The organism is Legionella quinlivanii, assembly GCF_003265995.1.
Classification (GTDB): Bacteria; Pseudomonadota; Gammaproteobacteria; order Legionellales; family Legionellaceae; genus Legionella_C; species Legionella_C quinlivanii_A.
On record NZ_MVJN01000001.1, the window covers coordinates 173,015 to 497,485 of the forward strand.

A 324,471-nucleotide genomic window follows, 5' to 3' on the forward strand; every position below is an offset into this window, starting at 1 on the left:
AAGTATTTGGCAATTAACTCCTGCTTAATTAATAATTCGTTTCCATGAAAGCACTCGCCTAAAGTTTTCCAAGATAAATCAAGCGCTTTTTCCAAAGGAAGAGACACTTTAATATCCATAAAGCGCTCGCGAAACAGGCGGCCAAACTTCAATAGACGCTCATCGTATTCGGTGATTTCAAACGCCATTGCCTGCTTTTGCTCCGCTTCGCAGGCTGCAGAGAAAAATCGGATCATGGCATTCATGATTTGTCCGTGATCATCACGGGTTTGTTTGCCGATAACATGCTGTTTTAATCGCGATAAGGAGCCAAAGGGATCAATTGATCCCGCATGTAAATAGAGCTGTCCTTCGGTGATATAACCTGTGTTATCAGGAACAGGATGTGTGAGATCATTTCCAGGCATGGTAGTGACAGAAAGAATGGTGACCGAGCCAGCCCCCTGAAAGTCACAGGCTTTTTCATAGCGTCTCGCTAACTGAGAGTATAAGTCGCCCATATAGCCGCGGTTTGAAGGAATACGCTCCATTGCAATACCGACTTCTTTCAGGGCATCCGCGAAGGCAGTCATGTCGGTAAGCAGCACCAGAACCCGCTTCCCTTCCTCCACTGCCATTTTCTCAGCCACTGCCAGCGCCATATCAGGAACCAGCAAACGCTCAAGGATTGGATCGGATGCTTGATTAACAAACATAACGGTGCGCGCTATTGAGCCATGATCCTCAAATGTTTTACGAAAAGCATAATAATCATCAAACAATAATCCCATTCCACCAAAGATGATTATATCGGCATCGGCCTGAGTCGCAATTTTAGCCAGCAATTCATTGTAAGGTTCCCCGGCAATGGAAAATATCGGAATTTTTTGACTTTCTACCAGACAATTGAACAGATCAATCATGGGAATATTGGTGCGGATCATTTTGGATGCCAGAACCCGACGGGTAGGATTTACAGTAGAGGTACGTATTGGAGTAGTATCTTCTTGCTCCAGCGTGGGGCCACCATCAATGGGCTTGCCAACCCCGTTAAATACTCGCCCCAGAATATTGGGAGAATAACTGACTCTCATCGGATGGCCCAGCAAACTGACCGAAGAATCTGTAGATAAGCCCTTGGTGCTTCCGAATACCTGTAAACTTGCAATTTCTTTCTGAAGATTAATGATCTGTGCTAAAAGCGTTGCGCCCTCAGACGTATGAATGAGCGCCAAATCATCCAGTCTCGGTCTTGAAACCACATGATTTTCAACCTGTGGAATAGAAATCTTGAGGATATCGCCAGTGATTTCCCTTATATTCTTATAATGTATGATACCCATGCTCATCTCTCTTGATATGTTCCGTTACTTTCCTTTTTTTGTATCCGAAACAGTGCAACAATGGGAACTTAAAAAATTCTGTATTCTGGGAATAATCGTATTGCGAAATTTACTGCCATTGAAGAGGCCGTAATGGCCAACCTTGGGTGCCAGATAATACTGTTTCATCGAATCAGGAAGATTTTTGCATAAGCTGATTACCGATTTGGTCTGGCCAAGGCCGGTGATATCATCATTCTCCCCTTCGATGACCAATATGGATGTCTTTGTTATATCCTGTAATCGAATGTCTTTCCCTCTTGATTTGTATCGACCTCTGGCAAGCAGATGCTCCTGAAAAACGGTATGAATCGTTTGCATGTAAAATTCTGCAGTCAAATCCATAGTCGAGAAATACTCAAGATAAAACTGGATTGTTTTAAGCGCTTTATCTTTCTGATTTGTTCCATAATCATGAACAGCCGATAAAAGCGATTCGATATGGCGTTGCATATTCATGCTCATAAAACCGGAAAGCTGCATGAATCCAGGGTAAACGAGCCGCATTGCGCCCGGAAAATGCCCGGGGACCATGGAAATCACATTTTGCTGAAACCAGTCATCCCCTCTTGAAACTGCCAGACGGTTCACTGCCGTGGGCGATTGGTTCGTGTCGATGGGTCCACCCAATAAAATCGCACAATGAGGCAGATGCGGATCATTATCGGTGGACATTAAAGCCAATGCGGCCAAAACAGGTACTGTCGGTTGGCAGACCGCCATCACAGAAAGATCAGGGCCTAATTGTCTGAAATAGGAAATGACGTAGTCAATGAAATCATTCAAGTCAAAAGCACCCTCTTTCAGCGGCACATCGCGTGCATTTTTCCAATCGGTGATATAGACGTCATAGAATGGCAGCAAGGCTTTGACCGTGTCTCTGAGTAACGTGGCATAATGACCCGACATGGGTGCCACCAGCAGCATCTTTGGCTGCGTTTCCCCTATGTTTCGTTTTTTAAAGTGAAGCAGATTGCAAAAGCTTTTATCATCCACAATCTCTTCAAACACATCAAAATAATTATCGCCTATCTGAACTTCTTTGATGTCAAATTTAGGCTTTTCATAGATATTGGTGACCATGTGGTATACATAAAAATAACCGGCTAATTCCCGGTAGTTTTTAACAGCCCCCTGAGTGAACTGGCTGATTGCATCAGTCTGCATTTCTGATAAATAGGGAAGTGTCACCGGCAAATCCAGTGAGTTTGCAATTCTTTGACAGCGTTTGGACAGGGTCAGACTGTAATCGGACAGTGGTTGAATAAAACGCATCAGCCAATCATAGCTATTATACAAAGAACGGTTATCGAGTGGATTGAACAACATGGGAAGAATTCCTTTTAACGTGTAACTGCTTCCTTATGTATGCTTAGTATAGTTGATAAAAAGCAACTAGACCTTTTTATTTTTTTCTTTATAAAATGCTATAAAATCATCGACGTTAAGTGCTTTGGAGTAGAACCATCCCTGCCCGTATTCGACCTCTTTTGAATCCAGATATTCAGCCTGCTCAACCAGCTCTATCCCTTCCGCCAGAATTTTGAGATTTAAAGTTTTTGCCATATCAATAATATGAGGGGTAACACCACTTGTCACAGACTCTGTGCGTACACTGCCTATGAAGGATTTATCAATTTTCAAAATATCCAACTCCAGATTTTGCAGGTAGGAGAGACTTGAATACCCCGTTCCGAAATCATCAATAGCCACCACATAGCCCAGACCTCTGGCGTTTTGAATCATTTCTTTTGCAAAAGCCAATTCAACAAAAGCACGCTCGGTAATCTCTAACCAGATCTGACGGTTTAAAATAAAGGTATTAGCAAGTTTAGCCTCGAGGATTTTAAGAATCTGCCCTTTTTTTATGTCGGCCGCACTTAGATTAATTGAGATATGCAAGTCTCGATCAACTGATAGTACCTTGCCCAAATCCGCGATCATCAGGTCAATCACCTGCTCTGTGATCTGCGTGATTAAGCCCTCATTTTCCGCAATCGGTATGAACAACTCAGGAGATATCTCCTTGCCGCTAGGGCGAGGCCAGCGGATTAAAGCTTCAGCGCCAACGCATTGGCCTGTTTTCAAGGCTACAATAGGCTGGTAAAGCAGGTAGAGTTTTTTATTTTTTATTGCTGAGGCAAGTTCGCCGGCAATTGAAAGGCGATGCTGTGAAAAATAAATAACCAAACCAATAATAAATGCGGAGATTGCAATAGCTAATGGCAATAACAAGCCCAGTTCATTTCTCAACTCATTGTATAATACTTCTCGTGACTCTATTGCTGTGGCAACAAAACCTTCATCACTCGAGGTATAGGCGATAATTTTATCATCGACTTGCTGATGATCCTGCGAAAACTGTTTTACCAGATTCATATCTGGCTGATTACGCTCTGCAATTAACACGCCTTTTTGGGTGGTCAGGGCGATTTGTATTGAATGGTCAACGAGAATATCAAGAAAACGAAGAGGGTCTACCAGAATATAGTAATTTCCATATTGAAACGCAATTAATAACTTGTTATTTCTCACCGTCGATTTTATGTTGAAAGAAGCACCAAATCCTCTTGCTGTAATCAGATCCGGTGCATACTGGGAAACAGGAGTGTTAAGAGCACCCCAAATTGAACATTTTAACAAGCCATTCTCAAAAAAACCGATTTCCTCTACTACCGGATTATCGACCGTCATTTTTCGCATGACGTTTACATGCTCAGGAGAGCAAACGGGCTGAATTTTCAGCCTGTTCAGCTCATATAAAGTTTCCCTGGCCAGGCCTGCTGTATGGCTGGCACGCTTAACGATTTCATCGGTAATGTTTGACAGATGTTTTTGTTCAGCTTGAATGGCGCGCTCAACTGATAAATATAAAACAATGAGGATAGGGATTACTGCCCCGACGATTGCTAATAAGCTTGCAACAATAATCAGTTTTGCACGTTCCAAGGAGTATCCTTATCTTCATTGCTGTTGTATGGGCTTGCCCAGGCCCCGCTCACTACGCCCGCCGTCTTGAATCCTGTACAAAATGCAGTAAAAGGCAGGAACCAGGAACATGGTAATGATAGTGCCCACCGTCAGCCCAAACATAATCGTTACTGCCAATGAAACCCAAAAAACGTCCTGCAATAAAGGAATCACGCCCAAAATGGTAGTTACCGCGGCATTGACTACTGGGGACAGCCGACTGACACCGGCCGATACCACTGCCTCATAGGGCTTCATTCCTTCCGCAAGATTAATATTGATCTGATCAAGAAGAACAATCGAGTTCTTAATCATCATCCCCGATAAACTCATTGCACCCAGCAACGCGATAAACCCAAAAGGAACCCCGGTCATCAGTAAACCTGCTGTTACACCAATCATCGCAAACGGAATGACTGCAATGATAATCAGCGGAGGCCGGTACGAATTAAACAGCATCACAATAATCATTAACATGATCACAACTGCCGGAAATAATCCAGGCTTTAAGGCACTTGCAGACTCATTACTGCTTTTGTATTCACCATCCCAGGTGAGTGTATAACCTGGAGGCAGTTTAATTTTTTCAAACTGTGGCAAAATGCTGTTTCTCAATGTACTCGCAGTTACCTGATAAGGAGAACACTGAACGGTGATGGCCCTTTTGCGATCCCAGCGCCAGATAATGGGATCCGTCCAGGATAATTCAATACCATCAATTACCTGCGCCACAGGAATTGTTTTACCTGAAAGCGCGGTACTCACCTGCTGAGCAGGCAGATCGACTGCTGCACGCTCTCGTTCTACCAAAGGCTGACGCAGGATAATAGGAATTAAGTTATCCTCTTCCCGATAAAGCCCAATGGGTATCCCGTCACTCGCTCTTTTCAAAGCCTGCGCCAGATCGGGACGGGAAATACCTGCCCAACGGGCTCGCTCCTGCTGATAATCAGGAACCACTTGTAAAACGCGCTCACGCCAGTCAGTCCTCACGTCAATCGCATAAGGGCTTGCTTTTAGTATTGCCATCGCCTGATCAGCGAGATTGCGCAGTATGGCAGGATCGGCATTGGCAGGGCCGCTAAAACGGGCAGCAATCTTCCAGTTATTAAATGCGCCTACCGCGTACTTCCTCACTCTTACCAGCGATTGAGGGAAAGTTTTCTCATTCCATGCTGGTAAACTGGCCACTAATTTATCGACTTCCTGCAAGTCCTTAACATTAACTATGATCTGCGCGTAAGAAGAGTAAGGAAATTCGGATTCAACAGGTAAGTAAAATCGGGGCGGTCCCTGACCAATAAAACTGCTGACGCTGACTACACCCGGATCGTCCAGTAGTTTTTTTTCCAGGGTTTTAACATCAGCTGAAACATCCTGAATTCTTGTGCCTTCCGGCGCCCAATAATCAATCATGACCTGAAAGCGAGAGGAATCAGGAAAATACATAATGGGTACAAAGCGAAATCCAACGATAGACAATACGAGTAAAGCAATCATGGTCAGGGAAAAAATTAAACGATAACGAATACCTGCTTCAAGCAGAGAACGATAAGCTCTGTAAAAGCGGCTGTTGTATTGTTGATTATCATCACCGGTTTCCTGAGGCTGTGGCATAAAAGAAATACATAAAAGCGGTGTAACTGTTTGTGACAGCACCCAGCTTAAAAGTAATGAAACTGCAATCACAGTAAAGAGACTGCCCGCGTATTCTCCTGTGTCATAGCTTGAGGCAAATATAGGATAAAACGCCATCGAGGCAACAAGAGTCGCTCCAAGCAACGGCCAGGATGAAATGTCGGCTGCTTCAATGGCTGCGGTTTCGCGATCCATTCCCTTTTTCACACGAATCATAAATCCATCTGCAACGACAATGGCATTATCCACCATCATTCCCATCGCAATGATTAGCGCCCCTAATGAAACACGCTGGAGATCGATGTGTAATAGTTGCATCACGATAAATGTGCCCAGGATCGCCAGAATAAGCCCGGAGACCCCTATGATCATTCCCGCAGTAAAACCCATAGTAAAGGTGAGAACGATCAGCACAATAACGACCGCTTCCAGTAAATTAATTAAAAAAGCATTAATTGACTCAGCAACGATATCGGATTGCCATGAAATTTTGTGTATTTCGATTCCTTTCGGCAAAGCGCTCTGAATTTCATTGATACGCGCGTCAATTGCTTTGCCGACCTCTACCGCATTCACTCCAGATAAGGGGGCTAAAGCAATTCCAATTGAGGGGAGTCCCGAATAGCGCATTAATTGTTTGGGCGGATCAATGTATTCTTCTTTCACCTCGGCGAAATCACGAATACGGATGATCTCATCGCTTGGTTTACCCGCTTTAACTTTTAACTCCGGCGTGATGGCTAAATCGCCAATTGCCTCGGCTTTACTAAACTCACCGGTTGGTGCAACTCGAAGACGCTGTTCCTGAAAATCCACAAAGCCGGCATCTACAACCTGATTTTGTAATTTTAGGGTTCTCTCGAGATCAGCCGTTGTAATTCCTAGCTGTGACAACTGGGTATTGGAAATGTCCAGATAGATCCGTTTTTCCTGAACGCCCCATAAATCGACACGAGCCACGCCCGGAACAATGCTTAATTCTTTTTGCAAAATTTTGGTGTAATGTTCCAGTTCCGCGTAACTGTAGCCGTCTGAACTCACTGCCAGTAAAAACCCAAACACATAGCCGTAATCGTCTCCGACTACAGGCAGACTAGCCCCCGGCGGCAGCTTATCCTGAATATCTTTTAATTTTTTTCTTAACGTATCCCAGACCTGCGGCAGGCGATCAGACCAGTATTCATTTTTAATATTAACTTTGATAATGGATAGTCCGGGTCTTGAAATGGAAGAAATATCCTTCACCTCAGACATTTCCTGAATTTTTTTCTCAAGTAAATCAGTTACTTCAAGCTCCACCTGCTCAGCACTGGCACCTGGATAATGGGTAGTGATAATCGCAGTTTTTACTGTGAACTCAGGATCTTCCAAACGACCAAGATTGAAAAAGCAGACAGTGCCGGTAATGGTTAATAACAACACAAGAAACCAGGCTACTTTTTTACTTTTAACGGCACTATTAGCCAATGAGCTCATTTTTTCTTATCTTCTTGATTTAAAATACTAACCACATCGCCTTCCTTAAGACTATGGATTCCAGCAATCACCAGCCAATCCCCGGATTTTATGCCTTTCAGGACGGATAGTCCGGTTGGGGTTAACTCGCCTATCTGAATTTCCTGCTGATGAACGCGGCCGCTTTCTGGATCAACCAGCCAAACAAATGTTTTATTACTGTCTCCCACAGTCAATACCGCTGATACCGGCACTGTTAATTCAGACTGTGTATTTTGTTTCTTGATTACCCCCTTCGCCTTGCCTGCCATACCTGGCAAAATTTCAATATCTTTTGGCTGTTGCAAGAGCAGGGTCACAGGGTAGGTGCGAGTATCCGGAGAGGCTTCGTTGCTGATTTCCTTAATCTGAGCGGGAATGGAGTGCGTGGGAAATGCATCAAACTGCACTACGATATTGCTTACTGAGGACATGAGACTAATGGCACTTTCAGGAATTTGAATCACCATTTCAATTTCTGAAATATTAAGCAACCTTGCTACCTGCTGGTGACTGGAAATCGTCTGGAAATTTTCAACATATAAGTTAGCAATCTGACCATCAAATGGCGCCTTGATAACACTGTCTACTAATGCTTTTTCGGCTAACTCCAGATTGGATTGCGCCATAATCCATTTTGACTCGACCAAATCATAATCTGATTTGGAAATGTGACCTTTTCCTACCAGTTCCTTAGCGCGCTGATAATTTTGCTTATCGCGCATGAATTCCGCCTTGGCAGCCTTTACCTTCGCCTGAAAATCCCTGGGATCCAGCTTGGCGACCAGATCCCCTTTTTTAATTTTGTCACCGATTTTAACGGGTAGTTCAATGAGTGATCCGGCTACATTAAAAGAAAGCTCAACTTCCTGAGACGCTTTGGCCTTCCCTGGGAAAAATCGGCCATCGAGTGCTGTGGCGTTTCCTATTTGAATGGCTTTGACCGGTCGTGCCTTGGCAGAAGTTTCATTGTTGTTTTCATTTTCGCTGCAAGATAAAAGTAATAAAGTTGCAATCGCGTATCCCACATAACACAAGCCTCTTGGAAACAGCTTCATGATTATCCTTAATTTCAGTGGTCCTTTTTCCCGTACAGACGGAATTCGTCCTTACTCCAAACGCCTGATTCAAACTATCACGGCCCGCTCATGCCAGCGGTTTCTGATGCCTCAAGTTCAGCATTCGCTTCAGGCTTTACCTCATCCTTTATCTGAGCCAGTGACGCTTTCATTTGGTTTGTAATTGCAACCGACTTTGTTTGCAGGTTTATTCCTGTAACAGCATGGAACAAACGGGCCAAACAATCAAGAATTCCTCCATGTTTGCCTAGCTCGGTTTTTTGCGCAGCTTCAATTTCTTTTGTGGTTTGCTGTTTAAATTCATCAGGGGTTATTTGAGCCTTGGCATAACGTTCCCGCAAATCAGATAAAGTATTTGAAAGTTTTACAGCTTGTTCACCGGCAACACTGTTCCTGCTCGACAGGCGCATACTTTCCTTTTTCAATTGTTCGAGATTTTGGTCGATAATACCCAGGTAATTATCTTTTTCTGCTTTAGCATTCTCAAAATGCTCGGCAAAATCCATCACTTTATCTAAAGAGCGGTTAAGTGCGGACTTTAAATTTTCAGACTGAGAGCTTTTTTCTGCCTGTCCTTGCAAAGCTCCAATCAGAAGGGGGTAGCGCATCAGATGCTGCATTGGAACAATTGCCACATTTTCTACTGAATTTAAAGAGATTTGCTGACTCGCATCAGAATGCGCTTCGTTATATGTCTTGACTGCATTTTCGACTTCCTGACTATATTCCGGCTGGATCAATGCAGCTTTTTCCAAGTGGCTGATAAATTCAGCAAAACGAGGGCTTTGAATAAGCTCCGCTAATCTGTCAACGACTGTTTCCAGATTGTCCTCTTCACTGGTAATAAGCTTGTCAATTTCCATTTTTTCATAAGAAGATATTAAGGCATCAACCTCTTTAATATACGAATCCATTTCATGATTTTCATTAACCCGATTAAGGAAATCAGAAAGCTTATTAAAACTGGCGTAAGCCGTTTCAGCCTTGGCGATGATTTCTTCAAAGGCATAGGCTGCTTTGGAATCAGATTTAGCTACCCAATTGGCGCGCAGTTCTCTCTTATCTTTCATCTTTTACAAATCAGTAAGGGAATCTTACTTAAAATATAGATCTAATTCTCACAAAACTCATTTTATTAACAATTTGTTAATATTTATACAATATAATTCCTTTAAACATGCCTTTTATGTGGCGTTAATTTTATGAAAAGAGAAGAAGTCGACACCCTGATTGTAGGTGCTGGCCCATCGGGTCTATTACATGCCATTGGACTGCTTCAAAAAAATCCCCAGAAAAAAATTCTGATATTGGAAAAACGCGAAGAATACACGCGAAATCACGTAGTTCGCTTTAAATACTCCAAACTGGAAGAATATATAAAAACAATAGGCGGGGAAAACATACCGGAACTAACTGATCTGGTAAAACGTCTTAAGAAAAATCCAGCAATCCGAATTAATGAACTGGAAGGAATATTAAAAGTAGCGGCAAAGGGATTGGGCGCCGAAATTGAATATGACGAGGTTAAAGATGTTCAGTCGCAAGTTTTTGATAAATATCCTAATCTGGATTTGCTGATTGGATCGGATGGTACTCACAGCACTGTTTCAAAGCAGGTGTTTGGCGAAGATAACCAGATTAAGCACTCTTTTGATTATGTGCTCCAGGTACGATTTGAGGTAACAGGTCCAAAGCCAAATGCCATTGATTTACCCAGCTGGCCTTCTTATTTACAAGCCTATGGTGTGGCTGGTGAAGAAGTAATGGGTAAAACAGTGGATGGTAAAACACCGATTACCATGCAGATCATGATTTCCAAGGAAGATTTTGATGCCTTGACTCCGCATGCCACATCAAAAACCCCTATTCGTCCTTTTAATGACGCCGAAACCAAACTGGACAAAGTTCCTGATGAAATCATGCAGAAAGTGAAAGGCTATCTTGGTTTACGGCTTGCGCATTATACAAATAACAATGCGGGCGAACACATCGATATGAGCGATGTTCGCCTGAGCGTTAATGAGGCCCCTGCAACAAGGGCAAAATCAGTTCTTACGTTTAAAGAGGTCGGCGACCGGAAAGTCACGGTAATGCTGGCTGGGGATGCGGCACTAGGTCTTTCTTATTTTAAAGGGGTAGATGCCTGTCTGGAAAATGCGTCTCATGCACTGAATGCCCTTAATACAGATTCACCAGAGCAACGCACTGAACAACTCGAGGAATATTCAGAATGGTTTGATAAAGATCTAGCACCTCGAAAAGTAAATGAAGTCGCCCAGTACAGCAAATACGGCGCGCGTCTTCCTGTTGCGATTTTTGCTTTCTTAAACCGATTGCTTGGACGTGATTTTGCAATGAATACTGCGCAGGCTGAGCGTTTTGCTGATTTATATCATGGCAATCAGCGGGAAGTTCAAAAAAATGGCGCCTCACAGGATATTCTGAATACCCCCTATCCGCATCGCAGCAACTACTTTATGTCGGTACTCAATACCACCCCCACACCCGTGTCTGAGCACATGAAAACTATTGGCAAACATTTCCAAAAGTTTTTTACGACGTATAAATCCAATAATTACCTTTACAAGGATTTATTACAACCACTCAATGCAGTCAAAAATATAATTGAGGGGGCTTTAAAAATTGGCTTATCGCCTCTGATGTTTTTGATAGCAACACCGATCAATTTATTCAGCACCAGAAAACTTAAAACTGGCTGGGAACAGGTAAAGTCCAGTTTTTCGGCAACCGTAGGCAGGATGGGAGACGGATTTGGGCAATTGGGTGTAGGAATCACTTTGGCTCTCACCGCTGTCTTGATGCCGATAAAAGTAGTGGTCAATAGTATTACGACTGCTCGTGCAGAACCGCGTAAAATTGAAAATAATCCGGGCATGGCTAAATTGATAAAAGAGGCAAAGAAAGTTGATCATGAAGAAATGTCTGTCAATAAAATGAATGCCCTGCGTATTGACATGCATCGCAAACTTGAAAAATCCCTCGATAGACATCAGAAAACAGATATTTCAGTTGAGGAAGAGCGCAAAGCATATAAGGCCTGTCAGCCCAGCAATCCGGAATCCTATAAACAGTATTTCAAACTGTTTAAACCAGCGCCTCAAAGTCCGGTTGAGGGCAGTAAAGCAGCTAACGATGCTGCAATAGACCCGACAGAAACCACCTTAGGCAAATAATGCTACACAGGCTCAAATAACTGAAGCAGACGTTCCTGTAAAGGCCGGGCGATTGCAAGCCCTGCCTTTTCTGGCGAGCCTGCATTGAAAGGCGGCTCAGGATCGTATTCGATGCCAAGTTGCAAGGTTTCAGCCACTTGTTGACCCGCCACTTTAGCAGCCAGCAGTAAAGCCATATCGATTCCTGCTGATACGCCGGCAGCGCTGATAATTTTGCCATCCTCGACAATCCGCTCCGAAACAGGTTCAGCCCCCCAAATCCTTAATCTGTCTATAACAGCCCAATGACTAGTGGCACGCTTGCCCTGCAAAAGCCCAGCCGCTCCCAGGATTAAACTGCCTGTACAGACAGAAGTTGTCCACTGAGTCGTATTATGAATTGATTTTATCCAGTCGAGTATTTCTGGCTCATGGGAAAGACTGGTTGCCTTACAGCCTCCGGGAATCACCAGAATATCGGTTTCCATGACATCCGATAAGGCATAATCCGCTATCAACTGCAGACCCAAACCGGTCTGTACTCTTCCTGCCTGTTTGGCCACACGTTGCACAGTAACTCCTGGTAAACGCGCTAAAACTTCATGCGGCCCAATACTATCGAGAGTTGTCATCTCGTTATAAAATAAAAAGCAGATTCGCATTAACGCTCCTAGTTTTCCTGTGTCAGCTGGTAGATTAATAAAGCAGCACGTTCGGTTTGAATTCCCAAAGAAGCAATATCCAGGGTTTCTTTTTCTGAATGAATACCTGAACCTGCTGGTCCGAGGCCAGCCAGTGACGCCTCGACTTCTGATGCAATGAATGAAATATCCCCAGCTCCTCTCAAGACAGGATCCAGTGGTTTAATCGCTCCATAACCAAGCTGGCTGCTTGCCTGACTGTACTTTTCCAGTAATTTTAAATTGCTTTCAGTAGGAGACATGGCAGGAATCCCATCCTGAAATCTGATGATGGCATTGGTACCGGTCAGATGGGAGTTAATAATTGCCGCTATTTTTTGCTGAGCGGCTTCTTTTTGCTGTTCACTGATAAAGCGCAGGTCCCCATTTGCCACTGCCGCTTTGGCAATGACGTTTCCTTTACCAAAACCCTCCCCTCGGGAATCCTTATTGTCATAGTCAACACTGGTACCGCCTAAAATAAAGCCAGGATTGAATGATAAATACTTTTCACCAGCTAGCTGCTCACGCATGGTATCCAGAATTCGTACCAATTCATAGATGGCACCGTAGCTGACACCCTGCTGAAAAATTTGTGAAGAATGCGATTCAGTACCCTGACTGGTCATTACCCAATTGGTTATTCCCCGCCGGGCAATTGTTGCAGTATCCATAGTGACTGCTCCTTCAAAATCCAGAGCTATATCGCAATGTTTGGCAACTTCTTTAAGCGGCTTTCTTGAAATGGAAGTCGGTTTGCCGGAGTCTTCCTCATCACCGGTTAACACCACGGTAATATTGGCATCATTAAGAAGGTTGTTCGCTTGTAAGGCTTTTAAGGCATAAAGGATAACGATATCCCCTCCTTTATCATCGACAACGCCCGGCCCCATTGCAAAATTTGCTTCGCGCTTAAATTGCTGAAAAGGACTGTTAAGAGGGAAAACCGTATCCAGATGACCTATTAAAAGCAGACGCTTCCCTTTTTTACCTGGATGCTCGGCAATCAATGTTCCAGCCCGCTGCATGGAGGGCGGCTCTTCTTCCCAGCGCAGTTTAAAACCCAGGGCCTCAAATTCGCTCTTAAGAATTGAACCCACTTTGCGAACACCAGAAATATTGCTGGTACCGCTGTTGATATTCACCAGCTGCTCTAATAATGAAAGCTGCTCTTGCTGATGAGCCGATACAAACTGCTTGATTTGCTGTTCAGGCGGCTGATTGGCTGTTGCTTCACTTGAAGCAAAACCCATCATGAGAAGTACACAAACCATTCGTTGAAGCGAGTATAGCCTATTTCCTAACCGCATTTTCCCCTCCATAAAAGTCCGCACCAATTAATCTTGGCTGGTTTGTCATTCCCGCGAAGGCGGGAATCCATTCCGGCAGTCGGCATCAAAGCTAGCTTAGAGGTGGATCCCCGCCTTCGCGGGGATGACAGTTTATTATACAATTGAGCCTAATTTAATGGCAGTATCAGCAGGTTCCATGTATGTTCGCGGCATCCATAAACAAGTCCACCTGCTGAAAGCTGCATCCATCCACACTCGTAATATAACAACTCTACATTAACACGCAAGGGCATGGGGAATAATCCGGACCATATACAATGTAATTCTTGATTTCTTCGTTTTTTGCATAATGGATAGGCTTTTTCCCTGAGAAGTCCAGCGCTTCAGAATCCGCTTTAAAACGCAGTAATAACTGCGTAAGCGCTGCATGTGATAATTTGACGCTTCGATGAAGCAAGCTGTCTCCATTCTCATTCCTCTCATTGACATTGATTCCAGCTTCAAGAAACAAGGCGACCATTTGCAGATTTCCTTTCTCGACTCCTGCAAAGACAGGACTGCCTTCATGCGTTATAAAATTAAGCTCGGCGCCCTTCTCTACCAGTAAATTAAATACTGGTTTATGTCCCATCTCAGCGGCAATCATTAATGGCCGGGAAATAACCGGATAACGAAGTATCAACTCCCCGTCCTGTAATTCATTATTCGAAACTATAACTGGATTACCATCAGGGAAGGAGAACAACGATTGCAGTACTGGCGAATTGATATCAGCGCCATGTTCAAGCAAGAGACACGTCATTTCTACATAGCCTTTTTGTACTGCTACAGTCAGTGCAGTACAAAGTATTTCGCCTTTTTGCTGATATCGGTTGATATCAGAAATATGAGGAAGCACCTGCTCCACCACATGAAGATTGTTCTTCTCTACCGCGGCAAATAATAATTGATACTCATCTATTTTTCTAAAAAAATTGATAGTCATGATCCCAATCTTCCCTGAATATTCATGATCCTGGATATTCATTCAATCAGAATTACTGACGACTTACAATTGCCCGCAATCATACCAGGATAAATAAGTATAAACCGGGCTATTTTTTTAATTTTTTTTCTTTAAAATACGCCAATAAAAACTTATTATTAAAGAGCAAACATGCCTTTTTATGTCCCTTCCTATGCGACCCTGCTGAAACAACTGGATGCCTTAAAAGACAATTATTTAAAAGCACGTCAAGTGCAAAGCATAAGTCTTCCCACATTGATTGCGAAGGGAAACCTGGCGCTGGCAATAGAAATAGCAAAACGCGAGCAAACAGAAGATGAGAATCATGATTTAATGTTTCAATTAGCCAGTTTATTGAGAGAGTTAACCTGTCCTTCTGTTGAGCAAACCTATAGATCAGAGCAACACTTTCGCTTACTTGAAAAAATAAGCTATTTAGTTAATTATGGTCCTGTGAAATTGGAACAATTAAAAGAGCTGTATCAAACAATTCCGGCTACATCGGAATACTACGAAAAGTCTCAAAAGCAGATCGCCGTCATTCAGGAAAGAATTAATTTCAGCAGCAAATCTAATGACTTGGCAGAAGAACTTACCGAAAAAGATCAAGAACGTACAGCATGCCCTTTGGGCTTGTAAATGGAGAATCCAGGCTGGGAAGACAGCTGATTTTGAACCCTCTCTCTAACTCTCTCCCAAAGGGAGAGAGGACTTTGAGGAAAATTAAGAGAAAATCCCTCTCCTCTGAGAGGACTTTTAGCATGATTTAGCACTTAAAAAATATCGATTCTTTAAGAATACGTTAAGTTTAACCAAGTATAATTCAACTATTAATCTGACTAAATGGACTTATGTTTCTGTAAATAAACGGATTCGCAGTTTTGTTGTAGGTGATAGCATGAAAGAGAAAAAAGAGCAGGTATTTGTACAGGTTAATCTTGGTACAGATACTTATTATACCCCGACCCCAGAAGAAGATCCCGTTAATTATCCTGACGGTGAAGCCTTAAGTGTCGCCGGTCAATTAGTCGATTCAAACGGCGTTCGTCGTGATGATGAAAGCCCCTATGTCTCTGATAAAGTAGAAGTTATCATCGGTCCCGATACATTGGGTAAGGCCGTTTATAGCCGTATCGCCCGGCAGATGGAATCCCTTCTCAAAGCTATTCTTCGCGGTGACGACCGTGCAGCTATTATTGCTCATAGCCGCGGAGGGGTAGAAACCATTCTGCTCACCCACTACATGAATGCAATTAAAAACCTGTTCAATCAGAATAAAGGTTCTAATTACGAACAATTCATAACCTTGCTAAAAGCCGATCCGGTTGTCGGTCCTTTTTTAGCAAATGCAACGATCACTCACAAACTGCAGCAGGAAGTGTTTCCTCAATTGAAAGCCGTTTATGAGCAAAAGCAAACAATCGATCTTAAATTAAGTATTTTTGTTCTGGATCCAGTTCCTGGCGACGTTCCCATTTACGGATGGGATGACAAGTTATTTTATCAGCCCCTTCCTGAAATCGTTGATCAGGCAGAAATCGTTTATTACGAAAACGAAATGAGCTGGGGATTTACACCCATCATGCCTAAAGCACCGGTTCACGAAGGTGCAAAGTTTTCAGCCATTACTATTCCGGGGCATCACGGCACCGGCTCTTCCGGAAATAACTGTGACCAGACGGGAAAGCCTGTTCCGGCTGTACCGCGTAAATCAGGTGAAGGCAATGCCAATGCAAAACAAGCTCACAAATTAGTATTTTTAAAACTGCTTCGGTTTTTAAATGATAATCAAGTGCAATTCGACATGAACAGTTTTGCAAATGCGCCGGAAAAAGGCTTGCTTAACCGAGTGATTCGATCCCTTAATAAACATAAGCTGACCGATAAAGACCATCCTCTGGTTTCCACAAAACAGACTGAAGGTGAGCCAATTGAAACAGTAATTAATTCTGAATGTCTGGTTCCTGCCACTTATCATTCTTACTATAAAATGCAGGATAATGAACTAGCCTATAAAGTGTTTAACAATACCAATTATGCCTGGCTTGGCCAGCGCAATAAAAGGTTTCGTGAAGCCTTACAAGATGGCAAATATGTTCCCTTATCCAGTGTCATACCACCCGTATCAGGCTTTGTTAATGAAGAACATGCCAAGATTGCCCGAGAAAAATTGTTTAAGGATTTTGGTATTGATGCGACCTCGTCCATTGATCATCTGCTGACTCAGGCGACACAGACTCTGGTGTCAGGATTTTTAGCAGCAGTTGCCAAACCAGAAAAACAATTAAATGCAATCGCTGTTGACCTCTCTGTTTCATCATCGATAACCGAGAGCTGGACTAATTTAATCCCTGCTGAGAAACCAGCTGGCATGCCTTCGACAGTGGCTAATCTGCTGGCAACTGAATCAGGCCAGAAAATGATTAAGGAAGGATTCTCCGCGGTGGTTGAAAAAATCAGCCAAAGCTATTTATCCGCTGGACTGGATCCCGCCACTCGATGGACCCTTTATCAGGCGATTGTGGGCGCATTTAATCAGTTTGAAGAAACACTGATTAACTTAAAAAGCAGCGCAGAAAGTCAATCTTCACAACCTGTTCCAGTGGGCGCAGTGGCTGCCGTCGCCGCAATCGCGGCAACCAGCTCCGCGCAGAATAAACACAGTGAGCTGTCCAAACTGCTGGAAGAAGTAAAAGAGGATGCGAAGTCTTCTCTCGTTAAAACATTTGCTCAGTATCAGCAAAATCTCGAACACGAACTTCAGAACATTATTGCTACCATTAAAACACCCAAACATGACAAATTGGTAAATGGCTTTACGAAAATAGCTTTTTCAATTGTTAAAAAGAATGCGGATACCAAAGAAATTAATAGTGAAGAGGACAAACGCTTTTTTGCCGCATTGGAAGAACGCGTAAGTGGAGTCAAGGATTCAGATTATCCAGAGACTATTGCATTGCTTTGGCCATTAATCAAAGGCGATATCATCGAGATTTACGGCTTAGCTGGAGAAAACGCCGAAGCAATTGACTCTATTGATTCCGAGTTATTAAGCAAATATTTCGATACCGAACCGAGCTGGTCTGACTTTGAATTACTCTTTGAAAAACTGATTAATTTCCAGAGGGATCTCAAAGCGGTTGAGATATTACCTACCGATGAATATCTGCATGAACTTCAACTGAATCTGAATGCATTGTGTGATTGCGCTGCACGCTATTTGCCTGCTCCAGGCGGTGACTCAGAATTCGCTAAACAAGTGAGATGCTTCAGAATTCTTGCAGGAAAAGATGAGTTTCCTTCGATTGAAAAAATCAAGGGTGAATATCACCAGTTAGAAGAAACTCTTGCTGAGCTTCTCATCAAGAATAAAGACCTGTCAGAAATAAGCGAGCGTTTATCTCAGGCCAGGATTCACGCAGAAGAAAAAGTGAAAGCTCTGGAATCTGAAAATGCAGCTTCACTGCTGTTGATGCAGGCTTTGACAGCTCAGATAGAAGATTTTCAACTGAAAACAGCGTCTTTAAAAAATCAGCTTGAAGCTCGGAATCGAGAAAAAGAGGAATTAACTGTTGAAAAAGCTGATTTGCAAAATACTGTTGAAAGTCTTCGACAAGAAATAGCAAGTTATGCTCAAAGAATCAATGTTTTATCCTCTGAAAAAGACAGGCTGGATGCGCAGAATAAAGAGCTTTTATCGACATTATCTAAATTTAAAGGAATGAAAGAACACATTCAGGCATTGCTTGAAGACAATCAGAGACTTCAGTCAGGCAATGACAGGCTCAAGGATGAAGTTGCTGTTTTAAAGCGGGAGAAGAGCGAGGCCGTTGCACAGCAATTCGAAATGGTAATGGAAGCCCAGGCAAAAGACAGGCAACTGTCTGCTGCCGCCAACGAAAATCTGGAACTAAAGTCTCAACTGGAAGTCATTACAAAGACTCGCAAGGAGTTAGATAAGCAAAACCAAAGCCTGGCAGAAGAAAATGCCAGATTGCGTGCCGAAATTGAAGCGAAAAGCCGTAGAATGGAGGAGGCGCGAAGATTCCAGCAGGAAGCAGCTCGTGAAAACGAGGCCTTAAAGTCTGAAAATAGCGATCTACGCAATCAATCAGCTCAAGCGAAAGAATCGGCAGAGCGACAAATGGCTCAATTTAATGCAGAGAATTCACGCCTGGCAGCAGAGTTGGATCAAGCGACGGAAAGAAACGAAGCTCAGGAGAGCGATGTCAGACGATTAGAAACTGAGAAGGCCCAGCTTGAGCAAGAACTTGCTCATGCGAGAGCAAGTCAGTCTTTGCAAGATGAAGCTAAACGTGTTGAACTTCTCAGGGCTTTAAACAGTGACACCCAAAGAAAATGTCTGAATACCATTAGCGATGAACTCATACCCCTCATTGATGGGTATCTGGAGCATCTCAACAATAAAAAAGATCCTATTGCCGAACAGAAAAAGCAAATAGTGTCAAACCTGAGAGCCATCTTAACTGACGAGGTAAAAATCCCTCTGGCAGTAGATAGAATGAAGGAATATCAAACAAAGCTAACTCAAGCAGACAAAGAGATGCTTTCATCGCATCGTGACGGTCCCTGGACACGTTTTGCCTCAAATTCGCTGAAAATCCTGGCGATAGCGATTACCGGCGTGCTTCCTGGCCTGGCCATTCTAGGTGCTTACTCTCTGATGACAGGCAAGTCGCCGATGTTCTGGCAGGCACAGGGTAATCGAACCATGCGCAAAGTGGAAGATACAATCAACCACTCCCTGAAGGAATTTGAAACTCCCGGAAGAACTCTGTAATTATCTGGCCAGCGCCTTTCATGAAAGTGAAAGGCGCTACTTCTAATTATTTACGGGCAGTTTACGAAAGCCCACTGCAAGTCGATTCCAGCCATTGATGGTGATGATAGCAACCGTCAAATCAACTGCTTCTTTTTCGCTGAAATGTTTCAGCAATTCCTCATAGACTTCATCAGGCGCATGAGTTTCAGATAATAAAGTAATTGCCTCAGCCCAGGCTAGAGCCGCCCGTTCGAGCTCTGTGAAGAATGGCGCTTCATGCCATACGGCAACAGCATTCAGACGTCTTTGCGTTTCCCCAGCTTTTAAAGCATCAACACAATGCATATCAACACAGAATACACAGCCATTGATTTGAGAAACTCGCAGTTTCAGCAACTCAAGCAAGCGCTTGTCCAATCCGGATTCATTCACAAATCGCTCAAGATTCAACATCGCTTTAAGTGCTTCAGGAGATGCTTTATAGAAATCGGCTCGCGAAATAGTCATCCTAACCCCCATAAGTATAATGGATTATCAGCCGTGAAATGTGAGTTAATTATAGCTCATGGGAAAAAAGCAGTGTCGGGGTTGCCTCTAGCGTCTGCGTCCCTCGGCTTGTCCCTGAGGGATCCAGGAAACTCGTAGATTAACTGGATTCCCCGCATAAAGCGGGGAACGTAGTGGTGTGAGGAAATGCCACGAGCGTTGCTACGTGAATAAAGCAAGGACTCAAGTAGGAATTTGCGTGCTTAACTGCTGTAATTCATATTGAAGACAGGAGATTTTTTCTCGGTGGCTAATCAGTGATTTAAAATGCTCAAGAGATTCTATATAGTCCGCAGCACGTTCTTTCCGATAATCACCCTGCTCGGCAAACTGGTTCTCCACCCCATCAAATAGCTCAGCCGCATCCTCCAGGGCATTCTCTATTCCGCATCCCAATAGAAAATTGGCAGGCATAAACGCATCCCCTATCAGGCAATAAAATCCACCCTGGGGAAGACCCATCGCATGATGGCTTGCTATTTCGAGATTCATTTTGAACACTGAAGACAGGTTTAAGGCTCTGGTTTTGAATTTTTCATTCTTCATTAACAATTGAATGATACGGTCAAACCATTTTTTTAGCTCCCCGGTGTCTTTACTTTGTAAGATTTCCTCAGGCACTTCACCAGTAGCATAGACGATTTCAGACTGCTTTGAGTACTTTATAAAGAACACGGGGGAACGTTCAAGCTTCCAGCCTAAAGATTTAAGCTCAGATATCTGCTCCGGAGACAAAATGATACTGGAATCGAAGGGGGTCATTACCGGGATACGCATCATCTCAAAAGGAGCATTCTCAATGGCCAGACTGATAATACCAAAGGCATTATATTCAGGATTCTCAATCGGCTCATAGGAAATCGCAAACTCCGGATTTTGACTATTCCAAATTTGTGTATAGGATTTAGCAGTTTTTCCGGACGCATCAACCAGCAGGTCAAAATGAACGCTCTGCTGCTTACCATCCATTTCAAGTATTAACTCCTGCTCCTTTCCCCTGGCCTCGATAACCTGAGTATCTCCTTTGTGAAAAACCAATTGCTGATCGTCTGAAAACTGAATTGTATTTCTTTTAAAAGAATACGCTCTCTTCGCATAAATAAATTGTAATTTTTCATACTGATAGCGTTGCAAATCACTAATAGCAATCACAGTACGCTCTTTCTCAATAAGCTCAAAAAAAGCCAGATCAAGACGCTCTTCTTCGTTAAGTTCGGGAAGCTCTTGCGGCGCAATTAGCTGACATCGAAAATCCCTCTGATTTAAAAAGTATGCTTTATTTTTAAGCGAGCTTAAATTAAAGAAATCAGTAATGGTTTGCTCTTGCAATACCACTCCCTGACTACGGCTAAACAATTGATCTTCTCGCCTTGAATCTATCAAATGAACCGAATAGCCTTTACTTAACAAGCTAAGAGCAGCAGCCAATCCGGCTGGCCCCATCCCCATAATATAGGCATTTTTTGTCATAAAGAGTTATGAATTAGTGAGTGTGTGAAGATGGTATCACTGGATTATTAAGAAATTATTAGGATCTGTATTAAGAAAGCTTGATTTTGACTGCAAAAACGACCGAGGTTTCGTTCATCAGCTCATTTTGCTTAACATCAATTTATACCATACCGAATAAGGCTGGGCTAACCACCACTTCCAGGGCACCCGACCATAATATTTGCTCACTGTCTGTATGGCCTCCTGATAATGCAGGCGCCGCAGGCGCCGTGTTTTAGTCGCTGGATGAATACGATTGACAGCGATAAACTCATCGATGAATAACAGTGGGCCGCCTGATTTAAACAAACGCCACCACAGATCATAATCCATCGCCATATGAAGGCTTGCATCCACCCCGCCGACAGCTTCCCATGCGCTTCGCCGGATTAAGCTGGCCGGTTGAGAAATAATACAGCGGGAAGCCAAACGATCCTCGCAAAAAGCTTCCACCCATACGGGCTTTCTTTGTCCCGACTTTTCATACACATTCCATGAACGCCCATAAGCAGCAGGTTTTTCAGGAGCCGATTCAAGTGCATTTAACAACAAACGCAGGCTGTTTGCCAAAAACCAGTCATCGCTGTTCAGCCAGCACACATACGGAGCCTTACCTCGCGAAATCCCTTCATTGATGGCCTGAGCCTGTCCTTCATCACGGGCGATACGCCATCCACTTAGACGGTTTTTCCATTGATCGATAATTTCAGCCGTACAATCGGTTGAGCCCCCATCCATGACAAATACTTCCACAGGAAGATTCTGCTGAAAAATAGAAGCCAGGGCATCGTTCAGAAAACAGCCCTGATTATAGGAAGGGACCACAATGGTTACTAAAGGTTCCAAACTCATGCTCTGGTATTCATCATTAGAAAATCATTATAAGCTTTCCTGATCCCGTCGGTGAGAAGGGTTCGGGCAGACCAACCCAATGCATGTAATTTCCCGGTATCCAGTAGCTTGCAGGGTGTTCCATCAGGCCTGGAGCTATCAAATACTATTGTTCCTTCAAAACCTACTGCCTCCATTACAATCTCGGCCAGTTCGCGGATGCAACAGACACTGCCAGTTCCCACGTTAAAAATCCCCTCGCTAATTGGTGATTCCATCAGAAATACACAAGCATCCGCCAAATCATCTACATACAAAAATTCACGCAGTGGTTTACCTGACCCCCAGACAAGTAACTCCTTATCTCCACGCTGTTTCGCTTCATGGGTTCTGCGAATCAATGCGGGGAGCACATGGCTGTTATCAGGATGATAATTATCATTGGGTCCGTAAAGATTTGCCGGCATTACCGAGATGAACTGCGTACCATATTGCCTGTTATAATTCTCACAGAGTTTAAGACCTGCAATTTTGGCCAGCGCATAGGGTTCATTGGTTGGTTCAAGCACTCCACTTAGCAAATAGTCTTCTTTCATGGGCTGCGGGCAATCACGCGGGTAAATACAGCTTGAACCAAAAAAAAGCATGCGCTCAACACCCGCCATCTTGGCTGCATGGATAAGGTTGGTAGCAATCATCAGATTTTCATAGATAAATTCAGCTCTGTAAGTATTGTTCGCGTGGATTCCACCCACACGCGCTGCTGCCAGGAAGATGTAAGCCGGCTTTGTATATTTGAGAAACTCTGTCACCGCCATTTGCTCAGTCAGATCCAGTTCTGAATGGGTACGGGTTATCAGATTGGTATATCCCGCTGCGGTTAAGCGGCGTATCAGTGCCGCCCCCACCATGCCTCGATGGCCGGCGATATATATACTGTCAGTCTTGCTAATTGTGTTACTGTCATAGCTTGGCACGGTCACATCCATTTCTTTATAAATACAGAGCTTCTGCTCTTTATCCGATACATCATATCTACCGCAATGTGCTGCAGTATAAATGCTGATATCGCCCTTCTTATCTGCCTCTGAGTCGGGGTATAACCCAGTAAACGACAGCGGATCCTGTTCATTTCTTTAAACCCCGTCTCATTGATTAATGATGACGTTTTCTGCTGCTCATGAACTCGAAAAGCCCCCATAAAAAACGGCAAGTGCGCAAAACGGGCACCAGCCTTTTTAAACCGAATCAATAAATCCCAATCCATTGCAAAACGGAAGGACTCATCAAGCTGCCCTCCCGCTTTTTCCCAGACTTCTCGCCGCCAGAATAAGGTTTCCTGAGGCACAAAATCAGCCCAGGACAAAACGCGTTCATTATGGCCCGGCAATATCCAACGCCCAATTTCCAGTCCCCTTTCATCAATCAGCAGCCGATTTCCATAAACCACATCAATTTCCGGATGAGTTTGAAAATAATGGTTAACATAGGCAAGGGTGCCTGGTAAAAGCAGATCATCCGAGTTGAGATAAGCCATGATATCGCCGTCAGTACTTGCAAATCCAAGATTAATGGCCTGTGTCTGGCCTTTATCCGGTTTGGACACCCAGGCGCTGAGCTTGGCATCGTATCGTTTGAGTATGCTCAGTGTTTCATCTTTTGAGCCGCCGTCCTGGATAAAATACTCGAGATTGGGATATTTTTGCTCAAGAACACTTAGGATGGTTTGCTCTATAAATTGTCCCTGCTCATAGGAAGGCGTAACCAGTGAGATACGCAAGGGTTGATTAATGGGTTTAACTGGAGGTCGATTGATTTTACTAAGCGGGCGCGGTGCATATTGATTCAGATTGCCCAATCGGGGTCTCAATATTTCCAGTATCCGGCTTTTCATACGCTTAATCCAGAATGGACAGTAAATTCTGTAGGAGGAATTGATGAAAGCCCATTGCTCGTGAATCAGCTTATCCTGCTCTTCAACCAGCTTTTTTAACGCCTGGTTTTCATCCAGAGTTTGCTCAAGACTAAGCCAGTCAATTCCATGTTTTTTTGCAAATTCCTGCAAGGATTTGTTATCAGGCACAAATCTCTTCCTTTAATAAATTCCGGCTGCTAACTGTCTGGTATTCTAATTGAATTTCTTTAATAGGAAATCCCAAAACACGCTTTTCTCCTGATTTTTTTATTTCCTCTGTTTTCCAGGGAACTGCCAGTATAAGCAACCAGTAACCCTCTTCCCTGTCAAAATATTTTTTATCAAGCCTAAGCCGAATTTCATTGCCTTGATCATTGACTTCAAAGCGCTCAATTCTTTCATTATCGATAAAAAAAACAGGTGCGGACGCTGTATCAATAAGCCGAACCCTGGTGAGTAATTTGATGCGAATACTACGCGATTCATGGTTTAAAAAGAGCTTGATCGCACTCATTTTCTGGCTCCAGCGAAAAGCCTCTCCCTGAAAACTCTCAGGATGATGGAATCCATACAGCAATACATCATCAATCGTTGCCAAAGAATGAGTCTGACTGGCGATTCTGTTTTTTATGGGCAGTTTTTTCTGCTCCATTGCAAATTTAACACGATACCAGACAAAACTTTGCTCGCAGTAGTTATAAAAGTTTTTCCAGGCAAAGGGCGTTTTTTTTCTGGAAAAAATAAAGCAATATTTGGATAGTAATCTTGGCATATTGTAACGCCAGAAAAAATAAGGCCGTGCTAAAAGAGAATAAAACAATAGCGTCCAAACTTCTTTCTTTAAAAATAACTGGTCTGCCTTCATCTTTGCAGAAAGAAGAATAAATATCTTATTGAGAACCACTCTAGCCAGAGAAGGATTATATTTTTGAATATCTTCCCATTCTTTGGGTATGCCAAAATAGCTTTGGTGATGGGCTTTTTGCTCCCCGGCAAGCCTGAACAGGACTTCGCCCGAAGTACACTCACTCAGAAATTGATCCAGTAATGCGAAACTATCAACAAATACATGCGATACGCCAACTCCAGGAGCATAACCTAGTGAATATCCCTGCTGATGAAAATCAGCGCCAATTATCCAGTAAGCGAAGCGATTGTACTGATGCGCAAATCCCCCCACAGCAAAATACACTTCACGTTTTATGCCGAACGCGTGCAAAGTCACTTTAGCCCAGCAATCCGGGTTTTCAAATTCAGAAACGCCCAGGTTATATAACTTAAGTTCAAATTGCGATAAAGAGTTTCTGCAGATGGCTTCCGTGCGTGGATAAAAACCGTCATGGGTTTCAACTTTAAAAAAGTGCAGCGCCTGTTGAACAGCATCCGGTTCAGCGATGCAGTGTGATTCCGTGAATAATAAATAATCGCCTCTGGCAAGCGTCGCACCATAGTGACAAAGCTCTATTTCATTTGCTGCGTCAATACAAACAACATTGGGGAGTGCTCCTGTCCTCGCGGTAATCTGTTCCACTAATCCTTGCTGGTGCTTGTGGAAAACAATAATCACCTCATAAAGACTTTGGTCACAACGCTGTCTTCTAGTCCAGCTCAGGATAGCCTCTTCAGCAATGCCCCGATGCGTTTCCATTGGTAAAATGACTGAAATAAGGGGTGCTTTTCCGCTTGCCTTTCTTTTTTGGTGATAGAGTCTTTTGTCCAGTTTAATTAATTCATCGGCATCAAGCGGAACGCTGATAACCCTATGCTCTTTGGCACTAATCAATGAGGCTTGCAATGCCCCGAGAGTGAATAAGTAATTCTCAAGCACCTGTTTCTGTGCTTCATTCGTCGTTAAAACCTGATCATAGAATAATTGCAGAGAATCCAGGTATTTATCTGGCGAGATGAGAATTGTTTTCTTCTCAGGAGAAAGAAATGTCGCCTCCTCATAATGCGAACATAAATGAGCATGAGCCACCCCATTTTCACCGACAACGCTAATGCGGCGCTGACGCCATTGATCCAAATGCTGTTGAGGTTGTGCATCAAGCAAACCACAGGACAAGTAAGCATCAATTCCTGACTCAAGGCGCAGGGTGATACTCGACCACAAGTCGCCCGGATGGGGATCGGGTTGATGAGAAAATGGCTTCTTAAGCAAACTGCCAAGCTGCTTCAAATCATTGGTTCCGGTAGCATCTACCCATTGTATTTTTTGCTCATTTGTAAACCAGCGAATCAAATCAATCATATGAGAACCCTGATGGTACAGATTCCCGTAACAGGCTGCCTGTATAAAGCGCAGGTTTCCAAGCCTGCCTGCTGTGATCGCTTCTTTCATGGCGATAAATTCTTCACAATAGCGGGATTGATGCACAATGAATAATTTCCAGCTTTTTGTGAAACAGGTTTGGCTAATCGCAAGCCCTTCCTTAATGGATAGAGCCAGTGGTTTTTCCACGATTAAAGTTTTTATTGAATCAATGCTCGAGAGTACAGGAAGTAATTCCTTTCTGATCTGCGGCGGTGTTGCAATCAATACAATATCAGGCTCTGAGGCCTGTAATCCTTGCTCAAGATTTTCAAACAGAGGAAACTGAAAGCGTTCCCGACAATTCTGCCTGGTCAATGGAGAAGGCGCATAGCCTCCTACAATAACTACATCCTGCCGCAGACTTAATAAGCCGGCATGAACTAATCCTCTTTTACCCAACCCTATTATAAATACTTTATACATAACTGCCTTGTTCACATTTAAAGCTAAATCCTAACTCCCAGTTTACGTCATCTCGAGCGTAGCGAAGGATCCCCTGATTCTGGCTCAGTTCTAAGTAGTTTGAGATCCTTCGCTACGCTCAGGATGACGTACCTGGGAGTTGCGTTAAATCAGATATTTCGCGGAAACAGGCAAACCCACCTGTCCAAGGAAAGGTGCTGTTTCATTTTCATAATCCCAACAAATTGTAATAGGCCCAAGCAAATCGGTTTCATCCAGCCTCTGACCGCGATTTTTCGCCCTTTCATATCCCTGAGTTATCCTTAGACTATACTGACCTGCTTCTACCATAAGTTTCATTTGTAGTTCAAAAACTCTGATATGGGATGGCTGATTCTCGGCAATCACATTAAGGTACAAGCTGCCTGTTGTGGTTTTAACCGCGCCGAATTTATCATAGAGTATGACTGTAATATGATTCATAACACGCGAATCCGGCATGAATTTAATGCGGATTGTCATCGTTTCACCAAGCCGAAACGACGTTGCCGGAAGTCCTTTTTCACCGTACAAAGCGACTGCAAGCAATCTCCCCTGATGACCCTTTTTTGTATTCCAGATAGCTTCTTTATCGGCAATATCAAACTGCGAGGGGATAGTCTTTTCATCTGTTTCGTTTTTCTTCAAATCAGGACTTTCCAATGATTCAGGAGGGCTGTTGCTGTCAAGCGCTTCATTAAAGAATAATAAAACTCCCTTATTTACAGGACCGTCATACAGCAATTCACCCTGCTTCAGATAAAGTGTTCGCGAGCATAAATCCCGCACTATGCCCATGTCATGCGAGACGAATAATAAAGTAGTTCCCCTTTGGTGCAGCTCCCGTATGAAGCGAAAACACTTCTGCTGAAAGAAAAAATCCCCAACCGCCAGCGCCTCATCAATAATCAGGATATCGGGCTCAGCTAAAACCTGAACGGCAAAGGCCAAACGCATCCTCATTCCTGTAGAATAGGTTTTTACAGGATGATTAATTGCGGTGCCAATCTCGGCAAAAGCCTCAATTTCAGCAAAACGCTCAAGAATTGCTTCCCTGGACAAGCCCAGAATCAGACCGTTTAGAATCACATTATCACGGCCGGAATATTCGGGATTAAAACCGCTCCCTAATTCGAGCAAGGCGGATACTCGTCCTTTCACAGATACATTTCCACTGCTTGGTCTTAATGTGCCGGCAATAATTTCCAATAACGTGCTTTTTCCGCCGCCGTTACGGCCAATAATGGCCACCGCCTCACCACGCTCAACCTCAAAACTGATATTTTGAAGCGCCCAAAGGGCCTCCATGCCCTGCGTATGTCCTGGCCAAATGGCGTTCAATAATCGGGCCCGTGGATTGGTAAACAATTTATAACATTTACTGATGTTCTGAACCTGAATCAATTTATCGTTCATGGCTAAACCAGATCAGCAAAGTCAGGTCGAAGACGCTGAAACAATCCATAGGCTCCCCAGGCGAATACTAATGAGCATGCAAAATAAACCAGTAAATTTTTAAACATTGGCATTTGCCCACTAAAAAGCACCAGCCGCAGCTGTTCAACGATAAACGTTAATGGATTAAAAATCAGCACATACTGTAACCCCGGGGGTGCGGCTTCTCTGGCATAAAAAATGGGAGTCATAAACAAGAGACTGTGGCTTAGCATTGCGGTTAACTGACTGATATCACGCACTATCAAACCAAAAGCAGACAGAAGCCAGCTTACCCCCAAAACCAGAGGGAAAAAACAAAACAGAATCAATGGAAAGAAAAGGATATTTAGGGTTGGAAAACCCAATAACAGCATATAACCGAGACACCATACCCCCACCCCGATACAGGCATGAAAAAAAGCACCGGCTACAGTCACAAACGATAACAGTTCCAAAGGAAAAACTACTTTTTTTACAAAATTGCTATTGCCTGAAATCAGGGAGGGAGATTTGTTTAGACAATCTGCGAATACATTAAAGACAATGAGTCCTGAAAACAGCATTAGCACATATTCAGCAGTTCCACCGGAAAAACTCCATCGAGCTTTTAGAATTACAGCAAAAGCCAGCGTGTAAACCGTCAGGAGGTATAAAGGCTGCAGGAAAACCCAAAGCACTTCCCCTGCCGTTCCCCTGTAACGACTTGAAAATTCGCGTTTGCTCAGTTCAAAAACAAGCTGACGATACCGCCAAAGTGAAGAAAGCAATTTGAAACATCCTGTTATTTGGAACTAGGCCGGAAATAATGGTTTTCCCGAATTGAAAGATTAAATCTTAGCAATTTTCCAATCATTCCTCCAGAGAAATAAAGTAACCACCCAGGTTGTGGACAAGTTTGATTTTAATTCAATCAAATCGTCTCAACGTCATCCTGAACGCAGTGAAGGATCTCCCGAATCTGGCTCAGTTCTAAGCAGGTTGAGATCCTTCGCTACGCTCAGGATGACGTACCTGAGGAGTTACGAAATAAATTATGATTTTTCGATGAACTGGCATCTGATTTTTGCAAACCACTGCCTGTATGACTATATTTAAAATTGTTCATTAATTCATCTATTCGGGAAGAGGTGTATGATTCCTGACCATCCGTTTAAAAACGCAAAGCTGTCTCTTGGGGAAATTGATCATTACACCCTGATTGTGGAAAATGCAGAGAAAGTGGCCGATTTTCATATTAATCTGCTTGGATTTAATTTCCAGTACATTAAACATGTTAATTCAGGAACTGTTGCTGATCCCGAACATGACATGACTAATTATATTCTGACTTTGCCCGCCAATCCGGCTATTTTTTGTGTGATTACCCAGGGAATGAATGAAGAAACAGTGTTCAAAAAATATCACCGAAAATTTGGAGAGGGAATTCATCATATCGCCTACAAAGTGGATGATCTATCAAAGAATTGGAATATTTGTGAAGAAAATAAAATTACGAGAACCTCAACAGAGATCATTACGGATCCCGTCAGCGGATTGAAACAGTTTTTTATTGTGAAAGATTTGGGCGGTTATTTTATTGAATTAATTGAACGATCAGATAAAACAGTAGAGAGAGAAGATTTTACCAGCCAGAATATGAAAAAATTGTCTGATAGTATTAAGAAATATGTCTAGAGCTTACAACCCCCTTTATCTATCCCTCTGTAGATAACTTATGATACAAAATAAGTAACTTCCAGGTACGTTGAGACAATTTGACTGAATTAATGTCAAACTTACCTACAATCTGGGGAGTTACCAAAATAAGAAATCAATCGCAGGCAAAGGATAGTCGCTGATGAAAGAATCTGAATTAATGGCTCTTGTACGAGATTTAAGGGTGAATATTGAAGGATTTATTCCCGGATTGTACCTGTTTTACTGCAACACTTCAGAGGACGACTGGAGAAAAGCTGGTGAAGCGCGTCTGGAACAAATTGAGAAGGCCCATCGATTAATTCAATATCTGGATAAAGTTAGCAGGGATTTTATCGAGATTGATAATACCCTGTTTCAAAACCAGAAAAGCTACATCAAGGCCAACTTTCAGCGCATCCATGAGTGGCTTATAGACAAGTCCGATGTGGTTATCTACCACGTTACAAAATTTCATATTTTTAATGAAAATCCCTTGGGTATCATTGTCCTCGATCGCCCCGAAGATACCCGAAAATGGCATTATTTATATGCCGGTTTTCAAGCGCTTGTTGCAGATGTATATTATCGGGTTGGATATCTCAATCAGCTGGTTGAGGAAAAGCTGGAAGAAATACCCACCGCTCAATCGTCTCCTTTGAAAAAAATTACAGAGAGAGCAAGCGATTCCAAAGAGCTTAATTACTATTATTATCAGTACGGCCGGGAATCTTCACTTAGGATACCAGCAGCCTCATTTTTTGATAAAGAGAATGCTATTCAGTTATCATCAGAACAATTCGGAAGTTTTGTTCTGGGTGTTTATCATTTTTTAAATCAGTATCAACCTGATTATGCAGAAATATCCAGGCTTTGCGCATCGCAAAGTAGTCATCAGTTATTATTGATTTTTAAGGCGGTTCACAAACTTGCCCCGCATCATCTTGATCTCACCGAAAGCCTTTATCCCTATCCACAAGACCCATCAATCCAGGCACTTAACAGAACACTGGAAAATACAAAAGACTACCCTGCCCTCTCACTTCTTCTCCCCAGCTATCGTAGTGAAGCCATGATTTCAATTTTGGAAAAACAAATTAAAATCGAACAGGAGTTCAGTGGTTTTTTTAATGAAGATACCAGGAAATCACTGAGTGATATGCCAAAAAAAATATATAACTCGCCCATTGAAACGATTAAAACATCCATATTGACAATAAAAGAAATTAATCAGCAACTCCTTAAAATGAGAAATTTACTGGATATTAATCTGCTGCCGACTAATGAATTACATTCTATTTATATTAACTTCCTCTCTTATGAAGAAATGCTTTATGAAACTTTAACTATCTCCGCAGGTTTAAACTTCCAGGAGCTGGAGTTTTCAACTGTCATTTCGCCTCTTGAACAAAACGATGGATTATTACAGGGAAGCTATCAGCCCCTGCTGTTTGAAAGCTACTATCTCCTGAGAAGTCTATGCATTGCTTTATCCTCAATGTTAAAAAAACCTGCCTTTACACGCCATCAAGATAGTGAGAATCTGAAACAGTCTTCGCGAGAAAAAGATTGCATTTACTATTGTTTGGGCCGGGATTTAGATCTAAACGGATTAGCTCCAAGTAAAATAGAGTCCTCTTATTCTGCTTATCTGTCAGGTTTATATTTTGCATTGTATCTTTATGACGAAACGCTGCCTGTTCCTCCTCAATATCCAGAAACAGGCAAAGCGGAACTCATGCAGGCGGTAAATGATGTCAGAAAGACCATTCTTTATCGATTCGCAGCACAATCCCTTAATCAAGCTGAGCTTAAACCCTATATCCCTGTGAACCCTTTTGAGCAAACTTTAAAACTTAGAAAATCGATTAACACCCTATTAAGCCTTGCGGCAGTCAGGGAGGTGGGAATGTATGCCTTGCCGAGAAGACAGTCTGAAAGAACCTCCTCTCCCCCTGTAGAGACGGCGGCCAATTTATCTCTGTGAGTTTTGAAACTAAAGTCTTGCTTTTCTAAAGCCTGAGGGCTTGCACTTTCTACTATTTTTATAGTAGCATCTACTAAAAATATAGTAGGGATATGTTTAACTAAATTTCCAGGTTCGGCGCTTGCGATATTTTTGCATAATGAAAAACATGTCGTCTTTGCGAACGAAGTGAAGCAATCCACATCGAGTCTTGAACTAAATCAGGAATTGGATTGCTTCGCTAACGCTCGCAAAGACAGTTTTGGTACAGGTATCTTTATTCATGCAACAACATCGCTTTATACGAAATCCATTTATAACTATCGGAGTAATCAATGCCCGCACATTCGACTATGGCTCATGAACGCCTTCTCACTGAAGTAGAGCTTGAACTGATGAATATCATCTGGACTTTAGGCAATACCACGATTAAAGAAGTGGTTTCACTGCTTTCCAAAAAAAGATCCCTGGCCTACACCACCGTCGCTACTGTGTTCAAGGTGCTGGAAAAGAAAGGCTTTCTCAAATGTCAGAAAAGCACTCATGCCCATATTTTCATACCCGTTGTTTCAAAATCGGATTATGAAAGCACTTGCCTTGATCATGTAGTCACCAATGTGTTTGATGGGGAGCCCCTGGCACTTGTCCAACGTCTGCTAGTCGCCAATAAACTGCAACAGCAGGATATTCAGGCGATTGAAAAAGCGCTAAAAAAGTTAAGCACCAATGAAAACCTGACAGGAATTGAATAATGTTATTTCTGGAAATTGTATTAAGCATTCATTGCCTGTTATTGTTAAGCTCCTGGTTTATCCGGCTCCCCTGGTTTGCGAAGCAACCCTCCCTCAAGCTTAAGCTCACCCGTCTTTTATTAATCAGTTGCCTCATTTCGCCGCTGATAATTCAAAGCATTCCTTCAGCGCCGAACATAAAACTGCCAAAACTCGTCTCACTGGACAGTCTTCAACACTATATAAAGCAGCCTGTTGTAAGCAATGACTTAACTAAATCAGGTCTTGACTCCCCAATACCCAAAGTTAGCGAGCTAAGTTATCTAAAGCTTTTTCTTCTCCTATTTGGTTTATTTATTTCCATTCGCATTTATCGGGTATGGGCGGATTGGACTACATTACGAAGGCTTTTAAGCGAGGCCATTTCTTATCGAAGCGCTGGTAGACTGCGGGTGAAAGTCTCTCACCAATGCCATATCCCCTTTTCAGTCAATCTGTTTGGAAAAGCCTATATAGTGTTGCCGGTTTCATTATTGTCTACTCCGAAATACGCAAAAATTGCGATTGCTCATGAGGGTCAGCATCATCGTAACGGAGATTGCATATGGGCTTATGTCGTTGAAGTTTTAAGGATTGTTTTCTTTGCCAATCCGGGCATCGCTCAATGGCAGCGTGTGTTAAGCGATTTACAGGAATGTGCCTGTGACGAAAAAGTAGTCGGTCGCCGCAACATTTTAGCACTCGATTATGGCCGCTGCCTTTTTCATGTTGTACAAAACTTGTCTTCTAATTCTCTGCAATCAATTCCTGCGTTTGCCTGCACGGTAGGTATGGCTTTAAGCAAAGAAAATAAAGACTCCACTTTTATTATCAGGAGGATTTCAATGTTAAACCAATACTCAGGCAATACATCCCGAAAAATGATATCGGGAACGGCAATTGCCGCATTTTCCATTTTGCTGCCACTCTGCGTGGCCTATTCCGCTAGCGGCACATTAAGCGCGACGCAAAAAAAAGAAATGGACTTATCCGCGCTCGATCAAAAAATTCAGACGATTGCAGAAAAGGAAGTCAGCAAAGCGATTAATCACTACCATGCAAAATCGGCTGTTGTTGCTATTGCAGATGCCAGTACAGGAAACATAATTGCTTTTGCTGAACTAAGTCAGGATAAGCAATATCCCAGTTGGAAATCGCGTATTTTCTCTCCCGGTTCTACCATTAAACCTTTTATTGCGGCCGCAGCAATTGATTCTGGCAAAAGCTCGGAAAATCAGGTCTATGATTGCCCTTCACCCTATTCTGTAAATGGGAAATTGTTTAGCAACAGCGATCGAAGCGTAACTACGGTCTCCCTGTCTCAAGCTATTGCGAAATCCATTAATGTGTGCCTGATTAAAGTGAGCGAACAAACGGGAGCTTCGATTATCAAAGAGAAACTAAGCCAGTTTGGATTTGACCTGAAGACCGGTTGGCAATCTGGCCAAAATGAAAGGCTTCAGCTTGCAGAGACTGCTGTGGGGGAAAATATTCCGGTGACAATTGAATCGCTAACTAAATCTTACGCCATCCTGGCAAACAAAGGTCATCTGTTTTCTACCGCCAGGCCAGCAGTGATTTCAGAACAAACAGCCAGTTCTGTCACTCATATGCTTGAAAATGTGGTGAAAAAAGGAACAGGAACACTTGCTGATATTCCAGGTATTCCAGTCGCTGGTAAAACGGGAACACTTCTGGAAAATCCTCAGGATTCCCAGGGACTTCAGCTTGCCCTGTTTGCCGGATATATTCCTGCAAATGCACCCCGCTATGTAATTACCGTCATCATTGAAGAAGGTCATCTGACTAAAAATGGCGAGGTATTGAGGAATGGCGGAGAACTCGCGGCTCCCGTATTCCGTCAGATTGCAATTGAAAGTCTGGCCTTAAGCGCTACAAGATAATCCTTCCCCTCTGCATTGGCAGAGGGATGATGTATCCAAATATCAGAGAAATAATGAATGAAAAAATACGCCTTGCTGTTTCTTTTACCTGTATTAGCTTTTGGCTCTTCACTACCGCCTCAGAGAAGCTGTTTTCTGATCAAGGAAAATCAAAGGATCCTTAAACAGGAAGGAGAGGACTGTAATCAACGCTATGCACCCGCATCGACCTTTAAAATTGCATTAAGTCTTATGGGATTTGATTCAGGTATTTTAAAAGATTCGCTTCACCCGCTTTGGCCTTATAAAAAAGAATATGAACTGTATCTTAATGTCTGGAAGTACCCTCACAATCCCAGGACCTGGATCAGAGATTCCTGCGTCTGGTATTCTCAGGTATTAACGAGACAACTGGGAATGAAACGTTTTAAAGCCTATGTGCAGGCATTCGATTACGGTAATCAGGATGTTTCTGGTGATAAGGGGCAAAATAACGGTTTAACCCATGCCTGGCTATCAAGCTCTCTCGCCATTTCACCAGAAGAACAAGTCGATTTTCTTCAAAAGCTGATCAATCATCAATTACCCCTGCAAGACAAAGCCTATGCCATGACCAAAGAAATCCTCTTCATTCAGGAGCTGGTCGGTGGCTGGAAATTATATGGAAAAACGGGTAGTGGACAACAATTGTCGGCGGACAAAAGCCAGAAATTAAACTTGCAGCATGGATGGTTTGTGGGCTGGATAGAAAAGGATGGACGCGTTATTCGCTTTGCAAGTCATCTGGCTGACAGCAAGGAAGAATCGAGTTTCGCAAGCTTCAGAGTAAAAAATGAAATGATGATAAAATTATGGTATCTCATTAATGAACTGGAGAAATGATCAAATAGCGAGGATAAAGGTATCCAGTCAGAATCAGTAACATGTTTTGATTTAAACTTCGCCATTTCTGGATGCCCCGAACAAGTCGTGGCATCCAAAGATCTAACCACCTGCCTGCGGTGCTCTTTTCTCTTCAGCAATCATTTCCTCATACTCTTTTACACTATGAGGTTTATAAAAGTTCCAGAAATGACGTTTCATTTCGCAGAGGTTTTTGATTCTGTTTTTAATAGCAGCCTCATCAAAATGCTTGCTTTCATCAATAACATCATCTAAAACCCCTTTTAATAATCGCACTTTTTCGGAGTTTTCGCCGCGCGTTTTTCGATTAATCCCTTCACTGATATTAAAAATCAGTTTTTCGAGAATTTCACGATATTCTGTTCTTTTGGCATGATTTACAATTGGCTCATTCAAAAAAGTTTTTAATTGCTCAATCCCCTCATCAGATCTTGAGGAGATTATCAGATGTCTGAGCCTGGCTTTATCGGCCCATTGAGTAAAACTGATAAGCGCGTCATGATTCTGAATATCACATTTTGTACCCAGCAGTATAATTTTGGATTTTGGATACTCTCTGATAATTTCGTCAATTTTGTGTTGATAATCGGCTATATCCAGAGGCTCGTCTAATGAAATGTCAACACAGTATAGTATGGTTTGTACACCATTAAGATAGGCACTTCCCAGGCTTTCATTAAAGGGGTCATTTACTGTGTCACAAAGCTGGGCTCTTTTTTTGCCATGAGAATACTCAAAAAAATCATGACCAATGGTTCTTCGGTATTGGGTTTGAAAGGAGCTTCCAATCAATCGGCGAACAAGCTGCGTTTTGCCGGTATTCGGTTTGCCCAGTATCGCAATTTTATATAATGACATTATATAAACTCCATCAAGCGAGGACTTCATTCACGTGGAAATTTGTCCATCCTTGTTAAATGCCTGTAATTAGCCTGCTGACTTTTGGCTGATTCTGCCTCAAGATTCATGATTATATCGTAACTCCCAGAACGTCATCCTGAACGCAGTGAAGGATCTCTTGAATCTGGCTCAGCTCCAGGTAGTTTGAGATCCTTCGCTACGCTCAGGATGACGTGCCTGGGGAGTTACATTATCTCTACAAGAGCGGTGCACAATTGTACTGATTTGTCGCTGGTCTGTCCATTTCCAAAGTGGTCAAAAGAGTAATAGCATTATGGTACTTTTTAAAAGGGGAAGTGTTGATTTTATTCCCCTCTCTCTAACTCTCTCCCCTAAGGGGCGAGAGGATTTAAATGAAAATATCTACTGGTCATTTATTTTTGGTCAAAGAATAGACTTGTTCAGCCCCCTGCCTTAACCCACGGTTTTGAAGATGAGAAGGCACATCAAAAGGTTTATTATATAATTGATTTATATCAAAACAGGCACTGTACAGTTCGGTCACCTCCTGTTCATCCACTGAAAATGGCGGTCCTCTCATTTCATCCTGTTTGTAGCTTGTTGTGATTAAGAGCATCTTTGTTTCTGGACGCATCAGTTCCGTTAAATGCCTGGCATAGGCTTGACGAAGCTCTGCCGTTAAAGCAATCAGCGCTGCCCGATCGTAAACTGCATCGATGCTGCCAATAACAGAGGGTTTGATTTCAAAAAAATCACCTGATAACAAAGTGATGGTGCCGCTGCTATAGACTGTGAAATTGTCGACTTCGACTATCCTGCAAGGAATCTTGTTCTCTTCAAAAAAAGCATCGCAAGCCATTTGACTGTATTCAACCCCAATGACCAGATAATCCTGCTCTGAAAGCCATAGCATATCTACACTCTGCCCGCACAAGGGTACAAAAATACGAGAACCCGGAGCTAAATTCAAAGAGGGAAAATAGCGCTGCATAAGTTTATTGGGTTGCTGCTGATTAAATCCAATATCCCTGGCCTGCCATTTCTCTTCCCAATAATTTTTATCCATTCAGAAGCCTCGCCTTACTATCAGTCATAAATCCTTGATTATGCCATGAAGTATGATCCAGCTAAAGATTGGGCTTTTTTCAGGTTTGTAAAAAAATTACGGTGGGAATGGGCGGGAATTAGTTTGAAACCTTCCGCTTTCGCGGAAGGAAACATGTTCGTCACTTATGATTTAGATAGTTTGATAAAGTTGGCTAGACTCATCTTCTTCAGAGCATGAAGGCAGTGAATTCCAGGCAGCACCAGCGAAATCAGCTATATTTAAAAGCGAACCCACTAAAGTGATAGCAAGAAAAGCCAGACTATAAACTGCTAGCTCTTTAGCATCACTCATTGCCTTATTTCCGTCTGCCTTATTGAAGGCTAAGTAATTACAAAGTCCCCAGAAAACACTGGCTGCAGCAGCCAGAGCCAATCCAGCACTTATCACAGTGCCAATAACTGGAGCTGTTACTATACTTAAAAGTCTGGATGAAAAATCCCAAACAGATTCAAAGGCCTCAAACAAGTGGATTTTTTTCTCGGCCGGGGTGTTACTACTATTTTGACTAATCGTGGAAAGAAGCGTGGTTCCAAATAAATTTAATCCAAAATGTCGCTTTTTCATTTTTATCCTCTTCAATTCTTAAAAAGAAGCCAATTCTAACATACTGTAGAAAAATAATGCAATAAATTTCTCACAGAACCTTTGCTTTATTAATATTTAATCTATTGGGTGAAATTATAAACAAAAGACGTTTTGCTTGTTTACATGAAGTATGAGCAAACCATGAATCTGAGTTTTCTATTTTTTAATAATTGAGATGGGAAAATGAGAGGCTAAGTTTAAATCCCCTCCGCTTTCGCGGAAGGGAAAGTATGATCTTTAATACACGGTTTAATTTAAGCCTGGGGCTTCACTTAAGTCCTCTTCTTCGGAACAGGAGGGCAGTGTATTCCATAAGGCGCCGCCAAAATCAACTATATTGCAGGGCACACTCGCTACAGCTACAAGGAAAATTCCCAGGGTAAAACCTGCATTTTCGCGCGCTTCCTTCATTTGGTGATTCCCACCCCTTATATTGCCAGCCAGGTAGTTGCAAAGGCCCCATAAAAACTGAGCAGTGGCTAATATAGCAAATCCCGCAGATATTGTCGTAATAATGATGGGAGCGACGACCAGACTGATAAGTCGCGATGCAAAGTCTGAGGCTGATTCAAACTTATCATAAAAGAGTACTCGATCCTCTCTCCTTTTCTCGTCATCCGTTATAATACGAAGCGCAGTAGTTCCAAGTAAATTGGCTGAGAAAAAACGTGCCATTTTTATCCCCTTAAATAAAAGAACTCGATGTTAACACACTGTAGAAAAATAATTCAATATTTTTTAAATGACCTTTAAAACTATTTACTATTGATCTGTTGGCACAAAAAGTGACCAATAAATTCTTTCATCTTTTTTTAATAATTTTCATAAAAACTGTAACTCCTTAGGTTGTCAAATCGTCTCAACGTCATCCTGAACGCAGTGAGGGATCCCCTGAAGCTGGCTCAGTTCTAACAGTTTGAGATCCTTCGCTACGCTCAGGATGACGTACATGACACTCAGGGTGACGTACCTGGGGAGTTACGAAAAACTTTAGCCAGTTTATTTTTTATTCTTAATTTTTCCTTAATAATTCCTGCTTAAAATGATGAGCATTTTTGCTTGTTTCAGGTTGAATTTTGAAAACACTTTATAATGTTTGTAATGAAATACAAGAAAAAGAACTTAAAATACTTGAGGTCTTTTCTTCCTTCTATAAAGAAAATCTTGAAGTGCTTAGAGAGGTTAATAACGAAAAGCTCAGTGAAACAGATATCAGGCAGTTAGAAATTTATTTATATCCCTTCAAGAAAATTTATTCGCTGATTAATCCAAACACAGCCTTGGACAGCAAAACTATATTGAAATTTTTCACTCAGAATCATCTTAAGGTGACTCCAGAAGATTCAGAAGACGAGTTGATTAAAAAACTGCTTATGCTGATTGCTTCGCCTGCCTTTCTTTCCATTCGTAAAGCAGCAGCTCTTGCCCTAAGCCAATATAAAGAAGCAAACCAGTTCTATCAGCGATTAGCGGAAATACTGGCCTGGCCCTCTTTAAAATCCCGACATCTTCAGGACAAGCATATTATTTGCGCTCAGATATTTTCACAATTTGCCATTTTAGGTAAGGAGCTTTTTGAGCTCAATCAAAGTACCGGCTCTCGACTTATCAGCGAAACATTCGCCAACATTGCCGAGTCCGCGAACCAGTTTATTGCTCCTGAACCCGACACAATCAAAGAACTGGAAAGACTCGAAGCCATTAAGCAAGAACTTCAAAATCAATTGAATCGTCTTGAACAGGAAGCCAGGAAAGTGCAACAAGCTTCTGTGGCGCTGCAGCTGAGATTTCAAATAGCTGAACAAATGATGCAATCCACTGATAAACAAAAACAAAATCAATTGTACAGCAAATGGAAAGACAGCTCGTCTCTTCTTGATTTTCCATCTGATTCACTCAGTCTGGTAAAATTGTCACAGGAAATTGCCGAACTGGAAACCCAGTTACAACAACGAAATGCAGACCTTGAGCCGCTCCAAAAACAGATTGGCCAGGTAAAAAGATTGCTAGACAAGAGCCAAATGGAAATTACACTGCAAGACTCCACTTCCACAATAAATGTGCATCCTGATGTGCTTACATGGCTTAATAAGCAATATAAGTCAGAGCCCGTTCAAACTACTTTCCGGGTCGTTTTAGAAGAGAACCTGGCAAGTAAAGAGAATCCGGAACCCACTGAATCCACACCCAGTGTCGGCACTTCAAAACACGGCTTTTTAACGAGAGCACGCAGCCTGACTAACCTCGGCAGAATAAGATCTTCAAGCTCTCCCCTGCAAAAACATGCAAGCTCTGAAAAAGAAAAAACCTTGCCGCAGAGTTCCTCTAATACGGAAGCGAAAGGAAAAGCTCGAATCCAGTTTTTTACTGATAAGGCCCATGCCGTCGAGCCATTACCACAATTGCAGCAAGTAATAAAAGAGCTTAAGTCAACCAAGAGTTTTACATTGGAACCTAAAGGACTTACAGGGTAAAATGACATAGTTTGGAACCAATCAACTAGCCTGTCGTCTTTGCGAACAAAGTGAAGCAATCCAGATCGAATTTTGAACAAGGTTAAGATCTGGATTGCTTCGCTGAGGCTCGCAAAGACGGTTTTTTGTGCACCTTTCTTCATTTATGTAACAACGTCCGGGAATGACAGGCGCATCAGATAATACTCGACATGCTACTTTACTTTCTGTCATATTACGGCTGGAAGTTACCTTTAAAGGACTAATTATGACGAAAACTCAATTACTGTTATTTCATTTTTTATTAGTATTCTTAAACAGCGCTTTTGCTGCCAATACCTGCGACGGCTTACCTCGTTCATGGCAGGGAGAAGGTCGATATGTCAGCCCGTATCTCGCTTACCTATTTGACGCACAGGCCTCATTCACCAGAGAAAATGGATTGAACAGTTTTCGATTCAATTACACTGCTCACGGTGACGTTGAAAATGGCAACACCTATTCCTATCAACTGGAATGCGAAAATGGATTTTTATCGATTAATGATGGACCAGTTCAGGGTGAAGGCGCGGTTACCGGTACCAGATTGGTATTAAAACTATTTGATGGAACAGGCTACACCTTCTTGCGACTGAAGTAGTACATTGGGGAGGCGCTTATAAAGTCTGATGGATGACATGCGTAACCACTCCCCAGATAATCAAATCCTGATTTTCAGTGATATCAATCGGTGAAAAAGCAGAATTCTCCGGTATTAGCTGAACCTGGCCGTTGATGCGTGACAAGCGCTTGACGGTTAGCTCCCCATCGACTGCCGCAATGACGATTCGCCCATGTGCAGGCTCAAGGCTGCGATCGACTACGAGTAAATCGCCATTGACGATCCCCGCATCTTTCATTGAATCCCCTGAGGCTGTTAACAGAAAAGTAGACGAGGGATGTTTAATCAGAAATTCATTTAAGCTGACATAGGCTTCAATGTAATCATCCGCCGGTGAAGGAAATCCAGCTTTCACTTTACAGCTGTATAAAGGAATGGACGCTGGATTCGCCCCTGTAATCAAACATTTTACTTCCTCAATGCGAGACATCGGAATACGCATCGCCTTGGTGGATTCACCATACTGGTTGCTGCCCCTGGGTCGCCCGGAACCTTCACGCTTCCCGCCTCTCATCAACTATCTCCGCCCATTTGATAACTGTACTTTAATCAGATTATATTGAATGCATACGGACGTGTAAAGCAGAAAGCATTCAGGGAGTATGGATGCAGTATGCGCTGAACATTTCATCTGTGGCCGCCATATCGTTATCGGGCAGAACCTGATGTAAACCTTGTAATAGTGATAAATGATTTAAAACATCCAGCAGCTGATCGGCATATAGAACAGACATACTCGGATCGGTACAATAGTCAAACCGGCTTGAATTTCCATCATCAAGGCGCCAGCCCCGCGTGGTCAAATAGCATCGGAGCGATAAGGATTGCCCGTCTTTTTTATAATCGATAGTTAATACCCCTTTTAATGAACTGGTACGAATCAGCCATTCATTCTCTTTTAATAAATGAAATCCCCGTACCCGGCCATCTTTTCCGTGGCACACTTCGTGACGAAGGCTGCTGGAGATTAAAGCTGAGGAAAAGACTAAATACTTGGTATCAGGCTCTCCATGCTCTTCTGGCTCAATGAAAAAAAATTCGTATTGGTGCCTTCTCATAATGTTTCCCTCGTCTATTAAAATATTCATTATTACAAGCAACTGATTACAAGTCGCTCTTAATGGTTCTATTTTAATCAAAAAGTAACTTTTATAGAATTAGCTGATTTGGAAACCATTTCTTTCCAAATATGAAAACAATTATTCACTAGTGTTTGTGGCTCTGACAGAGATAGCAGATTGAGAAATGTCTGGGCAGTCTCTTATTCCCTTTAATTATCAGTATTTCTGAAAACTATGCACATGCTTATCCACAGTTTTTGTGGATAAGTGAAATTGCAGGAATTAAATAGGAAAATGTAAAATAAACGAATAAATACAGGGGGTTATGAGGTTGATTTATAAAAGGAGCACTGGAAAATGCAGAAGAAGAGAGCAAAATTATCCACAAGGAGAAAATAATGCTTTTCGGGCGTGCATCTTATCCAATTTTCTTATAAAGAACCAGTCTTGACATTTCATGATTATTATTATGGGTGGATACCGCGAACAAGTCGCGGTACGTAGCAGCGCAGGCTAAAGCGATACAGCATTGGTGAATAAATCACCAAACCACCTATAATTTAATGAACAGATTAAATCAGAGTCAACATGCCAGAATCCTTAAAAATCATGATAGATGGACCCAGCGCCGGATTAGTGGAAATACTTATCGATACTGATTCATCAGCGATTAGCGCCGCCTTCATTTACACCCCAGACACTGCAACTCCTGCCCCATATGAAATGTTATTGGGCTATCATGATGCCGCCGGAGAAGCGCATCAGCTCCCCATGACTCTCCAAAAAAATGGTCAATGGACGGCAAAAAGAACGATGGCTCCTAATGAGAGCAGCGATTTTTATATGCACCCGAATGTAAAACCGGGAAAATTAACTCAGAAACCCGATATTATCAGCAAAATAGCATTGTCGGATGGAAAAATTATAGCTTCGGTTTATGAGAATCCTGAGTTACCCACAGAAAGCAAAGGCAGTATCCAAAGGCGAGTCCTTAACGCCGAGGGAATTTTAAGTGAACCAGTGGATGAGCATCATCAGATAAAACCAGGAGAGCAGTTAATAGAAGTTTACATTCCAGCGGGATATGAGTCTTCAGACTCCAAAGTCTACCCAGTTCAGGTGATGCTGGATGGCGGCATGCATTTGCGTCAGGATGCTTTTGGAAACAGCATGGGTACTAAAACTATTCTGGATAATCTGATTGCAAACGGCCGCATGCTCCCTATTGTTGCCGTCTTTGTCTCCCCTTCCCCACCCACTCAGAAAGAAGGGCAATGGGTTTCTATGCCAAGACTTGGAGAATATGCCTGCGATTTAAAAACCGATGCAATGCTAAAAAGCATTCCAGGCGCACTGAAACAAGCAGGGATGAAAACGACTGAGGATCCTAAAAAGACAGGACTATGCGGTCAAAGCATGGGTGGTCTTCAGGCGCTTTATACCGCGAAAATGCATCCTGAAATCTTTGGACAAGTGATTGCTCAATCACCAGCTGTCTGGTGGGGCCCTCCTGCCCCGCGCCTGAATAATGAAGAAAATAAATCGCCTGCGCGTTATGAAGACGATGAGACCTGGCGTGCTCCCTTGAGCAATCAGGAAGAGCAGCAATACTTATTAAAAATGCTGAATACAGGATATGACCAGTTGTCGAGACAGACTGTTCCCCAAGGGGAGGTAAGTATTTATCTGCAGGCTGGAACCCATGAAACAGGCGATAGAAACCAGGGTGACGAACCGCTTACTCAGTCGGTTATGACTTTAGCCAGAAAATTAAATATTGGATGCAAGCTTCATAATGGCGGCCATACAGCTGAGTCCTGGGCCACAGGACTGGCAATACTCCTGCCTCAGGCACACCCTGCACAGCCGGCATTAGAGACAACTGAGGAAGTCAATGCTATTAATGAAATCACTCGCAGCTCCACCGAAGAATTAATGCGTTCGGCAAACATTCAAGGAGCGGCTATTGCTTCTTATAGCGATGCACATATTTCAACTCTGTCGATAGGAACAACGGCTAAAACCCCTTTTGGGGTAGCCTCACTTAGCAAACCCGTTTTTGCTTATCTGGTCCTCAAACTTTTGGAAGCTAATAATGCCGATGAAGCGATCCCCGGTTTTGGCAAGTTTAATTCATCGGATAGCCAATTTGATTTGGATACTCCGTTGTATCAAGTGTTTCGAGATGCGAGCGGTGAAACCTTAGCAGATAATGACAACCCCTTTCTTAAGAATTTCAAACCGGAAGATTGGGATCTGGCTAAACAATTGAATGCAAGAATAATTCTTTCCCATCGGACTGGCCTGCATATTGTGGAGCAAAAGCCCTACTCCTTTCAGTTTGCGCCAGGAGCCTATTATGCTTATTCTGGTCCTGGAATTGATTGTTTACAAATGGCGATTGAAGAGCTGACTCACAGTGATCTGGAAACGCTGGCCTGGGCAAATGTGTTTGCGGCCCATGCTTTAAATATGTCTCACAGCAGTTATGGCGATGAGCCCGTTGCTGCGAATAGCTTAAAAACAACGGCTGAGGACTATGCTGCCTTGGTCAGCTCATGGATTAATGATGAGCGCCTGAATTATGCCTTCAAACCTCAGGAGCCGATTTATACGATGGAAAATGATTATTTTCCCCAATCAAAAGATATGCTGGTGGAAGAAATTACTATAGATGCAAGTGACAGAAAACAAGTGAGCTGGGGTCTGGGCGTAGGGCTGGTAATAAAAGATAAAGAGGTAGTAGGCGCTTATCACACGGGGGATATGAACCAGTGGCGCTCAGGATTTGGAGCTGAAATTGCTCCTGAAACCGGGCGTTGTCAAACTACCCGGGTTTATTGTGCCAATGGCGCGAATGGGCATATTCTTGCTGAAAAGATTTTACCCAAAGCGCTAAGCCCTGCATTAAATTATTTTTTTCCAACTTATGGTTTTGCTCGAAATGTAAAGGAACTGGACGAAACCAGTTTCCATGGGATGAATCCTCAGCGTTTAAAACCCGATTTAAAGGAACAGGCTTATCAAACAAAGAATATTAGCAATCGATACAAGGAACTCTTGCAAGGCAGTAAATCTGAGAAAACTGATGTAGCAGTGGCTGAGGTATTGGATTCAGCTCAACAGGCAAAGCCTGCAACACCCAATCCATTCTCGATGGAGCCTAAGCCCCACTGAAGGCTGGAATAGCCTGTATCGGGCTCGCTTCATCGCTTTCCATACCCTGCTTAAACATTTTTAAGCGTTCTTTACAATAGCTGACATTATTAGTCTGGGTAATACCATCCAGCCAATCACTAAATTTAGACAGTTGAATTCCAATGCTGAGCAGTATTCCGGGAGCCTGCCCTCTCTTTTCTTTCATTATTCCACGGACTCCAAAAGAAAAATCAGCGCCAGCATCTTCAAGGGCTTTTAAAACTGAATAATCAGTTTCCCTTGCAGTCTCAACACTTAAATAAATTGATTTAAACAATCTCTCACGCGATTCTTTGGCAAGGTTATTCGAAATGGTATCGCATAGCAATTTTACCAGATGCGGCTGATTGGTCTTCACGGCAAGCAATGTATAATGGAGCAGCACTTCATCATCAGGGAACCTGTCGGCCTTCTTCAATCGGTCAAGCAGCAAAGATACCGATTTGGTGTTGCTCATCCCACAGTTTCCTTTTTCTCCAATTGCCGCTTCAATAGCATCCTTACCCTTATATTTATTTAGAATGTGATCAGCTATTTGCTCATTAGACAACATTGGGTGCGATTTCTGCTGATAGTCATTGAGTAAATCACTGAGGATTTCCGGACTACCTCCAGAGGCAGCCTGATTCAGATATTGCGTGGCATTTTGACCGGATAAAATTAAATCAAAATAATTATTCTGAGTGGCGTCATTTTCAATTAAACACTTAAAACTGCCGTATTTACCACGCATTAAGGCAAAATCAAAAAGCAGTCGGCTAATTTCAGGGCGTTTAACCAGGCTTATTAACTCCTGATTGCCACTCTCCAGCATATAATCAATCACTTTTTCATTATTACTCATTACGGCATAGGTTAATCCCTTGAGCAAATCGGTACCGACAGGATTCGACTTTTCACAAATTAATTTCACAGTCCTGGCATTGTTTTTTCGGCAGGCAAAAATGAGTTGGGACAGTTTTTCCTCTTTTTTAAGCTCATTATCCCATCGGCTACAGACGGCATCTGCATCGAGATAGCGGGAAAAAAGTTCAGCAGAAGAAGGCAACGCAGGAATTCGTATCTCAGCTATGGGGTGCCTGACTACTTCCAAATCAAGACCTAAATCCCCTTTCCAGCCGCATTTTCTGGCAATTTCACGAATACCTGCTATTAAAGACTTCTCATCGGCACAGTGGATAAACCCCTCGGGATCATTAGGATCCGCCAGACGATACTGGCCATTCTCCAATCTTGAAACACTTACAGCATGATTGGTGAGTGTTAATAACATTCCCTCCCTGGGCTTAAGATCAATATCCTGAAGTACTGAAACCCACTTCTCATCTTTCGCGATCAGGCTCATTTTCAAAGAAGGTTTCAGAGGATGGCCATTAATCGACAGATTGGATAGTGAATGCCTTTGTTCTTTGGTCGAATCAAAAAGATGGGGAGAAAAGGCAACGAGAGTCTCAACTACAAAATGATTTACTTCATTTATAGAGTCTTTATCGAGCTTTTCCAGATTAGCTATTTTATCTATTATTGAAAAATATTCGCTTTCACGGTTTTCAAGAATATATTTGCAACGCAGAACTGCTAATCCCCGGCATATGCCATCAATAGGCATGCGAACAGGCAAATTCTGACTTTCCAGATATTTATTCAAATTCTTAATGACATTCGCCTGATTTCTTTTGGGAATGTTGAGCTTTTTTCTGGCAACCATTTCAGTTCGCGATAAATAACGATTAGGGTTATTTTAGCGAATTTAGATTATTGAAATATTAACAAGTGAATGTTAGGGCATCAGGAGATTTCAAAGCGCCAGAAAAACAAAAACCATCTAAAAAGATGGTTTCTGTTGCAGGTCCAAGAGACGCCCTTTGGCGTTTCTTTTCCTTACACTTTAAGTATAGTACAGACTAAAGACCTGTCAAATTTTGGCTATTTACTCACAGGCACGCCGTCATCTTGAACGCCACGCCGTCATCTCGAACGCAGTGAGAGATCTCCCAAATCTGGACATGGCATGACACAGTTGATGAACTCTCTACTCTAGTCCAATTAATTTAGGCGGACACAAATAAGCATTTCCAAGATTGGTAACATTAGTTTGTTCTGAACCCCCGCTCATATATCCACTGCGTCGATCAAAAGAGCCGCTCATTGAACCTGTCACTCCGGCACGATTGGTAACTAATTGAATATAGTTTGCACCTAATTTTGCAGCTCTGTTCTTAAGGTCATTCATTGCACCCTCTTCCAGGTTTCGATTGGAAGTAAAGCCTCCAGTGAAAAAGTTACCTTGATTGCCAACCACTTGTCCCAAGTACTTGCAACCCTTGGGTACAGGATTTGGCGAAGCAATGACACGGGCTGTTTGCGGGTCGGCCGGAATGGATGCACAGCTGCAAATCAAAGTGCCAAGAGCAAACAGTGACAAAATCTTTTTCATTTTTACAACCTTTGTTTTTGTTTATGAGCAATTAATGCGCATCAATCATAATTTATCTACAATGTAAATTCAATAAGCGAGTCTCGTTGTCAGTTTAATCAGTTTGTGAAAATCATAAACGAGGCTTAAGTACTATAATTATTCTTAGCTAACCATTAAGAATAACAATGAAAAATGATATTCTCGATTGTATTATCATTGGCGGAGGTCCCGCAGGTCTTACCGCAGGCCTTTATCTGAGCCGCTATCGCCGTAATATACTCATTTATGACGGCGGAATCAGCCGGGCTGAAAAAATCCCGCTCTCTCATAATTATCCCGGATTTCCGCAAGGTATCTCGGGCCCGGAATTACTCACCCGATTAAGACAGCAACTATCTCATTATGAGGCAACCATTATTCATGAATTCGTTGAATCCATTGAAGTGCTCGGTGATTACAATTTTCAGGTAAGCACTCAATCGGGATTTCAATACGCAAAAAATATTATTCTGGCAACCGGGGTAAAAGATATAGAACCTCGCCTCGGCAACATAAACGATGGTATTCAAAAAGGATTAATCAGGCATTGTCCCGTTTGCGATGCCTTTGAAATAATTGATAAAAAAGTAGCTGTTATTGGTTATAACAAATCAGGACTAGGGGAAGCACTATTCTTACGCGAGTACACCCCAAAATTGTCTTTACTGACCCTTGGAGAAACAGAAGCATGGAGTAAAGCAGATTTTAAAAAAATCAAAGAAGCTGATATCACTTTAGTTAACGATCATTTGCTGGAAATTGAATTAACTTCTGACTCGGCCAAAATGACTTTCGATAATAAGAAAATACTTAAATTCGATTGCCTCTATTCAGCGCTGGGTTCAGTATATAATAACCGACTGGCGAAAGATGTGGGTGCAAAGTTAAAAGAAGGTGCGGTTATTGTTAACAAACACCAGCAAAGCTCAATCAAAGGATTCTATGCGGCAGGCGATGTAGTTCATGGACTGAATCAGATCTGTGTCGCTACCAGCCAGGCAGCCATCGCCGCAACTGATATTCATAATAGATGCAGGGAGCTAACCTAACTGGCTCAGGCCACAAACTCATAACCCTAGGGCAAAGCAGGCAAGGCTGAAGCAGCAGGGAGAGCCAGAGCGCAAGAGGCATTAGCCGTTGTATTTGAAATCATTGCGCAGGACTGGTTTGAAATCGCTGACCAATAATTTGGATATTGTTTAGGAAAATAACTGTCACAGTCAGCAGTCAGATCTGCGGCGACGTCTAATGATTTTTCCAGTAGTTTCTCACCTAACTGGCAAACTTTTTCTTTTGCCAAAGAAAAAAAGCTATGTCTTGAACATACTATTGAGGAGTCGTTTCGACTAAGTGTACGACTAAAAAACTGAGGGTATTCTTTTATAAGATCTTGAACAGACTTAAGATTTAAAAAGTCTTCTGCAAGAAAATGATTATAAAAGCCTGGTTGATATTCAATTCCTGCTATTTTCGCAACCGACATGATTTCATGAGCAGTGTGAAATCCGCCTCCGCCAATGAACCCAAAGATTGCTGTAATATACTGCTTTAGTTCTTCCTTATTGAAATTTCCAATCAATAGCGCCTGTAAGAGCGAATCGGCTGTACTTCCTGAAGGTCCGGCAAGAAATGGCTGGTTTAGCCGTGAAATTTCTTCAGCCCATGCAGAATCTGGCGGTGGAATAAAAACACCTAAAACATTGGTATGCTCCTGGATCTCAAAGTTTGTGGGACACTCTTTTGGATCCGCAATCCCTGTGGTACGGACTTTCTGACCCTGATCCTTTACTTTAATACGCATTCGCGGTATTAAAAAATTTTCCTGAAATATTTGTTTATGAATAGCCTTTTTGCAGGCATCAATATCCTGTGGCCTTGCGCTTAATTTTTTCGCTACCCGCTGTGATACACTAAGGTTTCTAGTCTCGGTTTTCTCAACAATATGCTTCACATGTCGATCAGGTAAAAAATCATAAATTTTTTCGCTGAAAAATTGATGCAGATGCATAATTCGCGGAAGGTTTGTTATCGGGAAAGTAGTCAGGTCATCAATGATTAATGCCATAATATCGCTTTGCAATGGGCAATAATCAAGAGCAGGGCCAAAAGTGCCAAAATAGTTATCGCTATAAAGATCGTTAATCCCCTGATCCGTTAAGATATCATTGTCTATGAGAAATTGTCGGTTTTGCTGACGAGTCAATAAATCTGCAATGGTTTTGGACATTTTTTCTACAGCAGGCAAAGTCTGTGGATTTTTAAGAATTAAGGCAGTTAACCTGGCTTCGAGGCAGAAAATTTCTTTGTCTGATCTTGATTTAGGCATGATAGCGGCTTGGTATCTCATTTTCACCGAACAGGAATGCACATATTTTATACTGACAACATTAATTGAATATTAACTGCGAAGCTGATGGCCTGATTGCTCTATTACCAGTATCTGACATTCTATTCACACAGTTATCAACAGATTTTGTGGATAAGCAGACACATGATTTAAAGTAAATTCGGGATGACAAGCCTTTGCTGGTAAGGGTTTTATAAACAGATGAGGAAATTACAGAATTTGAAACTATTAGCCAGGAATTATTTTATTCACAGGACAATAAATCCTAACAGATTTTTCGGAAATGCATTCTAACTCTTTTTTTTTGGAAGAACCAGTCTTGACATTACAATACTTTTTTTAAGAAAAGAGTTGTATAAGAACGTAACTCCCTGGGTACGTCATCCTGAGCGTAGCGAAGGATCTCCTGAGTCTGGCTCAGCTCTAAGCAGCTTGAGATCCTTCGCATGCATGTCATCTCGAACGCAGTGAGAGATCTCCCAAATCTTGGTTTGTGCCAGCATTCGGAGATCTCTCACTGCGTTCGAGATGACGGCGGGCCTGTGAGTAATGACACAGTTAATGAACACTCCCTCCACCCCTAATATCAGAGAGCTCCCAAATAATCCTGACCAAATTGTTCGAGATATCCCTGATAATTTCCTAAATAATTCTGCGCGCCGTAACGCTCGGTTAACACAAGTACTCTGGTAGAAATTTTATCGATAAAGTACCGATTATGGCTAACAAATAATACAGTTCCCGGATACAGGCTTAAGGCATCGATTAAAGCATCAATGGACTCCAGATCCAGGTGATTGGTGGGTTCATCCAGAATGAGTACATTAGGTTTTTCCAGGATGATCTTTGCCATAACCAGGCGTGCAGACTCCCCTCCGCTGAGCATGGCAATTTTTTTATCTACATCCGTACCACGAAATAAAACCTGGCCGAGGATATTGCGTATTTCCTGGGAGGTAGCCACCGCATTCGCTTCCATCCATTCTAATATAGTCATCTCAGGATCTAATAAAGTACGGTAGTCCTGAGAAAAATACCCCACGGTTACCGTTTCGCTCCATTCAAAGCGCCCATTATCCGCAGAAAGCTCGTTCAAAAGAATTTTCAAGAGAGTGGATTTTCCAATACCATTAGGCCCGATGATGGCACATTTATCATTACGATAAAGTGAAAAATCAACTTGATTTAGTACCTTTTTCTCACCAAATGTTTTATGAATATTTTCAACATTAATGATCGATTTACCTGAAGGCCTTCGCTGCTGGAAATTAAAATATGGCTTCTGAATATTGGAATCTTTTATTTCAACCAATTGAATGCGATCAATCATTTTTTGGCGAGAAGCGGCCTGAGCGGCTTTGCTTGCCTTAGCGCCAAAACGATCGACAAAAGTTTGCATCGCATTGATTTTCTTTTCCTGATTCTTTAGCTCACTTTGTTTTAATATCAGTTGCTCTTCTTTAGCCGTCACAAATTGATCATAGGTTCCAGGGTAATTGGATATGGTATCGTAATCAATATCCAGAATATTGGTGGATACTGCATTCAGGAAACTGCGATCATGCGAAATGAAAATAAGAAGTCCTGGAAATGATTTTAAAAATTCCTGCAGCCAGGCGATGGAAACGATATCCAGGTGGTTGGTGGGCTCATCCAGTAACATAATATCCGGTTGCTGATAAAGAACCTGTGCCAGTAATACTCTTAATTTATAACCTCCGGATAAGGCACTTAGGGGCTTATTATGGTATTTTTCAGCAATCCCAAGACCAAGGAGCAAACTTTTTGCTGATTGTTCCGCATCGTAGCCGTTATGATGCATCACAATTTCTTCCAGCTCACCAAGGCGATATCCGTCTTCCTCGGTGAAATCTTCTTTAGTGTACAGTTTATCTTTTTCAGTGAGCGCATCCCATAAGATGGCATTGCCTTGAATCACCACGTCAGTAAGCTTATCCTCTTCATAGCGAAAATGATCCTGCTTTAAAATACCGACATTTAAATTTTTCGCCTTTTCCACAGAACCCTGGACAGGCGTTTCTTCACCAGCAAGAATTTTTAAGAAGGTTGATTTTCCTGTACCATTGGCACCTACCACACCATAGCGCTGTGAAGGCAATAAAATTAAATCCACATCCTGGAATAAGGATTTTTTACCAAAAACCATACTTAAACTGCGTACATCTAACATAGAAAACGGCCCATCTGTATTTAATCGATTACTTGTACCTGAGTAGCAAACCCGCCTCGCTCCCCTTCATTTAAGGTAAACGAAACCCGCTGACCAATGGTTAATTCTTTATATCCTGTGCCCTGCACTTCAGAGAAATGTACAAATACTTCCTGCTTATCCTTATCGGAGGTAAGAAAACCATAACCTTTAATTTTATTAAAACGTTGTACTGTACCTGTTTGAGTCATCATTTACCTTATTATTTATGGCAGACGTTGTACGCCCACTTTTTTTCCTTTTATTTTTCCTTTCTGAAACTGTTCAAAGGCTTTCCCCGCATGACTTCGCTCAATAGCCACATAGGAATGAGAGCTCAAAATATCAATTTTGCCAATTGCCTCCGCCTTTAATCCAGCATCTTTGGTTAAAGCACCCAATATATCACCCGGTCGAATTTTATCTTTCCTGCCAGCCATCAGACGTAAAGTGACCATTCCAGGAGACTGACCTGAGCCAGTTTTGCCAGTTAATTCATCCTCTCTTCCCCAGACCATTTCGGTTGCCATAAGCTCTTCAATAGCACATAAGCGCCCGGCATCTTTAGGGGTTGTTATACTTAAAGCCAGACCTTTACAGCCTGCACGTCCTGTACGACCAATACGATGAATATGAACTTCCGCTTCGAAAGCCAGCTCATAATTAATGACGGCAGGCAGCTCTTTGATATCCAGACCTCGTGCGGCAACATCTGTCGCAACCAGAATAGAACGGCTGCCATTGCCAAACTGAATAATCGCCTGATCACGCTCTGCCTGTTCCAAATCGCCATTTATAAGAGCAGCGCTAAACCCCTCATGATTAAGCTCTGCGGCTAACTCCTGCGTTTTTTCCCTGGTGTTACAGAAAATCAAAATGGAAGCAGGCTGATAATGAGCCAATAGTTTTTTCAATAGTGAATATTTGTCATTTGGGCTGGGTACTTCAAAAAATCGCTGCTCAATATCTTGTACGCTCTCCTGCTCCTCTGCTTTTACTTCCTGAGGATGATGCATAAATTCTTGTGCCAGTTGTTTAATAAGTGGTGTAAAGGTTGCAGAAAATAACAGCGTCTGTCTTTCTGATGGACAGTAAGATAGTATTTGCCTCAGGGAATCGGCAAATCCCATATCCAGCATTCGATCCGCTTCATCTAAAACCAGAGTATTCAGACGAGACAGGCTCAGGCTTTTCTGATCTAAATGCTTCTGAACCCGCCCTGGTGTGCCCACGATAATATGCGCTCCATGTCGTAAGGAGTCATATTGCGGTTTAATCGGGGTTCCTCCGGAAAGATTCAGAATTTTAATATTCGGTAACAGTCTGGCAAGACGGCGCAGGACCTGACTGACTTGTTCAGCCAGTTCACGCGTTGGACAAAGAATTAATGCCTGTGTAATAACTCGCTCAGTTTTTAAATGATTGAGTACTCCTAAACCAAAGGCTACTGTTTTACCACTTCCGGTTTGCGCCTGTGCAATCACATCAGTCCTATTTAGCATCAAAGGCAGGCTTTGCGCTTGAATGGGAGTCATCTGAGTAAAATCTAATGAAAGAAGATTGTCAGACAATTCTTTTCGTAAAACTAAAGAAGAAAAAGATAACTCCTCTTTCCAATCAGGGAGTACTTTTTCGGAGCTAATATCCATTTTGAGAGAACTGCGGATCGTAAACGAAGCATATAATACCATAAATCAGCAGATTATTGAATCAATCGATCCAATTAGTAGACATGTATTTGCCTTCACCATTAACTCTAAAATGACAGCAAACACTCTATTTCCTTTAATCGTTTTAATTTATAAAATGAAATATTAATATTTAAAGACATTGAAATCTCAATGAAAGAAAATACCGCCAATCGTTCATGAAATAGAGGTAGTATGAATTAAGATGGACATCTCCTCGATAATACCCAATGAAAATATAGCCGCAAGCGTTGTCGCCTCCATGATGGATGAAAAAGTATTAACTTCAATCAGACTAGCAACAGGCGATCAGCATTTTGTTTATGCTGTTAAGACTTCAAACACAGAGTATGTGCTGAGAATGACGAAGGAGACTAATAGAAAGCACTTCATCTCGGCAGTGTATTGGCAGGAAAAATTGATTCCTCTAGGTGTGCCTCTGGCTCAATTTATCTGCTGCGATTTAGATGGAAAATATTCCCCGTTTCCTGCTTTACTGATGATGCGCTTACCTGGTGATGATTTATGCAATGTCTATTCGGGATTAAGCAATTCAGACAAGAGAAACCTGGCTCAGGAAATGGTGACAATTCAGAACTGCACAAAAGCGCTGCCGGAAGGCTCAAGCTTTGGGATAAGCCAGAGCTATGAAGACAGGACTGAGTTTGAAACATGGTATGACTTTTTGATGCAGCGTTTGCATTTATTCAAGGATATTATCAGCAAGCAGAATATTTTTGATGCAGGCTTTGTATCAAAAGCTATTTTTATTGCCACCAGTATGAAAGAAGATTTTCTTACAATTAAAGCCACTCCCTTCTTGTGGGATGCCAGCGAGAGAAATGTGCTGGTTCATCAGGGAAAAATTTCAGGGATTGTCGATGTCGATGAGGTATGCTTTGGCGACCCCTTGTTTGTTCTTGGCCTCACCTATTCTGCCTTGGAAAATGATGGGCATGATACCCTATACACTGATTATTGGGCGAAGGCCCTGGAATTAGAAAAAAAAGCAAAACTTCGACTTGAATTCTATCGTCTGTTTTATACGATTGTCTTTATGCGGAAACATTCCATGACCACGGCAAATAATCAAAAAATTGTTTTCCATGTTGATCGTTTGAAAAATATGTTTGAGCAATCGCTGAAACGAATATTAGAAATGGGAAATTAGTTGTAACAACGTGAGTACATTAATAATAAAAAGAGAATCACATTTATTTGCCTGTCATAAATTTCTTGAAGAGCGAGGGGCTAAACTTTTGATTATGTTAGCCAAAGTTGACTTTCGTGATACCCAGGAAGTCAAAATTATTTATCAACAACTTGAAAATTATGTGAGCACACTGGTGAATCATGCCCGATGGGAAGAAGAATTCATATTTAATAAGTTCTTTCGCCAAAATGAAGTGGCCTTGCTTCTGGCGAATCACACTGATCTTGAAAGCTTTGGCATGCAAATAGTTAGAGATATTAAAGAGCTTTTAAATCTGCCATCACCAGAAAGAATGCACAAAGGGAAACAGGTCTATTTAGATTTTAGAAGATTTTATGCTTCAAACCTTATTCATTTTTATGAAGAAGAAACAAGCTTTTTAAGTTTGTTGCAGGAAAGAGCAAGCGATGATGAAATCAGAGCTATTGATAAGCCCATTTATCAGGATATGGGCAGCAATGATATTTTAGAAATGCTGGAACAGCTCCTGCCACCAATAAATATTTCCGAGAAAGAAGCGATTCTCAATGATATAAAACGCTTTAATAATGCTAACTTTGTATTTGCTCTTCCAGAGATTAAAAAGATTCTTAGTCCAGAGGAAGTCACAGAGATTTTGTAACTTCCATGTACGTCATCCTGAGGCGTAGCGAGGGATCTCAAACTGCTTAGAACTGAGCCAGATTCAGGAGATCCTTCACTGCGTTCAGGATGACGGAGACGATCCATAACCCGGGAAGTTATGAAATTTTTGATAGCTAGTATTTAACAGATCGCTGTATTTCTTCATGGCTTTCCAAATCAAAAGTTTCCGAAGAGACATGGCGTTTTTTTAATAAAAAATCCCTTGCTTCGGTTAGTTTAAAAAACACATCTTTTGCTTCTGGTCTGGAATTTTTATCTGGATGAACTCTTCTGGCTAATCTGCGATAGGCCTGCTCGATTTGCGTTGGTTTTGCATCAGCAGAGAGATTCAATCGTTGGAAAAAAAGGATTTTCGTACTGGCTGCTGAAAATGCGCTTACTTCTTTTTTAGCAACCACCAGGGATTTCTCACATTCAATTTCTGTCGCGCTGGTTTGGAGTCTATGGATTAGGTGCTCGGCCAAACGATGTATTACAGGCCCATTTTTATCAGCAAATACCCTGTCAACGGACTCTGTAAATTGATTGATACAGGCCAAAGCCTCTGCCAAAGTGAGATGCTTCAGATATTCTTTTTTTAATAAAACCCAATGAGTAAAAACCTTGATTTTTCCTTGCATTACAAAGTCGCTTTTTAGCTCATCTGGAAATAAGTCCTCTCGAGTTATCGGGTGACTCTTATGCTTATCAAGCCAGTTTAATAAAGCATTTCGGTTGAATCGTTCAGGGTTATTCTTAGCATAAACAGGCGTTCCATCAATAATCATCAGGGTAATGGGACAAGTGTACTGCCTGGGAATCCATTCGCTTAAAATCCCCTGTGCTTCCAGAAGACTATGCAATTGAAAAGTGATGGGGCGTGAACAGGTCGATAGAACATTTCTCGATTGAAGAAAAGAATCTGTGACGAGAACCAAACTATGCTCTCCAAGTGCCCGCAAGGACCTAATGATAATCAGAGTGCGTAAAATACGCCCTGAAGCTAAATGTACATTTTCTGAAAAAGCTGCCGAATCGAAAAGGAGATCACTAGCCAGTACTTGCCCTAGTATATTTGGCACCTGATTGTTGGCAGTGCGCTCTTCCCGCTGGTGAAACTGTCGGTTTGTTGGCGTTCGCGGCAATGCTATAGGCACGAAATAGTCGAAAGTCAGTTTCCAAATAGCAATCTTAAATACCAGGGAGAAGATGCTTGATAAACCACTTTGATCCACCATCATACTGACTAAAAAGAACAGTAGCAAATAACTTAAAAATCGAAATAGCAGCCTTCTTAGTGAGTCATTATACAGAGCGAATGATGAGGACAACTCACGCCAGATCAGTAACAAATCTCTCAGGAACCCCATCACCGCACCACGCAAAACTCATTCACAATGTTATTAATTTTGCCATATTCCTTTTAAATAACCAATCTTTTGGGTTAAATCCTCCTCACTTCATCCTCCCTATGTCATCCCGAGCGCAGCGAGGGATCTCTCTGCAGGCTGCAAGAGTTGTTTCTGACATATACGATCTGTTCAGTCTATTTTTCTGGTACTATCCCTGTGTTATGGAAAATCCGAGATATCAGAACAGTCCAACAGAATAAGGAGTAGTACATACAGATGGAATCATATGTCTACCTGCTGACAAATAAACACAATAATGTCTTGTATACTGGTGTTACCAATAATTTGATACGCCGTATAAATGAACACAAGAATAAACTAGTTAAGGGATTTACACAAAAATATAATGTAGACCGCCTGGTTTATTATGAAGTTTGTTCGGGTATCATTGTGGCCATCGAGCGAGAAAGCAAATCAAAGGATGGTCGCGAAAAAAGCGCTCGGGATGACGTGGGGACGTCTCAACGTCATCCTGAACACAGTAAAGGAGCTCCTGAATCTGGCTCAGTTCCAGGCAGTTTGAGATCCTTCGCTACGTTCAGGATGACGTACCTGCGGAGTACAAATTGTTCTATTACAAGGCAGTGGAATTGCCGCGTGCCTCGCATCACAAAAATAATTTAATCAGGCAAAATTTTATGAATCATAATGATGAATTGCTAATAAATGAGGCTCTTGTATACCATTTGGTGGCAACTCAGTTTCCTCAATGGAAGAACCTTCCTGTCCAACCCGTTGCGCGCAGTGGCTGGGATAATCGAACGTTCCACCTGGGTAAGGAAATGCTAGTGCGTATGCCAAGTAGAGTTGAATATGCCTTACAAGTTGAAAAAGAACAGAAATGGCTTCCAAAATTAGCAGCGCAATTACCTTTAGCTGTTCCAACACCAATCGCTTTGGGGCAACCCGCAACAGAATACCCCTGGCACTGGTCAGTTTATCGCTGGATTGAAGGTGAATCCGCTGCCACTGCACCAATAAAGAATTTGAACGGTTTTGCAATTAGTCTGGCAGAATTCCTGTCGGCCTTAGAGCAAATTGATTCACGGGATGGACCATTGGCAGGCCCTCACAGTTTCTATCGTGGAGGCCCCCTGTTAACTTATGATGCTGAAACAAGGCAAGCCCTTGAAATTCTTGAAGACACTATTGATGTGAAAACAGCAACTGACGTTTGGGAAAAAGCGCTTGAAACCACATGGCAAGGCACACCCGTATGGGTTCATGGCGATATTAGCCTGGGTAATTTGCTGATAAAAAATGGGCAATTGAATGCTGTCATTGATTTTGGGCAGTTGGCAGTAGGTGATCCCGCCTGTGATTTGGCAATTTCATGGACATTATTTAAAGACGAGAGCCGCGAGGCATTTCGCTCAGCAATTAATCTTGACACAGCCACCTGGGCGCGTGGCCGAGGCTGGACTTTATGGAAAGCATTGATTTGTGCCGCAAACCTGACTAACTCAAATGCTGTGGAAGCCAGGCAAGCCTTGAACATCATTGCCGAGGTTCTTTCGGATCACCAACGTTAGTAATTCAGATAACCTGCCTCCAACCAAAAGTACTATAATTAATCAATAAGGATAATTTGTTAACCACTAGCATCTCAGGAAATTGTTCCTGGCATGCGGTCGTTACAGGAAGCTGAAATGAAATACCGGTTATGTTGTGCGATCGGTCTATTCCTGGCATTAGCCAGCACTTCGCTTAGCTATGGCTATGGATATCATCATCGCTATTGGGGAGGACAAAAGGTTATCATCATTAATCCCAATAACCCGGGATACTACAATGGGTATTATAATGGTTATAATCCCTATTACGCTCCCAATCCCCAATATTATTACTACCCACGCTATCGTTGTATCGTAGTTCCACGCTGTTATTCTTCTGGTTCCTGCAATTATCAGAATCAGGAATGTGGTTATTTCTAAACGCTCTGGAACTTGATTCATATCGAGTGGTCAGGGGGATAGTTTTTCTGAATAGTATTTTTTCTGTGTTACTTGGTTTTTCTGCTTATAGAAGATTCATTATCAGTACTATTCTCTAGCTGCTCATAGCCATCTTTTTTATCATGGTTAAAAAACTGTTTAACTTTATTATATTTAGATAATTTTTGTTGTTGTATCGGTATTTCACTCTCTGCCGGCCTGTTTCCTCGGCTAATGGTGGTAGGAATATCCTCAACTTTTGGCTTCCATTGTTCTACAGACTCAGCCGCTGGCTCATCTTCAAATACTACATCTGCTGGATCAAATCCCCCAACCACTGGCGCATCTGAATAAACAACAGAACTATAGATAACTGATCCACGATTCGCTTCGCTATCCTCGGAATCAGGATTTTCAGGGAGGGGATTGTCAGGAACTACTGGGGTATCTGAATTATCAGCAGCTTCACTATCCTTGATATTGGATTTTTCAGAGGGCTGATTATCGAGACTCGGTTTTTCCTCTACCGGCGGATCCTTATAAATAACTGAACTGTAAATGACTGAGTCATGCCCCTCTTCATTGTCGGCATCAGGCACTGGGTCAAGCCCTGCCTCCTGCCCCTGGGCAATATCGGGTATACCAACCGATTTCTGAACTTTAGGTTTATTCAGGGTATCAACAGCAACCAGCATTTCGTTTAATAATAAACGCTGATGATTATTAAGTTTGGAGTCCTGCTTTATCCCTACGATCAAAGCTATCTGTAGATTAGATTTCGTGTCCTGATTCATTTCTGGCAATTTGTTCTGAAGCACCAAATCTTGAACAGAGCTTACCGCAGGTACTCTGTATAACCCTCCTGTAACTGTATGCAGCAGCCGCCTGAAGAAGCCTGCCTTGTTTAAATCTTCTTTTAAAATCGCCTTTTCCACTTTGCTTAAATGCTGTTTGGCTGAGGCTATCTGTGTATCAAACCTGTCTGACTGCATTTTAGATAAAGAAGGAACTCTTGGATCGTTAATTTGGTGCAATGCCCGCACAAACATTGCATCCATTTCAGGGGTAATTTCTTCCCCATTTAAGACCTTGCTTAATAACTCAATTTCTTTCCCAGTATTTAATGCTGACTGGGGGACTAACTCTTCAAGCTTGGCGAGGAAATCTTGTGGAGGTAGATTAATAAAATTCAAAAGCGACTGGAAATGCTGAATGGCTAAGCGATCGGAAGGTTCTGAGCGAGTTAACTCCTGAATGAGTACCGATAAGTTCTGTATTTCATGGACTGAGTTGCCTGCCCCTGTATTAAGGGGTCTCCAGTTTTCATACTCTTCTTCATCCTGCTGGGACTGGGTTTTACCCAAGCCGTAAAACATAAATTCTTTTAAGGCCTTCCCTAATTGAAACGACATGTATGCCGGCATATCTGCTTTAGTCTTCCTTGCCTGAATTGGGGAAAGATCGTCACCTTCTTCGTTTAAACAGGCTTTATATTCTGGAGGGGCATAATTGGGCGAGCTTAGAATATCCATAATTGAAGGATTTTTTTTATCAGTTAATGTTTTTCTATCACTAACAATAATCCGCTCTCCGTCGGTTAAAAAATTGGATAGTTTTATATCAGGATGATAATGCCCTGCCGCTTCCAGTTTCAGGCAAAAGTCAGTCAATTGAATAAAAAAACGCTGGGCATCTGCTGCTATAGCTGTAGGCTGTTCCCCTTTAAGCGCTTGGGCGTAATTTAAGAGAGATCCTTCTTTAGCAAAATTACTGATAACTACTGGTTTATACTCAGTTTCCTCATCTTCATTTTCAAAAGGCACCATCAAGGTAACATAATCTTCCGAAAAATATTCACTTACTTCATTGAGTTGAAGAAAAGGTTCTTTTCCCAAAGATTCTCTGTCCTCAACACGGATGACCACTTCTTCTTGGACACCGTCAATATTAAATGTAAAGTTCTTATTGTTCCCTGCAGGATTGCCCAAAACTTTAGTCGAATATTCGGGAAAAGCCTGTTCAACAAACCCCTGAATAGCTTCTACTTTAGCGTAACTTAAGGCTAAAAAATGTTTATGCCTTTCAATTTTTTCCTGAAATTTAGGGTTTGTCTGATAATTTTTCATTATCGCCAGATTGGCATTCAGATAATCATTTAATGCAGTCTGTGAATAATCTTGTCTCAGGACAGCATTCGCTTGAGTCATCGCTTCATATAAAGACAAGTTTGTCTCGAATACATCAGCACCTGCATAGCGGCTCACGGCTGTCGCAAATTCAATATTTTGCAATAATACCGAGGCATCGCGATGTATCCCATATTGTTGTAAATGGGCTTCCAGTCCGTCTTGAGATGATGAGTTTCGCCAGCTGGTGAGTTGAGGAGACAGAAACTGCTTGTTTCTAAGGTAAGTGGTTATTTGTTGCAAGTAATATAACTTGTCCAAAGAATTCTCATTCGCCTTGTTATAACTTTCAACAAATAGTTTGAGTTGTGTATCGGTAGCAGGTAAAGCTAAAGGCTGAATCATGGCTAGAACCTCTAAACTAAGAACATAGATAGGTGCCAGGTATCTAATAGTGTGTATTATTATAGACCACGTTTGATGAAGTTTTCTTAAGATTACAAAGAATAAGAGATATGCACCAAATTATATCAAACACTTAGGGTTTCATATATCGCCAAAAGCGTCAGAATACCTATACAATCTAAACCACCTCAATGATATAAGGATATGTCATGCCTAAACCGGGTGCCCAACAGTTTTTTGGTCAAAAAAACAACTTATTTAAATCCATTACAGCTGAAAATCAGCTATTAATGGTGAACCGTTTTCAGCAATGCCAAAAACGCTTCTCAGAGGCCAACTGGTTACCCGCCTGGATACGCTATAAATGGCAGGATCCCTATTATTTTGAGATGTTACATTTACTTTTTCTGGATGATTATTCAGCAGTTTTAAGAACCGGTAAACTGGACGCCTCGTGGATACAAATAGCGCTTTATTTGCCCGCAAATCAACTTTGTACACAATGGTTTAATGAGCATCCATATTTTGCCAAATATTTTTTGAATAGCGCTCTATCGGCAGGTAATTTGCCAATGGTCAACTATTTATTAGAGCGTTTTCCAGCGCGATTAACTAAAGAACATTTTACTCTTGCTTTAAATTCAGGCAATGTGGATTTGGTTGATTTTTTACTACAGCAATCCATTCAGGATATTGCTTATTTTTTGCCCTGTTATGAAGCCAGTAGTTTGAAGCTGGTTAAGTTGTTATACCAACATCAGAAGACGCATGGAGGTGATTTATCCAAATTGGATGAGTTTGCGCTAGACTCTCTGGAATCGGGTGACATCGAATTATTCGACTATCTGCACCATGAGCGTGGTTTCCCGGTTAAAAAATTATTCGACAGATTTTATTACTCTGGAAATGTTGAAGCAATAAGCAGAATTGTAAAAGAACCTAATGATTGTTCACTGGAAATGATTGATTTAGGCATTTTAGCAGAAGCAGGCAAAGTAGAACTTTATGCGCATTGCCTGAATCATGGTAAATCGATTGAAGCCTATCATTTTGATCTGGCATGCCAGAATGGCCATGTCCGCCTGGTTCGATTTTTACTGGATAAAAATTGCCAGGTTACAGCTAAATCCCTCCATCTGGCAGAAAAATCTGGTCATCGAATAATTATTGATTTATTACTTGAACGTTCAAACTTACCCGAATATGAAACAAGTATTGCTCGCGCCTATCAAACAGGAGCTATGAATGTTCGTATCGCTTTTTTATCTACCTATCGACCCTTACTTAATTCGCGCCCCCAAATTTATGCAGAAATTTTGAAAAAACTGATTCCACTCCCTTTGACAGGAAGCGAAAAAAGATTGCACCAGGAAACACTTAAATATGCTGTCGAGATGGGCCATTTGGGCTTGCAATTTGAATATTTGGAACTTCATTCCTGTCAGGAAATTTTTTTACCTTTTGACCTAAGTTATAATAGCAGACTTCGCTGGGGGGATATTGCCAAAGCAGCGGAATTTTCGCGGCATTTGAATACGAGCAAAGACGGCTTTTGGAAAACTGATACGATTCCCAGGCTGCTTCAGGCAATTGATATAGGCTTGGCTGCCGATGCCTATCATTGCCTGATATTCGCCAAACGCTTATTGCAAAATCAGTCCATTGCCTTTTTAAAAGCGGTACACCACCAGGCAAAACCTCCTGAATTCAGAAAAATTCTGCAATTTTTGATTCAGAAAAAAACCTGGATGAATGATTTGCAAATTCCTGTTATTCTTCGTTGCGCCTGGCAGAATCCCCAGGAAGAACAATGCTTATCTCGTTTAAGTAATGATGAGTTCAGCAGCGAAGAAATCAAGACAGCCTCATTTTTAACATTTCTCGCCGCCTTGCACATGCAAAAAAACAATTTTTGCCAGCAGTGGATTAAGGAGCATAACGCTGACCTCGAAACAGTCACTGAAGCAGCCGCCGAAGCGGGAAATATTTTTATTTTGAAACTCATAAGCCAATCACAAAAGTTTACTCCCTCTGACAAGCTATTGGCTAAAGCAATTCATTCAGGCGAGGTGAATCTGGTGCAATGGCTCTTGCAGTCATTTCCCCAGTGTCGCATTGACACACGCATTTTAAACTTGAAAAGCTATACCAAAAGCAGTATTCAGCTCATCGATTTGCTTGCCTCTTATCGTAATACACCGCAATGGCAACTATCCGAAGAAGAGTTTTTCACATTTAAACGACTATCTCTGCAATGCGGCGATCAGAATATTGTATCAAGACTCGAGGGGATCGACTGGTCCCTGGATGATGTAAATAACACTTGTGCAGCGGGTAAAACACCTCTCTTAGACCTGGTGATTAGTAAACAGGAGCCTTCCTGGAAAGGAAGAATAAAAGCCTTTGAAGCCAGTGCCTGTTACGGTCATATCGAACTGTTTGATCACTATCGGCATAGTTGCGATTTAACCCCTTTATTTACGGAGGCAGCTAAACATGGACATCGCTTTTATATCCATCATCTGCTTGGCAATATTTATGAAAGAGGCTTCAGTTTTAATAAAACAGAACAAGCTTTAAAAGCTGCCAAAGAATCGGTTCATCCCCTATTATGGGACGATGTATCAATATTCTTCGAAGAGGAAAAAACAGACACTGAAACTGAGTGTCACTTTGCAATCTCCCCAAGCTAGCGGTTCACTATTATAATAATGCCAATGCCTGTGACAGAAAAACAAAAACCACCCTAAGGTGGTTTCTGATGCAGGCTCAGAAATCGCTCTCGCGTTTCTTCTGCCTACACTTTTAGTATAGTCTGCTCATACAGACTGTCAAATCTGACACATGCTTTTCGGTAATTACTTCATTTGATTTAAAACTGAGATTATTTCACTCCGATATTGTATAAACCAAAACATTGTGTCACATATTGACTATTTAGGTCACTTTATGTACAATAAGGTCTTGTATTGATAAACATGGTGAGTATATGATTAAGTTTGACCGTCGTTCCTATTTCTCAATTTCTTCTGACAAAACAGTAAGATGGACCAATAATAATCTTTGCCATCCAACTAGCCAGGGATTGCAATTAGCCATTGATTATTACGCAAATAAATATCAGTGCAATGTTGAAATACCCGCTATTAAGCATAATGATTATGTGGAAAACCTTGACGAAGATACTTTTTTCCAACATTTGAATAGCTGCATAAAAATCCTGAGGAAAGAATCGGAAGAGATGTCTTGTTTTAGAAAGGCATTTATTTTAAATGCAGACAATACACACGCGGTACCTTTTCTGTATATAAAGGAACAGGGAGAAGAAGGCTTATTATATGCCAATTCCAAAGGCGTTGTGAGAGCTGGCTGGCAAATAGATGCTATCAATGAAAATCTGGATGAGGAAAACCGGATGCCAGTCTATGGTGTCTATGAAACTCGCCAGGCAGATGATCATTCCTGCTTCATGGATGCTTTAATCTTTTGTAAAGATGCGACCTCTAAAAATAATCAAGGCCAGTATCAACTGCCTCATTTATTGAGCGATCTTAAACGAAGAGCAACTCCTCAGTCAGATTATGTTGCGGTAAGACTACCTGATGAACTATTAAAAACCGCGCAAATAACTTCTTTTGTTAAGAGACACACAGAGAATAATCCTAACAAGATAATCCATCAACATGGAAATAAACCCGAAAATCTGACTGAATTTAGAAATAGACACTCCGATTGGCTTACCAAAATTAACGGAAAAATAAAATTAAATTCAGCTAATTATTTACGCAAAAAAGGCTTGAGTATTGCTGAAAAAATAGAAATTCAATTTTACATTAATCAATTTCAAATTGATTATGGAAAATCATTTACTTCTAATGACAGAAATAATTTAATTCAGTGTTGTAAAGCAGAGTTTATTCGTCAATCAAGATCTAAAAATAAAGATGTTTATAATACGGTTATTTTATTCCAGCGAAATTTTGAACGCAGTTTGAATCGCGAGAGCCTGGAAATGAGGGTTGATCAATCCAATTCCGATTCATTACCCAATAAACCCGGTAAATCACACTATTTTTCTTTCTGGAAGAAAGCGCGATCAAATAGCAATAATGAGCAAATTGATAAATCGGTCTCTAATCACATTCGATAATTTTTAAAGCGCCTCCTGGTTTTGATACCAGGAGACCATTTCAGGAACCCTTAAAATTCAGGTATTACAGTTATACACTCATTTTAGGGCTGGTTATCACCTGCGGTGTGCTTTCTGTCGGGGCTCTGTCTTTCATTTGTACTAACTGTTCCTTGAAATTATTTTTTGAGGCATCTTTAGTCAAAGAGTCCCCTTTTCTCATTTCCAACAATTGCTGTTTAAAATCCTGGCTTTTGGCGGGTGAAAATGTGGATTTCACTTCCAATTGCTTATCCCATGTAACGGTAATATCAGTTGCCGGTTGTTCTTTTGCTCCGAATATTTTTTTCAGGAAAGAAAGAAAAATCCTGCTGAAGATGCTCTCTGTTTTTGAAGGAAGAGAAGGAACTGAAACCCCATGCTCTTTTAGCTCAATCAATATGTCATTGTTAACACGCTTTAAGGCATTCTGACTCAATGTGGTCGTTTCTAGTAATTCCCTTGGGATTTCGTTTACAAGTTTAGATACAACCAGAGTATTATTATTTTGAATGGCCGCAACTAAATAATTCATATTATCCTGAGGCTGAAACTTATATCCTGCAGATTTTAATTCATTCCAGATCAAGGTAAATGCTTCACTGTCGCCACTTTTTATTGCATTTGAAAGCACATTTACTTCGCGCCCTTGCTCAATATTGGATAAACAACGACATAGTTGTTCGTTTATAAGTTTTTCTTTTATATCCGGAGGGGCCTTTTCGTAGTATCGCTGGATCTCATTTTTCGTTATCTCCAGACACTTTTTTAGTAAAAGACCATTTCCCCCTTCTGCAGCAAAAAACAACATCGAGCCATAACCTCGCTTGAAAAGATTCACATTGGCTTCATTTTCCATCAAAAGGTCAAATGCGGCTTCTTTTCCTGAAGTTAAAGCGAAGATGAGCAGATCAGATTGATCTCCAGGCAATGTAGTTAACAAGACTGATAATGCTTCGGTGTTATTTGCATTGATTGCCATATTTGCTGCATTACGGGAATCGTCAGCCCCCTGCCGAAGTAAATATTCAGTAACCTTCGGGTCAAAATTTATAGAGGCTGCAGCCCGAAGTGTTGAGAAAGAATTCCCTCGAACGGTTGCTGTGGCGTTTACATTAGGCAGATAGCGATCATAGAGGTCGGTAACAGCAGGATATTCTCTGGGGCTTGCATCTGGTTTTCTGAAAAGGTGAAGCTGAAGCCCCACATTAGCTGTTTCATACCTAAAAACTCGTTTATGAAGCTCATTGATAACTTCTGATTCAGTAGAAAAGCTCTTTAGGCCTGTGGGATATTCGGGATCGTAAACATGGTACTGACCATTCTTTTTGCTTATTGTTATGGCATGATCAATACTGGAAACCTGGGCTATTTCATTATCATCCAGCGCAATTTCTCTAAGACAGTTCGCCCAATTTCTGTCATCCGCAACCAGGGCAAAGCTAAATGCGGGCAAAAATGCCTTACTTTCTCCACCAGACTCAAGTTTGTACATGTTAAAACTATTATCCTGGCTGATATTTTGGTTATATTGATCTGCATCAAATGCTAACAATACCTGAGTTATAAATATATGGGAATTTTCAAGCGCACTATCAGATGAAGAGTGAGAAATATTTTTCAAAATCTCCCAAAAATCTGCTTCTCTACCTTCCATGCAATACTTGGCATGCATCATTGCCAAGCCTTGGCACACCCCTCTCTCATCAAATCTGATTGAAAAACCATTACGCTCCAGGTATTTATTAACATTATGTATAATTCGACCCTGATCAATGCTTTCGCTCACACTCAATCCCCAAACCCAATGATTTTAACGTCGCCATTATGGTTAATGATAGGATATGATGAGCGATAATTATTCTTTTCGTTCTTTTTATTGATGTTAAATACAATATTTACAGAAGGATCTCAGGTTTTCATACATAAAAACCATTCGCAATCAGGATACTTAGTTAAAATCTGAAAATCAAAATCTGGCAATGTCAGATAAAACTTAATCTTGTTTACTCAATGAACGCGTTTACGTCTCTTATTTGATCACATATTAAACAATTGATATAATCACCCAAAATTTACCAAAAAGTTGACGATATGTACAAAAAGTTTGAATCCAATCTTGGCCAAATCCTGTCAGAAAAACCTCAAAAAATTAACATTAGCAATAAATTGCCAAGTCAACCAGATTGTGAAATCAAGCAAGTAGAAAGTGATGTACTTGCTAAAGAAATCGGGATGAAAGCCTGGACAGACAGCCTGGTTTTTACTAAAGATACCCAGGTGTTAGCTTATCCTGAAATTGAAAATGCTGTACCGCGTTATGATGACGCCGCAATGAGCCAGCTACTCAGCACCATTAATTCAAACAGCAAAAAACTGTGTTTAAGCCCAATGGGAGCAACCGGGCTTGGGGTATTCGCTCTTGAAGTTATCGAGCCCGGCGAACCAGTCATCATTTATGCCGGTAGTATGAAACCCATAGCGCCTGGTAACAATGTCTCTGCATCAAAAAATGATTACGGCTTGGATTTTGATAATTTTGAAGGTCAAACCTATGCAATGATACAAGCCAGAAACTATGGCAATCTGGCGCGTTGTATGCAACATGCTCCTCGTAAAACCACGCCTCCATATGCAGATCATGGGTGCATCAGTCTTGATGACTACCATTTTCTCGATATTGATCGAAACACCGTGGCTGTTGCTAATCTTGAATTGAAGATGCTTAATCATCGTGGACAACTAATATACTATTTCATTGCCAAAGAAAGAATTCTACCCGGCCATATAGTGGTCTGGGATTATAATATTCATTATTGGCGAACCAAAGAAGCCCCGCCTGAATTATTTACAAAGCATGGGGAAATAATTGATCGAAAAAGTTATAGGCCAAAAGCTTTCAGTGTTCGTATTAGCTTTGATAATGGTGATAAACCAATCGACCTATTTACAAAGGCTTCTTCAATGTATTTTGATTCAGAGAATTTACAGGCCTTGAATATTCAAACACCCTATGGTCACAGGGGATATGTTTCGGCAGCAGAAATTAAAGCAAAATTTGATAATTCGCCTTTACTGTTCATCTGGAGAAAAAGTTATAACTCGTGGATAGAGGAATCACGCCCATTTACTCAGGATTTTTGTTTAATTCCACAAGACTCAACTCAGCAATTTTTTAAGCCCAGCCGATCTTCGAGAAAAGAGATTCTTGATGCTTTGAAACAACTTGCTAAAGAATATGGTATCCCTAAAGCAGCTCGCTACGATCTTAGACAAAATAATTCAGTTGCAATAATTATGATGGATAATGATAGCCACAAAACAGAAGTGACTGCATTTAAAGCTAAATTGACAGATGCTGGTATCAAGAAAACAGCCACTGGGTTCGCCACTTTCGGCAAAGAAAGAAAATATTGCCTCTATATTTATGAGCCGAACACCCTGCTGTTTAATGAGCTAACTCACAAGCTACAAGATGAGCAGGCAAACGCTGTTCAGCAAAAATTTCATGACCTTAGCATTAAATAAGCCCACCTCCCCAGAGTGAATGTATCCTGGCGACATGCGGCACTAACATTCTATACACATCGTTATCCACAGATTTTGTGGATAACTAGCCTTCTTATTTCCGAAGAATCAAACGTTAAAAGCCTTGGTATTCATGGGTTTGACATGAAGAAAGGAACATAAAATGACTAATAAAGAAGAGAGGCTAAAAAAACTTATCCACAGAGCGAATGAAGTGAATATAAGTTTCGGGAAGTGCATTGTATCCTCTTTTTTTTAAAAGAACCAGTCTTGACATTTTGCCACTGTTTTCTTTGAAGGCATTTTTTTGAAACTAACTGCAGGATCTGAATACCAGCCCCCCAGGTCTAACTGTGAGTGAAATTACAGCTGCCAATCTTTCCATCGGGTAGAATCGCATTGCAAAAAGAACTCAGGGACTTAAGCTGCTCCGGTGTGATCTTCGCATTGTATAAATTAGATCCAGCCAAACTGGCGCCTGATAAATTAGCACCAGAAAAATCTGACGATGTAAAATTACTGTTACTCATTCTCGCTTTTTTTAAATTTGCGAAACTAAAATCACTATAAGAAAAGTCAGCAGCCCCAAGGGAAAATTCGGTGGCCATTATGCGATTAAATTTTGAGAATTGATGATTACCCCAAATACTCAAACTGGAACGAATTAAATTGCTATCACTGAGAGTGATAGCCCCACTCTTATCGGTAAAAAGATAGAAATCATTGCTCAAATCACAAGCCTCACAAACTCCTGTCTTTTCAAATTTTTCAACCTCTAATGGATTAGAAAATTGCTGGGAATAAATTACTGTAGAAATGGAAACTAAAGATAAAAATAAACAACTTCTCATGACTCCCTCATTCAAATAACCAACTGCGTTCCTGCATTCAGAAAAGTATTTTACTTCATTATTCAACCAATTACACTGTGTAATTGGTATATTGTTTATATCACATTGACCCGGAAATTCCTTTGTAAATGGAGATGAGCCAAACTCTGATAATTGAATTAATGCCATTTATCTCAGAGCAATTTCATGGATGCATTATCTTGTTTAAACTATGGTGTTGGCTTTATGATGATAAGTCACACACCATGGATGTCTTGAGGTAAATAGCAGCACATCTAAAGCTATTTTAAAGGCAAAGTGGTTGCACAGTGTGACAAGGATCAGTAAATATAAGGTACATGCGATGTTTAAGATGCGACTTGCTACGATATTGAATGCCATTATCATTGTGGGATTGACTGTTCTGGATTCAAGGGTTTATGCATCCGGGTTTCAGAGAATAATCGATTATGCTTATGATAATCCTGCCATTATGAATCATACAATTAAAAAAGCTGAAGCCACTATAGGTAATAACCTCCTGTATGGGCTTTTTACGTATAAAGGCCAGGCTGGCTCTCTATATGGCAGATCGGATAGTAAGGAATTTTATAATTACCCCTACGGACGATTGGCTTATCGTTTTCATCCCAAGTGGATGGGAGGTATTGATGTTACTCACCTGAGTTATACCAATATTGTGTTTCCGGTGAATAGTGTGGCCAGGCAAATAGCCACGTCTATCGTGCTTCAGACTATCGCCATTTCCCCCAGATTGAGCTATTTAGTTAATAAATCTCTTGCAGTGGGAATCGCACTGAATATTGATGCCACTTATAAAACAAAATTGGATAATGTGGTCAACCCAAATGGGGAATTGAAAAATCACTCGTCGTCCAGGGAGCCAGCCCTTGGCTGGGGAGTCGGAGTTTCTTACGCAGCGCCAACCAAGACCACTATAGACCTAAGTTATTTTTCAAAAATTGTACATCCCACTTCGGGCTCCAGTACCTGGGGAGCCGCTAAGACCAATAATTATGCTATCACCTATCCGCTCCCCGCCATTGCAAATCTGGGTGTTGCTCAAAAGATACAGGAGAAATGGCTCGTAAAAGGAAATTTAAGATATCAGTGGTGGAATACATTCGATTATTTGAATTTAAAAAATACCGCATTGGGAAGAAATATTCTTGTTCCTGAATTCTATAATAATACATGGATATATACCCTCGTAGCCCACTATCAGACAAATGATAAATTGGGATTCTCTGGCGGGGTTGAATATAATCAAAGCCCTCAATCTATCACTTACAGGAATGCAGGCCTGGCTGTCTACAGATCGCTGGTGGTGGGAGGCGGCTTTGATTATGCGTTTACCAAAGCTTTGACTGGTAAATTTATCTACGGACATGCCTTTTCAAATCCGCCAATTGACAGAATGGTTAGCACAGGTTTAGTGCGAGGCAAGGAAACGATTAACAGCAATAACTTTGACTTTAGTCTAACCTGGCATATTTGAGCACTGGCCTGCCCCTTTATTACAAAGGTCCCCTTTACCAAATTAGATAGAGAGCACTATCGCTTGTGGCTCAATAGCAAACCACCATAAAGCCAGGCAATTGCATAATCGTTCGGAGTTCAAAACTACATTTCAAGCAAAGCATATTTTTGACAATTGTACCCAATCTAAAAACTCTCCCTAACTCTTATAATAATTGTTATCACTGACACAAAACAAATCTATAATCAGCATATTACCTATTTGCAAGAGCCTCTATGAGAATCCAATTTTCAGGTGCTGTACAAACAGCGACAGGATCGAAATATCTTATTCAAATAATTCCAATACGCGCTGAAATAGTGCAAATAGAAAATATATCAGCACATGATTCACACTTATCCACTACAAGAAGTCAATGAAGCTCTTGATGATTTACGATATGGGCGATTTACTGGATCGGCAGTTATCACTATTAACTAAAATTAAGAAAGTCCATGAAAAGAGAAAATTCAATAAGTATTCTATCGCAGTTTTTACAATCTAAATGGCAATCGTTTATCGTACTACTTTCCCTCTTGGCTATCTGTATCAATCTCATCCTAAGCGCAACAAATTCTCGGTTCGTCAATGTCTCTTTATTAGCTTTGATTATCGTTGGAGGAATCCCGTTATTTCTGCAAATTTTTTTAAAGCTGCTAAAGGGTAATTTTGGTGCGGATTCCCTGGCTGCAATTGCTTTAGTCACAGGGGTTATCTTGCAGCAATATTTAGCCGCTTCGTTAATAATCCTGATGTTAGCCAGTGGACAGACATTAGAACGTTACGCACGGCATAAAGCATCTTCTGTCTTATTGGCATTGGTGAAACGAATGCCCACTTTTGCTCATCGTAAGATTGATGGTGATATTTCTGATATCCCCGTAGCTGATATTCATATTAATGATGAAATTGTTATTTATCCGCATGAAACCTGCCCTGTTGATGGTATAGTTATTGATGGAAATGGTTCAATGGATGAATCTTATCTTACCGGAGAGCCTTACCAGATTTCCAAGGCACCCGGCGTGTCCGTTTTATCAGGGGCTATCAACGGTGAGTCGGTACTTGTCATTCAAGCGTCCAGACTGCCAGTCGATTCACGGTTTGCGATTATTGTGAAAGTTTTAGAAGAAGCAGAACAAAAACGCCCTTCGATCCGCAGATTAGGAGATCAAATTGGGGCAATTTTTGCACCTCTGGCCTTATTATTCGCAGCGCTCACCTGGTATTTTACCAATGATGCCATCCGTTTTCTTGCGGTACTGGTTATTGCCACACCCTGCCCTTTATTAATTTCTATTCCCATTACGATTATTAGCGCGATTTCACGCGCTGCAAAACAGGCTATTATCATAAAAGATCCAGTCGTTTTGGAGCGCTTACCTACCTGTAAAACTGCTATTTTTGACAAAACAGGAACACTGACCTACGGCAAACCCACTTTAAGCCAAATTCATACCACTCCAAATTATACAAAAGATCAAATTCTGCAATATGTCGGCAGTCTTGAGCGTTATTCAAAGCATCCCCTTGCCAATGCTGTAATTAAAGCAACAAAAGAACGACATATTGATTTATTAGAATCGATGGATGTATCGGAGAAGCCTGGACAGGGTTTAAACGGTATCATCAATCATCGAAAAGTAAACGTTACGAGCCGAAAAAAACTATTAGAAATATTGCCTGATTCTCAATCATTACTCCCTCCTGTTTCCCCGGGTTTAGAATGTATTATTTTAATTGACAGCGAATACGCGGCCACTTTACATTTTCACGATGCACCAAGGGCAGAAAGCAAATCATTTATCAGTCATTTGAAGCCTGCACATCAATTTAAAAAAATTATGCTGGTTTCCGGAGACCGTGAGTCCGAGGTGAAATATCTGGCGGAATTAATTCCGTTTACAGAAATATATGCGTCTCAAAGCCCTGAACAAAAACTGGCTATCGTGCGCCGAGAAAGAAAAAACGCCCCTACAGTATTTATGGGAGACGGCATCAATGACGCCCCCGCTTTAACCGCAGCCACCGTAGGGATTGCTTTTGGGCAACACAGCAATGTGACTGCTGAGGCTGCAGGCGCTGTTATTATGGAAAATACCTTAAATAAAGTAGATGAATTGCTACATCTAAGTATCCATACGAGAAATATTGCAGCACAAAGTGCTGTAGGAGGAATGCTTTTAAGTCTTATTGGAATGGGATTTGCCGCAATGGGTTACATAAATCCGGTTTTAGGTGCGATTCTGCAAGAATGCATTGATATCCTTGCGATTGCTAATGCCTTACGCCTTGCATTTGGGTCCGAAATTAAAATTGATCTGCCAAATAGTTAAAAATAGGAGTACATGATTCTCCCCCATAAATTTGAACCTCCTGGCTTACAAGCGATTTTCACCTTTGAGCAAATTATCGAACTCATAACCGGGCAAGATCAGGATTGATTATTTGCCAGAACGTTGTTATTCAAAGTACTTTTAAGGGTTACAATAATCGCAATATTGTGGCTCAGCTACTTTCACACCGTCTCTTCTTGGCCGCTTCTCTTGATAATCACACTGGATACAACCCCAAATCTCGTATTGGCATAATGAAGTCGGGGATGAGCATTCACCGCAAGGAAGGTAGCCTGAGACTTGTTTTAATCCAAAACCAGGAGCTAAGCAGTCAGGGCAACAGCATTGAATTCGATGAGCTAACTTTTCGGCGAGCATAGAAATCGCATTCATTCTGGTTGGATTCATCATGGCTCTCATATCCGTGGCAAGAAAGAGCTCCTTTTCGTTTTGAAACCCAAGAGAGAGGGCATTTTGCAGCGCTGTTCTGTCTCTGATTCCTTTAGCAAGCACCTTTTTATCACTATTGGTCTGCAAAGTGAGGCCATGCCCGGGGAAACCTGCTTTATCTAAAAAATCGCTTAGCTCTGTTTGTGCGGTTATTGTCATCATACGATAATTTGTTTTGGGTGTCGTATATTGCTCAGCAATCACCCAATTGTTTTTGCGATCAAGAAATACCATAATCTCATGATCAACAGGGGTAAATGGGAATGCTGGATGTGGCCCAAAACTTCCCTCACTGGCAATGACTAAATCATAACCGTAATCCTCTGCAGCACGTTTTGCCTTTAAAACACAGGTATCATAAGGGCTTAGTGTCCTTGGTATTTCACCAGTAAAGCTTCCAAATTGGTCGGTATCAAATTCGTGCACATCCAATGTGCACGAAAGTGTATCAAAAAATACCTTAGCAATTGCTTTTTCTTTCTCATGTTTTGAAGCAAGTAAAACCGACTGATTTCGATAATGCATGATTAAACTCCAGTAATTGAGTGGAAATAATCCATTCGCGCCGCAAACATCACATCCGAGTTTGGTTGAAATCAGATACTATGATTTCTATTTTATTCATTGCATGTAATTCTACTAAACGCCATTCCCCAGATGGGTAGAGTTGATAAGCACATTGACTCTTCGGATCAATAACTACCAAATGCACCCACTCATTAAAAAATAAGGTTTTTAAAATGGAGTGTTTTTCAATCACTTGAGAAACCATCTTTCTGGGAGCGTAAACAACTGTCAATAAGCGCTGTGGTTCATGATATGTTTTATCATCCGAGCTCATTACCGATTGCAGGGGAAGACCATGCATCAAATCGCTTCCATTGCCCTGCATGATCCCAATGGTTCCAACTACATTGTGAGTGACTTTGCTTCCACTTCCAAAAGCAACGTTATCTAAAGTAGAAAATAAGTATTGAGTATTTATCCATTCAGCCACCACCATGGGCGCAGTCAAAATCGTCTCGAGCAGGGCCCCGTCATGGTCGTGCTCAAAGCGGTATGAATGAAGAAAGCAACGGCCATCAAGGTTGATATTTTTTGTTAGATGCCGAGGTGCCACAATAAAGGCTGCATTTCTTGCCAACCCCCATTCAGGTCGTGTTTCAGACCAGTCCAGACTCCGTCGTATTATGTCTTTATGGGGCCTGCTACTCTGCAATTTGGTTCCCCGCTCCTGGTTGGTTATGCGCTTTGCTTCTTTCAAATCGGCTTGTAATTGGGTGAGAAGTTCAGGATATACAGGTGTCTTCACTGCCTCTTCAGAATAAAGCTCAACGCAATCCGTCGTTGTATTATGCAGTGCCCCGTAGAATATCGTATCCAGGGGGATGTGCATGCCGCGGTCTTCCAGACCCTTACGAACTTCGGGCTTATTGAGAATCGATGCCAATAAACGGGCATTGATACCGCCATGATTACCACCGCAGGCGCCGCAATCCAGAGCTGATGCATAGGGATTATTTTCAGTTGTACTTCCATGGCCGCAAAGAATAATGAGCTTCGCAAAACCTGAAGTAAGCCCCATCAGACGCAATACCGTTTCAGCATAACTAATCTGCTCTTCTAAGGACAAACCTTGCTCTGCATCAGCTTGGCTTGACTCATAAGCGACTTTGGTCGGCATACGGGGTTTTAACCAGGTTTTGATGGCCGAAACTGCATGGTTACTTAATTCTGGCGATAAAGATTTAACGGTCATATTTATACCGCACCAAAGACCTAAGGATTCGACTAAGGCAAAGGGGGTGGACACATTGTGTTTTAGTTGCGTATACAGACTTTTGCAGCGGTCAATGAAGGCCTTTCCTCGCTGATAATGCTCAAAAACATCTTTATTGGCAGCCGGTATTTCTTTAACGGCATATTTTGGTTTTAACAAGACCGGACAGCACTCTTTATTTCTATTGCTATCAAACTCATCCACACGCACAGGAAGACCAAAAAAACCGGCAAAACCAAATGTTTCATAATGGCCCAGGGATTCAATGGCGCGGCGAAAAGGCTCGGAACGTACATCAATACAAAAAACCAACTGCGCATTTCTTCGCGCAAGATGGGACTTTTCTTTTTCTACCTCCGGCAAAAGCTGGCTTAATAGCTTTTGCCGATAGGAATTCTCGTTGCTTTTTAGTTTCGCCAACACTTTTTTAACCAAAGAACCATCGCCGAGACTTTTTTTTTCTTTAGCAGCGTCAGGCCAGAAAATACAGGTTAGCACTAGGCGCACTGCCAGAAAATCGGTGAGAGTTACATTAGTTTCCCCCGGTTTTTTTGAGTTCTGCCAGTCTGTTTTCCATTTCACAAATCCTGCCCAACCTGGTAAATAGGAAAGCGACTTTGAAAGAAATGCCTCTTCCTGCCCTTCTGGAACATGAAGCCTTTGCAGACAGATCCTGATTGCTTCTTCCGCAGACTCAGGCAATTGCTGGAGAAATTCCTTTGCTTCTTTCTTATTGTGGTGAACTTGCTTATCAAAATAAGCCAATTTTAAGAATCCAAAATAAAAACCTTTCTCCCTAAAAGGCATATCAATACTGCCTTGTCCCGCATCAAAAAAGCCGCCACACCATTTGATCATTTGAATATTAACGTCCTCCAGTTGCAGATTTCGTTCAGCCCTTTGGCGTTTAAAGTTACCTTTAACCTGAGCCAGGGCGTCTTCAAACGTTTGTCCCTCAAACCCTTGTAATGGATTACAGGCGATAAACGTTTCAAGCGGCCAAACAGGCGCGATGCATTTTGCAGCATTGTGTACCCAGTCTTGTATTTCAAGCGCCTTGTTTTTTCCATGATGTAAGCTAATTTCTGCATTTTTAATTTCTTTCGTTGCATTATTTTGTTTCAATGCTATTTTTGCAGCGGTCATAAATACTCCTTAATATCTTTAGTAGTTGTAATCGTTTCTTAAAGCGGTGACAGTTTTTACAGAGGGCTGGCTTGAATTAAATAAGCTCATATAAAGCCAACAGCCTAATCTTGATTGGCCAATTGTTTGATGCAGACCCAGATTAAAGAAGGCCCAGAACGCCGCAAAGGAGGCCATAATAGTCCAATGAATTATCGATAACTGAGGGGCTTTCAATAATGATATGCCTGGTATTAGCCACTGAATCAATTGGATACTCGCGCCGTACATGAGGCCGGAAATCATGGCAAGAAAAAGCGCCAACACGAAACTTGACACCGTTTGGTGGGCCCTGATCCAGGTGAACATGAGTTGTGAGCCAGCTATAAAGGTAAAAAACAAAACAAAGCTGCTTGCCTCATACACGGAGAGCGGCTTATTTGTTACAAACGCAAAGGAAACCATTGCCACTATCCCGCCAGAAAGAGAAATCATAAGCATAATGAGAGACCCTTTAGAGGAATTAGTCTCTGATTTTCTTTGTTTCACCGCAGAGCCTGAACTTAAAAAAAGATAGGCCTTGAACAATCCATGCCAACACAGATGCGCTATAGCTGCAGCAAATAGGCCAACGCCGCATTGCATCATCATGAACCCCATTTGTGCCATAGTGGAGCAAGCCAACATTTTTTTTACATCATGCTGCATCAACTTCCAGGTAGTACCCAGTAATGCGGATATAAAACCGACTATGAACAATAGCGTTAGCAAGCCAGGGCAAAGTATTATCAGTGACGCCAACTTGACGATTAGAATTCCTCCGCCATTAACAAGGCCTGCATGCATCAAAGCAGAAACCGGGGTTGGTGAATTTAAAGAGCTGATCAACCATCGATGAAAAGGAAACAACCCGGACTGGACGACTGCACCAACCAGGATTAGACCCATTGAAATGGAAAATAAGGAGGGATTGCCGAATTGAGTTATCTGCACCAGGGATGAAATAGAACTTGAGCTATAAGTTACAGTTAAAATAATAAAAGCGATTAATAGACTTAAACATCCCGAGGACAGTGTATAAAAGGCCAGGCGCGCAGAGTTTTTTGCAGCCGCCCATTCAGATTTATGTACCATCAGCAGTACCAGAAATACATTGGAAGCAGATAAGGCACACCAGAATAAAAACAAATCATCGGCAAGCACCATGATAAGCGCTGTAAATGTTAGCGTTGATAAAAGAAGAAAAAAACGTCTGTAGAGCCTATCCCCATGCATATACCTTAATGAAAAGCGATGCACGATAAAACTCACTAATAAAATTAAACTGCATAACAACAGGCCCAAGGTATTGAAGCTAATTAAGAAGTAGACTGCAGAATTCTGAGATAAGGATAAATAGGAGAGCAGCCCTACCCCAGTTAAAAAGCCACCACCAATACTGTAACCTGCCAGGCGGGCTGCAACAATTGGCCGGGAAATTAAACTGCAGTTGAAAGCAAGTGCGATAATTGGACTGGACAACATGAGACATAAAAAAAATAAAACTATAGTATTCACATCATTCCCCATTAGAGATTGTTTTGTTACAATGAGAATATATTAGATATACTGATATAAGTGAAATTAAAAATATTTATCTTTTCTATTAGGAATTCTAATGTCACTAGATACAGTAACCCTGCAATGCTTTCTGGCTGTGGCAGACACGCAAAGCTTCACTAAAGCAGCTGCCCGTGTAGGCCGAACCCAATCAGCGATAAGCCAGCAAATTGCCAAACTTGAAAATTTAATTGAAAAACAGTTAGTTACCCGTGGGCGCGAACTATCCCTTACCCCAGAGGGTGAACTTTTTTTAAGTTACGCCAAAAGGATATACGAGCTGCATCGCGAATCACTAGACCGATTTAAGACACCGGAGCTACAGGGCGAGCTTCGATTTGGCCTTCCGGAAGACTTTGCCTCCATGATGCTTTCTGAAGTTCTGGTGGAGTTTTCCAGGCTTCATCCCAGAATAATGCTCAATGTGGAATGCGATTTGACATTGAATCTTATCAAGCGATTTCATCAGGATGAATTTGACTTAATCCTGATAAAGACTAATGAAAAAAATCTGATTTCTGAGGGCGTCAATGTATGGAATGAGCCCGTAGAATGGGTGGGCAAAAAAGAGTTGCTGCCAGCGCTCAATGATAAAGCAGTAATCCCGTTGATTCTTTCACCCACCCCATGCGTCTATCGCGGTAATGTGATTGAATCCCTCAATCAGCATGATCTAAAATGGCGCCTGGCATTTAGTAGTCCAAGTTATGCGGGCAAAATGGCGGCTGTCAAAGCGGGCTTAGGAATCACAGCCATACAGCGTAGTATGATTCCCAATTATCTGGACAGACTCGATGATTATTTTCTTCCCTCTTTAAAAGACATTCACGTATCGTTAATTAAAAAAGAGGCTGCAAGTAAAGCGATTGATTCTCTTGAATTTTTTATCATGGATAAATTAAGACTTAAATAAAGGATTTGGAACACTGATGAAACAGGGAATGAGTTCGATTGCTGAGGTATTGGATAAAGCGACGATTGCGTCAATCGTGATGATAAGCGTGGTCGTAAGCCTGCTGAGCTTAAGCATACCTATTGCAGCCCAAACTTTAGTCAATCTGATTGCCTTCGGCAAATTACTGCAGCCGGTAGTCACACTAAGCATCATCGTACTTGTCTTAATGATAGCGCTGGGGGCTTTAAATATATGGCAAACGGTTATCATTGAAGTCATTCAACAGAAACTAATGGTTAACATAAGTCTTAGCCTGGCCCGTCAATTTACTCATTTATCACTCGATAATTTCTCGTCACATCATGGGCCTGAGCTCGTTAATCGCTTTTTCGAAGTGGCAACCATTAACAAAGCGTTATCAAGCCTTTTACTTTATGGAGTAAATTTGGGTCTGCAGCTTTTTTTTAGTTTAATCCTGCTCCTTTTTTATCATCCGCTTTTTCTCATATTCGATGGATTTATTATATTAAGCATTGTGTTAATTGTTTTTTTGCCCTACCGTAAAGGTTTGGCAAGTGCTGAAAAGGAATGTACTGAAAAACACCAAATAGGCGCCTGGCTGGAAGAGCTGCTGACCAATCGCTTTTTATTTCGGTTTAATCGCTATCATCGCTACGCTATTCTGCAAACGGATAGACGCCTGGTTCATTTTTTAAAGGCTCGCAATATCCATTTCAGGCAACTTATTAAACATCAGATTGGATTTTATCTTCTCTCAGCAATCGCCAGCAGTTTATTACTCGGTCTGGGTGGCTATCTTGTGATTAACAACCAGTTAAGCCTGGGCCAGCTCGTTGCAGCAGAAATTGTACTTGGCGCGTTAATTTATGCTTTCAAACGATTTGGTGTCCTTTTAGAAAATTATTACGACCTGCTGGCTTCCGAACATAAAATTGATCTGGTATTAAATCTTCCAACGGAACCTGTCAACACCGAGTTAAGCGAACTTATCAATCCCATAAAACACATCATGCTAGTCACCGAAGAACAGGAAAAAGGATCGAGCTCGCCTGGGAACCCTCTGGTTATCTGCTTCAATGAGACACTCAAGCAAGAGTCACTTGTCGATTTTATCTTGGGTTTTAAAAATAATATCGATCTCAGTGTATATATCAATCAGACTCTCTGCCATCAGGAATACAGGCGCTCCCTTCGTGAACACACCCTGTTACTTCGAGATAAAGACTGGTTTGCGGGCAGCATTTATGACAATCTGCGCCTTAACCAGGCGCCTTTTCCGATACAGCAATTAAAAGAGCTTTTAAAATCTTTTGGGCTGATGGATAAAATTATGAGTCAGTCTCATGGCTTAAAGACCATGATTTATGATTGGGAGCAGGTGTTTACTGAACTCGAGCTCATTCAACTCATGGTGATTCGCGCATTAATTGCAAAACCCAAGCTTATTATCATCGATAGTCTCTTTGATAGACTGGCCATAAATGACATTGAATTACTGCTCTTCCATTTAGCAAACCTCAATGAGACGCTTTTGATAATAATCACTCAATATCCGAATCATATTCCCTTGTCTAACTGTCTGGTGCTTTCATGAAGCTACATGCCTATCAAATGATTGGCAAATTACCCAATCCGCGCAAAATCGCCAAGATTATCTTTTTAGTACTTTTTATCTTAATTTTACTATTGAGTTTCACCCCTTGGCAGCAATTTGCCCTGGGGAGCGGGAAAGTGATTGCATTCTCCCCTTCGGAGCGATTACATACTGTCAACTCACCTATCTATGGCAGAATTAAAAAATGGTACGTCGATGAAGGGATCCGTGTTAAAGCGGGAGACCCAATTGTAGAGATTAGCGACAACGACCCGGAGTTACTCAAACGATTGGAGATGGAAAAAGAAGCGATTTTGCTTCGCATCAAAGCGGCACAGCAATCGTTAACCGCAGGAAAAGCCAATGTTGAACGCCAAAAGAATTTGTTTCTGCAAGGTATAAATTCAAAACGTCAATATGAACTGGCTCAAATAGAATATGCCAAATATCAAAGTGAACTGGCACAAGCCAATATTGATAAGGTCAGCATCGATGTTCGCATTGCCAGACAACAAACTCAGCTCATCAAAGCGCATGTCCCGGGAGTAATAGTCAAACGCCTGGCCGGACAACAAAGCGTTGTAGTCAGAGAAGGAGAGATATTAGCTGAGATTATACCCGTCACCGAATCCAGAGCGGTAGCCCTTTGGATTGATGGGAATGATATTCCATTCGTTTACCTCAATCAAAAGGCACGTCTTCAATTTGAAGGATGGCCGGCGATTCAATTTAGAGGCTGGCCACAGATCGCCGTCGGCACTTTTGGGGGAAAAGTGGCCTTTATAGATCCGACAGATAATGGCATGGGATTATTTCGCGTCGTAATTGTACCTGATGAACCCTGGCCTGATCCAAACTTTTTAAGACAGGGAGTTCGTGTTCATGGTTGGGTTCAATTGGGTGAAGTACCTTTATGGTACGAGCTATGGCGTCAATTTAACGGCTTCCCGCCTGAAAGCATAGCACAAAAGGCGAATTCATGAGGGTATTAGCATTACACGGGCTTCTCACTATACTAACTGGCATAGGCCTCTTATTGGGGTATTCATGGTCCTATGCCTCCCCCAAAACGCAGGAATTGAGTTTAATGCAAGTGTTGCAAAGTATTGACACTCACTACCCCCAAGTAAAAATAGCACGTCTCGAAGTCATAAAGGCCAGTGGAGCATTTGTTAATGCCAATGGAAAGTTTGACCCTACCCTGGAAGTCAGTACCCGCTCACAACCCGCTGGTGGTTATATTAATAATTTTGGTGATACTCAACTCACCATTCCAACACTCTACAACGGTTTGAAACTTTTTGCAGGCTATCGGAACGGGCAAGGCGACTGGCCCATTTATTATCAAAACTATTTGACGAACTCAGGTGGAGAATATCGGGCTGGGTTATCACTTCCCTTGCTTCGCAACCGGCTAATCGATAAAGAGCGCACCGGATTATTTTCTTCTGCTCAAATGATGCTTATGAAGGCACAGGACGCCGAAGCAATCAAAATAAAAATTTATCAGGAGGGAATTAAAGCCTATTGGCAATGGGTAGAAGCAGGCCTTCAAATAAAAACATTCAAACAACTGCTGCGATTGGCAAAAAAAAGACAACGGGCAATTGAAAAACAGGCTAGTCTTGGGGATTTACCAGAATTGGCCATCAGTGAAAATTTACAGCAAATAATTCAAAGGGAACAATTACTCAATCAAGGCCAAATGATATTTGAACAAGCAGGCATTAATTTATCTCTATATTTTCGGGACCCACAGGGAAACCCGCAGGTGCCCGGGGAACAATCCTTACCTGCATTGAGCAGCACTTCAAACAATAAAACAGAAATCCAAACATCGCTCAGGGAACACCCTGGTATTAAAAAGCTTAACCATTATGCCAATATGATAAGGCTCAAACGCGATCAGGCACGTAACGAGCTCCTGCCTCAATTAGATGCAACTGCGTACACCTTCAAACAAAATGGAACAGGAGGATACCCTTTATTAATTCCACAAGCCGCAATGGTCGGATTATCGTTTAAATTTCCCTTATTACAAAGGGAAGCCAGGGGAAATCTGATTCAGGCTGAAAGTGAATTGCGACAAATTCATGCAGAAAAGCGATTTTTTTATGAACAACTTAACAATGAATTTGCAAATATACTGATTGGTATAAATAGAAGCAGGCAGCAAGTCAGCCTGTTAAAACAAGAATTGCGCTTGGCTAAAAAGGTACAGGAAGGAGAAACAAAAAAATTTTATGGCGGCGACAGTACTTTATTTTTAGTCAATCAACGCGAGCAAATGACGACACAAATACAACTCAATACCTTACATGCTCAAGTACAATTGGAAGAATTAAAAGCCAGAGCTCGCTTTTTTAATTCAAGCTGCAGAGAAAACCGGAAATAAAGTCAGCAGCATGATTATTATATATACTATAGAAATAAGACCTGTTAACTAAATCGATTTATGTGAAAATATTAATAACTACCGCTCCTTTCGAGGCCGAAAATACAGGCGACATCAGCTACGCGCGTCAGATGGAGAGATGTTTAAGAGATTCAGGACATGAAGTAACTTATCTGCGTGCTCAAGAGCTTGGCTTAGCCGTCGAAGTGAGTAAAGCGCTTGATACCTCTATTAGGTTAAGTGAAACCTACGCTGCACTAAAAAAAATTGGCGACTCATTACTGCATCATATCTTGACCACAATCCCCAAAGACACGGTTCTTTTCATGCATTTCAGAATTCCTCATACTGGATTTAGCTTCTCAGCAAAGCATCTTTCTCAGCTAAAAGCAGCAGGATATAAAATATGTGCTTTGATTAATGAACATAGCTGCAATAGAGAGGAACCTACCGAGATAGATAGAAATTATCAGACAGCCCAATTAATTCCTTTTTTTGATCAAGTTATTACATTTAATCCTATAGATAAAGCAGGCTTACTTAAGACAGCAGAAACCAAAAATTTTTATCACTGTACCGATACCAAGATGTCTTTAGCTAAAAGCAATGCATGGACTCTTTTTCAGGTCGGTGATGAATACCCTGCACAACTCTCATTGGAAGAAAGAATATCTCTTATTCCAGCCCCTATACTAAGCGCTAAAAAATATGATCCTGGTCCTGCAGAAAGACCAGATAATATATTGATGTTTGGAACTATCCGACGAAACAAGGGAAACACCGCCACGCTAAATTTAGCCCGATTGCTGGCTGAGAAAGGAATATCAACTATTCAGATTAAAATTGTAGGTAAAGTACTTGCTGATATGAATGGTTTTAGTTCCTTCAGACAATATGTATTGTCCACTTTTCCTGACCGCCTGGGATTTTGTGCTGATTTTAAGCCTCTCGAACGCATGCTCGCTGAAAAAGAGCACAGAATAGCAAAATTATCATCCTTAGATGACTATGAAAACGAGTTCAATAATTTATGTAGAGAAATAGTCAGGGATTTGGAGTCGCAGGTCACGAAAAAAAAACCTAAAGCCCTACCCATTGAATTTCATATCGATGTGAGTGAGGAGGCTTTCCGAACATTGTGCCATCAATCTCGCTACGGTATTAAATTCGACAAAAAAGGGTTTTGCGATAATGCCTCAACTATCATTAACATGATGGGTTTCGGATTGATTGTGATTTCAAACAAGACCCGTATGCTCAATCCTGTTTTCGATGATTGTCCCGCAGAGGAATTGCCTTTAGTTTTATTGGACACGACTGAACCCGAAGCAGAACTTCTTTTTCAAACCATCTTTTATTTAAAAAGAGATGTACCTGCAAGACAGCGGATTCTGAAAAATCTGGAACGGGTAATGACCACAATATATGATCCAATGCGCGTGACGGCTCAGGTTGTGAGAGTGCTTGAAAAGGCATTGAATATTGAGCGACATGCCAAACAGGAAGATGAGGAGACAGATAAAACTGAAAACAAGCTCTCATCAAACTGTGTCACGTCATCTCGAACGCAGTGAGAGATCTCCGAATGCGGGCACAAACCAGGATTTGGGAGATCTCTCACTGCGTTCGAGATGACGGCGTGCCTGTGAGTAATGACACAGTTTAATGAACCCTCTCTAAAAATTCCTAGCTATCAATTATCATAAATCTTCCAACCAGAGAATCATCACTCGTATTGTGTTTCTTGTTCATAGAGTTGGAAGCATAGAAGCGAGACAAACCAGGAGCTAGTTTAATAGCCCCGTTTAAATCCGTCTGGGTTCTTCTGTGATATTCAGAAGAAACACGCTCTCGTAGGGCTTCTGGAACTAAAGTAGCCGAAACGCCGATATGGTAATAGGGCATCTTTTCTTCACTTAATCCTGTATTTTCACCAGGGGCTAGAGCCTCAAGATGCCGAACAGCTTCGTAGTCAATTAGACGATTATATATTTCTCCAACTTCAATTACGGAATGGTGGCCGTTATAAACAATGACTCCACATAAAACTATCGCTAGATAACCTGCAGATCGGGATTGAAAAATTCCCAATGAATCATGAAAAAAGCCGAGATCAAGCAGCGCAACAAATACTCTAGCCGCAGTTGATGACGCACTGGCAATCAAGGGTAAAGAAGACCCATTTCCTGCACCCCAGCTTGCGAGATGTTGGATATAGGGCACCGGCACTCGTTTTATAAAATCTTTTGGACGGTCCGCAGGGTTTAAAGGGATTTTGTAAAAGGCCATTTTTTCTTCAAGAGCTTTCAGCGCCTGGTTCGCTTCTGGAAGGGTTCTATGAGAGGCAGATATATCGTTTTCAAATCTTCCAGCAGCGACTGCGGCATCATATTTTTCAACGACCACCCTTGCCTTCTGATAAACATCCGCAGCGGCAAAAGCAGCCTTTCCAGATCTATAAGCCCGAGTATGAAGAGCCGCACGTGGAGCGATGTCAGTGCCAATCTCCATGCCTAGGCCGCGGGTTATGGCAAGATGCTCCGGGGTGCGGCGTACTCGCATATCGAGCTCTGCCTGGGTTGGCATTATCCACCTGTAAATGCTTTCAAACTCCAGTTTGCTTTCACCAGTCTTAGTCCGTGCCAGTTGTTCTACATAGCAGAAAGAGCAATCAGTGATCATCTTCACCACCTTGCTTAAGCAATTTACATCGGTAGTTCTCCTTATTCTTTCGGGCTCCATAATTGCCGAGAATCTTATTAAAAGCTCTTTCAGCAACTCCTTACTGCTCTTGATTTCAGCAGTAGAATAGTCCTGCATCACCCCTTCCCACTGCGGATCATCCGATGAATGTTCAGAGATAAGAAAATCCAGTGATTTCTCCTCAGACGCATTCAATTTAACACTTGTCTCTAGTTTATTTAGAATGGGAGTAATAACTACGGCTCTCAATTTCTGAGCTGCGTTCGCAATCTCTATTTTACAGTCAGCATCATCTTTAATAACGTGCAAAACAGACTCTGCAAAATTACTATCTTGTTTCGCGGTAGGCAAAAGCGTCTCCCTGGTAAAAACAATTTCTTTGGTTATCACGTCTTGGACCTGATTTTAGAGTTGTTGTACATATCCTGAAAAATGGCTATCCCGTTTAACGATAGACAAACGCGCCTCGCTAGTCATTGTCGAGCTATCTTTTTGGAAAAATGCACAATTATTCTCCCCTACTTTAGAACTTGTTGGCGATTGTAACTCGTTGACCCAGCTATTTTTGTTCGTTAATAACATGATAATCGCATCTAAACTGTTTTTTATTTTGCTGGCATCTTCGAAGGAGAAGGCTTCAAGTTCGACATTTAGTTCATCTTTAGCATGTTTAAAAACTGTTTCATCCTGAACAAGGCAACAGGATACTATAAGTTTTTTTAATATCGAATGAATGTGATCATGAGGCCCAGATAAGGAATTCAAAATTTTATATAACGATAAAATAGCCGCAGCAGCTTCATTTAAATTATGAATAATCTTCAGTCGAGCACCAGCAGACAATCCCGTAAATCGTCCCTGATATTCTTCTAGTCCAACACGACATAAACTAAGAATTTCAGCAACATCAAGTGCTGTAGGAGTACTCCTGACTTGATAAAAATCGCTGGGCTTTTTTAACAGATCAAATAAAACATTATTCCTATCTTTTACACGGGTGGTATAGCCACTTTTATCCGTTAATTCCCTGACTTTTATTTCAACCATTTTTTTTAGTTCATCATCAATCGATTCAAAACGACATTCCTCTTTAAAATCATGAGGCGCCAAAGGATGAAGTCCTAAAGCATCCAGTTGAGTTATTTTGCTTTGAAATGTTCCGCATGAATCATAAACGGCATAACAGACAGAGGAATAGTAGCCACTCTTGCTTACATCTTTGGGGTTTAAATAAACGTATATGGTTTGTTTTGAGGGGGCTTCTGGTGGAGGATAAAATTCAAACTGATACTCGCCCAACCAGTCCCCGAAAATCCAGTCTGTATACCAGCGAATACGATCTGAAAAAGGGGTAAAAAACACATGCAGCATTTTAACAATATCATCTCGCCATGCGTCAGCATCGGCAACATCATAACGCCTGGCTCTTCCGTAATCGATTAAATGAGGAGTACCTTCTTCATCAACGACAATGTTTTTTCCATGGATATCACCATGTATATAAGCTGTCTGTGAAAGAGAGTTTTTTCCAGTATGTATTTCTTGCAGAGCAAGCGCAATTTTAATTGCTAGCTCATATCGCTGATCGAGCGAAGCCTTATGCCTGTCAAGGTATTCAAATAAACGGATGCCGAGAAATTGATAGGCTATATAATGCTTCAGAGGGTATTTCTTTGAGCAGCTTGTCCGTGTCGCTCTTTGGCCAGCTATTCTTAAATCCTGAGCCACTTTCGACTCCTCAGCAGAATTAGCAGCTTCCTTTTCACTCGTAACTACTTTTAAGGCAATTAAATGGCCGCTCTCCCCTTCAGCAAGCTTGGCATGCCCATTTATTCCTGCCCCTAAATAGCTCCCTTTCCCTGACATAGCCACAATCTGACGATCTATAACTATAAATGAGTGATTTAAAATATCGGGATAATCTTTCCTGCGCAGTTTATTACCGTCCGGCAACAGCCTCCCTTCTGGCATTAATATTTTTTTGGCAAAATCCCATTCAAATGCCTTTTCTTCTACTGACCATTCGATTTCAGGCATAAAACAATCTTCCTTTAAGATGTTTTTTTGTCAAAAAAGAGCGGTTAATATACCATAAGCGGCTTTATTGATCAATTTATGATCACCCAAGCTTACGCAGTCATCGCGTAAGTAATTAGCCTGAATTTTAGTGATCTGATTATAGCTCCGGGAGCTGCTTAATCCGGAAGCAAAAGAGTGAATATGGATAGAGGGGCTTATTTGTGTTTCTTTTTGTTTTTTTTCTTGTCTTTCTGTTTGCCGCCACCAGTCTTCAGCCACATGTCGCTACTCCCCATGTCGCCAACTCCCAGGTCGCCGCCGCCAACCCCCCCTGAGAGTTTTTCCAGTTCAGTATCTGAAACTTTATCCAGTTTTTTATCTTTTGGTGTAGATTTTTCTGACATAAGTATCTCCTGTGGCAAGATATCTTGCTTAACTAGTATAGAAAATGTTTAAATATTTATCAACTAAACGGTGGCAATTTACTAAATAATCACAAATTCACTACTTATTGATTGGGGCAGTTTTCCGATGCTCATTCACTCTGATTTTAAGCTGCCCAAAGGTTAATGGTGGCAGAAAGAGATTAAGCAGCATTGTAATCTTAGGCAACGAAGCTTTTACTTCCTTTCAAATTAAAAGGCGCTATCATTAGCTTTTTAAAAGGGTGCTTGGTACTAGCGCTGACAAGATAGTGGAATTTACTGCCCCCTGTGTTTCCGTTTTGAAGATCTGAGCAATCTTATTGTCAATCCTGACTTATTAAATACTCAGTATCGAATGTTCTGTTTGGATGGAGGATTTATTCCTGTAAATCAATTAAATTTTCAAAAACGCCTAAGTATGGGAAAAATTATTATTCAAAAAAAGAACATGGGTAAAGTAGCCTTTTTGAGTAAGGATCTGACGTACAAGCACATTGATTAAAATAAAGGAATTATCATGGATAAAAAAGAGCAACAAGCCATAAAGAGATCCAAAATTCAGGTTAATTGCTTTGCGCAATCCGCTCTAGCAATTGATAGCCTTCATGGCCGAGGAAAATTATTAGATGTACCCACAGTAATGCAAGGTCTTATTGATGGCGCACAAAAAATAACCGAAAATAACACAAAGGAAATCGAACAAATGCTATTTACTCATGCGAAAACCCTTGATTGTGTTTTCTATGATGCATTAAGTCAGTTAGCTGACTGCCAAATGATAAATCAGATTGAGGTTTATGCGAATATAGCTTTTCGCGCGCAAAATCAATCTCGAAAGGCTTTATTAGCCCTAGCAGAATTAAAAAACCCTAGGAGAGCAACCTTTATAAAACAGCAGAATAATGCGATTAACCAACAGGTTAATAATACATCACAGGAAAAGGTTAAAAATTTTGAAAATTCTGATAAATTTGCAAACGAACTATTAAAGGAACCCAATTATGAGACATTGGACTCCAGAGGAGCGCCAGAGGCAGGCAGTATTAATCCAAAAATGGAAACCTTGGAGCCAATCTACAGGAGCAACGACACCGAAAGGTAAATCGATTAGCAAAATGAACGCTTATAAGCATGGTGCACGTAATGCAGATGTAAGAGAGGCGGCACAACAACTTGCTGAATGGAAAAGGACTTTGAGGCAATTAATAGGAAGTATCTAGGCTCTAAAAAGAAAAACCCCGGATTCATCACCTACCTATAAGATAAGGAGAGGAGTTGCCCAGGGACAGTATGTATATTATAGGACAAAACTCATGCAGGATTCAAATCATATTTTCTTTGATGAATTATCAATCATCTTTTCGGAAGAACGATTAGACGGTTACCTTAGTCATGCTAAATGTAACAATAGCAAAACTGATGCATTGATTGCGTATTCTTGGAATATTGAATTGAGTCAAGCATTATATCCTGCTTTGCAAATACTAGAAATAACATTCCGGAATTCCCTACATCAAGCACTTAGTGCAAATTTCAATACGGTTTATTGGTTTGACTTACCTTTTTTGCATGAAAGAGAGAAAAATCAAATTGAACAAGCTAAAGACGACTTAAGAAAAGAGCATAAAAAAATTGAAGCTGGTCGCATAATTGCTAAATTATCATTTGGATTTTGGACATCATTGTTTGATGTTCGGTACGAGCATGGACAAATTTTATGGCCAAAACTTCTTAAACCTACTTTTCCCTATTTAACTAAAAGACAAAGAACTCGCACTTATGTATCACGAGAATTAAATCGTATTCGGTTCTTACGCAACCGTATTTTTCATCACGAACCCATTTGGCACTGGAAAGATTTAGCGGATCAACATGGTAGTATTATAAATATGACCAATGGATTATCGCCTTTTGCGTCCGAGTACCTAAATGTATTCGATCAATTTGAAACAGTATACACCGATGGAAGAGCAAAAATAGAAGCCAAATTAAGGCAGAAAATGTAGGTTTAATTGCTATTGGCTAATAATTTAAATTTATTAATTCTGCTATATTTAAAGAATATTTAATAACCTAACATTGCTCATGGAAGAAAGAGAACACTATACGGATCTAATCGTAAATTCTAATGATGCTAAGAAATTAGTTGTAGCAGGTGCTGGCACTGGTAAATCATTTACTTTCAAACGTGTTTTATCAAAAGTTCAGAGTAACAATAATTTAATTTTAACTTTCATCAATAATCTAATTCGAGATCTGAAAAATGATTTAGGAGCTTACGCTGAAGTAAGAACATTCCACTCGTTTTGTAGAAAAATTCTGCACGAACACTGTGGAGATGGCATCAATTCAAAATTTGAATATTATCCAGATCTAATTGACTTAATTGCCGAAGATGTTACGTTATTAAACGGAACCATAAGATCAGATATTGTACAATTGATTAAAAAATCATTCCAACTGTTAGAAGAAGATAATAATCTTACTTTTTTTCTTGAAAGAGCTAATTATTACAATGCAGTAAGTTTTGATGATAGTGTGTATAGAGCAATACAAGTTTTAAATAAAAATAAAGAATATATCCCCTCATATGACACCATCATAATTGATGAATATCAAGATTTTAATGCCTTAGAAGCGGAACTATTGGAATTACTCTCAACAAAATGCAAAAATATACTCATTGCAGGTGATGATGATCAATCAGTTTACTCCTTTAAACATGCTACTCCTGAATATATTCGTGAAAAATATAAGGACCCCAAATTCACCAATTTTGAATTACCTTATTGCAGTCGCTGCTGTAAAGTTATAGTTGATGCTGTTCATAATGTAATAAATTATGCCTCCGACAAAAACTTACTCCCTGATAGAATTAGCAAAATATATACCTATCATACGCAATCAAAAGATAATGACAGCCAAAAATATCCTCTTATCCAGAAAGCCAACGTTTCAGTAAATAGAAAAACATCACCCTTTTTTGCAAGATATATTGTATCAATCCTAGAAAAATTAGATGAGGAGGAAATTAATGAAGCAAAAGAAAATAACTATCCATTAGCCTTGATAATTGGTCCAAGTCACTATTTGAGACAAATTGAAGAGTCATTAAAATCATTGACAAAAAATTATTGTATTCAAAATACAACAAATAAAGAATCAAAGTTTCCTCTTATTAGTGCAGTGGCGCATCTATATAAAAATATCCAATCAAACCTAGGCTGGCGAATTATTCTACAAGAAAATTGTGATAAGAATTTACTCAATAATATACTTCATAAAACAAAAGATAAAAAATATCCAATAATTGATTGCCTTCCAACTGATTTTAAAAACTTGTGGTTGGAAATTTTAGAAAAGCTTAAAAAAGAATTTGAAGATAAAAATTTTTCATCTGAAACTCCATCTTTAATCGAAAAACTTGGCGAAAACTATATGAGCAAATTTACAAGCTCATTACAGCGTGATGAATTATCAGGGTTGGGTGACTCAATGGAAACAGAGATACTAAACAAGCCAAATTTAAGTGAAATAAAATTAACCACTTATTCTGGGAGTAAAGGACTTTCTGGAGGACAAGTTTTTATTGTAGGTCTAGAAGAGGAGGAGTTTCCACGTCAAAACCCTACCTTTGATGAAATTTGCCAGTTTATTGTTTCTTTAACAAGAACCAGAAAACAATGTCATCTAATGACAGTAAATAATTTTAGTGGCAAATGGAAAAAAGAGTCACAGTTTATAAAATGGATTGATAGCAAAAATTTAAATAACATTAACGTGAATAAAGACTATTTTAAACAATTCAAATAGTTAGTTATTATTGTACTCATCTTCATAATCATCATCACTGGAAATTAAGTCACTTAAATCATTTAATTTATCGTCAGAGATTTGATCATTATATTGATGAATTAGCATAGAAATAAATTCCGAAACATCAGGATCAGTGGCAATCCAGTTTAGTTGATTATTTTGTAAAAATGCATCTGTGATTAAGTCTATCTGTGGAGGAGTATAAGCTTCAATTGCTCTAAGGTTATATATTGCCTGATGTGTCTCACTAAAAGAACTACTATTAACAAGCCTATTAATTAATAACTCCTGGTTTAATTCACTAGCCAATTTTATATTGGGGTGCTTATCAGTAAAAAAATCAGAAAGAGTCCTATAGCCAAAAATTTTTGTGGCTTTACTTCTTTCCCATTCTTCCTTTAGAAAACTTTTAATTATATTGGTGTTTTTATAAAAAAAGTCACCATCTGCTGATATCAAATAAAGATCATTTAATTTATTATCATTTAATAACAAGATTTCCCAATTAATTTGATCACCTAGAGAGTTTTTCTTACCGGGGGGATTACCTAGTTCCTTCCTTCTTTTTGCTTTACTTAAAATATCATCAGTAACCTCAAGGCATTTGCTCTTTTCAACTATATGTTGAACAATCTCATCTGCTTTAAATGAATTGTCACGATTTTCCTTTTCAATTTTTTTCAAAATCTTTTGATGATGCTTGTTATAACTATCTTTTAAATCCAGCAATGTCTGATATTCAGAATCAGCCTTAAATATAGCTGGAACACTTAGCTTTAAGCTTTGCTCCTTAAATTTAGTAATCGCATCATAAATAATATCATCTCGGATTCTAAAAAATTCATTTCTTACTTGCTCAGTAAGCAAAATGTTTATTTCTTTTTTTTCCAAAAGAACATATATTTTTTTAAAGCTTTCTAAATCTTCCTTTGAAAGCCTATATAAGCTTGTCAGTATATTGGTATCAATAAAAACATCCATTTTCTATCCTCCTCAAATACATTCTTAAGTGTAGATGAAATTTCGCATTAAAATCGTTTGAGGTGTGGAACCTATTACATATAAAAATGTGACAATAGTGATAATGGTGATGACTGTAAAAACTTATTTTTTATTGGAAGGATTTTTTAGAATAAATTAAACCCTTTTTGTATCTTTTTTGTACTTTTAATTTTATCCCCTAAAAGTTTGGATTCAGAATTGCTTTAATTTTATTCTCTTGAACTAAGTAAAGAAGACTGTTTAATAATTAAACGTTATTATGTCGGTTAAAAGTCTAGCAAAGAGACAATAGGAACGTTTATAGGAACGTTTTAAAATTTAAGCTAGCTTATTTAAACAAATAATTATTCTAAGCCATTGATTTCATTGATGCCGCTGAGAAGAATCGAACTTCCGACCTTTTGATTACGAAGCTGTATCGACTCAATATCATGCGATATCATTTAGTATCAAATTTAATAATAAATTTATTATATTACAACAAGTTAAAAAATATATAGTATCAAACAATTGCAAAAAATTTCAAGTCAGCACACAATAAAGTGTACCCAAAAGTGTACCCATTTAAGGATGTAGCATGAGCAATTTTACTGATACTTATATCAAGAATCTTAAACCTAAAGAAAAACGTTATGAAGAATATGAAGGTGGTGGGTTTGGTATTCGCGTTTCACCTAATCAACTTAAAACCTGGATCTACCGTTATAAAATAAATGGCAAAACAGATAAAATTGCTCTTGGCCATTATCCTTCAATGAGTTTAGCCTCGGCAAGAAAAAAATGTATTGATCTTCAAGATATAAAGCGTTCTGGCTCTGTTCCCAAACAAATTATTCAACAGCAACATGAAAAGAAAAATAATACGGTTACCAAACTTGTTGAGGCGTGGTATCAAAATTACATTGTTAAAAATCGGAAGGATCCGTCGCAAATTAAACAACAAATTGATGCTGATATTATTCCCCTTTTGGGAAATTTAGAAATAGATGATGTCAAACCTATTGATATTACCAAAGCCTTAGACGTCATTGTGAATCGAGGCGCTCCCATTCATGCTAATCGGGTATTAAGTTCATTAAAACAATTGTTCAACTATGCCGTAAGCCGCGGAAGCATTGAGCAAAACCCAGCCAGTAGTATCAAAGCAAGAAATATTGGCGGCTTGGAAAAACCACGTGAACGGTATTTAAATTTAGAAGAGGTAAAAACGATATGGAAATTCCTTGACTCAGACCTGTGTAAAATGACACTGCCTACTAAAAATGCTATCAAAATAATAATATTAACTGGAATAAGAACAGCTGAGTTAAGATTGGCAACCTGGGATAATTTTGATTTTGATAATTCGCTTTGGACAATTCCAGCAGAACTTACTAAGGGAGCTATTACGGTTAAAATTCATCTAACAGAGCTAACCAAATCATTGCTTTTTGAATTAAAATCTGCAAGTGATTCGCCTTTTGTTTTAACAGGAATAATTCCTAATCAGCCGCTTGATAAAAATGCATTGCCAAGAGCTATTAGACGTATTCAAAAAAGAGTTGGAATTCCTGAGTGGACTGCTCATGATTTGCGTCGAACCTTCGCAACTCAACTAGGTGAAACGCTGCATATTGATCCGGTTGTTATTGAGAAATGTTTAGGCCATAAAATGCCAAGAATAATGGCAACTTATAATAAAAATGAAATGCTGCCTCAGCGCAAAGAAGCATTAGAGCAGTGGACTAAGAAAATAGCTGAGTTAATACAATAATCGTCGTAAGGAATAAAATGAACACCGTTCAGTATATACAACAGTTAATTAAATTGTTAATAATTGTTTGATATCTATCTATTAAATTAAAATCAGTAATTATTTTTTGTAAATCTTGTCTTTGCGACGAAAATGATTTTATTTTATCTCTTTTAAGATAGTAATCTGAAGCATGGTAACGCGAAAAATCAAGTTTAATTCTTTGCATTATTTTGTCATAATTTTCAGAGTTAGGATCGAGAATAAACTGCATTGCAAAGATTATTTTTTCTTGCATATCATGGATCATTAATTCGTATGGCTCATCGGTTGGGGTAGCAAAGTTTAATAGTGAAATATTTTCGAGCAAAACAAACTCAGCATATTGAGAAAGCACAGAGGCTTTACTATCACTATTGGCAGGCAACGCATTAGCATAAAAAGGGAAAAGTTTAAAAAAAGCTATCCATATACCAGCCAGCCCTGAGTCTTTTGAAACATTGTGAGCAGATAAATAATCATTTGCTTCATTAAAAATAGTAGTTAAATTATTACAATTAGCATCTTCATAATTGATTTTTGCAGCAAGTTGGGCGGCAAACTGTGATTGTTCTTTATCATAATTTGGAAAAAATGAACCTAAGTAATCCAAACCCCAACTAATAATTGATTTTGGCTCATTATTAGGGGTCGACTCTTTATAACGCAAGCCATAACCCTGTAACATCTTCTTTAATATGTAGGCTGGCTTTTTAAAATGAGGTGCATTTGGTGAAGATTGCATTATGCTTTCAAAATGCGCATAATTCTTTTTTAAATACTGCTTAGTAAAGTTACTAAAAGGCATTTATCTTCCTTGATAGTTAACATACGTACCACATTAATGAAATTTACTGTAGAAAGCAATTTTTAAAAATTTCATTTTTGAGTTTGTCAAATTTTGCAATGGATTTATAAAAAGGATATAGAGGATGCAAGAAAAGTTAGAGGTACCCTACGAACCCTTTCTTCATGCAACGAACAGCTCCATACTTGCCATTCTGCCAAAAACCCAGTTTCAGCTAATGTCGCCTCTAGAAATGATGGATACCTTTTTGGCAGGACCTGTGACAGGAGAATTAACCGAAGGCGGTTATGATAACTTAGGAGTAGATGATGGTTTTACGGGTAAAACCAGCTTTATAAAAATTTCATCTAAAAACTTGTCCCTAGAAGATATAATTCGTCTGTATTTAAATCGGGAAGTGCTTTCTCCTCTTGAGAGCTTACGGTTATTTCAGCACCATCTTAAACTAGGCATGAAGAGTGGGCATGAGAATCTCGATTTATTATTAATTTATTTTGTTCAATGCCGACAATATTATGATTCTTTAGATAAGATAATATCTCGAGCCGAGCTTGAAGCGCTCTTTCAGTCCTTAAATGCTGTAATCCCTTTGCTAGCACTCATGAAACTGTTTAAAAGATACATTCATGTTAATGTAAAATATATCAATGCTTCTTCTGAGAAGTATGCTCTTTTAATATCTTTAGATAATTTATTGCTGTTTGAATATTTATCAGAAAAATTAATAAAATCAAAAATTGATTTAGAAGAAATTTCCAAAAATCCTACTGAGGAAAATCTGATTAAAATTATTGAGTTTTTGCAAAAAAATCAAGCAGAAGATTTGTTTAGTCTGTACCCTTCTTATGATGCGAGAAACAAACCTTTTTATTCCGAAAAAAAGATAAACAAGGCCCGTAACAACAGTTTTGCAGAGTATGAAAGGTGTATTCTTATTAATGCATTAACAAGTCAGCCTAGTTTGGAAGAACTCGAAGATGGAGATAAAGAAATTGAGAAAATGATGCTGATATACCAAAAGCGCATCACTCTTTTTAAAAAACTGGTAGAGGCGCACCCATCTTGTTTTATCTTACAACCGTCGCAACTAAGTTTTTTAAAAAAACCATCATTTCCTTTAATATTTCTTTCATCCTCATCTGAAATTAAAAAGTATTGTAAGGGAGAATACAGAAGTTTAAGTCCTTTAAAACTGGGAAACGATATTCATGCAATAGCTACAAATAATCACAACTCCCGACTGTTACTTTTAAAATATATGGACTTGTATAACATTAGAAATATATTAATTATTTTATTAGATGATTTATATATCATTCGCTCACAAAAACTGAAATTAGCAACCTCCTATCAACATGCTGATGGAATACCCAAACTACAATGGTTGGCTGCAAAAAAAGTTAAACGAGATGCGTTATCTGAATTAAAAAGAAATCTTTATCTACAAAACTGCCTGGAATTAAGCAAAGGTATTTTAAATAATATTGTAGATTACCTAACGTATTTAATGGGCAAAGAAGTCAAGACTAACGTGCAGAATGGGTCTTATGGATTCTTTCAGGAATCTCTTTATTCCAAAAGAAATATCGAAAAAGCGATTAGCCAGATAGAAGATGCTTTGCAATACCATACTATCGAGCTGGGATTTTAAATTTATAAACTATTCTATATTGACGCGCCCAACGCTTTATTCCTTTTTTCACAATATTCGATTCAAAAGCGTATGTTAAAAAGTCTCATCATTAAGCTTTAATGATACGATTTAAATAAATGATGGTCCCAATTATTTTTGCTGAAACTTCATCGGTTATTTGTACATTCGCCCAATTATTATTTAAAGCAATTAGCTCAAATTCTGGAGCAGTTTTAGAAGTTGATAATTGTTTGTATTTACGAATAATTACTGCATTGTCCTCATCTAGTTTAGCGGCAACAAAATCACCTGGTTTTGGAAAGTTTTCAGGATCAATAATTACTTTATCGTTAACACGAAATTCTGGAGCCATGCTGTCATCGTTTATTTCTAACGCAAAAGCATTACCACTTAAATGTTCGCTGGAATTAGCAGCAACTGGAATAAATTTTTGCGTTTCGGAATTATGGTTTTGTCTGATGTTTTCTATAGCGACTTCAGCGTTACAAGCTTGTTGGAAATCAAGAATAGGAATCAGTGCGCCGAAATGCGAGTTCTTTTTTGCTCTTCCCTGTTTATCATCAGATAAGCACATCAAAAAAGCGGCTGATACCTCTAGGGCCTGCGCTAATTGCTTGATCTCTTCAGGTCCTGGCGTGCGTTCACCACGTTCGTAATTATTAATACGAGAAATTTTTAAATTCTCTGTTAGCTCAGAAAGGGCTTTGCGAGTGAGTCCTTTGCTTATGCGTTCCTGTTTTATCCGTTGGCCTATTTTTTCTTTGATGTTCATAAAAAACTCAAATTTATTCCATGTAAAAAAGATGATAACAGATATTGACTGATTCTCAATATGTGTTAAATTTAATTTTTAACTACTCATTTCGTGCATTAAAGCTCGATTTGATATTTGTCATTTATTAATCCATGCCATGATACACGAATTGGCAAACAACTTAAACAGGAACCTGAGTAAAAATGGATTTTGTTATTAATGATGCGGAATTGGATGCTTTGTATGGGTTGTCCCATTGCCAGCAGTTGCTTTACTTACGAGGCATTAGGCCTTACATGAACAGGAAAACAGGCATGGTTGGTGTAGAGCGTGGGATTAGTTATCAGTCTTTGGCGGAACAATTGTATATTGAGCCAAGACCAGGTGTTAAAGGCTGTAGTTTCTCGCGTGCACAATTACGACGTGCTGTTGCAGGTCTTGAACAAGCTGGATTAATTTCTATTCAATCGACCGATCTTCGCTTAATTTTAAACTGTCTTTTAGCTTTAAGGGATTATTCTGTCCAAAATAAAGCCGTCATAAACCCGTCACAGCAGGCCGTCTTATTTCAAAACGCCAAAAGCCTTGAAAATAAAGGGCTAAGAGAGGATGAGCTAGCAAAAGCCGTCATAGCGAACCAGGCAAAAGCCGGCACACCTCTTAAAGATAATAATTATATATATTTATTAGCGGCATTTGAAAAATTTTGGTCGCTTTATCCACTGAAAAATTCAAAGCAAAAAGCCTGGGAAGCGTTTCAAGAACTTAATCCTAACGAGAGCCAACTCAACACCATCATCGCGGCCCTGCAAGCACAGCTTAAAAACCGCGATGCGCAAGAATTAACAGGCGCCTGGCTTCCACCTTGGAAATATCCCGCCAATTGGCTAACCCAACGCTGCTGGACTGATGAGCTTATCCCGGTTACGACAAAGGAGTGTAACGATGCAAAACCTAAAACAAACGTTAGAAAAAAATCTGCAATTGATATCTTCTGGGAATCCTGTGGAAACGCCAGCTTCGACTTCGATGAAGAAGACATCCAACATGCCTCCTTGCAATGATCCGCGCATTGATACTCTGTTTCGACGCTTTGCCGCCATTTATGGCCATGCTTGGTGGAGTGTCTACAAAAGTGAGGGTCTGCTAGAACTGACCAAGCAAGAGTGGTCCGAAAGTTTAAGTCCTTATATAGTTATTAGCATGCGTGTAGATTTTAAACGCGTCAATTACTATCGATTTAAAAATAGTATACTGGCACCAACCATTAAAGTTATTAATCTCATTATCAGTTTTGTTTTTACTAAATCTACCAATATTAATCCAAGTTAAAATTTGACGTTTGCAATTCGTAATCTCAAATAGGATAACGCCTACTCCATCCAAGTAAGACTCTTTATTAAAGCGTTCCATGGGCAATCTATGATCCATTATAGAGAAATATCCTCTGAACTAGCTCGTATAGCTAAAACCTTTTTACAAAACTTAGTAAGTGTACCCCAAAGTGTACCCAAGATATTTAAAATTTTAATTTTTATTCGTAACTCATTGATTCTACAATGCCGTTGTGCGGAATCGAACCGCAGGCCTATTGATTACGAATCAATTGCTCTACCGACTGAGCTACAACGGCATTCAGATAATTATTACTTAATTTAAAGCGGTTTGCGAGCCCTGTTGGGGTTGTTGCAGGACTACTCCGATGGTCCAATCGCTGGATTTGTCGGCGCTTAGATAGTGAAGGGGTTGTTGGGAGTTCAGGCCGTATCCGTCTACCATCAGGGCGTAGTAATACGCTGGAAATAAGCAGTAGCCGTATAGGTATTCATTGCCTGGGAACTGGCTGTTTAAGGAGCCCCATTGTTGTTGGCATATTTGAGAATTGGCTTCATCGAGCAGGGATTGATTGTTGAATTCTTGTTCAGTGTAGTTGAATGGCTGGCTTTTTGCCAAATCAACCAGGCCGCCCATTACATACCAGTTTTTTACTGGGTTGGCTTGAAGAGCAGGTTGAACTACGCGGTTTACGTGATGCACTGCATTCATCAGGCTTGATATTTCTCCTTCGCACACATAGGCGTCGCCCTGCCCTTTTTCACCTGCGGGCATTTGATAGTCATTCGCAAAACATACTGAATCATCGAGAAACTGGTGGGTGACTTCAGTTTGTCCTAAGCCCAGAAAACTGTGAATGAACAATTTGAAGTGGCGTCCGTATATATCAAGCTCGCGAATATCCTTGCTGTCTGTCTCTGAGGATGCACTCACCGGAAAAACGATTTGTACCGAGGCGCCCCCCATATCCATTGTACCTACAGTTTCGCTGTCGTTCTTTAACGTATCGAGCTGATAATTGATTGCCAGCCAGCCATACATTCCTTCGTCCGTACCAGTGATGGTTTTTGCTTCGACAAGTTGCCATTGACTTTGATTGGTAAACCATTGCTGCACTAAATTATTCATCTGCTGTTGTTTAGGCTGTGGCAGCAAGCGCATGCCCGCTGTGGAGTAGAAATAAACAGGAATCTGATAAGCCGGGGCGCCGGAAAAAAGAGTAGTCAGGTAGGCATCTACGGTCGGTTCGTTGGCTTCGATGGTTGCTAAACCGGGTTTGATTTTTTTGGAATATCGCTCGGTGATATTCACCGGAGTTTTACCTTCCAAATCATAGGAGTAGACATGCAAGCGCGATCCAGTGCTTCCCGCATCAACAATGGCTATACACTGTTGTTGCTCGCAGTTTTCCTGTGCTGCATATGTGGAATTGAAAAAAAGACAACAACCCAGCAGAAAAAAAACCACTCGCATTCTATTTTACCAGTCAGCATAAAGTTGGCGCATGATACAATATGTCCATTAAATTGTCAATTATTAACACGCTGCGTCCTGTTTTTTGACTCATCCACCGATAAAACTTGACTATAAAGCACTATTTCCATAATGTGGTAACTGTGAAGGAAAACTATACACAGTCCGTCTGGTATTTTTTAACAGTGAGGTTATTATGCCATTTAATATTCCAAAGTTAGCCACTCTTATCTCTCGAACAAAAAGCATTTCCGAAGTATATGCAGAAGAGCGCTCTCAAAGAGATGACAATCGTAGCTTCATCACCAGATGGGCTTTCGGCAAAACAGATAATAAAAAACGTAAACAAGATACTTACTTTATTGAGGCCCTGGCAAATGGCATTGAGGCCAATAAAGGCGGTTATGGTAATTTGGATGAAGAATTCAAAATTACTCCGGACATGTCACAGGATGACAAGCTTGACCGCCATGATAAAAAAGAAGCTTTTCTGGCTCGCGTCATCACTGGTGCCTGTATTTATGCGTTGATCAAAATTGATGCCGAATATAAGGGTAATGAGGAAAAGATAGCCAATTCAGCGCTTGCCTCAGTCATCTTTAAAACTTACGAATTTAACAAATTAAGCGAAATTCCTATTGCTGATGTCAAAAGTTATTTAAATGATTTGGATCGATATATTGATAAAATGACCAAACCCAGACTTCCTTTGGTTTGGCACGAACAATTTCAGAACACGACATTACTGCGAAATGATATTACTTCCTGGGAAACTGAATTCGTTAGAAGCCATGCTTTAACGGTATAGTGTGTTATGAAGAGGAATTTTTGCTAAATAAAAGTTCCTCTTTCCGATAGCAAACTGGCATTTCTGCATCATTCCACTCAAGCATTCCGCAATTAATGGTATTATAAATAATGGCTCCGGCCTTCTTTAAAGTAAGCAAGGTTTGCGGATGTGGAAAATGATAGCGGTTATCAAAACCGGCAGAAATTACTGCGAACCGGGGCTGAACCTGCTCAATAAACTCTTCCGTGGAGGACGTCTTACTGCCGTGATGAGCAACGACCAATAAATCCGCTGCCAATTGTTTTCCATAGGTTCCTGTTAAATAATTTTCCGCTCTTTTTTCAATATCTCCGGTCAGTAACATAGTTCGATTGCGATTGCTTATTTGCAATACGCAGGATGAATTGTTCTTATCTCTGAACGTTTGTTGTATGGGAAAGAAATGAAAGTGAATGCCATCCCATTCCCAATCAGGATAGAGATGGCAGTTCTTGCCGCGTTTGTAAAATTTTACATTATCGACAATTAACTCGCCGACAGGAAAGCGTTTTTCCAGGCTGGGAAGGCCGCCGCGGTGATCCAGGTCAGGATGAGAAATGACAACTTTATCAATTTTCTTAATGCCAATTGTACGAAGATAAGGGTTTATAGCGAGCTCTGCCATATCGCTTCCATGATAAAACTTCATGCCGGTATCGTATACAAGGATATGATTGGCTGTTCTTAGCACAACCGATAAGCCCTGCCCCACATCCAGTACATCCAAAATAAAATCACCCTCTTTTACTTTGGGATAGTAAGGAAATATTGTGCAGACTACAAAGAGGCTCAAGGCCAGAATCAGCTTTTTATCTGGTAGAAACACCGCGAGGCTGACGGCGAGACTCAAGGCAAACAGTTGCAGTATATTATTAAGACCAAACTCAAAATTCATCCATGCCAAAGAATTAATAGTGTGCAAATACCACATCAGCAGATGAATTACACTGATAACCGGCCATAAAACCACGGCCGTTTTAAAACAAAGCAGTAGCAAGACGCCGAGCAATCCTAAAGGGACGATTGCATAACCAACCAGGGGAATAGCAATCAGATTAGCTAGTAATCCATTGATTGCGCCATAAGAAAACCAGAATAGTGTCAATGGCATCAAGCCAAGCAAACAGGCAATTTGTAAGGCCATTATTTTTTTCAAGCCTCTCAAATGGCTGATTCGCTGACTGGTAGAAATCAAAGTAGCCACCGCGATAAAGGATAGATAAAAGCCGGGTAATAACACGGCATGCGGTTCAATAAGCAAAACAATCAGCAGCGCATAACGCCAGGTCTGCCAGCCGGTAAATCGTTGCCTGCCAAAATTTTTGCTTAACATCAGGGTGCAGGCGATGAGCGATCGTTGCGCGGGTACTGCAAAGCCTGCCAATAAGGAATAAACCAAAGCCGCCAGAATACCGCCAATACTTCCAGCCTGCTGGGCAGGCCGATAAAGACATAAACCAGGAAACCGTGTCCAAATCCATCGGCATAAGCTATAGATAAGCCCTGCAACCAAGCCGATATGTGCCCCGGATATGACCATCAAATGCGTAGTTCCAGTGCGACGAAATAGCTCCCATTCCGCTTTGTCAATATGATTTGTCACTCCCAGTGTCAAGGCTTGTACGATCCCGGCACTGACAGGATCATTCAGATATTTCTGGATTAATGCGGACAGGTAGAAGCGCAGATTTAAAACGCTTGAGGATTTTGATTCATCCCGAAGCAACTTATGATTTTTATTTTTTAAATAACCTGTCCAGTGAATATGACGAGCCTGCAAAGTCTGACGATAATTAATTGCTCCAGGATTACCCGGCGGCTGTGGCTTTTTTAATTTGACATCGAATTGCCAATACTGGCCGGTGGTTATTTCAGGGCAATGCTGATAACAGGATAACATGGCATAAGCGCTGGCTTTTTTTCCATTCAGCTCACTTATTAGAAACTGAAACTGAGCTTTTTCCTCAGATACGGAAGGAATTGATACGACTTTTCCACGCACTGTCGCTTTGGCTATCAGGTCAGTGTTAGGAATACCCTGCTCGGCAACCCACCATTGATGTATTAATGACCATAAAATAGCCACAATAAACCAAAGCAGCACCCATCGGCTTGCCTTGAATAATAAGCCAATGAGCATAAATAATACCGCATAGGGAGAATGCGTATAGAAAAACGCAATCCCTGCATAAAAACAAAGAATTTCCATAAGGTTGAGTTTGGACTTCCATTGGCGCCTACTTTATCGAAACTCAAATAAAACTGCAAACTCAAATTTTGCCATGATTCTGTCAACCCATAGCAAAATCGAGTATCATCAAAGAGGAATAGTTTCTGACTGCTCAATTGCCTGGGATATGCTCCAAAATTGAGAGACTTCAATACTGCTGGTAAAAAGGATCTTTACTATGATAATTACCGCTTTAAATGAAAACAGCCATGATACGCGAGTAGCGATTACTCCCAGTGTCGTCAAACATTACAACAAGCTTGAATTAGAAGTTTGCTGCGAAAGCAACGCCGGCGCTGCTGCCGGGTTTACCGATGATGATTACATTCAGGCTGGAGCCAGGATTATCGCTAACCGCCAGGAGCTGCTGCAACAGACTAAAATTCTGGTTTGTGTCAGTGAATTGCCTCCTGCGGAAATGGTGGGCCTGCCAACCAATTCTCTCATTGTCGGACCCTATGATAATCAGGCCAATAGCGAAGTGATCAGCTGGGCTTCTCAGCAACAAATGAGCCTGTTCTCCATGAATCTGATTCCACGAATCAGCCGTGCTCAAAGCATGGATAGTCTCTCGTCACAGGCTAATCTGGCAGGCTACCGCGCTATTCTTGAAGCGGTACAATATTATCATCGAGCCATTCCGATGATGATGACTGCTGCCGGAATGATTCACCCTGCAAAAGTATTGATTCTTGGTGCAGGGGTTGCCGGCTTGCAGGCGATTGCCACAGCCAAGCGGCTTGGTGCCGTCGTTTATGCCTTTGACGTTCGTCGAGCAGCTAAAGAACAGGTAGAAAGCCTTGGTGCTGAATTTATTGAAGTCAGCGATGATTCTGATGCGGAGACCAGCGGCGGCTATGCTCGTGAGATGAGTGAAGAATACAAAATACGCCAGGCAGAATTGATAGATAAGTATGCCAAAATGGCTGATATTGTCGTCTGCACCGCGTTAATCCCCGGAAAACAAGCGCCTGTTCTTATTAAAACAGCTACTGTCGCCCATATGAAAAAAGGCTCCGTTATAGTGGATCTGGCTACCTCCCGAGGCGGCAATTGTGAGGGCAGTCAAAAAGATCAGGTTGTCAAAGTGAATGACGTCAGCATCGTCGGAATCAGCAATATGGCCGGCCTCGTACCGGCGACAGCCAGTGAACTGTATGCAAACAATGTCCTTAATCTGATTCGCCTGATGGCTGATAAACCAGGCTCCTTGTCATTTAATGATCAGGATGAAATTATGAAACAGGCCTTGCTATGTCATCAGGGTGCCTATATGCCATTTCAATCCACGAAGGAGGCTCAAAATGCCTAGTGCCGTTTTTATTAACAACCCCTACGTCGCTACACTCACTATTTTTGTTCTGGCCTGCTTTGTCGGCTATTACGTCGTATGGAAAGTTACTCCCGCGCTGCACACACCGCTTATGTCGGTTACAAATGCCATTTCGAGTATTATTATTCTCGGAGCGCTTATAGCCACTGGAACACATCTTGGCGGAAGTGTCGGCTGGCTGGGAGGTCTGGGTATTTTCATCACCGCAATCAATATTTTTGGCGGTTTCGTAGTTACGCAACGCATGCTGCGTATGTATAAAAAATAATTTAATGGATGGTCCCGTCATGACGACAATGATTTCATTTTTCTATTTGATTGCCGCTGTCTGTTTTATTCTGGCCCTAAAGGGTCTGGCTAGTCCGTCAACTTCCCGCCGAGGTAACTTGCTGGGTATATTCGGGATGGCGCTGGCAATTGGCGCGACTCTGATGATGCCTGTTATAAATCATCACCTCTTGCTTATCGGCCTGATTATTGCAGGCGGAATAGTCGGAACGTTTATCGCGCTCAAGATTAATATGACTGCGATACCTCAGCTAGTGGCCGGTTTTCACTCTCTGGTGGGTTTGGCCGCGGTTCTGGTCGCATTCTGTGCCTTTTTGTCTCCAGCTGCTTTTAATATCGGAGAGCCGGGAGAAATTCATACCTCCAGCTTAATCGAAATGAGCCTTGGGCTAATCATTGGAGCGATTACTTTTTCCGGTTCGATTATCGCATTTCTCAAGCTTCAGGGCTTAATGTCCGGCCAACCCTTGAAATATCCCGGCCAGAAATTAGTGAATCTCTTACTTGGAATTGCCATTCTTGCCTTATTAATCCATTTCGTGATGACTCAGGCATTCTGGGTATTTAGCCTGCTCGCCTTATTATCTTTTGCACTTGGATTTTTATTGATAATGCCCATTGGCGGCGCCGATATGCCTGTAGTTATCTCCATGTTAAATTCTTATTCCGGATGGGCTGCGGCAGGAATTGGATTTACCCTGAGTAACCATCTGCTGGTTATCACCGGCGCACTGGTAGGTGCCAGCGGGGCCATTCTGAGTTATATCATGTGTGTAGGCATGAATCGTTCGATCATCAACGTCATCTTTGGCGGGATTCAGGGAAGCAGTGCGGTAGCGCATGCCAGTGGATTAAATGGCAATCAGCAAGTTCATCAGGCCAATGGTGAAGATGCCGCCTTCCTGCTTAGCAATGCCAAGGACGTTATTATCGTTCCCGGATATGGTATGGCCGTAGCGCATGCGCAACATGCAGTGAAGGAGCTGGTTGATGCGCTCGAAAAGAAAGACATTCGCGTTCGGTTTGCGATTCACCCTGTCGCAGGTCGTATGCCTGGTCATATGAATGTGTTATTGGCAGAAGCTAATATTCCCTATGATCGCGTGTTTGAGCAAAGCGAAATCAATCGTGATTTTGGAACCGCGGATGTCGCATTTGTGATTGGTGCCAATGATATTACCAACCCGGCGGCTAAAACTGATCCCAGTTCACCGATTTATGGCATGCCGGTATTGGAAGTTGAAAAAGCCAAAACGGTGTTGTTCGTGAAAAGAAGCTTAAATGCTGGCTATGCGGGCGTGGAAAATGATCTCTTCTTCCGTGACAATACCTATATGCTCTTCGGAGATGCTAAAGTGATGACGGAATCGATTGCCAAATCGCTGGCAGAGATTTAATCGTCTACTTTGCAAATGCCTGCTTACTGCGGCCAAGCCGCGGTAAGCAGGCAGGTGTTTTACTTCACCGTTCTACATTTGGCATGAACTATTTCATTCCCTTTATTTTCCAGTTCCACTACAGCAGCTGAGACAGCGGTCAAGCGTAAAGTTTTTCCATTTTCAACGAGCAGCGCTGTTTCATCGCCTTCACTAATTGGCATGTCATTAATAGTACCAGAGCGCTTTTTCATAAAGACACGAAGGATAGCGGCTGGTTCAGCGGTTTGTAATTCACATTCTGCTTTGATAGTGAATAAAGTAAAATTAGTAAGAACTTCAGGTTTGTTCGGTACTAAATCGTATTCGATAGTGGTGAAGGGAGCCAGAGGATAATTAGCAGCGAAAGCCTGAGCACCAAGTAAGGCACCAACACAGAACATACCAATTTTTTGAAACATTAAAGATCTCCACAGTGATAAAATTGGAAACTAAGATACAGTTATTTTGCTTGTATGGCAAATCGGAAGGCATTTAAGTGCGGGTTAAAACCTGATGCGCTGTGTTTGTGCAGCGCATCAGAACTATTAATGTTCTCGGGTTGCCGTGAATTGAATTTTGGGGTAGCGCTCCTGCGCCATAGTCAGGTTGACTCGAGTAGGAGCCAGATACATCAATGAATCGCTGCCATCTAGCGCTAGATAATCATAGGCTTTTGTTTTAAATTCAGCCATAGCCTTATCGTCATCTGAATAAACCCAGCGGGCACAGCTCACATTGACGGATTCGTATACGCAGTCGACTTTATATTCATTTTTCAGCCGATGAGCGACCACATCAAACTGAAGTATACCAACTGCTCCAAGAATCAATTGATTGCTGTTTAACGGTCGGAATACCTGGGTCGCGCCCTCTTCGGACAACTCAATCAATCCTTTCAGCAAGGCCTTGCTTTTTAAAGGATCTTTTAAACGCACCAGACGAAACAGCTCGGGAGCGAAATTGGGAATACCGGTAAATTTCAATTGTTCTCCCTGCGTAAAGGTATCGCCAATCCTTATTGTGCCATGATTATGCAAGCCGATAATATCGCCAGCCATTGCAAGTTCAGCATGAGATCGATCACCCGCCATAAACGTTAGGGCATTGGAAATCTGAATTTCCTTGCCAATGCGCAAATGACTTAATTTCATTCCTTTATTGAATTGGCCTGAGCAAATTCGTAAAAAGGCAATGCGATCCCGATGTTTAGGATCCATATTCGCCTGAATTTTAAATACAAATCCGCTGAAGGCTTCCTCGTCAGGTGACACTTCCCGTTCCAGAGCCTCTCGTGGGCGAGGACCCGGCGCATTGGCTGCAAAATCGTCCAGTAATTCTTTAATACCAAAATTGTTAATGGCTGAACCAAAATAAACAGGCGTCAGGCGGCCAGCAAGGTATTTTTGCAAATCAAACTCATGAGAAGCGCCTTTAACCAATTCAATTTCATCTCGCAGCTCCTGAGCAACACTTCCTAATACTTCATCCAGTTCAGGATTGTCGAGTCCCTGAATGCGTGTCGCCTCTTGTTTCTGGGCATTTTTTCCTGACTGATAGAGATAAACTGCATCTTCATATAAATGGTAAATGCCTTTAAAGCGCTTACCCATGCCGACAGGCCAGGTGACAGGAGCACACTGAATCCCAAGAACAGATTCCACCTCATCCAGTAAAGAAATGGGTTCTCGTCCCTCACGGTCCAGTTTATTGATAAAGGTCATAATCGGCGTATCACGAAGGCGGCAAACTTCCATTAATTTTACCGTGCGATCCTCAACCCCCTTGGCCACATCGATTACCATTAAAGCCGAGTCAACAGCAGTCAGGGTTCGATACGTATCCTCAGAGAAATCCTCGTGTCCTGGCGTATCCAGCAGGTTAATTACATGTTCATTATGAACAAATTGCATGACCGAGGTAGTAATCGAAATCCCCCTCTCCTTTTCCATTTCCATCCAGTCAGACGTCGCATGGCGATCAGCCTTGCGTCCCTTTACTGTACCTGCAAGCTGAATGGCACCTCCGAATAGCAACAGTTTTTCAGTAACCGTTGTTTTTCCAGCGTCAGGATGCGAAATGATTGCAAAAGTTCGGCGTTTATTGAAGTCTTCGTAAAAATCGGACATGAGTTGCTCAAAAATATAAAGCGGTATTTTAAAAGAAATTAAGCAAACAGACAATTTAATCTGTTTCAATAAAAGCTTGTCAACGCCCCTATTCTATTACTATAGTAGCGCATTTATTAATAATCTGAGCTGAAATCGCTCAGATTTAGTCTGTAACAGGAGAATTCCATGAAAAAACTCTGTATCCCCTTATTGTCTCTCAGTCTGCTGGCAGGTTGTCAGTCCATGTCTGGTTTTAACAGTTACGGCCAGTCGTTTGCTGTCAATGGTGATGAACAAATCAGCAATGCTGTAAGAACCTCCTTTAGCGAAAATGAAATTCTGGCTGATGCACCTATACAGGTAAGCAGTGATCACGGCGTGGTAACTTTAAGTGGATATGTTAAAAAAATACGCCAGGCCGATGTAGCTGAGCAAATTGCCTCAAGAGTCAATGGCGTTAAAACCGTAGAAAATCGCATCATTATCAGAAAGTAATAGAATACGCGAGGGACTGCGTACACTATAATTAAAATGATCTTCCAATCAATGAATCGCCATGTCCTTAACTCTGAAAACCTTTACGCTCAATTGCGGAAACGATACGCCAGGCAGACTTGCAGTTGAACAATTGACTAGAGAAATGTCCGATGTTGACCTGATTGTCTTGCACTGCCAGGAGCTTAATTTTGACAAAACCTACCAGCAGCTTCGTCAGGCCTTTCCCACTCCTCTTGAGATTGATTTCGCTGAAAAGATGGTTACTCACACCAAGCTGGACACGCAGTTTCACAGTCAAACGGGTATGGCGACCATAATTGTTCGAAAGCCCCAGGTAGAGATAGTGCATAGTGAGACGCAGATAGCTCGCCGCGGTGAAGGCAGAATGGATAAGGGATATAATAAAGGCGGAACCCACACCGCACTTCAGCTTCGTAAAGATGGTCAGGAATTTTATTTAAGCCTCAGCAATGCGCATCTCGATGCATTTAACGAAGCAGCCAGAGCCAAGGACTGGATAAATCTTCATAAGACTCGCAAGTTTCATGCGGATACCTGGGATGACTTATGCAGGAAAACCCCTGATATGGTGGCGAATGGCTATGATGCCAATACGCGCAATTACTTATCTGAGAGTGCTGGAGTATCAGGTTCCACCAATCCCTGGCAATATAATGCCGAACCGGGGATGCAGGAACTTGTCATGGCGCCTCTTGGAAATCAGCAGCAATCCAGGACTTCCACCTATAAAAATAACTTAAAGGGTATGCCATTAACTGCTGATAAAAAACGTCCCGGTTTTGCGAAAGGCGGAATGCTTGATATTGTCAGTGTAAACGATGCTGAGCTGGCTAAACAGCAGATACACCAGCGCAGTATTCCACAGGGCATCCAGCCAGTGTTAAAAGCTGCCGTTAAGATTGCCCCGGAAAAGAATTCAGCCCGCGATCATTCGGTCATTGGCAGTCATCCCGTTGTAGTGCAAAAACAGCCGCCCCTTCTCAAAGTAAGAGATTATCTGGCTTGTTCGCTTATTTATGCTGCTCCTGAGATTGCGGCACATATTCTGGATGATGATTTTAGCGATACAGAGGAAAACCGCCGCTACCTTTTAAAACTGCATGAATATTATCTGAGCCCGCAAGGGATGATGCAGACCCAGTTGCAATTGCATCATGAAAAGCTGGAATTATGGAACAAATTGAAGTCCTCTCCCAACGCGGAAAAACTGAAGCAAAGTCTATTCAAGAATAATCCAATCTGGTTTGAATATAATTCCACATTTCCTGATGGCCGGGCAGGACTGGATAAGATTGCAATTGTTCATGCCCATCAACAGGCGCTTGAATCCTTACAAATAAACTATTTAAAAAAGGCCGGCAGTGAAGAAGAGCGTCTTGATATCATTTCAATAGTCGGCAATGCCGCTTTGGAATTAAAACAAACCGAAAAACCAGCAGCGCTTTTAAAAACGGCTGAAACCCTGCTTAAATTTAGTCACTTGACTCATCAGTATAAAAGCCATTTATTAAAAGACTGTGTTAATGAAAATGAGCATTCCGAGAAAAATCCACCATTATTAAAGAAAAAGCTGGATGCAGTAAACAGGCTTCGCGGAATTACTCTTCAAAAGCCTGAACCAGCCACCTTAGGCAATTTGGGACGCGAGCTGAATAAAAGTACGACTCTGCTTAAGGAGCATCGTCATCAGGGTATTTTCAATAGTTTATTTCGCAAATTAAAAGAACTTATTTCTCATTATATTCCTAAAACTGCAGGGCAACTGTTTGCAGAAAAAGCCAAGGACGTTTTAAGTCGTGAAAAAGTGGAACCGAGCACGGTGGACACTGAAAAACGCAATACTTCAATGCCTTAAATACCTCAGAATGCTATAATAATCAGATGAGATTTCAATTTAGCAAGGACTGCGATGAATTATGTCATTGAGCGAATGAGTCGGCAGGAAGCGAATATAGCCTTTGAATGGGCAGCCAGAGAAGGCTGGAATCCTGGTTTGCATGATATCAATTGTTATTATCAGACAGACCCTGATGGTTTTTTTGCTGGAAGGCTTGACGGCAAGACGATTGCGATCGGTTCTGCTGTTCGTTATGACGAGCATTTTGCGTTCTGCGGTTTTTATATTGTCGATAAGGCCTATCGTGGCGGAGGTTATGGCCTGGCGTTAACGCGAAAACGCCTGGAGTATGTAGGCAGCCGCAATGCGGGCATTGATGGTGTTCCACAAATGCTCGAGAAATACAGCCGTCTCGGTTATCGACAAGCTCATGCCAATGCCCGTTATCGCTGGGAAACCCATTCAATCGCTATTGCCGCAGACCCTTCTTTTATTGATTTAAAACAAGTCGATTTAAAGCGCCTGAGTGATTATGACCGTCAGCATTTTCCGGCGCGGCGCGAATCATTTCTGAACTGCTGGATTAATCAACCAGACAGTATAAGCCTTGCATGTCTTCACCAGGGGGAATTATGTGGGTATGGGGTCATTCGTCCCGCACATGAAGGCTATCGAATCGGGCCATTATTCGCTGACAACCCTGCTATCGCCAATGATTTATTTCTTCAATTGTGTAAACAGGCTAAAAGTCATTTGGTTTTTTTAGATATTCCTGAAAATAACCCTCATGCGATAAATCTGGTAAAGCAATATGAAATGGAAAAAGTGTTCACTACCTCCCGTATGTATTTAAAAGGGGAACCTGAAGTGAAAATTCAATCAATCTATGGTATCACCTCCTTCGAGTTGGGGTAGAAAATGATGCGCGACATGGTCGGCTATGGCCCCAATCCTCCACTCAACTGCTGGCCGGGAAATGCCAAACTTGCCATTAACTTCGTCATCAATTTTGAAGAAGGTGCTGAACTATCGCCTGTCAATGGTGACTTAATAGCCGAAACCTATGGTGGAGAGTTTCCCTTGGCAGCCAAGCCATCAGGCATGCGCAATTTAAGCATGGAATCATTATTTGAATATGGCAGCCGCTGCGGCATCTGGCGTCTTATCCGCCTGTTTGAGCGGGAAAAAATTCCACTGACTTTCTTTATCACCGGTCTGGCCATTCGTTTAAACCCCGAATTGGGGTCTTATTTACGGAACACAAGCCATGAAGCGGCTGGTCATGGATGGCGATGGATTGATTATGCACAAATGTCCAGGGAAGAGGAAAAACTGCATATTACTCAATGCATTAATGCGATTAACGAGGCAACTGGCCGAAGGCCTCAAGGTTGGTATACGGGTCGGCGCAGCAGCAATACACGTGAATTGCTTTTGGAGATTGGCGGATTTAAGTATGATTCCGAGAGTTATGCCGATGATTTGCCCTATTTACTAGACGAGCATCTGATAATCCCCTACACGCTCGACTGCAATGATTTTCGTTATACGACCAGTCCAGGCTTTGCCCTGTGGCAGGACTTTTATTCCCACCTGAAAGCCAGCTTCGATTATCTTTATCAGGAGCAACGTATGGCTTTAATGACGATTGGCTTGCATCCCCGGATTAGCGGACGTCCGGGAAGATGCCTGGCTATTCAACAGTTTATTGCTTACATCAGGCAGTTTAAGGATGTATGGATAGCAAGGCGAATTGATATTGCCAATTTTTGGTTGAATAATTGTATTCATAATAAACCTTGATGCGAGCGCATCAAGGCCTTAATCCAAAAGCTCCAGTTCCTGCTCGCATTCAAAATAATCCGCCACTTTAGCTTCAGAAACCCCTTCCAGCTGTTTCGGATCCCAATGAGGAGATTTATCTTTATCTACCAGCAAAGCGCGCACGCCCTCGTAAAAATCGGAATCGTTCATGAAATGCCGCACCAGACAGTAATCCATTTTGATGCAATCAGCCATTGATAAAAATCGGGCTTTGTGGATCTGTGTCAGGGTTATTTTTAAACTTAAGGGCGCTTTCTGCTGTAAATTAGCCAGGCAGGCTTTCGACCATTCATCCTGAGCGGCATTTAATGAAACCAGAATCTCCTCAATTGTATTGAACTTGAAGTGCTTTTCAATCTGGCCTGCATTTGCTATGGAGTGGTGAGTATCGGCTAACGGCAGCTGTGTAAGGCAATCATCGACTTTCTGAGCGGCGTTGACAGCAAGATCAGTCTTGTTGAGTAGCTCAATAAGCCCGGTCGAATGCTCGGCTGGAATAATTTTTCTAATTAAACCTGCTGCCAAAGCGTCCTGGCTCGTTAAGCGATTACCCGTCAAGCCAAGATAAACCCCAAGATAATGAGGTAATCTTGCCAGAAGATAGCTGGCACCAATGTCAGGAAAAAAACCAATTCCAGTTTCAGGCATGGCAAATACAAAATTCTCGGTAGCAACAGGATGTGAACCATGAAGAGAAATACCGACGCCGCCACCCATGGTAATGCCGTTCATTAATGCAATATAAGGTTTTGAATAGTGATGAATATAATGATTTAATCGATATTCATGCCAGAAAAACTCCATCTGCTCTTTTTCTTTATGCAAACCACTTTCATAGAGCCAGCGCACATCCCCCCCGGCACAAAATGCTTTTCCGGGAGTTGCCTGAATGAGCACCGCATGAATATGGCGGTCATGTTCCCACTCGATTAATTGCTCCTGTAAGGATTTAATCATCTCTAAAGTCAAAGCATTCAGCGCATTGGGTCGATTGAGTGTAATGATTCCCAGTTGTTCCTTCTTTTCAAAAAGAATATTGCTGCTCATTTTTATTATTCCCCTTGGAATACTGCCTGCCGTTTGGCAAGAAATGCCTGCACGCCTTCCTGTTTATCCTGCGATGCACAAACTTTTGCGAAATGAACCGCTTCAAGATGCAAGGCATCGGTTAATGAGAGGTCAAAACCATGATCAATGACTTCCATAACGCCCTGAATGGCTAAAGGGGCCATCGACAAGATAGTTTTTAAGGTCTTATTAGCCTGCTCAAGCAATTGCTCCGGCTCAACCACATCAGTAACCAATCCCCAGGTGTACGCCGTTTCGGCACTGATAAAACGCCCGGTAAGGCAAAGGTCTAATGCTCTGCCCTTTCCAACCAATCGGGCCAGACGCTGTGTTCCTCCATAACCTGGAATGACACCTAGCTTCACTTCCGGTTGCCCAAATTGTGCCTTGGTCGAGGCTATGCGCAAGGTAGCGGCCATTGCCAGTTCGCAGCCCCCGCCAAAAGCGAAACCATTGATAGCAGCCAGAGAAGGCTTGCCCAGTGTCTCTAGCTGGCGAAAAACATCCTGCCCTTCGCAGGCGAACTGATAACCTGTCTGCGCATTGCACTCAGCCAATCGAGAAATATCTGCGCCGGCACAAAACGCCTTACCCGCACCAGTAATCAGCACAGCTTTAATTCTGTCATTGGTTCTGGCCTCGTGAAATAATTCCGACAGTGCCTGCAAAACCTCTGTACTTAGGGAATTTAACTTATCAGGTCGATTTAAAGTGATAGTGAAAATCCCGTCCTGATTTAATTCCTGTTCAATAACATCCATTACTAACTCCTGTTAATAGCGCGCTGCGCCGTTAGATAAAACCTTAATCAATAAAATATTCTTCATCAAGAACTGATTTGGCAACAATTTCGCGCATGATTTCATTCGTTCCTTCAAGGATTTGGTGCACACGCAGATCTCTGAATATTCTTTCAACCTGATAATCCTGCAAATACCCATAGCCTCCGTGCATCTGCATCGCTCGATCACTGATACGAAATGCAACATCTGTTGCCAGGCGTTTGGCCATTGCACAATACATTGGGGCTTTAGGATTATTTTTATCCAAAGCATCTGCCGCGCGGTAAACCATCAGCCGGGCGGCTTCAAAATCAGTTAACATGTCTGCAAAATAAAAACGCAAGGCCTGCATTTGGGATAATGATTTGCCAAATTGCTTGCGTTCGTGCAAATAAGACTGGGCCAGTCTTAGACAGGCAAGCGCACCGCCCAATGAACAGGAAGCGATATTGACGCGCCCTCCATTTAACGCATTTAGAGCAATCTTGAACCCCATCCCTTCATCACCGACTCGATTGCTGACTGGCACTTTACAATTTTCAAAAAATAACATGGATGTGGGCTGGCTATGCCATCCCATTTTTCTTTCCAGTTTTCCAAAACTTAATCCCGGCGTATCTTTCTCGATTAGAAGACAGGAAATACCATGATGTGACTCATCCCCGGTACGAACCATACATAAATACACATCACTGACACTGCCTCCGGAAATAAATGATTTAGCGCCGTTGAGCGTATAATAATCACCTTCTCTCACTGCTCGGGTCTTTAAGGAAGCGGCATCGGAGCCAGAATCGGGTTCAGTCAGGCAATAGCTGCCTATCACCTGCATTTCAGTAAGACGAGGCCCCCACTGCTGGCGCAAAGGTTCTGAACCGTAGCGGTCAATTAAAGAAACCACCATATTATGAATAGACAGAAAAGCGCTGGTGCTTACACAACCGGATGCCAATTGCTCGAAAATCAGAGAAGCATCCAGGCGGGTCATTCCGGTCCCGCCAATTTCTTCAGACACTACCAAACCGGCCATTCCAAGCGCTGCCGCTTCCTTCAGCACTTCAATTGGAAAATAATGTTCCTGATCCCATTTTTCAGCATAAGGCATTAGCTTTTCGCGTGCGAAATCAGCAGCCATCTCCCGAAAAGCCTGATGCTCTTCACTATAAGTGAAATCCATTGTTTGTCCTTAAGTTGTAGTGACTAATTTATTAGACACGCTAATCTGTCATTTTTATTGAATCAATAAAATGATATTATTGCCAATTTTTGCTGTCTATGAAATAAAAAAAAGAAAAATCATGGAACAAGTCCTGGAACGCACATCCCATCAAGCAACCAAAATTTTGAAAGATTATTTTGGTTATGACTCTTTTCGCGGTTTGCAGCAACAGGTCATTAGCGACTTGCTAGCTGGCAAGGACTTACTCGTACTGATGCCTACCGGTGGTGGGAAATCCCTTTGCTATCAGGTTCCTGCACTGATTCGACCGGGTGTAGCTATCGTCGTTTCGCCCTTAATCGCTTTAATGGAAGATCAGGTGGCTGCCCTGAAGTTACAGGGTATCCGGGCCGCTTATTATAATTCTTCACTTAATAGCGAAGAATCGCGGCAAGTGCTGGCTCAACTGCATCAGCAGGAACTGGATTTACTGTATATTGCTCCGGAGCGGCTGGTAAGTCTTTCTTTTCTGCAGCGCCTTGAGGATTGCGAACTGGCTTTATTTGCCATTGATGAGGCTCATTGTATTTCGCAATGGGGGCATGATTTTCGCCCTGAGTATGCAGAACTGGGTAAATTGAAAACGTATTTCCCTGATGTACCCGTTATCGCACTCACCGCGACCGCAGACCAGCAGACACGTCAGGACATCATCGACAAATTAAATTATCAGCCTCTATCCTATGTCGATTCATTCAATCGCCCTAATATCCACTACCGGGTTGAGTACAAAGATAATCCAGGAAAACAGCTGGCGCATTTTTTAAAAGAACAGGAGTCTCAAGCCGGTATTATTTACTGCGGAACGCGCAATGCCGTTACCCAGCTGGCTGAAAGACTTCAAAGTCAGGGTCATAAAGCGCGCGCTTACCATGCAGGGCTATCGCATGCCGAACGGCGGGAAGTTCAATCGCTCTTTCGCCACGATCACATCGATATTGTGGTAGCGACACTGGCTTTCGGGATGGGTATTGATAAGCCTAATGTGCGCTATGTGGTCCATTATGATTTGCCTAAAACCATTGAAAGTTACTATCAGGAAACCGGTCGGGCCGGACGCGACGGATTACCCTCCCAGGCATTTCTACTCTATGATCCAGCTGACAGCGCTCGTCTAAGAGGCTGGATTGCCGAAATTGAGGATGAACAGAAACACCGGGTTGAACTTAATAAGTTAAATCATATGATGGCCTTTGCCGAAGCCAGCCACTGTCGCCGTCATATTCTCTTACATTATTTTGATGAAAGCAGCGAGCCCCAATGTCAGTATTGCGATATTTGCGACTCCCCTCCTGTAACCCAGGATGCAACCCTGGAAGCGCAAAAGATTCTCTCCTGTATTTATCGATTAAAGCAAAGTTACGGTATATCCTATGTAATTGATGTGCTTCGCGGCAGTAATGCTGAGAAGATATTACAGAATGGCCATGAAAAACTGTCCACTTATGGAATAGGGAAAGACAAATCCGGCAAATTCTGGAAACTTTTGACCTGGCAGTTGATTCATAGAGATTATTGCTATCAGGATACCCATCATTTCAATGTGCTGCGCTTATCGGAAAAGGCCAAAGCAGTCTTAAAAGGAGAAGAAAAAGTCATGCTGGTGCTTCCCAGCGAAAAGCCCAAAGGGATTATTGCAAGAATAAAAGAGCAATATTTCTCTAAGGACAACGATCCCTTATTTGTCGCTTTGCGTGCATTGCGAAGGAAGCTTGCAGAGCAGGAAAACAAACCGCCCTTTATGATCTTTAGCGACAGTACCTTACATGACATGGTCAGGAAAAATCCCCAGACTGCGGAAGAGCTCTTGAACGTTACCGGTGTAGGACAGCATAAGTTAAATCACTATGGCCTGCACTTTTTGAAGGCTATTCGGGAGTTTGTGGAGTAGATATCCATTGGCAAATTTCTCTTTGACATTATTATGTCATTCCCTCGCGGCATTTTGCGTAAATAGAACAAAGCAGCAAATCTGTTGTCTTTGCGAACAAAGTGAAGCAATCCAGATCGAAGCTGGAACAGAGTAAGGAGCTGGATTGCTTCGCTAACGCTCGCAAAGACGGTTTTTTGTGCACCTATCTTCATTTCCCTCGCGGACAGTTAAAGAGGGGATTTTCTTTAAGTTGACCTTATGTGCCTGCGCGAAAACAACAGCGCGTTCAGATTATCCACTAATAATCATCACTGCCGTTATCAGGCACTACTCTTGTATTGCGGCCATAAATGACCAGAATATGTTGCTTGGTTTTTAACTTGATATTTTCAGCCTGAACCACAGAAATGATACTGCCGCTGTTTAGCCTGATAACGTATTCATAACCGTGAGAACGGTTAGTGCCTGTATCAACATTATCTGAATTCTCATTGGCGGGGCTTACAATGCCTGCTTCCGCATTTTTATTATGCAAACGAACAGGACGCATTGAAATAATGGTACCAGGAACCACTTTTTTGATTTTACCCACTTCAGCGGAGTCATAATCTCCCGGCTCAAGTTCTTTTGTACATGCAGTTAAGGCAAGTGCTGCAGAAACTACTGCAATTGAAATCAATTTTTTTATCAGCATTGATAATCTCCGGACAAAGAGCAGAAATTAATAATTGGCGATAATAAACGATTGCAGCCCGTTTTCAAAGAACCCAGGCTGCAATCCGCTGTCTGGAACAAACTTATTGCTCTTCTTTCAAAGATTTCACAACAGCCGGTAATAAACTTGCGGCATTATGAGTGTCAGCAAGATACTGAAGGATTACTACATTTTCCGTCAATCTCTTCTCCGGAGTAATCTCAAGTACCGGCACTGCACCCTTGGGATTTATATCAAGAAAATTATCTCCCTTTTCAGTCGTTTTGCTTCTCAGATTCACTGACTCATATTCAACATCCAGACCCAACTCATTGATTAGAATACGAACCCCTAATGAACAGGCGCCTTTACTGAAATACAGTTTCATAAATATCCTTTTTTTAGTTTTTTAAAGCGTTAGCCTAATAGACGGACTATGATTATTCAAGAAAAATTATTAAATATTTAGCCAATATTTGTACACCATGATTTTATGGTATATAGTTATACTAAACCATCCTGCAAGGACGCTATCATGAAAAAAATAGTATCTGCTGTAATCATCGCTACTGCTGCTGTACTCGTTTCAGGTTGTGGATTTAATAATTGTGGCGGTGGATGCGCCAATTATTCAGCCGTTCAATATACGACAACCTCAGGCTGCTGCGGATATACCACAAGCTGTTGTACTTCAGCCAGCTGGTAATCTCGACAACTACAGCTCCCGCCGAGTGCGGGAGTTGTAATTTTTACAGTTTATGATTTTTTTCTGAGCTCAATTACCAGAATATGCAGTGCTGTTTTGCCTATGTTGATATCCTGATGTAATTCCTGTCCCTGGGCGGTATCGAGAAACAGAGGTATCGATTTTTTCAATTGAATAATCCGCTTTTCTCCCGAACGATAAACCACCTGAAGACTGCCGTCTTCCTGGGGCACAATAACCCTTGGAAACTGATGGCTATGGTAAGCCAGAATATCCTCAGGGCAAAGCGTCGTTATCCAGGCTTTTGCATCCTCATTTTCGAAATAATTTTCCCGGCTAGTTTTGCATTCGCCAGCCATTAGCGAGAAACTGCAAAGCGATAATACCCAACCAAACCATAGTTTTTTCTTCATAATTAATCCAATAGAGCGGCAATTTCTGCCCTTACTTCCTTATATTGATTCTGTTCATCAACAAATACAACTGTTGGTTGATAATTTCGACAGGATTGCTCATCCATCTGCACAAAGGAAGCAATGATGATAATATCACCCGGTGTGACCAAATGAGCTGCCGCTCCATTGACGCAAATCGCCCGTGAATTCGCTTCACCTGTAATCGCATAGGTTTCAAAGCGTGTGCCGGCAGTCACATTCCAGACATGCACTGCTTCAAAAGGCAAAATATCGGCGGCTTTAAGCAGCTCGGGAGAGATGGTGATGCTTCCCTCATAATCCAGATCCGCATGGGTTACAGTGGCTCTGTGAATTTTAGATTTTAACATTCTGCGCTGGTTCATTTTTTCCTCTTTAAATACAACTGTCTTTTGATTAATAATAGCGCTTCATTTTAGGGCTGTTTGCAAGCAGAGACAACAAGATCCTGCGCTGAATCGGAAACTCATTGATTTAATCAATGATTGTCAATAAATTATTTCATTTTCCTAAAAACTTGAGCTTGAATAATACAATCAAACCCGTGTAAACTGGACCAAAATTTTTGTGTTACAGGAAGGGTATCGTTTTGGCTAAAATAATTGTCGTCACTTCAGGCAAAGGGGGCGTGGGTAAAACTACTACATCCGCTGCAATTTCTTCTGGTCTCGCATTAAAGGGTCACAAAACAGTTGTTGTTGATTTCGATATCGGACTTCGTAATCTTGATATTATTATGGGTTGTGAACGTCGTGTGGTGTATGATTTTGTGAATGTCATCAACGGTGAAGCCAGCCTGAATCAGGCATTGATTAAAGACAAACGTATTTCAGACCTTTATATCCTGCCTGCCTCACAAACACGGGATAAAGACGCATTAACTCTTGAAGGAGTTGAGCGGGTTTTAAAAGATTTATCCGCTGAATTTGAATATATTGTATGCGATTCCCCGGCTGGAATTGAAACTGGCGCCTTAATGGCCATGCATTTTGCTGATCATGCCATCGTAGTAACGAATCCGGAGGTGTCATCAGTAAGAGATTCTGACCGAATTCTTGGAATTTTAGCCAGCAAAACCAAGCGTGCAATTGATAATAACAGTCCTGTGCAGGAACATTTATTATTGACTCGCTATGATCCTGAGCGAGTGGAAAAAGGAGAAATGCTCTCCGTTGAAGATGTAAAAGAAATTCTGGCTATTCCATTGATAGGAGTCATTCCTGAATCCAAAGCTGTTTTAAAGGCATCCAATACAGGAACACCTGTTATTCTGGATGAGCACAGTGATGCAGGATTGGCTTATCAGGATGCGATTGCCCGCTTTCTTGGCGAAAGCAGACCCATGCGTTTTATCCAAAGTGAACGGAAAGGAATTCTGCGCAGATTATTTGGTAAGAACAGAGAGGATGCCACAGCATGAGTATATTCAATTATTTGAGAAGACGAAACAGTACTGCCTCAGTTGCCAAAGAACGATTGCAAATCATCATTTCGCATGAACGTACTCAGCGAAACACCCCTGATTATCTGCCAAAGCTTCAGGAAGAAATTTTGGCGGTGATTGCGAAATACATCCCGATTACCCGCGATAAAGTCAGTGTCAACTTAGAGCGAATGGGAGATAGTGCTGTATTGGAACTCAATGTAACCATGCCTGAAGAAGCCCTCGAAGAAATCTAGGCCCAGAGGGTTTTGCTGTTTATTGCACAAGCGATATTCGCTGGTGCTACTGATGCTTCAATAAAAATTTCTTTTTTCTTTGTCAGACCAATATTTGACCACTATACTCACTATACTAACAAATAGTAAAGTTGTGGGGCAGGTATGCATTTGGTGATTTATTTTTGTGGAGCCCGAAACTCCGGAAATGATTTCTTAAATGGTTATGATATAAACGACCCCAGCATTAAAACTATTTTCGTTGAAGGCTGTCATCATTCTGAAGTTTGTAATTCAATCCTGTTTCCCAATTTAAAATCCTTTGCCGAACGATTTGTTCATGCTCTTTTTGAAAGCCGAGGCGAGTATCCTGGATTAAAACATGTCGATTTGGCTCGTCTTAAACTGGGTATCAATACGCATGAGGAATATTCCTATACTCATAACGGGGAACTTGTCACACGGAAGAAAACGACGGTAACAGCAGAAGATGCCAGAGAAGATATCACCTCAATTAGCCTGGCCGGTTTTAATCGCGGCGCCTTGACCGCCTTTGAGGTTGCCCCGCTCCTTGAAAACCTTGCTCCTAAAGTGGAAATAGACATCATTGCCAATCAACCTGTGTCAGGAAATGCTTATCAACTCCCGGGCAGCCAGGCGGCGAACATTAGGGACTGCAGTCATTGCAACAATATACGTCATGTGAGCGTCATTGTTGAAGCCTATGCGGAGTCACTTGCCATTCCGGACGCGGATGAGCCATATCACCGCGTTTTCTTTACACAGATTACCCCCCTGCTTCCAGATAGTGCTATCAAAAATCTGATTGTGATTCCCAGAGAGAGTCATCAGGTACGTGAAAACTCCGCCGATGGTGAAGAGCATTTAAATATGGAGTTGGCAAAATCTTTAAGAAAAAGAGGGTTTCTTACTCAGGAAATCGTGGTTAAAAAAACGCTGACTTGCCGCAGAGCTGCATCATTTCTCTATCAGCAATTAAATCCAAGTATTCCTCCACTGATTGATGCCGATCTATCGAACTATTTCGGCATTAAAAAGGAACCAGTACAACACAAATCCCATGGAAATATGGGACTTAGAAAAGGCTATGAACTTCGTCACGAAGAAAGTCTGGTTGACTGGTGGGAACGCCAAGACAAAAAAGTGTCGCATTACTCCACCCTTTTAACCCAATTACTGGTGAAAAATTTAAAATCAGTGGATTTATCTGACAAAGATTCCCTCAAGGAGTTATATAAAGAAACCGACACCTGGCTTATCCTGAAAACTAACTTTGCCTCGTCACGATACGCCATGGTCGAAGCACTTCGTTATCACATAGGTGCTAAATTAATCGCCTTGGGAGTTGAGCCGAAGGAACTGGCAGCCATTGTCTGGGAAAATATGCACGAAACCAATTATTTTCTTTCTGAATGGAATAAAACTGTTAAAAACGCCAATTATTTTCGCACCAAGCAAACAAGGGATTTAGAAGAAGCTATTCATGATTATGCAGGTGAACTACCTACCAGAGAAAATGCTGAAAAATTACTGGGCATTCTTGATCAATGGTTAAATCAGGAAAATGCGCAGTCCAATAAACGTTTCGATTTAGTCATCATTATTCGTGAGCAGCTGGAAGAGGCTGTCAGAGCGGCGCATGGCGTTCTCGAATAACCTGCATTTCTTAACATTACATTAAGCTTTCATGGCTATAATTAGCACACAAATATAATTGAGGAACAAATATGCATTTAGTTATTTATTTTTGTGGTACAGGAAATCCTGGCACCAATTTTTTAAATGGCTATGATTATGTCAATGATCCCAATGTTAAAACCATCTTCGTTAAAGGCTGTCATGACCGCGAAGTGTGTAATGCGGGTATTTTCCCGGATTTAAAAGGCTTTACTGAACGATTCACCAATCAAGTGTTTGAAATGAGAGATGGTAAATTATATTTATCGACCTCTGATTTAGCATCAAAAAAGGTAGGAATCAGTAAACCCTACTCCACTGTTGCAGCTGGAGATGAGCAAAAAGAAATAACTTCAGTCACTTTCGCAGGCTTTAGCCGCGGCGGTGTAACCGCTTTTCTCGAGGCGCAACAATTTAAAACATTCGCACCGAATGTTGAGGTCGATGTAGTCGCCGACCAGCCTGTACCGGGTAACTCTTATCAAATCCCTGGAAGTAATGCGGCCAATATGGCTGATTGCAGTGATTGCTCAAATATAAAAAATGCGACCATTATTCTTGGAGCTTACACAGGCGTTCGACAATGGGTTGACCTGAATGTACTGAGCAAAGTACCCGAGAATTACCAAGCTTACAAAAATCAATATGTAGTTATAGGTCGTGTTATTTATTATGTGGATGAAAATGCTGAGATTACCAATGCGATGCCTGAGGGTTGCCAGTTACATGTCGCACTAGCAGGCACACATACTCTACGCTCAGACGAATTAGCTAGTTTAATCAAGCCTGAGCATCTGCATACAGAAGTGTTTTATGAGAATAACTCCAATATTCATCGAGCCTTTTTCTCACAAATAGTCCCCAGTCTCCCTCATACAGCCAAGCGCGAATTAATTATTATTCCTCGTGAAAGCCATCATCAGGTCAGACTAAATGCAGCCGATGGTGAAGAGCATTTAAATATGGCAATAGCCAAATCACTGGAAAAGCGTGGTTACGTCCGCAAAGAGGAAGTGGCACGAAAAATACAGGAAGCCCAAAAAACTTATGCCGTTAATGAAACACTACCACCAGCACAATTTCCACCGGCTCAGCAATTGCAAGGTTTCTTTGGCCTGCGAGCCAGGGATGCCTACCGTTATGTGGACAAATTACACCCCCAGGCAGGTATTCGTTCAGGCTACGGTCTTTTGAAAGATGAATCGATTACAAATTGGTGGGATAGGCAGGATAAAAAAGCGTCACGCTTTTCTACTGAATTAACTAAAGGTTTGGCCATGCTAATTCACTGTACAAACTATAATGATTCAGATGAGGTTAAACGTCTTTTTAAATTGGCGGATCGATGGCTAATTTTAAAAGCAAACTCTGCCTCATCCCGATATGCTCAGGTAGAATCTCTTCGTTATCATCTTCAGGGCAAACTACTCGATATGAACGTCGGTAAAACAGAGCTTGCTCAGATTAACCGCGAAAATTTACGAGATACAAACTATTTTGTGAATGAATGGAAGAAGTCAATCAGCCCCGCTTCTTATTTCCGAACTGATGCCACCAGAATACTTGAGAATGCTATCCATGCGCATGCCATGAACGTGCCTGATGAAACAAATGATCGAACTCTTTTAGAGGCTATCAATACCTGGCTTGATGGAAAAAATGCCAAAACCAGCAAACGTTATGATTTGGTGATCATGATGCGGGAACAGCTGGAAGAAGTGATTGAAAACACCTATGGCCTCTCACAAGAGCATCAGTCTGTACTCTCACACTAAATGGTTAAAATCAACCCTCACCCTCACTGCCATTAAGTTAAGCTCAATTGTATATTAAACTGTCATCCCCGCGCAGGCGGGGATCCATCTCTGAGCGAGCTATAATGCCAATTGAGGAATGGATTCCCACCTTCGTGGGAATGACAAAATTTCCTTAACTTAATGGCAGAATCAATCCCTTCTCTTCATTTATCCAATTGCCTTCAAACTGCTTGTGGACCTCACCCAGGGCTTACGCTGAGCAAGCTCCCCGGGCAAGGCTTTAACAGCCAGTTGCGCTTTACTTAAATCAGGAAAATTACCAAGCGTTAATACAAACCACTCACTGCCTTCACGAAGCGTGCGATAAATCTTTCCATTTTTAGCTTCAATATGGCGCGCAACAAAGCGCTTTAAATCATCGGCATTGCGGCTGGCGAGGATTTGAATAGTGAACTGCGTGGCCGACGGCTTGCTAGTTTTCGATGTCTGAATGACAGCAGGCTTGCTCGTTTCAGCTGGGCGCACTGGCAAAGTTTTAGCGGGCTTATTGCTGGCAAGCGATTTGACCGAGGCGGCGTGCGGATTTGTCTTATTAACCGTTTTTGGAATCACAACCACCTTGTCCATCACCACCAGGTTATTCAGCTCATCGTCTTCATCCGTATTAAACTCGATTACTCGTCTCATTGGCGGCGGTTGCAGCTCCTGAGACGATGATGCCACAGTCCAGGAAGGAATTTCGGTAACCAGTGCCGGCTCAATATGGGAGCGTAAAAGTTGAATGGAGTTGCTTGCCAGGTTAGGCAGGCTTGACACAAGCTTTTCTTGTGGAACAGTCAAAAAGACCGAAGGCGCGGGCAATTCCATTAATGAAGCCACCTCTTGAAACTGAGGCGCGGGTATTGGAGCGGGTGCAGGCTCCACTACAGGCTCAGCTACTGCCAGGGTTTGATTCTGGGTGGATGTATAAGCAAATCCCAAACCTACCAAGGCAGCGCCTAAAAGACCATAGGCTTTGACGCCTGCACGACGAGGGCGGCTGGCTTTTAAGGTGTCCGGGTTGAAGAAATCCTGCATCTGAGTGTTAATTCGTCCAATATAGCCGCCAGTCAATTGGTAAAACTGCGCCAGGCGTTTATCAGTCATGGTTTTATCAAGGCGTCTTGGAGAGGGGAGAAACTTTAACAGATAGGTCTTTGTTTCGCTTTCTGATAATCCGCCAAGCTCGATGCTATGAATTAAATTATCAAATAAATCTTTATCTAAACTATTAATACTGGCCGCCAGACTATAGTCTGAAACCAGGCATAAGTGGAAAAACCCCGTATTGCCCTGTTTTTTAATCTCAAGTAAAGCCTCTTTGATAAAAAGATCAGGTAAAAGTTGTGCATTATCGATAATAACCAGCACATGCACCTTTCTTTCATTCACTTGCTGGACAAAGTTAGACAGGCTTTGTTCGGCATCGATTCGCAAATGAAATGCTTCATACAGTTTAGACAATACCTGCTGCACATTAAGTGGCGCCTCGGCATTAATCAATCCAGTCTTGACTCCGGAGTCTAGGGATGATTTTAAAATCTGGGCAAAAGTACTTTTCCCTCCGCCTTTTTCTGCAAGCACAGTGATTAATACATTATTCAATAAAACCAGATGATTAATAAAATCAATCTTGTTAAGCCAGGCTGCGGGTTTAAAGGGAGGTGTTTCCATCGTTGGTTCACGGTGGTCTTTATCCATGGAATCATTTAGCACGAATTACTCTCCTTCGACTGCGAGCTTTAATACCTTCTGTAGCAAATCGGCAGGAACCTTGTCCTCAATGTAGCATTCGCCTATTTTTTTAATCAGTATAAAGCGCAATTTATTATTCTTAATTTTTTTATCTTTAGCCATTAACAGCGTCAAATTGTCCAGATTGATATCTTTAGGGATGCGGCGCGGCAATTCTGCCAATTTTAAAAGCTCATCCACCTGCTCGACCCCGGACTGCTCGAGATAACCCATCTCCCGCGATAATAACGCGATACAGTATAAACCAATGGCAACCGCCTCGCCATGCAGCCAGCGCTCATAACGGGTATAAGCTTCCAGTGCATGACCGATGGTATGTCCCAGATTAAGTAAAGCCCGGCGGCCCTGCTCTTTTTCATCCTCCTGTACATAACTCACCTTGATTTCACAGCATTGAGTAATGACAGGCAACAAATTTGTCTCAGAAAAAGGAGCCTCTAATAAATGTTTGATTTCAAGCGATAAATCACCTGCTTTAAGGATGGCATACTTAATCACTTCTGCAAATCCAGCCTGGCGTTCCCGCTTTGGCAGACTGGTGAGTGTTTTCACATCGATAATGACCGCATCAGGCTGGTAGAAGCTGCCTATCATATTTTTCCCAAGCGAATGATTAATAGCAGTTTTCCCGCCTACAGAAGCATCAACCTGAGCTAACAGCGTTGTAGGAATCAGCACAAAACCAACACCTCGCTGATAAGTGGAGGCGGCAAAACCGGTGATATCGCCAACCACTCCACCCCCAAGGCCGATGAGGCAGGTATCCCGGTGGTGCGATGCGCTGATAAGCTTGTCATAAATCTGCGTCAGGCTTTCCTGATTCTTATATTGTTCGCCATCTCTCAAAAGGACCACATCGCATTGTCTGTCAGCAAACACTGACTCCAATTGCTCCATATAGAGTGGAGCCACCGTTTCATTGCTTACAATTAAAACTTGCCTTGATTTAACAACACTCCTCAAAAAAAGAGGATCTGCCAAGAGATTTTCTCCAATATGGATTGGATAATCCTGGTCAGGCAAGCTTACTAAAATCTGTTTATATAACTCAGACTTCGCCATATATATATTTGATAATATTATTAGCGACTGCTTTCACCGTCAATTTGTCGGTTTCAAAACTGATATCCGCAAGCTCATCATAAAAAGGCTCTCTCTCATCACGCAGCATTTCGAGACGGCTTTCCAAATCTTCCGTTTGCAAAAGCGGTCTTTTCGTATCTCTTTTGGTGCGCTCAAATTGCTGTTGCAAAGAGGTTTTCAGATAAATAACGGTTCCTCGTCCTGCCAGGGCATTTCGATTCTCGGGAGTCATCACTACACCACCGCCCGTTGCCAGCACAATATTGGTTTTCTGGGTTAATTCATCAATGACTTTTTGTTCCCGTTTACGAAAACCATCTTCACCTTCAATATCGAATATCCAGGATATATCAGCACCGGCACGTTCTTCAATTACTTCATCTGAATCATAGAACTCAAGTTTGAGCTCCTTTGCCAAAGTACGGCCTATCGTGCTTTTTCCTGCTCCCATTGGCCCAATTAGAAAAATGTTGCGTACTTTAACTATGCTCATTTTTTATTACATACCTCTTCATCTGAACAGGAACTTAGTCCTGTTGTTTAACGAGATGCCTGTTTCCCTATTTCCAGGGAGCAGGCCTTCCGAATTTATTCAGTTCAACCCCTTTACCTTCAACAGTGGTAATTGAAAGCGTATTGGTTATTATCCTAGGAGTAATGAAAATGAGCAACTCCTCATTTTTAATTTCTGTGGACTGATTTCTGAATAATACGCCAACTACGGGCAGGTTTCCAAGAAATGGCACTCGATTAATCGAGTTGTTTTTATCTTGTTTATAAATTCCCCCCAAAACAATGGTCTGTCCATTGTTAACCAGGACGTTGGTTTGGATTTCTTTGGTCAGAATAGCAGGAACGCCGTTAAAAGTTTGCGGCGAAGGGGTATCCTGATTAATCTGCAAGTCCATCATAATTTTGTTATCAGGTGTAATCTGCGGAGTCACCTTTAAACTTAAGACCGCTTTTTTAAACGCCACCGCAGTCGCACCGCTTGAAGTCGCCTCCTGATAAGGAATTTCCTCACCCGATTCAATTACCGCTGATTGCTGATTGGTGGTTATCAGCCGCGGGCTTGAAATCACTTCACCCCTCCCTTCGCTTTCCAGTGCCGACAACTCCAAATCCAGCAGGATACCATCTCCGAGTTTGGCCAGGGCGATACCCACAGAGGCAGGCGATGCAGAAACAGGCGTTGCCGCCAGATCCACGTTAAGACGATCTGAAAGCGGTACTACATCTGCTGGCGCGACGTTTTGCGCCAGCTGATTCGCACCACTCAATGTTCCGCTAAGATGCGTAGGACGGGAGATACCGAAGCGAATACCCAGATCGCGGGCAAAATCCTTGGTCACATTAACAATTCTTGCCTCGATGAGAACCTGCTTAACTGGAATATCAAGTTGCTTTACCAACTCTCTGATTTCTTCAATCTGGGCGCCAGTATCCTGAATCCATATCGTATTCGTACGAGCGTCAACGCTTAGTGTACCCCGTTTAGACAGTAGAGAATTATTTTTATCCTTGAGCAGTACAGCAATATCCGCCGCCTTGGCATAATTGATTTGGATCAGTTGAGAGCGCAAGGGAGCCAGATTGGTAACAGCCTGCTGAGCCTTAAGCGCATTTTTTTCCTGCTCCAGCAGGTTTGACGCTTTATCGATTAGTAGCACATTTCCGGTTTTTCGTTTATCGAGAGCATTGGTTTTAAGTATAATATCCAGCGCCTGATCCCAGGGGATATCGTTTAATCGTAAAGTAATACTTCCCTGCACCTGGTCACTCACTACGATATTAATACCGGTGAACTCTGCCAATAACTGTAAAACCGCTCGAATCTGGATATTCTGAAAATTCAGCGAAATCCGTTTACCTGTAAAGACCATTTTCTTAAGTTTGGCCTGTTTTGCCTCTTCCGCACTCAAAGGATAGATTTCGACAATAAATTGTTTGTTAACCTGATAGGCATAGTGACCATAATCCCCTTTACTGATAATAGTCAGGCGCGCATCCTTCCCGTCCTGCTGAAGGTTTAAGAGTTGTGCAGGGCTCTGGAAATCAGCCACATCAAAGCGTTTTATTAAACGCTGGGGAATTTGGGTACTCATGAAGTTAACCACAACCTCCTTTCCAGTCTGGGTTACATCAATGGGTATACTGGCATCAGTTACATCAATAACCACGCGGCCGCCTTCTGCGCCTGTTCCGCGAAAATCAAGATTGGTGATGCCGTGACGAGCATTAACAGGTCGATTGCTTACAAAAATTTCTCTGCGCTGCTGAAATATCTGATGACTTTTTCCACTTAATGTCAGGGAATAGGTATTTCCTGCTATTTGACCTGAATAGGAAATAGAGTCCGTAAGATCAAGGATAGCTCTGACTCGATCGCCTACTGCCACTATATTATAGTTCGTTAGTGAACCTATTTCTATTTTTCTTGCTTTATCCTTCTCATTAATCACCATTTTTGTCTGAATAAAATCCAGAACCAGACGCGGGGGCTTTTGAGTAATGAAGCTGGCGGGCAAGTTGTTTAATGGGCTTGCAAAGCAAAAATCCACCCGAACTCGCTCATCTGGTAAAGGAATTACCTTAATACCTGTCATCGTGTTAGTTTCAGCTATTCCCTTACCTAGCGCCAGCAACATAAATAAGGCGATTAAAATTAGTTTACGCAACATCAACTCCTATTGTTCTTTTGCACTTAGATCAAAGCTAGTCACTTTTTTTTCCCATTTTCCGTCAATTTGAACTGACTCTTCCAGTTTTAGCGCATTATTCGTAATCTGGATTATCTTACCGTAGTTTTGCCCCATATAATCGCCTGGTCTTACTCTGACTATTTCACCGCTGGGTTTGCTGATTAATCCCCATATCATATTATCCTGTTTAAGAATTCCAACAAATTTTAAGGAATCCAGGGGATACTCCTCCAATGGCTGTTTGGGTCTTTTGGTATTGGGAGCGAGTTTATCCTGAAATTGCTTGACGGTTTTAGGCTTAAACGGACTGCGGCGGCTTTCGTTTTCGGGATAGATAAACTTGGCAAGAGGCTTAATCGTTGGAATCGGCTCGATGGGTTGTGCCTTGCGCGATTTGACTTCATTGATATAGCGAGAAAGTTCAAGATCTGCTGAGGTATCGCAGCCTGACAATAAACAGCCAGTCAGAATCACTATTAAATATCTGAAATTGAATGCTGTCATGATTTGTATCGATAAATTTTTGCGGTTAATTTCATTTCCAGTAATTCACCGGAGGCTGCTTTTTGCTTATCCTCTTTCACCGTGTTGATTTCAAAATCATGTAAAGTCACAATGCGCCCCATCTGCGCCACACGACTCAAAAAAACAGCTAGCTGATGGTAATTTCCAATAACTATAATATTAATCGGAACTTCGATATAAAAATCATGAATCACCTCGGGAGCCGGGGCGAACAATTGAAAGGTTAAGCCGCTGCTAGTACCGGTTTTGGAAATATCCTCGAGAAGACCAGGCATTTCATTTTGTGCCGGTAATTGTTTTAGCATTTTTCCAAATCGTTCAGACATGGTCTGCATTTGCTGGCGATAAGCCTGTAAGTTTGCGGCTTGTTTTTGTTTTTGCTCAAATTCAGTTTTTAAACCGGCCTCTGCGGATTTTAAGTTATCATATTCTTCAAAATAGGATTTGATAATCATCCAATAACCGAGACCAATGACTAAAAGTGCCAATACGAGGGCAGCCATATATTTAACCGCCAAGGGCCACTGTCCAGCATTTTCGAGCGTCAGATCACTTAAGTTTATAGTATTCATAATGTCAGTAATGCACTGTTTTTGGGTTTAAGTATGAAGCTTAATTTGAATTCATTTTCCCCGGTTTCTGGAGCCGGTGCATTGGTATCATTAGGATCCAGGGCATCTTTGCTTTTTTTGATCTCTGTTAATTCAGGATTTTGAATCCAGGGATTTTGCTCTATATTGCGCATCAGTATGGATACATTGCTATTGGATTCAGAATAACCGAGCAAGGTTATGCGGTTACCCTCGCGCTTCATTTGAGTAAGGTATACACCATCTGGGAGTATTTTAATAAGCTCATCCAATAAATGAACCGTTAAGCTGCGAGTGGCCTGCAGATTCTGCACGACGGTCATTCTTGAAATTAAACGTGCCCTTAAATCCTTTAACTGTTTGATTTCCGCGATCTGTCCGTTGAACGTGCTTATTTCGTCCTGCAACAGCTGATTTCGATGCTTTTGGCCGCTAACCAGGTCAGAGGCATAATAATACATGGCGAAAGCAATGGCACTTCCTAAAATAAGAGCCATAAGCAATAGCATAGTGAATTCTTTTTTTTCACGCTCCCGCTTGATTTCACGCCATGGTAAAAGATTAATAGTCGTCATTGCCTAATAAACCTCCCTCAAGGCTAATCCGCAGGCCACTATCAGGGAGGGAGCTTCTGCAATTAGTTGATCGCGATTGACCGTTTTAGCAATATCAATCTGGTCAAACGGATTGGCAATTGAAACGGGAATTCCGGTGCTTTCCTCCAGCTTTTCCGCCAGGCCAGTCAATTTTGCAACGCCCCCGGCAAGAAGAATATGATCGATAAATCCGTAATGGCTGGTTGAGAAGAAAAATTGTAACGCCCGTTTAATCTGTACCTGCAGCATTTCTCGGAATGGATTTAAAATATGTTCCATATAATCGGCCGGCATACTGCCATTTGAGTTCATTTTCATCGCCTCATGAAAAGAGACTCCATAATGCATGGAAGTTGCGTCAATAAGCTGTTTTCCACCAAACTCCTCTTCACGGGTAAAAATCATCTTCATTCCGTGAAGTACGAAAAAGTGGGAATACAGCGCTCCTATGTCGATGATAGCGATCACTTTATCCTTCCCCTGGGCTGGCAAGGCGCGGCTAACCAGTTGGGCAGTTCGCTCTACAGCAAAAGACTCAACATCGACCACCAGAACCTCTAACCCTGCCCTTTTTACAGCCTCTACACGACTATTTACATTTTCGCTTCTGGACGCAACGATTAGCACATCGAGAAGAGACGCATTTTTTGCAGCAGGCCCTATCACTTCAAAATCAAGATTGACTTCATTAACAGGGTATGGAATATATTTCTCAGCTTCCATGGTGATGAACTCTTCCATTTCCGAATCGTTTAAACCTTCATTAATTTGAATGGTCTTGCTAATAACCGCTGAGTCAGGAACTGCGAGTACAGCATTTTTACTAGTCAGATTTTCCGAGGAGATCATCTGCTTAATAGAATAGGCAATTGCATCTATATCTTTAACTGTATTCCCTTCAACCGCATTAAGGGGTAATAATTGAGAAGCATAGCCATTTACGCAGTGCTGCTGACCTGATCCTGAAATCTCTATAATCTTGATCGAAGTCGAGCTGATATCAATTCCAAGCAAGGACTGACGTCTTGGTTTAAACAATTTAAGCACGCGTATAATCTCCCTTCAGGTGCACCATGCAATGAAAGCTAACGTGTAAACTATGCGGATCTTGAGGTTGTTTCCCTGTATATCCTAACGTAAGCATCTAAAAAAAGGAACTTTTTCTTTAATACTGCCAATCCTGACTCTATTCGATTGATAATCGCTCATCTTATTTTCCATTTGCTCGTCAGAGAATGATAAAACTTGCCTAATCGCCCTAAAACTGTCCGTATTTATTTTTTGCTAACCACTTGTTCAACCCTTGCACTCTTAGTTCGCTTAAAATATAGTGAATAATCTGCTAACAGTTTTCAGATACAGTACAAGGAGTTGTAATGAAATTAACAAACGTCATCGGTGCCTTAGAAACTCTTGTCGTAGAATACTGCGCTGGACAAAATGTTTCTTTTAACATGGAGGCTTATAATCGCGACTCCATTGAGGGCAAGTCAAAACGATTGGGAGCGTTGGTTGCAACCGCTATGAAGGCGAGTTACAGCGAAAGAGAAACCCTTTATAACTACGTGTTATATATTATTTCGAGTTTGCATTCACTGCATGTGATTGATGAATCCACTAGAAAGTTTGTTCTGAAACCCAGCCTGACTAAAGAAGAGGTCCTGAAAGCTCAAAATGATTTTGAGGACTTTTTATGGAATGTAATCACTCTTCTTAAAACATCACAAACATCAACAATCGAGATAAGCTATAATGAGCAAATAATCAAAATGCCTGGTTTGCTTCGTCGCTTCGGGTATTATTGTTATACAGGTGACTTGTTCTGCGACCCGGAAAAGTTCATTCTCCAGCTAATTCTTAAAGATAAACTTCCCAAAGAACGATGTAGGGAAGAAGCGGAAATCTGCTTTGCCCCGTCCCTTATCCATGTTCTTGATCTTCAAATAAAAGATCTTGAGAAAAAACTTGCAGAAACCCAGCAAGCCAGTGAAGAAGAGAAAAAGCTGCGTACGCAGGTTGAGGGGCTTATTCGTGAAAAAGATATAGCGATTGAGGAGTTGAAAAAGACCGAAGAATTGGCCAGGCAGCGCCTGGAGGAATCTCAAAAAGCGCAGGAAAATCTGGTTGCCGAAAATAGAGAATTAAGACAAGAGAACGCGGAAAAAGAAAAAATAATTGCTGCTAAGGGTCTTGAACTGGCAGCGAAAGACAAACAACTAGAAGCGAAAGATCAGCAATTGGCAGAAAAGGAACAACAACTGGCCCTTATGCAGAAAAGAATTGCAGCCCTGGAGCAAAGCAGCAGGAATAAAGATGACGCCTGTGAAAAACTTCAGACTGAGCTTTCCGCAGTACGGGCCTTCGGCGCTCCTTTTTCATTAACCGCTCAATTATACGGAACAAATCGCCATATCCTCATGCGAAATATGAATCCAAAACCGGAGGAAGATAAGAAATCCAAGACCGCAAAAGACAGCGATGAGTTTCCCGGATTGCAATTAGGTGGTTTTAACGGCTCACTGGTCGATTAAACAGCAAATACCTTCTCTTTGCGCTTTATTATTCGCAATAAAGCGCAAAATCGCGTTATAATCATCGCATTTCAATTTCTAAAGCTCCACACAACATGAAAAAAATGATTTACTTTTGGCGTAAAGGGCTCTGGGCGCTTTTAAGCCTTTTCTTTGTTGGTGTCGTTGGAGTCAGTTTCCTCTATCTTTATCTGGAAAGTCAGCTGCCGAATGTGGATTCATTAAAAACTGTCCACCTTCAGGTGCCCCTGCGCGTTTATACGCAGGATGGCAAGCTAATCCAGGAATACGGGGAGAAGCGACGCATTCCACTGACTTATGACGAGATTCCCAAAACCTTAGTCTTTGCACTATTGGCAACTGAGGACCAGCGCTTTTTTGAACATCCCGGAGTCGATGTCATGGGGCTTGGCCGCGCCATGGTAAATATGATCCAGACAGGCAGCAAATCACAGGGCGGAAGTACGATTACCATGCAGGTAGCACGTAATTTTTTCTTGAGCCGCAAAAAGACTTTTTTAAGAAAATTCAATGAGATCCTGCTGGCTATTAAAATTGATCGTGAGTTAAGCAAGGAAAAAATTCTTGAGCTGTATCTGAATAAAATCTATCTGGGGAATCGCGCTTACGGCGTGGGAGCCGCGGCTAAAGTGTATTATGGAAAGCAGCTGAAAGACTTGAACCTGGCCGAATTGGCAACTATCGCCGGTTTACCACAGGCCCCCTCCACACAGAATCCTATCATCAATCCGGCTGCTGCCAAAAAACGACGCGACCACGTGCTGGAACGATTACTCGAAGAAAAGTACATTACTCAGGAACAATATAACGAAGCTATCCAGCAACCAATAACTGCCAAATATCATGGACCCAATATTGAAGTAAGCGCTCCCTATGTTGCAGAAATGATTCGCCAATCACTTTATGATCATTATGGTGAAAACGCCTATACCAAAGGCTATAAAGTTTATACCACAATCAATAGTAACCTGCAGCTCGCAGCTAATCAGGCCGTATTTAGTCAACTGATGGCCTATGATCATCGACATGGCTATCGAGGTGCCGTAGCCAATGTGGGCCCGGTTAATGATCAGTCCCCTGCTGCCGCCCGTAAATTGCTGGCTTCTTATCCCACGGTGAACGATCTCCAGCCTGTGGTTATTTTAAGCCTTAAAGATAAAGAAGCAACCGCGCTAATGCGTGATGGCAATAGCATTACTATCAAATGGGAAGGAATGTCCTGGGCCAGGCCCGCGCTAAGAAAAGGATGGATGGGTAAAGCACCTCAGAACGCGCATCAGGTTTTTAAAATTGGTGATATTGTCTATGTCAACCAGAAAGAAAACGACTGGATGTTAAACCAGGTACCGCAGGCCGAAGCAGCGCTTATTGCATTGAATCCGCAAAATGGCGCTATCGAAGCCCTGGTTGGCGGCTTTAATTTTGAGAAAAGCAAGTTTAACCGGGTAACGCAATCCAGCAGACAACCTGGCTCAAGTTTCAAACCTTTTGTCTATGCCGCAGCACTCAATAAAGATTATACGCTGGCGACTCTTGTCAATGACTCGCCGATTGTTGTTGATGATCCCAGTCAGCCTACCTTGTGGCGTCCCCATAATGACAACCAGACGTTTAACGGCCCCATGCGCTTAAAAGAAGCCCTGATTCGTTCTCGCAATCTGGTTTCCATTCGTGTACTGGATGATTTGGGCTTTGATTATACGATTGATTTTGTATCCCGTTTCGGCTTTCGCAAGCAGCAGCTTCCCCGCGCATTGTCTCTGGCCTTGGGAAGTTTGTCAGTCAGTCCTCTTGAGCTCACCGCAGCCTATGCAGTGTTTGCCAATGGCGGCTATCGTGTGGAACCTTATCTGATTGATCATATCAGCGATGAAGACGGGAATATTCTGCTTCGCGCAAAGCCTGCCGTGGTCTGCGACAATTGTGCGCAAGCCAGGTCGGACTCAGACTCTTTCGCACCACGGGTTATCCCAGCCGATATCGCCTTTCTAATGAATACTGCATTAAAAGACGTTGTTCAGCAGGGAACTGCTCGTGCCGCTCGCGTTTTGAATCGACAAGACCTGGCTGGTAAAACAGGAACCACCAATGATCAGGTCGACGCCTGGTTTGCCGGATTTACTCCCAATCTGGTTGCGACAGCCTGGGTTGGCTATGATACGCCTCAATCGCTTCACGAATATGGCGCAACCGTTGCACTGCCCATGTGGATTGAATTCATGAAGACAGCCCTCAAAAACGTGGCAGAACAAAGCCTGACCAAACCTGAAAATGTGGTCGCAGTTCGCATTGATCCCAAAACGGGTCTTCTGGCCAATGAAAATCAAAGCAACGCGATAGTGGAATATTTCAGGGAACAGGATGTGCCAACAGAAGAAGGGGCGCCTGTAACTGCCGGCAGCTCTTCCTCTTCATCATCGGAAGAAAGTGAGAACCTGTTTTAGTTATGACAAAATCCCCTCTCCCAAGCTGGGAGAGGGCTAGGGTGAGGGTTGATTTTAAACCCCTCTCTCTAACTCTCTCCCTGAGGAAGAGAGGATCTTTCTTTAAGTTAAATAACACTATCAGGCCTGATGAGGATCCAGGGCATCTCGTACCGCATCGGCAAAGAGATTACTCGCCAGTACCAGTATAAACATAAACAGAAATGCAGCCATGATAGGCCACCATACCAGCGGCTCTCTGGCCAGCTCGAGCCTGGCTCCGTTAATCATATTTCCCCAGCTGATGGTCATTGGGGATACCCCTACCCCCACATAGGAAAGCACTGCTTCAGCCAGCACCAGAAAACTGAAATCGAGAACCAGTGAAATGAGCACAATCGGCATCATATTAGGCAATAAATGTTTCCAGATAATTCTTGAAGTTCGGGTTCCCATTACTTTAGCGGCTAATACAAAGTCGATCTCACGAAACTTCAAAGCTTCTGCACGCAGTAAACGACACAAGCTGGTCCAGCTGGTAATTCCGAGAATAAGGCATAAAGCAAATAACCTCGCATCAGCACTTTTTTCAAGCGTTGGAAATTGCTGAGGATGATTGGCAATATAAGTTTGCATCGATAATACAGAAGCCGTGATAAGAAGTACCCCGGGAATGGAGCTTAAAACAGTATAAATATACTGAATAATATCATCGACAACCCCGCCAAAATAACCTGCTGCAATGCCTAGAATAATTCCTAAAGGAAGCATGAATAATGTCGTTAAGGTTCCAATAACAAGACCGGTGCGAATACTTTTTACGGTGTAATAGAAAATATCCTGCCCAATTTTTCCAGTGCCAAATACGTGGAAGTAACGGGAGAGCTGAAACGCCAGAATGCCAAGAAAAATACAGATAAAAACAGTTCCCAGAGCAACTGCAAGCTGCGGGGAATATTTGAAATGCCTATGGCCTGATAAATAAGCGATTAAGATAAACACTAATACCAATCCCGCTGTCCATAATATTCCATACATCCCCGCTTTAAAAAAGGTGTGAAGGATTAAGCTGTTTTTATCCTGACTGGTTTGAATCATCGCGGGTGGATAGGAAAGACGAGGATAAATTTGCTGAATTTTGCCGCCCAGGATAGCTGTTTCGGTGGTATAAAGCCTTAAGGCCATTGGCGCAGAATAAGTATTTTCATACACCTCATCCAAAGGGGCTAGCATGGCATCGAGCAAGGTTTTAGATTCAAGAGCAGCAGTGTCTTTACCCTCTGAAACTTCAATATGGAAGGAATCAAGAATGGCTATGCTTAAAAAAAATATGAGAATAATCCCTGAAGCGATGGCGATGGGCCGCTGAAAAAGCTTCAACAGCACCACTCGTGCTGGCTCCTTCCTTAAACTGAACATGAGGCCGGCAAAAACAAAAACCAGCATACCAAGAAAAAAAATATCCGTCCAAAGCATTGATTAACCCAACCTTACTCGCGGATCTGCCCAGGTATAGGAAATATCCGTTAAAATTAAACCAAGAATATATAAAACTGATCCGAGAAAAACCATTGCCCTCACAATCGCAAAATCCTGCTGTTGAATCGCATCTATAATATAGCTTCCAAGCCCTGGCACACCAAAAAAAGACTCAAGAACCAGACTTCCCATAAACAGGGAAGGAATCAGTACCACCACTCCGGTCAGAATAGGCAGCATAGCATTCCACAGCACATGCCTGAATAAAATGCCAGTTTCAGAAACCCCTTTGGCCCGTGCAGTTTTGACATAGTCACGATTCATTTCTTCGAGAAACAGCGTTCGATACCAGCGTGCTCCCGAACCTATTCCACTAATTACAGCCACCACCACAGGCAGTATAATGAATTTAATACTTTCAAAGCCGCCGTCATAACCTGAGATGGGTACCAGTTTCAGCACTTTACCAAATAAATATTGCCCGCCAATAATATAAAACAGGCTGGATATTGACATTAAAATAATACAGAAAACCGCACCGCTGATATCGAGATAAGTCGAACGAAAAAAAGCCATCGCCATTGCAAAAATAATATTCACCAACATACTGAATAAAAGAATCGGTACTGCAATCGCAAGACTCGGCCACATTCGATGCGAAATATCAAAACTGATATCACGGCCAGCGTCCGACATACCAAAATCAAAAGCAAAAAGCTTCAGTGATTTCTGAAAAAAAAGGGTTTGACTCAGTTTCTGCATCCCAGGGGCCTGGTCATTGTAAAATAAAGGCAGATCGTAACCATGCTTTGCTTTCCAATGTACAATCGCCTCCGGCTTGACATGCTTCTGTCCTAACTGCATACGCGCCATATCGTCTGGTGAATTAATCATAAAAAAAAGTGCAAAGGTGATTAAATTGATTCCAAAAAGTATGGGCAATGCATAAGCTATTCTTTTTACGAGATAAATTAACATGAATGCAATCTCTTGGCAGGACTTTTTTCCTTACGGTGATAGGCAAACAGCAAGGGTAAGATCAAAAGACACAGGATAAGTACTATCAGAGCGACAGGCCATAACACCGGCTGATTCCAAAGGCTTCTCAATTTTTCACGCAGCACGACATCAATACTGGCATACTTTAAATGCCCGAGGCTAATCGTATTGGGCTTTGCCAGATTAGCCCACTGCTGCGCCAGAATAAGGCTTTCCGTATTTACACCCCACACCCAGGGAGCATCTTCCCGAACTATGGCCAGCATTTTGTCAATTAGTTCCTGACGTTTTGGATCATTTGCACGATTTTTCATTTGATCAAACAATCGGTCATAGAGAGGATTATTGTAATTGGCGGCATTCTCGCCGCCATAGCGAACTTTCCCGTTGATGCCATAAAGCTGAAAAAGAAAGTTTTCCGGGTCTGGATAATCCGCATTCCATCCCCAATAAAAAATTTGCGTATTGCCCGCCCGCATTTTTTCCTGAAACCGATTGTATTGGGTGGCCCGGATATTCAAATCAATGCCAATTCGGGCAAATTGTTTTCTCATCCAATCCAATTGCGCCTTGTCATCAGGGCCGCCCGTTACAGCGCTGTCGTAATGCAATATCAGGGCTTTGCCGGTTGAAGGGTCGCGCCCCCTGGGATAACCTGCTTCTGCCATAAGTTTCCGTGCTTCATTAATATCTCGGCGCAGCATTTTATTATCAGCAGCGTCCCAGCGATACACAATAGGATTTATTCCAGCCTTGCCCTCTTTGTAGCCAAATATGCCTGGCGGTATCGGACCCTGGGCAGACTGGCCTCTGCCATTAAAAAAAATAGTAATAAACTCATCATAATTCACAGCGATAGAAATCGCCTGACGAAGTTTCCGGGCACGCTTACTGTTTCCTCCGACCACTGGATCAAGCATATTGAAGCCTAGATAATAAATTGAAGGATCGGTTGTTTGTTGCAACTGTAAATTTCGTGCTTTCATTTCGCCACTCAAATGGGGCTCGCCTTTTGTATCCAGACGGATAGTCTGATCGAAATTCTCATTACTAATCGCAGAGGCATCATAATAGCCCTGCAAAAATTTATTCCAGCGCGGGATCGACTCTTTTTCCAAAGTAAAATAAGCCTCATCAATCAGGGGCAGTCGTTTCCCCGCATTGATGGTATATCCTTTTTTCACATCCTCCGGATCTGTAGAATCCGGATAAAAATCCTGACGGTAATTGGGATTTTTCAACAGAATCATTTTTCGGTTAGGATTATTTTCACTCAGCATAAAAGGCCCCGTTCCAACGGGATACCAGTCAAAGCTTAAATTTTTATCATCCATATCAGGTTGTGAATAAAACTGGTCGACTTCCCAGGGAACTGGTGCAAAAAAAGGCATTGCCAGCCAAAAAAGAAACTGTGAATAGGAACCTTTCACCAGAATTTCAAAACTGTAATCGTTTAACTTTTTGACACCACTTAGGGGGTATTGTCTCAGATCCACAAAATGATGCGTTCTTAGTGGAGGCAACTGATTGGCAAACTCTCTGAAACCAACGATGTGTTCGCTCATTAATTCTCTGATTGGTGAACTGACATCCGGATCAGCCAGGCGTTTGATTTGATAAATAAAATCATCAGCGACCAGTTCCCGGGTTCCGGTATATTTAAAATCAGCCAGCTGATTAATATCATTGTCTTCGAGATAGTTATCCGGAAGAGGTAAATAGCGATATTTCCCCTCATTATCCATAGCAAATGCCGGGTGAGGTTGATACAGAATTCCAGGTTTGATATCAATTCTGTAAAGACTGAATGCCACGTTTTCTGAAAGAGAATCAGGCAGAGGCTGCAGTGATTTGTCGAGATAAGTCACCTGCGGCATGCTCGCCGCAATTAAAGGTTCCAGTTCATAAGGCCGCTTATAATAGTCATATTGCAATAAGGGCTCATAAATTTGCATGATAAAAACATATTCATTACTGGAATATGAACGAGCCGGATCCAGTGTTTTGGGTTGCTCATTAAATGAGGAATAGTAGATTTTTTTTCCAGAATCGCTTTCAGGATAAGGATCATTTAAAACCAGACCATAGCTCGAGTTGCTGGCTAGCAGCAGCACTGCAACTCGTAATTGAATATTCCCTGTTAGTTTCAAAATGACATCCTGACTTACTGATCAAGCATTTGAAGAAACTGTTCTTCATCTAAAATCATTACTTTTAACTTACTGGCTTTTTCTAACTTGGACCCAGCCTCGGTACCCGCAATTAGAAAATCAGTTTTACTTGAAACACTGCCGGTTACCTTCGCACCGAGCGCCTCTAACCTGGCTTTCGCCACATCCCTGCCCATCGTGTTCAAAGTGCCCGTTAGTACCAGTGTTTTATTATAAAAAGGGTTTGTTGTGTCGATTTGTTTTTTTTCTACCTGCGGCCAGTGAACTCCATAAAGCACCAGTTTATTAATGACCTCACAATTATGATCCTGGGAGAAAAAATGAACAATATAATGCGAAGCGACAGGCCCAATGTCCTTCAGCTCCATCAACTGCTCGATACTCGCGTTTTTCAGTTCGACCAAATCCTTAAAATGATCAGCTAAAACGCCTGCGCTGACCTCTCCAACTTCACGGATCCCCAAAGCATATAAAAAGCGTTTGAAGGTTGTTTTCTTACTCTGTTCTATTGCATTCAATAAATTTTCGGCCGATTTCCTGCCCATACGCGGCAAGGCCATCAGTTGATCCAGAGTTACAGCATAAAGATCCGCAACATCCTTTACTAACTGCTGATTCACTAACTGTTCAATTAATACATCACCCAATCCATCAATGGACATGGCCCGGCGTGAGGCAAAATGCCAAATCATTCCTTTCAACTGAGCCTGACAGAATAATCCTCCCATACAGCGTGCCACAGCCTCACCCTCTTCGTGCACGACCTCCGCATCACAAACCGGACAGGTAGAAGGCAAGGTGATTTCCCTGGCTGTCTCAGGCCTTTTTTCAAGCACCACACTTACTACTTCAGGAATCACATCACCAGCCCGGCGTACCACCACAGTATCGCCAATCAAGATCCCCTTGCGTCTGATTTCATCCATATTATGCAAGGTCGCATTGCTGACCGTGACTCCGCCTACAAAAACAGGTTTCAGACGCGCGACAGGAGTTAAAGCACCGGTACGGCCAACCTGAAAATCAACAGCATATATTTCTGTCATTTCTTCACTTGCAGGGTATTTATGCGCACAGGCAAAGCGCGGTGCACGTGCTACAAAACCCAGCTCATTCTGTAAGGCAATACTATCCAGCTTATAGACTACCCCATCGATTTCAAAAGGCAGACTGTCTCGCCTTTTTTGCATTTCATGGTAGTAATCGAGACACCCGCTTAACCCGCGAACCTGACGATTGTCGGCAAACACCCGAAATCCCCACTGACGAAGCCATTGCAATTGCTGAAAATGACTGTCAGGCAGCTCAACACCTTCACGAGCCCCAACACCATAGCAAAAAATAGCCAAAGGACGGGTAGCCGTTATCTGCGGGTTAAGCTGTCTTAAGCTTCCCGCAGCCGCATTGCGGGGATTCACATAGGTTTTCTCACCGCGCTCGATTGCCCGCTGGTTTAAGGCTTCAAATCCGGCTTTTGGCATATACACTTCGCCACGAATCTCGATTAAGGAAGGTGGAGTGTCAAGCATCAGTTTTAAAGGAACCGCGGCAATTGTTTTAATGTTAGCAGTAATATTTTCCCCAACGCTTCCATCCCCACGCGTAGCAGCCGTTACCAGGATGCCGTTTTCATAAGTAAGACTAACCGCCAGACCATCCAGCTTGGGCTCGCAGCTAAATAATAACTCGCTGTCAGCAGAGTCGAGTCTATCCGCCACCCGCTTGATAAAAGCCTGCAGCTCTTCAGGACTGAACACATTGGAAAGTGATAACATGGGCTGGCGGTGTCTCACTGGCTCAAAGACATGCGCAGCACTTCCTGAGACTCTTTGTGTGGGAGAGTCCACCGTCATTAGTTCCGGGTATTCTCTTTCAAGAGCCTGCAAATCTCGAAAACAGCGATCGTATTCAGCATCAGGAACGCTGGGATTATCCAGGACGTAATACTGATAATCATACAATCTGATTGTTTCACGCAATGACTCAAGTCTTTTTCTGACTGCTTCGAGACTCATTTCTAACCCTGGATAATGCAATAATTTTGTGATTAATCATAATCAAAACCGCGGGATTATTATAGCCGGCAGGATTTTATTTTTTTAAAGACCCGCTTGTCGTTCTCTCATAACCTGTGATATAGATACTGCTAGACTTTTAAACAGGACTTAAAAGAAATGGACTTTTCCCGCTTAATACTTAGTCTTTTTTTGATTATTGTTTCAACGATAACATATTCTTCAACGGCCGCAGACAATCTGGGTATTATTTTTATTCATGGTACCAATGATCACCGTGATGACGCTGATGGCGGTTACTGGAAAAAGGATTTTATCAGCCAGATGAGCCAAAGTCTGCCTAAACCTGGCAATGCTCTGGTTATAGCCTGTGACTACAGTAAATACATGTGGGAAGAAGAAGCCTCTGGCTGCACAGCCGATCAGATTCTGGATTTTGTAACGAATAAGAATATTGACAAGCTGGTAGTATATACTCATTCCAATGGTGCAAACGTCATGCGCTGGATCTTGTCGCACCCTACCTATGACGAGCGATTCTTCAAATTAGGTAAAATCATTCGCCGGGTCGTCGCACTTGCCCCTTCAAGCGGCGGAACTCCGCTTGCTGATGAAGTGATCAGCGGAAATATTTTTACAGAATCAGTGGGATGGCTGCTTGGCTATCGAAATAATTCCGTTAAACAACAGCGTGTCGGTGATATGGCCCTGTTTAATAATGAACTTCTCCTGGGAAGTGCCGGCCGAAGCAACCTGCCCGTACCGTTCCGAGTGGTTGTAGGTACAGATGTCACCGCATCTCCTTTTTCCAGCGCAAGCTATTGCAATGGCTATTTGCTTAGCACCGGTTTAAAGCTAACGAAACTATACCTGGAACGATGCTCCGATGGTTTTCTTAATTGCAGCTCACAGGTCATTGCCGGAACCCTTTGGTTTTTTGATACAGAGAAAACAATCGATAAGACGCCTTTAAGTCATAGCCAAAGCAGACACAGTTGTTTCGGTCTGGAACAAATTCTCATTACCGATCTGGCGCAACAAGGAGTATAGCCATGAGAGCAAAATACAGTATTCTTCTGGCGCTTGGCGCCTCACAGGCTATAGCAGCTACATTTCCAGAACAGGCCGTTCACACTTATCCCTGTGAGAATTGCGCCTCATTGCCTCGTGCAGCGCTTAGCACTCACTGGCCATTTACCGATAGCCGCCTGCTGAAAAAAACAAGCCCTCTGCGCGAACAGCAGACAAAGTCTTACCACATCAAGGTGAGTTTTGCGCAGTTGCAGCAAGGGATCCAGCTGCCAACAAAGGCAGCCGGTGCGATTCTTAGAATAAACCCTGTTCAAAAAAAATCCTCCGCTCTTCCTGAAATGCCGCAGTTATTGATTCAAAAAGACAAGCTTCAATACACATTGAAAGAGGCGGCTGAGCTGATGGCGAAAGATGAGGCCCTTATCGATACCCCTTTTCCCAGGAATGGAGTGGTGATGCAACTCAGCCCCTCACTGGGCAGCGGCATGTTTTTGCTGACAGCCGCATCAGGAAATAATTCCCCTGCGGATGAATTCATTATTCATGTGAACGATATAGGCTCCAGTGCCTATTTCAGTGTAGGCACCGATAAAAGCAGCTATCGCTATGGAGACATGCTGATTGCCACCATTCGTACAACTGACTACAACGCGGATCGGATTGAAGCAACCCTGTTTAGCCCTGGCGGTACGCAATATCCCCTTACCCTTAAAGAAATCAGTGAAGGGGTTTACCAGGGAAAAACCAGGTTAACAGAAGAGAGCAATTCTCTGGGTGAAAATTGGTATGTGGAAGCCGAGGAATGCATTCTTTTAGGTAGTCAGGAGCTTAAGTACCAGGCTCACACAGCATTCTCCTATTCACTGCCCTCAGCGGCCCTGCTTGAGATAAAGCCATCCGGCAAACAGGTTTTTGAATATAGCGCCAGATTAAATGTAGCCATGTCAAGCCGTTATGCCTTGCAGGCAGTCTTGTTGGCCACAGATAAACAAGGCCATAAGATTCCAGTGGAAACAGCACAATCTGCAAACTGGCTGGACGCTGGAAAAACAAGCTTAACTATTAGTTTTTCTCCTGATTTAGCCAGCCGTTATAGCGGACCTTTTTATTTAACCGCTATTCAATTGATTGACTATGGTCAAATCAAGTCAGTTTTTGAGTACAATAACCCTATTCTCATTTCTTAAAATTTATTTAATGCCTGATTTATCCTATCTTTTTTCGCTGCAGGGGTTGGTTTATACCAACCTGCTGCAGTTGCTGTTTCTCATTCTGCTGATTGCACAACGGGGAAAATTACAGAGAAGCGCCTCTTTGGAAATGACTGAGTTAAGAGAGCTGTTTATAGAGCAGATTCATCAGTTGGAAATGGTGATCAGTGAAAATGCTTCAAACAGCCAGCAACGCCTTTATGAACTCATCATCCAAAACCAGTTAAGCGGTCAGGAGCTGATTACTAAAAATATACAACAGCAAATGACGGATATCAGAGAGCAAATCAACTTCAGTTTTAAACAGCACGCTAATGGGCTCACCTCTCATCTACACTCTTTGACAGAGGAAATTCGCAATCACCTGCAACAACTTACTCAACAAGTCAATCATAAGCTGGCCGAAGGCTTTGAAAAAACCTCCAGCACCTTTACGGATGTGGTCAGGCGCCTGACTATTATCGATGAAGCACAGAAAAAAATAACCGAGCTTTCCACTCATGTCGTCAGCCTTCAGGATGTACTGCAGGATAAACGCTCAAGAGGCGCCTTTGGTGAAGTCCAGTTAAATGCCCTGATCGCCAATATGCTTCCCTCCACCCACTATCAAATGCAATACACCTTAAGTAATCAAAAACGTGCTGATTGTATACTTTTTCTCCCCGAACCTACTGGACAAGTGGTCATCGATGCCAAATTTCCGCTGGAAACCTATCAAAAACTGATTAACAGCAGCTGCTCATTGACAGATAAAAAAATACTACAGCAGCAATTTCGTCAGGATGTCAGCAAACATATTAAAGATATTGCGGAAAAGTATATTATTGCAGGTGAAACCAGTGATGGTGCGATGATGTTTATACCGGCTGAAGCTATTTTCGCTGAAATTCATGCCAATTACCCGGAGGTGGTTGCCTTATCACAACGACTCAAAGTGTGGCTGGTTTCCCCTTCTACACTGATGGCTGTTTTGACTACGGCGAAGGCGGTACTTAAAGATGACGCCACTCGCAAACAGGTTCATATCATTCAAAAACATTTACATGCTCTGGCGGATGACTTCCAGCGCTTTGAAAAAAGGATGGATAAATTGTCGAAGCATATCGATCAGGCGCATCAGGATGTCGACGAAGTCTCTACTTCAGCGAGAAAAATCACCCAGCGTTTCCAGCGCATTGAATCGGTTGATTTGCTGATCACCGAGGAATCAACGGAATAAACGATTGAGTTCAAAGAACTTCTTTTCAAACCCGCAATTTGATATGCTGACTTAATCAGCTCTGAGGGAACTACTCATGTATAATGTTTCGCGTCTCGTCCTGTTTACATTTCTGTTATTCAGTCTGTCTCTGGCACATGCCGGACGCTGTTTAGGAAACACTTCCACAGCCTGTCCAACTTGCTGTGATCAGTGCTGTGGCAATATGGGCGGTATTTCATATTGCGACTCATCGGCTGGACGCTTCGTATGTAACAACGGCTACTATTCCGCCTGTTATTGTACTCGTCATGCGATTATGGATCTGCAGAAAATCCAGGGTTGCTGCCTTTGGCAGGGAGGCGTTTTAAAAGTGGACGACATCACTGGCGCGGTAATTTGCAATAGTGGCCAGGTTTCAGAATCATGCAGCCTTGATATTACTCAGAATATAGTAACCTGGTAATCCAGTTCTAATTTACAGAGTTTGCTCGGTGCTGATAACCGAGCAAACTGTCATAAAAAAAATCTATTACTGGACAACTTTCCCTGCAACAATCATAATTAAGGTTTTGCTCAGCAAAAATCAATGACGACACCTCTGATAGAAATTAAAAACGTTTTTAAATCCTATGGCCAGAATGAAATTCTGACCGATATTTCCCTATCTGTCCTTGATGGCGAGTTTTTAACATTACTCGGCCCCTCGGGTTGCGGAAAGACGACACTGCTTCGTCTGATTTCCGGTTTTGAACAGCCGACGAAGGGGGAAATTTTTATTAACGGTATCTGCGTAAATAATTTGCCTCCGCAAAAACGCGATGTGCATACAGTATTTCAAAGCTATGCACTATTCCCTCATTTGACTGTATTTGAAAATGTGGCTTTTGCACTACGCTGCCGCAAAATCAGAGAAGAAGAGATCCGAGAGCGGGTTTTGGATGCATTACGGCTTGTGCAGCTGGAACCCTTCGCCGAGCGTAATATCAAGCAGTTGAGCGGGGGCCAGCAACAGCGGGTTGCCATTGCCAGAGCAATAATTAACCGCCCCCAGGTTTTGCTGCTCGACGAGCCGCTAAGCTCATTGGATTATCGTCTGAGAAAGGCCATGCAATCTGAATTGAAGCAGCTGCAGCAGAAATTAAATATGACCTTCATCTTTGTTACCCATGATCAGGAAGAAGCTTTGTCAATGTCTGATCGAATCGTCATTTTTAATCACGGCCAGATTGAACAGATCGGCACTCCACGGGAAGTCTATGAAACCCCGGTGAATTTGCATGTGGCCAGTTTTATCGGCGAAGCCAATATCTTTCAGACCACAATTAAGGAAGTCAGGGAACAGAATCTGACTGTTGACATTGAGGGCGTGGAGCTCACCTGCAAAAACACCTCCAATTTCAAACCTGGAGAGAAGGTTCATCTGATTGTACGGCCTGAAGATATTCGTGTGTGGGATTTGCACGAAGTAAAAGACAGCCACGATATGCTGCCAGGACGAATTAATGAAATTGTTTATAAAGGCTCGACTGTTGATTTAAAAGTCAGTCTTGATTCCGGAAAAATAATTAATGCATCTGAATTTTTTGATGAGGATGACGACAAGCTGGAATACAATGCGAATGAAACAGTCTGGGTAGAATGGTTATCAGGATGGGAGGTGCTTTTACGCGATGAAAGCTAAGGCATTCTCACTTTATTTTCTTTACAGCTGGCTGATTATCTTCAGTTTCCTGCCGCTTTGCTTTGTGCTGATAACCAGTTTTCTCTCCAGGGATCCTGTAAATCTGATGGCCCTGCCCTTTACGCTTGAAAATTATTCAGCTCTGTTAAACTGGGTATTTATAAAAATCTTCTTTCGCTCATTGCTGATTGCGGCGATTACGACCTTCCTATGTCTCTTAATTGCCTATCCATTCAGCTATCTGCTGGTGAAGTCTCGTCATCAATCCATTTTGATTCTCCTGATTATCATACCCTTCTGGACCAGCTCTCTGGTACGAACCTATTCGCTCATCGCAATGTTGAAATACAAAGGTATTATCAATGCTGTACTATTAAAGCTTCATATTATTCATGAACCCTTATCGCTGCTTTACTCCAACTTTGCGGTCATTATCGGCCTTGTTTATAACCTTTTTCCCTTTATGGTATTGCCAATTTTCAATAACATGGAACGTTTTGATTTTCGCTTAATTGAGGCGGCCAGAGATTTGGGGGCGAGTAAATGGGCGATATTCAATCGTGTTTTTCTGCCCAACACAGCCCCGGGTATCATTGCAGGCTCTCTTTTAGTCATGCTTCCGGCTATGACCCTGTTTTATATTCCTAACGTATTGGGAGGGGCGCGTTCCATTCTTCTTGGTAATTTAATTCAGAATCAGTTTTTAGTTCTTGAGAATTGGCCACAGGGCTCAGCGACCAGTATTGTGCTTACTTTGCTATTGCTTTTAATTCTTATGTTTTATCGACGTCAGAATACTGAGGTGAGCGCATGAAACAGTTCGCCCAGCGTTTTTTTCTTTTTTTTGTTTACACCCTCTTATATTTTCCTATTCTCATTCTGGTGCTTTACTCAGTTAATAATGCCAAGTTTTCCCTGCAATGGCATGGTTTTTCAATAAAGTGGTACACTGAACTTTTCCATGATCGCGGATTGTGGGCCGCATTTAGCAACTCATTAATATTAGGAGTCAGTTCGGCATTAATCGCTACGGTTATGGGTTTATTAACTGCCGTACACCTCTTTCTCTTCAAAACCAGACATCGACAAGTTCTGGCTGTAATGCTTTTATTGCTGGTGATTATTCCTGATTTGGTCTTAGGTGTTTCATTATTGATATTCTTTAATATCACCGGACTACCCCTTGGATTTTTTAGTCTCCTGATTGCACACATTACCTTTTGCCTGCCTTTTGTTATTTTAACCATTAATGCACGCATCAATACCCTAAATCCCAATATCTATTTCAGTGCGCTGGACTTAGGGGCTAGCCGTTTTACCGCATTAAGAAAAATCTTGCTGCCCCTGCTTTGGCCTGCCGTTCTTAGCGCCTTTCTGCTTTGCTTTACCCTGTCTCTCGATGATGTGATTATCAGTTATTTTGTGGCCGGGCCTGATTTCAATATTCTTCCTCTGACCATCTATTCGCTCGTTCGCGCAGGGGTTACTCCTGAGCTCAATGCGCTTTGTTCTATCACATTTGGCTTCTCGATGATTCTGGTCATCATTTCTCATTTATTATCCAGGCGTTCACTATGAAAAAGCTGATGCTTGTATTCTGGTTTGTATTCTATTCAGTAACCGGGTTTTCTGCTGTAGTGAATGTCTATGTCTGGGGCGGTGAAATTCCCAAATCAGTTGTTCAGCAATTTGAAAGTGAAACAGGGATCAAGGTGAATTTTTCCACCTATGACAGCAATGAAACCATGTATGCCAAATTAAAGGCAAGCAGCAGAACCATTTATGATGTAATTCTGCCTTCAGGCTATTTTGTTGAACGAATGAAAAAACAGAATATGCTTCATCCTGTCGATCCGCAAAAATTACCTAATCTTAAAAATCTTGATCCTGTTTTTACCAATAATGCCTTCGATCCGGGTAATCAATTCAGCGTACCCATGATTTGGGGATTAACCGGCATTTTTTACGATCAGACCAAAATAAAAAATCCCCCCCTAAGCTGGGCAGAACTTTGGGAGAAACAGTGGAAAAACCAGTTAATGCTTCTTGATGATTCCCGGGAAGTATTCGCGATTGCCCTGATGAGTCTCGGTTTTGATCCTAATGATACGGATGTAAAACATATTCAGCTGGCTTATGAACATCTTTTAAAGCTGGTTCCCAATATCAAACTCTTTGCCAGCGACAGTATTCAGGCCCTTATGATTGATGAAGATGCCTCGCTCGGTAGCGCCTGGAATGGTGATGCATTTAAGGCGCAGGCGGAAAATACAAACATCCGTTTTAACTTTCCGCGAGATGGTTTTGTGATTTGGGTAGACTGTCTGGCAATGCCACTCAATCCACCCCACCCCGAAGAAGCCTATGCCTTTATCAACTTCATTCTACGTCCCGACGTTGCCAGCCAGATTGCATTAAAAGAAGGCCATGCCATCACCAATTTGTCAGGACGAAAATTACTGCCTACCTCACTTCAGGAAAATACGCTGATTTACCCGCCGGCGGAGGTTTTGAAGCAAGGACATTTTCAAAGAGATGTGGGAGAAGATACCCTGTTAATATATAACCAGTACTGGGAACAGCTTAAGCTGGCGTTTTAGTAATCAACCCTCTCCCTAGCCCTCTCCCAGCTTGGGAGAGGGGACTTTTCTGAAGGAGTCTTCCTTAAAGTCCTCTCGCCCCTTTGGGGAGAGAGCTAGAGAGAGGGGTTAGAAGCACCCTGCTTCTCACTCCGTATTTTTACTTTCCGGCAGTTTATGCAATTGCCTGTCGGGATAAATCTGCTTCACCCCTCTGTAAAAGGTTCCCTGAGCGCTGAAAGCTGCCATTAGGACACCAGCCTTACCATCTAATATTCCGCGCTGCAAAATCAGACAGCGGAAAAACATCCAGCCGGTGCTCATCATTACCGACAGAAACGAAGGCGCTTTACCTTGTTTAATGCGAACTCTTGCGCTGTAAGACGAATAACGATTAATTTTAGCGAGGGCGTGCGTCACATCGAGAAAGGAATGATGCATAATCGGGTTAGAGATCTTACCTATAACACGATTATCGGGAAGAATGATTTTCTCATGAACTATATCATCACTGTATCGAGCTCCGTCTCGCTTAAACAAGCGAATATGACGCTTGGGGCTGGCAGAATAGCGTAATACTTTCCCATAAAAATTCATGCGAATAGGAATACGGAAAGCCTGGGCTTTTCCCGACTGCATGGCAGACTCGATTTCTGATTTTAAATCGTCACTAACCGACTCATCGGCATCAAGATTTAATACCCAATCCCCTGAGGCCAGTGCCAGCGCACGCTGCTTCTGAATACCGTATCCCTGCCAATCATCGCTAATATACACATGCTCTGTGTATTCCTGAGCAACGGAAACCGTTTTATCGGTACTTCCGGAATCGAGTACTATAATCTCATCAGCCCAATCAATCGAGTCTAAGCATCTTTTTATATTCGCTTCTTCATTTTTGGTAATAATAATAACACTGAGCATTAAATCGACCCGACAGTTAACTTGGGCTTATTTTAACGAGAATGCCTGAGCTTGTAACTAAGAAGAGATATTTTAAAGAAGGAAATTAAAGTATTTAACCTATCGGACTTATATTCTGATGTTAGTCAAAATTATTCGTCATGGCATTTACGAAAGTTTCTAATTATTTCATTGGTGGAGTTATTAATAATATGACCGTGATAATCACCCGTTTTGCCTTGCACCTGGGTTAGCATCCAAATGAACAGTTGCTCAAGATCATCGCTTGTATTATTTTGAACCTCCTGTGCTCCTACGTAAATTTTAGCCGTATATATAAACATAACAATTCCCCATTAACTATAATGAGCAGCAATAAAGACAATGAAGTTCACGCGATGTAAAACCTTTCGGTTTACTACGGGAATTGCAAAGCAGATCTTACATCTTGATAAATTAAGTATGGCACAGTTTTGAAAATCACAAGCTGTTGTACCACTTTTGCAGCATTTATTTTTTGCCTCTTTCCCAAGGCGACAAAAGAGCATAATATAGCAGATTGTCTATTCAAACTTTAGACCTTGATCAGGAGTAAAATGAAAAGGATTTGTATTGCGGGTTTATTATTACTGTTAAATTTCTCTACAGCCCTTGCCTATGATGAACCCTATGTCAATCTAGGATTCACAAGCTTCTTCGATGGCGGACCTCCTGCAGGACCAGGTGTGTATTTTCAGGATTATTTCCAATATTTCACTACTGATCAGCTAAAAGATAAAAATGGCGATCGTCTGCCTCTGCCAAAAACAGATGTCGATGTCACTGTCAATATTACACAATTAATTTATCTCTCGAAAATTAGAGTTCTTGGCGCCAGCCTGGGAATGTCTGCTTTGCTCCCCTGGGTAGTCAACACCAGTGTGGATGATGGCTTGAGCAACACCGCCATATATGGTCAGGTGGGGCAAGGGGATTTATTCATAGGCCCTGCCCTGCAGTTTGACCCGGTAATGCGAAAAGACGGACAAGGTCCCCTGTGGGTCCAACGTCTTGATCTTGATATTGTAGTACCCACTGGTGAATATAACCGCAATTATGCAATCAATCCGGGGAGCAATTTCTGGTCAATTAACCCTTACTGGGCAGGAACATTCTGGTTTACCCCCAAAATAGCTGCCTCATTTCGTCTCCATTATTTATGGAACGCTAAAAATCATGATCCCAATGTTGCCTTTGGCCCATACGCAAGAACCACACAAGCAGGTCAGGCGGTTTACGCCAATTTTGCTGGCAGTTATCAGTTCACAGACAAGTTCTTTGCGGGTATCAATGGTTATTGGTTCAACCAGTTCACCGATACCAAAGTGAACGGGGCGGACGTACAGGGAAGGCGTGAAAAACTCTGGTCGATTGGGCCCGGTTTATTATATAACATCACTAAAAACCATTTTCTCTTCCTTAACTATTATGCAGAACAGGATGCAAGGAACAGAGCGCAGGCCAAAGTGGGCGTAGTCCGGTTTGTGATTCATTTTTAGTATCGTACCAGCCGTCTTTGCGAACAAAGTGAAGCAATCCAGAGCAGTGCCCGATAAGAGCCTCGATCTGGATTGCTTCGCCAAGGCTCGCAAAGACCTTTTTGCACCTATCCTGCACTGAAACCAGCTTTAACCCCTTTGACAGGAAGAGCCGATTTGATCACTGATTGGAAGGGTTAATGCTGGGCCGTCCCTGCTTTCCGTTTCTGCGGATAGCCTCTCTGCAGGATGAAACAGGGAGGAAAACACCGCCAGTCCAGGTTGAACAGTCTGATTTGCTTCCAGCTGGGTGAATAAATCTATCCCATCTTCAAACTGATTCGCTTTTGCGATATCCAGTGCAGTCTTCCCCTCTTTGTTTTTTAGGCCGGCAAACACTTGTATTGTAGCGCCATCCTTAAGTCTTGGTTGCAGCTCAAGTACCATAGAGATCAGATCCGTTCGCTGCGTAGCCGCAGCCCAGTGCAGAAAACTATTCGATTGCGAATCCTGTTGCCTAATCAAATTGTAAAAAATATGCGCAGGCAACCTTGAAAGCAGATAACGACCCTGCGGACGATTGAATAAATGAAGTAATAGAGAATCAGACTCCGTCAATCCATCCCAGCTTTTTCTTGTTATATCATGATAGAAACTTAATCCGATAGCATCTTCCAGATCTGATTTTATAGTATCGGATATAGCCAGATTCTTGAAAATTAATACCAGAAACTCAAGACCTTCTTCTGTACGAGCCAGCTTTTCAAAGCAGGATTTACCAGTTTCTTCAAAGGGCTTGAACAACTCTTTTAAAGAGAAACTGAAATTGACCAGCTCAGGATTCTCTGCCAAATAATTTTCAAGACAACGCCAGAGGTTTTCCTCCTCTCCGGTTTTAAAATTCTTTTCATATAAATACTTAAGCAGGGACGGCATGTCTTTCAAGGGGCTCGCTAGAAACGAGTACAATAAACTCGGAACTGTGCCTATCATCAATAGATCAAAATTAGCATAGATTTCTTCTGAGTGCAGTGTAGTAGTCAATAAGTCAAGGAGAGCGCTCATTTTTGCCTTGTTACAGAGTTCATTGAGCGCGTCCTGTTTTGCAACGACACGCTGCTCCTTTGTTTTTAATTGAAGCAGGATTTTCCTTTCTTTGCTCTTTTGCATTTGCAATTTGGCCGATGCTATTTTATTTCGTATGGTGGCAACCTCCTGGTTCAACTCATTAATTTCATTTCTCAGTTTCTTAGCGTCAGGAAGAAGAAAAGCCCCTCTTGTTCCAACAACGTTTTTCATCCTTTTCATAAGAGACTCCTCGCTATTATCTGGTTCATGCGAGGTGGAGGTAGCCTTTTTAGCGGAAGATCTTACATAAAGAGCAGGGTCAAGCGCTTTGATTACATTACTTAGATTATCCTTTTGAGCCAATTCAAGAGGCGTAAGCCCATCTTTATTTTTTATGCTCCATACATCGCATTCAGGCTTTAAAAGACCATCACGCAATACGCTGTCCCTTGCAGCCATGATTAAAACAATCACATTGATGCGCTGGTTCCTGACCGCCCAATGCAAAAGTGTCTCATTTTCTTTGTCTTTCCAGACTAAAGCTGAAAACAATTGGCTGGTAAAAAGAAGCTTAAATACTTGTCGGCCCGTTGGACTGTTAAGCAGGAAGATTAACAAATTGTTCTCATCGCAGAGCTTATCCCACTCAGTGGTTGAGGTCGCACCAAAAAAAATAACCGACAATACAAGGAGAGGACCTTTATCAAGCATTTCAGGGACCGGGAGTGATTCCAGGACCTCCTTCAAAAAATCAAGGCCATGCTGTTTCCGGCATAAAATTTCAAAATAGCTTTTTCCACTCACAGGTTCTTTTTTGATTAATTCACTTAATGAAAAATAGAACTCGGTCATCTCGGGGTTTTTAGTAAAAGAACGTTTAAGCGCCAGCCATTTATCATTATCGGATTTTAACCTGCTTAGGAAACTTTCATAACCCGCATTCCTGATAAGCAATAGTAATTCAAGAATTACCTCTGGCTGTGGTTTCTCTACGCCTGGACGATCAAGCCAGTCGTCAGAAAAAACCTCAAACCATTTATTCAAATCTGACTGAGTTATCTCGTCCTTTGTTGCAGATGTAGCTGACGGCAACGGCTCTTCTTCAGCAAACAAGGCCATAGGCTTGGTATCCTTGCTTTCAAATAAACTCATCAACTTAGTCTGCTCATTGATGGAAAGATCGGTTTTAATTGTATCTATCAGCCTGGATACGCCTAAATTACCACCAGTGCTGATCGGCAACTTCTCTTGACTTTTCTGGTTACTGTTAAAAAAATTCGGCAACAGACCTGCCAAACCACCCGAAACATTATTTTTTGAGAGACTCGCGGTAGTTGTGGCTGCGGGAGGCTTCCCTCCAGCGGGGTTCATACGCTGTCTGCCTCGTCTTCCTTTATTAGAATTTCGTTTTCCTCTTACGGTATTTAAATCAGGCGCTGTGTCCTCCTTTTCATTGGCAGAAGAAGCAGCTTCCAGTAGCTTTTCTGGCTCTTGATTAGGAGCTGTTTCACTTGGCTTAACTGGCTCTTCTATCTTAATTAGCTCATTGGCCAACAGGAAGCTCGTATAATCAGCATAAGGCAGCTTCCCCTTTAGCCAGCGATTAAAAGCATTTTCTGCCATGTCTTTCTTGCCATTCCGATACAACCTGCAGGTTTCGGCCTGCCATCCCGCGAGAGATTCTTCCCTGGTTTGCTCAAGAATCACCTCGTTTAAGAAGGCCGTGTCCGGAGTTGTTATTCCTTTCTCCAGCTCATTGCAAAGCCTGGTTAATGGATGACCTTTACCCTGGTCAACAAATAAGCGGCACGTAGCACGTGTACAACTCGTGAAAAATTTGTTTAAGGGCGGACCCAGACGATCTTTGCTGCAACCCCTTCTGGCCTGGTTAACAGGCACTTTTGCATTCGGATCCAGTTCACGGCTCGCCTCATGGCAAAGTGGATCATCCAGCATCCGATACAGGATCACATTCTCATACTCCAGACCTTTGATCTGCTCCGGAGTAAATATCATTACCGCCTCGGGGTATTTTTCCCGGGCTTCCTTCACATACTGAGGCAGGGTGATAATGGCAAAATTACTTTGCTTAGCCATCTCCCTTAACTTGGCCAGTTCTTTTTCATCCTGCGTTAACCAATGGACCATGCCTGGCGTATTCGCCTGTTCAGGAGACATCTTTATTTCAGGCTTTTCCAGTTTGTCTGAACTTCCGCCCACCACTCTGTTTTTTATACTAATCACTGTGTTCGCGAAATGCACCACATCGGCAGGGCAACGGTAAGAATGCGGCAATTCAATATACTCAAGCTTTAACTCTATGCGGTTCATCATTTCAAAAATAAATGGACGCTTGGATTTACTATCAAAAAGACTTTGATGTGAATCCATGCAAAAGCAAATCTGCCCATTTTTAGCAAGATTCAACAGGTTTACCAGTTCCTGTCCCGATAGATCCTGGGCCTCATCACCCAGAACCAGGTCATATTTGCCCTGCTGTTTCAGATCAAGAAAGTCGACAGCTACCTTGTGCTGATTTTCCAGATAGGCCAGATAGGACTGATACGCCCTTAAAATCCATTGCTTATCCTCTTTATTGGGGTACAGGCTTTGTTTTTCGCCGAGCCCCAGGTATTCTTTTGGGGAATAACCCGATAACAGTCGAAACTCTTCATAAATCTGAGCTGCATCCTCTAAAAGACCAGTTTTTCGGTACTTCTTTAACCACAACTCAAAATCAGCCTTCTGAGCAAGCTCTTTCCCAACAAAGGCTTGTCCTTGCTGTTCACGGGCTACCGTTTCATAGGTTTTAAACTCAACTCGATTTTTCAGATCCTCAGGAAGTAACAGCGCATCCCAGATCGCTTGCATCGCCTCGATTAATTCAGGGGATTTGGTCACATAGAGAATGTGCGTCTCAGGATTATCCGACAGTCGGCTTAGCAACTCTGTAATCAGCGATATCGCCACACAAGACTTTCCAGAGCCAGGCGCTCCACTGATCAAGGCAGGAAGCCTTGTCTCCAATACCGACTCCTGCTGGCTGTTCAAGCGAATGAAATTCTGGTTGTAATAATCCAGCGTAACCACCGGATGGGGCGGAACAATTGCCTCCCCGGCTGCCTGACGGGCAGCAGCGGCACGCTCCTCTGCCATTTGTTCGCGGATACGCTGGATTATCGAGGGACCATACTTGGCGCGATACTTTTCGACCCCGTGCCTATCTGAGTAAAGAGAGGATTTGTTATAATCATGATTTTCTGCAATGTCCGCTATCACGGCAGTCCATTCGCCGTCCACTTCAAAATCAATAATAAGTGCTCGATCAGCTCCGGTTATACGACCGCTCGCCAACTCATCGAGTAATAATTTCTCACCGAATAATTTCTCATAGCCGGCTGAGACGAGACTATTCAGCAGCTTTTGCGCCAGGTTCTTCACTAGCTTGGGACCCTTTGTATATTTGGCTAATGCGGCCCTGTCTATAAATACACGTTTCCAACGAACCGGACGATTTTCTTTCTTCTCTTGCATGAATCACCAAAAACAAACAACCCACAAAATGATGAACTATTATACAGTGAGAATAATATGAAATCAAAACTATGACATACCCGTCATCTCGAACGCAGTGAGAGATCTCCCAAATCCTGGTTTGTGCCAGCATCCGGAGATCTCTCACTGCGTTCGAGATGACGGGGCCTGTTTGTGAGTAAAAATGACTGGATTAATCAAAATAATTCCTTTTTTTCAGAGCGTCTTAATTTTCTCATAAGAATAATTTAATAAAATTGCATTTTCTGTACAATATAAACCCATATTGATATGATTATTACAAATGCATGCATTCTTGTTAAAAAGATTATCAACTCAAATCTTTCACTAGAAGAAATAACGATAAGACTGGGTGACATTTTCACCCCCGAAGAAATTAATCAGCTATATCAAGCCGTTACAGATAATGATGACTTGTTGTTAAGAAAAGCACTCCAAAACTCTATAGATAATGCTTCCCTCTCTCAACCAGGGTACAGAAAAACTTTTTATGCCAAAGCGATAAGTTATGATCCGTTTGCATTAACCTACGTTGAGGAAATTTATGCTGATGATACGCTGTTCTATATTAAAGCGGTTGCCGCCGATGGTTTCCTGCTGGAACACGTGCCAAAAGAAGTTGAAAACTATGTTTCAATTTGCTTTCAAGCAATACATAAAAATCCGGAAAGCGTACAATTTGTACCAAGATCCTTACCAGAAGACATTAAAAAAGCGCTCTACCTTGCTGCCGTGTCAAACAATGGGTTGGCCCTGGAATATATTTTTGAAGCGCAGGACAATTATGATGTGTGTAAAACGGCCATCAATCAAAACATCTATGCAATGGAATTTGTCGATGAAACGATTCGCAAATTACTATGCACCCAGAACCGACGTGTCTATCTCGAAAGAAATTACATGTCTCACCAGTATTTTCCTGGAGATAAAGCCAGTTTTATCAAAGAATTTCTAAAGCAAATACAACATGTCATTTTGATTAATAAGCAAGATCTCTATGATCAGGAACTCGTGGATGTAATGGAGGTTTATAAACGTAAACAGTCACGTGAGGAACGAGTCACCTGTGTGACTACCGATCACCTGGACCATCTGATGAAGGATTTACAGTCGCTTGATCTGAAAGGCATTCACCTGATGATTCTTGGTCATGCCAACTCCTTTGTTAAGAAAATCGCGGGCCTGGACGCCAGTCAAATCACCGAAATAGTGGAAAAATATCCTTGTCTTACCAAGGTCACTTTATTTGGCTGTAAAAGCGCTCAAATCGAGAAGCTGGAAGAGGAAAAAGCCATTATTCAAAAAGCCAAGGCCGAAAAAAAGCCACAAACTACTCCCGCTTGCGGATTAATCGCTGCCATATCCAAATCAGCTTCTGTAGAAAATTATGCCAAACTTTTACGTGCCTCAGGGCTTGATGAAACTTATGTTATTGTTCAGCACCAGACGAATGAGGGGTATCAATATAAATTGCTCTACCTGTCAAAAAGCAATATCGACACAGGGAATGCTCAGGCATCTGCATTTCTATCGAAGGATAACGTTACTCTTTTACAAAATCAGTTTACGCGCAAAAATGATTTAAATACAGCCTTTGGAAAAGGCTTGAATATAGCGACATTGAAAAATAAAAAGACCCCGCTTAGAGTGGCTGAACTCGAACTGCTGGAGGAATTATCAGGCCGGAGCCCCTTTAGTAAATCGCATGTAAATTATAAAGTGAACAAAAGCAATCTGCCTTTCCTTCGTGGATTCACCATTACAGAAAAAGAAGCATTTTTCAAGCTTCGAACTTCATTGCTGAAGGAAGTTATGGAGAGCATTAAAGCAAATCCGCACATAACACGGGCGGTAGTGATTAAAGGATATTGTGAATTAATCCATGTCGACAAAAAAGAATCTCGCTTTCATGTTTTGCCCAATATGAGTTATACCCATAATTTTTATAAATTACGTCTCTTTAGTAATCCTGCTGTGGACAATATGGACAGAAAATCTTTAGCGATGGAGCGTAAGAGAATGATGGATGCAATTTACAGTGGGAATACAGAGGGTGAAAGTTTAGCCAAATCAGTTGAAATTAACTTGAATATGAATTTGATAGTTCCTCAGGAAACTCCAGAAACGCATTCAATCGTAGCCTAGAATAAAAAAATCCCGCCTAAGCGGGATTTTTTAATCTGACTATCAACTGGCTAGAAAACGCCTTCGCGGTAATCATGGCTTTCAAAATGCAGCTTGCCTTCTTTGACTTTCAGAATCACATGCCCGCCATTCGTTAATTTACCAAACAGCAGCTCATCAGCTAAAGGCTTCTTGACATTTTCCTGAATCAGACGGGCCATTGGTCTTGCACCCATTGCCTTATCATAGCCATGTTCAATCAACCACTCTCGGGCCGCCTTATCCACCTTAAAGGTCACTCCCTTGGCACTTAATTGCTCATCCAGCTCCATGATAAATTTATCAACTACCAAACCAATAGTGACATTATCCAATGGTGCAAAGTTAATGATAGCATCCAGACGGTTTCTGAACTCCGGACTAAATTGACGCTTGATAGCATCGAGTCCATCCAGACTATTGTCCTGCATGGCAAAACCGATAGAGCTTCGAGAAATTTCAGTAGCGCCGGCATTACTGGTCATCACCATAATCACATGACGGAAATCAGCCTGACGTCCATTGGTGTCGGTCAGCGTGCCATGATCCATAATTTGAAGCAGTAGATTGAATACATCAGGGTGCGCTTTTTCAATTTCATCAAGCAGCAGTACCGAATGAGGATTTTTAGTCACTGCTTCAGTTAACAATCCACCTTGATCATAACCCACATAGCCAGGAGGTGCTCCAATTAATCGAGATACAGTATGCTTCTCCATGTATTCAGACATATCGAAACGCAGGAGTTCAATACCCAGTACATTAGCCAACTGACGGGTCACTTCGGTTTTACCTACTCCGGTAGGTCCCGCAAAAAGGAAACAGCCTACTGGTTTTTGCGGTTCTCTTAAGCCAGAGCGCGCCAGTTTGATTGCAGAAGCCAGAGCGGTAATTGCAATATCCTGTCCATAAACCAGTAATTTAAGGTCACGTTCGAGATTTCGCAAAGTATCTTTATCTCTTGCAGAAACTTTTTTCACCGGAATACGGGCAATTTTCGCAACCACATTCTCAATTTCAGTAACACTGATAATTTTTCTGCGTTTGTTGGCTGTAAGAAGGTTTTGGTATGCCCCTGCCTCGTCAACCACATCAATCGCTTTATCCGGCAAGAACCGATCGTTAATATATTTAGCAGACAATTCCGCAGCAGCTTTAAGTGCAGGGATTGAAAACTTGACGCCATGATGCTCTTCCAGACGCCCTTTTAACCCTTTGAGGATCTCAAAGGTTTCATCAATACTTGGTTCTTTAATATCAATTTTCTGGAAACGTCTTGCCAAGGCACGGTCTTTCTCAAAAATACCCCGGTATTCCTGATAGGTAGTAGAACCGATGCATTTCAACTCACCATTCGCCAGCAGAGGCTTGATGAGATTGGACGCATCCATGACACCACCAGAAGCGGCTCCAGCGCCGATAATGGTATGGATTTCATCGATGAAAAGTACGGCACCATCCTGCTGTCCCAATTGTTTGAGCACCGCTTTCAGGCGTTTTTCAAAATCACCACGGTATTTGGTTCCCGCCAGCAAAGCGCCCAGATCCAAAGAGTAAACGATACAGCTGCTGATCGCTTCCGGTACTTCTCCATCCACGATACGTCTGGCCAGACCTTCGGCTATTGCTGTTTTTCCAACCCCTGCTTCCCCCACCAGTAATGGATTATTTTTTCGACGACGGCAGAGTACCTGTATTGTGCGTTGAATTTCTTCATGTCGACCAATGAGTGGATCAATCTTGCCCAGTCTGGCTCGCTTGTTGAGGTTCATGCAATAGCTTTCAAGCGGCGACTCGCTGCCCTCGCCTGACATTGACTCTTCATCCATCGATGAATTCATGTTATCACTCATGTCGTTGTTCTGGTACTTGGAAACCCCATGAGATATATAATTGATCACGTCCAGGCGTGTAATATTCTCTCTGCGGAGAAAATAAACTGCCTGGCTTTCCTGCTCACTGAAAATAGCAGCCAGTACATTTGCTCCGGTCACCTCAGTTTTGCCGGCCGATTGTACATGGAAAACCGCTCTTTGCAGTACCCGTTGAAATCCGAGTGTCGGCTGTGTTTCACGATCGACTTCATCTTCTGGGATTCGGGGAGTTGTCTCATCGATAAACTCGATCAAATCACGGCGTAATGAGTCAATATTAGCGTCACATGCCTGCAGAACATTCCCTGCTGCCGGATTATCAAGCAATGATAGCAACAAATGTTCTACCGTCATAAACTCATGACGTTTCTCCTTTGCTTCCTTAAAAGCAAGATTTAAGGTGAATTCAAGTTCTTTGTTTAACATTGTCGTTGCTCCTCTTCACCCATCTGCACTCATTCCGGTTCCATGGTACATAACAGTGGATGCTCGTTGCTTCTGGCAAAATCATTGACTTGAGCAACTTTCGTCTCTGCTATATCCCGAGTAAAAACGCCGCATACAGCCTTTCCAACTATATGCACCTGTAGCATTATCTGTGTCGCCAGTTCTTCACGGAAGTGAAAAAAACGCTTCAACACATCCACCACAAACTCCATCGGGGTGTAATCATCATTCAGGAGAATAACCTTATATTTTTTGGGCAATTTCAGCGCTGGGAGGACCTCTAGCTCCGTCACCTTTCGCTCAATTATTTCACCTGAAAATCGCTCGCTCATTACGTACACCCTTTACTAATTTTATAGACTTACCACGAGCATTTGGCCAGTAAAAAAGTGATTTAATTCATGAAAAAAATTAATTTTGTAGTTCTCGCCAGCATCCTGCTTCTTAAAGATTCAAATTGACAGTCTTATATAACAGTAAGCAGATTATTTTTTTCAAGCAATTGATAAAACCCACATTCTTGCATCCATTTTGCAAAATATCCTGACAAAAATCAAAGGCTCTTTGCAATTGGCTCGCAAACCGCTGGATTACCGACCTGCGCTGCGAGCAGGCTGTCGTGGTTGCATAAATGAAAACAGGTACACAAAAACCGTCTTTGCGAGCATCAGCGAAGCAATCTAGTTTTAAAACATTATTCAAGGTGCGATCTGGATTGCTTCACTTCGTTCGCAAAGACAACAAGTTGCCTTGTTCTATTTATGTAACAAGCTGAACAGGCTTAAGCTTACATATGATTAATTATTTCTTTTGCAAAACCGGAGCAACTTACTTCAGTTGCACCTGACATTAATCGCGCAAAATCATAAGTTACCGTCTTGGCTTCAATTGCACCCTCAGTTCCTTTGATAATTAAATCAGCAGCTTCGGTCCAACCCAGGTGTCTCAACATCATCTCAGCAGACAGAATAAGCGAGCCGGGATTGACTTTGTCCTGTCCCGCGTATTTGGGTGCAGTACCATGTGTGGCTTCAAAAACAGCAATCGCATCCGCCATATTGGCCCCTGGGGCAATACCGATTCCACCGACCTGTGCAGCCAGGGCATCGGAAATATAATCACCATTAAGATTTAAGGTTACAATGACGCTGTATTCATCCGGACGCAGGAGGATTTGCTGTAAGAAGGCATCTGCAATAACATCTTTAACAATAATGTCCTTTCCTGTTTTAGGATTCTTGAAATGCAGCCAGGGACCACCCTGATATTCGGTAGCGGAGAAACATTCACGAGCGACTTGATAACCCCAGTCTTTAAAGGCACCTTCAGTAAACTTCATGATGTTGCCTTTATGGACCAGCGTCACAGAGTCTCTGTTATTGTCGATTGCATACTGAATAGCTGCTTTAACTAATCGGGCAGTTCCCTGTTGTGAGACAGGCTTAATTCCAATTCCGCAGTGATCGGGGAATCGAATTTTTTTAACGCCCATATCTTCCTGTAGAAAACGAATTACTTTTTTAGCCTCAACACTATCCGCCTGCCATTCGATGCCAGCATAAATATCTTCAGAGTTTTCTCTGAATATTACCATGTCTGTTTTCCAGGGCTCTTTGAGAGGGCTTGGTGTTCCCTGAAAATAGCGCACAGGGCGCAAACAGGTATAAAGGTCAAGATCTTGTCGTATCGCGACATTCAAAGAACGGATACCACCGCCCACCGGTGTGGTTAAAGGCCCTTTAATCCCAATGACAAACTCACTGATAGCCTGAAGCGTTTCTTTGGGAAGCCATTGATTTTCACCATATACACGGGTCGCTTTTTCACCGGCATATACTTCCATCCAGGCGATTTTTCTTTTATCACCATAGGCTTTCTCAACAGCGGCATCTACGACCATACGCATTGCAGGAGTAACGTCCACTCCAATTCCGTCGCCTTCAATAAAAGGGATAATCGGATGATCAGGAACCTGTAAAGATAAATCAGGGGCAACAGTAATTGCCTGCCCATTTGCGGGTACTTTTATTTTTTCAAATGTCATCGACTGCTCCGTTAGTAAAATTCATGATCACCAAGGCGATTTGGGCTTCAGTGCTCATTTGGAAAGCAAGTAATACAAGGAAGAAATCTTATATCCAGGCCAAATAGCTACGTTTGAGTATATTATCCATACAATGAAGCAGGAAAATTATACGAGAGAGCTGTTTCCATGCTCACAATAATACGCTTATTACTCCAATGAGCGCTATCATAGCATGCTAAAACTCTTTAACCCAAGCACCTCGAAGTGATTTGGATTCAAACCGTTCACTTGCTCAAAATGAAAGGCTGCGGGGTTAGACACTACTCTTGTAATTCGGCATAATTTATCTTTTATTTGTATAGCCCCCCCTTTGTGAAACAAATTATTCTGTTTAATAAACCATTCGGAGTTCTTTGCCAGTTTACTGGTGAAGAACAAGACAAAACACTGGCCGATTATATTTCGATGCCTGGCTTCTACGCTGCCGGCAGGCTTGATAAAAATAGCGAAGGACTTTTGTTACTAAGCAATGACGGCAAACTCCAACACGCACTCACTCACCCTGATAAACGTAAACAGAAATATTATTGGGTACAGGTTGAAGGAACCCCTGCTGATAGTGATTTAAACAAATTACGTGCTGGTTTAAAACTTGAAAAGGAGTCTTTTCTTCCTGCCAAAGCCAGGATCATTGAGGAGCCTGCCAATCTCTGGGCAAGGAATCCGCCGGTCCGTTTTCGCAAGTCGATACCCACCTCGTGGCTTGAGATTGTACTTTGTGAGGGGAAAAATCATCAGGTCAGGCGAATGACGGCCGCAATTGGCTTTCCAACTCTGCGTCTCATACGCCATCGGATAGCCGATTGGGAGCTGGGGGATCTCTTACCCGGTCAATATAAAATGGTGAGCATCTGATAAGCCAGCTTTTTTATAAAGGGTTTAATTAAATTGCGAGCGCGGATGTATTTTAGTAAGCAGCGTGTCCTCAGTTAATAATCGAATCCAGGGCCATATCAGAACACTAATGACTGCACTCCCCAAGACATCAAAAAGACTGGCATAGCCGCCAAGAATGATATCGATGCCAAAAATACATAACTGGTAAACCAGAGCCGCAATGCCTACCAAAGCCATTTGCTGGCCAATGGAAAAAAGGCAGAATCGTCTGGATTTGCTGCTGGCAATCCAGGTAACAATCGACAGGGCAAAGGTATGCTCACCAATAATCGTCGACAGCAGAGTATCGAGAATGAGCCCCATGAGAATAAGAACCGCCAGACTAAAACGATCAGGCAGATAGAACTGAACATAAAGCATTAATAGCAATATCCAGGGCGGTCTGATACCTACTATGAGTTCGGGCAAAGGCAGAATACTCAGTGCCAATGCCAGTAGAAATGCAACCAGTAAGCGGATGTTCATTGAACTCATGAGCTGGCTCCAGCAGCGTTGATTCGCTCATTAATCTGACGAGTTAACTCGGCTTGCTCCTTATCCGGCCAGATAAGCAAAACCAGTCGATTCCGATTTAAAAGAGCAACCGGCGTCACATTCACCTTGATAAAGGCATCTCCCGGAATACTTTGGACAGACTCCACACGACCCACAGGATATCCTTCGGGATATAGACGGCCCAGGCCTGAGGTAACCAATAAGTCATCCTTCGCTATATTGGAAGTGCGCGGCAGATTAATCAAAGACAGTTGCCCGAGATTATTGCTGCCAACCAGTATTGCCCGCTCACCCGTGCGGGTATTTCTTACAGGAACAGCGCTTTTTGAATCTGAAATCAGCAATACGGTGCTGGTCATATAACCCACATCAATGATCTGCCCCATTACACCTTTTGCATCCAATACAGGCTGCCCAACATAAGCACCGTCCCTCTTGCCTTTATTTAATACAACAAACTGACGAGCTGTCGTTGTATCAACGGCAAGAATTTGCCCAGCCATTGCCCGCATTTGTGCTTTGGAAGAGGTTAATAACAACTCCCGAAGCTGAGAGTTCTCTTCTTTAATCGCCATTAATTTTTGCAGTTCCGCTTCAAGCATAGTTTGTTGATAGCGAAGCTGCATATTCTCATTAATTAAGGCGTTTTTGGAGCCTACCAGTGACTGAATCCAGCCAATAATACGAACGGGATAATCGACTGCGTATTGTAAGGGAGAAACGAGAAAGGAAAAGCCATTACGCACTGAACCCAGATAGTTATAGTGGAAATCAGAAAACATCAAACCAATAGATAAAGCAACAGCAAACACAAAACCTGAGGTCTTGTGCCTGCCTTTGGAAAATAATCTATTTTTGGAATTATTCGGTTGAGAGGAAATCACCGCCACGAAGGTCCATTGTTTCTAATGCCTTACCACCACCCCGTGCTACGCAAGTTAATGGATCTTCTGCTACCAGAACCGGAAGACCGGTTTCTTCCATAAGCAGTGTATCCATATTCTTCAAAAGCGCACCACCACCTGTTAACACCATGCCACGCTCGGCAATATCCGCTGCCAATTCGGGAGGAGCAAGCTCAAGAGCCGCACGTACTGCACCAACAATACCAGAGAGAGGCTCTTGCAAAGCTTCTAAAATTTCGGCACTGGTTAGTGTAAAACTTCTTGGCACTCCCTCAGCCAGATTTCTTCCACGCACTTCAATCTCAAACAGATCACGGCTGGGGAAAGCTGAGCCAATTTCATGCTTGATACGCTCAGCGGTCGTCTCACCAATCAGTGTTCCATAGTTTCTGCGCACATAGGAAACGATGGCATCATCAAATTTGTCACCACCAATGCGAACCGACTGATGATACACAATTCCACTAAGAGAAATAATAGCGACTTCGGTAGTACCCCCGCCAATATCCACTACCATGGAACCACTGGCTTCTTCAACCGGCATACCTGAACCTAATGCGGCAGCCATCGGCTCTTCAATCAGAAATACCTCGCGGGCACCAGCACCCATCGCTGACTCACGAATCGCTCTGCGCTCTACCTGCGTTGATCCACAAGGCACGCATACCAGAACACGCGGGCTTGGACGTAAAAATCGGTTTTCATGAACTTTGTGTATGAAATGCTGCAACATTTTTTCAGTAACAAAGAAGTCGGCAATAACACCGTCTTTCATGGGCCTGATCGCGTTTATATTTCCGGGAGTACGTCCCAGCATTCTTTTGGCTTCGAGGCCTACAGCGGCAACCCGCTTCTGCCCGGATTCATTTCTGAGGGCCACAACAGAGGGTTCATTTAAAACGATCCCCTTGTCCCTGACATAAATCAATGTGTTGGCGGTTCCCAAGTCAATCGACAGATCATTGGAAAATACGCCCCTGAGTTTCCTGAACATGTGCAACATTACCTCGTTCTTTTTTTGGCCTGTACTTTACCTTATATTTGGATAAAAATCGACAGATCTTTGTGAGATCTTTGCATTCGCCCTTTTATTATACCCTTGCAGTTTAGCTGTACTCGTAATTGCTGAGTAATCCAAAAATATTAAAGACGGATGGTGGTTCCTGTAGTATTCTTGGCGCCTAACAGATCACACGCAAACTAATCAGAGTAAATTGGCTTTAGATATCAGAAACAAGGAGTTTTTAACGATGAAGCAATATGTAACTGGAATGTTATTACTGTCTGTCCTAACGACGGCTAGCGCGGGGGATATGGGGCCTCAACAAAGCAGCAGTCCTTGCTGCCGATGGACTATTGGCGGTGAGCTGTCTTATTTAAGACCCGATGGCGCGATGATTGATTATGCGACTGAAATGGTTTTTGTAACGCCCACAGTTGTTACTGCGCATGGGAGTTATGTAAACCCCTCTTACGAGCCTTCCTGGTCAGCATTTGTCAAGTATGACTGGACACCTCAAGCTGATATTCAGTTCAGGACGACTCATTTTGATCATGAGTTTGGCTCCTCAGTGACGATCCCTGATTCATTATTAGTCGTCAACTCGACACTTGTTTCCGATTTTTTTGGTGGGGCTGCAGGGAAAGTGCTCTTTGATCTGGATAATTATGAATTATCTATCGGTGCTAACATCAATGCCTTCCAATCGGGTTGGCGATTAAGACCTTACACCGGGCTTCATTATGTTGAGGAAAATGATCGATTAATCCAGCGGTTTTATCGCAGCGACGCTGCTTTTGTCCATTATCTCACCAGTCGTTTCCGAGGAATTGGCCCCATAATAGGCCTCGAAAGCCATTATCCACTATTCGATAGATTGACCCTAAAAAATGACTTCACCTTAGGGTTCCTCATTGGAGATGCCGATATGCGAACAATGGGAGACATTAATGATGCCCCCATCCAGCCTATTACCTATATTGATTTCAAAAACTTTGATCGGGAAAGGCTCGTACCCTATGGCTTCCTCGACATTGGACTGCAGTATGACATGCCTTTGGGTGCTTATGAGGCAGGTATCAACGGTGGATTTAAAGTCATTTATTATGATGATATTCATGGCAGACGCGCCGGAACAGGACCCAATGATCCATTACGGCTGAACTATGTTACCTATTATGGGCCCTATATTGGTGTTCAAATCAGGGCTTAGTGGGTTTTTGGTCATTGTAAATCGCAGTTTTTATTGGGAACTGCGATTTGGATAAGTGTGGCGTAACAATTATCTCAGAATTGCAAAACGTTATGAGTATCTACATGAGCTAAAGCTTTGCACTGCCATGGCGACGGATAAGAGTGATAACAAGTTATTTTTTTCGATTAAATCCCTGATATACGCGTGTGACAAATTTTCCCAATCTCGATTGCTGCGCCTTGAATACAGCATCGATTGGAGTATTAAATACATGATTTGTATAATTGGACATGGTTTTCAATGAGATGGCAAGAATGATATCCAATATCTGCTTTTCAGTGTAACCCTCAGCCAGAAACTCCTTTACTTTATCTTCGGATGGCCGCCCTCTGCTCCAGATCATTTCCCGGATAAAATTAGCCAGAACCTGATATTTGGGTACAGGAATTTCAGCATCGCTGCTAATAGCGTCAGTCACTTCATAAGGAATTTTAGCCACCATACTGGCAACAGTTCCATGCGCGGCCAGACAATAACCACATCCATTTTCATAACTGATTACCAGAAAAATGATCTGTTGTTCCGCAGAAGAAAATCCAGAGTGTTGACTGAATAATCTGTAGGTATCCAGATAGGCTTGCAACAGTTCTGGAGCATTGGCCATTACCTTAAAAAGGTTAGGTACCATTTTCGTTTCTTGTCGTGCCTGGTCATATAATTTTTTGACCCACTCATCATTGGGTTGTTCTACCGAGCCTGATTTCATAGTATACATAGAGATACTCATTATTTTGGGATGATACTAATATGAGCATAGACAAAATTATTCTGGCTGGTTTTATTGGATTGGCAGCAGCAGTTCTGGTGGGCACAGGAGAGTTCCTTCTCCATTATACTTCGAGTGGCTATGATTCTAAAATCCCTTATCAGTTTTTTCATGATATATCCCCTAAACGTTTGCTATGGGGACATTTTATCGCCGTTCTGGCAGCTCCGTTTTATCTGGTTGGCTTTTGGCATCTTTATCAAATGTTACTTCCAGCAGGCGGTAAATTGCCAGCCGCAGTCGCATTGACTGCGGCATATGGATTTATTATGGGAATCGTCTGGATTGGTTCGCGGGCAATCATAGCGGCTATTATACAAAGCAAAACCTCCGCCAATGCAGAGTTAATAGCATCTTATCAGCTTTATGAGGAAACATTACTTCAGATTATACGTGTGACCACTCTGGCTATGTCTGCTGGATTTGTCTACCTCGTTTTAACTGGATCGACTTATTATCCAAGCTGGATGTGGGCTTTAAATCCCTTCTTCATCCTGCTTGCCGTCTTTTTGATTTATTTTATATCACCAGCTGTTGGCAAATACATTATGCCAATAGCCATGAATGTTACCTACACCCTGTTCTTTGCACTCTCAACCTTTTTCGCCATTCGGCTCAGGGGGTGAGTCCGTTTTACCTATATGAATGGTACTGTTGATCGCTGGATGCTTTATTGTTTGCTCAGTTCCATTCATATAGTGGACAGTTAGAAGTTCTGCCGTTTGGCCCTTGCCCAAACCGAAGATGATCTGATTTCCCTGATAAGCACACAAGCCTTGAGTCGGCACAAAAAATCGGGTCAGCACTTTTCCATTCGTCAACTTCAATTTAAGCACCGCGCCCAGTGCTTCTGGAGAGTAAGGCATCTGAATTTTTATAAACTTATTAGCCCCCCCTGTATTATTCAGGAAGGCTTTAAGCGGTCCATTAAGGTTTGTATAAAGCAAATCCGGATAACCATTCCCCGTGAAATCGGTGCTTAGAGGAGAGATAGCAAAATAAGGGTCTTCTGCATTTGCCTGCTTTTCAATGCTGGCATAAGTTTGATTGGGTAATTCTTTCAAAACTCGACCAGGCAGCCGGAATAATTTATGCAAGGGAAAGCCAATGTAATTTTGAGCAATTACCAAATCCTGCCTGCCATCATTAGTGAAATCCTGGAATATCACACCCCATCCAAACTCATAGTCTGCCGTCATGGTCTGTTTAGCCACATCCTCAAACTGAAAATTACCTTTATTTTTCAGAAAAATATTATCCCGTAATAAAATCTGATCTTTCCTTAAATCACCTCTGACTATAAAGCCTGGGGGTGTAGAACCTAAATTCCACCAATAGGATGGGCCGATATTACTAAAAAACAGATCTGGAAGGCCATCATCATTGTAATCCCCAACGGCAATCCCCATAGGATAGGAGTATACTGTCGAAGTGGGATTGGGCATGTATTTGAAAGTCAGGTTACCCATGTTTTTATAAGTTCTTACCTGACCGGTATCGTGTGCCACCACCAGGTCAAGTTCATTATCACCGTCTAAATCCACAAAGACACCCTGAAAGGTGTTATGAATATAATTCAATCCGGCACTGTCGGTAATATCTGTGAACGTATTATCACCATTATTCTTTAATAATAAACTTTTTGCTCCATAATCTTTTTTATTGAAAATTGTTTGCCCTTCTACAAACTCAGGTTTGATGTATGCGGCGACATACAAATCAACAGTGCCTTTTTTCTGCAAATCAGCGCTGGCTATTGAAATGGGGGAATAGCGTGGGTCTATTTGAATATCAAGCTTTTTGATATTGAACCGGCCCTGTACATTTTCGTAGAAATAAATTCCACTGTCACGAGCTACAAATAAATCAGGTAAACCATCATGATTTGCATCAACGGCAATCACTCCGTAAGTCGTATCGTTAGCAGGCTTTTGTAATCCAGCCTGGGCAGAAACATCGACAAACTGGCCATCTGCAAATTTGAATAGTTTATCCTCCTGATTAAACCCTCCTCCTGCAAACAGATACTGGACATCATTTCCCTCGAGATTGAAAATCGCAGCCCCCATAAATGGCAGCGATTTCTCATTATCAAATTGGTGTACAAAATTTAATTCGATACTGTCAAAATGAGGAATGGCTTCAGCGCTGGCTTGTTGTTTTGGATAGGGGTTAGATGGCCAGGTCAGAATTCTGATACCAATCAGCCCGACGATTATAAGGAAGAAAGTAATAATTATCTTGATGATCATTGAAATCTCAAAAGAACAGGTTAATAACTACTGTATTTAAAATATTAGACTAATAAAGATTATAAGGACATAAAAATAAACGAAAATCACTATAACGGTTTCCGCCAGAATTCCTGTCCATTGATGTTTGATTCAGAAAATATGTTGAGATGACCAATGTATGAACGGGGATAAGGTTTGCTGTAAAATACAAACTGGCTGCGGATTCACTTGAGGGATTAATAGCGTGGGATGAACGTGAGCCCGCAGCCGGATATTAATTTACTGTATAATAAATGTTTTTTGCAATTCCTTCAGATGCGAATTTACAAATTTTTTTCCAATTCCAGGAACTGAAGCCAAATCTTCCACCCGTTTGAAATCCCCATGCTCGGTACGATATTTTATAATAGATTCCGCCCGCTTTTTTCCAATCCCTTTAATAGATTTGGATAAAGCCTTTACATCAGCGCTATTGAGATTGATTGTTGAGCCCGATTGCTTTTCTGCAGGGGTAAGCGGAACTTCTGAAGCATGAAGCGGTAGATTGAACATAACAAAAGATAGTATTAAACAAATTAATTTGCTTTTCATTTTTTTCTCCATATTGATTGGACTAACAGCCTTTCCAGGCTATTTTTTGACCGTTCCATTATTTCCATAATTAGAACGGCCGTCAGTATGTCAGCTATTAATTGTTCTGTCGAGGGTAAAATGAGCAAAATGTTTTGCAAGAACGAATGAAACGCAAGCCGTTAATTTTTCAACCATTTCCAAATGTAGAAATTCGTTCGGCCCATGCGCATTGGACTGCGGTCCCAGGACACCGGTTATCATAAATTGTGCCTGCGGGAATTTTTTGCCTAACATGCCCATGAACGGAATGGTACCACCCTCCCCCATATAGATTGCCGGCTTCTGGTAGAAAGTCATTGACGCATCATTTACCGCCTTTGAGAACCATTCAGTTAACAAGGGAGCGTGCCAACCCTCTGCGCCGTCCGCAATATTAAAATCTACTTTTGCTGAATAGGGAGGATTTTCTGTCAGGGCTGATTTAAGTGCTTTAGCGGCTTTCTCAGGATTGACCAAAGGGGGAATACGCATAGAGACTTTTAGCACTGTTTTAGGTCTTAAGACATTGCCGGCGTTGGCGAGACTCGGCAAACCCTCCGCGCCAGTAATCGTCATGGCGGGACGCCAGGTCCGATTTAAGATCAGTTCCGCTTTCTCCATGCTGACGGGTAGCACGCGTTCCTGAAAAGGAAATGCTCTGTAAACTTCCTCTTTGAGCACTTCGGCGCAAGCTTCAGCCTGTTTTACACGCTCTGTCGGGATTTCACAATAAAGATCCTTAAGCTCGATAACTCCGCTTGTTTCGTCTTCCACTCGGCTTAATAACTGCCTGGCAATGCGAAAGCTGTCAGCGACAATGCCGCTGGCGCTGCCTGAATGAACCCCTTCTTTTAACACCTCAACGGATAATTCGCCAACAATATTGCCACGCAATGACGTCGTCATCCATAATTGCTCATAATTTCCTGCGCCAGAATCAAGGCAAATAACCAGAGAGGGTTTTCCTATTCTCTCCTCGAGAGCCTGAATGTAATAAGGTAAATCATAACTGCCGCTTTCCTCGCAAGCCTCAATCAGAATGACGCAGCGCGCATGAGGGATCCCCTGTTTCTGTAATGCGTTGATCGCCAATAGCGAGGCATAAGCAGAATAACCATCGTCAGCCCCCCCTCTGCCATAGAGTTTGCCGTCTTTTAAAACAGGCTGCCAGGGACCAAGGCCTTCTTTCCATCCAGACATTTCTGGTTGCTTATCCAAATGCCCATAAAGCAATACTGTTTCCTCACCCTGTCCTGGAACTTCCATAAAGATAAGAGGGGTTCGGCCAGGCAAGCGTACAATCTCCATCAACATATCGCGGGGCGCATGCTGTTCGCACCAGGCCGCTATATGATTAACGGCCTGTTCCATATAACCGTGTGCTTCCCAATCCGGATCGAAATGAGGAGACTTGTTAGGGATTTTTATGTATTCCATCAAGCTTGATAAAATATTTTCCTGCCATTCATTAGCTATGAATTCAAACAGCTTTTGGTGATTCAACACTTAATAACTCCTTAATTAGTGCTAATACTTTCTCCGTAGCAGACTCAATTCCCAGTAGTCTGATATTATCGAGAATATGCTCACGATTGGCCTTGACTTCTTCAATAGCCTTCAGCAGATCTGCCTCGTTAAAAAGATCATCATCGAGCACCACGCTAATACCTTGCTGCTTGCAGTAGCGTGCATTTTGAATTTGATCTCCCCTGCTTACTTTGGCAGATAAGGGAATCAGAATATGAGGCTTTTGCAGAGCAAGAATTTCGTAAATTGCATTGGCTCCTGCTCTTGAAATAATCAAATCACTGGCGGCAAACAAATGAGACAACTCTTCATTGGCATATTCAAACTGACAATAGGCAGGATTGTTAACGGATGAGTCCAGTTTCCCTTTGCCACAAAGATGAATAATCTGCCAGGTCTGGGTTAATTCGGGGAGAGCCTTACGAATAATTGCGTTTAGCTTGCTTGCACCAAGGCTTCCTCCCATCACCAGAAGACAGGGCTTTTCATCATTAAAGCCGCAAAGATCGAGTCCTTTTTGTCGATTGCCACGAAATAGTTCCGAACGAATCGGAGTTCCAGTCACTTCCACTTTTTCTTTTTGTTTAAAATGAGTACTGGCTGAGGAAAAATTTACGGCGATTTTATTAACAAAAGGAAAACTCAAACGATTAGCGAGACCTGGGGTTAAATCGGATTCATGAGCAATGACCGGAATACCGCGTAACCAGGCGGCAAATACTACAGGAAATGCGACAAAACCGCCTTTTGAAAATACCACATCCGTTTTCAGCTGTTTAAGTAAACGCCAGGATTGAAAGATCCCCCTGAGGATAAGCAAAGGATCCAAAAAATTCTGCCAGCTAAAGTAGCGCCGCAATTTACCCGAGCTTATCGAATGAAACGGAACGCCTTGCGCCCGAATCATAGTATCTTCCACCCCATTTTTTGAACCGATGTAGTCAATCTGCCAATTTTCTCGCTTAAGAATTTCAATCAGGGCCAGATTAGGTGTGACATGCCCTGCAGTGCCGCCGCCTGTTAAAACAATTCTTGGGCTCATTGAATTTCCTTGATTAATAAGCTGAGATCGATGGCTTCCACACATTTGGTTAAACCGCCTACAGAAATAAAATCAACACCGGTTTGAGCGATTGCATTGATAGTCTCAAGGCTTACCCCTCCAGATGCCTCCAATGTAGAGCCATAGGATTGATTAAGATTTACAGCCTGAGCCAGCAGCTGCAAACTGAAATTATCAAGGAGAATGCGGTCAGGTTTTGCCTCGAGGGCTTCTTGTAATTCCACAAGATTTTCAACTTCAACTTCCACCATTAACTCAGGATGCATCGTTTTTGCTTTTTGAATTGCCTGGGTAATTGAACCACAGGCCTTGATATGATTTTCCTTAATCAGAAAAGCATCATACAACCCTAAACGATGATTCACGCCTCCCGCGCAGGCAACCGCATATTTTTGCGCCAGTCTTAATCCGGGTAAGGTTTTTCGCGTATCGAGTAATTTGGTTTTGGTATTTTCCAGCGCTTTCAAATAATGCCGTGTTTTTGTTGCCGTTCCCGAAAGCGTTTGAAAAAAATTCAAAGCTGTACGCTCGCCTGACAAAATCTCACGTGCAGGCCCTTTGATTTGACAGAGTATGGCGGGTTCGGCCAGCCACTGTCCTTCAGCAACATGCCAGTCAATTTGTATTGCTGGGCTTAAACTGCGGAACACTGTCTCTACCCAGGGCTGCCCACAAACCAGCATGGCTTCCCGGCTTATGATTTCAGCACGCACCTCAAGACTCTCAGGCAGCAACTCTGCACTGACATCTCCAGTGCCCAAATCCTCGGCCAATGCCCTGCTCACATCGGCTTCAATTAAATCAGGAGTTAACTTCATTCTTCCTCCGGTCATAAGCAGCATAACGAGACTTTAATAGCGGAGGCGCTAAAAAAGTAGTGACGATAATCATTAAAACGATGGCCGAAAATAATTGATCGGAAATTACTCCCAATGTACGGCCAATGGACGCGAACACAAGCCCGACCTCACCGCGTGGCAACATACCGATGCCGATTAACAGGCGATCATCTTTTCTGTTTCCTCCCAAACCGCTAATCAGTTTTCCGACTATGGCCGCAACAATTAATCCTGCCGAGGTCATTAACACATGCCAGTCGAAAAAGGATTCCAGTTTCACCTGAATACCAATCAGTATAAAAAACAAAGGCGCTAATAAGAACTCCAGAGGAGCAATTAACTGTTTGATATTAAAAGGCTTGACAGAACCTGAATCAGAATTAGGTTCAAAATAGCCGTCATGAATAATCAGACCGGCGGCAAATGCGCCAATGATGGAGGACAATCCAACGACAGTTGCAAACCAGGCCAGTGCCATTAAAAAAATAAAAGCCAGGAAAAGCTTTGCTTCCCACAGTTCAAGAAAGTTAAGCATTTTGACCGATTTTCTTAAAGCCCAGGGTCCTATCGTCAGTGCGGCGGTAAAAAATAAAAATGCCGAGACAATCACCCGGACTATCACCCACATGTCCAGACTATTATTAATTACGATACTGCTGACAATCGAAAGAATAATCAACCCCAGCACATCATCTATCATTGCCGCCCCCAAAATGGTATGCGCTTCCCGGGTACGCAATTTTTTTAACTCGGAAAGTACTCGTGCAGTGATGCCAATGCTGGTTGCTGATAAGGTAGCGGCTACAAATAAGTCGGATTGGTAGGAGGCATTCGGCAGTAGCCAATGAGCAATAGCAAAGCCTAAAATAATAGGGGCAATCACACCAATAAGAGCCACACTTAGGGCTTCACGGCCTGTATGCTTTAGCTCCTGGAAAGAGCTTTCCAACCCTACCATAAACAAGAGAAAGATGACCCCATAGCGCGAAAAAATATCGAGAATATAACCTACTTTTAAATAATCAATGCCTTTCACACTGCTTAGCGCAACCACCATTTGCTGAGCATAAACAGGATCGGCAATATTATTTTGCACAGCCTCAGCGAGAGTGGCATTTCCCAGTATATCTCTCATAATATTAAAAATCGCCGAGCCTTCGCGAAGCACAACAATCAGCTCGGAGCCAAAAAAATAACAGATATTTCCTAATAAAACGCCCATTAACAATTCGCCTAATACACCAGGCTGGCGAAGGGCTTTGGCGATGCATCGGCCTATAATGGAGAGAGTGAAAATTAAAGTGACCCAAAAAATAATGCTGGCTACCGGATCATGCTCCGCTTCCCGCTGTGTCTGGGCTAAAACAGTCAGGGGAAGGGTCATTAAAAACAGAAAGCAGCCAAAAGCCTGGCTTATTGCTGAGAAATTAAGCATCCTCTCAAGAAGAGAAGATGCCTTTTTATTAAAGGACTGACAAGACTCTGTAAAACTCATGATGAGCGTTTGGCAAGAAACAGACAGGTATCTACAACAGAATCAGGGTTTAAGGAAACGCTGTCAATACCCTCTGCCATCAACCACTCAGCAAAATCCTTATGATCCGAGGGGCCTTGTCCGCAAATACCCACATACTTACCGGCCTTTTTGCAAGTTGATATGGCCATATGCAGTAAAGCTTTAACTGCGGCATTGCGCTCATCAAATTGGGAAGCAACCAGACCGGAATCCCTGTCAAGACCAAGAGTTAGCTGGGTTAGATCATTGGAGCCGATGGAGAAGCCATCAAAATATTCAAGAAACTCGTTAGCCAGCAAGGCATTAGAAGGCAGTTCGCACATCATGATAATACGAAGGCCATTCTTTCCGCGCTCCAGCCCCTGCTGCTTCAGTACATCAATAACATCATGCGCTTCCTGTACCGTTCTTACGAAAGGAATCATGACTTCGACGTTGGTAAAGCCCATGACTTCACGTACGCGTTTTACCGCCTCACATTCAAGCGCAAAACAATCCGCGAACGCAGGTGAAACATAACGGGAAGCACCGCGAAAACCAAGCATGGGGTTTTCTTCATGGGGCTCAAACAGATCACCCCCAGTCAGATTGGCATATTCATTGGATTTAAAATCAGATAATCGGACTATAACCGGCTTGGGATAAAATGCCGCGGCAATTGTGGCAATGCCTTCCTTGAGGCGCTCTATATAAAATTCAACTGGCGATTCATAGGCCGCGGTTTTTCTTGAAATATACTCTTTAAGCTTCTCGTCCTGCAATTGATCGAATTGCAAAAGCGCCTTGGGATGCACACCAATGGAATTGGAGATTAAAAATTCCAGGCGGGCCAAGCCAACACCGGAGTTAGGAATAGACTGAAACGCAAATGCACGCTCCGGATTCCCCACATTCAGCATAATTTTCATTGGCAGTTCAGGCATCGACTCGACATCAAGCGTTGCATACTCAAAGGGCAAAATTCCTTTGTACACATAACCATTATCTCCCTCAGCACAACTGACAGTGATTTCCTCACCATCACGAATGTGTTTGGTCGCATCACCGCAACCAACCACTGCAGGAATTCCGAGCTCTCGAGCAATAATTGCCGCATGGCAGGTTCGCCCGCCACGATTGGTGACAATCGCTGCGGCACGCTTCATAATGGGTTCCCAATCAGGATCAGTCATATCCGATATCAGCACATCGCCGGGTTCCATTTTATCCATTTCACTAATGTCATGAATAATTCTTGCTTTGCCCTGGCCAATTTTCTGACCAATACTGCGGCCTTCACTCAATACCTCGCCCCGCTTTAACAACTGATAGCGCTCTCTTTTCTGTTGTTTATCGCGGCTTCTCACTGTTTCCGGGCGCGCTTGCAAAATATAAAGCTGGCCATTGACGCCATCCTTTGCCCATTCAATATCCATAGGCCGGCCATAATGCTCTTCAATAATGACCGCATAGCGAGCCAGTTCTTCAATATCTGCCTGTGTTAATGAAAAGCGCAGCCGCTCCGACTCAGAGACATCGACCGTTTCCACAGTTTTGCCGTTATCGGCATTTTGTGCATAAATCATCTTGAGCGCCTTGCTGCCCAGAGTTTTACGAATCACAGCTGGTCTGCCTGCTTTCAGGGCGGGTTTATGAACATAGAACTCATCGGGATTAACCGCGCCCTGCACTACCATTTCACCAAGCCCAAAAGAAGAGGTAATAAATACCACCTGATCAAAGCCTGATTCAGTATCGATGGTAAACATAACGCCACTCACAGCAAGATCACTGCGTATCATTTGCTGGATCCCGGCGGATAAGGCGACCTCATCATGAGCAAACCCATGATGCACACGATAAGCAATCGCCCTGTCATTGTATAATGAAGCAAACACCAGCTTGATAGCATGAAGAATCGCATCAATCCCCTTCACATTAAGAAAGGTTTCCTGCTGACCAGCAAAAGAGGCATCGGGCAGATCTTCTGCTGTCGCCGAAGAACGTACTGCGACACTAAAATCCTTGTTTCCTATTTCTTTAATTAATGCATTATAGGAATCAGTTACCGATTGAATGAATTGCCGGGTAAATGGGGTATTGATGATGAGTTCCCGAATAGACTTACCCGTGGTGACGAGGTCATTGATATTGTCCGTATCAAGGGATTGCAACATCTGGTGAATTTTCTCATCCAGCTTGTTTTGCTGTAAAAATTCACGAAAGGCCGCGGCTGTAGTGGCGAATCCTGTAGGAACCTGGACTCCGGCCGAGGATAAGTGGCTAATCATTTCTCCCAGCGACGCGTTCTTTCCGCCAACCTGCTCCAGATCACGCATACCTAACTGCGTAAAACTAATCGTGTGCTGTTCTAATGCCATAACGCCACCCTTATAATCCTTAAAAATATTGGCCATTCTACTCAAAATGCCCATTAATGGGAATGTCTGCTGTTAAAACTTGCCAGTAAAATAATAACCTCGGCCTACATTCATTCAATAGTCTGATTTCTTCGTTTCAAAGAATATTATAATGTTTAGCCAAGGATTGTTTATTTTTCCTGTATTTTTGCTGCAAAAAGCCGCTTTTTGTTACTTCGCGCGGTTTTTTTATTAAACCGCCATGTGCTGGCCGCCGTTAATGTGGACTGGCAGCCTTATTAAGTGAAAAAAAATGGCATATTTCTATTGTTTTATTCACATATGGTCTAGCTTCTAATATTATATGTGCTTTATGACTGTGGTGAAAATATTCATGAGCTTAACTTCTTTAACTGCCGTCTCTCCGCTTGACGGCCGCTACCAAAAAAAAACCAGCATACTAAGCCCCTATTTTAGCGAGTTTGCACTCATCTATTATCGTCTGATAGTTGAAGTTCGCTGGCTGGAAGCTTTAGCCGCTAATCCGGATATTCCTGAGGTGAAGCCTTTGTCAGAAGACGACAAACGTTTTCTGGAGCAAGTTCTTAGTAATTTCAATGAAGAAGAAGCTGAAAAAGTTAAAACCATTGAGAAAAAAACCAATCACGATGTCAAGGCAATTGAATATTATCTAAAGGAAAAGCTGACTGACCATCCTCGTTTGAGCGCCGCAGCCGGTTTCATTCATTTTGCCTGCACCTCGGAAGATATTAACAATCTCTCCTATGCCCTGATGATAAAAGAGGCATTAGCTCAGGTTATTCAGCCCACTTTGGCTGAAATTATTGGCGGTATCACCCTGCTGGGGAAACAACATGGTGATGCGGCGATGTTATCCCGTACCCATGGGCAACCTGCAACCCCGACAACCTTAGGCAAAGAACTGGTTAACTTTGTGGCACGTCTTAAAAGACCTCAGCAGCAGCTTGCCGAAGTATTGATCCCCGCCAAATGCAATGGCGCGGTTGGCAACTATAATGCGCATGTCGCGGCGTATCCGGAAGTAGACTGGCGTAAACATTGTGCTTCTTTTGTCAGCTCACTGGGTTTGTCTTTCAGTGCTTACACCACTCAGATTGAACCGCATGACGGCATCGCTGAAGTTTGTCACATTATGGTGCGAATCAATAATATCCTGCTCGACTACACTCAGGATATCTGGACTTATATTTCATTAAACTATTTTACCCAGAAAACAATTGCTGACGAAGTCGGTTCCTCCACCATGCCGCACAAAGTGAACCCCATTGATTTTGAGAACGCCGAAGGCAATCTGGGATTAGCCAATGCCCTGTTTGAGCATTTTGCGGATAAATTAACGAAATCCCGTCTGCAGCGCGATCTTTCTGACTCTACTGTGCTAAGAAATCTCGGTGCAGGATTTGCCTATACGCTCATCGCCTATCAGGCAATTGCCAAAGGCAATGATAAACTGCAGATTAATAAATCCGCATTGAAAGAAGATCTCGAAGATAACTGGGAAGTTCTTGCCGAAGCGGTTCAGACTGTCATGCGGCGCTATCAGATTCCGGATGCTTATGAACAATTAAAAGACTTGACTCGGGGCCAGGGAATTGACGCAGACAGTCTGCAACAATTTATTAAAGGGCTGGATATACCCGAGGCAGCAAAAACCAGACTATTAGCCATGTCACCCGAGAGTTACACTGGCTTGGCCGCGCAATTGGTGAAAGCATTTTCATGATCGAAGAATCATTATCACAACAAGGGACCTCTCGGGAATTTGATGTCATTGTCATAGGAACGGGTATTGCGGGTTTACATTATTGCCTGCAGGTCCTTAAATTACAGCCTCGTCTTCGCATTGCTTTAATCAGTAAGGCAGAGCTGGGTGAATGCAACAGCCGTTACGCCCAGGGAGGTATTGCCGCCGCATTTACGGAAGAAGACTCTCTGGAAGCTCATATCGGAGATACTATTCTGGCAGGAGATGGTTTATGCTATGAACCTGCTGTTGAATTTATCATTCGACAAGCCCCTTCCATTATTGAAGAACTACTAGGCTATTCAGTTCCCTTCACCCGTACAGATACTGGTTATAACCTGGCTCAGGAAGGCGGGCACTCCTTTCGCCGTATATTTAACGCCGGAGATCAAACCGGGCTGGTTATCGTGCAGGCCCTTCTGAGCCAAATCGCAGAGTTGAAACAAATCACGGTATTTGAACATCATATCGCGGTTAATCTTATCACTCATTATCACCCGCATCGAACCGATATTCAGGGGGAAGTGCTGGGCGCGTACCTTCTCGACTGCAAGGCTAATCTAATCCACACATTTCTTGCTCCCTGCGTCATTCTGGCAACGGGTGGAGCGGGCAAGACCTATCGATATACTACCAATCCAATGGTGGCGACCGGAGATGGCGTGGCCATGGCCTACAGGGCTGGAGCACGTGTAGGAAATATGGAATTTTATCAGTTTCATCCGACACTTTTGCATCATCATAGCCTGAATAATTTTTTAATCTCGGAAGCGGTACGCGGTGAAGGTGCACTCCTGATCAACCCGGAATCCGGCGAGCGGTTCATGAAAAAATATGCGCCGGAAGCAATGGAACTGGCAACACGCGATGTGGTGGCCCGTGCTATTTTTAGTGAAATTGAACAAGGGCAGCAGGGATTCGTACATCTGGATATTACTCATGAATCCCGTGCTTTTCTTAAAAAACGTTTTCCTCAAATCTTCTCTACTCTGCAAACGATTGGGATTGATATGAGCCAGGATATGATTCCAGTTGTTCCAGCTGCCCATTATCAATGCGGGGGGGTATTAACTGATGTCGACGGCAGAACAGACCTTAAACGGCTGTATGCTGTTGGTGAAGTGGCATTCACCGGGTTGCACGGCGCCAACAGGCTTGCCAGCAATTCCCTTCTGGAAGCACTGGCGATGGCGAGTAATGCCGCTCGCTGTACATTAAAAGATATCTCCACTCCCAACAAATTGTCTCAGGATATCCCTAACTGGTCGTCTTCAGGCGCCGTCAATCCACGGAGAGCGAGCCAAATCAATGCCCATTGGCGCGGCCTGCGCGGCGAAATGACTTCCTATGCCGGAATTGTAAGAACCGAGGCCGGTCTTGAAGATTTACTACAATTAATATTGAAGAGAAAGAAAATTATTGAGGAGTATTACTGGAAGCATTGTATCACCAGAGATTTCATTGAACTGAGAAATATTGTTCTGAACGCTGAACTTATCGTCAGGGCAGCACTCTGTCGAAGGGAATCTCGGGGAGGCCATTATCGCGAAGACTTTCCTGATAAAAATCTCCATGCCCAGGAAAGTATTGCTCGATTGACATCGCCGCAAAACCCATTTTTTTAATCAGACCTTTTTCCTATGAGGTAGTAATGTTCGGTTATTCATCCATTTACCAACCTGAAAAAAGTATTATGCGTATCACCAATGACATGAGTATCTGTCAAAGTGATTATCCGCTGGACTGGTATCAGGAAGATTTCATTCCCTATGCCGAGGAGTATCAGGCATTAGCTGATCGCAAGCTTACCACAGTACTTGCCTGGATGAAGCCATATATGCAAAAAGCGCAGTCCCATTTTGGCGAGCGCCTGCTGCTGTTAGCGCATTATTATATGGGTGGAGATATTGTCAGGCTTGTGGAACAATTCGGCGGCCAGATTGGGGATTCCTACCAGCTGGCATTAATGGCAGCGCAAAACCCCCAGAAGTCGGTTATTATTGAGTCTGCCGTGCATTTTATGGCGGAGTCAATAAGTATTCTCGCCAATGACAATCAACATGTTTATATTACCAACCCTAAATCGGGTTGTACGATGGAAATGCTGGCTAAAGACTTTATGGTCGAGCCTGCCTTTCTGGATCTTAATGAACGGTATGGGGCTGAAAATATTTTACCGGTTTGCTATATGAACACCTCAGGACGGGTTAAGGCCATGACCGGGGCACAGGGAGGCGCGGTTTGTACCAGTTCAAACGTAAAAAAAATCTTCCAATGGGCTCGCGCTCAAAATAAGAAGATCCTGTTCATACCAGATCAGCATATGGGTGAAAATGTAGCCTACTGGCTGGGAATTAAAAATTTGGCTTATTGGCCAGGCGGAACTGCCGGTGCCCAATACTCATTGGAAGCTCAGGATAAGGCCACACTCGATACTTTTGATAAAGCCGAGTTAATACTATTTTCCAGTCAATGCGCTGTTCATACTCACTATCAGGCTTATATGTGTGATTACTGGCACTCGCAAGGCTATGCCACAGTGGTGCATCCCGAATGCCGAAACGAAGTGATTCGCGCGGCACAGGAGGCTGGCTCTACAGCATTCATTTGGGATTATGTTGTAAATGATCGTGCTGGCACCAAACGTTATGCCATCGGTACAGAAAACCATATGGTAGAAAATGTAAAACAACATTGTAAAAACTTAGGCATTCAGGTAGTGAATCTCGCCGAAGCCCCTAAACCTGATGATGCCAAAGGCATTGGCTGCGGCTGCGCAACGATGTCGAGAAATGATCCCCCTCATTTGATTGGGCTTGTTGATTTGCTAAGGCAAGGCAAAGAAATGGCATACAATGAAGTGAAAGCGGGTGACGTAGTCAATGAGTTTACTGGCTTACGTCAGCGCCTGCAGCTTAATGATCAGCAATGGGTGATTGATAATGCTAAAAAAGCATTGAGGAAGATGATCGAGATTACCGAAGCTTAATTCAAGCCCGTCATTGTGGACGCCGCGAAGCAATGACGGAAATACATAGCAAACCGGACTGAATGTACCTCACCCCGTTGTTTTTAATTGCCGCGCGACTCTTTCCCGTTGAATTAAATAAAGATTTCTTAAATAAATAAACACACCGGTGGACTGCCCCAGGATGAACACCGGATCTTTTTTATAAATTGAATACATTAATAAAGTGATACCGCCTAATAAGCTTAAATACCAGAAAGCCACCGGAATAACACTTCGCTTTTCTTTTTCACTTATTAGCCATTGAATAAAAAATCGGGCAGAAAAAATGCCTTGCCCGACTAATCCCACACATAGCCAGATTGACTCAGAGTTCATTATTGATAACCTCCGGCGAACAGGGTCTCTTCAATAGCCAGCGCACCCCAACCAGATCGTAAATACCAACAAATAATCGGTTCATGACCCCATATTTTGATACACCATGTCTTCTCGGGCGGTGGTTAACAGGCACGTTCACCAACCTGTATCCAGCTCTTAAAAATAATGCCGGTAAATAGCGATGTAAATGATTAAAATGAGGCAAATTTAAAAATGCACTCCTGGGGAACAGTTTCAGACTGCAACCTGTGTCAGGACAACTATCACGCAGAATAGTCTGACGCACGCCATTGCCTATACGGGAGGAAATGCGGCGAATCAGGTTATCGTCTCGTCGCTTTCGATTTCCAAGCACCACCGTTTTGTGGTCTTCAATAAAGCCGCAAAGCGCAGGAATATCATTAGGATCATTTTGGCCGTCGCCATCAAGCGTCACTAAAAATTCATAGCGCGCTGCCTTTGCCCCGCTAACCAGAGCAGCACTCTGACCACAGTTAACCCTGTGCCGTACCAGTTGCAATCGCTCATCCTCTGCTGCCAGCTTCAATAAACGACTGACAGTCTCATCATTGCTGCCGTCATCAACAAAAATGACCTCAAAGCAATAATCATCTTTTTCCAAAACATTCACTAGTTCATGAAAAAGTACTTCAACATTATCCTCTTCATTATATACAGGAATAATTACTGATAAATTTATAGGTTGTTTCAAAAGTCACTCCCTTACTATATTACTGACTCATTGTCCTGCTGCCTCCATACATACTGCACTGAGGGTTTTGCCAGGCAGACTCCAACCATTTCTGTTTGCGTAAAACCCAGAGCAATGCGGCAAGTTCTATAAACACCAGATAAGTAGCAGCCAGCACGTCGCTTAAGTAATGGTGGTTTAATATAATTCTCGAAACGGCGACTAAAAATCCTACAGTCAGCACATAAGAGCTGGAACGTGGGTATAAAAGACTTAAACCGGCAGCAACCGACATTATAGTGGTCGTATGACCAGACGGAAAAGACCAGAAGGGGGAATGTGTTTGAAAACCATAAAAGCCAAAGTATTGGCCTTCAAGCAGCATACTGGGCCTGGCACGTCCTAATACTACTTTCAGAAACCCGCAAATTGAGCTGGGTACTAATACACACAGCAATAGAAACCAGCATTTCGCTTCCCAGTCTGTATTAACCCTAATATACCTAAAAATGAATATTCCTAATATAAAAGCTGAAAAATAAAAGAAACCCGCCCCCAGTTTGGTGAATAACTCCAGAAATTGGTAATTATGGCGCAGATCAATATCAAAGAAAAATTCTGCCAGCGGTTTATCTATAAAGAAAAAGCAAAAGGCAATCAAACTTACTGCTAACACCATTACCCAGGGTTTGATAAAAAAAGACATTATTTTGTTACACGGAGACATCATTACTCTCTTTATTTTTAGGCCCGATGAGAAAAAGATTGAGCCATCGGCCTTTACTATAGTTAAAACCACGCAGTCTTGCAATAACGCCAAAAGAATCAAAAGCGATAGTCCATTGAGCAAATGTCTTGTCATCAACCAGGAGCAACTGCCTTGGATTTTTTTCCAAAGAGGAAATAGCATCGGCACTATCGGCAAATTTTATCCAGTTGGTATTCAGATTGAAAACAAGACTGGGCTCATCAAAACCTACTGCAATTAAGGGATTATCGGAGTTGACTGCATGTTTTAAAGCCAGCTCAGCGATTTTAGGCGTAATCCAAAGCGGCTCGAGCTCCGGCAAAATTCGATTAAAGCTCAGAAAATACACCACACTCGCCATAATAAGCAGCGAAGCGAGGGTCTGATAATAAGCTTGTCTGAAAATGAAATACACGGTTACCACTGCGAATGTTATCCCGCAAAATAGTATTGAAACAGCGGGCCAGCTGCTGTGGTTTAAAAAGACATAGGAGATAATGGTCAGGAATATCACAAGCCCAATAGATAATATTCCCCAAAGGCTTTGCAGGAATTTAAGCCAGCGATTAGCCGAAGCTCTTCCCTCTTGCAGACCAGTTTTTTTCATATTGATTAAAGAATCAATCGCCATTGCTGCTAACAGCGCCAAAGCCGGAAAAACGGGAAGAATATACTGGGGCAACTTGGTTGGCATGATTTCAAAAAAAAGCCAGCTGGGAATGACCCAGCTCAATAGAAATCTCACTGCCTTTTCATGCCGATGCCTGAACGCATAAGCTGCAGTAGGCCATAAAAAAAGAGAAGCGGGCCAAAAAGTTAATGGCAGGATAGCCAAATGAAAAAGAGGAGGCTTTCCGTGTGATTCATGTCCGCCCTTCAGCTTGGGTAACAGGTCCTTATGAATCATTTGCATTAGGTAGTTGCTGTGCTCAGCCTGATTGACCAGGATAACCCAGATCAAGGTCAGAGAAATGAGAATCAATAAGCCTGTAAACGGCCGTAGATTGCGTAACCAGCGAATATTTTTATCGACCAGACAAAGGGCCGCTATCGACAGAAATCCTACTAAAGGGGTAACTCCTTTCAGGACCAGCCCCGCAGTCATTGCCAGCCAGAAACATAAAGGCCAGGCCCAGTGAATCCTGGTATTATCAGCGCTTGCCTGATAAATCAGCCACAGGGCACCCTGCATTAACACCACAGTGGCAAGAAGCGCGGCATCAATTACCCCCATATGCGCCTCAACCACAAGCAAAAGGCAAGAGGCCAGCAATAGCGCGGCAATCAATCCGGAGCGTTCATTCAACAGACGTGAACCAAAATAAAAAGTTGCCAATACGGCAATTAACGCCCCTAAAACAGAAGGAATCCGATAAGGCCAAATCTGGTTTGCATCAGGTTCACTGAATAATTTTACACTGCCAGCCTGAAGCCAATTTATTCCGGGCGGTTTCTGAAAGCGTGTTCTATCCTGGAAGCGGATTTGAAAAAAGTTACCTGATTGGAGCATTTGACGACTGGCTTGTGCAAAATGCGCCTCATCCCTGTCAATCACCGGTAACTGGCTAATGCCTGAGGCAAAAAATATCAGGGATAAAATAACTAGCCCTGACCAAATCACTAATTTGCGCAATGCCTTATACTCCTGAATCTTCGGCTGGGCTGATTATACTTAACTCCCCTGGAAATGACAAAAAAATCCTCTCACCGGTTTAGCTAAGCTAAATGCAGGCAGCTTATGATCTTGTTCCTGTTGTCATTGCGAGTTAAACTCTCTCTTTTTATCAGCGTTTCTCATGCCAGAATTATCTACGATACAGCAAATCGCTATTTGGATTATTCCTGTTTTGCTGGCTATAACCATTCATGAAGCCTCACATGCTTGGGTTGCTTCATTATGTGGCGATCGAACTGCTGAGCAGGAAGGGCGGCTCAGTTTTAATCCCATTAGACATATCGATCTGTTTGGAACTATTATTGTTCCTCTGCTGGTATTAACTCTAAGCAAATTCAGTTTTGTTTTTGGCTGGGCAAAACCTGTGCCCATTATGCCCTCTCGTATGCGCAATCCGCGCCGTGATCTCGCTTTAGTCACTTTGGCAGGTCCCTTGTCTAATCTGGTCATGGCAATATTCTGGGCCATTTGTTTTAAACTTTCGTTTTATCTTGACCCGCAGCGCACTAGCTATGCCCTGTTTCTATTATTGGCCGCAAGAGCCGGAATGATCATAAACCTGCTGCTTTGTTTCTTTAATCTGCTGCCTATTCCCCCGATGGATGGAAGTAAAGTGGTAATGAGTCTATTATCACCCCGAGCCGCAATGAAATTTCAGAAAATTGAACCCTATGGATTTTTAATTGTGCTTCTGTTGCTGATCACTGGCGCTCTGAGCTGGATTCTCAATCCGCTTATGAATTATTCTCTTCGTCTGCTGGTCGCTGTTTTTCATTTATGAACATACTAGCCGACGCATCACTCCCCAATTTGAAGGCCGCTTTCCCAGCGCCTTTTAATCTGACAGTTTATGAAGATCAAAGCCATATCCCTCATTTGCTGGCAGGACAGGAAATCCTTCTTTGTCGAGCCACATTGAAGGTCAACGAGGCCCTTTTTAAAAAACATCGGGTCAAATATGTGGCGACAGCCAGTAGTGGCACCGATCATATCGATAGCGTTTTGCTGGCCCAACTTGGGATTGAATTACTCGATGCAAAAGGTTGTAATGCACAAGCGGTTGCGGATTATGTCGTTTGCAGTATTGCCTGGTTAAAAAAGAATCGAAATTTTACCGGTAAGAATGCGGTGGTGATTGGCGCTGGTGTGGTCGGTTCAAAAGTCAGCCGACGTTTGAAGATGTTGGGGTTTCAGGTATTAGCCTACGATCCTCTGAAGGCCGCTTCTGATACCGGCTTTAAAAGCTGCGGCTACCATGAGTTATTTGACGCCGATCTTATAACCATCCATGCGAATTTACACACGACTGCTCCCTACCCCAGTTTTCACCTTCTGGATGACCCATTTTTTAATGCCTTCAACCCGCAAGGGATTATTATTAATGCCGCCAGAGGACATATCGTTAATGAACAATCTCTATTAAAACGACCAGGGCTAATTTATTGCACCGATGTATACAGTAATGAACCCGCGATAAATCCCGAGATTATCAAAATGGCCACAGTTAACACTCCACACATTGCCGGCCATAGCATCGAAGCGAAATTGCGGGCGATACAAATACTCAGCGGCAAATTACATACATTGTATCATCTTCCCTTTAGTCCTCTTCCGGAAAAGCAGGTTTTTATGGATGAACCGGCAGCAAAGACCTGGGAGGAGTTAGCCTTAGCCCTGTATAACCCCGAGCCGGAAACTCTTGCGCTTAAACAAGCTGCAGATCCGCAAACAGCCTTTTTGCAGCTACGCAAGGCACATCCACCAAGGCATGATTTTGATCGTTATCAAATGGCTACCGGTAAACTTGCTGAACTGCAGCGAATTGCTGGTGTTGGAAATTAAATCAGAAGTCGACAATCCTTTACTTCTTGTCTACATTTTATAATGTTTGATTAAAAGATAAAAAATATCTCTTTTTCAAATAGTTCATGGAAAAATTAGATAAGGATAAACTGATTATGACTTATGTAGCCTTGGAATGGGATCACAAAATCGGCAAATTTGCCATTGGTTGGCTAGTAGTCAAATGCGCCAGTGTTGGGCAAAAATTTGGTGGTCCGCAAGCTCTGCCCCCAAGAAAAGACATTGCCTATTTTGTAAATCCGGAAACGGCCGAAATGGATGCCAAAAGTTTTGCCGAATTTAAGAATAAGTCCGATGCAGCGGATCAGGAAGAATTTGTAAAAATTAATCTGGCTGAAGCAAGCAGACATGCTGCCTTTGAATGGGATCACAATATTTTCAATCCCCTAATCAAATGGGCAGTCCTCGAATGGGGTGGCGACTATCAGCAAACCGGTGCCCGAGATGATGTGGCTTATTTTCTGGATGGGGAATCCGCCGAGATGGATGCAAAGTCATTTAGTATTATGAGAAATCAGCGATTGTTTTAAGAAAGCATGTAAGTTGGGCCCTTGGCCCATAGCCGTCAGGATAAGTAATTTATCCCCTCTCCACCGCGCGTAGCGTGGGGGAGAGGGTAGGGTGAGGGGGTTAAAAAATTTATCACGCTAGTGATTCCACTTTGTTGTGACAATAAACCATAGCCACAGAAAAATGATTAATGAATCGCAACACGACCTTATTATAGCCCCCTCTCCCTAACCCTCTCCCCCACGCTGCGCGCGGTGGAGAGGGGATCTGATATTCTTAGCCTGACCGCTATGGACCAAGGGCCAATCTGCAATAATTTATTAATGACTCTCATTCAGTTCTATTCACATAGCGATTCAAGACTTCCTGATCAGAAAAATGATGGCGTATGCTGCCAACTTGCTGATAGGATTCATGCCCTTTTCCAGCCACCAACACGATATCATCAGCTGAAGCAAGACTGACTGCTTTGGCGATTGCTTCTTCCCTGTTGGCAATTTTATATAAATTGTCTCGTTTATGAATGCCTTGCTCAATTTCATCAAGAATTTGCACAGGGTCTTCGGTACGTGGATTATCGCTGGTCATAATCACAATATCCGCATTGTCACTGGCAATTTGCCCCATAATGGGGCGTTTCGTTTTATCTCTGTCGCCGCCGCAGCCAAACACCGCAATGATTTTACCCTTTTTAACACCATTTAAGGTTTCAAGAACGTTTTTCAGAGCATCCGGTGTATGTGCATAATCCACAATGGTATAGGGTTCCTGGCTTACAATCTCCATACGGCCTGGAGCGGCTCGAAGTTTAGACATCGTATCAACCACTTCAGACACGGGATAGCCTGCAGCCATAAGGCTGGAAAATATAGCCAGGGCATTGTAAATATTAAAATATCCTAAAGCTCTTATCTGCAATTCATGGCTTCCCCAAGGGGAGTTCAGCCTAATTCGGGTTCCTGTCAGACTGATTTCATGTTCAGTAGCTCTGACATCTGCCTGCTGATGAACACCATAGCTTAACAACTGGCAATCTGCAGAAACCGATTTCAGGATTTGTGGGGTATACTTATCATCCTGATTTACAATGGCCCACTTTAACTCTGGAAACGCAAACAGTTTTGCTTTGGCCTCTGCATACTCATCCATGGTGTGATGATAATCAAGGTGATCATGAGTTAAGTTGGTAAAAATCCCCTGAGAAAAACGAATGCAATCAGTGCGTCCCTGATCAAGAGCATGTGAAGATACCTCCATACACACCTGGCTAATATCGGATTGACGAAATTGACTGAATAGCTGTTGCAGACAAAATGCATCAGGCGTGGTATTTGCCAGTGATTGCAGTTCATCCGCTTTTCCAAAGCCCAAAGTGCCGATATAAGCCGATTTTGCAGAAAGAAGCTCATGCGCCTGTGCTAACTGATAGGCAATTGTTGTTTTACCATTCGTTCCAGTGACTCCGGTAACGTAGAGGCTGTCCGAAGGGTTTTGATAAAATCGGGCAGCCAGTTCAGCCTGCTTTGATACAAGATTAGCGAGTGGAATATACACAGTAGACGTGTCAGGTTCGGAAATCTTCCACCCTTGAGGATCAAAAAGAACTGCAGCAGCCCCATTCTTTACAGCTTGTGGAATAAACTGTCGTCCATCTGACGCATGACCCGGGTAGGCTATAAATAAATCACCAGCCTTAACTGACCTGCTATCATTGCTGATACCAGTTATTTCCAATTCAGATATTACATCGTCAATCCAGGGACAGAGGAGTTTATTGAGTTTCATTTGACTTAGCCTGTTGTTATATCGGGCGGAATATCCAGAGTGCGTAAGGCGCCTGACATTACTTTTGCAAATAAGGGTGCTGCGACCGCTGCCCCATAATAACCATTTTTAGTCGGCTCATGAATTACTACAACCACAACCAGTCGAGGACGCGATGCTGGAGCGATACCAACGAAGCTGGCTATATGCCGATTGGCCTCATAGCCATTTTTTCCAGCGATTCGGGCGGTTCCTGTTTTACCAGCTACACGATAGCCTGGAATCTGGGCTGCCTTACCCGTGCCCTCGACCATAACGGCCTCCATCATAGCCAGAACATCATTGGCAGTTTTCTCGTCAATTACCTTTTCGACGCTCGGGTGATAATCGGGATTATGCAACAAAGTAACAGGCAGCAAATTGCCATGATTGGCAAATATCAGATAGGCTTTGGCCAATTGCAGGGGGGTCACTGATAGTCCATATCCAAAACTGACGGTCGCTAAAACGAAAGGATTGGCATCTTTAGGCTTGACAATCGCCCCATCGCTTTCCCCTGGATAACCGCTCTCTGTTCTTTGGCCAAAACCACTGCGCTGTAATAGCCCAAGTAATTGCTCTGGAGGACTTAAGAGCACCATTTTGGTCACCCCGACGTTACTTGAATGTTCTAAAACTCCTGTTACATCAAGTACGCCATAATTATGAACATCTCGTATAGTATGTCCATGAACAATCATCCAGCTCGGACGGGTATCAATAATTGTAGCCGGCGTTACCAGACCGCTGCCAAGCGCACTGGCAATGCTGAAGGGTTTGATAACTGAGCCGGGTTCAAAGGTATCGGTGATCGCCTTATTACGATAACTATCCCGGGAATAGTTAGCTCTGGCATTAGGATTAAACGAGGGATAATTAGCGGTTGCCAGAATTTCACCTGTTTGAGTATCAACCACTACGACCGAACCGCTGCGAGCGGCAAATTTCTCCATTGTATTTTTTAATTCATGATGCGCAAGGTACTGGATACGGCGATCGATACTCAAAACCAAATCATGTCCGGGTTTAGGTTCCTTGAGGATTCCTAATACTTCAACAATATGGCCTGTTCTATCCTTCACAACCCGCTTTTTGCCAGGAACGCCCATTAGCCAGTCCTGATACGCCAGTTCCATTCCTTCAATTCCGGCATCATCAATATTGGTAAAACCAATTAACTGCGCAGTACTGTCCCCTTCCGGGTAGTAGCGTTTAAATTCCTGCTGGAAATTGACACCTGGGATTTTTAATACTTCAATCTCCTTGGCAAGCATAGGGGGTAACTGACGTTGTAAATAAAGAAACTCCCGGCTTTTGGCTTTCTCAACTCGTGCTTTTAGTGTTTTGGCGGGAATGCCGGTTATTTTGGACAATGTTGCAAGTTGCTGAGGGGTAGGAGAAAATTCTTTGGGATTAACCCAAACAGATTGAACAGGGGTACTGACAGCGAGCGGCGTACCGTTACGATCGGTTATCATTCCCCGATACGCAGGAATATCCTGAACTCTTAAACTTCTGGCATCACCCTGCCCTTTAAGAAATTGTCTGTGCAGGACAGTGAGGTCAAGCATTCTCCAGACCAGGACACCCAGAATGAGAACAAAAAAGCCTGAAACGGTGATTAACCGTAAACGGTGTCCGTTTTTTTTCATCGCGGCTTTAATACAAAGGTTTGTTTATCTGCCGGTAAACGCATACGTAATTTTTCGATAGCCAATTGCTCAACGCGCGCCGGAGTAGCCAAGCTTGCCTGTTCCAAAAGTAACTGTCCCCACTGTAATTGCAATTGGTGGTTATTTTGCTCTAATTGCTGCAAATAATCAAAGCGTAATCGATGTTCATTGGTAATATAAACTACTGCCAGTGCACTTAAGAGCACACTGATTAGCAAAGTTATTATCAAACTCATCTGTTTGGATAAGCGCATTTCAGATAATTGTCCAGTAAATAAATTGCTTTGATTTATCGCTCTGGCTGCGGCATTCATGACAACTTCTCTCCTATTCTAAGGACCGCACTACGGGATCTGATATTCTCTTTAATCTCATTTTCTTCCGGCATAATCGCCTTACCTACTCGTCTGAATTTTTTTACAATCTCATTGTATTTCACAGGCACACCGGGAGGCGGTCTATTGCCTTCCTCCATTGCCTTCATAAACTGCTTCACTATTCGATCTTCCAGGGAGTGGAAACTGATAACCGCCAGACGCCCCCCGATCTTTAACACATCAACAGATGATTTGAGCGCTTTTTCCAAATCGCTTAATTCATCATTGATATAAATACGTATTGCCTGGAATACTCTTGTTGCAGGATGCTTATGTTTTTCCCATTTTGGATTTGCAGCCTTGACGATCTCGGCCAGTGCCTGAGTAGTCAATATAGGGGATTGCTGGCGGGCTGCCACTATCGCCCGCGCAATCCTTCCTGCAAAACGCTCCTCTCCGTACTTCCTGAACACCTCCTTCATTTCCTGCTCGTCGGTACGATTAACAAAGGTTGCGGCATCAAGTTTCTGATGCAGGTTCATTCGCATATCCAGAGGGCCTTCTTTTAAAAAACTAAACCCCCTCTCAGCGTCATCTAACTGCGGAGATGACACTCCCAAATCCATTAACACCCCATCTACAGCACCACTAACGCCTGCTTTTTCTGCAAAAATGTTCATATCAGCAAACGAACCGTGGAAAATCTCAAAGCGTTTTTCCTGGGCAAATACTTCACTGGCAAACTGAATAGCCTCAGGATCTTTATCAATCGCAATCAATCGGCCTTGTTCAGACAAGCGTTCGAGAATTGCACGACTATGCCCTCCCCGGCCAAAAGTGGCATCAATATAGACACCGTCCGGATTGATTGCCAAACCATTTATCGATTCTTCTAATAAGACTGATTGATGCATTTTGTTCCACTATAAAGAAAATGTTTTCATTTCATCTGGTAAGACGTCGTGCTGAGAGGCTTCCTCAGCTAACCAGCTTTCACGTTTTTCTTCCCAAGTCTTATCATTCCAAATCTCAAACTTATTGCCCTGGCCAATCATTACTGCATGCTTTTCGAGTCCTGCGTATTCACGCAGCAAAGGAGGCAATAATAATCGTCCATTGTTATCTACATCAACATCAGTTGCATGCCCAATCAGCAAACGCTGAATACGCCTTGCAGCCGCGTTAAAACTTGGCAAACTCTGCAATTTATCTTCAATAACTTGCCATTGTGCAGCGGGATACAGCAAAAGACAGGTTTCTTCAGTATCAATAGTGATGACTAAAGAGGCATTGCCTGCGTTGTCCAATGCTTCACGGTAACGTGTTGGAACCGCTATACGACCCTTCGCATCGATTGTCAAAGACGTTATGCCACGAAACATGATTAATTTTGCAGGCTACCCCACAATTCTCCACTTTTTTAGTATTTTACACCACTTTCTTACACTATAGAAACACAAAATCCCTCTCGTCAACAAATTTTGTTTAATTTTTAATAGGGAGAGATATTTTTGACCAAGTGGTGGGCAGGTTGATTTTTTTATGGAGCGGCAGAAGGTTGCTCGGTGCAGGTAGTAGGCCTTCAAAGACTGAAGGATTCTTTCGAATTGCTCATTTTCCTTTATTCAAGCTTTGTCTTTTCCGCGCGGCATTGTTGCGTAAATAGAACCAAGCAACAAACATGTCGTCTTTGCGAACAAAGTGAAGCAATCCAGATCGAAACCTGAACAAAGCCGGGATCTGGATTGCTTCGCTAATGCTCGCAAAGACAATTTTTTGCGCACGCGCAGGCGGAAATCCATTTTAAATATGGCACAGTGCCAAATCATAAATAGATTTCCGCCTGCCGGAAATGATTGATTACAGACGGGTGATATCAGGGACAAAGGAACTACATCGATTGATTCATTAAGGCGGCCAGGCGAATGCCCTGCAATACCAGGTCTGGTACCAGATGATCATAAATATTTTGCTTTTCAAACAAGGAAGCAAAACCGCCAGTAGCCAGTACTAACACTTCTTCATCATGAAAGGATTCAGCTTTTATCCGGTGTATTAGTTCGCGGCAAGCCCCGATAGCACCAAAATAAACGCCCGACTGAATACTTTCAATGGTGGAACGGCCAACAGCCTGGTTCATTTTTACAATTTCTACCGCCGGTAATTTAGCCGTATTATTGGAAAGTGCATCGACCGACAAACGCATTCCCGGAAGAATAGCTCCTCCCAGATAAAATTTATGTGCAGTAATCACACAGAACGTGGTTGCTGTGCCAAAATCAATCACAATAATGTTTTTACCAGGATAAATATGTGCTGCCGAAATGGCATTGGCAATCCTGTCTGCACCTACTTCCAGAGGATTTCGATACTTGATATTGAGTCCTGTTTTTACGCCGGCCTGCAGAAAAAAAGGGTCGACAGTAAAGTATTTAAGACAAGCAGAACGCAGAGAATAGTCCAGTTGCGGTACAACTGAGCAAATAGCGATTTGCTTAATGGCTTCAGGGGAGCACTGATTCTCACGCAAGACCGTTTTCAAAAAAATACCGAACTCATCTGATGTACAGGCTTTGGATGTATGACGAAATCGCAAGCGGATTTCATCCCCTGCAAAGACCCCACCATATATATGAGAGTTTCCCACATCGAGGCATAAAATCATAAGTTTCTATTGTTCAGGAATTCAGGATTCCGATAGTAAAGCCTGGGTTGAACATAATCAAGCTTAAACCATGATTGCGAGCCTCCGAGACGGGATAATGCTGCTTCGCAGGCTAAACAGAGGTGAAAAAAGTCGGTCGATAAGCCGGGTTCTGTCAGGGACAATCATTCATCTGGGACATTCGTCACCGAATGCCTCAAGCGACCTACCCGAATCCCGTACGGACCATACGTTCCGGTAAACCGGATGGATTCCTATTTGGTCTTGCTCCAAGTGGGGTTTGCCCTGCCACAACTGTTGCCAGTTGCGCGGTGCGCTCTTACCGCACCATTTCACCCTTACCATTTTCATGGCGGTATATTTTCTGTGGCACTTTCCGTAGACTCACGCCTCCCAGGCGTTACCTGGCACTTTGTCCTATGGAGCCCGGACTTTCCTCCCCTTGCAAAGCAAAGAGCGATTGCCTAACCGACTTTGATCATCATCATAGCAAACTGGGTTTTGGAAAACCAGTAAAATCTTTTTCAAAACAAGCTTTATTCAGTGAAAAAGGCACATTGATACTATAATTAACTGACAATGTCCTTTAGTTTCTAAAAACATGGCTCCTAAAAAACAATTCCGCTCGCTTACTAGGGATGAGTTTTTCAAAAAAATACAAAGAGAAACTCCTGACTGCTATATAGAAAACGCGTTTACGTACATATCCCCCTCCAATAGAGATATGAACGCACCACTGCAAAGCCAATATCAGAGAATCCATTTCAATTCATATCAAGATCTCGCTCAACGTGACCCGCTCACTCGGTTCATACACAAATTTACAACTAATTTTATAAATACATCAGGTTATGACGTAGAGAATTTTAAAGATGCCTCTTTTAAACTGCATATCAATTTAAATGAAATAGGCAGCCTGGATCAAGAAACCTTACTTGGCCTGATACGTTTTGTTAATAAGGAAAGCTGGGCACATAATGTCCGAAATTTTAAAGTTGTTAACCCTGAGGCACTTAGCCATCCGCGATTTCAAAACACGGCTCAACTTACAATATATCTGAGTAATTACGCCTCTGTTGCGGATCTTATGTCTTTATCTGAGAAAATAAACGCATATCTTCTAGAACAAAAGCTACCAGAAAATAAAATAACTGAGGATTCAAAAAGCTCAGTCGAACTTAATTCATTCGCCTCAGGAAGATTTGATACTTGCAAAGCGATTAAAGCGTATGGTGAATTTCCATTTATGGACAATGAGATAGCGAAATTCTTTGCAAGACATAAGGATAATAAAGAACTGGCAAAAATACCTCTATGCGCTTTCGACGCAATATTCAATAGAATTATCCTCTCAAAGTCAGTCGACGGATTTAAGAGAAAAGCTTTGAGCGCAGAGCACAGTAAAAAGGTACAACTTGAATTTGAGAAAATGCTGGATAATCCCAGTCAATATATCAAAGATATGAGCAATCCGGAAAAAAATGGCTTAGATAGCAATTTAAGTGAGAAAGAACAAAATGTGCAGAGAGTAGAAGAACAATTATCCCATTTCGTAGCCGATTTTACTGACTGTGACACAGAGGAGGAGCTCACAGAAAAAATCGCCCAGGAAACAAGCCGGCTTCGTCAGATAGTGCCAGGTGAACCGCTTAAAGATAACAATAATTTCATCGAACTTCTTCAGCAAAAAGAGAAGAGTATCGCAGAACAGGCACAACTATATCGGGTGCAACTGAATAAAAGGCCCCCTATGGCTCCCGAAAAAATCAATAATTTTAAAGCAGCATTATCCAGTCTGGAGCAACTGTCCGAAAAACCCGGTCCAGATCAACGCAGAATTAAAAAATTTTGCAGCCTGATACGCCAAGAGTTTCAAAGTTTTAAAGTGGGAAACACATCATTTAACGATTTTTATAAAAACTGCAAAAAGATTTCTGAAGCAAGCGGACTGAACAAAACAGAAAGCTTCGGAGCAAAGGTGAAAAGAATTTTACTTGCTATTCTGACCCTCAGAATACTTTCAAGAACAAGCAAAAAAAGTGGAGATTCGTTATCCGATGAACAGACTGTCAAGGAAAAACTAAAGAGCATGCGCTCATCTATGAATGATTTAAGAAACTCAGAAAGTCAGACCACGAAGAGGCAAGAAAATACTGAAGACAGGTCAACAGAATTAGCTCCTGGCAAAATCTCTTTATAATAAAGAGAAACCTGAAATAAGCTTGAATGCATCCTGCGATAAACAGTTTAAACAAAACACTCTATAATTTTTCGCAAGATACACTCAACAGAAGCCTTCAGAAATTAACCACGGGTACCAATAAACTCATCATCAAAATAACGCTTTAATTTAGTACGTAATGTGCCGCGGCTAACACCAAGTACACGAGCAGCTTTTGATTGATTATAGCGAGTCAGTTCCATCACTGTACGAAATAAGGGCGCTTCTACTTCCTCAACAATCAGTTGGTAAAGGTTAAGATTATTATCTTTATTGCTGACAGCATTCAGATACCCTTTGACGGTTCCGATTACCTGCTGAATCAAGGCATCATTAATTTGTGTCACATCTTGCATTACTGCACTCATTGATCTCTCCAAAGACTCTGTTGAATCATTAAAAAAAGTTACCCATTTTGAGCATCATGATCGCAATACTACCAAATATTACAAACTATGTAAACATTGTTTTATAGATACTCATTTATTAAGGAAATATTAAGAAAAAATTAAGATTTAATCAAGTTTTTTTGCATATTTCGTTGCAAATTTATACTAATTAATTTTAATTGGAGCAAATTTTGCATAAATTCGCTAAAGAAAGCTTAAGAATAGTAATTGCCAATATTTAAACATTCGCAATTATTTGTTATCAAACAGTGTAAAATTGGATTAAATGAGGGCTATAAGGGATTTTGGACGATTGCCGTATCCCGGTTGTGACAACCGGGATAGATTTTAATCAACAGTAAAACTTTCACCGCAGCCGCATTGACCCGTTTGATTAGGATTATTGAAGATAAACCTGGAATTAAAACCCTGTTTGACATAATCAATCTGCATCCCTTTTAAATAAGGATAACTTTTTCGATCGATATAAATCTGATACTCCGAATTAAGAGGAAAACTGACATCCTCCTCGACCGTCTCATTCACATAATCCACGACATAAGAAAGGCCAGAGCAACCTGTTTTTTTAACTGAGAAACGTACCCCTTTACTTCCAGCTTGCGTCTTAAGATAGCTTAATAAATGTTTAATGGCCGCCTCGCTCAGAGAAACCCCCATTATTGAATCGTTAACATGTTGCTGCACCACACTCATTTTAAACCCCTAATTTCTCTTTCATATGATTTATAGCACTGAGATACCCTGTTTCAATCAAAAAAACAAGCTGCTGCTGATTTTTTGGCAAATCCAGCCTGCGCGCAAGCTCTCGATGCTCAAAGTGAGGATGTCCGTCTAATGAACTATTCTCCACTTGCTCACAGAGAAGCTCCAATCCGGCAATCAGATAAGGATTACCAAATGCTTTAAATCTTGCTTTTTTAATCAAACCTGAATCACTCTGCAGGTAAAGATCAAAATGCCCCGATCGGCCAGGATAGCCAGCCCTGGCATGCACCGTATATGGCTCACTACAATCCAGAATACCTGCATGGCAGGGCTTAAAAAAACAACGTTCTACTAATTCATTATAAATGATCATGGTGATATTTCATGTAACCGTGAGATTTGTTGACGAATAATCTGCGAGGCTTCGATAATTTCAGCCTCTGTTGTAAATCGACCTAACGATAAGCGTATCGAGCTAAAGGCGCTTTCATTATCTAACCCGATGGCCTTCAGTACATAGGAAGGCTGCATGCTGGAGGATGCACAGGCAGAGGTACTTGAAACCGCCAGATCTTTCAATGCGTAAAGCAGTGAATCGCCTTCAACTCCCGGAAAGGTGATGTTTAAATTGCCAGCCACTCTTTGTCTTGGATGGCCATTGAGATGAATATCAGGCAGAACCTTTATGTTATTCCATAATTGTTCACGTAATTTAAGTATTCTTTCCTGTTCCACCTCGCGGCTCGCTTCGGCTAAAGCAAAGGCTTCCCCCATGCCGACAATCTGATGGGTCGCAAGAGTTCCTGAACGTAAACCACCCTCATGCCCGCCGCCAAAACTTTGCGGCTGCAGTCGTATTCTTGGTTTCTGACGCACGAATAATGCACCGATCCCTTTGGGTCCATAATTCTTATGAGCAGAAAATGACATGAGATCAACCGATAATTCACGCAGATTAATCGCAATTTTCCCTGCGCTTTGCGCTGCATCCACGTGAAAAATAATCCCCCTGTTCTTTAATAATTCGCCGATGGCTGCAATATCCTGAACTACACCAATTTCATTGTTGACGTGCATGATAGAAACAAGAATGGTTTCGTCGGTAATCGCCTGCTCCAAATCCTGTAAGGAAAGCAATCCATCAGGCTGGGGCGAAAGATAGCTTACCTGAAAACCTTCCTGCTCCAACTGATGAAAACTGTCAAGAACAGCCTTATGCTCGGTAACAGATGTGATTAAATGCCTGCCCTTTCGCTGATAAAATCTCGCCGCTCCAAGAATAGCCAGATTGTCAGCCTCAGTTGCACCTGATGTGAATACAATTTCTCCAGGTTCAGCATGAACTGCTTCTGCAATTTGTGCGCGCGCTGTTTCCACGGCCATTTGAGCCTGTTGGCCATAAATATGTGTAGTTGAAGCTGGATTACCAAAAATGCCATCTTTTCCCAGATAATGCAGCATCTTTTCTATAACCCTAGGATCGACTGGTGTAGTTGCCATATAATCAAAATAAAGAGGCATTTTGTTCATGATTAACTCCCTTTATTAATTTTCGCCCATTTCAAAGCATTCTGCATATGACTCAGAATACCGCGCAGAATGTTCACCTCCATATGTTCCAGACCTACGCGATTAAAAAGCCGGCGAATGCGTTGCTGCAAGCGCCCAGGATTATCAGGTCTCAAGAAATCGATTGCCACCATCACATCCGTTAAATGCCCATAAAACTGTTCTACTTCTTCTGCTGTTGCCACACGATCTTCGCGCAGTGCCACTTCAACTTTAGGCGAAGACAGCAATTTCATTCGTACCTCATAGGCAATAATTTGCACTGCCTGGGCAAGATTTAAAGAACTGTATTCAGGATTACTGGGAATATTAATATGGAACTGACTGCGTAGCAGCTCATCATTGGTTAGTCCCGCATGTTCGCGGCCAAATAAAATAGCCACTTCGGTGTCATCGGACTTGCCAGCAATCAAGGCGGCCGCTTCAGGCGGGTTAAGTCCCGGTAAAGCAATTCCTCTCGGCCTTGCGCTGGTCGCCAAAACAAGCTGGCAGCCCTGCAAAGCCTGCTCCAGATCCTGAGTTACTACTGCGCTTTCCAATAAATCATCAGCACCCGCTGCCATTTCACAGGCCCTTAGATCAGGGAAAGACTTTGGATTGACCAGATAAAGACGGGTTAATCCCATCGTTTTCATCGCTCTTGCCGCAGAGCCGATATTGCCAGGATGAGTAGTCCCAACAAGCACTATTCGTATCGCAGAAAAATTCATCTTAACCAATTTAAATAAAAAAAAGCAACTATACCAGCAATGTCTTCTCTCTGTACAAAAAAAATGTGCTAGAATCGCCCTTTGTTTTTTCATGAGCTAAATTATGCAGCCACTATTAAATATTGCAGTGACCGCCGCCAAGCAGGCGGGTGATATTATTGTTCGCCATATAGAGCAACTTGACCGAATAAAGGTCAGCGCTAAAAGTACTCACGATTATTTCAGTGAAGTGGATATTAAAGCCGAACAGGCAATTATGCATACTATTCATAAAGCCTATCCTGATCATGGATTTCTTGCTGAAGAAAGCGGCACTCATAATATCGATTCAGAAGTTACCTGGATGATCGATCCTCTTGATGGCACAACCAATTATCTGCATGGTTTTCCCTTCTTTTCCGTTTCTATCGCCTGCAAAATCAAAAACCGGATTGAACATGCGGTCGTTTATGATCCAATTCGCCATGAATTTTTTACAGCCAGCCGTGGTTGTGGCGCGCAGCTGAATGATCGGCGTATTCGAGTATCCAAACAAACCCAGCTTGACTCTTCCCTGCTGGGAACCGGATTTCCTTTCCGTGATCCCAAGCTTGCTCAAAGATATATGCCTACTTTTGAAGCCTTGATTGGAAAATGTGCCGGCATTCGCAGAACCGGTTCTGCCGCACTGGACCTTGCCTATGTGGCTTGTGGTCGTCTGGATGGTTTTTGGGAAATGGGGCTAAGACCCTGGGATATGGCAGCCGCTGCCTTACTGATTAAAGAGGCAGGTGGTCTGGTCGGTGATCTCCAGGGCGGGGAAGATTACCTCAAAAAAGGTGATATTTCCGGAGGAAATCCGAAGATTTTCAAGGCCTTACTACAAACCCTTATGCCGGTTACAAGAGGCAGCTAAACTTTATAACAATGGGGTCCGCCCCCATAGCCATTAGTTATGGATTTGTTGGGCCAAGGGCCCAACCTACGGTAATTTTAAAATCCCAGGTACATCTGGCATGTTTCTTGCAAGCCGAAATTAACATTCATTACTCCGAACTCCTATGCACATGCTAAGCAAACAGGAAGGATTCAGTTTGCTTGAGGTCCTCATCAGCACAGTAATCCTGGCCATTGGCTTATTAGGTATTGCCTCATTGCAGACCAACGCGGTTCGCTATAATCATTCCGCTTATCTGCGTTCGATTGCCATTTCCCAGATGAGTAATATGTTTGACCGCATGATGGCTAATCCTGCAGGGGTGCAAGCGGGCTCTTACAATAATATGTCTGGTCTTTCCACAAATCCTAACTGCAGCACTTGCAGTATGTCGCAAATCGCCCAGCGCGATCTCTATCAATGGAATCAGACAAACAGTCAGCTACTACCCAATGGGCAGGGCAGTGTCACTCGTAATGGCAATGTATTTACAATTATTATTCGCTGGGACAATGACCGTACCGGTGCCACTGGGATGAATTGCAGCGGCAACTATCGGGTGGATTTGGCTTGTCTTACCATGGATGTTGAGTTATGAGCAGTTTACAAAAAAGTGCGCAAGGATTTTCCATTATTGAATTTATGATTGCCATAAGTCTGGGGACTCTTTTGGTAGCCAGTATTTCTATAGTCTATCTCAGTAATAAAACCACCTTTGTCATTCAGGACGCGCTTGCCAGACTGCAGGAAAATGGACGTTATGCTGATTATATGCTGAGTTATGATCTACGGATGGCGGGCTATCAAGGCTGCGCAAACCAACGACAAGTCAAGGTGACCAATTTAATAAAAAATTTATCAACCATGCTAGATTATGACAAACCCTTGCGCGGTTATGATGGCGTTGGATCCACATTCAGCCCTGGCCTCCCCGCAAACCTGCAGGGAAAATCCGTCACGGGGAGCGATGTTATCGAAATACGCAAGGCATCCAGTCTTGGAGTACAGCTTCGTGATGACATGAATAGACCAAACAATCCTATTCTGGTCTATGATCGCATGGGAATTGAAGCAGGAACCCCTTTGATGATTACTGATTGCTCTGTAGGGGATATATTCATTGCCGGATCCAACAGCAATGCTACCGCCATTACCCATTCTTCAAATCAAAACACTTCCAATGATTTAAGTGTGGCCTATCTGCGTACTGCCCAGATAGCCATATTTGATTATTATTCCTACTACATAAAAGATACCGGCCGGGTAAATGCTCAAAATCAGGCTGTTTTGGCTTTGGTCCGGCAAGACAGGAATGGGAATGAGGACGAGATAGCAGAAGGAATTGAGCAGATGCGTATTAGCTATGGCGTCGACACCAATGGCGATAACACGGTCGATACCTATCAGACAGCAGCTCAGGTTCAAAGCGGCGATAATTGGAATAATGTCATTTCAGTCCAAATTAATCTGCTCCTGGCCACGGTTGAAAATGTGGCCGACAAGGCAATGTCCTATTCTTACAACGGCGGCAGCCTTACTCCAGGTGATCGAAAGCTCCGACGGGAATGGACTATTTTTGTTACCTTGCGTAATCGAGGACTCCCCTTATGAAAAGTGATTTTCGTATAAACCAGAGAGGAGCCACACTGGCAGTCAGCTTGCTTTTACTGCTTGTAATTACACTATTAGCCATCAGTGCCGTTCAGGTAACGCAAATGCAGGAAAGAATGTCTGCCAATATGCAAAATAAGGAAATGTCATTTGCATCTGCAGAAACTGCTTTAGTTGCCGGAGAAAACTGGTTACTTCGGCAAAGCAGGCAGCCCACCCTTTATACACTCTGCCCGAGCTTTCCCTGTGTGCAGGAGTCCTATCAAAATCTTGATTTTGTCAGTCAGTCAGACAGCTGGTGGAAAAGCAACTCTGCTGAGTATAGCTCCACCCTGAAACAAGCAAGCTCTAAACCGCGATTTATTATTGAGTTTCTACAATTTGTGCCTGATTCTCCTGTGGTTGGAACCTCGTCATCTCGCAGCAAAGGGGTTTATTACTATCAGGTTACCGGAAGAGGTTATGGTTTTACGGATGAGGCAATTACCGTATTGCAGACCACAGTGGGAAGGAGGTTTTAATGAAACGACTCCTGCTGATAGTTTGGCTTTTGTGCTTTGGAATCCTGACCAGTCAGGCCGCAACCCTGAACTTATCGCAAACACCTTTGTTTATTTCTTCTTCAGTAGCTCCCTTGACGATGCTGATTCTTGAGCGAGACCATAAGCTCTACTTTGAAGCTTACAATGATGCATCAGATATTAATGGCGATGATATTATTGATTTACGGTTCAATCCAGCCATTGACTACTATGGGTATTATGATAGTTATAAATGTTATGGCTACAGTGGCCTGCAGCAATTTTTTTATCCTGTTTCAGCAACCAGCACGAAAAAATGTATTGGCGCCTGGAGTGGAAATTTTCTAAACTATGTAACTACTGCCAGACTGGACGCTATAAGAAAAGTACTTTATGGCGGATATCGCTCCAATGATGCGCTCAATCAAACCATTCTTGAACGAACCTATATTCCACAAGACGGGCATAGCTGGGGTAAAGAGTATACCAGTTTCGCTGTCGATGGGTATAATATAAGCGACTATACTCCCCTCCTCCCGCCCTTATTGGGTACACGTCATTTATTTGTCAATACCACACTCAGAAATGGAACCAGTGCCCCCTTATTGCGCGTGGCAACCAATCAACCCTATCGCATATGGGAGTGGGTCAGCATTGAGGTGCCGGTCGCCGGCAGCCGAGCGCTTAATGGAAGTAGTGGTCCCCTTATTCTCGGAATCACTGACTATACGGTAAGAGTCAAAGTGTGTGACTCCAGCGTTGGACTTGAAAGCAACTGCCGGGCTTATCCCAATGGTCAGTATAAACCTATCGGGCTTCTCCAGGAGTTTGGTGAAAATAATTCGATGCTCTTTGGCCTGATGACCGGCTCTTACAAGAACAATCTGGCGGGCGGTGTATTGAGAAAAAATATTTCAAGTATCACCGATGAAATCAATTTAAATACAGGTCAGTTTACGACGGTGAATGGCATTATTTCGACGATTAACAAGTTAACAGTCACCGGCTTTGATAGCAATTACAATTATTCCTGTGGATTCATCAGCACCAGAAATATTGTCAATGGGGAATGTGAGATGTGGGGGAATCCCATCGGCGAGATTATGTATGAAGCGTTACGCTATCTCGGCGGCAAAGGTTCCCCTACCCCCAGTTTCGACTATTCCAGTGGAACCGATGCGACGCTTGGCCTGCCAAAGCCGGGTTGGCAAAATCCTTATAGCATCTATCCATATTGCTCTCAAGCCAATCTATTAGTAATTAGCGATCTCTATCCTTCTTATGACAGCGATCAGGTGCCGGGAAACTCTTTTAATACGGCAAGCAGTGATTTAAATCCTGCACTGAATGCATCCTCGCTGGCTCAAACTATTTTTAATCGAGAGGGATTTACCAGTGTCTCGGCTTTCATCGGTCAATCCGGCGCAGTAGCCAATGGCGCCCCCACACCAAAGACCGTGACCAGCTTCGGTAATATACGAGGGCTCGCCCCACAGGAAGCCAATTCGGAAGGCAGCTATTATGCAGCAAGTGCTGCGTATTATGGCTGGATAAATGACTTAAATAGTGCAAGAGGCACGCAAAATGTGAAGTCATACATTGTCGCCCTCTCTTCACCGCAACCTGAAATAAAATTCAAGGTGGGAAATAATATTGTCACCATTGTCCCCTTCGCAAAATCAGTTGCAGGCTTAAATATCAATGCGGAGCAAGGGCAATATCAACCAACCAATGAAATCGTTGATTTTTATATTGAGTCACTCTCAAACACCGGCGGGGTTTTCCGGGTCAATTTTGCCGATTTGCAGCAAGGGGCTGATTTCGATATGGATGCGGTGGTTAAATATACTATTACAGTCAACGCGAATAATACCTTAACGATTAGCACTGAAACGATTTATGCTGCGGGTGGCATTAATCAACACCTCGGATATGTCATTTCAGGTACCACCGCCGATGGGGTCTATCTCGAGGTGAGAGACAGCGATACCGCTGCGATCAATGATGTCGATTATTTTCTGGACACTCCTCCTGGAAAATTGCCTGGACAAGCCTGGCAAGATAAAGCGGCATTACCAATATCCACGACAAGGACCTTTACTCCCAGCAATACCCCTTCGGCCATTATTTTCAATTCGCCGCTTTGGTATGCTGCAAAATGGGGAGGATTTAATGATTCCAATGCGAATAATGTTCCTGACATTCAGGGGGAATTTGATACCTCAAACAGCGGGGATCCTGATAATTACTTCCTGGTCACTAATGCCAATAGCCTGCGGGCGCAACTGGCCAAAGCCTTCTCTCAGATAGTAGATCGGGCAGGCTCATTCTCTTCAGCCGCCCTAAGCAGCGGTTTTCTCTCATCCGATACCTTTATTTATCAGGCCATCTTTCAAACCAAAGACTGGAGCGGCCAATTACTGGCTTTCCCTATTGATGAAACAAGCGGCAATATTCTTGCCACCGGTAGTGGTCCACGAGGCTCTGTCTGGGATGCGGGTCAACTTCTCAGCCTGCAAAACTTTAACACCGGTCGAAAAATACTGACGTTTAAACCCTCAACCAAAAAAGGAATTAAATTCAGATGGCCAGGCGCCCCTTCCTTTCCTGGTATATCTGATCTCGATTCAGCACAGATTAGCGCCCTTAACACCAATCCTCAGAATGCGCTAAGTGACAATCTGGGAGGCAGCCGTCTTAATTATTTAAGGGGTGATCAGTCGCTCGAACAGAAAAATGGGGGAACATTCCGTAATCGAAAAACCCTGCTTGGCGATATCATTAATTCGGAAGCCGTTGTTGTTGGAGCGCCTAATCAGAACTACCCAGCCGTCTGGCCGGATAATGCCCCGGAAAATACGGCTCCATACAGCACATTTCGTCAAAATAATATCAATCGGCAGAGCGTTATTTATGTCGGTGCTAATGATGGTATGCTGCACGCCTTTGATGCAAAGGCAGGAAATGAACTATTCGCCTATGTGCCTGCTGAAGTGTTTCCCAAGCTCAATTTGTTAACTGATCCTAATTACACCCATCAATTCTATGTCGATGGCTCACCTACCGTGGTTGATGTGTTTATTAATTCCCAGTGGCGAACAGCACTGGTCGGTACGCTGGGAGGCGGCGGCCAGGGCGTTTTCGCACTGGATGTTACTACTCCGACCCAGTTTAATGAAAATAATGCCGCCAACATTGTGAAATGGGAGTTTACCGACAGCGATGATGTGGACCTGGGCTTTACTTATGGACAGGCGTCCATTGTACGATTGGCGAATGGCCGCTGGGCAGCTGTTTTTGGCAATGGCTATAACAATACAGCCAGTGACGGTTTCGCCAGCACCACTGGTAACGCGGTTATTTATATCGTTGATATTGATACTGGCGAGCTGATTAAAAAGCTGGATACCGGGGTTGGCATGAGTGAGGATCCGCTAAGCCTTGGGCGTCCAAACGGGATGGCTTCACCTGCGGTGGTCGATACCGATGGTAATTCGATCGCTAATATTATCTATGCGGGTGATCTGTTCGGTAACTTATGGAAGATTGATATTTCATCGGCTAATCCGTCCCAGTGGCGCTTCTGGTATAATCAGGGAAATCAGCCACTGCCTCTTTTTATAGCCACCGACAGCACTGGAAAACGTCAGCCAATCACTACCAGACCCGAGATTTCGCGAGTGACTTTCAGTGCTTCAGCCTTACAGGTTTACATCGGAACAGGCAAATACCTTGAACCCAGTGATAAAACTGATTTGAGCGTGCAATCTGTCTATGCCTTAAGAGATGACAATACATCTCAAATACGACGCGACCAGCTTCGTCAACAGACTATTTTATCGGAGCAGGGAAACACTCGGGTAACGAGTACGAATCTGTTAGCGAATAATGATCGCGGCTGGTTTCTCGATCTGGTTATCAATGGTCAGGCTAGAGGGGAGCGCGTTATTTCCAATCTCACCTACTTAAACGGCAAAATCATTTTTGCAACCGTTATCCCCACTTCTGATCCCTGCGATTTCGGCGGTGAAAGCTGGCTTATGGAGTTAAATGCGCTGACGGGAAGCCGTCTGAATTATAATGTATTTGATTTGAATGGAGACGGCGCGTTTACCACCGCCGATTCAGTCACCTCCAGTGATGGCGGAGGCACTGTAACACCTAGCGGTATTAAGTCGGAAGTGGGTCTGATTGCCGGCCCTTCTATATTGAATGCCGGCAGTAAAGAATACAAATACATGCCAGGAACCAGCGGCGGCATTCAAAAAGTAGGTGAAAACCCGGGACCACAGATTTTCGGCCGTCAATCCTGGAAGCAGCTACAATAAGCCTACATTACCAGAATAGCGCTCGCTGCTGTATCCGGTTCCTCCGGCTTCCTGGGTAAACAGTGACCAAAGAACTGATTGCCGCATTGTGTATTACGCTCTCTGAAAATACGAGTAATGTGCATTTCCGGGGCAACCCGTATCTCTTCCGGAATTCCTGCTGGTACTTCAGCACAGGATTTCATGGTATTAAATTGTTGCAGTTCTTTAATGCTATATTGTTTTTTAGCCATTTTTGCTCCGCTTAAATCCGGGGGGTGCCCTACGAAATCCTCTCTCCCTCAGGGAGAGAGTTAGAGAGAGGGATTAAAATCAACCCTCACCCTAGCCCTCACTGCCATTAAGTTAAGGACTATGTCATTCCCGCGAAAGCGGGAATCCATTCCTCAATTGGCATTATAGCTAGCTCAGAGATGGTTCCCCGCCTTCGCGGGGAAGACAGTTTAATATACAACTGAGCTTCACTTGATGGCAGTGATCCTAGCCCTCTCCCAACTTGGGAGAGGGGATTTTCTTTTTAAATTGACGCCTATGCACCTACCTCAGGCAGCACAGGAGGCAGAAGCAGAAACAGCTTCGCCAAAATTGGGATTCACTTCCTCGATTTCCTGCTCACGTAATTTAATCAATGATCTGATTTGAGTGCTTTGCAATGAAATTGCAGCAGTGAAGATCTCGGGGTTATTGTTTAATTGAGCAAGATTTTCTTTCTGTTCAGCACTAAGCCACACTTTGTAGCAGGATAGGGTTTGATGAGCACCCAGACGTGAAGATAGTGCTTTTTTTAAAGAGTCTGTGGATGTATAAAATTGACGCACCACATTACTCTGGCTGGCGCAGAGCCACATTCGCTTGTTCCCAGCGGTCTGATTTCTAAACTGCTCGAGTACAGGAACGTAATACCAACTTTGGTTTGCCTCTTTATTTTCTGGGGCCACCGCCCCACTTCTATTAAAAAAACCGGTCACTTTGATTCTCTTTTGTACTTAATACGGCCTTAATGTTTATACCATATTATACGCAGGGTGTACATTAAGTTTTAAAATTATATGAAAACCAAGCAAACGGCAGTTACCGTACAAAGCAACATCCTGGAACAATTAAGACAATTAGTTCGTCAAGAAAAGCATGGATATTTCAGTACCAATAATAAAGCAGCATTTCTTAAGCAGTTGGACGAAGCCCTGTCTTTAAACGATACGATGAGTATCAGTGACCTGGCTTGTGCGATATCTACTGTGGAGAATCTGCTTATTAAACCCGAAGGAGCTACTGCGGCAATTCATTTTAAAGATTACCTGGACAGCAAACAGTATCGAATACTGGACAAAGCCCAATCTATAGCCGCTCCATCAGCAAAAAAAGTTTCTATTATTATCCCGGAAGGAGATATCGAGATCAGCAGTCTGCTGATAAAGCTGCATGAATCCTTACTGAACAGTTATCAGTTATCCCGCAATCATGCCGAAGGTCTGATTCCTGTCACTAAAGTGAAATACAGCGCCGAGCAATTACAAAGCACTCAATCATTTTTTGATTTGGAATTGACGACCCAGCAGGCGCAGCTTCCCGATAGTGCTACCATCATTAAAGATATTCAGCGCAAGGGAGTGACTCTTAATGGAAAAGCGATCACAGCCAAAGACAGTAATGATAATAATGATCCCTGGATTCGGCAGGCCATCGAAAACTTCACAGGAGACCAGATTGATACCGCCAACTCAAAGGCTAATAAGATGTATCATTTTGGCGGCCAGTTTCTTGAAGCGATTCTTCTGCAGGAATTCACCCATAGCATGCAGCTAGCGCATAACCCGGATTTTATTCTTGAGCGCGGTATGGTGAAAGGCCACATCGATTGGGTTAAGAATCCTGAAACTCAAGAAATTTCTGCAAAAATTAATCTGAAAGTATTCACCTGCTCTACCGCCGATCTGGATGATGTCGAAGATCCGCAGAAGTTTTTCACCATTGGCAGTGACGGTTCATCGCTGGTTCACGTCAGTAACGATGATATTGAAAAGGTCATTCCCCGAGCCTCAGCTGAGGTCAGCGGAAAAACAAAAGGCAATATTGTACCGGTCTGTGAGTTAAATGGTACGGTCAGGATGGTTTTTGATCAGAGCCAGGGTGCATATCATCTGAAGGTTTCCGGGTTTACAAACAAAATCAACACACCAGACTTAATTTCAAATAAAGCGCCTCAGTTTAGTCCGGTTGAAAAAGCGGCTTTCGAGGCTCCTGTAAAAGTCGGTACAGCCAGTCTTTTGGCAAGCTTTGGTAAATTCGCTTTGCCTAAAGCATCCCGAATTGAAGGAGCAGCGGCATCTGATGCACCCACTTTGGTGAGCAACAAACAGTAACGATTATCCTTATCCGTCTCGAGGACTCACCATCGGTGACGTCCTTAGAGACAAGCTTCGCTCTTAATAAACTAAAACAGCATTTATAAATAACAAATCTTATTCATAGACTATACTTAATTAGTAACGATATTTTTTTTAAAGAATAATCGACAACCAATTAAGGAACGATGAAATGGAAAATTCAAATCTAAATCAACCACGATCAAATGGACCGCAAATGAGCAATAAATCTGGATTCAAATCAGAATCCCATGTAGGTGAAGCAGCTAGTCAGCTTCTCGAAGAAGGTAAAAAATTCGCGAATGAACTCTATCAGGAGAATATTGCCCAAAAAGTTACTGAAGCACAGGAAACAGTGAAACAATATTCTGATGAGTTAACTGAAAAGGTAAAAACCAATCCGCTGAGTGCATTACTAATCGCTGGAGGCATCGGGTTCGTATTGGCCAAAGTTTTATCTATAAAATGAGTAACCTATTTGAATCGATAACAGGCCTTGTTTCCAGTAAACTGGAAAGCTATAAGTTACTCGCGAAAGTATTCCAGCTGGAAACAAGACTGGCAGCGATGGGGGTTTTGCCTCTCATTATCCATACAGTCATGTTTTTGATTATCAGCATGACTTTATGGCTGCTGGTAATGTCGCTGGTGGCCTATGGTTTATTTTATCTCCTTGGCAGTATCGCACTAGCCTTACTGTTAGTGGTCGTTCTAAACCTGGGGATAATGTATACCATTTACAGGCTTGCCCTTTCAAATATAAGAAAGATGAGTTTTGAAAAAACCCGAGAATATTTTTCTCACCATCCGGAAGATATCCATGATGAAGCAGAGACAACAAATCTACCAAGAGCTGATGCAGGCAGACATGCGGTTAAAGCTCGAGTTGAGTAAAGTTCGCTATTATAAGCGAAATCTTGACTACAACATGGGTGATAAACGCATGGTTGCCCTTGGAGCGCTTCCACTGGTATTTATAGGATGGAAAATGATTCGGGCCTCAGGGATTTTTGCCTTTTTAAGAGAAGCAGCAAAATTCGCCATACTGACAGCAATCGGCAGTATGAAAAGAAATTTTCTGCTGAATCTGAAGTCACTAATCAGCCGCTCTTTTTAGATCTCATTTTTTCCTTCCGTCTTTGCGAACGAAGTGAAGCAATCCAGAGCAGTGCCCGAATGGAGTTTTGAACTGGATTGCTTCGCCAAGGCTCGCAAAGACGATTACTGACGAGCTTTATCGAAGCCCGGTATTCAAACCAAGAGCCAGGGGCAATTGATCAGCCATAGCGGTTCCAATATTTTTGCTTACTTTTTCAAATACACTTTGCTTATAGGTGTAATCGGATACCGTATCAATCTTGATAGTATCTCTCGCTAATTGACCGCTGCTGGCAATACCATCAATTAAACCGCGTTGTTTAGCCTGAGTCCCTGTCCAGAATAAACCGGAAAATGTCTGATCATCAATGAGCAGACGCGTGCCCCGCCCTTCTTTGACTTTGGCGATGAATTGCTGATGAATATCATCCAGCATGGTTTGCATCAGCTGAGTTTGCTCTGGAGTAATTGGGGAAAAGGGATCCAGTATTCCCTTGTTGGTGCCTGCGGTTTGCAAGCGCCTGGTAATCCCAAGCTTCTGCATGGCATCCACGAAACCAAAGCCGTTATATAAAACCCCAATGGATCCCACCAGACTGGATTCATCGGCATAAATTTCATCAGCGCCAACCGCGACATAGTACGCAGCCGATGCGCAAATATCCACGCACACTGCATACACTTTTACGTCCGGATATTTGCTGCGATAGTATTTTAATGAGTTATACATATAACTGGCTTGTACCGGGCTGCCGCCAGGACTGTTGATTCGCAAAATCAATGCCTTTAAACCTTTATTTTTATAAGCGGCATCCAAACCTTTGGCAAAATTTTCGGCATTATTGCTCTGTGTATCAAAAATGCTGCCATTGACATCAATTAAACCGACATGAGGTTTGCTGCCCGCTCCCTTTTCTTCAGTATCCCAGGCGGCCTCATAAACAATCCATACAATTAATAGCAAAAACAGAATACGCCAGACCCAGCGCCAGCGTCGTTTACGTTTTTGTTCTTTCATAAATTCAATTACAATTTGATTTAGCAGGACTTGAGAATCCGAAGAATTCTCTACTGAAGGATTATTCATTGTTGCGGCTACTTGATTTTAAAAAATGAACCCACATTTTACGGCAGATAGCGGGTAAATTAAATAACAAAAAAGAGGTTCCTCTTATGCGCATGGACAAGTTAACATCCAAGTTCCAAATGGCCCTTGCTGACGCACAATCTTTAGCGTTAGGAAAAGATAATGGCTTTATCGAGCCGGAACATGTTATGAAAGCCTTGCTCGATCAGCAAGGAGGCAGTTGCCGCGCTTTGCTGGCAAAGGCGGCAGTCAATCTTACCGAGTTTAAAACCCTGCTTGATCAGGCGCTCGAAAAGCTCCCTAAAGTCAGCGGCACTGGCGGCGAAATTCATATATCCAATGCCTTAAATCGGCTTCTTAATCTGACAGACAAACTTTCCCAACAAAAAAAAGACAGCTATATCTCCAGCGAACTGTTCATACTGGCTGTTATCAGTGAAGACAGTCATTTAAGTAAAATTCTGAAACAGGCAGGCGCCACCACTCAGTCCATTGAAAAGGCTATCAATGAATTGCGGGGCGGAGCCGCAGTCAATGATCCTAATGCTGAAGAGCAGCGGCAGGCTTTGGAAAAATACACCATCGATTTAACCGCAAGAGCGGAGCAGGGAAAGCTTGATCCCGTAATCGGCCGGGATGATGAAATTCGACGAACTATTCAGGTACTCCAGCGACGAACCAAGAATAATCCTGTCCTCATTGGCGAACCTGGCGTCGGTAAAACAGCCATTGTTGAAGGACTTGCTCAGCGTATCATCAATGGTGAGGTTCCAGAAGGTTTAAAGAGTAAACGCCTCTTATCTCTTGATATGGGCGCTTTAATTGCCGGCGCCAAATACCGCGGTGAATTTGAAGAACGTTTAAAGGCCGTTTTAAATGATCTCTCCAAGCAGGAGGGCCAGATCATTCTCTTCATCGATGAATTGCATACAATGGTAGGAGCGGGTAAAGCAGAGGGCGCCATGGATGCCGGCAATATGTTAAAACCCGCCCTTGCGCGCGGTGAGCTTCATTGCATTGGCGCCACCACTTTAGACGAATACCGTCAATACATTGAAAAAGACGCGGCTCTTGAGCGCCGTTTTCAGAAAGTGCTGGTTGACGAGCCGTCCGTAGAAGACACGATCGCAATACTTCGGGGCTTAAAAGAACGTTATGAAGTTCATCACGGCGTTGAAATTACCGATCCGGCAATTGTTGCCGCCGCCACTCTCTCCTATCGCTATATTACAGACCGGCAGCTGCCCGATAAAGCTATTGACTTAATCGATGAAGCGGCCAGCCAAATCCGTATGGAAATTGATTCCAAGCCGGAAAGTCTGGATAAGCTGGAGCGTCGCTTGATTCAATTGAAAATTGAGCGGGAAGCCTTGAAAAAAGAACATGACGAGGCCTCCAAAAAGCGTTTACAGGATTTACAAACTAATATTGATGAGCTGGAAAGAAATTATGCTGATCTGGAGGAGGTATGGAAGTCAGAAAAAGCCTCCCTGCAGGGTGCGACCCAAATCAAGGAATCTTTGGAACAGGCCAAAGTCGAACTGGAAACAGCAAGACGCGCAGGCGATCTGACCCGAATGTCCGAGCTTCAGTATGGACGAATTCCTGAATTGGAAAAACAATTAACTAAAGTTAATGAAGCCGAAAAAACAGAAAATCGACTGGTACGCAACAAAGTCACTGAAGAGGAGATTGCGGATGTCGTCTCCAAATGGACCGGTATTCCTGTCGCAAAAATGCTCGAAGGTGAGAGAGAAAAGCTTTTACATATGGAAGACGCCCTGCACAAACGTCTGATTGGACAGAATGAAGCCGTTGACGCCGTAGCTAATGCCATCCGACGTTCGCGCGCCGGTCTGTCAGATCCTAACCGTCCGATTGGTTCCTTCTTATTTCTTGGACCTACCGGAGTTGGTAAGACGGAGTTATGCAAGGCACTGGCAAGCTTTCTTTTTGATACCAGCGATGCAATGGTGCGTATCGACATGTCCGAATTTATGGAAAAGCATTCAGTCGCTCGTCTTATCGGCGCGCCTCCAGGTTACGTAGGCTATGAAGAAGGCGGTTATCTGACTGAAGCTATCCGACGACGTCCCTACTCGGTCATCCTGCTGGACGAAATCGAAAAGGCCCATTCGGACGTCTTCAATATCCTGTTGCAGGTCATGGACGATGGACGTTTGACCGACGGACAGGGACGAACTGTTGATTTTCGCAACGCAGTAATCGTCATGACCTCCAATCTGGGTTCTCATCTCATTCAGGATATGGCTAAAAAACTGAGCTATGAACAGTTAAAAGCCGCTGTCATGGAAATTGTCACCCAGCATTTCCGCCCTGAATTCATAAACCGCATTGATGATACAGTGGTGTTCCATCCACTGAACAAAGAGCAGATAGCTACTATCGCCGCTATTCAAATCAGTTACTTACAGCAGCGCCTGCAGCAGCAGGATATTCAGCTTTCAGTAACTCCGGATGCCCTTGCACATCTGGCGGCAGCAGGCTTTGATCCCGTCTATGGAGCCAGACCCTTAAAACGGATCATTCAACAAAAGCTTGAAAACCCGCTAGCTCAGGCCTTATTAACCGGAGAATTCAAATCAGGTGATACCATTAAGGCAAGTTGGGAAGACGACAGCTTGCAATTTCATATTGCTAATTGATTTTAAGTTCTTCCCGCTCAGCGGGAAGAACTTTTGTTGATACAGGAGCTTGAACCCTAACTAGGCACCATACTGCTGCGTTTTTCCTCTGCATTTTTTCCTTGCAGCAGTAGCTGGTATTCCTCGGTCAAATTATTAAATTCATCATTGAGCACTTTTATTCCAAGCTTTTCCCAAGGTGTATTTTTTAATACTGGAGCATAGACCTCACCCAATTTACTCCTGAAAGTCGCAAAAATCTCCAGTGCATCATGAACCGATTCAGGGTCAATTAATCCGAGTCCTGAATGTATAGCATGATGGCAGAGTTTATAAAGAATGGATTCTTTGAGATCTTTTTTCTTCATTTGCTCCGAACACATAATATAAACTGCCAATAAAGAGTGACTCAACATACCGTTTAATCGGATACGCATATGCTTCACTAAATCTGCAACGTTGTCAGCATCTTTTTCAAATTCAAAGCGTTCAGCACAATATTCAAACACACTCATTAATTCTCTCGGTACCAGGGTTTTTGCCCAGGCTAGCATTGCATCTCCATCGTTAAACGGACCAGCAGAAGCTGCCTGAATTTCCAACTGCTTAAACATTTCCGAAATTCTGGTTTCGCAACTGACTAAAGAATTTTTCATGGATAACACAAAATGAACATAAGGAATCTGTTTTTTTATGTCATGATAGGTTTTATCTTTATTTATTTTTTCTTTTGCGTTAGATATAAATCCCTCTAATTTGAAAAAATATTGTGCCTTCTGATCGCGGACATGCGGCAAAGCTTGCCAGGTAAATTCAGTTCCTTCCGTTTTGTAGGCCTGATTTAAAAATCGATGATAGGCTTTCAAATATTCTTTTAAAGCATAAGGATGTTTCTTAAAATACTCAGACAAAGACTTGGCATCTGTGATTGTGTTCTTCTCTATATCCAGAATTTTTCGTAATTTTGTATATAAAACACTATTTTCGCGATCCCAGAAATACCATGCATTATATCCTGTATTCATTCGAAAGAATCGATCAAATATTGCCCCCATCAGAATATCTCTGCACTCCGCTTCATATTCATCACGATCAACATTTTGCGCCTTTGCTCTCTCTTCAATTTCCTCAGGTCTGGGTAGTAAGGCCATCGTTTGGATGAGAAGCGTTACATATTCCTCATTAGTTTTATAGCTTTTAGCCGCAGCTTCCGCATAATCTTTTTTTAATTTATCTAATTGCTCAAACAAATATTGATAAGTTGGCGGAGTATAGCCTCTGGCTTTTTGAACAAAATCCTTCTTTAGCGAAGCTGTTTTCTCTAACAGATGCGATAAGGGTGGCTTACGATATCCCATGAGAGCTCCTTTTAACAATAATTAAAAATGCCGCAATTCCAGCTAATCTTTTCTTCCTCGGGCTCCGCGCATAGCAATGCATGAATTAAACTTTGGGTATCCAGTGGGAAAGCTAGCCAGGTAGGGTTTAATTCCACTGTGTTTTGATTATCATTTAGCCAGGTAAAATAATGCCGCAGGGACAGCAGTGCGCGCTCATAATACTCTTTTTCGAGGTGGTGGATGTCATCCACTCCCAGGTGATTTCGCATTGCGTTAAATAAAGATTTATCCCAAATCCACTCTACCGGATTGTCGTGACGCTCCCATATAAATATATACATGCCCACTAATATATCGAATTTCAGCTTTTCACTGGCGGCTTTATAAAAATTCAGACTTTCTGCGACCAGCTTCAGAAGTTCTGCATCATTCAGATGTTGAATATTGATTCGATTTAAAGGTAAACAGGAGCCGAAAAATGTACCGAACAACCCAGTGTTATTGCTTTGAGTTAAATCCGCAGGGAGTTTTATTGCTTTTTTTTGCAGAACTTTAAAATCTGACATGGCATCCCTCCACAAGCATCCACTCGCAGCTAAAAATCAGCGACGTTGCTAATCCCAATCCATAGTTTCCTTGGGAACCTTTTTTTTTATAACAATCTGTTAAAGATTTTGCAATATAAATAGTCGATTAACTAGGTTTTTATAGGTGCAAAAAGCAAGCCAGGTAGCTACTGCCTTAAGCTAAGCTCAAATATATTAAATTGTCCTCCCCGCGAAGGCGGGGATCCATCTCTGAGCTAGCTATAATGCCAATTGAGGAATGGATTCCCGCCTTCGCGGGAATGACAAATTTCCAACTTAATGGAGTATCTCTGACTACCCCCTGAGGGAGAGGATTGAGAGTTTTTGGCATATCGAACAGACACGTCAACCACGTTGGGCAATAGCTGCGGTCAATTGCTGATGAATATTGTCAAACCCGCGATTACTCATCACCAGAATGGCATCGCCAGACTGACTGTTAATCGCTACTTCGTTGACAATTTCAGTGCTGGTAGGAAGAATTTTATAGCTAAAATTCCAGTTTTTAACCAAACCGTCCAGATTAAAATGCTGCGGCTTTAAAATAATAACCTTGTCAGCCTCTTGTAAAGCATCTCGAATTTTATCGCCATGTACGCCCATTTTCATGGTGTAAGAAGCAAATTCGAGCACAACCGTGATGCGCTTATGGCGCTGACTGTTCTTCAAAGCCTGAATGGTTTTACTGATTGCGGTCGGATGGTGGGCAAAATCATCATAAACGGTTATGCCATTCTGATCGGATTTTACTTCAAGCCGACGCTTGACTGGACGAAATGATTCGAGTGCCCTGGCTGCAACCTCTGGATTAACACCAGTATGAGAACTGGCCGCAATGGCTGCCAGACCATTTTCGACATTGAAGCGGCCTATCAACGGCCAATTCACCTCTGCCACGACCTTGCCATGATGCCAGACACGAAAAGCACGCCCGGTTTCCTCGAGTAACTCGGCACGCCATTGTGCATCGCCATTCAAAGCTAATTCTTCCAGTCGTGAAAATACCCCCCTTTCTACAACAGCATTCAGCGCTGCATCATCGCGAGGCTTGAGAACAACTCCTTTGGCAGGGATTGTTTTCAAATAATAATGAAACTGTTGCTGAATAGCCTCCAGATTGGCATAAATATCCGCATGATCAAATTCAAGATTATTTAACAAGGCGATTTCGGGACGATAATGCATGAGTTTCGGGCGTTTATCAAAATAGGCACTGTCATATTCATCAGCTTCAATAACAAACCATTTACCCTTGCCCAGACGATTGCTGGTATTAAAATTGGGAGCGACCCCACCAATCAGAAATCCTGGCTCCAGACCGGCCTGATCCAGGATATGAGCAAGCATTGATGTGGTTGTTGTTTTTCCATGAGTTCCTGCAACTGCAAGTACCCGATATCGGCTGAGAATATGCTCTGCAAGCCACTGAGGGCCAGAGGTGTAAGGTTTATCTGCATCGAGAATCGCTTCTAGTACAGGCATCCCGCGTTTAATTGCATTTCCTATGATAATACAATCTGCCTTCAATGCCATTGATGCATCATCATAACCCTCAACCCAGTCAATTCCTTTGGCTTCGAGCAAATCACTGATGGGCGGATAACAATTGGCGTCGCTGCCAGTAACGGTAAATCCCGCTTCCCTGGCCAGTAGTGCCAAAGCACTCATAAATGTACCGCTAATACCAAGTATATGTAGATGCATTTTTTCACCGGATAAAAGAAAGAGTTAGAAGGCTGAATGCCATTAATCCAAGGCAAGCTAGAATACCATTAACAAAGCTTAAATCCAAAGCATGCCGATAGATATTGGCAGTCACTAAAAATTGCCAACCGGTTAGGAAAAGTGCCGCCACTAAGTAAATTAACAGCAGAAGCAGCATAAGAAGATTGTTAATTTGCTCGCCAAGCATAATTTGCGAGAAAAAAATCAAGGGAAAGGCAAGTAAATGGATGATTAGATAGGTCACATAGAGTGAGCTGACCGTTTGGACAAGTCGTTCTGATTTTCCAGCCAGATATAAAAGAAATAAAGTATAGATAAAATAGGTCCCAAGAAGGATGGCTGCCGCCAGAAAGGGTACCTGAAAGGCCTGCTTTTTTGGGGCCACTAAAGACCACTGGACACTAACGACAATAAAAAAAAGAAGCGTCAAAATCACTAGTAAATACAATGAATACGGCGTTTGGGCCGGTGATTCTTTTAAAGTAGTTACTTTCCAATATCGCTGCAAAATATGTTTCCACATGATCATCCATTAATTCTGCGCCAAAGTCCTGATCTCGAAAAGTTTAACAGCTGAGCAGATACTTAAATTATAAGCTCTGATTAGACTATTGGGTGAACAAATCCGACTAGGCCTGTTGTTTCTTTTTTCTGAAAATTTTGTCCTGAGCGACCACCGGCTGCTTCCAGGGACCTGAAATCTTGTAGGTATAGCCGCTGATTTTCTGCATTCCCTGATTAATAATTTTACTGGCCACCCAGGTCGCTAAACCAACAACCGGCCCTCCGGCAATGGTAGCGACAATTGGCAGGCTTGCAGTGATATGCGGAGTCACCCGCAAATCGAGATTATAAAGCTGACGGGAAATATCGAGATTTCCTTTCATGCTCGCATAAGCTATTGGACCATCGATATAACTGTCCTGAGTCGTCATCATCCCCTGGGCAATGTTGAAATTGCCTTCAAATATATCAAAACTATATCCATCATTCGACAAATCACTAAAATCCAGTTTTAATCTTCTTGGTATGGTTTGCAAACTGAGAATGCTTAATAGTTTACCCAGTCCCAGTTTTTCTTCTGTATCCGAACTCAGATGAGTTATACGTCCGTTTTTGAGAATAATCGACATATTACCTTTGAGATTATCAATGGAAAAATCCTGAAAACCTCCCGTCCAGTTTCCTGAAAAGCGGATAGCTCCCTCCTGTCCCTCAACCACCGGACTAATATTAAACTGTTCCAGTCCTTTGGCCAGGTCGGTAAGTTCCACATTGCTTTGAATTTCGGTTTTACTGCCATTTTGCTGAGGGGACCATAATCCCTTTGCCGTCATTTGATAAGCAGGTGACTTCAAAGTACAAGAATCGATTTTCCAACCGGAACGGGTAGAAATCGCCTTCAAAGTCATTTTACCCAAACGCCAGTCGGCAAATCGCAAATCGTTAATGTTCAATTCCATATTGGGCATATCACTGATATCCGGATTACAGGAAGCTCCTTCAACTTTTTTATTTTGACCCAGAATCAATCGGTTGAAACTGCCTTTAATTAAATTGAATTTGGGATCATAGTTCAGGCTGGCATCCATCTCTTTCTGATTAATTCGGATAGCCCAGCTATCCTCTGGCGTTTTGCTTGCCTTGATGCCAAGATCATTATATTCATAACTACCCACAATTGCTTTTTTCAGGTGAACATTAATAAAAGTCACTAGTCCGGCTATTCCCTTTTGATTATCCGCTTTGGTTTTGGCCAACAGGTTCTGCCACTGCTGCAAATTAAACACGGGCAAAGTGCCCGCAATTTGCAGGCCCTTGATCTTCTGGTCAGCACGGCCGTTGCCAAAGAGAATACTACCCTTATCCAGATGAAACTCTTTTTTCTTTCCGGCAAAATTCAAACTCGCCGACAGGCGTTTGTCATAATCCATATTCAGTTTAACGGCTTTCTCAGGATTGAACTGAATATCCAGTGTAAGCGGTGCTTTACTCATCGAGGTTTTGCCGAATGGCGCAGGAAGATTAATACCAACACCCTGAAGATTTGTCTTGATTAGCAAATGATCCAAATCACTTGGATCGTCAGTAAGAGTCAGTGTACTTTCCAGCCAAAGATCACCCTGCATCAATGAAAATAAGGCCAGATTCAATTTATTTTTAAGCAATTCAATGCTCGTCTTCCCTTTCAGTCTGACTTCGGTATAAGGTTTACCCTTGCGCACGGATTTAATTAAAATACTGACCGGATTTTGTAAAAGCGAGGCTTTCAAGTTACTATCCAGAATGCCTTCCTGATCAAACTGCAAATTCCCGCTGACGCCGCTTAACTGCAAATCCTCCAGACTGTGATGAACTGTTACCTCATTATTATCAAAGTCCACATCGCCCAACACCAGGATCTCGTCATTTTCCGGATATAGTGGCGCTTCCAATCGAAAATCGAGGCTGAGATCACCGCTCATCTGCAGCATTTTTAATGTGGCGAGTTTCTTTTTAAGCGGAGAAGCCAAAACATAGGCCAATCCTTTTCTGGAATCTGAATTGACTTTGGCATGCAAGAGCAGGGTTTCCCGATCGTGGCCAATGTCATTGACACGAAGATTGGCCTTATCCACCATGATACCGCGTAAATTGGCATGCACCACATCGACATTAAGCGAGCGTCTGTCAATAGTAAGATAGGCCTCGATATTGCGGGTTATAGGCCAATTCCTGGCATAATACAGGTCGACTCCTCGCAGATGACCTTTAACCAGAAATTCGCCATTATTCTGATCAAATGGAAACTCTGCGACAGGGCCATGAAGATGAACTTCAGCCACCATATGATCAATTTGCTTAATTCCCTGCTTCAGCCATAAATCCAGCTTCGGCTTTAGCTTGCCTGAGGGGATGTATTTCAACCATTGCTCACCCTTATTGCCCTCCAGCTCTGCAGTCAAGTCCAGATTTCCCCTGGATTGATTACTTATGCCAGACCATTTGCCTTCGAGTTTAAGCAACAGATCGGGATGCTGCAGTACCATTCGTTCAATATCAATCGTTGTTTCCTGATCCTCTGTTTTCCAGTCAAGCGCCGCATTGGCCAGCAATAATTTGACCGGAGGCTTATCTTCAACGCGTATCACCGCATCTTCACTATCCAGTTCAAGACGACCTTGTCCTGGTTGCCATTGAAGGACACCAGAAAAATTATCAATACCGGGCACTGTTGCCGAATTTTGCCAGCCCAGCTTACTAAAACGAGAAAGAAACCAATCCGGTTGGCCCTGCTTTATCACCAGCTGTGTATCGCTCATAAAACCAATCGGATTATAGGAGCGGATACTGGAAAACTTTTCAGTCAGCTGATTTGGCAAGCTTTCCAAAGCAGAGGCAATATTGAGCTGTTTAATATAGGTCTTATAGGCGTTACTCTGCGTATCATAGCTGATTTCAAAGGAGTTTTTTGGCCACTTAGTGCCATTTAAACGTAAAACCACCTCATCGCCTGTTAGCTTCCAGCCGGACTGGGTTAATGTCCAGGCGAGGCTGGCTTTAAATTTCTGAATTGTATTTGTTTTGTCATTCAGCAGTTCTCGCCATTGAATCTGCTCTAAATTCAGTTTGGCCTGAACGGTTTGCACCTGTCCTTTTTTGATATCAATCCAGGATTTTAAATCCCCGGATCCTTTAAGGTCTTGCTGCAGATTTTGCGGCAGCAAACTGGTCCACTGTTCAAATTTCCAATCCTCTGATGCAAAATAAATCTGGCCCTCGGTCTGCGCAAGATGATAGGGATCAATGGATAAATCAGCGATCAACCGGAAACTGGTCGGCATATTCTGTTCAAGTGCCGCCTCACCGCGGATGCGGTAGCGATCCGCTTTTCTGGAAACTACCAAATTAAAGCGTTTCACTGGAATGACGCTGCCATTTTGCAGATGAATCTGGGTGGAGAAATGCTTGATAATAATTTTTTGCTGATTAAGTATCCAGGCCAGAACTGGTGTATAGACAGCAGGATCCAGTTTGAACTCTCCATTACCCAGGTTTAAGCCTTCTATTGACCATTGATTATTGTTTTGACGGATATCCAGATTCAGATCATCGACATAGAGAACACCGGGCTGTATCTGCCAATGCCACAACGAGCCCAAAAGATTAATACCTACCAGCAGATTTTTTAAATGAATAGCACCCTCTTTGCCATCGGAAACGCTGACCTGCTTCAATTTAATAACCGGCTCGAACCAGTACCATCCCGTTTCCATGGTCTGGATATGAACAGGCTCTCCTACCAGGGCAGACAAATGCTTCTCGACTTCTGTTTTATACTGCGAGGCCCAGGGAGTCAGAGCGCGAAACAGGCTGGATATCACTGCCGCAGCAATAATCAATATCGCCAAGGGTAAACGGCAGCGTTTTAAAAGTTTAGTCACCAGTTTTTTTTGAATGGGTTATTGAACCCTTACTATACCATTGCTTGAGCGCGTACTCATCACTTTCTTTCTGATCCAGACGTTCTTGCTCGCTTTTTTTCTCGTCATACAGCTTTTTCAGCAGCTCAAGCACTACATCCTGTTCTGCTTTAGCCTGAAAATAGGTTTTTTCAAGTTGCGATCGCTGTTTCGCAAGAGAAGCCAGATGCTGATTCATTTGGCCTAAGGCCTGATCCAGTTGCGTGATAAATTCGATACGGTTTCGCATACGCCCGATTTCGCAACCAGCATTGCCCAACTGATGCAACTGCTCCACATAATCCTGACGATAGACCAGTAATTGCTCATGTTTGGTTTTGCCGGCATGAAACTGATCCCGAGCCAGCTGCCAGTTTTTTGCAGCTTCCAAAACTGCCTGCTCTCTGATTTTAAGAATTTGCAGCAGCTGATTAATAGGTGCCTGACTCATAGTTTATTTTTCCAAAATTGCTGCCAACTCCCTTAGCTTTGACAAACTTTCCTCTTGATTAACGCACTGATTCATATCCTGAGAAATATAGTCTCTTATCTGATCGCGGCAAAGTATCGCCTTATCCAATTGCTTGTCTGTTCCCTTTGTATAAGCCCCCAGCAGGATCATATCCTTATTTTTTTCATAAATAGACAGATATTTTTTTAAAACAAGCATAGCCTTTATCTGGCTTTGCGGCACAATGTTTGGCATAACCCGGCTGATGGATGCCTCAAGATCAATTGCGGGATATTGCCCTGCTTCCGCGAGGCTTCTGTTTAATACAATATGTCCATCCAGAATCGCACGGGCGGCATCTGCAATGGGATCCTGCTGATCGTCCCCTTCTGTAAGAACAGTATAGAATGCAGTGATTGAACCTCTCCCTGGCATGGCATTTCCTGCTCGTTCGATCAATTGAGGGAGTTTGGCAAATACCGAAGGTGGATAGCCTTTGGTTGCCGGGGGTTCGCCTATAGACAATGCAATTTCCCTTTGTGCCTGTGCAAAACGAGTCAGAGAATCCATCAGCAACAATACATGCTTGCCCTGATCCCGATAATATTCCGCGATACTGGTAGCAACCATTGCGCCATGCAGACGCATCAAGGGACTTTCATCAGCCGGTGCAGCGATCACAACTGCCCGTTTTAAACCCATTTCGCCAAGATTAGTTTCAATGAATTCTTTTACCTCGCGCCCGCGCTCTCCAATTAAACCGACCACCACCAGGTCAGCAGCAGTGAATCGGCTCATCATGCCCAGCAATACTGATTTACCGACGCCGCTGCCGGCAAACAGGCCAATTCGCTGACCTCGCCCAATGGTTAGCAAGCCGTTAATTGCTCGAATCCCGACATCAAGTACTGTATCAATGTTAGCTCTTTTTAAAGGATTGACGGGGGCACTAATGAGAGGATAATTCTCAATAATTTCAAGCTTTTCCCCGCCATCAATCGCTTCTCCCGCCCCATTCAGAACTCGGCCCAACAGCTGGGCTCCTACTCTTACCTCAGCAATCCGCCCGGTGGGCGTTATGAGCATGCCAGGAGCAATTCCCTGAGTATGACTAATCGACATCAGATAGGAGGCATCATCATCAAAACCGACAATTTCTGCCTCAACACGCTCTGAAGCAGACAATTTGACCCAGCATAATGCTCCTACAGGTTGTTGAAATCCGCGGGCTTCAAGAGTTAAGCCTACCGCGCGGCTTATTCTGCCGCGTCGAAGCAAACCGCTTGCAGAGCGTTTTCTTAATCGTTTTAAAAGTGGAACCAGGCGGGATTCATAATGAATCATAGAAATCATCCAGGGAATTATCATCACTTGAAGGGATGCTCATTTCCAGACTGAACTGCTCAGAAAATAATTGTGCAAATCGCGCTTTAAGCCGCCCATCAAGCTCAGTGTAGGCACCCTTTAAATAGAAATCCCCGCGCATCAGATTAGCATCTTCTTGTAAAATATCGGTGATTACTGCTACTTTTTGCTTATCCAAATGATTTTTTAACCATTCGACGTCCAAAGGATGCATGGTCAGCTGCTTATTTCCTTTAACGGACGGCAATTCCTTCTTAATCTCTTCAACCAGACACAAAACCTTCTCAGGATTACAACTCAACTCAAGCCCGATGCAGGATTCACAAATCCAGAAAATGGTTTGCACAATTTCGTCACAGACTTCCTTATCCAGCAAACGGATGGGGTTTTGAAAAAAATCAATCCATTCCAGTAATCTGGATTTGAGCGACTCTATTTCAGAAACAGCATTTGCCATGCCTTCCTTATATCCCGCCAAGCGAGCCTCTTCCCGTAAACGCTGGCACTCCGCCTCAAAAATTGCCTGTGTATCAACCGGTGAGGGCGGCGATTCGGATACAGGTGCTTTTAAATCCCAGGGGCAAAATTCATTTTGACTGGCGTTTTCATGGAAGGGTTCAAACTCTTTTTCCATTCGCTGTCATCCCTAACTCCAACAGACATGCGGGCTAGTATCACAAAAAAAAACTTTGAAAACAAATTAATTTTAGTGAATGCAATTGCATGTAGTTGAATCATTTCTGATCTTTATCGAATCACTTAAGCAAATATTAAGCATTGAAAGCTTATAATAATTAGAAGCGGTTTATAAGCACTGAGGGGACAATGGCTATTACGCTCAAAAATCTTGAGTCCATTGACCAATCCATTCAAAAAGAATTTGAACAATGGATTAAAAGCCATGTGCCTGAAACTGTCAAAGATACCGACCAGATAAAAACATCCCAGTATAGCATCTTGAACTACCCTGCGTTATGGTCCGGCGCACGGTTGTTTGAAACACGAATCAACGCAGCTAAAAGCAAGGAAAAACCTGCTTCTGAGTCAATTGAAGAACTCATTGAAAAATCTAAAAAAGCAAACAAGAAAGACGAGAAGGCTTTAAAAGAGATCCTTGCTTTTGAAAAATTATTCAAAAAGCAATCTGAATATTTTAAAGAAAAAGCACTGATTCAATTTGTTAACAAAACCATCGATGATCTATCCATCGCCAATGACGATGCAGCCAAATCAATTAATCAGATTAAAGATAAAATACGAAATCTTTTTTCAGCCAATGCCTTACTGAAATTACAAAGGCGATATGATTGCCTGCAAACTCATCGACAAATCAGTTTACTTTGTCAGGAATTGCGCACTTTTGCGGATGCAAAAAATAAAGACGCCCTCGAAACGATTATTCAGCTGGAAGTCTTGGGAAAACGAGTCATCGATGGACAATATGAACATGCCAAAAAAATGACCCTGACGGAGGCTATTGGCTACGATGTGGCTACAGCAACCTCTTTAATCGGATGGGTCACTGGCTTTCCAGCAGCCATTCTCGGTTTGGCAGGAATCTTTTTTCCACCCTTGCTTGTACCTGCCGGGATCATCGGTACTATAAGCTTCATATCCTACGCAGCCTCTATTATTTCAGTTGCCAATATGGCGCATCAGGCCTTTGCCTATGGCCGCTCTCCCCACCCCAGAGACTTTTGGTGGATGGTCATGGATGTGGTTCTGGCACCGGTAAACCTGGCCGGTGGTGCTATCTTTTCCTCATTCGCCAATTTGGCAAAACCAATTAAGCATCTACCGAATGTGATCAATGTAGTTGGCGACTGGTGGAATAATGTATTTTCGAATATTCTGCCTGATGTATTTTTTGTTAAAGACTCCTATGAAGATAGCAAAAAGATTGGGGCCACCTATACTGCTCGCGGCCAGTTACGAAATTCGCCCACGGCCAGTTCCTGGAAGCAAATGGCAAGCGCTCTTTCGCAAATGGAAAGTGACGCAGCGTCAAAAATCCGAAATACTAAAGAAGAAATTGCTCTGGTAAAAGCAGACAGCAAACTCAGACCTGTAACATCAGAAGTGGTTCAGGACAAGGAATCCTTGTTAAAAAATCTCAAAGAGCAGCTTGATGATTCTCCTGATTTTAAGAATATTCATCAGGCCCTGGACGATTATTTCGGACTGGAAAGCAAACTACCCAAATCACATCAGTATGTTAATACTAAAGAGTATCGGGAAGAAATTTATCGCAAATCCTGTGCTCTGGTTAATCTTCTTGAAGCCTGTAATCAACTGACCAGCGGTAATCAGGAACTGGCTGAACCCCAGGGGCTTATCAATCAAATTGCTCAGAATGCCAGAGTGATTGAACAGCATTTGAATAATACTTATCAGAAATTACTGAGCTCCCGACCCGCTGGCGAAACCGCAGCTCACAGCAGAGACTTTGCTTTCGTCAGATTATCCAGTCCTGCAGAAAGTCTGCAATTTACGAAAAGTCATCAGGCGGGGATTCTTCTTTGGGATAAGGGATTCATGGGCACCAGAATATCCAGGGAGGCTGAGGCTGTTTTAAAGGCAGTAAAAGCTTATAAAGAGTTAGATCCTGATGTGTCCAGAACTCTGCGGTTATCTGCATTAAATGCTATTGCTGAGCAATGCAAAAATTATATCGACCTCAATAAAGCTAATCCAAAGAAAGGAAGACTCCAGTATGTGGAAAAACTTGCTGAAACAGTGAAGAATGAAAAAGCAGCCCTGGAAGAGTTTTCAGCAGAAGAGCCCGTACTGGTGGAGTTTAAAGCAAAATAAGTTATTCTCTTCACCAAATAGCTCTAAATCATCTCATCCCCTCCTTTCGTTCCCAGTGCAATCTTCCCTTCTTCGGCAAGACTTCGTGCCAATGCAAGAATATCGCGCTGCGCTTTCTCAACCTCACTAACCTTAACAGGACCTTGCATTTCCAAATCATCTCGTAATAAATCAGCAGCCCGCTTTGACATATTACCAAATATCTTGTCTTTCACCGGTTCCGTAGTGCCTTTCAATGCCAATAAAAGTTGCTCGGAGGGTATATCACGAAGAAGGGTTTGCACGCTGCGATTATCCATATCTACAAGGTTTTCAAAGACAAACATTTTGTCTTTTATCTTCTCACAGATTTCCTGATCCCAGGCGTTTATTTTTTCAAGCACTTCTTCTTCTACGGAGCCTTCCAGAAAATTGATAACATCAGCTACTGTTTTAATGCCTCCTACTGAAGCTGTTTTACTAATTTTTTGTCCGCTTAATTGCTTTTCAATCACTTTACCAAGCTCAGAAATTGCCTCTGGCTTGACGGTATCAATCGTGCACATGCGCAAAAGCACCTCTGCGCGTTTCTCGCCCGTGAAATAGCTGACCACTTCGGCAGCCTGCTCGCTATCCAGGTGAATTAAAATGGTAGCGATAATTTGTGGATGTTCGTTGCGGATTACATCTGCTATAGAGCGTCCATCAAGCCATTTTAATCGGTTCAGACCGCTGTCTTTATCAGAAACTAAAATCCGGTCGATAAAGGGCGTGGCTCTCTCCTCACCCAGTGCATTGATTAATACCGTACGAAGATAGTTTTCCGCATCGACGGTGAGGCTGGTTTGTTCTTCTATAGCGTTTAAAAATTCTCCCAGCACATTTTGCATTTTTGCCTTACTGACACTGCTCAAAGTCGAGATTGCCATTCCGACCTTTTGAACCTGACGAGGCTCCAGATGTTTTAACACTTCAGCAGCATTTTTTTCCCCCATGCCGAGTAATAAAATGGCCGCTCTTTCTATTCCATCCATAACATTATCCTCGATCTACCCAGGTCTTGACCACCTGCGCAACCCGCTTTGGTTCTTTATCCACCACTTGGCGCAATAAAGCCAGTTGCGTTTCATAGTCATTGGCATTTGAAGGCAGCATGCCTTGCCCCTGATAGGTCAGTTCACTTTGCTGCTCTTCCTCAACCTCTTCAGAACGGTTGCTTGCAAGGGTTTTGAATAAAGGACGAAACACTCCGAATACCAGACCAAGAACAAATAAGCCCCCTAAACTCTGCTTTACAATGGACCAAAATGTGCTGGTCTGCCAAAAATGGGGTTCAGGGATAGGTTCAATAGGATCAGGTTTTACAAAATTACTATTCACTACATTAAGACTATCGCCTCTTTCGGTATTAAGACCGATTGCGTCTGAAACCAGCGCCTTGACCTGATCCAGCTCTTTAGCCGTTAAGGGCTTTAATACCATTTTTTTGGTTTTCGGATCCAGCACCGGGCGGTTATCAATCAACACAGCCACAGTTAAACGTTTAATACTGCCAGGCTGATTTTTGGTGTGGCTCACAGTCTTGTCCAGCTCAAAATTCTTGACTACTTGTTTCTGCATATCATTGGAATCGGTTTGCTCTTGACTGGCCGGGGTTGGGGTGTTGGGCGCATTTTTATTTTGCCCTTTGCCCTGTAAATTAGCGTTCTTTGGAGGAGAGTTAGAGAGTGAACCGGCAACCCCGCCTGCATTGGCTGTTTTGCGCTGCTCTTCTACCAGCTGCTCACTACGTACCGCACCGCCATCAGGATTATAGAGCTCCTGAGTCTGCTCGAAATCGGTAAAATCGATATCTGCTGAAACTTTGGCCTTCACTTTTCCAAAACCAAGCAAGGGCGTTAAAATGTCCTGTATTTTCTGAGCGTATTGCTGCTCCAGAGTCTGACGGTAATCAAGATATTTTTCGGAACTGCTGAACACAGAACCGCCACCACCCTCATTTAATAATTGCCCATTTTGATCAACAACAGTTACTCTGCTTGCCGACAAGTTGGGAATACTCGAGGCAACCAGGTTAATAATGGATGCAATCGCCTGTTTTTTTAACTCCACACCGGGATAAATATCAATGAATACTGAAGCGCTGGGTTCGCGGCTATCGCGTACGAAAGCCGATTCCCGTGGAATGGCCAGGTGAACACGCGCCGATTTAATATCATGCAACTGGCTGATGGTTCTGGCTAACTCGGCCTCCAGTGCCTGTTTGTATCGGGCATTTTCCATGAATTGGCTGGTGGTAAATGTATTTCCATTAGCAAATAATTCCGAGATTGGGTTATTACCACGCGGCAAGCCTTCGGCAGCCAGTTTTAAGCGGGCAGTCTGCACATCGCTGCTGGGAACCATGATGGTGCCATAGGTTTCATCCAGCTTGAAAGGAATCGCGTTACGTTGCAATGTATCCATCACATCGGTTGAATCACGCGGACTTAACTGGCTGTACAACGGCATATAACTCGGCGTGCGTGACCAGAGAACAACAGCAACACCAATTGCCACACTCGCTGCAAGGCCAATCATCAGGCCTAATTGTTTGGCAATGGGTAAGCGGGTAAACTTTGTGGCCGCATTGGCCGCAGTATCAGCCAAGGCCATGACATACTCCTGTCATTATTAACTTACTTCCTGTATAGATTGCCCGGATTAGACCGGCATATTCATAATATCCTGATAAGCCTGAACCAGTTTGTTTCTGACTCTAAGTGTTGCTTCAAAAGCTATATTCGATTTTTGGGCTGCTATCATAACATCCCCCAGGCTTACATTGGCAGCGCCCACCTCAAACTGGTTTCGCAAATGATCAGCCGTCTGACTCAACTGATTAACCTCTCCCATCGCATTGTGAAAAATGTCACCAAAAGAGGTCGTAGCAGGAGTCAGTTCGGGGGCTTTTCCCTGCGCTTCAGCAGCCATGACTCGCATTTGATTGAACAGTGAAACCGTATTCACATCAGTCATTTCTTTTTACCTGCGTTTTTATTTAACTGATACAATCCGGGCTTGTGCCAGATTACACCTCATATCCTTCTTCTCTCATCTTGGCTAATTTGTACCTTAATGTTCTTTCGCTGACACCAAGCGCTCCAGCGACCTGCTGACGATTACCATTATAATCTTTCAATGTTTTTTCGATAAGATCATATTCGTGATTCTGAAGGTTTTTTGCCTCTGTCTTTTTAACCGGTTTGTCCTTGTTTAAATCCGGTAATTGCAGGTGAGCTATTTCAATCACCCCATGCGTTTGCAAGACAAGCGCTCTTTGCACCACGTTGTCCAGCTCTCTGGCATTTCCTGGCCAGGAATAATGCAATAAGGCCTGTCTTGCTTCTTCACTCAGCACAGGAATTACAGGAAAATTATCCTGACAATGGCGTCTAATCAAATAATTTGCAAGCGGAATGATGTCGCAAATCCGTTCCCGAAGCGGCAGCCAGTGGAGGGGAAACACATTCAGGCGATAATAAAGGTCTTCTCTGAAACGCCCCGCTTTTACTTCTTCCAATAAATGACGATTGCTGGTAGCAAGTACTCTCACATCAAGATTGATCATCTTGTTGGAACCTATGCGCTCCACCTCTTTTTCCTGCAGAACCCGCAGCAATTTGGCCTGCAGAGCAAGACTCATCTCACTGACTTCATCGAGTAGCAGCGTGCCTTCCTGGGCCTGTTCAAATTTTCCGGGTGTTGATTTATAGGCTCCGGTAAACGCCCCTTTTTCATAACCGAACAAAGTAGCTTCAAGCATTTGCTCGGGAATCGCAGCACAGTTTATCGCCACAAACGGTTTTTGTGCGCGCGGTGAATGATCATGGATGAAATGGGCAAGAACTTCCTTGCCCGTTCCACTTTCTCCACTAATCATTACGCCCACATCCGACTGCGCCACGCGTAAAGCCATAGAAAGCAATGCCTGGCTCTTAGGATCCATCGCAATGGGCTGGGAATCATCTTGCATAAAGGCTGGTTTAATATAGCGATTGATTTTTTCGGCCAGTAAATTAGCGCTAAATGGCTTTTGAAGATAATCAACGGCGCCATTGCGCATAGCACTGACCGCGTCTTCAACAGACGCATAGGCGGTCATCAGAATCACCGGAACGCCGGGATTGCGCCTTTGTATCTCCGCAAGAAGCTGCTGTCCGTCAACCCGATCCATTCGTACATCACTGAGTACAATGGCGGGACTATGTTTTTCCAGCATGGCCAGTGCTTCTTTACCGTCTTTGGCAGACAAATAGGAATGACCTGCCAGGTTCATTGTTTCTGCCAGTGCTTCCCGCAACACTGGGTCATCTTCTACAATTAACACATCGCCCATACCTATTCCTCAATTAATCGTTACCAATAAATGATAACGATATCTGTTCATAGAATCTAAACATGTCATAAAAAACAAGATGCTTCAATAACTAAATGAAAGTAATCATTATTTACCATGGGATATCCAACTCAATCGTCGAACCCTCTCCCTCTGATGTCTGTATTGTTGCCCGCCCCTTATGAGCAGCCGCAGCTGCTTTGACAATGGCTAAACCCAGACCTGTACCCTGAGCACGCGTGGTAAAAAAGGGCGAAAAAACCTGAGCTTTGACTTCCTCAGACATCCCCTTACCATCATCATTTACTCTGATTACAAAGCCGGAGTTGCCTTCATTCGGCAGCATGTCGACTCTAATATGCCGAGCTTCCGCCTGAAGACTGTTATTTACCAGATTTAATACAGCTCCAATCAGGGCTTCTTCGTGCAACAGACATCGGCGTGCAGGTAGTTGGTTATTTATTTTCCATTGTACAGTTTTATCTTCTAACAAGATATATATTCTTTCCTCTAATACCTTGCCCCATTGCTGAAGATCAAGAGACTGCTTTTCCAGGCGCTCTCCACGGGCAAACAGCAATAACTCCTCAATTTGCTGCTCAATAGCACTATGGCAGGCCTGCAGCCTTGATAACCACAGCTGGCTGCGCTCCTCAAGTTTTTGTGTAGTACTCAGATGTTCGGTGTATAACATAGCTGAAGCCAGAGGGGTTCTAATCTGATGGGCAAGCTGCGCAGTCATACGTCCGAGCGTCATAAGCTGATTCTGATTTTCCCTGGCATGTTCATATTCACGGGTAGCGGTGAAATCGGTAAGAATAATTAACTCCCCTGGCGGGGTGGAAAGTGATGAAATGGATAGATGTACGCGGCGGCCATTGACAAGAGAGACTTCCAGACCGTCATCTTCTTTGGGGGCAAACACCTTATCGATAACACCTCGCCACTCTTGCCCGGTCATATCTTCTTCAAGAAGATCGATGGCAGCCTGATTCATCCAGGCAATAAGGCCCTGACTGTTCAAAACAATTAGTCCTGTAGGCACACAGGATAGAATTTCTTTGATTGAGATTTCGGATAACATGCGCTGGTTTGCGTTAATAATTAATTATTGAATGTATCAAAACTTAATTAAACTAAACAGAGCTTTGGAAATTATCCTTTTTTCCTATACTCCTCATCCAGCTGGCGGAGAAATTTAAGCTTTTCTGCGATTTTAATTTCTAAGCCTCTCGGAACCGGAACATACCAGTGCGGTTCTTTCATTCCTTCAGGCAAATAACTTTCACCTGCTGCATACCCATGAGGCTCATCATGCGCGTAACGGTATTGCTGACCATAACCGAGCTTCTGCATAAGAGCTGTGGGCGCATTGCGGATGTGCAGTGGAACTTCCCGCGATTTATCTTTTTTAATAAAATCTCTGGCTTGATTATAAGCCATATACCCTGCATTGCTTTTTGCTGCAACAGCGAGATAAATCACGGCTTGCGCCAGTGCCAGTTCTCCCTCGGGAGAACCCAGACGCTCGTAAGTTGCCGCTGCGTCATTGGCAATCTGCATGGCTTTGGGATCGGCAAGACCAATATCCTCCCAGGCCATGCGAACAATACGTCTTGATAAATAATAGGGATCCACCCCTCCATCAAGCATGCGGCACAGCCAATACAAGGCCGCATCGGGATGAGAGCCGCGCACGGATTTATGTAAAGCGGAGATCTGATCATAGAAATTCTCACCACCTTTATCAAAACGTCGCGCCGCGGGGGTGAGCATTCTCAGCAACTGCTCATGGTCGATTAAAGAATGGCCTTCCAGTTTGGCAGCGGAATCAATCTGCTCGAGAAAATTATATAAACGCCTGCCGTCGCCATCCGCCATTGAAGTGAGAGCCGCCAGTGCTTCTGCATCAAATTGAATCTTGATAAAGCCCTTATCCTGTGCACGCTTAACCAGCAGCCCGAGTTCCTCTTCACTTAAGGATTTCAATACATAAACCTGTGCTCGGGAAAGCAAGGCATTATTGACTTCAAACGAAGGATTTTCAGTAGTCGCACCAATAAAAGTGACCAGACCTGACTCAGTGAAGGGTAGCAAGGCATCCTGCTGTGATTTATTAAAGCGATGAATCTCGTCAATAAATAAAATAGTCTGACGCTGGTGATATCGATTTCGTTCGGCTTGTTCGACTGCCGCCCTGATATCTTTCACACCGGCTAATACCGCTGATAAGGCTATCCATTCACAATCAAAGGCCTTCGCTGCGAGGCGCGCAAGGGTGGTTTTACCGACTCCGGGCGGTCCCCAGAAAATCATGGAATGCGGTTTGCCTGAGCTAAAAGCGAGACGCAGCGGCTTGCCTTCCCCCAGAAGATGGGTTTGGCCAACAACTTCTTGCCAAACTTCAGGCCTCATTCGTTCGGCAAGCGGGGTATGGGATTGCTCTGCAAATAGGTTCATTGTTCGACTACGTCAACACCTTTAGGCGGCTTAAATTGGAACAGACTGCTTGCCAAACTGGGATTATTTTTAATATTAGACAATTGAACGCTGGTGTGCTGCCCTAATTGATCAAATAATTCAATATTAGTTAATTTATCGCCCTTGAAAACCAGTTTAAGCTGTTGAAAATTCTCCTTCGGCGATTTAGCTTTAAGACTATAAACCTGTTTACTGCCGTCAACAGCGGCGCTCACATCAAAATCACGGGTAACGGTATTATCATAACCGCTTAAAAATAAACCGGCCGTACCGCCCAGCCCCTTCTGTTGTTTTTTTACAGTGACCTGCTCAAGATCGACATCATAAACCCACATTTTTTTACTGTCAGCAATGACTAATTGCTCCATTGGATCCTTGGTCTCCCAACGAAATTTGCCGGGTCTTGACAACGCCATTGTGCCAGAAGTCTGTGAAACTTCTCGCTTACCTGCTTTTACTACCTGATTAAAACTGGCACTCATAGTTTTTAGAGCATTCAGTTTTTCCTGCAGTTCCTCACCGGGTGATTGACTAAAGGCTGTGTTCATTAAAAAGCATAATGCGATACTCATTAATTTTTTCATACTTATTCCTCATTGACAGACGATACCAGGACATCACGAAATCCCCCTTCAAGAGGACCCACTATGCCTGTTCTTTCCATTTCTTCAACCAGCCTCGCAGCCCGGTTGTAGCCTATCTTCAAACGGCGCTGAACCGAGGAGATGCTGGCTTTACGGGTTTGAAGCACAAACTCAACTGCCTGATCATAGAGCGGATCAGAATCCTCTGTATTCTGACCGCCTCCTTCTTCCCCTGGCCCTTCAGAAGGATCGAAGGTTTGAGTAATCTCATCGATGTATTCTGGTTCTCCACGTGAGCGCCAGTCATCTGCGACACGATGCACTTCCATATCATCGACAAATGCTCCATGAACGCGCAGGGGTGCCCCGGTTCCAGGCGCGAGATATAACATATCCCCATGTCCCAATAACTGCTCCGCTCCCTGCTGGTCAAGAATAGTGCGCGAGTCAATTTTTGAAGACACCTGAAATGACATTCTGGTCGGGATATTGGATTTAATCAAACCGGTTAACACATCGACAGAAGGCCTTTGAGTCGCCAGAATCAGATGAATTCCCGCCGCTCTGGCCTTTTGAGCAATCCGGGCGATTAATTGCTCAACTTTTTTACCGACAACCATCATCATGTCGGCGAGCTCATCAATGACCACTACAATATAGGGCAAATGCTGAAGCGCTGGAGCCTGTTCATCCACTGAATCGCTGGGTTTCCAGGTAGGATCTGTCAGCACTTCACCGGCTGCTGCAGCCTCAGTAAGCTTGTTATTAAAACCTGCGAGATTGCGAACGCCCATAGCCGCCATTAAACGGTAACGGCGCTCCATTTCGGCAACGCACCAGCGCAGGGCACTGGCGGCTTCCTTCATATCGGTCACCACTGGAGTCAATAAATGAGGAATACCGTCATAAACTGACAGTTCCAGCATTTTGGGATCCACCATAATGAGACGCACCTGATCGGGAGATGCTTTGAAGAGCAGACTTAAGATCATGGCGTTAATTCCCACTGATTTACCTGATCCAGTGGTTCCTGCAACCAGAAGGTGAGGCATTTTTGCCAGATCGACCACCATAGGATGTCCGGCAATATCCACGCCCAAAGCTAAAGCCAAAGGCGAATGAGCCTGCTGGTAGGTGTCGGATATTAATACGTCTGATAAACGGACCATGTCGCGATGCTGATTGGGCAGTTCAAGACCCACAACAGTTTTGCCCGGTATCACTTCAACAACCCGCACACTGGTCACTGATAATGAGCGAGCCAAATCCTTGGCCAGGGCACTCAGCTTGCTCACTTTAATGCCTGCAGCCAATTGCAATTCGAAACGGGTAATAACCGGTCCCGGGTGCACAGCAACCACATCGGCCTGGATGCCAAAATCGAGTAAATGCTGTTCTACTTCCCGGGACAATCCTTCCAGCTCCTGATGGGTAAATCCTCCCATTACTTTGCCTGGCTGTCCCTTGTCCAGTAAAGATAGTGAGGGCAATCCAGGTGTAACCGGCGGTTTACTGGCCTTGGGCTCTCTGGCTGCTTTAGTCACAGGTAATGTATCCAGTGCAGGACCAGAAACTGATGCAGTTGCTGGAACAGAACTTAATGCCGCTACAGCAGCAATGGAGGGCTCGACTGGTTTTTTTTCTTCTACAGAGACAGATGACGGCATTAACACAGGTATATTTTTATCTCTGGTCTCTCTTTTTTCTTTCTTTTCTCTAATCAGAGAGCGGCTGACTACAGCTTGTCCGGCTGATTCTTCGGCTTCCTTGCGAGCGGGTAAATAGTTTGTCAGCGATCTCAGGCCGGCAATCATTCGACTGATTGCCCGACTGCTTGTACCAAGCCCTCTCACTGTTTTTCTTCCCAGCTCAAGCGTGTAATATCCCAGTGATTCTACTGTCTGAATCCAGGAAATGCCGGTGAGAAATGTTACTCCCACCAGTAAAATCGCTAATAAAAGTAATGTCGCTCCATGCAAATTCAAGGCATAGTTAAATCCATCGGCAATGAAGTTTCCAAGCACGCCCCCTGCGCTTTGTGAGCCGTCAATAGCAGTGATACCGGGTTCCAGACTTAGCAGGCTGCACCCGCCAATCATCAGAAAAATCAAACCGCTGCCTCGAATCATCAGACTAAAACGGCTAATCGCTTTAAACGCTTTCTGATCCTGCATAATGGCCCAGGCCAGGTAGGCAATACACACTGGCAGGATGTAGGCAAAATAGCCAAAAAGAAGATAAAGAGTATCTGCAATATAGGCGCCTACCGTACCACCGGCATTGGCAATCGGCACATGGCTGCGCGGCACATGCGTCCAGCCGGGATCAGTCACACTATAGGTTGCCAGTGAGAGCCAGATAAACAGCGAACAGGTTAATACGAGAATAAAACTACCCTCGCTAATCCGATTTCGTATAAATGGTGGCAGGTTTTTTTTAAGGGCACCAGTTTGCCGCCCGGATTCTTGTTTTGCCATAGCTATTTTAAAATCTGTGTTTTTGTCATACCATTTGCCATCTTACCATAATTCGCGAGGAAGGCAGAGATGATTAATCGCAATCACCATCGCCTGATAATTCTTGGCTCAGGCCCGGCAGGCTATACCGCGGCTGTCTATGCAGCACGCGCCAATTTAAACCCCGTATTAATCACTGGCATGCAGCCAGGAGGACAGCTTACCACAACTACCGATGTGGACAACTGGCCAGGAGACATCGAAGGCCTGCAAGGCCCGGCACTGATGGATCGCATGCAAAAACACGCAGAGCGCTTCGACACCAAAATTATTTTTGATCACATCGTGAAAGCGGATCTTGGTCAAAAACCATTCCTTCTCCAGGGTGACAGCGAATCCTATACCTGCGATGCGCTGATCATAGCCACCGGCGCCTCTGCCCGCTATCTGGGTCTTGAGTCGGAAAGTACCTACCAGGGACGCGGTGTTTCCGCTTGTGCGACCTGCGACGGATTCTTTTACCGCAACAAAACCGTTTGCGTCATAGGGGGCGGTAACACCGCTGTTGAAGAGGCACTTTATTTATCCAATATTGCGGCTTCTGTTACGCTTATCCATCGCCGCGATAGCCTAAGAGCAGAAAAAATTCTGCAGGATCGTCTGTTCGAAAAGGCCGAGCACGGCAATATCAAATTACTTTGGCATAACACACTGGATGAGGTAATCGGTGACGGCATGAAAGTAACCGGCGCTCGTGTCCGCAATGTTGACACCGGTGAAATTCAAACGCTCAATCTTGACGGTGTTTTTATTGCCATTGGACATGATCCCAATACCAGCCTGTTTAAAGGCCAACTGGATATGAAAGAAAATGGCTATCTGATTATTCGCTCAGGTTTGGAGGGTATGGCCACGGCAACTTCTATTCCCGGTGTGTTTGCCTGTGGGGACGTGGCTGATCACGTGTATAGACAAGCCATTACGTCTGCCGGATTTGGCTGCATGGCGGCCCTGGATGCCGAAAAATATCTGGATGATCTGGGAGAATAACTATTTCTGATTTTTCTGAAGACGGTGAAGACTATTCATTCCCTGATCCGGAAAGCAGTGATAAACAGGGATTATTAGCAATTGGCGGCGATCTGTCGCCTGCACGATTGCTATCTGCCTATCGCCAGGGAATATTTCCCTGGTACGAACGTGGATGCCCTATTCTTTGGTGGTCCCCTAATCCCCGACTGATTCTTTATCCCCAGCAATTCAAATTAAGCCGCAGTCTTGGAAAGAGCCTGAAACAACCCCATGAATTGAGAATTGATTCTGATTTTAAAGCGGTGATTCAGGCCTGCGCAACGGTAGAAGCCCGCGAAAATAACACCTGGATAACCAAGGAGATGCAAGCAGCCTATATCCATTTGTCTGATATGGGATTTGCTCACAGTTTTGAAATCTGGCGTGAAAACCGCTTAATTGGCGGGCTCTACGGCATTAGTATTGGAAAAGCGTTTTTTGGTGAATCCATGTTTCACTATGAACAGGACGCTTCCAAAATGGCGATGTATTATCTTAGCCAGACCCTTTTAACTCAGCATTTCGATTTTATCGATTGCCAATTACCCACAGCTCATCTGATAAGCCTTGGAGGCACTATTATCAGCCGCAAGGAATTTCTGCACCGGCTTAAAGAGGCCATGCAACATCCTACACTTCGGGGGAGCTGGGCTAAATTGGCCAGTAACGATTCAACCAGCCTCTTTGAGTAAGGAAGAGGTACTCGCAAACAGTTTTGATTGCCATTTTTTTTATTTTAGTGCACTATCTTGCTTTTATTTGTTTGAAGCAATTTTGAGAGACTTATGGCAAAAGAAGATCATATTGAAATGCAAGGCACAGTTATTGATACATTGCCTAACACCATGTTTCGAGTGGAGTTGGAAAACGGGCATATCGTTACGGCTCATATTTCCGGACGCATGCGAAAAAACTATATCCGTATCCTGACCGGCGACAAGGTAAAGGTTGAGTTAACTCCATATGATTTGACAAAAGGCCGTATCATTTTTCGCGATAAAAATTAGAAAAGTAGATTTGCTTCTCCAGGTAACTCCCTTCTTCTTAAAACCCTGCCTTAAACCTCTCTCCCTCAGGGAGAGAGTTAGAGAGGGGGCTTAATATCAACCCTCACCCTAGCCCTCTCCCAACTTGGGAGAGGGGATTTCTATTAAAGGAAACCTTCCTTAAATCCTCTCTCCCTCAGGGAGAGAGCTAGAGAGAGGGGGCTTAATATCAACCCTCACCCTAGTCCTCTCCCAACTTGGAGAGGGGATTTCTATTAAAAGGAAACCTTCCTTAAATCCTCTCTCCCTCAGGGAGAGAGCTAGAGAGAGGGCTAATCTCAATCTTCATCCTAAAAGAAAGGATGGTTAAAGGTATCTTCTACTTTCCAGCAACCATCATATTCTCAATTAAAATCGATCCACAACGTGTGGCGATATTCGGATTGATATCACTGCCTACTGCCGCGATGTTTAAAAACATATCCTTGAGGTTGCCTGCGATGGTTACTTCTTCGACTGGAAATTGAATTTCTCCATTTTCAATCCAGAAACCGCTGGCTCCGCGGGAATAATCGCCAGTCAGCCCATTAACTCCCTGCCCCATCAGCTCTGTGACTAATAATCCCTTATCCATTTGCTTAATCAGCTGCTGCAAATTACCTGCAGTGGAGTCAAGCGTCAGATTATGGACGCCGCCCGCATTAGCCGATGTTTTAAGACCCATTCGGCGGGCTGAGTAGGTACTCAGTGCATACTGTTTAACTCGTCCATCCTCAACAAACACGTTATCACGGGTAGGAACGCCTTCACTATCAAAAGGAGAGCTGCCCAGAGCGCGTAAGAGATGGGGTTGTTCGTAAATTTTAAATCCTTTGGGAAAAACCTGCTGATCAATCGAGTCCATTAAAAATGAATTTTTCCGATAAAGATTTGAACCGCTGATTGCATTAATAAAACTGGATAACAGACCGCTGGAAATACGGGAGGAAAACAGGACTGGTACTCGCTGCGTACTGATTTTCTTCGCACCCAGTCTACTGATAGTTCTCTCCACTGTATTAGCAGCCAAAAATCTGATATCTGCAAGATCGCTGGCATGCCGGGCCGTTGTATAATCATAATCCCTTTGCATGGCTTCATTTTCCTGAGCAATTAAAGAGCAGCTTAATCCATGCCTGGTACCAACCAAAAATCCTTCTCCGCCGCAAGAATTGGCAAAACCATGACAGAATTCATAGGTAGAGAGATTCACACCATCTGAGTTACTAATGCGCTTATCCAGAGATAAGGCGTGAGATTCGCAGGCTAATGCCATTTCAATAGCCTGAGCAGGTGTTATTGACCAGGGATGATGGAGCTCGAGGTTGGCATACTGATTAGTCATCAACTCACTGTCAGGGAGCCCAAAACAGGGATCAGCCGCACTGACTTTAGCGATTTCACAAGCTGCAGAGACCAGCGAATCAAGCGCTGCAGGCGATGTCTCGGTGCTGCTTGCGCTTCCTTTCCGATGTCCAAAATAAACGACCAGGCTAACCCCTTTGTCATCATTGAAAGCGACGGTTTCTACTTCCCCCATCCGCACATCGACCGAGAATCCGTTATCGTGATTGACAGCAACCGAAGCATCAGAAGCGCCCAGAGCTTTTGCGCGGTCCAGGACATCTTTCATCAACTCGGATAACTTCTCGATTGACTTTTGTTGTAATTCATTGCTATTTTGCGTTGTTATTTGCATGGCGGTTTCCACTGCTGAAAAATATTTTTGCTCACAAGGATACAAGATTACTATGCCCAGTCAAACCATTGTAAACAGAAAATGGCTGACGCGGATCTGGAAATCCCTGCTCACCGTTTCATTATTGGCCTTACTGCTTAATTATGCTCTTGCTTCCAATAACTGGCATAAACTCACATCGGGCGTTGAGTATCAGGAGCTTAAAGAAAGTTATTTAACGCCCTGGGCTCATGTGTACGCCTTCAAAATCAATTTAAAGTATAATCAACTTTCTTTAGTCTTTGCCAAAGATATGGCAGTCAAATACGCGTCAGCTGACGAATATGCACAGCATAGTAATGCCTTAATCACTATTAACGGCGGCTTTTTTGATCAGGACTTTAAGCCTCTGGGTCTTCGGATAAAAAACAGACAGTTAAAAAGCCCTCTGAAGCAAATCAGCTGGTGGGGAATCTTTTATATCAGAAACGATAAACCCTACATCACCAATGTGCGTCAGTTCAAACGAGACAGTCAGATAGAATTCGCAGTTCAAAGCGGGCCTCGCCTCTTAATTAATGGTCAAATCCCTCCTCTAAAGCCGGGACGGGCGGAACGCAGCGCCTTAGGCATTACGCGTGATGGAGAAGTTATTATACTGGTCACCGACAATGCCGCGCTGTCTACCATTGAGCTTGCGCAAATCATGAAAGCACCCCCGCTGAATTGCCTGAATGCACTGAATCTGGATGGCGGAAGTTCCAGTCAGCTGCATGCGCAAATTGATGCCTTCCGCCTGAATGTTCATGGCTTCTCCAATGTTTCCGATGCAGTGATTGTAAAAAAGAAATCCTGACCGAGTATAGCGCATCACAATGCTTCGTCAGTGCCGCTTTAGCATTGGTAAAAGCAGCAGATCCACGCTGTTTATAAACCTGTGGATAAAATGTAAATATCCTCCAAAACCCTAATAAACTTCAGGCTTTGTTCTCTTGTGAATTCTGGGGATAACTTGCAGACAAACACTATATGTACTAAAATTTAATTAGCACCAACACAATATATTGGGTTTTTAACTTGAGTATGAAATTGAGTATGTTAGAATATTCTGCTCTGAAAAATAAAAACACAATAATTCTGGAGCTAATATGTCAGAACTTCTTGAGCCGGTAAAAGATGTGCCGTACATAAGTCAACTGGAATTGACCGCCAATGCCCCTGGTGCGATTAAAACCATTAAACGCAATGGGAAAGTGGTTGATTATGACGCGAGTAAAATCAGAATTGCCCTTACCAAAGCCTTTCTTGCTGAAGAAGGCGCTGCCGCTGCAACCTCCGATCGTATCCGGGAGCAAATTGAAGAACTGACTAATCAGGTTACTCAAGCCTTTAAGCGACGCATGCCCACTGGCGGAACCCTTCATATTGAAGACATCCAGGATCAGGTTGAATTAGCCTTAATGCGCAGCAGCCATCACAAAGTGGCGAGAGCCTATGTAGTATACCGCGAGAAACACCGGGAAGCGCGTGAAGCCAAGCTGCAGCAGCAGGCTAAAGACAGCAAGGTTCCTTTAATTGTCATGCCGGATGGAGAAAGCAGACCGCTTGATATGTCGCGTGTGCAGACCATTGTCGAGGAAGCCTGTCGAAATCTTTCCAACGTTCAGGCCGAGCCGGTCATTAAAGACGCTCTGCGTAACCTATACAATCAGGCTAAACTGACAGAAGTTCATAAAGCCCTGATTATGGCTGCCCGTGCGCTGGTTGAGCGTGAACCTAATTATACTTATGTCAGCGCACGTCTGCTGCTTGACAGCCTGCGCAGTGAAGCCCTGTCTAAGTTAGGTATGCAGACTGAGGCCACTTTTGATGAAATGAGCAATCTCTATCCTGCTTATTTCAAAGCCTATATTGCTCAAGGCATTAAACAAGGCCTGCTGGATCATAAACTGGGTGAATTTGATCTGGAAAAACTGGCAAAAGCCTTATTACCGCAGCGCGATATGCAATTTACCTATCTGAGCCTGCAAACGCTTTATGATCGCTACTTCCTTCATGAAAAAGGCATTCGCTACGAATTACCACAAGCCTTTTTTATGCGTGTCGCGATGGGGCTTGCTACTCGTGAAGCCAATCGTGAAGCCAAGGCCATTGAGTTTTATCAATTGCTATCCTCATTCGATTATATGGCCTCAACTCCTACTCTGTTTAATTCCGGTACAGTCCGTCCACAATTATCGAGCTGCTATCTGACAACAGTTCCTGATGATCTGGATGGCATTTATGGCGCAATCAAAGACAATGCCTTACTGTCCAAATTTGCCGGCGGGCTGGGTAATGACTGGACACCGGTTCGTGCAATGGGTGCTCATATCAAAGGCACTAATGGCAAATCACAGGGTGTTGTTCCCTTCCTGAATGTGGCTGACGCGACCGCAGTAGCAGTGAATCAGGGCGGCAAACGCAAAGGCGCTGTCTGTGCGTATCTTGAATGCTGGCATCGTGATGTTGAGGAATTTCTTGAGCTTCGCAAAAATACCGGTGACGACCGCCGCCGTACTCATGACATGAATACTGCCCTGTGGATTCCTGATTTATTCATGAAACGTGTCCATGAAGAAGGCGAGTGGACCCTGTTTTCTCCTGATGAAGTACCCGGCTTGCATGATCTTTACGGTCAGGCGTTTGAATCAGCCTATAAAGAGTATGAGAGCAAGGCGCGTCTTGGTGAAATTCACAATGCCAAAACGATTCCTGCGATTAAACTATGGCGAAAAATGCTTTCCATGTTATTTGAAACTGGCCACCCCTGGCTAACATTTAAGGATGTCTGTAATCTTCGCTCACCACAACAGCATGCGGGCGTCGTTCATAGCTCCAATTTGTGTACGGAGATCACTTTAAATACCTCCAATGAGGAAATTGCGGTTTGTAATCTCGGCAGCCTTAATTTACCGGCTCACATTAAAAACGGCAAAATTGATCGTGAAAAATTAAAACGAACCATAACGACTGCTGTTCGTATGCTGGATAATGTGATTGACATTAACTATTATTCCGTGCCTCAGGCTCGAAACTCCAACTTAAAGCATCGCCCAGTCGGTATGGGTTTAATGGGCTTTCAGGATGCGCTTTATGAAATGAAGCTGGATTATGCGTCACAGGAAGCCGTCCAGTTTGCTGACGAATCTATGGAATTAATCAGTTATTATGCCATTGAAGCCTCTTGCGAACTGGCCAAAGAGCGCGGCAGTTACTCAACTTATGAAGGCTCATTGTGGAGCAAGGGCATTCTGCCGATTGACTCTATCAACTTATTGCAGCAGGCTCGCAGTAAATATCTGGAACAGGATCGCTCACAACGTCTGGACTGGGAAGGTTTGCGTGTGAAAGTCCGTACTCAGGGCATGCGTAACTCCAATGTGATGGCGATTGCTCCCACAGCAACCATTTCCAATATCTGCGGCGTTTCGCAATCCATTGAGCCTACTTATCAGAATCTCTATGTTAAATCGAATCTGTCCGGCGAATTTACCGTGGTTAACCCTTATCTGGTTGCCGATTTGAAAGCATTGAATCTCTGGGATGAGGTAATGGTCAATGACCTGAAATATTACAATGGCAGTGTTCAGCCTATCAGCAGAATCCCTGAGGAATTGAAATCCCGTTATGCAACCGCGTTTGAAATTGACCCAATGTGGTTAATTGAAGCCGGCTCACGACGTCAGAAATGGATCGATCAAGCGCAATCATTGAACGTTTATATGGCAAAACCATCCGGTAAAAAGCTGGATCAGCTCTATAAACACGCCTGGTTACGCGGTTTGAAAACCACCTATTATCTGCGAAGCCTAGGGGCAAGTAACGCAGAAAAATCCACAGTTACAGACGGCGCGCTCAATGCAGTCAAGATTGATGAGCCTAAAGTATGCTCTATCCTTGATCCCGATTGCGAAGCATGCCAATAAAGGAGAACTCCATGCCAGAATTACAAGAATCATTAAACACCCCATTATCTCATATGGGGGCAACCGGCCTGGAAGCGCTGGAAATGGGTGCAGGACGCATTCATGTTGACGATAAGCAAATTATTAACTGTCGGGCTGATTTAAATCAGCTCGTACCTTTCAAGTATAAATGGGCCTGGGATAAATACCTGACTGGCTGTGCCAACCATTGGATGCCGAATGAAATTAACATGAGTGCCGATGTGGCCTTATGGAAAGATCCTAACGGGCTAACCGAAGATGAGCGACTGATTGTGCTTCGCAATCTGGGATTCTTCTCAACAGCCGATTCATTAGTTGCCAATAATCTGGTATTAGCGGTTTACCGGCATATTACAAATCCCGAGTGCCGTCAGTACCTGCTTCGTCAGGCCTTTGAAGAAGCGCTGCATACCCATGCTTATCAGTATGTCATTGAAAGCCTTGGATTGGATGAAGCGGCAGTCTTCAACATGTATAGGGAAATTCCATCGGTCGCGACCAAAGCAGCCTGGGCCCTGCCCTTTACCCAAAGTCTGGGGGATCCGAACTTCCATACCGGTACGCCGGAAAATGATCAGCGCCTGCTGCGCGATCTGATCGCATTTTATGTGGTTTTTGAAGGTATCTTCTTCTATGTCGGCTTTACCCAGATCCTGTCAATGGGCCGTCGAAATAAAATGGTAGGAACCTCCGAACAGTTCCAATACATTTTGCGTGATGAGTCCATGCACATGAATTTTGGTATTGATGTCATTAATCAAATCAAAATTGAAAATCCACATTTATGGACACCCGCCTTTAAGGAAGAAATCATTCAATTGATTCGTCAGGGTGTAGAACTCGAGTATCAATATGCCAGGGATACCATGCCGCATGGTATTTTGGGAATGAATGCCGAAATGTTTGAAGAGTATCTCCACTTCATTGCCAATCGACGTTTAAGCCAGATTGGCTTGCCAGAGCAATATCCTGGCGCGGAAAATCCCTTCCCCTGGATGAGCGAAATGATGGATCTCAAAAAAGAGAAAAACTTCTTTGAAACCCGTGTCATTGAATACCAGGCAGGCGGTACATTAAACTGGGATGACGAATAACCCGCAATTCTGTGTTAATCAACTTGCTGTCCTTAAAATCTTCTATGCCATTAAGTTAAGCTTAGTTGTATATAAACTGTCCTCCCCGCGAAGGCGGGGATCCATCTCTGAGCTAGCGATAATACCAATTGAGAAATGGATTCCCACCTTAGTGGGAATGACAAAATTTCCTTAACTTGATGGCAGTGAGAGTTAGAGAGGGGCTTCAAATTCACTCCTCATCAATTCTCAAAAAAGCTATTTTTTTGACAAAAAATCTTAAAAAATATAAAATCCGCGCAAATTATAAACAATATCGATTTAGAGGTAATTCGTGCAATCAACAGCAATTATTCAAGCCGCATTAGCCAAGGATAAAGAACACAAAGTGTTATCTGAGAATGATTATATGGTTTCTGTTTTTAAAAAGGCTCTTCCTAACTCCAGGGGCAAGGTGTTAGATGAATTTGTCAGTTTCCTTGAGTACCGCAGGAGTGGAACCTGGCTGCTCAGAGAGAGCCGCACCCCTGGTATGATTACCCTCTCATTCGTAACATTAAATCAGCCAGTCAAACACCAGCGCTATGCCTACTGTAATAACGAATGGCTCATTGTAACCAGCGAGTCAATTGAACAGACGAAATGCGATCCTTCTTTTAAACCGCATTACAAAGAAACCTTGGAAAAAAAAGAAACTGAAGACGGTCAGGAAAAAACAATGCTGTCCTCTTTACTGGATAAAATATTCACGAAGTTTCCGGAAATCGTCAAAGATAGATTACTTTTACCCACAGAGGAGCAAGCCTCTTCAAACTCAAACTACATTCATCAAAGCCCTTATATTCACTGGCATGAGAAAGCGTTACCGAGCCCCAAAAAGTATGTTGAACCCCTGAAAGGTCTTGACAAAGCTATGAGCGTACTGCGCATGGCAACAGGAAGTATTAATTACTGGGATAAAACCAAACCCTCTCTATTTCAAAGGTATCAGGAACTAACCCTTCCCGATCTAAAACTGTTCAAAAACGCTTTAAACCAGCCCTTTCCTTATGAATCCGGGATTGCCAAAGACATGAAGGATTTATTTTCAACATGGCTTCAAATAAACCGACTAGAGGAAGATTTATTTTGCCCTGTGGAACAAGAGCTTTTTAGTGAGCCCTATGTGCTTGAATCGGGATATATCTTTAATAGCTCGGTATTATTTCATAATGGAAAGCATCTTGAGAAATGTCCCATCACCCGCAAGGAAATAGAGCAAAACCCCTCGCGCCTTAAAGGATACCGCAGTAAATTGGCGGAGGCATTGCTTATGTTTTATGATGGGATCGCGGCCTATCAGCAATCTCAAAGAACATTTCTACCTCACCAGATTCCAGCAGAAAATAATGAGAAAGGACTGCCAGAGGTTGATGAAAAGGAAACTGAGAAAAACGATAGCCAATTTCGCTATTAATCGTTGACTTGCCTGTGCCTTTGTCTTCCATAATGGCAGCCTCGTAATTAATAATTGATTTACATCTGTGCGGGACAGCTTTGCTGCATAAATGAGAATAATGCACAAAAATTGTCTTTGCGAGCCTCAGCGAAGCAATCCACTTCCTAACTTTGTTCAGGTTCGATCTGGATTGCTTCGCTGAGGCTCGCAAAGACGACAAGTTAGTTGCTTAATTCTATTGATGCGACGCCCGTGCGAGATGACCACTCATGGATACATTTGCTAACTTCCACTGATGTTCTATTACCCAAAACCGATTGCACTTTCCCTGCTCCTCCTTATAATAGCTTTATTCGTAAAATTAACAGGAAAAACAATGCGTGCTTCACAATGGTTTTTACCGACTCTTCGCGAAACACCCAATGATGCAGAGATTGTGTCACACCAGCTGATGCTTCGTGCAGGTATGATTAGAAAACTGGGCTCAGGACTTTACACCTGGCTGCCTATGGGTCTTAAAGTGTTACAAAAAGTCGAGCACATCGTCAGAGAGGAAATGAATCGCTCACAGGCAATGGAAGTACTGATGCCCGCTGTTCAACCAGCCGAACTCTGGCAGGAAACGGGGCGCTGGGATACGTTTGGCGGCCAGTTACTTACCATGACTGACAGCAACGAGCGCCACTACTGCTTCGGACCCACGCATGAGGAAGTCATTACCGATATCATGCGTAGTGAATTGCAATCCTACAAGCAATTGCCAGTTAATTTTTACCAGATCCAAACCAAGTTCCGTGACGAAATAAGACCGCGTTTTGGGGTAATGCGTGCCCGTGAATTCATAATGAAAGATGCCTATTCTTTCCATCTAAGCCAGGAAAGTCTTCAAGCCACTTATAATACAATGTATCAGACTTACTGCAGAATTTTTGACCGCCTGGGCTTGCGTTATCGCGCGGTCGAGGCAGACACAGGAGCAATTGGGGGCTCCGCTTCGCATGAGTTTCAGGTACTCGCTGATTCTGGCGAAGATATTATCTTTTACAGTGACGAGAGTGATTATGCCGCCAACGTCGAGCAGGCCAGCGCAGTGATTCCTGCAAAAGCAAGCCCTGATTTGAGTCGTGATATTCAACTGGTTGATACCTTGAATCTCCGTACTATCGACGAGGTCGCCAGCCACTTAAAGATTCAAGCGGCTGGGATGGTTAAAACCCTGATTGTAGAGGGGCAAGAGCATCCACTGGTTGCGCTGGTCTTACGCGGTGATGACGAGTTGAACGAGGTCAAAGCTGCCAAACATCCTCTGGTGAAATCTCCGCTGCGTCTGGCTGACGATAAAATGGTAAAATCCTCACTGGGAGCACCAGTCGGCTCTCTGGGGCCTGTGGGTTTATCCATTCCTGTTATTGCGGATCATCATGCACTGGCCTTGACTCATTTTGTCTGTGGCGCGAACATTGAGCATAAACACTATACACATGCCTGCTGGGGAAGAGATGCTCAGTATCAGGATGCTTATGATTTACGCAGCGTTAAAGAAGGTGATCTGAGTCCGGATGGCAAAGGCAGACTAATGTCCTGCCGAGGAATTGAAGTCGGCCATGTGTTCCAGCTAGGTGATAAATACGCAGCCGCAATGAATGCTTCGGTCATCAATGAAGACGGCCAATTACAGGTCATGCAAATGGGTTGTTACGGCTTGGGTATCTCACGCGTAGTCGCTGCAGCAATCGAGCAGCACCATGACGAACGAGGAATTTTATGGCCCCTGGCCATCGCTCCTTTCCAACTGGTGATTATCCCGATTAATGCTCAACGCTCTGAAACCGTGAGAGCTACAGCTGAAACGCTATACAGCCAATTAATCGAGCTCGGTGTGGAAGTATTGCTGGATGACCGCAATGAAAGACCAGGCGTATTATTTGCAGACTCTGATTTAGTAGGTATTCCTCACCGTCTGGTAATCAGCGAACGCCATTTAGAGCAACAGTCTGTAGAATACAAGGCACGGAATAAGGAAGAGCTCAGTATGATTCCGCTGGCTGAGGTCAGTGATTTTGTGAAGCGTATATTAACTGGTAAATAGTAAGTACCAGCCAGTAGCCTGGTTGCCTTGCAACCGGGCAGCTTAAATAGCTAAAAGTGGAGTTTTTTGATAGCTTCCATTGCTATAAATAATCTGTTAATTCCATATTATCAAATAAATTCAATGCATTTTCCTTCAAAGCATCATCAAGCAATGCCATAGAGCCTCTTTACTTACGATTTGACTCGAAATAACTCCGATTAAATTACCGTAACAGGAATAGTTTAAAACGGGTAACCTTACTCAGCTTTTGTATAAATAGACTACAACCATTAGTATTCGCCCAGACTGATCCGGAATTAATCTTTTTGTAATATAATTATAAAAAGTAGAAAGAACATTCTTTATGAAAACCAAGAACATTCAAGGCTCAGATAACCGAAGACAGCCGATGACCCTAAAAGATTATGGCTTACCTGATCCATACAATTTGTTTCAATACGAAAACGAGGAGTGGCCTTATCGGAGCTTCGAGGAGCTTTTAAAAACTCATGATTTAGCGGAAGTGGATATTGAACGTCAAAATAAAAGCGCAACCGATGAAACCATTCTACCTAATTTCCTCCATTATCTATTCGTACTAAATCCGATTTCGGATACTTATAAAAACATAATTGCAAATGGTAAAAAACAAAACCCTCACTATCGCTTTACTTTGTGGGTTGATGAGCACGTTTATGAAAAGGAGGAGTTTGAAAAACTAAAGCAATGGGCAAAAGACAACTCTATCCATTTAGTAGATGTTAACAGCAGTGTCGGAAAGTATTTAGGCGATGCAGGCCTTTTATATCAAATGGAAATGAAAAAAAAATGGCCTGGAAGTGCCACTGATATGTTACGGTTAAAAATTCTTAATCATTTTGGCGGTATTTATAGTGATACCACCGACATTGTTTGTACAGGAAAGTTATCCGATGATGTTGCACTTTCGCATGGGGTTAATCTCAGCACCTACGCTCGTACCTTTTTTAAAGAAGACCCTTTGGAAAGCTTGAAACAATATGAGGCGTATGGATGGCCGGAGCCATGGGTAAGGACTGTTTTTAACAATGATTGGATAGCAGCAGTACCAAATAATCCATTCATTCAAAATGCCATTGCCAGATTTCAGGAAAATTATACAAAACCATTAATGGAACTATTAACAGGTAAGTATGAAGACATTACAATTGACCGAAGCCTATACAAATATCGTGACTATCAACACACTCCTGTTCGAGCCTTCAGCGCCAATCAATTCAAATTCGAATGGACAAAAGCGATGGCAGGTCCTGGCAATCTAGGAACTGCTATATCTGATTTATCACAGGAAGCAATAGACGCTATTCTCAACCAAGAAGGAAAAGATTATCCTGATGGAAGCAAGTTTTTATTTTCCCTGGCTTGCACCTGGACAACAAACCCAACTAAGCAGGCTTTAAACAATCTGACAGAAGAAGAAAAAGAAAAAAACAGACAATACCACATTACATTTCAATTACATCAATTAGTGATTGAGCCTAGAAAAATATTTTTTGAGCTTTATAAGCATATTTCTGATCTTGAACGTGAGCAGTTACTTAATACCCTTTTTGAGGATTTCAGAGATCAATTGGAAAATGTAGAATACATTGAAATCAATTGGGGATCTCCTGTTAACAGCTATTCTATTGAAACAATTGAAAAAATATTGGATCCAGAATTTTTTTCTAAATTAAGTTATGAGGACATATTCGAAGATTTTAAAGAAGGGATTCCCGCTCCTGATCAAATTATCGCAAATCTAAGAGAGTCTACTCAACGAGGAAACGATGGTGTAGCGTACAGGAAAGCCGTAGCCCAATACCTTCATGAATATTCCCTTTATAAAACTTCCTCTGTCGACCCAGAAAAATTAAAGGTCATTCAGCCTGCCAGTAACGACAGCAATCCCTATTTGGCGAAGGCTGACATAAAACTGGTAAATGAGAAGACAGACATAGCTTTTATCAATAGTGAGCTTTTACCAGCGATAAACCACTATATCACTAATCAGATTAATCGACTTGAGCGTGTATTTTTTAGTAACAGCCGGACTACAACAAAGCTCGAAGAGCTTAAAAAACTTAAACTGGTAAATATAAATTCTATAGAGCAATTTTATGAGTTTGTCGATAACGTTCGTAATGTGTCAAACTTTCGGCGCTATGAAAATTTGGATAATGTCAGGGCTTCATTCTTTTCCCCAAAAAAAACTATTGCGGGCAACGAATTCGAGACACTGGTAAACCAATTTCTCGAAAATAACGCTAATAAACTTACAGACGAAATTATTGAGAACATCAAAGAACGTATTGTTCCAACAGGCAGCCCGGAAGCACCTACCTTTAGCTAAGAGTATTAAACACTTTGTGGTATTGGTATGAATTCCAGGTGAGATGATTTATATCAATCGATATGATAAAGACCGTGCCACTGCAGAGGGAGTCCTCGCTGCGCTCGCAATGACGTGGGGAATTATTAAACGATCTTCATACAGACAATACGCTGTTCAACAGTTTTTTTGTATAGTCTTTCTGGGGCGACTTCATAATCTGCTCTACACTGTCCTTTTCCACCGCATTGCCATTGCGCATCACCAGAACGTCATGGGCGATATAAGACACCACTGACATATTATGGGTGACAAATAAATAAGAAACACCCAGCTCATATTGCAATTCTTTAAGAAGATTCAGAATTTGTGCCTGAACAGACACGTCCAGGGCACTGGTGGGCTCGTCACATATCAAAATCTCAGGTTCAGTGGCCAGGGCGCGGGCGATACAAATTCGCTGTCTCTGGCCTCCTGAGAACTGATGGGGATACCGGCTTAAGCAATTGCGGGGCAGATTGACCTGCTCCAGTAACTGCTGTTGGCGGCGATGAATCAAGGCTTTGGATATTCGCTGGGCAATCATACCTTCTGCTATTATTTCGCCAATTGTTAAGCGCGGATTTAATGAAGAAAAAGGATCCTGAAATACAATTTGCACTTTCTTGCGATAAGCGCGTAATTCCCTGCCTTTAATCGCCTGAATATCTTGTTCTTTGAATCGAATTTCACCAGAAGTCACAGGCTGTAATTTTAAAATACTGCGGCATACGGTTGTTTTTCCACAACCAGACTCACCCACTAACGCCAGTGTTTTGCCCTTATGCAGATCCAGTGATAAGCCATCCACTGCCTTAATCAGAGTCTGATTTCTTTTAAACAGCCCGCCTCCCACTTTAAAGTGGACTTTGAGATCACGCACTGATAAACAGACTGGCGTCTCCTTTTCCTCTATATTCCATAAAGTCTGAGAGGCATTAAGCGGTGGCAATTGCTTCAATTCGGGATAAAGATGGCAACGGATAAGATGTTCGCCCGACTTTTGTATCAGCGGAGTTTCTTTATGGCAACGTTCAAAGGCATAGGCACAACGAGGATGGAACAAGCAGCCCTCTGGTAAATTATCCAATGAGGGCACAGCACCTGATATAGTTTGCAAGCGGCCAAATCGTTTTTCAAATCTGGGCAAAGAGGCCATTAATTGCTGGGAATAGGGATGTTTCAAATGACTGAAGTATTCTTCAACCTCTGCCGCCTCGACTAATTGACCGGCATACATCACACAGACCCGGTCAGCGACCGCTTTCACCACCCCCAAATCATGAGTGATTAGTAACATGCTCATCTGCCGTTGCTGCTGCAGTTTTTTCAATAGCTTAAGGATTTGAGCCTGAATGGTCACATCCAGGGCGGTTGTCGGCTCATCAGCAATCAGGATGTCGGGCTGATTCGCCAGGGCCATTGCGATAACAACACGCTGCTTCTGTCCTCCAGACAGTTGATGCGGATACTGCTGCAAACGGAGTTCTGGCTCTGCAATCTCAACTTCTGTCAGTAAATCAATCAAACGTTGTTTTAAGGCACTGCCTGATAACTTCTGATAACGGCAAACGGCTTCAGCTAACTGTGCGTCAATACGAAGCACCGGATTTAAAGCGGTCATCGGTTCCTGAAAAATCATCGCCAGACGTTTCCCACGTAAAGCCCGGATTATCTTTTCAGGTAAATCAAGTATATCTCTATTGTCGATTAAAATCTGACTCTGCATGTCATATAGGGCCGTTGCCGGAAGTAAACGCATCAGGCCTAAAGCAGTGATTGATTTACCGCAGCCGGACTCACCCAGTAACGCAAGCGTCTTCCCGGGCAATAATGAAAAATCGAGTTCTTCGACCGCTCGGGTCGTTTTGGCTCGGGTTTCAAAATAAATAGATAATTTTTTAACTTCTGCCGCATCATTTAATTGATTCATAAATCAGGTCGCAATAAAGGATTAATTATCGCCTCAATCAAGCTGGCGAGTTGTTTCAAACAGTCCAGTTTTACGCTTTGTGAGCGATGAAACAGCGCAATAGTTCGGTATGGAGCCGGTTCAGTGAAAGGGAATATTTCAAGCTGTTCTGAATTATTTCTTACAGCTAAAGCAGGCAATAAAGTAACCCCCAAACCCGATTGCACCATTAAACGCAATGTTTCAAGGCTGGTTGCGGTAAAGTCCACACCTGTGTTGGCTCTTGCAGTTCGACAGATATCCATCGCCTGCTCTCTGAGGCAATGTCCCTCTTCCAGCAGCAGCACTGTTTGCTCTGTTAAATCATTCAAATCGAGAGGCGCTGCTTTAGAAAATTGGTAATCCTTGGAGCAGGCGAAATAAAAAGGTTCTTTGAAAAGGATAATCGGTTCAAAATCCGCTTCCACCGGCATTGCCATTATAGCCGCATCAAGCTCACCCAGTGCCAGTTTGGAAGTCAGACGATGTGTCTGTTCTTCAATTAACCAGACACGAAGCCTGGGGAAACGTTTTTGAATCTCGGGCATTATCAAAGGTAACAGATAAGGAGCCAATGTAGGAATCACACCAAGACGCAGTTCACCCGAAAAGGGATCGGACAATGACTGGGCCATTTCCTTTAATTGTCGGGTCTCATGCAAGACAGATTGAGCCTTTTCCAGGATTTTTCTGCCTGCTTCCGTTAAAATCACTTGCTTATTAGACCGTTCAAACAGCAGGACGCCGAGTTCATCCTCCAATTTTTTAAGCTGCATGCTCAAAGTAGGCTGACTAATATGACAAAGCCTGGCTGCTTCGCCAAAATGCTGTGTTTTTGCCAAAACAATAAAATAGTGTAAATCCCGTAAATTCATGTGCATCCAGCAATTAACTACATAATTATTTAAACACCACTAAATAGACATGGTGCAAGCCTGTAAAGATAAGCCCCTCTCTCTAACTCTCTCCCCTGAGGGGAGAGAGGACTTTACAAAGATTCCTTATGAGAAAATCCCCTCTCCCATGCTGGGAGAGGGCCAAGGTGAGGGTTGATTCAAATCCTTCTCCCTAAGAGCCCTTGAAAGGAGAGAATTTTAATACACGTCAATCCCGTTAGAATGACACACTTTAATAAATACTCGCAAAAATTCCGACTTTTTCTCGCCTTTTTTTTAAAGCTGTGTCAAAATTTACGTTTTTATCCAAAAATAAACCAATGGATAAAAGCTAACCAATTCAGAAATTCTAATAAATATAATAACGAATGAAGTCATTAACTAGTCTACACTCCCCTCGCTTTCTCATTTGGCTGGTAGGAGTCTCCTTTGTATTGTTTCAATTTTTTCTGCAATTGTCATCTGGCGTCATCATAGGTGCGATTATGCAGGAAACGCTGATCTCCGCATTTACCGCAAGCTTGCTAAGCAGTGCTTTCTATTACATTTACACCAGCCTGCAAATTCCTGCCGGGATGCTGTTTGATCGCAGAAATACGCAAACCATTCTGACCACCACCGCCTTGATATGCAGTATCGGTTGCTTTATTTTTGCCAACTCAATGAATATTTATCTGCTATTTTTTGGTCGGATCATTATTGGAATGGGCTCGGCTTTTGCCTTTGTGGGTTTGTCACATCTCTTGCGCCAGCATTTTTCATTGCGGCAGTTTGGCTTTTTAATTGGCTTATCAGAAACCCTGGGATTTGTCGCCACTATGTTCGGTATTATCGGGCTGGGGATATTAGTCAGCTACTTCGGATGGCGTGAATTCATCAATTCAGCTGCCCTGGTGGGCTGTCTGATCGCTTTTTTTGCCTGGCTTTTTATCCCAGCCACCACCTCTGTACAACCAGGCAATTATTCAATTGCTGATTCACTGAACATTATCATTCGTTGTAAAACCCAGTGGGCTAACGGCTGTTTCGCCGGCCTCGGCTTTACGGTAATCACAGTCTTTGGCGCAATGTGGGCCATTCCCTTTATTCAGGCTAAACTGGGATGCAGTCTGAAAGAAGCCAGCGTCATCGATTCCATGCTGTTTTTAGGAGCAGCCATCAGTTGCCCGCTTTTTGGATATTTGAATGCCTGTTTAAAACAAAGAAAACCGCTGATGTTCGTTTCTTGCACTCTGACGGCTATCTTGCTTTATGTAACGCTTTATTTCCCTTATAACGATCCGGTGTTGATGAGCGTTTTGTTTTTTATGACCGGGATTAGCTGTGGTTCTTATATGCTTTCCTATACGATCTCCAATGAAATTTCGCCCCAGGGGGCACTGTCAACCAGCACAGGATTTACAAATACACTGGCCATGCTCACGGCCCCGATTTTCCAGCTGCTTACCGGGTTTCTTCTAGACTTGTATGGCGGTCCTGAACATCACTATAATCTTCAGGCTTATCAGATTGCCCTAGCCGTTTTGCCAGTGAATTTATTAGTTGCGAGCTGTCTGGTTTATTTTTTGCCGGAGAAAAAAGCGAAATAGATAGTCGAATCGCTGTCAGCTCACTGTCTTATCGACACTGACCTGACTCAAGTCATTTTTACTAATCGCACAAAACCCCGGACGCATCCCATTGGTTAGGCCCAGGATTATACGGTGATTGACAGTTTTATCGAATAGCATATCCTCCAGAGAGAGCTTCACTTTCGGAGATGAGATTTGAATTTGCCAGCTGCCTTGCTTTTCCTCTTTAACTATCACCGATTGTGTCATATTAACCGCTTCTCCCTGATCATTTCGCCAGCCAGCCACAGCTGCCTTCATCGCATCAGGCTCTTTCATGTTAACTGAGTAAAAGGCGCTTCCATCGTTAAACTGGCACAAAACCCCCATGAACAAAGGTTTGCTTGCCTCTGAAGAATCAGCCCAGACTTGCCGAAACCAGGCTTTGGACGCAGTCACAAACTCTTCCTTGCTACCGCTTCCTGTTTGTAAATGACCGTTCAAATGACCAGTTTGACTAATCTGCAATTCCACCCCGCTTTGAAGTTTTTGCTGCTTTGCTGAAGAAGTCTCGGCTAAACCCAGCATATCCACTTTAAAATTAAATCCTTTATTTTCCTTGCTTTTTACACCAAAAATCCAGCTGTCGTTAATGGGATAATAATGGAGAAAAATTCTGCCGGCTTTCAGTGAAGCTTTATCAGCCACATCGACCTGGCCATCACTTTCCTCATAAAGCACTACTTCCCTGGTTGTACCATTGATCAATGTTGCAAAAGCATGCAGATCTTTATCGTTACGCTGTATTTCCAGGTAATATTGATATCGCTCGTCATTCTCATTAACCACAATGCCGGTAAAAGTCCAATTGGCCTGTAAAGCATCAAGAGAGGGAACCGGTTTGCTGACAGGCACTTCAGCAGTCGCGATTAATTCCGCATTGGAGCCGCTCTTTACCTCAGCCGGTTGTGTATCCGCATAAATAAGACCGGTTAAAGCCAGATAAAATCCCAGGATGTATAAAGAAGCTCGCTTCATCTCTGATAACCTTTCAAATGTTGATTCGACCACAAAGCCTGCCAGAATGAGGGAGCTAATCTGGCTTCTACCGGTAAAAAATACCAATTATCCGCAGCAAACGATTTACACTTAACCGCATCTTTTTCCGTCATGATGACGTTTTTTTCCGAAAAACAAAGATCGCTTGCATTGTACTGGAAGTGATCTGGAAAAGGATATTGCCGGCAAATGATTCCCTCTTCTTTAAGAGTAGTAAAAAAGCGGGCCGGATGTCCAATACCCGCCACAGCAGCTACAGGCATTTCCAGAGATTCCGCATTAATGGTATGCCCGCTTGCCAGATGCTGTATAGCTCCCGGGTGTATGCTCATCGTGTGCGCTTCCTGCCAATGACCGCCATTAACGACCACCAGATCAGCGGTTTTAAGCCGAGACGGTCTTTCGCGCAAAGGACCGGCCGGAAGACAAAAACCGTTTCCAAGCCCCCTCACACCATCAATGACTACAATTTCAATTGCCCTTCCCATGCGATAATGCTGCAAGCCATCGTCACTGATAATAATTTCCGTTTGGAATTTTTCCAGCAAATAGCGAATGGCCTCAACCCGTTTTGGTGCAATAACTACCGGGCAGGATAATTTACAAGCGAGCAGTAAGGGTTCGTCACCGACCTCAACTGCTGTGTCAGCTGATGAAACCTCATGAGGAAAACTAGTTATTGATGCGCCATAACCACGACTGACTACCCCTACCCGCAATCCTTTGCTCTGGAATTCGTTCACCAGCGCTACTACCAAAGGCGTTTTACCGACCCCGCCAACGCTTAGATTACCGACTACAATCACAGGCACTTCAAACTGCTGTTGTTTAAATGTCCGCAGATAGAGTCGCTGCAACATGCTCGCAAGCTGATAAAAAAGCGAGAACGGCCAGATTAACCAGCCGAATCGTCTTGAACCATACCACATTTTTTCCAGGCAGGACTGTATCAAACTAGCATTTCCTCTTCATGGGTTACACCAAGCCCCTGAGCATTATAAAGCTGTGCATAATGGCCATCTTTTGCCAAAAGCTGCTGATGAGTACCCTGCTCTACTATTCTTCCCTGATGCATCACAATAATCTTGTGCGCCCGTTGTATGGTTGATAAACGATGAGCAATAATTAATGTGGTTCTATTCTTCACCACCTCATTTAAGGCTGCCTGAATAGCCCTTTCCGATTCACTATCCAATGCGGAGGTCGCCTCGTCAAGAATCAGAACAGGGGCGTCTTTCAAAATGGCTCGAGCGATAGCAAGACGCTGTCGTTGGCCGCCCGATAAGAGGATACCGTTTTCACCGACCCGAGTATTATAGCCTTCAGGCAATAAACGAATAAATTCATCGGCATAGGCTTTTTTTGCAGCCTCAATAATTTGCGCCTCAGTTGCCTCAAAACAGCCATAAGCTATATTATTCGCAAGGCTGTCATTAAACAAGGTAACCTGTTGACTTACCAGGGCAATCTGTTTTCTGAGACTGGCGAGACTAATGTCTTTCAATGGCACACCATCCAGCAGAATTTGCCCCTGGTTCACTTCATAAAAACGCGGCAGCAAACTGGCAATAGTCGATTTACCACTCCCGGAATGACCTACCAGAGCCACGGTCTCCCCCGCATTGATTGTAAAACTGATTTCATGCAATACAGGAGAACCCTGACGATAGGCATAACTTACCCTGTCAAAAACGATATTTCCCTTGGCTCCTGCGCATAAGGTTTTACCCTTATCCGATTCAATTGGCTTGTCCAGCAAGGAGAACACACTTTCAGCACCCGCGAGACCCCGCTGAATAGTGGCATTTAATGTCGTCAAGGTTTTCATGGGTTTTATCAGTTGCAGCATGGCCGCAATAATTGCCAGGAAGGACCCGGCAGAAATAGTGATTACGGTAGTCAGCTGAATGGCAGCCAGAATAATCAATGCAATTCCAACGGCAATAACAAACTGGACGCCAAAAACATTGATTGCTTTAGTAACAGCAACCTTCATATCATTTTGACGAGAGAGCTCCGTTGCCCGATTAAACTTTCTGGTTTCATAGTCTTCACCGCCAAAAATGCGTACCACGCCATAGCCATCAATTGCCTCAGCGGCAATTTCTGTAACCAGGCCCATCGTTTTCTGTAACTTATGGCTGATTCGGCGAACCCGCTTATTGGTAAAATTAACAATTATGCCAACGAAAGGAATCGTCAGTAAAAACATCAGTGAGAGTTGCCAGCAGATAATCATCATCACCGCCAGCAAACCAATAACCAGACAGGTATTCTGAACAAAGTCAGTCAGGGCGTCCGCGCTGACCTGAGCTACTTGCTCCACGTCATATAATATCTTTGATAAAAGCTGGCCGGAGGTGGCTTCATCATAATAATCAGCAGGCAACCTTAATATATGGGAAAAGACTTTCTGCCGTAAAGCCTTAACTACCGAGCGCGCTACCCAGGTCATGCAATAACTGCCCAAAGAGCTCATCAGACCACGTACAGTAATACCGACTAAAATAATCAGCGGAATCTTCTTAACAAAACTCATATCAATATCAATGAATCCTTTGTCAAGAAAGGGACGCAGCATGTATGTGAGGCCCGCGTCAACCAGCGAATAGATAATATTGGCGGCAATTCCAAGTAACAATACTAGCCAGAATGGTTTAACGTCTTTCATTAGGCGACGGTAAAGGGAACTGGTGCTAGTGGTCAATTTTTCGGTCATAAATAAAACTGAATAGCTTTAAACAAGGGCAAATTGTAACGCCATTTGCAAGAAGTACCAAATTTACCTGCAGAAGAGTATCCAAAAGCCGCCCTATTACTTTTGATCTTTTTTTAATCCTTTAACTAATTGAGAGATCAATTGAGGGCCTTTGTAAATTAATCCGGTGTAAACTTGTAGCAGAGAGGCCCCGGCAATGAGCTTTTCCTTAGCGGCTTCCACAGATTGAATGCCGCCAGCGCCAATGATGATCAACTGGTTGCCAATGGCTTCTTTAAGAACGCGAATGCATTGTGTTGAGCGCTCCTGTAACGGTTTTCCGCTAAGCCCCCCCATCTCTTTGCTTTCCGGAAGATTCTCCACACCCACCCGGGTACAGGTGGTGTTTGTTGCGATAATTCCGGATATCCCGCATTGTGCGGCAACATTGGCAACAATCTTTAACTCTTCATCGCTTTCATCCGGAGACAGTTTGATCACCAGAGGTACAAAGCGCTGATGCTGATCGGACAATCTTTTTTGCTCATCCACAATACTGGTCAGTAATTGAGTAAGCAGCATTTCCTGATGGAAAAGGCGCAAATCAGGAGTATTGGGTGAAGAAATATTAATCGTAATATAGGATGCGCAGGTGTAAATTCTTTTCAGGCAAAACAGATAATCATTAACCGCTTTATCCATTGGAGTATCTTTATTTTTGCCAATATTGATACCCAGGATCCCTCTGTAAGAGGATTTCTGAATATTATTAACTAATACGTCGACTCCCCGATTATTAAACCCCATGCGGTTTATCAGTGCCTCTGCATTGGGCAAACGAAAAAGACGCGGCTTTGGCATTCCTGCCTGCGGACGCGGTGTAACCGTTCCTACTTCGACAAATGAAAACCCCAGTTTAGCCAAACCATCAAGATGCGATGCATTTTTATCCAGTCCGGCAGCCAAGCCTACAGGATGATTAAACCGCATCCCCAAAACGTCAACAGGTAAGGAAGGAGCTTGTCTGAAACAAAAAGCAGGCAGCGAATCAAGTAGAGCCAAAGTCATGCGATGCGCTTTTTCGGCATCCATAGAAAACAATAACGGACGAATCAGTGAGTACATTCCCTCTCCTTTCAGAAAATCAGGGTAACTACTTTGGATGCTAAAATCAGTGTAATGACCAGGAAACCGTAATGGGTGTTAATCTGGTCTGCTGCACTATTAATAACTTCTTTAGTTTACCAAGATTAACATTCTTTCATCTTCCATGAAATCATGACCGCTTCATCCATTGCTGTTATTTAAAAATCATTGCTATGATATTCAAGTGTAGTACAGGGTAGCCTTATCTAAAGCTTATTTCCGAATCGAAATGCCTACGTTCCGCGCTTTATGCGCGGAATCCAGTCTCGATCTTTATTCAAAATTATGTGGATGCCGTGCATAAAGCACGGCACGTAGGCGAAAAGAGGCTTTTAATGTTCAAAATTTAGATGCCATTATCCTGATAGTACAACCCTTGACATATTGGATTTTTGTCGAACCGAAGCCAGCCTTATCTGTTTAATCAGTTAATTGACAAAAGGAGTTGTTAATGATTGAGATTGATCCTGCTAATTTGGACGCGCTGTCCAAGCCTTTTATGAGAATATTGCTCGCCTCTACAAACGACCCGTTGTTTGGGCAGGGGGTTCACTATATTCCATTGTATAGCAACCTGCTTCCTGAAGGCGAAAACCAGGTCACTGTTCCTGTTCTGGTTAAAAAAGCCTTTCTCGCTAAACCCAGTAAACAATATCCCGGTGAGTTCACCCTTGATATTTTTTCGGATCAAATAGGCTCAGGCACTTTCGCGAAAGTTTATGATTCAGAGGGCAAAGTGAAAACTCGTCTGGACTTCAAGTTCCTCAAAAGAGAAGGTGACAATGAAAATGTGATTAAAGCACTTCATTATACTGAAGATGACCGGAAAAAAATTACAAAAGAAGCCCAGAGAGCCAGTCTGGGTGATGAAATAAAATGCAAACCGCCATTGTTCAGCAATCAATGGGCCTTTTTAGTAATGAGTAAAGCCAAGGGAATTCCGCTTTCTCGTGTGATTGATAAGATGAAAATCGGTGAGATCAATCCTACCCTGCGCCAGATGATCCTTGCAACCAAGTCAATTTTAATGCAGGTCGATACAGTTCAGCAAAAAAAATACGGACATCGTGATATTAAGCCTGCTAATATTTTACTGGATCTGTCCAAAGGTAAGGCGACATTGGTCGATTTTGCTTTTGCCAAAGAACTGAAACATCCTCAGACGTATTGTAAAACAAATAAAGGAACCCCTCTTTATCTTGCCCCCGAGGTGTACAGGCATGGTTATATTACCTCGCAATGTGATGATTATTCCGCAGGTCTTTGTCTCGCCGAGCTATGGGGGGACACACTCCTCGATCTCATTTCCATTAGTGGCGACGCAAAACGCCTATATCGGCGAAATCGTGAAGAAAGATTTAAAGATCTGTACGCTCGAATGAACTTGTCAGAAACTGCAAAAATCCTTCTGGACACTCTGATTTATGGCTTGACTAAATATAATCCAAAATTTCGACTGACAAGTAAGGATGGGATGGCGTTATGTGACCAATTGCTGCAAGAGGCTAATCTCGATGAATTGATTTATACCCCTCCTACCCCTGAAGAAAGAGAGCAGGAATTCGAGGACGAATTGATAGAGAATTTGTCAGACTGTGTCATTGATATACCGGAAGACTGTGATCTGTTCGGTTATGGATTATCTCATTAAGCAGCCAGAGCCACTTCTGCGGTGGCTCTGTCAAACTTTATAATTCGCATTCCTGCGCATAGATACGCAGCATTACATTGCCCTTCTCCTGTAGATGATAGGCGACTGTGCGTAATTCAACACCATAATTTTTCTGCTGTAATACTAACAACACCGGGCCCAGTAACGGTGAAGGAGTACCAAAGCGATCAATAAGAGGAAATACTCTCAGCTCTTTAGCCACTCGAGTCAACTCCTGAATTACTTCAATATGAAAATCAAGACTCTGATTATCCAGTCCTGCAAACAGATAATGGGAGCTCAGGGCCAAATCAAAATGAAAGCTGTCAAAAGGTAAATGGATCTGTTGAATTCCCTGATAACGCTTGTCATGCTTTCCTTTCTCATAGTCTGAAAAAAAAGCCTCCATTCCCTGCCGTCTTTTTTCAACCAAACCATCCAAACCGCCATAATCAGCAAAATCGTATTTGTCGTGATCCTGTTTAACACGTGCAATCATATCCTCAAATACCAGGGAAGTTTTGGTTTTTAACGTGGCGAGATCCAAAGAAAACAGGGGATCACAGCTTACGCAGGAACTGGTATAAGCCTGAACCTCTGCATTGAAAGCGCTGGGGCCACAACCGAACTCGAGTATATTGGATTTCAGATCATTATCACTCAAATCAAACATCTCACGATAATCATCAATATGATGTCCCCAAAGTACCAGTTTGCTCATTTACACACCTCTTCTTCTTTTTGAACGCATTGGATTTTGCTGCGATGATTTACTGTGCTAAGCTAAAAATCTCAATAGGATGCGTTTAACAAATAAAATCAGGTTGAAAGTTAAACTTGATTGGGTATAGTCTAGCTCATTTGCTCCATGAATGTGAGTGCTGAAAAAACAAACAGGAAAAACAAGCCACTGTTTTTTTATTCATTGACTTGAGCATGACCTAAGTGATTATTGCTAGGACAGCTCCTTACTACAGGAAAGTCATCATGTATACTGGTTTACAATTTCAGTTAGGCGAAACAATTGATTTATTACGTGACAGTGTTTACCAATTTGCCCAAAAAGAAATTGCGCCTTTGGCTGCCCAAATTGATGAGGAAAACAAGTTTCCCCATTTTTTGTGGCGTAAATTAGGAGAAATGGGCCTGTTAGGAATCACCGCCGGTGAAGAATATGGTGGAGCAGATATGGGTTATCTCGCTCATGTTATCGCTATGGAAGAGATCTCGCGCGCATCTGCCTCAGTCGGTCTAAGCTTCGGTGCCCACTCCAATCTTTGCGTCAATCAAATATCCTTAAATGCCAGTCCGGCACAAAAAGAAAAGTATTTACCCCGGCTGATAAGCGGCGAGTTTGTAGGGGCATTAGCCATGAGCGAAGCCAATTCGGGCTCGGATGTCATGAGCATGCAATTACAGGCGAAACGTTCCGGCGACCATTTTATCTTAAACGGCACCAAAATGTGGATTACCAATGGGCCCGATGCCGATGTGCTGGTTGTCTACGCCAAAACAGAGAAAGATGCGGGGAGCAAAGGCATCACTGCATTTATTATTGAAAAAGGCTTCCCAGGATTTAAAACAGCACAGAAATTAGACAAACTGGGAATGCGCGGCTCCAACACCTGCGAACTGGTTTTTAATAATTGTGAAGTTCCTGCTGAAAATATTCTTGGCGAACTGAATCAGGGAGCCAAGGTATTAATGAGCGGCCTGGACTATGAACGCACCATTCTTTCCGCAGGCCCTGTAGGTATTATGCAAGCCTGCCTCGATGTGGTTTTGCCTTACGTTCATGAGCGTAAGCAATTTGATAAACCTATTGGTGAATTTCAGTTCATTCAGGGCAAACTGGCTGACATGTATACCCAGCTTACCGCAAGCCGGGCTTATGTATATAGCGTTGCCGCAGCCTGTGACAAACATCAGGTGAGCCGCAAAGATGCAGCCGGAGTGATTTTATACACCGCAGAGAGAGCAACACAAATGGCATTGGAAGCCATTCAGATTTTAGGTGGGAATGGTTACATTAATGAATACCCGACCGGACGACTGCTGCGAGATGCCAAACTCTATGAAATAGGCGCTGGAACCTCGGAAGTCAGACGAATGTTGATTGGTCGTGAACTTTTTAAAGAAACTGAATAAGGAAAAATTCAAATGGATCAAAATGATGTTGTCATTATTGCCGCAAAAAGAACCCCAATGGGAGGAATGCTCGGTTCTTTATCCAGTTTAACCGCACCTGAGCTGGGAGCGATTGCTCACAAGGCCGCAATGGAACAAGCCAATATTAATCCTGCAGAAATTGATCAGGTCATTTCCGGTTGCGTGTTACAGGCAGGGATTGGACAAGCTCCGGCCAGACAAGCGGCGATTAAGGCAGGCATACCCCATTCAGCGGGAGCAACCACCATTAATAAGATGTGCGGTTCCGGTATGAAATCCATTATGCTGGGTCATGACATGATCAAGGCAGGTTCCGCAAATGTAGTTCTGGCAAGCGGTATGGAAAGCATGAGCAATGCCCCTTACTTATTAGCTAAAGCCCGCTCTGGCTATCGCTTGGGCCATGGCGAACTGAAAGATCATATGTTTCTGGATGGTTTGGAAGATGCCTATGAGCGTGGACAATTGATGGGCTGTTTTGCTGAAGCGACTGCTCGTCATTTCCAATTCAGCCGAAGCCAGCAGGATGAATTCGCAGTACGCTCTTTAACTCGCGCCTTGCAAGCTCAACAAGATAATGCTTTTCTGGCGGAAATTACGCCCGTTACCATTGCCGGACGCAAGGGGGATACCATTGTATCCATGGATGAAGGCCCGGATGAAAGCAAACTTTCCAAGATTTCACAATTGAAACCTGCTTTCAAGGCAGATGGAACAGTGACGGCAGCAAACTCCAGCTCTATTTCCGATGGAGCAGCAAGCATCATTATCACAAGCGCCGGTCACGCTCGAAAATTAGGCATCAAACCAATGGCGCGTATTGTTGCTCAGGCTACCCATTCTCAAGCTCCCGAATGGTTCACCACAGCACCTGTTGACGCAATCCGTAAGGTTATGAACAAAGCAGGATGGCAGCATCAGGATGTTGATTTATTTGAAATCAATGAGGCTTTTGCTGTAGTGGCTATGGCGGCTATCACGCAACTGGAACTTGATGATTCCAAAGTTAATATTCACGGCGGGGCCTGCGCCCTGGGGCATCCAATTGGAGCATCCGGCACACGCGTGATGGTGACTCTGCTGCATGCTCTGCAAAGACAGCAAAAATCACGAGGTATTGCAGCGCTTTGCATCGGTGGAGGCGAAGGGATAGCAATGGCCATTGAGCTGGTGTAATAGCCTGCAGTTTAAGAATCTGTCATCTTCTGTGAACGCAGGATGACAGATTCGCCTTCATGTGTGACTATTTGTCAAACCCTTTTGTTGTTTTATATGGAGAGTTATGCTTAGACAAAGCCTTATTTATCTGGTTCTAACCATTTTGGTTGTCGTATTCGCCAAATTTGCACACACCCTGATCCTTTATATCGATTTGTTTTATACCTACATCAACATAAAACTTAGCCCTCTTTTCACTCATACCGGAGTGGGTGTACTAATTCGCAAAATTATTCTACTGACTTTTATACCAATTATTATTGCATTGGTTCCCGCCTTGATTTATCGTCCAATTAAGGGAAGACCAATGCCTTATTTTCTCGAATTGACCTGGTGTTTATGGCTCGTCATTGTACTCAGCAACATTTTGATACGTTAAGGTAAATCAATGTCAAAGTTAAGCAGTCAAATTAACCCTGCAAGCAAGGATTTCAGAGAAAATGCAGCCGCGATGCAATCGCTGCTGGACAATTTGCAGAATACAATCCGCCAGATTGCTCTGGGGGGAGATGAAAAGGCAAGACAGCGCCATTTAGAGCATGGAAAATTGTTACCACGTGAGCGCTTGCAGCAATTGCTTGATCCTGGCAGCCCCTTTCTTGAATTATCACAGCTTGCCGCCTATCAGGTCTATAATGATAACGTTCCCGCCGCCGGCATCATTACCGGGATTGGGCGTATTCATCAAACTGAATGTATGATTGTTATTAATGACGCCACCGTTAAGGGGGGGACTTATTATCCTTTAACAGTAAAAAAACATCTGCGCGCCCAGGAAATCGCTGAAAAGAATCACCTGCCCTGTGTTTATCTGGTGGATTCGGGAGGGGCTTTTCTCCCGCGTCAGGATGAAGTATTTCCTGACCGCGATCATTTTGGTCGTATTTTTTATAATCAGGCCAATCTTTCAGCGAAAAACATTCCGCAAATAGCGGTTGTAATGGGTTCCTGTACCGCAGGGGGTGCTTATGTACCCGCAATGGCGGATGAATCGATTATGGTTAAAAATCAGGCCACTATTTTTCTGGGCGGCCCTCCCCTGGTTAAAGCCGCGACCGGCGAAATAATCAGTGCCGAGGAGTTGGGAGGTGCCGAGGTGCATTGCAGGCAATCGGGGGTCGCCGATCATTATGCGGATAACGATGCACACGCTCTGCATTTGGCACGGGTCGCTATCAGTCATTTGAACCGGCAAAAACCGCGCGTACTTAAGCGAAGAGAAAGCATCGAACCACTTTACGATAGCAGCGAGTTAAATGGGATTATTCCAACTGATCTGCGTAAACCTTTTGATATTCGCGAAATCATCGCCCGGATTGTGGATGGTTCAGAATTTGATGAATTCAAAGCGTTGTTCGGGACCACATTAATATGCGGTTTTGCCCATTTATATGGCTATCCGGTGGGTATTGTGGCTAATAATGGAATTTTATTCGGTGAAAGTGCTTTGAAAGGCACCCATTTTATCGAGTTATGCTCTCAACGTAATATTCCCCTTATATTCCTGCAGAATATCACTGGCTTTATGGTCGGTAGTAAATACGAAGCAGCAGGAATTGCCAAGCATGGTGCAAAAATGGTTACCGCAGTTGCCACCACTCAGGTGCCCAAATTTACTGTGATTGTCGGCGGAAGTTTTGGCGCTGGAAATTATGCCATGTGCGGCCGTGCTTATGATCCGCGTTTTTTATGGTCCTGGCCTAATGCACGAATTTCAGTCATGGGCGGTGATCAGGCTGCGAATGTTTTAGCTCAAATCAATCGCGATAAACACAGTAAACATGCCACCGAATGGCCGCCTGAGCAGGAAGAAGCCTTCAAAGCCAGTTTACGGGCGCAATACGAAGCACAGGGGAATCCCTACTATGCAAGTGCCAGACTATGGGATGACGGCGTCATTGCCCCTTCAGACACTCGCCGTATTCTGGGCTTAAGCTTGTCGGCAGCTCTAAACGCCCCTATTGATCAAACCCGCTTTGGCATATTCAGAATGTAAGGATAAAAATGAGCGACCTGGAATGTGAATTAAAAGGACAGGTTTTTGAAATCAGTCTGAATCGAATTGAAAAGAATAACGCCTTTGATGATGAATTATTAAGAATAATGCAAACCAGTCTGGAGAAAGCAATCCAGGATCCTGCAGTTTCTGTGATTTTACTGCGCGCCAATGGCCGCCATTTTTCAGCAGGTGCTGATTTGCAGTGGATGCAGCGAATGGCTCAGTTCACGCAAGAGGAAAATCTGGCCGATGCCCTGATTCTCGCAAAACTTATGAATACTCTGTATTCCTGCCCTAAACCGACAATCGCCGCGGTACAGGGAGCCGCTTATGGCGGCGGAGTCGGACTAGTGGCTGCCTGTGATATTGCTATTGCCGGCCATTCCGCGCGTTTTTGTTTTTCTGAAGTTAAGCTAGGCCTTATACCTGCTGTGATTAGCCCCTACATAATCAAAGCAATTGGTGAGCGATTAACCAAATGGCTGTTCATGAGTGCGGAAGTATTCGATGGGGAACAAGCAAAACAATATAATCTGGTTCATCATTATATTGATGATTATTTACTGGATTCATTTGCGCTGGATTATGCCAGCAAACTCAGCCATCTCGCACCCCAGGCGATTGTTGATTGTAAATCGCTGATTGAGCGGGTGGCATCAAGACCCATTGATGAGCAGCTTATTGAAGAGACAGCCGCCATTATTGCAGCAAAAAGGGTTTCTGAGGAAGGACAGCGCGGCCTGCATGCGTTTTTAAATAAAGAACCCCCTAACTGGAACTAAGGATTTTCATGTTTAATAAAATTCTTATCGCTAACCGCGGTGAAATTGCCTGTCGAATCATTCGCACGGCAAAAAGCATGGGAATTACCACTGTTGCCATTTATTCAACAGCGGATAAAGAGAGCCAACATGTCAGGCAAGCTGATGAAGCCTATTGGGTAGGAGACTCCCCGGCCCTGGCAAGCTATTTAAATATCCATGCGATCATAGACATCGCAAAAAAAGCGAAGGCAGAGGCTATTCATCCCGGCTATGGTTTTTTATCAGAAAACCCACAGTTTGCAGCAGCCTGTGAAAAAGAAGATATTGTTTTTATCGGCCCTGCTATTAAAGCGCTTGAAGCAATGGCTTCAAAACAGTTAGCCAAGCAATTACTGGAGGGAAGCGCTGTTCCATTAACTCCAGGTTACCACGGCGGCGATCAGAGCGATGAGCGTCTTAAGGAAGAAGCAAACCGTATCGGGTTCCCCATTCTGCTAAAAGCGGCTGCCGGAGGAGGCGGTAAGGGAATGCGGGCAGTTCATGAGCTTGCTGAATTTGATTCTGCATTAGCAGGAGCCCGGCGTGAAGCCAAAGCAAGTTTTGCTGATGATACCATGATTATTGAAAAGCTGGTTTTGAATCCACGTCATGTGGAAGTACAAATCATGGCCGATCAGCATGGAGAGGTTGTTCATCTCTTCGAGCGGGATTGTTCCATCCAGCGCCGTCATCAGAAAATTATTGAGGAAGCCCCTGCCCCAGGCTTAAATACAGAACTTAAACAGGGTCTTGCGGAGGCAGCCTGCGAAGTAGCCCGTTCCATCCAGTACCGTGGCGCCGGTACAGTCGAATTTTTAGTCGCTGAAGATAATCAGTTTTATTTTATGGAAATGAACACTCGCCTGCAGGTGGAGCATCCCGTAACCGAAATGATCACTGGACTTGACTTAGTCGCCTGGCAAATCAAAATTGCTGCTAATTTACCCCTGCCCCTTAAGCAGGAGAATATTCAGGCGACAGGTCATGCCATTGAATGCCGGATTTACGCTGAAGATCCGGCACAGAACTTTATTCCGTCCATTGGGAAAATCAACTTTTTGAAAGAGCCTTGTGGAGAGGGTGTGCGCATTGATACAGGCGTAAGCACTGGCTCAACAATTAGCCAATATTATGATCCGATGATTGCAAAGCTGATCGTCTGGGGAGAAACAAGGCTTGAAGCAATTCAACGTCTGCAGCAAGCTCTTAAATCCTATGCGGTGGGCGGTTTAAAAACCAATATCGGCTTCTTGCAGGCCATTTGCAATCATCATCGGTTTATCAAGGGGGATTTGGGCACTGATTTTCTTAGCCGTGAAACCATTGAAATAGAAAAATCTGATGAGCAGGAGTGCTTATTATTTTCTGCGGCTTATGACTATTTAAGATTAATCAACCAGGAAAAGGATCCATTGTTTCTTCAAAATTTTGCCTGGCAGCTGAATTTGAAAGGTTTCTGGTTTTTCCGCTACACACTAGGGGATCAGCTGAAAGAAGTGAAAATTATTGCCGTCAATGGCCAGGAATTTATTGCCCATATTCAGGACAAAACCTGGAATCTGTCTGCCTCCTATCAAAATCAGCGTTTAACAATCAATGATGGTCAACAACGGCGTTCTGCCTGGGTTGTAGACAGAGATGGTCAGATTGAAATCTACAATACAACAGCTAATGTACAAATTGAACGCTTTAGCTGGCAAACAAGTCATGCTGACACAGCTAATCAGGGTGGCCGTTTAACAGCGCCGATGCCCGCCACCGTAGTTGCTATTTTAAAAAATGAAGGAGATGTGGTAAAAAAAGGAGAGCAATTACTGATTTTGGAAGCCATGAAAATGGAACACAGCATCCGCGCTCCCAAAGATGGAGTTATAACGGAATTATATTACAGCATCGGCTCCCAGGTGAATGAAGGTGAGGAATTGCTCAAGCTTACATGATGCAAGTGCACATCTGCGCGAAATACAGAAAACCATTTGATAAACAGTTTCGGCGAAACGATAGGAATAGACTGAAATGAGCTATCCACAACAAGTTACGATAGTAGAAGTAGGCCCGCGTGACGGCTTGCAGAATGAACAAGTCTTTGTGCCTACCGCAACCAAAATCGAACTGATTAATTTACTCTGTGAAAGCGGCCTTCGTTTTATCGAAGCAACCAGCTTTGTATCGGCTAAAGCCATACCACAGCTCGCAGACTGCGAAGAGGTTTTCAAATCAATTAACAAATCCGATAACATTCATTTATCGGCTCTTGTGCCTAACATGAAAGGCATGGAGAAAGCTTTGAGTTGCGAAGTTAAAGAAATCGCGCTGTTTACTTCCGCCAGTGAAGCGTTTAATCAATATAATATTAATTGTTCAATTACCGAAAGCATTCGTCGGTTCGAGCCGGTAATGGATATCGCCAAAGAACGAAAAATGCCGGTCAGAGCCTATATTTCCTGTGCGCTTGGCTGTCCTTACGAAGGCACTATCGTTCCGGCGCAGGTGGTCAGCGTTATGCGAATGCTGCTTGAGCTTGGAGCAACCGAAATCTGTCTGGGGGATACAATTGGCGTTGGAACACCTAAACAGACTCACCGATTGATTTCAGAGATTCTTGAAATATTACCCCGGCACCAATTGGCTATGCATTTTCATGATACCTATGGGCAAGCCGTTGCCAATATTTATACCTCCCTGCAGTTAGGGGTTAGCCGCTTCGACAGCTCCGTGGCCGGACTCGGCGGATGTCCTTATGCGCGCGGTTCCGCCGGAAATGTTGCGACTGAAGATGTGCTTTATCTCATGCACGGATTAGGAATAGAAACGGGGGTTGATATCTATAAAATTGTGGCTGCCGGCGATATGATTTGTAAAATCCTGGGTAAAAAAAATCAATCCAAAGTCGCTACAGCACTTTTGGCAAATCCTTAAAAAATTGTATGTTTTTTGAAAAAAACCGAGATTCCCCGCCCTATCTCAGACTACAGGATATATAATTATTAAAAGAACCGAACACAATTGCCAGTCAGCAATGCAGGCGAAGCAAACTTACGGAGCTTTTTATGGATAACAGAAATAAAATTATTGGCATTATCAGCCTGCTTGTCATTATTCTTGTAGTCGCCCTCGCCTTTTATAATTACAAGGGTTTTCACTCCGTTGAAACAGGCTCAACCAATGCTTCAGTACCGACAGAAGTAGCAAGCCCTCCGGAAGGCGGCAGCTAGTCAAGAGCCCTATTGATAAACCCGTCTCAACGTCATCCTGAACGCAGTGAAGGATCTCCTGAATCGGGCTCAGCTCCAAGCAGTTTCAGATCCTTCGCTACGCTCAGGATGACGCACTGGGGAATTACAAATTTTTTCATTCCTTTAACGATTCTTTACTGTATGAATTTCTAAAAACCGGTGTAATATTCACACTTATTTTTTCTAACTCTCAACGAAGTCAGGTGAAAAAGTGGATAGTAAAAAATTAACAGTAGGATTAGTTCAACAGCAGTGGTATCCCAATACTGACAAGCACAAGGAAGAATTGAGTAAAGGTATTCTTCATGCGGCCAGACAAGGGGCTAAACTGATTTGTCTGCAGGAATTAACCCTGTCCCCCTACTTCTGTACTAGTCCTTCTGTTGATCCAGAACCCTATATGGAAGATATCAAAACAGGCCCTACTGCCCAGTTTGTGGGCCAGATGGCAAAAACCGCAAATGCTACTATTACTGCTTCATTATTTGAGAAAGAGGGCTATAACACGGCAGTCGCTTTCGATAACAAGGGTGAGTTGATAGCTGTCACACGCAAACAACATATCCCTAGCGGCGAAAAATACCATGAGGATTATTATTTTAAACCGGGAGATTCTGACTATCCGATCCACAGGATTGCCGATCATCGGGCCGGGCTTCCGACTTGTTATGATCAATGGTTTCCCGAGCTGTCCCGTATTTATGGCCTTAAAGGGGCAGAACTTTTAATTTATCCCACCGCCATTGGCGCCGAACCCACTGCACCGGAATTTGACAGTCAACCGATGTGGCAGAAAGTGATGATTGCTCAGGGTATTATGGCTAACTGCTTTATCATCGCGGTCAACCGGATTGGCACAGAAGAAGGCCTGGAATTTTACGGCAGCAGTTTTATTTCAAATCCCTTTGGTGAAATTATTGCCGAGGCTCCCCGCCATGAACCCGCAGTAGTGGTTGCAGAACTCGATTTTAATCAAAGAGACTTATGGGGTCGATTATTTCCATTCCCAAAACAAAGACAGCCAGCAACTTATCATGACTTGTTGAAACCTCATCAACCAACAGGATGCCCCTGATGCCTACCCAACCATCTTCCGAGAATTTTTATAATATCTCCCATTGGGGAGAAGGCTATTTTTCAATCAATAACAAAGGCAATATTGAAGTCAGCAAACATCCGCATAAGCCGGGTGTAGAGCTTCAGGCCATTGTTAATAGTGCCAGCCGCGCCGGTCTGCAACTTCCTTTACTTATTCGATTTGTCGATATTCTGCATGATCGGGTCGCAAAACTTCATGAAGCCTTTTATGAAGCGATTGAAGAAATTAGTTATCAGGGAAGATACAAACTGGTTTATCCAATCAAGGTCAACCAGGAGCAATGCGTGGTCCGCGAACTGCTTAAATCGCCGCATTTCAGCGTAGGCCTTGAGGCGGGAAGCAAACCGGAGTTAATGGCTGTTATAGGTATGCTTAGCCATCAAAGAACAACCATCGTATGCAATGGCTATAAAGATAGCGGCTATATTCGTATTGCGCTTATTGCTCAGCAAATGGGGCATCAGGTTTTTATAGTCATTGAAAAACAATCCGAACTTGAGATTTTACTCAGGGAAGCTGCTCGTCTGGGTGTTAAACCCAGCATCGGCATCCGCATTCGACTGGTTACCAAAGGCGCTGGCAAGTGGGAAAATACAGGCGGAGCAAAGTCAAAATTCGGGCTGAATGCCGAACAGGTTCTCGAGGTAGTCGGCAAGCTGAAAGCGCATAATGCATTAGACTGCCTTCAGCTTATGCACTGTCATTTAGGTTCACAAATTGCCAATATTCATGATATTCGCCACTGTATGCTGGAAGTTGGCCGCTATTATGTTGAATTAAGACGGCTCGAGGCCCCAATCGGCACTATTGATGTCGGCGGCGGATTAGGAGTGGACTATGAAGGCACTCGCTCGAGTACCGGCTGCTCAATGAATTATACCGTCAATGAATATGCGACCAATATTCTGCTGGCACTTCGGCACATGTGTGAAGAGGCCAATATGCCAGAGCCGGATATCATCTCTGAATCTGGCCGTGCCTTGACGGCACATCATGCAGTACTGGTATCCAATATCACCGATGTGGAAATTATCAGAAAATCGTCTTCTTTACCTAAAATCGACGCCAATGATTCACACGTCATCCGGGATATCTGGGATACCTATCAATCCATTAGTGACAGCTTACCCAGTGAAATTTACAATTATGCCCGGCATTCGCTTGATGAAGCCCACTCAATGTTTAAGCATGGCGTGATAAGTCTTCAGGAAAAAGCGAAAGTTGAGCAGCTTTTTACTGTAATTTGTCTGGAAATTCAGAATAGGCTCGATCCGGAGAGTCCAGGAGATAATGAATTAATTGCTTTAATTCATGAGCAAATGGCCGCCAAGATTTTTTGTAACCTTTCTTTTTTTCAGTCACTGCCAGATGCCTGGGCCATTGGCCAGATTTTTCCAGTAGCGCCTATTACTCATTTAACCGAAGCACCTGCAATGCACAGTATCTTACAGGATTTAACCTGTGACTCTGATGGCACTCTTAAACAGTATACAGGCAGCTCCCGTATACATCCGACATTAATGCTGCCCCATTTTGACCCCCAAAATCCCTATGCGATTGCTTTTTTTATGGTAGGAGCCTACCAGGAAATTCTCGGTAATCTGCATAATTTATTTGGCGATACCAATTCCCTCGATGTAAAATTGTCAGATAATCAAGGGTTTGAAATTAATGATTTGGTCAGTGGGGATACTGTGACCAATGTGTTGAATATGGCTCATTATGATACAAAAAGATTGCTGCAATCTTATGAGAAACAATTGTTAAACACGGATCTTCCTGAGGAAAGCATTAACACCTATTTAAATGAATTGCGTAGTGTATTTTCACAACTGACTTATCTTAACAGCAACAAAACAAAGGGATCTTTATGATTACTCCGCGACAAGCCGGATATTACATGCCCGCCGAATGGTATCCTCATGCAGCTTGCTGGATGGCCTGGCCACGCCATTTACAAACCTGGTCAGCGATTGGACTGGAACGCGCCAGAAAAGCGTATGCAAAAGTCGCCAAGGCCATCAGTCAATACGAGCCAGTGATGATGCTGGTTCAGCCTGGAGAAGAAGCGCAGGTAGCGGAATACTGCAATGACAGTGTCCGCATAATTCCTTTGCCCCTGGATGATTCCTGGACACGGGATACCGGAGCGACTTTCCTTCTTAATGATCAATATGAGCTGGCAGGAATTGACTGGATCCATAACGCCTGGGGGGGAAATTATCCCGAGTATGAACTGGATCAGGAAATAGCCAAAGCCCTTATTCAGTATACTGAGGCCCGTTATTTTAAAGCACCGCTGGTTATGGAAGGCGGCTCGTTTCACGTCGATGGCGAGGGCACTGTTCTGACTACCCGTGAATGCCTGCTCAACAAAAATCGTAATCCTCAGCTCGGTCAGCATCAGATCGAAAGTTATTTACATGAGTTTCTGGGAACAGAACAAGCGATTTGGCTAAATAGAGGATTAATTGGCGACGAAACTGATGGACACATCGATGAAATCGCCTGCTTCATTGAGCCAGCCAAAGTATTAGCCCTGACCACCAGCGACAAAACGGATGTTAACTATTACCTGCTTCAGGAAAACCTGGAAATTTTAAAAACCGCTCGTGACGCCAAAGGGCGTGCGCTGGAGGTAGTCACTGTCGAACAGCCCCCTGCCACTTATATGAATGATGAGCGTCTCACCTTATCCTATATTAACTTCTATCGCGCCAACCAGGGTATTGTAATGCCTTCTTTTGGCCATGCAAGTTACGATGAAGCCGCGTTTGTTCTGTTTAAACAACTGTTTCCCACCTGTCGAATCAGCCAAATCGACGCACTGGATGTGTTTGCTGGCGGCGGTGGAATACACTGTATAACCCAGCAGCAACCCGTATCCAGATAAACTATTGTTTCAAGAAAGGAAGCATTATGAACATTCCTGTTTGGCAGCCCAAACATTCTGAAGAAAGCAGAATGTGGCAATTTATGCGCTACGTTGAACAATCCTGCTCATTGGATTTTAATCACTATGAGCAATTGTATGACTGGTCTATCCTGGAACCTGCACAATTCTGGCAAGCCATAGCGGATTTTTTCGGCATAGAATGGGATGATTCAGCTGAAGAGGTTTTAAATCATCATGAGCATATGCTGGAAGCCAGATGGTTTGAAGGAGCACGCTTTAATTTCGCCAGTCAATTATTGAAACGCAATGACGATTACCCCGCCATTGTAAGTATTGATGAAAATGGAAAACGTGAACAGCTAAGCTATAAACAATTACGACAGCAAGTGGCCTATTGTACCCAGGGTCTTCTCGATGCCGGCGTTTGCAAAGGCGACCGAGTGGCCGCTATTATGCCCAATGTCGCCCATACCATCATCGCCATGCTGGCAACCAGCTCAATTGGTGCAATCTGGTCGTCCTGCTCCCCCGATTTCGGCGCTCAGGCGGCCATTGACCGGCTTGGGCAGGTTGAACCCAAAGTTTTATTTGCCTGTAATGGCCACCAGTATATGGGCAAAACACATCTCGCCGAAGACAAAATTGCAGAATTAAAAAAAGCGATACCCTCTATACAACAGGTCATTATTTCCCCAATCATCAATGAGCCTTTTAATATCGACGCAATCGATAAGGCCGTCTGGTGGCAAGACTTTCTTAAGCCTGCTGCAGATTGTCAGTTTACCTCCCTGCCTTTTGCGCATCCGCTTTACATTCTTTTCTCATCAGGAACAACCGGTAAGCCCAAATGCATCATGCACGGCGCGGGCGGCACTTTATTGCAGCATATTAAGGAACTTGGGCTGCACAGTAATATTTCAGAACAGGATAATCTTTGTTTTTATACAACCTGCGGCTGGATGATGTGGAACTGGATGGTTTCTGTGCTGGCCTTAGGCGCGACATTAACTCTTTATGAAGGCGCTCCCAATTTTCCAGACGCCTATCGGTTATTTCAATTGGTAGATGAAGAAGGGGTTACCGTGTTTGGAACCAGTGCCAAGTTTCTCTCTGCTGTTGAAAAAGCGGGGGCCGCTCCAGGCTCGCGCTATTCCATGCCCTCATTAAAAGCTATTTTATCGACAGGTTCCCCGCTGCTGCCCAAAAATTATGATTTTGTATACCAGCAAATCAAATCCGATGTGCAGTTAAGTTCAATTTCCGGCGGCACAGACATCGTCTCCTGCTTTGCATTGGGTAACCCGATATTGCCCGTTTACCGCGGCGAACTGCAATGCCGCGGTTTAGGCATGGCAGTGAAAATTTATAATGAAGAAGGTCAGGCGTTACAGGAAGAATGCGGGGAGCTGGTATGCACTCAGGCATTTCCCTCAATGCCCATAGGCTTTTGGAATGATCCTGATAAAAAAGCCTATAAGCATGCTTATTTTGAACGATTCGAAAAGGTGTGGGCCCATGGTGATTTTGCTGAACTTACACCGCACAAAGGCCTGATTATTTATGGGCGTTCCGATGCAGTATTAAATCCCGGCGGCGTAAGAATAGGCACCGCTGAAATCTATCGTCAGGTCGAAAAAGTGGCAGAGGTACTGGAAAGCATCGTAATTGCCCAGAAATGGGAGGACGATGTTCGGGTCGTTTTATTCGTCAAGCTGCGTAATGGTTATCAATTGACTGAGGAATTACAACAAAAAATACGGGATATTATCCGCAAAAATGCCTCACCTCGACACGTGCCGGCCAGGATTTTGCAAGTGGCGGATATTCCGCGAACGATGAGCGGGAAAATTGTAGAAGTCGCAGTCAGGCAAGTGGTTCATGGTGAGACCGTAAGTAATTTAAGCTCTCTGGCAAACCCGGAAGCACTGGAATACTACAGGAATAGAGAAGAATTAAATCAGTAAATCATCTATAACCTTGATGCAATGCATCAAGGTTAGTTTCAGACAACTATTAGCCCGCGGTAAAAATATTCAAGCCATTTCCCAGATGACATTGGATGCTATATTCCTTAACCTTGCTGTAGTCAGCAGCACGCATTAATGTAATTTTCAATGCAGCCTTACCGTCCGCAGTCAGCTCAAATTTGCTATAGCCAAAGGCAGGTGTTCCAGGCAGAAATGGGTCGTTCAGGGTAAAATGACGATCAGAGGCGGTGACCAGTTGACCTGCTATCAGCATTATAGCGTTGGGTTGTATAGATGTTGTGACATCAGGTAAAGGCATTTCCGAGACACAGTTTTTAACCGACCAGACAAAACTTAAGACTTGTCCGTGACTCACTGCATCGGCAACCTCTGGAAAACTGGCCAGCTCAGCTGCCTGAACAGAGAAAGCGGCTGCTGCCATTAAAGAGAGGACTGTTTTTTTCATTACTGCTCCTTGCTAAAAAAGCGTTAAGATGCCAAGAACTTTAATGAAAGTCAAATTCATATGAGCTTCTTCTCTCTGCTATCTTGCTCAAAAACATAGCAAAATTTAAAAAATATATTCCCCTTATTGAAAAAATAGCGTATTATTGATCCATTGCGCCGATTTGAAATTTCAGCTTGCGGGCGCACAAGACCAGTCTCTGGTTTTTGTAAAACGGCTAAAGCGGATCACACATCCCATCCTGCCCTATTCCCGCCTGCTGTACTCCTCGTAGGTAATATAGACATATGATTGAATTAGTTGGGCTTCACAAATCTTACCATCAGGTAACTGCTCTGAATAACGTCAGTTTATTCATTCAGGAAGGTGAAATATTTGGCATAATTGGCCGCAGTGGTGCTGGAAAATCTACTTTACTGCGCAGTATCAATTTGCTTGAACGGCCAGATTCAGGCGAAGTTCTCGTTGACAATAAAGCAATGACTTCACTGACCGAATCTGAGCTGCGACAGGCCCGCCATAAAATAGCCATGATTTTTCAGCATTTTAATCTCCTGCAATCAAAGACCGTGTATGACAATATCGCACTGCCCATGCGGATACAGGGCATCAGCGAAGATGGAATCGCCGCAAAGATTGAAGAATTATTACCACTGGTCGAATTGCAGGACAAAAAACATGCCTATCCAGCCCAATTAAGCGGCGGTCAGAAACAACGGGTCGCCATTGCGCGTGCTTTGAGCTGCTCACCCAAAATCCTTCTTTGTGACGAAGCAACCTCGGCCCTGGATCCTGAAACCACCGAGTCCATTTTATCGCTGTTAAAAAAAATAAATGGAGTCTATGGGATTACCATCGTTCTGATTACCCATGAAATGGATGTAGTGAAGCGAATTTGCCATCGCCTGGCGGTTATGGAAAAAGGCCAGATTATTGAGGTAACTTCGCTGGCCAGTGCATTTAAAGATCCCCAAAGTCTGGCAAGGAATATGTTATATTCCCAATTAAGCCCGCAATTACCACCATGCCTGGCGGGCACACTGACTCAGAAACCCAATAATAAACCTCTGCTGCGTTTACTCTTTCAGGGCGACAATGCCACCGTACCCTTCATTAGTAAAACCAGTCGGGAATTGCATATTGATATTAACATTCTGCTGGCTAATATTGATCGTTTCGATACCGTGACCTGTGGGGTGCTGGTTGTAGAACTAATAGCGGATGATAACTTGTTAACTGCTTTTATTGAGCGTTGTGAGAAAGCCAATTTAACTGTGGAGATTTTAGGTTATGTCACTGAACCTGCTTTATGATGTTGTTCAAGCCAGTCTTGAGACAGTTTATATGACGGCAGTAAGCACTATTCTGGCAACTTTACTGGGTCTGCCCCTGGGTACCTTATTATTTACTTCCTCCAGAATAAGACCGCATGCCTGGATTAATCGTTTTACCGCCGGCCTGATTAATTTTACGCGTTCAATCCCCTTTATTATATTACTGGTCGCCTTAATTCCCTTCACACGTCTCTTGATAGGCACGTCCATTGGAATCAATGCCGCTATTGTTCCCTTAACCATAGGTGCTATCCCTTTTTATGCACGTCTGGTGGATAATATTTATCAGGGGCTTCCCGCCGGACTGATTGAAACCGGCTTTTCCATGGGCGCAAATACCTGGCAAATGATTAAACACATTTTACTACCCGAAGCCTTCCCATCGCTCATCCAGGCCACCACAGTGACTGCTATTGCGCTGGTTAATTATACCGCAATGGCGGGTACAATCGGCGGAGGCGGTCTTGGAGATCTGGCTATCCGTTACGGCTATCAGCGTTTTAATTCGACCGTAATGATTGTCACCGTAATCATTCTTGTCGGTATCGTCCAGTTATTACAAATGGCAGGTGACCGATTAACCAGACGCTACACTCATTGTTAACAGGAGATTTTTCATGCGCTTATTTTCCATTATTTTTTTAAGCCTTAGTTTACTGGCATGCAGTAAGCCCTCCCCTAATACTCTGATTATAGGAACCATCTCCGGTCCAGAAACCGATTTGGTGGAAGCCGCTAAGGAAGTTGCACTGACGCAATATGATTTAGTAGTAAAAATAGTTGAATTCAATGACTATAACTTGCCAAATGAAGCCTTACAGGATGGGAGCATTGATGCCAACGTCTATCAGCATCTTCCCTATTTGAAAGCCTCCATGAAAGCCCACGGCTATACGCTCGAACCTATTGGCAAAACCTTTGTTTACCCAACAGGGATCTACTCCAGCAAACATAAAGCTATCAGCGAAATCGGCGATAATGCCATCATCGCTATCCCAAATGATCCCAGTAACGAGGAAAGAGCCCTTCTTTTAATGCAAAAAGCCGGCTTGATTCAATTAAAAAAAGACGACACTACAATGACCGTTGCGGATATTTCCGAAAATCCCAAACACCTGCAAATCAAGGAAATGGACGCAGGTCAATTGCCGCGCGTGCTTGATGATGTGGATGCAGCGATCATCAATACTACCTTCGCCATTCCGGCCGGCCTTGACCCACTTAAAGACGCCATTTTTGTTGAGGATAAAAACTCACCCTATGCTAATCTGATTGTCATTAATCAAAACAGTGAAAAGAAAGTTCAACTCGAAGAGTTTGTTAAGGCTTTCCAATCACCTCAAGTCAAAGCAAAAGCCAAAGAGTTATTTGGTGACGCAGCAATACCAGCCTGGGAATAAGGGTCTCTCTGTCCCGCGAATCAAGTCATTCCTGCGTCAGGAATGACTTTTTTGAATAGCAGCTTATTAGAAGTTTAACCTGGATGTGATTCGATATCGGGTACTCCTCCCTCCACCAGGTAGTTTTTCAAGACAACCTTTATCCACCAAATCAGAAAGATGTCTGGTTGCTGTGGCCTTACTAACTTTAGTAATCTTTTTATACTGAGCAGCACTAATCCCTTGTTCAAATGCGTTGTCTTTTTCATCAAACATTAAATTAATAATTTTTATTTGCTCCCTGGAAAGTTCACTTTCTTGAAAAATCTGCCAAAAGCGGCTCTTAGCGAGAGTGTGATCAATCTTATTAATTGCAGTTTGAATACTCGTATCCAAAGTTTTTAAAAACCATAATAACCATAAAGTTATATCTGTTGTTTGACACTGACTTTTTTCCAAAATTTTATAATAATCATTGCGATTAGCGAGAATAATTGCCGACATAGCATACAATCGAATACTTTGCTTATCCTCCTGAGCTAAAGCTAAATCGGTTAGCGCACGCGTGATCCGCCCATTTCCATCTTCAAATGGATGCACTGTTATAAACCAAAAATGACTAATTGCGGCACGTAATAAGGGATCCAATGTTGGATCTCGCAGGGTCTGATTGAACCACTCCAGAAACGTATTTAATTCGTCCTCTAATCGTTGCTTTGGCGGCGCTTCAAAATGCACCGTTGGCTTATCGATACGGCCAGAAACTACTTGCATAGGCTCATCACCTCTTAACTGCCCTGCGTTAACTCTATACAATGTAGACATTTCATGGTTAGGAAATAACCATTTGTGCCATTGCTGCAAGCGTTCTAGTGATAAATCAGTGTTTAAGTTATCGATAGCATCCCACATTATTTGCGCTAAACCTTCTGAGCGCTCATTAGTTGGATAAGGCTGCTTAAGATGTAATCCTAGTCGTTTTGCCAGAGAAGAGCGCACAGAGTCTTCATTCAAACGCTCACCTTCTATAGCGGAAGATGCAATTATATTTTGCAATAAAGTATCCAGAGCAGACTCTAGTGATATATTATCTGCTATCGATCCTGTTCGACCTATTAAAATCCCCTGTTTTAATCGGACTTCACGCAATAAAGGCTGAATGAGCTGTTCCTGCCACTGAAACCTGGGCCAATCGGGCAATTGCCAGATCCATTTTATTTGATTATCGTTCATGAACTCTGCTCCATGAGCCGATTAGCGAGGTTATTCGGCTCAATTTTTGAGTTAAATAATAGGATTATTCGGCTCATAAATCAAGCCCATAAAAAACTTATTCGGCTCACATTTGAATGAAGTAAACACTGGAATTATTGAGGTACAAAACGCTAATTGAGATAAAGGAATTTGTTCAACCGAGGCCCCGCCAGGAACACAATGGGCAGGTGCATCCATATGGGTACCCTCTCCGACTTCCATGCTAAAGCGTTCAACGCGAAATTTCACATCACTATTTCAATCGCTATAATCAAGAATCAAAGAAGAGGAAAAACCGCATTTATTTTCCCAGCTTGGGCAGCTTTCAGAGATCGTCTGGGTCAGGTCGATAATATGGTAGGGAAAGTTCATAGTCTTGATGATTCAGAAAAACCGTCTTTGCGAGCGTCAGCGAAGCAATCCAACCCCTAACTCTGTTCAAGGTTCGATCTGGATTGCTTCACTTTGTTCGCAAAGATAACAGGTCAGTTGCTTTGAATATTGATTAATAACGATAGTGGTCGGGTTTGTAAGGTCCGTTCGCTTTTACACCCAAATATTCAGCTTGCTGTTTAGTCAAGGTCGTCAGCTTTGCTCCGATGCGTTTGAGATGCAGACGAGCCACTTTTTCGTCCAATAATTTAGGCAGTACATAAACCTGCTTTTGATATTGGCTGGCATTGGTGAATAATTCAATTTGTGCCAATACCTGATTGGAGAAAGAAGCTGACATCACAAAGCTTGGATGTCCTGTCGCACAGCCCAGATTCACCAGGCGGCCTTCAGCCAGGACGATTAATCGTTTGCCGTCAGGGAAAATGACATGGTCCACCTGCGGTTTGATATTTTCCCATTGATATTGTCTCAGGCTCTGGATATCAATTTCTGAGTCGAAATGACCGATATTACAGAGAATCGCCTGATTGCGCATGCGAATCATATGCTCATGGGCTACCACATGATAATTTCCTGTGGCTGTTACCACGATATCCACTTCATGTGCCACATCATCGAGGGTTACTACGCGATATCCTTCCATTGCAGCCTGGAGAGCACAAATTGGGTCCACTTCGGTAATCCACACAGTGGCTCCCTGACCGCGAAGCGCCTGAGCGCAGCCCTTACCCACATCACCATAGCCCATAATCAAGGCAATCTTACCGGCAATCATGACATCAGTAGCCCGTTTAATCCCGTCAAGTAAGGATTCTCTGCAACCGTACAGGTTATCGAATTTGGATTTGGTGACCGAATCATTGACATTGATAGCAGGGATCATTAATTGATTGTTTCGGGCCATTTCATACAATCTGGCTACACCGGTGGTTGTTTCTTCTGAAACGCCATGAATGTTTTTCAGCATCTCAGGATACTTTTCGTGCAGAACCTGCGTTAAATCGCCGCCATCATCCAGCAACAGATTGGGGGTCCAACCATTTGGACCGCGCAATGTCTGTTCTACACACCACCAGTATTCCTCTTCTGTCTCGCCTTTCCAGGCAAACACGGGAACTCCCACTTCCGCCATCGCAGCAGCGGCATGATCCTGAGTAGAAAAAATATTGCAGGAAGACCATCTGACCTCAGCACCCAAAGCGATGAGAGTCTCAATCAGAACTGCCGTTTGAATCGTCATATGCAGACAACCTGCAATGCGAGCCCCCTTAAGCGGCTTTTGAGCAGCAAACTCTTCACGTAAGGCCATTAAGCCTGGCATTTCCGTTTCGGCGATGGCGATTTCCTTGCGTCCCCAGTCTGCAAGTGACAAATCAGCCACTTTATAATCTTGATGTGTTTGCAGGGTACTGGCTACATTCGTTGGTTTCATAATATTCCTTGCGTTAATAACTGACAGCTTATGAATTAAAGCGCCTTTTTTAAAGCATCGACTTTATCCAGTCTTTCCCAGGGAAAATCCGGTCTGCCGTAATGGCCATAAGTGGCTGTCTGACGGTAGATAGGTCTTAACAATTCATGATGATCAATAATACCCTGCGGCGTTAAATCGAAATGCTCGCGAATCAGGTTGATGATGGTATATTCCGGAAGAACCCCGGTGCCAAAGGTTTCTACACTGATGGAAGTAGGTTCCGCAACACCAATCGCATAGGAAACCTGAATCTCACATTTTTCTGCAATTCCTGCGGCGACCAGATTTTTAGCTACATGGCGCGCAGCGTAGGCCGCTGAACGGTCAACCTTGGATGGATCTTTTCCTGAGAAGCAGCCGCCGCCATGTCTGGCCATGCCGCCATAAGTATCCACAATGATTTTTCTTCCGGTTAAACCGCAATCCCCTAAGGGTCCGCCGATTACAAATCGACCGGTGGGATTAATAAAATAGCGTGTTTTGCTATTTAACCATTCTGCTGGAATCACTTCATGAATGATTGCGGATTTGATTGTTTCAACCAGCTCATTATAACTCACATCAGGATGATGCTGGGTCGAAAATACAACCGTATCCACAGCAACCGGCATACCATTCTCATAAAGAAGGGTCAGCTGGCATTTTGCATCGGGTCGCAACCAGGAAATGCTGCCATTTTTTCTGAGCTCTGCCTGCTTCTCCATCAAACGATGAGAGTAAGCAATCGGGGCAGGCATGTAAACATCGGTCTCGCGACTTGCATAACCAAACATTAAGCCCTGATCCCCTGCACCCAGAATTTTTGTGTCCTGATTGTCCACTCCACGGGCAATATCAGGCGATTGCTTGCCTATTGCCGAAAGAACGGCACAGGAGGCCCAATCAAAACCCATCTCCGAACTGTTATAGCCAATCTCTTTAATCACCTGACGGGTAATTTCTTCAACATCCACCCAGGCAGAAGTCGTGATTTCACCGCCGACTAAAACCATACCGGTTTTTACAAAAGTCTCACAGGCAACTCTTGCTTTGGGGTCTTTGCTAAGAATTGCATCAAGAATAGCGTCAGAAATCTGATCTGCGATTTTGTCAGGATGACCTTCAGAAACGGATTCTGAAGTAAATACTTTTAGCTCGGTCACTTCTATATTTCCTTTTAACGTTAATGCTCTGAGTTTGCGGCAAACAACATTGCTTCCCGGACCTCTTGGTTTAAATTGTCTGATGCTTATGTCGAGACGCGATTCATCAGGATGTAAAAACAGTTTCTGGGTTTATAGTAATAGGGGTCAATTACTTGTCATTTTTCATCATCGAAATAAATTGTTCAAACAGGATCTCAATATCATGAGGCCCCGGGCTTGATTCAGGGTGTCCCTGAAATCCAAAAGCAGGCTTCGTTTTGTGTCTTATTCCCTGCAAACTATTATCAAACAAAGAGCGATGGGTCACTTCCAGACAACCTGGCAAACTGGCTTCATCAATTGAAAAGCCATGATTCTGACTGGTAATGAACACGCGTTTTTTCCCATCACATTCAGCCACGGGATGATTGGCGCCGTGATGGCCGAACTTCATTTTTAGTGATTTGCCGCCGGCAGCCAGCCCTAAAATTTGAAAACCAAGGCAAATTCCAAATAGCGGGATCCCCTCTTCCAGAAAAATTCGGGTTGCGTTGATTGCATAGTCGCAGGCTAATGGATCACCGGGTCCATTAGAGAGAAATACGCCATCAGGGTTTAGAGCGAGTACTTCTTCTGCGCTGGTTTTAGCAGGCACAAGGGTGATGTAACAGCCTTTGTCTTTCAGAATACGAAGAATGGTATGTTTCACACCAAAATCATAGGCCACTACATGGTATTGAAGCGGACGCGAGTCTAATGCCCATTGCCCACGACCTTCATCCCAGCGGTCAATTGCCTGGCGCGACACTTCACAGGCCAGATCCGCACCATTTAACCCGCTAAAGGCCCGGGCTCTCTCAATCGCTTGCTCGGGTTTATCTGCCTGCGTACTGATGCAAGCCCCTATCGCCCCTTGTTCACGTAAATGAATAGTTAACTGGCGGGTATCAATCCCTGAAATAGCCACAACCCCATTTCGTTTTAACCATTCAGGTAATGATAGCGTCGAGCGATAATTACTGGGATATTGAGTGCAGTTACGCATAACCAGTCCTGCGGCCCAAATTCGTGATGATTCCATATCCTCTTCGTTACAACCGGTATTCCCTACATGTGCAGCGGTCAGTGTAATTATCTGGCGGGCATAGGAAGGGTCAGTGAGCATTTCCTGGTAACCAGTCATTGCCGTATTAAAAACGAGTTCTCCAACACAGTGGCCGGAAGCGCCTGCAGAGAGTCCATGATAAAGTGTTCCATCAGCAAGAGCTAATATGGCTGGTTTATTCAACATGAAGAAAATCCTACAAATAGGCAATCATTAGTCTCGCTGCCATTGCGTGAAATCCCTTTGTATGCTGTGAGGCAGCAGCCAGTATAAGCTGCTTAATCCTTTATTCGCGCACATGGCGCGAATTCCTCAATGCGCTTCCTGAATGGCAGTGCCGTACAACGGCGGAAAAATACATCAAAGCCGTAATTGTAGCTCAGACGTGTTAAAATTTCATGTCTTCAAAAAACTTTTTTACACCATCAAACCAGGAGCTTGACTTGGGAGAATGGGTTTTTTTGCTACTGTCCAAAGATTCCTGTAATTTCGTTAACAGTTCTTTCTGTTCTTTGGATAAATTCACAGGCGTTTCTACTGCCACTTTACATAACAAATCACCAACCCCATGCCCGCGTACCGATTTCATACCCTTTCCGCGTAATCGAAACACTTTAGCAGTTTGTGTTTCAGGTGGAATTTTCAGACTAACGCGCCCCTCGAGAGTCGGTACTTCAATCGTGCCGCCTAAAGCTGCGGTGGCAAAGCTAATAGGCACTTCGCAATATAAATCACTCTCATGACGTTCAAAAATAGCATGTTGCTTGACATTAATCTGGACGTACAAATCACCCGAACCGCCGCCGTAAGCGCCAGCTTCGCCTTCGCCGGACAAACGAACGCGGTCGCCATTATCGACACCGGCGGGAATTTTAACGGTTAATTTTTTACTTTCTCTGACTCGACCTTGCCCATGACAGCTCGTGCAGGGATCAGTAATTATTTTACCTTCACCATGACAACCGGGGCATGTTTGCTGAATAGAAAAAAAGCCCTGCTGAATTCGTACCTGACCTATCCCCCCACAGGTTTCACAATTTTTTGGGGTTGAACCGGCTTTTGCGCCCGAACCACTGCAGGTCTGGCAAGCCGCATGCCGGGGCACAGTGATTTCTACCTGCTTCCCCAGTGCTGCTTCTTCAAGCGTTAACTGAATATTATACTGTAAATCCGATCCGCGCTGCCCTCTGGACTGCCGGCTATGCGTGCGTCCGCCTGAGAAAATATTTTCAAAGATATCTTCAAACACATCGCCAAACCCGAATCCACCCTGGCCGCCAAAACCGCCTGCAGCCCCATCTACTCCCGCATGACCGAACTGATCATAGGCAGCCCGCTTTTGCGGATCGGATAACACTGCGTAGGCTCTTTGTACTTCTTTGAATTTATCTTCCGCGACATTATCATTTGGATTACGATCCGGATGATATTTCATTGCCAATTTTCGATAAGCTTTTTTTATTTCGCCTTCATTGGCTCCACGATTAACACCCAGAATCTCATAATAATCCCGTTGATCCATGACTGCACACACCAATAACTATGCTTTTACCCGGGGTAAAAACGGAATAATACAAAAAGAACGCCTGGTTTATCGAACACCGCGACGCTCTTCCACCTATTCTATACTATTAAATTGTAGCCCTTGCGAAATAAATGACATCCGGATTTCGCATTCTTAAGCAAAAAAACCTTGATGCGCTTCGCATATCAAGGCTACATTTAAATAAATCTCTGCTTTAGCATATGGGCGTCAACCTCAAAAGAAATCCCTCTCCCAAGTTGGGCGAGGGTAAGGGTGAGGGTTCACTTTAAACCCCTCTCTCTAACTCTCTCCCCTAAGGGGAGAGAGGATTTTGGAAACTCTTGAGTTGGCGCCTGCACCGAAGAAGAAACAACCTGTTAAGGTTTTATTTCTTATCGTCCTGAACTTCCTCAAACTCAGCATCCACAACACCGTCAGAAGGCTTGCCCGATTGAGTTTCACCAGCATGTGACTGTTGGCCGGCATGAGGCGCTTCGCCACCTTGCTGGGCTTGTCCTTCAGCGGCTTTTTTGGCATAAACGCGTTCAGCCATTTTTCCAGAAGCGTCGGAGAGAACTTTCAATTTCTCTTCCATTTGCTCTTTATCATTGCCTTTCACAGCTTCTTTCAACTCGGCTATTGCAGACTCAATGCCTTTTTTCTCAGCATCATCGAGTTCACCTGCCAGGTCAGTCAGTGATTTCTCACTACTGTGAATTAAGCTGTCCGCCTGGTTACGCAAGTCGGCCATCTCTTTAAATTTCTTATCTTCTTCCGCGTGAGATTGAGCATCCTTAACCATTGCATCAACTTCTTCATCGCTAAGACCGCTGGACGCTTTAATGACGATAGATTGCGCTTTACCGGTTGCCTTGTCTTTTGCTGATACATTCAAGATACCGTTTGCGTCAATGTCAAAAGTCACTTCAATCTGGGGCACACCACGAGGCGCTGCAGGAATATCCGTCAAATCAAATCGACCAAGCGATTTATTAGCTGAAGCCTGCTCACGCTCGCCTTGTAAAACATGCACAGTGACCGCGGTTTGCCTATCATCAGCCGTGGAAAATACCTGATTTGCCTTGGTCGGTATAGTAGTATTCTTCTGAATTAACTTGGTCATTACACCACCCAGAGTTTCAATACCCAGAGAAAGCGGAGTAACGTCAAGCAGCAGAATATCTTTTACCTCACCGGACAATACAGCAGCCTGAATAGCCGCACCCACAGCAACCGCTTCGTCAGGGTTCACATCTTTACGCGGTTCTTTACCAAAGAAATCCTGTACTGTTTTTTGCACTAAAGGCATACGGGTCTGACCGCCCACAAGGATCACTTCATTAATCTGGGAAACAGTTAATCCAGCGTCTTTGAGTGCTGTTTTACAGGGTTCAATAGTACGCTCAACCAATTTTTCTACCAGTGACTCCAGCTTGGCACGGGTCAGCTTGATGTTCATGTGTTTTGGACCACTGGAATCGGCAGTAATATAAGGCAGATTCACATCGGTCTGCTGAGCAGATGACAATTCAATTTTCGCCTTTTCTGCTGCATCTTTCAGCCGCTGCAGAGCTAAAGGATCATTGTGCAGATCAATACCAGTGTCTTTCTTGAATTCAGCAGCCAGGTATTCAATCAATGCCAGGTCGAAATCTTCCCCGCCGAGGAATGTGTCACCGTTAGTAGCCAATACTTCAAACTGGTGTTCGCCTTCAACTTCAGCAATTTCGATGATTGAAATATCAAATGTACCACCACCCAGGTCATAAACAGCGATTACTGAATCACCGCGTTTTTTGTCCATACCATAAGCAAGAGCTGCGGCAGTAGGTTCGTTAATAATACGTTTGACTTCCAGACCGGCAATACGACCCGCATCCTTGGTTGCCTGACGTTGAGAGTCATTGAAATATGCAGGAACAGTGATTACCGCTTCTTTCACTTCTTCACCGAGATAATCTTCAGCGGTTTTCTTCATTTTGCGCAGTACTTCTGCAGAGATCTGCGGAGGGGCTTTATCCTGGCCTTTAACCTGAACCCAGGCGTCGCCATTGTCTGCTTTGACAATTTTGTAAGGAACCATTTTAATGTCTTTCTGAACAACCGCATCATCAAAGCGGCGGCCGATTAAACGCTTGACAGCAAACAAGGTTTTATCCGGATTGGTTACTGCCTGACGCTTGGCTGATTGCCCAACTAAAACTTCATCGTCTTCAGTAAATGCGACAATGGATGGCGTTGTGCGATGACCTTCGCTATTCTCGATAACACGTACATTTTTACCTTCCATAACCGCAACACAGGAGTTAGTCGTACCTAAGTCAATACCAATAATTTTTGCCATTTGCCTTTGCTCCAATATAAATTTTTATTGCAATTAGTCCAACATATGGGGGTGAATCTAATAAATTCAAGCCAATATGCCTGCAACCAGTTTTATTTTTTTGACACAATAACACGAGCCGGACGAATAATTCGGTCCGCCAATTTATATCCTTTCTGAAATACAGTGACGATTGTATTAGGCTCTGCATCTGGCACTGCCACCATTGACATGGCTTCATGTTCCTGGGGATTAAACAATTGCCCCTGCGGATCAATCTGCACAACATCCTGCTTGGCCAGCGCATCCAGAAATAACTTCATCGTAAGTTCGAGGCCTTCATACATGCCATCCTGAGCCGATTTATCAGCCAACTGCATTGCTTGTTCCAGGCTGTCAGCTACAGGAAGAAGCGAGGTGATAAATTTCTCCAGGCCGTAGCGATGGGCGTTGGCGATATCGCGCTCAGCCCGACGTCGGACATTTTCAAGCTCGGCCATTGCGCGTACCGATTTTTCCCAGTTCTCATGAGCCTGTTGCTCAGCCAGAGTCAGCTTTTCCTCGAGCGCGGTGTAGCTTGGATGATCCAGGGCAGTTTCAGATGCTTTTCCACTGCTCCCGCTCTCACCTTCCTCTTCATCCGTATCAATTGAATTTTCAGTGTCTTCATTGAGTTTTTGCTCGATTTCTTCTTTAATTTTTTTCCAGTCTTTTGTTTTTTCACTGCTCATCTGAACAACTCCTGAATTTACCGACAACAGAAAATGGGGATGATAACTATAAATTCAAGGCTTGCATGGAAATTTTTTATCATTTTTTTTGAAGAATAGATCTTAAAAGCAATGAGAATCCAATGGATACTCGGAGCGCTTTGCTCCCCTGGCTGATTCCTTCTTGCTACTCCCACGCAGTTATCGCATACTTGTTGAATTATTAATGTAATCCAAGGTGCTTATGAACGCGTGGTCGCCAACTTCCTGGCAACAGTTCTCCTACCAGCAAGCAGCAGTCTATCCTGATCAGACACAGCTGGAAAAAGTCGTTGAACAGTTGAGTCAGTTACCGCCGCTGGTGACCAGCGGTGAAATTAAAAATCTCAGAAAGGAAATTGCGCTTGCAGGACAGGGAAAAGCGTTTATTCTGCAAGGAGGCGATTGCGCGGAATCTTTTAGCGAATGCCGTTCGGATATTATCAGTAACAAACTGAAAATTCTTCTGCAGATGAGCCTGATTCTACTGCATGGAATGCGTAAACCAATTATTCGAGTGGGACGAATTGCCGGCCAATACGCCAAACCCCGCTCCTCTGATTTTGAAACGATTGATGGGGTGACTCTGCCCAGCTATCGCGGTGATTTGGTTAACTCACCCCAATTTAATGCGCAATCACGTATTCCAAACCCCAAGTTAATGCTTCAGGGTTACAGCTGTGCTGCGATGACGCTCAATTTTATCCGAGCGCTTCTCGACGGCGGCTTTGCAGATCTGAACCATCCTCAGCAATGGGATTTGCGATTTGTTGATCATTCGCCGCAAGCGGATGAATACCATTCACTGGTGCACTCAATTGCTGATTCGCTGGATTTTTTTCAGGCCATTAATGGTCATGATTTAAACAACTTAAGCAAAGTGGATTTTTATACTTCTCATGAAGCTTTACATCTGCATTATGAGCAGGCCTTGACCCGGCGTTTGCATGACGGGCTGTGGTACGATTTATCCACTCACCTTCCCTGGATAGGAATGAGAACCGCGCAACTGGATAGCGCCCATCTTGAATTTATGCGGGGTATTCAAAATCCCATTGGAATTAAGGTCGGACCGAAAGCCACGCGGGAATGGCTGATTGATGTACTGAAAATTATTAACCCTAATTGCGAGGCAGGAAGAGTATTACTGATTACCCGGTTTGGCGCACAATCAATTTCTCAATTATTGCCTCCTTTAATTGAAGCGGTGCACTCGACTAATATTCCAGTCACCTGGTCTTGCGATCCTATGCATGGAAATACAGAAACTACTGCAGATGGAATAAAAACCCGTCATTTTGATAATATTTTATCAGAATTGCAGCAAGCCGATCGAATTCATACTGAAATGAACAGCAATTTAGGTGGTGTTCATTTTGAATTAACTGGAGATAACGTCACCGAATGCATCGGTGGAGCCCGGGGCTTAAGTGAAGAAGATTTAAAGCACGCTTATAAAAGCCTCGTTGATCCTCGCCTGAATTATGAACAATCATTAGAAATGGCAATTCAGCTAAGCCGGCATTTTAATCCTCGCCCAATGAAAAAAACCGAGGAAGAACAAGGAGCCTGACAGGCGTTTCGGCTATGCGGCGACTAAACACCCTGGTATAACCGGGTTTTATTTGAGCTTTTTCGTGGGAGCTTCAAATACAGACTGGATATATTCAGGGATCCTTTCTTCCAGCCAATAGACTGGCAAACCTGGCATACTCCCGCTGATAAAGCCCACATGTCCGCCCTTTTCACTTAACTCTAAAGTAACTTTATCAGATAACTCCCCATTAGAAGGAATAACCTCCATAGTCATAAAAGGATCATCCTTGGCATGAATAATTAAGGTTTCCGTCGCTATTTTTGATAAATAAGGCAGCGAACTCGCTTTGGCATAATAATCATTCGCACTGGAGAAACCATGCAAAGGAGCGGTTATATTTTCATCAAAACTGCGAAAACAATTGGATTGTTGCAGCCTGCTGGAAATATCTTCCCATTGATCGGCATAAATCTGCTGCTTCCTTACAACCAGTTTTTTCAATTTCTTCAGCAGATAGGCTTGGTAGAGACGACAAAAGCCTTTATCTATTTTTTCAGCAACAATATTTAATTTAAAAGGCACTGAAACAGCGACTGCAGTTTGGATAAGATTCTGTTCGCCTGCTTCTCCCAGCCACTTCAAGAGCACATTGCCGCCTAAAGAGATCCCTACCGCTGCTTTCGGAACGTCAGGCTCCCTATCTGCGAGGATATTCAGGAAATAGGAAAAATCACTGGTATCACCGGAGTGATAAATTCTTGGCAGACGATTTGGCTTACTGCCGCCTCCACGAAAATGCATCATTACTGCTCGCCAGCCTGCTTTATTAAATGATTGCATTAAGCCAGCGGCATAGGTCGAATTCAGATTTCCACCAAGACCATGCAACAAAATGACCACTGGTGCATTCTGTGGCACTCCCTTAGTCATCCAGGATAATTGCAGAAAATCACCATCAGCCAATTCGATGCGTTCGCTTTTATCGATAACAAATCGAATGCTGCGCGCAATAGTGGGATAGATGGTTTGACTATGTGCATTACCCAGCCACCAGGCCGGCTTAAATTGACTCTCGGTAATCACTTGCTTTCCTTATGATAAGCAGGGCTAAAGGTTTGTACAGCCTGCAATAACATACTGACATGTTCAGGAGGAACGTCCGGTGTAATCCCATGCCCCAGATTAAAAATATGACCGTGTCCATTTCCATAAGAGGCGAGAATACGTTCTACTTCTTTAGTAATGGTCTCTTCATCGCTTAAAAGCAAGGCCGGTTCAAAATTTCCCTGCAGGCTCAACCGGTCCTCAAGCAGTGCTCTGGCCTCTCCCAGATCCGCTGTCCAATCCAGCCCCAGGGCATCGCAACCGGTTTCAGCCATTTGCAAGAGCCATTGCGCTCCGCCCTTGGTAAATAAAATTACGGGAATATGGGGATACTGTTTTTTTATATTTTGGACAATTTCTCTCATCGGATTGAGTGAAAAATTCAGATATTTCTCGGTTGACAGGAGTCCACCCCAGGTATCAAACAACATGACGGCGTTAACACCTGAATGGATTTGTGCAAGTAAATAGTGAGTAACCGCATGAGTCAGCTTAGTTAACAAGAGCCTGGCAATCTGCGGCTCTTTCTCAATCAGCTGCATGCAGCGGGGGAACTGACGGCTGCTTTGCCCCTCCACCATGTAGCAGGCAAGCGTCCAGGGGCTGCCTGAAAAACCAATCAAAGGCAGATCGGCCGGCATCTCTCGACGGATTAATTCAACTGCGTTAAAAACATAGGAAAGCCCTTCGTTTAATTGCTCAAAAGGAAGCGCTTTAATGGCATTTTCAGTATGCAGCGGAAATCGGAAACAGGGCCCCTCGCCTTCCACAAAATGCAGGCCAAGCCCCATTGCATCCGGAATGGTTAAAATGTCTGAAAACAAAATAGCGGCATCCAGAGGAAACCGCCTGAGCGGCTGCAAGGTGACTTCGCACGCCAGCTCGGGGGTTTTGCAAAGGGTCATGAAGTCGCCGGCCTGTGCACGAACCCGACGATATTCCGGTAAATAACGTCCTGCCTGTCTCATTAACCAAGCCGGAGTTCTTGGTACTGCCTCTCGGCGCAGACTGCGCAGGAAAATTGATTCGTTCACACCCATTGTTTTTAACCTTCCGATAAAAATTGTATTCTATCGCAGATTAACCTGTTTCACATAGACGTGTCTGTCATTTCCGCGAGGCGTTGTTGCGTAATAGAACCAAGCAACCAACCTGTCCGTCTTTGCGAACAAAGTGAAGCATCCAGATCGAACTATGAACAAAGCTGGGAGCAATTGCTTCGCTAACGCTCGCAAAGACGGTTTTTTGTGTACCTGTCTTTATTCACGCAGAACGCCTTTACGCAGAGGCTGGGATCCGATGATTCAGATTCCAAACTCGGCAGCCCTTTCCTTAAGAATTTCACCACTCATCGGCACGGTAACGGCTTTACACAAACTTTCATCAGGGAACTGATAATCCCGGGCCAGATTGGCATTTTGTTTAAAGACCAGAACCTGTTTGTGATGTCCATCAGTTTCACTGATTGGACTTGCACCGCGTTTAAAATAACGTATCACGGGCAGTTGTCTGCCTTCATCCAGCTGCTGCAGCTGCCATTTAAAATCCTGGTTAACCAATGCCAGATTGGTATACAGGCGTTGCGAGGAAGCAAACATTTCCTCTTCCGAAGGGAACTCCTGTCCTTCATCAAGCTCTAGCCACATCTCCATTTTCTCAGACCCTTCATCGTCATGATAAACATAAAACGCTTTTTTAAGTACCTGTGACTTGAGTTCCTCGTCATCGGTGATTGCCCGTTCCAGCTCCGTGAAAGCCAGATTGGCCCCGTTATAAACTACGGTAGACTCGCGTCCCCAGACAAACATCAAAGGAAGATTGGTTTTAGGTTTATTGAAAATACCATATTTAGCCATCACTGCCTGAACGTCACTGCAGGCATAAAGGCGGCCTTCATCTCCCAATTTATAGCGCACGCGCTGGGAGGATTGGTAATCGTGAGTACAGGTAAAGATTAGTTGGTTATTTTCATCGCATTCCACATGATAGTTCATCGTATCATAATGAAATACCATCGGAATGCCTTTATTCTCCCCAAAGAGCTCGCGAGCTAGTCCCGGGTGTTTTTCAAGTGCCTTGCGCAGTGCTATCTCAAATTCAGTTTCAACACCCAGATTAATATCAAGATCTGACGCACCGTAAGAGGAGTAGATTTGGTTGAACCCTTTTTCTATCAGCAATTCACGCATTGCCTCTGAAATGGCCTGCCCTCCAACTACACCAATTGCCGAAAAATCCTCAAACTGATAGCCTTTACTTTCAACATACGCGGTCAAATCCTTTAAAAAGGGTGGATAGCCGGCAATAATGATCTGCTGCTTGTCCTTGTTTAACTCGGCTGCCATCCGTCGGATTTCAGATTTATACCGCTGAACAAGCTCAGCAGTTCGGCCCTCACTTTGCTGGAATGCTTCTTTCAAAGCATCATATAAGTCCAGATCACGGTTTTTTAAAACCTTGGCCAAAGTATCCTTAATTAACTTGCCAATCAGCTCTTTATCGCCGTCTGTGATTTTTCCTGGATGTTTATTCTGCCACCTGTCTAATGCCTGCTCTCGTAAATCAGTGTCATAGCGAGCTCTGAGAACCAACTCCTCCAGAATCTTTTCTTTATCGCAACCGGTAGCAAATACACTGCCGGTATTTCGCATCAGCTCATAGGTAGTTAAACCCGTTGCCCAGGGGCCCAGTGCAAAAGCATCAATATAATGAAGTTTGCGATCACCAAACTGAATTTTTGCAGCTAATTGCAATGATTCTTTTACAAGCTCAACCTCTTCATGGCTGCGGACCCATGCAGTAGGCTTTCCAGTGGTGCCGGTTGAGGTATCCACTTTCGCTTTTGCAGGAAATTTACCATGACGATGCGTTCTGTTCTCGTGTTTATCATTATGTTTAATATAATTTTCTTTTGTGGTAACCGGGAGGTCAGAAAATGTGGTTTCAGAATTAATTGTACATTTGAAGCGTGATAAATGCTCTTTGTATGCAGGAATCTCTTTATAGGCTTGCTTAGCTCGTTTCTTGGCCAATACTTCTCCGGCCTCAAAAATGTCTTTTTCCGTACGTACAAAAAGAAAACGAGCTTTAATCCGGTTTACGCCGCTAATCGTTTTTTTATACAACCAACTCAGAAAGCCGCCTTTCAGGCTATCGCCAATCGCATTGCGCCAATTGCTGATTTTTCTCTTGTTATGTTCTCCAGCATGTCGTAAACGCTCACCAGCCATCCCCTGAGCTTTAGCGGTATCTCGATTTTCGTAGTCATCTGTCCAGAATTGCGATTGAAGAGTGGCGATCAGGTCTGCATCCTTCATTCCTTTAGGATTTTTAATACCAAGGTATTTGATAAGACTGTTTCGATTGACCCTAAATGTAGATAATTCTTCAGTACCATCCTGATTAATTTTTTTAGCATTGATTTTTATTGTTTTATAAGCTAATGAACCAAATCCACTGTGGAGAGTAACCCCATTTTTTCCTAATTCATTTCTGGGATTGGTAGCGCCATTTTTAAATAAAAGTCTTTCACCGTATTCAGAATGAGAGAACAAAATCACGGGGCTATCGATCGAATAAGCAGCCATACTTTTTCCATTAACTTGCTAAAAGAGTGCTTATTTAATCAAAAAATTATTAACAGAATATTAAAAAGAGTTTTTATATGCAGGACTGAAAGTTACCTACTGCGGACATCGCCCGCAGTAGGTAACAATTTATTGAGAACTAAGAAACAATCGCACAACTTATGGCCGCTGAACCATGCTCGAGCAGTCCAATGCCGTTCGTTAAACCAAGCACTGTTTGCGCTGAAGTATAGATATCCGGCGGAACAGAGGGCGGAGGCGGCGCATTCCCAAGTCCCAACTGGCCAAATTCATTTTTACCCCAGCATTGCATCTGACCATTAATCAGAAGAGCACAGGCATGCACCAGACCGGAACTCACATCAATTGCAGGTGCGCTAATTCCCAAAACCATAGTCGGGAATGGGCTATTGTCAAGCGTACCATTACCCAACTGGGCAGCATTATTTAATCCCCAGGCATATACCAAACCATTGCTGCCAAGCGCTGTAGTATGAAAGCCTCGACCTGACAAATCAGTAATGCCGGATAATACGCCAACGTTGTTAACTCCCACAACGGTTGTTGGAGTGGGTACTGACGGACTGAATTGCCCCATGCCCACCTGCCCCACATTGTTCACTCCCCAGCATTTGACCTGAGTATTCGCTAAAAGCGCACAGGAGGTAAAACTCGAGGTGGTAATGGCAATGGCATTATCAACGCCTATTACCGGAGCAGCGGGGAAAAACTGAGGCAGAGGCGCGGTTGTACCATTTCCTAACTGACCGAAGTCATTCCCTCCCCAACAGGATACCTGCCCGTTTGCGAGCACAGCGCAAGTATGATAAAAGCCGGCGCTGACTTCGACCGCGTTAGTAATTCCAGCCACAGTCACAGGCGTGCTGCTGTTCGTGGTCAGACCATTTCCTAACTGGCCTACGTTATTAGCACCCCAGCACTGTACCGTACCATTGGCGAGCACTGCGCAGGCATGCGTCTCACCCGCACTAATATCCACAGCAGTATTGATTCCAATTACGTTGACAGCCGTTAAGGAAGTAGCTCCAGGAAGTGGAGCGCCATTTCCTAACTGACCCAGGTTATTAGCACCCCAGCACTGAACCTGGCCTGTAGCCAACATGGAGCAGGTATAGGTAGAACCGCCGCTTATCTCGGTAGCATTGGTAATTCCCAGAACCACACTCAATGGGTCTGCTGGAGAAGTTACAGGAAGCGCTGGAGGTGTTGTTGTACCATTCCCCAGTTGTCCGGTATTATTCTCCCCCCAACATTGCACAGGACCTACAGGGCCAATTTCGACCGACAATGGCAAGGGACTGTTATCCGCATTTAAACCCGTTGCAGTAATCACGAAATTATTCGAGAAGACCGGCGAGGGAATGTTATAGCTAATGTTACAACTGCTATTGGGTAATAAGCTGGCGCCACAGCCATTAGAGAAATAAGCGTTGTAGGGCGCTGGAATGCTTATCTGTAAATTGGTAACCGTATTAATTCCAGTATTGCTTAATGTAATATTACCACTGGTATCGGTCAGTAAATCAACATTAGTTACCGGAACCCCATTGTAAAGCCACAGCAGGTGTCCGCTGGTCGCAGCAACTACACTGATATTTAAAATTTCCAGAGCGCTTGGCCGGGAACACAGAAAAGGATCAGGGCTATTATTTCCAGGTCCAAAGGTTTTGCAAATCACGGGACCATCATGAATACCGCTGACAGGTAATTGGCTGCCATTAACTTGCAGAGCAAGCACACAGGTTTGTCCCGGATTCAAATAAAACGGATTACTGCAAGTGCCTGCATTGACCACCTGAGCAATACCCGGCAGAGGCTGCATGGTGAGCATACGGGGAATGCTGGTATTATTTCGTACCAGATAACTGACAGAGGATGAAGCATTGGATGGAACTTGTAAGACTGTAGGGCTCAGAGGGGCCAGGCCAAATTTTGGAATTGCCGCATCAACCACCCCGGAAAAAATCAAACTGGTAAAAAAACCAGCTTTTAACCATTGTTTTATCACCTTTTTATCCTTAAAAAATTGGGATGAGCGATATTACCTTAAATAAAAAACTAATAACAGATCGAACTATTCCCCCCTTTCAATGCTGCATTATTCCAAGAGATGTCAGTATCTAGAATATTGACTTGTTAATCGCGATTTCACGGGCCGTGTGCCTGGCTATCAAATCCTGATTAACCAACTGGGTCAAATGCTGATCCAGTGTCTGCATTCCTCTGCTTTGTCCTGTCTGAATTGAAGAATACATCTGAGCCACTTTATCTTCACGAATCAGATTTCTGATTGCAGAGTTGCACATCATAATTTCCAGAGCAGCCAGTCGTCCTCCGCCTCGCTTTTTTAACAGTGTTTGTGCTATCACCGCCTGTAAAGATTCAGAAAGCATTGTGCGGATCATTGATTTTTCATCACCAGGGAACACATCAATAATTCGATTAATTGTTTTGGTTGCTGAATTCGTGTGTAGAGTTCCAAACACTAAATGGCCTGTCTCTGCTGCGGTCATCGCCAGACGAATGGTTTCGAGATCTCTAAGCTCACCGACAAGAATGATATCAGGGTCTTCTCGCAGGGCAGAACGCAAGGCAGCACCGAAACTGTGTGTGTCGCGATGCACTTCCCGTTGATTGACGAGGCATTTTTTGCTGGTATGCAAAAACTCAATAGGGTCTTCGATGGTTAGAATATGATCGTAGCGATTTGAGTTAATGTAATCAATCACCGCTGCCAGTGTGGTGCTTTTTCCTGAACCTGTAGGACCAGTAACCAATACCAGCCCCTTGGGAAACGAGGCAATTTCGGTAAACACAGGCGGCAATCCCAAATCTTCCATGCTCAGAATTTTGGAAGGAATGGTTCTGAATACCGCCCCTGCACCGCGAGCCTGATTAAAGGCATTAACCCTGAAGCGCGCCAGATTTGCAATTTCAAAAGAAAAATCTGTTTCCAGATGCTCTTCATACTCCTTGCGCTGCTTGTCATTCATAATATCATAAATGATTTTGATTACCTCTTTATGCTCCAGGGGGGGGATATTGATTTTTCTCAAATCACCGTCAACCCGAATCATAGGAGGCATTCCGGCGGACAAATGCAAATCAGAGGAGTTGTTTTTAACAGAAAAAGCCAGCAGCTCGGCAATATCCATATAGTGCTCTAAGTCATTCGAATAATTGCAAGATTAACTCAGGATGCTGCTCAGAGCAAATTCATCGATGAACCAAAACCTTTCGGCTTGAAGAAGAAATTATGTGTCCCGCTGTACAAACTGTGTCATTCCCGCGCAGGCGGGAATCAATTTTTATCACGACTCCTGTGCCAAATCATCAATGGATTTCCGCCTGCGCGGAAATGACAGGGGAGTCAGACAGATACATCCGCTTGAAGGCTATTCTTGCTGAATCAAAATCAGTTATGATGTTGCTATTTATGAATCTGAAAATGACTATAGCTCAGCGAATTATCCGGATAAAAAATCATATTCAAAAGCTTGAAGCCGAATTCCACCGGCCATCAGGCAGTGTCACCCTGCTTGCAGTCAGCAAAGGCCACAGCAGTGAATCGATTCGCCAGGCGCAGGCAGCAGGATTAAATGAATTCGGCGAAAACTACTGGCAGGAAGCTCAGAAAAAGATCTCTGAATTACGAGATCTGCCAATCCGCTGGCATTTTATTGGAGCTATTCAGAGCAATAAAGCTGCAGAAATCGCAGCCTGTGTTGGCTGGGTTCACAGTGTAGACAGAGAAAAAACCGCCCGCCTGCTCAGCATGCATCGCCCTGCTTCAATGCCGCCTCTAAAAATCTGCATTCAGGTGAAGCTTGACCAGGAAGCCAGTAAATCAGGGATTACGCCAGAGGAATTAGCGCCGCTTGCCAGATTAATCACCGAACTGCCCCGTCTTAAGCTTTGCGGCCTGATGGCGATTCCCATGCCTCGTGAGAATGAAACCGAACAATATCAAAGTCTTTTGCGGCTGTCTCAGCTGCTTGACAAACTCAATCAGCAAACTGGGCTTAAGCTCAATACTCTCTCAATGGGAATGAGTGATGACATGGATGCTGCGATTAGAGCAGGGAGCACTATGATTAGAATAGGCCGAGCTATTTTTGGAGAGCGTCAATGAAAATAAGTATCATTGGTTATGGTAATATGGCAAAAGCCCTGGCGCACAATTTAATCACTCAGCCAGACATTCAATTAGCTGTTTCTTCACCTTCTTTAAAAAAAGAACAATTACCAAACGGATTATTCACTGATTTTAACAACAAAGCGATTATTGAAAAGGCAGATCTGGTCGTCCTGGCGATCAAACCATTTAAAGTGAATGAAGTACTTACCGAAATTGGAGGGCATCTGCCTGAACAAGCCGTTTTACTGTCAGTGGCGGCCGGTATCAGCCTTGAGCACCTGGCTCGATACTGCCCAAAGACCCAGGCTATCGTCAGGAGCATGCCCAATACTCCGATTGCAGTTGGCAAGGGCGTTACGGCACTGGTTGCCAATCCCCAAATCAGTGAAAAACAACGTCAGCAAGTTGAGCGCCTGTTTAACTCCGGAGGCTATGCTTTCTGGATTGAAAATGAGGAACTTCTCAATCCCATTACCGCCTTGTCAGGCAGCGGGCCGGCCTATGTCTATTTGTTTTTGGAAGCGCTGACTGAAGGCTCAGAAAAGCTGGGGATCCACAGAGCGCAGGCAGAACTTATCGCTAAACAGACCATTCTGGGAGCAATTGATTTGCTAAATAGCACACAATCATCTCCAGAAGCCTTGAGGCAGAATGTCACCTCGGCAGGCGGCACTACAGCAGCTGCACTGGATGTACTGCAGAAAGGACAGTTTAAGCAATTGATTGAGAACGCACTTCAAAAAGCGTCTGAGCGAGCTCAGGAATTGGGCGAATCACTCAATACCCTTTAATCCAGGAAGTGTTTATACTTAAAATCAGTGATCTCAAGGAGAATAAGATGTCTGATATTCAATCACCTCAGCTGGCGGAAATGATTTCCACTTTAGTGGCTGAGGCAGAAAATAATAATACTCTGAAAAAACAACTGATTGATAAACCCAAAGAAACTTTAAAAAGCAGGGGAATCATAATCGAAGGTTACCGTATTGTGGTAGAAGACAATCCCGGATATCCATTGTTTTTTGCCCTGGAACCTGAAAACATTCACTCATTATCGACACCTCTTGTCGAGCCACCTGAGGATTCATTTCGTGACTCGCATTTTCTTGATTGTCAACACTATTAACCCAGGGATGGACTATGAATAACCTTCGTGACTGGCTTGACAGGCTGTTTAGTACTGAGCGTTTGATGATTTGTAAAACCGGCGCTGATCCAAAATTTGAAGTGATGACCTGGATAGAACAATTTGAAGGCAAGAAAGCCTGTTTTTTCCCAGATCCACTTGGGCATTCTGTTCCTATTGTCTCTGGAACACTGGGCCAGCGTGCCTGGGCTGCAGAAGCCATGAATGTCAGACAAGAGGAAATGCTCGGTCACATTCAAAATGCTTTGCACAAGCCTCTCCCCTGGGCAGTCGTCAATCAGGAGCAAGCCCCCGTTCATGAGATTATTCATGACAAGTCAATTGACTTGTTAAAGCTTTTTCCTATTGTAACTCATCATGAAAAAGATGTGGGTCCCTATATTACGTCTGGACTGGTGCATGGTTTGAATTTAAAAACAGGCAAGCAAAATACCTCCATTAATCGCTTGCAGGTCCATGCACCTGACAAGTTAGGTATTCTCATGCTGCCTCGTGATCTGCACGCCTATTATCAGGATGCAGAAAGTATGGGGAAGCCTCTCCCTGTGACCATAACGATAGGCCATGATCCGGTCACTAAAATGGCATCACAAATGATTGCTCCCCGCGATCAATCCGAACTTGAAATTGCAGGCGCTTTGATGGGAAGACCTTTATCTGTTGTGAAGTCTTATACCAATGATGTATATATCCCAGCCGAAGCCGAAATTGCTATCGAAGGATTGGTGTTACCCGGAGTAAGAGCGCTGGAAGGACCGTTTGGTGAATTTCCAAAATACTATAGCGGCAGTTCGATGCTGCCTGTTATTCAGATTCAATGCATCACCCACCGGCGTAAACCGATTTTTGAAACCAATCACCCTTCCGGGCTGGAGAATGTCGTTCTGGGCGGAGTGCCCCGCGAAGCCTCTTTGCTGGAAAGAATTCGTGTTAATTTCCCCAATGTCATTGACATAAGATTAACAACGGGCGGATTAGGACGTTACCACCTGGTGGTTAAGATGAAAAAAACTAATTTGGGTGAAGCCAAAAATGTGATTTGCTGCGCATTTGGATGCCATTATGACATCAAACTGGTGGTTGTGGTGGATGATGACATTAATATTGACGATCCGAATGACATCGAATGGGCTATTGCTACTCGCTTTCAGGCAGAGCGTGACCTGGTTGTTGTGAACGGAGCCCTTGGCTCAAAACTCGATCCCTCGATTAAAAAACATATGATCAGTTCAAAAGTGGGAATAGACGCCACCGCCTATCTGGATGAAATAGACAAATTTTATGTCACACGCGTTCCCTCACCCGCTCATTATGTTTTTGAAGAGTCCGGCAGTCAGGGGATTGAAGCGTTTAAAGAATATTTGGCTAAATCGGATAATGAGTCATCATGAGTCCAATAAGAACGCTTATAATTCTCGTTGGGATCTGGCCTGGCTTTTCGCTCGGACAAGCAGTTATTAGTTCACCACCGGTAATTGAGCGTTTTGAACTGAAAAGCCCCCCAGCTTTAGGTAAAACCCGTGCAGGACAAACCATTCTGCTAGGCGGATTTTCAGGATTAAGATTTTTAGGATTAACCGGCGACGGCAAGTTGCGATTTCTAAGCCATACAGACAGAGGCCCTAATCCCGATGCCTATGAAGATAAAGGAATCATCAGACGCCCCTTTCTGCTGCCAGGTTTCAACCCTCGTCTGGTTATTTTACTGGCCGATCCTGTTCGTAAAACATTGACGGTAAGCCAGCAAATCCTGCTTAAAAATATCGATAGCAAACCCATTTCGGGACTATCTCCCTCCTCTGGACACCAGGAAAAACCAGTGGATTTGTTTGGTAATACACTGGCTTTCAAACCATTGGACATGGATCTGGAAGGGATTGATGTCGCTAATGACCACAGTTATTGGATGGTTGATGAGTACGGCCCATCTATCATTCATTTTTCCTCACAGGGAAAGCTTCTGGAAACCTTCTATCCCGGTAAAGGCTTACCGCCTATTCTGAAACTGCGGCAACTCAATAGGGGATTTGAAGGGATCGCTCTGCAGGGATCGAAAGTCTATGCTATTTTACAAAGTCCACTGCAAAATCCTGTCAATAACCCTAAAAAAGACTCAAAAATTATTCGCTTCATCGAGTTTGATATACCCAAAAAACAAACCACAGGCCAATTTATCTACCTGCTTGACAAAAAATACTCTGATCGTATTGGTGACATGGTCGCTCTCGGCAATGGGCGTTTTTTAGTAATTGAACAAAACGATCAGACGGGCAAAAAGGCATACAAAAAAATTTATCTGATTCACCTCGCCGATGCCAGCAACCTGCAATCTTCAGATCCGAAAAAAAGAGAGCTTAATGAAAACCTGGAAAGTCAGAGCGCTGATTCACTTAAAGCCCTGGGGATTAAAAGCCTGCAAAAGGAACTGGTATTAGACTTAGCCGCTCTTGGTATCAGAAATTCTAAAATTGAAGGCATCAGTCTGGTCAAGCCTAATCAGATAGCTCTAATCATCGATAATGATTTTTATTTGAATGGAAAACTTGATAAAAAGACAGGCATTGCCGGTTTAAAACATGAAAATAGCCGATTATATCTGATTACTTTTGATAAGCCTCTGTAGCTGTCTCAGCTCTTGTCAAATCACTGTGATGCCGTAAAATGCAGAAACAACATTCGAGACTGCTTGCCAGGCTCATAAAGTGCAGGTGATAAAATGATGACAGGACTTTTGACGGCAGCCTATTTTTTAGTGTCCGTGATTTTTACATTAATACTGTTTCTTCTCTGGGCGCGGGTGATTCTGCGTTATTTTCGTTTAAGCCCTCTTCATCCGGTCAACCAAAGTATTAATGCCCTTGTAGGTCCTGTTCTCGGCCCAATTGAGCGAATGATACAGCAGGATACACCGGGAAAAACCAGAAAACCCCTTTCCCAATATGACTGGCCGGGATTGGCCCTGATTGTCGTAGTTGAGATTATCAAGTTCATCTGTCTTGGATTGCTTGCCTATGGAGGGTTGCTGCCGGTTTCCTTCATTCTTCTTTTCGTAATAGCTGATCTTGTCGTTCAGCCGCTCAACCTGATGTTTTTTGCGCTGCTGATTCGGGTGATCATGAGCTGGGTCAATCCGCATTGGGAACAGCAGAATCCAGCAGGATATGTGGTTAATTTAATGACTAATCCACTGATTCGCCTTGGCCACAGAATAATTCCCAATGTTTCAGGATTTGATTTTGCACCCTACATTATGATGGTGATGATCAAAGTCATTACTTTATTCATTAGCGCGTCCATGCCTTTACCGTTAGTGTAGGGTGCTGATGCACAGGGAAGTGCTCGCTTAATCAGCTTGAATAGCTTATTGTCGGAGCTTCATCCCCCTGCTGATCATGGTCAAACTCCACCTCCGGCGAATCATCTGCAACTTGTGCTTTCTTAAACAATTGCAATTCCTGCTTAATGCTGACCGTGCTAGCCACCGACTCTGATTTCATGGTAAAGGCAAGAGGGATCTTAAAAAATTGACAGACGGCATTAAGAAAGCCTCTGAACCCCTCGGTGCGTTTAATCGATGCAGAGGTATCGACCACAGCGCTCACTGCTTGCTGGATCTTGCTGTGTTTATCCGTGGCATCACTTAGTAGAATCGATGATAGCTTATTGTATAAATCAATTAATATACTCTTCTCTTCCCCTCGCAATGTTTTGCTGCTATGTACAGCAGACACCTGACTATTCAAATAGTTCAGATCTTTCGCCTGACTATTATCCTGACCAAGATCCTTTGCAATTCTTTCCCAGACGACCAATTCGTTTCTGGTAATGGGAATATTGGTTTCTTTGATAGCCTTACCTGTATCCACAATATCTTTCAAATTTTTCGTGCGGGTAAGAATGGCATTGAAAAATTCAACCTCTTCTGCATTCTTGTTTTCTTTTAATAGCGCCTCTATGCCCTGAATAATCTGCTTAAGTTCATCTCTTCCAGTACTGGCCGGTATTATGATACAAAGACCAGAGTTTTCTGCTAAGAGCTGATCATAACGAGCGATAGTATTGCCAGCAGCCTTGAGCGCATTAGTATAATTCTCTAACATCTGCTCATTAGTTCCTTTATGCAGCTCATATTCCTCAGGACTGAGCCGTCCTTCTGCAAGTTCTGTGTCCAGACCACCATTCAGATCTTCTTCTACATTCCTCAGAGAATCCTGAATACCCTCTTTTAATTCAACTACTTTTTTACGTTTAGCTGCAGTTTCCTTACTTATTTCATCAGGATTTTCAATTTTAATTGTTAGAGCCATGATTAATCTCAACTACATACATACTTTCTATAAGTATAAAAAAGAATTCTGAAGCCTTTATTAACAAAGTCGTTGAATAAAACATTTTTTATTCCGGCAGACTAAATCACTTTATTTTTCTTCACAGGGTATATACTGATTATGAGGGAACTTGAGGAGGCTGAAATGGCCGGAAGAATTGCAGTAGCAGCTGTAGCAACCGTTATTTGCCCCTGTATACTCTGGGCAGCTGATTCAGTATATTGCCCGCAGAATCACGGGTATATCAATGTGGGAATGACTCAGGATCAGGTTATCGCCGCCTGTGGACAACCTTTAAGTCAACAAAACTCTAACAAACCTCTGATGCAGAAAATTCCTGCGCAACAGCTTTATTACAATAATGAAGGAGCTCCTACCGCCTTTTATGGTGTATGGAAGCTGCCTATCGGAAACAGCAATTACGGCAGCGCACCATTTCAGGGGACAGCGGGTGGGGTGCAATTGCAAGTAGACGTTGTTAATAATCAGGTTCATGACATTGTTCTGAATGGCAACTCCACTAATGCTTTTTCTATTTGCGGAGGGACAAGCATCCAGGCAGGTGATCCGGTTGGCAAAGTATATGGTGCTTGTGGAAGCCCCTCTATCGTGAACAATACCTTTATCGAAGTGCCTGTACAAAGTCAGACTAAACCGCAGATTTGGACCTATCAGCCATCCCAGTATGGCCCGCCCATGTCCTTGACTTTTGTTGACGGCAAACTACAATCCATCGATTAATTCTTCCAAAGGTTTATAAATGAGTGAAACAATTGATGATTTGACTATTGCTTTTAGCGAAAATGGCACAGAAACTACCAAAGAATTGGATAAATATGTGTTAACCAAGGGGGCCTGGACCACTATTATGTTTAAATATCAGGATTGGGATAATGCAAAAAACGATTTCGGCCCGATCAAATATTCCATAAGACGCTATCAGAAAAGGAATAATCAATACTGGATGAAATCCAAATTTAATATTTCCAGCGAAGATCAGGCGCGGAAAATTGTTGAAGTGTTAAACCAGTGGCTGGCAGCTGAGTAATTGAGAACTGCGTTGTTGCATCACTGAAGATAGGTGCACAAAAATGTCTTTGCGAGCGTCAGCGAAGCAATCTAGCTCCTAGCTTCGTTCATGGTTCGATCTGGATTGCTTCACTTTGTTCGCAAAGACGGCAGGTTAGTGATTTAATTCTGTTTATGTAACAATGCTCGCTTGAGCGCAATCCAGAAAATGCTTATAAATAATTTGAATTAATCAGCCCAGCTTAATCTGGATAGCTTTCCCTCTCTAAAAACCCCAGCTTTCTTTTGAACCTGTGTGCAAGTTGTTTTATAATAGCCCGATCGGCCAAACCTTCCAGGATCTCGCATGAAATCTCGATTTTCACTTTTGCTGTTAGCAATCCTGGCAGTTATTTCATTTTTTTATGTCAAATTCGCAGTATCCGGTAAACAACATTCTCAACCGCAACCGCCGCTGATCACTGTTGAAACCGCGCATGTGACCGAGCGAGTATTGGCCGAGCAATTTGAAACGCTGGGCAGTCTGGCCAGTATGGATAGTATCGATATCAGCTCGGAAATTGCCGGGCAAATTTCAGCGATCCATTTTCAGCCCGGCGCATTGGTAAAAAAAGATACCTTGCTGATACAACTCGACAGTACTGTTATGAAAAGCCAGCTCGCCAGTGCAAAAGCCAGCCTGTCACTCAGTGAAACCAATTACAAACGAACAAAGGAATTAGCACAGAAAAGTCTGGCTTCCGAACAGGCCCTTGATCGAGCCCTGGCTGATCTGCGCGAAAAACGAAACGCGGTTAAGGTCAAACAGGCGCAATTGGAAAAATTGAATCTGCGTGCACCATTTACCGGCACCCTCGGTTCAAAACAAGTCAGTGTCGGTCAATATGTGAAAATGGGGCAGGCCCTGGTTCATCTGGTTGCCAATCAGCAATTGCGTGTAGAATATAATGTACCTGAAAGATTGCTGCCGCGTCTTCACAATGGCCAAAGGGTACGAATCAGTTCAGATGCCTTTCCCACCCAGGTTTTCATTGGAAAGGTAAACTATATTGCACCCGCCATCGATAAAGACACTCGCACCATTGCGGTCGAAGCTCTGATAGATAATAGTAAAAACCAGCTTTCAGCTGGGCTTTTCGTCAGAGTTAAACACCAGCTGGGTCTGGCCAGAAAACGCTTGCTGGTCCCTGAGGAAAGCCTCATTCCAACAATTAGCGGGCAGAAAATTTTTGTTCTTCGAGGCGACAAAGCCATTACCGTTCGCGTTAAAACAGGAACTCACCATGCCGCCATGACCGAAGTTTGCCAGGGACTTAAGGCAGATGACATTATTATCGTACGCGGGCAGCATAAATTAAAAGAAGGCACTAAAGTTATCGCTGTGAATCATATCAGGAGTCCGCGGTGACCTTTCCAGAGCATTGCATTAAGCGCCCTGTTTTTACTATTGTTTTAACACTGATGATAGTAATTACCGGACTTTTACACTTTGCCAAATTGTCTCTGCGGCATCTTCCCAATATTGAAAAACCTTCTATCACTATCAATACTGAATTCGATGGTGCAAGTCCTGAACTTGTAGAAAAGGAAATTACCATTCCGGTGGAGAACATGCTGTCCAGCGTTCCCGGGGTCGATAGCTTGCGCTCAACCAGTTTGCTGGGTAAAAGCCGAGTGACCATTGATTTTCAACTGGGTGTGGATATCAATGAAGTCATTAGTGATATTCGTAACAAAATGTCTTCGCTGCAAACCCATTTACCCTTGGGCAGCCACGCACCCGTAGTCAACAAAAATGATTCTGATGCCAATCCGGTCGTGGTGCTTGGTTTTCATGATGAACGAAAAAATCCACTTGAAATTACGGATTATATTTCAAGAAACATCAAACCGGTTTTGCAGGAAATTCAGGGAGTGGGTGAAGTCAGCTATCATGGCGGCCGTAATTATGCCGTCAAAATTGCACTGGACCCGGTAAAAATGGCTGCCCGCCAGATCACAGTGGCTGAAATAAAAAAAGCGCTTGCCCAACAAAATATTGACGTACCCAGCGGGCAAATCAAGAGTGCTAACCGCTATTACACAGTGGTCACTCATGCACGGCTGCAAAATGCCAGGAAATTTTCAGAGTTAGTTATTGCACAGCGAGATCACCAGCTAATTCGTTTAAGTGAAGTGGCAACAGTCACCGTCGGCAGTGAGAATGAGGATAATTTATTGCGAATTAATGGAAAACCAGCAGTCGGTCTGGCGATTCTGGCTCAATCCAATGCCAATCCCGTCGACGTAGCCAAAGCAGTCCGTAAAAGCCTGGTGCGCCTGGAGAAAACCTTTCCTGAAGGGTTTAAATCTGAAATTGTATTTGATTCAACCCAGTTTATTAAAGCTTCCATACATGAAGTCTACTGGACCTTTTTTGAAGCGTCTCTCTTTGTCGGACTGGTGGTTCTTTTGTTTCTGGGCAGCATCCGCGCGGCTTTAATTCCTATCGTCACCATTCCCATTTGCCTGATTGGAACCTTTTGGCCAATGTACTGGATGGGATTTGAGCTGAATTCATTAACCCTTCTGGCAATGGTTTTGGCGATTGGCCTTGTCGTTGATGATGCCATTGTCGTGTTGGAGAACTGCCACCGGCACATACAAAACGGCTTATCTCCCATTCGAGCCGCTATAAAGGGAAGCAACGAAATTGTTTTCGCTATTCTGGCTATGACTATTACCTTAGCGGCAGTCTATGCCCCGATGGGTTTTGTGGATGGCTTTACCGGGAAACTGTTTTTCCAATTTGGTGCGACTTTGTCAATCTGCGTTTTACTATCCGGACTGGTTGCTTTAAGTCTATCCCCAATGATGTGCTCGCAATTGCTTAATCAAAAAGAAAGCCGCTACAGTCATTGGCTTGATCAGGTTTTTAAAAAACTGGGCGATTGCTATAGCCGTAGCTTAAACGCGATGCTTCATCGCCCATACCGCTTATCTCTGATTCTGGCTGCATCCTGTCTGCTTGGTTTCTTCTGTTATCATCAGTTAGGAGCAGATCTGGCTCCGGTTGAGGATCAGTCCTACATCATAGGACCCATTGCCTCACCCACCAATGCCAGCACCGAATACACCGACCACTATAGCCGGCAGCTGGAGGCTATTTATGAATCTATTCCGGAAAAGCTGAATTATTTTGTTTCCGTTAAACCCTCCTCAGCCTTTACCATTTTAAAACTGCGCCCCTGGCATGAACGCTCACGCTCACAAAAGGAAATCAGTGACGAACTCAGTGAAAAAATGCAGAAACTGATTGGGGTTAATGTATATCCGGTAAGCCCTAATCCCTTGGGCAATCGCGGCGGCAGCAGTAATCAGTTCAGCCTGGCAATTATGGGAAACACCAGTTACAAACGGCTCAACGAGATAAGCAACGATGTAGCCAAAACCTTAAGCGAGTTTCCTCAGTTGAGGCATGTTAAAAACAATCTCGCGCTGGATAGTGAGCAAGTCAATATTGAAATTGACAGACAACTGGCAGCCGATCTTGATGTCAATCTGGCTCAGGTAGCGGAACTATTATCGACAATGCTTGGCGGAAGTAATCCGGTCAATTTTAATTATGACGGGCAAACCTACAAAGTGATATTACAGTTAAATCATTCCCAGCGACGCGATATTGCCATTCTCAATAAACTCTATGTTAAAAGCGGGCGGCAAAAAATGGTCCCTTTATCCACATTGATTGACGTCAGCCATTCCATTGGACCGGATAGTTTGCCGCATTTGAATCGCTTAAGAACCTCAAGTATCAGCGCTGAACTCGCACCCGGTGCTCATTTAAATGAAGTCATTGATAAAATTCAGGATATTTTGGATAAAAAACTACCTGATGATATCCAGTTTCGCTTTACCGGTACCGCCAAAGATTATCTGGAATCCTCTGGAAACAGCATTTACGCAATGCTTTTAGCCTTATTATTTATCTACCTCGTGCTTTCCGCACAATTTGAGAGCTTTATCGATCCATTGATTGTACTGCTTAGTGTACCATTATGCCTGGTAGGTGCTTTGCTCACCCTGTATCTCACCAATCAGACTATTTCAATTTATAGCAATATCGGAATGGTGACTCTGGTAGGGCTTATCACCAAACACGGGATAATGATTACTGAATTTGCCAACCTGAAAATACAGGAAGGCATGGATAAATTTAATGCCGTTATTGAAAGTGCAAAAATCAGACTCCGTCCTATCTTAATGACCACCCTGGCAATGTTGCTTGGCGCCCTCCCCCTCGCTCTGGCAACAGGAGCGGGAGCGGAAAGCCGCCGGCAATTGGGTATTGTTATTCTCGGTGGAATGTTAGTGGGTACTTTCTTTTCACTGTACGTGGTTCCTTTTGCCTATATCAAACTTTCCAGACGCAGCCGCCAGACTCTCGCCATCTGCCCAGACGAAAGTCCCACGACAGCTAATGCCGCCTGATTATCGCAACTTATTACTCCATGTTCAGCGACTTGTTCGACATTGTTCTATGAATAAAGATAGGCGCACCAAAAACCGTCATTGCGAGCCTTCGCGAAGCAATCCAGCTCCTCCCTTTGTTCAACGCTCGATCTGGATTGCTTCACTTCGTTCGCAAAGACGATAGGTTTTCTATTTATCCCACAACACCGGTTAACCACGGAACGTAGGGGTCAATAGTTATTAGTCAAAATAATTATACTTAATTTTATCTTAATGAAAGTCGATTAAAATGGTTATTTTTTAGGCTACATGTAGAAGATAGGAATTACCATGCTAGAAAAGTCAGAACCCAAATCCCCAGTCAACCCTGTTAACCACTCCCTGGCAGAGTTGTTTAAAACTGAAGAAACTTATCGTAATAAACTACTTTTTTTGGTTAGTGTTTTTTCAAGATCTGGATTAATTGGAACGAACCCTGTTTTAAACAAGTTCAAACAATTACTCCCGAGGCTTGTTGAAATTTCAATGAGACTCGACACAAACGTAACTAAGGGCTTGGAAATATCTCAAAAAATGGCGGCAGGAGAAACTATCTCCATTGAAGAGCAGGAAACTTTAGATTCCTTAAGAAAGCAGCGCCAGCAATTATTAAAAAGTTATTTTGTGCTGTATGCTGAATATGCAACAAATTATGGAGCATTTGCGCAACAAGCTGGAAACCCTAAGGCATTCCTGGCATTAAAAGATTATGTGTATGCAAGCAACAAGCAAGGTTTTTGCCTATCAGATTATCTCATTGAGCCTGTACAACGTGGTCCTCGTTATGACATTCTGATTAAAAACGTCATTGAATATAACCAATCTGCGAAAGTAAATCCTTTAGTAAAATTGGATGAGAAACAAATAGAACAGTTCCAGAAAATGTCGGCCCATATTAAACATTGTGCCAGTGAAGCCAATAAGGCGACCTCTGAAATGACGCACGCAGAAATAAAACCTGATGACAAGCAAGGATATAAATTTGGTGATATCAGTAGAGCTGGTTTTGCTTTTGCCGGTCAAGCTGCACAGAAAGGCTTTGGTTTAATGAGCGTTCTTCTTTCTACCCAACCCAGTGTAACATCATCACCAGCAACATCAGTAAAAGAAAATATCAATGATGAAGAGGTTAACAGCCTCGCCGATGAATTTGAGAATCTTTATTCTGATGAAGAAATTAGTTTAGATGATTTCGAATTTTTGGGCGATGATGATGTAGAAGCGCAAAGCAGCTCTTCTAATACACGCACTTAAGTTTCGAAATCTGCCTCAGCGAAAGTAATGCGTTTCGCTGAGGTAATTAAAAATGATCTTAAATTTCTTTACTAGGCCATTGACTATCCTTTACAATCGGCGCTGCCTCGCAAGCAAATTAAAGGATTTAAAACAATGGAAAATCAAACACTTCAACGTTATCTGCATTATCTGAAACAAGATCCGGATAACACCAATCTGCTTCTTTCAATTAGTCAAAGCTACCAAAACCAGCAAAACTGGCATCAGGCTCAGCACTATCTGGATCAGGCCAAAAAAGCCTCCAACCAGGCGCTTTGGCTGCAACAAGGCCTGCTGCACTTATCAGCTGAAAATTATGAGGAAGCTGTTGCTGTTTTTGAAAAAGCATTACAGGAGCGCGATCTGCCGCAACGGCGCTATTATCTGGCTTATTCGTATAGTTTACAAAAAAATTATGCCTATGCCCTGGAATTACTCAAGCCGCTTGAGGCCAGTAGTGAGATACTCGCCATGAAAGCGAGATTATTGCAGCGGCTCGAACGTTTTGAAGAGAGTATTGAGCTAATACGTACTGTAGAGCACTATGAGCAGAATGCGGAGCTTTTGGGTATATTGGCAGCATCCTGGTTTGAGCTGGAGAATGAGCACGAGGCTGTTTACTATGCCAAATTATGCCTGTCTTTAAATGATACGAATCGTGAAGCACAGCTGGTGATGCTATTTCTGGATAAACAAACTTCATTAACCAATATCGAAGCCTTCATTGCTGTGGATTCAGCCAACTTCCGTCTTTGGTATCATTATGGCGTTAAGCAAATGGAAAAACATCAGTTGCCAGATGCACAAGCCTCGCTTGAAAAAAGCCTCCATTTGAATGAACAGTTTTACCCTACCTGGATAGGTTTGGGCTGGTGTCATTTGCTAATGAATGACTTGTCTGAGGCACAACGCTGTTATCAGTCGGCCACTGGGCTTGAGCCCTCGATTTCCGAAGCCTGGTCGGGTCTTGCCTTATTGGCTATCCTGAATCAGCAGTGGCAGGAAGTTACTAAATACATTGATGTTGCCAGGAAGCAGAATCCTCAGTGTTCCATACTCGCTCTTGCTGACGCATTATTAAGTAGTCATCAATCACCGAAAGCGGCTTAACCCCTCAGGGATATTTCAGCCTTGATAGGTATCAAGGCTGCTTATCACTTTCTTTTGCCAGCTTAAGATAGTGTTCTCCCACAACTTTTTTCAACCACAAATACGCCGGATGGTTTCGAGAATTAACCCAATTCACCTGCATTTCTCCCCCGCGATTTTCCATATAGGTCGGCTGGTAATTTACTTTATCGATATGAGTTCCCACCTCATTTTTTTTAACATACAAGGACAATAAGCCACTGGAACGGTTTTTCAAACTGCCCTGATTCGAAATAAAATTACCCAGTGAATAAGCGACAAACACCTTCTGTCCGGATTTCGCCTTTATCCAGTCGAAGGGCTGGACACAATGGGGATGAGAACCCAAAATGGCCATCGCACCCGCATCAGCAAACTGCTGCGCTAAACGACGCTGTGATCTATCAGGGGTTAACTGATACTCTACTCCCCAGTGAGGCGTGACAATGACCGCGTCATGCGTTTTTGCCAATTCAGCTATCAGACTTAAAACCAGTTCCTGATCACGATGGCATAATAAGACCTGCTGCTCTGTATCATTAATTCCATTGGTATCCTGGGTACAGGCCAACCAGGCAATGGAAATGCCATTGGCATTGGTTTCTGCGAACCATCGCTCCTGACTGCCGCTTTTTTTAGTTCCGGTAAAGGCCAATTCGTTTTTACTCAAAACAGCAATTGTTTTATCAATGCCTGCCCCATAACGATCCAGTGCATGATTATTGGCTGTTGAAACCACATCAAATCCGGAATCTTTTAACCCCGATACGAGACTGGGCGGATAATTAAACATTGGGAAGGTAGTGTAAGCGGCCTGAACGCTCTCAGTGGCTCGGCCTCTTGAATCTACCATTGCGGCAACAGGGCCTTCAAGATTGCCGTAGGTAATGTCAGCTTTCTTCAATTCAGGAATCAGAGAACTCCATAACTGAGTGAAGCCAAGCTTCATACCCTTATCGCGCAGCGGTTTATGAATAAGCACATCACCAACGGCTATGATGTGAATGGTCTCCGCCTGGCAAGTGAACGAATACAGCAGGGAAAACAAGACTATCGGCAAATACCGCATCTCTGACTCCCGGAAGATTTGTTTTATGTATGTAACTCCTCAGATTGTGGCGTCATCCTGAGCGCAGTGAAGGATCTCCTGAATCTGGCTCAGTTCCAGGCAGTTTGAGATCCTTCGCTACGCTCAGGATGACGTGCCTGAGGGATTACTATTTATTAACAAGAAATTATTAACAAGAAACATGCCAGATTCTAATGGGGTCTTTGTTTTTCCCCCTCGCTTTCACCCTCATCCTCCCTGCCAGCAACATTTACAGGAACACTATCGTTCTCATTTTGGGAGTTTTGGTTCGCCGGCTCATTCTGCGGGTGCCCATCAGCCAAAACAGGCTGCGGTTCCTCTTCCGCCGCATGAGCAATCCCCTTCTGAAATAATTTAGCAGTACTGCTGGGTTCAGACTTATCCACTGGCGACAAGGAAATCTCGGAGATCAACTGATTATCTTCGATAATAGACTGCTTCATTTCGCTTTGTCTGGCATTGTATTCCACATTCTCGCGGTAGGCCTTAAATCCCAATAACAGACTGGAAAAACTGATAACTGCCAAGGCGGCAACAGTAACTGCAATAATCACGGCCAGTGGAACTCCAAATCCTGGAAAAAGAAAGGCCATACCAGCCACTGCAAGAGTAAGCCCTGTGGCGGATGATCCGTAACCTAAACCGATCACCAGCGTTTTTTCCAGCGACCATTTTTTATCGTCGGCGAGCTGCTGTTTAACTAATGCCCCAAAGTCAACGTCTGGAAGGCTTTCACCATATTCTTTCTCCAAATTTTCGATGAACTCCTGAGTAACAAGGGCAGATTTGTCCTCAGGATACAGCTCCGAATACACTTCTTTGCTTTGCTTGATAAAATCAATAACACTATAACCTACTACGGCCGCCCCGAGGACAATACCTGGTATTGCCAGAAAAGGAAAAGCGAGGCCTAGTACTGAAGAGGTAATCACTAATCCTAATCCGAGCCCCATCCAGGCCGCATCTTGCAGAAAATGCTTCCAGCGTTTATTGGGTTTTAATTCAGAAAGCCGCTGCTTACTGAACGCGCGAACCTGCCGTTCAATAACCGCCAGTGAGGCAAGGTTGGCTAAATCCATGCCAGCATCTTTTTTAAGGACCTCTTCAAACAATTTGCCTTTTGTAATTTCAAGCTCATTTTCATTGTTTAAATGGCTGAGTTGAGTCAGTCTCTGTTGCCATTCTTCATGAGCAGGATGGTCGCAAAACCACTGAGGCTGGCGGGCTAAAATTCTTTCACTGTTGTGAGTATGCACAGCACCCAATAATGACATCAGATACCGGTAAAAACGATAATTGGCGAGTGAATCATCGAGATTGTCAGGGAGATCTGATTTCTTCTTTAAACTTTTTAAAAGGGCAGACAGACGTTTTTCATGTAGTAAAAAATCGTCTGCGGTCCTGGCTTTAAGCATTCCTTCAAGGGCATTGTCCGTACTTGAATGCGCCACTTTTGCAAATTGCCTCGCCCCTTCATCTTCATACTTACGCATGAAATCGTCTGTAATGGCAGTGAGCTGCTCTTTAATGACTGCGGCGGCGGAAAGCTCTTCTTGTAAGTGTTGTTCTTGTGATTTAGACATAGTCAGCGACGTATAAAAAATCCAAAATTATAATTATACAGGTTAACAAAAGTTCCATCGGCTTGAAATTGCAGTATTAAATGATTAATCAGATCCATATTCTTCTCATTTCCATAATAGCTTGCTATTCCAATTCCCTCATTAATTTTTAAATCAATATTCATGAGTTTAATTTTATCTGGATGCTGACGAACCAGATAAAGCGCACTGTATTTATTCATAAAAACAGCGTCAATATCCTGCCTGGCCAAAGCGATCGCCAGATTATTAAAATCATCAAAGGGAACCACCGTGATATTCAAGTCATTATGTTGTTGCAGATATTCATTGTAAACCCGCCAGGACATCACCCCCACCCGCTTTCCAGACAAGGATTTCAAAGTGGTCAACGGGCTGTCTGTTAATGTGACAAATGCTCCCTCTGTAATCATATATGGAATAGAAAACAGATAATTCAGCTGTCTTGAGGGGGTAATCGCGATATCTCCAATCGCATAATCAATTTTTCGTTCGGACAAGGCAGTATACAATTGCGGTCCTTCGAGGGAAAAAAATTGACATTCCCAATGCAGCTTCTCACAGATTTTTTTCATTAAATCGATATCAAATCCATTTAATAAGTAGTGGCCATCGTTTGTAGCAAAAGGAGGATCAAAAAAAGGAGTTCCGATCTTAACAGGAGTTGCGGCGATAACATTCATCATAAAGCCTAGCCAGAAAAGAAAACAAAATCCCTTAATTTTCATTTAGCACACCCGGTTTGCTCTTGTTATTCTAACTATAGATGATTGTTTTTACTTTTTTTCGAAAAAGACTTTCATCATAAAATCATTTACAATATTCTTTTGAAATTAAGGATATCCCACAATGACAAAGCTTGTCAGTTTGCTAAGCGCCAGTTTATTTCTTTCCTTCCTGCCAAGCGCAGAGGCAGCTACGGTTAAACCGGAAGATCTCATCAAGGTTGATAAGGGGAATACCAGTCAATGCGTTGAATATTACACTTATCAGGATGGTTTATATTGCAGTTCAAAGATCTTGAATCCTGAAGTTAAAGTGGATCCCGAAATAGTCAGGTCTGAGCAGCAGAACCTGGTCTTTGATAATCGTGTCTGGCAGGCTGCCTGGGGAAAAAAAGATTCAGTCATGGTCACTATAGAGTATCTCCCGGCCGGTGAACGGCTTGATCATTGGCAAGAACTGGTGACTACTCAGTATTTTCCAGAACTGCAGAAACAAGCCAGCTTAAAACAATTTTCCAACGTCATTATGGAAAACCTGAAAAAAATCGCTAATCCGGAAATAACAATCCTCGAAGAAACCCCCGATCAGATTATTTTTGAATTCAGGATTAAAGAACCCAGTAATTCTGTGCAGGATGAAATTCAAAAAATTGTCCGAACAGATAACGGATTTTATGTCCTGCATTATGTTTACCGCAGCGCCGATATGGGGCAGGAACGCCGCGCTCTCTGGCTGGAGAATCTTAAGAAGAGTTCGATAAAGCAGGAAGGGGCTAAGAGTTAGGTTTCGTGTCATTCGAGACGAAAGCTACTTCCAGCGAATGTCGGGCGAAGCGCCCATAGCCGTCAGGCTAAGAATATCTGATCCCCTCTCCACCGCGCGCAGCGGGGGAGAGGGTTAGGGAGAGGGGGCTATAAACAAGGTCGCGTAGCGATTCATTAATCATATTTCTGTGATTAGGGTTTATTGCCACAACAAAATGGAATCACTAACGTGATAAATTTTTTAACCCCCTCACCCTCCCCCGGGGAGGGAGCTGGCTCCCAATCGGGTTTCTTTTTTACATTTTTTATAGCAAAGCAAGCGAGACTTTCATAAAAGGAATGGATAAACGATTTTAGGCGATAGACAGAGACTAGAGCAGAAGCTAGTTCTGAGACGTTGATGATTAGGAGTTTACAGGCTTTGTAAAAGGAAAATTCTATATTGTTATGGTTTTTT

Annotated in this window: 265 protein-coding genes, 1 tRNA gene and 1 other RNA gene (1 of these 267 running past the window's edge); 122 read left to right on the forward strand and 145 right to left on the reverse strand. The window is 43.1% G+C overall.

All coding sequences use genetic code 11. From position 1 onward, the window contains the following. From B1207_RS00725 to B1207_RS00750, 6 genes are all read right to left on the reverse strand, one after another. Positions 1-1,322 carry the 5' portion of a V-type ATP synthase subunit B gene (locus B1207_RS00725; RefSeq protein WP_112218324.1) on the reverse strand. Its footprint begins 49 nt before the window's first position, so the window shows 1,322 of its 1,371 coding nt (coding positions 1-1,322); the start codon lies at positions 1,320-1,322; its stop codon lies off the left edge, out of view. A 24-nt stretch (positions 1,323-1,346) separates the two neighbouring features. Then, the gene (gene phaZ / locus B1207_RS00730) at positions 1,347-2,690 is read right to left on the reverse strand and encodes a polyhydroxyalkanoate depolymerase (protein ID WP_112218088.1); all 1,344 of its coding nucleotides are present in this window, start codon (positions 2,688-2,690) and stop codon (positions 1,347-1,349) included. A 66-nt stretch (positions 2,691-2,756) separates the two neighbouring features. Next, positions 2,757-4,310 carry an EAL domain-containing protein gene (locus B1207_RS00735; RefSeq protein ID WP_112218089.1) on the reverse strand — a complete coding sequence of 518 codons (1,554 nt, stop codon included), beginning with the start codon at positions 4,308-4,310 and terminating at the stop codon, positions 2,757-2,759. Between the two features lie 15 nt (positions 4,311-4,325). Next, positions 4,326-7,445, reverse strand: coding sequence for an efflux RND transporter permease subunit (locus B1207_RS00740; RefSeq protein ID WP_112218090.1), 3,120 nt, complete (start codon positions 7,443-7,445; stop codon positions 4,326-4,328). After that, positions 7,442-8,521: an efflux RND transporter periplasmic adaptor subunit gene (locus B1207_RS00745; RefSeq protein WP_112218091.1), complete on the reverse strand. Its 1,080-nt coding sequence runs from the start codon at positions 8,519-8,521 to the stop codon at positions 7,442-7,444. Before B1207_RS00745 ends, B1207_RS00740 begins: the two co-directional genes overlap by 4 nt. A 77-nt stretch (positions 8,522-8,598) precedes the next feature. Beyond that, positions 8,599-9,612 (reverse strand): RhoGEF domain-containing protein, encoded by a 1,014-nt coding sequence (locus tag B1207_RS00750; RefSeq protein WP_112218092.1) that lies wholly within the window; start codon positions 9,610-9,612, stop codon positions 8,599-8,601. Between the two features lie 132 nt (positions 9,613-9,744). Between B1207_RS00750 and B1207_RS00755 the strand changes: the two genes are divergently transcribed. Then, positions 9,745-11,736, forward strand: a complete 1,992-nt coding sequence (locus tag B1207_RS00755; protein ID WP_112218093.1) for a hypothetical protein — start codon at positions 9,745-9,747, stop codon at positions 11,734-11,736. 2 nt (positions 11,737-11,738) lie between these two features. Here the strand turns inward: B1207_RS00755 and B1207_RS00760 are convergent, their stop codons facing one another. The 3 genes from B1207_RS00760 to B1207_RS00770 form a co-directional block, all read right to left on the reverse strand. Further along, on the reverse strand, positions 11,739-12,377 hold the full coding sequence (locus B1207_RS00760; RefSeq protein ID WP_112218094.1) for a DJ-1/PfpI family protein: 639 nt from the start codon (positions 12,375-12,377) through the stop codon (positions 11,739-11,741). A gap of 8 nt (positions 12,378-12,385) precedes the next feature. Further along, positions 12,386-13,651, reverse strand: coding sequence for a M20 family metallopeptidase (locus B1207_RS00765; protein WP_253255750.1), 1,266 nt, complete (start codon positions 13,649-13,651; stop codon positions 12,386-12,388). Between the two features lie 307 nt (positions 13,652-13,958). Further along, positions 13,959-14,672: an ankyrin repeat domain-containing protein gene (locus tag B1207_RS00770; protein WP_172458050.1), complete on the reverse strand. Its 714-nt coding sequence runs from the start codon at positions 14,670-14,672 to the stop codon at positions 13,959-13,961. A gap of 171 nt (positions 14,673-14,843) precedes the next feature. On the opposite strand from B1207_RS00770, the gene B1207_RS00775 reads away from it, so the two are divergent. Together B1207_RS00775 and B1207_RS00780 are read left to right on the forward strand one after the other, a co-directional pair. Further along, positions 14,844-15,332 (forward strand): hypothetical protein, encoded by a 489-nt coding sequence (locus tag B1207_RS00775; protein WP_112218097.1) that lies wholly within the window; start codon positions 14,844-14,846, stop codon positions 15,330-15,332. 259 nt (positions 15,333-15,591) lie between these two features. Next, entirely contained in the window at positions 15,592-19,494 is a 3,903-nt protein-coding gene (locus B1207_RS00780; protein WP_112218098.1) for a hypothetical protein, read from the forward strand. Between the two features lie 42 nt (positions 19,495-19,536). On the opposite strand, the gene B1207_RS00785 is transcribed toward B1207_RS00780, so the two are convergent. From B1207_RS00785 to B1207_RS00820, 8 genes are all read right to left on the reverse strand, one after another. Further along, positions 19,537-19,983: a carboxymuconolactone decarboxylase family protein gene (locus tag B1207_RS00785; RefSeq protein ID WP_112218099.1), complete on the reverse strand. Its 447-nt coding sequence runs from the start codon at positions 19,981-19,983 to the stop codon at positions 19,537-19,539. A 222-nt stretch (positions 19,984-20,205) separates the two neighbouring features. Beyond that, positions 20,206-21,492 (reverse strand): FAD-dependent monooxygenase, encoded by a 1,287-nt coding sequence (locus tag B1207_RS00790; protein WP_112218100.1) that lies wholly within the window; start codon positions 21,490-21,492, stop codon positions 20,206-20,208. 117 nt (positions 21,493-21,609) lie between these two features. Further along, positions 21,610-22,365, reverse strand: a complete 756-nt coding sequence (locus tag B1207_RS00795; protein ID WP_112218101.1) for a glycosyltransferase — start codon at positions 22,363-22,365, stop codon at positions 21,610-21,612. Further along, positions 22,362-23,321, reverse strand: a complete 960-nt coding sequence (locus B1207_RS00800; RefSeq protein WP_301182677.1) for a GDP-L-fucose synthase family protein — start codon at positions 23,319-23,321, stop codon at positions 22,362-22,364. Before B1207_RS00800 ends, B1207_RS00795 begins: the two co-directional genes overlap by 4 nt. 2 nt (positions 23,322-23,323) lie before the next feature. Next, on the reverse strand, positions 23,324-24,427 hold the full coding sequence (locus B1207_RS00805; protein ID WP_112218102.1) for a glycosyltransferase family 2 protein: 1,104 nt from the start codon (positions 24,425-24,427) through the stop codon (positions 23,324-23,326). Then, entirely contained in the window at positions 24,420-26,996 is a 2,577-nt protein-coding gene (locus B1207_RS00810; protein WP_112218103.1) for a Gfo/Idh/MocA family oxidoreductase, read from the reverse strand. The genes B1207_RS00805 and B1207_RS00810 overlap by 8 nt, the downstream gene beginning before the upstream one ends. Positions 26,997-27,140: 144 nt before the next feature. Then, positions 27,141-28,430, reverse strand: coding sequence for an ABC transporter ATP-binding protein (locus B1207_RS00815; RefSeq protein WP_112218104.1), 1,290 nt, complete (start codon positions 28,428-28,430; stop codon positions 27,141-27,143). A gap of 2 nt (positions 28,431-28,432) precedes the next feature. Then, entirely contained in the window at positions 28,433-29,218 is a 786-nt protein-coding gene (locus B1207_RS00820; RefSeq protein ID WP_112218105.1) for an ABC transporter permease, read from the reverse strand. 364 nt (positions 29,219-29,582) lie between these two features. Here B1207_RS00820 and B1207_RS00825 point away from each other — a divergent pair, with 364 nt between their 5' ends. From B1207_RS00825 to blaOXA, 5 genes are all read left to right on the forward strand, one after another. Then, on the forward strand, positions 29,583-30,125 hold the full coding sequence (locus tag B1207_RS00825; RefSeq protein ID WP_112218106.1) for a VOC family protein: 543 nt from the start codon (positions 29,583-29,585) through the stop codon (positions 30,123-30,125). Between the two features lie 163 nt (positions 30,126-30,288). Beyond that, positions 30,289-32,112, forward strand: a complete 1,824-nt coding sequence (locus tag B1207_RS00830) for a hypothetical protein (RefSeq protein ID WP_112218107.1) — start codon at positions 30,289-30,291, stop codon at positions 32,110-32,112. Between the two features lie 314 nt (positions 32,113-32,426). Beyond that, positions 32,427-32,843, forward strand: coding sequence for a BlaI/MecI/CopY family transcriptional regulator (locus B1207_RS00835; protein WP_112218108.1), 417 nt, complete (start codon positions 32,427-32,429; stop codon positions 32,841-32,843). After that, positions 32,843-34,765 (forward strand): M56 family metallopeptidase, encoded by a 1,923-nt coding sequence (locus B1207_RS00840; RefSeq protein ID WP_112218109.1) that lies wholly within the window; start codon positions 32,843-32,845, stop codon positions 34,763-34,765. Before B1207_RS00835 ends, B1207_RS00840 begins: the two co-directional genes overlap by 1 nt. 57 nt (positions 34,766-34,822) lie before the next feature. Next, positions 34,823-35,626: a class D beta-lactamase gene (gene blaOXA / locus B1207_RS00845; RefSeq protein WP_112218110.1), complete on the forward strand. Its 804-nt coding sequence runs from the start codon at positions 34,823-34,825 to the stop codon at positions 35,624-35,626. A gap of 102 nt (positions 35,627-35,728) precedes the next feature. On the opposite strand, the gene B1207_RS00850 is transcribed toward blaOXA, so the two are convergent. From B1207_RS00850 to B1207_RS00865, 4 genes are all read right to left on the reverse strand, one after another. Next, positions 35,729-36,505, reverse strand: coding sequence for a GTP-binding protein (locus B1207_RS00850; protein ID WP_172458052.1), 777 nt, complete (start codon positions 36,503-36,505; stop codon positions 35,729-35,731). Positions 36,506-36,917: 412 nt separating this feature from the next. After that, on the reverse strand, positions 36,918-37,574 hold the full coding sequence (tmpT, locus tag B1207_RS00855; protein WP_112218112.1) for a thiopurine S-methyltransferase: 657 nt from the start codon (positions 37,572-37,574) through the stop codon (positions 36,918-36,920). A gap of 171 nt (positions 37,575-37,745) precedes the next feature. Further along, positions 37,746-38,180 carry a hypothetical protein gene (locus tag B1207_RS00860; protein WP_112218113.1) on the reverse strand — a complete coding sequence of 145 codons (435 nt, stop codon included), beginning with the start codon at positions 38,178-38,180 and terminating at the stop codon, positions 37,746-37,748. A 270-nt stretch (positions 38,181-38,450) separates the two neighbouring features. Next, positions 38,451-38,876, reverse strand: a complete 426-nt coding sequence (locus tag B1207_RS00865) for a hypothetical protein (RefSeq protein ID WP_112218114.1) — start codon at positions 38,874-38,876, stop codon at positions 38,451-38,453. Positions 38,877-39,277: 401 nt separating this feature from the next. On the opposite strand from B1207_RS00865, the gene B1207_RS00870 reads away from it, so the two are divergent. Together B1207_RS00870 and B1207_RS00875 are read left to right on the forward strand one after the other, a co-directional pair. Then, a complete protein-coding gene (locus B1207_RS00870; RefSeq protein ID WP_112218115.1) occupies positions 39,278-40,675 on the forward strand; it encodes a hypothetical protein in 1,398 nt (465 codons plus the stop codon). 247 nt (positions 40,676-40,922) lie between these two features. After that, positions 40,923-41,294: a hypothetical protein gene (locus B1207_RS00875; RefSeq protein WP_112218116.1), complete on the forward strand. Its 372-nt coding sequence runs from the start codon at positions 40,923-40,925 to the stop codon at positions 41,292-41,294. Positions 41,295-41,310: 16 nt separating this feature from the next. On the opposite strand, the gene B1207_RS00880 is transcribed toward B1207_RS00875, so the two are convergent. Further along, positions 41,311-41,832: a LexA family protein gene (locus B1207_RS00880; protein ID WP_370637198.1), complete on the reverse strand. Its 522-nt coding sequence runs from the start codon at positions 41,830-41,832 to the stop codon at positions 41,311-41,313. A 76-nt stretch (positions 41,833-41,908) separates the two neighbouring features. Next, on the reverse strand, positions 41,909-42,373 hold the full coding sequence (locus tag B1207_RS00885) for a hypothetical protein (RefSeq protein WP_112218118.1): 465 nt from the start codon (positions 42,371-42,373) through the stop codon (positions 41,909-41,911). Positions 42,374-42,964: 591 nt separating this feature from the next. Here B1207_RS00885 and B1207_RS00890 point away from each other — a divergent pair. After that, positions 42,965-45,553 (forward strand): alpha/beta hydrolase-fold protein, encoded by a 2,589-nt coding sequence (locus tag B1207_RS00890; protein ID WP_112218119.1) that lies wholly within the window; start codon positions 42,965-42,967, stop codon positions 45,551-45,553. Here the strand turns inward: B1207_RS00890 and B1207_RS00895 are convergent. After that, positions 45,540-47,282 (reverse strand): hypothetical protein, encoded by a 1,743-nt coding sequence (locus B1207_RS00895; RefSeq protein WP_112218120.1) that lies wholly within the window; start codon positions 47,280-47,282, stop codon positions 45,540-45,542. The genes B1207_RS00890 and B1207_RS00895 overlap by 14 nt on opposite strands. Positions 47,283-47,606: 324 nt before the next feature. Then, positions 47,607-48,011, reverse strand: a complete 405-nt coding sequence (locus B1207_RS00900) for a DUF4156 domain-containing protein (RefSeq protein WP_112218121.1) — start codon at positions 48,009-48,011, stop codon at positions 47,607-47,609. 167 nt (positions 48,012-48,178) lie between these two features. Here B1207_RS00900 and B1207_RS00905 point away from each other — a divergent pair, with 167 nt between their 5' ends. Continuing rightward, a complete protein-coding gene (locus B1207_RS00905; protein WP_112218122.1) occupies positions 48,179-49,081 on the forward strand; it encodes an NAD(P)/FAD-dependent oxidoreductase in 903 nt (300 codons plus the stop codon). Positions 49,082-49,107: 26 nt separating this feature from the next. Here the strand turns inward: B1207_RS00905 and B1207_RS00910 are convergent, their stop codons facing one another. The 4 genes from B1207_RS00910 to dbpA all read right to left on the reverse strand — a co-directional run bounded on the left by B1207_RS00910 (position 49,108) and on the right by dbpA (position 54,237). Beyond that, the gene (locus B1207_RS00910; protein WP_112218123.1) at positions 49,108-50,358 is read right to left on the reverse strand and encodes a hypothetical protein; all 1,251 of its coding nucleotides are present in this window, start codon (positions 50,356-50,358) and stop codon (positions 49,108-49,110) included. 607 nt (positions 50,359-50,965) lie between these two features. Beyond that, on the reverse strand, positions 50,966-52,570 hold the full coding sequence (locus B1207_RS00915) for an ABC-F family ATP-binding cassette domain-containing protein (RefSeq protein WP_112218124.1): 1,605 nt from the start codon (positions 52,568-52,570) through the stop codon (positions 50,966-50,968). A 20-nt stretch (positions 52,571-52,590) separates the two neighbouring features. Next, positions 52,591-52,803 (reverse strand): cold shock domain-containing protein, encoded by a 213-nt coding sequence (locus tag B1207_RS00920; RefSeq protein WP_112218125.1) that lies wholly within the window; start codon positions 52,801-52,803, stop codon positions 52,591-52,593. A gap of 12 nt (positions 52,804-52,815) precedes the next feature. Further along, positions 52,816-54,237, reverse strand: a complete 1,422-nt coding sequence (dbpA, locus tag B1207_RS00925; RefSeq protein WP_112218326.1) for an ATP-dependent RNA helicase DbpA — start codon at positions 54,235-54,237, stop codon at positions 52,816-52,818. Positions 54,238-54,481: 244 nt separating this feature from the next. Between dbpA and B1207_RS00930 the strand changes: the two genes are divergently transcribed. Further along, entirely contained in the window at positions 54,482-55,447 is a 966-nt protein-coding gene (locus B1207_RS00930; protein ID WP_112218126.1) for an aminoglycoside phosphotransferase family protein, read from the forward strand. Positions 55,448-55,457: 10 nt separating this feature from the next. Next, positions 55,458-56,111 (forward strand): hypothetical protein, encoded by a 654-nt coding sequence (locus tag B1207_RS00935; RefSeq protein ID WP_112218127.1) that lies wholly within the window; start codon positions 55,458-55,460, stop codon positions 56,109-56,111. A gap of 136 nt (positions 56,112-56,247) precedes the next feature. Here the strand turns inward: B1207_RS00935 and B1207_RS00940 are convergent, their stop codons facing one another. Further along, a complete protein-coding gene (locus tag B1207_RS00940; protein ID WP_172458054.1) occupies positions 56,248-57,354 on the reverse strand; it encodes a DnaJ domain-containing protein in 1,107 nt (368 codons plus the stop codon). A gap of 387 nt (positions 57,355-57,741) precedes the next feature. Here B1207_RS00940 and B1207_RS16170 point away from each other — a divergent pair, with 387 nt between their 5' ends. The 3 genes from B1207_RS16170 (at position 57,742) to B1207_RS00955 (ending at position 59,459) form a co-directional block, all read left to right on the forward strand. Then, positions 57,742-58,149 carry a GIY-YIG nuclease family protein gene (locus B1207_RS16170; RefSeq protein WP_112218129.1) on the forward strand — a complete coding sequence of 136 codons (408 nt, stop codon included), beginning with the start codon at positions 57,742-57,744 and terminating at the stop codon, positions 58,147-58,149. 14 nt (positions 58,150-58,163) lie between these two features. Next, positions 58,164-59,057: an aminoglycoside phosphotransferase family protein gene (locus tag B1207_RS00950; RefSeq protein WP_112218130.1), complete on the forward strand. Its 894-nt coding sequence runs from the start codon at positions 58,164-58,166 to the stop codon at positions 59,055-59,057. A 117-nt stretch (positions 59,058-59,174) separates the two neighbouring features. Further along, entirely contained in the window at positions 59,175-59,459 is a 285-nt protein-coding gene (locus B1207_RS00955; protein ID WP_112218131.1) for a hypothetical protein, read from the forward strand. A gap of 68 nt (positions 59,460-59,527) precedes the next feature. Here B1207_RS00955 and B1207_RS00960 read toward each other — a convergent pair whose 3' ends face one another. Next, positions 59,528-61,990 (reverse strand): hypothetical protein, encoded by a 2,463-nt coding sequence (locus B1207_RS00960; RefSeq protein ID WP_112218132.1) that lies wholly within the window; start codon positions 61,988-61,990, stop codon positions 59,528-59,530. A gap of 209 nt (positions 61,991-62,199) precedes the next feature. Between B1207_RS00960 and B1207_RS00965 the strand changes: the two genes are divergently transcribed. Together B1207_RS00965 and B1207_RS00970 are read left to right on the forward strand one after the other, a co-directional pair. Next, positions 62,200-64,683, forward strand: coding sequence for an ankyrin repeat domain-containing protein (locus B1207_RS00965; protein WP_112218133.1), 2,484 nt, complete (start codon positions 62,200-62,202; stop codon positions 64,681-64,683). A gap of 296 nt (positions 64,684-64,979) precedes the next feature. Next, positions 64,980-66,140 carry a hypothetical protein gene (locus B1207_RS00970; protein ID WP_112218134.1) on the forward strand — a complete coding sequence of 387 codons (1,161 nt, stop codon included), beginning with the start codon at positions 64,980-64,982 and terminating at the stop codon, positions 66,138-66,140. A gap of 70 nt (positions 66,141-66,210) precedes the next feature. Here the strand turns inward: B1207_RS00970 and B1207_RS00975 are convergent, their stop codons facing one another. Beyond that, a complete protein-coding gene (locus B1207_RS00975; RefSeq protein ID WP_112218135.1) occupies positions 66,211-67,947 on the reverse strand; it encodes a hypothetical protein in 1,737 nt (578 codons plus the stop codon). A 305-nt stretch (positions 67,948-68,252) separates the two neighbouring features. Between B1207_RS00975 and B1207_RS00980 the strand changes: the two genes are divergently transcribed. Beyond that, positions 68,253-69,686 (forward strand): SET domain-containing protein, encoded by a 1,434-nt coding sequence (locus tag B1207_RS00980; protein WP_112218136.1) that lies wholly within the window; start codon positions 68,253-68,255, stop codon positions 69,684-69,686. 347 nt (positions 69,687-70,033) lie between these two features. Here B1207_RS00980 and B1207_RS00985 read toward each other — a convergent pair whose 3' ends face one another. Then, complete coding sequence (locus B1207_RS00985) at positions 70,034-70,705, reverse strand: pentapeptide repeat-containing protein (RefSeq protein ID WP_112218137.1); 672 nt, start codon at positions 70,703-70,705, stop codon at positions 70,034-70,036. Between the two features lie 175 nt (positions 70,706-70,880). Here B1207_RS00985 and B1207_RS00990 point away from each other — a divergent pair, with 175 nt between their 5' ends. Next, the gene (locus B1207_RS00990; protein WP_112218138.1) at positions 70,881-72,035 is read left to right on the forward strand and encodes an OmpP1/FadL family transporter; all 1,155 of its coding nucleotides are present in this window, start codon (positions 70,881-70,883) and stop codon (positions 72,033-72,035) included. Between the two features lie 476 nt (positions 72,036-72,511). Further along, a complete protein-coding gene (locus B1207_RS00995; RefSeq protein ID WP_112218139.1) occupies positions 72,512-74,392 on the forward strand; it encodes a heavy metal translocating P-type ATPase in 1,881 nt (626 codons plus the stop codon). A 141-nt stretch (positions 74,393-74,533) separates the two neighbouring features. Here the strand turns inward: B1207_RS00995 and B1207_RS01000 are convergent, their stop codons facing one another. The 3 genes from B1207_RS01000 to B1207_RS01010 are packed head-to-tail and all read right to left on the reverse strand — an operon-like array spanning position 74,534 to position 79,304. Beyond that, a complete protein-coding gene (locus B1207_RS01000; RefSeq protein ID WP_112218140.1) occupies positions 74,534-75,367 on the reverse strand; it encodes a DUF6671 family protein in 834 nt (277 codons plus the stop codon). Positions 75,368-75,416: 49 nt separating this feature from the next. Next, the gene (locus B1207_RS01005; protein WP_112218141.1) at positions 75,417-77,768 is read right to left on the reverse strand and encodes a DUF2309 domain-containing protein; all 2,352 of its coding nucleotides are present in this window, start codon (positions 77,766-77,768) and stop codon (positions 75,417-75,419) included. An 18-nt stretch (positions 77,769-77,786) separates the two neighbouring features. After that, complete coding sequence (locus B1207_RS01010; protein WP_112218327.1) at positions 77,787-79,304, reverse strand: proton-conducting transporter transmembrane domain-containing protein; 1,518 nt, start codon at positions 79,302-79,304, stop codon at positions 77,787-77,789. 100 nt (positions 79,305-79,404) lie between these two features. Here B1207_RS01010 and B1207_RS01015 point away from each other — a divergent pair, with 100 nt between their 5' ends. From B1207_RS01015 to B1207_RS01035, 5 genes are all read left to right on the forward strand, one after another. Further along, positions 79,405-80,259, forward strand: a complete 855-nt coding sequence (locus tag B1207_RS01015) for a LysR substrate-binding domain-containing protein (RefSeq protein ID WP_112218142.1) — start codon at positions 79,405-79,407, stop codon at positions 80,257-80,259. Between the two features lie 13 nt (positions 80,260-80,272). Continuing rightward, the gene (locus B1207_RS01020; RefSeq protein WP_172458066.1) at positions 80,273-81,856 is read left to right on the forward strand and encodes an ABC transporter transmembrane domain-containing protein; all 1,584 of its coding nucleotides are present in this window, start codon (positions 80,273-80,275) and stop codon (positions 81,854-81,856) included. After that, positions 81,853-82,839, forward strand: a complete 987-nt coding sequence (locus B1207_RS01025) for an HlyD family secretion protein (protein ID WP_112218144.1) — start codon at positions 81,853-81,855, stop codon at positions 82,837-82,839. The genes B1207_RS01020 and B1207_RS01025 overlap by 4 nt, the downstream gene beginning before the upstream one ends. Next, positions 82,836-84,251 (forward strand): TolC family protein, encoded by a 1,416-nt coding sequence (locus B1207_RS01030; RefSeq protein WP_112218145.1) that lies wholly within the window; start codon positions 82,836-82,838, stop codon positions 84,249-84,251. Before B1207_RS01025 ends, B1207_RS01030 begins: the two co-directional genes overlap by 4 nt. 62 nt (positions 84,252-84,313) lie before the next feature. Next, positions 84,314-85,825 (forward strand): hypothetical protein, encoded by a 1,512-nt coding sequence (locus B1207_RS01035; protein WP_146739992.1) that lies wholly within the window; start codon positions 84,314-84,316, stop codon positions 85,823-85,825. 112 nt (positions 85,826-85,937) lie between these two features. Here B1207_RS01035 and B1207_RS01040 read toward each other — a convergent pair whose 3' ends face one another. The 3 genes from B1207_RS01040 to B1207_RS01050 form a co-directional block, all read right to left on the reverse strand. Then, positions 85,938-87,344 carry a hypothetical protein gene (locus B1207_RS01040; protein ID WP_112218147.1) on the reverse strand — a complete coding sequence of 469 codons (1,407 nt, stop codon included), beginning with the start codon at positions 87,342-87,344 and terminating at the stop codon, positions 85,938-85,940. A gap of 15 nt (positions 87,345-87,359) precedes the next feature. Next, on the reverse strand, positions 87,360-88,991 hold the full coding sequence (locus B1207_RS01045; RefSeq protein ID WP_112218148.1) for a protein kinase: 1,632 nt from the start codon (positions 88,989-88,991) through the stop codon (positions 87,360-87,362). Between the two features lie 197 nt (positions 88,992-89,188). Further along, positions 89,189-89,377 carry a hypothetical protein gene (locus B1207_RS01050; RefSeq protein WP_112218149.1) on the reverse strand — a complete coding sequence of 63 codons (189 nt, stop codon included), beginning with the start codon at positions 89,375-89,377 and terminating at the stop codon, positions 89,189-89,191. Between the two features lie 538 nt (positions 89,378-89,915). Here B1207_RS01050 and B1207_RS01055 point away from each other — a divergent pair. The 3 genes from B1207_RS01055 to B1207_RS01065 all read left to right on the forward strand — a co-directional run bounded on the left by B1207_RS01055 (position 89,916) and on the right by B1207_RS01065 (position 93,211). Next, positions 89,916-90,500 carry a hypothetical protein gene (locus tag B1207_RS01055; protein ID WP_112218150.1) on the forward strand — a complete coding sequence of 195 codons (585 nt, stop codon included), beginning with the start codon at positions 89,916-89,918 and terminating at the stop codon, positions 90,498-90,500. A gap of 211 nt (positions 90,501-90,711) precedes the next feature. After that, positions 90,712-91,404 (forward strand): Abi family protein, encoded by a 693-nt coding sequence (locus tag B1207_RS01060; protein ID WP_112218151.1) that lies wholly within the window; start codon positions 90,712-90,714, stop codon positions 91,402-91,404. Between the two features lie 79 nt (positions 91,405-91,483). Continuing rightward, entirely contained in the window at positions 91,484-93,211 is a 1,728-nt protein-coding gene (locus B1207_RS01065; protein ID WP_112218152.1) for a UvrD-helicase domain-containing protein, read from the forward strand. On the opposite strand, the gene B1207_RS01070 is transcribed toward B1207_RS01065, so the two are convergent. Continuing rightward, positions 93,212-94,195 (reverse strand): PIN domain-containing protein, encoded by a 984-nt coding sequence (locus B1207_RS01070; RefSeq protein ID WP_112218153.1) that lies wholly within the window; start codon positions 94,193-94,195, stop codon positions 93,212-93,214. 598 nt (positions 94,196-94,793) lie between these two features. Here B1207_RS01070 and B1207_RS01075 point away from each other — a divergent pair. Next, on the forward strand, positions 94,794-95,969 hold the full coding sequence (locus B1207_RS01075; RefSeq protein ID WP_112218154.1) for a tyrosine-type recombinase/integrase: 1,176 nt from the start codon (positions 94,794-94,796) through the stop codon (positions 95,967-95,969). Positions 95,970-95,997: 28 nt separating this feature from the next. Here B1207_RS01075 and B1207_RS01080 read toward each other — a convergent pair whose 3' ends face one another. Then, positions 95,998-96,795, reverse strand: a complete 798-nt coding sequence (locus tag B1207_RS01080; RefSeq protein ID WP_112218155.1) for a hypothetical protein — start codon at positions 96,793-96,795, stop codon at positions 95,998-96,000. 124 nt (positions 96,796-96,919) lie between these two features. Between B1207_RS01080 and B1207_RS01085 the strand changes: the two genes are divergently transcribed. After that, entirely contained in the window at positions 96,920-98,446 is a 1,527-nt protein-coding gene (locus tag B1207_RS01085) for a hypothetical protein (protein WP_112218156.1), read from the forward strand. 91 nt (positions 98,447-98,537) lie between these two features. Here B1207_RS01085 and B1207_RS01090 read toward each other — a convergent pair whose 3' ends face one another. Continuing rightward, positions 98,538-99,221, reverse strand: coding sequence for a helix-turn-helix domain-containing protein (locus B1207_RS01090; protein ID WP_112218157.1), 684 nt, complete (start codon positions 99,219-99,221; stop codon positions 98,538-98,540). A 278-nt stretch (positions 99,222-99,499) separates the two neighbouring features. Here B1207_RS01090 and B1207_RS01095 point away from each other — a divergent pair, with 278 nt between their 5' ends. After that, positions 99,500-100,267, forward strand: coding sequence for a hypothetical protein (locus B1207_RS01095; protein ID WP_253255751.1), 768 nt, complete (start codon positions 99,500-99,502; stop codon positions 100,265-100,267). Next, on the forward strand, positions 100,251-100,535 hold the full coding sequence (locus B1207_RS01100) for a hypothetical protein (protein WP_112218159.1): 285 nt from the start codon (positions 100,251-100,253) through the stop codon (positions 100,533-100,535). The genes B1207_RS01095 and B1207_RS01100 overlap by 17 nt, the downstream gene beginning before the upstream one ends. 228 nt (positions 100,536-100,763) lie before the next feature. Here the strand turns inward: B1207_RS01100 and B1207_RS01105 are convergent. Next, positions 100,764-100,836 (reverse strand) — tRNA-Thr (locus B1207_RS01105). A gap of 17 nt (positions 100,837-100,853) precedes the next feature. Next, positions 100,854-102,011, reverse strand: a complete 1,158-nt coding sequence (locus B1207_RS01110) for a multidrug DMT transporter permease (RefSeq protein ID WP_112218160.1) — start codon at positions 102,009-102,011, stop codon at positions 100,854-100,856. 196 nt (positions 102,012-102,207) lie between these two features. On the opposite strand from B1207_RS01110, the gene B1207_RS01115 reads away from it, so the two are divergent. After that, positions 102,208-102,819, forward strand: a complete 612-nt coding sequence (locus tag B1207_RS01115) for a hypothetical protein (protein WP_112218161.1) — start codon at positions 102,208-102,210, stop codon at positions 102,817-102,819. 4 nt (positions 102,820-102,823) lie between these two features. Here B1207_RS01115 and B1207_RS01120 read toward each other — a convergent pair whose 3' ends face one another. After that, positions 102,824-105,049, reverse strand: coding sequence for a DNA internalization-related competence protein ComEC/Rec2 (locus B1207_RS01120; protein WP_112218162.1), 2,226 nt, complete (start codon positions 105,047-105,049; stop codon positions 102,824-102,826). Between the two features lie 199 nt (positions 105,050-105,248). On the opposite strand from B1207_RS01120, the gene B1207_RS01125 reads away from it, so the two are divergent. From B1207_RS01125 to B1207_RS01135, 3 genes are read left to right on the forward strand one after another with little or no spacing between them, the layout of a single operon-like run. Beyond that, positions 105,249-106,382: an NAD(P) transhydrogenase subunit alpha gene (locus tag B1207_RS01125; protein WP_112218163.1), complete on the forward strand. Its 1,134-nt coding sequence runs from the start codon at positions 105,249-105,251 to the stop codon at positions 106,380-106,382. Next, positions 106,375-106,671 carry a proton-translocating transhydrogenase family protein gene (locus B1207_RS01130; RefSeq protein WP_058509017.1) on the forward strand — a complete coding sequence of 99 codons (297 nt, stop codon included), beginning with the start codon at positions 106,375-106,377 and terminating at the stop codon, positions 106,669-106,671. Before B1207_RS01125 ends, B1207_RS01130 begins: the two co-directional genes overlap by 8 nt. Before the next feature lie 19 nt (positions 106,672-106,690). Beyond that, positions 106,691-108,088, forward strand: coding sequence for an NAD(P)(+) transhydrogenase (Re/Si-specific) subunit beta (locus B1207_RS01135; RefSeq protein ID WP_112218164.1), 1,398 nt, complete (start codon positions 106,691-106,693; stop codon positions 108,086-108,088). Positions 108,089-108,147: 59 nt separating this feature from the next. Here the strand turns inward: B1207_RS01135 and B1207_RS01140 are convergent, their stop codons facing one another. Both B1207_RS01140 and B1207_RS01145 read right to left on the reverse strand, forming a co-directional pair. Then, positions 108,148-108,528, reverse strand: coding sequence for a hypothetical protein (locus B1207_RS01140; protein ID WP_112218165.1), 381 nt, complete (start codon positions 108,526-108,528; stop codon positions 108,148-108,150). 126 nt (positions 108,529-108,654) lie between these two features. Beyond that, positions 108,655-110,235, reverse strand: a complete 1,581-nt coding sequence (locus B1207_RS01145) for a peptide chain release factor 3 (protein WP_112218166.1) — start codon at positions 110,233-110,235, stop codon at positions 108,655-108,657. 168 nt (positions 110,236-110,403) lie between these two features. Between B1207_RS01145 and B1207_RS01150 the strand changes: the two genes are divergently transcribed. The 4 genes from B1207_RS01150 to B1207_RS01165 all read left to right on the forward strand — a co-directional run bounded on the left by B1207_RS01150 (position 110,404) and on the right by B1207_RS01165 (position 114,376). Further along, positions 110,404-110,712, forward strand: coding sequence for a BON domain-containing protein (locus tag B1207_RS01150; RefSeq protein WP_112218167.1), 309 nt, complete (start codon positions 110,404-110,406; stop codon positions 110,710-110,712). Between the two features lie 61 nt (positions 110,713-110,773). After that, the gene (locus B1207_RS01155; protein WP_112218168.1) at positions 110,774-112,591 is read left to right on the forward strand and encodes a hypothetical protein; all 1,818 of its coding nucleotides are present in this window, start codon (positions 110,774-110,776) and stop codon (positions 112,589-112,591) included. Positions 112,592-112,645: 54 nt separating this feature from the next. Next, positions 112,646-113,488 carry a GNAT family N-acetyltransferase gene (locus B1207_RS01160; RefSeq protein ID WP_253255752.1) on the forward strand — a complete coding sequence of 281 codons (843 nt, stop codon included), beginning with the start codon at positions 112,646-112,648 and terminating at the stop codon, positions 113,486-113,488. A gap of 3 nt (positions 113,489-113,491) precedes the next feature. Further along, positions 113,492-114,376 (forward strand): polysaccharide deacetylase family protein, encoded by an 885-nt coding sequence (locus tag B1207_RS01165; protein ID WP_112218169.1) that lies wholly within the window; start codon positions 113,492-113,494, stop codon positions 114,374-114,376. 18 nt (positions 114,377-114,394) lie between these two features. Here B1207_RS01165 and B1207_RS01170 read toward each other — a convergent pair whose 3' ends face one another. From B1207_RS01170 to B1207_RS01180, 3 genes are read right to left on the reverse strand one after another with little or no spacing between them, the layout of a single operon-like run. Then, positions 114,395-115,444 (reverse strand): enoyl-CoA hydratase/isomerase family protein, encoded by a 1,050-nt coding sequence (locus B1207_RS01170; protein WP_112218170.1) that lies wholly within the window; start codon positions 115,442-115,444, stop codon positions 114,395-114,397. Positions 115,445-115,449: 5 nt separating this feature from the next. Further along, positions 115,450-116,226 carry an enoyl-CoA hydratase/isomerase family protein gene (locus tag B1207_RS01175; RefSeq protein WP_112218171.1) on the reverse strand — a complete coding sequence of 259 codons (777 nt, stop codon included), beginning with the start codon at positions 116,224-116,226 and terminating at the stop codon, positions 115,450-115,452. A 43-nt stretch (positions 116,227-116,269) separates the two neighbouring features. Next, complete coding sequence (locus B1207_RS01180; protein ID WP_112218172.1) at positions 116,270-117,424, reverse strand: acyl-CoA dehydrogenase family protein; 1,155 nt, start codon at positions 117,422-117,424, stop codon at positions 116,270-116,272. A 121-nt stretch (positions 117,425-117,545) separates the two neighbouring features. On the opposite strand from B1207_RS01180, the gene recQ reads away from it, so the two are divergent. Continuing rightward, on the forward strand, positions 117,546-119,357 hold the full coding sequence (recQ, locus tag B1207_RS01185) for a DNA helicase RecQ (protein ID WP_112218329.1): 1,812 nt from the start codon (positions 117,546-117,548) through the stop codon (positions 119,355-119,357). Between the two features lie 280 nt (positions 119,358-119,637). Here the strand turns inward: recQ and B1207_RS01190 are convergent, their stop codons facing one another. After that, positions 119,638-120,033 carry a hypothetical protein gene (locus tag B1207_RS01190; protein ID WP_112218173.1) on the reverse strand — a complete coding sequence of 132 codons (396 nt, stop codon included), beginning with the start codon at positions 120,031-120,033 and terminating at the stop codon, positions 119,638-119,640. Between the two features lie 103 nt (positions 120,034-120,136). Further along, positions 120,137-120,421, reverse strand: coding sequence for a glutathione S-transferase N-terminal domain-containing protein (locus B1207_RS01195; protein WP_112218174.1), 285 nt, complete (start codon positions 120,419-120,421; stop codon positions 120,137-120,139). Positions 120,422-120,568: 147 nt separating this feature from the next. Between B1207_RS01195 and B1207_RS15885 the strand changes: the two genes are divergently transcribed. Continuing rightward, a complete protein-coding gene (locus B1207_RS15885; protein ID WP_157072315.1) occupies positions 120,569-120,739 on the forward strand; it encodes a hypothetical protein in 171 nt (56 codons plus the stop codon). A gap of 50 nt (positions 120,740-120,789) precedes the next feature. On the opposite strand, the gene B1207_RS01200 is transcribed toward B1207_RS15885, so the two are convergent. Then, positions 120,790-121,152 (reverse strand): hypothetical protein, encoded by a 363-nt coding sequence (locus B1207_RS01200; RefSeq protein ID WP_112218175.1) that lies wholly within the window; start codon positions 121,150-121,152, stop codon positions 120,790-120,792. Positions 121,153-121,154: 2 nt separating this feature from the next. Beyond that, entirely contained in the window at positions 121,155-121,538 is a 384-nt protein-coding gene (panD, locus tag B1207_RS01205) for an aspartate 1-decarboxylase (RefSeq protein ID WP_058509004.1), read from the reverse strand. 224 nt (positions 121,539-121,762) lie between these two features. Here panD and minD point away from each other — a divergent pair, with 224 nt between their 5' ends. The 4 genes from minD to B1207_RS01225 all read left to right on the forward strand — a co-directional run bounded on the left by minD (position 121,763) and on the right by B1207_RS01225 (position 126,305). Then, positions 121,763-122,593 (forward strand): septum site-determining protein MinD, encoded by an 831-nt coding sequence (gene minD / locus B1207_RS01210; protein ID WP_112218176.1) that lies wholly within the window; start codon positions 121,763-121,765, stop codon positions 122,591-122,593. Continuing rightward, the gene (gene minE / locus B1207_RS01215; protein ID WP_058509002.1) at positions 122,590-122,853 is read left to right on the forward strand and encodes a cell division topological specificity factor MinE; all 264 of its coding nucleotides are present in this window, start codon (positions 122,590-122,592) and stop codon (positions 122,851-122,853) included. Before minD ends, minE begins: the two co-directional genes overlap by 4 nt. A 144-nt stretch (positions 122,854-122,997) precedes the next feature. After that, positions 122,998-124,509, forward strand: a complete 1,512-nt coding sequence (locus B1207_RS01220; RefSeq protein WP_112218177.1) for a hypothetical protein — start codon at positions 122,998-123,000, stop codon at positions 124,507-124,509. A gap of 71 nt (positions 124,510-124,580) precedes the next feature. Further along, entirely contained in the window at positions 124,581-126,305 is a 1,725-nt protein-coding gene (locus B1207_RS01225) for a hypothetical protein (protein ID WP_112218178.1), read from the forward strand. Between the two features lie 189 nt (positions 126,306-126,494). On the opposite strand, the gene B1207_RS01230 is transcribed toward B1207_RS01225, so the two are convergent. From B1207_RS01230 to pilM, 8 genes are all read right to left on the reverse strand, one after another. Continuing rightward, the gene (locus B1207_RS01230) at positions 126,495-128,042 is read right to left on the reverse strand and encodes an AAA family ATPase (protein ID WP_146739993.1); all 1,548 of its coding nucleotides are present in this window, start codon (positions 128,040-128,042) and stop codon (positions 126,495-126,497) included. 3 nt (positions 128,043-128,045) lie between these two features. After that, complete coding sequence (aroB, locus tag B1207_RS01235) at positions 128,046-129,143, reverse strand: 3-dehydroquinate synthase (protein WP_112218180.1); 1,098 nt, start codon at positions 129,141-129,143, stop codon at positions 128,046-128,048. After that, positions 129,130-129,657: a shikimate kinase AroK gene (aroK, locus tag B1207_RS01240; protein WP_112218181.1), complete on the reverse strand. Its 528-nt coding sequence runs from the start codon at positions 129,655-129,657 to the stop codon at positions 129,130-129,132. Before aroK ends, aroB begins: the two co-directional genes overlap by 14 nt. Positions 129,658-129,724: 67 nt before the next feature. Further along, complete coding sequence (locus tag B1207_RS01245) at positions 129,725-131,812, reverse strand: type IV pilus secretin PilQ (protein ID WP_437178493.1); 2,088 nt, start codon at positions 131,810-131,812, stop codon at positions 129,725-129,727. A 39-nt stretch (positions 131,813-131,851) separates the two neighbouring features. Further along, positions 131,852-132,370, reverse strand: coding sequence for a pilus assembly protein PilP (locus B1207_RS01250; RefSeq protein WP_112218182.1), 519 nt, complete (start codon positions 132,368-132,370; stop codon positions 131,852-131,854). After that, positions 132,367-132,963 carry a type 4a pilus biogenesis protein PilO gene (locus B1207_RS01255; RefSeq protein WP_112218183.1) on the reverse strand — a complete coding sequence of 199 codons (597 nt, stop codon included), beginning with the start codon at positions 132,961-132,963 and terminating at the stop codon, positions 132,367-132,369. Before B1207_RS01255 ends, B1207_RS01250 begins: the two co-directional genes overlap by 4 nt. Beyond that, positions 132,960-133,556: a PilN domain-containing protein gene (locus B1207_RS01260; protein WP_112218184.1), complete on the reverse strand. Its 597-nt coding sequence runs from the start codon at positions 133,554-133,556 to the stop codon at positions 132,960-132,962. The genes B1207_RS01255 and B1207_RS01260 overlap by 4 nt, the downstream gene beginning before the upstream one ends. Positions 133,557-133,559: 3 nt before the next feature. Then, positions 133,560-134,624: a type IV pilus assembly protein PilM gene (gene pilM, locus B1207_RS01265; RefSeq protein WP_112218185.1), complete on the reverse strand. Its 1,065-nt coding sequence runs from the start codon at positions 134,622-134,624 to the stop codon at positions 133,560-133,562. Positions 134,625-134,953: 329 nt separating this feature from the next. On the opposite strand from pilM, the gene B1207_RS01270 reads away from it, so the two are divergent. Next, a complete protein-coding gene (locus B1207_RS01270; protein ID WP_112218186.1) occupies positions 134,954-136,108 on the forward strand; it encodes a hypothetical protein in 1,155 nt (384 codons plus the stop codon). A 95-nt stretch (positions 136,109-136,203) separates the two neighbouring features. Then, a complete protein-coding gene (locus B1207_RS01275) occupies positions 136,204-138,573 on the forward strand; it encodes a penicillin-binding protein 1A (RefSeq protein WP_112218187.1) in 2,370 nt (789 codons plus the stop codon). Between the two features lie 120 nt (positions 138,574-138,693). On the opposite strand, the gene B1207_RS01280 is transcribed toward B1207_RS01275, so the two are convergent. From B1207_RS01280 to ligA, 4 genes are read right to left on the reverse strand one after another with little or no spacing between them, the layout of a single operon-like run. Next, the gene (locus B1207_RS01280) at positions 138,694-140,028 is read right to left on the reverse strand and encodes an ABC transporter permease (protein ID WP_112218188.1); all 1,335 of its coding nucleotides are present in this window, start codon (positions 140,026-140,028) and stop codon (positions 138,694-138,696) included. A gap of 3 nt (positions 140,029-140,031) precedes the next feature. Continuing rightward, entirely contained in the window at positions 140,032-141,009 is a 978-nt protein-coding gene (locus B1207_RS01285) for an ABC transporter permease (RefSeq protein WP_112218189.1), read from the reverse strand. Next, entirely contained in the window at positions 141,003-143,162 is a 2,160-nt protein-coding gene (locus B1207_RS01290) for an ABC transporter substrate-binding protein (protein WP_112218331.1), read from the reverse strand. Before B1207_RS01290 ends, B1207_RS01285 begins: the two co-directional genes overlap by 7 nt. 32 nt (positions 143,163-143,194) lie before the next feature. Continuing rightward, entirely contained in the window at positions 143,195-145,216 is a 2,022-nt protein-coding gene (gene ligA / locus B1207_RS01295) for an NAD-dependent DNA ligase LigA (protein ID WP_112218190.1), read from the reverse strand. 159 nt (positions 145,217-145,375) lie between these two features. Between ligA and B1207_RS01300 the strand changes: the two genes are divergently transcribed. From B1207_RS01300 to B1207_RS01335, 8 genes are all read left to right on the forward strand, one after another. Next, complete coding sequence (locus B1207_RS01300; RefSeq protein WP_112218191.1) at positions 145,376-146,266, forward strand: hypothetical protein; 891 nt, start codon at positions 145,376-145,378, stop codon at positions 146,264-146,266. 2 nt (positions 146,267-146,268) lie between these two features. Then, the gene (locus tag B1207_RS01305; protein ID WP_112218192.1) at positions 146,269-147,435 is read left to right on the forward strand and encodes a DUF4785 domain-containing protein; all 1,167 of its coding nucleotides are present in this window, start codon (positions 146,269-146,271) and stop codon (positions 147,433-147,435) included. Between the two features lie 10 nt (positions 147,436-147,445). Then, complete coding sequence (locus B1207_RS01310) at positions 147,446-148,678, forward strand: DNA recombination protein RmuC (protein ID WP_112218332.1); 1,233 nt, start codon at positions 147,446-147,448, stop codon at positions 148,676-148,678. Between the two features lie 76 nt (positions 148,679-148,754). Then, a complete protein-coding gene (locus B1207_RS01315; protein ID WP_058507343.1) occupies positions 148,755-149,123 on the forward strand; it encodes a hypothetical protein in 369 nt (122 codons plus the stop codon). Positions 149,124-149,246: 123 nt separating this feature from the next. After that, positions 149,247-150,341, forward strand: coding sequence for a spermidine/putrescine ABC transporter ATP-binding protein PotA (gene potA, locus B1207_RS01320; RefSeq protein WP_112218193.1), 1,095 nt, complete (start codon positions 149,247-149,249; stop codon positions 150,339-150,341). After that, positions 150,331-151,155, forward strand: a complete 825-nt coding sequence (locus B1207_RS01325) for an ABC transporter permease (protein ID WP_112218194.1) — start codon at positions 150,331-150,333, stop codon at positions 151,153-151,155. The genes potA and B1207_RS01325 overlap by 11 nt, the downstream gene beginning before the upstream one ends. Next, positions 151,152-151,919 carry an ABC transporter permease subunit gene (locus B1207_RS01330; RefSeq protein ID WP_112218195.1) on the forward strand — a complete coding sequence of 256 codons (768 nt, stop codon included), beginning with the start codon at positions 151,152-151,154 and terminating at the stop codon, positions 151,917-151,919. Before B1207_RS01325 ends, B1207_RS01330 begins: the two co-directional genes overlap by 4 nt. After that, complete coding sequence (locus B1207_RS01335) at positions 151,916-152,941, forward strand: ABC transporter substrate-binding protein (protein ID WP_112218196.1); 1,026 nt, start codon at positions 151,916-151,918, stop codon at positions 152,939-152,941. Before B1207_RS01330 ends, B1207_RS01335 begins: the two co-directional genes overlap by 4 nt. A 126-nt stretch (positions 152,942-153,067) precedes the next feature. On the opposite strand, the gene B1207_RS01340 is transcribed toward B1207_RS01335, so the two are convergent. After that, positions 153,068-153,844: a glycosyltransferase family 2 protein gene (locus tag B1207_RS01340; protein WP_112218197.1), complete on the reverse strand. Its 777-nt coding sequence runs from the start codon at positions 153,842-153,844 to the stop codon at positions 153,068-153,070. A 131-nt stretch (positions 153,845-153,975) separates the two neighbouring features. Then, on the reverse strand, positions 153,976-154,167 hold the full coding sequence (locus B1207_RS01345) for a hypothetical protein (protein ID WP_112218198.1): 192 nt from the start codon (positions 154,165-154,167) through the stop codon (positions 153,976-153,978). 252 nt (positions 154,168-154,419) lie between these two features. Here B1207_RS01345 and B1207_RS01350 point away from each other — a divergent pair, with 252 nt between their 5' ends. Next, positions 154,420-155,361, forward strand: coding sequence for a SphA family protein (locus B1207_RS01350; RefSeq protein WP_112218199.1), 942 nt, complete (start codon positions 154,420-154,422; stop codon positions 155,359-155,361). Positions 155,362-155,490: 129 nt separating this feature from the next. On the opposite strand, the gene B1207_RS01355 is transcribed toward B1207_RS01350, so the two are convergent. After that, positions 155,491-159,942 carry a DNA/RNA helicase domain-containing protein gene (locus B1207_RS01355; RefSeq protein WP_112218200.1) on the reverse strand — a complete coding sequence of 1,484 codons (4,452 nt, stop codon included), beginning with the start codon at positions 159,940-159,942 and terminating at the stop codon, positions 155,491-155,493. A 291-nt stretch (positions 159,943-160,233) separates the two neighbouring features. On the opposite strand from B1207_RS01355, the gene B1207_RS01360 reads away from it, so the two are divergent. After that, the gene (locus tag B1207_RS01360) at positions 160,234-162,108 is read left to right on the forward strand and encodes a DUF4116 domain-containing protein (RefSeq protein WP_112218201.1); all 1,875 of its coding nucleotides are present in this window, start codon (positions 160,234-160,236) and stop codon (positions 162,106-162,108) included. A gap of 50 nt (positions 162,109-162,158) precedes the next feature. Here B1207_RS01360 and clpA read toward each other — a convergent pair whose 3' ends face one another. The 3 genes from clpA to icd all read right to left on the reverse strand — a co-directional run bounded on the left by clpA (position 162,159) and on the right by icd (position 166,491). Further along, positions 162,159-164,426, reverse strand: a complete 2,268-nt coding sequence (gene clpA, locus B1207_RS01365; protein ID WP_112218202.1) for an ATP-dependent Clp protease ATP-binding subunit ClpA — start codon at positions 164,424-164,426, stop codon at positions 162,159-162,161. A gap of 29 nt (positions 164,427-164,455) precedes the next feature. Next, on the reverse strand, positions 164,456-164,779 hold the full coding sequence (gene clpS, locus B1207_RS01370) for an ATP-dependent Clp protease adapter ClpS (protein WP_112218203.1): 324 nt from the start codon (positions 164,777-164,779) through the stop codon (positions 164,456-164,458). A gap of 455 nt (positions 164,780-165,234) precedes the next feature. After that, positions 165,235-166,491 (reverse strand): NADP-dependent isocitrate dehydrogenase, encoded by a 1,257-nt coding sequence (icd, locus tag B1207_RS01375; protein ID WP_112218204.1) that lies wholly within the window; start codon positions 166,489-166,491, stop codon positions 165,235-165,237. Positions 166,492-166,845: 354 nt separating this feature from the next. Here icd and B1207_RS01380 point away from each other — a divergent pair, with 354 nt between their 5' ends. Further along, a complete protein-coding gene (locus tag B1207_RS01380) occupies positions 166,846-167,388 on the forward strand; it encodes a pseudouridine synthase (protein WP_112218205.1) in 543 nt (180 codons plus the stop codon). Positions 167,389-167,412: 24 nt separating this feature from the next. Here B1207_RS01380 and mreD read toward each other — a convergent pair whose 3' ends face one another. From mreD to B1207_RS01395, 3 genes are read right to left on the reverse strand one after another with little or no spacing between them, the layout of a single operon-like run. Then, positions 167,413-167,904 (reverse strand): rod shape-determining protein MreD, encoded by a 492-nt coding sequence (mreD, locus tag B1207_RS01385; RefSeq protein ID WP_112218206.1) that lies wholly within the window; start codon positions 167,902-167,904, stop codon positions 167,413-167,415. After that, positions 167,901-168,809 (reverse strand): rod shape-determining protein MreC, encoded by a 909-nt coding sequence (mreC, locus tag B1207_RS01390; RefSeq protein WP_112218333.1) that lies wholly within the window; start codon positions 168,807-168,809, stop codon positions 167,901-167,903. The genes mreD and mreC overlap by 4 nt, the downstream gene beginning before the upstream one ends. Continuing rightward, positions 168,787-169,824, reverse strand: coding sequence for a rod shape-determining protein (locus B1207_RS01395; RefSeq protein ID WP_025385468.1), 1,038 nt, complete (start codon positions 169,822-169,824; stop codon positions 168,787-168,789). The genes mreC and B1207_RS01395 overlap by 23 nt, the downstream gene beginning before the upstream one ends. Positions 169,825-170,080: 256 nt before the next feature. Between B1207_RS01395 and B1207_RS01400 the strand changes: the two genes are divergently transcribed. After that, positions 170,081-171,043 (forward strand): Lpg1974 family pore-forming outer membrane protein, encoded by a 963-nt coding sequence (locus B1207_RS01400; protein WP_112218207.1) that lies wholly within the window; start codon positions 170,081-170,083, stop codon positions 171,041-171,043. A 154-nt stretch (positions 171,044-171,197) separates the two neighbouring features. Here the strand turns inward: B1207_RS01400 and B1207_RS01405 are convergent, their stop codons facing one another. Beyond that, complete coding sequence (locus tag B1207_RS01405) at positions 171,198-171,800, reverse strand: carboxymuconolactone decarboxylase family protein (protein WP_253255755.1); 603 nt, start codon at positions 171,798-171,800, stop codon at positions 171,198-171,200. Positions 171,801-171,832: 32 nt separating this feature from the next. Between B1207_RS01405 and B1207_RS01410 the strand changes: the two genes are divergently transcribed. Continuing rightward, complete coding sequence (locus tag B1207_RS01410) at positions 171,833-172,477, forward strand: DUF6796 family protein (protein ID WP_112218209.1); 645 nt, start codon at positions 171,833-171,835, stop codon at positions 172,475-172,477. Here the strand turns inward: B1207_RS01410 and B1207_RS01415 are convergent. From B1207_RS01415 to ppsA, 7 genes are all read right to left on the reverse strand, one after another. Continuing rightward, complete coding sequence (locus tag B1207_RS01415; protein WP_112218210.1) at positions 172,445-174,103, reverse strand: CRTAC1 family protein; 1,659 nt, start codon at positions 174,101-174,103, stop codon at positions 172,445-172,447. The two genes, B1207_RS01410 and B1207_RS01415, sit on opposite strands and share 33 nt — an antisense overlap. A 261-nt stretch (positions 174,104-174,364) precedes the next feature. Continuing rightward, positions 174,365-174,676 (reverse strand): ComEA family DNA-binding protein, encoded by a 312-nt coding sequence (locus tag B1207_RS01420; RefSeq protein ID WP_216362444.1) that lies wholly within the window; start codon positions 174,674-174,676, stop codon positions 174,365-174,367. A gap of 90 nt (positions 174,677-174,766) precedes the next feature. Continuing rightward, positions 174,767-176,203: a M20 family metallopeptidase gene (locus tag B1207_RS01425; protein WP_112218211.1), complete on the reverse strand. Its 1,437-nt coding sequence runs from the start codon at positions 176,201-176,203 to the stop codon at positions 174,767-174,769. Next, positions 176,178-177,266 carry an undecaprenyldiphospho-muramoylpentapeptide beta-N-acetylglucosaminyltransferase gene (locus B1207_RS01430; protein WP_112218212.1) on the reverse strand — a complete coding sequence of 363 codons (1,089 nt, stop codon included), beginning with the start codon at positions 177,264-177,266 and terminating at the stop codon, positions 176,178-176,180. Before B1207_RS01430 ends, B1207_RS01425 begins: the two co-directional genes overlap by 26 nt. Next, positions 177,263-178,105 carry a carboxylating nicotinate-nucleotide diphosphorylase gene (nadC, locus tag B1207_RS01435; protein ID WP_112218213.1) on the reverse strand — a complete coding sequence of 281 codons (843 nt, stop codon included), beginning with the start codon at positions 178,103-178,105 and terminating at the stop codon, positions 177,263-177,265. The genes B1207_RS01430 and nadC overlap by 4 nt, the downstream gene beginning before the upstream one ends. Then, on the reverse strand, positions 178,089-179,561 hold the full coding sequence (locus B1207_RS01440; protein WP_253255756.1) for a cation:proton antiporter: 1,473 nt from the start codon (positions 179,559-179,561) through the stop codon (positions 178,089-178,091). The genes nadC and B1207_RS01440 overlap by 17 nt, the downstream gene beginning before the upstream one ends. Before the next feature lie 56 nt (positions 179,562-179,617). Beyond that, the gene (gene ppsA / locus B1207_RS01445) at positions 179,618-182,002 is read right to left on the reverse strand and encodes a phosphoenolpyruvate synthase (protein ID WP_112218336.1); all 2,385 of its coding nucleotides are present in this window, start codon (positions 182,000-182,002) and stop codon (positions 179,618-179,620) included. Positions 182,003-182,375: 373 nt separating this feature from the next. On the opposite strand from ppsA, the gene purB reads away from it, so the two are divergent. The 3 genes from purB to nadA are packed head-to-tail and all read left to right on the forward strand — an operon-like array spanning position 182,376 to position 186,756. Further along, positions 182,376-183,746 carry an adenylosuccinate lyase gene (gene purB / locus B1207_RS01450; protein ID WP_112218214.1) on the forward strand — a complete coding sequence of 457 codons (1,371 nt, stop codon included), beginning with the start codon at positions 182,376-182,378 and terminating at the stop codon, positions 183,744-183,746. Next, positions 183,746-185,392 carry an L-aspartate oxidase gene (nadB, locus tag B1207_RS01455; protein ID WP_112218337.1) on the forward strand — a complete coding sequence of 549 codons (1,647 nt, stop codon included), beginning with the start codon at positions 183,746-183,748 and terminating at the stop codon, positions 185,390-185,392. Before purB ends, nadB begins: the two co-directional genes overlap by 1 nt. A 26-nt stretch (positions 185,393-185,418) precedes the next feature. After that, positions 185,419-186,756, forward strand: coding sequence for a quinolinate synthase NadA (nadA, locus tag B1207_RS01460; RefSeq protein WP_112218215.1), 1,338 nt, complete (start codon positions 185,419-185,421; stop codon positions 186,754-186,756). Positions 186,757-186,825: 69 nt separating this feature from the next. On the opposite strand, the gene B1207_RS01465 is transcribed toward nadA, so the two are convergent. From B1207_RS01465 to B1207_RS01480, 4 genes are read right to left on the reverse strand one after another with little or no spacing between them, the layout of a single operon-like run. Continuing rightward, positions 186,826-187,113 (reverse strand): lipid-A-disaccharide synthase N-terminal domain-containing protein, encoded by a 288-nt coding sequence (locus B1207_RS01465; protein ID WP_112218216.1) that lies wholly within the window; start codon positions 187,111-187,113, stop codon positions 186,826-186,828. Next, positions 187,103-187,828 carry a glycosyltransferase family 2 protein gene (locus tag B1207_RS01470; protein WP_216362445.1) on the reverse strand — a complete coding sequence of 242 codons (726 nt, stop codon included), beginning with the start codon at positions 187,826-187,828 and terminating at the stop codon, positions 187,103-187,105. Before B1207_RS01470 ends, B1207_RS01465 begins: the two co-directional genes overlap by 11 nt. A 19-nt stretch (positions 187,829-187,847) precedes the next feature. Then, positions 187,848-188,537: a phosphatase PAP2 family protein gene (locus tag B1207_RS01475; RefSeq protein ID WP_172458056.1), complete on the reverse strand. Its 690-nt coding sequence runs from the start codon at positions 188,535-188,537 to the stop codon at positions 187,848-187,850. After that, entirely contained in the window at positions 188,521-190,188 is a 1,668-nt protein-coding gene (locus tag B1207_RS01480) for an ArnT family glycosyltransferase (protein WP_112218218.1), read from the reverse strand. The genes B1207_RS01475 and B1207_RS01480 overlap by 17 nt, the downstream gene beginning before the upstream one ends. Before the next feature lie 163 nt (positions 190,189-190,351). Between B1207_RS01480 and B1207_RS01485 the strand changes: the two genes are divergently transcribed. The 3 genes from B1207_RS01485 to B1207_RS01495 all read left to right on the forward strand — a co-directional run bounded on the left by B1207_RS01485 (position 190,352) and on the right by B1207_RS01495 (position 192,623). Then, positions 190,352-191,011, forward strand: a complete 660-nt coding sequence (locus B1207_RS01485; RefSeq protein WP_112218219.1) for a site-2 protease family protein — start codon at positions 190,352-190,354, stop codon at positions 191,009-191,011. Continuing rightward, on the forward strand, positions 191,008-192,072 hold the full coding sequence (locus tag B1207_RS01490; protein ID WP_112218220.1) for an NAD(P)-dependent oxidoreductase: 1,065 nt from the start codon (positions 191,008-191,010) through the stop codon (positions 192,070-192,072). The genes B1207_RS01485 and B1207_RS01490 overlap by 4 nt, the downstream gene beginning before the upstream one ends. Positions 192,073-192,158: 86 nt before the next feature. Then, entirely contained in the window at positions 192,159-192,623 is a 465-nt protein-coding gene (locus tag B1207_RS01495) for a hypothetical protein (protein WP_112218221.1), read from the forward strand. Positions 192,624-192,933: 310 nt separating this feature from the next. Here the strand turns inward: B1207_RS01495 and B1207_RS01500 are convergent, their stop codons facing one another. The 7 genes from B1207_RS01500 to rnpB form a co-directional block, all read right to left on the reverse strand. Next, a complete protein-coding gene (locus B1207_RS01500; RefSeq protein ID WP_112218222.1) occupies positions 192,934-194,388 on the reverse strand; it encodes a UDP-N-acetylmuramoyl-L-alanyl-D-glutamate--2,6-diaminopimelate ligase in 1,455 nt (484 codons plus the stop codon). Positions 194,389-194,393: 5 nt separating this feature from the next. After that, positions 194,394-196,058, reverse strand: coding sequence for a peptidoglycan D,D-transpeptidase FtsI family protein (locus B1207_RS01505; protein WP_112218223.1), 1,665 nt, complete (start codon positions 196,056-196,058; stop codon positions 194,394-194,396). Next, entirely contained in the window at positions 196,055-196,393 is a 339-nt protein-coding gene (gene ftsL / locus B1207_RS01510; protein WP_058508058.1) for a cell division protein FtsL, read from the reverse strand. Before ftsL ends, B1207_RS01505 begins: the two co-directional genes overlap by 4 nt. Then, a complete protein-coding gene (gene rsmH / locus B1207_RS01515; RefSeq protein ID WP_112218224.1) occupies positions 196,390-197,310 on the reverse strand; it encodes a 16S rRNA (cytosine(1402)-N(4))-methyltransferase RsmH in 921 nt (306 codons plus the stop codon). The genes ftsL and rsmH overlap by 4 nt, the downstream gene beginning before the upstream one ends. Positions 197,311-197,319: 9 nt before the next feature. After that, positions 197,320-197,778 carry a division/cell wall cluster transcriptional repressor MraZ gene (mraZ, locus tag B1207_RS01520; RefSeq protein WP_112218225.1) on the reverse strand — a complete coding sequence of 153 codons (459 nt, stop codon included), beginning with the start codon at positions 197,776-197,778 and terminating at the stop codon, positions 197,320-197,322. Between the two features lie 509 nt (positions 197,779-198,287). Then, positions 198,288-199,061 carry a type III pantothenate kinase gene (locus B1207_RS01525; RefSeq protein ID WP_112218226.1) on the reverse strand — a complete coding sequence of 258 codons (774 nt, stop codon included), beginning with the start codon at positions 199,059-199,061 and terminating at the stop codon, positions 198,288-198,290. A 124-nt stretch (positions 199,062-199,185) separates the two neighbouring features. Further along, positions 199,186-199,537, reverse strand: an RNA gene (rnpB, locus tag B1207_RS01530) — RNase P RNA component class A. Positions 199,538-199,662: 125 nt separating this feature from the next. Between rnpB and B1207_RS01535 the strand changes: the two genes are divergently transcribed. After that, a complete protein-coding gene (locus B1207_RS01535; RefSeq protein ID WP_146739994.1) occupies positions 199,663-201,261 on the forward strand; it encodes a hypothetical protein in 1,599 nt (532 codons plus the stop codon). A gap of 104 nt (positions 201,262-201,365) precedes the next feature. Here B1207_RS01535 and B1207_RS01540 read toward each other — a convergent pair whose 3' ends face one another. From B1207_RS01540 to B1207_RS01560, 5 genes are all read right to left on the reverse strand, one after another. Beyond that, positions 201,366-201,650, reverse strand: a complete 285-nt coding sequence (locus B1207_RS01540) for a helix-turn-helix domain-containing protein (RefSeq protein WP_058508063.1) — start codon at positions 201,648-201,650, stop codon at positions 201,366-201,368. Between the two features lie 369 nt (positions 201,651-202,019). After that, a complete protein-coding gene (locus B1207_RS01545) occupies positions 202,020-202,385 on the reverse strand; it encodes a HesB/IscA family protein (protein WP_112218228.1) in 366 nt (121 codons plus the stop codon). 1 nt (position 202,386) lies between these two features. Continuing rightward, positions 202,387-202,770, reverse strand: coding sequence for an iron-sulfur cluster assembly scaffold protein (locus B1207_RS01550; protein ID WP_112218229.1), 384 nt, complete (start codon positions 202,768-202,770; stop codon positions 202,387-202,389). Next, entirely contained in the window at positions 202,767-203,927 is a 1,161-nt protein-coding gene (locus B1207_RS01555) for an IscS subfamily cysteine desulfurase (protein WP_112218230.1), read from the reverse strand. Before B1207_RS01555 ends, B1207_RS01550 begins: the two co-directional genes overlap by 4 nt. A 2-nt stretch (positions 203,928-203,929) precedes the next feature. Next, entirely contained in the window at positions 203,930-204,676 is a 747-nt protein-coding gene (locus B1207_RS01560; protein ID WP_112218231.1) for an RNA methyltransferase, read from the reverse strand. Between the two features lie 103 nt (positions 204,677-204,779). Here B1207_RS01560 and B1207_RS01565 point away from each other — a divergent pair, with 103 nt between their 5' ends. From B1207_RS01565 to B1207_RS01585, 5 genes are all read left to right on the forward strand, one after another. Then, a complete protein-coding gene (locus tag B1207_RS01565) occupies positions 204,780-205,571 on the forward strand; it encodes an inositol monophosphatase family protein (RefSeq protein ID WP_112218232.1) in 792 nt (263 codons plus the stop codon). 151 nt (positions 205,572-205,722) lie between these two features. Beyond that, positions 205,723-206,190 (forward strand): type IV pilus modification protein PilV, encoded by a 468-nt coding sequence (gene pilV / locus B1207_RS01570; protein ID WP_172458058.1) that lies wholly within the window; start codon positions 205,723-205,725, stop codon positions 206,188-206,190. Then, complete coding sequence (locus B1207_RS01575; protein ID WP_112218234.1) at positions 206,187-207,203, forward strand: PilW family protein; 1,017 nt, start codon at positions 206,187-206,189, stop codon at positions 207,201-207,203. The genes pilV and B1207_RS01575 overlap by 4 nt, the downstream gene beginning before the upstream one ends. Next, positions 207,200-207,724 (forward strand): pilus assembly PilX family protein, encoded by a 525-nt coding sequence (locus B1207_RS01580; protein ID WP_112218235.1) that lies wholly within the window; start codon positions 207,200-207,202, stop codon positions 207,722-207,724. The genes B1207_RS01575 and B1207_RS01580 overlap by 4 nt, the downstream gene beginning before the upstream one ends. Further along, complete coding sequence (locus B1207_RS01585; protein WP_112218236.1) at positions 207,724-212,052, forward strand: pilus assembly protein; 4,329 nt, start codon at positions 207,724-207,726, stop codon at positions 212,050-212,052. The genes B1207_RS01580 and B1207_RS01585 overlap by 1 nt, the downstream gene beginning before the upstream one ends. A 2-nt stretch (positions 212,053-212,054) precedes the next feature. Here B1207_RS01585 and B1207_RS01590 read toward each other — a convergent pair whose 3' ends face one another. Together B1207_RS01590 and B1207_RS01595 are read right to left on the reverse strand one after the other, a co-directional pair. Then, positions 212,055-212,285 carry a hypothetical protein gene (locus B1207_RS01590; protein ID WP_112218237.1) on the reverse strand — a complete coding sequence of 77 codons (231 nt, stop codon included), beginning with the start codon at positions 212,283-212,285 and terminating at the stop codon, positions 212,055-212,057. A gap of 309 nt (positions 212,286-212,594) precedes the next feature. Beyond that, complete coding sequence (locus B1207_RS01595) at positions 212,595-213,020, reverse strand: hypothetical protein (RefSeq protein WP_112218238.1); 426 nt, start codon at positions 213,018-213,020, stop codon at positions 212,595-212,597. A gap of 81 nt (positions 213,021-213,101) precedes the next feature. On the opposite strand from B1207_RS01595, the gene B1207_RS01600 reads away from it, so the two are divergent. The 4 genes from B1207_RS01600 (at position 213,102) to B1207_RS01615 (ending at position 215,535) form a co-directional block, all read left to right on the forward strand. After that, positions 213,102-214,415, forward strand: coding sequence for a hypothetical protein (locus tag B1207_RS01600; protein ID WP_112218239.1), 1,314 nt, complete (start codon positions 213,102-213,104; stop codon positions 214,413-214,415). A 175-nt stretch (positions 214,416-214,590) separates the two neighbouring features. Continuing rightward, the gene (locus B1207_RS01605; protein ID WP_253255757.1) at positions 214,591-214,887 is read left to right on the forward strand and encodes a hypothetical protein; all 297 of its coding nucleotides are present in this window, start codon (positions 214,591-214,593) and stop codon (positions 214,885-214,887) included. Continuing rightward, positions 214,884-215,312, forward strand: a complete 429-nt coding sequence (locus B1207_RS01610; RefSeq protein ID WP_112218240.1) for a hypothetical protein — start codon at positions 214,884-214,886, stop codon at positions 215,310-215,312. Before B1207_RS01605 ends, B1207_RS01610 begins: the two co-directional genes overlap by 4 nt. After that, positions 215,287-215,535 (forward strand): hypothetical protein, encoded by a 249-nt coding sequence (locus B1207_RS01615; RefSeq protein ID WP_112218241.1) that lies wholly within the window; start codon positions 215,287-215,289, stop codon positions 215,533-215,535. Before B1207_RS01610 ends, B1207_RS01615 begins: the two co-directional genes overlap by 26 nt. Positions 215,536-215,652: 117 nt before the next feature. Here B1207_RS01615 and B1207_RS01620 read toward each other — a convergent pair whose 3' ends face one another. Continuing rightward, a complete protein-coding gene (locus B1207_RS01620; RefSeq protein WP_112218242.1) occupies positions 215,653-216,603 on the reverse strand; it encodes a S49 family peptidase in 951 nt (316 codons plus the stop codon). Positions 216,604-216,689: 86 nt separating this feature from the next. Between B1207_RS01620 and clpB the strand changes: the two genes are divergently transcribed. Next, complete coding sequence (gene clpB / locus B1207_RS01625; RefSeq protein ID WP_112218243.1) at positions 216,690-219,269, forward strand: ATP-dependent chaperone ClpB; 2,580 nt, start codon at positions 216,690-216,692, stop codon at positions 219,267-219,269. 56 nt (positions 219,270-219,325) lie between these two features. Here clpB and B1207_RS01630 read toward each other — a convergent pair whose 3' ends face one another. The 8 genes from B1207_RS01630 to B1207_RS01665 all read right to left on the reverse strand — a co-directional run bounded on the left by B1207_RS01630 (position 219,326) and on the right by B1207_RS01665 (position 229,792). Beyond that, positions 219,326-220,498 (reverse strand): hypothetical protein, encoded by a 1,173-nt coding sequence (locus B1207_RS01630; RefSeq protein ID WP_146739995.1) that lies wholly within the window; start codon positions 220,496-220,498, stop codon positions 219,326-219,328. Between the two features lie 119 nt (positions 220,499-220,617). Next, positions 220,618-221,154, reverse strand: a complete 537-nt coding sequence (locus B1207_RS01635; RefSeq protein ID WP_112218245.1) for a hypothetical protein — start codon at positions 221,152-221,154, stop codon at positions 220,618-220,620. Positions 221,155-221,520: 366 nt separating this feature from the next. Beyond that, positions 221,521-222,879: a UDP-N-acetylmuramate:L-alanyl-gamma-D-glutamyl-meso-diaminopimelate ligase gene (gene mpl / locus B1207_RS01640; RefSeq protein WP_112218246.1), complete on the reverse strand. Its 1,359-nt coding sequence runs from the start codon at positions 222,877-222,879 to the stop codon at positions 221,521-221,523. Positions 222,880-222,883: 4 nt separating this feature from the next. Then, positions 222,884-223,423, reverse strand: coding sequence for a hypothetical protein (locus B1207_RS01645; RefSeq protein ID WP_112218247.1), 540 nt, complete (start codon positions 223,421-223,423; stop codon positions 222,884-222,886). A gap of 106 nt (positions 223,424-223,529) precedes the next feature. Next, positions 223,530-227,324 carry a YhdP family protein gene (locus B1207_RS01650; protein WP_172458060.1) on the reverse strand — a complete coding sequence of 1,265 codons (3,795 nt, stop codon included), beginning with the start codon at positions 227,322-227,324 and terminating at the stop codon, positions 223,530-223,532. Continuing rightward, complete coding sequence (locus B1207_RS01655) at positions 227,317-227,793, reverse strand: flagellar export protein FliJ (RefSeq protein ID WP_112218249.1); 477 nt, start codon at positions 227,791-227,793, stop codon at positions 227,317-227,319. The genes B1207_RS01650 and B1207_RS01655 overlap by 8 nt, the downstream gene beginning before the upstream one ends. A gap of 3 nt (positions 227,794-227,796) precedes the next feature. Further along, the gene (gene fliI, locus B1207_RS01660) at positions 227,797-229,137 is read right to left on the reverse strand and encodes a flagellar protein export ATPase FliI (RefSeq protein ID WP_112218250.1); all 1,341 of its coding nucleotides are present in this window, start codon (positions 229,135-229,137) and stop codon (positions 227,797-227,799) included. After that, entirely contained in the window at positions 229,124-229,792 is a 669-nt protein-coding gene (locus B1207_RS01665) for a flagellar assembly protein FliH (RefSeq protein WP_112218251.1), read from the reverse strand. The genes fliI and B1207_RS01665 overlap by 14 nt, the downstream gene beginning before the upstream one ends. A gap of 191 nt (positions 229,793-229,983) precedes the next feature. Here B1207_RS01665 and B1207_RS01670 point away from each other — a divergent pair, with 191 nt between their 5' ends. After that, positions 229,984-231,969 (forward strand): hypothetical protein, encoded by a 1,986-nt coding sequence (locus B1207_RS01670; RefSeq protein ID WP_112218252.1) that lies wholly within the window; start codon positions 229,984-229,986, stop codon positions 231,967-231,969. Positions 231,970-231,992: 23 nt separating this feature from the next. Here B1207_RS01670 and fliG read toward each other — a convergent pair whose 3' ends face one another. From fliG to B1207_RS01710, 8 genes are all read right to left on the reverse strand, one after another. Beyond that, the gene (gene fliG / locus B1207_RS01675) at positions 231,993-232,982 is read right to left on the reverse strand and encodes a flagellar motor switch protein FliG (RefSeq protein ID WP_058507509.1); all 990 of its coding nucleotides are present in this window, start codon (positions 232,980-232,982) and stop codon (positions 231,993-231,995) included. A 4-nt stretch (positions 232,983-232,986) separates the two neighbouring features. Continuing rightward, positions 232,987-234,603: a flagellar basal-body MS-ring/collar protein FliF gene (gene fliF / locus B1207_RS01680; RefSeq protein WP_112218253.1), complete on the reverse strand. Its 1,617-nt coding sequence runs from the start codon at positions 234,601-234,603 to the stop codon at positions 232,987-232,989. A gap of 48 nt (positions 234,604-234,651) precedes the next feature. Then, positions 234,652-234,966 carry a flagellar hook-basal body complex protein FliE gene (gene fliE / locus B1207_RS01685; protein ID WP_058507511.1) on the reverse strand — a complete coding sequence of 105 codons (315 nt, stop codon included), beginning with the start codon at positions 234,964-234,966 and terminating at the stop codon, positions 234,652-234,654. 52 nt (positions 234,967-235,018) lie between these two features. Then, positions 235,019-236,326, reverse strand: coding sequence for a sigma-54-dependent transcriptional regulator (locus B1207_RS01690; protein WP_112218254.1), 1,308 nt, complete (start codon positions 236,324-236,326; stop codon positions 235,019-235,021). A gap of 112 nt (positions 236,327-236,438) precedes the next feature. After that, positions 236,439-237,410 carry a sensor histidine kinase gene (locus tag B1207_RS01695; protein ID WP_112218255.1) on the reverse strand — a complete coding sequence of 324 codons (972 nt, stop codon included), beginning with the start codon at positions 237,408-237,410 and terminating at the stop codon, positions 236,439-236,441. Between the two features lie 71 nt (positions 237,411-237,481). Beyond that, the gene (locus B1207_RS01700) at positions 237,482-238,786 is read right to left on the reverse strand and encodes a replication-associated recombination protein A (RefSeq protein ID WP_112218256.1); all 1,305 of its coding nucleotides are present in this window, start codon (positions 238,784-238,786) and stop codon (positions 237,482-237,484) included. Beyond that, positions 238,783-239,391 (reverse strand): outer membrane lipoprotein chaperone LolA, encoded by a 609-nt coding sequence (gene lolA / locus B1207_RS01705; protein WP_112218257.1) that lies wholly within the window; start codon positions 239,389-239,391, stop codon positions 238,783-238,785. The genes B1207_RS01700 and lolA overlap by 4 nt, the downstream gene beginning before the upstream one ends. 2 nt (positions 239,392-239,393) lie before the next feature. After that, a complete protein-coding gene (locus tag B1207_RS01710; RefSeq protein WP_112218258.1) occupies positions 239,394-241,868 on the reverse strand; it encodes a DNA translocase FtsK in 2,475 nt (824 codons plus the stop codon). A 69-nt stretch (positions 241,869-241,937) separates the two neighbouring features. On the opposite strand from B1207_RS01710, the gene trxB reads away from it, so the two are divergent. The 3 genes from trxB to infA all read left to right on the forward strand — a co-directional run bounded on the left by trxB (position 241,938) and on the right by infA (position 243,925). Beyond that, the gene (gene trxB, locus B1207_RS01715; protein WP_112218259.1) at positions 241,938-242,897 is read left to right on the forward strand and encodes a thioredoxin-disulfide reductase; all 960 of its coding nucleotides are present in this window, start codon (positions 241,938-241,940) and stop codon (positions 242,895-242,897) included. Between the two features lie 2 nt (positions 242,898-242,899). After that, complete coding sequence (gene aat / locus B1207_RS01720) at positions 242,900-243,610, forward strand: leucyl/phenylalanyl-tRNA--protein transferase (protein ID WP_112218260.1); 711 nt, start codon at positions 242,900-242,902, stop codon at positions 243,608-243,610. Between the two features lie 93 nt (positions 243,611-243,703). Then, complete coding sequence (infA, locus tag B1207_RS01725; RefSeq protein ID WP_025386155.1) at positions 243,704-243,925, forward strand: translation initiation factor IF-1; 222 nt, start codon at positions 243,704-243,706, stop codon at positions 243,923-243,925. A 358-nt stretch (positions 243,926-244,283) separates the two neighbouring features. On the opposite strand, the gene pmbA is transcribed toward infA, so the two are convergent. Then, positions 244,284-245,642, reverse strand: a complete 1,359-nt coding sequence (pmbA, locus tag B1207_RS01730) for a metalloprotease PmbA (protein WP_112218261.1) — start codon at positions 245,640-245,642, stop codon at positions 244,284-244,286. Positions 245,643-245,694: 52 nt separating this feature from the next. On the opposite strand from pmbA, the gene B1207_RS01735 reads away from it, so the two are divergent. The 6 genes from B1207_RS01735 (at position 245,695) to B1207_RS01760 (ending at position 256,563) form a co-directional block, all read left to right on the forward strand. Then, complete coding sequence (locus tag B1207_RS01735; protein ID WP_112218262.1) at positions 245,695-246,477, forward strand: phosphodiester glycosidase family protein; 783 nt, start codon at positions 245,695-245,697, stop codon at positions 246,475-246,477. 292 nt (positions 246,478-246,769) lie between these two features. After that, on the forward strand, positions 246,770-249,589 hold the full coding sequence (locus B1207_RS01740; protein WP_112218263.1) for a ribonucleoside-diphosphate reductase subunit alpha: 2,820 nt from the start codon (positions 246,770-246,772) through the stop codon (positions 249,587-249,589). Between the two features lie 11 nt (positions 249,590-249,600). Further along, complete coding sequence (locus B1207_RS01745; protein WP_112218264.1) at positions 249,601-250,704, forward strand: ribonucleotide-diphosphate reductase subunit beta; 1,104 nt, start codon at positions 249,601-249,603, stop codon at positions 250,702-250,704. 313 nt (positions 250,705-251,017) lie between these two features. Beyond that, positions 251,018-252,139: a hypothetical protein gene (locus tag B1207_RS01750; protein ID WP_112218265.1), complete on the forward strand. Its 1,122-nt coding sequence runs from the start codon at positions 251,018-251,020 to the stop codon at positions 252,137-252,139. Positions 252,140-252,497: 358 nt separating this feature from the next. Further along, positions 252,498-254,210 carry a proline--tRNA ligase gene (locus B1207_RS01755; protein ID WP_112218266.1) on the forward strand — a complete coding sequence of 571 codons (1,713 nt, stop codon included), beginning with the start codon at positions 252,498-252,500 and terminating at the stop codon, positions 254,208-254,210. Positions 254,211-254,556: 346 nt separating this feature from the next. Next, positions 254,557-256,563: a glycosyltransferase gene (locus B1207_RS01760; RefSeq protein ID WP_112218267.1), complete on the forward strand. Its 2,007-nt coding sequence runs from the start codon at positions 254,557-254,559 to the stop codon at positions 256,561-256,563. Between the two features lie 136 nt (positions 256,564-256,699). Here B1207_RS01760 and B1207_RS01765 read toward each other — a convergent pair whose 3' ends face one another. Both B1207_RS01765 and B1207_RS01770 read right to left on the reverse strand, forming a co-directional pair. After that, a complete protein-coding gene (locus tag B1207_RS01765; protein WP_112218268.1) occupies positions 256,700-258,514 on the reverse strand; it encodes an ABC transporter ATP-binding protein in 1,815 nt (604 codons plus the stop codon). Beyond that, positions 258,511-259,407, reverse strand: coding sequence for a LysR substrate-binding domain-containing protein (locus B1207_RS01770; RefSeq protein WP_112218269.1), 897 nt, complete (start codon positions 259,405-259,407; stop codon positions 258,511-258,513). The genes B1207_RS01765 and B1207_RS01770 overlap by 4 nt, the downstream gene beginning before the upstream one ends. Before the next feature lie 389 nt (positions 259,408-259,796). Between B1207_RS01770 and B1207_RS01775 the strand changes: the two genes are divergently transcribed. Continuing rightward, the gene (locus B1207_RS01775) at positions 259,797-261,017 is read left to right on the forward strand and encodes an MFS transporter (protein ID WP_112218270.1); all 1,221 of its coding nucleotides are present in this window, start codon (positions 259,797-259,799) and stop codon (positions 261,015-261,017) included. 15 nt (positions 261,018-261,032) lie between these two features. On the opposite strand, the gene B1207_RS01780 is transcribed toward B1207_RS01775, so the two are convergent. The 4 genes from B1207_RS01780 to B1207_RS01795 all read right to left on the reverse strand — a co-directional run bounded on the left by B1207_RS01780 (position 261,033) and on the right by B1207_RS01795 (position 265,860). Continuing rightward, on the reverse strand, positions 261,033-262,016 hold the full coding sequence (locus tag B1207_RS01780; RefSeq protein WP_112218271.1) for a hypothetical protein: 984 nt from the start codon (positions 262,014-262,016) through the stop codon (positions 261,033-261,035). Continuing rightward, positions 262,013-262,966 carry a tetraacyldisaccharide 4'-kinase gene (gene lpxK / locus B1207_RS01785; RefSeq protein WP_437178494.1) on the reverse strand — a complete coding sequence of 318 codons (954 nt, stop codon included), beginning with the start codon at positions 262,964-262,966 and terminating at the stop codon, positions 262,013-262,015. The genes B1207_RS01780 and lpxK overlap by 4 nt, the downstream gene beginning before the upstream one ends. Before the next feature lie 20 nt (positions 262,967-262,986). Beyond that, positions 262,987-264,756 (reverse strand): lipid A export permease/ATP-binding protein MsbA, encoded by a 1,770-nt coding sequence (msbA, locus tag B1207_RS01790; RefSeq protein WP_112218272.1) that lies wholly within the window; start codon positions 264,754-264,756, stop codon positions 262,987-262,989. 96 nt (positions 264,757-264,852) lie between these two features. Then, positions 264,853-265,860 carry a quinone-dependent dihydroorotate dehydrogenase gene (locus B1207_RS01795; protein WP_112218273.1) on the reverse strand — a complete coding sequence of 336 codons (1,008 nt, stop codon included), beginning with the start codon at positions 265,858-265,860 and terminating at the stop codon, positions 264,853-264,855. A 472-nt stretch (positions 265,861-266,332) separates the two neighbouring features. On the opposite strand from B1207_RS01795, the gene B1207_RS01800 reads away from it, so the two are divergent. Continuing rightward, on the forward strand, positions 266,333-267,532 hold the full coding sequence (locus B1207_RS01800) for a protein kinase domain-containing protein (RefSeq protein ID WP_112218274.1): 1,200 nt from the start codon (positions 266,333-266,335) through the stop codon (positions 267,530-267,532). A 37-nt stretch (positions 267,533-267,569) separates the two neighbouring features. On the opposite strand, the gene B1207_RS01805 is transcribed toward B1207_RS01800, so the two are convergent. Continuing rightward, positions 267,570-268,253 carry a hypothetical protein gene (locus B1207_RS01805; protein ID WP_112218275.1) on the reverse strand — a complete coding sequence of 228 codons (684 nt, stop codon included), beginning with the start codon at positions 268,251-268,253 and terminating at the stop codon, positions 267,570-267,572. A 266-nt stretch (positions 268,254-268,519) separates the two neighbouring features. Here B1207_RS01805 and B1207_RS01810 point away from each other — a divergent pair, with 266 nt between their 5' ends. From B1207_RS01810 to B1207_RS01860, 12 genes are all read left to right on the forward strand, one after another. Next, positions 268,520-269,680 carry an isovaleryl-CoA dehydrogenase gene (locus B1207_RS01810; protein WP_112218276.1) on the forward strand — a complete coding sequence of 387 codons (1,161 nt, stop codon included), beginning with the start codon at positions 268,520-268,522 and terminating at the stop codon, positions 269,678-269,680. Positions 269,681-269,692: 12 nt separating this feature from the next. Then, positions 269,693-270,877, forward strand: coding sequence for a thiolase family protein (locus B1207_RS01815; protein ID WP_112218277.1), 1,185 nt, complete (start codon positions 269,693-269,695; stop codon positions 270,875-270,877). A 106-nt stretch (positions 270,878-270,983) separates the two neighbouring features. Then, positions 270,984-271,298 carry a hypothetical protein gene (locus tag B1207_RS01820; RefSeq protein WP_112218278.1) on the forward strand — a complete coding sequence of 105 codons (315 nt, stop codon included), beginning with the start codon at positions 270,984-270,986 and terminating at the stop codon, positions 271,296-271,298. Between the two features lie 9 nt (positions 271,299-271,307). Next, positions 271,308-272,915: a carboxyl transferase domain-containing protein gene (locus B1207_RS01825; protein WP_112218279.1), complete on the forward strand. Its 1,608-nt coding sequence runs from the start codon at positions 271,308-271,310 to the stop codon at positions 272,913-272,915. 8 nt (positions 272,916-272,923) lie between these two features. Continuing rightward, entirely contained in the window at positions 272,924-273,700 is a 777-nt protein-coding gene (locus B1207_RS01830) for an enoyl-CoA hydratase-related protein (protein WP_112218280.1), read from the forward strand. Positions 273,701-273,708: 8 nt separating this feature from the next. Next, on the forward strand, positions 273,709-275,661 hold the full coding sequence (locus B1207_RS01835) for an acetyl/propionyl/methylcrotonyl-CoA carboxylase subunit alpha (RefSeq protein ID WP_112218281.1): 1,953 nt from the start codon (positions 273,709-273,711) through the stop codon (positions 275,659-275,661). A 76-nt stretch (positions 275,662-275,737) separates the two neighbouring features. Next, on the forward strand, positions 275,738-276,640 hold the full coding sequence (locus tag B1207_RS01840; RefSeq protein ID WP_112218282.1) for a hydroxymethylglutaryl-CoA lyase: 903 nt from the start codon (positions 275,738-275,740) through the stop codon (positions 276,638-276,640). A 131-nt stretch (positions 276,641-276,771) separates the two neighbouring features. After that, positions 276,772-276,936 carry a hypothetical protein gene (locus B1207_RS15890; protein WP_165483048.1) on the forward strand — a complete coding sequence of 55 codons (165 nt, stop codon included), beginning with the start codon at positions 276,772-276,774 and terminating at the stop codon, positions 276,934-276,936. Between the two features lie 232 nt (positions 276,937-277,168). Then, the gene (locus tag B1207_RS01845) at positions 277,169-278,032 is read left to right on the forward strand and encodes a carbon-nitrogen hydrolase (protein ID WP_112218283.1); all 864 of its coding nucleotides are present in this window, start codon (positions 277,169-277,171) and stop codon (positions 278,030-278,032) included. Then, complete coding sequence (speA, locus tag B1207_RS01850; protein WP_253255759.1) at positions 278,032-279,930, forward strand: biosynthetic arginine decarboxylase; 1,899 nt, start codon at positions 278,032-278,034, stop codon at positions 279,928-279,930. Before B1207_RS01845 ends, speA begins: the two co-directional genes overlap by 1 nt. Further along, positions 279,927-280,949, forward strand: a complete 1,023-nt coding sequence (locus B1207_RS01855) for an agmatine deiminase family protein (protein WP_112218285.1) — start codon at positions 279,927-279,929, stop codon at positions 280,947-280,949. Before speA ends, B1207_RS01855 begins: the two co-directional genes overlap by 4 nt. A 26-nt stretch (positions 280,950-280,975) precedes the next feature. After that, positions 280,976-282,916: an acetoacetate--CoA ligase gene (locus B1207_RS01860; RefSeq protein ID WP_112218286.1), complete on the forward strand. Its 1,941-nt coding sequence runs from the start codon at positions 280,976-280,978 to the stop codon at positions 282,914-282,916. A gap of 49 nt (positions 282,917-282,965) precedes the next feature. On the opposite strand, the gene B1207_RS01865 is transcribed toward B1207_RS01860, so the two are convergent. Then, positions 282,966-283,385: a VirK family protein gene (locus B1207_RS01865; RefSeq protein WP_112218287.1), complete on the reverse strand. Its 420-nt coding sequence runs from the start codon at positions 283,383-283,385 to the stop codon at positions 282,966-282,968. A 287-nt stretch (positions 283,386-283,672) separates the two neighbouring features. Here B1207_RS01865 and B1207_RS01870 point away from each other — a divergent pair, with 287 nt between their 5' ends. Genes B1207_RS01870 through B1207_RS01880 form a run of 3 tightly spaced genes read left to right on the forward strand, consistent with a single transcriptional unit; the run spans position 283,673 to position 286,119 of the window. Next, complete coding sequence (locus B1207_RS01870; RefSeq protein ID WP_112218288.1) at positions 283,673-284,698, forward strand: methionine ABC transporter ATP-binding protein; 1,026 nt, start codon at positions 283,673-283,675, stop codon at positions 284,696-284,698. Then, a complete protein-coding gene (locus B1207_RS01875; protein WP_112218289.1) occupies positions 284,676-285,323 on the forward strand; it encodes a methionine ABC transporter permease in 648 nt (215 codons plus the stop codon). Before B1207_RS01870 ends, B1207_RS01875 begins: the two co-directional genes overlap by 23 nt. Before the next feature lie 13 nt (positions 285,324-285,336). After that, entirely contained in the window at positions 285,337-286,119 is a 783-nt protein-coding gene (locus B1207_RS01880) for a MetQ/NlpA family ABC transporter substrate-binding protein (protein WP_112218290.1), read from the forward strand. 66 nt (positions 286,120-286,185) lie between these two features. On the opposite strand, the gene B1207_RS01885 is transcribed toward B1207_RS01880, so the two are convergent. Together B1207_RS01885 and B1207_RS16175 are read right to left on the reverse strand one after the other, a co-directional pair. After that, positions 286,186-287,331: a Fic family protein gene (locus B1207_RS01885; protein ID WP_112218291.1), complete on the reverse strand. Its 1,146-nt coding sequence runs from the start codon at positions 287,329-287,331 to the stop codon at positions 286,186-286,188. 51 nt (positions 287,332-287,382) lie between these two features. Further along, positions 287,383-287,574 carry a cyclase family protein gene (locus B1207_RS16175; protein WP_367379927.1) on the reverse strand — a complete coding sequence of 64 codons (192 nt, stop codon included), beginning with the start codon at positions 287,572-287,574 and terminating at the stop codon, positions 287,383-287,385. On the opposite strand from B1207_RS16175, the gene B1207_RS15895 reads away from it, so the two are divergent. Continuing rightward, positions 287,533-287,784: a hypothetical protein gene (locus tag B1207_RS15895; protein WP_172458022.1), complete on the forward strand. Its 252-nt coding sequence runs from the start codon at positions 287,533-287,535 to the stop codon at positions 287,782-287,784. The two genes, B1207_RS16175 and B1207_RS15895, sit on opposite strands and share 42 nt — an antisense overlap. A 73-nt stretch (positions 287,785-287,857) precedes the next feature. On the opposite strand, the gene ahcY is transcribed toward B1207_RS15895, so the two are convergent. From ahcY to grpE, 6 genes are all read right to left on the reverse strand, one after another. Continuing rightward, a complete protein-coding gene (ahcY, locus tag B1207_RS01895) occupies positions 287,858-289,180 on the reverse strand; it encodes an adenosylhomocysteinase (RefSeq protein WP_112218293.1) in 1,323 nt (440 codons plus the stop codon). Positions 289,181-289,215: 35 nt separating this feature from the next. Continuing rightward, the gene (gene metK, locus B1207_RS01900) at positions 289,216-290,364 is read right to left on the reverse strand and encodes a methionine adenosyltransferase (protein ID WP_058507557.1); all 1,149 of its coding nucleotides are present in this window, start codon (positions 290,362-290,364) and stop codon (positions 289,216-289,218) included. A 151-nt stretch (positions 290,365-290,515) separates the two neighbouring features. After that, positions 290,516-291,637 (reverse strand): glutamine-hydrolyzing carbamoyl-phosphate synthase small subunit, encoded by a 1,122-nt coding sequence (carA, locus tag B1207_RS01905; RefSeq protein ID WP_112218294.1) that lies wholly within the window; start codon positions 291,635-291,637, stop codon positions 290,516-290,518. Between the two features lie 202 nt (positions 291,638-291,839). Beyond that, positions 291,840-292,973: a molecular chaperone DnaJ gene (gene dnaJ / locus B1207_RS01910; RefSeq protein ID WP_112218295.1), complete on the reverse strand. Its 1,134-nt coding sequence runs from the start codon at positions 292,971-292,973 to the stop codon at positions 291,840-291,842. Between the two features lie 388 nt (positions 292,974-293,361). Next, on the reverse strand, positions 293,362-295,320 hold the full coding sequence (gene dnaK / locus B1207_RS01915; RefSeq protein WP_112218296.1) for a molecular chaperone DnaK: 1,959 nt from the start codon (positions 295,318-295,320) through the stop codon (positions 293,362-293,364). Between the two features lie 92 nt (positions 295,321-295,412). Continuing rightward, complete coding sequence (gene grpE, locus B1207_RS01920) at positions 295,413-296,030, reverse strand: nucleotide exchange factor GrpE (RefSeq protein ID WP_058507561.1); 618 nt, start codon at positions 296,028-296,030, stop codon at positions 295,413-295,415. A gap of 223 nt (positions 296,031-296,253) precedes the next feature. Between grpE and B1207_RS01925 the strand changes: the two genes are divergently transcribed. After that, entirely contained in the window at positions 296,254-297,621 is a 1,368-nt protein-coding gene (locus tag B1207_RS01925) for a 3-deoxy-7-phosphoheptulonate synthase class II (RefSeq protein ID WP_112218297.1), read from the forward strand. A gap of 48 nt (positions 297,622-297,669) precedes the next feature. Here B1207_RS01925 and B1207_RS01930 read toward each other — a convergent pair whose 3' ends face one another. The 5 genes from B1207_RS01930 to B1207_RS01950 form a co-directional block, all read right to left on the reverse strand. Next, on the reverse strand, positions 297,670-298,668 hold the full coding sequence (locus B1207_RS01930) for a hydrolase (protein WP_112218298.1): 999 nt from the start codon (positions 298,666-298,668) through the stop codon (positions 297,670-297,672). Further along, the gene (gene hemE / locus B1207_RS01935; RefSeq protein WP_253255760.1) at positions 298,665-299,723 is read right to left on the reverse strand and encodes a uroporphyrinogen decarboxylase; all 1,059 of its coding nucleotides are present in this window, start codon (positions 299,721-299,723) and stop codon (positions 298,665-298,667) included. Before hemE ends, B1207_RS01930 begins: the two co-directional genes overlap by 4 nt. A gap of 270 nt (positions 299,724-299,993) precedes the next feature. Next, positions 299,994-302,276 (reverse strand): hypothetical protein, encoded by a 2,283-nt coding sequence (locus B1207_RS01940; protein WP_112218300.1) that lies wholly within the window; start codon positions 302,274-302,276, stop codon positions 299,994-299,996. Positions 302,277-302,415: 139 nt separating this feature from the next. After that, positions 302,416-304,305: an RCC1 domain-containing protein gene (locus B1207_RS01945; RefSeq protein WP_112218301.1), complete on the reverse strand. Its 1,890-nt coding sequence runs from the start codon at positions 304,303-304,305 to the stop codon at positions 302,416-302,418. A gap of 112 nt (positions 304,306-304,417) precedes the next feature. Then, entirely contained in the window at positions 304,418-305,452 is a 1,035-nt protein-coding gene (locus B1207_RS01950; protein ID WP_112218302.1) for a type IV pilus twitching motility protein PilT, read from the reverse strand. 293 nt (positions 305,453-305,745) lie between these two features. On the opposite strand from B1207_RS01950, the gene B1207_RS01955 reads away from it, so the two are divergent. The 6 genes from B1207_RS01955 to B1207_RS01980 all read left to right on the forward strand — a co-directional run bounded on the left by B1207_RS01955 (position 305,746) and on the right by B1207_RS01980 (position 310,898). Then, entirely contained in the window at positions 305,746-306,429 is a 684-nt protein-coding gene (locus B1207_RS01955; RefSeq protein ID WP_112218341.1) for a YggS family pyridoxal phosphate-dependent enzyme, read from the forward strand. Next, positions 306,426-307,226 carry a pyrroline-5-carboxylate reductase gene (gene proC, locus B1207_RS01960; RefSeq protein WP_112218303.1) on the forward strand — a complete coding sequence of 267 codons (801 nt, stop codon included), beginning with the start codon at positions 306,426-306,428 and terminating at the stop codon, positions 307,224-307,226. Before B1207_RS01955 ends, proC begins: the two co-directional genes overlap by 4 nt. Before the next feature lie 47 nt (positions 307,227-307,273). Next, a complete protein-coding gene (locus tag B1207_RS01965) occupies positions 307,274-307,561 on the forward strand; it encodes a hypothetical protein (protein WP_112218304.1) in 288 nt (95 codons plus the stop codon). 14 nt (positions 307,562-307,575) lie between these two features. Then, the gene (locus B1207_RS01970) at positions 307,576-308,973 is read left to right on the forward strand and encodes a UbiD family decarboxylase (RefSeq protein ID WP_112218305.1); all 1,398 of its coding nucleotides are present in this window, start codon (positions 307,576-307,578) and stop codon (positions 308,971-308,973) included. Further along, a complete protein-coding gene (locus B1207_RS01975) occupies positions 308,970-310,205 on the forward strand; it encodes an esterase-like activity of phytase family protein (RefSeq protein WP_112218306.1) in 1,236 nt (411 codons plus the stop codon). The genes B1207_RS01970 and B1207_RS01975 overlap by 4 nt, the downstream gene beginning before the upstream one ends. Before the next feature lie 93 nt (positions 310,206-310,298). Further along, positions 310,299-310,898 carry a YggT family protein gene (locus B1207_RS01980; protein ID WP_253255761.1) on the forward strand — a complete coding sequence of 200 codons (600 nt, stop codon included), beginning with the start codon at positions 310,299-310,301 and terminating at the stop codon, positions 310,896-310,898. 31 nt (positions 310,899-310,929) lie between these two features. On the opposite strand, the gene B1207_RS01985 is transcribed toward B1207_RS01980, so the two are convergent. Then, positions 310,930-311,889, reverse strand: a complete 960-nt coding sequence (locus B1207_RS01985) for a hypothetical protein (protein ID WP_112218307.1) — start codon at positions 311,887-311,889, stop codon at positions 310,930-310,932. Between the two features lie 165 nt (positions 311,890-312,054). On the opposite strand from B1207_RS01985, the gene B1207_RS01990 reads away from it, so the two are divergent. From B1207_RS01990 to B1207_RS02015, 6 genes are all read left to right on the forward strand, one after another. After that, entirely contained in the window at positions 312,055-312,651 is a 597-nt protein-coding gene (locus B1207_RS01990; protein ID WP_172458062.1) for a DUF2845 domain-containing protein, read from the forward strand. Positions 312,652-312,670: 19 nt separating this feature from the next. Further along, positions 312,671-312,958, forward strand: a complete 288-nt coding sequence (locus B1207_RS01995; protein WP_058507574.1) for a hypothetical protein — start codon at positions 312,671-312,673, stop codon at positions 312,956-312,958. A gap of 327 nt (positions 312,959-313,285) precedes the next feature. After that, positions 313,286-314,347, forward strand: a complete 1,062-nt coding sequence (locus B1207_RS02000; protein WP_112218309.1) for an efflux RND transporter periplasmic adaptor subunit — start codon at positions 313,286-313,288, stop codon at positions 314,345-314,347. Further along, positions 314,344-317,409, forward strand: a complete 3,066-nt coding sequence (locus B1207_RS02005) for an efflux RND transporter permease subunit (protein WP_112218310.1) — start codon at positions 314,344-314,346, stop codon at positions 317,407-317,409. Before B1207_RS02000 ends, B1207_RS02005 begins: the two co-directional genes overlap by 4 nt. A gap of 312 nt (positions 317,410-317,721) precedes the next feature. Continuing rightward, positions 317,722-318,684 carry a RhoGEF domain-containing protein gene (locus B1207_RS02010; protein ID WP_112218311.1) on the forward strand — a complete coding sequence of 321 codons (963 nt, stop codon included), beginning with the start codon at positions 317,722-317,724 and terminating at the stop codon, positions 318,682-318,684. Between the two features lie 135 nt (positions 318,685-318,819). After that, positions 318,820-319,815 carry a tetratricopeptide repeat protein gene (locus B1207_RS02015; RefSeq protein ID WP_112218312.1) on the forward strand — a complete coding sequence of 332 codons (996 nt, stop codon included), beginning with the start codon at positions 318,820-318,822 and terminating at the stop codon, positions 319,813-319,815. 31 nt (positions 319,816-319,846) lie between these two features. On the opposite strand, the gene B1207_RS02020 is transcribed toward B1207_RS02015, so the two are convergent. The 3 genes from B1207_RS02020 to B1207_RS02030 all read right to left on the reverse strand — a co-directional run bounded on the left by B1207_RS02020 (position 319,847) and on the right by B1207_RS02030 (position 323,252). After that, a complete protein-coding gene (locus B1207_RS02020; RefSeq protein ID WP_112218313.1) occupies positions 319,847-320,902 on the reverse strand; it encodes a CapA family protein in 1,056 nt (351 codons plus the stop codon). A 191-nt stretch (positions 320,903-321,093) separates the two neighbouring features. Next, complete coding sequence (locus B1207_RS02025; protein WP_112218314.1) at positions 321,094-322,506, reverse strand: hypothetical protein; 1,413 nt, start codon at positions 322,504-322,506, stop codon at positions 321,094-321,096. Between the two features lie 2 nt (positions 322,507-322,508). Continuing rightward, positions 322,509-323,252, reverse strand: coding sequence for a transporter substrate-binding domain-containing protein (locus tag B1207_RS02030; protein WP_112218315.1), 744 nt, complete (start codon positions 323,250-323,252; stop codon positions 322,509-322,511). Between the two features lie 121 nt (positions 323,253-323,373). Between B1207_RS02030 and B1207_RS02035 the strand changes: the two genes are divergently transcribed. Further along, positions 323,374-324,033, forward strand: a complete 660-nt coding sequence (locus tag B1207_RS02035) for a hypothetical protein (RefSeq protein WP_112218316.1) — start codon at positions 323,374-323,376, stop codon at positions 324,031-324,033. 173 nt (positions 324,034-324,206) lie between these two features. Here the strand turns inward: B1207_RS02035 and B1207_RS16020 are convergent. After that, on the reverse strand, positions 324,207-324,471 hold a 265-nt coding region (locus B1207_RS16020; RefSeq protein WP_216362446.1), incomplete at its 5' end, for a hypothetical protein.

Coding starts and splice junctions, on each gene's coding strand:
- B1207_RS01055 (WP_112218150.1), top strand. CDS start 89,916: ATGGATAAAAAAGAGCAACAAGCCATAAAGAGATCCAAAATTCAGGTT.
- B1207_RS01670 (WP_112218252.1), top strand. CDS start 229,984: ATGGCTATTACGCTCAAAAATCTTGAGTCCATTGACCAATCCATTCAA.
- B1207_RS01825 (WP_112218279.1), top strand. CDS start 271,308: ATGTCAAAGTTAAGCAGTCAAATTAACCCTGCAAGCAAGGATTTCAGA.
- B1207_RS00950 (WP_112218130.1), top strand. CDS start 58,164: ATGAATCATAATGATGAATTGCTAATAAATGAGGCTCTTGTATACCAT.
- B1207_RS01940 (WP_112218300.1), bottom strand. CDS start 302,276: ATGGCTGCTTATTCGATCGATAGCCCCGTGATTTTGTTCTCTCATTCT.
- B1207_RS01475 (WP_172458056.1), bottom strand. CDS start 188,537: ATGATGTCTCCGTGTAACAAAATAATGTCTTTTTTTATCAAACCCTGG.
- B1207_RS00760 (WP_112218094.1), bottom strand. CDS start 12,377: ATGCGAATCTGCTTTTTATTTTATAACGAGATGACAACTCTCGATAGT.
- B1207_RS01810 (WP_112218276.1), top strand. CDS start 268,520: ATGTATACTGGTTTACAATTTCAGTTAGGCGAAACAATTGATTTATTA.
- B1207_RS02035 (WP_112218316.1), top strand. CDS start 323,374: ATGACAAAGCTTGTCAGTTTGCTAAGCGCCAGTTTATTTCTTTCCTTC.
- ahcY (WP_112218293.1), bottom strand. CDS start 289,180: ATGAAACCAACGAATGTAGCCAGTACCCTGCAAACACATCAAGATTAT.
- panD (WP_058509004.1), bottom strand. CDS start 121,538: ATGAACCAGCGCAGAATGTTAAAATCTAAAATTCACAGAGCCACTGTA.
- B1207_RS16170 (WP_112218129.1), top strand. CDS start 57,742: ATGGAATCATATGTCTACCTGCTGACAAATAAACACAATAATGTCTTG.
- B1207_RS01605 (WP_253255757.1), top strand. CDS start 214,591: ATGGAAAATTCAAATCTAAATCAACCACGATCAAATGGACCGCAAATG.
- B1207_RS01700 (WP_112218256.1), bottom strand. CDS start 238,786: ATGAACCTATTTGCAGAGCAATCCCATACCCCGCTTGCCGAACGAATG.
- B1207_RS01760 (WP_112218267.1), top strand. CDS start 254,557: ATGAAAACCAAGAACATTCAAGGCTCAGATAACCGAAGACAGCCGATG.
- fliI (WP_112218250.1), bottom strand. CDS start 229,137: ATGATTCATTATGAATCCCGCCTGGTTCCACTTTTAAAACGATTAAGA.
- B1207_RS01145 (WP_112218166.1), bottom strand. CDS start 110,235: ATGTCCGATTTTTACGAAGACTTCAATAAACGCCGAACTTTTGCAATC.
- B1207_RS01600 (WP_112218239.1), top strand. CDS start 213,102: ATGAAAACCAAGCAAACGGCAGTTACCGTACAAAGCAACATCCTGGAA.
- B1207_RS00955 (WP_112218131.1), top strand. CDS start 59,175: ATGAAATACCGGTTATGTTGTGCGATCGGTCTATTCCTGGCATTAGCC.
- B1207_RS01635 (WP_112218245.1), bottom strand. CDS start 221,154: ATGTCAGATTTTAAAGTTCTGCAAAAAAAAGCAATAAAACTCCCTGCG.
- potA (WP_112218193.1), top strand. CDS start 149,247: ATGACGACACCTCTGATAGAAATTAAAAACGTTTTTAAATCCTATGGC.
- B1207_RS01975 (WP_112218306.1), top strand. CDS start 308,970: ATGAGTCCAATAAGAACGCTTATAATTCTCGTTGGGATCTGGCCTGGC.
- B1207_RS00770 (WP_172458050.1), bottom strand. CDS start 14,672: ATGACTATCAATTTTTTTAGAAAAATAGATGAGTATCAATTATTATTT.
- B1207_RS00910 (WP_112218123.1), bottom strand. CDS start 50,358: ATGCCTAAATCAAGATCAGACAAAGAAATTTTCTGCCTCGAAGCCAGG.
- B1207_RS01610 (WP_112218240.1), top strand. CDS start 214,884: ATGAGTAACCTATTTGAATCGATAACAGGCCTTGTTTCCAGTAAACTG.
- B1207_RS01270 (WP_112218186.1), top strand. CDS start 134,954: ATGAAATTAACAAACGTCATCGGTGCCTTAGAAACTCTTGTCGTAGAA.
- fliG (WP_058507509.1), bottom strand. CDS start 232,982: ATGGATGGAATAGAAAGAGCGGCCATTTTATTACTCGGCATGGGGGAA.
- B1207_RS01045 (WP_112218148.1), bottom strand. CDS start 88,991: ATGCCTGAAATCGAATGGTCAGTAGAAGAAAAGGCATTTGAATGGGAT.
- B1207_RS01395 (WP_025385468.1), bottom strand. CDS start 169,824: ATGTTCAGGAAACTCAGGGGCGTATTTTCCAATGATCTGTCGATTGAC.
- B1207_RS01805 (WP_112218275.1), bottom strand. CDS start 268,253: ATGAGCAAACTGGTACTTTGGGGACATCATATTGATGATTATCGTGAG.
- B1207_RS00755 (WP_112218093.1), top strand. CDS start 9,745: ATGAAAAGAGAAGAAGTCGACACCCTGATTGTAGGTGCTGGCCCATCG.
- minE (WP_058509002.1), top strand. CDS start 122,590: ATGAGTATATTCAATTATTTGAGAAGACGAAACAGTACTGCCTCAGTT.
- B1207_RS00930 (WP_112218126.1), top strand. CDS start 54,482: ATGGACATCTCCTCGATAATACCCAATGAAAATATAGCCGCAAGCGTT.
- B1207_RS02015 (WP_112218312.1), top strand. CDS start 318,820: ATGGAAAATCAAACACTTCAACGTTATCTGCATTATCTGAAACAAGAT.
- dbpA (WP_112218326.1), bottom strand. CDS start 54,237: ATGGATATTAGCTCCGAAAAAGTACTCCCTGATTGGAAAGAGGAGTTA.
- trxB (WP_112218259.1), top strand. CDS start 241,938: ATGATTAATCGCAATCACCATCGCCTGATAATTCTTGGCTCAGGCCCG.
- B1207_RS00740 (WP_112218090.1), bottom strand. CDS start 7,445: ATGAGCTCATTGGCTAATAGTGCCGTTAAAAGTAAAAAAGTAGCCTGG.
- B1207_RS01860 (WP_112218286.1), top strand. CDS start 280,976: ATGAACATTCCTGTTTGGCAGCCCAAACATTCTGAAGAAAGCAGAATG.
- clpA (WP_112218202.1), bottom strand. CDS start 164,426: ATGTTAAACAAAGAACTTGAATTCACCTTAAATCTTGCTTTTAAGGAA.
- B1207_RS01085 (WP_112218156.1), top strand. CDS start 96,920: ATGCAAGAAAAGTTAGAGGTACCCTACGAACCCTTTCTTCATGCAACG.
- B1207_RS01310 (WP_112218332.1), top strand. CDS start 147,446: ATGCCTGATTTATCCTATCTTTTTTCGCTGCAGGGGTTGGTTTATACC.
- B1207_RS01330 (WP_112218195.1), top strand. CDS start 151,152: ATGAAACAGTTCGCCCAGCGTTTTTTTCTTTTTTTTGTTTACACCCTC.
- B1207_RS01745 (WP_112218264.1), top strand. CDS start 249,601: ATGCCAGAATTACAAGAATCATTAAACACCCCATTATCTCATATGGGG.
- B1207_RS01190 (WP_112218173.1), bottom strand. CDS start 120,033: ATGCTGATAAAAAAATTGATTTCAATTGCAGTAGTTTCTGCAGCACTT.
- B1207_RS01350 (WP_112218199.1), top strand. CDS start 154,420: ATGAAAAGGATTTGTATTGCGGGTTTATTATTACTGTTAAATTTCTCT.
- B1207_RS01340 (WP_112218197.1), bottom strand. CDS start 153,844: ATGCTCAGTGTTATTATTATTACCAAAAATGAAGAAGCGAATATAAAA.
- B1207_RS01260 (WP_112218184.1), bottom strand. CDS start 133,556: ATGACGACTATTAATCTTTTACCATGGCGTGAAATCAAGCGGGAGCGT.
- infA (WP_025386155.1), top strand. CDS start 243,704: ATGGCAAAAGAAGATCATATTGAAATGCAAGGCACAGTTATTGATACA.
- B1207_RS01990 (WP_172458062.1), top strand. CDS start 312,055: ATGGCCGGAAGAATTGCAGTAGCAGCTGTAGCAACCGTTATTTGCCCC.
- B1207_RS01560 (WP_112218231.1), bottom strand. CDS start 204,676: ATGAATTTTTCTGCGATACGAATAGTGCTTGTTGGGACTACTCATCCT.
- B1207_RS00915 (WP_112218124.1), bottom strand. CDS start 52,570: ATGTTAGATGTACGCAGTTTAAGTATGGTTTTTGGTAAAAAATCCTTA.
- ligA (WP_112218190.1), bottom strand. CDS start 145,216: ATGAGTCTCGAAGCAGTCAGAAAAAGACTTGAGTCATTGCGTGAAACA.
- B1207_RS02030 (WP_112218315.1), bottom strand. CDS start 323,252: ATGAAAATTAAGGGATTTTGTTTTCTTTTCTGGCTAGGCTTTATGATG.
- B1207_RS01050 (WP_112218149.1), bottom strand. CDS start 89,377: ATGTCAGAAAAATCTACACCAAAAGATAAAAAACTGGATAAAGTTTCA.
- B1207_RS00990 (WP_112218138.1), top strand. CDS start 70,881: ATGTTTAAGATGCGACTTGCTACGATATTGAATGCCATTATCATTGTG.
- B1207_RS01465 (WP_112218216.1), bottom strand. CDS start 187,113: ATGAACTCTGAGTCAATCTGGCTATGTGTGGGATTAGTCGGGCAAGGC.
- B1207_RS01535 (WP_146739994.1), top strand. CDS start 199,663: ATGGCTCCTAAAAAACAATTCCGCTCGCTTACTAGGGATGAGTTTTTC.
- purB (WP_112218214.1), top strand. CDS start 182,376: ATGAGCTTAACTTCTTTAACTGCCGTCTCTCCGCTTGACGGCCGCTAC.
- B1207_RS01415 (WP_112218210.1), bottom strand. CDS start 174,103: ATGATCATCAAGATAATTATTACTTTCTTCCTTATAATCGTCGGGCTG.
- ftsL (WP_058508058.1), bottom strand. CDS start 196,393: ATGAATGCCGCAGCCAGAGCGATAAATCAAAGCAATTTATTTACTGGA.
- B1207_RS01820 (WP_112218278.1), top strand. CDS start 270,984: ATGCTTAGACAAAGCCTTATTTATCTGGTTCTAACCATTTTGGTTGTC.
- B1207_RS01250 (WP_112218182.1), bottom strand. CDS start 132,370: ATGACAGCATTCAATTTCAGATATTTAATAGTGATTCTGACTGGCTGT.
- clpB (WP_112218243.1), top strand. CDS start 216,690: ATGCGCATGGACAAGTTAACATCCAAGTTCCAAATGGCCCTTGCTGAC.
- B1207_RS00885 (WP_112218118.1), bottom strand. CDS start 42,373: ATGAGAAGGCACCAATACGAATTTTTTTTCATTGAGCCAGAAGAGCAT.
- B1207_RS15890 (WP_165483048.1), top strand. CDS start 276,772: ATGGATAACAGAAATAAAATTATTGGCATTATCAGCCTGCTTGTCATT.
- B1207_RS15895 (WP_172458022.1), top strand. CDS start 287,533: ATGGGCAGGTGCATCCATATGGGTACCCTCTCCGACTTCCATGCTAAA.
- B1207_RS00815 (WP_112218104.1), bottom strand. CDS start 28,430: ATGAACGATAAATTGATTCAGGTTCAGAACATCAGTAAATGTTATAAA.
- B1207_RS01965 (WP_112218304.1), top strand. CDS start 307,274: ATGTCTGATATTCAATCACCTCAGCTGGCGGAAATGATTTCCACTTTA.
- B1207_RS00900 (WP_112218121.1), bottom strand. CDS start 48,011: ATGAAAAAGATTTTGTCACTGTTTGCTCTTGGCACTTTGATTTGCAGC.
- B1207_RS02000 (WP_112218309.1), top strand. CDS start 313,286: ATGAAATCTCGATTTTCACTTTTGCTGTTAGCAATCCTGGCAGTTATT.
- B1207_RS16175 (WP_367379927.1), bottom strand. CDS start 287,574: ATGGAAGTCGGAGAGGGTACCCATATGGATGCACCTGCCCATTGTGTT.
- fliF (WP_112218253.1), bottom strand. CDS start 234,603: ATGGCCTTGGCTGATACTGCGGCCAATGCGGCCACAAAGTTTACCCGC.
- B1207_RS00965 (WP_112218133.1), top strand. CDS start 62,200: ATGCCTAAACCGGGTGCCCAACAGTTTTTTGGTCAAAAAAACAACTTA.
- B1207_RS00840 (WP_112218109.1), top strand. CDS start 32,843: ATGTTATTTCTGGAAATTGTATTAAGCATTCATTGCCTGTTATTGTTA.
- B1207_RS00825 (WP_112218106.1), top strand. CDS start 29,583: ATGATTCCTGACCATCCGTTTAAAAACGCAAAGCTGTCTCTTGGGGAA.
- B1207_RS01645 (WP_112218247.1), bottom strand. CDS start 223,423: ATGTGGAAACATATTTTGCAGCGATATTGGAAAGTAACTACTTTAAAA.
- B1207_RS01855 (WP_112218285.1), top strand. CDS start 279,927: ATGATTACTCCGCGACAAGCCGGATATTACATGCCCGCCGAATGGTAT.
- nadA (WP_112218215.1), top strand. CDS start 185,419: ATGTTCGGTTATTCATCCATTTACCAACCTGAAAAAAGTATTATGCGT.
- B1207_RS00835 (WP_112218108.1), top strand. CDS start 32,427: ATGCCCGCACATTCGACTATGGCTCATGAACGCCTTCTCACTGAAGTA.
- B1207_RS01500 (WP_112218222.1), bottom strand. CDS start 194,388: ATGAAACTCAATAAACTCCTCTGTCCCTGGATTGACGATGTAATATCT.
- B1207_RS00940 (WP_172458054.1), bottom strand. CDS start 57,354: ATGATGGTGGATCAAAGTGGTTTATCAAGCATCTTCTCCCTGGTATTT.
- B1207_RS01695 (WP_112218255.1), bottom strand. CDS start 237,410: ATGTTATCCGAAATCTCAATCAAAGAAATTCTATCCTGTGTGCCTACA.
- dnaK (WP_112218296.1), bottom strand. CDS start 295,320: ATGGCAAAAATTATTGGTATTGACTTAGGTACGACTAACTCCTGTGTT.
- icd (WP_112218204.1), bottom strand. CDS start 166,491: ATGACATTTGAAAAAATAAAAGTACCCGCAAATGGGCAGGCAATTACT.
- B1207_RS01585 (WP_112218236.1), top strand. CDS start 207,724: ATGAAACGACTCCTGCTGATAGTTTGGCTTTTGTGCTTTGGAATCCTG.
- B1207_RS00790 (WP_112218100.1), bottom strand. CDS start 21,492: ATGACAAAAAATGCCTATATTATGGGGATGGGGCCAGCCGGATTGGCT.
- B1207_RS00970 (WP_112218134.1), top strand. CDS start 64,980: ATGATTAAGTTTGACCGTCGTTCCTATTTCTCAATTTCTTCTGACAAA.
- mraZ (WP_112218225.1), bottom strand. CDS start 197,778: ATGTTTCGTGGCATAACGTCTTTGACAATCGATGCGAAGGGTCGTATA.
- B1207_RS01100 (WP_112218159.1), top strand. CDS start 100,251: ATGCCTCCTTGCAATGATCCGCGCATTGATACTCTGTTTCGACGCTTT.
- B1207_RS01080 (WP_112218155.1), bottom strand. CDS start 96,795: ATGCCTTTTAGTAACTTTACTAAGCAGTATTTAAAAAAGAATTATGCG.
- B1207_RS01925 (WP_112218297.1), top strand. CDS start 296,254: ATGAACGCGTGGTCGCCAACTTCCTGGCAACAGTTCTCCTACCAGCAA.
- B1207_RS00995 (WP_112218139.1), top strand. CDS start 72,512: ATGAAAAGAGAAAATTCAATAAGTATTCTATCGCAGTTTTTACAATCT.
- B1207_RS01615 (WP_112218241.1), top strand. CDS start 215,287: ATGCGGTTAAAGCTCGAGTTGAGTAAAGTTCGCTATTATAAGCGAAAT.
- B1207_RS00860 (WP_112218113.1), bottom strand. CDS start 38,180: ATGAAAAAGCGACATTTTGGATTAAATTTATTTGGAACCACGCTTCTT.
- B1207_RS01775 (WP_112218270.1), top strand. CDS start 259,797: ATGAAGTCATTAACTAGTCTACACTCCCCTCGCTTTCTCATTTGGCTG.
- B1207_RS01095 (WP_253255751.1), top strand. CDS start 99,500: ATGAACAGGAAAACAGGCATGGTTGGTGTAGAGCGTGGGATTAGTTAT.
- B1207_RS01740 (WP_112218263.1), top strand. CDS start 246,770: ATGTCAGAACTTCTTGAGCCGGTAAAAGATGTGCCGTACATAAGTCAA.
- B1207_RS00850 (WP_172458052.1), bottom strand. CDS start 36,505: ATGTCATTATATAAAATTGCGATACTGGGCAAACCGAATACCGGCAAA.
- B1207_RS02020 (WP_112218313.1), bottom strand. CDS start 320,902: ATGCGGTATTTGCCGATAGTCTTGTTTTCCCTGCTGTATTCGTTCACT.
- rsmH (WP_112218224.1), bottom strand. CDS start 197,310: ATGCATCAATCAGTCTTATTAGAAGAATCGATAAATGGTTTGGCAATC.
- B1207_RS01135 (WP_112218164.1), top strand. CDS start 106,691: ATGACGACAATGATTTCATTTTTCTATTTGATTGCCGCTGTCTGTTTT.
- B1207_RS01690 (WP_112218254.1), bottom strand. CDS start 236,326: ATGGGCGATGTGTTAATTGTAGAAGATGACCCAGTGTTGCGGGAAGCA.
- B1207_RS01490 (WP_112218220.1), top strand. CDS start 191,008: ATGAACATACTAGCCGACGCATCACTCCCCAATTTGAAGGCCGCTTTC.
- B1207_RS01800 (WP_112218274.1), top strand. CDS start 266,333: ATGATTGAGATTGATCCTGCTAATTTGGACGCGCTGTCCAAGCCTTTT.
- B1207_RS01025 (WP_112218144.1), top strand. CDS start 81,853: ATGAAGCTACATGCCTATCAAATGATTGGCAAATTACCCAATCCGCGC.
- B1207_RS01140 (WP_112218165.1), bottom strand. CDS start 108,528: ATGTTTCAAAAAATTGGTATGTTCTGTGTTGGTGCCTTACTTGGTGCT.
- pmbA (WP_112218261.1), bottom strand. CDS start 245,642: ATGCAAATAACAACGCAAAATAGCAATGAATTACAACAAAAGTCAATC.
- B1207_RS01030 (WP_112218145.1), top strand. CDS start 82,836: ATGAGGGTATTAGCATTACACGGGCTTCTCACTATACTAACTGGCATA.
- B1207_RS01325 (WP_112218194.1), top strand. CDS start 150,331: ATGAAAGCTAAGGCATTCTCACTTTATTTTCTTTACAGCTGGCTGATT.
- B1207_RS01565 (WP_112218232.1), top strand. CDS start 204,780: ATGCAGCCACTATTAAATATTGCAGTGACCGCCGCCAAGCAGGCGGGT.
- B1207_RS00765 (WP_253255750.1), bottom strand. CDS start 13,651: ATGATGGGTTTTGCTTCAAGTGAAGCAACAGCCAATCAGCCGCCTGAA.
- B1207_RS01175 (WP_112218171.1), bottom strand. CDS start 116,226: ATGGATGTTATTGAACAGGAATTAAATCAGGACGGGATTTTCACTATC.
- B1207_RS01070 (WP_112218153.1), bottom strand. CDS start 94,195: ATGGATGTTTTTATTGATACCAATATACTGACAAGCTTATATAGGCTT.
- B1207_RS01120 (WP_112218162.1), bottom strand. CDS start 105,049: ATGGAAATTCTTTGTTTTTATGCAGGGATTGCGTTTTTCTATACGCAT.
- B1207_RS01795 (WP_112218273.1), bottom strand. CDS start 265,860: ATGTACTCACTGATTCGTCCGTTATTGTTTTCTATGGATGCCGAAAAA.
- B1207_RS00890 (WP_112218119.1), top strand. CDS start 42,965: ATGCCAGAATCCTTAAAAATCATGATAGATGGACCCAGCGCCGGATTA.
- B1207_RS00960 (WP_112218132.1), bottom strand. CDS start 61,990: ATGATTCAGCCTTTAGCTTTACCTGCTACCGATACACAACTCAAACTA.
- B1207_RS01195 (WP_112218174.1), bottom strand. CDS start 120,421: ATGAAACTGTATTTCAGTAAAGGCGCCTGTTCATTAGGGGTTCGTATT.
- B1207_RS01525 (WP_112218226.1), bottom strand. CDS start 199,061: ATGATTTTATGCCTCGATGTGGGAAACTCTCATATATATGGTGGGGTC.
- B1207_RS01280 (WP_112218188.1), bottom strand. CDS start 140,028: ATGCTTTGGACGGATATTTTTTTTCTTGGTATGCTGGTTTTTGTTTTT.
- B1207_RS01735 (WP_112218262.1), top strand. CDS start 245,695: ATGCCCAGTCAAACCATTGTAAACAGAAAATGGCTGACGCGGATCTGG.
- B1207_RS01875 (WP_112218289.1), top strand. CDS start 284,676: ATGTCACTGAACCTGCTTTATGATGTTGTTCAAGCCAGTCTTGAGACA.
- B1207_RS01305 (WP_112218192.1), top strand. CDS start 146,269: ATGAGAGCAAAATACAGTATTCTTCTGGCGCTTGGCGCCTCACAGGCT.
- B1207_RS01130 (WP_058509017.1), top strand. CDS start 106,375: ATGCCTAGTGCCGTTTTTATTAACAACCCCTACGTCGCTACACTCACT.
- B1207_RS01155 (WP_112218168.1), top strand. CDS start 110,774: ATGTCCTTAACTCTGAAAACCTTTACGCTCAATTGCGGAAACGATACG.
- B1207_RS00745 (WP_112218091.1), bottom strand. CDS start 8,521: ATGAAGCTGTTTCCAAGAGGCTTGTGTTATGTGGGATACGCGATTGCA.
- tmpT (WP_112218112.1), bottom strand. CDS start 37,574: ATGGATAAAAATTATTGGGAAGAGAAATGGCAGGCCAGGGATATTGGA.
- B1207_RS01110 (WP_112218160.1), bottom strand. CDS start 102,011: ATGCGAGTGGTTTTTTTTCTGCTGGGTTGTTGTCTTTTTTTCAATTCC.
- B1207_RS01665 (WP_112218251.1), bottom strand. CDS start 229,792: ATGGAAAAAGAGTTTGAACCCTTCCATGAAAACGCCAGTCAAAATGAA.
- B1207_RS01830 (WP_112218280.1), top strand. CDS start 272,924: ATGAGCGACCTGGAATGTGAATTAAAAGGACAGGTTTTTGAAATCAGT.
- B1207_RS00785 (WP_112218099.1), bottom strand. CDS start 19,983: ATGACTATTTCGCGAGCCGATTTCTATAAAGCATCTCCTGAAGCACTT.
- B1207_RS01400 (WP_112218207.1), top strand. CDS start 170,081: ATGAAGCAATATGTAACTGGAATGTTATTACTGTCTGTCCTAACGACG.
- B1207_RS01420 (WP_216362444.1), bottom strand. CDS start 174,676: ATGAAAAGCAAATTAATTTGTTTAATACTATCTTTTGTTATGTTCAAT.
- B1207_RS01980 (WP_253255761.1), top strand. CDS start 310,299: ATGATGACAGGACTTTTGACGGCAGCCTATTTTTTAGTGTCCGTGATT.
- B1207_RS01780 (WP_112218271.1), bottom strand. CDS start 262,016: ATGAAGCGAGCTTCTTTATACATCCTGGGATTTTATCTGGCTTTAACC.
- mreD (WP_112218206.1), bottom strand. CDS start 167,904: ATGAGTTCAATGAACATCCGCTTACTGGTTGCATTTCTACTGGCATTG.
- B1207_RS01245 (WP_437178493.1), bottom strand. CDS start 131,812: ATGTTGCTGGCGCTAGGTAAGGGAATAGCTGAAACTAACACGATGACA.
- B1207_RS01335 (WP_112218196.1), top strand. CDS start 151,916: ATGAAAAAGCTGATGCTTGTATTCTGGTTTGTATTCTATTCAGTAACC.
- B1207_RS01220 (WP_112218177.1), top strand. CDS start 122,998: ATGCATTTGGTGATTTATTTTTGTGGAGCCCGAAACTCCGGAAATGAT.
- B1207_RS01255 (WP_112218183.1), bottom strand. CDS start 132,963: ATGAATACTATAAACTTAAGTGATCTGACGCTCGAAAATGCTGGACAG.
- B1207_RS01300 (WP_112218191.1), top strand. CDS start 145,376: ATGGACTTTTCCCGCTTAATACTTAGTCTTTTTTTGATTATTGTTTCA.
- B1207_RS00780 (WP_112218098.1), top strand. CDS start 15,592: ATGAAAGAGAAAAAAGAGCAGGTATTTGTACAGGTTAATCTTGGTACA.
- recQ (WP_112218329.1), top strand. CDS start 117,546: ATGGAACAAGTCCTGGAACGCACATCCCATCAAGCAACCAAAATTTTG.
- B1207_RS01755 (WP_112218266.1), top strand. CDS start 252,498: ATGCGTGCTTCACAATGGTTTTTACCGACTCTTCGCGAAACACCCAAT.
- B1207_RS01950 (WP_112218302.1), bottom strand. CDS start 305,452: ATGGATATTGCCGAGCTGCTGGCTTTTTCTGTTAAAAACAACTCCTCT.
- B1207_RS01170 (WP_112218170.1), bottom strand. CDS start 115,444: ATGAGCAGCAATATTCTTTTTGAAAAGAAGGAACAACTGGGAATCATT.
- B1207_RS01180 (WP_112218172.1), bottom strand. CDS start 117,424: ATGGATTTCACTTATAGTGAAGAGCATCAGGCTTTTCGGGAGATGGCT.
- B1207_RS01880 (WP_112218290.1), top strand. CDS start 285,337: ATGCGCTTATTTTCCATTATTTTTTTAAGCCTTAGTTTACTGGCATGC.
- B1207_RS01275 (WP_112218187.1), top strand. CDS start 136,204: ATGAAAAAAATGATTTACTTTTGGCGTAAAGGGCTCTGGGCGCTTTTA.
- B1207_RS01505 (WP_112218223.1), bottom strand. CDS start 196,058: ATGAAAAAAAACGGACACCGTTTACGGTTAATCACCGTTTCAGGCTTT.
- proC (WP_112218303.1), top strand. CDS start 306,426: ATGAAAATAAGTATCATTGGTTATGGTAATATGGCAAAAGCCCTGGCG.
- B1207_RS00905 (WP_112218122.1), top strand. CDS start 48,179: ATGAAAAATGATATTCTCGATTGTATTATCATTGGCGGAGGTCCCGCA.
- speA (WP_253255759.1), top strand. CDS start 278,032: ATGCCTACCCAACCATCTTCCGAGAATTTTTATAATATCTCCCATTGG.
- B1207_RS01575 (WP_112218234.1), top strand. CDS start 206,187: ATGAGCAGTTTACAAAAAAGTGCGCAAGGATTTTCCATTATTGAATTT.
- B1207_RS01355 (WP_112218200.1), bottom strand. CDS start 159,942: ATGCAAGAGAAGAAAGAAAATCGTCCGGTTCGTTGGAAACGTGTATTT.
- B1207_RS01165 (WP_112218169.1), top strand. CDS start 113,492: ATGATGCGCGACATGGTCGGCTATGGCCCCAATCCTCCACTCAACTGC.
- B1207_RS01770 (WP_112218269.1), bottom strand. CDS start 259,407: ATGAATTTACGGGATTTACACTATTTTATTGTTTTGGCAAAAACACAG.
- B1207_RS01360 (WP_112218201.1), top strand. CDS start 160,234: ATGATTATTACAAATGCATGCATTCTTGTTAAAAAGATTATCAACTCA.
- B1207_RS01315 (WP_058507343.1), top strand. CDS start 148,755: ATGTATAATGTTTCGCGTCTCGTCCTGTTTACATTTCTGTTATTCAGT.
- nadC (WP_112218213.1), bottom strand. CDS start 178,105: ATGAAGTTAACTCCTGATTTAATTGAAGCCGATGTGAGCAGGGCATTG.
- B1207_RS01885 (WP_112218291.1), bottom strand. CDS start 287,331: ATGAACGATAATCAAATAAAATGGATCTGGCAATTGCCCGATTGGCCC.
- B1207_RS02025 (WP_112218314.1), bottom strand. CDS start 322,506: ATGTCTAAATCACAAGAACAACACTTACAAGAAGAGCTTTCCGCCGCC.
- msbA (WP_112218272.1), bottom strand. CDS start 264,756: ATGACCGAAAAATTGACCACTAGCACCAGTTCCCTTTACCGTCGCCTA.
- B1207_RS01540 (WP_058508063.1), bottom strand. CDS start 201,650: ATGAGTGCAGTAATGCAAGATGTGACACAAATTAATGATGCCTTGATT.
- B1207_RS01160 (WP_253255752.1), top strand. CDS start 112,646: ATGAATTATGTCATTGAGCGAATGAGTCGGCAGGAAGCGAATATAGCC.
- B1207_RS01090 (WP_112218157.1), bottom strand. CDS start 99,221: ATGAACATCAAAGAAAAAATAGGCCAACGGATAAAACAGGAACGCATA.
- B1207_RS01015 (WP_112218142.1), top strand. CDS start 79,405: ATGTCACTAGATACAGTAACCCTGCAATGCTTTCTGGCTGTGGCAGAC.
- lolA (WP_112218257.1), bottom strand. CDS start 239,391: ATGAAAAAATTAATGAGTATCGCATTATGCTTTTTAATGAACACAGCC.
- B1207_RS01065 (WP_112218152.1), top strand. CDS start 91,484: ATGGAAGAAAGAGAACACTATACGGATCTAATCGTAAATTCTAATGAT.
- B1207_RS01200 (WP_112218175.1), bottom strand. CDS start 121,152: ATGAAGAAAAAACTATGGTTTGGTTGGGTATTATCGCTTTGCAGTTTC.
- grpE (WP_058507561.1), bottom strand. CDS start 296,030: ATGAGCAGTGAAAAAACAAAAGACTGGAAAAAAATTAAAGAAGAAATC.
- fliE (WP_058507511.1), bottom strand. CDS start 234,966: ATGACTGATGTGAATACGGTTTCACTGTTCAATCAAATGCGAGTCATG.
- B1207_RS01485 (WP_112218219.1), top strand. CDS start 190,352: ATGCCAGAATTATCTACGATACAGCAAATCGCTATTTGGATTATTCCT.
- B1207_RS01840 (WP_112218282.1), top strand. CDS start 275,738: ATGAGCTATCCACAACAAGTTACGATAGTAGAAGTAGGCCCGCGTGAC.
- B1207_RS00980 (WP_112218136.1), top strand. CDS start 68,253: ATGTACAAAAAGTTTGAATCCAATCTTGGCCAAATCCTGTCAGAAAAA.
- aroB (WP_112218180.1), bottom strand. CDS start 129,143: ATGGCGAAGTCTGAGTTATATAAACAGATTTTAGTAAGCTTGCCTGAC.
- B1207_RS15885 (WP_157072315.1), top strand. CDS start 120,569: ATGAAAAAAATAGTATCTGCTGTAATCATCGCTACTGCTGCTGTACTC.
- B1207_RS01870 (WP_112218288.1), top strand. CDS start 283,673: ATGATTGAATTAGTTGGGCTTCACAAATCTTACCATCAGGTAACTGCT.
- B1207_RS01580 (WP_112218235.1), top strand. CDS start 207,200: ATGAAAAGTGATTTTCGTATAAACCAGAGAGGAGCCACACTGGCAGTC.
- B1207_RS00775 (WP_112218097.1), top strand. CDS start 14,844: ATGCCTTTTTATGTCCCTTCCTATGCGACCCTGCTGAAACAACTGGAT.
- B1207_RS00985 (WP_112218137.1), bottom strand. CDS start 70,705: ATGGCATTAATTCAATTATCAGAGTTTGGCTCATCTCCATTTACAAAG.
- B1207_RS00750 (WP_112218092.1), bottom strand. CDS start 9,612: ATGAAAGATAAGAGAGAACTGCGCGCCAATTGGGTAGCTAAATCTGAT.
- B1207_RS01150 (WP_112218167.1), top strand. CDS start 110,404: ATGAAAAAACTCTGTATCCCCTTATTGTCTCTCAGTCTGCTGGCAGGT.
- B1207_RS01620 (WP_112218242.1), bottom strand. CDS start 216,603: ATGAATAATCCTTCAGTAGAGAATTCTTCGGATTCTCAAGTCCTGCTA.
- B1207_RS00810 (WP_112218103.1), bottom strand. CDS start 26,996: ATGTATAAAGTATTTATAATAGGGTTGGGTAAAAGAGGATTAGTTCAT.
- B1207_RS01970 (WP_112218305.1), top strand. CDS start 307,576: ATGAATAACCTTCGTGACTGGCTTGACAGGCTGTTTAGTACTGAGCGT.
- B1207_RS00875 (WP_112218116.1), top strand. CDS start 40,923: ATGACGAAAACTCAATTACTGTTATTTCATTTTTTATTAGTATTCTTA.
- blaOXA (WP_112218110.1), top strand. CDS start 34,823: ATGAAAAAATACGCCTTGCTGTTTCTTTTACCTGTATTAGCTTTTGGC.
- B1207_RS00795 (WP_112218101.1), bottom strand. CDS start 22,365: ATGAGTTTGGAACCTTTAGTAACCATTGTGGTCCCTTCCTATAATCAG.
- B1207_RS01865 (WP_112218287.1), bottom strand. CDS start 283,385: ATGAAAAAAACAGTCCTCTCTTTAATGGCAGCAGCCGCTTTCTCTGTT.
- B1207_RS00865 (WP_112218114.1), bottom strand. CDS start 38,876: ATGGCACGTTTTTTCTCAGCCAATTTACTTGGAACTACTGCGCTTCGT.
- B1207_RS01125 (WP_112218163.1), top strand. CDS start 105,249: ATGATAATTACCGCTTTAAATGAAAACAGCCATGATACGCGAGTAGCG.
- B1207_RS01405 (WP_253255755.1), bottom strand. CDS start 171,800: ATGTATACTATGAAATCAGGCTCGGTAGAACAACCCAATGATGAGTGG.
- B1207_RS01115 (WP_112218161.1), top strand. CDS start 102,208: ATGCCATTTAATATTCCAAAGTTAGCCACTCTTATCTCTCGAACAAAA.
- clpS (WP_112218203.1), bottom strand. CDS start 164,779: ATGAGCGAGCGATTTTCAGGTGAAATAATTGAGCGAAAGGTGACGGAG.
- B1207_RS01545 (WP_112218228.1), bottom strand. CDS start 202,385: ATGAGTGTGGTGCAGCAACATGTTAACGATTCAATAATGGGGGTTTCT.
- carA (WP_112218294.1), bottom strand. CDS start 291,637: ATGTTGAATAAACCAGCCATATTAGCTCTTGCTGATGGAACACTTTAT.
- B1207_RS01655 (WP_112218249.1), bottom strand. CDS start 227,793: ATGAGTCAGGCACCTATTAATCAGCTGCTGCAAATTCTTAAAATCAGA.
- B1207_RS01345 (WP_112218198.1), bottom strand. CDS start 154,167: ATGTTTATATATACGGCTAAAATTTACGTAGGAGCACAGGAGGTTCAA.
- B1207_RS01060 (WP_112218151.1), top strand. CDS start 90,712: ATGCAGGATTCAAATCATATTTTCTTTGATGAATTATCAATCATCTTT.
- aroK (WP_112218181.1), bottom strand. CDS start 129,657: ATGAGCATAGTTAAAGTACGCAACATTTTTCTAATTGGGCCAATGGGA.
- B1207_RS01955 (WP_112218341.1), top strand. CDS start 305,746: ATGACTATAGCTCAGCGAATTATCCGGATAAAAAATCATATTCAAAAG.
- B1207_RS01995 (WP_058507574.1), top strand. CDS start 312,671: ATGAGTGAAACAATTGATGATTTGACTATTGCTTTTAGCGAAAATGGC.
- B1207_RS01410 (WP_112218209.1), top strand. CDS start 171,833: ATGAGCATAGACAAAATTATTCTGGCTGGTTTTATTGGATTGGCAGCA.
- B1207_RS01000 (WP_112218140.1), bottom strand. CDS start 75,367: ATGCATTATCGAAATCAGTCGGTTTTACTTGCTTCAAAACATGAGAAA.
- pilV (WP_172458058.1), top strand. CDS start 205,723: ATGCTAAGCAAACAGGAAGGATTCAGTTTGCTTGAGGTCCTCATCAGC.
- B1207_RS01710 (WP_112218258.1), bottom strand. CDS start 241,868: ATGGCAAAACAAGAATCCGGGCGGCAAACTGGTGCCCTTAAAAAAAAC.
- mpl (WP_112218246.1), bottom strand. CDS start 222,879: ATGCATCTACATATACTTGGTATTAGCGGTACATTTATGAGTGCTTTG.
- ppsA (WP_112218336.1), bottom strand. CDS start 182,002: ATGGCATTAGAACAGCACACGATTAGTTTTACGCAGTTAGGTATGCGT.
- lpxK (WP_437178494.1), bottom strand. CDS start 262,966: ATGTGGTATGGTTCAAGACGATTCGGCTGGTTAATCTGGCCGTTCTCG.
- phaZ (WP_112218088.1), bottom strand. CDS start 2,690: ATGTTGTTCAATCCACTCGATAACCGTTCTTTGTATAATAGCTATGAT.
- B1207_RS01765 (WP_112218268.1), bottom strand. CDS start 258,514: ATGAATCAATTAAATGATGCGGCAGAAGTTAAAAAATTATCTATTTAT.
- B1207_RS01555 (WP_112218230.1), bottom strand. CDS start 203,927: ATGAACAAAATGCCTCTTTATTTTGATTATATGGCAACTACACCAGTC.
- B1207_RS00830 (WP_112218107.1), top strand. CDS start 30,289: ATGAAAGAATCTGAATTAATGGCTCTTGTACGAGATTTAAGGGTGAAT.
- B1207_RS00920 (WP_112218125.1), bottom strand. CDS start 52,803: ATGATGACTCAAACAGGTACAGTACAACGTTTTAATAAAATTAAAGGT.
- B1207_RS01225 (WP_112218178.1), top strand. CDS start 124,581: ATGCATTTAGTTATTTATTTTTGTGGTACAGGAAATCCTGGCACCAAT.
- B1207_RS01815 (WP_112218277.1), top strand. CDS start 269,693: ATGGATCAAAATGATGTTGTCATTATTGCCGCAAAAAGAACCCCAATG.
- B1207_RS01005 (WP_112218141.1), bottom strand. CDS start 77,768: ATGACCGCTGCAAAAATAGCATTGAAACAAAATAATGCAACGAAAGAA.
- B1207_RS01590 (WP_112218237.1), bottom strand. CDS start 212,285: ATGGCTAAAAAACAATATAGCATTAAAGAACTGCAACAATTTAATACC.
- B1207_RS01075 (WP_112218154.1), top strand. CDS start 94,794: ATGAGCAATTTTACTGATACTTATATCAAGAATCTTAAACCTAAAGAA.
- B1207_RS01985 (WP_112218307.1), bottom strand. CDS start 311,889: ATGGCTCTAACAATTAAAATTGAAAATCCTGATGAAATAAGTAAGGAA.
- dnaJ (WP_112218295.1), bottom strand. CDS start 292,973: ATGGATCAACGGGATTATTATGAGATTCTGGGTGTTAATCGTGGAGCC.
- B1207_RS01430 (WP_112218212.1), bottom strand. CDS start 177,266: ATGAGCCCAAGAATTGTTTTAACAGGCGGCGGCACTGCAGGGCATGTC.
- B1207_RS02010 (WP_112218311.1), top strand. CDS start 317,722: ATGCTAGAAAAGTCAGAACCCAAATCCCCAGTCAACCCTGTTAACCAC.
- B1207_RS01285 (WP_112218189.1), bottom strand. CDS start 141,009: ATGTTAATTTATCTCGTAAAAAGAATAGCTTATGCATTGCCCATACTT.
- B1207_RS01495 (WP_112218221.1), top strand. CDS start 192,159: ATGGAAAAATTAGATAAGGATAAACTGATTATGACTTATGTAGCCTTG.
- B1207_RS01440 (WP_253255756.1), bottom strand. CDS start 179,561: ATGCTTAATTTCTCAGCAATAAGCCAGGCTTTTGGCTGCTTTCTGTTT.
- B1207_RS01550 (WP_112218229.1), bottom strand. CDS start 202,770: ATGATCATTTATAATGAATTAGTAGAACGTTGTTTTTTTAAGCCCTGC.
- B1207_RS00895 (WP_112218120.1), bottom strand. CDS start 47,282: ATGGTTGCCAGAAAAAAGCTCAACATTCCCAAAAGAAATCAGGCGAAT.
- B1207_RS01835 (WP_112218281.1), top strand. CDS start 273,709: ATGTTTAATAAAATTCTTATCGCTAACCGCGGTGAAATTGCCTGTCGA.